The sequence below is a fragment of the Pelagibius sp. Alg239-R121 genome (assembly GCF_947331435.1).
Classification (GTDB): Bacteria; Pseudomonadota; Alphaproteobacteria; order Kiloniellales; family Kiloniellaceae; genus Denitrobaculum.
Genome location: NZ_CAMZOF010000001.1, coordinates 1211103 through 1621190 on the forward strand (window position 1 = coordinate 1211103; position 410088 = coordinate 1621190).

Here is a 410088-nt window from a genome sequence, read left to right on the forward strand (position 1 = left end):
TAAGGGCGCGAGCTTCTGGACAACAGTAATTCTGATCCCGATGATGCTGTCGCCGGCGGTGGTGGGGACGTTCTGGACCTATCTCTATCAGCCGCAAACCGGCATCTTTAGCTACATCATCAATCTCTTCGTCGCGGTGGGGCCCGTCGATATGATCGGGTCGGTCGATTTAGCACCCTGGTCGATCATCATCGTCGATACTTGGATGTGGACGCCCTACATCATGCTGCTCTGTCTGGCGGGTCTACGCTCGATCCCGGAATATCTCTACGAAGCCGCGGAAATCGACCGCGCCAACACCTGGCAGAAGTTCTGGTACATCACGCTGCCCCGGATCATGCCTTTCCTTATGCTGGCGGTGCTGTTCCGCGGAATCGAGAATTTCAAGATGTTCGACATGGTGGTCGAGCTAACTTCCGGCGGGCCGGGGTCGACCACAGAGGTTGCCTCGATAAATCTTAAGCGCGAGGCCTTTGAGAAGTGGCGGACCGGCTACTCCTCTGCCTTCGCGGTGATCCTCTTCGTCACGGTCTTCGGGCTTGGCAACATCTATGTCAAAGCCCTGAATAAGGTGAAGCAATGAGTGCTGCAACCACAAGCTCTGCGACGACCCGGGCCCACTCGGTGGTCGAGACTTCTGCGCGCGGTAAGTGGTTTGCGGGACTGGTAGTGGTCGCTTATGCGCTCATTACCCTAATTCCACTGGTCTGGATCTTGGCGACCAGTTTGAAGTCGCCACCGGATTCCATTTCCTATCCGCCGAAGGTGATCTTCGAGCCGAGCATGGAAGGTTACGTGAACCTCTTCACTACTCGCTCGCGCCAGACCGCCGAATACATCGAAAATCTGGGACCGGCAGAAACCTGGTACGACGAGATCGTGCGTAAGCGGAACATGGTCATCGTCGGACCGTCGCGCTTTCTCGACCGCTACTTCAATTCGGTGGTGATCGGTTTCGGCTCGACCTTCCTGGCGGTCTTCCTCGGTACGCTGGCGGCCTACGGTTTCTCGCGCTTCAAGGTGCCGCTGAAGGACGACCTGCTGTTTTTCATTCTCTCGACGCGCATGATGCCCCCGATTGCGGTCGCGATCCCGATCTACCTGATGTACCGGACGCTTGGGCTGTCGGATACAGCGTTGGGTATGATCCTGCTCTACACCGCCGTGAACGTTTCGCTCTCGGTCTGGCTGCTGAAGGGTTTCATGGATGAGATCCCGCGCGAATACGAGGAGGCCGCGGTGGTGGACGGTTACACGCGGCTGCAGGCCTTCTGGAAAGTGGTGCTGCCCCAAGCGCGTTCGGGCATCGCGGCGACGGCGATTTTCTGCCTGATCTTTGCCTGGAACGAATATGCCTTCGCCCTGCTGCTGACCAGCGGCAACGCGCAGACCGCACCACCCTTTATTCCGATCATCATTGGCGAGGGCGGCCTGGACTGGCCCGCCGTCGCTGCCGGAACGACGCTCTTTCTCCTGCCGATCGTCTTTTTCACCGTGCTCCTGCGCAATCAGCTTTTGCGGGGCATCACCTTTGGAGCGGTGCGCAAATGAGCCTGCAGAGCGAACATCGAAACGGACCCTCGGGGCTAAGCCGCTTCTTCCGGCGCGGACCCTGGGAGAACTTTGCGACCTTCCTGATTGCGCTGGGCATCTTCATGCTGATGCAGCCCTTCTCGATCGATCTCTTCAGCTATTCCTTCGCGGTGATCCTGACCGGTACGGTCGGCTTCGTCATCGTCAGTCATTTTCCGGAGTAGGTGCACGTGGCCGAGATTAGAATTGAAAACCTGCACAAGACCTTCGGCGACTTTACCGCCGTACGGGACTCTTCCTTCACAGTGAAGGACGGTGAGTTCTTCGTGATGCTGGGCCCGTCCGGCTGCGGCAAGACCACGACCCTGCGCATGATCGCCGGGCTGGAACTGCCGACCTTGGGCCGGATTTTTCTGGACGGGGAAGATGTGACGACCCGGCGCGGCGGCGAGCGGGATATCGCCTTTGTGTTCCAGCTTTTTGCGCTCTATCCCCACATGAACGTGCGCAAGAACATCTCCTTCCCGCTGCGCATGGAGGGCCGGCCCCGCAAGGAGGTGCGCGAACGCACCGAAGAGGTCGCGCGCATGCTGCAGATCGATCATCTGCTGGAGTCACCGGTGGGCGGTCTGTCGAGTGGCGACCGGCAGCGGGTGGCGCTGGGCCGGGCCGTGGTGCGCCGGGCCAAAGCCTTTCTGATGGATGAACCCCTGGGGGCGCTGGATGCCCAGTTCCGGGAGTTGATGTGTGAGGAACTGCGTCTGCTGCATCTGCGGGTCAAGGCGACCACGGTCTATGTGACCCACGATCAGATCGAAGCCATGTCCATGGCCGACCGCATCTGTATCATGAACAATGCCGAGGTGCTGCAGATCGGACCGCCCTCGGAAGTCTATGCCCGCCCGGCGACGCGTTTTGTTGCGGGTTTTGTGGGCTCTCCCTCCATGAACTTCATCGCAGGCGAAGGCGGGCTGAACGCCGGTAGCGAAGCCGTGCAGGTGCGCGGATCCCGCATCGCCATTCCGCGTCTGCACGAAGACCTGACGTCGTCTGAAGCCATTCTGGGCGCGCGGCCGGAACACATTCACATCTCCGACCAGGGCGCGCTGCGCGGGCGTGTCTTCGCGGTCGAATACATGGGCACCCGGCAGCTGATCACGGTCGATACGGACTCAGGCCGCCTACGGGTGCGCGCACCCAATACGGTGCGGGTCAACGATGGCGAGACAGTCGGACTGGATTTCGATTCGGAGAAGATCGTGGTCTTCGATTCCCGAACCGACCGGGCGGTCTCGAGCGCGTTTACCGGAGGAGGCGCCGGTGGCTGAAATCGTGCTGAACGCTATCTCCAAGTCCTTTGGATCCACGAAAGCAGTGGCCGACCTCGATCTAACGGTGCGTAACGGAGAGTTCGTAGTCCTGCTGGGGCCGACCGGTGCGGGCAAGACCACGACGCTGCGGCTGATCGCGGGTCTGGAAAAGCCGGAAGCAGGCAGTGTGGCCATCGATGGCATGGATGTTACCGAGACGCCCACCTCCGCCCGCAATGTGGCTTTCGTATTTCAGCAGTATTCGCTTTATCCGCACTATAGCGTCTTTGAAAATCTGGCCTTTCCCCTGAAAGCACCGGGTCAGAACCTGACGGCCGCGCAGATCAAAACGCGTGTTCAGGAAATTGCCGAACTGCTGCGCATCGATCACAAACTGGAAAACTCTGCGACGGCGCTTTCAGGCGGTGAGATGCAGCGGGTGGCGATCGGCCGGGCGCTGGTGCGCAACCCGACAGTCTTTTTAATGGACGAACCCCTGTCCTCGCTGGACGCAAAACTGCGCGAGGATCTGCGGGTGGAACTGAAACGCATTCAGCGGGATCTGGGTGCGACAATCGTCTACGTGACCCATGACCAGCTTGAAGCTATGACTCTGGCGGACCGGATTGGCGTTCTGGATGAGGGCAAGCTGGTGCAGATCGGCGACCCGCGCGAAGTCTACGAAACCCCGGCCAGCGTCTATGTGGCGCAGCGGCTCGGGAGTCCCCAGATCAATCTCCTGGCGGTGGGTATGCTCGAACTGCCGTCTGTGCCGCCGTCGGCGACGACCTTGGGGATCCGACCCGAAGATATCCTTCTGGACCGGAGTGAGGGCGCGGTCGCCAAGGTGATCAATGTCGAGCATCTGGGCGTCGAGACAGTGATTCTGCTTGAACTGGCGGGACAACACCTTCATGCCCTGCTCGGTGATGCGGCCAGCCTGGAAGAGGGAGCGGAGATCGCCATTGGCGTGCGGGAGGGCGCGGTGCTGTTTTTCGATGCGGACGGCAAGCGCGTCGATCCGCTCAAGGCGGGTGTGAGTGAGGAGGCGGTTTATGGAACCTGAGACAATCAAGGCGCTGATCAGCCATACGCATGAGGTCATTCTGGCGCATGCGGAAGAGCTCACCGACCTGGATCAGGCGATTGGCGACGGCGACCATGGGATCAACATGAAGCGCGGTTTTGAGGCTATTGCTGCGGCGGTGGACGCCATTTCAGAACTGCCCGGCGGCAAGGCGCTTGAGAAGGCGGGCATGACGCTGGTGATGTCGGTCGGCGGGGCATCGGGACCTCTTTACGGTTCGCTGCTGATGTCGATGGGCAAGGCCATGCCGGAAGAGCCGGGTTCGGTCGGCGATTTTGCAACCGCCTTTCAGGCCGGTGTCGAAGCAGTGATGAAGCGCGGTAAATCCGAAGGCGGCGAGAAGACCATGCTGGAGGTTCTGTTGCCGGTTGCCGCTCTGCTTTCCTCGGCTGACACCTTCGACGCCGATGCGCTGAGGGCCGCGGCCGACGCGGGCCTGGCATCGACCAGGGATATGAAGGCGACAAAGGGTCGGGCGTCTTTTCTGGGCGATCGCTCAATCGGGCATCTCGATCCCGGTGCCCGCTCCTCGACTCTGCTCATCCATGCTGTCTGTGACGTAGTCGAAAGTTGTGACGCAATTGGGGGTAAGTAAGGTTATGACGAATTTCGTTGGCATCGTGATCGTTTCGCATTCTCCAAACGTTGCCAAGGGTACCGCGGATATGGTGCGGGAAATGGTCGGCGATGAGGTCAAGGTCGCTTACTGCGGTGGCAACGCGGCCGGTGGCCTAGGAACCGACGTTGCGGTAATTCACAGCGCTATTGATTCGGTCTTCGGTGAAAAGGGTGTAGCCGTTCTGGTCGATCTCGGTGGTGCGGAAACCAATAGCGAAATGGCCATCGAGATGATGGACGATGAGCGCCAGAAGTCGATTGTCATCTGTAATGCGCCCATTGTGGAGGGCGCAGTTATGGCGGCAACGGAAGCGGCTGGCGGTGGGAGTCTTGACGAGGTTCGTGCGACCGCGGAGGAATTTCTGTCATGACCGACGCATCCGCTGAAAGTGCCGGCCCGAACGAGGATGTGGCAAACGGACAGGCAACGATTCAGGATCCGACGGGGCTGCATGCCCGACCTGCCGTCAAGTTGACAAAGCTTGCTAAGGCCTATGACTCAACGGTCGAAATCCGTGCGGGTAAAGACGGCAAATGGGTGAATGCCAAGTCGCCCAACGCTGTAATGAAGTTGAAGGCCGGCAGCGGCGAGATTCTCTTCGTTCGGGCGGAGGGCGTCCATGCCGATGAGGCCGTGAGAGCTCTGGTCTCCTTGATCGAACGGGATTTCGATGCCGAGTGAGCGCCTATTTGATTCGTAATGAGGACCATGACTGAGACTTCAGATCAACGCATTCTGCGCGGTGTCGCCGCCTCCGACGGCCTTGTCGTGGGCCGTGCCGTGCGGCTGATCTCGGGCGTAGAGGTGCAACGGACAGCGGGGTCTCCGGAAGACGAACGCAGCCTCCTCGCAGGCGCGATCACGCGCGCATTGGAACAGCTCGAGGCGCTGACCGAAGCCCAGGACGAGATGGGGGCCGAGATACTGGAGTTTCAAATCGCGCTTCTCGAAGACGAAGATCTCTTGGCGCCGATCTATAACGCTGTTCAAGAGGGTCAGCCTGCAGACCTGGCCTGGATCAGAGTGATTGATAGCGAGGTTACCGAATACCGGGAGGGTGAGGACGAGTATTTCAAAGCGCGCGCGGAAGATCTTCTGGATCTCAAAGCGCGCGTGCTCGCGGCACTGCATGGAAATGAAACTGGATTCAACGATCATGCAGAGCAGACCAAACTGGACGGCGATATCATCGTCGCTCAGAATCTTACACCGTCACGATTCCTGGAACTGGACTGGACAAGCTACCGAGGTGCTGCGATTTGCGGTGGTAGCCCGACCAGCCACGTTGCCATTCTGGCACGAGCGCGGGGAATCCCGCTTCTCGTGGGTTTGGAGGACGCTGTCGAGACGATGCAGCACGCTTGCCTTGCAGTCCTTGATGCCGAAGACGGGGTTTTGATTCTTACGCCGGAACCCAAAACACTTGAAGACGTTAGGCAGCGACAGCGTGTGCGCGAAGGCGATGAAGAACGAGCGGACTCTCTCATCGGTAAAGCAGCGGTCATGGCAACCGGAGAACGGGTCGAAATTCTGATTAATGCGGATGACCCCCGGGTTCTGGCGGACGTGCCGACTGCGAACTGTGACGGCATCGGGCTGACGCGGACGGAGTTCCTGTTCAGTGAAGGTGTCCTTCCCGATGAACAAAAGCAATTTGAGGTCTACCGGGACATCGTAAATTGGGCGGAAGGACGTCCGGTGACCATCCGCACCCTGGATGCCGGTGGAGACAAACCGATCCCCGGCGTCACTGTTGACGACGAAGCGAATCCTTTCCTGGGTCTGCGCGGCGTTCGTCTGTCACTCCTGAAACCGGAGGTCTTGAAGCTGCAGTTGCGCGCGCTTGCCAGGGCCGCGGTGTTCGGTTCTTTGAAGATCATGATCCCAATGGTGACCACCCCTGAGGAAGTGGAGGCAGTGCGCGCGCAACTTGACGAGGCGCTGACCGAACTCTCGGCGGAAGGCGTTGCGCATGCTTGTCCTCAATTGGGTATGATGGTTGAGGTGCCCGCTGCCGCTCTGACGGCGGAGCGGTTCAAGGTGGATTTCTTTTCGATCGGCTCCAATGACCTTATTCAATACACCACGGCCTGTGCTCGGGATAATCCGGCGGTGACCAAGTTGGCTGATGCAAAAAGCCCGGCGGTTCTGGAATTGATCCGCCGAACAGTGGAGGCGGCAGCGCGCATGGGAGTCGAGGTCAGCCTCTGCGGCGATATGGCGTCTGACCCCAATGCGATCCCTGACCTGCTGGACTGCGGTCTTCGCCGGCTCTCGGTGGCGCCCGCGCAGGTGGGCAGAGTTAAACTCGCGGTGAGCCGCTATGGTTGACTCAAAGGCAGTTAACCCGAAATCCGCCAACCGCAATAGCGGTGTGCTCAAACCGGCGGTCGACCAATCTGCTGCGACTCAATCGGTTGCGACCTACAAGCAGATCCTGCGGGAGTTTATCGACCGGCGGCCGTCTGGCACCCGTCAGCGAATCGCCAAGGCGTTGGGGACACACAAGAGTTTCGTCTCGCAGATCACCAACCCCGCGCTACGTGTGCCGCTGCCTGCGCCGCATGTCGCCTCGATTTTCAAGATCTGCCACTTCTCGCCGGAAGAGCGCGGCTGCTTTTTAGATGCCTATCGAATCGCGCATCCCAATCAGGCCGCCGCGTTGGAATCTGAAGAGGTATCGGGCAAGCGGATCGTCATGATTGAGCTGCCGGACTTCGAGGATCCTGGAAAACAGGAACGCCTCGCCGAGGCCATAGAGGATATTGCAGCAAAAATGATCGCTCTTGCGCGCGAGGGCGGCTGATCTTTGCAGTATAGGGAGGAAATAAAGACATGAAAAAGCTGATCAATACCGTCGATAACGCACTGACCGACAGCCTGCGGGGGTTCGGGGCAGCCCACAGCGATATTGTCTCGGTGAATTGGGAGCCGAAATTCGTGCAGCGTGCGGGCGGTACACGGAAGGGGAAGGTTGCTCTGATCTCCGGTGGTGGCTCCGGGCACGAGCCGTTGCATGCGGGATTTGTTGGAAAGGGAATGTTGGATGCGGCTTGTCCGGGCGAAGTCTTCACCTCTTCCACACCCGATCAGATGCTGGCGGCGGCCGAGGCGGTTGGCGCGGACGCGGGCGTTCTTTTTATCGTCAAGAACTACTCCGGCGACGTCATGAATTTCGAGATGGCAGCAGAAATGTACGACGGTGCTCAGGATACCGTGTTGACCAATGACGACGTAGCCGTGGAAGACTCGCTCTACACCCAGGGACGGCGCGGCGTTGCGGGGACGGTCATCGTTGAGAAGATCGTCGGCGCAGTTGCGGAGGCCGGAGCCGATTTGGCGACCTGCAAGGCGCTGGGCGACCGGGTGAATGCGGCGACTGGAACGATGGGCGTTGCCCTGACCAGCTGCACTGTGCCCGCGGCCGGAAAACCGACATTCGAGCTCGGTGAAGACGAGATGGAGATGGGCGTCGGGATCCACGGAGAACCGGGGCGCCGCAGGGTGAAGCTCGCGGAAGCCGATGCGCTGGCAGCGGAGATGATCGAAGCGATCTGCAAGGAAGGCGGGCCGGATACCGGCGACCCCGTAATTCTGCTGGTCAACGGTATGGGCGGGACGCCGTTGATGGAGCTCTATCTGATGTATGATGCGGCGCGCAAGCTCTGTGAAGACCGCGGGCTGACCATCGCCCGGTCATTGGTCGGTGACTATTGTACCTCCCTCGACATGGCCGGCTGTTCGATCACGCTGACCAGGGCAGATGACGAGATGCTCGGTCTTTGGGATGCCCCGGTCCATACCGCAGCCTTGAGATGGGATGTCTAATGGGTGTAACACCGCTATCGAGTGATTGAGAGACTTGTTCTGGGGCGCGGAAGTGCATGAAACGACGAAAGGTGGGGATTGTTGAAGAAATCGATCCGACCGACTATCTGCTCGATGATCAGATCGGATTTATTCTGAGAGTTGCCTCGCAGAAACACAGCACGATCTTCGCCAATCTCATGCTCGAGGAACTGACACCGACACGTTTTGCGGTATTGGCCAAGCTGTTTGAGAAGGGGCCCTTACCACAGAACGAACTCGGACGTCAGGCAGCGATGGACGTGGCGACTATCAAGGGCGTCGTCGACCGGCTTTCCGCGCGCGCCCTGATCCGCACCCGGCCCGATCCTGATGATGGCCGCAAACACTTCGTCGAGCTGACTAAAAAGGGTGAGGAAGCGGTGCGGGCCGCGATTCCCCTGGGTTTGCAGATCTCCAAGGACACATTGAAGCCTTTGAACACTCGGGAGCGGACGACGCTCATCCGCCTGCTGCGCAAGCTCTACAAGGGGTAAATCGACGCCGGGCCAGACGTCTGTTGGTAATTCGAGGTGGACGAGGATGTTTATGATCTTACCCAGCGGGTCGCGAACGTAAAAACGGCGTACGCCCCAAGGCTCATCTGTCAATTCGTAGATAGTTTCGAACCCGGCCGATTTCGCCCGATTGTACATTTCGTCGACATTGTCTACTTCGATCTAAATATCCGGAACAGTGGTGCCGGATCCGCCTTCGCTGGCGATGCTAATCTGGATGGGGGCGGTGTTACTGGACGCAAAGGTAACGATCCAACCTTGGTTCATTGCGACCTCCAAGCCCAAGAGATCCCGATAAAAGGCATGTGCGTCGGATACTCTCTCAGTCGCAATGTTCGTGACGATACGCCGTATTGTCATCGGTGCCTCCGGCCAGGTTGAACGCGCCCGCTGGCTCAATTCTGCCGACTGCCCGCAGTGGGCGTAAAGTGTCAATTTGTCCGAGGAGTGCGCCTAAACCGCATTTAGGCCGACGTTGATTTCCACGCGGTATCAATCCGTCCTTCTTGCTCAGTCATGTTATAGCGGTGATGATTTTCGTGCACAAAAAATATAAAAGAGATATTAAGAAAATATCAATGAATTAGCCAAAAATTGTCTTGAAATACCTATTTTATCTCATTAGTATACTAGCGAAATCTACATCCCTAAGCTTCGACGGGTCGATGCGGATGTGTTTTGTGTTGATGATTGCTCAGGGATGATGGCGTGACTTACGTAGTGATCGAGAATTGCATTCGTTGCAAATATCAGGATTGTGTCGAAGTCTGTCCGGTCGATTGTTTCTATGAAGGCGAAAATATGCTGGTCATCCATCCGGATGAATGCATTGATTGCGGTGTTTGTGAGCCGGAGTGTCCGGCGGAAGCAATTCGGCCCGACAGCGAGGACGGACTCGAGAGTTGGGTAAAATTGAACGCCAAGTTTTCGGAAATCTGGCCGAATATCACCGCCAAGGGCGATGCACCCTTAGATGCGGACAACTGGATGGATAAACACGGAAAGTTGAGCGAGCTCTCGGAGGCACCGGGTATTGGTGGTTAGCGCCCGGCAGCGCTGTGACTTAGACTGTGATTGTGCAGCGTGGATCTGGTCGAGTGCATGAGCTGCCCTCGAATGTGAAGCGCGAGAGACTGGTTTTATTGGCCGATCAGATGGTCGTAAATCATCTGCTGAGACAACTGATCGGCTTTCTGAGGTGGAAGGCATGTCGTTGATGGAAGTGTTAAAGGGGTCTGATCATGGGTAGTCAGGCCGCAACCGTAGCCAAAGTCGTTGAACGCACGGCGCCCGAGCGTGTTGTGGTTCGTTTTGCGGGTGATTCCGGTGATGGGGTTCAGATCCTCGGCACCGAGTTCGCAAAATCCGCTGCCTTGAGTGGTCACGATCTCATCACCTTTCCGGATTTCCCTGCGGAAATTCGCGCGCCGGTCGGTACGACCTTTGGAGTTTCCGCTTTTCAGATCCAGTTTGGCGGTCCTAAAGTTCTGACCCCGGGCGATGCCGTAGATGTGCTGATCGCCTTCAATCCGGCAGCGCTGAAAACCAATCTCGCGGATCTGCGCGAAGGCGGGCTGGTGATCCTCGATGAAGGCGCCTTCACCAAGCGGAATCTGGCCAAGGCAGGCTATGAAGAAAGTCCGCTGGATGACGATGCGCTCGCGGCCTATCAGATCCTGAAGATCGATATCGCACGGCGCTGTGGTGAAGCAGTGGCGGATACCGGTGCCAGCAAGAAGATTGCCGACCGCGCCAAGAATTTCTGGGCGCTTGGTCTGACTTTCTGGATGTTCGATCGGAAGCGTGCGGACACCCAGAAATGGATCACTGAAAAATTCGCCAAGATTCCCGAAGTGGCAGCCGCAAACCTCGCTGCGCTCAATGCCGGACACGCTTTTGGCGAGACCATGGAGATCGGCCGTGATGTGGTGGGGCAGCCTCTTGAGGCCAGCTTCGAGCCCGGTATCTATAGAAGCATCACCGGTATCGACGCTATGGCCAAAGGACTGGCCGCGGCGGCCTGTTGTGCGGGAATTAAGGTGGCCTATTGTTCCTATCCGATCACACCAGCATCCGGCCTGTTGCATGCGCTGGCTGCTCTGCGCAGCAAGGGGATCGTCACCTTCCAGGCTGAGGACGAAATCGCTGCAGCGACGGCTGCGATTGGCGCTTCTTACGGCGGGGCATTGGGCGTCACCGGCTCGTCCGGTCCCGGTATTGCCTTGAAGTCCGAAGCTCTGAGCCTGGCGATTGCGACCGAGCTTCCCTTGGTGGTCGTGAACGTTCAGCGTGCCGGGCCTTCAACCGGCATGCCGACCAAAGCTGAGCAGGCCGACCTCGCGATGTCGCTCTATGGCCGGCACGGCGAAGCCCCCTGTGCGGTGCTGGCGCCGGCGACCCCGGCCGAGTGCTTCCAGGCCATGCTCGACGCCGCGACCATCGCCATCCGCTACATGACGCCCGTGATTGTGCTGGCGGATGGTTATATTGCAAATGCCGCAGAGCCCTGGCGAATTCCCAACGTTGCGGAACTGCCCGACATCGCGCCGGATTTCCGGGCCGACCCGGAGAACTTTCAGCCTTTTCAGCGGAACCAAAAGACACTTGCACGCCCCTGGGTCAAGCCGGGCACGCCGGAGCTTCAGCACCGGATCGGCGGCATTGAGAAAGCCGACGGCAGCGGGCATATCTCCTACGATCCCGATAACCATCAGACCATGACCGATCTGCGCGCCGAAAAAATCGCGCGGATTACAGAGATCATTCCGCCGGTAAAGGTCGAGCGCGGTGTGGAGAGCGGCAAGGTCGCCGTGGTTGGCTGGGGTTCGACTTACGGTGCGCTCAATGCGGCGGTGAAAGAGCTGCTGGCCGAAGGTTTGGAGGTGGCTCACGTGCACGTGCGTCACATCGCGCCCCTGGCACCAGGTCTTGAAGATCTGCTGCGCGGATTTGATCACGTACTGGTGGCCGAGATGAATGGTGGACAGCTTCGGCGGTTGCTGCGTTCCGAGTTTCTGATGCCGGCCGAGGGCGTGAACCAGATGACCGGCAAGCCTTTCAAGGTGCAGACCTTGAAGACTGCGATCAGAGCGGTGGCCGATAAGAGTGCGGCTAAGGGTAATGGGGGTGCGGCATGAACCAAGTTCTGACGCCAAAGGATTTTACGACCAATCAGGAAGTGCGCTGGTGCCCGGGTTGCGGTGACTACGCGATCCTGAAATCGGTACGCTCGACCCTTGCCAAGATCGGTCGGCCGCCGCACGAGGTGGTCTTTGTGTCCGGCATCGGCTGTGCGGCACGTTTTCCCTACTACGTGGACAGCTACGGCTTCCACACCATCCATGGCCGGGCACCGGCGGTGGCGACCGGCGTAAAGCTGGCAAATCCGGACCTGGATGTCTGGGTGGTAGGGGGCGACGGCGATTTTCTCTCTATCGGCGGCAACCACCTGTTGCACGCCCTGCGGCGGAACATGGACCTCAACCTGCTGCTGCTGAACAATGCGATCTATGGTCTGACAAAAGGGCAGTATTCGCCGACGTCTTCAGTGGGAACCCGTTCGCCTTCGACACCCGGTGGCTCGGTCGACCGGCCGGTCAATGCCGCCCTGATGGCCCTGGGTGCGGGGGCGCGCTTCGTGGCCCGTTCGGCAGACACTCTGCAGGATCATTTGCCGGAGGTTCTGACCCGCGCGCAGGCCCACAAGGGGGCGTCGCTGGTCGAAATTTTCCAGAATTGTATTGTTTACAACGATGCGGTCTGGGCCGGCATGGCGACCAAGGCGGAATCGGTCGATAAGACCATCCGGGTGGCGGATGGTGAGCCTTTGCTGTTCGGTAAGGAGCGGGACAAGGGCTTGGTCTTTGACAGCAACAGCGGCCGGATGCAGTTGACCGAAGAAGGCGGCGACGCCGAGAAACTGGCCACGATCCATGACGAGACCAACTGGGCGCTGGCTTGCGCGCTCTCCCGGATGGATGACAGCAGCCTGCCGACGTCGCTCGGCGTGCTCTATTGCGATCCGGTGAGCGACTACGGCTCGGATCAGGAAGCCAGCAACGGCTTCTCGACCCTGTCCCGGGACGATCTTCACGGTCTGCTGCACGACGGCGGCACCTGGGAGGTCGAGGGCTGACAAGGGACTCACAATCGGGTTTCCAAACAGGACGAGACTGGGTTACGCCATGGTCAACCTCCCGACTTCCGCTTCAATATGCCTGTTGGAGCGGGGCTGTATCGCGAAGGCCTCGCCGCCTGGATTGGCGGTAGCGTAACAGTCTTGAGACCGGTCTTTGGAAGTGATCACGATCAGCGGCAGTCCTGCAAACAGCAATGTGCTGCGGACCTACTTCAGAAGCTCGCTATCATTGGCCGGGAGCGACATGAGGTCGAGGATCGCGACCCCATCCGCTGTGACTCAGGTTAAAACCCGTCGTGTGCCTGCAGATCATAGCTCGCGGGTCGTTTATTCCTATGGGCCGCAACACATCACGTTAGAAATTTCCCTCAATACTTCAAGAGTTTCAGGTCACTGATACAACCTCAGTATCAAACGATACCGAGGCAGCATTGGACTTGAGATTTCCGCGAACGTACCAATGGCTCCACTCGCCGGTCAGCTTCCTGTGCGAGGCGGTTGGATCGAATCGCGCTGACAATATGCGTCAGCGCCAACATGATGAGGGGATCATTGGAAGTGGCAAGGGTTTCTATTTTTTCAGGATTTTTAGTCGGTGTTTTCGGCTTGGTTGTCTCGGTTCTACCGGCGCAGGCGGTTCCAATCAACTACAGTTTCACAGCTGCCGATTTCTTTGGTCCCGCCCCTGAAAACCCGGTTTCCGGCACGATCGTCTACGATGCGGACTCTTTGATCTCGCCCATCAATCAGCTACTCTCCATCGATCTTACGATCGCAGGATACACATACAGTTTGGCGGAAATCGGATCCGTGCCCTTCGGCGAAGATGCACTGATCGGTGGTCTTGTCACTGGGATTCAGTCCGTCACTCAGAATACTAACGATTTTTTCTTAAGGTTTGACTTGCTGACGGGTCTGGATGTCCGCTTTACCTATGCAACGCCAAGCAATTCTTTGAGCGAAGCAAGGACGTTTAATGTGACGCGATCTTTTGTGAACGAACCCGTGGCTGTCATGGAACCTTCCACACTCGCACTCTTTACTTTGGGTTTGCTGGGCTTCGTCGGCTGCCGGCGTTTTCGCCGAAGTAACTAAGGTGATGTGGCACACGGTCGCGTAGCGCCTGAAACCGCCTTCAGTCGAACCCTGGGTAGTGAGCTTATTGTCTGGGAGTCGGTTAGAGTTGCGGATCACTTTGAGCCTACGCCGTCAACACGGCAAAGTGCGCTTGCGCGAAGGATCCTGCGCGGCTTGTTCCGCAAAAGCGGTTTAATTACTGACTGCTCGAAGCTCCTCAACTCAAACTGATAGAGTAACGACTCCCGTTACCAGGAGGTCCGGAGCCAGAATCCGGAGGAGCCGGACGCTCCTTGGAGTAAGGGGACATGGCATGGGTTGCTTCGAACTCTAAACCGTGGTCAGGCGTCTGACTTCGGCGACGATATCCTTGTTCGAGAAAGGCTTGCTCATGAAGACATCGGCGCCGAGATTTGCGGCGGTGGAGCGGTCTTGTGCTTGACCTTTTGCCGTAATCACGATCACTGGCAGTTTCGCTATCTGCGGCGTGCCACGTAATTGTTTCAGGATTTCGAAGCCGTTCACTTGCGGCAGCATGACGTCGAGGATGACAATATCCGGCGGACTGGATTTCAACGAGTCCAGGACAAGGCCTCCGTCAAAAATAGCCGATACCTCGTAACCCTCGCGCTTCAGAATAAAACTCAGCGACTCAACGATGTTCTTTTCATCTTCGGCTATGAGCACCTTTGTCGCCACGGCGGTCCCCCAACTTCCCTGAGTATTCTAACCCTGAACCCTTGGTCGCTGATTCAGGATCTTTTGCCTTTCCGGCTTATAGCATTTCCAAGTCTATTGCTTCGCGCGCGCAATAGAAACAGATGTCTGCGTCCATCCTATCAAGTCGCGACGATCAGGTCCTCCTGGCGGTGAGCGCAGTCTTCGCGTGTGCAGAGCCGGCAGGTTGGCCCGACCGCCAGGGCCTGATCTTTGGCGGCAAAGTTCAGGCTGCCGCCATAAACGGTCTGATCCGCGTAGATCGCCTCACAGGCCAGCATGATCGAGAGTAGGGGGCGATGCTGGCCAAAGGCACTGGCGCCTTTTTCCACCGCACAGGCGATGAAGAGAAACCGGTCGTTGTTGGGAAAGGCTGCCAGGCTGCAGTTGACCACACCGGGTGTCTGAAAGGCACGGTAGACAGGCCAAAGCGGGCATGCGCCGCCGTAGCGCGGGATCGGCAGTCCCGGTAGGGTGTAGCGTTTCGAGACGTAACCGGAGGGGTCAACGCGCATAAAGGCGAGGGGAATGCCTTCAGCGCCAGGTTTTCGCAGGGTAATCAACCGGTGGCAGATCTGTTCGAGACTCACGTCAAAGCTGTGGCGCAGGCGTTCGATATCGTAACGTAGGCTGATTGCCTGCTCCAGGAAGCGGTCGTAGGGCAGGAGCATAGCTGCCGCGCAGTAGGAGGACAGGACACGTGTGGCACGTCGTCTGGCTTCGCCGGTTGTAAGTACACCGGCCTTGTCGACAATTTCCTTTATAGGCTCGGCGAGGGCCAGTTCTGCGGCTGCGCGTGCCAGCACAAAGCGACGGGTGGGCCCGGGTACTGCATCGGACAGGATCAGTCTGTTGTCGTTCGAAACGGCCTCATTGGGTCCCTGGCTGGGTCCGTTGAGATGTGAGCCTTTTGCCGATTGTGAGATGGTGACGCCGTAGCGCTGCTCGATAAGTTCAGAGAGAGTCGAAATGACACTATGCTCCTCCAGTTGCAGGCTGGCCGACAGTGCGTCGGCGGCGGACTCCAGCTCTGGGAAGTAGCTTTGATGTTCCTGAAGGAAGTCGTCGACCTCTTCGTTTGGCGAGATTGATCTTGTCGGTGCCACGCCTTTGTCAAAGAAGGCGGCTAATCCTTCTGCGACGCTCGAAAGCTGATCGCTCTCTGTCAGAAGAATACTGTGGAAACGCTCGCGCTGGTCCGGTTCGATATCCGGAATGCTTTCGAGAATCTCCGATGCGGATCGTATGGCCGACACGTTGGTCAGCATGCGATGTACGGCTGCGGCGAGAAATGGGTCCTGGTTCAGCCGGTCAGCCAGCGCGATGACGGTCTGATCGCGATCCATGTAAGTACGGTAGAGTACCGTCAGCGCACGGGCCCAGTCAGGATGACGCCCAACCAGTTCACTTGCACTCTGTGGCGACACCTTTAAATTCTGAAATGTTGGCGAGGTGGCGATCTCTCCAAGGTCGTCGATCAGGCGTCGGTCCGCTGCCCCGTCCAACTCCTCCATCCGGATCCCGAGTTCACCGGCAAGACGTTTCAGCAGACTGCCGCCGATGTTCCTCTTCTCACTCTCGATCAAGTTAAGGTAGGAGGGTGAGACGCCGACTTTTGCCGCCAGAGCGGTCTGGGTGACGCCCAAGGCTTTGCGACGTTCGCGTAATTTCAATCCGATTGGAGCGCGTGCCATGGTCTAACAGCCTCATTTTTCACATATTTGTGCAGCGCAAGATAAAGATTTTACAAGTCTTGCATAATTCAATTATAAAATTTTACAAAAAAATTCAATAGTATCAATATATTATTGTCGTTTTGACTTTGATAACCCATGATGATCCACGGATGCCCCAAGTGCATCGGCTGGCGAACGCTGAATGGATTCGTTCAGCGTGAAAATAAGACGACTATGGGAGGACTTAATGGACGAGATCAAAAAAGGTGTGAGTCGGCGCGGCGTATTAAAGGGCGGCACGGCTCTGGCTGCCGGCCTCGCGGCACCGACCTTCTTCATGCGGCACGCTTTCGGCGCTGATTTCCGCAACAACCCGGGCGATAGCAGCAGCGTCACCTTCGGCTTCAACGTGCCGCAGACCGGCGCCTACGCCGATGAGGGGGCCGATGAACTGCGCGCCTACAAGCTCGCTATCAAGCACATCAACGGCGAAGGCGATGGCGGCCTGCTCAACACCATGCAGCCGCTTTCGCTCAAGGGTGACGGTATCCTGGGCAAGAAAGCAGCTTACGTCACCGGTGATACGCAGACGAAGTCCGACGCCGCGCGCGCATCGGCCAAGCGTATGATCGAAAAGGACGGCGTCATCATGTACTCCGGCGGTTCGTCCTCCGGTGTCGCCATCGCACAGCAGTCGCTGGCGCAGGAGATGGGCATCGTCTTCATGAACGGCCTGACGCACTCCAACGACACCACCGGCAAGGACAAGCGGCGCTACGGTTTCCGCCACTTCTTCAACGCCTATATGTCCGGTGCCGCGCTGGGGCCTGTGCTGGAAGCTGAGATGGGCAAGGAACGTAGCGCCTATCACCTGACAGCAGACTACACCTGGGGTTGGACTCAGGAAGAGTCGATCAAGAACACCACCGAAGGTCTCGGCTGGCAGACTGCCAACGCGGTCAAGACGCCGCTGGGCGCGGGAGATTTCTCACAGTATATCACGCCGGTTCTCAATTCCGGTGCCGACGTGTTGATTCTGAATCACTACGGCAAGGACATGATCAATTCCTTGACTCAGGCGGTTCAGTTCGGCCTGCGCGACAAGCAGGTCAACGGCAAGGACTTCCAGATCGTCGTGCCGCTGTACTCGCGTCTCATGGCTCAGGGTGCAGGTGAGAACATCAAGGGCATCTTCGGTACAACGAACTGGAACTGGTCGTTGCAGGACGCGGGCTCACAGGCTTTCGTCAAGTCGTTCGGTCAGGAATACGGTTTCCCGCCGTCGCAGGCCGCACATACTTGCTACGTACAGACCCTGCTCTATGCCAACGCCTGTCAAATGGCCGGCACCTTCTACCCGCCGGAAGTCATCAAGGCGCTGGAAGGTTTCGAGTTCGACGGCATGGGCAACGGCAAGACGCTGTATCGTGCCGAAGATCACCAGTGCTTCAAGGACGTGCTGGTCGTGAAGGGCAACGACAACCCAAGCAGCCAGTTCGACCTTCTCGAAGTGGTTCAAGAGGTTCCGCGCAGCCAGGTCGAGTACGACGCCAGCATCTTCGGCGGCGAGCTCGGTCCCTACGAGGCCTAAACGCGGCACTCGGATTGCGGTCGACCCGTGGGTGCTTCGGCACCCACGGGCGGTTCGCAGGGAAAGCCAGTGCTTTCCAATATGCGATCGCTCTTACCAGAAACGGTCAAGAACGTGAATCGCCCTCTGATTTTATGCTATAGAGGTTGATTGACCGTTTTCGCCGGTTCGGTGAAAACGGACAGACTCTGGGGATTGATCCTGAGCGATGTGCTCACAGGGTCTCTCGGCGTATTTGCCGCAGATTTAACCAACGCGTTCTTCGGGTGGTCAGTCATGGACACACTAGCGCTCCAACTTCTGAACGGTCTCGACAAGGGCGGCGCCTATGCGCTGATCGCTCTGGGCCTCACACTGATTTTCGGCACCCTCGGCGTGGTGAACTTCGCCCATGGCGCCCTCTTCATGCTCGGCGCCTTTTGTGCGGTCTCGGTTCAGAAACTCCTGACGATTTCTGTCAAGGTGAAGGACGAAAGCATCACCTTTTTCGAGGCCTACAAAGAAGTTCCTTACCTGGAGACCTGGTTCGGCGAAACCGGGACGGTCATCATCGATTACTCGGTGCCCATCTCGATCCTGCTCGCGATTCCCGTCATGCTGGTCATCGGACTGGCCATGGAGCGTGGACTGATCCAGCGCTTCTACAAACGGACTCACGCGGAACAGATCCTGGTCACCTTCGGTCTGGCGATCGTTATTCAGGAACTGGTGAAGGCAAATTTCGGCGCCAATCCCATTCCCACGCCGGCGCCTGAAATCGTTGCCGGCAGCGCCAGTATCGGTGACTGGCTCGGTCTGGGCAGTGCGGTGGTTTATCCCTGGTGGCGTCTGATCTATCTGGCCTTCGCCGCTGTGGTTATTCTCGGCGTGTTCTCATTTCTTCAGTTTACGACCTTTGGCATGGTGGTCCGCGCAGGTATGCAGGATCGTGAAACCGTTGGTCTGCTGGGTATCGACATTCAACGCCGCTTCTCCGTGGTTTTCGGTCTGGCGGCGGTGGTCGCTGGGCTCGCGGGCGTCATGTACACGCCGATTTTGCCGCCGGATTATCACATGGGGATGGACTTTCTGGTCCTGTCCTTTGTCGTGGTCGTGGTCGGTGGCATGGGGTCGCTGGGCGGTGCGGTGGCGGCGGGCTTCCTGCTCGGCATCCTGCAGTCCTTTGCCTCCATGAACGAAGTCAAAAGCATACTGCCCGGCATCGATCAGATTATTATCTATCTCGTCGCCGTGGTGATCCTTCTGGTCCGTCCCCGTGGCCTGCTGGGCCGCAAGGGCGTGATGGAGAACTAAGCCATGATGAGCAAGATCACACCACGCAATGACAATGTAATGATGGGGCTCTTTGCCGTTGCGGTTCTGACCATGCCGATATGGCTGATGCCCATCGGGGCGAGCTACCCCGACCTGATGCAGAAGTTTGCGATCTTCGGCATCTTCGCCATCGGCTTCAATATTCTCTTCGGACTGACAGGTTATCTGTCCTTTGGGCACGCTGCCTTCCTTGGCGTCGGTTCCTACACTGCCGTCTGGTCGTTCAAGTTGCTGAGCATGAACGTGTTGCCGGCAGTGGTTTTTGCCGTGCTGGTTGCCGGTGCCTTTTCTTTCCTGATCGGGTTCATCAGCTTGCGGCGCTCCGGCATTTATTTTTCTATCCTGACCCTCGCCTTCGCGCAGATGTCTTATAATCTCGCCTATTCGGTTTTGACACCGATCACCAACGGTGAGACGGGCCTGCAGTTGGCAAAAAGTGATCCCCGGGTGGTTGACGCGCTCTTCGTTGAAGCCGGTGCCGGCATTCCCTCGACCAACTTCTTTGGGATCGCAATGAGCGGTTACGGCGGCTTCTACTTCTGCGCCATCCTATTGATTGTCGGCTTCTATCTTTCGCTGCGAATTACACGTTCGCCATTCGGGATGATGCTGAAGGCGATCAAGTCGAACCAGAACCGCATGAGCTACACCGGCCTCAACACACGGCCCTATGCCCTGACGGCTTTTGTCATATCGGGCATGTACGCTGGACTCGCCGGGTCTTTGCTGGCGGTCACCGACCCGCTGGCAGGCGCCGAACGCATGCAGTGGACGGCGTCGGGCGAGGTGGTTTTGATGACGATCCTCGGCGGGGTAGGGACACTGATTGGACCGGTGCTGGGTGCCGGTATTATCAAGTACTTTGAGAACATCTTCTCGGCCTTTAACGAATCGATCCTGACCAGCATCTTCAGCTTCCTGCCGGATGGGCTCCAAGATGTAGTGGTGTCAGTCGTCGGGTTGTTTGTCGGCGAGGGCTGGCATCTCACCCTCGGCCTTCTCTTCATGATCATCGTGATCTACCTGCCTGGTGGGCTGGTTGAGGGCGCACAGCGAATTCGCACTTACGCCACGAAAAAGCGGGAAAAGAAGAGCGCCGCTTCACATCAGCCTCAGATCGCAGAATAGGGAGGAATAGGTCATGGGAATCCTCCAGGTCCAGGACGTCAACAAAAGCTTCGGCGGATTGAAGGCCCTGCACAACGTTAATCTCGATGTGGAAGAAGGTGCGGTGCATGCCATCATCGGTCCGAACGGCGCCGGTAAGTCGACCCTGCTGAATTGTTTTGTCGGGCGTTTAAAGCCTGACACAGGTTCAGTAATGTTTGATGGGACTTCGCTGCTGGGTATTGCGCCGCACGAGATCAATCAGGCGGGTGTGGCACGCGTGTTCCAGACACCGGAGATCTTCGGCGATCTTTCGCTGATCGAAAACGTTATGATCCCGACACTCGCCAAGCGTGACGGCGCCTACACCGTCAATGCCTGGGGCCGGGTCGATCAGGCAGCGGAAATCCGGGATAAAGCCGAGCATATACTGGAAGATGTGGGGCTGGCGGAAAAACGTGAGATGCATGCCAACAGTCTGTCGCGCGGGGATAAACGACGTTTGGAACTGGCCATGTGTCTCGTCCAGGAGCCCAAGCTGCTGCTGCTCGACGAGCCGACCGCAGGTATGTCACGCGCGGACACCAACAATACTATCGATCTGCTGAAGCGCATCGGTGAGCGCGGCATTACCAAGATCGTCATCGAACACGACATGCATGTGGTCTTTTCGTTGGCCAGCAAGATCAGCGTGCTGGCTCAGGGGACAGTGATTGCCGAGGGTGCGCCGGAAGACATCAAGGGCGACCCTCGTGTTCAGGAAGCCTACTTGGGAGGGGCGCACCTATGAGCATCACAGAGACGACGAATGTTCAGGCCAATGGCGCCCTCAACCCGGCAAAAGGCCCGGCCTTTTTCTCCTGCTGGGATATTCACGGCTATTACGGCGAAAGCTACATCGTCCAAGGCGTGAGTTTCGACATCCGGGAAGGTGAGATCGTCGCGCTGCTCGGGCGTAACGGTGCCGGTAAGACCTCGACTCTGCGGACGATCGCGCGGATGTCGGATCCACAGTTGACCCACGGCGAGATCTGGCTGGATCACAAGCCGCTGCATGAGATGAGCGATTTCCAAGCCGCGCAGCAGGGGGTCGGACTGGTGCCGGAAGACAGGCGGATCATTCCTGGTCTGACGGTTGAGGAGAACCTGCAGCTCGCGCAGATTGCCGAGCCTCGCGGCTGGTCGATCGAACGACTCTACGACCACTTCCCGCGTCTGGCGGAACGGCGCAAGCAGGAAGGCGTGACCATGTCGGGCGGCGAACAGCAGATGCTGGCCGTCGCACGGGCGCTGGCACGGGATGTGAAGCTTCTGCTGCTCGACGAACCCTACGAAGGGTTGGCGCCGGTGATCGTGCGGGAAATCGAGAAGATTCTGGAAGAGATCAAGGGCCTGGGTCTGACCACCGTCATCGTCGAGCAGAATGCCATTGCCGCACTGAACCTGGCGGATCGGGCGATCATCCTCGACATGGGCCAGGTGGCTTTTGACGGGACGGCACAGGAAGTGCTCGACAACGATGATCTACGGCAGGAATACCTCGCGATCTAGTATATTTACGACGAGGCTGATTCACGCTTGTCACTGATTTAGCGAATAGATCCTGATCGTCCGGCGAATCGTATTGCGGGCCGGTTTCAGTGTCAGTCCGCGGGTTCATGTTCCCTTACCGATAACTTGTCGATAAAGTCGCCGGTTCGGGGAGGGATAGGACGAGGATGGCCCGGGCCACAATCAAGGATGTAGCGGAATTGGCGGGAGTGTCCATCGCCGCTGTTTCGCGCGTGCTGTCAATAAACGGCAGCGCGTCGCCGCGTATGCGCGCCAAGGTGATGGAGGCCGCGGACCAGCTCGGTTACCGGCCCAATGCACTCGCGCGCAGCATGATCAATGCCCAGACCAATCTTGTTGCGTTGGTCATCGGGGCCACCTCCAACGTCTTTGACTCCTCTCTGGTCGATGGTCTCGCCGAACATCTTGCTCTGCGCGGCAAGAAGCTGCTGCTGACGCCGGTTGTTGATTCCGGCCCGATCGACGACGAATTGATGGGGGCGTTGGACTATCAGGTCGACGCCGCCGTTGTGGCCGCCGGGACCATGACGCGGGAAGCCTGTCTCAAATGTGCAAAACTCGGTGTGCCGGTCATCCTAAGCGGCAGAAACATCAAGTCGCCCGGTATCGACAGCGTACTTGCCGACAACAAGGGGGGCGCGAGGATGGCTGCCGAGCTATTGATGCGCTCCGGCTGCGAACGCATCGCCTATGTCGGCGGTACTTACTACGCCTTTTCCGACCAGGAACGCCGGGACGGACTGGTGGAAGCTCTGGAAGAGGCGGGCCGGAGTCTATCCCACAACGTCAAGATTCCCCAGTCGGAGGAAATGACCGGCTTCGAAATAGCGATGGAGCTTCTGTCGAAGCCGGACCGGCCGAACGGTGTTTTCTGCATCAACGACATGGCGGCGATTGGTATTTTGCAGGCGGCGGCAGCCCTGGGTTTGTCGGTTCCCAACGACATTGCTGTGATCGGATTCGATAATACAGCGTTGGCGTCCTGGCCTAATTTCAGACTGACGACCATTGATTATCCAGTTGACCTGACTGTCGATGCGATCATTCACATGCTGGAAACACGATTGGCAGAACCTGATCTTCCTGCCCGCGTACACCGGGTCAAAACCCGCATGGTCGTGCGCGATTCCACGCCAAAGAAACTCATTTCTTCATAGAGCCTGATTGTTTTTACTAAATCAGTGAAAAACGATCGCACTCCAATATCCACCGTTTCATAAGGAGCATCAGGCGGTCTTGCGTTGCTTGCCGCGCCGTAGCATAAGCGAAGACTCCTAATTTTAGATCGTTTGCGAGGATTGCATGTCAATGAACGGTGCGCAGAGCTTGGTGAAGACCCTTCTGAGGGCCGGGGTTGATGTTTGCTTCTCCAACCCCGGCACTTCGGAAATGCATTTCGTCGCTGCACTGGACGAACATCCCGATATGAAGTGTGTATTGGGTCTGCACGAAACCATCGTCACCGGTGCCGCAGACGGTTATGCCCGAATGGCAGGGAAGCCGGCGGCAACCCTTTTGCATCTGGGGCCGGGGTTGGGCAACGGCTTGGCGAATCTGCACAACGCCAAACGGGCGAGGACCCCTCTGGTCAATATCGTCGGGGACCATGCGACCTATCATGGGCACTTCGATGCGCCGTTGACATCAGATGTCGAGGGTATCGCCGGTCCGGTTTCGGACTGGGTGCGTTCGAGCAAAACATCCTATCGCGTCGCGGGGGATGCCGCCGAGGCGGTGGCGGCTGCCCGCCAGGCGCCCGGACACATCGCGACCTTGATTCTGCCAGCCGACTGCGCTTGGAGCGCGGCGTCGGGAGCGGCCGATGCGATCGAACCGCCGCACCCGCTTGCAGTGTCGGCCGACGCGGTTTCCGCGGCCGTCGACTGGCTGCGGAGCGGCCGAAAGGTGGCACTTTTATTGGGTGATCAGGCTCTGATGTCTGGAAATCTGGAACTGGCGGGTAAGATTTCAGCGGTATCCGGATGTGAACTGTTTGCGCCGACAAGTAACCGCCGGATCATGCGCGGGGCCGGCAGGGTGGCAGTGGAACGGATTGCTTACCCGGTTGATGTGGCGCTGGAGCGCTTGGCGAATTTTGAGGCTGTGCTCTCTTTTGGGGCCGATGAGCCGGTTGCTTTTTTCGCCTATCCCGACAAGCCCAGCCGCGTTCTGCCGGAAGCCTGTGAACTACTGCCTGTGGCGGGCGTGCGTCAGGATATTGCCGCCGCTCTTACTGCGGTTTGTGAAGCACTCGGCGCTGAAAACGCGGCTCCACCCGTTGTGGAATTCGCCCTGCCCGAAGCTCCGAGCGGCGCCATCACGCCCGATGCAGCTGCCGCGGTGGTGGCCCGTGTTCTGCCCGAGAACGCGATCGTCATCGATGAAGCAATCACCTCGGGCCGGAGCCTGGATCGCATCACCCGGGGGGCTGTGGCTCACGACTGGTTGCAGATAACAGGCGGTGCCATCGGCTGCGGCTTTCCGCTCGCGACCGGCGCGTCCGTAGCCTGTCCAGATCGGCCGGTGCTGGGCCTCCAAGCCGATGGTTCCGGCGCCTATTCGCTGCAGGCGCTCTGGACACAGGCACGCGAAGAACAGCATGTGGTGACGTTGATCTTCGCCAACCGCGAATACCGGATCCTGAAGGGCGAGATGCGGAACGTCGGCGTGACCCAGGTTGGAAGAAACGCGCTTAGTATGCTGGATTTACGGCGTCCCAACATCGGTTGGGTGGACCTTGCCAGGGGATTTGGCGTTTCGGGCGAGAGCGTTGAGACGGTTGAGGATCTGGCAGCAGCGTTGCAGCGGGGTTTTTCCGAAAAGCGCCCTTATCTCATCGAAGCGGTCATGCCCTAATATTTTTTCTCGGGTGTCGCCGGCATCCGGAAAGCAGGTTTAGTCGAACGAGATACTGTGACCGTCCTTTACGATGAAAGGAACGCGGAAGTCCTCGCCCGTGAAGTAATAGAGCCCTTGTTTCTCGTCATGCATGATGGCGTAACAGGACCAGCTCTCCTCGTTCCATAGGCCGGTCCAGGACGAGCAATAGCTGTCGTTCTCGGCTTTCCAACGCCCTTCAGAGGGTCGGACGTCACCCTGCTGTATCCAGAGGGTCAGACCGGATTTCGAGAAATATTGGCGCGTGTGTTTTTCATGGTGCAGGCCCTGGACCGAGTTCCCAGTCAAGAGTTTGGAAATTTCAGCGTTCGACAGGGTGACCTCGCCAGCGGATACATATGACGGCAGGGCTGCGGCCAAGGCGGCAGCGACAACGGTTTTTCTGAGCAAGACTCTCTCCCTAGGTCAAGGTTCACTTCCGTCTTCTATAGCGCAATATGATGCTTGTTGCGCAACATCGCGGAAATTTGATCCGAAAACAGAGGCCTGTAGCGAGAACCTGAGGAATATTATCTAAAGGCGCTGAGCGAAGACCACCAGCAGTTTGACGGTGGGTGAAAGCAGTTCGCCGATGCGGTGGGCGCCCGCTGTATCGAAGCTCAAGGAATCGCCGGTCAACAGGTGGTAGGTGGAGTCGCCGTAGTGATAGTACAGCTCTCCTTCCAGTACGTAGACAAACTGGCAGCCGTTTTGATGATACAGGTGCTGTGCGTCGCTTATGTCGTCCTTCGATAGAGTGATCAATAGCGGCTCGAACCTGATGTCCTGCCGCTTATGATATCCCAGAATCTGAAAATCGTGACTGTTGCCCTTCGAATGTCTGCGCGAGATCATGCCCGCGCCCGCTTTGACATGGGTGACGTCGACGGCGTTGATTGTATGCTGAAACAGATTGATCATCGGAAGATCGAGGGCATTGCTCAGCGCTTGCAACGTCGAAAGCGAAGGTGAGACCTGCCCGTTTTCGATCCGCGAGATCATTGCGGAGGAAACACCGGCTCTTTCCGAGAGAGCGCGGATCGTGAGTTTTGCGCGCAGCCGAAAATCGTTTAATGCGCGTCCGACCGCGTCGTCGACGTTGGTTGAGTTGGCCGCTTCGAAGGCTTGATTCGAAGGCTGTTGGTCATCGCTTTTTGACATTTCTCACCCCGTTTCCCGCCCAGGATTTTTGCTTTCATTACCAGTGAAAAGACCCGGAAGTTTGTTGCCTTGCTTGCTGTAGGTTTTGGACCCGAGGCACTGGGGGCAGTTCGTTTCTGCTCCCGCATATAGTCCATGATGCAATCTCTTGGCAAATTTTGGATTTGAACCGGACTGAGCATCGGCCCGTGAACATCGTCAGATTAAACTTGCATAAAGAGCAACATTTTGCTTAATAGGATACAAAATAACAATACGCCAAAGAGGCGCGGGCTGTGGTTGTCGCAGAAGCTGCTATGATCACGGGAAGGTAGAGGTGAGGGAATTCAGTGATGAGTGCTGCCCTGGGGCACCGCATTTGGTGTATTGATTTGCTGCCTGTATGTGCCGGGCCTAACAGAGCCGGTACTCCGGTCTCGGCGAAACTCTCAAGCGGCCGGTGACTATGACTTTCCCGGACACTGCGCCAAACGCAGTACAGCCTCCAGAAGCCATCCGGATCGATAGCCTTCACAAATGGTACGGCGACTTTCATGCTTTGCGGGACATCAACCTGACGGTCCGCGAGGGTGAGCGGGTTGTCGTCTGCGGACCTTCCGGATCTGGAAAGTCCACAATGATCCGCTGTATCAATCGTCTGGAACGCCACGAGCAGGGCCGGATCTTTGTTGAGGGACATGAACTGACGGACAACACCAAGGATATCACCGCAATCCGGCGTGAGGTTGGCATGGTCTTCCAGCAGTTCAATCTTTTCCCGCACCTGACCGTTCTGCAAAACCTGACGCTGGCGCCACTGCGGGCAAAGAAGATGCCGAAGAGGGACGCAGAGAGTCTTGCCATGCAGTATCTGGAACGGGTGAAGATCCCGGATCAGGCCGGAAAGTATCCAACTCAGCTTTCCGGTGGACAGCAGCAGCGGGTTGCGATCGCGCGTAGTCTTTGCATGAAGCCGCGTATCATGCTGTTCGATGAACCGACGTCTGCGTTGGATCCTGAGATGATTGCGGAAGTCCTGGAGGTGATGATCGATCTTGCCCGAGAAGGCATGACAATGATTTGCGTGACTCATGAGATGGGCTTCGCTCGGACAGTTGCCGATACTATGGTCTTCATGGACAATGGCGAGATCGTCGAATCGGCGGCGCCGGGGAACTTTTTCGAAGCACCGAAAAGTGACCGCACCAAGCTGTTCCTCAGCCAGATTTTGTCGCACTAGAATCTCCGCTCGGTGACTCTCATGAACGATATTCAGAAGCCTCAGTCGCAGCAGTCTGTGATCGCAAACATTGCAATGTTTGCGTTGCTCGTTCTGGGGTGCGTCTGGATCGTGCTGCGGGGTGAGGCGGGCCTGGGATATAACTGGCAATGGTACCGGGTGCCTGATTTCTTCTATCGCGTCATCGATGGCGAAGTGATTTGGGGGCCTCTGATTTTTGGTCTTATCGTGACCCTGGAAATCACTTCCATCAGTCTGATCCTGACCGTGATCCTGGGTTTGGTGGTGGCTTTGCTCCGCTTGTCCGATTCTCTCTCGGGCCGCTGGCTTGCCAGGGGATACCTGGAAGCCATCAGAAACACACCTCTGCTCGTGCAGCTCTATCTGTTCTATTTCGTGCTCTCACCGATCTTCGGGCTCGACCGTTATTGGACTGCTGTCCTGACGCTTGCCATTTTCGAGGGCGCCTTTGCTGCGGAAATTTTTCGCGCAGGAATTCTGGCCGTACCCAAAGGGCAGTGGGAAGCTTCGGCGAGTCTTGGGCTGAGCCGCTTCGACTGCTATCGGGATGTGGTCCTGCCCCAAGCGATCCGTCTGATCCTGCCGCCGCTGACCGGTCAGGGGATCTCTCTGATCAAGCATTCTTCCATCGTGAGTGTGATTGCCGTCTTTGACCTCTTCACCGAAGCGCGCAATCTCGTTTCCGATACCTTTATGTCCTTCGAAGTCTATTTCACGGTCGGCGCCATGTATCTGGCTCTGATCATTCCGCTCTCCATCCTGGTATCGGTCATCGAGCACAGAATGCGAGCCAAATAAGAGGGCAAGCTATGAGCCCAACGAATTTGTACAGAGGAGAAGATCATGAAGTTTTTGCATCGTAGAACCATGATAGCCTTGGCGGCAGCAGCATTTTCCGTCGCTGCGGTTTCCACCGGCTCCGTATCGCACGCGCAGGCGGCAGACGCCGAAAGCGTTGTTCAAACCATCAAGAAACGCGGTGTCATCAAAGTCGGCATGTCGAGCTTCGTGCCTTGGGCCATGCGCGACAAGAAAGGCGAGTTGATTGGCTTTGAGATCGACGTCGCAAAGAAGGTTGCCGAGGATATGGGTGTGGAAGTCGAATTCGTTCCGACCGCCTGGGACGGAATCATTCCGGCACTGTTGTCGGGCAAGTTCGACGTCATCATCGGCGGCATGTCAATCACGCCGCAGCGAAATCTTTCGGTCAATTTCACTCGTCCCTATGCGCGATCGGGGGTTGGCTTCGCCGCGAACAAGAAACTGGCGGATGGGATGACGACGCTCGATGCTTACAACGCTTCTGGCGTTAAGCTTGCGGTCCGGCGCGGAATCACGGCGGCGACGCTGGCGCAGAAGATATTTCCCAAAGCCCGCCTGCTGCAGTTCGACGACGACGCTCAGGCGTTCCAGGAAGTGGTAAACGGCAACGCGCACGCCGTTCTCTCAAGCGAACCCAAACCAACCTTCTGGACCATCGAGAATTCGGACGTCCTCTATCAGCCGTTCGACAAGGTTCTGCAGCGCGGAGCCGAGGCCATGGCCCTGCGCAAGGGCGATCCCGATGCACTCAACTATTTCAGCAACTGGGTGGAAGTGAGGACCAATGACGGGTGGCTTGCCGAACGGCATGACTATTGGTTCAAGACCCAGAACTGGAAAGACGAGGTTGGGAAGTAAGGCAGTGCGACCGGTCGATTTAAGCCGATGATGCTTGCAAACGCTCAGAAAAGGACGCGGGTTACCTGGGTCGACTTCGTCGTCGCCCTTGTCCTCGTCCTTTTCGTCGCCTTCCTGGTCTACAGGGTCAATGACGTCCTCCATTATCGCTGGAACTGGAGCGTCATTCCTAACTTTCTGTACCGGTGGGACGAGGAACTCGGAAGCTGGATGCCTAACCTGCTGGCGCTTGGTTTCTATGCAACGCTGCGTCTGGCCATCTGGGGCATTCTTCTCGCCAGCGTTATCGGTATGGTCATGGGGCTGTGCCGTACCAGCTCTATTCTGCTATTGCGCATGATCGGCCGTAGTTACGTCGAGTTGATCCGCAATGTCCCTCCGCTGGTGTTCATTTTTATCTTTTACTTCTTCATCAGCAGTCAGATTCCGCTGTTCGACGATATCGGCGACTGGGTCCGGCAGGCATCGCCCGAGTCTCTGGCGAGTATCGAGTTCCTTTTTGGGCCGCCAAAACTGCTCGGGAATTTTCTTTCGGGCCTGATCGTCCTCGCGCTGTTCGAGGGCGCTTACATCACTGAGATCGTGCGCGCCGGTTTGCAATCGGTCGAACGCGGGCAGTGGGAGGCTGCGGACAGTTTGGGCCTCAGCAGGTTCGACGTGATGCGCTACGTGATCGTACCGCAAGCCTTTTCCCGGGTGCTGCCGCCCTTGGCGGGACAGTTCATATCCCTGATCAAGGATTCTTCGATTGTCTCGCTGATCTCTATCCAGGAACTGACTTTCGCCGCGACCGAAGTTGCCAATTCGACTCAACGGGTTTTCGAAGTTTGGATCACGGTTTCGGTGATGTATTTCGCGATCTGTTTCGGCTGTTCGCTCCTGTTCGAGCGCTGGGAAAAACGGACATCCAAGTCGAGGTAAACGAAGTATCCGGACTGATGACCGGACTCCAGAACCATCAAAATACGAAAGCCTCTAACGGCTGCGGTCCTGCAGAAAGCGGATGAGCGCCTGGCCCGCGGAGTGAATGTGATCGGCTGTCAGGTCGGCCGCCCTTCGGACGTCGCGCTTGAAGCAGGCGTCCAGAATGATCTCGTGGTCGCGTCTGGCCCGGGTCATGCCTTCGGTCAGGTCGAGCTGTGCCCGCACATAGCGTTCGACACGGTCATTGGTGCCCCGGATGACTTCCAGATAGTAGGGCCGGCCGGAATCCTGATAGAGGGCCGAGTGAAACAGGCGGTTGAGGTCGCCCCATTTTTCCGGATTTGTCTCCTTGGCAAAGGCATCGCAGTAGCTTTTGGCGAGCTCAAGGGATTGCTCTGTCATTGATTCCACGGCGTATTCGATCAGTTTGGATTCGACCAGCACCCGGAACTCAAAGATCTCCTCGATTTCACGGGGCGATATCGAGGAAACCACGACGCCCTTGTAACGCACCGAGGTGACGAGCCCCTGGGCTTCGAGGCGTTTCAGGGCCTCGCGGACGGGAATACGGCTGACGTTGAACAACTTGGCGACGCTTTCCTGGCGGATCGTCTCGCCTTCCTGCATTTCCCCACGGATAATCGCATCACGCAGCGCGTCGTAAATGACGTCTGAGGTCGAAGCCGTTTGACCGAGGTCGATCGCCTTGAGGTTCAGTTCGCTTGCCACTTTGCCTGTCTCGTTCAGATGCTGTGTTCGGTCACTCGGCCCTTGGTCACTGCAGGTTGGTATACGTCATATCTTCTGGTCGCACTGTTCGAAACGATAAACTGGACAAGACGAAAGATATGTCATATTGGATCCAATATACTATAATTGACGCCAGAACGAAACCATTCCTGCGAGATTGTGAGACCTCGGTGCTGAGAGTCGGGTGATTGAGACACGGTTTTTCATGTAAATAGAGACTGGATGCCGTTCTCCGGTATCTTTTGGGCCTTACAGGGTTTTAGGGTCTGATCGTTTTCACTGAATTGGCCGAGCCCGAGCCCACGTTGAGTCTGAGGATAGCAGAAAAAAGAGGAAACAGGATCATGTGGAAGGGCATCTTTCCCGCCGTCACCACCAAGTTTACAACCGATGGCGCACTCGATCATGTCGAGATGAAACGCTGTTTCGACCTACAGGTTGAGGCCGGCTGTGACGGCATCATTGTCTGTGGCTCGTTGGGTGAGGGCTCCATGCTTTCGCAGGACGAGCGCCTGGAGGTCATGAAGACCGCGCAGGAGTCGGCGGCTGGACGGCCGGTGCTGATGACTGTCTCGGAGGCGGCCACACGCGAAGCCTGTGTTCTGGCTGAAAAGGCTGCGAAGGCAGGGGCGACCGGGCTAATGGTGGTGCCGAGCCCGATCTACCACACCAATCCTTCGGAGACGGCGGCAACCCTGCGGTCGGTCGCTGAAGCGGGTGATCTGCCGATCATGATCTATTCCAACCCTGTGGCTTACCGGGTCGATGTGACCCCCGATCTGATGGAGGAACTGGCTGACGATGCGCGCTTTGTCGCCATCAAGGAATCTTCTGACAATATCCGCAGGACGACCGAAATCATAAACCGGCTCGGCGACCGCTACGACGTCTTTACTGGCGTCGACAACCTTGCCTTCGAGGCTTTGTCTGTAGGTGCGGTCGGGTGGGTCGCGGGATTGGTCGTCGCCTTCCCGAAGGAGACGGTTGCCATCTATCGCCTGATGAAAGCCGGCCGAATTGACGAAGCCCTGCAGATTTACCGCTGGTTCCGGCCGCTGCTGGATCTCGATGTTTCGACCTATCTGGTCCAGAACATCAAACTGGCCGAGGCGCTGGAAATCGGATCGAACGACCGGGTGCGTATGCCGCGTATGCCCCTGGCGGGGGCACGGCGCGCCGAAGTCGAAATGATCATAAGGGACGCCATTGCCGCACGCCCGTCGCTGCAGGCTCTCGATAGTCTGGTCGCGTAACCGGACGCGCCGAACCGAACTTTCTGAGACCGGCTCGATGACTCGGTAAAGGCGCGTACCTTTGCCGAGAGTCGGATCGTTCGCCCCGCGAAGTCAACGAACATACGAACAGGGGACACTACAAAATGAAGATCACCGCTATCAGGGTCTACCAAGTGGATCTGCCTCTTAAGGAGGGGCGTTACAACTGGTCGAACGACAACTTCGTGGAAACCTTCGATTCAACGGTGGTTGCGGTCGAAACCGATGAGGGTGTGACCGGTTACGGCGAATGCTGCCCCTTGGGGTCTGCCTACTTGCCGGCTTATGCCGGTGGTGTGCGTTCGGGCCTGGCGGAGATTGGACCCAAGGTGATCGGCATGGACCCGACGGATCTGGGGCCGTTGAACCGGTACATGGATGCCGTGCTGCGGGGCCATCCTTATGTGAAGGCGGCGATCGACGTGGCCTGTTGGGATATCCTGGGCAAAGTCTCTGGTCTGCCGGTCTATAAACTGCTGGGCGGAGCAGCTCAGGACGAGGTACGGCTCTACCGGGCGATCTCTCAGGAAAGCCCGGAACAGATGGCGGCAAAGATCGCCGGCTACCGGGAAGAGGGCTACAGAAAGTTCCAGTTGAAGGTCGGTGGCGACGCGGACACGGATATTGAGCGAATCCGCACCTGCGCCAAGGAGATGCAAAAGGGCGATATCCTGGTGGCCGACTCCAATACCGGCTGGACCATGCATGAAGCCGCCCGCGTGGTTGCGGCAGTGCGGGATGTCGATGTCTATATCGAGCAGCCCTGTCCGACTTACGAGGAATGTCTCGTTGTGCGTCGACGTACGTCTCTTCCCTTTGTGCTTGACGAAGTGATCGATGGTGTCGGCACGCTTATGCGTGGCCTTGCCGAAGGTGCGATGGACGCGATCAATCTGAAGATTTCCAAGGTTGGAGGCCTAACCAAAGCGCGGGTGATGCGGGATGTCTGTGTGGCATCTGGTGTGCCCATGACAATCGAGGACACCTGGGGCGGCGATATCGTAACCGCCTCGATCGCCCATCTGGCACGCTCGACACCTGAGGAGTTCGTTTTCTCCGCCACTGACTTCAACAGTTACGGCACCGTCGAGATCGCACGCGGCGCGCCACAGCGGGTCCAGGGCCGCATGACGGCGGCGGATCGTCCGGGCCTGGGGATCGAGCCGGTTTTCGAAGTCCTCGGCGAACCGGTTCTTTCGATCAACAGCTAGAGTCTGATCGTTTTCACTGTTTCAGTGATAAACGTGAATCAGCCTCTTCGTCATTCAATAGGAGTCTGATCGTTTTCACTGTTTCAGTGAAAGACGTGAATCAACCTTAACCACCAAAAGTCAGGGCCGCTATGCGTTCGAGCAAAGTCATTCACGTCGTTAGCTGTCATGCCGAAGGAGAAGTCGGCGACGTCATCGTCGGTGGCGTAATGCCGCCACCGGGTGAGACGGTCTGGGAGCAGTCGCGCTGGATCGCGAAAGACGAGACTCTTCGGAATTTTGTTCTCAACGAGCCCAGGGGTGGGGTCTTTCGCCACGTGAACCTGTTGGTCCCGCCGAAGAATCCCCGTGCGGTCATGGCCTGGATCATCATGGAGCCTGCGGACACACCGCCCATGTCCGGTTCCAACTCGATCTGCGTGTCCACTGTGTTGCTCGACAGCGGTATCGTGCCCATGACCGAACCGCAGACCCAACTGGTCCTGGAGGCGCCGGGCGGCCTGGTCGAGGTAACTGCAGACTGCCGCAACGGCAAGGCGGAACGCATCACGGTCCGCAACGTGCCCTCCTTCGCCGACAAGTTGGATGCGAAGCTGGAGGTTGAGGGGTTGGGAACTCTGAGCGTCGATACCGCCTACGGCGGCGACAGCTTTGTCATCGTTGATGCCAGGGCGCTGGGCTTTGCCATCACGCCGGACGAGGCGCGCGAGATCTCTGAGACTGGCGTGCGAATCACCGACGCGGCCAACGAACAGCTCGGATTCAGTCATCCGGAAAACAGTGATTGGAATCACATCTCCTTTTGCCAGATTGCCGCCCCGCTGGAGCAGCAGGATGATGGTCAGCACGGGCGCAACGCAGTTGCGATTAAACCGGGTAAACTGGATCGTTCGCCCTGCGGGACCGGCTGTTCGGCCCGGCTTGCGGTCATGCAAGCCAAGGGGCAGCTAAAACTAGGCGAAGGATTTATCGGCCGCTCGATTATCGGTTCGCGCTTTGATTGCCGGATCGAGGAAGAAACGCTTCTTGGAGACCACCCGGCAATCGTGCCGTCCATCGCCGGCCGCGCATGGATCACCGGTACGCATCAGCATATGCTGGATCCTGACGATCCTTGGCCGGAGGGCTATCGGGTCGGCGATACCTGGCCGATGGCTTGATGATTACTCTTTTGATATCGGCAATGCTGCGAGCTCACCCAGCGTGAGCGGTTTCACGGGCGGGCGGAGCCGGTAGTAGCCAACGGCCTCCGGATCTTTGCCGGTCTCGGCGGCGAGCAGTTCGGTGACCGTAAGGCCGCACATTCGACCTTGGCAGGGACCCATGCCGGCCCGGCAAAAGGCTTTGAGCTGGTTTGGGCCTGGCGCACCGAGGGCAATGCCCTGGCGCAGGTCGCCGGCAGTGACTTCCTCACAGCGGCAGACGATGGTTTCGGGTCGGTCGGGAATGCGATGCGCGTCATTGGGCCGGAACCAGAGGTCCAGGAACGGCCGGATGGCGTTCTCCTGAGCGAGTTTGCGGCGGTGAGGTTCGCTCTGTTTATCCGCCGTGGGCGCGTCCGAGTACCCTAACTCTTGGAGCACACCGATGGCTGCAATCCGCCCCGCCGCCTCGGCGGCGACAGCCCCGGCGATTCCCGCGCCGTCGCCGATAATCGAGATACCGGGTAGCGACGAACCGTACCAGCGGTCAACGTCCGGTACCCAGCAGAGTTGCCGGTCATTCCAATGGTGCCGGCAACCCGCAGACATGGTCAGGTTGACATTCGGCACGACCCCCTGGTGCAGAAAAATGCGGTCACCGGTAATGCGCTGCGGTTTTCCATGTCCGTCATGAAAGACGATGGCTTCGGCATGATCCGACCCTTCGATTGCGAGGTCGCTTGCTGCCCGCTCCACCCGGATGCTAGCCTGGCGAATCTCGCGCATCCAGCCGGCGCCTTCAACCAGAAGGTCCCAACGTTTGAGCGCAGCGGCAAACTTTTTCAGGGCCGGCCATCGGTTGCTGCGCGGTGTGGTGTCGATCAGTGCGGCGGGACGGAGCCCGGCGCGCAGGTACTGTGACACCACTAAATAAAGCAGAGGCCCGCTGCCGGCGAAGATGGCGCCTTCGCTGACGAGGCCGGAGGATTTCAACAGAATCTGAGCTGCCCCCGCTGTGGCCACGCCGGGCAGAGTCCAACCGGGAATCGGGAAGGGGCGCTCGATCGCACCGCCAGCCACGATGACACGATCGGCCGTTACAATTCCGGCGGCGCCGTCTCTGGAGACTCCAATCTCCCGCTCGGCTGTCAGTTGCCAGATCGTCGAGGCGGGCCGGTAGTCGACACTGGATTCGCGAAGGGCGCGGACGAGGCCTTCTCCCCGGGCATAGCTTGTACCGAGTACTTTCTTTTGCGCGGCTGTTGCGCTTTCAACCGCGCGATAGATCTGCCCGCCTGGGGCAGGCTGTTCATCGAATAGGATGACATCGGCACCCTGACTCGATGCTTTCGTGGCCGCGGCCAATCCAGCCGGCCCTGCGCCTATGACAGCGATTTGGGCATGGGATTTCATGTCTTGCCCGACGATTGTTTGCCCGTCGATTGTTTGTTGTGCGACGGGCTGTCTGACGCGATTGCGGCGGCACCGGACTGCCGCTCCACGACCATGCCATCGTACACCTGGATCATGCAGGCCTGCCGGTTCGGTAGGCCGTCAATCTCGACCAGGCAATCAAAGCAGACTCCCATCATGCAGAAAGGGCCGCGTGGAGTTGCCGTGACGGCAGTATCTCGGATTGACTTCATGCCGGTCGATAAGAGAGCCGCCGCAACGCTGTCGCCTTCGTAGGCTTCGATCAATTGACCGTCGAAGAATATTTTCACGATCGACCGGTCGACGGCTTCAATGCGTCGCATCGGGTACCCTCTCTGTACTAAACCTCTCCGGGTTCATGGCCATCAATTCCGGTGGGATAGCGCCGTCCCGGACGGCTTCAGCCCAGGCGTAAGCATGGCCTGCTGCAAGGGTCACGCCGCTGTGGCAAACCGCAGTGAAGGCGCCTGGTTGGCTGGAGGATTGGGCATAGATTGGATGACCATCCGGCGTCATGACGCGCAGTGCACCCCAGGTACGCACGATCTGCGCCCGCTTCAGGACGGGAAACTTGCGCACGGCACGATCCGCGATCTCCTGCATGATTGCGGCCGATGTGTTGTTATCGAAACCGACGTCCTCATGGGAGTCACCCAACATGACGCTGCCTTCGACCGTTTGGCGTACGGTTGAGATTGGGTGGTTCAGAAAGGGCTGCAGCCGCTCGGTCACCATGATCTGGCCACGTAAAGGTTCCACCGGAACGTCGAGTCCCACCATGGGAGCAAGTGGACGGTTACCGAGGCCAGCGGCGAGAACCAATTTCGGGGCTTTGAACACACCCTTGGGCGTCGTAACCGCAAATACGCCGCTTTTGTTGCCGATGGCAGTAACCCCCGCCTCCATCTCGATGGTTCCGCTCTTTGCCGCAAAGGCCGTGTGGAGGCCGCGTAGCAGATAGAGCGGATTGGCATGCCCGTCGTTGGGCGAGAAGCCGCCACCGACGACATCGGGCCCCAGGCCCGGCAGTCTCTCGCGGAGTTCTTCCGGACCCAGCATTTCATAGCGAAAGCTATTGGAATGTTGTGACAGGCGGCGGTACTTGTCTTCTCGGGCTGTGAGTTCTTCCTCAGAGAGGCAGATGTCGAAGCCGCCGGGACGGTCGTAGCCGGTCTCGATGCCCGTGATCTCTTTGATCTCGTCGGAGAGCGATTGCCAATGCGAAGCTGAGGTTTCTGTCCAGCGCGCATAAGAGGGAAAATCAATACCCTTGCTTTGAACCCAGACCAGTCCAAAGTTGCCGCGCGCGGCGCGAAAGGCCGTATCCCCTTCGTCGAGCATGACAGTCTTCATCCCGAGACGCTGCAGTCCGAAAGCAGTCGCGGCGCCGACCATGCCGCCGCCGATGACGATGGCATCGAAGGACCTAGACACGGCGGCGCCCGCCTGTCGGAACCGCGCTCATTGAAAACGCTCCAGACTGTAGGGAGTGAGATCGAGGTTTGGCGGCTCTCCAGCGACAAGAGCTGCGGCGATGCGCCCGGTCATGGGCGCGGCGGTCATACCCAGATGTCCGTGCCCGAAAGCCATCGTCAGGTTCTCCAAGCCGGGCAAGGGACCCAACGCCGGCAAGCTGTCGGGAAAGGAGGGGCGCTGCCCCATCCAAACGTCGGTCGTTTCAGTGTTGAGTTTGGGCAGCAGGCGTTTGGCCTGCCGCTTGAAGACTTCGGCGCGCCGGTAGTCGGGGGGGGCGTCCAGCTTGGCGAATTCGGCAGTTCCCGCGCATCGCAGGCCCATATCCATGGAACTGGCGACGAACTTGCTGTCAGTGACCATGACCGAGTTGTTCAGCGCCACATCAGGGTCGGCGAAGATCATGTGATAACCGCGCTCTGCCTCGAGCGGAAGACGAAAGCCAAGCGGCTTCAATAGAGTGGCGGACCAGGGGCCGGCGGCCAAAACGACCTTGGCGGCCGCAAGCGATCTGTTGTCGGCTTCGACGTGAAAACAGCCGTTGTCTTGCGGAATCAGGCGCCGGACCTTGCCGCGCAAAAATTGGCCGCCCTGCCGTGTTATTTTTTCGGCGAGCGCTTTGCCGATAGCGCCGGGGTCAGTGGCACGCCCCTGTCCTTTTACCAGGATGGCCGCCCGGTAGTCTTCCGAGATATCGGGTTCCAGATCGCGCAGTGCACCGTTCTCGATCCGTTCCAGCGGCGTGCCGCGTTCGTCTCGGATGCGCCATTCAAGGGCGTCCAGATTGGCTTTTGCCGGATCCCTGTAAACGAAGACATAGTTCGAATCGCGGACCAGATGTTCTTTGCCGGTGCCTTGCAGGTGGCGGCGGTAAAGCTCAATGGTCGGCTGGTTGAGCGCCAGCATTGCGTCGGCGATGGCCGGGATCCGTTCGATCCGCCCAGCACGCAGAAAGGCGATAATCCAGGGCAGCAGCGACGGCAGGTGGGTCCAGCGGATTTTTGCCGGACCGTCCGGATCCAGCAGCCATTTGGGAACCGATTTCCAAACGCCCGGCATTGACTGGGGGACGCAGGACCAAGTGGAGAGGACGCCCGCGTTACCGTAAGACGCTGCCTCTGCCGGTGGTTCGGGGTCGATCAGCGTGACAGGAATGCCGCGTTCCTGAAGCGAGATGGCAGTGCAGAGTCCGACGATGCCAGCGCCTATGACAAGGCAGGGAATTTCCATCTCCTGTTTAGACTCCGCGCGCTCGGTCATCGAAGGCTCAGTTCTTTATTTGGCTGCTATTAATGTCAGGCATCCATGGCCTCGCCGGACTGCGGCATGTGCCGGCGGGCGACAAGCTGTTGAATCAGCACCGGCGCCGCGAAGGCCAGGGACCAGAGATCGCTTTCAAAGCCTGGGGCGATCATAAAGATGCCTGCAAGTGCGATCAGAATGCGGAAAGGACCCGGCAGAGGGGCGATGAAGTAGGCCGAAACCGAGATCGCCATCATCACCACGCCAATCGCACAGGTCAGAGTTGTCTCCAGAAATGCGGCCCAGGTGAAGTATTCCGGCAAAACAATCAGCATGGCCGGTGAATAGACGAAGACCATGGGCACGAGTAATTTGGCGATTCCCAGCGAGAAGGCGGAGACACCTGTTTTGAAGGGGTTGGCGCCGGCGATCCCTGCCGCCGCGTAGGCGGAGGCACAGACTGGAGGCGTGATTTCCGATATCACGCCGTAGTAGAGCACGAAGAGGTGCGATGCCAGCGGCGGTATGCCCAGGTTGGCCAGTGCCGGCTGTGCGACCGTTGCCAGCATGATGTATAGGGCGGTGGTCGGTAAACCTGCCCCCATCAGGATGCAGGTGATGGCAATCATGATCAGCGAAACGAAAAGTGTGATGTTCATCACGCTGAAATCAGTGAAGGGAACGTAGGCGATCAGCGGATGGAGACCCTCGGCGATGGTCTGGGCGCTGTTGGTCACCAGAAAGCCGAGCCGAAATCCGAGCCCGGTGGTGTTGACCACGCCGACCACGATCCCGATGGCGGCGCAGACGGCACCGACGGCCAGCGCGTACTTCACACCCAGGAGGCAGCCCTCGATCAGGTCGCGGACGGTGATGCGGTGCATCGGGTTCACGAAGCCTATGACCACAGCTGAGGTAATTCCCCAAAAGGCAGCCATATGAGGCGAGTAGCCGGAGAAGAGAACATAGATCAGGATCACCAATGGGATTGCCGTCGGCCAGCCCTGCTTGAGTACGGCCAGGAGCTTGGGAATCTCTTCGCTTGGCAGTCCCTTCAAGCCCAGACGCCGCGCCTGGAAATGGACGATGCAGAGTACGCCGATATAGTGCATGGCGGCGGGCGCAATGGCGGCCAGCACGATGGTGGTGTAGGGCACCTCCAGAAATTCAGCCATGACGAAGGCTGCCGCGCCCATGATCGGCGGTGTGATCTGTCCGCCGGCGCTCGCTGCGGCTTCGACACCTCCTGCCAGATGACCCGGGTAACCCATCTTTTTCATGTTGGGGATGGTCAGAGAACCGGTCGAGACTGTGTTGGCGATCGAGGAGCCGGAAATCGTGCCGAAGAAGGCGGAGGAGACGACACTGACCTTTGCCAGACCACCCGTGTAGCGGCCGGCCACGACGGTTGCGATGTCGACGAAGAACTGTCCCAGGCCCATGCGCTGGGCGAGTACGCCGAACAGCACAAAGTGGAAGACCACCGTTGAGACGATCCAGAGGGTCACGCCGTAGATGCCCTCGGACGGGAAGTACATATTGTTGATGTATTGCGCCCAACCGACCCCGGGGTGCTTGAGGATCTGCAAGGGCATGTATTTGCCGAAGATGGCATAGCAGGTGAAGACGATGATGATGATCGGGACGATGATGCCGAGGGTCCGGCGCACGGCCTCCAGCAGCACGACGATAAGGATCGTCCCCATAATGATGTCGAGCAGATGGGGTGCACCTTGCCGGAGAACCTGCTCCGGCAGTGAAAAGTCGATGCCGATCGGGCTGAGATCGAGGCCGTGCCAGGTCCAACCTACATAAAGCGCAGCCACAATGCCGAAGCCGATCAGGAGCCAGTCATAAATCGGTACGTTTGCGAAGCGCCAGAAGCTTGGCGGCAGCAGCACGCCGTCCATACTGCTGCGAATTGCGGGGAAGCCGATGAAGACGAGGATCATGACACCGGACATGTGAAAGCCCATGTGCCAATAGTCGACTGGCACTCCGGTTCCGGCAGTCACATAGTGGTAGAGGGCAAACATAACCGAGAAGGCGACAACGAATTTCGTCAGCCAAGGAGCGACGATGCGGGTCTGCAGGCCCGAATCGTACTGCCGCTCCAGTTCCTCCGCTTTTTTGACGTCGAACTGCGCCATATCCCTGGACTCCCTGCGGGGAGAGCCTGAGCGCTTTTCTTAACTTCAAAGAAAAGTGCGGATCAGCCCCTGCTTCATAGTGTGAGAGAACGACTCAAGCTTCCGACGATTGCCGTCGTGAGCGATCGCGCTCCAGGCGGTTGGCCGCCAATCTTGTTCTTAATGATTTTCGGGTCGCAGGGTGACCGGCTGCCTGCCACGGATGTTCTCGATGAGCAGGCCGCCGGTCAGTCCTCTGCGAAGAAAAGACCGATCAAAGAATTATTTGATCATGCCCTGTTCTTTGTAAAAACGCTCGGCACCCGGGTGCAGGGGCGTCAGTACGCCTTTCAGCGCGGTCTCGAGGCGGATGACCTTGCCTTTGGCATGACCGTTATCCAGCAGCTTTCTGGAGTTGTCGTTCCAAAGAGCCTTGGTGACTTCGTAGATGAAGTCGTCCGGCTGGTCTGCTGAGGTCACGAGCAGGCCGTTGACGGCAACTGTCGGTACGTCATAGTCGACCGCTTCGTAGGTGCCGGCCGGGATCAGAGACGGCACATAGTAAGGGATCATCTTATTGATGGCGGTCTGTTCGGCTTCGGTAAACTTGTAGAGTTCGAAACCCTTGGTGGAGCCAAGCTGAACAAGCGCCGAGCTGGGTGTGCCCATCGCATAGAAGTAGGCGTCGAGCTGTCCATCTGCGAGCCGCTGTGCTGACTGATTATTGTTCAGTTCCGCCGCCTCGTAATCGTCGCGGCCGATGTCGTAACTTTTGAGAATCTGTTCGACAGTGACCTGAGTTCCTGAGCCGGCCTGTGCGATGCCGACCCGCTTACCCTTCAGATCCCCAATTGATGCGAGTGATGCGCCCTTGGGCAGGGTAAGATGCATATCTTCCGGATAGAGATTGGCGATAACCCGGAGTTTGTCTTTGGCATTGCCTTCGAATTTGCCGCGGCCGTTGAATGCTTCGACAACCGTCTGCGCACCGGCCAAACCGGCTTCCAGCTGGCCTGCCTGAATCGAGTTGACGTTCGCGACCGACGCGTTGCTCGAAACGGCGATGGCGACCAGGCCAGGAACGCCGCAGCTGCCGCCCTTGTCGCAGGGCCGAGCGCCCGGCGGATTGGAGATCGCATTGGCGATCAAACCACCGATCGGAAAGTAGGTGCCGCCGGCAGAGCCCGTGCCGATGCGGAAGAACTTCATCTCCTGCGCCTGACTTTGAACTGCTGCGCCGCCCAGCATGGTCGCCGCAATTGCTGCCGCGAAAAGTTTGCTTTTGAGTTTCACTTTGAGCCTCCTCGTTTTATGCATTTTGTTTTGAGCCGGACTCTGACCTGACAATTATCAGGCATTGGCCCACCCGAAAGTGCGCACAAAGTCCGGTCCCTTCTCAAGTGTGGGAATCAGGCTAGTCGCCTTTCCCGCGCTTGGGAATGTCTAAACCGGATCATGGACCCTATAATTGGATCTCTTTTGGGGATTTGCCTTTGGCGCCCCCCAGCACCGGTCTCAATTTTCACCCGTCCTCTTTATCGCTGTACCCATGAGGTTCTAGTGAGCCCGATCGTCTAGTGACGACAAAGCCCTGTGGGCCGCGAATTTACTTTCATCGATCTTAGAAAGTATGGATATAATATCAAATTATTAATTTCTCTATATCGATAGATTTTTCTTATAATTATTGCCTAAGGAGAGGGCAAATGGACCTTCGAAAGCTGGAAGTCTTCAACGAAGTTATGCTGACAGGTTCGGTCAGCAAGGCCGGCCGCAACCTGGGACGCACTCAACCTGCCATCAGTTCGCAGATTGCAGGACTCGAGGAAGACGTTGGATACAAGCTGTTCGAGCGGCGTGGCGGGCGACTGCACCCGGTGCCGGAGGCGCATTTTCTTCATGCCGAAACGCGGGAAATCCTGACGCGGTTGAACTCCCTGCAGCGGACCATGCGGGAGGCGGGCACCCTTGAAGCAGGTCACCTGCGGGTTGCCAGCATGCCGGTTCATGCCGAATTTCTCATTCCGCGCCTGATCAGCCGTTTTGTGCGCGACCGGCCCGACGTCAGTGTGACTCTGGTCAGTCAATCTTCCGGTCTGGTGTTCGAGCGAATGGCGTCGCAGCAGTTCGACATCGGATTTGCCGAATATGATTCCGGTTCACCCCTGGTAAACACTTCGGTGATTGAGATGGACTGTGTCTGCGCGGTCTCGACTTCCGATCCATTGGCGAATCTGAATGAGCTTACACCCGCTGATCTCGACGGGCGTCCTGCCGCCTTGTTTCTATCCGATCACTTTATTTCGCGGCGTCTGCGCGAACTCTTCGAGGCGGCGGGGGTTATTCTCAATGCGCGCTTTGAAATGCAGAATGCGGCCGCACAGTATGTCTTTGTTGAAGAGGGGTTGGGCTACGCTGTCATGAGCCCGCTCTCGGCCTGGATATATAAGGTTAACCGGCCGCAAAATGCCAAAATCAGGTTCCTGCCTTTCAAGCCGAGCATCAACTACCGTGCAGCAGTCCTCACACCAATGCACAAGCCCTTGTCCCGTCTGGCACTTGCATTTGCAGACACCTTGGAGCAGGAAGTCAGGTGGATACTGGGTGAGAGTCTGCGGGACTGATTGGCTCTATGCGTCTTCCAGGACCAGATCGGCGCCCTTTTCCCCAACCATGATCGTCGGCGCGTTGGTGTTGCCTGAAGTCACTGATGGGAAGACCGAAGCGTCAATGACCCGAAGATTCTGGAGCCCGTGCACCTTTAGCCGATGGTCAACCACATTCTGCGTTGGATTGGAACCCATGCGGCAGGTGCTGACCGGGTGAAACACGGTCGAACTGCGTTGGCGGATGTCCTCGATCATGGCTTCGTCGCTTTCGACTCCGGTCCCGGGCTGAAGTTCCTCCTCGATCAGTGCGGATAGGGACGCTGTTGCGGCGAGCTTGCGCAGAAAGCGCACGCCCTCCAGCATCTCTTGCACGTCGTGGTTGGTGGAAAGCGAGTTTGGATGAATCTCCGGATAGACCGTCGGATCACTGGCGCGAATCTGCAGGTAGCCTCGGCTGGTCGGGCGGCAGGGCGAGATACCGAGCAGAAAGCCCGGATAGGGATCGGGGCTCATCAGCGGCCTTTTACCTGGCGGCGCCTTGATGTAGCTGACCGGCGAGAAGTAGAGCTGCATGTTCGGGCGTTCGATGTCCGGCCGGGTGCGGAAGAAACCTCCACCCTGGTTGACACTCAGGCACAGCGGGCCTCTGCGCAGCAACAGATACTTCATGCCGGCCCAGAGTTTGCCGTGCCAGGGATGCAGCTCGTTGTTGAGGGTCGGCTTGCGAGCGCGGTAGAGGTGATCGACACCCAGGTGATCCTGTAGATTCCGGCCAACTGCGGGGCTGTCCTGCAAGACCTCGATACCAAGCGGCTTCAGGACCTCGGCTGGACCGATACCGGAAAGCTGCAGTAGCTGCGGCGAGTTGATCGAGCCTGCGGAAAGAATGACCTCACGGCCGGCGTGAGCCTGATGCAGTTGGCCGTTCTTGCGGTACTCGACACCAATGGCTTTTCTGCCCTCGAACAGGATACGCGTTGTGTGGGCTTTGCTCTCGACCCGCAGGTTCACGCGCGTCATGGCCGGGTGCAGAAAGGCGCGCGCGGCCGACATTCGGATCCCGTTGCGCGTGGTGATCTGATAAAGGCCGACGCCTTCCTGACTCTCGCCGTTAAAATCGTCGTTCCGCCTCAGGCCGGCTTCGTGGGCCGCATCGATATAGACCTGGTTCAAGGGATGCACGTGCTCGGAGACGTCGGCAACATGCAACGGTCCGCCCGTCCCGCGCCATTGATCGGCGCCGCGGGCGTTGTCTTCCGATTTTTTGAAATAGGGCAGAACGTCCTGCCAGCCCCAGCCGGGATTGCCGAGCTCCTTCCAGGTATCGAAATCCTCGGCCTGACCGCGAATGTAGACCATGGCATTGATGGAGGAAGAACCGCCGATTACCTTGCCGCGCGGCCAATACCCCTCGCGGTTGGCAAGACCCGGATCCGGGTTTGTCCGGTACATCCAGTTGACGCTTTTGTCGTAGAACGACTTGCCGTAACCGATCGGCATCTGGATCCAGAAGCGCCGGTCGCTGCCGCCGGCTTCCAACACCAGTACGCGATACCGGCCGTTCTCGCTCAGGCGATTCGCCAGAACGCAGCCGGCCGAGCCGGCACCGATGATGATGTAGTCGTAGTCCATTCTTGGGCTTGTCGGCACTTTAGCAGCCTAGATTGTTCCCGTGATCCAAAGCCGCAGACTATTCGAGCAGCCTGCGTTCCGTCAGGTCCATTTTAGATGATGCTTCATACCATTCCATGGGCCGCCGTGGCGCGCGGCTGTTGTTTGAGTTTTTCGAGCACGCGCCCAAGGGTTTTGACACCTGCGACGATTTCCGGTGGCGTGATGCCGCTGAAACCCAGGACCAGTCCGTTGCCGTGGGTCGGTGCGATCGAAAAGCGTTCAATCGGCGTCACCGTAATGCCCTGCTCGCGGGCTGCTGCGGCTGCACTGTCTTCCAAAATAGACTTCGGCAGCAGGCCAATCGTATGCAGGCCGGTATCGGTCGGGACAACTTCGAGCAGACCATCCAGATGTGCTTTGGCGCTGTCGCAAAGCACCTGGTGCCGTTCCGCGTAGATCTTACGCATGCGCCTGAGATGTGCGGCGAAGTGGCCTTCTTCCATGAAACTCGCGACGACCGCCTGGTTGCTGGAGGGCACGCCCTGGACGAAGGCATTGGTGACTTTATTGAATACCTCGACTAGGGCCGGAGGGGAGAGAAAATAACCCAGACGAAGGGCGGGGAAGAGGGTTTTGCTGAAGGTACCGACGTAGATCACGCGACCGGTGGCATCAACGCTCTTCAAGGTTGGCTGCGGGTGTCCGCCATAGCAGAATTCGCCGTCGTAGTCGTCTTCGATGATCAGGGCGTCCGCCTCTTCCGCGGCCTTCAGCAAAGCGAACCGCCGTTCCAGAGTCATGGTTGACCCCAGCGGCTGCTGGTGCGCCGGGGTCACGAAGGCGAGGCGAAAGTCTGGTGCCAGATGCAGGCCGTCTTCGACCATGATTCCACCGTCGTCGACCGGAACCGGAATCAATTTGGCGCCACAGGCGACCAGGCTGTTGCGCGCGCCGATCGCACCCGGGTTTTCGAACCAGACTTTATCATTCGGATCGAGCAACACGCTGCCGATCAGATAAAAGGCCTGTTGGGCACCGCCGACGATAAAGATCTGTTCGGGCTCGCAGGCAATGCCGCGGTTGGCCCGCAGATGGGAAGCGATGGCGCGGCGTAGGGGGAAGTAACCGTGTGGATCGCTGTAGCCCATCACAATGTTGCGCTGATCGCGCCAGTGTTTGGACATCTGTCGCGACCAGAGCGCCAGGGGAAAGGCGTCGAAGGCTGGCATCGCCGTGGTAAAGGCACGCGGTTCATGAGGCAGGCGTTCAAAGAACATCTCCGAGGCTTTGGTAATTGAGCGCGACAGGCGAGGCTTGCTGGTCTGTTGATCTTCCGGTCCGGCGGGCGGTGGCGGTACAGCCGGGCGATTGTCCCTGAGAGCCTCGCTGACGAAAGTACCGGCACCGGTGCGCGATTCGATCAGGCCTTCCGCGGCCAGTCGCTCGAAAACCTCGATCACCGTCGTTCTGGAGATCCCGAGATCCTTGGCCAGAGTGCGGCTTGCGGGGAGGCGCTCACCTGCACTGAGACCGCCGGACAGGATGATGTCGCGGATCGCGGTGAAAACCTGGCTGGTAACCAGGCGTCCGGATTCCCGGTCGATGTGCAGGGAAAGGAGCAGGGCGCCGCCGCTTCGTTTGACCATATCGACCAGCATTCTGCTTTTGAGTTAAGTGGTATTGTAGAATATTTAAAATGGATCTTATCTCCAGTCCAATTCACAGTCATATCGATATCTTGAGGAATAAGCTATGAAGCTGTTTGCTAATTTCGAGAAACGGTGACGCGTTCAGATGAAAATCAAATCTATCGAGACCTTCTCAACGGAATTTGTCGGTTTTGTCCGGGTGACAGCGGACGATGGCGCGCAGGGTTGGGGACAGGTCTCGACCTACAATGCCGATATCTCGTCGCTGGTTCTCCATCGTCAGGTAGCGCCTTGGGCCCTTGATCAGGATGCGCACGACATCGATTATCTCGTCGATATCATCCCCGAGCGCGAACATAAGTTTCCGGGTTCCTACCTGCGCCGCGCAATTGGCGGACTGGATACCGCGCTGTGGGATCTGCATGGCAAGCTTGCAGGCAAGAGCGTCTGCGAGCTTATGGGTGGCACGCCGCGGCCGTTGCGGGTCTACGCCTCTTCCATGAAGCGCGATGTCACGGCGGCGCAGGAGGCTGACCGTCTGCTTCGTTTGAGAGATGACCATGGCTACGACGCCTTCAAGTTCCGGGTCGCTGCGGAGTGCGGCCGTGATATCGACGAGTGGCCCGGCCGGACTGAGGAGATCGTTCCTACTCTGCGCAAGGCCATGGGCGATGACATCACCTTGCTGGTGGACGCCAACAGCGGTTTCTCACCAAAGCGCGCCATCGAGGTCGGCCGGATGCTCGAAGCCAACGGCATCTCGCACTACGAGGAACCCTGTCCTTATTGGGAGTTGGAGCAGACAAAAGAAGTCACCGATGCACTCGACGTCGACGTAACCGGCGGCGAACAGGACTGCGATCTCGTGACCTGGCGCCGGATGATCGCTATGCGCGCGGTCGATATCATTCAGCCCGACGTCTGTTATCTCGGCGGTATGACCCGAACGCTGCGGGTGGCAAAGATGGCGGAGGCCGCGGGGCTGCCCTGCACCCCTCACTGTGCCAACCTCTCGCTCGTGACACTTTTTACCATGCACCTGCTGGGGGCCATTCCAAACGCCGGGAAATATCTGGAGTTCTCGATCGAAGGACCGGACTATTACCCTTGGCAGGAAGGGCTCTACAAAAAATCGCCCTACGATATCACGGACGGCAAGGTAACGATCCCGGATGCACCGGGTTGGGGCGTCGAGATCTCGGATGCCTGGCTCGAGGCAGCGGACTATCAGATCAGCACGCTGGACTGATAGTCCAGTCGGCTGTTGAATGACGAATTGATTTTGGTCCGCAGATTTCGTTCTGCCACTGGTGAGGGTGCCCGTGAGTTCAAATCTTTTCACCGAAGACTTCAAGACCGATCCCTATTGGTGGGAAGACTCGCCACGACCAGATCTCGGCGCGCTGGATTTGCCGAAGACGGCCGATGTGGTGGTGATCGGTTCCGGCTACACTGGCCTGAACGCGGCGTTGGAGACGGCGCGTGCCGGACGTCATACCGTGGTGCTGGACGCGGAGGCTGTTGGTTGGGGCTGCAGCACGCGCAACGGTGGCCAGATCAGCACCAGCGTCAAGTCTGACCTGGAGAGTCTGAGCGCAAAATACGGCCGCGACCGCGCCTTTGCGATCATGAAGGAGGGGCACAACGCCCTAGCCTGGATCCAGGATTTCGTGGGCCGGGAGAGAATCGACTGCTGTTTCAAGGTCCCGGGGCGCTTTCATGCGGCGCATTCACTCGCGCAGTACGAAGCCCTGGCCGTCGAGGTCGGTCATGATGTCCCCGGCCTCGAGATCGGGGCAGAACTCGTGCCGCGGAGCGAACAGCGTGACGAGCTCGGCACCGATGCCTATTACGGCGGCGTGGTCTTTCCCAAGCACGCGTCCCTTGACCCTGGACGCTATCATCAGGGGCTGCTGGATCGCGTGCTTGAGGCCGGCGCCAGCGTGATCGAACACTGCGCGGTGAACTCGGTCGAACGCCAGAGCGGGGGATTCCAGGTCACAACATCCCGCGGCAGCCTGATCGCCCGCGACGTGATCGTGGCAACGAACGGTTATACCGGGTCCGTGACGCCCTGGCAGCGCCGACGTGTGATCCCCATCGGCAGTTACGTTATCGCAACGGAACCTCTGGCGCCGGCCTTGATGGACCGCCTGATGCCCAAGGACCGGGTCGTCAGCGATACACGCAAGGTGGTTTACTATTACCGGCCTTCGCCGGACCGCAGTCGGATTGTCTTTGGGGGACGGGTTTCGCATAACGAAACCGACCCGCATACCAGCGGACCCAAGCTGCACCAAGCCATGGCCGGCATTTTTCCGGAATTGGCGGATAGGAAGATCAGTCATTCCTGGGTCGGTTTCGTCGCCTACACTTTCGACGAGTTGGCGCACATCGGGCAAAAAGACGGCCTCTACTATGCCATGGGTTACTGTGGCTCCGGTGTTTCTATGGCGAGTTATCTCGGCATGCGGACCGGGCAGAAGTTGCTGGGACTCAAGGAGGGCCGGACCGGTTTCGACGAGCTGACCTTTCAGACCCGCCCCTTTTACAGCGGCAATCCCTGGTTTCTGGGAGCTTCGGTCATGTACTACCGCTGGCGAGATGCTCGGAGCTGACGCGCGGTCACGAGCGGATCATGTGGTTAGAGTCGATTCACCGGGTGAGACGGATTACCCAGAGTGAATTCGTCTGACCCGAACCTGCTCTAGACTGCGATAGGTCTCATCGGAATCAGTAAAAAGCGATTAGGTTCTCACCGATTGGTATTCTAAATTGTTTAGAATGGCCCTTCCCGCCAGACCATTACGACGTCGTAAACTGAGAACCTCAAACAAGCATCCGTGCTGCCGTTGCAGCCTTCCGCGTTTTGAAGAGCAACGACAGACCGGCATAAGGTAAAAACAGGCGAAAGATGAGGAGGCACTACTATGGGACGTGAAAAACGATATAGCGGTCAGTCGAGGCGCGCGATTCTCAGCAGGACCGGGATTGCGGCTGTTGCAGTGGCTTTTGCGGCAGGTGGATTGGCGTCGGGTGCGACGGCGGCGGACAAGGTCACTGTCGCGTCCTGGGGCGGATCCTATCAGAAGGCGCAGAGTGAAGCTCTCTTCAAACCGGCAGCCAAGGCGACGGGCATCAACGTCACGGAAGAGACCTATGGCGGCATGTCCGATGTGCGCTTGAAGGTTAAGGCCGGCGCGATGACCTGGGATATCGTCGCCAGCGGTTCCGGCAGTGCGTCACGCGCGGGGGCCGAGGGCCTGCTCGAGCCTCTCGACTATGACGTTATCGATGTGTCGACCTTCTATCCGACCCTTAAGATGAAGTACTGTGTCGGCGGCGATGTCTTCTCGACGGTCTACGCCTGGAATACCGCGACCTACGGTGACAAGGGACCGCAAAACTGGGCCGACTTCTGGGATGTGGAGAAGTTCCCCGGCAAGCGTGCGTACCGAGGCAAGGTTGCGGGTGCACTCGAACCGGCCCTGATGGCAGACGGTGTTCCGCCTGAGAAGGTCTACGAAGTGCTCTCGACCGAAGAGGGCATGGAGCGGGCGATCAACAAGATCCGTGAGTTGAAGCCGCATATCGCCGTCTGGTGGAGCTCCGGCGCGCAGCATGCTCAGTTGATGAAGGACGGCGAGGTCGATATGACCACCGGCTGGAACGGGCGTTTTGATGTTGCGATCGATGATGGCGCCAAAGCAGCCTACAGCTTCAATCAGGCCCTGCTCGACTATGACTGCTTTGCGATTCCCAAGGGAGCGCCCAACAAAGACACGGCGATGAAGTTCCTGGCCGAGATCAGCAAGGCGGAGTATCAAGCCAATCTGCCGAACTACATCACCTACGGACCGACCAACAAGAAAGCCTACGAGATTGGCAAGATCGATGATGCAGTTGCCAGGAAACTGCCGTCGCATCCGGACAACGCCTCTCTGCAGCTGCCGGTCGACATCGATTGGTACGCCAAGTTCGAGCAGAAAGCCTCGGCGATGTATCAGGATTTGGTGACCGAATAGGCCGGATCATCGATGATAAGGGGCGGTGTCATTACGCCGCCCCTTTTTGATACGAAAGAGTGAGAGGGTTTATTTTGAGCGAGACCACTCTGACGGGAGGGGCGTTGCCCATAACGATTCGCGACGCGACCAAAAGCTACGGCGCGGTGTTCGCCCTCGACAATGTCGACCTGGATGTGCGCAGCGGCGAATTTATGACCCTGTTGGGCCCTTCGGGCTCTGGAAAAACAACTTTACTGATGGTGCTCGCCGGCTTTACCCGGCCGGATTACGGCAGTGTAAAATTTGGCGAGCGGGAAATCGTCCGGACGCCACCGCATAAACGAGATGTCGGCATGGTGTTTCAGAACTATGCCCTTTTTCCTCACATGTCCGTGGCGGCGAACGTCGCCTTTCCGCTGAAACTTCGGGGCGTTTCCAAACAGGAGATGGTGGAACGTACCGAGCAGGCCCTTGAGACGGTTCAACTCGCCGGATATGGCGAACGACGCATCGATCAGCTTTCGGGTGGCCAGCGTCAACGTGTTGCGCTCGCCCGGGCGATCGTGTTCGAACCGCGCATTCTCCTGATGGATGAGCCGCTGTCCGCCTTGGACAAGAAACTGCGCGAGCAGATGCAGATCGAGCTGCGCCGCCTGCACGACAAACTCGGCATGACAACCGTTTATGTCACCCACGACCAACGCGAAGCTCTGACCATGTCGGACCGGATCGCGGTGATCAATCATGGCCGTGTTATGCAGCTTGGCACGCCCGAAGAAATTTACGAGCGACCGGCCAATAGGTTCGTTGCCGACTTCATTGGAGAATCGACTTTTTTGCCGGTGACCGTGCAGCAGGGCGTTGCCCGGTTTGGTGACCAATCCCTGAAGGTCGCGCAGATGCCCGAGGCAGGAGAGGACCTGCTGCTGATGCTACGTCCGGAGCGCCTGCAGCTCATCACCAATGACAGCGAAGCCGCCGACGGCGAGGCCAACCGTTTTGAGGCGCGCGTGCGGGAGATGGTCTATCAGGGCGACAGCTTCCTGATGTATACGGTACTCGAAAACGGCACGGAAATCAGTCTGCGGGGCATGACGCGGCGGGACACGGTCTCGACTTTGCCGGCCATTGGCGATGTCATCCAGCTCGCGCTGCACCGCGACGACACAGTGTTGATTTCGGCCGAGGAGCCTTAAGCGATGAGCGATCTCGTCCTGCGCTCGGCTGGATCCCTGGCTACTCAGCCCAATCAAACCGAACTAAAGCAGGACGCCCTGCGCGAGCGCTTCGCCCTGTTTGGGCTCTGTTCGCCGGCGCTGCTGCTCGTATTGATCATCATGGTTCTGCCGGTTGGCTGGCTTTTTTGGCTGTCGTTTCTGGGCGAGGACGGCAACTTCACGCTGGAAAACTATCAGCGCATGGTGGAGAGCAAGTCCTATGCGCGGATCTTCCGAAACACCTTCGAGGTCAGCCTGCTGACCACAGGAATCTGCATTCTAATCGGCTATCCGCTGGCTTACTTTCTATCACAGTTGCCGAGGCGTGCGGCGAACCTCTGCATGATCACCGTGCTGCTGCCCTTCTGGACCTCGCTGCTCGTGCGCACCTATGCCTGGCTGGTGTTGCTGCAGCGCCGGGGTCTGATCAACGAGTGGGGCATGGATATCGGTTTGTGGGACGAGCCGATAAAACTGGTCCATAACCTGACGGGTACTTTGATCGGCATGGTGCATATCATGCTGCCGTTCCTGATCCTGCCGGTCTACGGCTCCATGAAAGCGATCGACCGGGACTATATGAAAGCCGCCGCCAATCTGGGGGCCAGTCCGGCGCAGGCGTTCTGGCGAGTGTTCTTTCCGCTCTCGCTGCCGGGTCTTTTTGCCGGCGCGCTGATTGTCTTTGTGTTGTGTCTCGGTTTCTTTGTCACGCCTGCGGTTCTTGGCGGCGGCAAGGTCATTATGGTTTCGATGCGGATCGCGACCAATATCGAATTGTTCTTCAACTGGGGGGCCGCCAGCGCGCTGGGTGTGGTGCTTCTTGTTCTCACCCTGGTTATTTTGGGGATTGCGTCGCGCGTCCTGCGGTTCGATCAGCTGCTGGGTGGAGGACACGGATCATGAAATGGCAAGTCTCATGAAATGGCTGGGGGAGCCCGCATCGGAAACCCAGATCACCCATGGCGGGCGGCTCTGGCTCTATCTGCTGGCCGGGCTGGTGATGGCATTCCTTCTGGCGCCGACCATCATCGTCATTCCCATGTCCTTTTCGGACTCCCAGTATCTGGAGTTTCCTCCGCGAGTCTGGTCGCTGCGCTGGTACGATCACTATTTGGGCTCGCCCGAATGGATGCAGGCGACATTCACGTCGCTGAAGGCAGGGATCTTCACAATGCTGGTCGCGACGCCCGTGGGGGTGATGGCCGCTTACGGCCTTTTTGTGTCCAGGATGCGGATCGCGAGTCTGATCTTTCTAATCCTCGTCATGCCGATCATGGTGCCGGTGATCCTGGTAGCGATCGGCGTCTTTTACGTCTATGTACAGGTCAGCTTGGTCAATTCACTGCTGGGCCTTGTTCTGGCGCACTCCATTCTTGCGATTCCGCTGGTGGTGGTTGTGGTGAGCTCGGCGCTCAAGAGTTACGACATGAATCAGGAAATGGCGGCCCGCAGTCTGGGGGCATCGCGCTTCCGGGCCTTCATGGTTATCACTCTGCCGCAGATCCGTTTTTCCGTGATCACCGCCGCACTGCTTTCGTTCCTGACTTCTTTTGACGAAGTCATCGTTGCCATGTTCGTTTCCGGCGGCGAGAATTCCACCCTGACCCGCAATATGTTCAACGCGTTGCGCGATCAGATCGATCCAACTATTGCATCCATTTCCACAATTATGATTATTGTTTCGACAAGCCTGCTTGTACTTGCGCAGGTCTTCGGAAAGTCGGGCGACGAGCCGTAAAACTCGTTCGCGGATCAGAAGGGTGTGTGGGAGAGATGAAAAGGTTCCTGCGGGCGATCGCTGATGTGTACGATGGCCAGTCCGGACCGATGACGGTCGAGTTGTCCAGCGCTCTGCGGAGCTCTCAGCAGCTCTCTACGAAACCACCTCACGAACCCGGACCCACCGGCGAGATTCTTGACCATATGATGGCCGCTCATGCATCTGCCCATCATCCTTTGCTCAATGAGATCGCGCGGGTTCGCAACAGTCTCGTCTGGTATTCACCGAGCTTTGAGCGCATTCCCGAGCCCATTGGATCGCGGCTTTCAGTGGTCGAACTGCTGGGACCCGATGGATTGGTGTTTTGCGATCATTGCCGCTTGGGTCTCTTCCTGCAGATGCCGGATCTTTTCTATCCGGGACATGCTCATGCCGCCGATGAACTTTATCTGGTGCTGAGTGGTACCGCTGACTGGCAGCTGGGCGGATCGGAAGCGATACCCCGGTCGCCTGGATCTTTCATCCATCACCCCAGTGGGCATTGGCACGCTATGAATACACGAAGCGAGCCTTTGCTGGCGATCTGGGGCTGGACCGGCGATATCGGCTTCGACAGCTACGCTATCGAAGCCGTGCCTTAATGTGGCTTCGATTAAGCTGCCGCAGGCCGCCGGATCGTCGCGACCCGGAATCGGTTGGCGACAAAAGCGGCGTCGGTCAGGCAGGCATTGCCCGCCGGGTTGGCTCCCGACACATGATAGTCGCTGAAAGCCGCGCTTTGATTGACGAAGATGTTGCCCGTGAGGTTGCAGGACAAACTGACACCGGCATGTGAAAAGGCATCGGCCGCTTTGTCCAGGGTGGCGTCGTCTGTGGCGTAAACGGCTGCCGTGATGGCACCCTTGTTCCTGGCCGAGGCGGCAGCGCGCGCGATAGCGTCATCGGAAGAATCAGCAGCCACGATAAATGAGATCGGGCCAAAGCGTTCTTCCAGATGGGTATCACTCTGGGCAGCATCGACCTTCAAAAGCATGGGCGTTGCCGTGCGGGCAGCTTCCTGTCCCTCGATCGGCTCGGACGCGCGTACGATCTCGCCGAGGGTCCCAGCCTGTTTGACCCGTTCGATAGTCACCGGATTGGCGATGGCGCCACAGATACCTGACGCCCGCATTGGATCGCCCAGCAGCTTGTCGATGGCAGTCTTGAGACCTTGGGCCACTTCGTCCAGGGACTTGTGTCCATCTTCCGTCTCGATGCCTTCACGCGGCACGTAGATGTTCTGCGGCGCAGTACACATCTGGCCGCTGTACAGCGAAAGAGAAAAGGCAATGTTGCCGCACAGACCTCTGAAGTTGTCAGTCGAAGCAATCACGACTGAATTCACGCCGGCCTCTTCAGTATAGACCAGCTTGCTGCCGGCATTCGCCCGGATCCACTGACCAAAGGCGTTGGAGCCGGTGAAATCCACGATCTCGACGTCCGGATGCTGGACCAAGTCCTTGGTCATTTCCGCACCCGCTTCGTCGGCGGCAAGGAGAAGGACGTTTGGGTCGAACCCGGCTTCGCGTAAAACCTCGCGTCCGATGTCCAGAGATAGCGCAAGCGGCAGAATGGCGCTGGGATGCGGTTTGACGATCACGCTGTTGCCGGTTGCCAGGCTTGCAAAGATTCCGGGATAACCGTTCCAGGTCGGGAAGGTGGCACAGCCGACTGTAACGGCGATGCCGCGCGGCATGATCCGGAACTGCTTGTCGAGAACGATGGGGTCGTGCTTGCCCTGGGGTTTGCTCCAAACCGCGGTAGCCGGGTTGCGGCTCATCTCGGCGTAGGCATAGGCGACGGATTCTACCGCGCGGTCTTGCGCGTGCGGCCCGCCAGCCTGAAAGGCCATGACGAATGCCTGTCCGGTCGTGTGCATCACCGCGTTGGCCATCTCAAAGCTGCGCCGGTTGATGCGGTGGATGATCTCCAGGCAAACGCCGACGCGATCTTCGACTGTTGCACTCGCCCAACCGGCACCGGCTTCTTTGGAACCGCTGATCAACTGCGCGATATCGGCGGCGGGATAGGTGATTTCCAGCGGAAGGCCGTAGGGCGACGTTTCCTTGCCGACGACCTTGCCGTTGCTCGGATGACCGGACAGATCGAAGAGATTCCCGAGGCGCGCTGTGAACGCTGCTTCGCCGTCGTCTTTCGCAGTTTCGCCATAAATCCTGCCACTCGGAGCTTCGGGATACGGGCTCCAATAGCCACGTTCGCGGGCGGCCTGCAGGGCCTTGTCCAGCATCTCGCGATGCGTCTCGAAGAAGCGCGTCATTCCATTCTCCCGTCAAGCAGTTGCGCTTGGCAATCGCGGCCAAGTTGCGATGCGGACCAGAGCCTGATCGTTCTGTTTCGCGTCGAAACGAAGCGATCAGGCTCTATTCCATGCGTTTAGAAGGCGATTCACGAAATTGATCGGATTGATCAGATTCGGTCGCTTGTCAGTGTTGTTTTGGATCGATTTAAATAATTGACCGACCGGATGGTCTATGCAAGATGTTTTTGTACAGAGCGCGATTGTTCATGGCCGAAAGGACCAAGGACGTGAATCGTTCTCTGGCTATAGGTTTTAGAGACTGGTCCGTGTATGGCGTCGATTCAAAGTCGAAGGATCAGGCTTTGAGAGATGCTACAACTGTAGCTGCAGACGCGATTTCGCGTCGGCGAAGCTGTGTTGGGTGTCGGTGGGACTGAAGATAAAAGAGGGAGTGCAGACATGACGGAAGAATCGATAAAGGTCGAGCGTGGCGCAGGATTTCATGTTCTGATTCTGAACCGGCCCGGCAAGCTGAACTCCTTCAACGCCGAAATGAACCGGGCGCTTTTCGCCGCCTTCGAGGCTGCCGCTGCCGATGATGACTGCCGTGCCGTGCTGCTGACCGGTGCGGGCCGTGCTTTTTGCGCCGGACAGGACCTTGGCGACCGCAACCCGGCGGAAATGGATGGCCCGCCCGATCTGGGGGAAACCCTGGAGACGCTCTACAATCCACTGATTCGTGCAATCCGAGCCATTGAAAAGCCGGTTGTCTGTGCGGTTAACGGTGTGGCGGCTGGCGCCGGTGCTAACATTGCCCTGGCCTGCGATATCGTTTTGGCGTCCAAGTCGGCGAAGTTCATCCAGGCCTTCTGCAAAGTCGGGCTGGTGCCGGACAGCGGTGGTACCTGGAGCCTGCCGCGTCTGATCGGCGAGGCGCGGGCAAAGGCACTGGCCATGACGGGTATCCCGGTCGGCGCCGAACAGGCCGAGAATTGGGGCATGATCTGGAAAGCTGTTGATGACGATGCACTGATGGACGAGGCGCATGGGTTGGTGAAGGGCTTTGCAACGGCCCCGACGGTCGGACTGGGCTTCACCAAGCGGGCGATCCAGGCCGCGGCGGTGAACAGCCTCGATCAGCAACTCGATCTGGAGCGCGACCTGCAGCGTGAAGCCGGACGCACGCCGGACTACGCCGAGGGCGTCAGCGCCTTTTTGAACAAACGTTCCCCCAACTTCTCGGGGCGCAAGGCGTGAGCGATTCCAAAGCAATGACAGCCGATGAGTTGGCGCGCGCTTGTGCCGATGCCATGTGGGCCGATGACATGGCTTCGCAGGGTCTTGGCCTCGTGATCGACGATGTGGGGCCAGGCCGGTCTGTTCTTTCCATGACCGTTCGCACGGACATGGTCAATGGTCATCGTATCTGTCATGGCGGTTTCATCTTCACGCTTGCGGACAGCGCCTTTGCCTTCGCCTGCAACAGTTACAATCAGTACGTGGTTGCACAGCACTGCGCAGTGACCTTTATCGCGCCGGCTTACGAGGGTGACCGGCTGACTGCAACGGCGCAGGAAGTGACGCGCTACGGCCGTTCGGGCATCTACGACATCAAGGTATCTCGTGACGATGGTGCGGCCATTGCCGAATTCCGTGGGCAGTCCCGTTCGGTCAAGGGAACGCATCTGCCGGAAGAAGACATCGCCCTGAAAGCGTAAGAAAATTGCCTGATGGCAAAAGAAGAAAGACCAGGAGGATCGCGCATGGAAGACCGCACCCCAATCAAATCGGATCTCGATCCGATCGAAATCGCATCGAGGGACGAACTCGCCGCGCTTCAGCTCGAGCGCCTGCGCTGGTCGCTGTGCCACGCCTACGAGAACACGGATTTCTACAAGAAGAGCTTCGACGCCGCAGGCGTGCATCCCGATGATCTGAAATCACTGTCCGATCTCGCCAAGTTCCCCTTCACGGTGAAGACCGACCTGCGGGACAACTATCCTTTTGGAATGTTTGCGGTGCCGCGTGATCAGGTGGTGCGCATTCATGCTTCTTCCGGGACGACCGGCAAACCCACCGTCGTCGGCTACACCCAGACCGATATCGACAACTGGGGTGGTCTGGTCGCCAGATCGATCCGTGCGTCCGGCGGACGTCCGGGCGATGTCGCACACATCGCCTATGGCTACGGTCTCTTCACCGGTGGCCTGGGCGCGCATTACGGCGCCGAGAAACTGGGCTGTACCGTTGTGCCGGTTTCCGGTGGCATGACTGAACGGCAAGTGACCCTGATCCAGGATTTCAAACCCGAAATCATCATGGTGACGCCTTCCTACATGCTCTCCATCCTCGATGAATTCAATGCCCAGGGACTGGATCCGCGCGCGTCTTCCCTGAAGGTCGGCATCTTTGGGGCCGAGCCCTGGACCAACACCATGCGTCAGGAGATCGAACAGGCCTTTGACATGCATGCGGTCGATATCTACGGCCTCTCTGAAGTCATGGGGCCCGGGGTTGCCAACGAATGCGTTGAGACCAAAGACGGTCTGCACATCTGGGAAGATCACTTCTATCCGGAAATCATCGACCCGGAGACGGGCCAGCCGGTTGAAGACGGCGAGAAGGGCGAACTGGTCTTTACTTCGCTGACCAAGGAAGCTCTGCCGATCATCCGTTACCGGACCCGCGATCTGACACGCCTGTTGCCGGGTACCGCGCGGACTATGCGGCGTATGGAAAAAGTGACAGGACGTTCAGACGACATGATCATCCTGCGCGGCGTCAACGTCTTCCCGACCCAGATCGAAGAGCAGATTCTGAAATGCGCCGGTCTGGCACCGCACTTTCAGATCGAGCTGACCAATCCCGATCGTATGGACGTGATGACGGTCTGCGCCGAAGCAACAATAGACGGTGCTTCCGACGAAGCGCGGCAGGCCAGTGAAAAAGAGCTGATCCATCACATCAAAAGCGTGATCGGAGTTTCTGCAAAGGTTACTGTCGGCGCGCCGCGTTCAGTCGAGCGTTCCCAGGGCAAGGCCAGGCGCCTGGTCGACAAGCGCGTACAGAAATAACCAGAAGACGTAGGCAGTAAAAACACGGGGAAGATCTATGGCTCGCACACAGGCGCTGGATTACGGCGAAAAACGAAACGCCATCCTGAAGCGCTCCGCCCGCCTCTTCGCCGACGGCGGTTTCGAACGAACGTCCATGTCGAGCGTGGCGGCCGAGTGCGGCGTCTCCAAGCCGCTGCTCTATCACTACTACACGAACAAAGAAGAACTGCTCTTCGACATCATCCACGGCCATCTCGAAGAACTTTGCGAAGCCATTGTCGAGGCTGATGTGCCGGCGGCGGAGCCTGAAGAGCGCCTGCGCGGTCTTGTCCGCACTCTGCTTGACTGCTACCGCGATGCAGACGCCGAGCACAAGGTTCAGATCAATGCACTCTCGGCTCTGCCCAAAGACAAGCAGGACGCACTGAAGGCACTTGAACGCAAGCTGGTGACGGTCTTCGCCGAGGCGGTGAAAGGCATCAATCCCGCGGTTGACGATAAGAAATCGATCCTGAAGCCGGTGACTATGTCGCTCTTCGGCATGCTGAACTGGCATTACATGTGGTTTCGCCCGGAAGGTTCGATCAGCCGGGAAGACTACGCTGAATTGGCCACGTCGCTGTTCGTGAAGGGACTGCAGGGGATACGATAAGGAGAGCGGAGACGTCTTACTGAGGCGCTTGAAACCTATATTTCCAGTTTTTTGTTAGAAAGGCCACGAACCGCTGGGTCAGACCATCTCGCGGTGAGTTTGGCGGCCAGACGGCGTAAATGCCTGGCGAATTCGGACGCCACGTTTCCAGGACGATCTGGAGTTCACCGGATGCCAATTGAGGTTCAACCAAGAAGCGCGGCAAAGCGCCGACCCCAACGCCCGCGCACAACAGCTTTAAACGCGCGAGTGCATCGTCAACAACAAAGCGGTTCGCTATCGCTAGCCGCTCGGTCTGGCCGTTGCGGCTCATGATAAGCACATGACGGGGGGTTGCTTGAAGATGAACCCAATCCCAAGTTTCCAGCGCCTGTGGGGTTGTGGGCTTAGGTTTTGATGCGATGTAGGATGTCGCAGCGACCAAGACCAGGTCTTCGTCGGAAAGCTTTCGCGCTTTCAACGAACTGTCTTTCAGCCAACCCATACGCATTGAGACATCCAGGCCGTCGGCGATAATGTCACGCTGACTGTCCGTGAAACTGATCTCAAGATCCACCTTTGGATAGGCCTGCGCAAAGGCGGCGATCAGTTCGACAAGGCGCGAATGTACTAAGACCGCAGGCGCTGTGATCTTTAAGCGGCCCGATGGTTCGGGCGAGGCTCTGCTGATGGTGTTCAGTCCTTCCTGTGCCGAATCCAGCATGCGCCTGGCTGGATCAAGCAGTTTCTCTCCATCTTCAGTCAGGCGGAGTCTGCGGGTCGAGCGGTACAAGAGCGCGACGCCGAGGTTCTTCTCGAGCCTCGAGATGTGGTGGCTGACCACGGAGGGCGACAGATCGAGCGCTTTGGCTGCGCCTCTGAACGACCCGGTTTCCACTGTTTTGGCGAAGACGGCAAGCTGTCTGAGGTGTTCAAGCATTGTTCTATTTTATAACATACAGAAATTAGTTTGTACTAAATTATCAAACTATTATTTGAGCATTATCTTTTAGCTGGCGCCGGGAATCAGCTCAGCCGGTCAAAGGCGTCGTCCTCAACGGATCTAGGGAACAGACTGAAATGAAACCGAAAATTCTTATGTTGCTCGTGGCTGCGATGATGACCTGCGCAGCGGTTGTGCCGGCTCAGGCCGAAAGCAAAACGGAAGCAGTGGTAAAACCATTCTATACGAAGATCTTGACCCGTAGCTCTGGTGCCGACGTCGCTGAAACAGCAATGGAAGTGCTGGATTCAGACTGGCGGAGCATTGGCGCCTATGGCACCCCGGCAAAGACGCGGGAGAAGTTCGTCGCGCAAATCCAGAAGTTTGGCGAGATCATCCCGGATCTGGCGTGGAACATCGAAGAAATGATCACGGATGGAAACCGCGTGATTGTCCGTGGCCGCGCGAAGGGCACCCCGCGCGTTCCGATGTTCGGTGTAGACGGTCAGGGCCGCAGCTTCGATATCATGTCGATCGATATACACAAGGTCGAAAACGGCAAGATCATTGAGAGCTACCATGTCGAAGATTGGGCACATGCGATGAAGCAGCTCAAGGGCAAGTAGCCTCTCTCCTGCCGTCATTTGCCGCGCCTGTCGCGGCAAATAGTGTGATCTCGGCAACCGTGGCTGGCCGGCTCTGACCGTTGGAAGTTTTGCACTAGAACCAGCCTCGGAAACCTGCCGGGATCACGCACTTTATGTGAAATCTCTAGTGCCCGCCCCTGAACAAACTCCGCTCGGAGCGGGTGCAAATCGGGTTTCAAATTCAGTTTGAAAATCTATCTTGGATAAAGCTGTTCCGAAGGTGTCCTCATTGGGTAAAACTCTGCGTAGGCAAATTGAGGAACCCGATATGAGTATGAGTAGCGGCTATCTATCGACCCACATCCTCGACACCATGAGCGGCAGTCCGGCGGCGGGTGTGCCGATCAAACTCTATGCGATCGAGGGGGAGGGGCGGCGGTTACTAACCGAGACCGTGACCAATGCGGATGGCCGGACGGACGCGCCGGTGCTCGCTGCCGGTGCCATGACGCCGGGAGTCTACGAGCTCGTATTCGATGTCTCCGGTTACTTCGCAGCGCTTGGCGTGGGGGGCGGTTTGCCTTTCCTTGGTGTGATCCCGATCCGTTTCGGGATCGACAGCCCGGACGAGCATTATCACGTGCCCCTGCTGGTGTCGCCCTACAGCTTCTCGACTTACCGCGGCAGCTGACGGCCAGGAATCCCCCCTACTGCCAGGGATCTCCCTACTGGCTGATTGAGGTGTTCACTTCCCGGGCCCTCAGCAAAAACCGGCTCACGTTCTCGCTAAGAAGACCGGCGACGGTCTGTGTGACTCTGGGCAATGTGCGGCGGCTGTTGATCAGCACGCCGACACTCTGTGGTGCCGCGGTCTTGTCGCGCACAGGGGTAAAGACCAGCCGCTCCTCGAGGATCTCAGGCGCCGCATCCAGTTCCGAAGTGAGCGCCACGTGCCCGCCCAGAAGCGCGAGCTGTTTGACCAGCTGCAGGGAGTTGGTCACCATCGGCTGGTTGCCGTTGCTGAACAGCCATCCGTGATTGAGATCGAGATATTGCCGGATTGCCAGCGCTCGGCTTTGCAGAGCAATCGGGTAGCGCACGACGTCTTCCAGAGTCAGGCTCTCGCGCTGCGCCAGGGGGTGACCCCTTGTGGTGACACAGCCGAAAGGAAGATCCTCCGACCAGATGAGGTGTAGATCCTTTCGCCGCGGTGCGTTGAACACGAAGGCAATATCGGCGGTCCCCTGTTCCAGCGCAGCCACGGCCTGGGTTGTGTTCGCGATTTCGATCTCCAAGGTTACCCGGGGAAGCTCTTGAGCCAGTTCCTCCACGAACTTCGGCAGGACGCCGTTCACCTGGCTGTCCATGGTCGCGATCTTGACATGCCCGAGGTCGACCCCCTGCATCTGCTTGACTTCGGCACGCAGGGTCTCGGCATCGCGCCGCCAGCGCCGTGCCATGACGATCAGGAGCTCACCGGCGGCGGTCGGGGTCATGCCGTTGTGCTTCCGCTCGAAAAGCTTAACGCCGAGTGTTTCTTCCAGGATCAGAATCTGGCGGTCGATCGCTGAAGCCGAAATACCCAACTCGCGCGAAGTGCCCTGAATCGAGCCGATCTGCGCGACGTTTTCGATGTACTGCAACGACCGGGGAACCAGATGAAGTGCCATTGATCAAACCATTCTGTTCTAATTTTTCGAACATAGCATGCTCTATTTTTCTATAGAAAACAACGATGGCGGCGTAATAGGCTTTTGGAGTGCTTCAATTCGACCAGACCAACAGGGGGCCCATGACCGTCTCACTCGCTCAGATAAATTCGGCGTCGCAGTCGGAATTTCTGTCCCTGCTCGGCGGTGTGACCGAGCGCTTGACCTGGGTAGTGGAAACCGTTGCCGGTCAGCGCCCCTTCAAGTCGGTCGAAGAACTGTCCGCCTCCTTCGAGACGACAGTGCGTGCTGCGACCGAGCGGCGGCTCGACCTGCTGCAGGCGCATCCGGAGCTGGCAGGCAGCGAAGCGCTAGCCGGCGGTATGACAGCGGAATCCAACGGCGAGCAATCCCGCCTTGGCCTTCTCGCTCTGAGCGCGGATAACAAGCGCGCGCTGGACCGTTTGAACGCGGCTTACCGTATGCGTTTCGGTTTTCCCTTTATCATCGCCCTCCATCGTCAGCCTGATTTGGCGGCGGTGTTGGCGGAATTCGAGCGTCGGCTTGCCGCGGCGCCGGAAGACGAAGCGGCCACAGCCGTCGACGAGATTGTCTACGTCATGCGCAACCGGATCGAGGGGCTCTTCTTGGCCTCCTGCTCCGCATAGGGACAGCCGGCAAAAGAAAAATCAGAACGGCGGGTTTGTCCGAAACTAAGAGCAACAGGGAAACTTTAGGACGGGGAGACAGCAGGTGTCAGATGAAAGCAAAAGCAAGTCCTTCAATCCGGTAGAGGAATGGATCCCGCTACCCAAGGCCATTCCATTGGGCCTGCAGCATGTGTTGGCGATGTTTGTCGGCAATATTACCGTGCCGATCATCATTGCCGGGATCATTGGGGCGGATGCCGCGGAACGGACCTTTCTGATCCAGGCGGCGCTGCTGGGGTCGGGCATTGCGACCCTGATCCAGGCCTACGGCATAGGGCCGGTGGGCGCGCGTCTGCCGGTGGTTCAGGGGACCAGCTTCGCGTTTCTGCCGCTGCTCATTCCATTGGCCAAGAATTATGGCATGGATGCCGTCATCGGCGCCTCGATCTTCGGCGGCCTCGTGCAGGTGGTTCTGGGCTTTTACATCGGTAGCCTCAAACGCTGGTTTCCGCCGCTGGTCACCGGCATCGTCGTGGCGTCCATCGGCCTGACCCAGATTAAGGTGGCCTATTGGTACGCAGGTGGCGGCAAGGGCCTGCACGATAAAAACCCCGAAGCCTGGGCCACTCCGGACCAGGTGGGCATCGCGATTCTGGTGCTGCTGGTAACCTTGGTCGTGCGCGAAACCACCAAGGGCATCGTTTCGCAGGCGGCGGTTCTCATCGGTATGGGCGTCGGCTACGTAGTCTCCATCTTCATGGGTCTGGTCAACCCCAGCATCATATCGGAGGCTTCCTGGGTTTCCCTTCCGCAGCCTTTCCATTACGGCCTGGAGCTGCCGGCCATTGCCATCATCGGCATGGTGATTATGGCGGTGGTCACCACTATCGAAACGGTCGGTGATACCAACGGCATCACCAGTGGCGGTGCCGGCCGGGATGCCACACCGAAGGAGCTCAAGGGCGCGATCCTGGGCGATGCCGTGGGTACGCTGATTGCGGCGGTGCTGAATGCGCTGCCCAACACCTCCTACACTCAGAACGTCGGCCTGGTGGCGCTGACCAAGGTCATCAGCCGCTGGGTGGTGGTCGTGGGCTCATTCTTTCTGATCGCCGGCGGTCTCATTCCCAAGCTGGGTGCCATCATCGCCGCCATGCCGGCCTGTGTGCTGGGCGGCGCGGCGATCTTCATGTTCGGTATGGTCGCAACCGCGGGCATGAAGCTCATGACTGCGGAGAAGTTCACCTCCCGCAACATGATGATCGCAGCGCTTTCCATCAGCTTCGCTCTCGGGCTCTCAATCGTGCCGGAGTTCCTGGACAAGATCTTCAACAAGGAAAACGGCCTCGCGATCATCGCCCAACTCCTGACGTCCGGGATCATTCCTTCTGCCGTGATTGCGGTAGTGCTGAACGCGGTGATTCCGCCGGAAGAAACAAAGGCAGATAACATTTCTGAAGCCGTCGAGCAGAACTGAGCAACGATAAAACAGATGCCCTGTCGGCCCGTCGCGAACCCCGCCTTTTCCTCCCTGTAAGCCGGGTTCTTAGAGGCGCACCGACGTCCAACTCGCCTCCGGGTTCCCTCCTCATTCGATGGAAATCCGGAGGCGGCTCTTGTGACCCGACCTCTCTATGGGTCATAAATTCGGGCATGAGCCTCTCCGAAAGTCCCTCCTCAGCAGACGCCAGTCTCGAATCTCTCATCGACCGTCTGCATGCGCGTGAACGTCTGCGGGTCTGGTCGATCGTGATTACCGTTTACGGCGACGCCATCGTGCCGCGCGGCGGGGTGCTCTGGCTCGGGGCGCTGCAGGAGTTGTTGGCGCGCCTGCGGATCGAGCCGGGGGCGTTGCGGGCCGCCATGTCGCGGCTGGCGTCCGATGGCTGGCTGACGCGTGATAAACGGGGGCGGCGCAGTTACTACGCGCTTTCGAACGCCGGGCGGCTGTCCTTTGCTCTCGCGACCCAGCGGATCTATGCGGCGGGACCGATCGAATGGGACGGGGCCTGGACGATCTGCGTCGCGCCGGAAGAGGCGGGCGAGGCGCGGGATGCACGCCGCAAGGCGCTGCGTGAACTGGGATTCGGGACCCTGGGTCCGACGGTGTTTTGCCGTCCGGAGACAGAAGCTGCCCCCGATGCCATGGACTATCTTGCCGGGGCGGTGGTGTTTTCGGCAAAAGCGCCGGTCAGTGAGTATCTGCCGCCCTTGACCTCGGCGGCCTGGCCTCTCAAAGAGACAGGCGAAGCCTACAAAGAGATTGTTGCGGCCTTCTCGCCGCTGCTTTCTTGTTTGCAGGACGGGGCGAAGCTTGATCCCTTGAACGCCATCGCCGCCCGGACGCTTCTCATTCACGACTTCCGGCGTGCGGCGCTGAAAGACCCGCTGTTGCCGTCGATCCTTCTACCATCTGATTGGCCGGGTACCGAAGCGAGAGATCTTGCGGCGGACCTGTACCGGCGCCTCGTGCCGGGGAGCGAAGCCTGGCTCGATACCTGCGACGATGCGGCAGACGGCGCTATGCCAATTGCGTCGAATGCTTTTCACGGTCGGTTTGGCGGATTGGATTGACGTCTTCGTCAATTACGTTACGAAAAATTTGTTGATAAAATAAAAATTGTAACATATTATTCTGACACTGCAGTGTGAGAGGTGGCGCAATGTATTCCCAGGGCCTGATCGGTGCCGACGGCACGACCCATGAAGACGAAGAATTTCTGACGGCCTTTCAGGCGAGGATCGACGCGGAGCTCAAGATCGAGCCGAACGATCCCATGCCGGCCGGGTACCGCAAGACGCTGGTGCGCCAGATCGCCCAGCACGCCCATTCCGAAATCGTCGGCATGTTGCCTGAAGGCAACTGGATCACCCGTGCGCCGACACTGCGCCGTAAAGCGGCGCTGCTGGCCAAGGTTCAGGATGAGGGCGGCCATGGCCTCTATCTCTATTCCGCTGCCGAGACTCTTGGGGTCAGCCGTGAAGAGCTGGTCGATCAGCTGCTGAGCGGCAAGGCCAAATATTCCTCGATCTTCAACTATCCGACCCAGACCTGGGCCGATATCGGCACTATCGGCTGGCTGGTCGACGGCGCGGCGATCATGAACCAGATCCCGCTCTGCCGCTGTTCCTTCGGTCCCTACGCCCGTGCCATGATCCGGGTCTGTAAGGAAGAGAGCTTCCATCAGCGCCAGGGTTACGAAATCATGCTCACACTCTGCCGGGGCAGCGATGAACAGAAGGCCATGGCCCAGGATGCGCTGAACCGCTGGTGGTGGCCCTCGCTGATGATGTTCGGTCCGCACGACGCTGAGTCCACGCACTCCGATCAGTCCATGGCGTGGAAGATCAAGCGCTTCACCAATGACGAACTGCGCCAGAAGTTTATCGACGCCACCGTGCCGCAGGCCGAGTTCCTGGGCCTGACCGTTCCTGATCCCGAACTGAAGTGGAACGAGGACAAAGGCGGTTACGATCACGGTGAGATCGACTGGAACGAATTCTGGAGTGTGGTCAAGGGCAACGGCATCTGTAATCGCGCCCGCTTGAAAGCCCGTCGCATGGCTCATGACGACAACGCCTGGGTCCGCGAAGCAGCGCTGGCTTACGCCGAAAAAGCCAGCGTGCGGGAAACCGCCGTCGCCGCCCAATAGCCTCTGCCGAATAATAGACTCTGCCGAATAGAGAGATACAGTCATGACTGAAAAGAACACCCCGCTCTGGGAAGTTTTCATCCGCGCCCGCAACGGCCTGAGCCACAAGCACGCCGGCTCGCTCCATGCAGTCGATGCCGAAATGGCACTGCAGGCCGCGCGCGATGTCTATACACGGCGCGGCGAAGGCCAATCGGTCTGGGTCGTCCGCTCCAGCGACATCGTGGCCTCCGACCCGACCGAAAAGGAAGTGATGTTCGAACCCACAGGCTCGAAGATTTACCGTCACCCGACCTTCTATGACATCCCCGACGATGTGGGGCACATGTGATGGCGGATTTAATGCCGGATATGATCGCTGGGGCAAAATTCAAATACGTCCTACGACTGGCCGACGATCAGTTGATCCTTGGACAACGTCTTGGCGAATGGTGCGGCCATGCGCCGACTCTGGAAGAGGACCTCGCGCTGGCCAACATCGGACTGGATCTGTTGGGCCAGGCACGCTCGCTCTTCACCTATGCGGGAGAGGTCGAGGGCGAGGGCCGGAGCGAGGACGATCTTGCCTTCCTGCGGCAGGAGCGGGATTACTTCAACGCACTGCTGATGGAGCAGCCCAACGGCGATTTCGCGGTGACCATCGTCCGTCAGTTATTTCATGCCGCCTTCATGGTGCCTTTCTGGTCGGCCATGACCGGCTCAAGTGACAAGACTCTGGCGGCAGTTGCGGCCAAGTCATTGAAAGAAGTTGAATATCATCTCAGACATTGTTCCGAATGGATTATCCGGCTCGGCGACGGCACGGAGGAAAGCCACGTGCGTACTCAGGCTGCTCTCGACGAGCTCTGGGGTTACGCGAGCGAGCTGTTCGAGATGGATGAGGTCGCCGACGAAATGCTGGTTACCGGCGTTGGTGTCGATGCCGCGGCCTTGAAAGATGACTGGGACGCGACCGTCGATGCAGTGTTGGCGCGTGCGACGCTCAACCGGCCTGAAGACAGCTGGTCACAAACCGGCGGCCGCAGCGGTCAACACAGCGAACACATGGGACATATTCTGAGCGATCTGCAGTACATGCAGCGCACCTACCCGGGGCTGAGCTGGTGATGAACGCCGCTGCCGCATCGCACGCGACAACGCCGGAAGCCGCGAAGGCTTGGGCGGCGGCGGCGAGCGTCTGCGATCCTGAAATTCCTGTCCTTACGCTCCAAGATCTGGGGGTGTTGCGCGATTTGCAGCTGGACAGAGATGGCAAGGTCCTCGTGACCATTACGCCGACTTATTCCGGCTGCCCGGCGATGCTGGTGATGGAGACCGAGATTCTGAAAGCTCTGCGTGAAGCGGGCTTCGAGAAGGTGAAGGTAGAGACTGTGCTCTCTCCTGCTTGGACCACCGACTGGCTGTCGGAAGCAGGGCGCGAGAAACTGCGGTCTTACGGCATCGCGCCGCCGGTACGTGCCTCGAGTTCTCGGCAGGCGCTGTTCGGTAAGGACTCGGTGGATTGCCCGCAGTGCGGCTCCTCCGATACCGAGCGGGTCAGCGAGTTCGGCTCGACCTCCTGCAAGGCGCTCTATCGCTGCTGTTCCTGCGCCGAACCCTTCGATTATTTCAAATGCCTGTGAGAAGACATACCGCTATGTCCAAGTTTCATTCGCTGACCGTATCCGATGTGCGCCGCGAAACTCCCGATGCGGTCTCGATCTCCTTCGAGGTGCCCGAGGCGTTGCGAGACGACTACCGCTACACGCCGGGGCAGTATCTGACCCTGCGCAGCGATCTGGAGGGTGAGGATACCCGCCGTTCTTATTCAATCTGTTCGGGCCTGGACGACGGTGAGTTGCGTGTCGCGATCAAGAAGGTGGAAGGCGGCCTATTTTCGACCTTCGCCAATGACAATCTGACGGCCGGCATGACTCTTGAGGTCATGACGCCAGAGGGCCGCTTCCTGGCAGAACCTCGGGCCGAGGTGGAGGGCGAGTACGTGGCCTTCGCCGCGGGCAGCGGCGTGACCCCGATCCTCTCGATCGTGAAGTCGCTGCTGGAGCGCGAGCCGCATAGCCAGGTGACCTTCTTCTACGGTAACCGCAGCACCGGATCGATCATCTTCCGCACCGTGTTGGAGGATCTCAAGGACCAGTTTCTGGAGCGCTTTCGCCTGATCCACGTATTGAGCCGTGAAGCCCAGGATGTCGATTTGCTTCACGGGCGGCTGGATGCGGAACGTGTCCGCAAGCTGGCGCAGGTCGGTCTGTTCGATCCGGCGTCGGTCGATGCCTATTTCCTCTGCGGTCCTGGCGACATGATTGAGCAAACCAAAGCGGCGCTTGGCGCACTGGGTGTGGATCCCGAGAAGATCCGTTCAGAGATGTTCGTTCCCGCCGGCGGGTCCGCGCCGCCGCGCGCAGCTTCACTGCGGGCAAAGGAAACAGCCAAGCAGGGCGCGACCATCGAGACGGTACTGGACGGCGCGCGCCACAGCATCGAGATGGTCGAAGGCGACGAAAACGTCGTTGCCGCCGCCGCACGGCAAGGCCTGGAACTGCCGTATTCTTGCAAAGGCGGCATGTGCTGCACCTGCCGCTGCAAGGTGGTCGAGGGCGAAGCAGAGATGGCGACCAACTATTCCCTGGAGCCCTGGGAGCAGGAGGCGGGTTTCATCCTGGCCTGTCAGGCACGGCCGCTCACAGGAAAACTGGTGCTCGACTTTGACGAGATTTGAGGTCTGTTGAAGGGTTTCGACTGGTGCCGAAAAGAGCTAATACTCTTCCAAAACGCGTATCCGAACTTTCGCTCGTCTAATTTTGCGAGAGCGCCTATTCTGCTGCTCTATATCCTGCGAGGTTTGATCCGGAGTTGGGGAGGGGTGGAGCATGGCCGTTAAAGTCGGAGGCGTCGAATTCTACGTGGGTCCGAAGGGCGTGGGAGCGCCCGACGATCTGGAAGCCGTCATCGTCGATTTTATCGACGGCGCAAAGAAGCGTCTGGAGATCGCGGTTCAGGAACTGGAAAGCCGCCCGATCGCCGAGGCCATTATCCGTGCCCGCGCGCGCAAATGTCTGGTGAAGATCGTTCTCGAGCAGGACTATCTGAAATCCACGAAACTGCAGAGTGATCCCTGGGAAGCGAGCGGTAAGCACGAACCTAATCGGGAAATTCACAACGCCATCCTGCGTTCGCGGATCGACGTCAAGACCGACTACAACACCAGTATCTTCCATCAGAAATTCATCGTGCGCGACCGCGCATCCTTGCTCACCGGCTCCACCAATTTCACGCCGACCGGCACCCACAGCAACCTCAACCATGTCGTTGTGATTCACGACGAGAAGGTGGCCAAGATCTACGCGCGTGAATTCGCGGAGATCCAGCAGGGACACTTTGGCAAGCGCAACGAAGGCCACGATGCCGCGCCGCTGGACAGGGTGGTATCCAACGTACCGATCCGTATTCTTTTTGCACCGGACCACAATCCGGAAATGGAGATCATGAAGCAGATGCTGAAGGCGAAGAAGCGCATCGATTTTGCGATCTTCACTTTTTCTAAGTCTTCAGGGATCGACGATACGATGCTGCGGCTGCTTGATATGGACATGCCAATCAGCGGCGCGTTCGATGGCGCGCAAGGTGCTCAGTCCTGGGCTGCGATCAAGCCCCTAAAGAAAAAAGGTGCGAAGCTCTCCGCCGTCTGGAAAGGCAAGGGTGTCGGAAAACTGCACCACAAGCTGATGGTCCTGGACGAACAGGTGGTGATCGGCGGCTCCTTCAACTACACCGGACCGGCCAATCGCTTGAATGACGAGAACATCTTTATTCTGGGAGATCTGGAAACGACTTCTGCAGCTCAACGCAAAGCCCAGAAGAAGATTGCCGGCTTCGCCCTGAAGGAGATCAAGCGGATTGTCGCTAACCACGGGTCGCCCTTGTAAATTGGGGCCGTATTGAAGTTTCTTGCTATTACTTCGTTTGCCCCAGGGTTTGGTAACTGCTGTCGTCATAATACGGCCGGTCGGCTTCGACCTTGGTGAGTGGTTGCACTTTCTTCATCGTACTCAAGCAGCGGAGCGTGAGCTGCTGATACTCGGCGGTGCCGCGGCTTTTCCAATCAATTTCCTTATCCGTCAGTTCGCGGAGCACACGGGCAGGCGTGCCGACGGCGAGGGAGCGGGCAGGGATCTTTTTGCCTTCGGGGACGAAAGACGTGGCGCCGATGATCGAGGATTCCCCGACCTCCGCACGATCCATGACCACGGCGTTCATGCCGACCAAAACGTTCCGACCGATCTGTGCACCGTGGATCACCGCGCCGTGGCCGATGTGGCCGTCTGGACCAATGCTTGTCTCGACACCGGGAAAGCCGTGAATAACGCAGGTGTCCTGAACGTTGGCGCCTTCCTGCAGCACGATCCGGCCAAAGTCTCCGCGCAGGCTGGCGGCCGGTCCAACATAACAGCGCGGACCGACGATCACGTCGCCGATGAGAATGGCGTTGGGATGCACGAAAGCGGAGGGATCGACGACCGGGATCATGCCATCGATCTCATAACAACTATCCATGAAGGGCTCTCTTGGTTTGTCGAATGGAGACTGAGCATATGGTAACCGCGAAGGGCGATTGCGACAAACGCTCTAGACCAGGTGACACGCGACCTTGTGACCCGTCTCTATGACCTTCAATTCGGGTGGCGTCTCGTGGCAACGCGCTTCGGCCAAAGGGCAGCGCCCGGCAAAGCGGCAGCCCTTGGGCAAGTTGATCGGGCTCGGCGGATCGCCTTCGAGCCGGATGCGCTGCGCCTGATTGGCGGCTCTTTTGCCCGGCCGTGCCGAGGGTACGGCCGAAAGCAATGCCTTGGTGTAGGGATGCTGTGGGCGCACGAAGAGTGAAACGCGGTCGGCCTGCTCGACGATCTGACCCAGATACATCACCGCGATCTCATCGCAGATGTACTGCACCACGCCCAGATCATGCGAGATGAAGAGATAGGTCAGGCCGAGTTCGTCCTGCAGACGCCGCATGAGGTTGAGGATCTGCGCCTGAATGGCGACGTCCAGGGCCGAGACGGGCTCGTCGCAAACCACCAGCTCCGGCCGCGTGGCGATGGCGCGGGCGAGCCCGATGCGTTGCCGTTGACCGCCAGAGAACTGATGAGGGAACAGTGCGCGCTGTTCGGGCCGCAGGCCGACCTGGGCGAAGAGCTCCTGTACCAGACCTTCCCGTTCGGATTCGGCACCGACCTCCATAAGATCGAGCGGTTCGCGCACTGTCTGGCCAGCGCGGATCCTCGGATTGAGCGAGGAAAAGGGATCCTGGAAAATAATCTGGAAGCGTTTGCGGGCCAGGCGTAGGGCTTCTCCCTTCAAGGCGCTGACCTCTAGATCATCGAGAAAGACCCGTCCTTCGGTGACCGGGGCCAACCTGACCGTTGCCAACGCAGTTGTGGTCTTCCCCGAACCGGATTCGCCGACGATGCCGAAGGTCTTTCCGCGTTCGACCTCGAAGCTCACGCCGTCGACCGCGTGAACGACCTTGCTGACTTTTCCCGGCATCCAGCTTTTGCCGCCGAAGTGCACCTTCAGATCTTCGATACGCAGAAGCAGGTCGCGTGTACTTGACGTATCGCTCATGCGCTTGTGCCTTCCTCGAGCAGCCAGCAGGCGGCTCGGTGATCGGCGTCGACCGAGACGCGGCGCGGAGCTTCCTGATCGCAGCGCTCGAAAGCATATTTACAACGCGGTGCGAAGGCACAACCCTTACCGAGCCGGGTCAAGGCCGGGACGACCCCGGGAATTTCTTCCAGCGGCGGCCGTTCGGCAGTAGGGTTGGGATCAAGCTGTGGCACGCAGGCGATCAAGCCCTGAGTGTAGGGATGTTTCGGCGCGTCCAGAATGGCCTCCACGGGGCCTTCTTCGACCACGCGTCCCGCGTACATCACGGTCACCCGGTCGGTCATTTCGGCGATTGCCCCCATATCGTGGGTGATCAGGATGATTGCCGTACTGGTGCGTTCCTTCAGGTCTCGCAGCAGGTCGAAAATCTGTGCCTGGACCGTCACATCCAAAGCCGTCGTGGGCTCGTCGGCAATAATCACCTTGGGACCGCAGGCCAGCGCAATGGCGATCATCACCCGCTGGCGCATGCCGCCGGAGAGCTGATGCGGATACTCCCTGGCACGGGCTTGGGGTTCGGGAATACCGACGGCTTTCAGCATCTTCACCGCTCTGGCCGCCGCTTCCTTGTCACTCAGTCCTTCATGGAGGCGAAGGGATTCCGCGATCTGATCGCCGACGGTGAAGACCGGGTTGAGCGAAGTCATCGGCTCCTGAAAGATCATGGAGATGTCTTTGCCCCGAATGTCGCGCATGCGCTGCTCATCAAAGCGCAGCAGGTCTTCCCCCGCCAACCGGACTTCGCCGGCGGTAATCTGCCCCGGCGGGCTTGGGATCAGCCGCATGATGGAGAGTGCGGTCATGGATTTGCCGCAGCCTGATTCACCGACGATTCCGAGGGTTTGGCCCGGCTGCAATTCGAGTGATACTTCGTCGAGGACACGGGCAATGCCGTCACGTGTGCGAAACTCGACGCAGAGATTGCTGACCTGGAGCAGAGGCCGGTCTGTTTGATGCCCGCTCATCGTTCGCGCAGCTTCGGATTAAAGGCATCGTTCAGGCCGTCACCGATCAGGCTGACCGCGAGTACCGTGACGAAGATCATGCCGCCCGGCAGGGTCACTGCCCACCAGGCATCCAGGATATTGTCCCGGCCGGAGCCAATCATGTAGCCCCAGCTATAGGTGTTCGGATCGCTCAAGCCGAGAAAGCTCAGGCCCGCTTCGAAGAGGATCGCGGTGCCGATGGTCAAGGTGGCCGAGACGATCAGGGGCGGCAGAGCGTTGGGCAGGATGACCTGCCAGATGATACGTGTGTTTTTCGCGCCGACCGAGCGGGCCGCCGAAACGTATTCCAGATTGCGGATGCGCAGGAATTCCGCGCGCGCCAGACGCGCCGTCGGCGGCCAGCTGACCAGGCCGATAGCAATGGCGACGACGACCAGCGACGAGGAAAAGAGCGTGACCAGCACCATGGCGAACATCAGGGCGGGAAGCACCTGGAAGAACTCGGTGACCCGCATGAGTATGTCGTCGACGATGCCGAGATAAAAGCCCGCCAGCGCGCCGACGGTCAGGCCGATAACCACCGTGATGAGGGCCGCCGCCAATCCGACTGCGAGCGTGGCGACGCCGCCGTGGATCAGTCCGGCAAGGATATCACGGCCCAGATAATCGGTGCCGAGCGGTGCCGTTGCCTCCTCGCCCGGCGGGGTCAGAGGCGCCCAGACGATTTCGAAGGGATCGACGCTGTAAACCAAAGGGCCAATCAGCGTGACCAGGACCAGCAGGACCAGCAGAAATAATCCGAACATGGCGGCGTAGTTGCGCCGGAACATGCGCCAGGCCTCGGAGACCGGGTGTTCGGCCTGGGGAAGATCGCGTGGAAGACCGTTGCGAGAATGGGCCGGGGATTCCGCCATGACCTACCCCGAAGTCCGGATGCGCGGGTCGACGACGCGATAGAGGAAGTCGGTCACGATATTCATGATGATCACGATCAGGGAGGAGAAGAACAGGATCCCTAGGACAGTCGGATAGTCGCGGGCCAGAATCGACTGGAACGCCAGGGTGCCCAGGCCGGGCCAGTTAAAGACGGTCTCCACCAGCACAGCGCCGGAGACGATGCTGCCGAACTGCAGCCCGGCGATCGTGACCACCGGCAGGATGGCATTGCGCAGGGCATGCTTGCCGAAGACGCTGCGCTCCGGCACGCCCTTCGCCCTGGCGGTGCGGACGTAGTCGGACCCCAGGACTTCGAGCATGCTGGCACGGGTCAGGCGGCTGTACTGGGCGAGAAAGACGATCCCGAGGGTGAAGGCGGGCAGTACCAGATGGTGTGCAACATCGAGGATATGCCTGAAGGTTCCGCCCTCCAGCGTGATATCGCGCATGTTCGAGATCGGAAAGATCGGAAAGACCCAGGCCAGCAGGATGATCAGCATGATCCCGGTCCAGAAAATCGGCGCTGAGTAACCGACGATCGAAAGTACGGTAACGACATTGCTGACGATGCCGCGCGGGTTGCGCGAGGCGATAACACCCAGCAGAGTGCCCATCCCGATGGCAAAGAGCAGAGCCGTGGTGACCAGCAGGAGGGTCGGGCCGATGCGGTCCAGGATCAGGCTGGTGACCGAGGCATTGTAGAAAAACGACTGCCCGAAATCGCCCTGAAGAGTTTTGCCAAGGTAGACGCCGAGCTGTTCGTGCAGCGGCCGGTCAAGGCCGTAGGCCTTTCGGATTGAGGCCATGACCTCTTCGGTCGCCCCGCCCATTTCGCCCGCAATGACCTCCGCCGGATCCCCGGGTGCCAGATGGATCAGCAGGAAATTGAGAATCAGGACAGCGAAAACCAGGATTGCAGCGTAGATCAGGCGCCGCGCAAGCATGCTCAGGATTTGCATTCCGGTCGCCCCGTTCCCTGCGTTGGTTCTTTATTGGGAGGCAGAAGGCCCCCTCCAGCGTGGCTGGAGAGGGCGGAAAGTGCAAGGAAGGTTACTTCGCTTTGTACACCTCATCCAGGGGCGCCATGGTTCCCCAGATGCTGATCGGTGCGTTACCGATCTTATTGCTGTAGGCGGTGTGGTAGGGCAGCGTGTTGATGAAGGCGATCGGGACCTCGTCGACGATGATGGACTGGGCGTCGCGATAGAGCGCAGCGCGTTTGTCCGCATCGGATTCCACACCAGCCTGGGCCAGGATCCCGTCGACCTTTTCGTTGCAGTAGCTCTGGGTGTTCGACCAGATTACGCCTTCGCGGATGTTGTCGCAGAGATATGTGCGGTGGACGCCAATCACGGGGTCGCCCCAGTTGAAGACGATGTCCATGGTCATGTCGAATTCGTGCCCGGAGACGCGTTTCGCCCAGGTTGGGAAGTCAGGTGCCGCTCGGACCTCGACTGCGATGCCGATCTTCTTGAGTTGGGGCTTCAGGTATTCGGCGATCGCCTTCTGCTGCTCATTGGGGCCGGGAATGTAATCGACCTTCAGAGTAAAACGCGTTCCGTCGCCGTTTTTGGCGTGGCCGGCTTCGTCAAGCAAAGCATTCGCCTTGTCGAGATCCAGGTCGTACTTCTGCACGTCAGGGGCATAAAAGGGGCTTCCCGGCACGACCGGACCGCTCGCGCGCTCAGAAAAGCCGCCGTGCAGGGCTTTAACAATGAAGTTCTTGTCGATGGCATAAGCGATGGCCTGACGGACCCGCTTGTCACTCAGGAACTCGTTTTTGGTGTTGAACGCCAGCCAATTGACCGGTCCGACCGCGGCATAGCCCTGGTTTGTGACCTCGAGATTCGCGTTCTTTTTGAGACGCCCGATATCGCGCGTGTTGGTGACGAAGGGGAACATATCCACTTCGCCCTTGTCGACGGCCAGGGCGAGGCTGTTGGAATCTTTGTAGTGCTTAATAATGATCCGGTCCAGATAGGGCCGGCCCTCGATGAAGTAATCTGGATTGCGCTCCAGAATCACATGTTCGCCGGGCTTGAATTCAACGATTTTGAAGGGCCCGGCGCCGACCGGCATGTTGTTGGCCGGATGGGACTTGGGATCCTGGCCGTCGCCGTAGACGTGCTTGGGCAGGATTGGCAGCAGCGCCGAGGACATGGCAAGCAGGGCCGCCGGATGGGCGCGCGCAAAATGGATAACCGCGGTGTTGGCGTTGGGTGTCTCGACCTTTTCGACCGGTGAGAACATGGATTTAAAGGGGTGGTTGTCCTTCACGGTCTGAACGGAGAATGCAACGTCTTCCGAGGTCACCGGCTTGCCATCGTGGAATTTTGCGTTCTTGCGCAAATTGAGCGTTATGCTCAGGCCGTCGTCAGAGACAGACCAGCTTTCAGCAAGGTAGGGCTGCGGCTGCCAGTTTTCGTCAAACCGCAGGGGCGTTGCAAAAACCTGGGTGCCCGGTACGGCTGTGGCGGTCCCTGATTGGACGGCAGGATTCAGGTGTCGCGGTTTTTGGGTCATGCCGATGACGAGTGTGCCACCCTTGACGGCTTCGGCGGCTTCCACGGCAGATGCCGCGACCAGGCTTGCCATCACGGCAGCGGCCATCGCTAAGGTTTTGAATTTACGCATTTTGCTCCCCGTTTTTTTGTTGAGCGTTGCCGCTTCGTCTTTTGCGTGCGGTCCGAATGCCCTGTCTGCTTTCAAGATAGGTCTCGGTCAAACATTTGGATAATCTATTTTATCACATTTAACCCTCAAGAAATTCGACTAATAGAGTGAATCTCTGTGTTAAATCGACTCGACAATGAGCGCATCGAAGACACCGCGGGCGTGGAGCTCCTCGCAGGTGCGGATCAGCGCTTTTTCCACCCTGGTTACGGATGCGAAGTTCGGATGAACGATGCCGAACTCGGTTGTTTGGTGCTCCGAAGAAAGCGGAATGCGCACAAGGTCGCCGACGACATAGGTCTGCTTTCGAAGCGGCTTAATGTTGAAGATGGCGTAACCGAGGCCGGATGCGACCAGACTGCGCACCATTTCTGACGAACGCGATGAATAGGCAATCCGGGGCGTCAGGCCGCGCGCGGCAAAGAGGCCGAGCATGTAGCTGCGCGTGCGGTCGAGGTTAAGCAGGACCATGGGTTCTTCGGCCAGCTCTTCCAGTGACAGAAGTTTTCGCGTGGCGAGCGGGTGGTCCGCCGGCAAGGCCACATGGGGTGGGGCGGCGAAGAGCCTGCGAAAAGCAAAGTCGATGGGAACCTGTTCCCGGTAGGTCAGCGCGAGATCGACCTTTTTGTTGAAGATATAGTCCAGGACTTCCTTGGTATCGCCTTCGTGTATCTGCATCGTCAGATTTGGATAGCTTTCCGACAGAGATTTGATAATTGGCGGTAGAACAAGCGGTGCGGTCGGCGTGAAGCAGCCGAGCCGGATCGGCCCCTCGATGGATTCTGTTTCCCCCGAAATGGCCGTATCGAAGGCGTTGTGTGAATCAAATAGCTTTCGGGTGTGATTCACGAAGTTCCGGCCGAAGGGTGTCAGTTCGAGGCCTTTCGCCGGCAGCCGACGGAAGAGCTTATGGCCGGTCTCGCCTTCTATGGCATCAATCGCAGTCGAAATCGAGGAGGGGGAAATTTTCAGCTCCGCCGCACTGTTGCTAATCGACTGGAACCGGGCGGCCGCCTCGACGTATTGCAGCTGTTTGAGTGTATAGTGCATCCGATAAATCTAAATTCTTGAGGAATATCTCTAGAATAAAGCATTTTTCGAAGGAATGCGCGGACGCTAGATTCTTAAATCTCGCAAGCCACGGTGGACGGATGTCCGGCGGTCGCACGAACAGAGGCAGGGGGAAACCGGTGCAGACAGTTGTCTATTCAGCTAAGAAGATCATTACCATGGCCGCGAATCGGCCGGAAGCAACCCATGTCGCCGTGCGTGACGGACGGATTCTGGCTGTTGGCTCTTTGGAGGAGGTCTCTGGTTGGGCCGCACCTGGCGGAGGAGATTGCCGGCTGGACGAAACATTCGCCGATAAGGTTCTATTGCCGGGCTTCGTCGAAGGCCACGCTCACATGATGGCAGGCGGCATTTGGCAATTTACCTATGTGGGTTATCAGGACCGCACCTCACCTGATGGTGAGCTTTGGCAGGGTTTGGAAGACATCGACGCGGTCATCGCGCGGTTGCGCCAGATCGATGCCGAACTCGAACCCGATGCTCCGTTGATTGCCTGGGGCTTCGATCCGATCTTTCTGACGGCCAGCCGCCTTAACCGTTTCGATCTGGATCAGGTGTGCGACAGCCGGCCTATCGCAGTGATGCACTCCAATTTCCATCTGATGACCGTGAACTCGCGCGCACTAGATATGGCGCAGTACGATCGCAACAGCAATGTGATGGGCGTTGACCGTGGCGAAGACGGCGAACCGACCGGCGAGCTGCACGAAATGGCGGCGATGTTCCCTGTCATGCGAAGGCTTGGGGTTGATTTTCGTTCCCTGGCCCGCACGGAAGGCGGCATACGGGATTACGGTAAGGTCTGTCATCGTTGTGGTGTGACCACGGCGACTGACCTGATTAATGATCTGCCGCTTGAGGATGTCGAGGTTATCTCTTCAATCACGGAGGAAGAGAGCTATCCCGCCCGATTGGTTCCCGTTCTCAACGCCCACACCGCGCCGGCGGACGAGATCGCGGCGCAGGCGCTCAAGCTGCGCGGCAAATCGACTGACAAGATGCGTTTGGGGTCCATCAAGATCATCACCGACGGCTCGATTCAGGGCTTCACGGCGCGCATGCGCTGGCCCGGTTACTACAAGGGACCTGATCACGGCATCTGGAACATTCCGCCCGAGCAGTTGATGACGACTATCGAGACCCTAAATGCGGCCGGCGTGCACATGCATATTCACGTTAACGGTGACGAGGCCTCCGAGGTGACCATCGAGGGCGTTGCACGCGCGCTGACAAAGAATCCGAACCCCGACCACCGTCATGTTCTGCAGCATTGCCAACTGGCTGATGCGGCACAGTTCCGGCGGATACGGAATCTCGGGCTCTGCGTGAACCTCTTTGCCAATCATCTCTATTACTTCGGCGACAAGCACTACGAACTGACGGTGGGACCGGAACGTGCCGAGCGCATCGATGCCTGTGCAACCGCCTTGGCGGAGGGTGTGCCGCTCGCTATCCATTCGGACGCACCGGTTACGCCCATGGGGCCGTTGTTTACGGCCTGGTGTGCCGTAAATCGCCTTACGGCTTCAGGTCGGGTGCTGGGTGAGTCGGAGCGCATCTCGGTCGAAGAGGCTTTACGGGCGGTCACGCTGGGACCTGCTTATACCTTGCACCTTGACAGCGAGATCGGTTCGATCGAAGTCGGAAAGAAGGCTGATTTTGCGGTCCTGGACGATGATCCTCTGAGCGTTGATCCCGCTACGCTCAAAGATATCGGTCTTTGGGGGACGGTTCTGGGCGGGCGACTGCAGCCGATTTCCTGAACTTGGCCCTGGATATGAATCTACCCGACCAACCTCTATCTCCTGACCCGCATTTGCCCCGCGACCAACGTCTGCCCTTGACTGTCATTACGGGTTATCTCGGTGCGGGAAAGACGACGCTGGTCAATCATATGCTGCGGCATGCTGATGGCCGGCGGATCATGGTGATGGTGAATGACTTCGGTGATATCGCGATTGATGCGAGTCTGATCCAGTCGCAGAAGGGCGACACCCTTACGCTCTCCAATGGCTGTATCTGTTGTTCCATGGGCGGTGATCTCTTTTACGCCTTGTCGGACGCTCTGGACCGGCAGCCGCGTCCCGATCATCTGGTGATCGAAGCGAGCGGCGTCGCCGATCCAATGCGCATTTCGGAAATCGCCCGTGCCGAGCCCGACTTGCGCCTGGATGCGACCATTGCCTTGGTCGATGCTGCCGGCTTCGAGGCTTCGATTGGGGATGTGCATATCGGCACGTCGGTCGCTCGACAGCTTACGGCTTCCGATCTGATTGTGATCAATAAAAGCGACTTGCTGCCTTCCGAAGATCTTCTGAAGCTCCAGGACAGGATCGCGGCTCTCGCCCCCGAAGCCCGTCAGGTGTCGTCGCGCTTCGGGCAGGTCCCGCTTGAGTTGCTGCTTGGGCAGTGTTCGCTTCAGAACCTGAAGGACATGGAGAAGCCTTGCGAAGGTCATGATCACCCGCATGACCATGAGGAGCTATATCTTCGCTGGTCGATGATGGCCGATCTGCGGTTCGACAAGCAGGATCTTGCGGCGCGACTGGACCGGCTCCCCGCTGGCCTGTTGCGCCTGAAGGGTTTCGTCCGTCTGAAGGGAGAGGCCGATTGGGTTTCGGTCCAGGTGGTCGGGCAGCGTGTTGATCTCGACCTCCTTGCAAAACCGCCCGGCGGTCTCGAACGATCGGTCCTGGTCGCCATCGGCGTAAGGGGTCGCTTGGACGTCGCCGCACTGGATCGCCTTTTCACCTGAATCTGCTTCACAGGTGCCTCTTCGCTCGAAGATGCACATTTTCGCGAACAGGGTATTTCATATATAAATATTTTATACTTGAAATATATATCGGGCTGACGCATAGTTGCTTTAAGGTTAAAGGAAAAGGAGAGTCTGATGCGCGTTGCCTGTCTTGGAGGCGGACCGGCCGGACTTTACTTCGCGATCAGCATGAAGCTTCGCGACCCTGCGCATGAGGTCGTCGTGATCGAGCGCAACCGGCCATGCGACACCTTTGGCTGGGGCGTGGTGCTCTCGGACGAAACGCTCGATAACTGCAAGCGCAACGATCCCATCAGCGCCAAGGTCATCCGCGAGAACTTCGCCTATTGGGACGACATCGCGACCCATTACCGGGGCGAAAAGATTGTCTCCGGCGGCCATGGCTTCTGCGGGATCGGGCGCAGAAAGCTGCTTAACATTCTGCAGGACCGGGCGCGGGAGCTGGACATCGAACTGCGGTTCGAGACCGAATTCGACTCGACGGAAGATTTTGCCGACTATGATCTGATCGTCGCGTCCGACGGCCTGAATTCCAAGGTTCGCAATGAGCATGCTGAGGCTTTCAAGCCCGATGTGGACGTGCGGGCCTGCAAGTTCGTCTGGTTGGGCACGCACCAGAAGTTCGACGATGCCTTCACCTTCATCTTCGAGGAAACCGAACACGGCTGGATCTGGGTTCACGCCTATCAGTTCGACGATGAGACCGCGACCTTCATCGTGGAATGCGCCGAAGACACCTGGCTGAACTTCGGCTTCGACAAGATGAGCCAGGAAGAGACCATCGCTGTCTGCGAGAAGGTCTTCGCCAAGTACCTGGACGGTCATGCGCTGATGTCCAACGCAAAGCATCTGCGTGGTTCCGCCTGGTTGAATTTTCCGCGCGTACTCTGCGAAAAGTGGTCGCACAATAATATCGTTCTGATGGGCGATGCGGCGGCGACCGCGCACTTTTCCATTGGCTCGGGCAGTAAGCTGGCCATGGAAAGCGCGATCGATCTGGCCGAGCGCCTGCACAGCGACATTTCCATGGAAGAAGCCTTCGCCCAATATGAGGATGAGCGCCGACTGGAGGTGCTGCGCTTGCAGAGCGCGGCGCGCAATTCGCTGGAGTGGTTCGAGGAGATCGATCGCTATCTGGACTTGGCACCGACGCAGTTTGCCTATTCGCTGCTCACCCGCTCCCAGCGCATCAGCCACGAGAACCTGCGCCTGCGCGACCAGGCCTGGCTCGAGGATGCGGAGAAATGGTTTGAAGGCCGGTCGACGGGTCAGGCACCACAGGCCCCGCGGCCGCCCATGTTCACGCCCTTCCGTATCCGTGGGCTGGAGTTGGAAAACCGGATCGTGGTTTCGCCCATGGCCCAGTACTCGGCCAAGGACGGTACGCCGGGTGACTGGCATTTCGTGCACTACACCAGCCGGGCGCTTGGCGGTGCGGGTCTGGTCTATGCTGAGATGACCTGTGTCTCGCCCGAAGGGCGGATTACACCGGGATGTCCGGGGCTTTATGACCCGGAACATGAGATAGCCTGGAAACGCATCGTCGATTTCGCTCATACCGAAACACCGGCCAAGATGGCCATGCAGCTCGGCCATTCCGGCCCCAAGGGATCGACCCAATTGGGTTGGGAAGAGATGGACGCGCCTCTGACGGTGGAGAACTGGGAGACCCTGGCGCCGTCTCCCGTTGCCTGGTCGGAAAAGAATGCCGCGCCGCGCGAAATGACTCGCGCGGACATGGACAAGGTGCGGGATGATTTCGTGTCTTCGGCGGAGATGGCCGAACGCTGTGGCTTCGACCTTCTCGAACTGCACTTCGCCCATGGTTATCTGCTTTCCGCCTTCATTACGCCCCTGACCAATCACCGGCGTGACGAATACGGCGGGTCGCTGGAAAACCGCCTGCGGTTTCCGCTCGAGGTCTTTCATGCCGTACGGGCGGTCTGGCCCGATGCGAAGCCGATCTCCGTGCGTATCTCGGCCAACGATTGGGTCGGCGAAGAAGGTGTGACACCTCAGGAGGCGGTGGAGATTGCACGCAGCCTCAAGGATGCAGGAGTCGATATCATCGACGTTTCGGCGGGTCAGACCTCAAAGAAGGCACAGCCGGTCTACGGCCGTATGTTCCAGACGCCCTTCTCCGACCGCATCCGCAATGAAGCCGGCATTGCGACCATGGCGGTCGGAAATATCTACGAGCCGGACCACGTGAACTCGATCCTGATGGCAGGACGCGCGGATCTCTGTTGTCTCGCGCGCCCTCATCTGACCAATCCCTATTGGACACTGCATGCGGCGGCACAGCTTGGTTATGACCGGGCCGACTGGCCCAAGCAGTACCATGCAGGGCGCGATCAGCTACAACGCTTGGCCGCACGCAACGACGCCACGGCAATGAAAGTCTAGGTGGTGGAAAGTCTCTCGGGAAAACATGCTTTGATCACCGGCGGCGGGACCGGTGTCGGCGCGGCAATTGCCCACAGGCTGGCAGTTGCGGGTGCGAGCGTGACTCTGGCGGGACGCCGGCGCGAACCTCTGGAAGAAACGGCCGCCACGATACCCGGCGCTGCCGTGGTTCAGGCGGACGTGACGGATGAGTCGGCGGTGGCCGATTTGTTCGTAGCGGCCCGCGCGGCTCATGGTCCCATTGAGCTACTGGTGGCAAACGCGGGCGCTGCCGAATCTGCGCCCCTCAAGAATACCAGTCTTGCACAGTGGGATCGGATGCTTGCGGTAAACCTCACGGGCAGCTTCCTTTGCGCGCGCGAAGCCGCGACCGACATGCTCAAGACCGGCCAGGGACGCATCGTCTTTGTCAGCAGCACCGCCGGGCTGAAGGGATACCCTTACGTTGCGGCCTACTGTGCCGCGAAGCACGGCGTGGTCGGTCTGACACGCGCCCTGGCGAGCGAATTGGCGAAGACGGGCGTCACAGTAAACGCCGTCTGTCCTGGTTTTGTCGAGACACCTCTGCTGGCAGACTCCATTGCCAAGATCGTGGAGAAAACCGGGCGCGATGAGACCGAGGCACGCAATTCTCTGATGACTGCCAACCCTCAGGGCCGTTTCGTGCAGCCCGACGAGGTCGCTGGAACGGTTTTCTGGCTTTGTGGTACCGGATCCGCTGCCGTTACGGGACAGGCGATTTCTGTTTCCGGAGGAGAAGTGACATGACGCGGGAACGCCGGGCACCATCGACGCTTGTCGTGCCGAAAACAGCACCACTCAGCAAGCAGCGTTTGCGCTTGTGGCTGCGGCTGTTGCGGGCCACCCGTTTCGTCGAGGGCGAACTGCGCGAGCGCCTGCGCAAAGATTACGACGCCACACTGCCCCGTTTCGATGTTCTGGCGGCGCTTTACCGCTGCCAGGACGGCATGACCATGACCGAGCTATCGCGGTTTCTGATGGTCTCGAATGGAAACGTTACCGGGATCGTCGACCGGCTGGTGCAGGAAGGTCTGGTCGTGCGGGTCCCGGACGAGAACGACCGGCGGGCAACCTTTGTGCGTTTGACGCCGAAAGGTGTCACAGCATTCGGTGAGATGGCAGAGGCCCACGAAGGCTGGGTCGACGGTTTGCTCTCCGATATCTCCGCCAAGGAAGCGGCGGAGTTGATCACCCTGCTCAGCCGCTTCAATGAGAACAAAGGGAGTCGATGAAGGATGCCCTCGATGAAGGACTTTACACCTCATCACTTTAACTGGCGGATGGAAGACAGCGTTGGCGTAATATCGCTGGACCGTCCAGACCGAAAGAACCCGCTGACCTTTGAATCCTATGCCGAATTGCGCGATCTCTTTCGCGATCTGGTGTACGCCGATGATGTGAAGGCCGTGGTCTTTGCCTCCAATGGCGGAAATTTCTGCTCTGGTGGCGACGTGAAGGATATTATTGGACCCTTGCTTGACCGAGACATGAAGGGCCTGTTGGAGTTCACCCGTATGACCGGGGACCTGGTCAAGGCGATCAGGGCCTGCCCGCAGCCGGTTATCGCGGCCGTCGACGGCGTCTGTGTCGGGGCCGGGGCTATGATCGCGCTCTTTTCGGATCTTCGCCTTGGGACGCCGGATGCCAGGACCGCATTTCTGTTCACCCGCGTTGGTCTGGCGGGCTGCGACATGGGGGCCTGTGCGATGCTGCCGCGTGTAATTGGACAGGGGCGCGCCGCGGAGTTGCTTTACAGTGGCCGTTCCATGTCGGCGGAAGAAGGCGAGCGCTGGGGGTTCTTCAATCGCCTGGTTGACGGCGACAACCTGGAAAGTGAGGCGGTCGCACTGGCGCAGCGCCTGGCCGCGGGACCGATCTTTGGCAACATGATGACCAAGACCATGCTGAATCAGGAATGGTCTATGACCCTGGATCAGGCCATCGAAGCGGAAGCGCAGGCTCAGGCGATCTGCATGCAGACCCGGGATTTCAAACGTGCGCACGACGCCTTTATAGAAAAGCAGAAACCGGTTTTCGAGGGCGATTGAGTCATGGTTGACAAAAGCTTCCTCACCTGGCCGTTCTTTGAGGACAGACACCGTACGCTGGCGGCGGAGCTCGATACCTGGGCCGCCGAGAATCTTTCCAGCCTGGACCACGGCGATACTGATGCAACCTGCCGGAAACTTGTGGCGATGCTGGGCCGGGATGGCTGGCTGACGCATTCGGCACCGGATCCCGCCAATCCGGGCTCCATCATCGATGTGCGGACGCTGTGTTTGATCCGCGAAACGCTGGGCCGCCATGACGGTTTGGCTGACTTTGCCTTTGCCATGCAGGGTTTGGGCGCGGGCGCCATCTCGCTGTTCGGCAGCGATGCGCAGCGGGTGGCCTGGTTGCCGCGCACGCGGGCCGGCGATGCGATTGCCGCCTTTGCGCTCTCCGAGCCGCGGTCCGGCTCCGACGTGGCGAATATCGAGATGACGGCCACGAAGGATGGCGACGGTTATCTGCTCGATGGTGAGAAGACCTGGATATCCAACGGTGGGATTGCCGATCTCTACGTGGTCTTCGCCCGGACCGGCGATGCGCCGGGCGCACGCGGTCTTTCCGCCTTTATCGTTCCGGGAGATTCGGCCGGACTGGAGATTGTCGAGCGGATCGACGTGATTGCCCCGCATCCTCTGGCCAGGTTGAAGTTTGATGGCTGTCGTGTGCCTGCCACCGCCATGATCGGCGCGTCGGGACAGGGCTTCAAAATAGCCATGAGCGTGCTTGACGTCTTCCGTTCCACGGTTGGTGCGGCGGCTCTTGGTTTTGCCCGCCGGGCATTGGGCGAGGCGCTCATACGCGCGGCCAACCGCGAACTCTTCGGGGCACCGCTCGCCGAACTTCAACTTGTACAAGGGCAGTTGGCGGAAATGGCCGTCGACGTTGATGCGTCTGCCCTGCTGATTTACCGGGCGGCCTGGACCAAGGACAAGGGCGCGCCAAGAGTGACGCGCGAAGCGGCGATGGCCAAACTCTACGCCACCGAAGCGGCCCAGTCGGTGATCGACAAGGCGGTGCAGATTCATGGCGGTGACGGTGTGCGTTGCGGGCAAATCGTCGAATCGCTCTACCGCGAAATCCGTGCTTTGCGCATCTACGAAGGCGCGTCGGAAGTACAGAAGGTGGTGATCGCCCGTCAGGCACTGGCCGAGGCTGCGGTCGATGCGAAAGCTGCTGGAGGAGGCTGACCATGCTGGGTCCGTCCGCGCATAAGGACACTTTTAGCCGGGATCACCTGCCGGGCTTGGAAGACTGGCCGGAGATCCTGCTCGACCGGCCGGAATTTCAGTATCCCGAACACACCAATGCGGCGGTCGAGTTGACTGACGGTTTGGTTGCGAAGGGTTTGGGCGACCGCGTTGCCCTCCAGGGTAACGGCGAAAGCCTGACCTATGGTGAACTGACGGCTGAGAGCAATCGGATCGCCCACGTTCTGATCGAGGAAATGGGATTGGAACCGGGCAACCGGATCCTGATCCGATCGGCCAACAATCCGCGTATGGTAGCTGCCTGGTTGGGCGCGACCAAGGCCGGAGCCGTGGTGGTCAACACTATGCCCATGCTGCGCGCCGGTGAACTGACCAAGATCGTCGACAAGGCGGAGGTTGGTTTTGCTCTCTGTGATCGGCGGCTGATCGAGGAATTGGAAAGCTGCGCGGCATCCAGCACGTATCTCCGCAAAGTCATGACGTTCGACGGTACCGAGGAACGGCAGGGCGAGTTGGAACAGCTCATGGTTTCGAAGTCCGCGGCCTTCGAAGCGGTGCCGACCGGCCGGGATGATGTCGCGCTGCTGGGTTTCACCTCAGGCAGCACCGGCGTGCCCAAGGCGACAATGCACTTTCACCGGGACATCCTGGCGATTGCCGACAGTTATGCCGCTTCGGTTCTGGCGCCGACGCCGGACGACGCCTTCATTGGTTCGCCGCCCCTTGCCTTTACCTTCGGGCTTGGCGGTTTGGCCGTCTTTCCTCTGCGGTTCGGCGCGACCGCGATCCTGGTTGAGGACGGGCGGCCGCCCAAGCTGTTGGCCGCCGTGAAGGAACACGGTGCGACCATCTGTTTTACCGCACCGACAGCCTATCGCGTGATGATGGGGGAGGTCGCCGATGGAAGAGGCGATCTTTCTTCCCTCCGGCTTGCGGTCTCCGCAGGCGAAACACTGCCCAAGGCGACCTATGACGCCTGGACCGACGCGACCGCCGTTCCGATTCTGGACGGTATCGGCGCGACCGAGATGCTGCACATCTTTATCAGCAACTGGCCGGACGATATCCGGCCCGGCGCGACCGGCAAGCCGGTGCCGGGCTACCAAGCCATGATTGTCGATGATGAGATGAAGCCGCTTGCTGCCGGTGAAGTCGGCAAGCTGGCGGTCCGTGGCCCGACCGGCTGCCGTTACCTCGGTGGCGACCGCCAAAAATCCTACGTGCGCGATGGCTGGAACCTGACCGGCGACGCCTTCAGCCAGGACGCGGACGGCTACTTCCACTTCGCTGCGCGGTCAGACGATATGATCGTGTCTTCCGGTTACAACATCGCAGGCCCGGAGGTTGAAGACGCACTGCTGGCGCACGCTGATGTGGCCGAATGCGCGGTGATCGGCGCCGAAGACCCAGATCGTGGAACCATCGTGCAGGCCCATGTGGTTCTGCGCGAAGGCGTTGACGGCGACGCCGCGCTCGTGAAGCATTTGCAGGATCATGTGAAGTCGGTGATCGCACCCTACAAGTATCCGCGATCCATCGTCTTCACCGATGCGCTGCCGAAAACACCAACGGGAAAGGTGCAGCGCTTTAAACTAAAAGCGAACGAACAGGGATAGAAACGGGAGACAAAGGCAATGAATAAGAAGCTTATCGCGCTGGCAGTTGCAGCCAGTGTTTCCATGCCAGCCATGGCACAGGCGGAGAATGTTAAAATCGGCATGATCACCACGCTTTCGGGCGGTGGCTCCAGCCTCGGGATCGACATCCGCGACGGTTTTGCGCTCGCTGTGAAGCAGGGCGGCGGTAAACTCGGCGGCCAGGACATCGAAGTGATGATCGAGGACGACGCTCGCAAGCCGGATAAGGCCAAGCAGATCGCCGACAAGTTCATCAAGCGCGACAAGGTCGACATCCTGACCGGTATCGTCTGGTCAAACCTGGCACTCGCCGTTGTGCCCTCGGCGGTCAAGGGCGGTGTCTTCTATATCAGCCCCAACGCCGGGCCTTCGCAGCTGGCCGGCAAGCTCTGCAACGAGAACTACTTCAACGTTGCCTGGCAGAACGACAACCTGCACGAAGCCATGGGCGAATACGTCTCGAGCCAGGGGATGAAGAATGCCTATATTCTGGCGCCGAACTATCCTGCGGGTAAGGATTCTCTGGCGGGCTTCAAGCGCTTCTACAAAGGAGAACTGGCCGGTGAAACCTTCACCAAGCTCGGCCAGAAAGACTACGCCGCCGAGTTGGCTGCGATCCGCGAAGCCAAGCCGGATTCAATCTTCTTCTTCCTGCCCGGCGGCATGGGCATCGCCTTCATGAAGCAATACGCCCAGTCGGGGATCGAGGCACCAGTCTTTGGCCCGGCCTTTTCCTTCGACCAAGGCATCTTAAAGGCGGTCGGCGATGCGGCATTGGGAGTTAAGAACTCCTCTCAGTGGAACAAGGACATCGACAATGCGGCCAACAAGGTTTTCGTGGCCGACTTCCAGGCGGAATACGGCCGTTTGCCGTCGCTTTACGCCAGCCAGGGATACGATGCGGCACGGCTGATCGCCTCGGCCTTGAAGAAAGCCGGCGGTATCGGCGATGCGGCGGCCTTCCGCGCTGCTCTGAAAGTGGCTGAATTCGAGTCCGTGCGCGGCGCGTTCAAGTTCGGACCGAACAACCATCCGATCCAGGATATCTACGTGCGCGAAGTGGTGAAGGAAGGCGACGTGCTGACCAACAAGATCGTCGGGGTCGGCCTCAAAGACCACTCGGATGCCTACGCATCCCAGTGCGCGATGTAACTGAAAAGAAGGCGGGCCGCGTGAGGATCTGCGCGGCCCTACCTCTGCCCAATCGCGCGTAAGGGAATGCGTTGATGTCTGCTGCCTTCATCTTTGAGCAGCTCCTGAATAGTCTGCAGCTTGGTGTCATGCTTTTCGTCATGGCGGCGGGACTGACGCTTGTGTTCGGTGTCATGGGCCTAATCAATCTGGCTCACGGCTCGCTCTACATGGTGGGCGCGTTCTTTTGCGCCTGGGTGGCAGGCGAGACCGGATCTTTCTGGGTCGGTCTTGGCGCTGGTCTGGTTGCGGCGGCGGCGGCGGGCGCAATGGTCGAGATGCTGGTGATGCGGCGCCTTTACGACAGGGATCACTTGGATCAGGTGCTGGCGACTTTCAGCCTGATCCTGATTTTCAACGAGGGCACGCGCTGGGTCTTCGGGGCACAGCCGCTCTATCTGGATATTCCTTCTGCACTCGCGACGTCGGTGCCTCTACCGGGCGGCGGGGGCTATCCCCTCTACCGGTTGGTGATCATCGCTTTCGGCATCGCCACGGCGGCCGGGCTCTATCTGCTGATCTCGCGCACGCGCCTCGGCATGCAGATCCGCGCCGGCGAGTCCGATCGCGAAATGATCGGCGCGCTCGGGGTCGACATCAACACGCTCTACACCCTGGTTTTCGCGATCGGTGCCATGTTGGCGGGGCTGGCCGGCGCGCTGGTCGGCGCCTTGCAATCGGTCGAAGTCGGCATGGGAGAGCCGGTGCTGATCCTGGCCTTTGTGGTGATCGTGATCGGCGGCATCGGTTCGATCAAGGGCGCCCTGATCGGCGCGATTCTGGTCGGCCTGGTCGATACGTTGGGGCGCGCCTTCCTGCACAAGCTCTTTGCACTGGCCCTGCCGCCCGCCGAGGCCAATGGCTACGGCGCCGCGCTGGCGTCCATGGCGATCTATCTGCTGATGGCCACGGTTCTGGCCTGGCGGCCCAAGGGACTGTTCCCGGTCAATGGTTGAAATGAGCAGAGAAAATCTTTTCAACGCGGCGATTGCCGGGCTCCTGCTGGCCCTGCCACTCGGTGCCTGGGCCTTGGGTGAGAGCTACTACATTTCCGTGGCCTCCCGCGTTGCGATCCTGGCACTGGCGGGGGTCGGGCTAAACCTCGCGCTTGGCTTCGGCGGTATGGTGAGCTTCGGTCATGCAGCCTTCTTCGGCCTGGGCGGTTATGCTGCGGGAGTTTTGTCGCATCACGCCTTCGAGGGCTCCGCCTTTCTGAACTGGCCACTGACCATTGACGGCAGTGATTCGACACTCACGCTGTGGTTTGCCGCCCTCCTGGTGAGCGGTCTTGTGGCGGCGGTCATCGGCGCCATCAGCCTCAGGACGTCAGGCGTCTACTTCATCATGATCACCCTGGCTTTTGCCCAGATGATCTTTTATCTCGCGGTTTCGCTGCCGACTTACGGCGGAGAGGACGGCCTGCCGCTCTATTTGCGCAGCAGCCTGCCGGGGCTCGATCTGTCCGACGATCTGACGTTCTTCTTTGTCTGTTACGGCCTGTTACTGTTGGCCATCTTTCTTTCTCTGCGCCTTGTCGGTTCACGCTTCGGTGCGGCCCTTCAATGCGCCCGACAGAACGAAACGCGTCTCTCCGCGATCGGGATCGCGCCCTATCCGGTTAAGCTGACGGCGTTCGTTTTCTCGGCCATGATCACCGGGCTGGCGGGCGCGCTCTTCGTCGAACTGAACGGCTTTGTCAGTCCGTCCATTCTCTCCTGGCACCTGTCTGGGGAGATCATGATTTTTGTCATCCTCGGTGGCGTTGGGCGCTTTTACGGGCCCATCGTCGGAGCCGCACTTTTCATCGTGCTCGAGACCGTGATCGGCGGCTATACGGAGCGCTGGCAGCTGTTCCTGGGTGTCATCCTGCTGGGCGTTGTTCTTTTCGCTCGGGGCGGCGTGATCGGCCTGTTGGCCGGGAAGGCGCGCCATGACTGAACCGCTCCTAGTTCTGGACGGCCTGCAGAAATCTTTCGGCGCGCTCCGGGCCACGGACGACGTATCGCTATCGGTCGATGCGGGCAGCATCCATGCGCTCATCGGTCCGAACGGTGCGGGCAAGTCGACGCTGATCGGCCAGATCGCGGGCGCCCTGCGGCCCGACGCCGGAAAAATAGCGTTTATGGCCAGGGATGTGACGGGTCTCTCTGTGCCGCAGCGGGCTCAGCTGGGCCTGGGACGCACGTTTCAGGTCTCATCGCTGGCCATGGAATTTTCTGCCCTGCGCAATGTCATGCTGGCCGTGCAGGCGCGCAAGCGCTCGACCTTCCGCTTCTGGCGCCCGGTGCGTGGTGACCGGGATCTGACCGATCCGGCCATGTTGCAGCTTGAACGGGTCGGGCTGGCCGAGCGTGCGCAGCTCCCGGTGACCGCGCTGTCCCATGGTGAACGGCGTCAACTGGAATTGGCCGTGGCGCTGGCGCTGGAGCCGAAAGTCTTGCTGCTCGACGAACCCATGGCAGGGTTGGGCGGTGAGGACTCGCAGCGTATGACAGAAGTGCTCGGCAATCTGCGGCAGGAAGCGGCGATGCTGTTGGTCGAACACGACATGGACGCCGTCTTCACCCTGGCGGATGAAATCTCGGTGCTGGTCTACGGCCGGATCATTGCCTCTGGCTCTGTCGCTGACATCCGGGCTTCACAAGAAGTCCGCGATGCCTACCTGGGGGAATGAGCATGCTGAAGGTTGAAGGCATCGAGACGTTTTACGGCCCCAGTCAGGCTTTGTTCGGGGTTGATCTAGCGGTTGGCGAAGGCGAGATGGTGGCGTTGCTGGGCCGCAACGGGATGGGCAAGACCACAACGATCCGCTCGATCTGCCGCCTGACTCCACCTGCTGCCGGACGCGTTGTGTTCGATGATCAGGACCTCGCCGGCCGCAAGGCCTTCCGGGTGGCGCGATTGGGACTTGGTCTGGTGCCGGAAGGGCGCCGTGTCTTTCCAACCCTCAGCGTTCAGGAAAATCTGGTTGCGACGTCCCGTAGTGGAGACTGGAGTCTGCAAAGGGTCTATGATCTTTTTCCGCGTCTCGGCGAGCGGGCCGAGCAGTCCGCGCGCACTCTTTCCGGCGGCGAGCAGCAGATGCTGGCCATTGGCCGGGCGCTGATGACCAATCCGAAACTGCTGATCTTGGACGAGGCGACCGAGGGGCTGGCGCCCTTGATCCGGGAGGAGATCTGGGCGGCGATCAAGGCGTTAAAACAGGAGGGCCTGTCGATCCTGATCGTCGATAAGAATTTGAAAGACCTCTTGCCGCTTGCCTCTTCCTGCGTCGTGTTGGAAAAGGGCCGTTCCGTCTGGCAGGGGTCTCCCGACTCTCTTGCCGCCGACGAAGAGCTGCAAAACCGATATCTGGGAGTCTGAACTTGGCTGCATTCGAAACCCGCCAGAAGGTCATGTTTCAGCACTGCGATCCCGCGGGCATCGTGTTCTATCCGCGCTATGTGGAGATGATCAATGCGGTGGTGGAGGAGTGGTTCGAATGTGGCCTGGACCTGCCATTCTCGGAGCTGGTGGTCGAACGCGGCGAAGGGGTTCCGACCGCGCATCTTGAGGTCTCCTTTAAAGCCCCGAGCAGATTGGGCGAAGAGCTGCTGCTTTCATTGGCCGTGACGAAGCTGGGCAGCAGCAGCGTGATTTGCACGGTCGACGCGCTTTGCCGGGACGAGTTGCGCTTCACCAGCAGCGTGACACTGGTACACATCGACGGCAAGCGCATGAAATCGGAACCCTGGCCCGCCGATCTGCGCGCGCGCATCCAGTCCTACATCTCTCAACCCGCTGCGTGACGCGGGCAACCCATAGGTACAGCCATGCATGAAGTCCTTCACCCCGAGAACTGGAAAACGCCCAGCGGTTACGCCAACGGCATCGCCGCCAGCGGGCGCACGATCTTCGTCGGCGGTCAGATCGGTTGGAACGGCGACCAGGTATTTGAGTCGGACGATTTCGTCGATCAGGTCGAGATGGTGTTGCGCAACATCCTGGCCGTTCTCCACGAGGCCGATGCAGGTCCGGAGCATCTGGTGCGTCTGACCTGGTACATCACGGACAAACGCGAATACCTCTCGCGCCTGCGGGACGTGGGGGCGGTATACCGGACAGTCTTTGGCAAGAACTTCCCTGCAATGGCCATGGTTCAGGTCGCCGATCTGATCGAAGACCGGGCCAAGGTGGAGATCGAGGCGACGGCGGTGATTCCCGTGTAAGTTGGGCTCTTGAAGGCGTCGGCCCACTAGCAGTCCGATGTAATCTGAAAAGTCCCTAACTCGCCGCACCCATGCGCAGGATCGTCAGCGCCAGGGCTTGAGCGCGCGGCACGATGCTGTCGACTTCCATGTATTCCTCCGGGCTGTGTACCTTGCCGCCGACTGGTCCCAGGCCACAGATAGTGGGCGCGCCAAGTACCGACGCCAGTCCTGAATCAGCGCAGCCGCCAGAGAATTCCCCTTCCATGGTCAGTCCGACATCCCGGCCGCTGCTGAGGTAGTTTTCGATCAGCTGCTCGCCCTCTGCCGATTGGGTCAGAGGATGGAATTCGCCCAGGATCGTCAGCACCGACGAGGTGCCCGCAACCGAATTGTTTTCCGCAATACCTGTGATGGCTTTGACGATCTCTTCGCGCCGCGCCGGATCCTTGTAGCGCAGATCTATGTCACAAGAGGCCAAGGGTGCGACTGTGTTGACCGACTGACCGCCTGAGATCAGGCCGACGTTCAAGGTATGCCCCGCGTCGTAGTCGGTGAGGGCATGCCAGGCCTGGATCTTGCGCGCCAGTTCCTCGATAGCACTGATGCCGTCTTGATGATTGGCACCCGAATGGGCTGCCTTGCCGGTCACTTCGCAGCGAAAAAAGATCCCGCCCTTACGGCCGGTGACGATGTTGCCTGTCGGCCGGCCGGGTTCGGAATTGAAGACCGCACGAGCCTTGCTTGCCTCCGCCTTGATCACCTTCTTGGATTCAGGCGATCCGATCTCCTCGTCTCCAGTGAAGAGCGCGATCAGAGGTGCGGGCGCGCCGCCCAGCTTCGCGAAGGCCGAGAGGATGAAGGCGTTCATCACCAGTCCGGCTTTCATATCCGCGACGCCAGGACCGTAGGCGATGCCGTCCTTGATGGTAAAGGGTCTACGTTCGGTCTCGCCTTTTGGAAAGACCGTATCCCTGTGACCCATCAGCAGGATGGGCTGATTACTACCTGTGCCAGCGGTGGGTAGGGTCGCGCGAACTGCGTCGCCGTGATCCTCCAACGGAATGATATCGCAGGTAATGCCTTCACGCTCGAAGAAGGCTGCGATGGCGGCTCCCGCAGCGTCGACGCCCGACTTGTCATAGCTGCCGCTGTCGATGTTTACCAGCTCCTCTAGGAAGGCGATCATCTCGTCTTCGTGTTTTGCGAGCCAGTCGGTGAAGGCGGCTTCCTGCGCTGTCTTCGTTGCTACCATTGGTTCATTACATCCTTAAACTGCAAGTGCCACACCATCGCGCGCTGGGTCGGCTCCTCCATCCCAGCCGGCTTCCGTCTTGCGCAGCGCGTGCACGCCGGCAAAGTGATAGCCCAGAGGCGATCGCCTGACCGGGTAGCCCCGGGCCTTGAGTTCTCGCTCCGTGCGGCGCGTAATGCGGTTGGTGATGTCGATGGTGTCCGAAGTAGTGCAGAAGCGCGGCGCGGAGACCGCTTCCTGGGCGTTCATGCCGAAATCGACGACATTTAGAATGGCTTGCAGGACACCCATGGTGATGAAGGTGCCGCCCGGAGCACCGACCACGAAGAAGGGTTCGTCACCTTTGAAAACCATCGTCGGGGCCATGGCGGTAAACCGCGACTTGCCCGGTGCAAGCGATCCGGTGTTGCCTGGCCGAGGATCAAAGACCGACATGCAGCCGTTGTACATAAATCCCAACCCCGGCGTGACCACACCCGAGGGCATGCCCAGGGAATGAGTCATGGCAACGCAGTTGCCGTATTCGTCGGCGACGGAAATATGTGTCGTATCTGTGGATTCCTTGCCGCCGCTGTTGAGGCGCGGAACGGAGGTCTTTTCGCCTGAACGGATCTTTGCGGCCATTTCTCTGGCGTAGGTTTTGGAGATCAGGCGGTCTACGGGGATTTCGACGAAGCGCGGGTCGCCGACCGAACGATCCTTGTCGGCGGTGGCGATCTTCATGGCTTCGGAGACGGTCGCGATGTAGTCAGGCGAATCGTGTCCCATGGCTGCGAGATCGAAGTTTTCGAGAATGTTGAGCATCTCGAGCACCATGATGCCGCCACCCGGTGGGTTGTTGGTTGCGATCTTGTGGCCGCGGTATTCACCCCAAAGGGGCGCAACCTCATTGACGGCGACCGAACGTAAGTCATCGTGCGTCAGATAGCCGTCGTTGGCTTCCATGTCGGAAACGATTCGCTCGGCGATCGTGCCCTGATAAAAGGACTCCACACCCTCCGCCGCGATCTGGCGATAGGTTGCCGCCATATCGGGATTCCTGAGAATCTCTCCCGGCTTCCGAAGCTTGCCGTCGTCCTTCACATAGATGCGCCTCGCCTCGGGGTGCTTGGTTACCCGGTCGCCATGCGGCGCCCGGCCTCCACCTTCCACCAGATTCCAGAAATAGCTGACGTGCGGCCGCACCATGAAACCTTCTTCGGCGTAAGCAATGGCCGGCTCCATCAGGTCACTCAAGGTCATGGTGCCGAATTTTGTCAGGGCTTCGTCATAGGCTTTCAGGCTCATGGGTGTGGTGACTGCACCATATCCGACGTCGTTGACATGGCCTTCCAGAATAAATCCGAAACCGTCCTCCGCCTCACCCAGTATGCGGTCCTGCCACATCTCCGGTGTAACCTTGGAGGGCGCGCGGCCATGAAAGTCGAGGCAGGTATGGATACCTTGGTCCGGCAGGTAGAGTTGCATTGAACCGAAGCCTGCAATGCCGCACATCTGTGGATCGACCACGGTCTGCACCAGTGCGGTCGCAATGGCGGCGTCTATAGCATTGCCGCCCCTTTCCAGCGCCTCGGTGCCTGCCTCGACGGCTTCGGGTTGCGGCGCGCTGACGATACCGTGAGTCATCTGGCCTACCTTTTAGAATTTTGTGAGATCGGGAACCGGACGCCGGGTCTCGGCGTTTTGGTCCAGGACCTGCTCCAGGCTGTAGGCAACCTGAAGGACCAACTCGTCGGAACCGTTGGGGCCGACCACCTGAATGCCGAAAGGCATGCCGTGCTCGTCGAGGCCGCAAGGTAGAACGCAGGCGGCCGGCAGGGCCATGGTCAGGCCGTAGGTGATCGCCAGCCAACGCATGTAGGTCGGCATGGCTTCCCCGTTGATCTCCTCCACGAAGAGCTGAGAGTGGGGGAACGGCGAGACCGATGCAGCCGGGCAGATCAGCACGTCGGCGTCTTCGAAAAAGCGATCGAACTCGTAATAGATTTTGGTCTGTACGTTGTGCGCCCAGGCCACGTCCGGCAGGGAATAGGCCATGCCGCGTTCGGTGTTGTCGATCACGTTGGGGCCGAGAAGATCGCGTTGATTCTCCAAGCGCTCGCGGTGCGCGCCCACGAAGTTCACGCCGCGCAGAATCTCAAAGCATTCGTGCACGTCGGTCAGATCAGGATCGCGCGCCTCGGCTTCGGCAAAGACACCGCCGAATGCCTTGGTCCGGGCGGCGAAGGTGGCGCGAATGCCGTTGTCGACCGGTGCACAGCCCAGATCGGCGGAGAAGGCAGCCCGGACCGATCCGAGGTCGACACCAGACAGGCTTTCAGGCAGACGCAGGCCATCGTCGCTGGAGAAGGGGTCGCGTTTGTCGCTGTCGAGTTGCGCCAGCAGCAGAAGGTAGGTATCGGACACCGTCCTGCCCATGGGGCCGAGCACCGCAAAGGGATTGAGTGAAACCGGGCGCCCGGTGGCTGGCACCAAACCGGGTGAGGGGCGGTAGCCGGTGACGCCGCAGAAAGCCGCTGGCGTACGCAGGCTGCCGCCATAGTCGGAACCGGTGGCCAGCGGCAGCATGCCGGCGGCCAGTGCAGAGGCTGAGCCGCCGGACGAACCGGCGCAGGTCTTGACCGTATCGAAAGGATTGCCGGTCGGCCCGTAGACTTTGTTGGTGGTGTTGGCGCCCGCACCGAACTCCGGCGTATTTGTCTTGGCGAGAATGTTGGCACCCGCCGCCCGGACGTTGGCAACCATATCACCGTCTACGTCCGGGACATGATTTTCGTAGATCAGCGATCCCCAGGTGGTCCGCAGTCCGGCGGTGACATCCAGATCCTTGATGCCGATTGGCAGACCGTGCAGCAGGCCCAGATCCTCGCCGGTCATAACTGCGTCTTCTGCGGCTTTGGCTTCGGCCTTGGCAGTATCGGCGTCCATGGCAACCAGTGCATTGATGGCGCTGTTGGTCCGCTCGATGCGATTGAGGCAGCTGTCAAGCAGCTCGACGGGCGAAAGCTGCTTGTTGCCGATCATTTGCCGCGCTTCGACGGCAGAGAGGTCACAGGCTTCAGTCATGTTTTGTCATTCTTATCCATGGAGAAGAAAAAGCGCGTTTTAGTGCGATTCACGCTGCTTTGGGTGTGCCGCCTTCACCGAGATCCCAATAGAGTCCGGCCATAACGGGCAAAGCGGTTCGGGTGATCGACATCAGGATGTGTTCGTTGGGCGCATGCTGCGAGCAGGCGCCGTAGGAGTGGGGAATCCAGATGGCGGGCAGACCCAGCAGGTCGGTAAATAGGTCATTGCAGATCGATCCGCCCATGCTGGGAATGACGGCCGGAGCTTCACCCATCGAGCGTTCCATGGACTGGCGGGTCCAAAGCACCCAGGGGTGGTCTGGTTCGGTCCGCGACGCCCCGAAACCACCGGAGTTGGCTTCGGGCGGCCCGTTGACCTTCACCTGATCGAAGCCATGAGCGTCGAGATGCCGTCGCAAGGCCGGAAGAATTTGGCTGGTGTCCGTGCCGGCAAAATACCGCAGCTGGCAATGGGCGCGGGCGCGCGGCGGTATGGCATTTACCGGATTTGCCGGATTGCCCGAAGTCATGGCGAGTACGGCGAAGGAATTGGAGCTGTAAACCCGCTCTGCCGAGGTCAAACCGGGCTGACCCCAGTCGGGGTCGATCTCCGGAGCGTCCGGACCCGCATCGATGGTCACGTCCTTCAGGGCTTCCTTGACTGCGGGCGGGGTCGGTGGCGGCATCCATTCCGGGATGCGGATTTCGCCCTTCGGACCGACGATCGACGCCAGGGCATGGGCCAGGATGGTCGAAGGGTCGGCAATCAGTCCGCCCCAGTTGCCCGAATGATGGGCGCCCTCGCGCAGGTCGATCTCCAGGTCGAAGTTCTCCGCGCCACGGGCGCCCAGGGTGAGCGTCGGCCGGTCGGCGCGGGCGCGCGGCCCGTCGGAGGCAATGAAGACATCGGCTCTGAAGTCGTCCAGATTTGCTTCCATAAGCTCGCGAAGTCCGACGGACCCGGCTTCCTCGCCCATCTCGATCATGAATTTGGCGTTGAAGCCGAGCTTACCGCGCTCTTCGAGGACGGCGCGGATGGCGGCGATGTTGATGGTGTGCTGCGCCTTGTTGTCGGCGGTGCCGCGGCCGTAAAGCTTATCGCCGTCATGGGCGATCTCCCAGGGCCCCCTTCCTTTGGTCCACTGCTGTTCCAGACCGCGGATGACGTCGCCGTGGCCGTAGCCCAGCACGGTGGGGAGTCCTTCGTTTTCGAAGCGCGTGGCGAGCAGGACAGGACCGAGTCCCTCGATTGGGTTCTCATACTTACGGCAAGAGAAGCCCATGGCCTCGAAGGTGGGGGTCATTTCCGCGTCCACGTAGCGATGCAGCTCCGGCAGAGACTCGCGTTTCTGGCTCTCCGTGCGGATCGCGACGCGCCGCTGCAGCTCCGTTTCGAAGCTGCCGTCGTCGAGATAGCCCAAAACCCGTGCAATCGCGGCTTCACGTCCGTTGGCAGCGGTCATGACGTCATCCTCATCTTTCCTTGATCATCCTCATACAAGTTACATTCGACATGTCCGCTCTCGGTTGGGATCGGACGTGGGGCCTGCTGCTTACACTGCGGCATCATCTTCGCGCAGCGGGGGTGAAAGCTGCAGCCGGTCGGCATATCCAATGGATTCGGGTAGGCGGCGCCGAGATGGGTATCGGGAACCCCGAGACTGGGGTCGGGGGTCAGCACAGATCCCAGAAGGGCTTCGGTGTAGGGGTGTTGCGGGTTGTTGAAGACTGTCTCAGCGTCACCCTCTTCTACGATCCGGCCCAGGTACATGACCGCGATGCGTGTTGCCATGTGTTCGACGACCGCCAGGTTGTGACTGATCATCAGGTAGGTCAGCCCCAGTTCCTGGCGCAGGTCCTGCAACAGATTGAGGATCTGTGACTGGACCGAGACATCCAAGGCCGAGGTGGGTTCGTCGCAGATGACAACCCGCGGCCGGTTGATCAGCGCCCGGGCGATGGCTACGCGCTGACGTTGACCACCGGAAAGCTGGCTGGGAAAGTTGTTGTAGACCCGGCGGGGCAGACCGACCAGTTCCATGATCTCTTCAGCGCGCTGGCGCCAGGTTGAAGGGTCCTTGTCGCCCTGAACCTGCAGCGGCAGGGTGATGATGCTGCCAATCGACTTGCGCGGATTGAGCGAAGAGTAAGGATCCTGAAAGATCGGCTGAACGATGCGTGCGATCTCCAGATGACTGAGCGATCCCAGGGGCTGGCCGTCCAATTCGAGTGTGCCGTTGGTCGGCGGCAAAAGGCCCAGCAGCATCTTGGCCAGCGTGGTCTTGCCGCAACCGGATTCTCCCACCAGTGCCAAGACCTCGCCGCGCTGCAGTTTCAGGTTCACGCCGTTAACCGCATGCAACGGCCGCTTGCCGCGCATGAAGCCGGAGGAGATCATGAAAGTGCGCGTGATATCGCGGGCTTCGAGAACGACATCGCTCATGCCACGCCCTCCTGCGAGATTTTTTGCGTATCTTCGTTGTCGGCTCGGAGGCAGCGGATGGAGCGGTTCGTGTCCCTATGGTCGAAGAGCGGAACGGCGCCGGCAAGGCAGTGATCGTCCACCAGCGGGCAGCGGCTGGCGAAATGACACCCCGGCATCTGACCGACCAGGGACGGCACGATGCCCGGAATGGCACCAAGATGGGCGCCACGCTGGGTCTTGCCCGGAATGGGAATGCAGTCAAGCAAGCCGCGGGTGTAGGGATGCAGCGGTTCGGTGAAGATTTGCGCCGCGCTGCCGGTCTCGACGATCTGCCCGGCGTACATGACTGCGATCCGGTCCGCGATCCGCGCCACCACACCCAGGTCGTGGGTGATCAGGATCAGGCCCATGTTGAACTCGCGCTGCAGCTCGGCGAGCAGGTGCAGGATCTGCGCCTGGATGGTCACATCGAGCGCCGTGGTCGGTTCGTCGGCGATAATCAGATCGGGGCCGCACATCAGCGCCATGGCGATCATCACCCGCTGGCGCAGACCGCCGGAAAGCTGGTGCGGGTACTGACCCAGACGGCTGGCCGCGGCTGTGATCCCAACCTTCTCCAACAGAAAGACCGCCCGGTCTTTGGCCTCACCGCGCGACACCTTCCGATGGCGGCGCAGCGCCTCCGTCAATTGATCGCCGATGGTATAGGCCGGATTGAGCGAGGTCATGGGTTCCTGGAAGATCATGCTCATCCGGTTGCCGCGAATATCCGACATGCGGCGTTCGCTGATGCCGAAGATACTCTCATCGGCCAGTTCCAGACGCGCGGCCTGCCGGATCGCCTTTTTCGGCAGCAGATCCATGATAGCCAGCGAGGTCAGCGATTTACCGCAGCCTGACTCACCGACAATGCAGAGAGTCTCACCGCGATCGACATGGATGGAGATATCCTGCACTGCGTGCAGGATGCCCGAAGGGACCGGGATGTCGATCGTCAGGTTCTCGACTTCGAGGATTCTTTCCGTCATTTCAGCTCTCCTCAGTTCCGGTTCTCAGGGGCGGTCACGTCGCGCATGCCGTCGCCGAGAAGGTTGATGGAGAGCACCAGCGCAAAGAGCGCCACGCCCGGGATGGTGATCAACCAGGCATCGAAGAACAGCATGCCCTTGGCTTCTGCGATCATCAGGCCCCAGCTCGGATCCGGCGGCTGCACGCCCAAACCCAGGAAGGAGAGGGCGGCTTCCAGCAGGATCGCGTGCGCCATTTCGATAGTGGCGATCACGATCAGGTGGTTGGCCACATTCGGCATGATTTCCGACAGGATGATGTGCCGGGTCGAACAGCCGAGGGATTGCGCTGCCGCCACGAAGTCCAGGCCGCGCACCTGCTGCGTCGCACTGCGCATGACCACGGCGAAACGATCCCAGATCAACAGCCCCAGGACCCAGATCACCACGGTGAGCGAAGAGCCGATCAGGCTGACCACCGCCAGCGCGACCAGAACCACCGGCAGGGAAAGGCGCGTGGTGATGATGAAGTTCACCACCATATCCACCTTGCCGCCGAAGTAGCCCGCCAGAACACCGAGCGTGGTGCCGATCAGACCGGAGATCATCATGGCGGCGAAGCCAATCAGCAGAGAAATGCGGGCGCCATAGAATATACGGGTCATATAGTCCCGGCCCAGCAGATCTGTCCCCAGTGGGTGATCCCAGGTGACCTTGGCCGACTCGTGCCAGACCGGCGGGATGAGTTTGCGCGAAAGATCCTGGTCGTAGGGATCGCCGGGTGAAATCACCGGTGCGAGTATGGCCATAAGCAAGATGATCAGCAGCACGCCGCCACCGATCACCAGACCCGTGTGACCGAAGATGCGCTTGCGCATTAGCGACCCCGGTGAGGGCTCGAGGATATCGTCGAGGCCGCTGCTCAAGATCGAGCCGCCCTGAGATGCGCCGGAGGATTTCGTAACGTCCGTCATGTCACGACACCCTAATGCGTGGATCGAGGAAGCCGTTCAGCAGATCGGCCAGGAAAGTCAGCAGGATGTAGATGATGCTCAAGACCAGCACGATCGCCTGCATCATGGGCACGTCCGCGCGCAGGATCGATTCCCAAACGAGGAACCCGAGGCCGTTGATGGCGAAGATGGTCTCGATCACGATCGAACCGCCGAGCATGAAACCAAATTGCACTGCGGAGAGGGAGACCACCGGGATGATGGCGTTGCGAAGGGCGTGCTTGAACAGCACCGTCATGGGGCGCAGGCCCTTGGCGCGGGCTGTGCGAATGTAATCGGAGGAAAGCACCTCCAGCATACCGGCGCGAGTCAGACGCATGACAGCCGGCGTCACATAGTATCCAAGCGCGATCGAAGGCATGACGAAGTGCTGCCAACTGGCCGTGCCGGATATGGGTAGCAGACGCCAGTTGAGGCCGAACCAGAGCATCAGCGTCAGGGCAAACCAGAAGCTCGGCATGGCCTGGCCGATCATGGCGACCGTCAGGGCAAAGCGGTCGATCATCGAGTTGGGCCGGATCGCAGCAACCACGCCCAAAGGAATCGAGAGGATCAGTGCGAAGGCGAGGGCGCAGGCGCCCAGCAGCATCGTGGTCGGCAGACGCTCAAACACGACACTGGCCACGTCGGCTTTCAGATAGTTCGAGTGACCGAGGTTACCTTGCAGGGCGCGGACCAGCCAGTCACCGTATTGAACAACGATCGGCCGTTCAAAGCCGTAGACTCGGCGCACATTCTCGATGTCCTGCTCGCTCGCGCCTTCGCCGGCCAGGGCCAGAGCAGGATCGCCGGAGAGGTAGACCATCGAAAAGGACAGGATCGATACGGTCAGGGCCACCAGAACTGCAACGCCCAGCCGTTTCAACGCAAAATGGATCATGGTCTTTCACTGTTCGTAATCACGTCGTGACCGCGGCGACGTATCTTTGGCCGCACGCTCGGGGATAACGAATGATCCGGCCCAACTCCCTGTCGGGCCGGATCGTCAGTTGCGGCGAATCAGTTCCAGGTGGCGGTGTAGAACCGCGGGATCTCATCCGACGTTGCCTTGAAGTTCAGATCCTTCGAAAAGGCATAGTACTTGGCATAGGTGAACATCGGCAGCCAGTAAGCCTCGCTGGCGATGCGCTCGAACGCCTGGGTGTAATAGAGCTTCCGGGTATCCGGTTCGACCGAGTTGTCGGCGACATCCAGAAGTTCTTTGGTCTTCGGATCCTTTGCGGGATCTTCCGGACCGTGGGTGAAGAAGTGGCTGACGATCGCCGAGACGTCGGGAATCGAATAGGAACCCCAGGTCATGTGGTTGATCGGGGTCTCGCCTCTACGCACGATGTCGCGCAACGCCCGATACTGCATGAAGTGAAGATTGGCTTTCACGCCAACCTTGGCCAGATCACCGATCACCGCTTCGGTGAATTCGCGCTGCCGGTAGGCGTAGATATCGAACTCGAAGCCGTCCGGATAGCCCGCTTCCGCCAGCAGTGACTTGGCTTTCGCCGGATCGTAGTCATATTTGGTGACGTTCTGATCGCAGCCGAACTGGTCCGGATGGCAGGCGGAGTGGATCACTTCCGACGCCGGGCCGACCAGGTTCTTGGCGATGGATTCACGGTTGATCGCGTGCGAAACAGCCTGGCGCACCTTCTTGTTGGTGAAGACGTCCGTTCCCGAATCCCCGTCGACATCGAAGGCCATGTAGGAAACCCGGAAGGTTTTGGCGTTTTCGATCGTGACGGTCGGCGCGCTCTCCATGCGTTCGGCCTGATCTTTGGGCACGTCCCAGATCCAGTCCAGCCCGCCGGTCATCAGCTCAGCAATCTGCGTGTTCATTTCGGTCAGAGTGCGAAAACGCATCTTGCCGATTTGCGGTTTACCCTTGGTGCTGCCGGAGAAGTAGTTTTCGTTCTTCTCCATCAGCACGTATTCGCCGGCCTTGACGTCGGTCACCTTGTAGGGGCCGGTGCCGACCGGTTTGACCGCACCGTAGTCGGGCTTGCCCTCTGCCAGGATCGGCGCGTTGTCGTAGTGTCCCGACGGCAGGATGAAAACGGCGTTCGACAGATAGGCGAAGGCCGGTGGGAAGGGTTTGTGCAGATTGATCCGCACTTTGTGAGAGGCAAGTTTTTCTGCGTTCTTGATCCAGCTCACGTTCCGGAAGGTCAGGACGCCGTTGTCCTTGTTGGACACGTGATTGAGCGTATAGACCACGTCATCTGCGTCAAAGGCGCTGCCGTCGTGAAAGACCACATCGTCGCGCAGCTCGAGCTCGATGGCTGTATCGCCGGCCCAGGCCCAGCTCGTGGCCAGCAACGGCTTGATTTCGCCGCTGTCCAGGTCGCGCAGCACCAAACCGTCCCAGCCCATGTGCCCCATGATGACCAGTTCGCGGGTGTTGTTGTAGTAGGGATCGACAACGGCGATTTCGCGGTTGGTCGACCAGTTGAGTGTGTCGTCGGCCTTACCGGCTTCCACCGGCGCGCCCCAGGTTAACCCGACGGCCAATCCGGCCGTCACGGCGACTGTCGCCAGCCTATGCAATTTCGTTTTCACGGACCCATTACTCCCTGTTCTTCGGTTCTCCGAACAAAGGTGGCTCACGCTTCGGTTTGGTTTTCGCTCCGAAAGACCGTGACCACCCGTTAGAACATCTTGCCGGGATCAGGGCTGTTGTTTGCCCCGTTTCGCTTGGCACCTCCCCGGCGCACTTCGTATTTTCTTGGCCAAGCGCATTAGAAGTATTATTATTCAATACAACGTATTATTAATTGATAGCGTATCCGCCCTGCAGAAAGGCGTCAAGCGTCCCCCGGCTATGACCAAGGACATATGACCAAAGACCCATCGGCTAAAAACGGGCCTACGCGCTCGGACACTCTTTTCGTCTCTTCTCTGGAGAAGGGATTTCGGGTGCTGGGTGTCTTTCGCACCGCCCAGCGGGATTTGGGTTTGCGGGACCTAAGCCTCACTGAGATTGCGAAACTTGCTGAACTGGATAAAAGCGCCGCGCAACGCTTCACCAATACGCTGGTCGAGCTCGGATATCTGGCGAAAAATCCACGCACGCGGCGTTACAGCCCGGCCATCGGCCTCGCGGATTTTTACTATTCCTACGTCCTGAGCAACCGGATCGCCGAGATCGCCATGCCGCGGATGATTGAGGCCAGTAAGAAGTTCGGAACCACGGTCAACCTGTGTGAACTCTCCGGCAGCGACCTTGTCTACACCATCCGGATCCCGCACGAACGGGCGCGTTTTGAGGCGACGATTCCCGGCCGCCGTGTCCCGGCCTTCTGTGCCGCGGGCGGCATCGTCATCCTGGCCAATCGCCCCACCGAGGAGCGGGAGTTGATTCTGCAGACCTCCAATTACCGCTCCTTCACCGATCACACCGTGACCGATTCGAAGGCCGTGCAGAAGCGCCTGGAGACGGCCCGTAGCAACGGCTACGACATCGGCGTCAGCCAGATCATCCTTCACGAGGTCAGCACCGCGGCACCGGTCTTCAACAGTGAAGGCCGCGCTGTCGCCGCCCTTCAGATCCCCGTGTACATGCCACTCTGGGATCTGGAGTCCACCAGGGAAAAAATCGTTCCCTTAGCCATCGAAACAGCGCGGGCGATTTCCTATTCGCTTTGAGTCATAATCGTGTTTCTTGTAAGCCCTGGCAGGAACGAGTGGATCGAGAAATGAGTGAACTCAAGACCTTCATCGAAGATCTGCCGAAGGCTGAACTGCATGTTCATGTCGAGGGCACGCTGGAGCCGGAATTGAAGTTCGCGCTCGCCGAACGCAACGGGATCGCGCTGCCTTACACGTCTGTGGAAGAGATGCGTGCTGCTTACGCCTTCGACGATCTGCCGTCGTTTTTGAAGGTCTATTATGAGGGGATGAGCGTCCTGCTGACCGAGCAGGACTTTTTCGATCTGACCTACGCCTATCTCGAAAAGGCGCGCTCCCAGAACATCCTCTACGCGGAAATGTTTTTCGATCCGCAGGCGCACACCAGCCGGGGCATCGCGTTCGATACCGCTATCAAGGGCATCCGCAGGGCGCAGTTGGAGGCGGAGCAGGAACTTGCCATCCGCTCTCAGTTGATCATGTGTTTTCTGCGCGACATGAGTGCGGAATCCGCGATGGAGACGCTTGAGCAGTCGTTGCCGTACCGGGACTGGATCGTGGGCGTTGGCCTGGATTCCGACGAAAAGGGCAATCCGCCGCTCAAGTTCAAGGAGGTCTTTGCCAGAGCGAGATCCGAAGGTTACCGCCTGACGATGCATTGCGACGTCGATCAGGACAACTCCGTGCAGCACATCTGGCAGACGCTGAACGACATCGGGGTCGACCGTATCGATCACGGAGTCAATGCTCTGGAGGATGATGCGCTTTGCGCGGAGATAAAACGCCGCGGTCTTGCGTTGACCGTCTGTCCTATTTCCAACAGCTACGTGACCGACGGCCTGAAAGCAGGGCAGGTGAAGCAGATGCTGGAGGAAGGCATGCGGGTGACGGTCAATTCGGACGACCCCGCTTATTTCCCCGGGTACATGGCGGAAAATCTGCTCGCCACACAAAAGGCGGCCAAGCTGTCAAAGGTGCAAATCCTGCAGCTTTCGATCAATGCTTTTGAGGGCAGTTGGCTGCCGGAAAACGACAAAAACGGTTATATCGAACAATTGAGCGAATTCGCCGACGCTGCGCCATAAGCGTTACTCCTGTAGGAGCACCACTCCTCACTGTCTGTTAAAGCTGCGTCTGGCTTCTTCCTGAATCGCCAAGCGCATCTGCAGATCGGCCAGTTTCGCCATGGCAGCCTTACGCTCCTGCGGGTCGGTCAGGCTCTGCAGGATATTGAATTGCGCCTCGACTGCTTTGCGCAGTTTGATCTCTTCCGGGATCGCACCCGCGCCGGCCATGATTTTGAAGCCGATCGATTCGAGGGAATCTCCCGTGTCGGTGCGCGGCGGAAGCGGTTCTCCTTCACCTTCGAGGTTGTCCAACTCGCCTCTCAACTGCGCCTGTTTAATCTGCTGTTCCGCAATCTTGTCGAGCTTCACCGGAGGCTTCCTCTGTTGTCAGAGCCTAAACTTTATCGACCCGAAGGGGGTGATTAGGGTTGCGTTTAATGAAGGTGTCAACTTCCCTCAACCGCTCCGGGAGAGGTTCTGAGCGGGATAAGACCGGTAACTGAAAAACCGGAAACCAGCCAGCCAGAGTGGTTTGACTTTTTCCCACTGCTCTGCGTCGTTGGCCTTCGGTGCCTTGAACGACCGGCCCATATCGTGGAGTTTTCGTGCACATTGCGGGCAGGTGGCTTCAGCCTCTGAATAGGCCTGCTTAAAGCTCTTGCGGCAGTTGAAACAGGCATGCGCCATGCAGTAGGACCCGTGAGGCCTCTTAAGCGGTATTTCGGGAAGCTGTCTGTTTCCGACTTCCCACCGAAGCTCCATTCGCCTGCTTTTTTCGATTTTTGTTGTCATCGTGCCGCGACTCTATCCGAAGTCGATGGCATCGACAATCCGAACGAGAATAAGCCTGCTCAGCTCCCGAAGATATCCTTGATATTTACCTTGCCTGAATGGCTGCCGGTTAATTCCAGTTCTTCTTCGATGTGGCTGAGGTGGCGCATCATCATCTCTGCCGCCGCATTGCCGTCTCCGGCGCGGATGGCATCCAGCAGCTCGCTGTGTTCGTGATCGGAGCAGTTGGGAATACCCGGAGCGCCGAACAGCCCGATGATCAGCGAGGTTCGCATCACCAGTTCCTTGACGTAGCGTTCCAGCACCGGATTGTCGCCGAGGGCGGCAAGCTTTACATGAAATTCGCCGGACAGGCGGATTGCGTCTCGGCGGTTGCGCTGGTGGTGGGCCTTGTGTTCCTCGGCCATGTGTTTTTCAAGCGTCGCAAGTTCGGCAGGGGTCACGCGCTCGACCGCATTGCGGATGATCACCGGCTCGATGGTGCGGCGCGCTTCGAAAATGCTGCGGGCTTCCGACGCACTGGGTTTGGAGATGTAGGCGCCGCGGTTGGAATGCAGTTGCACGATCTCCCGGCTGGCGAGGACCAGCAGCACGCGCCGGATACGCATACGGCTGGCGCCGAAGGTTTCGCTTAAGGTGGCTTCGGACAGCTTGGTGCCGGGCGGCAGGCGCTGCTCCATCACCGCAGCGTAGATCCGCTCGATGATTTCTGCTTCTGAAGCTTTTGCGTCACCATTCGGGCGCAGGTCTTCTACCGACGCAGACTTTGCGTCGTCTCGATCTGCTGTTCCGGATTTGCGTGCTGCTGTCATTCTTTCCCTGACCGATTAGGTTCTGGCGGAATTTTGCCGGCTTTGTCGTGAACGATCTTCTTACGGGATGACCCCTTAAGGTCAAGCGAAGATTGTTAACAATGTGCTTCAAATCAGATTTTAAAATCCCTTTCCAAGCCGCGTATCAGCGCAGGAATTCATTATACGTGGTTGTTATTTGTTCATCAAATAAATTAAGATTGTTGACAATATTATAGGAAAGATGTTCACTTTATTCGTGAAGACACACAAAAAGATGTCCACGATGGGTTATTCCACATTCTGGGAGGAAGTTATGATTATTCGGCGCGCAGCGCTAAAAATGACTGCAATCGCGGCGGTATCCGCGCTTGCTCTCACCGCAGGCAGTGGCTTTTCCGCGATGGCTGCGAACAAGGAACTGAAAATCGGCGTGCTGGGCGTGATGAGCGGCCCCGCTGCATCCTGGGGTCTGGTCAATCGCTATTGCGCTGAAACCACGGCCAACATGATCAATGCGGCTGGCGGCATCGATATCGGTGGCGAGACTTACGACATCAAGATCGTGTCAATCGACGATCGCAACGATCCTAAGGTTGCCGTGACTGGTGCCGAACGGCTGGTTTACGAAGAAAAGGTCAAATACATCATCGGCCCGAACATCGACACCACGGCGGCGGCGATCGTACCTGTGGTCGAAAAAGCCGGCGCAGTGCACTTTCCCTACGCCTTCTCCAAGGATCTCTATACACCGCCGCGCGGAAACTCTGTGCTCGGCATGATCGCGTCCTACCAGGCCGGACCGGTGATCTACAAACACCTGATGGACAACAACGGCGTCAAGAAAGTCGCTTTTGTGGCTCGTAATGAATCCGATTCGATTAATCAGCGCACAGAAGGTGTCGAGGCCGCGAAGAAGTTAGGCCTCGAAGTCGTTGCCGACAGCGATACCTACGAAGCCGGAACCACCGACTTTTTCCCTGTCATGTCACGTCTGGTCGGTTTGAGCCCGGATCTGATCGTGCTGTCCGGCGTTGCCCCTTCCGATGCTCCTTTAATGCTGAAGTCCGCACGCGAACTGGGTTACACCGGCTTGATGAGCACGGAAACGGCGCAGGACGCTACGATCCTGGCTGAAGTTGCCGGCGATGCGGCGGAAGGCTTTATCTCAGTTGGTGGCGCCAGCACGGAAAGTATCCGCACCGATGAGATGAACAAGTTTATCGACGCCTACAAAGAGCACGTCGGTGAATGGAATGATGAGGCGGGAACGAAGGTCTACGCGCTGGAGATTATCCTTCGGACCATGCAGGCCAATCCGGACTCGATCAATGACGTCGAGAAGTTCAAGGCTGCGATGGCCACTTTCTCGATGAAAAACCCCTACGTGAAGGGTGACAGCACACTGCAGTACGTCGGCTCGTCCTTCTTCGGTCAAAAGCGGCAGATTTCAGTGCCGATGGTCGTGAACGTCTATAAGGGCGGCAACTTCGAGACCATGTTTGTGGGTGCAGTCGACGGTTGAACGTCAACCTGCGTAGAGCGCGATCGCTCTTGATCAAATCAGTCAAGAGCGTGCATCGCACTCCAACCTGAAAAAAGAGAGGCTGATACGTTTATCTTTGATCCAAAGAAAAACGACCAGACTCTAGGGAAGGCTGACGGTTCTCCCTGGTTCCGCCAGTCTTCCCAACTTTTTCTTCATTGTATTTTAAGTCAACCGACCGCGTAGAGTAGCGAGGTCGGAGCGCAGAGGGTTTTGCTTTGTACCTTTGTTTCCCACAGAACATCTCTACAGGCGGAGAGGCCGCAGGCAGCCGTCTTTGCCGCGATACCGCGAGGCTTCGGTAATGACCGAACAAGTCATCGTAAACGGCATCTACTCCGGCGTTCAGTACGCGCTGATTGCCTTGGGGCTCACCCTGATTTTTGCCCTGATGAACGTCCTCAACTTTGCGCATGGCCAGATGTATGTTCTGGGCGCATTTGTCACCTATTACGTCTACGGTGTCCTTGGTTTGCCTTTCTGGCTTGCCTTGGTCGCGACCGCTCTGACACTGGGTATTGTGGGTGTCCTGTTCGAGAAATTTCTGTTCAGGCCGGTATTGCGACGAAGTAGCAGGGAGGAGAGCTCTATGCTGCTGGCTGCAGGCACGGCTCTGCTGCTGGAGAGCCTCATCCTGATTGTCTTCGGGGAAAAACACCGTGGTGTTCCCTCGGTCGTATCCGGCGTGATCAAGATCGGCGACGCGTATCTGCCCATGGGGCGCCTGCTCGTCATCGTCCTCTCGGCGATCCTGATCGGCGGCTTTATTCTCTTCATGCAGTACACCAAGCCCGGCCGTGCGCTCAGGGCTCTGGCGCAGGATCGCGAAGCGGCCCAGTTGCAAGGTGTCGACGTCGGCACCTATTCCATGATCGGTTTCGCCATGGGGGCAATGTTGGCCGGCATGGCCGGTGCCATGCTGGTTGCGATTTCCGGCGTGAATTCCGGTCTCGGCACCTGGATCTCCATCAAGGCTTTTATTATGGTCATGATCGGCGGCGCAGGCGTGGTATCGGGTGCGATCGTCGGCGGGCTCATATTGGGCATGATCGAGAGCATCGGCTACCAGATGCTTCCGGGCGGCGAAACTTACCTCTTCATTTTCATCGGATTGATCATCTTTCTGGCCATCAGACCGCATGGCCTGATGGGTAAGCCCTGGGGTTGATGGCATGATGAAAACAACGACTTCGAAACTCGCCGTCCTGGGTATCGCCCTGGTCGTCGTGCTGGTGATCCTGCCGCTGATCTTTTCCGGCAAACTCTACTACATGGGCGTGCTGACCACGGCGATGGCCCTGAGCATCGCCGCTGCCGGTGTCTGGCTGACCTTCTACATCGGCCGGATCAATATCGGACAGGGTGCCTTCGCCCTGATCGGCGGATATGCCTGTGCCATCCTGATCATGAAGGCAGAGATGTCTTTCTGGATTGCCATGCCGCTCGCCGGTGTGTTCTCGGCCATTATCGGCGTGCTGATCGGCTATCCCATCCTGCGCCTGCGCGGAGTTTACTTTGCCATGATCACCCTCAGCCTGACCGAGACGGCCCGACTCTCGGCGCAGTCGCTTTCTTCGTTGACCGGTGGCGCCAAGGGGATCATCAACATTCCTTTGCCGGGTGCTTTGGAGATTTTCGGGTTCACCCTGATTCCGGATTTCTCGACCATCGATTCGCACCTCGCATTCTACTATCTGGCGGCTGTTCTTTTGATCGCGACTTACGCCGCCATGTACCGGCTGGTGAACAGCCGGATCGGCTGGCTGTTCCGGTCCCTGCAGCAGAACGAGGATCTGGCATCCTCCATCGGTGTGAACATCGCCATGCTCCGCGTGATCGCCTTTGCCATCTCATCGTTCCTTGCGGGCATCGGCGGTGCGTTCTTCGTTGCCGTGCAGCAGAGCGTTTATCCCAACACCTTCCAGGTCCAGGATTCGGTCTATTTCATGCTCTACTGTTTTCTTGGTGGGCTGGGCTACGTCTTTGGGCCGATCGTCGGTACTTTTGTCCTCTTCCTGAGTTTCGAGGGTCTGCAAGGTCTGAACGAGTATCAGCCGCTGGTCTATTCGGTTCTGATGATCGCCTTGATGCTGTGGTTGCCCAACGGTTTGCTCAGTCTCGGTGAGGGACGCCGGGATAAAGCGGCAAGATCAGCCGCCAGTGCCAAAGATGCCAATGTCGCGGATTCCGATGCGAAAGCGAAGGGCTGACATCATGTCAATTCTTGAAGTCAGACAACTCACCAAGCGCTTCGGTGGCCTTGCCGCGGTGAACGAAGTCAGCTTCAACGTTGAGGCGGGCGAAATTCTCAGCATCATCGGCCCAAACGGTGCGGGCAAGAGCACGTTGTTCAAATTGATCAGTTCATTTTTGCGGGCCACCTCGGGCGAAGTGATTTATGAGGGCGAGAACATCGTCTCCAAGGCGCCGCACATCGTTGCCCGAAAGGGAGTTGTGCGGACCTTTCAGGAGACCACGATCTTCAAGGAGATGACGGCCCTCGACAATGTGGTCATCGCCCATCATCTGCGCAGCCGGGCGTCGCTAGCCGGGTTCTACTGGGCCAGCCGCACTGCCAAGGAAGATGAAGCGCAGTTCCGGGAGAGTGCTGAAGAAATCCTCAACTACCTTGGGATCGGGCACGTTGGGAACGAGATTGCCCGCAATCTGCCGCACGGCTATCTGCGCGCGCTCGGCATGGCGATCGGGCTTGCCGCCCAGCCCAAGCTGTTGTTGTTCGACGAACCCTTCGCGGGCATGAACCACGAGGAGACTCAACAGGCCGTCAAACAGGTCTACGGTATTCGCGACCGTGGTTTGACGGTGCTGCTGGTCGAACACGACATGCCAGCGGTCATGAAAATCTCAGACCGGATCGTGGTGCTGAACTTCGGCCAGAAGATCGCCGAGGGAACGCCCACGGAAATCCAGGACAACGAACAGGTGATCGAGGCCTATCTCGGCCGCGAAGACGAAGAGATAGGATTATAGGTCATGCAGCTTGAAGCCACAGAGATACACGTCAATTACGACCATGTCCGTGCGGTCACAGGTGTTTCGCTCTCGGTCGGCGAGGGGGAAACGGTTGCGCTGATCGGAGCCAATGGAGCGGGCAAGACCACGATGTTGCGGGCGATCACCGGATTGACCCGGCCCGACAGCGGCGAGATCCGTTACGAGGGACATCGTCTCGATACCATGGCGCCGAATGACATCGTGCGCGCTGGGATCGCCATGGTGCCCGAGGGCCGGCGCGTCTTTCCCTACATGTCGGTCAAGGACAACCTGCTGATCGGTGCTTTTGCGCGGACCGACAAGAACGGGGTGAATGCGACACTGGAGATGGTGCTCGGCCGCTTCCCGCGTCTTAAGGAGCGCTACTCTCAGGCGGCCGGGACTATGAGTGGCGGGGAGCAGCAGATGCTGGTGATCGGCCGTGCCCTTATGGCCAAGCCGAAACTGCTGCTGCTCGACGAGCCGTCGCTGGGGATTGCTCCGAAACTGGTGCAGGACATTGCCCGCTCGATCGTCGCCATCAACCGGGATGAAAAGGTGAGTGTTCTGCTGGTCGAGCAGAATTCGCGCATGGCTCTCAGGATTTCCCACCGGGCTTACGCCCTGGCCACAGGCGCGGTCGCACTCGAGGGAGCATCAAAGGAGTTGCTGCAGGATGATCGGGTTAAGCGCCTTTATCTGGGTGGCGAATTGTAACTGGCGTTGTGGAGCTGAGTTTCAGCCTCGGAGCGCTGCATATTTGAATCTCACGTGGTTCAGTCTCCAAATTTTACCGCGCAGGATGCGGTGCAATTCGGGACCATCACATTGGTATCAGGCTTTATAATGCGTATTCTTGTGGTCAACCCGAACTCAACCGCGTCGATGACAAAAAAAATCGGCGAATGCGCGGCGGACTTCGCGTCGGCGGGGACGGAGATCAAAGTGGTCAACCCGGCGGAAGCGCCTGTCAGTATTGAAGGTTACTATGACGAGGCGATGTGTCTGAGCGGTTTGCTCGGTGAAATCCGTAAAGGCGAGGCCCAAGGCTACGACGGATTTGTGATCGCCTGTTTCGATGATACCGGGCTCGGGGCCTGCCGCGAGGTCGCCAGTGGTCCGGTTCTCGGGATCTGTGAAGCGGGGATGCATGCGGCCTCCATGATCTCGACCGGCTTTTCTGTGGTGACGACCTTGCCGCGTTCGGTGCCGATTATCGAGGACCTTGCCTTACTGTATGGGATGGATCGGCGTTGCCGGAAGGTGCGGGCTGCAGATATCCCTGTATTGGCGCTGGAAGATGCCAATGGGAATGCCCGGGAGCTGGTGCGTGCTGAGGTGCTGCGGGCCGTAGAAGAGGATGGCAGCGAGGCGATCCTGCTAGGCTGCGCCGGCATGGCGGATCTGACCAACTGGTTGACCAGGGAAACCGGTGTTCCCGTGATCGATGGCGTGGTCGCCGCTGTTCGCATGATCGAAGCCCTGGTGGGTGCCGGCTTGAAGACAAGTAAAGTCGGAGGCTATGCTTCCCCCCGCAGCAAATGAACGCCTACCCCTGAAGTACGACCGGCTAAGGCCAGAGCACGCCGGACTCCAAATGGCCGGCCGTGTTATGCGGCACTGGCGGGAAAAAATCAGCCCGCCTGCGTAACGCCTTCGCGCTAAAGCAGTTTCATCTGTAACGGTTTCGGTGTTAGAGAAAACACGAGCTGGTCTCTTTGGAAACCGGCTCGAACCCGTTGAATTGATCTGGGAGCGCGGCGTGTTGCAAGCGAAGGCCGGTGCCGGCAGCTACACCCTGTGGCTGCTGCCCTGCAAGGAAGACGAAGCCTGGCTGCGCAGTGTCATTGTGGAGCTGTCGGCTGAGTTGGGCACCGAAGCCTTTGACCCGCATGTCACGATCCTGGGAGGATTGTCTGGAATTGACGATTCTACAGAGGCTGGCATCCAGCGCATAGCGGATGACCATTCCGCTATCACTGCGCAGGTTGATGAGATCGGATTTCTGCCTGAGGTCTTTCGGGCGTTTTTCCTCAGTTTGGGCGGCCAACCCGCTCTGACGTCTCTGTTTAACCAATCCAAGACTTTGGAGTCGATTTACTCGCGGCCGGAATTTACGCCCCATGTCTCACTGGTGTACGGTGAACCTGATCTCACCGTGAAGCAGGCTCTCAAGCTGCGCCTTCAAGATATGGTTTCCGGCCGTTCACTCCGGTTCGACCGCCTTGGTTATGCCTATTCCGGCAAGGGGGTCCCGATACCGGAGTGGCGCATCGATCATTTTTTCCGGTTGGCCCGACAGCCATCAACATAAAGTCGCCTGCAATTCCTTGATGAAGGCTCTCAAGATCGCCGGTTGAGGATCGTTCTTGCGGGTCACAATGAAGAATGTCGAGGTCATCGGGGAACCGGGATGCACGATCTCCCGAAAAGGATCGTTCTTGCCCCAGGCCTGCACGTAGTGCTCGGGTAGAAAGCCGATGAAGCGTCCGCTACGGATGAGGATGGCTTGTGCCTCCATGTTCGAAACAAAGGCCGCCGCCCGCTTAGCCCCGACAGCGGCAATATCCTGGCCTGTCAGGTACTTCCGCGCGGCAAAGAGGGCTGTTGCGATGTCCGCCGGATGCAGGGTTTCGTCGGACTGTTCGAAAAAGGGATGGCTGGCGCCACAGTAAAGCCGGTGCGTTTCTTCACGCAGTTTCTGGTAGTTCAGACTCTCCAGCCGGTTAGAGAAGGGCGCCAACAGCACCTGGATTTCGCGCTTCAGCAAACGTGTTTGCAGGGCCTGCGGCCCTTCGATCTCCAACTCCAGCTTTACATCAGGCGCCTTGGCACAAAATCCTTCGATGGCAAGGTGCAGAGGGAAGTCGTCGTTGGTGATGGTGTTGTCGACGAGGCCGACGCGCAAGGTTCCCGCGAGGCGGCCGCGGAGTTGCTGTATATCGACGTCGAAAGATTCAAGTTCGGTGAAGAGCGTCAGTGACCTCTCGAAGAGTGCCTGTCCTTCGTCTGTCAGATAGAATCCGGCCCGCCCCCTTCGGCAAAGACTGAAGCCCAGGCGTTCCTCCAATGTCTTGATGTGCCCGCTGATCGTTGATTGGCTGATGTTCAAGACGGCCTGTGCGCCGACGAAGCCTTCACATTCGGCTACGGTGCGGAAAACCCGCAACAGTTTCAGGTCGAGGTCCTGGAGGCGCGGCATGGTTCATTACATCGGATTATCAGATGTAAACATTATATGTTCTGTATTTTTCGATGTAAAATTTGAGCTATGATCGTACGCTATCAGGATCAGGAGGCAGATTGATGTCAGAACACGGTTATGAAAAGGGGCGCCTTAACCTGCCCTTTGTCGGTCACTGTACCTTCGGTAAGCAGCCTGCCTGCCTGGAATGGGACAAGATCGATGCCGACGTTGCCATCCTCGGTGCGCCTTTCGATATGGGGACCCAGTACCGTGCCGGCGCGCGCTTTGGCCCGCGGTCGATCCGGGAGGCTTCGACCCTCTTTTCCTTCGGCCACGGTGGTGCCTACGATTTTGAGGACGATGTTACCTATCTGCCGGTCGACAAGGTCCGGGTGGTCGATGTCGGTGATGCGGACATTATTCATACCGATACCAACAGCAGCCACGACAATATCGAGACAGGTGTTCGCGCAATCCTAAAGTCAGGTGCGCTGCCGGTGGTGCTCGGTGGTGATCATTCGGTGCATATTCCCTGCATCCGCGCCTTCGACGATCAACCGCCCGTGCACATTATCCATATCGACGCGCATCTGGATTTTGTCGATGAGCGTCATGGCGTGCGCTACGGCCACGGCAATCCCTTGCGCCGCGCTTCTGAAATGAGTCACGTAACCGGCTTTACCCAGATGGGGATCCGCAACGTCTCTTCATCGAACCGGGAAGATTACGAGGCTGCACGCAACGCAGGCTCAGACATTCTCTCGGTGCGCGACGTCCGCAGATTGGGCACCGAGGGTGTGCTGGCCCGCATTCCTGAAGGAGTGCGCTACTATGCGACCGTCGACGTTGACGGTTTCGATCCCTCGATCGCGCCGGGCACCGGCACGCCGAGCCACGGCGGATTCCTCTACTACGAAGTTCTGGAGATCTTTCAGGGACTGGCGAAACGCGGGGATTTCGTCGGCATCGACTTCGTCGAGGTCGCGCCCGACTACGATCACAGCGGTTCTACAGCCTTTCTGGCGGCGCAGTTCCTGATGAATGTGCTGGGTTTCATCTTCCACGAGCGGCATCAGCGCGAAGGCTGAAGGTCTGATAGTTTCGTTTGAAACTATTTTGGAATTTGAAGCGCGCTCTAGGGCCTTTTATGCTTTGACGACTCCGGTCCACTCCGTCTCCCGGTCTCCCCCATGATACTGCCGTTGGGAGGTCGGAAGGGAGAGTGAGCCCCGGCCGAACCGACGTGAGTCGAAACCCTTTAGAGTTTCAGTCCGCAGCTCTCGAATGCCGTCTTCGTGACCGCTTTCTCCTCCTCGGTCAGTTGCAGCATGGGGCGGCGCACAGGTCCGCCTGCCTGACCCAGGAGCTCCTGCCAGTACTTTTGGTGCGCCTGCGGCTTGCCGCCGGGACGGGTGCCCTTCAGGGCTTTGCGCACCGGCTCCAGGCTGTCACGGACCTCGCGCGCTTTTTCGATTTCGCCACGCATCGCCAGTTCGGTGTATTCGCGCATGCGCTGGTCGTTCCTGGTCTGAAGCAGATAGGGTGGCGAGGAGCAGAGATAAAGCCGCCAGCCCAGTTCGACGATGTTATCGAACCATTCGTCTTCCGAGGCCGTGCTGACCAGAATCCTGTCCCCGGCCAGACGCGTCAGTTCGGCATACATTTCCCGCGGTACGCTGTATTTGATGGCGACGATGTTGGGCAGTCCGGCAATGCGCGCGCAGAGTTCCGGCGACATCAGGTAACCGCTGTCGGGATGACTCCACATGGCGATGCCGATATCGACCTGATCGCAGATGTAACGGTAGTACTCGTAGAGAGTTTCGTCCCGGTCGTTGACGAAGTGCAGGACCGGAGCATGCACGACAATAGAATCGGCGCCGACATCCTGGGCGTGTTTTGCCAGTTCTATCACCGTATCCATGTTTTGATCCGAGCACGACATGATGGTTCCGGCCTTGCCCGCCGTTTCCTCGACGGCGATCTCGAAATTGCGCTTGCGCTCGGCGAGGGACATGGAAAAGAACTCGCCCTGCTTACCGGCGATGAACAGGCCTTCGATGCCCAGATCATCGATCCAATGGCGGATGTTGCTGCGCAAACCTGCTTCGTTGAGAGAGAAGTCATCGTTGAAAGGATTGAGGGCGGCGGCCCAGATGCCTTTCATGTTTTCCCGAATGTAGTCCTTGGCGTCCAGCTTGCTGTATTTCATCTCGGGTCAGTCTCCATATCCGGCTCAGTTCCCGGCATCATGCAGGGCACGCCAGATCTTTTCGCTTGTTAAGGGCATGTCGAGCCGGGTGACGCCAAAGGGCGACAAGGCGTCGAGGGTGGCATTGAGGATCGCGGCAGGCGTGCCGATGGTTCCTGCTTCACCGACTCCCTTGGCGCCCAGGATGTTGAAAGGGGAAGGCGTGATCAGCTTGTCCAGAGTGACAGGTACCATGTCCGATGCGCGCGGAACCGCGTAGTCGGTCAGAGAACCGGTCAGCAATTGACCGTTTTTGTCGTAGACGATCTGTTCCATTAAGGCTTCGCCGAGACCCTGGGCGATCCCGCCTAATATCTGCCCTTCGACCAGCAGAGGATTGACGATGGTGCCGGCGTCGTCGACGCAATAGATATGCTCGACCGTCAGGACACCTGTCTCCGCATCGATCGCGACAACGGCGAGGTAGGCACCGTAGCCCCAGGCCTCGCCTTCCACCGAGTAAACACTGTCCTTCTGCAGACCTGCGGGACCGGCGATGGCTGTCCAGGTCGCAGTCCGATCGGGCGCGTCTTTGCGGCAAAAACCGGCGCGTGTCAGCCGCAGGTTCTCGCTGTGCGTATCCAGTTGGATGGCAGCGATATTGCAGGTTTCGTCGCGCAGTTCCCGTGCGGCACACAAAAGCGCGCTGCCGCCGATCGCGGTGCTGCGGCTGGCCAGCGCGCCAATACCTTTGGGGGCGGTCGAAGTGTCGCCGTGCCGGATGGCGACATCTTCTGCTGCCAAGCCAAAGACCGATGCCACGATCTGCGCAAAGGCAGTCTCGCGGCCGTGGCCCTGGGAGCTGGTACCCGTCGCCGCTGAGATCGATCCGTCGGACGCCAGGGTCACGCGTGCAGACTCCCAACCCTGACCGCAGGGCTCTACGTAGCAAGCCAGCCCGATTCCGCAGATTTCGCCTTGCTGCCGCCGGCTATCTTGATTGCGGCGCAGGGCCGGGTAACCGGCGATGTTACACAATCGCTCCAGGCAGGCGCGATAATCGCCCGAATCCAGTTTGGTTCCGGTCGGTCCCTCGTGGGGAAGGCGTGAAGCGGGCAGGAGGTTGCGCAAACGTATTTCGAGCGGGTCGATGCCGGTTGCGCGCGCGGCTTCCTCGACAAGGCGTTCCATCAGGGCTGCCGCCTCGGGACGTCCGGCACCACGGTAGATACCGACCGGCGCAGAATTGGTAAGGAAACCTGCAACTTCGATATCGGCGCTGTCGATGTCATAGGGGCCTGGCAGGATACGGCCGGAATTCCAAGCCGGTACGGCGCCGCTGTGCGGGAGCCAATGACCGAGAGGCACATCGATTTGAGCGGAGAGCCCAAGAAACGACCCCTCGCTGTTAATGGCCAGTTTACCTGCCGTCTCGGCCCCACGCCCATGAGTGCCCGAAAGCAGATCCTCACTTCGGGCCGCGGTCCAGCGGACCGGTTGTTTTAGCTGCCAAGCCGCCCAGGCAACCATAATGTCTTCGGGATAAAGCGATGCTTTCATACCGAAGGCGCCGCCGACATCCGGGGAAACGACTCTGATCGAATCCGGGCTGAGGCCCATGATCGTAGCCAGGTCTTTGCGTGCCCGGTGAGGGGTTTGGGAGGACAGCCAGACGGTCAGGCTTTCCGCCCTTTCATCCCAGGAGGCTGCCGTGGTGCGGGGTTCGATCGAGGTCGGTGACAGGCGCGGGTGTGTAAGGCGGGCCTCAACAACGAACGGGGCCTCGTCAAAGATTTTTTCAGTTTCGCCGCTCTGCCAGACTTGATGCAGCGCTCGGTTGCCGGGGATGTCTTTGAAAAGGTCTCCGCCTATCTTGCTGTCCGCGATCGACATGATGGCGGAATCTTCGTCGACCTCAAGAATGACCAGCTCAGCAGCGTCCTGTGCGATCATACTGGAGGTGGCAATGACTGCTGCAACCGGCTCACCCACCGCCATTACCTTGCCCCGGGCGAGAAGCGGATAGCGCGGCGCATTGACTTCCGCCAGCAATGGGTTGACGGGAAGCTCCCCCAAGTCAACCACGTCCGCGCCGCAATAGACTGCGAGCACTCCGGGAAGACTCCTTGCCTCGCCACACTCCAGTTCGGTGATCCGGCCACAGGGGAAAGGGCTGCGAACGAAGATGATATGCAGGGCATCTTCGATCGTCACGTCGTCAGTATAGCGCCCGGCGCCACGCAGGAGCCGCTCGTCTTCCTGGCGCTTGATGGCTTGACCAATAGGCGCGTCGTCTGAAGCTGCCGGAGTATCTGTTATTGGGTCAGGACCCCGCTCCGTGGCTTGAAGTTGCGGGTCGGGTCCGATCATCTCACTTTGCACTTTTTGATCCATCAAACCCGGCGACTCGATCGTCTTGGCTATAGCCGCCCTGGAGTCTTTCGGCCAACAGCAGAATCGGCCGGTTGCGGCGTCGCGGCACGTGAGGCGAGGGTTGCGCAAAGCTGCTATCAAAACAAATAGAGGTTTGGAAACTAGATATAATGAAAATATATAGCAGATAAGAGGTGTATGTGATGCAGTTTAATCCCCGTCAGGGGCTTGCCTGGCCGGATTCATGGCCGCATGCCTGTCGAAGGAAGGATTGAAGCATTGCATATTGCCATGATCGGCCACGGCCCTATTGCCAGCTATGTAGTCCGGCAGCTGGCAGATCGGCCCGATGTCACTGTCGCTTGGGTTGTCTGCCGTGCAGGCCGTGAAGACGCTGCAAAGACGGCTTTTGGTCCCAAAGTCCACCCGGTGGTCCGGGTTGACGACATCGGAGAGGCCGTTGACCTGGCGATCGATTGCGCCGGACACGACGGATTGCGTAGCCATGGAGCGGCCTTCCTGCGACGTGGCGTGGATTTGATCACGGTTTCGAACGGGGCGCTTGCAGATGCAGAACTTGCCGAGATACTTGAAGCCTCGGCATTTGCTGGCGGTGCGCAGCTGGAGTTGCTGTCTGGAGCGGTTGGCGCGATTGACGCGCTCGCGGCTGCGAAAATCGGTGGTTTGGCACGGGTCAGTTATGTCGCACGGAAACCACCTGCCGGTTGGAAGGGGACGCCTGCCGAATTGCTACTCGATCTGGGTCGCCTCACCAAACCAGGTTGCCACTTCGAGGGCTCCGCCCGGGAGGCGGCGTTGCGCTATCCGAAGAATGCCAATGTAGCTGCGACGATCGCCCTCGCAGGGACCGGACTCGATGAAACCCAGGTGCGCCTGATCGCCGATCCCGCCATCGATGCCAATTGTCACGAGATCGAAGCGGAAGGGGCTTTTGGAAAATTCAGTTTTAAAATTGAGGGCAATCCTCTACCGGATAATCCCAAGTCCTCGGCCTTGACGGCAATGTCTGTCGTTAGGTCCGTGCTGAACCGTCTGGAACCGGTAATCCCATAGGCCCCGCATTCACTTGCGCGGTACGGCGTCACGGCAGCGTCGAGCCAAAATTAACGTGAACCACTTGTCGCAAACGCTCTTGCTTATCTTTGCAACGTAGACAAAGAGCTCCTTCTATCGCATAGCTTAACCCCCTGTGTCGGATTCTTTCGCCTTGAGTTGCGGACACAAAACGGCACCGTCCGGAAAGCGGATCATTTTGACAAAAAACATACTGATTGTCGGTGGGACATCTGGCGTAGGCCTTGAACTTGCGCGGCACTATACGTCAGACGGTCACAATGTGTGCATCACAGGGCGCAAAATCCCTACTCTGCATGGGGTGGCTTATCAAGAACTGGCGATCGGTCAAGACCCGGCGCGCCTGGCGACGGACATAGATCGCGTTCTTGAAAGGTTCGAGAATGTGAACACACTTGTTTACGCCGCCGGGTTCCTTCAGCGCGGACACATTGATGCGCTAAGCGATGATGATCTTGGAGCCATGGTGAACGTTGGCCTTTTGGCGCCGATGATGTTGATTCAACGATTAAAGGCTAGGTCGGTGAACCCTCTCAAGATCATGCTGGTTACATCCAGTTCCCAGTACACTCCCAGAGAGCTCGAACCGGCTTACTGCGCAACGAAATCAGCAATGGGAATGCTGGGGGCGTCGCTGGTCCGGGACCAAGGGCTTGGGAAGGTTCTTGTGGTCGCACCCTCGGGGATCCGAACGCCCTTTTGGAAAGATAGCGAGGAGAATACCGAAACCATGCTTGATCCAAGCTGGGTATCAGACAAAATTGTCGAGCTTTCCAGCGGCAGCTTCAAATACAAGTTTGCGAAAATTCTAAGAGATCCGGCCCGAGTAGAGGTTGTTGAATGTTTGAATAACGACCTCGCCAGAATCTAGGGATCCTGAAGACCTGAACATCTGAGCGTGACTTTTCAGCGGTCGATGCCTTCTTCTTTTAGCTGGAGTCTGCCCCATCCGCGTTCCTGACATCTTTTAATTGGAGTCTGTGCTCACGCGAAAGTCTTTGTTCGCGTGAGCAGGAGCGATTGCCTCTGATAGATCATCACTGCGTCTTTGACCCTTCCGTCTCCCGCATGAGTTCGACACGACGCAGCAACAGCTCGGTCGAGACCGCAAAGTTGACGCCGGCATTGGCGTCCGACTCCTTGGTGAAGATTGCACTCAGCAGGCCGACCAGACGGCCCTGTTCATCGACAAGTGCCCCGCCCGAAGCGCCTGGATTGACTGCGGTGTCGGTTTGAATGAAATCCTCGATCGGGTTGAAGCCAATGCCGGAGCGCGCGTTGGCCGAAACGATCCCGCAGGTGATGCTGAGATCCAGTCCAAAAGCATTGGCGATGGCGCAGACATGGGCGCCTGTTGCCGGACGATCTGCTGCGATGGTGATCGGTAGGGTCTGAGTTGCTACCTTCAATAAGGCAAGGTCGCTGGCAATGTCCACGGCCAGAATCTCCGCCTCGACGCGATTGCCCTGATGATCGCGGACAGCCACCTCGGTGGCGCGGGCGACTACATGAGCGGCGGTGACGATCAACCCTGATTCCAGGATGGCGACTCCCGAACCCTCGGGGGCAGTGCCTGCCGGTGCGCCGAAGCCTGGCCGCTGGTAACCGGGCCAGGTTGGCTGAACCGTGACCACGGATGGCGAGGCGACCTGCCAGGCGGTCTCCGCGTGTTCGGTTTGCGCAGGTGTCGCCGCGATAGCCAGGGTGAGGATTCCCAGGCACAGGGTTCGTAAAACTGCCGGGATAAACTGCATTCGCCGATCCAACCAATTACCAATTGCTGCTTCTCGGCGACTAGAGCAGACTCGGCGGTCGAGGTAAACCGCTGGACGTCACTCAAAAGGGACTCTGCAAAAGGTGAAAAAGAAAATGAGGACCTGGAAAGAACTGGCGCCTGGATCGCTTGTGGCGGTGATGTTCGCTGTTGCCGTTATCGCCGAATTTGGGGCTGTTACCGCGTCTGCGCAAGATCAGGTTTGTCGCCAACCTGAAGCGGTTTGCGCCGCGCGCGACGCCGTCTTTGCGATCTCGGCTTTCGATCCGGTGGGCAGTGCCGTACGCATCGGCGAAACTCAACTGGTGACGTCGCGCCACACGGTGGCGGACCGGAAGTCCGTGGAACTCTTCCTGACCGACGGTAGCACGATCACGGCTCAGGTCGTGCCCAGCGACTATAAGGGTGATGTCATTCTGTTGTCAGCACCAAACCTGCCGCCGGGCCCTGTACTGGAGCCAGCCGCAGCGGAAGCCGGAATGCAACTCTTTACCGTCGGCGCGGATGTCTCTTTCCAGCGTATCCGGGCCTACGATCCGGGTGGCGTGACGCTTTTGCCGGCTGAAGGTAAGCCGCTGGCCCGGCTGCATCACTCTGCGCACAGCCAGCCAGGCAACAGCGGTGGCGCTTTGGTCGATGAACAGGGCCGTCTGGTGGGTATCGTGGCGGCTGGTGGTGAGGGGCGTCACGAAGCGGTGCCGTCCCGGGCTTTGACGGAACTGGCAGCTCGTAGTGGTCCGGGCTACTCGGATGCAAGCGCGGAAATCGGTGCTGCGGTGCGGGTCTGCACCTTGCAGCTGGAAAACCTGCGTGGGCGGCGCGGGCCGCTCAACGACCAGGAAACCAAGGCCTTGACCACCGCCTGCCGGCGCAGTGGCAACCGGCAGCTATATGATCTGGCCGGAAAGGCCTTCGGCATACGCAGGCTGACCGAAGAGTCGCTGGCATTGTTTCAGGAGTCCTTCGAGCAGGACCCGCACTCCCTCAACGGCCGGATCGGACTTGCGATTACCTACCACATGGCGGCCCGATACGAAGAGGAGTTGCCGCACTTACGCTTTCTGTTTCAGCACGCGCCCGAGGACTTGCAGGTTCTGCGTCTGGCAATTCAGGCGGGCGTCTGGGGCGAAGACCTGGAACTCGCGCAGGCAGCTTTGGAAAAACTCAAAGAGGTCAACCCGCGCGCGGCCCCCGCTGCAGAGCGCTTTATGACCGCACCGTCACCCCGGCCTCAGCCGCGATAAAGAACTGGTGGCCGTGACCGAACGAGACAGAATTACCGGTTGGTAAGTTAAATTTTCAGGTAAATCGCATTCGACCAGACAACTGGCCAAGTGCTTTTCCTTGTCCCAATCGCGCGTCTGTCCCGACCAAATCGGGCGCATCGGAGCAGTGTAGATTCGATAATCTTTGGACAGTTGCTGCGCTCGAAACAGCATGTTGTAGAGGCGAAAGACCCGGCCCTGATCCGATAGAGCAGCCCAACCCGCCGCTTCTTCGGCTAAGGACTTGGTTCGCCATAGGAGAGGCCCAGAAAACCGGCGGTCCGGTTCACATCCTGTTCAAAATAGGCGGCTCCCATTTCAGAGCGGTCGGCAAAGCTGTCGGCGATACGAAGAACACCGGGGCGCATGACGATCTGCATCCCGAGTTCTCACTTCAAAGCATCTTGCCTGTCCAAGGTGAAACAGCAATAGGGACTTTGCAGAGATCCAAAGAACTCAGCGGCGTCTGCTGAACTCAAAATTTTGCCCTCTCGTCACAGGTCGAGACGTCAGTCTAACCATCATCCGCCGGGTTAGGCATCCAACCCCAGTTCACACGTGCGCTGCCGCGTTCGAGGGACGGTCCGGTGCGCTTGCGGATCGCCTGTTTCAGGGCCATGGTATTCCAGTCGGGCTTTAGATCCAGCAGGCGCGCCGCCAGGGCGGCGACACGCGGGACTACGTAACTGGAGCCGGAGGCCATTCCTCGCGCGCCGCGATGGTCGATCACTTCGACGGCTTCGCCCGGCGCCATGAGATCGACGTGCTCGCGTCCCCAGTTGGAGCCCTCTGCCAGGCGTCCGAACGAGTCCGACGAGGTCACGACAATGGTATTGTCGAGCGGGAAATTGGCGGGGTAGAGCGGCTGCGCATCGATGTCGCGACCATCGTTCCCTGCTGAGATGATGAAGAGGATATCTCCGTGCCGTTTGGCGGTTTGCGCGAAGGCCTGCCAGTCCTCGGCGCGGGTGCTGCCCAGGGGCATCATCACGATGCGTGCGCCTTTCTCCGCCGCGTCGTCCAGCAAGGCTTCCATACGGCTGAGGTCCGGGCGCGGATAGCGGTAGGGCAGGAGCCGAGCCGCGGGGGCTTCGCGCAGAAACACGCTCGCGACCGTGGTGCCGTGGCGCAGAGGAAAGAAGGGCGAGCGGGCCGTGTCGAGGTCGAAGGGACGCGCGTCCAGATCCCAATAGTCGTAACCCAGGATCTTCCCTTCATCGTCGCGGGCCAGCCGTTCTGCGATTTCGGGAAGCAGATAGTTCACGCCGCTGTCGATCTGTACCACCAGTACACCGCCCGGATCGCTGCCTGCGGGCACCGGCGGATTGAGGGCTTCGCGCGTGCCGTCTGGCTGCAGTGCGGAATCAAAGTGAGTCAGCCATTCCGCGCGGCCATCCCCGTCGTAGTCGATCTGCCGGCCGTGGATCGGCGCGCAGCTTCCGTCTACATCGACCAACATGAACGGGCGGTCTTTTCCTGCGTCCAGGGCTTGATGGGCTTCCGCCCGAACCCGCCGGATGTTTCCGGCAAAGGCGGTGAGATCAACCCGGTAGAAATGGTTGTCCCGGCGAAGCTTAAGGCTGCGCCGGAAGGCTGCGGCCTTTGCGCCGCGATCTTCGAGTGAAAGAACTTTGCCGAACTGCGCGGCGACCTGCTCGGGGCTTTCCAGACCGGTCTCGCAGAACTGGCCGGCGAGGTCTGCAATCACGCTCAGCGTTTTGTCGCCTGCCGCACCAATAGAGGTCGTCAACATGAGTGTTAGGCCGGACACAAGCAGGGCTGCGGCGGCGCGTTTCATTTTATGTCCTGTTATCACCTGGCCGCTACTCCGGCCGGTTGCGCAGGCTTTCACCTGTGATCCGCAACTCGTCGAGAAAGATGTCTGCGGCCGGTGAGAGCCGCCCACTCCGGCGATAGGAAACCCCGATGGGCCCGGAGGCTTCGGCAAAGTCGAAGGGAACGATGGCCAGTTCGCCCCGCCGGATATCGTCTTCGACCACATGATAGGGCAGGACACACAACATCTCGGTGCGCAGAAGTAGCTGGCGGTTGGTGAGCAGAGAGACGGATTCCAATGCGTTCACGGGCGGCGGGAAACCGGCATCCAAAAATGCCTTGTCGATCTGCCGCCGCAAGGTGGTTTCCGGTGGAGGCAAAATCCAGTCCCGGTCCAGGAGATCTTCAATGCCTGGCTTTGGGCCTGTCGTGAGCGGGTGCCCGGCCTTTGCGACGACACAGACCTGTTCTTCGTAGAGTGCTTCCTGAACCAGGTCCTCACGGTAGCGGTACTCCGGCAGGCGCCCGACGACCAGATCGACCTCGCCTGCGCGCAAGGCGGGGATCAACAGGTCGTTTGTGCCTTCGCGGATGACCACAGTGACATTCGGGCGCAGGCCGCGCAGCCGGTCGATGGTCGCCGGCAGCAAGAGCGCCGAGGCCGCCAGCAATGTACCGACCACGATGCGGCCGCCGGTGCCTTCGCTCAGATCGTCGAGCTCTTGCGCCGCGTGGGAGATCTGGGCCAGGATCAGCTTTCCATGCCGGACCAGGGCCTCGCCGTAACTGGTCGGGATGGCCCCCCGGTTGGTGCGTTCGAACAGCTGAACGTCGAAGTCGGTTTCCAGGTCTTTCAGCAGCTTTGTGGCGGCGGGCTGGGAAATATTCAGGGTCTCGGCCGCATGCAGGATGCTGGAATGTTCGGAGATTGCGACCAGAAGGCGCAATTGTTTCAGCTTGAGACGGGTGGCCACGCGCTCGGCGATTTTGATGTGTCTGTTGGCGGATGGCATGGCCCTGCGCAGAACTCCAGTTATTCCGAAAACGAATATCCAATTCGAATTAATTCATTTGAATGAACATCAAGCGGTTAATAGCGTCAAGCTAGGATTTGGTGGTGTGACGGGGGTGACGCTGTCGTCGCCGTCTATTGACAAGCTGCTGCGGCGCGTTGAGAGGTGAAGCGAACTATGCTCAGGCATCCGGGGTTCAAACCCTTCAACTTTCCGGCCTGGATCGAGGAAAACCAGCATCTGCTGAAACCCCCGGTCGGCAACAAGCAGCTGTTCGACCATAAAACCGAGATGGTGGTGATGATCATCGGCGGTCCCAATCAGCGGGTGGATTTCCACGACGATGCGGTCGAGGAGTTCTTTTATCAGCTCAAAGGAGACATGGTCTTAAAGATCGCGGAAGACGGCAAGATCTACGACGTGCCGATCCGGGAGGGCGAAGTCTTCTTCCTGCCGCCCCATGTCAGACATTCGCCGCAGCGCCCGGTCGAGGGCTCCATCGGTTTGGTGGTTGAGGGGACGCGGCGCGAAGAGGATTTGGACGGCTTTGAATGGTTCTGCTTCGACTGTGGAGCGCTCGTCCATCGGGTGGAAGCCAAGGTGACGGACATCGTCAAGGATCTGCCGCCGCTGTTTTCGGCCTTTTACGGCAATGAGGAACAGCGCACCTGCAAAAGCTGCGGAAGCCTGCATCCGGGCAAGGAGCCGCCGGCCGGCTGGGTTGAGATCTGAGCGTTTTTTGACGCCTGGGAACATCAAGAAATAAAAACGAAATGAGGGAGTGGGTGATGCAAAGAGTCTGGAAAAAGCTAACGATTAAATCGGTGGGTGCTGTGATCGCGGCAGCTGCGCTTACGGCGATTACAGTCGCACCTGCGGCTGCAAAAGAGTTCAGATTGGGACTGATCACACCGCCGCCGCACGTCTGGACCAAGGCGGCCGGTGCCTTTGGTGAAGACCTGAAGGACGCGACAGGTGGCGCCCACAGTGTTGCAGTCTTTCCGTCCCGCCAGCTGGGCAACGAAGCCCAGATGTTGCAGCAGCTGCAGACTGGCGCTCTGGACATGGCCTTTCTGACCGTTGCCGAGGTGTCCAACCGGGTGCCGGACCTGGGGGCTTTCTATGCGCCCTATCTGGTTAAGGATATCGCTGCGGCTGCGACACTGCTGCGCAGCGGTCCGGCCCGCAAGCTGCTTGATCAGCTGCCGCGTAAAATCGGCGTGGTCGGTGTCGGGTACGGCTCGGCGGGGCTCCGGCAAATCGCCGCGCGCGACGCGGTCACCGACGCCGCCAGCCTGAGCGGCAAGAAGATCCGCATCACGCCGTTTGAACCGATCAAGGATTTCTACACGCTGCTCGATACCGCCCCGACACCCATGCCGCTGCCCGCGGTCTACGACGCGCTGGCGAATGGTCAAGTCGATGCCATCGATATGGACCTGGAATTGATCTGGAAGCTCAAGTACTGGCAGCACACTAAAACCGTCGTGCTGTCCAATCACATGATGTTCCCGATGGTCGGTCTGGTTTCGGCCAAGGTTTGGTCCGGTTTGTCGGGCGAGGAACGCACCACCATCCGTACGTTGATGGCCAAGCACGTCGACAGCACCATCGATGTCTATGTCGCCGGTGAAGCGAAGTTCCTGGACGAGGTCAAAAAGACCGGGGTCAATGTGGTGACGGTAGGGCCTGAGTTCTTCGGCGACAGCATCGCCAAGTGGAACGGCATCTGGGAAAAGAAGACCGGTGCCGTCAAGATTCTGCGGGCGGAAGCCAATTGAAGCTCACGCGCCTTTAACCTTGCGCACCTCTCGATTGACCTGTTGAACTGATGAGGCGTCTTGCGGACATGGCGATAGGCCGATCTCTGCAAGACGCCCATTTTTTTGCGAAGTAAGCCATGCTGTTTCTGTTACGCCGATGCTCCGCAGGTCTGCTTCAACTGGAAAAATATGCGCTGATTTTTCTGGCCGCATCGGTGACCGGGCTGATTCTGGTCAATGTGACGACCCGGTCGTTGAGCATGGCGATCTACTGGATCGACGAGTTGGCGATCTATGCCATGATCTGGATGGTGATGATCGGTGCGTCGGTCACGATCAGACAACGCAAGGGCATCGCGGTCACGCTTGCTGAGGCTTTCGTCGGCGATCGGATCAACAGCCTTTTCCGCGTCCTGGTCGACCTCCTGATCCTGCTGTTCGCGGCCACGCTTCTGGTGCTCTGCTGGCTCTGGTACGACCCTCTGGCTTTTGCGGCAGCAGGCTTTGATGCCGAAGCTTTCTCGGCAGACAGTTTCAATTTCATCTATCAGGAGCCGACCAACACGATCGGTGTTCCGAAATACCTTGTCTGGCTGGTCATGCCCCTCACGGCGACTTCGATGTTGCTGCATGCGCTTGCAAATCTCTTCGAGCGGGCCGGTGGTTTCTCCCATCCCTACCGGGAGCCGAATCACCCAGGGCCGGTTGACAAGCAGGGGCAGGGCTGATCATGGTCGGCCTGATCTTCGTCGCGCTGCTGTTTGTCGGTCTACCCATCGCATTGGTATTGGCGGTCTCGGCCCTGTTCTATATTTGGTACTCGGACCAGACGGTGCTGCTGCAGTCCTATGCCCAGCAGATGTTTTCCGGCATGGAAAGTTACGGCCTGCTGGCGATCCCGCTCTTCATGCTGGCCGGGGAGCTGATGAATGAAGGCGGCATCACCCGGCGCCTGATAGATTTCGCGGGGATCTTCGTCGGACGTGTCCGCGGCGGGCTGGCCTATATCAATCTGCTCGTGAACATGATGATGGCGTCGATCATTGGCTCGGCGGCGGCGCAGATCGCCATTATGTCGCGGGCCATGGTGCCGGAGATGGAGCGCCAGGGTTACGACCGGACCTTCGCTGCGGCCACGACCGCGGCCGGCGGCCTGTTGTCACCAATAATTCCGCCTTCCATGCTGTTCGTCATCTTTGGTGTGCTGGCTCAAATCGCAATCGGCGACCTTTTCATCGCGGGAATCATCCCGGGTCTGCTAATGGCTGCTGGTTTCTTCTGTGCCATCGCCTTGCTGGGCACGCGCTACGACTACCCCGTCAGCCCTGAGAAGACGCGCTGCGACAAAATTCAGGCCCTCAAGATGGGCCTGCCAACACTGTTGATCCCTCTGGTGATCGTCGGCGGCATTCTCGCCGGCATCGCGACGCCGACGGAGTCGGCCGCAGTGGCCTCAGTGGCTGCCTTTGTGCTGGGCAAGCTGGTTTACCGGGAACTGAAGCTCGCGCGGCTGGGTGAGGTCTTCCTGCGTACAGCGATCAACACTTCCGTCGTGGTGTTCATTGTTGCGACCGCCAACCTCTTCGGCTGGATCATCATTTACGAACAGATCCCGCAGGCCATTGCTGTCTGGCTGACGGATGTAACGCAGGATCCCTTCGTCTTTCTGCTGCTGGTTAATCTTGGGCTGCTGTTCGTCGGCATGATTCTCGACGGTATTGCCGCGCTTATTCTGGTGGTGCCGATCCTGCTGCCGATCGCGCAGGAGCACTATGGCATCGATCCATTCCATTTCGGTGTGGTCGTCTGCATCAATCTCGTGCTGGGCCTCCTGACTCCACCGGTGGGGGCGGGGCTGTTCATTACCTCCGCCATGACCGGCGTGAAACCGGGCGATCTTTTCAAGGCTCTGATGCCGTTTCTGGCGACGACGCTGTTCGTCTTGATACTTCTCAGCTGGCAGCCCTGGCTGGTCACTCTCCTGATCGACTGAAAACAATCCGCCCGTTGCAGCTGTCCATCTCAGACATCACTTGACTCAAATGCAATTGCAAATCATTCTCAATCAAAATTGGAATCGTATCAAACCCTTCACTGACAGGAGTTGGTCATATGGATGGCGGTGTGCAGCGCTCGGAGAGCGAAAAAGCCCGTGTCGTAGCCGATCTCACTTTGCCGGAAGCGCTGGTGATCTGGGCGTTACGCAAGCGCCATACCAGTAATCGCGATACGATCGAAGAGCAGGGCAGCGAAGGACAGGAGGCATCTTACAGCGTCAAGGGAAGCCGCGGCAGTCTCTTCGCAACCTTCACGAAGGTCTTCGGTCATGCGCAGGTGTCGGAGGCCATAGAAACCTTCCAGCAGCTGATTGAGAGTTTAGAACGCGGAGCCCGGTGTCCGCTGCGGATCAATGCCTACGCCGACGAACAGCTGTCGATCCACGAAGAGCATTTCCTGTCGGTGCTGGCCGCATTCCAGCAGACCGAAACAGAACGTGCTGCCATGCTCATTCAGTGGCTCATCAATCGGGACCACGATGCTGCCTTCACACGACAGGCACATAGTTTTGCGAACCTGCTTCGGAAGTCAGGGCATTCCCTGTCTGGAAGGATCCTGCGCTCCGCCGCCAAAGAAACGCGGATATCTACGGGCGCCGGCTTAGCCGCAGTCGAGCGAACCGAAGATCTGACGCTCGGCGAAGCGATCATCCTGCAAGGGACACGGCGCTGGGTGGTCTGCCTGCATCAGGAGAAGGAGCCCTTTCCAGTGCTGCAGGCCCATTTTGCGCACTATGGTGTTCGCGACTGTTCGGAGAGCCTGAACGCCGTCTTGCGGAACATCGCCTTCGCTGCGGACCGGACGGTCGATGTGCGTGGTCCGGCCTGTCCGAACCTCTCTCCCGACGAAGCCGATTTGCTCCATGCCGTGGCCGGCTTTCAGCGGAACGACAGCACGCCGGCGTACGACGCCCTCGCCAACTGGCTTCCCCCGGCGGCAATCCGGCTGTCCGCCGGTGCTCTTTCGAACCTGGCGGACAGTCTTCTGGTGGCTGGTTTGATTCTTCCCATTCGTGAGCGGTCTTTAACCGATGAACCCCAAGGGCATCACACCCGGTCCTGGCGGTTCAGTGGTGCGGAGGTCACGGGAAGAACGCTCCACTGACCGTACGAGCAATCAGACTCTGGATCATACGCTGGCGGCCAGATCGCCGATCAGGGTGTTCACCTCACTCGCCCGTTCGAGGTGCGGCATGTGCCCTGTATCATCATAGACCTGAACGTTGATTCTCCCGGACAGGCCTTCCGCATGCGATGACGGGATGATTTGATCGTTCCGTCCCCAGATAACCTGGACGGGCGCGACAAGATCATCGAGCCGGTCCTTGAGCTGGGATGCCTGACGGCCTTCCGGCATGATTTTGTCCCGAAGCTGCCCGAGCGCCACGCCAACGCCATCGAGCCGTTTGTATTTGATGATATCTTCGACCATGTCCGTAGAGATTGCGGCTGGGTCGTTGACCAGAAGCTCGAGCACCGCCCGGAGTTTTTTCGCGCGTGTCTGGCTGATGAAGCCGTCGATGTAGTCCATGTTGATCTCGGTACCGAAACCGACCGGCGCGATCAGCGAGAGGCTGGCCACCTGGCCTGGGTGGTCAAAGGCAAAGTTGAGTGCAATGCCGCCGCCCATGGAATGCCCGACGAGATGAGCCCGCTCGATCTTCATGATCGACATAAAGTCATGCAGAGTACCGGTCATGGCGGCGAGATCTCCTTCGCCGACCTGTTTTGTAGATCCTCCGTGGCCGGGCAGATCGATGGCATAGGTTTTGTGATCTTCGGACAAGGCTTCCTGATTGAGCATCCAGTTGTCGAAACCGCCCCCGAAGCCGTGAACGAAAACGATCGGAGTATCACCGTTACCCATGGTCAGATAGCGGATCGACTGTCCCGGCGCGATCTCCACGCTTTCAGGCGCCGCACCGCCGGCTGCGGTCTCCTCGAGAACGAAGTTCGCCTTGAAGTCTTCGACGTAACTGTCGATGTCTGCGTCGCTGACGTCGTCTCCGGCGCAGACTGCCAATAAGAAGCCCACCGGTACGGTTTCACCGTCGGAAGTAACAATCCTTCGGATCTGGCCGCTGGTTGGAGACTCGAAGATATTGGTGATCTTGGTCGTTTCGATGTCGGCGATTTCCTGCCCTTTTTCGATCTGCGTGCCTTCTTCGATCTGCCATTCGACCAGCATGCCTTCTTCCATAGCCAAACCCCATTTGGGCATGACGATTGGGTCGATCTGTCCACTCATTCAGAGTCTCCGGATGGTTCGTATTTCATCTATTTGAAGTTCGTGAGTCCCGCCCGATCCCTGATGACTGCAGACCGGGCGGACACTCTCATTCTAACGACGCTTAGTGCCCCTTGCCGACGACCTCGCGCACCGCCGCTTCGATCTTGGCGGTGCTAGGAATATAGACGTCCTCAAGGGCCGGCGAGAAGGGCACCGGACAATGGGGTGCGGTCACCATCTTCACCGGGGCCTTTAAGTCGCTGAAGATCTCCTGGCTGACCAGTGCCGAGACATCAGTGGCCATGTTGCAGCGCGGATGCGCTTCGTCGATGACCACGAGGCGTCCGGTCTCCGACACGGTTTCCAGGATCGTTTCTTCGTCGAGCGGAGAGGTCGTGCGCGGATCGACCACGGTGCAGGAAATGCCGGAACCTTTCAGACTGTCGGCAACTTCGTTGGCCAGGTTCACCATGCGGCCAAAGGCAACCATAGTGACGTCGTCACCCTCACGGGTCACGTTGGCTTCGCCGAAGGGAATGCCATAGGCCTCGTCCGGCACTTCCATCTCCTCGTCGTACATGGCCTTGTGCTCGAAGATCACGACAGGATCGTCATCGCGGATCGCCTGCGTCATCAGCCCTTTGGCTTCGTAGGCATTGGAGGGCAACGCCACCTTCAAGCCCGGGATATGGGTAAAGAGCGGATAGAGACACTGGCTGTGCTGTGAGGCTGCCCTGAAGCCCGCACCGTACATGGTGCGGATGACCAACGGGGTGACAGCCTTGCCGCCGAACATGTAGCGGAACTTGGCCGCCTGATTGAAGATCTGGTCGAAGCAGACTCCCATGAAATCGACGAACATCAACTCGGCGACCGGGCGTAAACCGGTGGCCGCTGCACCGGCGGCACAGCCGATGAAGGCGCTCTCGCTGATCGGTGTGTCCAGCACTCGCTCCCGTCCGAACTGCGGCATTAAACCCTTGGTGACGCCAAGCACACCGCCCCAGGCGTCGTCTTCCCCGGGAGCGCCCATGCCGCCGGCGATATCTTCGCCCATGACGATGACACGCTCATCGCGTTCCATCTCCTGGCGGATCGCTTCATTGAGTGCCTGTCGATAGCTTTTGACTGACATAATTCAAAGACTCCTTAATCAATCTGGCCGTGTCTAAAGCCGGCCCATCCAATGTGATCGTGGTTCCGTCAGAACCGGTCAGTAAGAGAGGTAAACATCGGTCATCAGGTCGGCTTCCGTCGGCGAGCTTCCATTCGTTGCCGTCGCCGCACACTGATCGATGTAGCTCTTGACGCTGGTTTCGATCTCATTGAGTTCGTCGGGCTCCAGCAACGATGTCTCGACGACCCGTTGCTTGAAGAGTTTCAGGCAGTCCTGCTCAGCTTTTACCTTGTCGACTTCGCCGTCACCCTTGTAGGTGATGGCGTCACCCTCGAAGTGACCGTAGTAGCGGTTCAGTTTCACATGGATGAGTGAAGGACCCTCGCCGTTGCGTGCCCGCTCGATCGCTTCGCGGGCAACTTCCCAGACGGCGAAGAAATCGTGGCCGTCGACCTCGGTGCCCGGCATGCCGAAGCCTTCGGCACGTTTGGTCTGCGTTCCCGCAACGGACCAGGCGGAAGCAGTGGATTCCGCATAGCGGTTGTCTTCGACCACGAAGATGGCCGGCAGGTTCCAGATCTTGGCGAGGTTGTAGGATTCTAGTGTCGTGCCCTGGTTTGATGCGCCGTCACCCAGGAACGCGATGGCCACGCCGCCGGTCTTCAAGGTTTTGGCGGTCAGGGCCGCGCCACAGATCAGGGGTGGGCCACCGCCGACGATGCCGTTGGCGCCCAGCATGCCTTTGCTGAGATCGGCGATATGCATAGAGCCGCCCTTGCCACCGCAAAGGCCGTCTTTCTTGCCATAAATTTCGGACATCATGCCTTCGGCGTCGCAGCCCTTGGCGATGCAGTGACCGTGACCGCGGTGGGTCGAGGCGATGGCGTCGCGGTCTTCCAGATGCATGCAGACTCCGACGGCCGAGGCTTCTTCACCAGCGTAAAGATGTACAAACCCAGGAATGTTCCCAGCGGCGAACTCATCGTGAACCTTGTCTTCGAAGTCACGAATAAGACACATGCGCCGATAGGCTTCTTTCAGGTCATCGCGGTTTAACTGCACGTGCGGATCCTCCCGTTGTTGCGATGTCTTGACGGTATCCGCCCGTCGGCGGCCCGCCTTTTTTGCTCTAAGACACCCGCAAAGCCTGTGCCAGACTGGCTTTGTTGGAGATTCAAATGGATAGGAGTGACGCAGTGTTGCAGATGCGACACCTGTCGCAAGCCGGCTGTGTCACCTGCAACTTTGGTATCACGCTTAAGCGACTCCGATTCCGGCACGCGCGGTGCTATACTCCCGTCTGCAAGTCGCACAAAAAGCGGCGTGGGAGGAAAACGATGAACCTGGATGGTGGTGCGGAAACACGTCACGTAAAACGGGTGCTGGCCGCGATCGCGCGTGATGCCACGGTTCCCAGCCCGAAGAGACCGGCACAGCGGAACTCGATACCGCGGACGATTGAAGCCTCCTGGCGGCGCTGTGTGGTTGCGCATGGAATCGAACCGCACAAAGTCAGACAGCCGATCATCCTCAGCCATGGAGAGGTCGCCCCTCTGCGCGATCAGTTCGACGTTCTGAAATCAATTTTTGCGCCGGAACTGGATCGGCTGCACGAACGTCTGGCAAAGCTCGATTATGTGGTGCTGCTGGCCAACGCGGATGGAATCACCGTCGATGTCCGCTGCGCCAACGAGATCGATAAAGAGGCCCGGAATTCGGGTCTCTATCTCGGTTCGATCTGGAAAGAGGATCTGCAGGGCACCAACGGTGTCGGGACCTGTCTCGCGACCGGTCAGCCGATTTCGGTGGTCATGGACGACCACTTCGCGACCCACAACACACCGCTGACCTGTACGGTCGCGCCGATCTATTCGCCGGATCAGCAACTGGTGGCGGCGCTCGATGTCTCCACACCGCGCCCGACCGATCACCAGACACAGCAACTGGTCATGCAGATTGTCGCCAATGCGGCGCGCCGGATCGAGAACCAGATTTTCATGGCGCAGTTTCAGACGGACCACGCAATCGTTGCTCTCTCCCAGGATTCTCAATTCAGCGATCTGGCGAGCGCGACTTTGCTGGCTATGTCATCGAGCGGCCGGGTCGCGGCCTGGTCTCCCACGGCGAAGACATTGCTGGATCCCATGATCGAGCGATCGATGATGGAGTACCGTCTGAAGGACCGGGTCGATCAGTTCGTCAGAAACCGTGCCGAAGGCGAAGAGCCCATCGTTCTGGGCGATGTCACGTCCGGCCGGTTTTTCGCGCGCTGTCTGTCGGACGGCGAGCCGCTTCGGCACCCGCGCCCGAAAGATGTCCAAGATGTCGGGGCGCCGGTGAAGGCAAGGACCGGTGCGCGGCAAAAAGCGAAACCCGCGCGGCAGTCGGATGTCATCTTCGGTACCGATCCGGTGATGGACCGCAACTTCACCCTGGCTGCGCGGATCGTGGATGCCGGCTTGCCCATTCTGGTCACAGGCGAAACCGGCAGCGGCAAGGAAATTTTTGCGAAACACCTGCATCGGATCAGCAGGCACGGGAAGGGACCCTTCGTGGCGGTAAACTGTGCGGCCATCCCTGAAACGCTCATCGAGGGCGAATTGTTCGGCTATCGGCCGGGCGCTTTCACCGGGGCGGCCAAAAGCGGGTATCGTGGCAAGGTGGCCGAGGCCAACGGCGGCGTGCTGTTCCTGGATGAAATAGGCGACATGCCGCTGGAGCTGCAGACCCGTTTGCTGCGTGTACTGTCGGAAATGGAACTGACTCCGCTGGGCGGCACGCCGATCACGCTCGATCTTCTGGTGATTTCTTCAACTCACCAGGATCTTGAGGCACTGGTTGCGAATGGCCGTTTCCGCGAAGATCTATTTTACCGCATCGCCGGGGCGAATCTGGTCATCCCGCCATTGCGGGCACGGCGGGACCGCGGTCTCTTTATCAACGAAATGTTTGAACAGGTCTGCGTGGCGGCCGGGCGCGATCTTTTTATGGCGCCGGACGTCCTGCATCTATTCGAGACGTACCCCTGGCCAGGCAATGTCCGCGAGCTGCAGCAGACCCTGCGTTATGCGGTTGCGGTCAGCGAAGGCCGGACGGTGGGTCTGGAAGCATTGCCTGCCCGCCTGACGGCAACGCTCGAACCGGCGGAGGCCTCGTCGCATCAGGCCTCCACGGAACGTCTCGTGATCGAACAGACACTGAAGCGTTGCGGCGGCAAGGTTTCTGCGGCAGCCGAACTGCTCGGGGTCAGTCGCTCGACCCTGCATCGCCGGATGAAGCGTTTGGAGATACGTCGTTGAATTAGTACTGCGGCGCCAGCCCTCACCCCCACCCGGCCACCCACATGATACTTCCGTTGGGTGGCCGGGTGGGGGTGAGGGCTGGAACCGAACTAAACTACCAAGACTCCAGCAGTTCCACACCCAACCCGGTCATCTCGCTCTTGGCTGCGGCCAGCGAGCCCTCCAGATCAATCGCCCGGCAGGCGGATTCAATCACCGTCGCCTCAAAGCCCTGCTTCCGCGCATCCACTGCCGAGAAGCGTACACAGAAGTCCGTGGCCAGCCCGACGCAAAAGACCCGCTGAAACCCCCGCTCGCGCAGATAGCCCGCCAGCCCGGTCGGGGTTTTCTGGTCGTTCTCGAAAAAGGCAGAATAGGAATCAATCTCGGTGCGGTAACCCTTGCGGATCATCATCTCCGCCTGCGGCAGCTCCAGCCCGTCATGCAGCTCTGCGCCGCGCGTGCCCTGCACGCAATGATCCGGCCAGAGCGTCTGCGCCCCGTAAGGCATCGAGAATTGCGAAAAGGGCGCCGCGCCCTCATGGCTGGACGCAAAGGAAGAATGTCCCGCCGGATGCCAGTCCTGGGTGATCAACACATGCGCAAAGTCCCGCGCAATCCGATTGACCTCCGGCACCACCGCATCGCCATCGGCTACTGCCAGCCCGCCGCCGGGACAGAAATCATACTGAACGTCGATAACGAGGAGGAGGTCGGTTTCAAGCGGGGTGATGGGCATGTTGCAGGGCCTTTGGTATTGGAGATGCAAATGATAGCACCATAGGCTTATGGGAAGTTATGAAACTGGTTGATTGCGACCGTGTTCGTTCTCAATGGTATCCAGGTGTTGTTGATTTGAACATGCCCGCTGGGCTTTTGTGGCCCAACAAACAAGGATTGGCAGTTGCACTAAATAGAAGAAAATATTTCTATTGTAATCTATTTTTAAGTGTGCTTTCCCACTAACATTGATATTGTAGAGGCTTAACCATTCTGATGCATATGCAAATCAAAACTAATCAGAATCAACCCCGGCAAAAAAATAGGTGTTAAGTCCAATGCCGACATTTTCAGACGAAAATATCTTCAAATTATTTGGTGCCGAAGCTGCCGAAGATGAAGAGCCGAGAAGGCTGAAGGAATGGTTTGTTCGAAATAAAGCCTATGAGAGTATAAGGTCTGATTTGCCCATTCGAATACTAGTTGGTCACAAAGGTGTTGGTAAGAGTGCTTTACTTAGAATGGCTCATTTTGAGGATCTTGACCAAGGAGTCTTGTCGCTTTCGCTCAAACCAAATGACCTTCACGCACTGATTTCGCTAAATAACGATGCGCAGTTTTTGGAGTTGATTGAGGCTTGGAAAATGGGCTTGAGGCGGCTGATGATTCTGTCCATCGCGAAATCCTACTTTGAACCTCTGGAAGGTAGCGATACAGCAGTGAAGTCCGCATTAGGTCAGTTTGGGAAAGCCTTGGCTAGTATTGTTGAGCGAGTAAAAAACGATAAAATACACGTTGCCGATAAAGCAATTTTGAACTTTGCAGCTAATAAAACAGTTAGGGTGTACATCGACTATATTGACCGTGGTTGGTCAGCATCGAAGTTCGATATTCAAAAAGTTTCTGCGTTAATTAACGCCGTCCGCGACCTGATCAACGATTTGCGAGAAGAAGGGTGCAGTGTCCACTTCCGAATTGGGTTACGCACAGATGTGTATCACCTTGTTCGAACGAGTGATGAATCGACTGACAAGAGTCAGAGCTACATTACTTGGTTAAATTGGGACAATCACGACATCCTCATTTTAATCGTGAAACGCGTGGAAAAGTTTTTCGGGAATGAATTCCACGAAGGTAGCTGGCAGAATAAAACGCAAATTCAAATATCCCAAAAGCTACAGAAAATTATGGAAATGCGCTTTAGTGGCGCTGGCAAATGGAGCAATGTACCCGTTCACCGGGTGCTTCTCTCTCTCATCCGCCGTCGACCTCGCGATCTGATCAAACTCTTGACCTCGGCGGCGCAGGAAGCACACAGGGAGAATTCTGAGATTATCACCACTGAGCACCTCAGAAGTACTTTCGAGCACTACTCGCGTGAACGCCTGCAAGACATCATAAATGAGTTTAAGTCTGAGTTACCGGGAATTGAACATTTGGTGCATGGGATGAAGCCAACTACTCAGGAAAAAAAGGACGGTCTGATGTATTTCTACACTCAAGATCGATTAATTAAGAAAATTAAGAATCTCATGTCTCAGCACAAATATATGTTTACCAACAAAAAGCAATGCACACCTAAATCACTTGCTGAGTTTCTGTATAAGATTGACTTTATAACTGCTCGCAAAGGCCGAGAACAAAGTGGAAGCAAAATTATTCGAAAGCACTTTGAAGAGCATCAAACTCTACTTGCTGATTTTGCTGACTATGGATTTGATTGGGAAGTGCATATGGCTTACCGCTGGGCGCTACAGCCAGATGGAATAGAAGACATATTCAATCAGATTCAGGTTCCGGAGACGTAATACATAAGCGGAGTATTGCGCCAATTGATGTTCGTAAATTAAAAGATAGTTATAACAGCGCCATTTACTGTAGGCGAGTGTTTCAACAAGAGGATTGTATTTGGCAGCTTACCTCTGAAGCTCCTCAACCATCCGTTCCCGCATCAGAAACTTCTGCGGCTTCCCCGTCACCGTCATCGGCAGTTCTTCCACAAACCTGATATGCCGCGGCACCTTGTAGTGGGCGATCTGGCCTTTGCAGAAGGCGGTGATTTCTTCGGACTGCACATCGTCACCCGGCTTTAAAACGATCCAGGCGCAGAGTTCTTCGCCATACCTAGGATCCGGGATGCCGAAGACCTGGACGTCCTGGACCTTCGGGTGACGGTGGAGGAAGTCTTCGACCTCGCGGGGGTAGATGTTTTCGCCGCCGCGGATCACCATGTCCTTCACCCGGCCGACGATGGCGCAATAGCCTTCGCGGTCCAGGGTCGCAAGGTCCCCGCTGTGCATCCAGCCTGCCGGGTCGATGGACTCTTTGGTGCGGGCATCGTCGTTCCAGTAGCCGCGCATGACCGAATAGCCACGGGTGCAGAGTTCGCCTTCCTGGTCGACCGGAACCGTGTGGCCTTCGGCGTCGATGATCTTCACCTCGAGCTGGGGATGAATGCGGCCGACTGTGGAGACGCGGCGGTCGAGTGGGTCGTCGCAGTGGCTCTGGAAGGAGACTGGGCTGGTCTCGGTCATGCCATAGGCGATGGTGATCTCGCGCATATGCATGTCGGCGATGACGCGCTTCATAACTTCGATGGGGCAGGGTGCGCCGGCCATGATGCCGGTGCGGAGTGATGAGAGGTCGTGGTTTCGAAACTCCGGGTGATCCAGCATGGCGACGAACATGGTCGGCACGCCGTAAAAGGCGGTGCAGCGTTCGCGCGATACGGCTTTTAGGGCGGTCTCCGGATCGAACGCCTCACTGGGGAAGACCATGGCGGCGCCGACGGTCGCGCAGCCGAGCGTGCCCATAACCATGCCAAAGCAGTGATAGAGCGGAACCGGAATGGCAAGGCGGTCTTCTGATGCAAGATTCAAACGCCCGACCACGAAGCGCGCGTTGTTGACGATGTTGTAATGCGTGAGCGTCGCGCCCTTGGGTGAGCCAGTGGTACCGCTGGTGAACTGGATGTTGATGGCATCGTCCGGGTCCAGCTTTGCGGTGATATCGTCGAGGCGCAGGCGTTGCGCCGGACCGGCCAGTTTTAGCAGGTCGTCGAAGCGCAGCATGCCGGGTATCTCGTCGGCGCTTGTGACGATGACCGCACGCAGGAACGGCAGTTTGCTCGACGACAGGCGGCCCGCTTCGGCCTCCGTCAACTCAGGCGCGATGGTGGTGATCATCTCGACATAACTGCTTGATTTGAAGGCGGGTGCGATAACCAGCGCCTTGCAGGCAACCTTGTTGAGAACGTATTCCAGCTCGGCACTGCGGTAGGCGGGGTTGACCGTCACCAGAACTGCGCCGATGCGCGCGGTGGCGAACTGGGTCAGCAGCCATTCCGGACGGTTGGGCGACCAGATGCCGACCCGGTCTCCAGATTCGATGCCGATGGCCAGCAGGCCGGCGGCCAGATCGTCGACCTTGCGGGCCAGCTCGGAATAGCTCCAACGGATGGATTGTGCCGGAAAAACCGCTGCGTCCCGCGCTCCATGATGCAGGGCGGTGTCGGCCAACACCTGGGGCACGGTCTTACGCCAGAGCGGCTGGTTGCGGGTGCCGACGACGTATGACAGACCATCGCGCGGCTTCAGACTTTCCGGGTCTTCGGTCCCGGAGTACTCCATGCCGTCCGACAGCGAAGTGATCGGCTGCGAAAGGTCGGTGATGGTGAAGTCGCTGCTCATCGCTACATCGATTTCCAGTCGCCGGCCTGCTCAAAAGCATGAGCGGCGCGGTAGATGGTCGACTCGTCGTAGTGCTTGCCGATCAGCTGCAGGCCGATGGGCAAACCCTCGCTCAGACCGCAGGGGATCGACATGGCCGGATGGCCGCTGGCATCGAAGGGAGCCGTGTTGGGGATCATCTCAAAGGCGCGCTGGATATAGAGTGAAAGCGGGTCGTCCGGCGCGGGAAGCGGCGGCGCCTTCATGGGCAGGGTCGGCATCATCAGCAGATCGTAGCGCTGCAGCGTCTGATTATACTCGGCCTTCAGGCGGCGACTCAGGTTCTGCGCCTTGGCGTGATAGTGGCCGCGATGATGCTTCTGCATGTATTCGCCGATGAACATGGAGATCTTGAGGCTGGGCGAAAGCTCATCGGCCCGGCTGCGCCAGTTGGCGTGATGGTCCAGCAGACTGGTGACATAGAGACCCTCCCAGCCGGTCGCAAAACCGTTGCCGTGCATCATGATGTCGGTCAGGCCCTCCAGTGCGATCGGAGTCCAGATCGCGGTGCCGTCACTGTGGATCGGAACGGAGATCTCTTCGACCGTGGCGCCAAGCCGCCGGAAGGTCTCGGCAGCCTGCCGAACTTTGGCGTCCACATCGGCCTCGCTGCTCGGCAGACCGAAACCCTCGCGCACCAGGCCGATGCGAAGGCTCGCGACCCCGCGACCCAGTGCGCCGAGATATTTATCGATTTTCGGCGCGTACTGACGCGGGTCGAGCCCGTCTTCGCCTGCGATCACTTCCAGAAGCAGCGCATTGCCCTGGACGTCCGTGGTGATCGGGCCGGTGTGGTCGATGGTCGGCTCGATCGGCATGACGCCGGTGTAGGGCACCAGACCGTGGGTCGGTTTCATGCCGTAGCAGCCGCAGAAGGATGCCGGGATGCGGATCGAGCCGCCTTGATCGCCGCCGATCGCCATCTCCACTTCGCCCAGCCCGACCAGTGCGCCGGAGCCTGAAGAGGATCCGCCCGCGGTATGGCCCAGTTTGTAGGGATTGTGCACCGGGCCGGTGGCGTTGGTATGGCTGCCGCCGGAGAGGCAGAAGTACTCGCAATGCGCCTTGCCGGCGATGGTGCCGCCGGCATCGAGAATGCGGGTGACGATCGTGGCGTCGATGTCCGGGGTGTAGCCCTCCAGAGTCGAGGCGCCGTTCATCATTGGGACGCCGGCAAGGCAGACGTTGTCCTTCAGGGCGATACGTTTGCCCTCCAGCGGACCGGAAGGCGCGCCGCGGATGTCGGTTTTTATGTACCAGGCGTTGAGGGGGTTTTCCTCCGGATCAGGGCGACGGCCGGGGGTACGCGGATACTTCACCTGCGGTAGATAGTCGGGCAGAGCATCGACCCGGTCATAGGCCTGGAATGTGCCCTCCATGATCGTCATGTAGTCCATGATTTCACGGTCGCTCATGGACATGCCGAGCCCGCCGACGATGTCGCGCATCTGATCGAGTGAGGGGCGTCGAACGGTCATGTAGGCCTCCCGGATGGGGTCCGCAGAAAGAGAATCTGCTGGGGATGGGAATTGATTTTTCTTTGGCGCTGGGGATGCTGGTCGTGTGAAGGACAGCGCCGCATTCGGATCGGAAACCGCTGTCTGGGCGGGTGGTGACGCGGCAGCGTCGGTGAGTCTGGTCTGCCGTGCGGCACCGAAGCCGACGAACTCCTCGATCAATGCGGGATTGACGGCGGCATCGATCGGAACCTCGCCTGTGATCGCCCCGCGTTCCAGGATCATCAAACGGCTGGATACCGCGCTCAGAAACTCCAGGTTTTGCTCAACGACCAGCATGGTCAGATTGGTCTCGGCCCGGATGGTGTTCAGGGTTTCCTCGATCTCATCGATGATCGAGGGCTGGATGCCTTCGGTCGGTTCGTCGAGCAGCATCATCAGCGGTTCGGCGATCAGGCAGCGTGCGAGAGCCAGCAGTTGCTGCTCGCCGCCCGAGAGCGCACCGCCCTGCCGGTCAAGCAGGCGGGTCAGGCGCGGGAACCAGCCCAGCAGACGATCCACAGCCTCGTCTGCCGTTCCGCCACTCTCTCCCGACCAGGCGAAACGCAGGTTGTCCAAAACGCTCAGCTGACTGAAGATCCCCCGGCCCTGCGGCACGTAGCCCAGCCCTGCCCTTGCCCGGTCATGAGGGCTGGTTCGGGTGATGTCCTCGCCGTCAAAGATGACCGATCCGCCGGTGGCCGGCAAAAACCCGATCACGGTTTTCAGCAGCGTCGATTTGCCCATGCCGTTGTGGCCAAGCAGACCGACAACCTCACCTTCCCGAACACCCAGGCTGATACCGCGCAGGACGGGGATGTCACCGTAACCTCCCCGCAGGTCTTTGACGTCCAGCAACAGAGGCACTTTTTCGGCTGCCATTTCTTCGTTCACGGGGGCGCTGGAGATTGGAGCATTCATGCGCGTTTCCCCAGATAAACGTCGCGTACCGACGGATCCGCCATCACTGCCTCGACCGGTGCTTCGGTCAAAACCCGGCCCTGGTGAAAGACAGTGACCGCCTGGGCAATACTGCGCACGAAATGCATGTCGTGTTCGACGATGACCAGAGCTGCGTCCCGGTTCAGTTCGTGGATTACGGATACCATGCGCTCGACTTCCTCACCGGTCAGACCCGCTGCCGGTTCGTCCAGCAGCACGAGCGATGGCCGTCCGGCCATGACGATCCCCAGTTCGACCAGTTGGCGCTTGCCGTGCGCGAGGGTGGCGACCTCGTCCGTGGCGATGTCCTGAAGTTCGAGGCGTTGCAAGACTTCCTCGGTGGTTCGGTTGGCTTCTCGGCTGGTTTGCGCCTGGCGCGCCGAGAGCCAGATGTTCTCGGAAGCCGAAAGGGTGTTCATGACGCTGGGCACCTGGGTCTTGATGCCGACGCCGCGCCGCGCGATGGCGTGGGGATGCGCGCCGGTAAAGTCTTCTCCTTGCAGGTAGATGCTACCCTCACTGGGTACGAGCAGGCCCGTAAGGCATTTGAAAAAGGTGCTTTTGCCGGCGCCGTTGGGACCGATGAGGCAACGCAGCTCACCATTGTCCAGGCGAAAGTCGACGTTTTCCAGGGCGGTCACACCGCCGAACCGGACGGTCACGCCACGGGTTTCCAGAATCGCATCAGCGCGCATGACGAACCCTTCGCCTTGAGGTCCGGCGCGCGCCCTTTTTTCGTATTCCTTTGCGGCGCCCTTTAAAGAGAAGGGCAATTGTGGGCACGATTCCGCGTGGCAGGAAGAGCACGGCCAGGACCAGCAGGCTGCCGAGCACGAAGAGATTGTCGACCAGGGTTTGCTGTCCCAAGAAAAACTTCAGTGCGCCCAGGGCAAAGGCACCGACGATCGGTCCCAGCAGGCTGCCGGCGCCGCCGACAATTACCCAGATAATAACCTCTGCCGACTGGCTGAGACTGAAGAGGTTCGGCGTGACGATCTCGGCCCAGTTCGCGAACAGCATACCCGCCATTCCGGCCAGCATCCCGCCGATGGCAAAGGCGAGTGTCTTGATCAGGCGAACGTCATAGCCGACCAGTTCGGCCCGCAACTCGTTTTCGCGAATGCCGACCAGGATACGGCCGAAGGGCGCAGTCAGCAGCCAGCGCAGGCCCAGGAAGGCTGCCAGCAGGATCAGTGCGCAGAAATAATAGAGAGACTCATCGATCAGGTACTCGCTGCGGTCCCAGGGCAGGGTCAAGGTGTCAAAGCCCGGAATGCCGTTGTAGCCGCCAAGCCGGGCATTGCCGATTTTATAGGCGCTGCCTGCAGTCGAGTTCATGAACTTGAAGAGAATGAGGGTGGCCACCAGTGTCACGACAGCCAGGTAGACGTCACTCAGACGGCCGTAAAACAGCATGGCTCCAAGTGCAGCGGCAAAGAGGGCCGGAACGATCAGGGCGATCAGGGCAGCTGCCCAGGGCTCGGCAAAGTTAATCGAGGCTATGGCGAAAGCGTAGGCGCCGAGACCGAAAAAAGCCGCCTGGCCGAAGCAGAGGATGCCGCCGAAGCCCCAAATGAAGCCGAGACTGAGGGCAAGCAGACCATAGATCACGAGGACGGTGAGCGTGTAAATGTCATCAAAGACGAACGGCGCCACCAGCATGAGGATCAGCCCGATAATGGCGGAGAGGGAAGCTTCGCGCAGCATCGCCAGTCAGACCTTGTCTTTGAGAAAGCGGCCGGTGATGCCGGTCGGCAGGAGGCGCAGGAGCACCACAGCGGCAAAAAGGAGAGCGATTTCGCCGACCACCGGTGTTGCGAGAAAGGTGAAGGTCTGAGAGACAAAACCGAAGAGCCCCGCACTGGCCAGGGTGCCGGAAATGACCGCCGTACCCCCTGAAATCACCGTGATGAAGGCCTTGGCGATATAGGCGGCTCCGGCGGCAGGATTAATGCCGACCAGCGGCGCCATGACGCCACCTGCCAGACCGGCAAGCGCAGAACCCGCGACGAAGGTGAACATGTAGACCCGGCTGGTGTTGTAGCCGAAAGCCTGTGCCATCTCCGGGTTTTGCATGGCGCCCCGTGCAACCAAACCCGCTCGCGATATTTTCAGGATGAGATAGACTCCGCCGATCACCAGTGCGGCGATGGCGATAACGAACAGGTTGTAACCGCTGATCTGATACTTCCCGACGGCAAACCCGGATATTGGCGTGGTGATCCCGGTCGTGGTGTTGCCAAAGATCATGCTGAAACCACCGATCATGGCAAGGCTGAGCCCCCAGGTGGCGAGCATGGTGTTGATCAGGCGGCCGTAGAGAAAACGCACAATCAGCCGCTCGACCAGAAAACCGAAAATGGCCGCTGCCAAAGGGGCGGCGACCAGAATCGAAAGATAGATATTGAGGCCAGCCTGGTTAGACATGATGGCCGCGTAGCCGCCAAGCGTCAGGAATTCGCCGTGCGCCAGATTGATCACGCGCATCATGCCAAATATCACCGCGAGCCCGGTGCTGATGAGCACCAGCACCGCGATCGCGTAGCAGATCTCCATGACGACGACTGCAGCAAAATCCATCAAGGACGCTCCGGACTAGGGCAAACGTCACTTAATCTGCTGTGATTAAGTGACGGTAATTCGCCCTATTTCAATGAGCTAGAGCATCTTAACTGCTTCAGGCATGACGCAGGATGCTCTAGTCGTTTTTGAACTTCTAACTTCAGACACCGCGAAGATCAGATGTCGATCTCGTACTGCGTCGTGTCGTTCGGGTTTTCCTCCAGGTTGCAGACGGTCTGGGTGTCGACTGGTGGCCGCTGCACGAAAGTTTTCTGGACGGCCATTTTCTGATCTTTGACCTCGACGAGATGGACGTCGAAGGTCGCATGATGGGTCTTGGGGTCGATCGAAATTCGCCCGGTCGGACCGTCGAAGGCAGCGCCGCCTTCAAGTGCTGCGATGACATCATCGCGTTCCACCGATCCTGCCTTGCGTGCGCCTTCGGCCCATAGGTGGACGCCCTGATAGGTCGCGACCGCCAATTCGTGCACATCGTCCGTCGCGCCGTAACGCGTTTTCCAGCGCTCCAGGAAACCCTGGTTGGCTGGTGTTTCGAGCTGTTTGGAGAAGGAATAGGCCAGCATGATGCCATCGCCTTCTTCCTTGGTGAGGACGACCTGTTCGTTGCCAGCGCCCATCGTGGTCGAGGCCATGGGAATTTTCGTGTTCATCCCAGCCGCGGCCCACTGACGGTAAAACGACAAATGTGCGCCACCGACCAGCACCGACATGATCATGTCGGGCGCGGCGTCCTGAATCTTTGCAATGGTGGAGCCGAAGTCTGCGACATCGAGCGGGAAGAAATCGACCTGAACCACTTCGCCGCCGGCCTGTTTTGCGTAATGTTGAATCCATTTCGCCGTGATCTGGCCGTAGTTGTAGTCGGCGGCCAGCACGTAGACCTTCTTGCCCCACTTCTCCATAGCTGCTGGGACCAGGACTTCCGCTTGCTGGGCCGGGGTAATACCCGTGCAGAAGATGTTGCGATCGCAGACACCGCCCTCGTACTGAACGTTATAAAAATAGAGCACCTTGTTTTTGCGCAGGGTCGGGCGGATGGCTTCGCGGGAGGCGGAGAGAATACCGCCGTGGACGACGTCAACCTTGTCCTGGCGAGCTAGCCGCTGGCCATATTGGGTGTAAAGCGCCATATCCGACTGGGTATCGTATGCGACCTTCTCCACCTGACGTCCTGCGACACCGCCGGCGCTGTTGATTTCGTCGATCGCCATGTCGACAGCCTTATCCATCGGCTTACCGTAGAGATCGAAAATTCCCGAGGTGTCGAGAATGGAGCCGAGCTTGATGGTTTCTTCCGCCCGGATAATCGACGGCATGGCAAGGACCGCGGTGGTGGCAGCCGCCCCCTTCAGAACTTTCCTGCGATTTACAGACATTGTCAGTCTCCCGTGTTCTTTGATTCCAGATGTGAGGACAAGCTGTTGGACTTTTTTATGAGCTCGTCTTGTCCGGCGTGCTAGAAGCGTCGCTTCCCCCATTCCCCAGGTCAAGGTTGACGCCGATGCTTTCTCCGAGTTTTTGCATTGCCGGCAGCTGCAGTGCGAGGTTGAGGATGCCATCGACCGCGCCTGACATCGGGCCACTCGAACCGCCGGGCGAGTTGCCGCCATCGCTTCCTCCGCCGTTTTGGCCCAGACCCGAGACATGGTTGATGCGGATCGAATCGATCTTTTCGAGCGGCTTGGCCATCCGCTCTGCGATCTCCGGCAGCTTATCGATTTTGTGAGTGTCGAGCTTGATGCGCAAAAGCTCGCTGCTGGCGATGTTTTCCGCCTCGATCATGGCGGCCTTGCCTTCGGCTTCCGCCTGCATTGCCTTTAAGGTGGCTTCAGCGCGGCGCTCGGCGGCCGCGGCTTCCGCTGTCGCGGACGCTTGTAGAGTCTCGTTTGCGCTGCGGCTCCGCTCGCTCGATACCTCGCTTTCCTGCTTTGCCCGGATCAGCGCCGTCGCCCGCTCGCGTTCGGCGGCAAGGCGGTCTTTTTCCAACTGAACCTGTTCTTGCGCCTGGATAATTTTGCCCCGCTTCATCTCCGTTTCGGCCTGCGCAGAAATCTCCTCGGCGCGTTTGTGGGCGAGGGCAATCTGACTATCGAGCTTGGCGGTCTCTGCAGCGAGCAGGGCCGTGACTTCGTTTTCGCGCAGAGCCCGGTCACGTTCGATCTCGGCAACCTTCACACCGCGTTCGCGTTCAATCCTGGCCCGGGCCGACGATTCTTCCGCTTGTTGACGGGTGGCTTCGGTCTCTGCTGTCGACTCTGCCTTTAGTTTCTCAAGGGTCAATGTTTGCGCGATTTCTGCTTGCTGTTGCTCGCGGTCCAATTCAAGTTTGCGTTTTAGGGAATCAAGCTGGGTGTGGCGGACTGCGACATCTGCATCGGCTTCTATCTCGGCGCGTTTTTTCTTGTTCGCTGAAATCACTTCTGCCAAGCGGCGCATCCCTACGGCGTTAAAGGCGTTGTTGTCGTCCAGCGCGCTGAAAGCTGCCTGATCGAGGCGTACCAGGGAGGCCGATTCCAGATACAAGCCGTTTTGCGCCAGATTGTCTTTCAGGGTTTCTGCGACCTTAGTGACGAATTCTCCACGGTTTTCGTGCAGCGCATCCATGGTCTTTGTTGCGACCACCGCCTGCATGGCGTCAATAAAGCGGCCGCCGAAGAGATTCTTGAGGTTTTCCGGATTAAGGGCTCGGGCTCCGATTGCCTGTGCGGCCGTTGCAACGCCTTCCTGGGTGGGTTGGACGCGCAGATAAAATTCCATTTCGATATCCAGACGCAGGCGGTCTTCGGACATCAGCGACTTTTCACCGGTTTGCAGAACCTCAAGACGCATTGTGCGCATGTCGATCTGGTCAGCCCGGTGCAGGAAGGGCAAAACAAGCACACCGCCGTCCATAACCACTTTCTGGCCGCCGGCACCGGTCCGGATCAACGACTTCTCCCGGGTTGCCTTGCGGTAAAAGCGCTGAAGAAAGGCTATTGCGATTGCCAGGATAACGACGAGGACAATGAGAGTTGCGATCGTGGGCACGGAGCTTCCCTCTTAGGCTAATTTCCAGGCACAGGCCCGGCTGCTGAAAACTGTATAAGTGCTAAGGGTTCATTTATTTTCCCAGGAAATCAATATCTTTTTTACGGTCAGGAACCTGAACGTCTTTCACTAATTCGGTGAAAACGTAATTCAACCTCTATTCCACGTAACGAGAGAGCACTTGCACCTGCAGAGGCGGATTCGCGGGATGAGGGGCGCTTGCCGTATGGAAAAGTCTCTGGTCCGGTGTTACTCGTCAGCCAACTGATCGACAAGCTTGAACGCATGACCCCGGGCTTCCGCGAGGTACATGGGCATCTGAGAACGTCCCTCTTTTTGAAACACCGCGCCACGAGGGCCTTTTACCGGCAAAGCCGTTCCGAGTCTGGTCCAGTCGGAGGCCTGGGTAACGTCCGAGAGTGCGCGGAGGAAATAGAGGCCTTCATAGAGGCCTTCTCCGATGGAGTTGAGCATCGGGCCGCGCTCGCCGAAGCGCGTATGGTAACGTTCGCGAAAGGCACCGTTTGCAGCAGTATCGAGGGTCGAAAAATACCCCGATGCGGCGAAGAGGCCGTCGGTTGAGTCCGCCCCGATTCCGAGCAGCGTGTTTTCTTCCACGGCACAGGAAAAACGAATGACCTTTCCGGCCTGTCTGCTTCTAGCAAAGACCCGGTTAAAGCGTATGCAATCGTCGCCTACAAGCGAGAGCAGAAGGCCATCAGGTTTGGCGCGGCGAATGCGCTCGAGGACAGGGGCGAAATTCTGGGTGCCGAAGGGCAAATAAGCCTGGCCGACAATGCTGCGATCGCCGCCGCGGAAATGGCGGTGCACGGCGGCGTGAGAGGCCCGTGGCCAAATGTAGTCGTTGCCGAGCAGGAACCATCGCTTTAGGCGAAACCGTGCCGATAGCCAGTCTAGACCCGGCAGCAACTGCTGTTCCGGCGTCTCTCCGATACAAAATACGCCTTGTCCCGCCGGTCCGCCTTCGAACAAGGGCGTGTAGACATATGGAAGGCTGCCAGCGATCCGGTCGGCGATCGCTTCCCGTACGTCGCTGGTATGCATTCCGACGACGGCCTCTATCATGCCGTCCTCGCGCAGGGCTTCGGCCTCCAACGCAACACGTTCGGGATCGTTTCCGGCGTTCACGATCGTCAGGCTGATGGGCCTGCCGTCCATGCCGCCTTCGGCATTCAGTTCCGCTACGGCCAGTTCGGCGCAGGCTCGGCAGGAGGGACCCCAAATTCCGGCAGTGCCGCTTGTGGGGATGAATAGACCGACCTTATAGGACCCGCTCGCCTTCAAGCTATGCTCCCGACCGTCTTGCACGATGCAGACCAGTGCAGATTTGTGCTCCGGTCACATAAACCCGAGGCTGGTTTACGTTTGCCTTCGAACCGAAGGCCAACGATTAGTCTCCAGAGCCACCGTGCGTTGTTCCGACAGTGTCAGGCATAAAGCCTCAAATTCCAAGTGTTCCCCGCAAAGGCTTGATTCCGTGGAGAATGTGTCCCTTAGCCCGGCTGCCCGGCGGATCGATGCTTTGAACCCTTGCCTAATACTGGCCTGAGGCTGGACAGAAGGTCGGGCAGACTTCGTGAAGAGCCAACCTGTTGGATAGTTCTTCCAATTTTAGCCCGGACAGGCTATTTCCTAATACTGGAACGTTTGGTTTATTTTCCGGGATCCTTAATGTCGGCTGAGTCCCTTACAAATTCTTTGCCTTATCTCCTGGCGCAGGCACACCGTTCGGTTCACGGCGAATTGGACGCGGCTTTGCGGCAGGAAGACCTGCCGGTCGAGCACTGGCGGGTTCTGCGTGCTTTGGAGAGCGGTGACGGCCGGACCATGTCGGAACTCTCGCAAATCGTTCTAATGACCATGTCTGCGTTGTCGAAAGTCGTCGATCGTATGACGGCTCGTGCACTGGTTCACCGCAAGCAGGACATTGATGATCAGCGCCGCGTACTGGTCTATATTTCCGACTTTGGCTTGGAACTGCTTACCCGCTGCGAAAACCATCTCACACCGGTTCAGGCCGCATTGGAAAACCGCCTCGATCCAGATGATGCTGCGCAACTGAACGGGTTACTCCGAAAACTGAACGGGCACTAATCCTCGACAGCGCCGCACCGGGGTTCTCACCCGCAAAGCTCTTCATTTTTTCGTCCCGGATTAGAGACTGCGGTAACACAGCAGTCCCAACTACTGGGGCCTTTGGGGCGCCCGCAAACTGCTTCTTGGTACTAACCAACAGTTCGCGTCAGGCGGGTTGATAACATTTGCGACGTTTACCGCTGATTGTTCTTGTTTTGTTCCGAATTTCTGCTACCCTTGGTTTGTTATGCAGCTCCTATTCGCCTTTGACGATGGAGCCGCGACCTTCGCAGATATTCATTATCGACTGCTGATCCGCTTCGGGCGGCAGGGACCCTGGCGTTTGCTCGACCCGGTGAGCCAGTTGGTGTTGGGTATCATCGGTGGACGAACTCGTGGCACTGTCTCGCTTTTGGTTCTAGAAGCCTTGGTGCAGCGTTTCGGCTCATGGGAAGCCGTGCGTGATGCCGCTTACCATGACGTTCAGCGCGAAATCTTCCGGGTGACTTTTGCTGAAAACAAGGCGCGGCATTTGCAAGCTGCCTTGCGGCAGCTGACTGCGCTTCGAGGGAGCCTGGAGTTGGAGTTTCTTGCTGCCTGGCCGGTTGATGCGGCGCTTGAATGGTTGGAGCGATTGCCGGGCGTTGGTCGCAAAGCCAGTGCGGCGACCTTGAATTTCAGCAGCCTTAGAATGAAAGCGCTTGTGATCGACAGCCATCATCTGCGTGTCATGACGCGGCTTGGTCTTATAGGTGCCAAGGCAACGACCATGGACGCCTATCTCTCCATTGTTCCGAGGTTGCCGTCTCGCTGGATCGCGGCCGATATCGACGAGCATCATCAGCTCGTGAAGTCACTTGGGCAGACGATCTGCCGCCACGATACGCCCGCCTGTGCGGATTGCCCGCTGCAGGATCTCTGTTCCTTTAAAAAACGAAGTGCGCGGGTCTGCTGGGACCCGCGCATCGACGTTCATAAGGCTCGTTGAAGTGTCCTGCGTCAAATCTGACCCAGGTAAGACATCTTAGTAGATTGGGAAACGACCGGTCAGAGCGACGACCTTTTCCTTCACGGCGGCCTCAACCGCGGCATTACCCTCTTCGCCATTCTGTGCCAGGCCGTCCAAAACCTCGATGATCAGGTCGCCGACCTGCTTGAACTCGGCAGTGCCGAATCCACGGGTCGTGCAGGCAGGCGAGCCCAACCGGACCCCCGAGGTCACCATCGGCTTTTCGGGGTCGAATGGAATGCCGTTCTTGTTGCAGGTAATGTTGGCACGGCCGAGGGCGAGCTCCGCCGCTTTACCCGTCAGGCCTTTGGGCCGCAGATCGACCAGCATCAGGTGCGTATCGGTGCCACCGGAAACGATATCCAGGCCGCCTTCGATCATGGTCCCGGCCAGGACCTTAGCGTTGTTGACCACGGCTTGAGCGTAGCTCTTGAAGTCGGGCTGCAGAGCTTCACCAAAGGCCACGGCCTTTGCCGCGATCACATGCATCAGCGGGCCGCCTTGAAGGCCCGGGAAGACGGCGGAATTGATCTTTTTGCCGATCGCTTCGTCGTTTGAGAGGACCATGCCTCCGCGGGGGCCGCGCAGTGTCTTATGCGTGGTCGTGGTCACGACATGGGCGTGGTCCAGCGGATTGGCATGAACACCGCCGGCGACCAGACCGGCGAAATGGGCCATATCGACCATGAAGTAGGCGCCCACTGCATCGCAAATCTTGCGGAAGCGCTCGAAGTCGATGGTGCGCGGGTAGGCCGAACCGCCGGCGATGATCAGTTTTGGCTTGGTTTCCCGGGCTAGGCGTTCGAGATCATCGTAGTCGATCTGCTGGTTGTCTTCGCGCACGCCGTAGGGCACGACGTTGAACCACTTGCCCGACTGATTGACCGGCGCACCATGAGTCAGGTGACCGCCGGCCGCGAGATTAAGTCCCATATAGGTGTCGCCCGGCTGCAGCAGAGCGAAGAACACCGCCTGATTGGCTTGAGCACCGGAATGCGGCTGCACATTTACATAGCTGCAATTGAAGAGTTTCTTGGCGCGGTCTCTTGCAAGATCCTCGGCGGTATCGACGAACTGGCATCCGCCGTAATAGCGGCGACCCGGATAACCTTCGGCGTATTTATTGGTGAGCACTGACCCCTGTGCTTCCATGACTGCCGAGGAGACGATGTTTTCCGAGGCGATCAGTTCAATTTCGTGGCGTTGGCGCCCGAGCTCCTGATTGATCGCCGAGAGCATCTCCGGATCACTCGCGCTTAGGGAGCCGCCGAAAAAGCCCGGGAAGAGCTTCGTGTTCTGGATCTGAGCCTGATCGGTCATTGTGATGTCCTTACTTGTGTCTTTCTAGATCGTGTCGTTGTTGTTGATGAATTTGTCGCTCCGCGGCGGGGAGTTCACCCGGTCCAGCCGAGTCCGGCGGCAATGCAATTCATCGACAAAAGGAGTGGCACTGTCGTCGATTTGCGAATTTTATCGTTATTCTGTGCTGCCCGGAATTGTTCGAGCAGTTCAACCTGCAAAATGTTGGTTCGGTCGATGAGCGGTTTGACTTCATCGATCCGTCCTCGGAACGCCGGGAAACGGGTCGTCGGCTCGCCGTCGCCGGTAATCATCGACAGCTGATCGCGCGTTACTTCATATTCCTGTCGGATCATCGGAAAGATCCTGTCCCGTGTGTCCTTGTCCTGGACCAGATCGGCGTAGCGTGCCGCGATATCCATATCCGTCTGATAGAGGGTTTTTTCGACCTCGTCGACAATCAATCGGAAGAGACGGGATTTTTCAAACATTTCGGACAGCAAAACCCGGCCATCTTCGCCCCGTACCCGGACAAAGGACTGTAGCGCACTGCCGAAACCGTACCAACCCGTTATAAGGTGACGGTTCTGACTCCAAGCGAATACCCAGGGAATGGCACGAAGGTCCGTAAGGCTTGCCGCACCAAAGCGGCGGGCCGGCCGGGAGCCGATATTGAGCAAGGCCAGTTCTTCGACCGGACTTGCCTGCAGAAAGTAGTCTACAAATCCCGGTTGTTCGAGAAGGCGGCTGTAGATGACCTGCGACATGCCCGATAACGCATCGATGGCTTCATCGAATTCGGCGTGATCCCGGAGCGCGGCCTCGTTGGGAGACTTCAAGCTATGGGCAAGAACGCTGGCACTCAGCAACTCCAATTGGTAGAGCGCTGTCCCCCGGTTGGCGTACTTGGACGAGACTACTTCGCCCTGTTCGGTCGTGCGCATCCGTCCAAGCACCGTCCCGCTGGGCTGAGCCGCGATCGCCCGCCCGGTCGGTGCGCCGCCTCGACTCACGGACCCGCCGCGGCCGTGAAAAAAACGGACTTCGATGCCTGAAGCTTCAGCGGTTGCGATAATCCTCTTCTGCGCCTTCACCAGCTCCCAGGTCGAGCAAATAAAACCACCGTCTTTGTTGGAATCAGAGTAACCCAACATGACTTCCTGAACGTTTCCGGCTTCCAACAGACTGCGCCGCACGAGCGGGACCGTAAGGAGATCTTTCAGGATCGCAGGCGCAGCCCGAAGATCGGATATGGTCTCGAACAACGGTACGATGGGCAGGGCAATTGCTCCGCTGCCGTCATGTCCGGCGCAAAGTCCGGCATACTTCGCCAGCAGATAGACACCCAAAAGATCGTCGGCGGACGTGGTCATGCTTAGAATGAAGGCCCCGACCGCCCGTCGGTCGATGCCGGTCTGAACGTCTGCGATCAGCCGGAACAGCGCCATGGCTTCGGAGGCTTCTTCGGAAAGTTGCGATAAGCGCGGTGCCGAAACCTCCTGGGCGCGCAGACTGTCCCGCAGTTGTTTTGACCAGGCGCTCGTGCCTGGCGTGGGAACGTCATCCGGGTTTGGCGTGTTGAGCTGCCAGATTTCCTGCACCACGCGATTGATGACGGTCGAATTCTGGCGGATGTCCAGCGAGACGGTGCGAAAACCGAAGGTTTCCGCTTCCCAGCGAAGAGGCACGATGAAGGACGCAGCGATTGTCCCGGCCTTCATGGCGACGAGACCTTGTTCAAGGCCTTTCAGGTCGTCCGCGAATTGCGTCGGATTGCGATAAGGCTGCGCCGTATTGTCTTCGCCGCCCGTGCTGGCCAGGCGCAGATCCAAGGCGACCAGATACTGGCGGAAAAGTTCGCTCGGATTGCGCTCGCGCAGCCCTTCGGGATCGGAGGTCGCGGATAATACGGTTTCCAGCCTGGCCTTAAAGGATTGCGGGACCTTAACAACGTTGTCGCTGATGCTTACCATGGGGATGACGGCTGCAAGTCGCTCGCGTAACCGGCTAAGCGCCGCCGCACGATTGACGCTCAAGGTCTCCCGAGTGACGCTGCTGGTGACGTTGATGTTGCCGTCTCGGTCACCGCCGATCCATGACGAAAAGCGCAGGAATGACGAGACCTGCAACCCATCTTCGCCATAGTGGCGGTGCAGGGCGCGCGCGAACTGGTCGTAGAGTTGTGTTGTCGCGTCGAAGAGGGTTTCGCGGAAGAAATGCAGACCCCAGGCGATTTCCTGATCGAGGCTGGGGCGTTCAAGGCGCAGTTCACCGGTCATCCAGAGTAGATCGATGTCGTTGCGCAGCTTCGCGATCAGGCCTTCGCGTTCGCGCGGCGTCCAGCGTTGCGCCTCCAGATCGACAAGCTTTCTGTATATCCGGCGGTGAATTTCCAGAACCGTGACCCGTTTGGCTTCGGTTGGATGCGCGGTCAAAGTCGGCCCGACTTCGAATGCTTTCAAGGTTTCCGCGACCTGGGCGGGGCCGACGCCGAAGGCGGCGACGTCGGCGAGCACATTGGAAAAGGAACCCTTGACCTGATCCGGCCCGCCTGCGGTTTCCAACTGCCGGCGCGCCCGCATCATTGCGTTTTCCTCGGCGATCTTGGTCAGCTGAAACCAGATGCCGATGGCCTGCAGGGCGGCGATGCGGACGTCCTGCTCGGGCGGAGGGTCGCTTGGCGCAGGGTCGAGCACCTTGAGAACTTTCGGTTCTCTGTCGGCGATGACGCTGCGCAGCAAGCCGAACAGCAGGTCTTTGACTTCGTCCGCGTAGTTCGGCTCTTCCCGGCGGGTCTGTGGCGCGGCTGCCGAAGACTTGCCGCTGGTCTCTTTGCTTAAAACTGAAATGGCCATTACGCCACGAGGTCGCGGGGCGGCCTTCCCTCGAAAAAGTCCTTGAGGTTCTGGACGACACGATAGCCCATGGCTTCGCGCGTTTCGCGCGTCGCACTGCCCAGGTGCGGCAGGAGCACGGCATTCTCGCAGCCGCGCAGCTCCGGCAAAATGTCCGGCTCGCCATTAAAGACGTCGAGGCCGGCCCCGGCGATGGTCTCAAATGTCAGAGCATGAACCAACGCACGCTCGTCCACGACTTCACCGCGCGCCGTGTTGATCAGAAAGGCACTCTGTTTCATCAGATCAAGGCGGCGGCAATTGATCAGGTGCTTGTTGGCGGCGCCGCCCGGACAATGGAGCGAGACGAAATCGGCCTGTGGTAGGAGCTCGTCGATGGATGCGACGGGCTCCGCACCCGTCCTGGCCAGCACGTCCGCTGCGATGGGGGAGCGGTTATAGACCAGCACCCGCATGCCAAATCCATGGTGGGCACGTTTCGCGACTTCCTGTCCGATACGCCCGAAACCGATGATGCCGAGTGTCTTGTTCGAGACCTTCGATCCCAACAGGTGGGTCGGGCGCCAGCCCGACCAATCTCCATTTCGGACCTCGCGCTCGCCTTCGCTGGCGCGCCGCGCCGCCATCAGCATAAGCGTCAGGGTCAAGTCGGCCGTACATTCGCTCAAAACATCCGGCGTGTTGGTGACGGCAATGCCGTGACTCTTGGCGCTGTCGATATCGATGTGGCTGTAGCCTACGCCGTAGTTGGCCAGGATTCGGGTCCGGGGTTTGCCGTTATCGAGCACCCGGGCGTCGATGCGGTCGGTCACCGTCGGCAGTACGGCGTCGGCCGACCGCACGGCGTCTTTGAGTTCATCCGATGTGAGGGCGCGATCCTGCTGATTGAAGGTGACGTCGAAATCCTCGACCAGCGCAGCTTCGACAGCTTCCGGCCAGCGCCGCGTAACGACTACTTTAGGCTTGATCATGACGAAACCTTCCTCACGCTGCTTTGGAAACCACACCTGCGATTGTAGAGCCGATCTGGGACGGGTCGGGAGCAATGGTGACGCCGACGTCCCGCAGGATCTCGACCTTTTCGCTGGCACTCTCGCCGAAGGCCGAGATAATGGCGCCGGCATGACCCATGGTGCGGCCCTTCGGTGCACTCAATCCCGCGACATAGGCAACGACGGGTTTCGTCATGTGGTCGCGGATGAACTCAGCGGCTTCGGCTTCCTGAGGGCCGCCGATTTCACCGATCATGGCGACCGCCGAGGTTTCCGGGTCTTCTTCGAAGAGGGCCAGGACATCCTTGAAGGAAGAACCATTGATCGGATCGCCACCGATGCCGACGCTGGTCGAAACACCGATACCCAATTCTTTCATCTGCGATGCGGCTTCGTAACCCAACGTCCCCGAACGTCCGACTACGCCGATGGAACCAGCCTGATATATGTGTCCGGGCATAATGCCGAGCAGTGCTTTACCTGGGCTGATGATGCCGGCGCAGTTCGGCCCGATCAGCTGCATGCGATTTTCGCGCTGATAACGGCGCATATAACGTTTTACGCGGATCATGTCCTGGGCTGGAATCCCGTCGGTGATGGCGGCGCAAAGCTTAATGCCAGAGTCTGCCGCTTCCATGATCGAGTCTGCGGCAAAGGGCGGTGGTACGAATACAATCGAGATTGACGCACCAGTCTGCTCTACCGCTTCCTTCATGGTGTCGTAGACCGGGACGCCGTGTACGTTCTCGCCGCCGCGGCCTGGTACGACGCCACCCACGACGTGGGTGCCGTAGTCGATCATTTCCTTGGCGTGAAAGCTGCCGATTTTTCCGGTGATGCCCTGGACGAGAACCGGCGTTGTGCGATCGATGAGGATGCTCATGATGAAGCCACCATCTTGACGTTGTGTTTGATATCGTTCTGCCAGGCTGAGACCGCGCGTTCTGCAGCTTCCTTCAGCGTTGCTGCACGAATGATCGGTAGACCGCTCTTTGACAGGATCTTGCGGCCTTCCTCGACATGGGTTCCCGCCAGGCGGACGATCACCGGCACGTTCACCGGGTTGGCCTCCAGAGCCTGGACGATGCCCTCGGCGACCCAGTCGCAGCGATTGATGCCGGCAAAGATGTTGACCAGAATGGCCTGAACGTCACCGTCGGACATCACCAAACGAAAGGCTTTGGCCACTCGTTCGGGGGAGGCGCCGCCGCCGATGTCCAGGAAGTTTGCCGGTTGGCCGCCCGCCAGTTCGATCATGTCCATGGTCGCCATGGCCAGCCCGGCTCCATTGACGATACAGCCGATTTTACCTTCCAGTCCGACGTAGCTCAGGCCCCTGTCGGCGGCCTGGGATTCACGCGGATCCTCCTGCGACTTGTCGCGCAATTCGGAGACGCTTGGGTGGCGGAACAAGGCATTGTCATCGAAGGTCATCTTGGCATCGAGCGCGACGATCGCGCCGTCAGCAGTCACGACCAGCGGGTTGACTTCCACCATGGTGGCATCCAGCTCACGAAAGGCGCGATAGCAGCCCTTAATGGTGCTCACCGCTTGCTGTATTTGTGCTGGCTTCAGACCCAGGCTAAAGGCGATCTCTCGAGCTTGGAAGTCCTGGATGCCCACGGCCGGTTCGACCACGGAACGGATAATGCTCTCGGGCTTTGTGGCGGAGATCTCTTCAATCTCCATGCCGCCGGCCGCAGAGGCGACAACCATCACGCGTTCGCTTTTGCGGTCCAGGACGAAGCCGAGATAAATCTCCTGCTCGATGGCAGCGGCACCTTCGACGTAGACCCGATAAACTACCTTGCCTTTCGGACCGGTCTGGTGCGTGACCAGCCGCTTGCCGAATAGCTCGTTGGCGGCGTCGTGAACTTCATGCTCGCTATTGCAGACCATGACGCCGCCGGCCTTGCCGCGGCCACCGGTGTGGACCTGTGCCTTGACGACCCAGCAGTCGCCGCCAATTTCCCGCGCCCGGTACGCGGCCTGCTCGGGGCTGTAGGCGAGGCCGCCGCGTGGCACTGGAACACCGAAACCGCTAAGGATTTCCTTGGCTTGATATTCGTGAATATCCATGACTTTTTAATCCCGCTTGGACTCTTGAAACCGCATTTGGCTGTCTAGAAGTGTTTCTCGTTCTTGATCGCTCCAACCAAGAACGATTGCATTCCAAGCCTGCTATTCGGCCGCAGCGCGCGTAATTGCCAGATCGGTGTAACCGTTGGCGGCTGTCCGGTAGTATTCCTGAGCCGCGGCAACACCGCTGCCGGCGACGATCGGCACGCCAAGGTCACGCATCGCCATTTCGGAACCGGCAAGGGCGGTCAGCAACATGACTTCGTTGAGGTCACCCAGATGGCCGATGCGAAATACCCGTCCGGCCACCTTCGAGAGACCTGCCCCCAGCGAAATGCCGTAGCGATGATAGGCGCGGGACAGAAGTTCTCCAGAGTCGTAGCCGTCGGGCAGGCAGATGGCGCTGACCGTATCGGAGTGCCATTTGGGTTCTTTGGCGCAGAGCCGGAGACTCCAGGCTTCGACGGCTTTGCGCACGCCTTCCGCCAGATAGTGATGCCGCGCAAAAACGTTTTCCAGTCCTTCATCCAGCAGCCGGTCGACCGAGCTGCGCAGGCCCCGGATCAGGGTCATCGGCGGGGTGTAGGGGAAGTAGCCCGTGTCGTTGGTCTGGATCATATCCTTGAAGTCGAAGTAGCAGCGCGCGAGGCCCGCCGTTTTCGAGGCTTCAAGGGCTTTTTCGCTGGCACACATAATGGCGAGCCCGGCCGGCAGCATGAAGCCCTTCTGAGATCCGGAGACTGCGACGTCGACGCCCCATTCGTCCATACGGAAATCGACGCTGGCAATGGAACTGACACCGTCGACGTAGAGCAGCGCAGGATGGCCGGCATCGTCCATCGCCTGGCGGACACCCGCGACATCGCTCTGGACGCCGGTCGCCGTTTCGTTCTGAGTGACCAGAACTGCCTTGATGGCGTGCTCTTTGTCGGCTTTGAGTTTCTCTGCGTAAATATCGAGCGGGACACCTTCTCCCCATTCAACGTCGACGATTTCGACGTCCAGGTTATGACGCTGGCAGAGATCGATCCAGAGATGGGAGAACTGACCGAAGCGGGAGGCGAGCACCTTGTCGCCGGGTTTCAGCGTGTTGGTGATCGCCGCCTCCCAGCCCCCGGTGCCGGATGCAGGGAATAGAAACACCCGGCCGGTATCGGTCTTGAAAATTTTCTTCAGGTCTGCGAAGAGCGGCAGGGTGAAGGCGGGCAGGTCGGGGGCACGATGGTCTTCCATGGGAACATCGATTGCCTTGCGAACCTGCTCGGGAACATTGGTCGGCCCCGGGACAAACAAGCCTATCGTACCTTGCATCGTTCAACTCCTCCCTCGTAAGATTTTTTCGGGCTGTTTTCTTTCGAAATGATCAGGTTGTCGAATTTGCCTGATTGCCCGAAATCAACGTGTAAGCTCCATTACGGCAATAACACCGCTGATTGTTCCGCTGCACAACACCCATAACTCCTGCTTTTGGATATCTATTAGAATAGGGGTTTTCCCACCCATTTAAGTGGTATTCTGCAAAATTCATCGCTATGATACCTACCCATTCAGGTGGTATTTGTTAAAATTGAAGGAAAGCATCGTGGATTCCGGCAAGAAAACGGCTGCAGCGATCGAAGTGGCGCTGGCCGACAGCAATTCGATCATGCTGTCGGCGCTGTCGGAATTTTTCGATCGGGATCCGCGTTTCAGCCTCGTGGCGACCGCCAGCACCGCCGAAGGATTTCTGGAGGCCGTGCTGCGGGTTCCGGTTGCGGTCGGGGTGATCGACTGGACCCTGCCAATGCTGGGTGGGGAAAAACTGATCGAGATCCTGCGGGCGCAGGTTTCGGCCCCTCGGGTCGTGGTTTACTCGCATGGCGAGGGGCGGGAGGTGCCGCGCCGTGCCATGGCCGCCGGGGCCGCCGGTTTTTGCGCCCGAAGCGAGTCGCCGGAGAACCTGCTGAACATCACCGCGGATGTCGCGAACGGACAGATGGTGTTCCCGTTCCTCGACGTTCGCGAGCTGCGGCAGGATCCGATGTACAGCCTGACCGAACGCGAACGCACGCTCCTGACGGCGCTGGCTCAGGGACGCACCAACAAGCAGCTGGCGCACGACTTCAGCATCTCGATCAACACGGTGAAATTTCACCTGCGGAATCTGTTCGAAAAGCTCTCGGTCAATAATCGGGCGCAGGCGATCGCTTTCTACTATTCGTCGATTGTTGGGCAGTCGTCACAGCTGCCTGAGATGCCTTCCGGCGGATCGAAAGACACCTGATCGGACGATGCGGAACGTCCTTTGTGGCGCGTATGGCGATATCTAATTTGCACTTGACAGCGAGCTCATTTCTCCCGTCCCCTCGCCGGCCTGTTTAAAACACCTTAGAAGCAGGACGCCAAAATCATGAGCTTTCATATCGTTGAACAAGCCCCCGCCCGGCTTAACAGAAGTGAACTCGCAGTTCCCGGAAGTCAGCCACAACTTTTTGAAAAAGCAGCGAAATCTGATGTAGATGTTGTCTTTCTTGATCTCGAGGATGCGGTTGCTCCCGACGACAAGGAACAGGCTCGAAAGAACATCATCGAAGCCCTCAACGACATCGACTGGGGCCGCAAGCTGATGTCGATTCGCATCAATGGACTCGATACTCACTATATGTATCGCGACGTCGTCGACGTGGTCGAACAGGCCGGTGAGAGACTCGATCTGATCATGATCCCGAAGGTTGGAACCGCCTCGGACGTCTATGCCATAGATATGATGGTTTCTCAAATAGAGGTTGCAAAGGGATATAAAAAACGCATCGGGTTCGAACACATTATCGAGACCGCTTTGGGGATGCAGAATGTGACCGAAATCGCGGCTGCCAGTAAGCGCAATGAGTCGCTGCATTTCGGGGTCGCGGACTATGCGGCTTCGACCCGGGCACGCACTACGATTATCGGCGGCGTCAATCCTGACTATGCGGTTCTGACGGACCCTGACGAAGCCGGTAACCGCGAGGTTCATTGGGGCGATATGTGGCACTATGCGCTGGCGCGTATGGTTGTGGCGGCGCGGGCAAACGGGCTGCGCCCGATTGATGGTCCCTTCGGTGATTTTTCCGATCCGGACGGCTATCGTGCCGCGGCAAAACGGGCCGCCGTTCTTGGCTGCGAAGGCAAGTGGGCAATCCATCCCTCTCAGGTCGACCTGGCCAACGAAGTGATGAGCCCAAGTGCCGAAGAGGTTGATCGGGCAAAGCGTATTCTGGTCGCCATGGCGGAAGCCGAAAAGGCCGGAAAAGGTGCGGTTTCGCTAGACGGCCGTCTGATCGACTACGCATCAATCCGCCAGGCTGAAGTCCTGGTGAAAAAAGCCGAGCAGATCGCCGCAAACTGACAATTTTCTGACGCGTAACGCCACGCGTAATAAGAAGGAATAGAGCTTCCCTGACCCAACCCGGTTGGGGAAGCAAAAACGGCTGCCTGCGGTTCGTCAGTTCTGGCGATTATTGGCCTTGCGCAGCAAGTCAGATTGGCGAAGATGTGGGCTAGAACAAGCACTCTAACCTACATTGTAACGTGCGGCTGCGGCCGGCTCGGGAGATAGGGAAACATGTTGAAGAAGACTGACTTTTATATAGACGGAAAGTGGGTTGCACCTGAGGTCGCGAAAGACTTCGAGGTGATCAATCCCGCCAACGAAACACCCTTCGCCACCATTTCACTCGGCTCGGAAGCGGACATTGATCTCGCTGTGGCTGCAGCACGCCGGGCCTTCGAGAGCTATAGCCAGACCAGCCGCGAGGAACGCGTGGCCCTGCTGGAGAAGCTTCTAGAAGTCTATGATCGCCGTGCCGGTGAAATGGCCGAGGCGATCTCCCACGAAATGGGCGCGCCCATCTCCATGGCCAATCATAGTCAGGCGGCCGCCGGTTCAGGTCACCTGCGAGCAACTCTTAAAGCGCTGAAAAACTTCGAGTTCGAACACGACTTCAACGATGCCGGCGAGCGTATCGTTCAAGAGCCGGTCGGTGTCTGCGGGCTGATTACACCGTGGAACTGGCCCATGAACCAGATTGCGCTCAAGGTCGCGCCTGCACTCGCGGTCGGCTGTACGGTGATCCTGAAGCCGAGTGAGATTGCCCCGATGTCGGGTATTCTCTTTGCCGAGATGATCGATGAAGCCGGTTTCCCGGCCGGCGTCTTTAATCTGGTGAACGGCGAAGGTGCCGTGGTCGGAGAGGCCATGTCGCGTCATCCGGATATCGACATGATGTCTTTCACCGGCTCTACGAGGGCTGGTTCCGCTGTCACCAAAGCGGCAGCGGACACGGTCAAGCGGGTGACGCTGGAGCTTGGCGGTAAATCACCTAATATCGTATTCGACGATGCGGATCTCAGTAAGGCGGTGAAAACCGGTGTCCTGCATTGTTTCAACAACACGGGTCAGTCCTGCAATGCGCCGACACGTATGCTGGTACAGCGTGATGTTTACGACAATGCCGTCGAGATCGCTGCTGAAGTGGGACAGAAGGTTCAGGTCGGTGACCCGTCGGAAGAAGGCCGGCACATTGGTCCGCTGGTCAGTTCCATGCAGTTCGACAAGGTGCAAGGCTTGATCGAAACCGCCATCGGCGAAGGCGCCCGCGTGGTGGTCGGTGGCGCCGGTCGTCCAGAAGGCCTTAATCGCGGCTATTATGTGCGACCGACGATCTTTGCGGACGTGAACAACGACATGACCATCGCTCGTGAGGAAGTCTTCGGGCCGGTCCTCTGCATGATCCCCTTCGATACGGAAGAAGAGGCGATCGGCATCGCCAATGACACCCCTTACGGTCTGGCGGCCTATGTGCAAAGCGGTAGCCCTGAGCGGGCGAACCGGGTTGCGCGCCGTCTGCGTGCCGGCATGGTTCAGATCAACGGTGCCCAGCGGGCGGCTGGCAGCCCCTTCGGTGGCTATAAGCAGTCGGGCAACGGCCGTGAAGGCGGAACCTACGGTCTTGAGGATTTCCTCGAGGTCAAGGCCGTCAGCGGCTATCAGGCAACGGCCTGAGGCCGACAGTTCACTTCGGTGAGAGAGGGGCGTGACGCAGCTGTTCATGCCCCTCTTTGCATTTTGCCGATCTGCAGAATACGCGTAAGTTTACACTTCTACATATTTAACGTGAGTCTCATGTCATGACCGCTTTGCGTTCCATCGAGCAGTCGCTACCGATCTCGTTGCTGAGGGCTCGTGAGGCGGTGATGGCACGATTCCGGCCTTTGATCACGGGTTACGGCCTGACCGAGCAACAGTGGCGCGTCATCCGCGCTCTCGCTGAAGCCGATGAGTTAAGCGCCACACAGCTTGCCGAAATCTGCTGCATTCTTCATCCAAGCCTGACCCGGATTTTCCGCACTCTAGAAAATAAAAAACTGATCAAGCGCCGCCGTTCCCGGGGCGACGGGCGCGTTGTCTCGGTTTCCCTGACGGAACAAGGTCGGGTCCTTTTCGAAGAAATCGCGCCGCAGTCCGAAAAACTCTACCGGCAGCTCGAGGCTGAACTTGGGCGCGACGAGATCGATCGTCTTTTAACCGCACTCAATCGTCTGCGGAACATCTGAGGGCAAACTCACGCACGCCTCTTCACGCGTAGAACAACCTGAGCAGCCCCAAGGTCACCACTGGAAAGGCGACCAGAACGACCACTCTGACCATATCCGATAACAGGAACGGAACCACACCCCGAAAAGTTTCCTTCATCGGCACATCGACGGCCATCTTATTGATGACGAAGACATTCATGCCGACCGGTGGCGTGATCAGTCCGACTTCAACTACGACCAAAGTGATGATTCCGAACCAGATTGCGGTCTCTTCCGGATTGAGGCCGAAGTCCAAGGCCATGACTACCGGAAAGAAGATCGGGATGGTTAGCAGGATCATGGAAAGTGCGTCCATGACGCAGCCCAGGAAGAAATACAGCACCAGAATCAGACTTAGGATCAGGAGGGGTGAAAGGCCACTGGTGGCGACCGCCTCGGCCAAGCTCTGCGGCAGATGTGTAAGCGCCAGGAAGGCGTTGAAGATGTCGGCACCCAACAGAATCAGATAGATCATTGCAGTGGAAACTGCAGCTCCGCGCAGAGCGTCGAGGAATTGGGGCATTTTGATGCCGTTGAAGACCGCAATGATCAGGGTCCCAATTACGCCGAAGGCGGCGGCTTCCGTTGGTGTAAAGACCCCGGCGTAGATTCCGCCGATGACCACGACGAAGAGGAGCAGAGCCGGAAGAGCTCTCAAGTAGGCGCGGCGCCGTTCGCTGCGGTCCGCCCGTTGGGCGGCGGGGCCCGCTTCGGGTACGAAGCGAACGAAGATGGCAATAGCGACGATATAGCCGACGGCGGCCAGAATACCCGGTATGAAGGCAGCCAAAAACATCTTTGCGATGTTTTGCTCGGTCAGGATGGCATAGATCACCAGGATGACCGAAGGCGGGATCAGGATGCCGAGTGTGCCGCCGGCCGCCAGCGCGCCGGTGGCCAGGCTGCCGGAATAGTTGAAGCGTTTCATCTCAGGCAACGCCACCTGTCCCATGGTGGCTGCGGTGGCAAGCGATGAGCCGCAGATGGCGCCGAACATGGCGCAGCCGCCGATCGCAGCCATGGAAAGCCCGCCCCGCATATGACCAAGCATGCCGTTGGCGGCGTCGAACAGCGAGCGGCTGAGGCCGGAGTAGGTCGCCAGATGCCCCATCAGCAAAAAGAGCGGCACGACCGAGAGCGAGTACGACGACAGAAGATAGTAGGGGCTGGTCTTGAGGTAAGCCAGAAACGGCGTTAGGCCGTTCATCATGATGTAACCGCCGGCGCCGGCGACGAACATCGAAACGGCAATGGGAATACGCAGGAAGATCAGCAGAAGCATAACGCCGATCACCAAAGCACCGATCACCGGACCCTCCACTTAGAGATCCTCCGACCGCGTTGGGATTTCCGACTCCGGGCCCGACGCCACTCCTCCGGTGAGTGCGCTCCATGCGGTCATGAGGCCGGTCAAAGCCAGCAGTGCCATGGCAGGAACGATGAGGATGAACCCCCACCAGGTCTTCATGTGAAGAACCATGCTTTCGTCGTTGTATCGCTTCAGATCGGCAGCACCTTCAAACATCCGCCAGGCAAGGAGGGCGGCAACCAGGGCAATCAGAAGGCAACCCAACGCATCGAGCACGCGTTTGATTCCAGCCGGCAGTCCGTTTGTCACGATATCGACGATAACGTTGCCGTCGCGCAGCTGGCAGTAAGGAAGGAAGAGGGCAACGGCAACTGCGCAGCCGACCTGAACAATTTCGAAGTCGCCGGAGATCGGCCGGTTTAGAAAGTAACGGCCCAGAACACTGACGACGGTGGTCACGGCGATCGTCACCATGATGATCCCGCCGAGGACTGCGAGAAGACGGCAGCTCTCGCGTATGAAAGCTGCCGTCGTCCGTCCGGCCTTTTGAATTTGAGACACCTCAGAGGATCCGTTCGCTGCCCTAAGGTTCTACTGGCTGTATTTTTCGATCAGCCCGTTGGCGTCGTCGTACAAAGCCTGACCGTCGTGACCGGCGGCGGTCAGGTCGGCGATCCAGGTGTCGATGACGGGTTGCGTGATTTCCTTGATTTTTGCGACTTCGGAATCGGCAAGCTCGACGATGGTGTTGCCGCGTTCACGGGATTTGTTCTCGCCGGGAACTTCGACCTTGTCCCAGACCGCACCCATGCGTTGCGCCAATGCCATGCCTGAGTTGTCGTCGATAACCTTTTTCAGATCATCGGGCAGACCGTCGTATTTTGCCTTGTTCATCGCGAAGATGAAGACCGAGGTGTACATGCCGCGCGGCGAGGTCATTTCGGCGTGGTTCGGCGCCAGTTCGAAGATTTTCAGCGGCAAGACCACTTCCCAGGGAAAGACCGTACCGTCCACCACGCCTTTGGAAAGGGCTTCCGGCAACGCGGGCGCGGGCATAAAGATGGGAGAGGCGCCCAGGGCATCCAGGGCAGAGCCGATCAGCCGGTTCGGCGCGCGCAGCTTCAGACCATCAAAGTCGGCGACTGTTTTTATCGGTGCTGCGCGGGTGTGGAACGATCCGCGGGCGTGCACGTGGAAAAACAGGGGGTGGACCTCGCCGAATTCCGCCTTGGCATGCTTCCCGTAGTATTCCTGAACGGCCTGCGACGTCGCTTCGGCGTTGGTCACCATGAAGGGCAACTCAAAGGCGGAAATGACCGGATAGCGTCCGGCCGTGTAACCGGGAAGAGTCCAGACCACGTCGACGATACCGTCGCGAACCTGATCGATCAGCTGCGGAGGTTTGCCGCCGAGCTGCATGGCGGGATAGACCTCGACCTTGATGCGACCGTCGGATTGCTTCTCGACGGCTTCCGCCCAAGGCATTGCCAGTTTGGTGTGGGCAGGTGCTTTCGGTGATAAAAAGTGATGGACCTTGAGTGTCACCTCTTGCGCCGAAGCCCCAGCCGTAAAGGCAAAGCCTGCCAGCAGGGCCACCGCAGAGGCGAGTCCTCTGATACTTGTTCTCATCCCTGATTTCCTCCCTGAGAGTCTGATCGCTTTCACTGGTTCAGTTAAAGCGTAAATCAGCCTCTCCATCTTATGGTTAGAGTGTACGTTTTAAGCTGTTCGTCTTAATGCGAGACTTGTTTGCATTGACGCGGGCTTGCCGCATCTGATGATAGGTTTTTAGTCCGTATCCTGTCCAATTATCGGACAGATCTTGACCGCATGCCAAATGAATATCTTTACCGCTAAAATAACCTAACTCTTATTCTCTGCGGTTATCACTGGTCAGGCCATAGATTCCTTGCGGACCGGGTTCGACAAAGAGCCGACGCCTCCCACCGTCACTTCGACGACGTCTCCTTCGCGTAGCCATTTCGGAGGATCGAACCTTGCGCCAGCGCCGGTCGGTGTTCCCGTCGCGATCAGATCACCGGGCAGCAGAGTTGCGAAGGTCGAGAGATACTCGATCAATCTTGCGATCGGAAAAGCCATTGAGGCGGTGGTATCCTGTTGACGCAGCTCGCCGTTAACTGTGGTTTGGATCTTGATGTCGGTAAGGTCGATGGCTGAGAGGTCAGTCTCAATCCAGGGACCGATGGCGCCCGACCGGTCGAAGTTCTTGCCCTGGGTCACGTTAAACTTGCTGTGTCGCAGCCAGTCCCGGACTGAGCCTTCGTTCATGATGGTCAGGCCCGCGATGTGCGATAGCGCATCGGCTTGCGGGATCCGGCGGCCCTGTTTGCCAATGACCAGGACGATCTCGCCCTCGTAATCCAGTTGCTCCGATTCTGGCGGAATTTCAAGCGCTTCCCCCTGCGCAACGAAGGACATGGGGTTACGCATAAAAACGCTGGGGTTCGTCGGTGCCGCTGAGTTATCCCGATATTCGTCGTTGCGGTTCATGTAGTTGACGCCGATACAGAAGATCTTGATCGGGTCGGGGACCGGCAGTGCGAGCGTCACATCTTCAAGGGTCAGTGTTGCTTCGTTGTCTCTTGCGAGGGCTTCCGCCTCTGCCAGACGGCCTTCGCTCAAGAGGCCACGCACACCTTGATGGCGTAAGTTCATCTTGTCTGCAAGTTCGACGATGCCGTCGGCAGTGACAGCGCCAAAACCTTGCTGTCCTTGACGATGATAGGTGATCAGCTTCATGGCGGATTCCTCAAGTAAGCAGAGTCTCAGTGTAAATCTGGCTCTTTGTCAGTCCGGCCCTATATCAATCCGGCCCTATATCAATCCGGCGCGCGTCAGTACACCGTCCAGCCGTTTCTCTAGCGCCTTATCTGCGGGCACCAGAGGCAGGCGATGCTCGTTCTCCGGCAAGACCCCCATCCGCTTCATCATATACTTCATGGGGATCGGATTGATGTCGTAGAAGATCGCTTTGTTGATCTCGAAAAGCTGCCGATGCAGACGACGGCCTTCGAAGAGATCGCCTTTCCAAACCGCTTCGCAAAGATCGGCGAGGACACGCGGTGCCAGATTGCCAACCGCGTTCATCAGGCCGCATGCGCCCACAGCCATCATCGGGAAGCTGAGTTCCTCCAGGCCGACGAAAAAGCGGAAATCGTCGCCGACGGCTTCGAATACGTCTGTCACGTAGCCCAGATCCAGCGAGGCGTGCTTCATGCCGACGAAGTTGGGGCAAAGCCGGTGGAGTTCCTCGACTGTGGCAAGTTTCATGTCAACGGCGGCGCGGCCCGGGATGTGATACACCATCCAGGGCGTATTGTGATCACGGGTCAGCGCTTCGTAGTAGGCGACCATGCCGCGCTGTGGCGGCCGTGAATAGTATGGTGTGACGATGAGCAAGGCGTCAGCACCCGCCTTGACCGCATGCTTTGTCAACGCGTCGGTTTCGGCGAAGGATTGTGAGCCGGAGGCGACGGCGACAGTTACCTTGCCGGCCGCGGCTTCCATGGCGACGTCGACAATCTTGTTGCGTTCAGCGACTGAAAGCGAGGCCGGTTCCGAGGTCGTGCCGTTGACCAGAATGCCATGCGAGCCCTGCGCGATCTGAAATTCAACCAGACTTGCATAGGCGTCGTAGTCGACTTCGTTGTTCCGGAACGGCGTGATGAGCGGCGGGATCGATCCACGCAAAAAATCATCCGGTAGTCTGGACACGAAAACCTCCATTTTGGATGTGACCGATTTCGGCCTGCTGTCACGCGAAACCAATCGCGTTGCGTTTCTGAGTTCAGATCATAATAAGCATTGAATTATTTAACAAGTTAAATTAATATCTGAAACAACATCACACGTTATGGGAAGCAAGACAGTGCCCCATTTTACCATCGAATACTCGGCAAACCTGGATGATCGCATTGATTTTTCGACCTTTTGTGAAGCCTTGCGTGGTGCCGCAGTGGCGACGGGCGTCTTTCCCCTGGGCGGTATTCGTATCCGGGCGTTGAAATGTGCCGACTATGCCATTGCCGATGCGGCGGAGGAGAACGCCTTCGTCGATATAAGCCTGCGCATGGGCAGAGGGCGTGACCTGGAAACCCGGCGGCAGGCAGGGCAGGTGGTTTTTGACGCGGCTGACGCCTATTTAGGTGATCTGTTTGACGACATTCCCCTGGCGCTTTCGTTTGAAGTGCGCGAGATCGATCCGGATCTGAGCTTTAAGAAAAATTCGATCCACCAGCGCCTTAAGGCGCACGAGTAAAAAACGGACACGGCGGGAAACGATGAACGATCTTGAAAACAACCTGCGCAAACTTGAAGGCTATCTGACGAATCTCAAATGCGATGGCGTCTTGAATCACATCGATGGCGAGGCCGTTCACGGCAGTGGTGGCGAGTTCTTTGCAACGGAGAGTCCCGTCGACTTGAGTGAGATTTGCCAGGTTGCCAAAGGCGGTTCAGAGGATATCGATCGCGCCGCCGCCGCCGCCAAGGCAGCCTTTCCGGCGTGGCGGGATATGGACCCGGCCAAGCGCAAGGCCATTTTGCATAAGATTGCCGATGCGATCGTCGCACGGGCCGAGGAAATCGCGCTACTGGAATCCTGGGATACGGGGCAGGCCATCCGCTTTATGAGCAAGGCGGCGATCCGAGGGGCGGAAAATTTCCGGTTCTTTGCTGACCGGGCACCCGAAGCCTGTGACGGACGTTCGATGCCGAGCGCCAACCATGTCAACATTTCCGGCCGCAGGCCCATTGGCCCGGTCGGGGTTATCACACCCTGGAACACGCCCTTTATGCTCTCGACCTGGAAGATTGCGCCGGCGCTCGCTGCCGGTTGCACGGTGGTTCACAAGCCTGCTGAATGGAGCCCGGTCACCGCGCGCCTGCTGGTCGAGATTGCCGAAGAGGCCGGCTTGCCGAAAGGCGTTTGGAATGTCGTGAACGGTTTTGGCGAGGATGCAGGTAAAGCGCTGACCGAGCATCCCGACATCAAGGCGATCGCGTTTGTGGGCGAGTCCTCGACCGGCTCCGCCATTATGCGTCAGGGCGCTGAAACTCTGAAGCGGGTTCATTTCGAGTTGGGCGGCAAGAACCCGGTCGTCGTGTTCGAAGATGCTGATCTGGACAGGGCGCTCGACGCCGCGGTTTTCATGATTTACAGCCTGAACGGTGAACGCTGTACCTCATCGAGCCGGTTGCTGGTTCAGCAGGGACTCTACGACGATTTCACGACCAGGCTGGCCGAGCGCGTGTCGCGTATTAAAGTTGGCCACCCACTGGATCCGGCAACCGAAGTGGGACCGCTGATCCACGCGCGTCACTTCGGAAAGGTGGTATCCTATTTTGACGTCGCAAGGGCTGAAGGGGCCAAGGTCGCGCAAGGAGGCGAACCCTTCGAAGGTCCCGGCGGCGGGCACTATGTTGCACCAACCCTGTTCACCGCCGCGAACAACGGGATGCGGATTGCACAGGAGGAGATCTTTGGGCCGGTTCTAACGGCCATTCCTTTTGCTGATGAGACAGAGGCTCTCGCCTTAGCCAACGCCACACGTTACGGTTTGGCCGGCTACGTCTGGACAAACGACCTTTCGAGGGCAATGCGCTTCTCCGATAGCCTGGATGCGGGGATGGTCTGGGTGAATTCTGAGAATGTACGCCATCTGCCAACACCATTCGGAGGTGTGAAGGATAGCGGGATCGGGCGCGACGGCGGCGACTACAGTTTCGACTTCTATATGGAAACCAAAAACATCGCCTTTGCGCGCGGCGACCATAAAATCCCCAAGTTGGGTGTTTGAAACAGGATAGGGAGCTTGAAAATGGGCGAACTCGTCCTGGCTGCTAAAATCACGCATGTGCCTTCGATCTGGATGTCGGAAACCATCGAGGCGCATCGTGGCATCCGCCAGTTTGCGATCGATGGCTTGAAGGAGTTGGGCCGCCGCGCGGAAGCGCGCGGTGTCGATACATTCGTGATCTGCGACACCCATTGGTTGGTCAATCAGGGCTTTCATCTCAGTGGTTCGAAAGAGCTCAAGGGCCGTTTCACCAGCAACGAACTGCCGCATATGCTGCATGGTATGGATTATGGCTATGAGGGTGATCCTGAACTGGGACGGGCGATCCAGGATGAAGCGCGCGCAGCCGGTATCCGGGCGATCTGCCATGAAGTCGAGGGTTTGAACGTCGAATACGGCACGCTCATTCCAATGCGTCACATGAACGGTTTCGGCGCCCGTGTGCTCTCCATTGCGGCCAATCAGTTCTCGACACCCGACGAGAATGCTGCCTTTGGTGCGTCGGTCCTGAAAGCCATCAAGCAAAGCGACCGGAAGGTTGGGTTTTTGGCGTCGGGGTCCTTCTCACACGCCTTTGCACCCAATGCCGTTTCCCAGGAATATTTGAACCAGATCACTGACGAGTTCTACAGGCAGGTCGATCTGCGGGTGCTGCAACTCTGGCAGGAAGGGGATATCCCTACCTTCCTCAAGATGCTGCCGACTTATGTGAAAAACTGTGTCGGCGAAGGAGCGATGGCTGATACTGCAATGCTCTTCGGCGTGCTCGGCTGGGATGCCTACCGGGGCAAGGGCGAACTGCTCTGCGACTACTTTCCGAGCAGCGGAACCGGACAGTGCATTGTAGAGTTTCCGGTCCAGGGCTGATCATTGCCATTCGTGAATTGCCGTTCAGCTCGATAACTTTCCATCATTCGAACAAATCGACAAAGCAACCCGGTTTCCTGTTATTCTATCGCCATTAATGACGATGATTTCGTAAATCGGAGAAGATTGATGGCTACCGAAAAGCTTTTGATTATTGGTATTCACGGGCTCGCCAACAAACCAAACAAAGCCACTCTTAAAGGTTGGTGGGAGCAGTCGATTAAAGAAGGCTTGAAAATCAATTGTGGTGAAGCTGCACCCAAGTTCGATTTCAAGATGGTTCACTGGGCGGGGCTGCTTTACAAAAACGCGCTGCACGATGACAAAAATTTCAACTTCGACAAGCTATACAATAATGAACCCTACATTACGGCAACACCGCGCCGACTGAAGGAATACAAGGACAGCTGGCGCGACGAACTGCGGCGCTACAGCCTTGGTGCCGGAGGATTTGTCCTCGACCAGGTAAAATCCCATTTTGGCGTCGACGCGGTCGCCAACTGGATTCTCGAAAAGACTTTGAAGGACCTTGCTTTCTATTATGACCCCAAGCGAAAGATCATAGATCGCAACAAGAAGGTCCGGACGGCACGTAAGGTGCTGATGGATGAGTTGAAAAGCGAACTTCAAGTTGCAAAGGGTCGCCGGACAATGCTGATTGCGCATTCGATGGGCAGCATCATTGCCTATGACGTGCTCCGAGACCTCGGCAGAACAAGAGGCAAGTTCGACATCGATCACTTCGTCACCATTGGTTCGCCGCTTGGGCTGCCGCATGTAAAATCGAATATCTATGAGGAGCGCAAGGGCTATTCGAAGATCCCAATCCGGACCCCCAGCCTGGTGTCGGCCAGTTGGGCTAATTACGCGGACCGCAAGGACCCTGTGGCTCTCGACAGCCACTTGAGTGACGACTACAAGCCCAACAAACGAGGTATCCAAGTCGCGGACGATCTGGTCTCGAACGACTATCTAAGTCCCGCGGGAGAATCGAACCACCACAAGTCATATGGTTATTTGCGTACGCCGGAGCTCTCCAAGCACATCGCCGACAAATTATAAGCCTCCGTCATATCGGTGCGGGGGAGCCGTTGGGTGGCGCTGAGAAAGCCTGACCAATGTTCGATGAGCATGAGAAAAAGGTGGATCAGCCCCTCGTTCGTATGGCCCCTCGTTCGTATGGCCCCTCGTTCGTATGGATTGAGGGCAATTCGCCTTATTGACTGCTTCTGCCACGGCTGAGCGCGCTCCAAGTCCGACCCATCAGAGATTCTTTGCTCGCGTTTGAATGGTAAGTGTTTCTTGTTTGCAAACAAATAGTAACCAGTCCGCAAAGCTGGCTGTCTCTTTGCCGAATACGACATCACTTGACGTTTTTGTGATCTCGTTTCATCTCTTTAACTTCCTGTTTTGACCTGACGACAGGCGAATTTCGAGGTTCGTTGTGCGCGTATCCCTGGTATGACGAGTGTTTGTTGCCGTCTACTGTCAACTGACTTGTGCTTCGGCTGTTTCGGGTAGAAAATCGGATGGAATTCAACTGGTCGCCGCTTGATTGAAGCCAAAATCCGCCCAAGAAACAGCTAGCAGCAGGTTGAAATCAGGTGTTGTTTCAGCGTGCAAGTATCGGGTATGGCCAGCATTCGCATTATCTATTCGACAGATCGGTAATATGAAATCAGACTACGATTGTTCGCGGAGATAAAATTCGTTTGTCGCTTTTGGAACAGCGGTCCAATGAAGGGGACTGCATAGATATCGGTTAGAAAAGAACATAAAAGCAGGGAGAAGCTACAATGACAGATGAACTTAAAGACCTAGGAATGCTGGTTGCGCGCGGTCAGGTCAGCCGCCGCGATTTTCTGGGACGGGCGGCCGCACTCGGTTTAGCCGCACCTCTGGCCACGAGTCTGCTGTCCTCGACGGTACTTGCCGCCGGACCAAACAAGGGCGGCCACATGAAACTGGGCATGAACGGTGGAACCTCTGCCGACAGCCTGGACCCCGCTACCTTTGCCAGTTCGATACCTTTTACCTTTGGACGCGTCTGGGGTGAAACCCTCACGGAAACCAGCCCCGTTGACGGTTCGCCCGTGCCTGTTCTCGCCGAATCCTGGGAAGCTTCGCCTGATGCGAAGAGCTGGCGCTTCAAGATTCGCAAGGGTGTGACCTTCCACAACGGCAAGGAAATGACGGCCGACGATGTCGTTGCTACGCTGCTGCGTCATTCGGATGACGACGCCAAATCCGGCGCCCTTGGTGTGATGAAAACCATCCAGGGCATCAAGAAGGATGGTGATGACGGCGTCTTGGTTACGTTGGATTCGGGCAATGCCGATCTTCCCTACATGCTGTCGGATTATCACCTGATCATTCAGCCGGGCGGTGGTGTTGAAGAGCCCGCTGCCGGTATCGGAACCGGGCCTTACAAGGTCAGCGTGAACGAGCCTGGCGTGCGTTACGCCGCTGAGCGCCACGAAGGCCATTGGCGTGAAGGTGTCGGTCATGCCGACTCCGTTGAAATTCTTGTCATCAACGATCTGACTGCACGTATGGCCGCCCTGACTTCCGGGCAGGTGCATATGATCAACCGGGTCGATCCCAAGACGATCGGACTGCTGAAGCGCGCGCCGACGGTTTCGATCGAAAATACCGCAGGCCGCGGCCATTACGTCTTTATCATGCATACCGATAAAGAACCCTTCTTGAACACGGATCTGCGTCTGGCGTTGAAGCACGCCATGAACCGCGAACAGATGGTCGAACAGATCCTGCGTGGCTATGGTACGGTTGGTAACGATTTCCCAATCAACGCTGCCTACGCGAACTTCTCGGACGATATCCCGCAGCGGACCTTTGATCCGGATAAGGCGAAGTTCCATTTCAAGAAATCGGGCCACGACGGTGCGGTTCTCTTGCGGACATCCAACGCCGCCTTCAACGGCGCTGAGGATGCTGCGGTTCTGTTCCAGCAATCTTGTTCGCAGGCCGGCATTCAGATCGAAATCAAGCGCGAGCCGGCCGATGGATATTGGTCCAATGTATGGAATGTACAGCCATTCTGTACTTCCTATTGGGGCGGGCGTCCGACCCAGGATCAGATGTATTCGGTGGCCTATCAGACCGGTGCAGACTGGAACGACACCAAGTGGAGCCGTCCAGCCTTCGACGAACTGCTGGTTGCCGCCCGTGCTGAACTCGACGAAGCGCGCCGCAAGGAGCTCTATCGCGAAATGGCACTGATGGTTCGTGACGACGGTGGTCTGATTCTGCCGATGTTCAATGACTTCATCGCGGCCGTCTCTAAGAAGGTCGGTGGATACGTGCACGATGCGGGCGGCGAAATGTCGAACGGTTTCGCGCCTATCAGAGCCTGGTTGGCCTGACGACTCTGTGAGAGCGGGCGGTCCTTCTTGGACCGCCCGTTTCAATCTGGGCCGTGGTGACATTTTTCTGCAGCCCTACGATGATTTTCAATCACAGAGCTCCGGAAATAAACCATGTCCAATGCAAGTACCAGCCCGCCGGCCAGCAAAGGCTCGGCAGGAGGCTTTTTCAGTAGCAATCCTCTACTGGCTTTGATCCTTCAACGAATTTTCCTCGGATTCATCCTTCTTCTCGCTATTTCGGCTCTGCTTTTTATCGGTATCGAGGTTCTGCCCGGCGATTTTGCGCAGGCTTATCTCGGCCAATCGGCCACTCCTGAAGCCATTGCGAATATCCGTAAAGAACTGGGCCTGGATGCCCCGCTGCTGGAGCGTTATTTCGGCTGGCTTGGCGGCGTCCTGCAAGGCGACTTCGGAACCTCATGGGCCAACAAGGCCAGCGTGTCTGAGCAAATCGGCAAGCGCCTGGGCAACACACTATTCCTCGCATTCTGGGCCGCCGTCGTGTCGGTCCCGCTTGCAATCGGCCTGGGCATGATCGCGGTGCACTATCGCAACCGCTTCATCGACCGGCTGATAAACGTGATCTCCCTGGCAGCAATATCGCTTCCGGAGTTTTTCACAGGCTATCTCCTGATCCTATTCTTTGCGGTCAACTGGGGGATCGCGATTTTCCCTTCCACGGTTTTCGCGGATATGTCATTCGGTGATCGCTTGGCGGCCATTGCCTTGCCTTGTGCAACACTGGTTCTTGTCGTGCTCGCGCATATGATGCGCATGACCCGGGCGGCGATCCTGAACATCATGTCCTCGGCCTATATCGAAACCGCCGAGTTGAAGGGGCTGGATGCCTTCCGGATCATTGCCAAGCATGCGGCACCCAACGCTATCGCGCCGATCATCAACGTGGTGGCGTTAAACCTTGCTTATCTGGTTGTGGGCGTCGTCGTGGTCGAAGTGATCTTCGTCTATCCGGGCATGGGGCAGTACCTTGTGGATGCAGTGACGATCCGCGACATGCCGGTGGTGCAGGCTTGCGGCCTGGTGTTTGCAGCGGTCTATATCATCCTGAATATGCTTGCTGACGTGTTGGGTATCCTTGCGAACCCGCGTTTGCGGCATCCGAAGTGAGGGCATGGCCATGCAAATGATAAAAACCATGCCTTGGAGCGCCCGGATCGGCCTTTTCGGCGTTCTCGTGTTCCTCTTTGCTGCGGTCTTCGCTGATCTGCTGGCGCCCTTCGGTGAACGAGATATTGTTGGCGACGTATGGGAGCCGTCCTCGGGCAAGTTCCTGCTCGGGACCGACAATCTTGGCCGGGATCTGCTGTCGCGTATGATGTACGGCGCTCAGACCACGATCTTTATATCGGCGGTCGCATCGGTGCTGTCCTTCTCTCTGGGCATCTTTCTGAGTTTCTTTGCCGCGGTGGTTCGCGGTTGGACTGATCAGGTGCTGTCGCGGATCAACGATCTCATGATGGCAATTCCGACGTTGATCTTTGCGCTGGTCGTGTTGGCCGCCCTGCCTCAGGAACTCTGGATTCTAGTGCTGGTTATGGCTCTGATCGATTCGACCCGTGTGTTCCGCTTGGGCCGCGCGGTTGCGGTCGATATCGTCGTCATGGACTTCGTCGAGGCGGCAAGGCTGCGGGGCGAAGGACGCATGTGGATCATCTTCCGAGAGATCCTGCCAAATGCGATGTCACCGTTGCTGGCCGAGTTCGGTTTGCGCTTTGCTTTCGCTGTGCTTTTCCTTTCTTCGTTGTCGTTCTTGGGTCTGGGTATCCAGCCACCCGAAGCCGACTGGGGCGGCATGGTTAAGGACAACAAGGACGGTATTATTTTCGGCGTTCCGGCAGCCCTGATCCCGGGCGGTGCCATTGCAGCGCTTGCGATCTGCGTCAATCTTATCGTGGATTGGCTGCTGAACCGAACCGCCAGCTTAAAGGGAGGACGCGGCGATGTCTGATACTCTGCTGGAGGTCGAAGATCTTCGTATTGGAGCAACTGTTTACCCGCCAGGGGAAGCGCCTAAGGAGATCGGTATCGTGCACGGCGTGTCCTTCACGCTTGAGAAGGGCAAAGTGCTGGGCCTGATCGGGGAATCCGGTGCCGGTAAGTCGACCATCGGTCTGGCCAGCATGGCCTATGGCCGTGGTGGCTGCCGCATCACCGGTGGCAAGGTAAAGCTGAATGGCACGGATATCCTGCAGATTCCCAAGTCAGGCGTGCGGAATCTGCGCGGCTCCGGGGTTTGCTACGTGGCCCAGTCGGCGGCTGCCGCCTTCAACCCGGCTCACAGGCTCGGTGACCAGATCGTAGAAGCAACGGTACTGCACGGTGTCTCGAGCCGGTCTGAGGCGATGGCTCGGGCGGACCATCTCTTCGAAGTGCTGGGTTTGCCGAACCCGAAAGAGTTTGGCCAACGCTATCCACACCAGGTTTCGGGCGGGCAGTTACAGCGGGCGATGACCGCTATGGCGCTCTGCTCCCAGCCGGATCTGATCGTCTTCGATGAGCCCACAACAGCACTGGACGTAACCACGCAGATCGATGTGCTGGCTGCGATCAAGCACGCGATCGAGGAGACCGGGACGGCGGCGCTCTACATTACTCATGATCTTGCCGTCGTGGCGCAGGTGTCCGATGACATCATGGTGCTGCGGCACGGAAAGACTGTTGAGTACGGGCCTGTCTCCCAAATCATCGAGACACCGCAGGAGGACTACACCCGCGAACTGGTTTCGGTGCGCTCGAACATCAAGCCGCAGGCGGATGACCAGTCCGATGCCCTGCTGATGATCGAGAACATCGATGCGGCTTACGGCAATTCTCTGCAGGTTCTGTTCGATGTGTCCTTCCATCTGCCGAAAGGTCAGACGCTGGCGGTGGTCGGGGAATCCGGATCGGGCAAATCGACGACGGCGCGTGTGATCACCGGTCTGCTGCCCCAAAGCAGCGGACGGGTCACCTTCGATGGCCGGGTCCTGGCGCCTAAGCTTTCGGACCGGCCAAGGGAAGATCTTCGCGCACTGCAGATGATCTATCAGATGGCCGATGTCGCCATGAACCCACGCCACACTGTGCGTGAGATTATCGGCCGGCCCCTGACGTTCTATTTTGGCCTGCGGGGTAAGGAGCGGGAGAAGCGCGTCCTCGAGCTGCTCGATCAGATCGAGATGGGAGGATCCTTCATTGACCGCTATCCGGCTGAATTGTCCGGTGGCCAAAAACAAAGGGTCTGTATCGCGCGTTCATTGGCGGCCGATCCGAAGCTGATCATTTGCGACGAACCGACTTCGGCTCTCGACCCGCTGGTTGCGGAGGGCATCCTGAAACTCCTGATGGAACTCCAGGAAGAAACCCACGTTTCCTATCTCTTCATCACCCATGATATCGCGACCGTGCGAGCGATCGCCGATTCTATCGCGGTAATGTATCAGGGAAGATTGGTGCGTTTCGGACCGAAAGATCAGGTGCTTTCACCACCCTTCGACGACTACACGGATCTGCTGCTCAAATCAGTACCTGAGATGGAGCTGGGCTGGCTGGAGAAGGCTTTGTCGGAGCGGAAAATGGCAGCCGCCGGAAACTAATCTCCCCTATTCGCAGTGCCAAGCCGGGAGATGGCATCACAGATACGGGCGAAGCTGTGCTTCGCCCGTTCGCTTGTGGTCCGGGCACGTAGATAGCCGTGAACCAGACCAGGTTCGTTGATCCACTCGGCCTGCACCCCGGCCTCGCTCAGCCGCCGGACAAAGGTGGACCCGTCGTCGCGCAGAGGGTCGCAATCGGCGGTGACAACCACGCAGGGCGCAAGATCACTGAAGTCCTTGGCAGATAATGGGGCATAGGTTGGATCGCCGATCGGGACTCCACCTGTAACCCGGACCTTCTTGTAAAACATGATATCGCGGGTCGTGAGGAGCGGCGCTTCCGCCTCGTCTCGGTATGAGGGTAATCCCATGCTTTCTCCACCAAGCCCAGGATAGATCAAGACCTGGCCGACAGGCGCTTCCGGCCTGTGACGTGCCGTCAGGCAGACCGCTGCCACCAAATTGCCGCCAGCGGAGTCGCCGCACATTACGACCGGAAGACCTTCATCCGCGACAGCTTCGAAAACCGCGCGTGCGTCTTGGTAGGCAGCAGGGTGGGGGTGTTCCGGGCAAAGCCGGTAATCGACGGAGACGACCGTAAAGCCAGTGGCTGCTGCAATTTCAGCGCAGACATCATCATGGCTTTCCAGGCCGCCGACAACAAAGCCGCCACCGTGGCAGTAGACGACCGTTGCGGCTGGTTGAGACTTGTCGTCCGGAAGGTAGCGTCGGGTCGGGATGTCGCAGTCGGGGCCCGCCACTGCCTCATCCTGCACTGCAACGCCCGCCGGCCTCGATTGCCGGAATTGAGCGCACATTTCATCGTAGACGCTGCGTTGTATGGCGATACTGCTCTCCACTGCATCGGGCGGATAGAAGCTGTTGGTCCGGTCGACGAAGGCCCAGATCTCGTCATCGATCCTGGGGGCGTAAAAGGGGTCGCGTTTGGTCATTGGCCTATCTCTGAACTGCCGCCGAAACGAATCTCTTGGGGAGGAATCTTGCGGGGCAATACCGGCCGAGTCAATCGAGCAGAGCGCCGTATTGCCAGCGGCGTCAAAATTCACTGCATTGATCAGAAAGCAGCTTGCCGCCGACCAAATTCGCCTGCACTCTTCGCTTAAGTTCAACGCCGTTACAGGCCTCTTTGCGGAGATGATTATGAGTCAAAAGGTCGTCCTTATCATTCTGGACGGGATGGGTTGGAAGACCGCGCGGACGCTGCTTGGCAATGTCGAGGGTTGGGTCGAAAAAGGCGATGCATCGGTTTGGAAGATGCGCGCGACTTTGCCGTCAGTTTCGGGACCCTGCTACGCCTCGATCCATACCGGCGTCACGCCGCAGCAACATGGAATCGTCGACAACTACAAACTCCAGCGGGTCGAAACGCCGGATATCTTTTCCGAAGCGCGCAGGGCGGGCCGGACGACGGCAGCGGCGGCTCATTCATTTTTCTCCAGTTATTTTCAGCGCGCGCCCTTCGATATCTTCCGCGATCTTGAGGTCGATGACGAAAGTCTTCCGATCCAGCATGCGCGTTTCTACACCATGACCGGCGAGACCAAAGGCAATATGGCGGTTCCGTCGGAAGCCGATCTCTTTGCACAGTCGGCCATCATGATTGACCGGCACCAGCCTGACTATCTGTTGATTCACAGCAGCACGGTCGATTCCACGGGGCATCGTTACGGCCCGGATTCCGCCGAGATGGATCATGTCGTCTATGTCGTGGATGGTGTCATTGGCAACATCATTCCGCGCTGGCTGGATCAGGGTTACGAGATCATGATCACCGCGGACCATGGCCAATCGGTCCGTGGCCATCACGGTGGTACGACAGATGAGATGCGCGAGGTCGCGTTTTATTACTTCGGTGCCGGCACAGGGCCCGAATCCGGTGTGGTTCTGGATCAACTCCAGATCGCTCCGACCGTTCTCTCCCGGCTTGGGGTCGAACCGGCCGAGACCATGAAGAGGGAGAGTTTCCTCTCATAGAGCATGATCTTCCTTCACTAAGTTCAGTGAAAAGCGATCAGTTTTTACAAGAACGCGCGGCGCGGGGGTAAGGCGATGTCGAAGAGATCATTTCAAGTCATCGAAGACGCATGGATTTCCCTGCAGGACGGAACACGTTTGGCAGCGCGCGTCTGGATGCCGGATGGTGCCGAAAAGGACCCCGTTCCGGCAATCCTCGAATACCTGCCTTATCGCCGGCGTGACGGCACGGCACCCCGGGACGAGAGTACCTATCCGGTATTCGCGGAAGCCGGCTACGCGGGTGTGCGGGTCGATATGCGCGGCAGCGGCGATTCGGACGGTGACGTCGAGGACGAATATTCGCCACAGGAACTGGCGGACGCCGTCGAGGTGATTGCCTGGCTCGCGGCGCAGGACTGGTGCAGCGGCTCTGTCGGCATGATGGGGATCTCTTGGGGCGGTTTCAACTCTCTGCAGGTGGCGGCCTTGCGGCCCGAAGCACTCAAAGCGGTTATTTCGCTCAGCACGACGGTTGATCGCTACAACGATGACATTCACTACAAGAACGGTTGCTTACTGTCGGCTAACTTTTATTGGGCCAGCAATTTGCTGTCCTATTCCTCGCGGCCGCCCGACCCGCAGATCGTCGGTAAGGGCTGGAGAGAACACTGGCTGACGCGTCTTAATAGTATGGATTATCCCTTGACCACATGGTTGGGGCATCAGCGGCGCGACGACTACTGGCGCCATGGTTCGATCTGCGAAGATTACGATGCGCTCGAAGCAGCCGTCCTGATCATTGGCGGCTGGGGCGACGGTTACCGCAACGCGCCGCCGTCGGCAGCGGCCAATCTTTCGACGCCGGTCAAGGCGATCAACGGACCCTGGATTCACAAATATCCGCACTTCGCCTGGCCGAAACCGCGGCTTGATTTTCATGCCGAGGCGATCCGCTGGTGGGATCGCTGGCTTAAAGGCATAGAGAATCAGGCGGAAGCGCTGCCAGCCTATCGTGCTTATATAACCGAGGGTGTGCGGCCCTCGACCTGGCGGGAGAATGACCCGGGCCGCTGGGTGGCGGTGGATAGCTGGCCCTCACCGGATGTGACAAGGCGAAGCTTGCATTTAACGAGCGATGGCGGCTTGAGCGATCACCCCGGGGCAGAGGGAACTGCCGTCGTGTCTTCACCACAGGACTGCGGTACCGCATCGGGTGAGTACTTTACCCTGGCCCCGGGTGCCGACCTACCGGGCGACCAACGCGGTGACGACGGTTTGTCCTTGGTCTTTGAGACCAAACTGCTGCAGGAACCGGTAGAAATACTGGGTCGCCCGCGTCTGTCTGTTAAAGTCGCCATTGATGCGCCTCTGGGGAACCTGGCCGTGCGCCTGATTGATGTTCATCCGGACGGTCTGGCTCAGCGGGTCACTTTGGGGGTGCTTAATCTTGCCCATCGCCGCGGCAACGCGGAGCCGGTACCTATGACGCCGGGAAATTTTGAAGAGGTCGAGATCGAGCTGGATGAGTCGGGGCACCGGTTCCGTGCAGGACATCGGATGCGGGTTGCCATCTCGACGGCCTACTGGCCATTGATCCTGCCACCACCCAGTCATGTGACGGCACAGTTGGTAACAGGCGTCGAAAGCCGTTTTACGCTCCCGGTTCTTCAGGTCGCGAAACAAGCGGAAATGCCAGAACCGGCAAATCCGGACCCTTTGCCAAAGTACTCTTCGCTGGAAGCCGGCGGCACCCGACGCTGGGTTGAGCGCGATCTCACTGCCGGCATCACACGGTATCACATCCTTGACGACACAGGTGCCAATGAACACCCGGGGCATGGAATGATCGCGCGTGAGATTCGCCGCGAAAGCTGGTCGATCGCGCCGGACGATCCCTTGAGCGTAACCGGCGAAGCACATATGACCGCCACACGCAGCCGCGGCGACTGGTCCGCACGTACCGAAGCGACGACGCGCCTGACCGCCGACGGAGAGCATTTCTTTCTTGAGGCCAAGCTGCAAGCCTATGAGGGGAAGGTGCTCATTTTCGAACGCGAATGGAGCGACAGGATTATTCGCGACTGTATGTAGTTGAACCGAAGGAATGATTTATGTCCGATATCAAGGTCGCCATCGTCACAGCCGGTGGCAGCGGTATGGGCGCCGCAGCGGCGCGCAAGTTGGCGGAAGAAGGTTTTGCGCTGGCGATCCTCTCCTCCTCCGGCAAAGGTGAAGCTTTGGCGGAGGAGCTGGGCGGCTTGGGTGTCACGGGCTCAAATCAATCGGTTGAAGACCTTCAACGCCTTGTCGATGCGACCATGGCGCGCTGGGGACGTATCGACACAGTGGTCAACAGCGCAGGACATGGGCCGAAAGGTGCAGTCCTGGAACTCACCGACGAAGACTGGCACCTGGGAATGGATTTTTATCTGCTGAACGTGGTGCGTATGACACGGCTCGTCACGCCCATTATGCAAAAGCAGGGCGGCGGATCGATTGTGAATATTTCAACTTACGCGACGTTCGAGCCCGAGGCCATGTTCCCGACCTCCGGTGTATTCCGTGCCGGGCTTGCCGCCTTCACCAAGCTGTTCGCGGACAAGTATGCGCCGGAGGCAATCCGTATGAACAATGTGCTGCCCGGCTTCATCGACAGCCTGCCGGAAAAGGAAGATCGTCGCGTCCGCATTCCCATGGGGCGGTACGGCAGCGCCGACGAGGTGGCCGAGACCATTGCGTTCCTGGCGTCCGGCAAGTCCAGCTACATCACCGGTCAAAATCTCCGGGTCGATGGAGGGATAACGCGTTCGGTTTAGGTCTTGATGGCGAAACGATCGACCACCCGCTGCAGAACCGGGGCGTAGTGCTCGAAGGGTGGTGTTTCCAGGCTGGGGTCCTTGCCGTCCTCATCCCAGAAGCGCACCTGCAGAATGTCGTCGAGGTTTGGGTTCTGTCTGAAGACCTCGACTTCAGTGTCCGACATGGGGCCGCCCTGAAGCTCAAGGCTATGCACTGAAGCTTCGGACAGACGGGCGAAGTAACTCGGGTCCGTGGCGCAGAGATAACGCTTGGCACCGACATGATGCCGCACGCAATCGGTCACCACACGTGGGAAGAAAGGCGCAAGCACTGCGGCACCTGCAGTGTCGTGATAGTTGTTCACCCCTTTTTCCAGCGCGTCTTCGGGGAACTCATTTGTGTAGTGCCCGATGTCGTGCAGCAGTGCGGCGGCAATCAATTCGTCCTTGGCACCGGATTGTTCGGCAAAGAAAGCACCCTGCAGCATGTGCTGCGACATGGTCACCTGCTCACCCAGATAGGAATCCGCCCCCCGGCGGTTAAAGATATCGCCGATGAAGGCGACAATCGTTTCTGACGTGAGTTCGAGATCTTTGGTTGTCATTCTGCAGCCTCAGGTAATGTCTCTTCCAATGCAGCCAAGGTCGAAAGCAGGCCGTCCTTATCTGCGTAGCAACCCTGAAGCCAGCGTGACCCGGCGCCGGAAAAACCCTTCCTGGCGTGAAGCACGCGGGTGTTGTCGACGATGAAGAGGTCTCCCGGTGCCATCTTGAAGCTGATCTCGCTCTCGGGCCGCTCGATGATTTCCGCCAGATGACGATACGCGGCGTAGTACTTAGGCATATCGTCGTATGGAATGTCCGTGAAGGGTGCAGCGGAGCGGTTGTTGAAGCGAACGCCACGAAGCTCCCCATCCGGACCCAGGTCGATCATCGGGCGTTTCGATCGCAGCCGGATGCCGTCCGATCCGGCATATTCAAAGCGTGCGGCGTAACGGGCAAGCAGATCGAAATGATCCGGTGTTTCCTGCTGCAAGGTCTCGACCGCCTTGAAACCGTCGACCACCATCGAATCACCCCCATCGGCCGAGTTCTCCAGGCAGGCCAGGAGCTGCAGGGTCGGGACCGGGTCGCGGTAGGGGTTGTCCGTATGCGCCTGCAAACCCAGGCCGGTATAGGCCAGATTGACCGGATTGACTTCGGAACGGACCTCGAACCAGCGGCCGTAGTTGGTTTCGCGCACATAGCCGAAAAGCTCTGCAACCTCGAGCAATGCACCACTTTCTTTCCGTAGTCCCGTCATTACGGCGAAGCCGTAGCGCCTAACAGCACTTAACCACCCTGCCAAGGTCCTGGGGTCGGTTCTGACAGCTGTGAAGTCGGTGCTGGGAATCGAGTTCGAGAGAACGCTGTTCCAGCGTGTGATGGCCTCCCCGGTCCAGCCTCTTGTTGGCGGGACGGGGCAGTCATAAGCCTGTTGAGCGAGCCAGTCGGCGGGAAAGGAGGCCTCCTTTCCCTCCGGTGAAAAGCAGACCGACAATGATTGTCCGTCCGTTGAGGCCGTTTCAATGGCCGTATCTTCGGGATAATCCAAAACCGTGATCAGGCGCTGACCGTTGTTGGCGGCACGCGTTTGTGGATCTAGCGCATTATCGCGCAGCCAGATGGCGTGGAACCGCGCCGTGCGGCCATCCGTCCAGGTCACGGAGAGGGCGCGGGCTTCTTCGATTCGAGTAACGGAGGCGATTTCCATCTACCAGGTCCTTGGCCGTGGGCTGTTATCTCTGGATATGCTCAGCAAATAAGGGTAATCACAAATGATATATATTCAGACATAAGGCTTCGTTTTCGTTATGGCACTTGTTGGTGTATCTCATCCACTGCCGCCACTTGAATGGTTGCGGGCCTTCGAGGTTGCGGCTCGCCGAGAGAACTTTACAACGGCAGCCGAAGAACTCAATCTGACCCAGGCGGCGGTCAGCCAGCAGATCCGGAAACTTGAAGCCCGCCTTGGAGTGATGCTGTTTCGGCGCTTGCCGCGCGGTGTACAGCTCACGGCAGAGGGCCTTGCCTACTTGCCCCATGTACAGGCGAGCTTCGGTGCCTTGGCACGCAGCACGCAGGACCTCTTCGGCGCACCTGGTGGGAAAACAGTTTCCATCGCATCTCCGATTTCCTTCGCGGCCCTCTGGCTCGCACCCAAGCTGACCCTCCTGCGCGCGGTGCATCCGGGCATCCGGGTTGCAGTCTCCTCGGTCTATCGGCCGGTGGACTACGAGACAATCGGCGCCGATCTTGAAATCCGGTTTGGCAGCGGGACATGGGATGGAAAGCACGCCCGACATCTTGAAACCGAGAGCCTGGCGCCAGTGTGCACGCCGGAGCTCCTGGCGCAAGCACCGGAAGGCGACTGGATGCAGCTCCCGGTTCTCGGCATGTCGGGCCCACGCAGCGGGTGGCACGATTGGACCGATCTGGCGGGAACTGCACATCCGGGATCATCGAGCCTGCTATTCGACAGCTTCATCCTGGCTTTGGAAGCCGCAAAAGACGGGGCCGGTGTCTTACTGGCGTCCTTGCCGCTGACGCAATCGCTGCTGGATGCCGGCCGATTGGTTCAGCTCTCGCCTGTCGTCCTGACCATGTCGGCCGGGCACTGGCTGGTCAGGGATGCGGCGGGCGCGGCGGGGGCGTCGGACGTTGAGGGGCTGTGGAATTTTCTGAGCCGGGACAGCCGAACGCATGGCTGACTTGACAGCACTGCGCTTGACCGGCGTCTTACATCTGTGACAAGGCATAACGGACGCCTCGGAGCCGTCGTTCCAGCATTATGCCTTCGAGAGTGAATTTGCTTCATTTCCTATTACAGGAAACATGCGCTGAATGCTTGTGCACGCCAAAGCGTTAGGTCGAAGCCTTTACGACCGGCCTTATCTGTTGTTGAGCCTCACAATGCTGTTTTGGGGTGGCAATACGGTCGCCGGTCAGCTGGCCGTGGGCGAGATATCGCCTCTAACCCTGACCTTTATTCGTTGGCTGCTGGTATCTGCGTTCCTCTGGGCGGTGTCCGGCCGCCAGGTGGTTGCCGAATGGCCGGTGTTGCGGCCTCGGATGCTGTGGATTACCGGCACGGTGATTTGCGGTTTTACGGGCTTTAACTCGCTGTTCTATATAGCCTCGCATCAAACCACTGCGGTCAACATCGGCATCATTCAAGGGGCGATACCGGTCGTTGTTCTGATCGGCGCCTTCTTTCTTTACCGCACACGGGTGGGTTTGCTGCAGGCCGTCGGCGCAGCCGTGACCATCTTCGGTGTCATTGTCGTCGCCACCTCCGGCGATTTCGCGCGCTTGACCACGCTTGCCTTTAACCCCGGCGACGTCACAATGATGATTGCCTGCCTGTTCTATTCGGTTTACACGGTAAGGCTACCCAATCGGCCAAAAATCCCGGGTCTGGTATTCTTTACCGTCATGTCTCTGGTCGCGGCGGTGACCACGTTGCCGCTGATGCTCTACGAGGTGTTCGCCGGAGATGTAATCTGGCCGAGCCTGAAGGCTTGGGCGGTTTTGCTCTATGTCGCGCTTTTTCCCTCCTTCATCGCCCAGGTGTTTTTTATGCGTGGCGTCGAGTTGATCGGGCCGGGAAGGGCCGGGATCTTCGTCAACCTGGTGCCGGTCTTCGGCGCGGGCTTAGCCGTGCTCATTCTTGGCGAGAGTTTTCATCTCTATCACGCGGCGGCTCTTATTTTGGTGCTCGGCGGAATCTGGTTGTCCGAGCGGCACAAAGTCCGCTGAGAAGAGATCAGCACTCGGCGTTTGGCAGTATCCGATAGGCACAGCGGCGTGCCCCGGCGAGAATATGCTCAAGGCGTTCGACCCTGGCGTCTTCACCCAGCACGTTTTGAAAGATCTGCAGTTCGGAGCGGCAAAGCGACTGGCAGACGCCGGCAGCAGCACAGATCGGGCAGTGGTTCTCGATAAAAAGCAGGCTGCCGCCGTCTTCTTCGTGGCACTCTGCCATATAGCCTTCCTGACTTCGAACTTCGACCAGCGCTGAGGCCTTCTCCTTCAGGCTCCGGCAGTTTGCCAACCTGCTGCGGTAAAGCTTCAGGCTGGCCTGCTCCCGATGTTTGATCAGGCGCTCCAGTCCCTCGGCACCAAAGACCTCCCGGGTTGAGGTGATCAGTTCCAGCGTCAGATCCGCATGGCGATCGGGGAAACGCCCGTGGCCCTTTTCGGTCAGCCGCCAGTATTTCTTCGGCCGGCCCCGGTTTTCCCGGCGATCTTCCGAAACGACGAGATCGTTCTGTTTCAGTTTATGCAGATGCTGCCTTGCGCCGACTGAGGTCATGCCGAGCCGTTCGCCCAAGACCGCAGCCGTCTGCAGGCCATGACGCTTGAGAAAAAACAGAATACGGTCTTCACTTTGATCAGCCATGGTGAGTCAATGTACTTGAATTAAGAAAGAAAAAACTTTATAAAAAGTAATCAGTTTCTAAATTATCCCAAGGCATCGAAATGAGCAAGTCCGATCAGGCGGTTTTGGGATGGGGAGATCTTCTCCGTTCAGGCTATTTCGCCCGGCTTGCCCTCATATGCACCGGCGTCTGGCTCCACGCCGCCGACAGTCTGATGGTGGCCACTCTGATCCCGAGTATCCTGGCCGACATCGGTGGCGCCGAGTTGGTGGCCTGGACGATCGCACTTTATGAAATCGGTTCGATCGCCGCCGGTGCCGCGAGTGCTCTGTTGAGCCTGCGCTACGGTTTGCAACGGGCGATGACAGCTTCGGCTTTGCTCTATGGCGCCGGCTGTGTTGTCAGCGCGCTGGCGCAGGACATGCCGGTCATGCTGGTTGGCCGCCTCGCGCAGGGATTAGGTGGGGGCGGCTTAATGGCGTTGGCTTTTGTCTCCATCAACCGTTTGTTTCCGCGTGAACATATGCCACGGATCATGGCCGTACTGTCGATCCTCTGGGGTGCATCCGCCTTCAGCGGACCTCTGGTCGGGGGCGTGTTTGCTGAATTGCAGATCTGGCGTGGCGGCTTCTGGTTCTTTGCCGCGCAAGCTATCGGCCTGTCGGTCTGGATCTTTTTCGGCCTGCGGGACCAGGCGACAGGGAAAGAGGAGCACGACGGACGGATTCCCGTCTGGCGGTTGTCTGTTCTTTCGTTGGGAGTGCTTGCTATTGCCGCTGCGGGCATCGATGTTTCCCCGGTACGTTCTCCGCTTTTGGTGCTTACGGGGCTGGCGATCCTGGCGGGCTTTCTGCGGATGGACGGCCGGCGCCAGGGCAACCGGCTGCTGCCTCTGCGGCCACTCGATCCGCGCCACGGGGTAGGGGCCGCTTTGCTGATGATCTTTTGTTTTGCGGCTTCCACCATCGCAATCAGTGCCTACGGTCCGGTTTTGATGATTGTTCTCTTTGATACCTCCGCCCTCGTGGCCGGATACATCCTGGCGCTGTCGTCGATCGGTTGGACTGTGGCGGCGGTGGTGACTTCCGGGGCTCCCGAACGGCGGGACAGAACTCTCATTCTGTCCGGTATGGTTTGTCTGACGGTCAGCATCATCGGCTTCATGTACGCTGTCCCGAACGGACCACTGTTTCTGATCGCCGTTATCGCATTTCTCGAGGGGATGGGCTTTGGTATGGCCTGGACCTTCGTACTGCGCCGGGCGACAGCACTGGCTATCGCAGAGGAAAAGGACCGGCTCGCCTCGGCCATGCCGACCATCCAGAGGCTTGGATATGCGGTTGGCGCCGCCTATGTCGGGATCATCGCCAATGCTGCAGGATTTGCCGACGACACGACCCGCGAAATTGCCGGGGCCGTCGGCTTCTGGATTTTTGCCGGAACACTTCCGCTTGCTGCTTTAGGTTTGGTCGCGGCCTGGTCCTTCACCCGGCCCGGCCGCAAGGCGTTTGGGCCGGCTGAACCAGCTGCGTATCAGTAGAACTAACTATTGATCCGGCCGACATCCTAAAACACAGATTGCCGGCACCTGCTGTAGCGGAAATTCTTCCTTACGGATTCCGGTAAAACCCGCTCGCTGCATGGCCTGTTCCAGAGCCTATGCCATGACCAGAGCATCGGCACGATGGGCACCACGGCCCCGGGGCACATAGGTCGTGGCAAGGATGCCGCCAGGCACTAGGGCGTCGAAAAGTCTGGCCAACGCCGCGTCCTTATCGTCCAAAAATTGTACGACGTTTACCCAGTAAATCTTGTCGAAAGCCTCCATCGGGGCGACCGCAGTATCGAGATTACCGAGCCGGAGTTCGATCCGGCCAGATTTGACTTCAGCACGGTTTCGCACTTCGGCCTGCTGCAGCATGACGGCCGAGTGGTCCAGCCCGAGGATGCGGCCCCGCGGGAGCCGGGCGGCGGCGGCGGTCAACGCAAAACCGGGGCCGCAGCCGACTTCGAGCACCCGGTCTGCCGGTTGAATGTTCAGAAGATCCAGTGTCCAGATGTTGCGCGCCCTGTTGGACGGCCGTTTGGCCATAATTCAGCCAGCCAGTCTACCCAAGATGCCGCTGGGTTTTTCGAGCTGGATCACGATTTTTTGCCTGAAGGTCATCTGCTGCCGAGTCACTTGATGTCGTCGGCACGGATCGCGGCCAGCTCCCGCCGCAGCCTCTCATTTAGTTGCGCCAGTGCCGACGACAGTGCGTCCAGCGCCTCCGGGGCGAGGGTTGAGCCCAGACGTTTCAGCACAGCCTTTTCCCTGTTCCGCATATCTTCGTAGATCGCTCTGCCCTGCACGGTCAGAACAACGAGATGCGAGCGCTTGTGCTGGGGATTGGCTTGCAGATCGACGATCCCCAGCTCGATCAGATCGTCTACGATGATCTGAATATGCTGCCGTGATACTTCTTTCGAGCGCGCGATTTGGGGGACGGTTTGAGCGCCCGTTTCGGCAAGGCTCTCCATGACGGCTCGCATGGAGGCTGTGACCCCCAAGTCGTGATGGAGGACGTCGCCCAAAGCTTTGAGCTGATTGAAGCAGAGGCGAATGCCGTGAATCGAAGTATCGAGGTTCTGCGCTGATTTGGTCATTTCATGTCTGCCGGCTGATGGGGCAAATCAGGGACTCAAGCTCAAACATGGCGTGGTTCCAAATTCATAAAATGACAATATTATTGTCAATTTAAACATGACAAGAATATTGTCAATTATTTCATGCGAGACACCTTACTCCCGGCTTCGCCGTTGCAGTTGCGAACGCGTCGGTTTAGGGTCTGGCCGTACCGTCCTTGTTTCCCAGATCGAACCTTCCCGGCAAGCACTCGTCAGATATGAAGCTCTTTATCGATTCGGCCGATCGGGCCGTCTGGAAAAATCTTGCGCATTGTGGGTTTTTTTCCGGTGTCACCACCAATCCGCTGTTGCTTCAGCGGGCAGGGTTGACCTGCAATAATCGGAGTGTTGAGGAACTTCATCGCGCGTCGATCGGCGAAGGCTTCTGCGAGATCCAGATTCAAAGCTGGGGCGAGACACAGGATGATTTGGCGGAGACCGCCCTGAGGTTGGCCGACTTTGGACCTGAAGTCGTGGTCAAGCTGCCCGCAACGTCATCCGGTTTCTGCGTGGCACGCCAGCTTCGCCTCGAACGGCCAGAAACCAGAGTGACTATGACAGCCGTCTATGTGGCGGGCCAGGTGATCGCGGCGGCTGCGTTTGGCGCGGCCTACGCTGCGCCCTACTACGCGCGCTTAAGGGAAGCCGGTGAAGATGCGGATAAGACACTGGCCCAGATGCGGGTTGCTGCAGGGTCGCAGATGCAGCTTCTTGTCGCCAGTCTGCGCAGCGTTGATCAGGTTGTGCATCTGACAAGCTTGGGCCATCGCTGCTTCACCCTTCCGCCACCCGTGGCCGAAGGCCTGCTGCAAAGTGTGCTTGCGGACAGGGCTGTTGCGGAGTTCGACGCGGCGGCCGCGCTCTAAAGGTACTTTTCGATCCGTTCCGCCATCACCTTCGGTGCAGTGTCATGCGGAAAGAGGGTGAGAAACTTGCCGTCCTTACCGATCAAATAGGTGATGGTTCCGTGGTCGACGTCGTAATAGCTGGGATCGTCCTTCGAATGAACGACCTTCCTGCGGTGAACCTTGTAGGCCTTGGCCGCTTGGCGAATTTGCTTTTCGCTACCGGTCAGACCGAGCAGGGCGGGGTGAAAGTGCGCGAGATACTCGCGCAGGATTTCAGGTGTGTCCCGTTCGGGGTCGACCGTGATGAAAAGGGGCTGCACATCCTTGGCTTTACTGCCCAACGCGTCGAGTGCAGTGCCGACCGCCTGTAAATTGGTTGGGCAGATACTGGGACAATAGGTATAGCCGAAGAAGATCAGCAGGTGTTTGCCCTTGAAGTCGCTGTCCCGTCGGATTTGGCCGTCGTGATCAACCAGTTCGAAGGGGCCGCCGAATAGAGAGGCGAGCGGTGCCGCCGGAATGGGCGGCTCCGCTTTGGTCTCAGCCTCGCCGCCCGGTTCGGTGGCGAAGCCGGGATGGGCCGTTCCCAAAATGGCGAGGATCGTCGCAACAGCAGCGAACTTGCGCATACGACGATTATTCCTCGGCTTTGAGGCCTGGAATGCCGTAAACGCCCTGGGTCTCAACCAATCGCAGGACTTCAGCGTCATGCCGGAACCATTGGTTCGCCGGTTTGTCCGGGTTGGATTTGGCCCAGTTTTTCGTGAAGTTGTTCGCACGTCCCCATTCGCCGTCGGGCGCCAGACGCCTGAACTGTACGACGAACATGGGCATCAGCGGATCCTTGATCATCAGTCCGTCGGCGACGATACGCTTGCCACAGAATTGAATCAGATCGTCGGTCGTGCCTGCGAAGGGGTCGAAATTTTTCACCGCCGGCACCAGGGTACCGTCGTCCAAAAGCAATCCCAACTGGCGTGTGCCGGCCCCACATTGTTCGACACAGTCGCCGGTGACCTCGCAGAGCAGATCGACGACTTTGGCTTCGACACGGGCCTTCTCCTCGTATTCGATACCCCATTCATCAGCCGCATTGGCGCTCTGTGCTGACAGGAAACCCGCCGCTGTGACGGCGGCGATCAGTGCAAAGGATTTGATCTTCATGTCCTTTACTCCCCGAACGGCTGAATGCCGTAATCTTCATGGGTCATGTTGATGACGCCTTTGTCATCGGCGACCTTGTTGACGATCAGGTAATTGACGCCGTCGCGCTCATAGAGGTCGCCGTCGACCGTAACCTCATGGCTCTGAATTTCCACGATCGTCGGATTGGCAACGGAGTTGTCGTCGCCCTCGACCCGCAAGACCATGTAGACTTTACCGTCTTTGCCGAGAATGCTGACGGGAATACCGCCAAGTGCGCACCAGACCGCACACTGGTGGTGTGCCGTGCCCTCTGAGAACATAATTTCGGTAACGTAGCACCAAGTGTCGATGATTTCACCGGTGACTTGAACTCGTTGCGCGGTCGCTGCATTCGTTGGCTGGATCGTTGCGAACAAAACAAGTGAGAGAGAGAGGAGTCCAGCGCCGAGGAGTTTCCTCAGCTGAGTTGGATTGAACCTCATCCCATTCTTATTAACCCTATGGGCCATAGCCTCGGCTCCTGTTGATGGTATCGCCTAGAGTTTGATCGTTTTACATTGAAGCAAAGTGAAACGTGATTCAGTCCCTATATTTCATCGTTAGAGAATGATTCACGCTCTCGATTGAAGCAATCAAGAGCGATCATGCAGTGGACCGTTCAAATGCCCGACGGGCGGAGAGTTTTTTCACGCAGGCCGCGATCCTTGCGGGTGACTCTAGCAGATCCTGTATCACTGCCCCATAAACTGTTTGTGTGCCTTTCGAGAGCAGGTTTGTGAGGGTTAACCGCTTCGGGCTTCCCGGACCTGTTCGAGGGTCGGTGGGTTGCAGCCGGTTTCGGCACAGTTCAGCCCCGCTACAGTGCTCGCGAAATCGAGCATCTGTGCCAGCTGTTCTTCGCCCAATGCCGTCAGTCTGGATTTTGATAGCTGTCCATTCGCCTTCAGCCAGGCGAGCAAGCCCGCCTGAAAGGAGTCGCCGGCGCCGATGCTGTCGCCCCGGCCCGGATCACCGTCTGTGAAACTCGCGGCTGGCCGGGCGACTTTCATTCCGCTTGAGGTAAATGCAGTCGCTCCCTCCCGGCCGCGCGTCAGGACAGTCAGAGTGATTCCATGATCCGCCATGGCCCTCTGGATGGCATCTTCGGGGGGCAGTCCCGGATAGAGGTATTCCAGGTCTTCGTCGCTGGCCTTGATCATATCGGCCTGTGTCAGCATGGCCGTCAGCCGGCTCTGATAATCCTCATGATCCTTGATCAGCCGGGTCCTGACGTTGGGATCGATCGAGATAAGAGCTCCGTGCCCGACGGCGGCCTGGAGGGCAGTTGACCAGGAAGGACCGTCGTCCTTCTCGATCAAAGCCAGCGATCCGATCTGAAAGGCTTCGATAGAACCAGAAAGGGCTCTGGTCATTACACCGGGATTCAGTTGCCGGTCTGCCGTGCCCTGTCGATAAAAGCTGTAACTGGGACTGCCGTCTGTACTCAGTGAAACCACAGCTAAAGATGTGGGGGCAGTGACAGGATCTGACTGGAGTAACCTGACGTTCGAATCCTGCAGGCGGTCTGTCAGCAGCCCACCTAAAGAATCATTGGATAGGGGGCAAAGAAAACCGACATCAATCTCAAGCCGGCCTAGGGCGATGGCACAGTTGAAAGGTGAGCCACCTGGGCAGGCTTCGTAAAGTGGTCCGCTGGAGGCGTCGGCGGATATCTGGGGACGATGGACGAAATCGATCAGGCTTTCGCCGGCGACGACAATCATGATCTCAAGAACCCTGGAACTTCAATATGGTGAATCGAACAGCGGCAAGAATGGCGTCTATTCCTGCCGCTGCAACGATTTTTTCTGAAGCAGGGGGCCTCCAGCGATGTTTACGCCTTGCGCATAGCGCTACGGGGCAGCTTGATGTTGAAGTTTTCCCGGATCTGCCGATCGATTTCCCCGGAGATATGGTTCGGAAAGGTGCTGCTGAGGATTCGGTGTTTTTCTTCGGTTGCCTTACGGATCAGGTCCGGTTTTCCGATCTCCTCCCACTCCTTGGGCGAAGTGCGGTCGCCGAGTGCGGGATAGACGTATTCGGTCTGCATCAAGTCAAGAGTCTGTGCGTGTCCGAGATAGTGACCGGGGCCCTCCGTGCAGACTTGACGCATGGTTTCGACCGAGATTGTTTCATCGTTGACCTCGATCCCACGCACGCAACGCAGGCACTGGCCGATCATGTCGTTATCGATGATCAGGCTCTCGAGGCAGAAGCCGAGAAGAGAGCCGTGCATGCCCACCGACTCATAAACCATGTTGAGGCCGGAGAGTCCGGCCATCACGTTGGTGATACCCTTTTCGTAGCCTGATTGTGGATCGGGCAGTTTGGCATCGGCCATGCCTGCTGCCGATCCGCCGGTTACACCATAGAAGTGGTGCATCTGTGCGCAGGCAGCGGTCAAGAGAGCCTGCTCACCCGATCCGCCGGACATGGCGCCGGTCCGCAGGTCCGAGACAAAGGGCCAAGTGCCGAAGATCGCCGGATGGCCGGGTTGCATGGCGTTAACGTAGATGAGGCCGGCAATGCACTCGGCTGTCGCCTGGGTAACCGTCCCCGCGATCGCGGCCGGTGCGGTCGCGCCTGCCTGACCTGCAGAGAGCAGAAGAACCGGCATACCGCCGCGGATACAGACTTCCATGACCTGGCAGGATTCGGTTGCGAACTTGAGCGGCGGGACGACGAAGCAGTTGGAGTTGGAAACGAAGGGCCGCGCGCGCCACTTGTCCTCGCCGCCGGCGATTATCTTCAGCATGTCGAGGGATTGCTGGGCATTCTCGGCTGTTGTGAAGCTCGTACCCACATGCTTGCGGGTGCCAGACAAGGCGGCGTAGAGCGTATTGAGATCGAGATCTGCCGGGTCCTCCATGTCCCGCGCGACCATGGGGCGCTGGAAATAATGGACGTTATCTAAGGTCTCGACGATCCGGCTCGCATCATAGATATCCTGCAGGTTCGATTCCCGGTACTCGCGGTTTTCGACGTCGACAAGATGGACCGCTGCCCCTGCGGTTCCGTAATGAACACGGTTGCCGCCTGGATGAATGTCATGCTTTTCATCCTGGCCATGCAGGGTGAAGTTGCGTGCGGCCATGGCCAGTGTGTCTTCGACCAGGGATGGTGAAAAACGCACGCGTCCGTCATCGCCATAGGTTGCGCCAGCGGCAGTCATGATATCGATTCCCGACTGCGGTGCGTCGGCGAGCCCGATTTCCGAGAGGATCTTCAGGATGGCCTGATGGATCTTCTGGATCGACGCATCACTTAAAGGCTTGAAGGTGCCACCCTCCATTCCAGGCCGGATTGGCCGGACATCTTCGGCCAGCGGCGCCGCCCTTAGCGCTTTGCGCGCGTCCCGTCCGCCGGCCCGGCGGCTTTTGCGCTCTGATTGCATCTGCGTCATGACGCTGGTTCCTGCAGTTTGTGTTGCTGTGTTTTTTTGACAATCAGGTGCGGAGGCGCTCATTCTCAGGATCATAGAGCGGCTCCCGCGCGACCACGGCGGATCTGCGTTCGCCGAGGATTTCTACCTCGACCTCGGTGCCTTCAAGCGTGCAGTCGGTCCGAATTGTCGCCAGAGCAATCGACTTGCCGATCCGATGTCCGTAACCGCCTGAGGTCACGAAGCCGATCCGTTCGCCGTCTTTCCACACCGTCGAGAGATAAACCGCGTCGCCGGAACCTTCGTCGAGCAGCAGAGGTACGAAGACCTGCGCGACACCGGCTTGCTTTTCCTTGAGCAAGGCATCGCGGCCGATGAAAGCCGGTTTGTCGAGTTTGATAAAGCGATCCAGCGAACCTTCGAGCATAGAGTAGTCGTTGGAGAGATCCTGCTTCCAGGAGCGGTAGCACTTCTCGAGACGCATGGAATCCATGGCATACATACCGAAGTCGATGATTCCGTGTTTCTCGCCTGCCGCCCAAAGCTTGTCATACACACCGACAACCTGCTCGACCGGCAGATGCAGTTCCCAACCCAGTTCACCGACGTAAGACACACGTACGGCAAAGCCACGTGCCATGCCGATCTCGACCGGTTGGTGCGTCAGCCACGGAAAGGCGGCGGTCGAGAAGTCACTGTCACAGACCGAAGACAGAAGGTCGCGTGATTTCGGACCGGCGACCACGAGTGTTGTCCAACTCCCCGTCACATTGGTAATCCGGATAGGTGAGCCATCGGGAAGGTGCTGCTCCAGCCAGTCCCGATCATGCCATTCGGCGCCAGCGGCCGTCATCAGCATGAAGCTATCCTCGGCGAAGCGGGTGACCGTCATCTCGGTCAGGATCTTGCCTTTTTCGGTCGCGAAGTAGATCAGGCCGATCCGCCCGACCTTAGGCAGGACACCGGTGATCAGGCTGCGGATCCAGTCCGCGGCGCCTTCGCCCGAAACTTCGAAGCGCGAAAAGCCGCAGAGATCCAGCAGGCCGACTTTTTCCTGGATTGCCAGACATTCTTCGTGCACCGCATCGAACCAGTTGGTGTGGTGATAGGAGGGCTTCTGGACGGCTTCGTCGATCCCCGGACGTGGGAACCAAACCGCGCGCTCCCAGCCTGCGGACGCACCGAACATGGCGCCCTTGGCTTTCAGTTTTTCGTAGAGCGGAGAGGTACGCGCCTGCCTGCCTGCCGGCCATTCCTGATTCGGGAAGTGGATCGCATATTCGTGGGAGTAGATCTCCACCGCTTTGGCGATGCTGTAGTCTTTGGTCGCGAAACCGGTGAAGCGGCGCGGATCGACCGACCACATGTCGCCGTCGGTTTCCCCTTCGACGATCCATTCGGCACAGACCTTGCCGGCACCGCCCGACTGCACGATACCGAAGGTAAAGACGCAGGCTTCGAAAGCGTTTGGAACACCCGGCATCGGGCCGATCAGCGGGTTGCCGTCTGGCGCATAGGGGATCGGGCCGTTGACCACCCTTGTGACTCCGGCCGTGCCCAGGATAGGCACGCGGGCACAGGCGTCCTCAATGTACCACTCGAGCCGCTCCAGATCGTCGGGATAGAGCTGGAACGAGAAGTCGGCGGGCATGGGGTCGTTCTTGGTGACCCAATGCGGTGTGGCCTGTTTTTCGTAGGGGCCGAGCAGCAAGCCATTCTTTTCCTGACGCAGATAATAGGAGCTGTCAGGGTCGCGCAACAGCGGGAGAGGTTTATCGAACGCTTCCAGCTCCGGGATCTCTTCGGTGATGAGATACTGATGCGCCATCGAGATGCAGGGAACTTCCCGCCCGAACATGCGGCCGATCTCCTGCGCCCGATAGCCGGCGGCATTGACGACGTACTCGCAGCGCACTTCGCCCTTTTCTGTCGCAATAACCCATTCACCGTTTTCGCGGCGGACGCCCGTGACCGGACAAAATCGAACAACCTTGGCGCCCAGATTACGGGCTCCCTTCGCGTAGGCCTGGGTCAGCTGAGCGGGATCGATATCGCCGTCATTGGGATCCCAGACACCGCCTTGAATGTCATGGGTCTCCAGGAAAGGATAGACGGCCTTCATCTCCTCGTTTGTCATCATATCCATCTCAAAGCCGAGATGGTTGGCCATGGAGCAGACGTGCCGGAACTCTTCCATCCGTTCCTTTGAGTGCGCCAGGCGGACCGATCCAGTGACGTGATAGTTCATCGGATAGTCGACTTCTTCGCCCAAGCGCTTGAAGAGTTCCGTCGAGTAGCTCTGGATCTTGGTGATGGCGAGAGAGCCGGAGAAGTTGGGGCAGTTGCCTGCTGCATGCCAGGAGGAACCGGAGGTCAGTTCGTTCTTTTCCAGCAACAGGCAGTCGCTCCAGCCCATTTTCGCCAGATGATAAAGGACCGAACACCCGACAGCGCCTCCGCCAATAATCACAACTCGTGCCGTACCCGGTAACTCAGCCATCGCTCTTCTTCCTAGTTTGCAATCTCTGTTTTCCCGGAACAGCCTGTGGAAACTGGCGGGTCCGGGTCAAAAGCTCTCTTCTTCACCTGAAAAAGCCGGTTTTTACCCGGCTGGTTTATCGGCATCCGCCCATTTGAACGGCCGGTTTCAGCACCGCGCGCGATGTCCCTATATTCACTGGCTTAGACCCTCCCGGTTTTGTCAATTTGCGGCGCAAACCGCTGCCAAATGCGACTGCCGGAGATCTGAGGGAATATTTAGCTTATGATGCGCAGAAAACTGCGGTTTTTTTACAACTTTCCTGAGATGCGAATAGACTGGCCAGTGTCGTATCAAGACATCTGGACTGCACCCAGCCGTGAAGTTCCTTTTCTTAGGGTTTGGAATGTTATAGTTCAGATTATGCGGGTGACTGATGCCGGGACAGCGGCTCTGCCCGCAATGAAGGGACGTTGAGCGTTATTCGAACTGGCATCGGCGGAATGAGCGATCATGCAAGCGACAGACTTGGCGAGCCAACGGGCGGCGGACAGCGCAGGCCGATAACCTTCGGGTTTCTCCTGGTACCGCAGTTTACCCTGACCTCCTTTGCGGCCGCCGTAGATTGCTTGCGGGCCGCAAACCGGGTTGCCGAGTCCCAGTTATGCAGTTGGCGGCTATTGTCGGAGGACATGGCGGTCGTTCCCTCTTCCAGCGGTGTGGAAATCACGGTTGATCAGCAGATCACCAGCGAGGACAAATGGGACGTCCTCATCGTATGTTCCGGTTTTGAGCCTGAGGCTGCGGAATCCAAAAAAGTCCTGAATTATGTTCGCCGCTTATCACGTTTCGGCAGCATTGTCGGCGGGATCGAGAGTGGTGCCCACCTGCTTGCCGCTGCCGATGTTCTGAATAGCCAGGATTGCACGATCCACTGGGAACTGTTTGACGGTTTCGTTCAGCGTTTTCCGGACGCGCAGGCCGTTACGCGGCTATTTGTAGTCAACGAGAAGAATTTTACCTGTGGCGGTCATCTGGCGGTCGTCGATCTGATGATCGCGCTGCTGAGCCGTTGGCTGCACAATACCGAACTCAGCCGCCTGTCCAGCCTTTTCATGCACGATATCCGGCGGAGCACCGCCGAAGAGTTCTCCCAGGTGCAGAGTCAGGAGCTTTCAACCGTCAATTCCGAAAAGGTGTTGAAGGCGATCGAGATCATGCGCGAAAACATTGAAACGGTCGTCGACCGGCACGAAATCGCTGACTACGTCGGTGTGAGCCTGCGGCAGCTGGAGCGGCTGTTCAACCGCCATCTTGGACTATCTCCGGCCTCCTACTACAAACGCCTGAGATTGAACAAAGCCAAACAGCTGCTGCACTACTCGTCTTTATCGATCACGGAAATCGCCATCATCTGCGGTTTTACGTCCATGTCGCATTTCTCGAAAAGCTACCGGGAGTTCTTCGGTATTTCACCCAAGTTCAGCCGAAAGGTCGGCCCGATCATCGGTGGCCAGCGGAACGAATTGCGCAGCGGACTTTAAACCTCATCGGCCGAACGCCATAATCTTTGGTCTATCAAGTGTCACGGAAGACCGACGAAGCCGCCTAGGCACGTTGGCATCCCGGATCGAGGGACCACCATGAACAGCAGTGAACTTGTCTCGCTTATCATCGAGCCGCGCGCCAAGGATGTCGGTGGATTCGGTGTTCGCCGCGTGCTGCCGCACGCCCGTTGCAGAACGGTAGGTCCCTTTATCTTTTTCGATCACATGGGGCCGGTCGATTTTCCACCTGGACAGGGGATCGACGTCCGGCCCCATCCCCATATCGGTCTGGCCACAGTGACCTATCTGTTTGAAGGTGAGATCTTTCACCGCGACTCCCTGGGTGTCGAGCAAGCCATCAGGCCGGGTGCCGTGAACTGGATGAACGCAGGACGCGGCATCGTGCATTCCGAGCGTACTGGGGACGAGGAGCGGGCGAAGACGAGCCGGTTGAACGGCATTCAATCCTGGATTGCGCTGCCTTTATCGCATGAAGAATGCGAGCCGTCCTTTCATCATCACCCCGCCGACAGCCTGCCGATCATCAAGGGGCGGGGAGTGCGGATGTGTCTGATCGCCGGTTCCGCCTATGGCAAGCGCGCGCCGGTCGAGACGCCTTCGGAAATGTTCTATCTTGATGCTGTGCTTTCGCCGGGTGCCGAACTGATTCTGCCCGATGAGTACGAAGAGCGGGCAATCTATGTGGTTGAAGGTGCTGTCCGGCTCGACGGCGGAACAGAAATTGGCGAAGGCAAGATGGCGGTCTTCCATCCTTCGGTCGAGGTCGGGCTTTCCGCTCAGGAGGCTGCGAGGGTCATGTTGCTTGGCGGTCGACCGCTGGACGGCAAGCGGCATCTCTGGTGGAATTTCGTCGCCAGCACGCCCGAACGCCTGGAGCGGGCCAAAGCCGACTGGAAAAATCGCTGCTTCGACCCGGTTCCCGGCGATCATGAGTTCATTCCCTTGCCCGAGAGTTAGGCAGGTTTAACCGGATCAAAATTTACGGTTTCGAGGCGGCCAGATCGGATCATATGGTTAGAGTAGATTCATCGGGTCGACGGACCACCCAGAGTGATTCCGTTTAACCCGGATCTCCTCTACAGAGGATCAGGTGCGAGGAATTTAGTCATGTAGACCTTGTTTCCCGACCGTCCCAATTCCCACCATCCGAGATGCGCGTACAGACGGACGTTTCCAGGCATCGCAAGATGAGTGGTCAGGCGTAGTTCGCGCTTCCCAAGTCCCAGGGTTTCAGACTCTGCAAGCTCGATCAGCCTGCGCCCCAGCCCGAGACCCGCGCATCTCGGGTCCACAGCGACGTTTGCCAGAAGCGCAAACTCCTCCATTGGAATCAGGATCATGCCGCCGACAATGGATTCATTCTGCTCAGCCACCCAAACCACGTTTTTTTCGATATCGTCGGAAATTCCCGACGACACGGCAGGCAGATCTACAATCCGTGACGCATAGATTGAATAGGCAGCGTCGATGCAGATTGAGAGTGCCGTGGCGTCTTGCTGTCTTGCGCGCCGTATATTCCAAGCCACCATGTTTCGACCTTGCTTGCGACTTAGGCTCAATTTATTCGGTCCCGGCCAGATTTTCGACGTTTTCCAGGCGAAAAAAGGATGGGATGTCCCGCAGAGTTCAACGTTATAGTGTTATTGCGGAAGTTTGGAGCCTATCAGGACAGGCAGCAATTCATCTTCCATCATGCGATTGATTTTTGAATGAATATCTATGTCTTCGAAAGCGGAGGACGTGATAATCACGACCAGATCTTCCGTAGGGAAGACAAAAATTTTATTCCCACCCAGACCCGAAGCGAAAAATGTCCGAAGGCTGCGTGCGCCGATCTGCCAGCCATCCTTTATCCAAAAGTAATATCCATAGGAAAGAGAAAGATTTGGCGACGTGACCTTCAAATGAGGCGATGTCGATGTCTGCACCCAGGCTTCAGACAGGATGCGCTGGCCATTCCATAGGCCCTTGTTGAGATAGAGTTGCCCAAACTTCGCCAGATCGCGCGCCATGATCCCGTCCAGACCGGATAGCGACGGCTGCCCATCCGGCAAAAACAGATACTGGAAAGTATCGATACCGAGAGGTCCGAAAAGATATTCTGCGGCGAATTTTTCAGCGGACATTCCTGTCGCTTTGGCGATCACGGGAGCGCAGAATCTGCTGGCCGCCGAACTGTATGCAAAGAAGCTTCCGGGCCGGGAAAGCACCTCACCATCAAGAATCTCGGCAACCCAATCGTTACCGTAGTTGTTAAAGTCGGCGTAGTATCTTGCCGAAGTGTTGTTCGCTAGGCCCCAGCTCATGGTCAAGAGATCTTCCAAGGTGATGTCGTCCTTTTGACTCTCCCATTTGTCACCTCTGTCGAATTCGGGAAAGTACGGCATCAGCTTCGCATCGACACCGGGGATGAAGCCGTGATCGATGGCAATTCCCATCATGGCTGAGGTAAAGCTTTTCCCGACCGATTGCACATCGTGAAGCGTGTATCTGTTCGTCCTGTTGTAGTACTCCTCAATCAAAAGCTTTCCACCCTTTACCACGAGGAGGCTGTCCAGATTGCCGTGAACAGCGTTACGGATTTCGTCGTTCAAGGCGCTGAGCCGGGTTTCGTCCAGACCTTCGGTTTCAAACGTAGTCGGCTGCCAACCGTCCGGTTTGTTTCTTACGAACCTGCCGTTTTCCCATATACCCTTTTGCCGGTGGCCATCAGGCAATGTCATGTGCCCTTCGCCGTGGAAGTGAGCATACTTATTGAAGGATCCGATGTATTCGCGGCCATCGGCAAAAGCGGCAGTGCCCGCGCCCACGATCTCCGCCTGATCGAAGTGCTGGAAAATATACTTCAGCTGCCCGTCGAAGCTGTACTCAACACCGTCTGACCGGCTCACAGTTCCATGGATGAAGCGGTTGTTTTTCCATCTCCCCCTGAGAGTTGTGCCATCATCCAGGGTCGCCTTTCCAGGACCGTGAAAGTTACCGCCATAGGTTTGGCCGGCATAACTGTGACCATCAACCTGGAACGTCTGCCGCTGTGCAGCGGCGTCGTTCTTCCCACAGACGACCCCCACGACGAGGCTTGCGATTACTGCAAATATCCTGGCTCTGGGAGAATTCACCCTAAAATCCACATCTGCGCGGACGTTGTTGCTGTCAGAGCGTGATGGATAGTGCCGCTGAAGGCAAATTTTCTAAATTTGCGAAGTGACCACGCGCAGGCGCAGTCGTTTGGCAAGATTCATACACAGTGTCTCTATTACCCGCGCGGCAAAAGAGGCAAGAGCGGCGCTACAACGATTTTGGATGGCAGTGCAGGAGCTTTGGAACAGGCCGTCTCTATCGTGGAAGGTGTCGTCCCACAATGCGGCCGTTTTGATGATGGTTATTGTTCGTCGCTAGGAGGTTTGAAGCTTGGTTGCCTCAGCCGACACGGACAAGCCCGATATACAGTAGTTGGGTGGCTTGACCGGGCCGATGGGGCGCCAGAGGCGGCTCCATCTGACCCAGTTTCGCTCTAGCCATCTGATTTCGTTATCGGTTCAGCCTGCTACTTGCCTAGAACCGCGCGGACCCTTTTAACGAGCGCTTTGCCGTCAACACCCAGCTCGTCTGCCCGTTTGTACCAGGTCTCGTAAACAGCATCGGTATACTTGGGCACAAATAGCTCTTCGAGTTTGTTGTCCGGTGCAACCCAGAACTGGGCACCGTCGGCCTCGATTTTCTCCTGCATCACTGTCTGGTACTCGTAGTAGCTATGGAAACTCTCTTCCTGCAGCGACCACATCTCTGCCTTGATCATTTGCTGCAAATCGGCGGGAACTTCCGCCCATACATCCTTGTTGACCAGGATAGCCCAGCCCACGATCGGGCCTGTTTTCCAGTTCTGCAGATACTTGGTCACGCGTCCGAAACCGTGTTGGTAGCCGGCACAGCTGGCTGACATGATACCGTCGATGAGGCCGCGATCCAGGGCCGAGGGAATTTCGCCCCAGGCGATTGGCGTGGGCTTTGCGCCCAGTGCATTCAACAGGTGCGCGGATTCAGTATTATTGACCCGGATCTTCTTGCCTTTGAAATCTTCGATAGACTGAATAGGGGTCTTCGACCAGAGGTTCTGGGTGCAGAACGCGCCCTCGGCCAGAACGACGCTGTTCCATTTTTCCAGCCAGATGTCCGCCAGCAGTTTGCCGTAAAACGCATCCCAGACAAACTTGTACTCTTCAATGTTCTCGATCAGGCCCGGCAAGTGCGATAGTCCCATGCGCGGGTCACCGGAGCTAAGATAAGGGTGCAAGACAGCCGACATCTGGGTTCGGCCATCGCGCACCGATGGTGCCAATTGCGTCCCCTTGACCAGGGAATTGTTGATCGTAATTTTGACCCTGCCGTCGGTTGCTTTACTGACACGCTCTGGAACCTGCAATACCGATTGGGAATAAATCGAGCCGGGGCCGGGGATCATGACCATCGTCAGATCGACCTCCTGCGCGTTAGCGACCAAGCTTGGGACCGACATGACGAGGCTGATGAAAAATAGAATTCGTTTTTTCATTGTTCTCTCCTGCTAAATTGCCCGTTTACTCCAACGCGGGCGCATATATTTCCTTACGAACGCTGAATGCCGGATAATTGTGAAATTGCAGCGCTCATTGCGCTTTGTATGTGTTCTATGCAGGCTTTCTTCATTGCCTCTCCGTCGCGTGCGCTGGCCGCTTCCACGAGCAGTTGAAGCTCAAGCATCATGGCCTTGTTGCGGCCGGACGATGCAAGCGACATACGGCGTAGCATTTCGATACGCATGGTCAACGAGGTGACGAGCCCCTGACAAATCTGGCTCTTGGAGCCATCGAATATTATGCGGTAGAACTCCGCTTTGACCTCCAAAATCTTGCGGTGATCATTTTTCTTGGCGACGCGGCTAATTCGCACAAGAGCATCCTGTAGCCGCGCAATATCCTGATCAGACGCGTCACGGGCAAATTTCTCGCAGGCCAGTCCTTCAAGTGCTGCGCGGACTTCATAGATCTCCCGAACATTATCAAGGCTCAAGGTCGCTACGACCGGCCCCTTGTGGGGCACCATTTCAATTAGCTGTTCCGATTCGAGGTGCCGCAATGCCTCACGCACTGAGGTTCGGCTCACACCCAACTGCTCACATAGATCACGTTCAACAAGCCGGGTGCCGGGTGGGAAACGATGATCGATGATCGCCTGTCGAAGCTTATCGCAAGCCTTTTGGCGAAGGGTCATGGACTGCCGTTCTACCAAAAGTGAGCCTGCGTCTGGCATTGCTTTACGCCCCACTGAAATACCTTGGGAGTCGTCTCCGGCAAATAGCCGGGACTGTAGGTTCGTGCGCTCCAGGGGTAGAATATCACCAGTATTATTGTATGACAATCGTATAATCAGACGATAGAGTCGAGAAACCGATCGGATGGTTTGGCGTGTGGTACGCTGTCTGAAAGTCAGCGGGGAACAGGCGAACCTTGGGGCTCGGCATATTGTAAGTGCCGGGTAGGGGAAACGAATATGAACGCGTTGCCAAACGAGGCAGAACTCCAGCAATCAAACGCCGGCAGGTCACGATTTTCAGACAGTATTGATTTCCTATCGAACTGCGCCGGAGTGATCAGTGCTGCAGCACTCCTGTTGATCGTCTCGTTTGTCTGCTTTGAAGTGGTGTCGCGTTCTTTCTTCAATGAGCCGACGGTCTGGGTAACCGAATACGCCACCTACTTGCTGATGTGTATTGCGTTCGTCGGACTTGCCTACGCGCAAAAACAGGGCAGCCACATTCGAGTGGAGTTGCTGCTCGGATATCTCAAAGAACCGCTGCGTCAGAGACTGGAACTCCTGACCCACTGGATCGGATTGTTTTTTGTCGTCTTCGCTGCCTGGCAGATGGTGTCGTTCAATTATCAGGAGTATGTCAACGATACGCGGAATTGGGGACTGCTGGCGACACGGCAGTGGATTCCCGAACTATTTGTTTCGATTGGCTACGGCCTCTTCTCCCTGGCAATACTTGCTGACATCAATCGGCTCAGCAATTCGGCCAGGCGACACACCTGGTGGATTTGCATCGCCGTTTTTTGTGTTCTGGTCGTGCTTCTCTGTCGTCTGGGGCCCTATCCCCTCCCAATAAAATCGCTGCCATTGGACTGGGGCAGTTTGTGCATTGCCATCGCTTTTCCTATCGCCATCTGGGCCTGGAGCGGCGCTAGATTGGCGCTTGGCTTCTCGATCACCCTCACCGCCGTGGCGTGCTTGTTTTACTGGGGGCAGGGGCAGCCTCTTCTGCCCGTCGGGCTCTTGCTCATTCTGGCAATGCTCTTCTTTCTGCTCAGCGGCGTGAGGATTGCACTGGCACTGGGGAGCGTTGGAATGATGGGACTCTATTTCCTTCTCCAACAACCACAGCTGTCGTTGCTTGCCGAGCGGTCCTGGAACAGCATCAACTCCTTCACACTGACGGCAATTCCCATGTTCGTTTTCATGGGGGGACTTTTGCTGCGCAGCGGCGCGACAACTGAAATGTTTGATGCCCTGAGGCGATGGTTCGGTAAGACGCCGGGTGGAATTGCCCATGCCAGTATCGGCGCTTGCGGCATCTTTGCTGCTGTGTCCGGCTCCAGTCTGGCAACTGCGGCGACGATGGGGGCGGTGGCCTGCCCGGAAATGATCAAACGTGGATACAGCACGCGGCTGACCTATGGGGTTATCGCCGCGGGAGGTACGCTGGGCATCCTGATTCCACCGAGCATAGCCATGATCATTTATGGCACCACGGTGGGTGCGCCGATTACGGTCCTATTTATCGCCGGCATTGTGCCCGGCCTGCTTCTGATGGCGTCTTTCATGGCTGCTGTCTTCGTTTGGTCGATTATTGTAAAGGGAGCGGGGCCAAAGGGGCGAGGCTACAGCCTCGGGGAAAAGCTAGGCGCAATGCTTGGCGTTCTGCCATTCCTGACTTTAATCATAGTTGTTTTGGGTTCGCTTTACCTGGGTGTGGCAACTCCGACGGAAGCTGGTGGCATCGGTGCGGTTATAGCTCTTTTGTTGTGCGCACAGCGGGGTAAGTTCAGTTGGAACATGCTCATGGAAACCGCTTTGGAGACGGTCAAAGTAACTTCGTTCCTACTGCTGATCGTTGCCGGCGCGTCCATCCTGAGCTGGGTGTTCGACGCCCTTGGCCTTCCGGCGAGTCTGGTTGCAGAGGTTCAAGCGGTCGAATTCCCGCCTTGGGTCATTATGGCAATCATTGCGATGATCTACATCCTGCTCGGGATGTTCATCGACCCGATCTCAATGATGCTGATGACTCTCCCCGTAGCTTATCCAATCGTGATTACGCTTGGATTTGATCCGGTTTGGTTCGGTATCACTCTGGTGCTCATGATCGAGGTGGGTATGATCACACCGCCAGTCGGCATCATCCTCTTTGTCCTCAGGGGTATCAGCGGCGACGTGTCGATGGACCAGATCGTCTATGGCGTGCTTCCATTTGTTGCCGTAATTCTGCTCAATGTCGTTTTAATCTACATCTATCCATCTATCGTACTGTGGCTGCCGGGGCTGATGCAGTAGAGGACGATGCACCGTCGGCGTGGTGACCTTGTTAATCGGACGGTGAATTTGACGCTCGTGAGGTTGGACGGACGAGATTTCAAGGGCCGAAATTCCTTTCACGAGGAGTTCGCGAAAGCGACCGGGGGTCCGGTTTTCTATGACCGCAACGTGGATACCTGGATGGATTGCGCTGTCCTTTCATCGAAGTTCAGAAGCAAGACAGCGCGTAATAGCCCGTGCCGCTTCGAATCCCTAGCCCGCGGTCTTGGGCGGTTCCCACCCTGGGCGCTTGACCAGATAGCGCCAGGCATTACCCGGTGACTTTGCATTCCAGCAGTCCCGGGCCACTGCCTGAAACTCATGAAAGTTGATCGTGATTGGGTTGGATGACTTCAAAGGTTTGGTGATGCCGAAGACCGTATCTTCGGTTTCGGCCTGATAGGTTCCAAACATTCGATCCCAGACGATCAGGACGCCACCGTAGTTTTTGTCGAGGTAGGCCTCGTTGGAGCCATGGTGCACCCGGTGGACCGAGGGCGTGTTGAAGACTTTGTCCAGCCAGCCGAGGCGGCCGATCTTCTGCGTGTGGATCCAGGTCTGGTATGCGACGACGATGAAAATCGCCATCACCGTTTGCACAAGATTGAACCCGAGCAGGATCATAGGGATAAAGAAGACCCACTCCACAAGGCCCTCGATCCAGGCAAGCCGAAAGGCGGTGGTCAGATTGTATTCAGGCGAGGAGTGATGGACGCTGTGATAGGCCCACAGCACCCGGATCTCGTGCTCGAATCTGTGCATCCAGTAATAGGTGAAGTCGGCCAGCACCAGGGCGGCGAACCAGGTCCAGAGATTGACCGGTAGCTGATAGGGGACAAAGCTCTCGGCCAGAAACAGAGCGATTATGAAAACCGCCCCGTAGGCCGTTCGCTCAAGCAGGCTGTTAACGGCTGCGATAGTGATGTTCGCCACAGTTTCCTTCCAGCCAGACCGTTGTTTGAAAGCCAGATCCCAAAGGATCTCGATCAACGTCAATGCGATCATTGCCAGACCATAATATCCCAGGATTTCCAGCGGGCCCGCGTAGGCATCGAAACGGCTTTCCAGATTATCCATTTTTCCCGGTCCTTGTTTTAATGCGGGTTAATCGCGTGGCTGCAAGAGCCCAATGACGAAGGCGTCGACTGTGGCGGCCAGCTCGACCGGTTTGTAATCGGGGTCGAGAATGGCGCGCGCGCAAAGACCGTCAATCATGGCCAGAATGACCTGGCCGAGCGCGCCGGCAGATAGTTTCGAGGTGATCTGACCGCTCTTTTGAGCTCTGGCCAGCGCTGCGGTCAGAGCATCCTTGAGTTCGCGCTCATTGCGCGCCAGTGCGCTCCAGACAGTTTTGTTACGCGCCGCCTCTGCCAGCAGTTCGACAGCAAGCCGGCCATAGCTCTCGTCTGCGAAAAATTTAAGAATTTCGAACAGGATGACCCGTAGGCTGCCGATCAGATCTTTCGTCCGATCCAGTTCATCGATGATTTCTCTGCTGTCACGCCGCTCTTCCTCCGCAATGGCAAGAATGATCGCTTCCTTGCCTTCAAAGTAGCGGTAGACGCCGCCCGGGCTCATGTCGGCTTCTGTGCAGACGTCTTGCATGGTGGTCTGGTGGAACCCTTTGCGGACCACGCAGCGCACGGTGGCCTCTAGGATCTGTTTCCGGCGTGTTTCCGATAATCCCGGGTCGAACTTTCGAGCCATAGTTTCCGTCTTTCTCCCACGCACATTATCGACTGCCGCGCACCTTATAATTAAACGAACGAATGTTCGTTCTATTTATAATCAGGCATGCAGTTCGTCAAGACGCAAAAGGAAATCGCTGGAAAGAGCGGAGATGTCAGCGCTCTGCCCGGCAATCGGTCAAAGGTTTTTGCTCCGAGGATGTACCGATTATCTGCGGGCGCGTGGGCGGTGTGGTCTCGTCCATCGGGGCGAACTGCACAGCGACAACGCGCCACCGGGCCTGGTTGGCTGACCCGGTGGCTGAGAAAGGAGCTCAATAAGAGACGAAACGGGAACTCGTTCGCCAGGAGATCCGTTTTACGATGCCAGGGCGATCAGGGTTCTCTGGTTTTCCAGTGTCGCGACGCAGGCCCGCGCCGCTTCGGCGCCTTTGGTCACGAAGTGCTCGCTAAAGAAGGCGATTTGCTCAGGCGATTCCTGGAAGGTTTTGGGCGTCAGAACCACGGACAGAATTGGTACTTCGGTTTCCAGCTGAACCTGCATCATGCCCGACACCACTGCGTCGGAGACGAACTCGTGACGATAGATGCCACCGTCGACTACGAAGGCCGCGGCTACAATAATGGCGTAGTCGCCGCTGTTGGCGAGACGTTTAGCCTGCAGCGGAATCTCGTAAGCACCGGGCACCTGAAAAACATCGACGGAGTCGGTCGGCTGGTCGAGTGTTTCAAGCTCCCGCAGAAATCCTGCATGGCTCTGATCGACGATGTCGCTGTGCCAGCCCGCCTTGATGAAAGCAATGCGTGCCCGCGGCCCACCCTTGGCAAGCTTCGAAGAACCGGCAAGGTCGCCCGAACCGCTATTGCCTGAACCTGTATCGTTGGAAACGGAAAGAATCTGACTCATCTCGCACCCCATAAAAACAACGATTCGGGGCGCACAGAACAAGAGAGCGCACGAAGCCTGGAGGCACTCGCACAACAATCGTTACTCTGCTCTCTACCATCCGGACTATGACCGTCGGCTCCGGAGTCTCACCGGATCTGCTGACCCCAACAATCCATCTGTTGGGCGCTCGCGGGCTTATGCTCTTTAACCTCAGCCTTTCGGCTTTGGATCTCTCTGCATTTACCGCCGGTGGGGAATTTCACCCCGCCCCGAGAACATTCGATTGCGGTGATCAAAAACCTTTGTTGGATTTCGATCAAGATATTTTTTGCCCACTCTGTAGAGTATTGATTTAAAACGATACTGTCGGACGCATGTGTCTTCTAACCGGCCGAACAAGATTACTTAGGACGCGATCGTCATTGATTGACGCACTCAGGAACGTAAGTCGCCCTCCCGGCATATGGTCACGAGGTGGATTCACTTGCTTCGTTGATTCTGTGAAATGGATGAGACTTAAGCGCTGACACGCCAGTGGACCGGCGCAGTTGCGGCGACCCCTGGCAGTCTGGAGATACGTATTCGCCAGGCGGCGAGATGCGGATAGTTATGATCAAAGCGGTCGTAACCAAGCGACGCCATGGCATCAGGCTTGGTCTCGATTGCTCTCTGTATCCGGCCTATTTCGGCATAGGCGACCGCGTCTGCTGCTGAAGGCGCCGGACCGCAGAGGAAAGTCTTGTCGCCAAGCGTGGTTTCAAGAAACGCGCACTCACCGTTTAGAGTCTCCGCGGCCGAATGGAGCTCCCCCGCCTCCTGAGAATCTGGTGCCAGGGCGCAGCCGTCACCGGCGAATACCGGGAACACCACGCCGTTGGTCGCCGGCTGCAGATATTCGCAGCACTCCAACACGATCTGCCAGACCGCGGCGGTCTCGGCCGTCGTTGCGCCAAACAGCGGCCGCTCCGGATGAAAGCTGTCAAGCCATGCAAGAATTGCAATCGAGTCGCGGAGGACAAGGCCGTCCGCCTCCATCACAGGCACCTTTGCGCGTGGATTCAGCTGCAAAAAGGCCGGGGTTTCATGCTCCCGCTTTGAGCCCTGCAGGTAATGCGCCTCGTAATCGACACCCTTGAAGGCAAAACCAAGCATAGCCCGCCACCCGCAGGGGGCACCACTGATGGTATGGAGGATGATTGTCATAGCTTCAGCCTGCTGTTTCATCGATCTTGCTGTAAGGATAAGTTATTGGTATAAAACAACAAGTAGGCAGAATTTCTATATATAGTGTCGTTTTCAATACTTACTTGCCTGTTTGGAGTTAAATTGTCGATCAAAACCAAATCCAGGAAGCAGGCAAGCGCGACGTCGAAGTCAGAACCGTTGCGTGCCCAAGGCGGCCCCGTGATTGCGGGCACCTGCCCGATGCCGGATATCGCGCAGCTTATCGGCGGTAAGTGGAAGCTCATTATCCTGCAAATTCTGATCTTTCAGGGTATGAAGCGATTTAACGAATTGCGGCGCCTGATCGACGGCATCACCCAGACCATGCTGACCAGCCAGCTCCGCGCGCTGGAACGCGATGGACTGGTATCACGCAAGGTGTATGCGGAAGTGCCGCCCCGCGTGGAATATAGGGCCACACAGCGCGCACTGGATTTGCAGGAAATGTTCCAGGCTATGCACAACTGGTGGCTCAAAGGCGAGGAGGAAGGCGTCAAGAGAAAGCCGTCCTGACGTCCTCTTTTCCTCAATGATTGCTGTGACAATCGCCCGGCTTCCGGGCCTGCTGTGACCTGGAGTGTGGTCATTCTTCAGGGAAAATTTCAGGAATCTGAAGTGGGCCGGCACCGCTGTGCCTATCAGCAACGTCCCTTTCAATCGAGAGCTCCGATGTCCGAGAACCAACCGACACTGCATCTACTCTGCGGCAAGATCGCCGCGGGTAAGTCCACGCTCGCCTCACATTTGGCGTCAGAGCCGAAGACTATCCTGATCAGTGAGGACGTCTGGATGGCCCGGCTTTATCCGGGAGAGGTTGTTGCACTGGATGACTACACCCGCTGTTCCGGCCGTCTGAAGGAGGTCATGGGGCCGCACGCCGAAGCGCTGTTGAACGCCGGGATTTCAGTCGTGCTGGACTTCCCAGCAAACACTTTGCACCAGCGTCGATGGCTGCGCGGTATCTTCGAAAGCGCACGCGCCGCCCACAAGCTGCATCATCTCGATGTGCCGGACGAAATCTGCAAGGCTCGGCTCCGACAACGGAACCTGCAGGGCGCGCACAACTTCACCCCAAGCGACGATGACTTCGATCTGATCACCAGCTATTTTGTGCCGCCCTCGTCTGAAGAAGGTTTCGATATTATCCGCTATGACGCGGCTACCCCTCCAACACAGGCCTGAAGAAACTGCGCTCGTAACTCAGGATACAGCGGGTGTCCTCGGCGTACTTAAAGGCGGCCTGGCAATCCGGATCGTCAAGAATCCGTGTCCGGTACGCCTCGTACTCAGCGAGGCTCGGAAAGCTGAAGAGAGCCAGTCCGATATTGTTCGCGCCTTCGTCGGGTAGGAAATAACCATGGTGGTGCCCGCCATGGCGCTGCACCAGAGGAATCCACATCCGTCCGTAGCGCTCGAACTCGTCACGTTTGTAGGGATCGATCTTGTAGTGCACATAACAGGTGATCATGGTTCAGGGGCCTCTTAACAGATTCATCCTGAAGCCAGCATAAGTTGGTGAAAAACTGTCCTCAAACGACGATTGTTTGGGGTTCGCATTAGAAAATTTGCGGTGAACCGATAGGACCATAGTCTGGTCGAGTTTCAGCAAGTCGTTCTGAAACGTCGGCGTATTAGCGTGCGTCCTCGATGAATCCGAGATCTTTTAGATGAAAGCGGTGAACTTGACCGGTCTCCTGATCGAACTCCCTGCGCTTCCCTTGCTGGGGGAAGCCAAGTCCATAGAGATGCAGGTGCAACAAGGGTTCACTGCTCTTCGCCTCGATAGCATGAATGCCGCCGGGCATGAGCGAGACTGCCAATCCGGGCTGCACGGTTAGTTCGGTTACCTGACGCAGGCCCCCCACGTCTGATCCGTCGTGAACGTAGAGGCGGTGGGTCTCCTCGCCTTCGACCGCCGCGACCAGAGCCCAACTGCCACCATGATCATGCGGACGCGAAGTCTGACCGGGACGGCTCGAATTCACATAAAGGGCGTAGCCGCCGTCTTCGTCCTGGTAGATCAGGGAGGTGCGCTCGATCTCGACTTCGTTCGGCACGGGAAAGTCGCTGCGCGGGAAGAGTGCGCGCTGCTCGCAAAGACTCATCAGGTGGTGCTTGGCCACTTCCAGCGCGGGGACGGTTACGCCACCTTGAAATGAACGTTTGATTCTCGAGATGCAATCTCGAATCGCGGCTTCCCGTTGGGCCTTCACGCTCATGGTCGTGGATCCTCTTCCTGTTTGGCTGTCAGGGTGGATCTTACTTCTGGCATTGAAATGAGAAAAACGAATTGTTAATATCGTTATCATGAGAAAAATTGATTCCTCATTAGTGAATAGCGACCTGCTCCGCAGTTTTCTCGCTGTCGCCGAGATCGGAAATGTTACCCACGCAGCGGCTGCAATCGGACGGACGCAGTCGGCCGTAAGTCTGCAGATCCAAAAGCTGGAAGGCGTTTTCTCGGTCCAGCTGTTCGAGCGCGGATCGCGCGGTGTCCTACTCACCGACGAGGGGCAGCGCTTGCTGCCGGCCGCACGCAAGGCCCTGGCAGAAATCGATCGTGTTGGCGCGCTGTTTTCAGATCCGCTCGCCGGCCGCATTCGGGTCGGCATTCCTGACGACTACAACGAGACCATTCTCGAAAAAGCTCTGGCACGCTTTGCGGCGCGCTACAACGACGTCGAGGTCTTTGTGCGATCGGGCTGTACGGCTGGTTTTCCCAACGCTATCAAGCGCGGTGAGTTGGATCTGGCGATTTTCTCGGCAGGCCCCAACGATCCGGAGAAGACATTCTTCTCAGAACCCACCGTCTGGGCTGCGGGTGCTGAGATGCTGTTGGACCGGAATGTAGCCGTGCCCCTTGCTCTGTTCGACCGCGACTGCTGGTGGCGCGATGTTGCGACCAGCGCACTGGACCAGGCTGGGCGAAGCTGGCGGCTGGCCTATCAGAGCGAAAACTATACCAGTGTTAAAGCCGCGATCTCCGCAGGCTTGGCTGTCGGCATTCTCGCCAGAAGCGCTGTCGAAGACTCGATGCAAATCTTGGGTGAACCCGAAGGATTTCCGCCTCTGCCGCCGACGTCCCTCTCTCTGCTAAAAGGCCCGAACGCTGCAATACGGGTGGTGCAGGAGATGGAAAAGGCACTCCGCTCGGCAATTCTCTAATGAGAATGAAAAGTTAAATCTGTGCCGGTAGGGCTGGCAGAACCTGCAGATTGTCTGTTCTATGGTTTTTTGACGTCTGTTCATTGGAAAACGAAGATGCCGGCGACGCTCATGCACGCGCCCCTGACCTGCTCATTGGCAGCGCGATTTGCCGCCGCTGAAGGCAAGGTTCCGCTTGAGATCGCGTATCTGAATCTGCAAACAAAGAAATTTGAAGAAGGCGGATCGCTCTACGATTTCAATCCTTTGGGCCAGGTTTCGGTTCTGCGCCTGGAGAGTGGAGAGATCATAACCGAAACTTCGACGACCTTGTTGTGGATCCAGGCGCAGTCTTCGGAGCCGGCCTTTCGCCGGGAACCCAATGACCCGGATTACTACCAGTTGCTCCGCTGGATCGTGTTCTGTGCAACTGAACTTCACAAGCAGATCTTTCGTGTCGTCTTTTATCCCGAGGCGACCGACGACGTGAAAGACCGGTTCCGAGAATTGGCGCCTCAGCGGTTCGCTCTGCTCGATAGTCATCTCTCGGATCGCCCGTACTTGCTGGGTGACCGCTTTTCCGCTGCTGATGCCTATCTGGCGTGGTTTTTCGTTCTGGCCAAAAACGCGGGACTGGATTCGAGTCAGTACCGGAACCTTCAGGCTTATCGCAGTCATCTTCTGGAACGCCCTCTGATCCAGGAGCTGATCGTCAGCGATCGGCAGAAGGATGCCGGCATGACTCGGTAATTCACAGCTGAGTGGGATACCGTGCAGCCCCCTAACCAATCTGCAATGCGTCTGCACTGCGGTAAGGTTTTTGTCGGAATGTCCAGGTAGGCGAGCTGCTTGGTCGAATCTGTCATAAGCCTGCTTGTGCGTCCGCTCTCCGTAGGCTTCTCCAAGTGATTCACAGCAGTAGTTCGCCGTGATTTCTCGGGGAATCGACTTGAAGATACCGATCGGTATGCTATATTTTTGGATTGAAGATCATCCTGCGGTGGCTTTCGCGAGCGGTGGTCGGTTAAAAGCCGGTTTGACGAGGCTGACAATCATGAGAAATGCTGCGGAAACGCGTGATAAACTGCTCGAAACGGCGACGGGTCTAATCTGGCAGAGCAACTACAGCAGTGTCGGTGTTAACGAGATCTGCAAGCAGGCCGGCGTGACCAAGGGCGCCTTTTATCACCACTTCGATACTAAGGCCGATCTCTATGTGGCGGCCTCGCGCCACTATTGGGAAGGCATGAAGCGTGACTTGGATGCAATCTATTCACCGGCCTACACGCCTCTGGAACAGTTGGAAAACCTTATCCAACTGATTATTCAAAAGCAGATAAGTGAATGTATTTGCAGAGACTTGGAGGTTGCCGGCTGCCCCTTTTTTACCGCAGGCGGGCAGGCCGGTATAGACGACATTAAGATCCGGCGGGCCGCGCAGGAAATGGAAGAGCATGTGCAGAAATACAGCGTTGCTCTTGTTCGTGGACTGAAGGGGGAGGGTGTGCTCAATGGCGATCCGGATATCGAGCAAGTCGCCCGCTTCCTCCATCATTTTATCCAAGGGCTATTGGTCTACGGTCGCCTGATGAACAGCCTGGATGCCGTTCGGGCGGACCTGCGTGAAGGCCTCTACCGGCTGATCGATTTAAAAGACGAATACCGGATTGCAGAGTCGGAACAGCCTTATTCGAAGGCCTCCGACGCTGCCTGACACCTAATGTCAATCATCCTCATACCTGCTGTGCATGCCAGATACGCGTAGCGGTTCGCAAAAAAAACACGCCAGAGTATTGACAACATACCGATCGGTTTCTACCTCTAGGGCTACGTAACTACACTGATCGGTTTACCGGCTGGACTCCTTGGCTGGACTCCTCGAAAGGAAGAGCGAGATGAGCGCTGGGTCGAAACTCAGAACTGCAATGATTGCCTTTACTCTAGCCGGTGCTGTGGCAGGCGGTGGTTACCTTGCGCAACCCTACCTGACGGAAAGTATGGGCGTAGGTCCGGTTGCCGCGGAACCGGTGCCACAGGCCATGCCGGTGAAGGTCATGGAGGTACAGACCCAGCCAATCCGACTGTGGAGCGACTTTTCCGGCCGCCTTTCGGCCATCGACCAGGTCGAGCTGCGCCCGCAAGTTAGCGGCACGATCGAGGAAATCCATTTCGAAGACGGCCAGATCGTAACCAAGGGCGATGTTCTTCTGATTATCGACCCGCGTCCCTACGCGGCGGCGGTTGCCGAGGCCAAGGCCGATTTGAATGCGGCATTCCATACGCTTAAGCTTGCCAAAAAGCAGCGTGGCCGCTCCGAGCAACTGGTCAAGAAGGGACACGTCTCAAAGAGCGTTCTGGATGAGCGGATCAGCGACCACACGGTTGCCGTCAGCCGTGTCAACAGCGCTAAGGCGAAGCTGGCCCAGGCAGAAATCGACCTCAACTACGCCTATGTCAAAGCGCCGATAAGCGGCCGTTTGAGTCGGGCGGAGATCACCGAAGGTAACCTGGTCGAGGCCGGTCCCAATGCGCCAATTCTGACTTCGATTGTTGCGACCGAGGGTATCTACGCCGACTTCGATGTGGATGAACGTACATACCTCCGCTACGTACATGAACTGGCCAAAGCTGGCGTTGCGGTAAACAAGCTTCCCGTTGAGCTCGTGATTGATGCCGGTGAACTGCGCAGCTATCGCGGTCACATTCACAGCTTCGACAATCAGATCGATCCGGCGACCGGCACGATCCGTGCCCGGGCCATTTTTTCCAACGTTGACGGCAGCCTGCTGCCCGGCATGTTCGCCGAAGTCCGGCTTGGTGGTTCCAAAGCCGAGGAACTGGTTCTTCTGAATCCGGGCGACATTGGCACGGATCAAGACAGGAAGTTCGTTTATCTTATCGACAAAGAGGAAAAGGTCGCTTACCGCGAAGTATCTCTGGGCGCATCGGTCGATGGCAAGCGTGTGGTTACACGCGGACTCGAAGCCGGCGACCGAGTCATCCTGGGCGGCTTGATGAAAGTGCGTCCAGGCCTCAGCGTCACTCCGATCCTGCCTGAAGCCGCTGCACCCCCTGAAACTGGCGAGTCGACGCAGGTGTCCGAGACCGGCAGCAGTGCCGAGGCAGGCCTAACAAACTAGTGACATCGTTGCAGTTTCGTCTGGGTAGAGGTCTATGGGCTGATTGGTCCGGGCTTCAACAGATCCCGTTCCACAAATAGTTCAAACGCCAGAGGCTATGGCGCATGTAGTGCGCATATCGGCTTCAGGACAGTTGGTGACACAGCACTCCTGTTCCTCCCGGCATCGCTGTATCGCATCCCACCCTATCAAAGTAGAGGCTGATTTACGGTTTGGCTGTTTCAGCGAAAACCGATCAGGTTCCAGGAGAGACCGTTAACATGTCCTTTCCACGTTTTTTCATTGACCGGCCAATCTTCGCCGGTGTGGTCTCGATCCTGATTCTGATTGGCGGTTTGATCGCAATGCTGAACCTGCCGATCTCGGAGTATCCCGAGGTGGCGCCGCCGTCAGTGGTGGTGCAGGCGCAGTTTCCCGGCGCGAACCCGTCGGTCATCGCCGAGACCGTGGCGACTCCGCTGGAAGAGCAGATCAACGGGATCGAAGGCATGCTCTACATGAGCTCCCTGGCGACGACCGATGGCAATCTCTCGCTGACCATTACCTTTGAAATCGGGACTGATCCCGATCTGGCGCAACAGAAGATTCAGAACCGGGTGTCCCAGGCCCTGCCGCGTCTGCCCGAAGTCGTGCGACAGCTCGGCGTCACGGTTGTCAAAAGCTCACCCGATCTGACCATGGTGGTCCATTTGCGCTCGCCGAACGAGCGCTATGACATGCTCTATCTGCGCAACTATGGAACCCTGAACGTCAAGGACGCCCTGGCGCGGGTCAAAGGCGTGGGGCAGGTCCGGCTGTTTGGTTCGGGCGACTACGCCATGCGGATCTGGCTGAACCCGGATCAGATCGCGGAACGCAACATGACGGCTTCCGAAGTCCTGGACCAGATTCGTCGTCAGAATGTTCAGGTTGCCGCCGGTCAGATCGGCGGGCCGCCCTACGACGACGGAATCCAAGTCCAGCTGCCGATCAACGTTAAGGGCCGCCTGCAGTCCATCGAGGAGTTTGCCCAGATCATCGTCAAGCGTGATGTGGATGGCACAATTGTGCGGCTTGGCGATGTCGCGCGGCTGGAGATGGACTCACAGCAGTATTCACTGCGCTCGCTGCTCGACAATAAACCCGCTGTCGCCATTCCGATCTTTGCTTCGCCGGGCGCCAATGCCCTGGATATTTCCAGTGGTGTGCGTTCGACCATGGCGGAACTCGCCGAGTCCTTTCCGGAGGGTGTTGATTACAGCATCGTCTACGACCCGACGGTCTTCGTGCAGAAGTCCATCGAGTCGGTGATCAAGACGCTGTTGGAGGCTTTGGCGCTGGTGGTGCTGGTGGTCATCGTGTTCCTGCAGACCTGGCGTGCTTCGATCATTCCTTTGCTGGCTGTACCGGTTTCGATTGTCGGTACCTTTGGGCTCATGCTCGCCTTTGGCTTTTCGATCAATGTGCTGTCTCTCTTCGGCCTGATCCTGGCCATTGGTATCGTGGTCGACGACGCCATCGTCGTCGTGGAGAATGTCGAGCGCAACATCGCCGAAGGTTTGAAGCCGCGCGAGGCCACCATTGCCGCCATGAAAGAGGTGACGGGGCCGATCATCGCCACCTCGCTTGTCATCACCGGTGTCTTCGTACCGATCGCCTTCGTCAGTGGGCTGACGGGGCAGTTCTACAAGCAATTCGCCCTGACCATTGCCATTGCCACCATCATCTCGACCATCAACTCCCTGACCCTGAGCCCAGCGCTTTCGGCCATTCTGCTGAAAGGCAAGGATGCGCCGAAAGATATCCTGACCCGCGCGATGGACTTTCTTTTCGGCTGGTTCTTCCGGCTCTTCAATCGTTTCTTCGGACGGGCCACGTCGGTCTATGCCAAGAGCGTGGGTGTCTTCGTCGGGCGCAAGGGGATCATGATGGCGCTTTATGCGCTGTTGCTGGGCGCCACCTATCAGGGCTTTCAGATGGTGCCACCGGGCTTTATTCCCCTTCAGGACAAGCAGTACCTTGTGGGCTTTGCGCAGTTGCCCCAAGGGGCAACGCTGGAACGGACAGAAGAGGTCATGCGTGCCATGTCCGACGTTGCGCTCGCGGAGCCGGGCGTGACCAGCGCCGTCGCCTTTCCGGGACTCTCGATCAACGGTTTCGTCAACAGCTCCAGCGCCGGTATCGTCTTCGTGACACTTGACGACTTTGATGAGCGGACGGACCCCTCGCTCTCGGGCGGAGCCATCGCCCAGAGCTTGCAGCAAAAGTTCGCCGGCGTTGAAGATGCTTTCGTTGCGATCTTCCCACCGCCGCCCGTCCAGGGCCTGGGTACGATCGGTGGCTTCAAGCTGCAGGTTCAGGACCGCAGTGATCAGGGTTATCGGGCGCTGGACGATGTCATGAAGCAGGTGCAGGCCAAGGCTTGGGCCGCGCCCGAGCTGACCGGCGTCTTCTCCAGCTACAACATCAATATGCCGCAGCTTTTTGCCGACGTGGACCGGACCAAGGCCGAGCGCCTGGGCATTCCGGTGGATGAGATATTCCGCACCATGCAGATCTATCTCGGCTCACTCTACGTCAACGACTTCAACCGCTTTGGACGGACGTATCAGGTTATCGCCCAGGCGGATAAACCCTTCCGCTCAACACCGGAAAGTATCGCGCAGCTGCAGACCCGCAATGCCGCAGGGCAGATGGTACCTCTGGGCTCGGTCGTAACGGTATCGGAGACTTTCGGCCCAGACACCACCATGCGCTACAATGCCTTCCGCTCCGCTGATCTGAACGGCAACGCAGCGCCGGGCTATTCGAGTGGTGAGGCGCAGGCGGCCATGACCAGGATTCTGGAAGAAACCCTGCCACCGGGAATGGACTTCCAGTGGACCGAGTTGACCTACCAGCAGATCCTGGCGGGTAATACAGCAATCTTCATCTTCCCGCTCTGTATCCTGTTGGTGTTCCTGGTGCTGGCCGCGCAGTACGAGAGTTTGACCCTGCCGCTCGCGGTGATCCTGATCGTGCCAATGTCGATTCTCTCCGCCTTGATCGGCGTCTATTTGACCGGAGGTGACAACAACATCTTCACCCAGATCAGCCTCTTCGTGCTGGCGGGACTTGCGTCAAAGAACGCGATCCTGATCGTCGAGTTCGCGCGCGAACTGGAACGGGAGGGCCGGGGCCTGATCGAGGCGGCAGTCGAAGCCAGCCGTCTGCGTCTGCGCCCGATCCTGATGACGTCCTTCGCCTTTATCATGGGCGTCGTGCCTCTGGTGCTCTCCAGCGGCGCGGGTTCGGAGATGCGTCAGTCAATCGGCATTGCGGTCTTTTCCGGCATGCTGGGCGTGACCTTCTTCGGGATTTTCCTGACACCGATCTTCTATGTGCTGGTGCGCAAGCTGGAGAAGCGAAAGGAAACCGGTGGAATTGCGCAACCGGCTGAGTGATCGGTGAGGTGACCTGAGATTAAGATGGCACGGGCGCACGCAGGGCTTTCCTTAGACCCTGGGCACTGCCAAGATCGGTATCTGCTCGCCTGTCCTTTAAATCGGCTACTGTCTCCTTGGAACAAGACCTCATCTTTCTGGCGATTGCCTTTTTCAGCGCGTCGATGCTTCAGGCTGCGACCGGGATTGGTTTTGGGATCATCGCCGGGCCGGTGCTGCTGCTGGTCCTGAATTCCCCGGCGGCGATACAAATCAGTGTGCTGCAGAGCTGGCTGATCTGTGCCGCACTGGTACCGGGGCTTCGCAGCTCGGTCCATACTGATCTCCTGAAGGTTTTCGCCAAGGGTAGCGTGATCGGCATTCCGCTCGGCGGGATCGTCTATTTCCTGGTTTCTATTGGTCTGTTGAAGTTTCTCGCCGGCCTGGCCGTGCTCGGCACGCTGTTCTTCGTGCTGCACAGCAACGGCTCCGGCAAGCGGCGACAGGCTGCCGCGAACGCGGGGCCGCCGCCGGTGACGGGCGGCTGGCCGCTTTCTATGGGTTTGGTGTCCGGCGCCATGAACAGCGCCCTCGCCATGCCGGGCCCCGTGCCTGCCGCCTGGATGTCCGGTGCCGGCCACGCCAAGGATACCGTGCGCGCGACGACTCTGGCGTTACTGCTTTTCACCTATCCGGCGGCTTTTGTGCTGCAGTGGTTCCTGGTCGGACTTGAGGCGGATACCCTCTGGCTTTGCGCTGGGCTGGCGCCTGCGACGCTGGCGGGTATCCTGGTCGGCCGGCTGCTGGTGCGGCGGGTGACTGAGGTGGTATTCCGCTGGTTTCTTGTGCTCGTGCTGATCTGCACTGTCGCCGGCCTCTTTTACGATTCTCTCAAACCTCTGGTTTTGTCATGACGGATATAGCAAACACTTCGCCCCCCAGGCTCGGCCGGCTCGACGACCTGCCGCGCGCCGGATTATTCCATGCCCCGACCCATATGGAGCCCATGGCAAACCTGGGGGCTGCCCTCGGCACGAAACGGCCGCTGCTGGTCAAGCGCGACGACCTGACCGACATGGCCTTCGGCGGCAACAAGGTGCGCCAGCTGGAATTCTATCTGGGCGAGGCGCAGGCCCAGGGCGCCGACACGGTCCTGATCACTGGCGCGGTTCAGTCGAACTTCGCACGCCTTGCGGCTGCGGGTGCCCGTAAGTTGGGCATGGACTGTCATATTCAACTGGAAGAGCGCGTCGCCAAGAACGACCCGCGCTACCGCAACTCCGGCAACGTTCTGATCGAACGCTTGCTGGGGGCGACCTTGCATTCCTATCCGGAAGGTGAGGATGAGGCCGGTGCTGACCGGCAGTTGGGCGAGATCGCGGAAGGTCTGCGGCAAGCGGGACGCAAGCCCTACATCATTCCCCTGGCACCCGGTCATGCACCCCTGGGCGCGCTGGGCTATGTGGACATGGCGCGGGAGCTGCTGCAGCAGGTCGAAGCAGCCGGCCTTACGGTTGATGATATCATCATCCCCTCGGGCAGCGGCGCCACCCACGGCGGTTTTCTCTTCGGCCTGCGGGCGCTGGGCTCGCAGATCCCGGTCACCGGCATCTGCGTGCGCCGGGACGCGGCCCAGCAAAAGCCCAGGATCGAGCACCGCTGTCAGGAGATCGCAGACCTGCTGGAGGTCGAAAACCCTGTCCCAGCGGATGACGTCGTGGTCACCGATGCCTTTCTGGCACCTGGCTATGGCAAGGCCAGCGACGAGGTTCTGGACGCCATCCGCCTCGCCGCTCGCATGGAAGCCTTGATTCTGGATCCGGTCTACTCGGGCAAGACCATGGCCGGCTTCATTGATACCGCAAAGCGGGCAGAGGGAGAGGGGGCTCTGATCTTCATTCACACAGGCGGCACCCCCGCGATCTTCGCCTATGAGGGCGATTTGACGGCGTAAGTTGTCTGAGCTGAAAAGAAGCTAGTCAACCGAGCAGCATCATCCTATGTCAGAGCGTAACATTTGCGCTCTGACGAGTCTTTTTTGCAGGAATAGGGCGTTCAGATTGGTTGCGAAAAACGTCCACTCGAGGATCAAGTTTTGGACGTAGAATTTGTGCTGTACAAAATCGATTGTGCGCCAATTGCAGTATTTTCCGTGCTCACAATCGCCTCTGTTTAGTCACACAGTTCTCTAGTTTGAGATTGGGCACAGAAATGTTCCAAATGCGCTCTGCCAATTCGGGCCATGCTCCCACAATTTGCCGGAACCCTGCGTTCCAGAATGTCCGCGGAACTAAGTTTTGAGATAAACGCATATTCGACAAGATATTCGCAGGAGACGGGCAGTTCAGACAGGTGTTCAGCTTTGGCTTCCAGTTCTGAAACGATTTGACCGAAGACTCGTGGCTCCAGTGCCACCAGGTACACTGTACTTGTATAGCTTTCTGTCGTCACATATTCCAATCGAAGCGCTTTACTGTCCTGCGGACGTATGACGCCAGCACTACGCAACGCAATTGAACTTAGAGCTCTGTTCATCATCTGAAGTTGATTTTCGGTAACCATATCTTGGATCGTGATTAGCCGGTAGGTGGTCGTGAGATCTGCGTTCTCCTCAAATTTAATTGCTAACTTTACCGATCTGAGACTTAGCGGCATCTCTCCTGTATTTACGACATCCAGTACTTCCTCCGTCTGCTCTACGCGGGTGGAAATGTCGATGCCTGCAATGGGGTTCTGACTTCTCCAGGCATTGTAGACGAAGGTCGATACAGTGATTAGAGCAATCAAGAGAGATAGGACCAGAGATGTTTGGCCGGTAAAACGCCTGAAATCCTGGAAACTACCACATTTCACGCATTTGCGAGCAAGTGGATGGAGGGGCTCGAGGCAATCGGGGCAGCACTTCTGTTCGTCTGATGGCATAGGCACGCTCTCTTTTCATCGACTGCAATCTACGGAGACGACCGTGCAGCGATCCGAAAGTCGTTATTCAAGATATGTGTTTCGAACTAACGTCTTGTGGCGAGTGCTTTCGTAGCGGCTTTAACGACCGTTTTCTTGCTTCCGCCGGCGTGTGAACGCCATACCCGCGAGCCCGAAACCAAATAGGGCGAGGCTGGCCGGCTCGGGAACCTGGGTTTGCGGCGGGTCCTCCGGGGGGATGAACATGAAGCCCGAAATGCTGACGGCGGGGGCCAGGTCGGGCGGGAACCCGCTGTTAGCAACGTTGAAGTTTACCAGATCAATAAAGCTGTCGAAGCTGAAAATGTTTATGTTGTTCAGTCCGCCCGGGTCCGATTCGGTGATCATATGATACTGGTCGCCGTCGAAGGTCAGTCCGGAGATGCTGACGGCCGGGGCCAGATCGGGCGGGAAGTTGCTGCCTGAGACATTGAGATTTTTGAGGTCGGTCAGAGTATCGAAGCTGAAAATATTGATATTGTTCAACCCGCCCGGGTCCGACTCGGTGATGATGCGGTACTTGTCGCCATCATAGGTCAGTCCGGAGATGCTGACAGCCGGGGCCAGATTGGGCAGTGACGCGCTGCTTGAAACGTTGAAGTTCACGAGGTCGACGAAGCTGTCGAAGCTGAAGAGGTTGATGTTGTTTAGCCCGCCCGGGTCCGACTCGGTGATGAAGTGGAACTGATTGCCGTCGTAGGTCAGGCCCGACATGCTGACGGCCGGGGCCAAACCGGGCGGGAAATTGCTGCTTGAGGTGTTGAAATTGATGAGATCGACGTAGGTGTCGAAGCCGAAAAGGTTCATGTTGTTCAGACCGCCCGGGTCTGATTCAGTGATGAAGTGGAACGTCGGCATTGCAAAGGCCGGCAGCGGAAAAGCAAGCATACCGGCGACTAAAATCAGCACTTTTTTCATTAAGTGACCCCCTGAAAATTGATTCTTCATGCCTTGCGTTGAGTCTTCTGCTCAGTTGCAGGGCGACAAATTTCTGTTCAGGCAAACCGCGGTGCGGGGTTACGAAATACGATTTCTCCAAAGGGAGATGCCCGCACTTAAGGACTGATTTTCTTTAATGAATCAGTCTTGGTTAATTTATTGGTATACATATTAACATGATTTGGTGTGTTAGTAAATCGGCGCAAAACGTCATTCATTTCATGTTTGACACACAAGGCCGCTGAGTTTGACATCGCAGATAATCATCGTACTTGGACGTACGATCCTTCTTGATGCTTTTGACCGGGCGGAAGAGTGCTTTCTGTTCTGCAAGACCCTAATCGAGAGAGAACATATGATAAAATTTCTAATCTGGGCCTTGTGCGGAGTCTTCTTGTTCCTGGCTGCGGGCTGCGGTTCGCAGACCACCCCGGACAAAAGGGGAAGTTTAGCTGAGACCTTCGAGACCATGCTGGAAGACAGCATGGTGGACGCCGATCTCGTGGCTCATGTCGAGATTACCGGCTTCGAGCAGGAGGAGCGCAGCGGAGACATGGTCCTCTACCGGGTCGCCGCAAAAATGCTGGAAAGTTTTAAGGGGCCGTCGCCAAGGACTCTGGTGTTTCGCCAATGGATCACTGAACAGGCTGACGAGGAGGCAATCGGCGAGCGGGTGATCGTTGCGTTGCATGAGTCTGCGGTGGATGGGAGCTATTTTGTACTCGAAGGCGATTCCGCCTTTCCGGATCACGAGAATCTCTTGGATAGCGCCAGGAACGCCGAGACCAGGTAGCCGCGTCAGCTTGAGTTCCCCGCTGTTAGTTTGGCAAACGCCTGCTTACCGTTCTTGGTAAAGGCGACCGCGCGTGTGCCAGGGTGTTTTTTGAGCCAGTCCAGCTCCAGCATTCTCTCAAGCAGCGCATGGCCCAGCGAACCGCCGAGATGATGTGTCTGCTCGCTCCAATCGAGGCACAATCGACAGATTGGTCGCCGTTTCCCGGCAAGCTCGCTTACCGGAACACCGAAACTCTGCAGAAATCTGACCCCAGGATCCGAAAGCCGCAGCTCCTGTTCTCGGCTGATGAGAAAGCCTGACTTCTTCAAAAAGTCAAACAGCTGAACGCCGCACTCTCCAGCCAGATGGTCATAGCAAACGCGTGCCATACGCAATGGCGCTTCGCGTGGCGCAACGATATGTCTGACATGACCTGTGCGCACCGTGATCCGCAGGAGCACTTCCAGTGCTTCACCAACATCTTCGTTCGCGAGACTATAAAATTGGTGCCGTCCCTGTCGTGAGCGCTGCACCAAACCGCCCGCGAGCAATTTCGACAGGTGAGAACTCGTTGTCGCAGGTGTAACGCCGGCTTCCCTGGCAAGATCACCAGCTGTCCAGGCGTCGCCGTTCATCAAAGCCATCAAGATGTTGGTCCGCGCGGGGTCGCCAATAAGCGCGGCAACATGTGAGATGTCGGGTCCTACTTTCATATTTAGATGTGTATCAAAACATTATCTCTCACGAAAGGCGTATACCAGCCTGCAGTGATCATTTCAGTCAAAGGCATAAATGATATGGAACACGAAACGATATACACCCCGGAGGTTATTGGCTGCCTGGAGCTTGGCTGGGGGCCAGGATGGTTATCGCCGGGGGGAAGCGAAGATGTACGCGAACTCATTTCAGAGACAGATGTCGCTGGCAAGTTCATCCTCGACATAGGCGTTGGCACAGGCGGACCAACACGTGTTCTTGTCCAGGAATTCGGGGCCGGGCAGGTTATGGGTATCGACATCGAACAGTCCGTTCTGGACAGGGCTCAAACCCTCAACCGCGTGGAGAATCTCGAGGACCGCATCAGCCTGCAACGCGTTGTGCCGGGCAAATTACCTTTTCCCGATGCCCATTTCGATATCGTCTTCAGTAAGGACTCATTTGTCCACGTCGCAGACAAAGTGACGCTCTTTTCCGAGATCCATCGGGTCCTCAAACCCGGCGGATGCTGCCTCTTCAGCGACTGGTGCTGTGGATCGCCTCCCTACAGCGAAGAGATGGAGGGGTTTCTTGCTAACGGAATGAACTTTTCCATGGCGACTATTGAAGAAACCCGCCGGCATCTCGGCGAGGCTGGCTTTTTGGATATAACCGTAAAGGACCGGAATGCCTGGTTCGTGGATTATGCTATCCGCGAGCTTGAAGCAGCTAGGGGAGCCAAGCGGGCGCGTTTTGTGCGTGAAGTTGGGCGGGAAACAGCAGATCGTTTGGCCGCCGCTGCGACCCGGCGCGCAACGATTGCCAAGCAAGGGCACCTCCGCCCAACCCATCTTCGCGCAACCAAGCCGGCCTGACGTAAGTGAATCGCCCGAAATTTCGATGCAAGGGTATGGAACAGGCATTTCGGTGGGAACTACACAAGGGCGAGCACCAGTCTCTGCCCTATAGCGCGCGAGCGCGGATCATAGTGTTAGAATAGATACACCAGAACAGCAGGTTGCCGACCGCGAATCCGTCCAACCGAGCGTAGGTTACCCGCGCAGCAGGCTTCGAAGGCTTTCGACGACCTGTTTGACGTGCTTGTCGTCGCCGGTGATGCGTTTGATCAATAGAGCGCCCTCGACCGCACTGAAGGACAGCTTGGCCATGCGGGCCGGGCTTCCTTCGAAGTGGAATGCGCCATCCTTGCGCCCGTCCTTCAGAAGTTTGGTAAGCCAGCTGAGCTGCTCGTCGAAAAATCTCTCGACTTCGTCCTGCATGTCCTTGGGCAGGCCCGGGTACTCGCCGCTGAGCACGCCGCAGAGGCAGGCGTGGATTGGATTGCGGGCCAAGTTGAGGATCGGTGCAAGATAGCGCGTGAGCGCCGCCCAGTAATCAACGTTTTCCCTTGTGTCGAGGTCTGTCATCACCGCGAGCATAGTCTTGCGATAACGTTCGATGATTGCCTTGCCCAGCTCCGACTTGGCAGGGAAATGATAGTAGATGCTGGCCTTCTTGATGCCGACGCGATCGGCTACGTCTTGAAAACTGAAGGCGTGAAAGCCGTTCGCCTGTATCAGCTCTTCTGCCGTATCAAGTATCTGTGTCGCGGTTTCAGCCATCAATAGAGGTCGTTTTGGGCAATGGTTTCAGAACATCGGTCCTGTCTGTATAGCGTCTGTCTCGCTCAGAGTCAGAACTTTTCGGAGAAGGGGCGAAGGTCGATTTCCTGTGACCAGGCGGAACGGTCTTGTCCGATCAGTTGATAGTAGCTTTCGGCGATGGCGTCAGGCTCCAGGCAAGCGTCGCGTTCGGGGTCGAACCGCTCGACGGTTTTCTCGCTCCAGATCAGGCCGTCGATAACCACATGGGCGACATGAATGCCGTCGGCGCCATGTTCGCGCGCCAGGGATTGCGCCAGCCCGCGCAGTGCGAACTTGGCCGACGCGAAAGCGGCGAACTTCGCGCCGCCGCGCAGGGCTGCCGTCGCGCCGGTGAAAAGGATCGCGCCGCCGCCCTTTTTCTGCATGCCGGGCACAACGGCCTTGGCCGCCGTCATACCACCCAGACAGGTGACCCGCCAAACCGCCTCAAACTCCTTGGCTGTGATCTCGACGAAGGGCTTGATCAGGATCTGGCTGGCGTTGTGGATCAGAACATCGGGGGCGCCCCAAAGGTGCTCGACATCCTGAATGGTTTCGCGCACTGCGGTCGGTTCGGCCAGATCGCAGGAAAAATGTTTGAATTCGGCCGAACCTGACCCTGCGCTTCCATTGCCAAGTTCACTTTCGAGCTCCTTGCCGAAGGCTCCCGAACGTGCCAGTCCGCCGACCTTATAGCCGGCGCGATGCAAACGCCTGCAGAGCGAGGCCCCAAGGCCAGGGCCAACCCCGGTTACCACGGCAACTTTTTCGGTCATGGATTGGTTCCTCGCTGCAGACTGTTGGGATCGGGCTCCCTTACATAATGCCCATAACGCGTAGTGCAAGAACCGCTTGGACAATCCAACCGACCGTAAAGCAGATGGTGCGTAAGCCGGGAATGCCCGCCGTATAGACCACAAAGTGCGCCAGTCGGGCGAAGAAGTAGATCATGCAGGCAGTTGCGGTGAGAGAATCACCGTTTCCCAATACCACGACGGACAGCGCAAGCGGCGCAAAAATCACAAAATTCTCGATACCGTTCCGGTGCGCCTTGATACTGCGCTCGGCCCAGGCAGCGTGGGGAGCGTCGTTTTCTTCCGGATTGCCCAGCGTGCGCATCAGGCCCCGGGCGGCCATGCGGTTCAGAACGTAGGGAATCCAGAATACAGCCGTCATCAGGGCTGTGGCGGCTAACCAAAAGATCTCTTGCGACATTGTTTGTGCCTTTCTTACTGAGGAAATGCCTACCTGTTGGATGGTAGAATATAAAATCTACCTAACGGAAGGTAGATGATCAACTGAAACTTCCTGAGCGAAAGGTTCGCGAATTAGAGACTGCCTCCGGTTTCTATCGAAGTGATTGTTAGAAAGCGTTTGTTTTCATCGATACGGACAAAAATCTTACACGCTCCACGACACCTTCTCGATGGGCTCGCGGCGGGTCGACAGCTTTTGGAATCCGGTGCCGCTACGGTCCGCTCGGTCTCAGTTTCTCGTTCTCACATCCAATACCGCGGTCCGGAGCCGTTGCGCCCGACGCGATCTTCCGGATTGGCGAAGCGGCAGTGATCGAAGGAAAGGCATCCGCACCCGATGCAGCTTGTCAGACCTTCTCTGAGGCGCTGCATTTCGGCGATCCTTTCATCGATCCGCTTTAACCACTTGCCCGATAGGCGTGACCAATCCCGGCGCGTGGGAATACGGCCAACTGGAAGTTTGGCGAGCTCTTCACCAATCTCGTCGAGCGTCAATCCGATCCGCTGTGCAAAGACAATGAACGCGATGCGTCGCAGCACCGAGCGTTGAAATCGACGATGCCCCGAACCTGTCCGTTCAGACGCAATGAGCCCTCGCTCCTCATAGAAACGTAGAGCGGACGACGCGACTCCGCTGCGGCGGGAAATTTCACTGATTGTCAGAACTGATTCCATCATGAAGAAAAAATCATGTTTCGCTCTTGACTTCAAGTTCACTTTAACTTGTAGCGTCACATTTATTGCAGTGCTGAGCCGACTCGCGTGTTGAGCCCCAGCCGCCAGTGAACAAAGCCCAAAGGGCGAAAGGATCGAAAAATGACCGTGCAGATTGGAAAGTTGCTGAAAGACAACAGCAATTACAGCTTCGTTCAATCAGAAGATAAAAAGCTGCTCCTGTTTAATTGGAAACATGTGGCGGGGCTCAGCATTCAGGTTTTTCAAAGAGGCATTTCCAAGTTTGCGGAACAGTGCAAAAGGCATAAGCCCACCCATGCCGTGATCGATGCCAGGGCATTGGATCAGGGCAGCCCGGCTGTTGCCTGGCTGCGTTCACAAGACGTCGAAACGACTTTGGAAGACTATATGACCTGGTGGACTCGAGAGGTTTTGCCGGTATATCAGGACGCCGGTATCTCTTCTCTCGCAGTTGCCACGGGTGATCCGAATGCGCCGGGTGAACTCACAAGCCTCCCGCCGGAAGTCAGATTCAAGATGGGATACTTCCCAGATCTTGAAACGTCGTTGGATTGGAAGCCGGAATAGCGGTGCCTCCAATGTATTACAACTAGCATTAAGGAACTCCGCGTGGCAGTGACGAGAGAGGGACTCAGACGTTATGCGACGCCGATGGAGTGAAACGGCGCAACCGTGACAGTTTAAGCTATTCCCCCTCAGGCGCACACCAGCGGTCGATGTCGTCGCTCTCGCCGATAAGGGCAAGGCCGTGGGCGATGGAGACCAGTTCGTCGCCGGTCTCGATCTTTCCGGCACCGAAACGCTCTTCGAACATTCGGCGCACTGCGGGCACGAAGGAGCTGCCGCCCGTCAGGAACACTTTGTCGATCTCGTTTGTCTGTAATCCGGCCCGCTGCATTGCGATGTCGACCGCCTTGCTCATCTTCTGCAGGTCACCGGCGATCCAGGTTTCGAAGTCCTTGCGCTCTATGATAAAGCGCAGATCGACCGACTCCGTGGCGAACTCGAACGCGGTCTGTTCGCTGTCGGACAGGCGTGCTTTGGCATCTGAAACCGCTTTATAGAGTGCATAGCCGAGGTCGTCCTCGACCAGATCGATAAAGGTCTGCAAGCGCTCCGGCTCGTTGCTTGAGCGCAACAGTTTTTTGAGTTCGCGAAAGTCCCGCGAGGTCTTCAGGATCGAAAGTTCGCTCCAGCGGGCGAAAGCCGTGAAGAAGCGATTCGGCAGCGTGAGTTCCGCACTCATGCTTTTGTAGGTGCTGCCTTTGCCGATTTCCGGCGAGATCAGTTTGTCGATAATGTGGAAATCGAAAGTGTCACCGGCCACCCCGACACCTGAGGATGCGAGCGCGTGGGTACGCAGGTTCTTGCCATCCACTTCGAAACGCATGATCGAGAAGTCGCTGGTGCCGCCGCCGAAATCGGCGACCAGAACCGTGGCGTCGGCCGTCAGGCGCTGGGCGAAAAAGAAGGCGGCGGCGACTGGTTCATAGACAAAACGGACATCCTCGGCGCCGAACTTTGCCAGTGCGGCGCGGTAACGGGAAAGGGCGAGAGCGGCGTCCGGCTTGCTGCCGGTGAATTCGACCGGCCGGCCCACGATCAGGCGCCGCGGCAGGCGTGCCATCTGTGTGCCGGCGCGCTCACGGACGAGATTGAGGAAAGCCGCCAACAGGTCCTCGAAGCTGTAACGCTGGCCGTAGATCCGCGTCTCCGCGAAGAGAGGACTCGCAGCAAAGGACTTCAGCGACTGAAGGAAACGGCAGTCGCCCGGGTTCTCGATAAAGTGATCGATCGCCCAGGGGCCGGCATCCGATTCGACCGGGCTCTTGGGGATGCTCTCGTCGTGCCAGAAACACAAGACCGACCTGAATGCCGAGAGGCTCTGATTGTTGTGCTCGAACACCAGGGGTGATGCGCCGCCCGAACCCTCATTGGAAGCGGTGGGCAGTGCGACGACCGTATTGGTGGTGCCGAAGTCGAGGCCGAGGCTGGATCCCTCTACTTGCTGTCCCATGATTCGCCGATCACGCTGTCTGGTGCTCATCAAGAAAATTCACGTCCCGCGCAGTGGCGCCAGGGGGCGGTTCATCTCTCATATTTCCGATGTCAACTCAAGGGGATATGCGCGCGCGCCTGTGCCTCACGTGTTTCGTCGAGTTCTACAATCCGATCCGAGCCTATCGCGTCCTGAGGTCTCGCGTTGCCTGTAGCATGGCCAGAATCATGGCGTCCCGCTGGGAGGAAGCGCTGATGACGTCTCCTTGACCGGTTTCGGCGGCAATGCCCTCAGCGAGGATCGCCGCGATTTCCTGGGTCAACTCCGGCGTGCCCAGATCCTCCCACCAGCGATGAAAGCTGTCGCGGTATCTGTTGCAGAATTCAGCCATTCCGCCAGATCCAGCCCCCAGATGAAAAAGCATATGAGGTCCCATAGCCGCCCAACGGAGACCCGGTCCCGCCCACACGGCTTTGTCGACATCCTCGACGGAGGCCACACCGCTGGCAACCAGGTGGATTGCCTCCCGCCACAAAGCGGCCTGCAGCCGGTTGGCGACGTGGCCGGGCACCTCCCGCTTTACCCGGATGGTTTCCTTGCCCATCTCCTCGTAGAATTGTTCCGCCCTTTCCAATACGCCGTCGGCTGTCTGTTCGTTCGTGATCAGTTCGACCAGCGGAATGAGATGAGGCGGATTGAAGGGATGACCAAGCAGAAAACGTGAGGGGTCCTGCCAGCCCTTCTGCATGTCGTGCACCATCAAGCCGGATGCGGAGGAAGCGACGATCGCTTCGGGCGGCAGATGGGGTTCTATCTCCCTAAAGAGCGCATGCTTGATCTCCAGGCGCTCGGGCACGTTCTCCTGAACGAACTGAGCCCCTTGAACGGCTGTGCCTGCAGCAGTGTGAAACCGCAGCCGGTTGGGATCTGCACCTTCGGCGAGGCCGAGTTTTTCCAACAGCGGCCAGGCGCGAGCCACATAATCACCTACTTGTTTTTCAGCGTCCTCGGCCGGGTCATACACGTCGACTGCCAGTCCGCGTGCCAGAAACAAAGCCGTCCAGCTGACGCCAATCACGCCGGCGCCCAGAACGGCGACTCTCTCAAACTGCTGCATTAGAATAGTCCCGGGTTTAGCGGTGAGGCGGCAGTCAACCCGCCGTCGAGGGTGTAGCATTGGCCGCTTGCAAAGCCCGCGTCGTCGGAGGCAAGCCATAGTGCCAGCCGGGCGACATCATCCGGTGTGCCGAAGCGGCCGGCCGGGTGCCGTTTGAGTGCGTCGCGTCGAGCCGCTGCGGGATCCTGCGCCTGCGCAAAGGCCGCATCGGCCATGTCCGTCATGATCCACCCGGGACAGATCGCGTTGCAGCGGATATCGGGGCCGTGATCCACCGCGATAGAACGCGTCAGCCCGTGAACGAACGCCTTGGACGCGTTGTAGAGGGCCATTGCCGGATCCGCGGTCATGCCGGAGATCGATCCGATGTTAATGATGGAGGCGCTTTGCTGCATCACGGGAACGAAGGCGCGGCAGACGAGAAACACGCCTTTTGCATTGACCCCCATAACGGCGTCCCAATCTGCGTCACTGCTCTCGACCACGGTTTTTTCAATCTGAATGCCGGCGTTGTTGACCAGAATGTCGAGTGAGCCGAATGCTTCCACCGCGGCGCACTTCAAGGCCTCGACCGAGGAGGGGGCCGAAACATCCGCCGTGACCCACTGGACCGAGGGACCGAGCTCATCGGGCCGCGCCCCACGACCACAGGTCATGACAGCAGCGCCTTCCGCGTGAAGAGCCTCGACAATAGCCCGGCCGATCCCCTGGCGGCCGCCGGTCACAACTGCCGTCTTGCCTTTTAACCGTGCCATCTCTGTGCGCTCCGTTTACCGCCAATTCGTTTCATTCTCTGTATCGCCGTTCTCTGCATCGCCGCCTCGATGGAGGCCTCGATGGAGATTAATCCGCTCTAGAAGTTCACGCGGTCGCCGCCCTTCAGGCCCAGACGAGCCCGGGCTTCGGCGGGTGTTGCGATGCTCAGTCCCAAGTTTTCGACGATCTCACGGATTTTGCGGACCTGATCTGCATTGGACCCTGCCAGCTCGCCTGGGCCGATATAAAGGCTGTCTTCAAGGCCGACTCTCAAGTTGCCGCCCAGCATCGCGGACTGTGTTGCAAAGGGCATCTGATGGCGTCCGGCCGCCAGAACCGACCATTCGTAATCTCCCCCGAACAGCTTGTCGGCGATCCTGTGCATATGCATGAGGTTGTCCGGATCGGCGCCAACGCCGCCGAGAATTCCGAACACCATTTGTACAAAGAACGGCGGTTTCACCATTCCCTGATCGACGAACCAGGCAAGATTATAAAGGTGGCCGAGATCGTAGCACTCGAATTCGAAGCGCGTGCCGTGTGCCTCGCCCAGTTCGCGTAATGCATACTCGATAGATTTGAAGGTGTTGGGGAAAATGAAATCCCGGGTCATCTCGAGGAACGCAGGTTCCCAGTCATGCTGCCAGCTATCGTATTTTTCCAGCAGCGGGAAGATGCCGAAGTTCATGGAGCCCATATTCAATGACGCCATTTCAGGGCTCGCACGCAGCGCGGTCGCCAAGCGCTCGTCGATGGTCATGCCCAGTCCGCCACCGGTTGAAACGTTGATTACTGCGTCGCTTGCCTGTTTGATCACCGGCAAGAATTGCATGAAAGTTTCCGGGCGGGGGTCCGGCTTGCCGGTTTCCGGATCACGGGCATGAAGATGGATGACGGCGGCCCCGGCTTCGGCGGCTTCGATGGCCGCAGTGGCGATCTGCGCGGGCGTGATCGGCAAGTGGGGTGACATGCTCGGCGTATGAATGCCGCCCGTCGGAGCGCAGGTGATGATTACCGGTTTCGTCATCTCAGCCTCTTAAAGCTTCATCTGCTGGACCTGGGCCGAGAGCCCGCCGTCGATCACCCAAAGCTGGCCGGTGGCGTAGCGTGCTTCGTCCGAAGCCAACCAGTTCACCAGGTTTGCGACGTCGTCCGGCGTTCCGTACCGGCGGATCGGATGAACGTCGCGGACCGACTGTTTGAGGGAATCAATATCGCCTGCATCCCGAAAGAAGCTTTGGAGCATTGGGGTATCGACGTAGCCGGGGCAGATCGCATTGACCCTGATTCCTTCGGGTCCATGATCACAGGCCATGGCTCGGGTCAGCGCATGCACCGCGCCCTTGGTGGCGCAATAGGCGGTTAGGCCGGGATCGGCGATGAAACCATCATAGGACCCGAAGTTGATTACACTGGCGCCCGCCGACCTTCGTAGCAGAGGCAGCGCATACTTCGACGTCAGGAACATTCCCGTCACGTTGACGGCAAAGATGCGGTTCCACTCTTCGAGGCTGGTTTCCTCGATGGTTTTTTCGATCTCGATCCCGGCTGCGTTGACCAGAATGTCGAGCTTGCCCCAGCGTTCGAGGAGTGTTTCGAAAGCCATCTTTGCGTCCTCCTCGTTCGTGACGTCGTATCGAAGGCTGCTGATGTTCCCGGACGGCGCCTCTTCTGCGGTCAGATCGGCCGCAACAACCTGAGCTCCCTCCTTGGCAAAGCGCGAACAGATGGCCGACCCGATCCCGCCGGCGCCGCCGGTTACGAAGGCTGTCTTCCCGCTCAACCTAGTCATGACGATCCCGCCGCGTTTGTCTCTGCCTGTTCTTCCGGCCCGGCCTGCGCTTTTGCATAGGCGTCCAGCAGGAGACCATGAAAATGATGCACCGCATGTTCTGATTTTCCCGAACCCGCAGGATCGTGCACGATCCTGCCTTGATTAAAGGCCGGTGTTGACATGCCGCGCTGCACGCTTTCGACCAATGCGATATCTTCAGCCTGAAGTACCTCGTCGATGTACTGGATCGCCTCCCGTTCCGCCGCCACAGGATCCGCGGTCTCAAAGAAAAAATCGTAGGTTTCCAGCGTGCGGTTGGGCCCCGCTGGGATGATCTGCATCACGATGATATTGCCACGCCCCGGGTAACGCATCAGACAGGTATTGGGCCAGAGCCACCAGACTGCATGATCCCGGACGCTGGCATCCGCGACCGCATAGGCGCTATTTGCGCTCTTTCCGGCTTCTGCCATATGGCTGGAATAGATACCGTGCGTGGTTACCCGGTAGGTGTCCATATCGACCAGCGTGCAGAAGTCCTTGTGTGCCCGCGGGCAGTGGTAGCATTCGAGGAAGTTGTCGACGACGTTCTTCCAGTTCGACCTGATGTCGTAGGTCAGCCGTTTCGCGAAGGTCAGCTTTTCGATGTCTGGCGCCCACTGTCGAATCTCATCGGCGAGCGCCCCGCTTTCCTGTATCAGGGGAGATGCAGCGGGATCCAGATTGACGAAGATGAAGCCGCAAAACTCTTCAACCTGTACCGGGTCCAGACAGATGACGCCGGGCTCGAAGTCCTTGAGGTGTTCCGTTTTCGGAGCGCCGCGCAACTGCCCAGTCAGATCGTAGCTCCAGGCATGATAGGGGCAGACGATCAGCCGGGTTCGGCCTTCGCCGCGCAGGAGTTCATGAGCACGGTGCTTGCAGACATTGTAGAAGCCCCTAAGCCGGCCTTCCCGGTCCCGGATCACGCAGACGGGCTGCGCGGCGACTTCAGTTGCAATATAGGCGCCCGGTTCGCGAAGTTTCTCGCCATGGCAGACCCACTGCCAAGAGCGTTTGAAGATCGCTTCGGGTTCAATCTTCGCCCAAAGCGCTTCGGTATAAGCCTCCGACAATAAGGACGAGGAGCGTGCCGGATCAGGATCGTAACCCTGAGAAATCCGTTCGATATCCTGTTGAGACGGTGAAACGGTCATCACGTCGGTTCCTTTACGACCTTAATACCATCGCTCCCTGGTACAAGTGGTGGAAAGCGGGTTTTCACTGCGGCAACAGTCCAGTCCATATGGTTTCGGACATATTCGTTCGCAGCATCTCGCGGCGGATTGAAATCCCAACTGGGGGCGGGCCTGCCGGCTGTAGATGCGACAATCGTGCGGCGGCGCTTCTGGGAGAGGATCACGTCCCGCCTGATCTTCTCGCTGTGCCAACGTTCCTGCACGGCCTTCAGGAACTGCTTGGCAAGCCCGTCATAAGCCGGATCGCAGGCAAGGTTTATGCGCTCGTCACGGTCTTCCACCAGATCGAACAGCAGAGGCGGATCGGTGTCGCAATGAATGTACTTGTGCCGGCCGCGCCGGATCATGAAAACCGGGTGAGATGTCATCTCGGCGCAGTACTCACCGAGCGCCTCGTCAATGATACCCCTGCCGTTCGGGTCTTGATCTCCCTTGGCCAGCGGCCAGAGGGAACGGCCGTCGATCACCTGCGCCAGCTCGGGTTGGGGTATGCCGCCTTCAGACGCTATGTCAAGCAGGGTCGGCAAAATGTCCACCAGGGAGCAGGCATTGCTCAACACGCCCTGGCGAACGCCGGTGCCGGATAAGATAAGGGGCACACGCGCCGAATGCTCGAAGAAGTTCATCTTGTACCATAGGCTGCGTTCGCCGAGCATGTCGCCATGGTCGGCCGTGATGATGATCACCGTGTTCTCGAACATGCCGGCTTGTTTCAGCGCCGTGACCAGTTCGCCGACCTTGCTGTCGAAGTAGGTGGTATTGGCGTAATAAGCGTGACGGGCGTTGCGCAGCTGCGCCTCCGTCACCTCGGTCTCGCTGGCCTGGATACCGTCCATAAGACGTTTGGAAAAAGCGTCCTGCGCGTCGTAATCAATGGTCGCCTTCGGCAGATCTATATCGGATGCCTGGTAATGATCCCACCATTCCTGCCTTGCGACATAGGGGTCGTGCGGATGAATGAAACTTGCGACCAGACAGAAGGGTTGGGTTCCGTTCCGTGCGAGATCGAAAATCTTGCGCTTGGCAAAGAACGAAACCTCGTCGTCATACTCGATCTGGAAAGTCGTTGCCGCCACACCGGCCTCCAGGACCGAATCCATGTTGTGATACCATTTATCGATGCGCTCGGCGGGCGCTTCCCAATTCGGTGTCCAGGCAAAATCCGAAGGATAAATGTCCGTTGTGAGGCGTTCGTCAAAGCCGTGAAGCTGATCCGGGCCGACAAAGTGCATCTTGCCCGAGAGACAGCAATGGTAGCCCATCTGTTTCAAATAGTGGGCGAAGGTTGGGATCGACGACGGGAATTCGCAGGCGTTGTCATAGGCTTCGATCCGCGTGGCGAGCTGACCGGACATGAATGAATAGCGGGCAGGCGCACAGAGCGGCGTGTTGCAATAGGCCGCGTCGAAGCGGGTGCCTCTTCGCGCCAGGGCGTCGATGTTGGGCGTTTTGACCAGCGGATGCCCGTACGCCGCCGTGAATTGAGGCGACAGCTGGTCAGCCATGATGATGAGGATATTGGGGGGTGTTTTGGGCATGGTCTGACGTCTCTCCCTGTCAACAGGCTAGAGGGTCTGCCAAACGCATGACTGATGTTTTTCGCCAAAAAAAATGCAATAATCGACAAATGCTTCAAGGTAATTTCGATCGAGATGAACGGGCGGAAGAGGAAGGAACCTCCTGTCGTATCGGCATGCTGCTTCTGCCCGGCTTCAACTCCATGGCGGCGAATGCCTTTCTGGATCCTTTCCGCGCCGCCAACTACCTGCGTGCCGCAACGGCCTACGACTGGCCCATTTTGTCCCTCGATGGCGGCGAGGTGACGGCCAGCAACGGGCTGACGATCGCAAAGACGATCCCGATGGCGGCGGCCGGCGCGGCTTGGGATTTGGATTTTCTCGTGGTCAACGCCAGCTGGAACCCGGAGCAGTTCCGCACCCAGCCCTTGCAGGGGTGGCTGAGGCGGCTGTCCCGGCAAGGGGTCGTGATGTGCGCAATCGATACCGGCGCTTTCGTTCTGGCCCAGGCCGGGCTGCTCTCGGGGTATCGAGCCGCTGTACACTATGAGCACATTGCCGCTTTCCGGGAGCTCTTCCCGGACAGCCTGATGGATGAATCGCTGTTCGTGTTTGATCGCGACCGGCTGACCTGTTGTGGGGGCATGGCGGCCGCCGATATGGCACTGGAGATCATCCGCCTTCAGCAGGGCCTCGACGTAGCAAACGCGGCGGGCCGCTACATATTCCATGAACGCCTGCGGTCCGGCGATGAAGGCCAGTTGCCGACCACTCGGGAGCCGGTGGGCTATGCGGCGCCCGCGCGGTTGCGGGACGCCATTGTCCTGATGGAACGCAATCTCGAACAACCCCTGACCATCGGCGCAATAGTATCCCAGCTTGGGTTGTCTCAACGGCAGCTTGAACGCCTGTTCCGAACCCACACGGGTGTGTCGCCAGTGCGCTATTACGTCGATGTGCGGCTCGACCGGGCACGGGGCCTCGTTACTCAGACCGAGTTGCCGATCGTGGATGTGGCTGCGGCCTGCGGTTTCGGCAGCGCCGTTCAGTTCACCCGCACCTACAAGCGGCGGTTTGGCCTGGCACCGAGCAGAGATCGGATCGAGGGCCGCGTACCGTTTCAGTTTCGATCCTTCCCCAGTCACGCTGGCGTATAGATCTTTATGCGGCCTTCGGCTGCGCGCACAGGTATCTCCAGCGGATTGCCGCCTTGGTCAACGTGTCCGCGATTCTGCTTACGCCAGCGCGCCTGCCCTTCGGATCGTGTCGGACTAAGAGGCAACCCTGAGGTTGTAACCGGCTGCGTCAGGTGTTCGGCGATCAAGGCCTAGGACTTTTGACAGTCTCTTCTTGTTACGCGTTGTGATTGGCATCGTTGGGTGCGGCCGCGAAACCTGGATGACCGAAAATGAGGTGGGAGGCTCGAATGTCTATAAATTGTGCGGTGCAACAGTATTGCGTTCACGAGAAACTCCCTTCGTAATTGGAGGTAAGGACTCGGCAGTTATCGTACTTTTCGCCATCATATCGTTTCAACTCTTAGCAGAAATTTACAAAATTCTCATATAAAGTTGTTATTTTTTGACAAATAACATATTGAAGATAAAGAAATAATTGATTTTTTGACTGAAATTTGCTTTTTTGTTGGTTAACGAGGCGTAAGACTTCGACACTCAACGGAGGAAGCACCATGACACACGCACCTAACTTCCAGATCTCGCATAACGAAACCATCCCTGTTCCCGAACCTGTTGCGGCGCAAACGCATGCGGATGCGGCCACTTACCAAGCCATGTACGCTGAGTCGATTTCCGACCCGGAAGGTTTTTGGCGCGAACAAGGGCGTCGGCTGGACTGGATCAAGCCCTACAGCAAGGTCAAGAACACCAGTTTTCGAATCCCTGATGTCTCGATCAAGTGGTACGAGGACGGCACGCTGAACGTGGCGGCCAACTGTATCGACCGACATCTCGCGACGCGCGGTGATCAGACCGCGATCATCTGGGAAGCGGACGATCCCGCGACACCCGCACAGCACATCACCTATCGCGATCTCCACGACCAAGTCTGCCGCCTGGCCAACGTCTTGAAGGCGCAAGGGGTCGGTAAGGGAGATCGTGTCGTGATCTATCTGCCGATGATCCCGCAGGCGTCTTACGCCATGCTGGCTTGCGCCCGAATTGGCGCCATTCATTCGATCGTCTTCGCCGGTTTTTCGCCGGACGCTCTGGCCAATCGGATCAACGATAGCGAAGCCAAGCTGGTGATTACGGCTGACGAGGCGCCGCGCGGCGGCCGGGTCACACCCCTGAAGTCCAACGCCGATGCGGCGCTGCTTCATTGTTCGGACAAGGTGAAGTGTCTGGTCGTTAAACACACCGGCGGTCAGACGACGTGGGTCGAGGGACGTGACGTGGACGTTCTCGCCGAGATGGCTGCTGCCGATGCCGACTGCGCACCCGAGGAAATGGCCGCCGAAGATCCGCTCTTTATTCTCTACACCTCCGGCTCAACGGGGAAACCAAAGGGCGTGGTGCATTCGACCGGCGGTTACCTCGTCTTTGCCGCCATGACGCACCTCTACACCTTCGACTATCACGACGGCGATGTCTTCTGGTGTACGGCGGATGTCGGCTGGGTGACCGGGCACTCCTACATCGTCTATGGGCCGCTGGCCAACGGGGCCATTACCCTGATGTTCGAGGGGGTTCCGACCTATCCCGATGCCAGCCGCTTCTGGCAGGTTTGCGAGAAACACAAGGTCAATCAGTTCTATACTGCGCCAACGGCTATTCGTGCCCTGATGGGGCAGGGCGACAATTACGTGGATGGCTGTGACCTGTCTTCGCTCCGGGTACTTGGCACGGTCGGCGAGCCGATCAATCCGGAGGCCTGGAACTGGTACAACACGGTGATCGGCAAGGGCCGCTGCCCAATTGTCGATACCTGGTGGCAGACCGAAACCGGCGGGCATATGATCACGCCGCTGCCCGGAGCGACTCCTACGAAGCCCGGCTCGGCAACGACTCCCTTCTTTGGCGTGCAGCCCGTGGTCCTGGAACCTCAGTCGGGTGCCGAGGTCACCGAGACCAAGGCGGAAGGCGTACTGGCGATCAAGGAGAGCTGGCCCGGCCAGATGCGCACGATCTGGGGCGACCACGAACGCTTTATGTCGACCTACTTCTCCAACTATGCCGGATATTACTTTGCCGGCGACGGCTGCCGGCGGGATGAAGACGGCTACTACTGGATCACCGGGCGGGTCGACGACGTGATCAATGTCTCCGGCCACCGGCTGGGAACGGCGGAGGTCGAAAGCGCCCTGGTCGCGCATCCGAAAGTCGCAGAAGCCGCCGTTGTGGGCTATCCGCACGACATCAAGGGCCAAGGCATCTACTGCTTCGTCACTTTGATGGCCTCCGAGGCTCCTACCGAGGAACTGCGCAAAGAACTTCGCACCTGGGTGCGGACCGAGATCGGCCCGATCGCCAGCCCGGACCTTATTCAATGGGCACCGGGTTTGCCGAAAACGCGTTCGGGCAAAATCATGCGCCGGATTCTGCGCAAGATTGCCGAAAACGATTACGGGGCGCTGGGTGATATCTCAACCTTGGCCGAGCCGCAAGTCGTTGAAAACCTGATCGAAACGCGGATGAACCGCGATTAAAGATCCCGCCGTGCGATCGTCGCCGATGCGTTGCATCGCGAAGGATCGCACGCCCCGGATCTGTACCTGACAACCTGTATTTTGCGCCGCGGTCTGCATCTTGGCCGTGTCAGTCGAGTGGAATTCGACTGCCTGACCTCAGGCCTCAACGCCGCGCTCAAGCTGTACTGAACAACGTCACCAAAAGGAGTGAAACAATGTCGGAAAAGTCATCGGCCAATGTCTACTGGTCGACAAACATCCGGATCGTGACGGTCTGCCTCGTGATCTGGGCACTGGTATCCTTCGGTTTTGGAATCGTCCTGCGTCCTCTGCTCTCCGGTATTTCGATCGGCGGCACGGATCTGGGCTTCTGGTTTGCACAGCAGGGCTCGATCCTGGTGTTTCTGGCGCTGATCTTTTTCTACGCCTTCCGCATGAACCGGCTGGACCGCGAACACGGCGTCGACGAAGAATAGGGGAAGACGACAATGGACCAATACACCCTCAATCTGCTGGTCGTGGGCGCGAGTTTTGCGCTCTATATCGGCATCGCGGTCTGGGCCCGGGCGGGCACGACCTCCGAATTTTACGCGGCCGGGCGGGGCGTGCATCCCGTCACCAACGGTATGGCGACCGCTGCGGACTGGATGTCGGCGGCGTCCTTCATCTCCATGGCCGGGCTGATCGCCTTCACCGGCTATGACAACTCTTCCTTCCTTATGGGCTGGACCGGCGGTTACGTGCTGCTGGCTTTGCTGCTTGCGCCCTATCTGCGCAAGTTCGGCAAATTCACCGTGCCCGAATTCATCGGCGACCGCTTTTACAGTCCGACCGCACGTCTGGTTGCCGTAGCCTGTCTGATCATCGCCTCGATCACCTACGTGATCGGCCAGATGACCGGTGTCGGCGTCGCCTTCTCACGCTTTCTGGAGGTGGACAATGAGCTCGGACTCTTCATTGGCGCAGGCATCGTGTTCTTCTATGCGGTGCTGGGCGGCATGAAGGGCGTCACCTACACGCAGGTGGCACAATACTGTGTGCTGATCATGGCCTACACGGTGCCGGCGATCTTCATCTCGCTGCAGCTGACCGGTGTTGCCTTGCCGCCGCTGGGTCTCTTTGCGGATCACGCCGCATCGGGCGTACCGTTGCTTGAGAAGTTGGATTTGGTGATTTCGGACCTCGGCTTCAACAGCTACACGGGGCACCACACCAACACCTTCAACATGGTGCTCTTTACCTTGTCTCTGATGATCGGTACGGCGGGTTTGCCGCACGTGATCATCCGCTTCTTCACCGTGCCGAAGGTTGCCGATGCCCGCTGGTCCGCCGGCTGGGCGCTGGTCTTCATCGCACTGCTGTATCTGACCGCACCTGCGGTGGGTGCCATGGCACGGCTGAACCTGGTGGATACTATCTACCCGAACGGCCCGACGCGGGACTCGCTTGTCTATGCTGAGCGCCCTGACTGGATGAAAAATTGGGAAGTCACCGGTCTTCTGAAATTCGAAGACAAAAACGGGGACGGCAAGATCCAATACTACAACGACAAGTCCGACAGCTTCGCGTCCACCGCTACGGCCAACGGCTGGAAGGGTTCGGAGTTGAACGTGAACCGCGACATCCTGGTGCTTGCCAATCCTGAGATTGCGCAGCTTCCGGGCTGGGTGATCGCTCTTGTCGCGGCCGGCGGTCTTGCCGCGGCGCTCTCGACGGCGGCGGGTCTGCTGCTTGCGATTTCCTCTGCGGTCAGCCACGATCTGATCAAGGGTGCATTGAACCCGAAGATCTCCGAGAAGGGCGAGCTGATGGCGGCCCGTGTCGCTATGGCAGTCGCGATTGCTGTGGCCACCTATCTCGGCCTCAATCCACCGGGATTTGCCGCACAGACTGTGGCCCTGGCCTTTGGTTTGGCGGCAGCTTCGATTTTCCCGGCTCTCATGATGGGGATCTTCTCGAAGCGGGTGAACAACATCGGTGCGGTCCTTGGTATGCTGTCAGGTCTGATCTTCACGCTGGTCTACATCTTCTCCTATAAGGGCTGGCTGTTCATTCCGGGCACCAACTTCCTGGCCGACACGCCGGAGAACTGGATCCTGGGCATCTCGCCACTCTCAATCGGCGCGGTCGGTGCGGTGATCAACTTTGCAGTCGCCATTACGGTGTCTCGCATGACCGAAGAGCCGCCTGAGGAAATCCAGGAACTGGTCGAAAGCATCCGCGTGCCTCGCGGTGCGGGAGCGGCCACCACGCACTAAGTCACTTCGTGCAGCCGGCAGGCGTCATGGAGCAGCAGACGCCTGCCGTATTACGATGCAGCCCTCGTCCCACAGAGGGCTGCATCCCCTCCCTTCCAGGAGGATCCAGGTTCGAACCCAAGGGTTAGACATGCCGTCACAGGTCAGAGATATCGCTGATGAGTTCCTCGCCACGCTGCATCCTTATGACAGCCTGCCGAGCGACGCGCGCAGCGAACTTGCGGCCAGTCTGGTCTCCGTCGAAGCTTCCAAGGGTCAACAGATCTATACGGTGGGCGCCCCCCTCGAAGGCCTCTACCTGATCGTTTCCGGCGAAGTCGAGATACACGAGCCCAACGGCGCGCTGGTCTCTATCCTGGGGCCTCGAAATTCTTTCGGCGAACGCGGCCTGATGCGTGACGGCCTTGCGGCGACCTCTGCACAGACCGTGTCTGATACGCTGCTTTACATTGTGCCGAGCGAAGTCTTTCTCCGGCTCATCCGCGACAGCGCAGATTTTGCGCGCTTCTTCAACCGATCCCGCGCCGCCAACACATCCGCCGATACGCTCTACACGCTGCCGGTTTCCGACCTCATGACGCGCGACCCGGCGACCTGCGGACCCGAAACCGAACTGGTCGCTGCCGCCCGTGTCATGCGGGACCGGCGGATCTCATGCCTGGTCGTCACGGAGGGCGATCGGCCGATCGGTATCCTTACAACACGCGATCTTACGGACAAGGCGCTCGCCGAAGGCTTGGCAGGCGCGACGCCGGTCGCGCAGGTTATGACCGTTGATCCTGTTGCCCTGACCCCGGACGCCCTCTGTGCCGATGTTCTACACCAGATGCTGGAGCGGCACATAGGGCACTTGCCGATTGTCGAGGGTGAACGGCTGGTCGGGATCGTGACCCAAACTGATCTGACCCGGCATCGCGCGATCTCTTCGGGCGGGATGATCCGCCAGATTGCAGACGCCGGAGATCCGGCCGCTCTGGCCGGTGTGGTGACGCGGATCCCCGATCTTCTGGTTCATCTGGTCGCGGCCGGCAGCCGGCATGACATCGTCACCCGGCTGGTCACCGATGTTGCCGACGCGGCCACGCGGCGTTTGCTGGCGCTTGCGGAAGCGCAGCTGGGAGCGCCGCCGGTGCCATACCTCTGGCTTGCCTGCGGCAGTCAGGGGCGGCGCGAGCAAACCGGCGTGTCCGACCAGGACAACTGCCTGATCCTCGGCGCGGCGGCGCGCGCAGAGGATATGGAATACTTCCAGGCGCTTGCCAGGTTCGTCTCCGACGGCCTCGACGTCTGTGGTTATTACCACTGCCCTGGCGAGATGATGGCGACCAACCCACGCTGGTGTCAGCCTTTGCCGGTCTGGCGCGATTACTTCGCCGGCTGGATCCGGAAGCCGGACCCCATGGCACAGATGCTTGCCTCGGTGATGTTCGACCTGCGTCCCATCGGCGGGGAGATCGGTCTTTACGGCCAGTTGATTGCCGAGACCCTGGAACAGGCCTCGCTCAACAGTATCTTCGTTGCTCACATGATCGCGAATTCCGTCAAGCATGTGCCGCCGCTGAGCCTGTTCCGGAGCTTCGCCACCATCAGATCCGGTGAGCATAAAGACAGCGTGGACCTGAAGCTCAACGGCGTCGTGCCGGTTGTTGATCTGGCGCGGATCTATGCCATCCAAAGCAAGCTGCAGGTTGTCAATACGCGGGATCGCCTGCTGGCTGCAGCGGAGACCGACGCCCTCAGTCCGTCCGGCGCGCGCGACCTGATTGATGCCTATGATCTGATCGCGGCCACGCGGCTCCATCATCAGGTCGGCTGTATCCAAGCGGGTAAAAAGCCCGATAACTTTATGATCCCGGGCACGCTTTCGGATCTTGAGCGCAGCCACCTGCGTGACGCCTTCGTGGTGGTGAAGACGATGCAATCGGCGCTGGCTCATGGTAAGGCAATGATTTTATGAAGGACAACTGCCCATGCTGATGGAACTTATCGCGACCTTCGCGCTGGGGGTTGCAGCCGCAGGCGCCGTGATGATCCTTCGCCGTTTCTCTCCCGCGCGTCTCCCGCGCTGGGCAACCCCTGCGGCTGCCGGCCTCGCAATGATCGGCTTCACGCTCTGGAGCGAGTACACCTGGTTTTCCAGGACCGAGATCGCGCTCCCGGAGAGCTTTGAAATCGTTACCAGACATGAGCATAGTTCCATCTTCCGGCCCTGGACTCAGGTCAGGCCGTTTATCGATCGCTTCTCGGCCATCGATAAAAACGCTTTACGCCGCAACGAACAGGTGCCGGGCCAGATCATGGCCGAGGTTCTGATGGTGACGCGCCACAGCGGGAATGCCAGGCTGCCAGTGCTGATCGATTGCCCTGGGACGCGCCGCGCCGATCTGAGCGACGGCATGAAGTTCAACGAAGCAGGGGCATTATTGGACGCCGACTGGTACCAGCTGGAATCCGACGATCCCTTGCTGAAGACGGTTTGTACGACGGACTAGAGCGGATCATGTTTGGCCGGAACCACCCTGTGGTTTCGTCGGAATATGTGAATCAGCTCTAAATCATATGGTCTGAGTGCTCCTGGCCGATTTCGTCAAGAGCACGCGAACTTCCGAGGAAGGAGGCTTCAAATGCCAAAGTCCATTCTTCTGGTCGAGGACGAAGACAGCATCGCGCTTGCGCTCGAATTCATGATGCAGGAGGAGGGGTACCGTGTCCGGCGTGTCGCCAGCGGCACCGATGCGCTGGAGGCAATCCAAAACGAAGCGCCCGACCTCGTGCTGCTGGACGTGACGCTGCCGGGTTGTTCCGGCTTCGAGGTCTGCCAGTCGGTTCGCCTGGACGAGCGCCTGAAAGATGTCCGGATCCTGATGATGACCGCGAAAGCCAGCAGCATGGTCCGCCGTAAAGGTCTGGCGCTGGGCGCCGACGACTTCGTCGCGAAACCCTTCGTGATCCAGGACCTGAAAGTGCGCGTGCGCAGCCTGCTGGAAGAAGCCGTGAACTGACATGTCCTCCGCGTTTGGCACAAAGCTCAGTCTCCGGCTGCGCATCTTTCTGTTTTTTTGCCTCATTGCGCTTGGCGGCGTGGCGATCTTTTTAGGCGCCACGGCTTTCGGTTACTGGCGCTTGAAAGATCCCGGCGCTTTCGATGCTTTCGTTGCTGCGGGTGCAATTGCCGCCTTTGGCCTCGTTGGCATGGTGGCCTGGATCTGGCTGCTGTTTGATGAAAATGTCGCCAAACCGCTCTCCAGTCTCGCAAGTGAAATCAGGGCGCGCGTTCATGCTGAAGTACAGAGCGAAATCGATCACGAGGCGGCACAGTATCTGGGGGACATTGCCCCCGCTGCCTCGGAGATTGCCCGCGATCTGACCAAGACCAGGACTGCACTGGAAGAGGCGGTCAAGCGCGAGACCGACCAGATCACTCGGGAAAAATCCTGGCTCGCCGCGATCCTACGTGACTTTCCCGCCGGCGTTCTGCTGTGCAATGGCGATCACAAGATCATGCTTTATAACATGCAATCGGTGTCGCTGCTGCAGCAGACCGGAGCGCTGGGTCTGGACCGTGCTTTGTTTGAGTTGCTGCGGCCGGAACCTCTGCTCGATGCTCTCGATCGCCTACGGCGCGCCAAGAGATCTGATCAGGCGGCTGAGATCCTTTGCACTTCGAAGAGCGGTGGCCGCGTCTTCAAAGGTCAACTGCGATTGCTCGGCAGCGCGCGCGAGTCCGATCCAAAAAAAGGCGGCTACATCCTGATCCTGCATGACGTCACCGAGGATCTGCAGGTCCATGCCGCGCGCGATTATCTACTGCGCGATCTGGTGGAAATGATCCGGCGGCCAGCGGCAAACCTGCGAACTTCCCTGGCGATCCTGCAGTCACCCGGAACCTTCTCGACCGCGCAGCGCGAGCGGCTCCAGTCAGTCCTCGACAAGGAGGCGGAAGCATTGGTGTCCATCATCGACAAGTTTGTGACACGCTTCGATGCCACCGAGACCACCTGGTGGCCCATGTCCGACATCGCCGCCGGCGATATCGTCGCGGGCTTGCAGGCACAGCTCGCTGCACAGGGTCTAGAGATCCAGGCAAAGACCGCGCCGCTCATGCTCTACTGCGGCGGTTTTGCGCTCATCCAGCTGCTCGCGGGCTTGGCTGAACGCCTCGGCCGGTCACGGACAGGCACAGACCTGGCTCTTTCCATTCAGCCTGAAGGCGAGGGCGCGACGATCGACCTGAGCTGGCAGGGACAAGTGCTGCCGGTCGAGACTCTCGAAACCTGGCTCGAAGAACCCTTGGGCGCTTCCTATGACTGCTACACTCTACGGGATGCAGTCGAAGTGCATCGCACGGAAATCTGGCCGGAACGCCTGCCCGAAGGTCGCGCCCATTTGCGCCTCCCCCTGCGCACCGCATCGTCCGAACAGACTGGCGAGCCGCTTCCGATCCGGCCTGAATTCTATGATTTTGAGCTGCTTGGGCGGCTTGGCGCACACTTGGACGACGACCGTCCGCTGCGCGACCTTACCTATGTCGTGTTCGACACCGAAACGACGGGCCTTGAACCGGCGGCCGGTGATGAGATCGTCCAGATTGCCGGTGTGCGCGTCGTGAACGGCCGGATCATGTCGGGGGAAAACTTTGACGTTTTGGTGAATCCCGAAAGATCGATTCCCGTTTCCTCCACAAAGATTCATGGCATCACCGAAGCGATGGTGACCGATGCCCCGACTATCGATTCCGTCTGCGGGGACTTCCACAGTTTTTGTTCCGGTGCCGTACTGGTAGCGCATAATGCGCCTTTCGACATGGCGTTCCTGCGCCGCCACGCGACACGCCTCAGCATTGATTTCGATCATCCGATCCTCGACACGGTGCTCTTGTCTGCGATCGTCTTCGGTCATGACGCCGATCATTCGCTCGATGCCCTTGCCGAGCGTCTGGATATCGAGATCCTCTCCACCGAGCGCCACACTGCGCTGGGTGACGCCAAGGCAACGGCACTGGCGCTGATTAAACTGCTTCCCATGCTCGAAGCCCGCGGGATAGAAACGCTTAAACAGGCAATCAGCGAATTCGATAACTATCGGCGGATTGTCAAGGCGGCCCATTAAAGCTTTCGAGACAATTCACTGACCGGGGGCAGGTGGGCGATTGGGAGCCACGGCGGCCCTGCGATACCATCAACCTGATGAAGCGGAATCTCGAGCGGTCTCAGATCATTGATGTTAGGTAAAGCAACTTGAGTTGACCTGACACCAAACCGAATATCTGTTCGCGGCTCGCACGAGTGTGCCTCAAGCGCGAACCTTTATCGAAGTACCGCCTGCTCCTGCGAGCCGCGGGTGAGAATTCGACTCTAATTCTCAAGAGGCCTTGGCTTGAAACTCTAAATGAAGTCTGATCTCATCGTTGCGGTCGTCACCTGTCCTCCCTGGAGTTGTGTCTATGTCGCTGGAATATCTGCTGACCTCGATGATCGTGATTCTTTTGCCGGGTACCGGCGTCCTCTACACACTGGCTTTCGGGCTTAGTAAAGGATGGCGCGCCAGCATTCTCGCGGCCTTCGGCTGCACGCTCGGAATTCTGCCAGCCATCGTTGCCTCGATTGCCGGCCTCGCAGCTCTGCTTCATACCAGCGCCCTGGCGTTCCAAATCGTAAAATATCTCGGTGTCGCCTATCTTTTCTACATGGCATGGTGCGTCCTGAGGGACGATGGCGCCTTACAGGTTTCAGAGGGCGATGCGCCGGCCTCCGAGGCCAGGATCGTTGTGAACGGCTTCCTGCTGAATATCCTGAATCCGAAACTCTCGCTGTTTTTCCTGGCTTTCCTGCCTCAGTTCGTACCGGCTACCACGGCTAATCCGACTGTCTATATGCTGGGTCTGGCGGCGACCTTCATGCTGTTGACCTTCATTGTCTTTGTCGGCTACGGCGGGTTTGCGACAGCCACCCGGCGTTACGTCATTTCCAGGCCGCGGGTGATGTTGTGGTTCAGGCGTGGTTTCGCGGGTGCATTCGGTGCTCTGGGGTTACGGCTTGCTCTTTCGGAGAGGTAGGCGGCTGGGACCTAGAGTGTTGACGCTGGTTAGGCGGAATTCATTCAATCTTCTTTGATCCGTATCAAGGCCGGCACCGGCTGTTCCCGATAAAAGGAAGAGAACAGTCAAAAAGCTGCGAGGGATTGAAAGTGTCGACTTCATGCCTGACCGAAAAGCACCTGAGTGAAATTCACGTATCACCCGCCAGCGTTCTGATCTGTTGCGCATTCGTCTTTGGGCTGCAGCTCATTTCTACTCAGACGCAGGCCCAAGATTTGCGCAACGAAGGCTACGTGCTTGCCCGCCAGTGGTGTCAATCCTGTCATGTCGTCGATGCCGGACGGAGCGCATCAAGCCAGGCGCCGGCCTTCGTCGAAATTGCCGGAAATCCAAAGATAACTGACAGTCATCTGCGGGTTTGGCTCAGTACGCCTCACGCGCAAATGCCGGATCTCAACCTATCTAGAAACGAAATCACCGCCCTGATCAGCTATCTCGATAGCCTACGGCCGGGATGAGTGAGCGGCTGAACTCGCGTTCTTCACGTCCTCGTGACAGAAGTTTTGTTGAATTAACCGCCATATCGGGGTGTCCTCATTGAAACTGAATTGGAAAGTGTTTTCGATGAGACAGGTTCTGGTAGCTGGTGTTTTCGCCCTGTTCCTTGCGCCTTTTTCGGTGCTGGCCCCTCAATCCGCACTGGCGGCCGAGGAAACCGCCATTTTCGCCGGTGGGTGCTTTTGGTGTATTGAGAGCGACTTTGAGAAGGTAGCCGGTGTCAACGATGTCATTTCCGGCTACACCGGCGGCGAGAGCGACAATCCAACCTATAAGAACCACAGCGCCACCCGGCATCGCGAGGCGGTCCAGATTACCTATGATCCGACCGTGGTAAACTACGACCGTTTGCTGGAGATTTTCTGGCGCTCGATTGATCCGGTCGATGCCGGCGGACAGTTCTGCGACCGCGGTCACAGCTACACGACCGCGATCTATGCCACGAGTATCGAACAGATGCAGCAGGCACAGGCATCGAAGTCTGAGATTGACGCGTCAAAGCTGCTTCCGGAAAAGATCGTGACACCGGTTCTCGCCACCCAACCTTTCTATCCCTCCGAGGACTATCACCAGGACTATCACAACAAAAATCCCGTCAGCTATAAGTTCTACCGTTACCGTTGCGGCCGGAACCAGCGCGTAGAGGAGCTTTGGGGCGACCAGGCCTACCGCGGCATAAAGGAAGCCGGGTCCTGAAGACCGGAGATCGATTGTCGCAGCACGATCTTGCCCCCTATTTTGCGGCTGCTCCTGATGAATTCGGCCGAAAGCGGGAATCGCACTCTGGGCTGATTGAACAGGGTTGAATCAACGCTGGGATTGCGGACGTTTTTTGATCTTGTGTTCGGCCCGGATCATCAACTGCTGAAGCTCGTAAGGGTCAACTATATAGCTTGCGCCGAGGATTATCTTGGTTGACGGGCTTTGTCCCGCGAGCTCAAAGATCTGGTGCAGGCGCATCCCGTCAATCTCCATCCGATCCGGGTTGATCGGGTTTGTGAACAGGCCCATAAATCTGCCAAGCATCGTCTTGGATTCGCGGACTTCGTTTTCGTGCGCTTTGATCCTGTTTGAAAGCGTGATCATCAGATCTTCTTCCGAGTAGGCCAGACGCTGGAAATTGTCTGAGACACCCTTAACGACCGTATTGACGACATCTACGGAGAAATCGGGATCACCTTTGACGATTTGAGTAATTTTCAATTTCAGGACTTTCGATCAGTTTTCCTGCGAACTCTATGTTGGAAACCGCCAGCGTGTTTTTCATTCATATGCCTGTTCGGTCATCCCTTCCGAGGTGGCCTTAAATTATCTCAAGCGTTTTCTTTGAGCCACTCTGCGAAGGTCACTAGTTTTTTGTGTCGTTCCCTTCGCGTGACAAGGTAGTAGGCGAGAGTCCCGGGGTCTTCGGAAAAAACCTTTATCAGGCGCCCGTCCTCAAGATCTCTTTCGACCAAAGCGTAGGCTTGCAGGGAGAGGCCGTATCCGGCGCGTGCCGCCGAGAGCACGAGAGAGTTCGTTGGGTAGAATTTGTTCTGTCCGGCATGAAAATCGATCCCTCTTTCCTCAGCCCAGAGCTGGTGTTCCGTCCGGCTGGCTTCGAACAGCCAGGGGAGTTTGCCGAGCTCTGCGAGGGACTTGAATTTGCGATCCGCCAAGAATGCTCCGGTCGCAACGACGACATACTCAGCGGAGGCCAGCAGCTCGCTGTGATAACCCGGCCAGATGCCACGGCCATAACGGATCGCCATATCGAAGCCGCCGTCTTTCAGATCCGCCAGCTTCAGGCTTGGTGACAGCTCGATCTCGATCTCCGGGTGTTCGGCCCAAAACAGGCCCAGCCGCGGCATCAGCCAATTTTCGGCAAAGGCCGGCGTCAAAGCAATCTTCAGAGGGCGGGTTTCTTCGTCTTTTCGCAGCGCTTCGATTCCCGTCTGCAGAGTCAGAAAGCCCGACGTGACGGCAGCCGCGAGCCTTGTTCCGTTTGCGGTCAGTGCGACGCCACGCCCACTCCGTACAACAAGCGAACGACCAAAGAAGTTCTCCAGACCGCGGATATGCTGACGAATGGCGGCATCGGTGACATTCAACTCACGCGCAGCGGCCGAGTAATTCTGCTGCCGTGCGGTTGCCTCAAAGGCTTTGAGGCCCGCCAGCGAAGGCATCCGACGCCAATCCATGATACAAATTCGTAGTTAAACTTCGATAATGAAAATATTTTCAACGAGGAAATTAGCACGATCCATTTTATAAAGCTGCAAGAATCGACGGTTTGAAAATCGACTGAACAGTAAAACTCGTAGTTACAGTAACATTTTTTCGATAATCCGGAAAAGGAATAAAAAGATGTCTTTGGAGATCTGGTTGACTTTCGCCGCTGCAAGTGCAGCCCTTCTCGCTGTGCCCGGTCCAGTCGTGATGCTGTTGTTCAGCTATACATTAGGCCACGGTCGATCCGTTTCCTGGGCCGCCATTCCGGGGGTTGTCTTGGGCGATTTTACCGCGATGACCCTCTCGTTGCTGGGGGCCGGCGCGGTGTTGTCGTCTTCCGCGACGCTTTTCACGGTTATGAAAATCGGGGGCGCTGCCTATCTCATCTGGCTCGGCATTCAGATCTGGTGCACGCCTGTAAAAGCTATCGCGGTTGAGGCCGTATCCGAGCGCCGGGACAGGCTTGCCGTCTTCAGGCAGGCATTTCTCGTCACTGCTTTGAACCCGAAGGACATCGTATTCTTCGTGGCCTTCCTTCCGCAATTCATCGATCCTGCCCGGCCCGCGATGCCGCAGCTCATCACTATCGAGGTCACTTTCCTTGTCATGGTTCTGATCAGTACCTCGCTGTGGATTGCATTGAGTGGCAGGCTTCGGACCTGTTTAAAGCGCCCGACAACCCTGAAGCTGGTGAATAGACTGGGCGCTGGTAGTCTGATCGGAGCCGGTACTTTTACTGCCCTCAGCCGTTAGAGTCTGGCCGTTGTCGAGGAATCATCGAGATGCGGAAGTCAGCCGAACGTGTAGCAGAACTTGAGGGCGGCTATTTGTGCGGCGTTATCCGTAAAGTGCGATGACGATTATTCCCAGCGCCAGAAGTCCGGCGGCGAAAAACCGCCGCAGCATGGCACCCTCCCGCAGGAACAGGCCGCCCAGCGCGACGGAAATGGGAATGGAGGCCTGCCGGATTGAGGTGACCGCCGCCACGTCTCCGCCGAATTGATAGGCAAGCAAGATCAGATAGTAGGAGGCATAGCAGATAATGCCGGGCAGGAGCAGATAAGTCAGAGAAAAATCCCCGGCCTTTACGGCAGGCACCAATCCCCTGGCCCGCCTTCTGAACCACAGTATGGCGTGGATGGGGAATACCAGTCCGTCGACAACAAAGACCAGCACCTGCGGTGCGATGCTCTCCATAAGACGAGCGTCGGACAGGGAATAGATGCCGGTACCCGACATCGCCAGGACCGCAAGGACGAGCGTACGCGGATCTTCCAGAAAACGCGTGCCGCGTCTATAGAGCAGCAGGAATGCGCCGGCGACCGCCAAGGCTATGCCCAGTAATAGAATCGGTGAGTAGGTTTGCCCGAGCAGCAAAACGCCGACGATCACGACAAAAACCGGCGAGGCGCGGATAATTGGGTAGTAGGCGGAGAGGTCGCCGCGTTTCAAGGTCGCCGTCAGACAAATGCCGTAGAGAAGCTGACCGCAAACTGACAGTCCGACGAAAGGAAGGACCGAGAAGACCGCTGTAAAATCGGCCCCGGCGATCAAACCATGCACGAGGGCGCTCAAGGCGATGACGGCGGTAAGGAACAAAAAACCCAATTGCGGATCCGGGTTCTTCTTGACCAGCAGGTTCCAGACAGGATGCAGGGCGGCCGACGCCAGTACCAGAAGGACGATATTAAGGGCCATGGATCCGTCTTTGATGATTTCTGTCTGAATCGGCCAGATTGCGAGATCACGCTCTGACCCAACCAATAAAGACACACTCGCAGTTTATGCCTTCACGGAGTAAGGAAATTTGCTATGCTACGTAAGGTGTAGCATTGGTTTATCAGAGTGAAACAAGGAATGCTACTTATATTGTAGCGTAGATTTTATGTCGAACTTTCCAATGCCGGGATTACCGGTGCGCGGTTCCAAAACCGGTAAGCCTCTGATGGCCGTTTTCGACCTCCTTGGCCGGAGCTGGTCCATCGGAATCCTGTGGCAACTGAGTGAGGGCGGTCCTGCGACCTTTCGCGAACTGCAGGAGCGCTGCGAGAAAGTTTCACCGACTGTCTTGAACACCCGTCTCAAGGAGCTCCGGCAGGCGGATTTGGTTGAGCGGACGGGAAACGGATATGCGGCGACACCGCTCGGGTCGGAACTCTACGAGATGCTTTCGCCAATAAGGGATTGGTCGAAGAAATGGGCGAAGCGCGTCAAACGGCGGGCATAGCCACCAGCCTGTCTCGAGTAAAAGCGGTCAGGCCTTCGCGACTTCGCGAAAGCTCGACAGAACATGCGCGGAAAAAGCCTTGCCGGCAGACCCCATGTTCTTCGCTTCGCAGAGCCGCAGCTGATAAAGGCCGATTTGGCTCATCCCCTGCTGTGGCCCCAGGGTTTCATAATCTTCGGAAACCAGGCTTACCGGCAGGGGGGCGATTGCCAGATCCGACAGCACTGCGGCCAGTTGGCCCTGTCCGGTTTCGGAAGTATAGGCGATGCGATAACTGCGCTCCATCTCATCCAGTGACCGCAGGGCGGCGGCACGCCAGGGACAACCCTGTTCGGACAGCGCCAGCGGAAGAGGTGTGCGCTTGTGCGCCTGCCCCTTGTGCATGCCGATCCAGACGAGTGGTTCGGTATAGACGGGTTTGCCCGGCGCAACATCGTTCTTTCCGAACGCCGCCAAGGTGAGATCGAGATCGCCGGCCTCGAGTTTTTTGGTGAGAGCAATCGTCGTCGAAAGCACCACATCGACCTCGACCAGGGGGTGGGTCGTCGCAAACCGGGACAGAATTTTCGGTAGGAACCTTGTTCCGAAATCGTCCAGGGCGCCGAAGCGCACCCGGCCTTCGAGTTGGGGAATCCGAAAACGGGAGAGGGCTTCGTCGTTGATCCGCAGAATTTCACGGCTGTGGATCAGGAAGGCCTCGCCGTCGGAGGTCAGGGAAACCGAGCGGGCATGACGATGGAACAGCGGCCGTCCAAGCTGCTCTTCCAACCGCTTCATCTGCATGCTCACTGCCGATGGTGTGCGGAACACGCGCTTTGCTGCCGCCGTGAAGCTGCCAACTTCGGAAATAGCGACAAAGGTGTGGATCAAATCGGTTTCGAGCAGCGCGCTTTGTGCAGGTTGCATGTCGATCTCATCGTTCAATTTTGCTGAACGATACTATGAATGCTATTCGTTCGATTGATCAATAGATATCTGCGATGGTCGCCTTAATCGAGGAGATGACCATGACAGAAAAGCCATTAGAAACTGCCGATCAGACCTTGCCGCGAGGCATTTTCGCCGTCCTCGGGACGCTCGTGAACCACTATCACGCCGTCTGGCAGGAACGCCGGTCCTACCGGGAAGCGCGGGCCGCCTTCATGCAGAATGTGTATCTGGACGACAAGCTGCTCGACGACATCGGCGTGACGCGCGAGGAAGTGGACTGGGCTGCCGGTCTGCCGGTCCAGATCAATGCGGCTCTGGCGCTGCATGCACGGGCGCGACGGCGTAGATCTGGCAACTTGGGAACTGGAGGAGGGGCGTCGGAAGCCCCGGAGAGAGCGCTTGCCGTCGCTGAGCCAAACGTAAGTCCCATGTGTTCGGCCCCGACTCTTGCTCACTTTAGATCAGACGCTAAGGCCTGACGCTCAACAGGCGCCGGTTCTGCAGTACAATTGCCCGCCATTGATTTCCATGCCAGTGTTTCACGTTATGGATGAGGCAGGATATCGGCGTGATATTCCGCCTGCAAAAAATCTGGGATGGCAATTCTTGTAACTGCAGATGCGGGGGAGCGAATTATGGGCAACGGGATTCCGGAGCCGTCGGTAGGCGAATTGACCTTTGATGCGGAGGGGCAGGAGGGCGGCCCGTTTCACAGCCGTCACTTTCATGTTCCCTCTTCGACCTCCGGCCTTACGATTGGCCGTGGTTATGATATGAAAATGCGGTCACGATCCGAAGTCCGTGACGATCTTGTTCAAGCCGGTGTCAGTTCCGTGCGGGCTGCGCTGATCTCCCAGGCGGCAGGTTTGAAAGGTGACGAGGCCGAGGAGTTTCTCCAAGAGAACGAGCTCGAGGATTTCGAAATTACACCGGAGGCACAAGTCAGGCTTTTCGAGATCGAATATCAGCGCCAGGCCAACGACACGCGCCGTCTTGCCACCAAGGCCGACGTTACGCGCGCATACGGCGCAACCGACTGGGATGCCCTGCACGACGTCATCAAGGAAATTCTCGTCGACCTGAGATTCAGGGGTGACTACACGCCTTCCTGTCGAAAGTTCCTCCAGACCCATGTTGCCAGGAACGACCTTGAGGGCTTCATACAGGAAATCTCCAACCACGACCGCTGGCCGAACGTCCCGCCTGATCGCTTCAGACGGCGCCGGGCAGCTTGTGGAGCGATGGTTTAGCCGCTGTATAGGGGGTGCAGTTTGTCAGGGGGCTTATGAAGATATTGGCCGGTTCGGGTAGCACCCGGTTTGGACCGGCCGGTATGGAACCCCTGAAGTTTCTGGCAGAGATGGCGCGCTCGGAATTCAAAACGAAAGCTCGCACCCTGTGTTCCGGTCTTTGGTGACCGGAAAACCCGATGTTTACGGTGCCGGCTCTTAAGCTCGCAGCGTCGCTCGGCCTGGGTGAAGTCGACATCGCGAATGTCGTTCCCAATGGTGCCGCGGGCACCGTTTATCTCACCCGGCTCAGATGCCCCAGATCCGCCAGCGGTAGCAAGGCGGCCAGGACCAGCGTACAGGCGATAGCGAAAAGCATCGTTCGTTTCAGGGATGTCGCCGCTTTGTTGCGCTTATGGGCAGTTACTGAAATAGCCATGGCGAGCAGTGCGAGCATCAGGCTGGCGATGTTGGCAAAGGGCACACTTAAGGCGGTGGTGTAGCTTGGGTTGATCTGGTTGTGGGCGACGGCACCGGCCATGAGGACAATCGAACCAGCGACCAGAAGATTGGTCAGGATCACGGGAATCATCTGTCACTCCTCTTGAGTTGGATCTGACTTAACGCTACGTGCCAAGGATAAAAAAAGATGCGTTCCGATCGAACCTGACCGAAACGCATCAAGTTGCCCCACCCGCAAAACAGGTCTCTTGCGATTTGATCGGTGAGGCTGGCTGGCGGGATCGATCGGCACGATCCCGCCGGGCACAGGCAATTCGTTGGAGGGTAGGAACGTTTCGCCTCTTACTTCATCAACGGGCTGTCGACGAAGGAAACCGTGCGGTGGCCGCCGGGGCCGTCCTTGCTCTCCACGCCGTGACGGATGCTGCCGACCAGTTTATCCATGCCGGGGTCCATCTGCAGGTGGACCAGTCCGCCGTCCTTGGTGATCTTTCCGGCATGCAGGGCCGCAACGCAGACCGTGCTGTTAAAGGAGTAGGAATCGGTGCCGGAGATGCGCCGGAACTTCTTGCCCTTCGGCGCGGCCGGGCAGTTGAAGGTGAACCTTTGCCCGACCAGTTGCTTGTAAGCGAAGCCGGTGCGGGTGAACTTAGCGTCCCACTTCAGCCGGGGAATGTAAGGCTGCTGCACGGCGTCGGCGGCAGTCGTGTCTGCTGCATCCACGAAGACCAGCGAGCGCGGTGTACCCGGCAGGTCAGCAGAGTCAATCTCGTTCCGGCTGCTTCCCGTATAGGCTTCTTCACCCGGGTTCAACTGAACGGTAACGAAGCCGCCATCCTTGGTGATCTTTCCGGCATGCAGGGCCGCAACGCAGATCGGGTTGTTGCTGGGATAGACGTCGGTGCCATAGATGGGATCGTCCTTGTCCCGGATCGAACGCGGCGGACATTGCGCGGTAAAGCGCTGCCCGATGAACTTGTCGCTGTCGAACTGGAATTTTTTCAGCGAGGTGTTCCATTCCAGCTCAGGCAGGGCCGGCATATCCTGGGCCATGGTGGCGGTGGCAAGCGCACCGCTTAAGGAGATGCTGGCCAAGGTGGCGGCGAGAAGCTTCAAATTAGATTTTTTCATAATGGGGTTTCCTTTATCTGAGTGTTCCAGCGCGATCGTTCTTGATTAATTCAAGCTGAAGTGATCGGGCTCTTGTGCTGCTGCCAATGAATGAGTGCGAAGGCCAAATAACGGACCTCGCCTTTTTATCTGTCCAATGCCTTCGGGCAGACTTCCCCGGACGCCGCAGCACGACGCCGGCGGGGAGGGTTTTTACGAATCCCGATCTATCTGTTCGGGGTGATTGATAAGATGCGCTGCTGATTTCTTAGGGGCCTTGCTCTCGGCCCGCAGTTCAATCAGGTCAGCAGGGGCGTATCATGCGGTTTCACTCTGTCCCTTAATCTGCTCCAGCGATTTCCGTCGCCGGCCATAGGCCAAAGCCGCAAGACCCGGGATCAGCAGAAACGCGGTGCTGGGTTCGGGGACGGGAACGCTGCTTGGACCATCTCTGCGGATCAGAAAGCTGCCGACGGTCGCGGCGCCTTGGTCGAACGCAAATCCGTTGTCATCAACGATGGCCCGGGATGCCGCGGCATCACCGAAGGGGAGGAGCGGTTCCAGGCTGCCGAGCCCTGCGGTGGGGTTTGAGAGGTCCGGCAGGTAATGACCGAAGGAGACGAAAAAGAAAGCATCGGTGATGCCCAGCAGATTGGCCAGATCCCACACGGCGGCTTCGCTTGGTCCCTGGAACCCGGGAGTGATGCCTGCCGAGGTGAAGAACAGTGTCTCCACGTCGCTGCCACGGGCGTAGCTGAAGCCTTCGTAAAGGCCGCCGGCGCCAAATTCGGCTGCGACCTCGTCGACTGAAAGACCAAGGCTCTCGGTCAAGTCCAGCCACTGCAAGCCTGTGTCGGTATCGCGGGTGATCGTGTCTGCGCCGAAACTCGAGCCTTCCGAAACGAATGCAGCATGGGCACCTTGTGCCGATAAACCTGCAAACAGTCCCGCTATCACCGTGGATATTGCCGCGGCTCTTTTGGTTTGCTCAAACATGTGAATAGCTTTCTTGTAATCGAGTCGTTAAAAAACCTAGTTGGTCTACGAATGTTTGCTCTGATCTCTTATTAAGGTTCGCTGCGCTGGCGAAGAACCTGCATCGCTGCACAAGTACAAAGTATTTTTGCAGGATCCCATCGCCGTCCAGGGGTCATCTGCGCCGCCGCCGGGCCAAAACAATCCCGGAAAGGCCCAGGCCGAACAGTGCCAGGCTGCCGGGTTCGGGAACCGAAGCATGCGTGGCGACAACATCGAAATCTTCGAAGAACGTGAGTTCGTTGGGGTGGAAGACGCTGCCTGCGACCGAGAACAGACCCCATTCGAAGGTGATGGAATCGGCGGTGAAATCAATCACCTCAAAGAAGTTCGTGCTGCCACCTGTTCTCACGACATCCACAATTTCACCGGGACCGGCCAGCCACGCGATATCGCTCAGCGTCACTGTCACGGTGGGATAGTTGTGGGTGTCTTGTATGTTCAGATTAATCGACTGTGCCGTCAGCCGCAGGCTGTCGTCGTCCAGGGCCTCCACGGACATGTTGAAGGCGTCTTCGTCGATGTTGCCGTTGTTGAATTCCGTCTCCATGAAACCACTGAAAAACGACGTGGTTCCGCAGGCGTCGAATCCTGGAGCCTCAAAGGTCGGTGTGACCGTCTGATTTTCGCGCGGAAACTCAGTCCAATCGGTCGAAATGGATACGCCGCAGAGGCCGGCCTCTGCCGAGTTCGCGGCCAAGAACAGGGATCCGCCTAATAAAATTCCGGGCAGGCTCTGCAGTAGTAATTTGGAAGACATCACTTGCTCCCCTCGTTATGAAAATTCCAAGCCTGAGATGGACTGTTGGATATATTGTTTGTCTGCAAATGTGTTGTGCTGGTGTCTTATTAAGTTTCTCGATGCGCGCGATGAACCCGCAAAGCTGCACAAGCAAAATGTATTTTTGCAGGACGCGAAAATGCGAAGACCGTTTATGTGCGTCGCCACCGCCGGGCGTAACTACGCCCCGTAAAGCCGAACCCCGTAAGGCCAAGTCCGGTAATGCCGGCAGCGAACAGGGCAATGCTCGCAGGTTCAGGGACCACCGCTGTATGCCGTGTGATCAGATCGAACGATGCGAATACACCGCCATTCTGAGGGCCGCCACCGGTGTTCGAAAAGGTTACGCTGTGGGGCGCGAAGCTGACATCCCCTGTCAACTCGGGATCCAATGTCATCTCAACGCCCACGATTTCTCCGGCTTCTCCGATCCAGTCCAGATCAGAAAACAAAATGTCGAAGGTCCCGAACACAAGACCGTTTTCCGTCGACAGGTCGATGCGCGACGCGCCGAAATCAACGGATATCTCGCCGGGAAACTCGACCCCGTCGCCCACGACCGCGTCGAGTGGACCGAATATGATCGCGTCATTCTGTAAGTAGGTCACTCTGACCTGATCACCGATCAGGGTTGCCCCCGCCGTTTCAGTAATCCCGAAGGACACCAAGCTCCCCGCAACGAATATTAGGGGCCGTATTTTTCTGAACATCCTGTCATCTCCTAAACTCTGTCGCGTTGCGGGTAGGTCCGCTTTGGTGCTCTGTGCAGGGCCGGATGAGTCGCGCCATTCCTGCTTCCGGCGACGGACATACCCCAAGGGTGCCAGGACGGGATTTGGCAGGAATGCGAAACCGGGTTCCGGCGAGTCAGAGCTGTTTCCGCAGCCTGTGTCGCGGCCTTTTCAGTACCGAAGATCCGGCTGCAATCTCAAAACCTGCGTATCTTCTAGGAATCATTCGTCTGCAAATGTTAATATCGTGCGTTGTATTACAGCCTGTGCTCGCGGACGTGAAGCCGTACGACTGCAAAGTCATCGTGCAGATTTACAGGATGTGATGTTCGGGCTCGATGTGTAACCGGTTAGTCTGTTGGTATAAAATAGAGAGTTCTTGATTCCTGTTCTCTGTGCAATCCGGCTCCTAGTGACTTTCGCATTTCACAGATCCGGTTAGGCTGAGCTCTCGCGCGTTTGATGCGCTACCTTGGATAGGCGTGCGCCTGATGTCATCCTGGGCCCTACGCCGGGTCGTCGTGAAACGGCGTATTTGGCCGCGTCTGGCAAATTTGCATAAGCAACGTGCGGTTCTATGGGTTCTTCGAACGCCCATGGATGTTTAATAGGAGATAGCGAGCGGGTCGGAATGCCGTCCCGAACCGGGAAACGTCGTCGCACTCTTTTGGTAGGGAACGTTCTGATGAACAGTACCACGGATTTCCGTTTTCGATCTCAACGTAGCGAGAAGATCATTGCCCTTCATTGCTCCGGCTGGAATGCCAAGCAGTGGGGTTCGCTGCGCGAAGTGCTTGCTGGAAATTTTGAGCTTCTGACCCCTGAACACTATGGCTGCGAGAGCCGAGGGAACTGGCGCGGGGAGCATGCTTTTACGCTCGCGGACGAAGCTGCCCAAAGCATAGAACTCATCGACCAGAGTGACGATCGCGTGCACTTGGTCGGTCACTCCTACGGCGGCGCGTTGGCGCTTCATATTGCGCTTGCACGTCCTCATAAGGTTGCCAGCCTGGTACTTTACGAACCCTGTGCCTATCACCTGCTTCGTCAAATTGGCCAGGCCGGCGAAGTTGGGATCGCGGAGATTATGGAGTTGAGCGCCTTCGTCTGCGCGCGTGTGGCTGTGGGCGATTTCAAAGACGCCATGTCCAGTTTTCTCGACTACTGGAATGGCCCGGACGCCTGGGCCGCATTACGGCCTGATCTTCGGGAACTGATGCTGTGCTGGGCGCCGAAGGCTCCGCTCGAATTCCACGCCCTGATGGAAGAGCCCGTATTGCTGAGCGCCTATGCTGAGCTCAACATGCCGGTGCTTCTCATGCGGGGCGAATATACTCCGGCACCAACCGATGCGATCGTGACGGCACTGTCTGTGACTCTGCCTAACTGCCGGCTGGTCAATGTCTCAGGTGCCGGGCATATGGGCCATGTGACCCATGCGTCTGACGTCCATGCCGCTATCCTGCAACACCTGGGGTCTGGTTCCTTTGCTCAGAGCGAAGATGATAGGTAAGTCGACCTCCTCTCGAATGATTTGAAAAATGGACTGGAATAACCTGAAAGTCGCATTGGCGATCGGCCAGACCGGCTCGCTGACACGCGCGGCGCAAGTCCTCGGTGTGGATACCTCAACCGCAGGGCGGCGCCTGTCCGCGCTGGAGGCCGATTTAGGCGTGATGCTCTTCGTTCGCACAAAAGCGGGGTTTGCTATGACCGATGCGGGCGCTGTCGCGATCAAGCGGGCGGTCGACGTCCAGAATCGAATTGAGCAGCTGATCGACGAGGTGACGGAACCGGCGGATGGCCCGATAGGAACGATCCGCCTGGCCAGCAACACCTGGATCGTTGATCGCCTCGCACAGACGGCGGTCCCGTCGTTTCTGGAGACACACCCGATGATCGATTTGTGCACGACGGTGCGTCCGGCGGACAGCTTGGCGCAGGGCGGCGTTTCGCTGTCTCTATGGTTCGAGACGGAACCCAAAGACGGCGCCTTCAAAATTTCACTCGGCAAGGTTCCCTACGCGATTTACCGCTCCCGCAAAGCAGAAGGCGGTAAGCCTGGTTGGGTCGCATTTCACGACGAGAAAATGACGACCCCCCTGATCGAGCGCGCGAACCGGCGGCTGAAAAAACGCGACGAGCCCCTGCGCTTCACTTCGACGGACGCCGGCGTCTTGTTGAGCGCAGTGAGCGCAGGCCTAGGTAAAGGGTTGCTGCCGATGTGCCTGGCAGAGGATGACGAACGTGTTGTGCGCGTCAGCGCAGGCGAGCCGGTACTGGAACGCGTGCTTTACGTACACGCCTATCATGACACGGTCCAGACGCGGCGCGTCCAGGCCGCCATCAAGTGGCTGCGCGAGTCTTTCGATGCGGTCTTTCAGCCAAGATTCACCGAGACCGTCTGACAGGCGAACTCAGCCTGCCAATCATATGGTCGGAGCATGACCGTTCTCGATCAATTCAGTCTGGAGCGTCCGGGCTCAAAGAGAAATAAAACAGATGGCACCCACAACGAGCCTTTTCGGATTTCTTCTGTTTCTGTTCATTCTGACTGTGCTGGTGGTGTATTTTCTGCCACTGGCCTTTACCGAATTTCGCCGATTTTTCGCTATCTGGATCGTTATTGGAGTGGCAATTGCCTTCTTCAATTGGTCTTATCTGACACCGCCGTCGGTGTGGGCTGATGGAACCTATGATGCCGGTGATTCCCGGGTCAGAAATTTTCTGATCATCCAATGGCTCTTCGCGGCTTTTGCCCAGCTTGCCGACACTTTTGCGAAACGTAACGGTATCCACCGGCGGCTGATTATCGTGATTTCAGGATGGGCCGCCTCTCTCGCTGTAACGCTTGGGATGGTCTGGCTGGTGAACCTCTACAGCATATAGCAGCTCATGTTTTATGAGAGGCTTTCGAGTTTCCACGACGGACAAAGCCGAGGCCGGCGAGGCCCAGGCCGAACAGCAGCATCGTGCCGGGTTCTGGAACCGCGGTGTGGGTCGCGACAATGTCGAAGTCTGCAAAGAGCGTGATCTCGTTCGGAAAGAAGACACCGCCGCCGACGGAAAACAGTCCCCATTCGAAGGTGATGGAGTCGGTTGTGAAGTCGATTGCCTCGAAATGGGTCGTGCCGTCGGCAAAGAGGACGTCCACGATCTCTCCCGGTCCATCGAGCCATGCGATATCACTCAGCATCACCGTCACAGATGGGAAGGCATGGGTATCCTCTTCGTTTAGATTGATCGACTGCGCCGATAGCCGCAGGCTGTTGTCATCCAGAGCTTCCACCGAGATGTTAAAGGCATCCTGATCGATGCCACCGCCGCCATACACCGTCTCCGTGAAGCCGCTAAATATCGATGTCGTCCCGCAGCCGACGAAACCCGAAGCTTCAAAGGTCGGCGTGACCGTCTGATTTTCACGCGGAAACTCTGTCCAGTCGGTTGATATGGCAGCACCGCAGAGACCGGCATGGGCCGCGCTCGTGGACAGGAACAGGGATCCTCCGGCTAATACGCCGAGCAGGTTTTTAAAACAAGAGTTTGGTAAAAAGGACCGAAAGTGCATTACTCAATTCCTTTTCGCGAGAAAATTCTTAGGGCTCGGTGCGAGCGGTTAAAACATGAAAGGGTCTAGGCCGCGCAGGCCACCGCCTCGACTTCAACCAGCCAGTCCGGAGACACCAGTCCGGCCACGAAGACGGTGGTGATCGCCGGTCGGACGCCGTACAGCAGTTCCTTGCGGACTTCGACCAACGGTGCCATGTCTTCGCGCCGCACCAGGAAGAACGTCAGCTTGACGATGTCGGCGAGCTCCATTCCGGCTTCTTTCAGGACGTTTTCCAGATTAAAGAGCGCTTGGCGGCATTGTTCCCGGAAGTCGGCGGCGAGCTCTCCCCGGGGCGAGACGCCGACCTGTCCCGAGACGTGCAGAATCCTGGCACCGGCACGGGTTTCGACCCCGTGGGCATAGATGCCGTGATAGGGTTCTCGGACGGGAAAGGGATCGTGTCGGGTCGATGTCATCATTGCGCCATTCCTGTGGGGTGTATGTCACAGGAAGGTGGCACGAGGCTCACCCCGGCGGCAGCGAGGAATCGTCACAGGCCTTTTGAGAAAATCTCGATTGCACTGATATTGGTTGGTTCAGAGCGTGATGTTCAGCAGCCTTTGGCCGTTTCGGCCCGCAACCAGTTCATGACATCCCGGACCATCGGTTGGCGCTCCGCATTCGGCAGGTGTGCGAGATGAAAGCTATGATGCCATTCGATCGAAGTTGAAAAGGACTTCAGACTGCCATTGGCAAGCTGGTCGCGGACCACGATTTCTGGGAGCAGCGCGACGCCCTGTCCGGAAAGAACCGCTTGCAGGGCGACGAGAAAGTGTTCCATGACCAAGGGCCGGGAGACCTGCGAGAGATCGATACCGGAGGCTTCCGCCCAGCTGTGCCATTCATTGCTGGGATAGGTCTGAATTAGTCGGGTCCTGGAAAGCAGCGCCGCAGAATTGCCGCCCGCGGCGCGCTCAAACAGTGCCGGTGCGCAGACCGGGACCAGAAGACCTTTGACCAGTTCGCTGGAAACCAGGCCCTCCCATTCTCCGGCGCCGAAGCGCACACTGAGATCTATTTCCTCACGGGCCAGATCCGCGACCCGGTCCGAAGTCAGAATCTCCAACTCGATATGAGGTAGCTGCTTTGCGAAGGCGTTCAGGCGCGGCACGAAGAATTGCGCGGCGAAGGAGGCGACTGTTGACAGCCGAAACACGTTCGAGCGTGGCGGCCGGCGCGAGAAGCGGTTGAAGGCGCCACCCAGTATTTCGAAGGCCGGCGTAATCGATTCAGTGAGCTCGCGACCTTCCAGAGTCAGCGTCAGACCGTCCGGCAGACGTTCGAAGAGTCGGGCCCCGATGAAGTCCTCGAGCGCCAACACCTGCTTGCTGATCGCACCGGGTGTGACACCGAGTTCTTCCGCCGCACGGGAAAAATTGAGATGCCGTGCGGCAACCTCAAAGGTACGAAGCGCATTCAACGGGGGCAAGGATCTGGCCATTGCCAAGCTATAGCACTGGTACGGTAAAGTGATAAGAGGACGCTTCAGCCTCTGCTAACCGGAAACTTTCCGACCCAGACTTCCGATTGCCTTCCAGACTGGGTGCTCGTGCCCCCTTGCCGCTAGGGTCGATCCGATTTCGTCTCGTGTCAGGACCACGCCGTGACAGGGCTCAGCATAAATGTCCGCACTGCTGAAACGCTTATCATGAGCAATAGGGACTCTATGTCCGTTGCTTTGCGCAGACCGACCGGATCGATGGATCGCGAAAATGAGAATCCGTCCGAACCGGATCCGCTTTAGGTCAAATTGAGGCGATCAGTGCGAGCAGGCCGGCGATGACGACGAGACCGATAGTGACCCATCTGTCTGATCGTTCGGCGCGGGTCTTACTTTCAAGCGTGGTCTCGGACACAAAAGAGGCTCCTGCTGACGACCATTGCGAGTTGCAATGCTGCGTGCTGTGATATTTGTAGGGCATTCTGTCAGAGAAAGATGAATCCGCTCTTTACGACTGCGGCGTTTGTTGGACAAAACGACAGGCCAAGGCGCCAATTCCGATATTCAGGCCGTCAAAGTTTTCGGTGCCCGCAGGTGCGCCAAAGTCATCAAAGAGATTTCAAACCGGGCGGCCATGTCCTACCATGCCGCCGCGCAAGAAATCGCGGTCGCAATTGAGCCGGGTGGGGCTTGGAAACGGACGTATAGTGCTTTGCGTGCCACCACTTTCGGCAGGGGAATTGCGACAGAATGTTGGGTATATTGGGTTTAGGGTTTCTGATCGGCATGCAGCATGCCCTGGAAGCCGATCACGTGGCTGCAGTTTCAAGCATTGCCGCCCGCCGCAGCGGGATGCGCGATATCGTCAAGCATGGTCTGACCTGGGGTGTCGGACACACGCTTACCTTGTTTCTCTTTGCCGGTGCGGCACTGCTGCTCGGTGCGACGATCAGTGACGAGCTGGCACGCTGGCTCGAGGCAGCGGTCGGCATCATGTTGATCTTTCTGGGAATCTACGTGATCTGGCGCATGGTGCGTGACCGGATTCACTTTCACGTCCATCGCCATTCCGACGGTCTGCGGCACATCCATGCTCACAGCCACCGTGGCGAGACAGGGCCGCACAGTCCGGTGCGGCATGATCATGAACATGTGGGGAAGGGGCGGAGCGGGATCGCGTGGCGCAGCCTGTTCGTTGGGCTGATGCATGGCATGGCCGGATCCGCCGCATTACTCGTTCTCGCGGTTTCGTCCGTCGAATCGCCCTGGATCGGGGTCGGATACGTGGCTTTGTTCGGTGTGGGTTCGATCGTCGGTATGGGGCTGCTGTCCGCCATCATTGCGGTGCCCCTGGCCTGGTCGGCGCGCGCTATGACAATGACCAATCATGTCCTGCAGGGCGCTATAGGTTGCATGACCGTCCTGATCGGCTCCCTGACCCTGCTGGATACCCTGGGCGGTCTCTAGATCAGGCCATATTGTGAACATAGCTTCACCTGGATGACAGATCGCTATAGCGATTCTGTCTAAGCCGGATCTACCCTAGGGTCTGTTGACAATTTGGACGTCGGTGAGGTTGGTAGCTGTCTGAGCCTCGTCCCGTTTTTCGGCGCGTCGATTGTAAGGCAGTTGCGCTAGAAGCCGTGCGAGCGCGCAGGTGTTGGTCAGACCTGCGAAAACCAGGCCGGCGCCGACAAATCCGCTCAGCAAAGCGAACCAGGGTGAAATCAACCAGGCCAAGAGAATTCCCATCACCACCATGCTGCCCGCGGTCATCTGGACCTGCCGCTGCAGACTGATTGGCGCTTTGCGGTTCAACTCTGTCGCCAGACCTGCAGATTTCCAGCCGCTCAGTCCGCCCTGCAGAGCATAGATCTCATCGTATCCACAGCGTAGAATATCGCTGGCCGCTTCGCGTGTGCGCTGCCCGCTGTTGCAATGAAAGATGGCGATTCGGATCTCGGGATCAGAACCTTGGTCGTTGCCATTTGGAACTGCCTTGATGAGTTGCGCGCTTGGCAGCAACTGAGCCCCTGCAATGTGTTCGCGTCGAAATTCATCGGCTTCGCGGATGTCGAACAGCTTGGCTTTCCCTAGGTCCAGCCAGTGTTTGGCGCTCGCAGCATCGATTTCCCGCAGGTGTCCGGACATCCGATCTCTCCTCTGGCCGTTGGATTGCGTTCAAGTTTCTCGCAAACAACATATTCATATTTTAATATATGATATTGAGAGCAGGATGCAAGACCCAAGGGGGACCGGAGGCATCTATCGGCAAAGGCTCAAAGTACCTGGACACCGCCTTTCGGTGCTGTGCTAGCGGCGAGTGTGTTGCGCAAAGGACGGCCGAAGTCGGGCGCCGAAACTTCGAAGATGTCGCCCGCTTCTGCCCAAATGCCGGCGGCGAAGCTGAGGGTCGCGGTGCCAAAAAAATGCGCGTGCAGATCGCCCGGTCGGCGGAACAGGGAATACTTGAAGTGATGATGCTCCAGGTTCGCGATGCTGTGACACATGTTGTCTTCACCGGTGAGAAATTCACCTTCCCAAACCACATTGTCGCCACGCAAGAGGCGGGATTTTCCACGGATATCACTTGGGAGATCGCCGATCAGCAGCTCGGGACCGAAGGCGCAGGGCCGTAGTTTGGAGTGGGCCAGATAAAGGTAGTTCCGGCGTTCCATGATGTGATCAGAGAATTCATTGCCTAAGGCGAAGCCGATGCGCCAAGGCGTGCCATCGGGACCGGCGAGATAGAGGCCGACAAGCTCAGGCTCTTCGCCGCCGTCTTCTGCAAACGAAGGACTGGAAAGAGCTTTGCCCGGCGCTGCAACAATCGAACCGTCACCCTTGTAGAACCACTCTGGCTGAACGCCGGTTGCGCCTTCCGCCGGCTTGCCGCCCTCCAGGCCCCAGCGGAACATCTTCATGGAGTCGCTGAGACTTTCCTCGCCGGGCTCGGCCACCTTCTTATGCATCTGGTCTCGGGTATCTGCACTTCCTAAATGGCTGAGGCCTGTTCCGGTAATCAGAAAATGCGCGGGATCGGGGTGGTCAAGCGGGGCCAGCAGCCGATCCTCCGCAACAACCGCCCCGTAATTGTGCTGCGGCCCGGTGGCCATTTCTTCGACCAGCGATGCGAGCCCGCGTCCCGCCGCAATTGCCGCCTGCGCAAGATCGTAACAGCTGCGATAATTCTCGATCTCGGTCAGGCGATCTGTCGATTCGACTCGTGCGACCGCGCGCCGGTCATCCGCCGTCACAAATTGAACGATGCGCATTGTTTCCTCTCCCGTCACTCGATGATCGTGAAATCTTTTAGATTATCTTCCGCAATTTCCAGGCCGAGGCCAGGCTTATCGTCGTCGAGATCGATCATGCCGTCGACCGGTGTGGAGTCGCCCTTGAAGACGTAGTAGAAGAGCTCATTTCCAATTTCGACGTCATGGACAGGAAAGAACTCAGAAATCGGGCAATTCAAGTTCGACATGGTGAGATGATAGTTGTGCATCTGACCCGCGTGCGGAATCACCGGAACCTGATAGGCCTCTGCGAGCGCGTTTATTTTCTGTGCTGCCGTGAAGCCGCCGACACGGTTATTGTCATACTGGATCACACTGACCGCGCCTGCGTCGAGCAGCTGTTTGAAACCGAACAGAGTGAATTCGTGCTCGCCGCCAGAGATCGGAATGCCGCTATTATTATTGAGCTCTGCATAACCGGCGATATCGTCGGGTATGACCGGCTCTTCCAGCCAGCGCGGATTGAAAGGCTGAAGCTTCGGGATGATGCGCTTGGCGTAATCCAGATTCCAACCCATGTAGGCCTCGACCATAATATCGACCTCATCGCCGACAACTTCGCGTAGGGTTCTCACGAGTTCGATGTTCCTGGTGACGCCTTCGGGGCCGTCCTTAGGCCCCCAGCCGAAGCGCATCTTCATCATGTTGAAACCCTGATCCAGATAGCTTTGCGCTTCTTCGGAAAGCTGATCCAGGGGCTGGCTGTAGAGCTTTGAGGCGTAGACCGGAATGCATTCTTTGGTCCGGCCGCCGAGCAATTTGAAGACCGGTTTCGCGCTTGCCTTCCCCATGATGTCCCACAGGGCGATGTCGACGGCCGAGATGGCGACCATACCGATGCCTTTGCGACCCCAGGCCATGGTTCGCCGGTACATCTTTTGCCAGAGATACTCGTTGTCGAAAGGATCTTCACCGACGATCAGGGAGGTCAGATAGAGATCGATGATCTGCTTCGCAATCTGAGGTGCCAAGGCTGCGTTTCCCAGGCCGACGATTCCGTCATCGGTCTCGATTTCGCAGACCAGCCACTCATGAAAGCGAAAGGAACCCATGTTGTCGCCGCGCTCGAACAGGGCGTCCGAGGGATTGGTGCAAAAGTTCTGCGCCGGCGGAACCGTCTTTCCTGTCCATTGCAGCACACGCGTCCGCACGCTTTTGATCTTCATCTACTTGTCCTCATTTTCTCGGCAGGCAGGCGTTACGCGCTGTCGGCACGCCGGTTCGCGGCCATTTCAACCGCCATTAGGAAGGCACGGCGGACCGGTTCAACATTGGCACGATTGAGGCCTGCAATGTCGAAGGCCGTGCCGTGCGCCGGTGTGGTGATCGGCAGGGGTAAGCCGCCGTGAACCGAAACGCCCATCTCGAAGCCCAGCAGCTTTATCGCGATCTGACCCTGGTCGTGGTACATGCTGAGCGCGCAGTCATAGCGCCCATCGCGGACCTTTATATAGAGGGTATCCGAAGGAAAGGGGCCTTCGCAGGCGATCTGCTGTTTTTTCGCACGCTCGACCGCGGGACGGATGATCTCGATTTCCTCGCGCCCGATGGCGCCGCCATCACCGGCGTGGGGGTTCAGGGCGGCCACCGCGATCCTCGGGCGCTCGAAGCCGGCAACCCTAAGCGTTTGGTGCGCCAATTCGATAGAGGCAACGATCCCGTCCACCGACAGGCGGTCCGCGACCTCGCGGAGCGGCACGTGAGAGGTGACGCGGGCGTTCCACATACCGTCGATAACGTTGAATTCGCTGGCCCGGCCATCGTAGCCCAGGCGGGCCTTGGCCCATTGCAATTCGTCTTCCGTTCCCAGGCCGGCTTGATGCATGGCCTGTTTATTGAAAGGCAGGAAGCAGAGGCCGTCGATCTGTCTCTCTTTGGCGAGATCGAGCGCGAGGCCGAAACCCTCAAGGACAGTGCGCCCCGCTTTGGTCGAGACTTCTCCAGCAGTTATCTCCGCTAAGTCCAACGCTGAGGTGCCGAGACATTGTGTGACGTCGAGAAGATTGGGTCGGCCGAGGGAAAAGTCGGCGTGGCCGTAGTCCGAAATCATGTGGAGCGCCGGATCAGTCTGTGCCGTCCGGCACCCCATGGCAAAAACCCCTGGATCCGAGATGACCAGAATGTTGGCGGCGTCTCGAACTTCATCATGAGCGAGGAGCTTTGCCAGCAGTTCCGGACCGATCCCGGCGGCATCACCTTGCACGAGTGCGATAACAGGTTTCATGGACGTCCTAGCGGTAAAAGATCTCTACCAATGTCATGGGGATAAAGGGCAGATAGGTTACGGCCATCAACAGGCCGAAGAGCAAGGTGATCAGCGGCAGGTTCGCCTTTGTCGCCTGCCAGATATCGACGCGGGCGATTGAACAGGAGGTGACCAGCACGCTGGCGACCGGCGGGGTCTGCTGGCCGATGGCCAGGTTCAGGGTCAGGATAATGCCAAAGTGGACCGGGTCGATCCCGACCTGATGGATCAGCGGCAGGACGATCGGCACCACGAGAATGATTGCCGCTGCGCCGTGCAGAATTGTGCCGAGCAGCAGGAGCAGCACATTCAGCATCATCAGAACGACGTAGCGGTTGCTGGTGGTTTCGGTAATCCACTGTGCCAGCTTTTGCGGCAGCTCGACTTCGGTGAGGTAGAGACCGAGCACCGCAGAAGCGGCGACGAGGAGCATGACCACGGCGGTTTGCGTCACGCCGTCGACGAGGGCGTGATAAAGCTGCCGGGCATCGAGCTCGCGGTAGATAAAGATGCCGATGAAGAGAGCCGCGACGACGGCGAGCCCGGCCCCCTCGGTTGCCGTGACGACGCCGCCGAAAATGCCGCCCAGAATGATAACCGGCAGCAGCATGGCCGGCCCGGCGGCTTTCGCGGCCTGCCAAAGCCGCCCAAGGTCGAAACTCGCCTCGCGCGGCAGGTCATGGCGTACGGCAAACCAATAGCAGAAACACAGCATGGAAAAGCCGCCCAGCAATCCCGGGACGATTCCGGCGACGAACAGCTGCACGATCGAGGTATCCGAAAGAGCGCCATAGAGAATCATCGGGATCGAGGGCGGGATGATAATCGCGAGCGATGCCGAGGATGAGGTGATGGCTGCGGCAAAGGCCGCTTTATAACGACGGCGCCGCATTTCTGGAATCAGGACCGAACCGATGGCGGCGACATCGGCCACGGCGGAGCCGGAGATCTCGGCAAAAAACAGCGACACGCCCACATTTACCATGGCAAGGCCGCCGCGGACGAACCCGATCAGCGCCGTCGTGAAGTCGATCAGCTTGCGGGATATGCCGCTGGTGTTCATCAGCGCGCCGGCTAGGATGAACAGCGGGATGGCGATCAGAGGAAAGCTGGTGGCGCCGTCGAACATCTTGAGCGCCGCGCCGTACAGACCCAGGACGCCTTTAAATGACAGGGTGCCTACGATTGCGGCGGCACAGATCGCGACGGCGATCGGCACGTTGATCAGCACCAACAGGACGAGAATCAGGAAGACCAGTGCCGTCGTCATTGCCCGTCCCCCAAATCGCTTTGCTTTTGTTTGACCTCTGAATTGGGCGCCTGGCGGGCGATCTCAGCTTCAATTTCATCGAGGTCTTCAGCGCGCCCGGCGACGATGCGTGACCAGGCAAGCGGCGTACTGAGGACTTGCCCCAGTACGAAAAGCACACAGCCGATCGGGACCACGGATTGCGTGAACTGAAGCGGAACCCAATCGAGCGAAATCAGGCTTTCACCGGACATGACCCCCAGAACAAACCAGCTTGCCCAAGCCATCGTAATGAAAACGGCATAGACCACGGCCTCGGCGGCCGCAAAGAGGAGTTTGCGTACGCCTGCCCCTAGGCTCAGCAAAAAACCGGAAAAACTGAGATGCCGGCGGTTCAGGGCTGCAAGCGCCGCCCCGTAATAGGTGATCCAGGCCAGAAGCACCGAGGCCACCTCGTCGTACCAGATCAAGGACGATCCGCTGTAGCGGAAGATCACCGCGAGCACCACGATGACCGACAGCAGCAGAAGCAACCCGATCGTCACGGCTTCGAGAGCCAGGCGGAACAGGCGGACGGCAAGGGTCATTTATCGATGCATCTTGGTTTTGGGATTTCGGCGGTCTTGGGATTGCGGGGGTTTTGCAGCGCCGGGAAGGAACAAGCAGGGACATGCCTCCTGCCCGGCGCTACGGCGGTTTTGGATTTATTCGCCGAGCTTGAGTGCCGCGTCGATCAGTTCCTTGCCGCCTTTCACCTCGTCCGAAAACTGCTGGTAAATCGGTTTGGAAGCCTCCACGAAAGCTGCCCGGTCGGCGACGTTTTCACTCATTCCGGCCGCGACCAGCTTTCCTCTTAACTCAGAGTCCGCGTTGGCGCCCTGTTCGCGGGCCCAGCCTTCCATTTCGCGCGCGGTGTCCAGCAGGACCTGTTGAATCTCGGCATCCAGCGCTTCGAACGCAGTCTTTCCCACGGTTGGGTAAGCCGGCGAATAGACGTGTCCGGTAACCGACAGGTACTTCTGAACTTCCGAGAACTTGGCGGCCCAGATGTTTGTATAGGGATTTTCCTGGCCGTCGATGACCCCGGTTTGCAGGGCCACGAATACCTCGGAAAAGGACATGGGAGTTGGATTGGCGCCCCAGGTCTTGAACATGGTGACCCGCCATTTCGACTTCGGCGTACGAAGTTTGACGCCATCCAGGTCCGCCGGCGTGTTGATCGGTCTTTTGTTGTTCGTGATATGGCGAACGCCGTTCTCCCAGACGGCCAGCACCTTGTAGCCCTTGCTCTCGACCGTTGGGGCAATGCGGTCCCAGAAGATCGAATCTTCAATCTTGGCCAGATGAGCACGATCTTTGATCAGGAAGGGCATATCGAACAGGGCGAATTCGTCCGCCACCGATGACATCACGGAGCTGGGCAGGGCTATGTGAACGCTGCCAAGTTTCAGGAGCTGCATGAGCTCCTTGTCTTTTCCGAGCTGAGCCGAATCGAACAGCTTGACGACGGCCTTGTCGCCGAGCTTCTCGTTGGCGCGCTTGGTAAATTCGGCTGCCGTTTGCTGTTGCAGGGAGCCCGTTTTGGCGGAGATTCCGAAGATGATCTCCTGCTGTGCCAGTGCGTCGGGCTGTGCCGAAACCAAGGCGGCACAGGTGAAACCAACCGAAAGGACTCCGGTATACAATTTTTGAAAATTCATCAATTCCTCCCAAATGGAAATCCCGCAGAAGAATTACGTTTTATTTGTTGTCAGGCTTCTGGAGATGATGATGTGGAAAAATGGCATACAATTTTCGATAGTGTCAATCTGCTTCTCTGATCTGAGTAGAGTTTCGGCTTGAAATTGAGCTTGAGGCTGGTCTCGTTAAATGCCGGCCTTTTGCAGCATGTCTGTTGCTTCTCATAGGGAAATTCGGAATCGCCCTTTGGTTTGAAAGGCTTTGACAATTGTTTGTACAGGGCAATGCGCAAGGCGGGGAGCTATATCCGAAATGGCATGCAAAATGAATTTGTTGCATTCGGAGCTCTATGCTATGCCGGATTTATGACGGAAGGCAGTGTTTCAACAGCACAAGGTGATCAGGCGGCGACCAGGCCTGATGATGCCGGTGGCCCCAGGCTACCCCTGACCCAGCGTGTTGCCGGTGCCATTCGCGATATGATTGTTCAAGATCAACTCAAACCCGGCGAGCGTATCCGCGAGCGCGCCTTGTCTGAAGTACTTAAGGTCTCGCGTACGCCTTTGCGCGAGGCTCTGAAGCTTCTGTCCGCCGAAGGGCTGGTTGAAATTCTGCCCCATCGCGGGGCTGTCGTGGCCAATCCTGAACCGCAGGAGATCTACGGCAAGCTCCAGGTGCTTGGAGTGCTTGAGTCCCTTGCTGGAGAGCTTGCGGCGGTTCAGGCCACCGACGAGGAGATTTCGGAAGTTCGTGCTCTGCATTTCGAGATGTTGGCGTCTTATACGCGCAAGAACCGGCTAGAGTATTTTAAAGCCAATCAGAAAATTCATCGTGCAATTTTAAGTTGCAGCCGCAACGAAGCCCTCATTGAAACACATAGCCGGATTAACGCTCAGCTTTACCGGGTACGCTATCAGTCAAACTTGAGGAACCGGAAGTGGCAAAGTGCGATTGAAGAGCATGAGGATATCCTTCATGCACTTGAGGCGCGGGATTCTGGGCGGCTGTCTGCGCTCCTCCGCGCCCATTTAGGTAGCACTTGGGCGAAAGTAAGCGAAATGTTGGGGGTGTCCGGCAGCGAATAACGCTATTGATGCGCGATAGTCGTGTGCTTGGTTTTATAAAAAATCATCTCAATACTTGAAATTATTCTCTATATTAGGCTGAAAATTACAAGAAAATAGCTATCGTTAAAGTATCAGGCGTTCGTCATTCACTGTTAAGGTGACAAATTTGTGACGTTTCGGTCTGATGTTTCCGTGTGTCATTTTTGGTTCTTTGCTTGATCTGGCTTGTTTACGATTCATCTTCAGAGATAATTGCCACTAAATACATAAATTTACGAAATCGCGTCCCTTTTTGATGACGCGATGTGGGGTCGGCAGTTTGGGGCGCGATGGTTTCGGTCAAGCCCGAGGTTCGCTCCCTGATTTTTTAGTTGAGGAACTGGCATGCGTTCGAATTCGCTTCGAAACGCGACGCTCAAGCTCAAATAGTGTGAAGTTATTTGCGATGCGGCGAGACGGCTCATATTCCATCAGTGTGGTTATCGCGACGCTCAATCGCGCGGAGCAGCTTGCGATGTGTATTCGCAGGTTTCTCGACCTTGACGTTCGTTCCGTCCCAGCCTGGGAAATCGTTATCGTTGATAATGGCTCCAGTGACGATACGGCTCAAACCGTAGCAGAGCTGCAGAAACGGCACGATTTGCCCTTACGCTATATCTACGAACCCACGCCTGGTGTCTCGGCTGCGCGTAACGCGGGAATTCGGGCCGCACGCTATGATATCCTGGCCTTCACGGACGACGACTGCCGGGTCGATCCGTCATGGCTGTCCGCCATTCAGCAGTGTTTTATCACGGATCCGTCGATCGCAATGGTCGGAGGCCGGGTTGATCTGTTCGATCCCGCTGATTTTGAGATTTCGACACGTCGGTTCGAAGATCGGTTCGAAATCAAGACCATAGACGATATGTTCACCCGGTTGATCGGCTGTAACGTGGCGATATCGGCGGATGCCGTGCGCCGGGCCGGTTTCTTCGATACCGCGATAGGCCCCGGTACGGCGTTCAAGGCGGGCGAAGATCACGAGTTGTTCTATCGGATTTTGAAGGGTGGCGCGAAGGTGGTCTACGAGCCGGAGGTGCGAATCGAACATGCGCACGGCCGCCGTGAAAAGACCGAGGTTCAAGCGCTGAAGGCGAATTACGTGAAGGGGCGGGCTACGATTTTCGGCAAGCACATTCGTGCCGGCGACCGCGATCTGATCAAGCGCGTCTATTGGGAATTGCGCGCATATCTCTCGTCGCGTCGTCGCCCTGATGGAACGACAAGCGTACCCGAACTTGGATCGGTGCGAATCTATGTCCTGAGCCTTGTGCGAGGATTTCTGTTCCTGCATTAGGGTGATCTGTAATTTGCTTGTGCCTTGGCGGTCAAGCGTCCCGGTCAATCTGCTCTAACCGAATGGCATGGCGCGGCTTCACATGATATGTCGGAAGCACTGCTTGCTTCCGACATATCATGTTTCGCTCTAGGCGTCGGCACGCACCGTTTTCAGGAAGCCGCCCACTTCCTGATTTAATGTCTGCGCCTGGCCGGAAAGCTCTTGCGCAGAATTCAAAACCTGCGCTGCCAACTGTCCGGTTTCATCCGCCACTTCGGATACTCGGACCATGGTCTGAGTCACTTCTCCCGCACCATTGGCCGCCGTCTGAGTCGAGCGGGCAATTTCGCTGGTGGAGGCTTCCTGCTCTTCGACTGCGGCGGTCACCGTCACCATGGTTTCGGTCATCTCGACGATCAGATCATTGATCTCCTTTACCGAGTCAACCGCTTCAGTCGTGCCGTTCTGAACCTCGGCGATCTGCTGCGTGATCTCTTCGGTCGCTTTGGCGGTCTGGCTGGCCAGGTTTTTCACCTCACCGGCAACCACGGCAAAGCCCTTGCCTGCATCGCCGGCGCGGGCCGCCTCGATCGTTGCGTTCAGCGCCAGCAGATTGGTCTGCTCCGCAATACCCTGGATCAGTTCAATAACGGAGCTGATCTTTGCCGAGGCATCACTGAGTGAAACGACCGCGTCGTTGGTGACCCGGGCCTTTTCAGACGCCGCATGAGCCTTATCGGTGGTCTGGTTGATCGAGGCACTGATTTCGCGAATGGCCGAGGTCAGCTGATCGGCGGCCGTTGCGACCGTCTGAACGCTGGCCGAAGTTTCTTCTGCTGTCGAGCGGCCTGTTCCGGAGGCGTCCTTGGTCTTGTCCGCAGCGCCGCTCATAGATCCGGAGTTGTCTTCCATGCTTTTCGCCGAAGAAAGCAGTTGATCCACGATCCCCTTGACCGACACTTCAAAACCATCGGCCATCTGGTTCATCGCCCGCTGGCGTTCTTCGACAGAGCGTTTCTCCATTTCTTCCTGCTCGGCGCGCATGCGCTCCATCTCAGAGGCATTGTCGCGGAACACGACAAGGGCCTTGGCCATGTCGGTGATCTCATCGCGGCCCTTGGCGTTGATCTCCACCTTCAGGTTGCCGTTTGCAACCTCGCCCATGCCGCTTGCAAGACCGACGAGACGGCGTACGACCTGACGCGAGATGAGGAACCAGCCCACGAGCACACTGCAGGCAACGTTGAGAACCATCATAAGGATCAGCACCAAACGGCTGCTTTCCATTGCGTCATGTGCTGTCTCGCTGCCGCTCTCGGCCTGCTCGCTCGAGGTGGCAACAACCTTGTCGACCGCAACCTTGACGGCCTCCGCCAGATCGCGGCTCTGAGACAACGAATTGGTCGCCGCACTCTCGGCCTCCAGCAACGATTTACGGATCACGAAAATACTTTGTTCGCCGGAACCGATGGCTTCGATCGCCAGGATCGTCTCCTTGGCTTGCGCTTCTAGTTCAGTACCCGTGAAGGCGTCCAATGCCGTCATGATCGTGTTTTTTGCCGAGGCATAGCGTTCCTGAATGGCACCGAGCGTGGCCACATCCGGGGCACCAACCGCCGCACTCAAAAGACCGGAGGCCAGATTCACATCGGCCCGCAGCTCGATAAGGGCGCGCAGCTCGGCTACATCCTTGTTGACGAAGTTGGAGATCGAAGACGTCAACTCGCCCTTCAGGTCGTCCTTACCGATTTCGAGATTGAAGTCGGCGTCGTCGACCACCGGCTCCAGGATCTTTTCGAAAGACTGACTGATCGAAGACAAGGTGACTTGAAAGTCCTTGCGGTCTTGAATGAGTTTCTGCAGATCCGGGAAGGAGAGCTCTTTTCGTTCAAGCCACCGTCTGCGCAACCCGAAGGCCGAGTTCTCACCCTCGCCTAGTGCGATAAGACTACCTGCGACTTTGACAACGTCAGCAGCGGCATCGGTTTCAGGCAAACCGGAAGACGCAGTATCGATCAGTGCTCTGATCGCCGTAAAGCGCTCCTGCAACGGAACCAGATCGTCGGTGCTTTCCGCGGCTCCGATCTGAACAACGAGTCCGATTAGCTGGTGGCCCGCTGCCTTTAAGCTCAAGGCGGATTTCAGGAACTGCACCTCTTCACCGACCAGTTGGTCGATAACGCTTCCCGCACGTGCTGTGGTTTCTTCGCTGGACACCGCCAGCAGGAAGTTTTTGTCATCGACGACAGGAACCACGAAGTTCAAAAAGTTTTCGTGCGCCGTCTGAAGATCCCGGTTGATCCTATTCGCCTGTTCGCTAAATCCTTCACGCTCCTCGACCCTCTGGCTCAGGCTGGCAAGCGACGTCCGGAGATCGTTGACCAGCGTTTCGAGTTCGGCCCGGCGATCCTCGTCTACAATCCCTTGCCGCAGCTGCTCGAGCGCTTCCAGCCTTTCGGCGATAACTTTGTTTACTTCAGCACGCTCCGCGTCGGAGTGGGCATTCAAAAGGGCAGGTGCGGTCGCTGCCAAAGCAGCGCTCTCGGCGGACATGCCCATCGAATTCATGATGCCGGTAACGGATGTCTGGGTGAGGGCATCCAGTGTCGTGCGAACCCGTTCGAAGGTCAGCAGCGTCATTGACGCGGCGACCAGGGTAATCAGCGTGATCGCGCCCAGCGCAAGATAGAGTTTCTGCCCGATGCCGAATTTCTTGCCGGTCTCGGATCCCTGTGAGGCTGGTTTTGCTTTATCAGCCGCCGCTTTTTTGCCCCCGGCATTCGTCGTCGATTTGGCCTTGTTCAGTCCGCGGCCCATACCGTCTTTGACGAACCCAATAATTTTCGCTGTCATCCTGAAGCTCCACCACGCAGGAAAAATGTCCGGGTGGCCTGAGGGTCATCCCAAAAGGCCACCCGAACGAACACTTCGTTCTCTTAACGGGTCAAGGTGTCGACGGCCTTGAAGCTCCCGTCCGGCTGGATCACCGTCAGGAAGACGCTGTCCATGCCCTGGTTGTCGCCATTGCCATAGTTCAGCGTGGCACCACCCAGATCGAATGCACCGGTGCCGTAAACCGAGCTCAGGAAGTTGTCGCGCGACAGCTCCTTACCGGCCTTCTCGAGCGCCATGATCGTCAAACGGCCGACCATGTAGCCTTCAAGAGACACAAAACCCGGAGCCAGCGAAGGATCGTAAGCCTTCAGGGCCTTCTGGTAATCGGCAACCAGCGGGATCGAAGAATCCTGCGGGAAAGGCACGACCTGGCTGATAACAACACCGTCACCCTGATCGCCGAGCTCCTGAGCGAGAGCATTGGAACCAACGAAGGAGATGGTCACGAAGACCGGGTCCAGCTTCAGCTTCTTGGACAGCTTAACGAACTCGGCAAGCGGCTTGTAAGCACCGACCATGACGACGGCTTCAGGCTCGGCCTTGCGGATTTCGAGCAGAGCCGACTTCACGGCAACCGTGTTGCGCTTGTATGTACCTTCGGCAACCAGAGACATGCCACGGGCTTCCAGAGCTTTCTTCACGCCGGAAAGACCGACGCGGCCAAAGCCGTCATCCTGATAGAGGATGGCAATCTTCTTGATGCCCAGGTCCTCGGTCAGATGCTTGATCCAGGTTTCTGTCTCCTGGTCGTAGGTGGCGCGAACGTTGATAACGTTGCTGTTGTTCGGATCACGGAGGAATCCTGCACCCGTGAAAGGACCGATGAAGGGAACGCCGGCTTCGGTCGCGATCGGTTGCGTCGCCTTGGAAGTCGGCGTGCCGACGGCACCGATCAGAGCGAAGACATTGTCCTGCTCGATCAACTGACGGGTGTTGGCGATCGAACGATCAGGCTCGTAACCGTCGTCCAACTGCTTGACTTCCAACTGACGGCCGTGAACACCGCCAGCTTCGTTAACCTCTTTGAAGGCAGCCATCAGGCCCTGATGCATACCGGTGCCGAGAGCGGCGGCAGGGCCACCAAAAGCTGCCGACTGACCCAGGATGATGCGGTCGGCCGATACGCCCGGCGTTTCGGCCGATACAGCGCCGACACCGGCAATAAGACCGGCAGCGGCAAGAGGTAACAGGATTTTCTTCATAGACTCTTTCTCCTAATTCTGGGTCACCCCCGCTTGGGTGGATGATCACCAAGTGACGCGCGTAGGAACCTCCATGCGAAGCCGCCTGTGCATTACCTGCACTTCACCTGCCTTTTCTAATTAAAGGTCAGGAGCGTGCTTCGTTTGTTGCTTCTATAAATTGTTTTTAACAAAACAACCCATACTTTAAGTAGAAACGTAAGCATTTACATGCTTCGGATTCCAGATTTAGATTTCGATAAGTTAATGTTTTCTTTAAGTTGAATTTATCGATCTCTATTTTCGTAAATTTCGCTGTATTTTCTTAAATCGCAGTTAATTCAGCGGCGAAAATCAGCTGACAATTGACGCTCTACTTCACCGACCGGAGGTAGGCAGGAAACGTAATACAGGTACCGTATTGTAATCGCACATTTTATCCCGGAAGATACGCAGAGTTGGCGAAACACTTCTGGCAATCATGACAGTCATGAGATACCGCTGTTTTCGATCCTGCCGAGCAGACGATCGCATTGAGTAACATTCGCACCACCATGAACACTTCTGATAGGGACACGGGATGGCCACTGGTTCAGCGCCGCAGCAACGCCGAAAGGCAGTCAGGGCGGTTTCTGCCACAGCGGACCGGTCAGAGCGCCGCCGGAGCGGGCAAGTTCAATCGCTTGCCCGCGCAATCTCGCTCCTCAATGCCCTGACTGACGAAGACTATGGTTTGAGCCTCAGCGATCTTGCGCAAAAGGTTGGCTTGGCCCCGTCCACAACCCACCGGCTCCTGACCACTTTGCAGGAGGAACGCTTCGTTCGGTTCGATCTCGAAAGGAATGTATGGCTAGTCGGCGTGCAGGCCTTCGTGGTTGGAAATGCCTTTGTGAGATCGCGAGATCTCATCAACATGTCACGACCGCACATGCGAAACCTCATGGAAGACAGCGGTGAGACCGTGAATTTAGCGGTCGAAGACCAAGGGGAAGCCATATATTTAGGGCAAGTCGAATGCCGTCAGATGATGCGGGCCATCGCCAAGCCGGGTGGCCGCGTGGCACTTCATTGCTCCGGTGTCGGCAAGGCACTACTTTCTGGCCTGCCTGATAGTGAAGTCAACAAGATCGTACAGAGGCGTGGCTTGGGCCGCTTCACCGACAAAACCATCGATACCCCGGCTAAACTCCGGCAAGCATTGAGTTTGGCTCGGAAACAAGGTTACGCGTTCGACGACGAAGAAAACGCTATCGGGCTGCGTTGCGTCGCCGCGGTTATTTACGATGAGTACGGGCACCCATTGGCGGGGCTTTCCCTCTCCGGGCCGACGGCACGGATGCCGGATGCGCGTGTCTCTGTTCTGGGGGCGCTTGTCGTCAAAGCTGCAGGAGAAATCACCACGGCACTGGGCGGTGCCGTACCGGATTTCTCAAACTACGGCTGATGCCAAAATAATTCGATCAAATCAGGCGGCGTGGCGAATGAATACAAGGCCACCGTTTTGGCTGGTGACGTCTTCATGCCGTGTACCGGGCTGTACCACGTGATAGTCACCCGAATAGAGCTGAAGATCGCCGATGATCATATCTCCTTCAATGATCATGCATTCCTCCACGCTGCTATGCTCATGGGCAGGATAGATCGCTCCAGGCGCCAGTTTGAGTAGAAGAGATTTCTCGCCGCTTTCTTTGTCGAGGTGAAGCAACTTCCACTCGACACCCGGTCCAATCTCTCGCCAATTCCCGGACTCGGCCCGCACAGTAGAGGCTTTGCGTGGGCCTAGGGCATCGATTTGGGATTCGATCCTGCCCCAAAGGCTGTGCGCCGGTTCAGAATCACGACTGCCGTCTACTGTGGCAGCAAGCCGATCTTCCAGGAGTGCGAGCCGGTCTTCCCACTGCGCGACAAGCTCACGCAGTTGCGGATCTTCGTCCAACTTAATCAGGAAACCTGCCCGATCGTCACTATGGAGAGTTCCCAAAACAAATTCTGAAGCGAGTCGATCCAACTCGTTGTAGGCGGGTATGTCTCTCTTACTCATGACTCGAGACTATCCTTCAGCGCCTTCAGACCACGCCGCACCCAGCTCTTGGCTGTTCCCAGCGGTACGCCCATCGATTGGGCAAGCTCCTCGTGGGTATAGCCATAGCGATAGGCCAACAGGATTGCGCGTTGGTGTTCCGGCTTCAAGCGTTTCAGCAGCTTGCGAACTGACATCGTGTCGACAAGGGATGCATCGGCATCCGAAGGTGTCGAGCAACAGGGCTTGTCCGAATGGGCAATTTTGTCTTGCGTTTCGAAGTCAAAGCCAAGGGATGGCGCCGCAGTGTCGACGCCGCGTGCCCGGTCGGACCGGATACGGTCGATTGCCCTGTACCGGGCGATGGACGTGATCCAAGCAAGTGGCGCGCCGCGCGACACCTGATAGCGGTCGGCGCGTTGCCACAGCAGGACAAAGGTTTCCTGCGCCACATCCTCAGCCACCTCTCTGCTTCTGACAATACGCAGAATGATGCTGAAGACAATTCGCGACGTTTGATCGTAGATAGCCCGGAAGGCGACCCGGTCGCCGGTCGCAGTGCGCCCGATCAATATTTCCAGCGGCTCTTCGCTTTCCGCTGAAACCTTAAGGCCATTTGGGGCGCGTGCGCCCGGCGACGTCCCGTTTGTTTCCAGAGTTACGATGTTTGCACCCACTTTTGTGGAACTCCTGCCAATGGGAGGAATTGCAGCGTCTTCTCTTGCCGATGGCACGAGACGTAATTTTTGTAGCTTTGTACGTTCAGTTGAACGCAGTGGATTAGTGGATGCAGTCATTGCGGTCATATTTATAGCGGTTCGCGTTTGCCTAATACGGACGGATTCAAAATTTGCGTTCGAAATCAGCTCTATGCAGATTGAGAGGCAGTGCATTTTGAACCAATTCAATGTGAGTTGATTTAGAAGTCCCCGTCGCCGGGCGGATGCCTTTCGCCCTTCTCTGCGAGCGACCGTAGGAAGGCGATGATATCCAACCGGTCCTCGGCCTTGCGAATGCGAAAACCCATTTTCTGTCCGGGAATCAATGTCTGTGGATTGGTCAGCCAGAGGTCGAGTGAGGATTCATCCCAAAGGATTTTTGAGTCAACCAGGGCCTGGGAATAGTCGTAACCGCCTTGGGTGCCGGCCATCCGGCCAAAGACACCGCGGTGGCGCGGACCGATCCGGTTTTGCTCGATGGAATGGCAGGCACCGCAACGGCTGTCATAGAGTCTCGCGCCCCGTTCGGCGTCAGCAGCGCGCGTTGCCAGGGCGTTGAATGAAAAAGACGCAAACACAAGAAGGAGCGTGGCCAGATTTCTGAGCTTCATGTGCATTTCTCGTTAAGGAAAAAGGAAGCGGGGGAGTCGTCTATGTCGTTTCTCAGACGGCGCCCCCGGTTCGAGTCTTATGGGACAATGGAGTCCCGATGTTTCGGCAAATGTTAGGCGCCGAAACTCAAGGCTTGCGTCGGCAGGCTGTCGCCGAGCGCCGATGCGAGGACAGTCCAGTGCATGGTCTCATCCGCTGCCAGGCGGCCGGACACCTGGGCGAGATCGGGATCCAAAAACGCGGGAATTACACCGAGATAGGCGTTGGCAGCTCCCTTCTCGAGCTTGGCCGCCAGACGCAGAACATCTGTTTGACTCTTCAAACCGCCGGCACCAAGAGCGGCGCCATATTCGTTCAAGGTCTTTGAGTCGACCGCTGCGCCACCCAGCATCTTGATTGTACCCGCCAAGGCATCGCGATGTTCCTTATGCTGGCTTTGAAACAAGACCGCCGTCTGCAGCACCGGCTTCGCTAGAAAGCCACTTTCGGCCCCGAGCTGATAAGCGCCGATCGCCTCGTGCTCGAGACCGAGCGCAGTGTTCAGAATTGCCACGTCCTGAGCGGCATCGCCCTGGGCGCCGCCCGTGGAAGCGTTCCTTGCCATCGATTCGCAGCCGGCAAGCAGGGCTACGGCGGTTGCCGAAAGCACAGATTTACCTGTACCGCCGAGGAATAATCGGCGGCCGATATTTACTGTATCAACCATTGAATTTCTCTCCTGGGTCAAAAATAAGTTGGAGAAGCGCGCGTCTCTGAAGGCATTACGCGCGCCATCCTGGAATTGGATGCAGGCGAGAGAAAAAGTTTTGCAAGAGGGATGCATCGGTGCTGCCTCTCAAGGCCGACGCCTGTTGACCGCCGCTGCAATCGCGCGTCCAATAGACCGCAGGATCATCCTGCCCGACCTGACCTTTGAGAGACTCTGTGCGATGCCACGGCGCTATTACGAGTTGCCTTCCCTGACCAGCCTTGCGGCTTTCGAAGCCTCGGCACGGCATCTCAGCTTCAAGCGGGCTGCGCACGAGCTCAACGTTACGCCGGGTGCCGTGAGCCGGCAGATCAAGGCGCTTGAGGCGGACATCGGCCTGCCGCTGTTTCAACGGGTGCACAGAGGTGTGGTTCTGACCACCGACGGCACCAAGCTCTACACCATCCTCGCCCAGAGCTTCAGTCAGATCGCGCAGGCCTATCAGGACGTCCGGAACAAGGAGCGCCGCGCAGAGGTGACGATCGGCGCAACCACGGCATTCGCGTCACTCTGGCTGATGCCCCGCCTGGGCGAATTCTCCAGAGCGCACAGAGAGATCACCCTGAACCACGTCATCGCCGACCGGGCGCATGACCTGCGTCTCTCGGCCGTCGATCTGCGCGTGCGCTATGGCAAGGGCGTCTGGCCGGATGAGCGGGCGGTCAAACTGTTCGATGATCGGATCTACCCTGTCTGCGGCCGCGATTTCGCCGAGGCCCACCGCGAAACTGCCGACCTCCAAACAATCACCGAACTGCCGCTTCTGATCCTGGACGGCGTAGACCCGGAATGGACCGACTGGACCGAATGGCTACAGCGTCTGGGGCAGAGCGCATCAACCCGCGACACACGCCGCTTCAACAACTATTTCATCGCCCTCCAGGCGGCCCAGGATAATCAGGGGGTCGTGCTGGGCTGGAACTCCATGGTCAAACCCCTGCTCGACGCGGGTAAGCTGGTCCGCCTGACCGACCTGGAAGTCGCTGCACCAGGCTCCTTTTACGTGACGACCAATGCCAATCGAAATCTCACGACACACGGACAGATCCTGTTGGATTGGCTGGTCGAGACAGCGCAGCAACCGACGGGACAGCTTGCGAAAACCGCCGATTCCCTGGCGGTCAGCTTATTGGATTGACTTAAGGTAACCTGTGTTGATTTAAAATCACCCGATGGATGATCTTTTAGGCTATTGATCCTAAGGTCACTTCTGCCGTTTTCTGCGCTACCGAGGCGTTTCGCTCGATATAATGAGAGGCGTATATGAAGCTGGCAGAAACCGTGTCTCCGGACCATGTGCAACCGGTCGAACATAACTTAATGCCCGCCCTGGCCGCCGTGCCGGACGGCGGCTGCCTGCCCAATCCCTTTTATATCGAAGAAGCCGTTTTCGAGGAGGAAAAGAAGCGGATCTTCGCGCCAAACTGGACTTGTATCGGGTTTGGCAAGGATGTCCCCAATATTGGCGACGCCAGGCCCATCACTTTTCTCGGCATTCCCCTTCTGCTGTTGCGGGACAAGAGCGGTCAGGTTCGGGTGTTTCAGAACGTCTGCCGGCACCGGGGGATGACCCTGGTCAACGAACCGACGAATTTCCGCGGCGTGATCCGCTGCCCCTACCACTCCTGGTGCTATAGTCTTGACGGCGCGCTCAAGACGACACCCCATCTGGGTGGGCCTGGACAGAACGATCATCCCGCCGTGAGCAAGAGCGAACTCGGACTCTACGAAGTGCGCTCGACGGTCTGGATGGATCTGGTCTTCGTCAACCTCTCGGGCGACGCGCCCGCCTTCGAAGATGCGGCAGCGACGCTCACATCCCGCTGGTCCGAATTCGAAGGCCAGGCGATCTACCACGGCGGGCCAGACTCGTCCTTCAGCCTCACAGTCGCGAGCAACTGGAAGCTCGCCGTGGAGAATTACTGCGAAAGCTACCATCTTCCCTGGATCCATCCGGGGCTCAACAGCTATTCGCGGCTAGAGGATCACTACAACATCATTGAGTCAGGTGACTTTTCCGGCCAGGGAACGACGGTCTACAATCCGAGCCTGGATAACTCGGGCCGCCAGTTTTCTCACTTCAAGGGCCTGTCGGAAAAATGGTCGACCTGCGCGGAATACGTCGCGCTTTATCCGAACGTGCTGGTCGGCATCCACAAAGACCATTTTTTCAGCATCCTGCTGGAGCCGGTTGCGCAGGATAAAACCGTCGAGCGCGTCGAGATCTATTATACCTCGCCCGAGATGACCGGGGGCGATTGGGCCGATCTGCGTGCGCGCAACAGCGAGATGTGGAAAGAGATCTTCGTGGAGGACGTCGGCGTGGTCGAGGGCATGCAGCGTGGCCGCCACGCGCCGGACTTCGACGGCGGAACGCTCTCTCCGGTCATGGATACAGCGACTCACGCATTCCACGCCTGGGTCGCAGACCGCTATTCCCGCACCGCGCTCTAATGCAAACTGCATAGATAGAGACCCATCTATGCAATTTGCTATAACGTCCGGCCTCGTTACGAATTAGTTAAAGCTCGGCGATCCGGCGACCTGCCTCGGAGGGTTGCTCCAAACCTGCGTGGGCGGCCGCGATGGCCTCGACCCGCGCCAGGACCTCCGGCAACGCGGCGCAGGCTCGCTGTGCCTTGGTGTCCACATGCAGCATCATCTGCTCAGCGGTCGCCAGTCGTGTGCCATCCTTACTGTGCGTCATGACATGGAACAGCCGCAGCCGTTTTGGATCCTGACCGAGAAGCTGTGTGCGCACCTCAATCGGCTCACCGGCGTGAATCTCGCGCAAATGCATGATATGGGTCTCGACCGTGTAATAGCTGTTCCCGGCCGCCAGGTATTCCGCATTCACACCGATATAGCCGTAGAAGGCATCCGAAGCCTCGCCGAAGACCTGCAGGTAACGGCTCTCTGTCATATGTCCGTTGTAGTCGACCCACTCAGGATCGACCGCCGTCTGCAGTAAAGCAAAGGGCTGCGAGAGGTCATCATCCGCAGACATCACGCGTCCCTGCGACTGGCCGAAGAGCTTCGTTTCGAAATCCTTCAGAACCGCGCCGGCGGCGAAATCGTTCTTGCGCAGACCCTGCAGGATCGACACCAGACAATCGTCGCGCTTGCGTTCGTAATCGCGGATCGAGATTCCGGCGGCCTGGTCTTCAGACTGAGTCACGACCTTATCGATCAGATCATCGGTCAGCTCGGGCGCCTCCAGCTTGGTCCAGGGCAGTTTCAACGCCGGTCCGAACTGCTCCATGAAGTGCCGCATGCCCGCTTCACCGCCGGCCAGACGGTAAGTCAGAAACGATCCCATGAAGGCAAAGCGCAGCCCCGCGCCGTAGCGGAAGGAATCGTCGATCTCCTCGACCGTTGCGATGCCGTCGTTCACCAGCCAGAGCGACTCGCGCCAAACCGCTTCCAGCAGGCGGTCTGCCAGGAAGCCGTCGATTTCCCTGCGCAGAATCAGCGCCTTCATGCCGACCGATTCGTAAATTGCCGCGGCGCCGGCCTTGGATTCCTGGCTGGTCAGATCGCCGCCGCAGACTTCGACCAGCGGCAAGAGGTAGACCGGGTTAAAGGGGTGCCCCACCACCAGACGTTCGGGATTCTGCATTTCACTCTGCAGCCGGCTGGGTAGCAAACCGGAAGTGGAGGATCCGATTATCACGTCCGCTGCCGTCGCCCGGCTGATCCTGGCCAGAACCTCGATCTTCAGTTCTTCGCGCTCGGGCAGGCTTTCCTGCACGAAGTCCGCATCGCGCACAGCCTCCTCAATGTCGGTCACGATGCGCAGCTTTCCCTCCTTCAGATTGGAGGTATAGGTCAGCTTCTTCTGCGCCCGGCGCGCATTGGCGAGCACCTCACCGATCTTGCGCGCCGCTTCGGGGTCCGGATCCGCAACCGTGACGTCAATGCCGTTGAGAAGAAACCGCGCCGCCCAGCCGCCGCCGATCACGCCGCCGCCAACCAGGCCGGCCTTACAAATCTCACCCATTTTCCGTCCTTCCCCGCCTTAGAACCTGATCGCGCGCTAGCCGCGTTTAACTAGTTTGAGTTTCTCGCGCACTTCGTCTGGATCCAGGATTTTGACATTCATCCCTTCCAGGATCGTCACGGCACGTTCAACCAGTGAGCCGTTGGTCGCCTTGACACCGCGTGAGAGATAGAGATTGTCCTCAAGACCGACCCGCACATTGCCGCCGCAGAGTGCGGCCTGCGCAACGAAGGGCAGCTGCATCCTGCCGATGGAAAAGCCCGAGAAGATCGAGTCTTGCGGCAGGGCATTGACCAAGGCCTGAAAGGTCGTCGGGTCGTCCGGCGCGCCGTAAGGAATACCCATACAGAGCTGAATCATGATCGGATCGTCGAGCAGTCCTTCGGAGATCAGATGCTTGACGAAGACCAGATGTCCGGTATCGAAGACCTCGAGCTCAGGCCGCACCCCGAGCTCCTGAACCCGCCGCGCCATGGTGCGCAGCATCGAGGGCGTGTTGGTCATGACATAATCGCCGGCCAGAAAGTTCATGGTTCCGCAGTCCAGCGTGCAGATCTCCGGCAACAACTGTTTGACATGTGCCAAACGTTCGAGCGGGCCGACCATATCCGTGCCGTTCGGGTTCAATGGCAGAGGTGACTCCCCGGCACCGAAGATCACATCTCCGCCCATGCCGGCAGTCAGGTTAATCACGACATCCGTGTCGGACTCCCGCACGCGCTCGACCACTTCTCGGAAGAGCTCCGGGTCGCGCGCGCCCAGCCCGGTCTCCGGATCACGTACGTGGATGTGGGCGATCGCGGCGCCCGCTTTCGCGGCTTCAATGGCGGCGGCGGCGATTTCCTTTGGCGTGACCGGGACATGCTCGCTTTTATCGGCAGACTCGGCGGCACCGGTGACGGCGCAGGTGACAAAGACTTCCCAATTCATCGGCATCCTCCTGTTAGAGGCGAACACTAGCGTTGTTCCCAATAGAAAAGCGTATGATTTTTACCTTAATTCGTACTAATTTCGACAAATGAACAGAGCTAAACCACTTCACTTCGGGTTCCTTTTGCTGCCGCAATTCAGCAATCTCTGTCTGGCGAATGCCGTTGAACCCCTGCGCGCCGCTAATCACTTTGCCGCCACCCAACTGTATGACTGGTCACTGGTTTCAGAAGATGGCGAAGCCGTCACCACTTCAAGCGGCCTGACCATTGCGGCCGACGCTGCACTGAGAAATCTGGAGGCACCGGACATGCTGTTCGTGGTTGCCGGCTACGATTACCGGCGGCTGACGACTCCGAAACTCAAGAGTGAGCTGCGGCGCTTTGCGCGCGGAGGCACCATCCTCGCGGGACTTGATACCGGTAGTTATCTTTTGGCTTCAGCAGGGCTTCTCAACGGTCATCGGGCTACAATACATTGGCAGGAGCTGGAATCCTTCGCCGAGGAATTTCTTGATATCGAAGTGGTTCCAGATCGCTACGTCCTGGAAAAGAGCCGCATCACGGCAGGCGGCGCCACCACGACACTCGACCTGATGCTGCAAATCATCGGCAAGGACTACGGAGAAGCTCAGGCACTCGATGTTGCCGGCATCCTGATATACGATCAGCATCTTACCGCCCAGGATCCGCAGTCGGGCCTCGCCCTGCGCGGCACCGGGCGCCTGACGCCCAAGCTGGTCGAGACAATCGCCATCATGCAGGACACTGTCGAAACGCCGCAGCCACTCGGCCGGCTCGCGCGTGAGGTCGGCCTTTCGCAGCGTGAGCTTCAGCGCCTGTTCCGCCGGCAACTGCAGACCACGCCGCTTCGCTACTACCTGCATCTACGGCTCAGCCTCGCCCGCGGACTGTTGTTGGAGACCCGCATGAATTTAAGTGAAATTGCCACCCGCAGCGGATTTAGTTCAGCCGCAACCTTGTCGCACGCCTACGTTCGCCACTTTGGACAGGCTCCCAGCGCGACGCGACGACTTAAGTCCCGATCGACATCGCAAGAACCCGACTGATCTCGGTAAGCGAACGGCCGCTTTCCTCCGACCAGCCATTGAACGCGGCCTGCACAGCACGCATTGAAGACTTCGACCCCGGCGCTTTGTCCACGACTCCTTCGCGGATCAATGCCGCGGTGACGTCTCGCGACAGAACGAAGCTGTCTTTGCCGATCTGACGCAAAAAGTACTGTGCCGTGGTCCCCCCGAGGCGGCCGCCGCGTTTCTTCAACAGCTCCAGCAAGCCGATGTAATCTTCGGACGGCCAAGCTCCAAGACACCTGGCGGCCGTGCCATGTTCGCGCGCAAGATCATTCAGGAAGATCGCATTGTCGCGCACCGAGAGGATCTTAACGGCGTTTCTGACAATCCGCGTATCCTTGACCAACCGGTCCAAGTCTTCATCGGACATCAACGACCAACGGCCCGGGTTGAAGCCATCGAAGACCTCTTCGAAACCCGGCCATTTGTTCTCAATGACCTTCCAGTTGAAGCCGGCCTGAAAGACGCACCTAGTCATACCTGCCAACCAGCGGTCGTCTCCCAATTTAGTGAGTACGCGGTCGGACTTCGGCTTCGAGAGCAAGGCCTCGAGCGCCTCGGCGCCACCCTTTCGGTTTGCGGCCAGGGAAAAGATCTCATCGAAACTGCGCATTATTGAACCCCTCATGAAATTCCGCCAAACAGCCAGCACTGCAGGGAGGCGGACTGCTATTGTCCACCACCTCACCCTCCTGGACGAGCAAATCCCATCCCATCCGACAAATTGTGAAGACGCTCACGTGCTTGTGAAGTTATCTGACGCCCTAAGTTCTCCAATCACCTTATGTTATTGGGATGCTAAAGACGATTTGCAGTTTGTGCGGGCGCGGAACCCTATCCAGCTTCATCGCGAGCGCCGTGATCATGTCTGGGGTTTCCGGTGCGACCGCTCAATCGAACCGGTCTCAATCACTCGAACTCCCTGTCCTTGCGCAAGTCGGGCCCTGGCCTGTCATCAGCCAGATGACACTTTTCCAGGGCAAGCTCTGGTTCACCAACAGTGTGAAACACGTGGATCACAATTCGGCGGAGATCTACAGCTTCGATCCGGCGATGGAAACCACGCGCTACGAGCGTCATCTCTGGAGTCAGGACGCTGGAAATCCCTTTGTCGATGAGGGCCTGCTGTACTGGCCTTCTGAGGATCCCCGAATTTCCCCCGGCTGGGGCGATTTTCAAGTCACTAATGGCGTCGACTGGGCCAGCGGTCAGATCACGACCGCCCGAATGTTCCATGTGTTCGCCATGGCAAAGCTTGGTAACGAACTGGTCGCGGCAACGTCTGCCTGGCGGGCAGGCCTGCAGGCCTCTCGCGACCAGGGGAAAACCTGGCGGGAAACCTACGACCATCCGACACCCGACCAGCGTGTCTCACGAATCATCGATCTCGTGGAAATTCAAGGCCTTTTGATCGGTCATCTGAAGGGGCCGGAAGGCCGCAAACTCATTCGCTTTGACGGTACATCAGTCAGCGACCTGCCGGGGTGGCCTCAGAACGTGGCGATGTCAGAGGTCGTCAGACACGGCCAACATGTTTATGGACTCATTCAGACACAACAAGGGGCGGCCGTCTGGCGCAGCGACGGCACGATGTCCGAAGTAGTGGCTGAGCCTGTCGCAGGCTGGCATCCCTTCGATCTGGCATCGGACGGAGACCGACTCTGGGCCATATCGGATAGCGATGACGGGAGTCGGCTTTGGCGCAGTGACAGCGCAGTCGAATGGTCACTTGCGGGAACTTTAAAAGGCGGCGAAGCCTACGATGTGGTTGCCGCCCAAAATGCGGTTTATGTCGGCGGCAAAGGCGCGGACGGTCGGGGCATCCTCTGGGGTTTGATTGAGCATTCGGGCAAACCGGCAATATCCCGCACGACGCAATTACCGAATCTTCGCCCGCGTGCCCGACTCCCAGTCACCGATTGGCCGGCGCAAGCCAAGGCTCTCGACCAGGCGCTCGCGGCGCCGCAAAGCTATGAAGTCCGTGGGCGCCCTATCCGGGATCTTGCCTACGTCGCCGCTACGTCGCTGCCGCCCGCGGATTTCTTTAATCAACGCCTCAAGGTACCGCGACCCGAAGGCCGCATGAACCCTTTCCGCGATGTCGTGATTGATCCTGTGGGCGACATTGGCGCCTCGACCATCCTCTGGGCCATGGGACTCTCAGGTGAAGGTCGGGTGCCGCCCACCTTGGTCGCAGCCCCCTGGACCAAGGCCGAGAACGGCGCCGCCAAATACTTCGATCCGCAACCCACGGCCATTTGGGCAGTCGCCGAGCTCGGACAACAAGATTCAGCGACGATTGACGCCCTCATGTCCCGCCTGGATCAGCCGGACGATCCTTTATGGCTGAAGGGCGACGTGGTCGGTGCTCTGACTGTACTCACCGGCCACCGATTCGGTTTCGATCTCGAGGCCTGGCAAAACTGGTGGCATGACGCCAGACCCGCCTGGCCGGAAAGCTGAGAACGCGCAAGGGCCGATATTGCCGGCTCTCCTCCCAGTTCTGCTGACCAGAGCAGTTTCCACTGACTCTGTGAAAAACGATCCGAACCAAGCCAACGCCCTAGGCATCCAATTCCCGTCGATCTACGTATAGAGACCGTTCAATCAGGATGGGGTGTGCCGGGACCTTCGGCGCCGCGCAATTCAGCACGACACCCCTCGAATCAAGTCGAAACCGCCCAAACTCAGCGGTCGGCAAATAAGAGCGGTGGAAATGGATCAAGCAGGCAACAGCGGCGAGAGGGGCTCCGGTGCGACAGTATCGTCCGCAGCGCCACTCCCAGCGCTACCGCTTAGCGTCATCGCAGGTTACGGCTTTCTGGCCTTTCCTCTCGCTGCAGCTGTTCTCAGCCTGCAGGTCTTCCTACCCACCTATTACGCCCAGGTCACAGGTCTCAGCCTCACCATGATTGGCGGTGTTCTATTGATTGCACGGCTGTGGGACACAGTAACCGATCCGATCATCGGATATCTCTCGGAAAAGACACCGGCGCGTCTGGGTCGCCGCCGCGTTTGGGTCCTGGTGGGCAGTCCGCTGATTGCCCTTTCAGCCTGGGCGCTGTTCAACCCCCCGGAAGACCCGAGCGCCTTTTATCTGCTTGGTTGGGCGATCGTAATCTATCTTGCCGGAACTGCCGTGGTGGTTCCCACCTACGCCTGGGGTGCTGACCTCTCCCCGGACTACCAGGAGCGCAGCCGGATCAGCGGCACACGCGTCATCTTCGGTTTGCTGGGAAGTCTCGCGGTGTTGAGTTTACCGGAGCTGCTCAGTCAGAACTCTTCCATTCCATCGTTAACAGACCCCACCTCTGGTGTAGACGATCTTGGTCGGATTCTGCAGGCCAACAGCATCATGATTGTTGGCAGCTTGGTACTGGCGATCCTGACCTGCTGCATTCTCGTGCCAGACAACGGCAAATCCAGGTTGCCGAAGGGCTCCGTGTTGGCGAGTTTTTCTCTTTTCCGGCAAGCGCCGCCCGTCCGCCAATTAATGGTGAGTTATTTTCTGAATGGCATAGCGAATGCGTTACCGGCAACGCTTTTTCTGTTGTTTGTCGCTCATGTGCTCGGCGCATCGGATCATGCCGGGTACCTGTTGCTCGTGTATTTCGGCGTCTGTGCCCTCTCAGTTCCGATCTGGGTATTGTCTTCGCGTCGCTGGAGCAAACATGCTGCCTGGCGAGCGGCTATGACTGCCGCCTGCATGGCCTTCGTGTGGGTTCCTTTCCTGGGTGCAGGAGATACGACTGCGTTTCTTCTGATCGTCATCGCTACCGGCATTGCGGCGGGGGCGGATCTCGTGCTGCCGGCAGCGATACAGGCCGATCTGGTGGATTGGGACGAAGACAAGACCGGTTACCGGCGCGCTGGTATTTTTTTCGCGATCTGGGGTACGGCGTCCAAGCTCACCTTTGCAGTCGCGATCGGCCTTGCCTTCCCATTGCTCGATCTTGTGGGGTTTTCCGCCGGCGGTACCAACGATCCGAGTGCCTTGTTGACGCTGTCCCTGCTTTACGGCGGCCTGCCGATCGTTTTGAAGATCACTGCGGTCCTGTTGATGCGCAACTATCCCGTCACCCGGAGCGTTCATGACGAAATACGCCGGCGGCTGGCGCAAGCGGAGGGCGGAATCGAGGCCAAGCCAGGCGGAGCTGAGATCACCTCGGAGGCATTCAAACAACGCCGCCTCGAGCCGGCGAGGCAGCGCTGATGCAGACAGAGCGACAGGTATGCAGAGGAGATGATGCGAATGATGCGAGGGTTCTTGATTCTATTGGCCGCGCTGTCGGTCGCATCCTGCGGTGGGTTGAAATTGCAAGGCTTTGAAAAGGCAGAGCCAGCGTTGAAACTCGAAGATTACTTCGTTGGCAAGATGAAGGCCTGGGGACAATTCCAGGACCGCTTCGGCCGTGTGCGGCGCCGTTTCACTGTGGATATTGAAGGTAAATGGGATGGCAAAACGCTGACCCTGATCGAAGATTTTGTTTATGACGACGGTGAAACCGAGCAACGCATCTGGACGCTACGCAAGTCAGGCCCTCAGGATTGGGAAGGCACGGCCCCCGGCGTTGTCGGCATCGCGAAAGGCAGGGTTTTAGGAAACGCTTTGAACTGGAGCTATTTCTTCGATCTTCCGATTGGAAACAGCACGCTTCGCGTCAAGTTCGACGATTGGCTCTGGCTGCAGGACGAGCGGGTCATGATCAATCGCGCTTACGTTTCCAAGTTTGGTTTCAAGGTAGGAGAAGCGCTCATCTTTTTCTCTAAAGATCCAGAGCAGCAGAGCCGCATCGATGATGACCCGTCCGAACGCGAGACCGCGTCGCTGGGTTTCGAGTCGAGACAGCAATTTCTGGATTTCAAAACCGCCGCCAGCGGCAGCAGGTTCTAGTTCAAAGGAAGCGAAATTCATGAAAGAACGGATTTACGGTCGTTCTTCGATACGATTCTGCGCGGGCAGCTTGGTTACCTTGGCCCTCGTCACCACAGGACTTTTCGGGCTGTTGGCCGGTTCGGCTCAAGCCAGCGATACAGAGAAGTATCTGGGAGGCATTCAACAGCCAAGCGGTCTCGGCTTCAGCGTCCAGCGCGAAGGCGATGTGATCGGACATCACAGCATCGATTTCACGCGCCGAGGTGATGACCTGATCGTTGATGTTACGATCGGCCTTGAGCTCAAGTTCGCGTTCATCACCCTGTTTCGCTACGAACACCGTAATCGCGAGGTTTGGCGCGACGAGCGGCTTGTCTCGATCGACACACAAACCGATAACGACGGGACTGAGCATTGGATTAAGGGCCGTGCAAGCGACAAGGGCTTTGAGGTGAAGTCAGATAGCGGAAACACCCTCATGCCGGCAGATATTCTGCCAAGCAGTTACTGGCACCCCGAAACGCCGAAGGCCAGAAATCTCCTCAACACTCAGACCGGTGCTCTGGCAAGCATCCAGGTGACAGCCGGAAGTTCGGACAATTACGTCCCGATGCCTTGGGGGCCTCAAAATGCCCGTAGCTTCAAGGTATCCGGCGATATCGACCTAAATCTCTGGTACGACAGCAAGGGTTGTCTTCTGAAACTCAATTTTTCGGCGCCAAAAGACGGCTCGTTGATCGATTACACCCCGGCCAGGCATTTGAGCTCCACGGACGACCCCAACCTTGCCGGGCACCCTTTGATCGGAAGCTGCACGGGTTCGAGCCTCACCCGGGCCGGTCGGATACAGGAATGAATCTTAACGGCAATTCATACCAGTGAGAGGTCTGGCAATTTGTCGGTCACCGGATAGATTAAACTTGACTTCCGACGCGCGATATCACATTTGTGCAATGCATCATCATCTTATGATAGCGCGATACGCACTGGATTTTGCCGAGTGCGTCGTATCATGAGACCGTATAGTTTTATCGTTTTCGTCCCCCGTCGCGCACGGGACGCAATTAGAGCGTCGCACTGTAGATCGATATAAAGTGAAGATTTACAGAGTTTTAGCGCAGAAAGACACTTCTTGACTCTTAGCACTTTTGCCGAGCTCGGCATTGTCGAGCCCATTCAGCGTGCATTGCACGCAGAGAACTACCTCCAACCCACAGCAATTCAACATCAGGCCATCCCGCTTCTGCTTCAGGGCAAGGATCTGCTCGGGATTGCACAGACCGGAACCGGAAAAACCGCAGCCTTCGCGCTGCCGGTACTGCAGCGCTTGTCCAAGTCCGACCAGCGCGCCCCTGCACGCAGCGCCAAGGCCCTGATCCTGGCCCCGACACGTGAACTGGCGATCCAGATCAGCGAAGGCATTGCAACCTACGGCCGGCACCTTCACCTGCGCCACACCGTTATTTTTGGCGGCGTTGGCCAAAACCCGCAGGTTCGCGCGCTTTCAAAGGGTGTCGACATCCTGGTCGCCACGCCTGGACGTCTTTTGGACCTCATGTCCCAGGGACACCTGCGCCTTGACGCCGTCGAGACGCTGATTCTGGACGAAGCCGACCGTATGCTCGACATGGGCTTTATCCGGGACGTTCGCAAGATCGTCGCGGCAGTGCCCAAAAAGCGTCACTCCTTACTGTTTTCCGCAACCATGCCTAAGGACGTCGCGCATCTGGCCGCAAACCTGCTGGATAATCCCAAGCGGGTCGAGATCACGCCGGCGGCGACCACGGTCGAACGTATCGAGCAGCAGGTTTACTTCGTCGATGGCAGCCGCAAGCGCGCACTGCTCGCCAATCTCTTGGCGGATTCCAACTTCGCCCGGGTGATCGTCTTCACCAGAACGAAGCATGGCGCCAACCGGGTTGCCGATCATCTGGAGAAATCCCGCATCTCGGCACGCGCGATCCATGGCAATAAATCCCAGTCCGCCCGCCAGCGGGCGCTTTCCGAATTCAAAGAAGGCTCGGTCCGGGTTTTGGTGGCAACCGACATCGCCGCGCGCGGAATCGACGTGGATGATGTGACCCACGTGGTCAATTTCGAGCTTCCGAATGAATCCGAGAGCTACGTGCACCGGATCGGCCGCACTGCACGTGCAGGCGCAAAGGGAATTGCCGTCTCTTTTTGCGACAGCAAAGAGCGCAGCTACCTGCGCGACATCGAACGCCTGACCAAGAAAGCCCTGACCGTCGTCGAGACACCGGAAGGCTTTGTGCAGACCCGGGATCCTTCTGCAGCTGACGGCGATAGCCGTGACGAGCGCCGCAGCAACGGTCCCAAGCGTCAGCGCAACCGGAGCCGGAAGCCCGGGCGTCAATCAGGTAAGCAACAGGAGCAGTCCAAAGCACCTGCGCATGCGCATGGTGCCAAGAAATCTAGCGGGCAGCAGACGGATCCCACAAAGTCCAAGAGTCGCAGAAGGCGCTCGAGGCGTGGTCCCGTCCGCGAAGCGGCTTGATAAACAACTTTTAGTAAGACGCGTTTCCATATAGGAAGCGTGAAGATTTCCACCCCGCGATCTGATCGGATCGCATCAACTCAGAAGACTAGGAACGATTATGGCTACTGGTACCGTAAAGTGGTTTAACGCCCAAAAGGGCTTCGGCTTCATCCAACCTGACGATGGCGGCAAGGACGTTTTCGTCCACATCTCCGCAGTCGAGCGCTCCGGCATCGACCACCCGCAGGAAGGTCAGAAGATCGAATTCGATCTGGAGAGCGATCGGCAGGGCCGCGCGTCCGCTGCGAACCTCAAAGTCGAATAGCATCGGCTTACTGCCGTCCCGCCTTGGCTGATTCCTGAACAAGGATTGGCCGGGACAGCATAAAAAAGAAAAGCGTCCCGCAGTTGCGGGGCGCTTTTTTTTGCACTCGTCGTCAACTACGCGTTCCCGCAGTGCGACTGGCAAGGACACACGTGGCGCACGGCCGTCCAGTCGCCTAGACTCACCTCAATTCTATTAATAGGCCTGCAAAGGTCTGGTCGCCACACGCGCCGGCGCGAATTACGTAAAACAGCCACTGAGGATAGCAAGATATGAGCAAGCAACGAATCGGATTTGTCGGCATCGGACTTATGGGCCGGGCAATGTGCATCAACCTGCTCGCAAGAGACTATCCTCTGACCATCATGGCTCATCGGAACCGGGCCCCAATCGATGAACTTGTCAGCAAGGGCGCGAACGAGGCCGTGGATGCTGCAGCACTCGCCACAGAGGCCGATGTGATTTTCATCTGCGTCACGACGTCCGATGTCGTCGAAGCCGTTGTCACGGGCGAGAACGGGTTGCTGGCCGGAATCAAACCGGGGACTCTGGTCGTGGATTGCGGCACCTCCGACCCGACCTCAACCGATCGTATGGGGGCGGCGTTGGCGGCCAAGGGCGCCAGCTTGGTCGACGCGCCGCTTGGCCGTACGCCGCTGCACGCAGAGCAAGGTCAGTTGAACATGATGGTTGGTGGGAGTGAGGGCGATGTGAAGAGAGTCTGGCCTCTCCTCGAAGACATGGCTGAAAACATCTTCCATGTCGGTCCTCTCGGCAGCGGACATAAACTGAAGCTCATCAACAACTTTTTTGCCATGACCACCGCATCGGCGATCTCGGAAGCCGCTGCTATGGCCGTGAAAACCGGCGTCGACCTTAAGAACCTTTACGAGGTCATGGCCGCTGGACCGCTCAAGAGCGGCATGTTCGATTTCTGCATGACCAATGCCATGAAAGGCGATGCGTCAAACCTTCAGTTCTCGGTTGCCAATGCCCGCAAGGATGTTGGCTATTACATGCGCATGGCCGAAGCTGCCGACATGCCTTCCTTCATCGCGCCGGCGACCTATCATCTGCTCTCCATGGCCAAGGCAGATGGACGGGGCGAAGACTATGTGCCGACACTCTGCGATTTTGTCGGTGACATTGGGGGCGTAAAGCTGCGCGAGGAATAGGCTTCAGGCTGTGGCCGTTTGATTGAAGCGCTGCCGGTAGCGTGTCGGTGAGATGCCGACCTGTATGCGGAAATGGTGCCTCAGGGTCATCGCGGTCCCGAAGCCGATCCGGGTCGCGATCTCTTCCACCGAGAAGCTCGTGGTCTCCAGAAGTTCCTTGCTGAAGGCCACACGCTCGTTGATCAGCCATTGCTTTGGGCTCTGGCCGGTGGTCTGCCGAAACTGCCGGTCGAAGGTGCGGCGGCTCATCGCCGCTTCATCCGCCCATTCATCGACCCCGATATCCTGATGCAGGCGGCCGCGTGCCCAATCGAGTACCGCCGACAATCGGTTTTCTTCGTCACGCAGCGGCTGTTCGATAAACTGCGCCTGCCCGCCCTCGCGATGCGGTGGCACGACCAGCCGCCGGGCGACAGTGTTTGCCACTTTCGGTCCGAAGTCACGTCGTATGACATGCAGGCTCAAGTCTATCGCCGATGCGCTGCCGGCCGCCGTGGCGAGCCCGCCTTCGTCGATGTAGAGCACGTCGGGAACAAAGGTAACCGCAGGAAAGAGTGCCTTGAACCGATCACCGTAGCGCCAGTGAGTGGTCGCACACTGCCCGTCCAGGAGTCCCGTCGCTGCAAGCACAAAAGCGCCTGAGCAAAAGGACAGGAGGTTTGCCCCACACGCGTGGCTTTCCCTCAAAGCCGACAGCAGGCTCTCCGGCGGCGTTTCGTTGAGATCCCGCCACCCCGGCACAATTATCCGATCGGCCGTCTTCAAGCCTTCCAGTCCTTGTTCGGGCATTATCCGCAAGCCTCCGACAGACGTCAGCGGCCCGTCTTCAAGAGCGCAGACGGAAAAGTCATACCATTGGTCCAACTCTGGACGTGGCAGGCCGAAGAGCTCCGTCGCAATTCCGAATTCGAAAGTACAAAGCCGATCGTAGACAACAACGGCAACAGAAAGAGGTGTGTGGTCACGCATGGCTTGAATTTAACGCATATTGTCTTATCAGCCAATTGCGAATTGACGCAAAAAGCTGCGAAAACCCTGTCAGCACCACATCGAGAAAGAGAGGAAACGCCAATGACAAGCGCCGTTGCACAGGTCCCCGCCGCCAGGAGCGATGAAGCCATTGCACACTTCGAGCGGCGTCTTCGCGTTGAAACCGACTGTGCCGATGTCCAGCAGAGCATGACCGAGGGCGCTTCCGACTTCGTCCTGCTAGACGTGCGTGGCCCAAACGCCTTCGCCCGAGGACATGTGGCTAAGGCACATAACATTCCCCACGCCACCATAACCGCAGAACGCATGGCGGAGTTTCCAAGCGAAACACTGTTCGTGGTCTATTGCGCCGGACCACATTGCAACGGCGCAAACCGGGCGGCCATACGTCTGGCCAGGTTGGGCCTGCCGGTTAAGGAGATGATCGGTGGTGTCACCGGCTGGCTGGACGAGGACTTCGCGCTCGAGACGACCTAAAACCATTCAACATGAGGGATCTGGAGCTCGATCAGGGTGAAAAAGGCCGGATTTTAAGCTGGGTCTCGGTTCGGCAGCAAACGGCGTGCAACCAGGAACTTCCTGATCATGCCGAGGATGTAGGACTCAGCCCCCTCCCGGGCACCGGTGATCAGCCAGAGACCAATAACCACAGCGAGATAAGTGACCGCGCCAGCGACGACACAAATGGCGAGCTTCGGCAAAAGATAAGGCTGCAGAGCCGACTGCTCGAGCCAGGTGTGCAGCAGCCTGACAACAGCATTCATAGCGAGGACGCCCGTCAAAGGCCGCCATATCTGAGCGGCGAAATCGCTGATGCGCATGCCAAGCATCGGCAAGACGATCGCGTAGTCGGTAAAGCGCACCACTACGGCAGATGCGACCAGGGCAAGGCCGGCACCGACTGCGCCGTAAATTCCCACCCAGTAGATACAACAGGGCACCAGAACCAATAGTCGCAGACCCGATAGCCAGGCGGTAATCGCTGGTTTGCCGAGCGCGAGATACACAAGATGGCTGTTGGTGCCCAGGATGACCACCGCCCCCTGGAAACAGAGGATCTGAATAATCGGAACCGTGTCGAGCCAATTCCAACCGAGCAAAGTCGGCACGATATAGTCAGCCGTAGCTGCGATCCCCATGGGAATCGGAAGCCCCACAAGAACGATAATCGACAGTGCCCAGCGGAAGGAGTCCGCGAGCTGCGCCCGATCCTGGTTCATTTTGGCAAAGCCCGGGAACAAGGCGCGCCGGATCGGCGCAGCCAGTTCAGTGGAGGCAAGATTTGCGATCTCAAAGCCGATATTGAAAAAGGCCAGAGCCTGCGGACCGCTCAATCGTCCGATGACCAGGGCAGGCAGGCGCTCGTTAAAGCCATGCAGCAGGTTTTGCAGCATGATCCACTTGGAGAAATTAAAGATCTCGGAAAAGCGGGATAGGGTCAGACGCGGACGAAACTCGCTCATGACATAGCTAAGAACCACGCGGAGCAGGGCCCGCAAAATCATGCCGATCACAAGCGCCCAGTGATCGCGGAGAATAAACGCGAGGCATATGGTGACGATTGCCCCACAGAACCGCGTTAGGAAATTGAAGATGAAATCTTTGTGGAAGGCGAGATCCTTGCGGAAATCGACCGTACCAATGTTCTCAATGCCGCTGACGAAGGGCAAGATCGCAAGCACATAGATGACCGCCTCTACCTGAGGCGCTTCAAAAAATACCGCCGCTGGTTTTGCGGCTATCAGCAGTCCTACAGAAAGAACCAGGCCTTTGCAGATGTTCATGGTCCAGGCGGTGTCGTAGCTCTCGCGCGGGGCCTTCTGGTCATGGATCAGCGCATTTTCAACGCCAAGCTGGGCAAAGATCTCGAGAATTGCCAACAGGACGATGGCGTAGCCGACAAGGCCAAAATCCGCAGGCAGCAGAAGACGCGCCAGAACGGCCATGCTGACCAGACCGATCAAACGATCGCCCAGCCGCATGAACACCATCCAGCCGGCACCTACCGCAATGCGCTTTTTAATGTCGGCGGACACGCTTACTCCTTAACGCCGCCCGGGATTATCCCGCTTTGGCGCGTGGAACCGCTTGTGATTCCGTGAACAGTTCCTGAATGACGGTGCCCTCCACATCGGGCAGTTCCACGCCAAGAAGAGTTGCTATTGTCGGGGCAAACTCGATGCAGGTCACCTTGCGCTCGATCCTGCCCGCCGCGACACCGGGGCCTTTTACGACGAAGAGTCCATCGGGACGATGTTCCCCCGTGCGGCAATAGTTATAGCTGCCGGAGACATGTCCAATTTTGTTGGAACAGAGGTTTTCGATCGGCGCGTCGTTGGTCCAGTCGACGAAAAGATCGGGCAGGTGGTCCCGTTCAGGCCCATCATAGACATCGTCACAGCGATAGACGTTGCTGACAATCGCCCTTCCTGTGTCGAGGTTGATGATCCCCTTGAGGTCACTTGTCAGTTCTTCCAGAAAGGCGTCGTATTCTGCACCCGGTCGAATCTGGCCGTTGGGCTCCCGGCCCACGAGATTGACCCGGATGCCTGCATGAGCCGTATTGTTCCGCACGAAAAAGCACTTGCCTTCAGAGGGTTTAATCTTGGGCGGCGGCGTTTTTTCCGTGTGAATAGCGCCGCGGATCCGATCTCGCAGAGGCTGAACCGAGTCCCGAAAGGATACGGGCAGCTGTTGCCACGCTTTGGTAATAAAGTCGTCAACATGGTCGATCGCGCCCGGCTCCTCGACGGGAATATCGGCTGGCGCTGCGACCCCGAGGGCAATCAGAATATCAGGCAGCAGAAAGTCAGCGTTGTATTTTGGCCCGATCCCGTGATTGGCCAGGAAGATGACAGTCGTGTCCTCGTCAAGGCGGTCAAGGATCCGTCCAATGCCTTCGTCAATAGCAACGTAGACATCCTTCAGTCTGTCACCAACGCCAGCTTCAACCGCTTCGGGATGCCGGATATGATCGGGGTCGTGCAGGTGCCAGAGCAAATGTCCGCCGCAGTGCGCTTCGGTAAAGACCTGAGCAAAGAAATCCCAGTTCTCGCGCAGGACAAAGTCCTCGGAGAGCTCACCCTTCATTCGCGCGCCCCGAACCAACTCATCTGCAAAGCGATCAAGTTCATGGATTGGACGATCGGCATCACTGTTACCGCTAACCGGGTGCAGACCGTACTGCGACACGATTTCCTGCCGCAGAGCGTTGCTCGATGCCCGAAAGCCGTATGCCGCATCATGGGCGCCCCACTCGACGGTTTGAAGGCCGTTTATATCGGGCGAAATCCGGCTGTGCGGAATATCGAGAACACAGGACCGCACTCCTGCCTCGCTCAAAACTTCCCAAAACTGAGGTTTCTGCATGTGATCGCCGGCTTTGCAGCGGTAGTTGTCGTAGGTGCCGGGCTTCAACTGTTCCCAAGAATGAACGCGATTTGTTGCAGGTGTACAGGCGGTGATGAACGAGGGCCAGTGCGCGCCAACATAAACGCCCGGCAGTCCTGTGGTCTCGCCGATAAGTCCTGTTTGAAGCAATCCTTCGATATTCGGCAGGTCACCGGATGCCACCCATTTTGCAATGAGGTCCTTATCACCAGAGCAGATGCTGATAAAGGCGACCTTTTTTCGTTTCGTCATATCAACTTGATCCAAATTTCAGACAGACCTGTCCACTTCCAGGAACAGATTCCGGAATTCGTGATGAATACTCAGCGCAGGACCAACAGACCGCGTAGAAGATGGAAGGTGTAAATGCGGAAGAAACGATAGTCCGGTGCCACAATAGAGCCGTCGTCACGCGTTCGTTTCGTCAGCAGCGCCCGGAGTTCCCAGTAAGCTTGCTTGATCAACCTTCTGTCGCCCGCGCGAATGTGTTTTGCGAACAGTGCTGCGCGCCCCTCGACATAGCAGGATTTCAGCTTTTGAATTTCCGCCTCTGCGCGCCTGCCATGGGCATGTTCGATCCGGATTCGAGGGTCGTAGACCACCTTTCCGCCACTCTTGAGGATACGATAAAAATATTCGTGATCCTCTCCGGCCTTGAAGGCAGCACCTGCCCCCATCGAAACGTCGAAAAGGCCGACTTTGCGGATGGCCGCAGCCGATATTGCCATATTGCAGCCGATCAAGCGGCTGAACAGATCGTCGAGGGTGTTGATGTTGTAGAGATCATCGAACCGGCGGACAGAAATTTCGTAATCCTCGGGATCATAGAGTTCAACGCGTCCGCCCACGAGCGCGAGTTCCGGTTCCTCGTGAAACGCTTGGCGAATTTTTGAGAGCCAGCTTGGATCCACCATGCAATCATCATCAGTGAACGCCAGAATGTCGTATTTTGCGCTGCGTATACCTGCGTTTCGGGCCGGTGAGACACCCGGTGTCGGCTCGAGCTTATACTGCAGAGGCAGATCGGTTTCATCTTTCAGCTTCTGTACAACCTGAGCCGTATCGTCACTGGAGCCATTATCAACAACAATCAATTCCCAGGCCGTGATGCCCGCGAGATCAAGCGCCTGGAACCGCCGCAAGCACTTTTCCAGCTGTGGTGCCCGATTGCGGGTCGCGATGACAACAGAGATCATTGCACGGCCTCCTTGATCGGGACACACAACCCTCGTGGCACTGCAAAACGAGAAATAGACATCAAAAAGCAACCCGAAATCATTATCAGCGCGCTGACGCGCACACCGGACGAACAAGCGGCGAGCATGATGAATTCGTTAGGTCGCAAGAACTGGCAAAACGCGCTGCCAAAAGTTAGCCGTTTTCAGGTCTTACCAAAGGATCCGGTCAGACATTGAAACGCCGAACTAGAACCGCCGCTCCCCATACAATCTTCGCATACATATCTCGCCGTCGACATTCTATGCGTAACAACAATCTATAAATATTAGATAAATTCACAATACACTAGAGCTTGATCATGTCATCCGGAACCAAACGAAAACTTTCACCAGCCTCTCATTCAACAATCGAGACAGCAATTCGCAATCGTGAGTTGTGCAATCATGAACAAGCAAGTTCCAGATCAGTGCAAATACATTATCACACGTGCTCAATGAACATCTGTAGAAAAGCATGCATTGCTAAGAACTAGGATAGCATCTACCAGATTTCAATCAATGAAAGTATTAAATTAATCACAGTTGATTGAAACGTCACTAGCTTCCAGTCAGAAATCTAATCTTTCCTCGATCTTCCGGCATTTGTTTACGGCTGATCATGTGAAGATAAGTAGGATTTTTCGCCGAGCTTGGGAGGTTTCCAGTTTTTAGGTTGAACGGTGAATGCCGCGCCGCAGTTTCATTTGTGAGAACAGGGCGAAGAACCGTTCGGCTCGATTGTTCCATACTGCCGTGGTTAGCGTGAAACGGATAGGCCATCGCGGTCTGAGCGAACCAAGCCGCGTTTGCCTTGGTCCTGCAGGCCCTTGTTGCTTGTCGAACAGGGATAGTCGTACACTTACATTCGAGATGGTTCTGTTCCACAATCCAATAAATTAGAACGTTGCCCCGCTGATCTCGTGCCACCACGAGAGCGGCCGCGGCGAACATCAGGGGGAAGGCAAATGGGCAGTCTGAGAGAAGCCGGATTGGGTCCGATTGTCGGGCATACGACCGAAAAAAGCTGCAAAGTCTGGATCCGTGCCAAAGATAGTAAAGGTAACAAGGGAGAGCTCAGTGCTTTGCAGCGTACGATCGGCGTGGCAGCTGTCGTCGCGAAGGAAGGCAAGGCAATCGATCTACCCAAGATCCAGGCTTTCTATTTTCGACTGCATCGGGAACGGGACCGCACAGGCGTCTTTTTCGCCGGGGAACATGTCTGCCTGAGCGGTAAGAAATGCACCCCTTTGAAGCCGTCCACAGGCTATACGGTTCGCGTGGGAACGTTGAGCGTTGATGACCCCTTTGGTGATGATGAGAACATCGAAAGCGCCGATGTAGCTGCGCGGCTTCCGGATCCGAACGTGTGGATCAAGGACCTCTTGAGTCTGCGGCCGAAATTTGCCGAAGCCCGGTTCCGTACCTTTTCGGGAGCCCGCGGAGAATCCGACGAGTCATTGGCGTTTGTGTTGGGGTCCTGCCGTTACCCGGGCGTCATGTGGAAGATCAAGGATGCCGACCGTATATTTGGTCCAATGGCGCAGGAAGCGACAAAAGGTTACCCCAAGGACAAGAAGATCAAGGAACGGCGGCCCGTCGACTTTGCCTTGATGGTTGGCGACCAGATTTACGCAGACATGCTGAACCGGCACGTTCCAGTCGGATTGGCGGACACGGCCCAGGAGTTTCAGGAACGTTATCTCACCGCGTTCGGCTCGCGAAAAATGCGTAAGCTTCTCCGAAACCTGCCGACTTACATGATCCTCGACGACCACGAGATCGAAGATAACTGGCATCAGGACCGTATCAAAAAGGCGGAATCCCGCAAGGTCTTCAACTTGGCGATCGATGCCTACAAAAGCTACCAATGGAGCCATTGCCCCGACAGCTTTCGTGGCCGTCTTTATTATCAGTTCGAGTGCGGCGGTTATCCTTTCTTTGTCCTCGATACGCGCACCCAGCGTTATATGGATGACGTGAAGGACGATCTAAATGACAACCACCTTCTGGGACGTCCGTCGCTCGGCGACGAGGAGCCGAGCCAGCTTGAGAGGCTCTTAAAATGGCTCGTCGACTGTCAGACCGAGCGCGGAAACACACCCAAGTTTGTTGTTTCCTCCAGCGTCTTTGCGCCTAACCCCATGTCGGCCCGAACAGGACGTAAAGGCAGTGGCGAGCAAAAGGTCGAGTGGGCGGAAGGCAGCGATTCCTGGCCCGCCTTCCCTGAAACGCGCAAAGCGATCCTGGATACGATCCTGACCAAGAAAATTCAAAACGTGGTGTTTCTTTCCGGCGATATTCACTGCGCCAATGTTGCGCAGCTGAGCTTCGCCGGCACTCCCGGCGCGGCTAAACTCAAAGCCTACTCCATCACCTCATCGGCCTTCTATTGGCCGTTCTGGTTCGCCGACGGCGAGCCTTCGAATTTCGTGCATGATTCGGCCCAGGCGAAGCAGAAGGACACCTTCAAGATCTCTGGCCAGAAGACCATGGATTACAAGGCCTGGAACTTCACGCAGGAAGATAACTTCTGCCGTGTCGATGTCGACAGGGAAAGTCACAAGATCACGATCATGCCGTTCGACAAAGACGGCAATCTGATTCACAGCCGGGACTGGATCGGCAAGCCGAAAGACGCCCTGACATCGACGCTTAATCTTGAGCCCTGGTAGAGGTAAAGGCAGGTGAGGCAAGCTTTTGGAAAAGTCATTTAAAGCGGTCTTTTCGCCGCAGCTGTTCGACCCTTTTCCCGGTGTACAGGATGGGCCTTCCTTTGAGGAGAGCTGGAGATCAAACCGCCCCTGGGTGCTGTCCAACCTGGCCCACGCTGCTTATCTGGACCGGGACAAAATCGAAGACCTGATGGCGGGGCTCGGGGTGGCCACAACCCTTTGTTACGACCGTTCGGGCGCGCAGGCTTTTTTGGCGGTCTGGCCCGACAAGGCCGTTTTGAGCTTTCGCGGTTCTCAACCGCGCGAACGGGATCGATCGCAGGAACGGGACCGGCAGAGCGAACGGGACGGGCTGGGTGAACCGCGCGGTGTCATCGAAGGCTTCAGGGAATTTCTGGGACTGGACCTTGACGCAAAGATCGCAACCTTCCTCGGCAACGACGTACTCGCGGATCTAAAGTTCCGGAAGACTCAATTCGACGATGTGCCAGACGTGAAGGTTCATCGCGGTTTCCTCCAGGAACTAGACAAGCTTTGGGTGGACGATGTCTTGCCGGATCTTGAACGGCATGCCGCCGGTACTTCGACCTGGGTCACCGGTCACAGCCTGGGGGCGGCCATGGCGACGCTCGCGGGCATGCGCCACGCCTTCGCGGAAGTCGTTACCTTCGGCGAGCCGCGGGTCGGCACCAACATTGATCTCGCGTTCAAGTCTGGGGCGCATCTGCGCTACCGCAATGGCGCTGATCCCGTCACCATGGTGCCGCCGGAATTGCCGTTCGGCTTCGACCATCACGGGGAACTGATCAGAATCACGGATCCGGGCGGTGCAACGGACTTCAGATACGATCATTCGATTGTCTATTACAGCGAAAATCTGTCAGGGCGTAGCAGGCTTTAGACGTCCGAGGCCTGTTTGATGCCGTTGTCGCTGCTCATGCGGATAACCCAGTCGAGCAGGGTTCTTGTCTCCGCCGACATTCTGATGTCCGCGCGTTTGATGACGTAGTAGCCGCGCCCGGTTTTAAGCGAGATATCCAGGGGTTTGACCAGGGTTCCATCCTCCAGCAGCTCGTCGACCAGACCACGCCAGCCGAGCCCGATGCCCTGCCCCCGGCATGCGGCTTGAATAAGTAGAGGCAGATTATTGAAAGCCAGAAGGGTCGAGCAGTCTGGCGCGTCGACCTGCTTTTCCGCGAACCACTGCTGCCAGTCAACCCAATCCCAGCGGTCCCCCCGCAAGTCGAGCAGAACCGCATCTACCAGGTCTTCCAGCTTTGTGATCGGCGGACGCGTGTTGAGATAGTCCGGGCTGCACACGGGGAAAATTTCTTCTTCCACCAGCAGGCGGGAATCATAACCGCTCCAGTTTCCGTCGCCGTAAAGAAGCGCAAGGTCGACGCCGTCCCGCAAGCAATCCGACTCCCGTTCCGACGCCAGAATGCTGACGGCGATGTTTGAAAATTCTTCCCTGAAAGCCGGAAAGCGCGGCAGCAGCCACAGGTGTGCCATCGAGATATCTGCGGCGATCGTCAGGTCATTGCTGGTGATTTGGCCGCGCAGCTCGTTGGCTGAATTTGCCACCAGGCCGAGTGCGACGGCAACGACATGCTGAAAACTCTGACCTTCGTTCGTGAGTTTTATTTTCCTGTGGCTGCGGTCGAAAAGAGAGACCCCAAGGTTTTCTTCCAGGACGCGAATCTGTCGGCTGATCGCGGCTTGAGTAACATGGAGTTCCTCTGCGGCCCGCGTGAAGCTGAGCAGGCGGGCGGAGGCTTCGAAAACCGGCAACGCCGTCATCGGCGGAAGTTGAGAGCGAGTCTTATTCATTACATTTGTTTATGATATACTCTTAAAAATCGTTGTTTGAACTAAGTTATACACAATTGTAGGTTATATATCAAAGATGAAAAGGCTTGTGGAGCTTTAAGAGCATCACAATTGCTGCACATGGATTGCGCTGTTTCTCCCGCACTGGAGCAAACGGTTCCAGCAGTCTTCCGAGACCTTGGCCAGACACCGGATCAATTCGGGTCGTCAGCATCAGCATCAAGGGTCCAGAACAAAAGAAACAAATCAATCAAACAGACTGGGGTAGGTTCAAGTCATGGTAGACACTGTTTTTTTCCAGTTCTCGACACCCGTCGTCATCATTCTGCTTTTGTTGTTTTATGGCGGCACATTTTTCATGTCGACTTTCGTTAACGAAAAGAACGAGAACGTCGACGGCTATATGGTTTCCAGCGGCGAAGTGGGTTTTGGCATTTCCGCTGCGAGCATGACGGCGACCTGGATCTGGGCTGCCTCGTTCTATGGTGCCGCGATCTCCGGCTATAACTATGGCTTGTCCGGTCCCATGCACTATGGCTTCTGGGGCGCTTTGATGATTCTCTTCATCTATCCCTATGGCCTGCGCTTTCGAAAACTTGCACCCCATGCGCATACCCTGGCCGAGATCATGCATGCCCGCCATGGTTCGGGCAGTCAGCTGATTCTGGCGATCTCAAACCTTTTAGGCAGCGTCATCAGCCTGATGGTCAATTTCACTGCTGCCGGCGCCCTGGTTTCCGTGTTGTCGCCTTTGTCCTTCGAGATGGGGGTCATCATCGCGGGTGTCGGCGTTCTCTCCTACACACTCTGGTCCGGTTTCCGGGCATCGATCCTGACGGATTTCGCACAGGTCGTCGCTATGATGGCCATCGCTGTGGTGATCATTCCGTGGGTTCTGTTCAGCATCGGAGGGACGGATGTATTGAGTGAAGGGCTTGCGACCGTGACCGCAGAGCAGGCAAATTTCTTCTCCACAAAAGCCATACTGGAGCAGGGTGCGCCTTTCTTTGTGGCGGTCCTCGCCTACGCGATCGGCAATCAGACCATCGCCCAGCGTCTCTTCGCCGTGCGCCAGGATCTGATCAAGTCGACCTTTGTAACCGCGACGATCGGTTACGGCTCAATCGTTATCGGCCTGGGTATGCTGGGCTTGATGGCGTTGCTCATCGGTGTGCAGCCGCATGATGGCGATCTGAACAACCTGATCCCGCAGATGGCATCGAGTTACCTGCCGCCCGTGGCCATCGGTTTGTTCTTTATCCTGGTTATCGGCTCCCTGTCGTCGACTGCGGATTCCGATCTGTCGGCACTGTCGGCCATCATGATGACCGACATCTACGGAAAGAACATCGCCAAGGGCAAACCCAACGTCAAAAAGATGCTCTTGCTGGGTCGCGTCACGATGATCATTGCCACCGTGATCGGTCTCATCCTGGCCAGCTTCTCGCTCAACATTCTGGTGATGCTGGTTTTTGTCGGGGCGCTCTGGGGTGCGATTGTGTTCCCCGTCATCGCCAGCTGCTACTGGAACCGGGTCACCAATGCGGCCTTCATCTGGGCGGTGATCGGCGGATTGATCCTGTTCTGCATCGTGCGGTTCGAGCTGCTTCCGCTCGAAGGTCTGATCGGTGGTTTCTTCGAGATCATCGCCGGCATTGGCGGCGGTGTTGTGATTGGATTGATGGTCTTTGGCTTCTTTGGCCGGACAATCGGTGTTGCCGCAGGTGTCATCGCGGGCATCCTCTGCACCTATTACTTCATGGGGTTCCTGCGTGAGTACACCGTCTTGCTCGGATCGCTGACGGCGTACGGTGCCAGTACCATCATCTGCGTCGTTGTCAGCCTGTCCACCAGGCACGAGTTCGATTTCGACTTGATCGGTCAGCGCGTTACCTCCTTCCAGGAGGGCGAAGAAGAAGAGCAGGTCGGTACACCGGTTGTGACGGCCCAGTAACTCGATAAAAGCTGAGAGGAATGACGAATGCTTACGTTCTATATCCTGATGTGGCCCATCATGTCGGCTGTGGTGCTCGCAATCATTGTCTATACCTTTACGAAGGAGTTGCGCGAGGCTAAGCGAACCGGGAAGAAAGTGGTTTAGTCCGGTCAAATCTGAGAAGGCTCCTGCGGCGGTGATCAAGGAAGACTGATCACCGCCGCCTGCATTGCAACCGAGTCTAACACCACCGAGTCCATCACCGCCGGAATTCCATGATGACCGTCAATGAGGACCTAAAAAGGCTGTTGGCACGAACGCCGCCGTTCTCCGGCTTTTCAACGGATGAATGCAACGCGCTTGCGGCGTCGGTCATACTGCAAGCCTGCCCAAAAGATTCAGTTATTCTCGCACAAGACAGCGAGCATCATGAGAACCTCTATCTGGTTGTATCCGGACAGGTTCGCTTGATCGAAACCGCTGTGGGGAGTGTGACCCGAACCTTTGGCGAGGGTAAGTTTTTCGGTCATTACGGCCTCCTGCGCGGCGGGCCTTTGCCGTTTCAGGCGGAAGCCATCAGCGATACGATGCTGGCATCGATCCCGGCCGAACGATTTCATCTGCTCTGCGAAAAGCATCCCCGGGTCCGCGCATTTTTCGAGAGTGATGTACGCGTCTACACGCGCCATCACGTCACGCTGTATGACCTTTCCGGTGCTCAGTTTCTTTTCGGGACCAGACTAAGCGATCTCGTTCGCCGCGAACCACCGGTTTGCGAACCGGACCTGTCAGTGCAGGCGGCAGCCGGGATCATGAGCGAACAACGGTGCGACTTCCTGCTTGTTGCACGAGACGCTGCGATAGTCGGGCTGCTGACCGACAGCGATCTGCGCAACAAAGTGGTGGCTGCGGGCGTTTCTTTGGAGACACCGGTCAGCCAGGTGATGAACGGCGATATCGGATTTCTGACGGCGCGCAACAGTCTCTTTGAGGCTATGCTGATGATGCTGAAGAGGAATCTCTCGCATGTGTTGGTGCGGGCCGGCAATGACCGAACATTGGTGGGCGTCGTCAGCGATACCGAGATTGCCCGGTCCCACGGCTACAATCCCTTGCTGTTGCTGAATCAGATCACGCAAGCGACAGACTTCGAAGCCTTGGCGGAGTTGCGCCGCGAAGCCAATCGCCAGCTGCTGCAGCTCTATCGCCGCGGCGTCAGAGCGCAGGATCTGATCACCATCAATACGCTGATCAACGACAATTTGACGGGGCATGCTCTGGACCTCTGCGAGGTGGAACTGGCCGAACATCGCCCTGATGCGGACTTCGATTGGGCCTGGCTGTCCATGGGAAGCGAGGGCCGGGGCGAAATGAGTCTGAAAACTGATCAGGACAACGCTGTGGTCTATCGTGCATCGAAGGCAGATCTGCCGGCGGTGGACGCCTGGCTGTCCCGTTGGGCCGGCCATGTTAATCAAGCCCTGGACCAAATAGGCTTAAGTCTCTGCGAGGGCGGGATGATGGCGGGCAACCCTCTCTGGCGGCACGCTTTGGAGAGCTGGCCGGCGCAGTTCGATGACTGGCTCGCGCGTTCCGAAGCGAATCAGATCATGCAGGTTGCGGCCGCCTGTGATCTGCGCGCGGTGCACGGCGACCTTTCTCTGGAGGAGCCGGTTAAGCAGAGTCTCATCACGGCCTTGGGAAAGAACCCGAGGTTCCTTCAGCATATGGCGCGGGGTGTGATTTCGCTGCGTCCGCCCCTCGGGAAAGTCTTTGGCCGTATTCGAACTTTCAAAACTGAAGATGGCCGGAAGATCAATATCAAGCGGCGCGGGCTGCAGCCGATTACGGACTTTGCCCGTGTCCTTTCCTTGCGGCGCGGATATACCGAGTCCAGCAACACCTTCGACCGCTTGGCGTTTCTGCTTGAGGCGGAACCGAAGCTGAAGAGCACTCTGCAGGATGCGCTGGATGCCTATCGGCATCTCAACGACATCCGGCTGGGCCAACATCTGTACGATGTCAGCGTTGGCGTGGCACCGACCAACTGGGTCTCGGTCGACAAGCTTAGCGACACCCAGCATGAGATGTTGAAAGCCGCTTTTCGCGCGATCGAGTCGATCCAGGCGGTCCTGGCGCAGCGCTATTAGCCTGGCGCACTGATTTCAGAACGTCATGCAGAGCCGTAGCGAGTCGTATATCGCCGCGTGGATATTGCGGCTGGAAACCGCATCACCGACCCGGAACAACTGGTAACTTCCTTCCGGATTGAATGTGAGCTCCTGGGGGCGGCACGCGATCAAGGCCTCATAGTCAACTGCGCCTCGGTTGACCGCACCATCCTTCAGTCCGAAATAGAGTTCGTCCAGCGGCAGGGTGCCATGCTCGACAACGACCTGGTCGACCATACGTTCCTGTGCCGTCTTGGAGTATTCATTCTCCAGCGTTGCGGCCAGCCGGTTGCCTTCGCGCCGCACGGACACCAGCCGCTCTGCCAGGGTGATCCGGACGTTACACTCCGAAAAGGCTTTCAGGTAGATCGGCGAGTTGGTGCCACCGATCTCCGGAGCCAGATAGCGTTCCGGCGTCACGTACTCGAGTTTTGCGCCACCGCGGGCCAGGGCTTCGGCTGCCATCATGCCGGGATGGGCGCCGTTGTCGTCGAACAGCAAAATATCCTGTGCCGCCTTGCTGTCACCGGCCAGCACGTCCCAGGAGGTCACCACCAGATCCTCGCCGGCATCCAGGAAGCCCGTATTGGGCAGGCCGCCGGTTGCGACGACGACGATATCGGGGGATTCCGCCATCACCTCTTCCGTCTGAGCGTAGGTGTTGGTCTTGATGGTCACGCCAAGATCCGCGCAGCGTTCCGCGCGCCAGTCGACAATGCCGACGATCTCCCGCCGCCGCTGCAGTTGGGCCGCCAGACGCACCTGTCCACCGGGTTCATTGGCCGCTTCAAAGAGTACGACTTCGTGGCCGCGCGCCGCTGAGACCCGGGCCGCTTCCAGACCGGCGGGACCGCCGCCGACCACCACCACCTTCTTTGCCGGTCCGCTACTGCGCAGAACTTTCTGCGGGACTGTCGCTTCTCGTCCGGTTGCCGGATTGTGAATGCAATAGGCCGATCGGCCCTCATAGATGCGATCTATACAGTAACCGGCGCCCACACAGGGCCGGATTTCGTGCTCGCGTCCTTCCATGACCTTGCGGGTGATATGCGGGTCTGCAAGATGAGCCCGGGTCATGCCGACCATATCCAGCTTGCCCTCTGCGATGGCGTGGCGGGCGGTTGCCACGTCGCTGATCCTGGCGGCATGAAACACCGGGAACCTGGTTGCGGTTCTGACTTCCCCGGCGAAATCCAGGTGCGGAGAAGAACGGGTGCCCATGTTGGGGATTACGTGGGATAGAGCTTCATCGGACTCGATATGACCGCGAATAACGTTGAGGAAATCAACTTTGCCGCTGGCGACCAGTCGCTGACAGATCTCAATGCCGTCGGCCTTGCTGAGGCCCTTGTCCCAATCCTCGTCGGCGACCAAACGTAAACCGAGGATGTAGTCATCGCCGACCTCAGCGCGAATGGCGTCGATGACTGCAAAAGTGAAGCGCAGGCGGTTGTCCAGGGAGCCGCCGAAGTTGTCATCGCGAAGATTGGTGGCGGGCGACCAGAACTGATCCATGAAATGGCCGTAGGCTTCGATCTCCACGCCATCCAATCCGCCGGCCTTGCAGCGGGCTGCAGCCGAGGCGTAATCCCGGGTGATGCGGGCGATATCCCAGTCTTCTGCTTCCTTGGGAAATGCCCGGTGGGCCGGCTCACGCACCGGCGAGGGTGCCAGAACCGGCAGCCAGTCTGCCTTGCTCCAAGAGGTGCGGCGGCCCAGGTGAGTAATCTGGCACATCACTGCGGCGCCTTCCTCATGGCAGGCATCGCTAAGCTCCTGGAACCACGGCACGATCTCGTCCTTGTAGACGTGCAGGTTACCAAAGGCTTCCGGGCTGTCGGGCGAGATGATGGAGGAGCCACCGATCATGGTCATGGCCATGCCGCCCTTCGCCTTCTCCTGGTGATAGAGGCGGTAGCGTTCTTTCGGCATACCGTCTTCGGAATAGGCGGGTTCATGCGCCGTCGACATCACACGGTTCCGCAGCGTCAGATGTTTGAGTTGATAGGTTTGGAGCAGGGGGTCTTGTGTCACCATCTTTCGCTACCTCGGTTCAACGGCACTGTGGTTCGGTCAGTTTAGGGGCAGTTGGCGGAAGCGGCCAGGCGACGCGGGATCGTGAAAATGGCTCATCGGTCCGTTGTCCACGAAGTGTTGATGCCAGTGCTTCATTGCTGCCGGATCGAGCTTTATGCCGAGCCCGGGGTCTTCCGGAACGCGTATGGTGTTATTGGTCTGGCGGAAGGGGCCGTCTTCGATCACATCGCCAACCTGCCAGCGGAAGAGGGACTGCGAGGGTTCGGTGATCCAGTGCGTGGCGGCGACCACGTGCAGATAGGCCGAGGTCATGATTCCCAAATCGTTCGAATAGCACCAGAAACCCTTGCCCATGGCTTCGCAGGCGGCCACGAACTTCAGGGTCTTCGCGATCCCGCCGAGAGCGGCGAAGTTGCAGACGAAGGTATCCGGCGCGCCCAAGGCCACAGCCCGCCGCAAATCGGGGATGTGGGTCGAGAAGGGGATGCGGGAATGCTGCCTGAGCTCGGCCATCTCCTCGAAGGTTGCGACCGGGTCTTCGTAGTTCCGGATGTTGTACTGTTCAATTTCACGCAGAACCCAGCGGGCCGTGGTGAGAGACCATTGCATATTGGAGTCGAGCCGGATCATGGCTTCCGGTCCCAGGGCTTCGCGCAGCATTCGCACCGTGCGGATCTCAAGCTCCGGGTCGCCCTGAATCAGCTTGCCCTCGAAAAAGCTGCTGCCATGTTCTTCGCGCATCTTGAGGCAGTAGTCGACGACGGCTTCGGGGGTCATTTCGCCGCCGCTGGGGCTGCCGTCGGAGTTTGTCCAATCGGGGCGGAAGGAGAAGTACTCGGTGAAGGGGATGTCCTTGCGGACCGCGCCGCCGAGCAGCTTATAGAGCGGCAGATCCATTGCCTTGCCGCGAATGTCCCAGAGCGCCAGTTCGACGGCGCCGAAGGCCACAGTCGAGGCGTTCTCGCCCGTGTTGGCGGTGATCTGATAGGCCGGTACGCAAAGCGATTCCGCGTTCGCCAGATCCAACGGGTCCTGACCGATCAGCTTCGGTTTAATTTCCTGCTCGACGACCTCTCCGAAGTGCCACCAAGGTGCCTCGCCCAGACCTACGATGCCGACGTCCGTCTCCACCTCGATGATTGATTTCGAAGCGCCGGGATAGAGACCCGCCGTCCACCAGAAGGGCGCGTCGAAGGGGACATTGACATGGGTGACTCTGATATCGGTGACCTTCATTGGCGTTTCCCCAGGGCTCAGTACCAGGCGTCTTCGACGGCGTCTTTTTTGTTGCGAATGAAGGCTTGGAGTTCTTCATCGACAGCGGGATCCAGCGGCGGGGCCTCATAAGATTTGAGTGTCGCCGTCCAACGGCCATGCGCACGCTTCAGTGCGTCCTGCGCACCGTTGTCCCGCCATTGTTCGTAGGATGAAGAATCCGCCAGCTCCGAATCGAAGAACGCGGTTTCATAGTTGCTCATGGTATGGGCACAGCCGAAGAAGTGCTTGCCGGGACCGACTTCCCGGAAGGCGTCCAACGCCAGAGCATTGTCATCCAGCGCCAGACCTTTCAGAAAGCTGTGCATCATGCCCAGATGATCGGCGTCCATGACAAACTTTTCGTAGCCCATGACCAAGCCGCCCTCCAGCCAGCCGGCGGAATGCAGAATAAAGTTCGCGCCGCTGAGCAGAGCAGGCATCAGGGAATCCGCGCTTTCCTGTGCCGCCTGGGCATCGGCTACTTTCGAAGCCGTCAGCGATCCGCCACAGCGTAAGGGCACGCCTAAACGCCGTGCCAGTTGCCCGACCGCCAGATAGGCGACCGCCGGTTCCGGCATCCCGAAGGTTGGTGCGCCGGACCGAAGTGACATGGAGCTGAGGAAGTTGCCGTAGATCACGGGCGCGCCAGGCCGGGCAAGCTGAGTCAGTGCCACACCCACCATGGCTTCCGCATGGGCCTGGGCGATCGCGCCCGCGGTGGTCACAGGCCCCATGGCGCCGCCCAGGATGAAGGGGACGATTACGCTGCCCTGGTTTGCCGTGGCATAGGTGCGGATGACTTCGGTAACGATGCCGTCGTAGACCAGAGGCGAGTTGACGTTGACGTTGCCCATGATCACGCAGTTCTGGTCGGCATAGTCTTGTCCGAATGCGATGCGCGCGAGTTCGATAGAGTCCTGTGCCCGCTCGGTCGTGGTGACCGAGCCGAGGAAGGCTTTGTCGCTGTAGCGGATATGGCTGTAGACCATATCCAGATGCCGCTTGTTCACCGGGACGTCGACCGGTTCGCAGATGGTGCCGCCTGAGTGATGAATCCAGGGCGAGGCATAGGCCAGCTTTATCAGGTTCTGAAAGTCTTCGAGTGCTCCGTAGCGCCGGCCGCCCTCCAGGTCGCTGACGAAGGGCGAACCATAAGCGGGAACGAAGACAACGTTGTCACCGCCGATGGTCACTGAGCGCGCCGGATTGCGCGCGTTCTGAACAAAGGTCTTAGGTGTGGTCGCCTGGATGATGCTGCGCACGAGGCCGCGTGGGAACCGGATTCGCTCGCCCTCAACCTCCGCACCGGCGTTTTGCCAGAGGTCCAGGGAAACCTGGTCGCCCCGGATCTCGATGCCGATCTCCTGCAGAATAGTATCTGCGGCATCGTCTAGTTTCTGCAGCCCCTCTTCAGATAACAGTTCGTAGTATGGAACCTGGCGTGTGATGAAGGCAGGAGCCGAAACCACACCTTCGGCCCGGCGCGCCTGCCTGGCTTTTCGGCCCCGGCGGCCTTCACGCGATGCGGTTTCATCCCCGCTGAAGGCTGTGATGGAGTCATCGGTCTGCGCCGCCATGATCTTGTTCCGCTTCAGTCAAGAACCATCGAGTTCGAATATCGTCGACGCCTTGCCGGTTAAGGCTTCCCGGCATGGCGTCACATCAATCCTAATGCCGATAACTCTAATCCGGGTCAGAAATTCTGTGACGCTTGAAAATCCTTGTTTTAAGAATAAGCTGTGTTTATGCAAAACCTCCGTAATCTCATTCCCTCGCCGGGCGCTCTCTTCGTATTTGAAGCGGCGGGACGATTATCCAGCTTCACGAGAGCGGCGGAGGAGCTCAGCATCTCTCAGGCAGCCGTAAGCTATGCCATAAAGCAGCTTGAGGAGGCATTGGGGCAGGCTTTGTTTCGGCGTCAGCACCGCAAGGTCGCTCTAACCGAAGCCGGAGAGCGCTTCTTCTCCGATGTCTCTATCGGATTGGCGCATATCCGGCGTTCAGCGGAAGCTTTGCACCAGAGCCAGAGCGGCCGGCATGTGACGCTCTCGGTCTCCACCGCCTTCGCCAGCCAGTGGATCCTGCCACGCCTTGCCGGGTTCCATGCCGATTGCCCTTCCGTCGATCTGCGCCTGCAGACGACAGATCGGGACAGCGATCTTGCCGCAGAGGGTATTGCCTTAGGGATCCGGCGTGGATCGGGAGGTTGGGCCGAATACGAGACGGCGCTTTTGGCGCCCGAGGAAATCCGACCAATCTGCAGCCCGGCTTATCTCGCTAATGAGCTCGGCGTGCCCACGGTCGAAAGTCTCGCCCGCGAAAAACTCATCCATCTGGAGGAACCTTTTCGCGTTCGCCCAGGCTGGTCCGAATGGTTTTCGGCGCATGGGGTCACCTATCAAAGCCGGGACGACGGCCTGCGCTTGAACGACTACGCCTTGGTTATCCAGGCGGCTCAGGAAGGCGAGGGCGTGGCGCTGGGCTGGCAGCATCTCACCCGCCGTTTGATCGAACAGGGTGTGCTCGTGAACCCCGTCGATGAGGTTCTGCATGGCGAGTTCGGCTTTTACGTGGTCTGGCCGAAAACTATCGCACTCAGTCCCGATGCAGAACAGGTCCGAGACTGGCTGCTGACCCAGGCGGAAGTTTAACCGGCGTTATCACTGACAGGGATTATTGGCCGCCTGCGATCATTGCCCGTCAATGGTTGTTCACTTTAGTGGGCGTTTCCCTTTAGTGGTTGTTTCTGGGCGTCGTCTCGGTGACCCGGTGATACTTGACCGTCGGTTCCAGGCACATGCCGGTCGAAAGATCGCCGACCATGGAGCGGTAGATTTCCTGCCAGCCGGTCTGATGCGGCGGGATCGACTGTGCCCAGGCGGCCTTGCGGCTGGCGATCTCTTCATCTGAAATGAGCATGTCGACGCGGCCCTTGCGCAGGTCGACGCGGAGGATATCACCGGTTTTCACGATCGCCATACCGCCACCCAGGGCGGATTCAGGCGAAACGTTCAGGATCGAAGGACTACCCGAGGTGCCGGACTGGCGGCCGTCACCGATGGTCGGCAGGGCGGTGATGCCCGCTTTGATCAGATCGTCCGGCGGCTGCATGTTGACCACCTCGGCGGCGCCCGGATAGCCGATAGGACCGGCGCCCCGGATTAGCAGCGTGCTGCGCTCGTCGATCTTGAGTTCCGGATCGTTGATCCGGTCGTGATAGTCTTCCGGACCTTCGAAGACGATGACACGGGATTCGAAGGCGTCGGGGTCGTCGGGATTGGCCAGAAAGCGCGCCCGGAAATCCGGGCTGATCACGCTGGTTTTCATGATCCCGGAATCAAAAAGATTGCCGGTCAGTACCCTGAAACCCGCCTGCTGTTTCAGAGGGTTGTCCAGCGGGCGGATCACATCATCGTCGTAGGCTTCGGCGTCCGCGTAGGCTTCGGCCATGGTCTGACCGCTGACGGACAGGGCGTTTTCGCGCAATGCCCCGAGTTCTTTCAGGCGGGCAAAGACGGCAGGAACCCCGCCTGCGCGGTGATAACTCTCGGCGAGATGCTCACCGGCAGGTTGGCAGTTGACCAGCAGCGGCAGATCGAAGCCGTGCTTTTCCCAATCCCAGACGTTCAACTCGACTCCCATATGGCGCGCCACGGCGACCAGATGGATCGGGGCATTGGTAGAACCGCCGATCAAGGTGTTGACGGCAATGGCGTTCTCAAAGGCGTCCCGGGTCATGATCTTGTCGGGTGTTAGATCCTCATGGACCATGTCAACGATGCGCCGCCCCGTGCGATATGCCATCTGCGCGCGGTCTCTATAAGGAGCGGGGATCGACGCGCAGCCGGGCAGGCTCATGCCCAGGGCTTCGGCGAGGGAGTTCATGGTTGAGGCCGTGCCCATAGTGTTGCAGTGGCCGAGGCTTGGAGCGGCGTCGCCGACGAACTTGATGAATTCCTCGCCGGTGATGTCGCCTGCAGAGAAGCGCTGGCGGCATTCCCAGGCAATCGCGCCGGACCCAAGCTGGGGCTTGCCATCACGGTAACTATCCAGCATCGGTCCGCCGGAGAGTACGATAGAGGGCAGGTTCGCTGTGGCCGCGGCCATCAACAGGGCAGGTGTGGTCTTGTCGCAGCCGGTGGTCAGGATCACGCCGTCCAGCGGATAGCCGTGCATCACCTCAACGGCGCCCAGGTAGGCGAGATTTCGGTCGAGCGAAGCCGTCGGCCGGCGCCCGGTTTCCTGGATCGGATGCACGGGAAACACCAAGGGAACACCGCCCGCGTCTCGGATTCCGTCGCGCAGGCGCTCTTCAAGTTGAACGTGGATGCGGTTGCAGGGCGAAAGGTCACTGCCGGTCTGGGCGATGCCGATGATCGGACGTCCGGACTGCAGTTCCTCCGGGGTCAGGCCGAAGTTGAAATACCGCTCCAGATAAAGCGCGGTCATCCCAGGATCGCCGGCGATGTTGAACCACTTTTCGCTGCGTAGCGCTTTACGTTCCGATCCGTTTTCGGGCTTCTTCGACATGAGTTACCGTTCCTGCTGGTAGAGATTCTGCGCTGCTGCGGGAGGCGGCTATCGACAGGATCTCTTCGTTGTCGTAAAAAGTAATACTAATAGAAATAGGCTATGGCGATGGCAATGTCACGCGCTGCTTCAGCCGCTTGATATGGCTGAATTTTTTGAGCGGTGCGATGAGCACAGCTGCCCGGCAAGAATGTGAACAAGAGAGCGTTATCGGAATCGTGACGGAGACAATTCTACAGGGGGAGCTGCTTCTGGACTGCCGTAATCAGCTCGGCGAAGGCGTGCGCTGGCACGCCGAACAGCAAAAACTCTACTGGGTCGATATTCAGCGCGCGCAGCTCTGGGCGATGAAGCCGGAAGACCAGAGCACTCAGACCTGGGACCTGCCGGAGCGCATCGGCTCCTTCGCCTTCCGACAAGCCGGAGATCTGTTGGTTGCGCTTGAGACGGGCTTGCACAGTTTTAACCTCGATAACGGGGCGGTTAAACGACTGACCCATTTCGAAGCGGATCTGTCCAGCACCCGCATGAACGACGGGGTCTGCGACCGGCAGGGGCGGTTTGTGGTCGGCGGACTGGACGAGCAGAGCCTGCGGCCGCTGTCGTCCGTGATTTCCTATGATTCGGAGGGCCGGGTCTCGACCTTGATTTCGGACGTGGGTTGCACCAACTCGCTTGCCTTCAGCAGCGACGGCCGAAGCATGTATTTTGCCGACACCTCGGATCGTTACATCTATCGTTACGACTACGACCCGGTGGCTGGCGGACTCGGTGACCGGACGCTCTATGCAACCCTTCCGCCTGGTGGAGGCCGTCCGGACGGCTCTACCGTCGATGCCCAGGATCATTTATGGAACGCGGAGTGGGGCGGGGCGCGCGTCACCTGTTATCATCCCGACGCTGGTGTCGTAGTGCGGGTTGAGCTGCCGGTCAGCAATATTACCTGCTGCACCTTTGGCGGACCGGATCTGACAACACTCTTCATCACCTCGGCGCGGGACGGTCTCAGCGAAAAACGGCTCGCCGCGCAGCCGAACGCGGGCAGTCTCTTCGTCTGCGATCTTGCGGCCGCCGGATTGAATAACAGCGGCCTTCCCGATGTTCCCTATGCCGGCTAACGGCTCCTTGCAGAAAGTCGAAACCCCATGATGCCAACCATCGATGTTTCAGGACTGTTGCCGGCGGACAGTGACTCGGCCCTATTGGTCGGGCGTGTCTGGGAGCCTGCGCTTGGCGGGCCGACCCTCTGCCTGCTGCGCGGGGGTGAGCTGCTCGATCTGAGTCCCGTCGCGGCGACCATGAGCGAGCTGCTGGAGAGCGAAGACCTGGCGGGCGCGCTGACTTCGGCAGGGGACCTGCGTTCCATCGCATCGCTCGAGGATGCGCTTGCAGGCAGTCAGGCGAACACGGCGACCGAGACCCGCCTGCACCTGCTGGCACCCTGCGACCTGCAGGCAGTCAAGGCCGCCGGCGTCACCTTCGTCGCCTCGATGCTGGAACGGGTGATCGAGGAACAGGCGCGCGGCGATGCGGGCAAGGCCGAGGCAATCCGAAAGGATATGACCGCAATCATCGGTGACGACCTTTCGAAGATCGAGCCCGGGTCGCCCGGCGCCGCCCGCATCAAGGAGGTGTTGCTGGAAAAGGGCGCCTGGTCACAGTACTTAGAGGTCGGCATCGGCCCGGACGCCGAGGTCTTCACCAAGGGTCAGCCTCTTTCGTCAATGGGTTTTGGTGCTCAGGTCGGGCTGCATCCCGGCTCAACCTGGAACAACCCCGAGCCCGAGGTAGTTCTGGCGGTCAACAGCCGGGGCGAGATCGTCGGCGCGACCCTGGGCAACGACGTCAATCTGCGCGACTTCGAAGGCCGTTCGGCGCTGCTGCTCGGCAAGGCCAAGGACAACAATGCCTCCTGTTCGATCGGGCCGTTCTTGCGGATCTTCGATCGCGGCTTCACGATGGATGACGTGCGCGACCTGGACCTCTCCATGACGATCGAAGGCACCGACAACTACCGCCTGGAAGCGGTCAGTTCCATGAGCAAGATCAGCCGCGACCCGGCTGGCATCGTGGAGCAGACCATCGGGGCGCATCATCAGTATCCGGATGGCTTCATGCTGTTTCTGGGCACGATGTTTGCGCCGACCGACGATCGTGACAATCCCGGCGAAGGTTTCACGCATAAAGTCGGCGACCGGGTGACGATTGCGACGCCGAAACTGGGGGCGCTTATGAATCACGTCAATCGCTCGGATCAGCTTCCGCCTTGGCGCTTCGGGACAGGTGAGCTGATGCGCAACCTCGCGAAACGGGGTTTGCTCAGCTCGTAGAGGTGATCCGGGTTAGGCGGAATCGCCATAGGCGATCTGTCGTCCCGGTGAATCTACTCTAACCATATGGTTTAGAGCGGATTCACATGTTTTGACGAAACCACAGGGTGGTTCCGACTAAACATGATCCGATCTAATCGCCTGCTCATCGTTACCGAAGAAATGCAGGCGGTTCTCATCGAAGCGCAGACCGATATTCTGTCCGGGCTTCGCGTCGATGTCTCCGACGTGACGAACCGTCAGCACGCCCAGCTCACCGCAGTCCAGGTAGAGCATAACATCGGCGCCCAAGTACTCGGTGACTTCGATCACGCCGCTGCAATGACCTTCAACAGGCTCGACCACTTCAATGTGTTCCGGTCGGATGCCGAGATGTACCGGCTCACCGCCGGTGGCGGCATGCACAAAGGATCCCTCGCCATGTCCGGGGAGTTGAAAGCGATCGCCTTCGGCTGAGCAAGGCATAACATTCATCTTCGGGCTGCCGATAAACTGCGCGACGAAGAGATTGTTCGGCCGTTCGTAGAGTTCACGCGGTGAGCCGACCTGTTCGATCTTTCCTGCCTGTAGCACCACAATCTTGTCGGCTAGGGTCATGGCCTCGACCTGATCGTGAGTCACGTAGATCATGGTGGCTTTTAAGGTCTGGTGCAGCTTCGCGATCTCAAAGCGCATGTCGACACGCAGTGCGGCGTCGAGGTTCGACAAGGGCTCGTCGAACAGGAAGGCGCTGGGCTCACGCACGATCGAGCGGCCGATGGCGACGCGCTGACGCTGCCCGCCGGACAGCGCTTTCGGGCGGCGGTCAAGATAGTCGTCCAGTTTGAGCACTCTGGAAGCGGCTTCGACCTTCTCTTTGATCTCCGATTTTGGCGCGCCTGCGGTCTTCAGGCCGAAGCCCATGTTGTCGCGCACGTTCATGTGTGGATAAAGCGCGTAGGACTGGAACACCATGGCCAGTCCGCGTCCCGACGGAGGTTCGCCGGTAACATCGCGCTCGTCGATCTTGACGGCGCCGCGACTGGTTTCTTCAAGCCCCGAAACCAGGCGCAGCAAGGTCGATTTTCCACAGCCGGAAGGGCCAACGAAGATGACGAACTCGCCGTCCTCGATCTGAAGATCAACGCCCTTGATCACCTGCAGATCACCGAACCACTTTTCCACTTTTTCCAGTTGGATCGCACCCATTGTCTTGATCCTTGTCTTGTCAGTCTTTTGTTGCGAAGTGTTTGGGCGAGGCCCAGGCCAACCAGGTCGCAGCCGTCCAGGTAAAGTCACCCCCACCGGCTCCACGGCCCGTGATCGGGCAGAAGTACTCGAAGAATCCGGCGTTCTCGATCAGAGCACCGGTATCACCGCGCACCCGTCTGGCCAATTCACTGTAGCCGCGTTCAGCCAAGCCGCGGCCGATCAATTCGTTAACCACGCACCAGGTCGGCCCGCGCCAGTAGCGAAGCGAGTCGAACTTTGGATGCTCCGGATCGAAGCTGGGCACGCTGTAGCGACAGACTCTTGAGATGCGTTCGAGGCTTTCGATGTTCGACCTTTCGTGATCTCCATCCTTGAGGCCGGCATAGAGGCTCAAGAAGGAGACGCTTGAGACGCCGTCCGATTGCTCGCCGCTGCGTAAGTCACGGGCGCAGTAGGCTCTGGCCTGCGGGTTCCAGAGGTAGCCAGCGCCGCCTTCAGCGCGGGCAATCCACGCTTCAATTTCGGATTTTGCGCCGGCCTCACCGAACGCGCCGGCCAATGCCAGCAAATCCCGGTCGGCGCGCAGCAGAACAAAGGTCAAGCCTGGATCTGCGGCGAAGAAGGGGCCATTCCTGGCGATTTCCCGCGAATCCCATCCGCAATCCCGCCCGAACTGGATCAGGGCGATATAGCGGTCATAGTCGACCTTGGTGGGCCGCATCTCAGCGTGGATTTGCACTGTGTCACGCCGCTCGTAAGGCTCGACTCCGCTGGTGTCGACTTTGGACATTGGCTCATCCCAATCGGGGGAGTTGTCACGCCCCGACTCCCAGGGATGAGCGACGGCGATGACCCCAAGACCATCCGGATCACGCTGTTCGTGGAACCAGCGGTGCCAGGCCAGAAGTTTCGGGAACAGGGCCCGCGCGCGTGGTTCAGCCGTCTCCTTTGGGCCCGCTTCATAAAGATCGCGTACAACGGTGGCTGCGACGGGCGGTTGGGAATAGCCCGAACTTGGCGGGGTGGTGCCCGACTGCCAGATCCGTGGCCCCGGAAAGTAATCCGGATCGTCCCGCCGAAAGATGATATGCGGGACCATGCCGTCCGGCCATTGTGCCTCAAACAGAGTGTCGAGTTCAGTCCAGGCACGGTCCTTGTCAATTTCACCAAAACCGCGCGCCGCGAAGGCGGAATCCCAGTTCCACTGGTAGGGATAGAGCCGCGCAGTCGGGACCGTAAAGCCGCCCCTGTCGTTGTCCTGCAGGATTTGTCTGGCTTGTGTATCCAACTCCGCGGCGCGGCGTGTATCGATCATCATGTTCATCCCTTGACAGAGCCTGCCGTCAGACCCTGGACCATATAGCGTTCGAACCACAGGAAGATGCCGAGAATCGGGAGGGTCGCAATGACCGCACCCGCCATCAAGTGCTGGCGCGGCACTTCCGAGGAGTTGAGTGAAACGACTCCGCGCGAGAGTGTGAAGATGTCCGGATCGTCCAAGAACATGAATGCGAAGAGGAACTCGTTCCAGGCGATCATGAAGACATAGAGCGAAACCGACGCCATGGCGGGCAACGACAAGGGCAGGGTGATTTTGATAATCACGCCCAGGCGCGAAAGACCGTCCATCAGACCGGCTTCTTCCAATTCGGCGGGCAGGCCCTGGAAGTAACCCTGCAGCATATAGAGTGCCACCGGGATCGTGGTTGCCGGATAGATGATCAGCAGGCCGGCCACGGTGTTGCGCAGGCCAAGCTGAGAAAAGACCGCGTAAAGCGGAATCACCAGAACAATGGCCGGTACCATGTAGATCAAGAGGATCGAGCGAGACAACACCGATCGGCCCGGAAAGCGTAAACGCGACACGGCATAGGCTCCCGGCACGCTGAACAGCAGTGTGAGGATGACGGTTGCGACGGAAACGATCGAGGAGATCAGCAGGTAACGTCCGAAGTTGAACTGCTCGAAGAGCTCAACATAGGAACGGAACAGTCCGCTGACTCCGCCGGAGAAATCTATTGAGAAGTCGAGCGGATTGGCGAGCAGCGACTGCTGGCTTTTCAGGCTGGTCATGACAAGGATGTAGAAGGGCAGGGCGACGATGACGGTGAAGGTCACGAAGCCAAAGCCCTTGAAGATCCGGATCAGAATCTTTTCGAAGTCGTAACGCCGCAGGGCACCGCGTGTTGCATCATAAAGACAAGCCCAGTTGGTGAAGGACACGGTCCCGACGATCAGCATGACCGAAACGATCTGCCAAAAGGGTGCGACGTCGAGCGGCAGCCCGAAGGGATGCGCGAAACTTGCGGCAAAGAGGATCACCAGCACGACGGCGGCGGAGACAGCACGAACAGCCGGCGTGCGTTGATCCGGCGTTCGGGCCATCAGCACGAGCGCACCCAGCAGCCCCGCGAGCGCGGCTGCGTTGACCGAGGGTTGGGCGGGCGCGCCCGAGATCAGTGCGAAAGTCACTCCGATCACGATCATGGCGATGGCGCCCCAGAGCGCGCCGGAGATGACTGCGAGCAGCAGTCCGTTGCGAAGAACAGCCATCATCCTTCGTCCTTTGGCGAGAAGCGGAAGTAGATAATCGAGAAGGTGAAGAGAACCACGAAGACGACGACAGCGACTGCTGCACCCGCGCCGAGATTGGCCAGTGCAAAGCCTTGCTCGTAAACGTCAACGGTCAGGGTGCGCGTACCAGCGCCGCCGCCGGTCAGCAGGAAGATGTCGTCGAACTTGTTGAAGGTCCAGATGAAGCGCAGCAGGAACAGGACGGAAAGGATGCCGGCGAGCTGCGGCAATGAGAGGTACCAGAACTGCTGCAGCGGCGTGGCGCCGTCCATCTCGGCAGCCTCGTACATGTCGCCACTGATCGACTGCATGCGCGCCAGGATGAAGAGAAACGACAGCGGGAAGTAACGCCAGGCCTCGAAAGCGATCACCGTGGTCAGTGCCAGAGGGAAGGTGAATTCCAGCCCAAGTAACGTGAAGCTCGCTTCGCGTTGGCCGAAGAAATTGATCGGACCCCCGGCTGCGCCCATCTGCTGTAGGATCGCGTTAAGGGCGCCGGAGAAGGGGTCGAGCAGAACCACCCAGGTAAAGGCGACGGCGATGACCGGCGCCACATAGGGGAAGAGGAAGAGGCCACGCAAAAGAGCCCGCCCCCGGAAAGCCTGATTCATCAACAGGGCTGCGAAAAGACCGAGGACGAGTGCGCCGCCGGTTCCGAAGACCGTGTAGTAGATGGTGACCTTCAGCACACTCCAGAATTCAGAAGCTTCGAAAACCTTACGGAAGTTGTCGAGCGTCAGTTCAGTGTTTGTGAGGATGTTTTCCGAATCTCCGGTCATCACCGGCTTGCTGTCTTTGGGATTAGTTTTCGATGCCAAATAGGCTTCATCAACGGTGACCTCAATCTTCAGTCGCTCGCGAAAACCGCCTTCGATGTTGCCCAGGTCGCAGCGCAGGTTTTGGCCGGTAATCGCACAGCGTGGATCAAGCTTGACGGGTGTCAGGCCATCAACCCAGCTGTCCGTCATAATCACATCGGTGATGGCCCTCTCCCGCGACGAGTTGCGCAAGCGATATTCAATCCTGATCCGATCACCGGCAGCCGTTGCATCGCCGCGGACCCGTTCGCTGGCTACCGGAGTCGGTGGCCGCAGGTCACCCAGTTGCACCGGCTTGAAGCTGATCCAGAAATTCGCGATCAGCGGGATTAGGACAATGGTTGCGACGATCAGAAAGGTCGGCGCCAGCATGCCGTAAGCCAAGCGCGCTTCACGCCGTTGCATTGGTCCGACCCCCTTGGGCGGTCCGACTGCCGTTTCAATGCTGCTCATGACGCACTGCTCCTTTTCGAAAAGAAAAGACGCGTTAGAGAAAGGACGATCCGTGGCGCGCCGATTTTTCGGCGCCCATGCAATCAATCTGGAGAAAAGAGGGGACCCGGGAGGCCGGGCCGCCCATTACGTTCACTCCTTCGGGCGAGGCCGCGTGACCTATTCGATCCGCGCTAGCTCCTCGTTTATCTTGGCGACGGTCGCGGCCGCGTCCCGTTCGCCCTCGATGTATTCGCGGACCGCACGGTTGATGACCTGAGAATTGATCATCTTGGACGCCAGGGAGAGTTGCTTGTCGGCGACACCCCAGCGATTGGCGGTCTCCAATCCGGCGACGATGGTCTCGACGACTTCGGCGGGATAGAGCTCGCTCAGCGGTGCCTTGCGGTCCACACCGACCGGCAGAGCTGACCAGGCTTTGATGAATTTTGCCGGGTCGTTGCTGTCGCCCCGGCGGATCGGGAACTTACCTTCAGGCGCCAGAGAGAGGGTGCCGGTGTAACCTTCGTCCATGGAGAATTTTACGAACTCGATGGCAGGGTCGGTGTCTGCGTCCGCGGTGATTCCGAGATAACGGATATCCGCCCAGGCCGCGCCTTTTGGATTGGACGGCCCGGCGAAAGTGGTTACGACCGCAGTTTTTCCCGCTAATTCGCGCGACGTCGGATCATCATTGATGGTTGGCGGCGCGCTGTCGCGCAGGCCCGCGAGCTCATCGAGGATGAAGGGAGACCAGATGATCATTGCCGCTTTGCCTGCGAAATAGATTTCGCGTGACTGTTTCCAGTAAAGTTCACCCGGAGGCGAAGCTTTTGCGATGGTCTTGTAAAAATCCAGGACTTCGATGGTTGCCGCTTCATCCAATGGCGCGAAGCCCTTTTCACCGACCGGCGAAACACCGTTGGCCAGGAAAACATGTTCCAGGACCTGGCTCATGAAGTTTTCGTCGACCTTGGTCGCGGCTACGAAGCCGAACATTTCCGGCGGATTGTGTAGTGCCTCGACGGCCTTGGAGATGTTGGTGAAGGTGGTTGGCGCCGCAAGTCCTTTGGCCTCGAAAAGATCTTTGCGGTAGACGATCATCTGGGTCCAGCCGTCGACCGGCACTGCGGCAAAGCCGTCGTCGACGGCAGCCATCTGCAGGGCGCCGGGCGCGAAGGTCGCAGCCCCCAGATCCTCGACTACGTCCGAGGCTGCATCGCCATCCAGGATGCCCGCTTCGGTCCAGGGCAAAACGTATTGCAGAGTATGGTAGATGACGTCCGGCAGATCGCCGGCGGCAAAGGCTGCGGTTGCCCGGGTGCCCAGATCTTTCTCGGTCACCGGAATTACCCGCACCTCGATACCTGTCTTGGCCTTGAAGTCGGCGGCAATCTGCTCCTGACGTGCCAGCCGCTCCGGTTGTTCCTCCGTTGTCCAGAAACGCAGTGTCTCAGCGGCCAGGGCTTGACCGCCGATGCTTAGCGCGATGGCAGCGGTTGCCAGCAGCCGGGCCGATTTCTTCAAAGCCAAAGGTTTTGTCCAGCTCGCGGTTTTCATATCCGTCCTCCCTCGTTGAGCGGCCCTGTTTACAGCCGCCAAGTTGTTAGCCGCCAAGATGTTAACCGTCGTGTTTTGGGCTGCCTGCTTTCAAGATGCGGCGTTGCCTGCGACCAGCCGTGCGAGATCCCGTGACGTCAGCGCAGGCGGTCCGTCGGACGCGCGTTTCAGCAGCTTCGCCTGTTTCATGACCTGTCGGGTCGCCGGGTCGGCGCCCTCGATCACGTCGAGCAGCATGTCGGCGACCTGCGCGCCGTGATCTCCGCCCGACTGATCGAAAGTTGTCAGTTGCGGTTCGATGTAGCCGCCGAACGGCAGGCCGTCGTATCCGATAATCGTCACGTCGCGTCCGACGCTCAGACCAAACGACTTGACCGCGGTGTAGGCGCCGACCGCCAGCAGATCGACGGCACAAACAATGGTTGTCGGTGGATCGGGCAGTTGCAGAAGGCGCCTGGCAATTTCTTCGCCGCTCTCGATATCCAGGCTCGGCGCGGTATGAACCGGCGCCGCCGCAGAGGCGATGCCTGCGGCCGTGATGCCGCGCAGGAAGCCCTTCAAGCGCAGCCGGGCGAAATTCATATGCGGCGGAGCTGCGATGTGCGCGATGTTTCGATGGCCTTGCTGAGCGGCCAGCTTGACGGCCTCGAAGAAGGCCGCCTCGTTGTCGATATCGAACCAGGCGTAATCGTCGGGCGCATCGGTGCGTCCATGCGCGACGAAGGGAACGCCCGCTTCGCGCAAGAATTCTATACGGGGGTCGTGGGTCTCGGTCCGGCTCAGGATGAAACCATCTACCTTGCGGGCTTCGATTAAACGTCGATAGACGTCGACGGCTTCCTGGGTCGAGCCCGCTGTCGAGACCAGAAGGTCCCGGTTGCGGGCGTTCAGGCTACGAGATACGCCATCCAGAAACTCCGAGAGAAAAGGATCGTAGAGGGCCGGGGTGCCACGCACGATGACGATGCCGACTGATTCGACCCGGCCGCGTTTCAAGCCGCGCGCGAGCGGATCAGGCGCGTAACCGAGGTCGCGGGCTGCAGTTTCGATCTTTGCCCGGGTCTTTGCGCTGACGTCGCTGTAGCCGCCGAGGGCGCGTGAGACTGTCGATTTGGACAGCCCAAGCGTCTCGGAAAATTCCTTGAGCGTCAGTTTTCCCTTTTTGAGGGCCACTTGATCATCCATCCCTATGGCTTCGATTTTTGTATCCAAAACCGGTTTTGTTTTTTCTATTTCTGCACCTGATCGTAAATTTTGTCAAGAGATGCTTTTTTGGAGTTAGTAGAAAATAATATAAATCAATAAGATAATAAGAATTTGATTGCGACGAAGTGGAATGTTCTGCCATTGACACCTGATTGATCGATGCTTGTGATGGACAAATCAGGCGAAAATCGTCGTTATTTTGCCTTCAACTGCCCAGTTTCACTGCCCAAAGTTTTTGCGAAAGCGAATAAAAACTCATTGTTAGAGGATAAAATTGGCTATTTTGCGCAATTAAACCGGTTTTGATGTATTTTCGAAATGCGATGTAATTCCCTGAGCATTCAGCCAAAATGTGCGAGATGCTCAACTTGTATGATCCAGTTGCGGCAAATGACCGTAACAAAGCTTATAATTTCAGCCTGAAGCGGCAACTCGAATGCCTGTTCCGATTTTCTAGAACGCAGTAATTTATGACCACGATCGTCTGGTTTAGACAGGATCTGAGACTTGCCGATAATCCGGCGTTTTTTCAGGCAGTACAGCGGGGCAGGGTTTTACCGGTCTTCATCCTCGATACAGCGGTCGCGCCGGGTACCTCTGCAGCGCTGGGTGGCGCCGGGCGCTGGTGGTTGCATCACAGCTTGAAAGTCCTCGTAGGGGCGCTTGGCGGGATGACGCTGCTGCGGGGGGACACTGCCGATCAGCTGGAGAGGGTTATCAAGGCGGCAGGGGCAAACGCGGTTTACTGGAATCGCTGTTATGAGCCAAAAGCCATCGCACGCGATAAGGACATCAAGGCAAAGTTACGCCGACAAGGTATCGAGGTGCGCAGCTTCAATGCCGGCCTTCTTCACGAGCCCTGGGAACTGACGACCCAGGCTGGCGCGCCTTTCAAGGTTTATTCGCCTTACTGGCGGGCTGCACTCAAACGCCCTGTCGAGGCGCCGCTGCCACTGCCCGAAAACATAACGATTGCGGAATGCGCCCTCGGGGACAGGCTCGAAGACTGGGCGCTTCAACCGCAGGCTCCGAACTGGGCCACCGGCTGGGAGAGTCTTTGGCAGCCCGGTGAAGCCGGGGCACGGGAGCGGTTAGAAAGCTTCCTGGACAACGGCTTAAAGGGTTACGGCAATCTGCGGGACCGGCCCGATTTGCCGAATGTCTCCCGCCTTTCGCCGCATCTGCATTTCGGCGAGATCTCGCCGCGTCAGATCTGGGTCAGGACCCGGCATTTGGAAGCGCAAAAGCCCGAAACCGCGACGGACGCAGGTAAGTTCCTGAGTGAGATCGGCTGGCGTGAATTCGCTCACCATCTGCTCTATCACTTCCCCAGCCTGCCGAGCAAAAACTGGCGCTCTTCCTTCGACCACTACCCTTGGCGTGAGAGTGCGGAGGACCTCAAAGCCTGGCAGCACGGCATGACCGGATATCCCATTGTGGACGCCGGCATGCGGGAACTCTGGCAGACCGGCTACATGCACAACCGGGTGCGGATGGTGGTCGCCAGTTTTCTAGTCAAGCATCTCCGGCTGCATTGGAGTCATGGCGAAGCCTGGTTCCGCGATACCTTGTTGGATGCGGACCTCGCCAACAATTCCGCGAGTTGGCAGTGGGTTGCGGGCAGCGGCGCGGATGCCGCACCCTACTTCCGCATCTTCAACCCCATGACCCAGGGCCGGAAATTCGATCCTGATGGCGCCTACGTCCGGCGCTTTTGTCCGGAGTTGTCAAAGCTTGGCAACAATGCCGTCCATGCGCCCTTCGAACTGACGGACATCGAACTTGCCGGCGCCGGGATCACGCTCGGCAGCGATTATCCCAGACCAATCGTCGATCATGTCACAGCACGTGCTGCGGCACTGGCGGGCTATGAGGCCGTCAAGGCGGCGAGTGCAGCCGCCACGCCGTGACCGGGCTGGATTATATCGCCCGGGAGTGCCGGGTTTCGCTCTGTTCCAGATAGCGGTCAAAAACCGCACAGATCGCCCGCACCAGGGGCCGGCCCTGCTCGGTCACCGTGATCTTGCGGCCGTCGACCCGTGCAAGGCCGTCCGCAATCAGGGGTTTGAGCGCGGTGAGTTCCTTGTCGAAGGAGTCGGCAGTGATATGTCCGGCTTCACAGAGACCGACCAGATCGAGTTCGCCCTGACACATCAGTTCTTCGATGGCCCGGCGCCGCAGGCGGTCGTCGTTGCTCAGTTCCCGGCCGCGGGCGACCGCAAATTTACCCTCCCGGATCGCCTTGGCGTAAGCGACGAAATCTGCGTTGTTCTGGATGTATCCCAAGGGCAGGCTGCCGATGGCAGAGACTCCGAGGCCGATCAGGACTTCGGCAGAATCCAGCGTGTAACCCTGAAAATTCCGGCGCAGTTTTCCCGATTCGAGAGCCTTCGCCATTAGGTCGTCAGGGAGGGCGAAATGGTCCAGGCCGACCGGCACGTAGCCGAGCCAGGCCAGCATTTTTGAGGAAAACGCCGCCTGTTTCACCCGTGCGGGTCCGTCGGGCAGGGTGGTTTCGTCAATCAGGCGCTGGTGCTTTTTCATCCAGGGCACATGGGCGTAGCCGAAGAGGGCGATACGGTCGGGCCGGAGGGCAGCACTCAGGCGCAGATTGCGTTCCAGTTTGGTTAGATCCTGACCCGGCAGACCATAGAGCAGGTCGAAGTTGATCGAGCTAATACCGGTGGCGCGCAGGTCGGCAACGCAGCTTTCGACCAATTCAAAGGGCTGCACCCGATTGATCGCTTCCTGGACGTCACTGTTGAAGTCCTGAACCCCGAGGCTGGCCCGGTTCACGCCCGCGGCCGCCAGCGCCCGGGCTTGGGTCTTTCCCAGCCGACGCGGGTCGACTTCAACGGCGACTTCCGCATCTGGCGCCAGATCGAAGTGCTCGCGCAACAGGGCCATCAAACCGGCGAAGTCTTCATCGGAGAGCAGGTTAGGCGTTCCACCGCCCCAGTGAATGTGGCCGATCTCTCTGCGCACCGGCAGGGCTGCGGCAAGCATTTCGATCTCTCGCCGCAACAGTGCCACGTAACTGGCGACCGGCGCGTAGTTGTTGACCACCTTGGTGTGGCAGCCGCAGTACCAGCACATCTGGCTGCAAAAGGGGATATGGAGATAAAGCGACAGCTTTTGATCCGGTCCTACGGCGCCGAGCCACGCGGTGTAATCCGAGGCTGTGATATCAGGCGTGAAATGCGGCGCGGTCGGATAGCTGGTGTAGCGCGGTAGCCGGGCGTCGCGGTATTTGGCGAGAATCTGGTCCATGGCGGGCAAACTATGCTTAGGTCAGAGGGCTCTGCCTTGATTTCGATCAACCTGCTTTGCTTTCCTTCGTCCCGCGTTGCATTGGTGCATCTGGGCCAACCTCTAATCGAGGTTCACGGACTCGGCCGCCTATTCAGATCATAGGTTTGCACCTAATCCAGGTTGCGGTGCCTAAAGAGTTTTTTAGTTTCTTGCCGATTAACTTAGCGTGTTGCAGCCCGGACGACCACTTGCGGTGGTTATTGCCGGGCAGTGACGGGAGGCTCGCCGGCCTATGCTGGGGACCGGGTTCGGGGCCACCTTCAATCAAGCCAGCGTTCCAAGGATCTCTGTGCCGTTGCTCGCATTCAATCCCGCAAGTTGGGAGATGGTCTGCGACGTATGTGGTGCAGTGAACGGGGCCTTGGACAACGACTGGTGCTTCTAACTCTCGCAACCAGGATTCTGGAGAAGATCCAATGTTCCCAATTCCCATAGAATTAAAGTCGATCCCAGCTCGACGTGGATTTCTGGCTGCGGCGGCCTTTGCCGCGGCAGGCTTTTCGCTCAACGTCTTTTTTTCGCCCGACAGTGTTTACGCGGCCGCGGATGCCACGGTTATCGAAATCACACAGACCCCCTGCCAGTTTCTCGAAGTTGAAGGTGTCGATCACGGGTTCAGCACGAGCAAGCGCGCCGATTGCGACAAAATCAACATGGAGTCCGGCGCCGAACGGGTCGGAAAAGCGCAAAAGTTAACGCTTAAGCCCGGCAAGTATATTTTCAGGGTTTCCAACAGGAATGTGCCCTATAGCGTTGGTTTCTGGCTGCGCGGCGACGGCCTCGCGAACCGGGCGATGTTGCCGAGCGTCTCCGGTGCAGGCTTGGCCGAAGGGGTGACCAAGGACTATGAAATTACCCTGAAACCCGGGGAATACGTCTATTCCTGTCCGCTCAACCCCACGCCCGATTATGTCCTGAACGTCGAGGGTTAAGTATGGCTTTCTCACCCTGGCAAATCCTAAGGAGGCGGTCGAAATCTGAGCCGCTCCCGGGTTTGCCGGGGTGCTAATGGCGAAAAAAAACGAATAAAACGCCGAATGGCGTGTTTGCGTCCTGTAAATCGATCACTGCCTTAGACCGGATCTGCGATGCCTCGGTGGTTATTGCAGAGCCGGTGAAGCGCTGGACAGAGAGGAAACAGGATCATGATGAAAGTCTTTACGAGTGCCGCCTTCGCCTTGGCGGTTCTGACCGGAACCGCCCAAGCCGAAAGCTGGAGTTTATCTTCTGAGGAGTCGAAGGTCTCCTTTGGATCGATCAAAAAGGGCTCCGTCGGTGAAGTTCACCACTTCGGATCCGTCACCGGCCAGGTTGCCGCAGATGGCGCCGTAAAGGTCGAAATCGATGTTGCCAGCGTCGAGACCTGGATCGACATCCGCAACGAGCGCATGCTCAAATGGGTCTTTGACGCCGTCAGCTTCCCCAAAGCCGTAATCAGCGCCCAGATCGACATGAGCGAGCTTGAAGCCCTGAAGCCCGGCGAAACCACGTCCATGGATGTTACGGCTAATCTGTCGGTCGCCGGACAGAACGGGGAGCTCGAAGCCAGCCTCTTCGTGGCGCGCTTAAGCGACGGAAAGGTTCTGGTGACCAGCGACGAGATGCTCATGCTGAGCACGGCCGATTTCGGGCTGGCGGAAGGCGTCGAAAAGCTGCGTGAGATCGCGAAGCTCGACAGCATTGCCCAGGCCGCCCCGGTTTCGCTGCGGCTTGTGTTCACAGCCGACGAGAAGAGCGCCGCAGTCACGCCTGCGCAGCCGTCTTCCCTGCTGGTTCCCGTGGGCCTGAGGGTCGTTCCTGCGGGCCTGGCGGCTTCCGAGGTTGCCGCCGTTCCCATGGGTGACGCGAAAGCCGGCAAGAAGGCCTTCCGCCGCTGCAAAGCCTGTCATGAAGTGACCGCCGAGAAGAATAAGGTCGGTCCGCACCTGGTTGGTGTCGTGGGCCGCACTGCCGGTACGGTGGATGGCTATAAATACTCCGAGGCCATGTCGTCCACGGCGATCGTCTGGACTCCTGAAGCACTCGGCGAATTTCTGAAGGGCCCGAAGGACTACGTGCCGGGTACCAAGATGACTGCGAAACTGAAAAAGCAAAAAGACATAGACGATATTATTGCCTATCTCGCGGAGAGCACGAAGTAGAGAAGGAGAGCTTACTGCAAACCTGGGCCGGCCAGCGACCGGCCTCAGGATGCGGTTTTAACAATCAGGATAGCCTTTCGCCAAATGGTGTAGCTGCCGGATTGGTCAATTTCTTCAAATAGATGTAGAATTCCAGCCCGACTTTAAAGCTTCAAAAAGCTGCCACAAAACGATCACCGTTCCAGGAGATGTTTCGTCGCCATTGGTGCCTATATCTTGAGCATCGAAACGATGACACGGAGCAGGAATCCTATCATGAGCGGCACTTGGACCAAGCAGGGCGAAGAACCGACTCTCGAAAACTTTTTTGCGGATCCGATCGTAGACTTGCTGTTGCGCCGTGACGGGATCACGCAAAGCGACGTGTGGCAGGCAATCGACAATGCCCGGCCTTGTGTCGATCGACGCCGCGGGATCCGGCCCGAGGTCATGTTCTCGCCGGAATGGCGGCGCCCCGCAGCTTAGAATCCGACTTCTTTATTCATTGACTCGGCGAAAAACGCGCAGGTTACGGGATCAGAGTGCGGTATAGCATTTCACGCCACGATCATCGAACCAGTCCAGCCAGTCTTTGCCGTCTGTATTGATAATCTGCGGACAGATCCAGACCTGGTAACCAAAGTCGACCGCACCCTCGATCGGCGGGCCGGTTGGGCGTTCCCGGCCTCCCACGGACGTCAGGCGGACGCACATATTGCCCATCTGTCCCATGACCAACAGCTCATTGACGCCGGCTTTGCGCAAAGTTGCATCCAGGTGACTGCGGCCCACGTTACCCGAACGGGCGTGGCCGGTATCGTCAACCTTGCCGAAGGCATTGAAGCCAACTTTGAAAAAAACTTCGGTTCCGGGTGGTACGGCGTCGGTCAGGGTGGCGTTGGTAGCGTGCCGCTTTTCCCAAGTCATGGCGGGGTTAAGTTCGACCAGAATTATCTTGAAACCACGCTCGCGAGCGAAGATAAGGGCGCGACGCTGTTCCAGTGCGCGGGCGGTTACCTCCGCTTTCTTGCTATGTTCGTCTATGACCAGGACACCGAACTTTCGGTTCGATTTTCCCTCTAGATAAATCTCGATCGCGTGTAGCAATCCACCATCGTATCTCGTCATGCCGCCGCCTCCCCAAGGTAAGGCGGCCAGTATGTCATAGCTCTCTACAGGATTGTATTAGATTGAAATCTTCGGCCTACTTTTAGTTGCAGGCTGATCCGAAGCAGTCGATGAAAACGAAGTCCCAGCCACTGTCATAATTTTCCCGTGTTGCCCCCGCGGAGTCACCGAGCACTTCCCATTTTCTGTGCTCTAGTTCGACCCGTGATTCTGACGCGTTGAAGGGCACGAACCGCACCTCGACCTCCGTGGCCTCGGTTTCGGCACGGCCCACGTGCCAGGAGAATACGGCCCTCTTCGTCGGTTCCAGTTCCATGATCCGTCCCCATTGATGCTCGCCTCCTGCAGCAGACGTCTCATAGATTCGCCCGCCCTCTCTTTGCTCGCAGATCACCGAAGGCGCTTTATCAAGTCCCTTCGTCGCCGCGACCGAATGCTGCGCTTTCGGCCACCAGTGATCGATTTGCTCAAAGAAGACGGCAAAGGCCCGCTCGGCAGAACAATTTACGACGACCTGTTTCAGGACTACATCGATCATGGTTATGTTGCTCTGACATTCTGAGAGTGGCAGGTCCCTATCAACGCGACCTGGTATGAATTGCCCCGGTTAATTCGGGAACTTAAACCCACGCCTGACCTTGCGGACCTTGTATTTGGTTCCCGTCACGTAGTGCTGGTATTCGAACAGGCTCTCTTTCAGAGACAGAATTTCATAGGCGTCGTAGAATCTGGCCTGTGTGGTATCGGTCCCTACGATTTCGCTGCCCTGACGCCAGCCTTGTGTGGCTGAAAAATATACCGGACCGGATATACCCCAAATGCCGGTTTCCAAGTGCGTCCCCGAACTTCCATCCGCCCCGAAGATGCGGAACTGGATTCTGTAGGTCCCGTCCTTCTCTCTCTCGATAATCCATTGAACGCGGCCACCTGTGTTTGGCGGCGTTTCGCCGAACCAGGTGCCGATGAGAAGGTCGCGCTTCTCCTGCTGTGTAAGAAGCGAGTCGTTGCTTGCCGCGAAGCTCGGTCCATGTCCGACGATAACGCCGCACGTGAGGGCGGCTACAATGGCAAGCGCGGTGAATATGCAGCGCATGGCCGCTCCCTCGTCCTGTGTAGTGCGACCGTTCGAGATTGAAACGATCAGACTCTTGAATGCCGTTTTCCCAGCATCGGTCAAATTTGTTCCTAGGCTAATCAATTTCTGCACAAAACTGCAATTGTCCTGTAATGATTTTGTCGTTCAGATCGTCAGAGAACGATGGAGAAAAAAGCCTTGGGTTGTATTTTTGCCTAAAATATCCGTTCTGCGAGGAATTGACGCCGTGGGTATATCTATAGGAGACAGGGTCGTCCCCAGCCTGATGGTACGGGATCTCGACGAGAGTCTCGACTTCTATGTCGAAAAGCTGGGGTTCGATGTGACCGGCCGCTATCCGGACGTCGGTGAACCTGTCTGGGCGGAAGTCCGGCGTGACGGTGTGGTTCTGCAGTTCTTTAGCGCAGAATCCGCACCTGAAGGTTTGCCCCCGCGTCCCAGTTTGAGCGGCACCCTCTACATTTATCCGCAAAGCGTCCTGGATCTGGCTGCAGAACTGAGGGGGCACGTGCTGTTCGAATGGGGACCCGAAGTGATGGATTACGGCCAACGTGAGTTTGCCGTGCGGGACCCGGACGGCTATTTCCTGGCGTTTGCGGAGTCTGCCTGACTCCGCAGTTAGGGTTCGGCACACATGAACCATCAGGCTCTACGCCATCAGAAAACGCGACCGTTTCAAAAAGAGTTCACGGCAGTCCACAACCTGGCTGGACGCCGTGCGCCGATCGACGCACCGCCGTTCAGGACGGGAAGGTTCCTGGCCCGCGCGATCGTCGTTGCGGCGTTGCGCAAGCCGCCGGTCGGTTGAGCGGCGCTCGGGATTCCTGCAGCGTACTGTGCCGCGATAGTTAGAGTTTCCGGGAGCCGCCGAAGGAACCAGAATGTTCTCCCGCAGCGGTGTTTCGATTTCGACGACATCGCCGCTATCGTTATTCAGAATGACGCCGCTGAAGCGGTCCCGAACCAGACCGACGTCCCGCAAAGCATGGTCGTTGATCCGATGCAGTTCCGACAGCCTGCGCCGTTGTGCCACGCTGGTGCGAAATCGTTCAATCGCCGATATGAAGTCGCCGAACATTTCTCTTGTCGCAGTCATCAACGCCTGGCCGATCCTGGCGCCGAATTTCCTGTGTCCTGTGCCGCTTTTTGCTGCGGACATCGTTCTATTCCTTTCGTCTTGATGTTGGTCGCGCAGCCGAATGGCTGTCATCGCTGAGGCGATCACAGGCCTTCCGCCGTCTTTTTGTTGTTGCTGATTTTGCATTCCGACCGTCAAGCCACCGTTATTTTTCCGCCGAAGCTGCAGAGGTTGGGCGTGAAAAATTTGTCAAAAGGTGGAAAATACCGACCTGAAATGCCAACAAACCGGAAAAATCATGAAAATCACAGATATTCGGGAGCGGAGTTTCCCGCTCGATTCACCGCTGCGCAACGCCTACATCGATTTCAGTCAGATGACCTGCAGCGTCGTGGCGGTCGAGACCGATGTTCTGCGCGACGGGAAGCCGGTTACCGGTTACGGCTTCAATTCCAACGGACGTTATGGCGCCGGCGGCTTGCTGCGGGAACGCTTTCTGCCGCGTCTGCAGGCGGCGACCCCCAACGACCTGCTCGACGAGAGCGGAAGCAACCTCGATCCCTTCAAAATCCACACCTGCATGATGTCCAATGAAAAGCCCGGCGGCCACGGTGAAAGGTCCGTGGCTGTCGGTGTCGTCGATATGGCCGTTTGGGATGCCGTTGCGAAAATCGAAGAGCGGCCTTTGAACCGACTGCTCGCGGATCGCTTCGGCGGGGATGTTCCGGCCGACGAACGCGTCTACGTCTACGCTGCCGGCGGATATTATTATCCTGGCAAAGGGCTGGAGGCTTTGCAGGATGAAATGCGTGGATACCTGGATCTAGGGTACCGCGATGTGAAAATGAAGATCGGCGGCGCGTCCTTGACAGAGGACCTGGCGCGCATCGAAGCGGTTCTCGACGTTGTCGGCAAGGGCGAGCATCTGATGGTCGACGCCAATGGGCGGTTCGATCTCCAGACGGCCGTCGCCTATGCCGAAGCTCTCGCTCCTTACGGCCTGAAGTGGTATGAGGAGGCAGGCGATCCGCTGGATTATGATCTGCAGGCAGCCTTGGCGAAGCACTACGGCCTCCCGATGGCCACGGGCGAAAATCTCTTTTCGCTGCAGGATGCGCGCAACCTGATCCGCCACGGCGGCATGCGGCCGGACCGTGACTGGCTGCAGTTCGATTGCGCTCTCAGCTATGGCTTGGTCGAATACCTGAAAATTCTTGCGATGCTTCGCGATGAAGGCTGGTCGAGCCGCCGTGTCGTGCCGCATGGCGGTCACCAGATGTCGCTCAATATCGCTGCGGGTTTACACCTTGGCGGGAACGAGTCCTATCCACGGGTTTTTCAGCCCTACGGCGGGTTTGCCGATGATGTCGAGGTGGTCGATGGTTTCGTCGGTTTACCCGATTGCTCCGGGATCGGCATGGAGCGTAAGGCGAAGCTTTACGAACTACTGCAGACAGTTTGAGGCATGGTTCGCCGAATTGTGCGCACTGGCATCATCCCTTCGCCAGGCTTGAGAAGAAATCCCAGATCTTGAGACCGGCGGGATCGAGACTGTCGACCGCGGCGTAGATCGAGAGCGTTAAGGGTGCATCCCACTGTTCTGTGCCTGCGCGCACGAGCTCGCCCTGTGCAAGCGAACTTGCGACGGATTGCTCAGGCAGCCAGGCGATTCCTTGGCCCTCGAGGGCAAGGCTTTTAAGCGCTTCGGCAAAGGCATCAACATGGCGCACGTCCAGGGCTGCTCTCTGATTGTTTAAAAGATGATCGACGACGGCGCCGAGAAACGACCCCTTTGCATAGGCCAGTTTGGGCAATGGCGCCTTGCGGTCACCTGGAAGCAGCCATTTGGGGTCCCCCAAAGCATCGGGGACGGTGATTGGTATCAGGTGTTCTCTGCCGAGATCCAACCGCTTGAAGAGTTGTTCGTCCAGCGTGATGGGAATGTGGGGATGGCGATAGCAGACCAGAAAGTCACAGACCCCTTCGGATACCAGTTGGCAGCAGGTGTGCAGGTTGTCCGACATGACGCGCGATCGGATCGACAACGCGCCCTGGAGTTTGTGGAGCAGCGGGGCCAGGTGCGTGATCGAAATCGAGTGGGGAGCGGCGAAGGCGTAAAATTTCAAACCGCCACGGTCACGTGCACGCATGTCGTCCCGTGCTTCCAGCAACTGTTTCACGATGGTTTTTGCCGTTGGCAGAAATTCTTCGCCGGCTGTCGATAGTTTCGCCGGAAAGGATGTGCGGTCGATCAGAGGAGCCCCGGCCCAGATTTCAAGCGCCTTTATCCGGCGGCTAAAGGCCGACTGGGTAATGTTCCGCTCTTCCGCAGCCCGTGTGAAGTTGAGTGTGCGGGCAAGGCAGACGAAATCTTCCAGCCAATTGATATCCAACGCTGTCTCCCATTGGTGAGGTGTCGCCGAGGCGGCGGCCTCCCGCATTCCTGTACAGGCCGATTATCTCCTCTACATTACGTTATGCAAGATTGGAATAACGTAATGTAGACAAAGAATTATACGTCGGAAGCTCTGCGGTCTAGGCTCTAACACTAGGAAGAGGAGGCTGAATCACGCTTTTCACTAGAACAGAGAAAAGCGTTCAGACTCTAGATTTTATAAGGGCATCTCTCATGCATTTGGCGCGCTTCAACCGGGTCTCTTTGGGCCACTTTCCAACCCCCTTGGAGAAACTGGAAAACCTTTCCCGAACCCTCGATGGTCCGGAGATCTATATCAAGCGTGACGATTGCACCGGTCTTGCAACGGGTGGAAACAAGACCCGTAAGCTGGAATTCCTGGTTGCCGACGCTATCGCACAGGGAGCCGACACACTGGTGACCCAAGGTGCGACGCAATCCAATCACGTGCGTCAGACCGCCGCGGCTGCACGGCGTCTCGGGATGAAGTGCTATGCTTTGTTGGAACGCCGCGTCACCAACATGGGTGACGACTACGAGGCCGCCGGAAACGTGCTGCTCGACGACATGTTGCGCTGCGAATACGAATTCCGCGACGAAGGCCTGGATATGAATGCCGAGGCGGAAGCCTTGGGAGAGCGTTTGCGCGAAAAGGGGATGAAACCCTACGTTATCCCGGGGGGTGGTTCGAATCCTATCGGTGCACTTGGGTATGCGTCTTGCGCTGCCGAGCTGCTTCAGCAGGCCGACAGCCAGAATCTCAAGATCGATCGCATCGTTCACGCCACGGGCAGTGCGGGAACCCAGGCTGGGCTGGTTGCCGGGCTTCATGCCATGAACGCGCCGGTCGGGGTTGTCGGGATCTCGGTGCGGGCCAATCGCGAAAAGCAGATCGACAACGTCCACAAGCTCGCTTGCAAGACCTCTGAGCTTCTGGGCGTCAAGAGCGGGCTGAGTAGAGATCTTATCGAAGCCTACGATGACTATGTCGGACCGGGCTACGGTCAACCGACCGATGAGATGGTCGACGCCATTGCGCTGCTCGCAGCCGACGAAGGCATTTTCCTGGATCCCGTTTATTCGGGTAAAGGCATGGCCGGGCTGATTGGGCTGGTCCGGTCAGGGGAACTAAAGAAGGGCGAGAAGATAGTGTTCATCCACACGGGCGGGGCTTCGGCGTTGTTTGCCTATCCGCATCTCTTCTCGCGGCAAACGGCGGCGTAAAGCCGACTGGGGGTGTTGCCTGGGCGGATGCTTCTCATTCGGCGGGAGCGCACCACAAGGGAGAAATCATCGCGTTAACTGGGAGAAAAAGATGTTAAAAACAACATTTAAGTATTTGCTGTCGGGCGCTGCCGCTACCGCGGTTTTGGGGGCCTCGGCGGTGATGGCGGAAACCACAATCCGTCTGTCGACCTACGTCAACGAAATCGACGTCCGCTATCAGGGTTTTCAAAAATTCGGCGAGCTGGTCGAAGCGAAAACCGACGGGCGGGTCAAGGTGCAGATCTTTCCCTCCGCCACGCTTCACGGCTGGAGTGAAGGCGTCGATGCCGTCCAGGGCGGTGTCTCCGACATCAGCTGGATTCCGGCCGACAAGCGTCTGCCCTGTTACCGGGTGACGTCGCTTTATCCGGTGGCCATCAATCTTGAAGGCCAGATCGAGCTCGACGGTGAATTCGCCGATCTGATCAGGCCGGAAGCCGCTAAAGTCAGCCTCGTTCCCATCATCAATTCGAATTATTCCTACGATCAGGAATGGTGGTTCGAGGAGCGCGTCGAGGACATCGGCAAGCTGGACGGCAAGCTGGTCCGTTCAATCGGCCCACTGGTCTCAATGATGATTGAAGCCTGGGGCGGCAAACCTGTCTTCGTGGCACCGAAGGAAGTCTTTCAATCGGCCGAGCGTGGTGTGGTCGACGGCATCAATATGGGGGTCGCAACCTACAGCTCATGGAAGCTCTGGTCGGTGATGCCCTATATGGTCAACGCCAACCTCTTCTACGGCAACGTTTCCTACATGATGAACAAATCCAAATTTGATTCTCTCTCGCCGGAAGACCAGAAGGCGGTGTTGGAAGCCGGACAGGAATCTGAAGTCTGGTTGAAGCCGCGTTACGAATCCTGGGTCAACGAGCGGGTTGGAGATGCCGTCATGAAGGGCGGCGGAGCTGCTGTTTCAATTCCACAGGAAAATCGCATGGCCTTAATCAATTCCGTTCAGGGGTCGTGGGATAAGGAAGTCGACGCTGCCTGCGGCGGCGAACTGGCCGGTAAAATCCGGGATCTTTTTGCCAAGCACGCGCCGTAACGAGGACAGTGAATACGCTCCAAACGGATCTGGTTCGTCCGTTTGGAGCGACCGTTCTAAAATCTCGAAACCATGGCGGCTTGCCGGGCTGTCGATCGTTTTGCTTAACGTTTGAACGATCGTCCCCGGCTTGAAATCATGCGAAAAAATAAGCAAAAAAATGCATCGGTTAATCGCAGGCTTCAGTTGGGGGGTGACACTATATGCTTTTTTTATTGGAGCGATGGCGTTCGGCGTTTGAACGTTCCGTTGTCTGGCTTGCGGGCCTGGGCGCGGCTATCGTTGTGGTGCAGATGTGCTGGATCTCCTACGGAGTCATCGTGCGCTATGCCTTCAACGCCCCTGACGGGACAGTGACCGAGGCGACAGCATTGTTGTTGTTTCCCGTTGCTTTTGCCGGTCTTGCTTTCGCGCTGAAGGAAGATGCCTACCCAAAGGTCACGATGCTCGTAGATAGCCTGTCGCCGGGACTGCGTCGTATCGTCGATATCATCAATATGGCATTGATGCTCGCGATCGGCGGCTTCTTTTCCCTGGCCGGTGTTGAGGCGACGATCCGCTCCTTCCAATCCGGCGCCGCGTCTGAGATCCTGCTTTGGCCGCGATACATTTTCTGGGCACCGGGTGCCGCCGCACTGGTGTTTTTCACGCTCTATGCTGCCTTGCGACTTGCGCTTCTCCTGGTGACACCTGTTGCGCCAACACACAGTGACGAGGAGCCGGCCGATGGAATGGTATGAAGTCGGAATTGGGCTCCTCGCGCTCTTGATGCTGTTTATTGCCTTTGGGCTGCCCATCCCCTTTGCTTTGGCTGCGGCCTCCCTGCCGTTTCTGTGGCAAATACAGGACTTTTCAACGTCCCTGGTGAGCAGCGAACTGAAGCTCTGGGGTGTCTGGATCGACTACATTCTCCTGGCAGTACCTTTGTTTGTCTTCCTTGGTGAACTGATCGGGCGCTCTAATATCGGCCCCAATCTCTATAAGTTTATGCATCAGGGCGTGCGCGTGCGTGGTTCCGCCGCTTACGGGAGCATCGGTGCCTGCGCCGGCTTTGGTGCTGTCTGCGGATCATCCATGGTCGGGGCCTTGACCATCGGCGGCGTCGCGCTGCCGGAAATGATCAAGCTTGGTTACAACCGCAGGCTCTCCAGCGGCGTGCTTGCTGCCGGCGGAACTTTGAGCGTCCTCATTCCGCCGAGCCTGATCCTGTTGTTTTATGGCATCGTCACCGACCAATCGATCGGCGAGCTTTTTATTGCGGGTATCGTGCCCGGCATCATTCTCATTTCGCTGTTCGTTCTCGTCGTCGTCGTCTGGGGCCGTTTGAAGCCCGAGGATATTCCGGCTTCGGAATCAGCAATGTCGATGACGATCAAGCAACTGTCTTTCACGATCGGCCCGATCCTGCTGATCGGCCTCGTCATCACCGTTTCGATCTACAGCGGCATTGCCACGCCGACCGAAGCGGCGGCGGTTGCGGCGCTCCTTACCGTCATTCTCGCGTTCGCGGTTGGAGGTTTGAGCCGCGCCGGGTTCGTCGAGGCCTTGTTCGCCACCATGCGTACTATGGGCTATCTCGGCCTCCTGCTTTCGGCCGGTGTGCTCTTTGGCTTCGTGCTCACCTATTTCCGGGTGCCGCAGCAGTTTACTGAACTCTTTCTGTCTTTTGATCTGTCACCTTATCTGGTGCTGACCATCGTGCTCGTGTTTTACATTATCCTCGGCATGTTCCTCGAGCCTGTCTCCATGACCTTCATCACGTTGCCGACGATTTTCCCGCTCATGCATGCGGCCGGCTTCGATTTGATCTGGTTCGGCGTGGTCTACACCATCACCATGGAGATCGCAGTGCTGACCCCGCCGGTCGGACTCAATCTTTACGTCATTCAGGGGATAGGGCGCGGGTCGGTATCGATCGGCGATGTCATCATCGGCTGCCTGCCGTTCATCCTGGCTCTGGTGACCTTGATTGCTGTTCTGATCCTGCTCCCGGATACCGCGCTCTGGCTGCCGGGCGTTATGCGATAGATGCTGAAGTATCAGCGAAAGGGCGAGGGCTACCCGCTGGTCCTCGTCCATGGTTACCTTGGTGGTTCGGCCATGTGGCGCGACCAGGTCGTCCGCTTCTCATCGGACTATGACGTCATTGCGCCGGATCTGGCTGGCTTCGGCGAAAGCGGCGCTCTTGTTTCTCCGGTGACGATCGAGGCGCATGCTCAATCCGTCCTGGATTTGCTCGACGATCTCGGGATCGAAGACTTCCATCTGCTGGGACATTCGATGGGCGGCATGGTTGTTCAACAAATGGCCGCCAAGGCAGGCAAGCGGATATCGCGCCTGATTCTCTACGGGACCGGCCCGGTCGGTAAACTTCCGGATCGTTTCGAGACCATGGAGGAATCCCGGCGCCGCTTATCCGATGATGGCGTTGCGGCGACGGCGCTTCGGATTGCGGCTACCTGGTTTGTAGCCGGCAGTCACGCTGCGGGTTTCCAAGTCTGTGCTGAAGAAGGCAGCAAGGCCTCTCTCACGGCTGCGCAGAACGGACTGACGGCCATGGAGCATTGGGACGGCCGCAGCGCGCTTAGTGGAATCAAGCCGCCAACCCTGGTGCTTTGGGGCGATTGGGACCGATCCTATTCCTGGGCTCAGCCGGAGACGCTCTGGAAGAACATTCCGGACTGCTCATTGGCCGTTGTTCCCGGCTGCGCCCACAATGTGCATATGGAAAAACCCGACCTTTTTAACCGACTCGTCGGCGATTTTCTGGACGAGCGGCTTTAGGCTCCGAACGCTGCAATCAGGAAGATCCTGGAGTTAACCTCCAGCAAACAACGCTTTCTCTTTGGTGAAGAGCGCGTAGAGCGCACGCGAAACTTGCCGGATATGGGGCAGGGTTCTGTTTTCGTTGTGGCTGACCAGCCACTGTGTGTGCGTGAGTTCCTCAATAAAGTCCGAGCATCGTGTCAGGCGTGGATCGGCGCCACCGATGAAACAGGGAAGAACGCAAAGACCGGCCCCCTCGCCAGCCGCCTCTAGAACGGTCTGTGGTGTGCCGCAGGTCAAGTTCGCCGGAGTTATAAGCCGCTGGCTGAGCCAGAGCGTGGAGGAGCCTGTCGTGCCTGCCACCGAGGGAACGACCCAGTCGCAGGCTGCGAAACGGGTGTCGTCACCTGCATGCGGGTTGGCGTCGACATAGTCCTTCTGGCCATAGATGGCAAACTTCACTGGGCCGATGCGCCTGCGGGCCAGCCCCTGCTGCTCCGGTTTTTGATTGCGGATACCGAGGTCCGCTTCGCGCCGGGACAGATTCAGAAAGTTGGCGCCGGTCAAAAGCTCAATCCTCGGCGCCGTCGCACCCCTGGTTATCCGGTTCAGGTGACGGGCGATAAAGACACTGGTCCATACGCCGGCGGTAATCTTCACGACCGGCCTGGGATCGATCTGTTGCCGCCAGGCGTTGATGGACTGCGCCTGCAGATCCATGTTCCGGACCTGATCGAGCAACTCCCGTCCGGCTGACGTCAAGTCGTATCCTGATTGATGCCGGTCGAATAATGCAGTGCCAAATGCTCTTTCCAAGTGGGTCATTCGCCGGCTGAGCGTCGGTGCGCTCGCTTGGGTGACGCTGGTGGCGCCTGCGAGACCGCCGGCTTGCGCAACCGCCAGAAAAAGCCGCAGGTCGTCCCAGTCCACTATTTCATTTTTAAAAGGCATCTTGAGAGACTTGCTGTTCTTGGTCCCGCTTTGCCGTGCGATCAATTTACATCAACGGCAACTCTAGAGGACCTTATCAAGTGTTCGGCTTATTTCAAAAAAGAAAGAGAATTTCGATAGCTATTCAGATAGGAACGCTCTGACGATGGAAAAGTTAGTATTCATGATCACCTTCAGGGTGAAGGAAGAGCACGTCGAGGCTTTTGAAACGCAGCTAAAATTGGTGAAGGAGGAGCTTCCGGCGGTGGAGGGATGCAACGGTGTGAGCGTTTTCCGCCATAGCGAGGAAGGAACGGTGTTTACTCTGGTTGAGGAGTGGGAGGGCAAGGTCTATCACGCCAGGCATGTTGACGGACTGGTTGCTGCAGGCGCCTGGGCCGAGATCGAAACCATGCTGGAGGAGGCGCCAAACGGCCGGTACATGACCCGGCTTTAGGCCCTCTCCATAGAAAGATCCGGTTCCGCCAAGGAGGTAAGCGGCGGAACCGGCAAGTTGGGAGGCATGGGTTGAAAGGAGAATAAGGGTTAGAGTTTTGCCAGGCTCAGGCTGTTTGCGTTGCCGGCCCAGGCCGCTTTGAAGAGGCGCTGCATTTCTTTGACACCCTGGGCGTCGCCCATTGCCCTGTAGGTTTCGATGAGGCCGTAAATTGCCCAGCCGTTGTTGGGTGCTTCAAAGAGAGCGGCCTTGAAAGCGCGCTCGGCATCGTCCAGGCGTTCGCTTTGAAGCAGGACGGCACCCAGAGACTGATTGACCGGATAGTACCAGTAGGGCGGCTCCATGTAGGGCAGGTTGGACTGGATTTCGACCGCGGCGGAAAATTCGCCAATCGCCTCTTCGTAGTTGCCTTCGGCCTGCGCGATCCGGCCCAGCAGCACGTGCCGTGACAAGGCAATGACTTCCGGACCCGGCACTGCCGCTTCGATCAGGGACGTGAGGTCGGTTTTGGCGTTGATCTCTTCAATCGCCGCCGCTTCCGCCCGGGCGGCCGCGAGCTCGCCACTTTTGGCGAAGGCGCTGCCGCGGGCGTAATGCCACATGGCTTTGATGAAAGGCACGTCGTTGCCGGGATTGGGTATCGCCAGGATTTCATCCCTGCTGCCGAACTGGGCCAGGGCGAAGATCGGTGCAGCCTTGATGGGCTGAACCAGGGGGATTGCCTGGGCCGCAGCCATGGGCAGGACGGCGTCCAGCTTGCGGGCTGCTTTTAAAACCGTTTCGTCGGCACCGGCCATCTGTGCCGAGGTCATTACGAAGTGGACATTGTGCGGATAGTAGACCAGGGGATAGACGCCGCTGGACTTGAGTTGATCAAACAGCAGTTCGTCGGCTTCGATCGCCGCCTGATTGACTCGCACCGAATCGATGTAGCGGCCGATGCGGTAATAAATGTGCGACGGCATGTGCACGATATGCCCGGCCGCCGGCATCAGGGCGCCCAGACGATCGGCGTGTTTTTCAGCCCGTTCCGGTGTGTTGGAGGCTTCGACGATGTGGATGTAGAGGTGAATCGCCGCCGCGTGATTCGGGTTGCGGTTAAGAACTTTCTCAAGCAGGGAGACGACCTCGAAGGTGCGGCCTTTCGGTGTCTTGGCGTCGGCTTCCCAATAGTCCCAGGGCGATAGGTTCATCATGGCTTCGGCGTAGATCACGGCGATATCGTCGTCGTCCGGGAAGCGCCGATGCACGCCGGCCATGGCATTGGCGAAGTTCCGATCCAGAATGCTGCGTCCCGGATCTTCCTGGTCGGAAGGGTCGGAATCAGAGGTATCAAAATAGCGTTGATCGAGCGCGGCGATCAGGGCCTGTTCCTTTTCGCTTGTCTGTAAAGCAAGCGAGCGGGCAAGAGTCACTGCGTTGCTTGCCAGCTGTTCGGCTTCGGGTTGCATCGGGACGTTTACGTTTGGGCCCAACGCCCAGGCTTCACCCCAATAGCAGAGTGCGCAGCCGGGATCGATTTTCTGGGCTTGTTTGAAGGACCGAATCGCATCGGCATGATTGAAGCCATAAGCCAGGCGCAAGCCCTGATCGAAGTAGCGCTGTGCGAGGGCGTTGCCGGTCGTGATTTTGATGCTGAGATCACCGAGCCCATCCAACAGTGGCATGGCTGGGCCGTCCGCCTTTGCCGCCTCGGCAATTTTGAGCCCGGCGAGCTGGACTTGTGCCGATTGCGGCGCGCCCCGACTGAAGGCTTCTCGGGCAGCTTTACCACGGCAAATCGTTCCCGCGACGAGGCGAGGATCGAAGAGATCGCTCTGGGAACTTGCGGTCGATTGCTGCGGCATGGCGGCGTTCGGCATTGCGGCGATCTGCACGCCATGAGCCACTTCAGCTTTGGAGACTTTGGGGGGAGGCGCAAGGGTGCTGGCAACGGCAAGAGCCGTGGCTGCCAGGGTCAGAGCCGGAACTTTCCAGTCCGTCATTGTCTTGGTCCTTGATGGGAGCAACCACAAAAGCCGGGTGTGACGCGTCGCCGAATGCTACAGCGCCGCCGTTCTCCCTGTTCCTACAGGCAGTGCGTTTGCGGATATGCTCTAAATTACGAGAGAATAGTGTTACGAGAGGGTGGCCAGGGCGGTCCTGATGCAGGACCGCCCTGGCCCGTCAGGCCACGTTGGCTTGCGCCTGCAGGGGCTTGTCCTCCTGCAGCCGGCGCCGGAACTGGGCGTTGAGCGGACTGGTCGGCTTTAAGGCCATCCGCTCGTTCGACAACGCCTGTGCCAGTCCGAGCTGGCCGTCGCGGAAGGCCGATTCAATCAGGGTCAAATCGATAACGTCCCGCTGCGCATGACTGCCGCCGAAGCGATTGGCGATGGTCCGCACTGACCTGATCAGCTCGATCGTCCGGCCATAGTCGCCGTGATTGAAAGCATGCAGTGCTTTGCAGAGCGGATGTCCGATCTGTGCCGTCATGGCATCGTTGCTGCCACCTTGGCCGATCCGTTCTTCCTGAGACGCGAGAACCCGGCGGGCGGCTTCGTTGTTTCCGCTGCCTACGAACGCCATCATTGCGTGGAAGTCGTTGAAGGCATAGAAGGCGTCGCTGGCCACCGGATCCCAGGCGCCGGCAATTTCTGACCAGCGCTCACCGACATCGATTCCACGCAGATGCAGGCGCCAGAGCATTGAGGAAGCGTCGACCATGTCCAGGGCGACCTCCGAACGATCGTTGCGGATCCGGTTGTCGTAAAGATCCATGACGCGTTCGATCTGGCCGAGGTCCAGATAGTACATCGCCAGGTGCCACCAGTTGTGGACGGACATGAAGTTGTCGGTCGCCCAGTGGGATTGCCGGCTTTCCATCCAATCGATGCCCTGCTGCTGGCGGCCCTGCATTTCGTAGACATGGGCGACGGCATGCTGAGCCCAAGCATCGCGCGTGTTCAGCTCGATCGCCTGATGGCCGTAATCTTCGGCGCGGCGATAGTCACCCATTTCCTCCAGGCCGAAGGCATACATGCCGAGCAGCGCGTGGTAATTCGGGATACTTGCCGACCACTGGGGCAGGCGGCGCGCGATGCGGTCGCGAAGGCTGCGGGCATCGCCGACGAAAAAATCAAAAAGATGCGCAGTCTGCAGTGCGACCACATCCCTTGGATAGTCGAGCAGAATGGATTCAAGCGCTTCGATCCCACCATGCATATCGCCCGCCAGGAATTTCTGGATGGCGGCAATATGACCGGTTTCCCGGTCGGTGGCGGGCAGGGACGTCACCGCGTTGAAGCTCGCCTCAGCTTCTGGCATGGCTGCGCGCTCGGTGGCTAGGATGTGCAGAAAAGCACGAAAGCAATGACCCATGACGAATTTGGGACTTTCTGCAAGTGCTGCGTCAATGGTTGCTACCGGATCGTCTATATAACATTGCAGTTCACTCAAAGCCTGTGCGTAAAGTTCAGCGGATTTCTCGCTGGCGCCTGTCAGGCTGTAACCCTGAGGGTCTTTCGGGGACATCTATTTTTCTCCTGGGTCTTCGCTGTGTTGGTATGATCCGGTTTTAGAATGCAGGCGTGAGCGTGACGTAGGGAGGGGCGTGAAAAAGGCGTCAAAAAATGAATTTGGGGCGTTAATTTACAACATCTCGGCAAGTTCAGGCGGTTTTTCGCAAGAATCGTGTTTCGGGACCTAGGAGCCGGATATCTTCTTTTGACCGCTGATGACGCTTCGTTGCTGCGATGGAGGCGCCGCCGTAAGTGATGTGTTTTTTAATCTCCAAGGCGTGGATGCACCGTATTGAGCCGTATTTTCACCTGTCTGACGGCGTGCCGCGGGATGACGGCCGCCGGGGTGATCAGCGGGATCGTATTTGTAATCCGGAATGGCATTGCTGGCGCACGCCGTTTGTCGGATGGCAGAATCTTGCATCGAGAGGGCCCTAAATGTCCATTCTGCTGTCGGACTTTTGGCTTTTGTTTCGTCTATAAGTGAGAGAACAGGAAAAAAAAGGAACCCGACATGCTTTATGCACTGCTCATCTATCAAGCCGAAGAGGTCAACGAATCCTACAGCGACAGTGAGCTTTCGGAGGTCCTGGCGGCGCACGGGCGTATGCAGGAAAAAGCCAAGGCCAAGGGTGATTTCGTGGCCGCGAGCAAATTGATGCCGACGTCTTCCTCCACCACCTTGCGGCTGGAAGGCGAGGGCCCGGGTGTTATCGACGGACCCTTTGCGGAAACCAAGGAGCAGTTCGGCGGGTTTTACCTGGTCGATTGCGCAAACCTGGACGAAGCCATGGACTATGCCCGGCAGTTACCGCACGTGAATACGGGCGCCATCGAGATCCGCCCCGTCGCTTACGCCGAGGTTGTGCCACCGCGCGAAAGCACCGGGAAGGGGATCGAGCAGCTGGAATCCTGCAGCTAAGCCGGAGCAATGGATTCCGTCGCCACCCTTGTGCGCTCGGACAGCAGGCGGGCGCTTGCAACGCTGATCCGGATTCTTGGCGATATCGATCTTGCCGAAGAGAGCCTCCAGGACGCCGTGGCGCAGGCGCTGGAGCACTGGCCCAGATCCGGCACACCACAAAATCCGCTGGCCTGGCTGATCACGACGGCGCGGAACAAAGCCATCGACCGGCAACGCCGCCGTGTGCTTGAGACCCGCTACAGTGAATCTCAGAAAGACCTGTTCGAGACGCTGACCGCCGAAGACGGCATGGAGGAGGCAGTTCTGGGCCTGCATATCCACGACGATTTGCTGCGCCTGATCTTTACCTGCTGTCATCCGGCGCTGGCGCGGCCGGTTCAGATTGCGTTGACGCTGAAAACCATTGCCGGTCTCAGCGTTGCGGAAATCGCCAGCGGTTTCCTGGTTCCCGTGAAGACCATGGAACAGAGATTGACCCGGGCAAAACGTAAGATCGCCGATGCCGGTATTCCGTATGAAGTTCCGCGCCCGGCCGATCTGCCGGCGCGTTTGGACGCGGTGCTGACGGTGGTTTATCTGATTTTCAACGAAGGCTATTCCTCGTCCGGGGACGGCGATTTGATCCGGGTCGATCTTTGCCGTGAGGCTATTCGGCTGGCGCGGATGCTGGTTCGGCTGTTCAGGGGCGAGCCTGAAATTTCGGGACTCCTGGCGCTGCTTCTCCTGCAACATTCCCGCCACCGGGCGCGCCTGGATTCTCAGGGACACATCATCACGCTCGACAAGCAAAACCGTTCAGACTGGGACAAGGCCATGATTGCCGAGGGACAGAGTCTGGTGGAAAAGGCACTGCATCAGAAGCGGCCCGGTCCCTATCAGATTCAGGCTGCCATTGCCGCCGTCCATAGTCAGGCACTGGACCCCGCGCAAACTGACTGGGCACAAATCGCCGAGCTTTATGCGGCGCTGGAACGCCGCCAGTCTTCGCCGGTCGTAACCTTGAACCGGGCGGCGGCGATCGCGAAGGCGGAGGGCGCTGAAGCCGGCCTGGCTTTGCTGGCCACGATCGAGGAGGTCACTGATATGCGCCGCTACCATCATTTTCATTCGGTGCGCGGTGCTTTGCTTCGGGATTGCGGCCAGGTTTCGGACGCCATTGCGGCCTTCGAACAGGCTTTGCTGTTGACCCGCAATCCGAGCGAATTGACATTTCTGCGCAAGCAGATTGCCGATTTGAGAGGAAACGGCCTCGCCAGCAAAGCGTAGAGAATCAATTATTTTTCAAATGAGTCGGATTTCGCTCAAGCCGTTCGTTTAAGATACGTGGAACAAGTCGATCCGCGGTCCGCAAGACTGACCGCAGCGGCGATGTCCGCGAAAATTCAACAACGCCGACAGGAGCATAACATGTCCGACGCATTTCAAACCCATGCCGCATTCAGCTGGTCCGAGCTGCGCAGCACCGATATCGACAAAGCCAAGGCCTTTTACAGCGATGTGATCGGCTGGACGCTGGAGCCGATGGATATGGGCGACGGCGGTACTTATACCGTCCTCAAGAATGGCGATACGCCGGTCGGCGGCATGATGGCGATGCCGGAAGCGGCGCAGGGTGCGCCGTCGCACTGGGCGGTGTATGTGACGGTGGACGACGTTGACAAGCGTCTGGAGATGGCAACGGGCGCCGGCGGCAGTGTACTGATGCCGCCCATGGATATTCCCGGTGTCGGCCGGATGGCGACGGTCGCCGATCCATCGGGTGCCGCAATCTGCCTGATCACCTACGAAAAAAAGGACTGTTAAGTCCGTCGCCGATATCGGGAAGATGCCACGGTGCGGCCTGTTGCTTCATGCGCTGCACCGTGGATTTCCCGCGTCAAAGGCTATCCAATCCGAAGGCGAAGACGACCAGAATCCCTGCGGCGGCCAATAGCGGCGCGCGCCATGCCGGTCGCGGTGGGTCGATCAATGCCCGGCAGATCAACCAGAGACCCAGACCGATCTTGAACAACGCAGCGAGGGCGAGCGGCAGCGACGCCTCGGGATGGATCAGCGCCGGATTGAAGACGAAGGCCAGGGGGACAAGATAAAGTCCTAACCCGATGCGCATGGCATGACCGGCGACCTTCAGCCAGGGCGCATCCGCCATGCCGGCGGCAATGAAGACCGTGCCGCAGACCGGGGGCGTGATGGTCGAGAGCAACGCATACCAAAAGACGAAGAGATGGGCGTGCAGGGCGGGGAGCCCGAGCTCCTGCAGCGCGGGGCCCGCGACCGACACACAGATGACATAGGCCGCCGTTGTCGGCACTTCCATTCCCAGGATCAAACAGGCGAGCGCCGTCAGCAACAGGGCGAGCCATAGCTCGCCGCCGGACAGCCCGACGATAACGGAAGTGACCTTGACGCCGAGACCGGTCATGTTGAGCACGCCGATGATCAGGCCTGCGCAGATGATGATGGCGGCAATTCCTGCAATCTGGCGGCCGGCCTCAGTTGCTGCAGTCGCCAGCCTCCGGCCCCAGTCCAGGAATGAAAACTTGAGGCGGCGGTCAACTGCCAGGAGAACAGCGGCCGCGAGAATGGCCACGGCCGCAGCGAACTGCGGCGTATAGCCCGTCGCAAAGAGGATGATCAGTAGAATCCCAAAGGGGACAAGGAAGAAGGGAACACTGCTGACGACATCGGAACGTGCGGGAAGTTCTTCGGGCCGCATGCCTTTTAAGCCATAGCGCAGGGCAAAGCGGTCCACCCCGGCCCAGGCAGCCCAGAAAAAGAGCAGCGCCGGTAAGAAGGCGGCGGCCATGATGTCGAGATACTGCACCCGCAGCAGCTCCACCATCACGAAGGCTCCTGCACCCATGAGCGGTGGCATGATCTGGCCGCCGCTGGAGGCAACAGCCTCCACCGCTGCCGCAAAGGAGGCCGGATAGCCCAGCCGTTTCATGGCGGGCAGTGTGATCGCGCCGGTCGAAGCAACGTTTGCCGAGGCCGAACCCGAGATTGAACCGAAGAAGGCGGATGCCAGGACCGAAACCTTTGCAGCGCCAGCCCGCAGCCGTCCAGCCAGAACGGTTGCCAGAGACATGAAACCGAAACCACCTTCGCCGGCACCGACCACAGCCCCCAGGATGACGAATATGGCGACGACGTTGACCGAGACGCCGGTCAAAGAACCCCAGATACCGCCTTCTGCGATCGTCAAGGTGCCCAGAAGGCTGTTGGCCGGTATGCCGGGATGCCCGAACTCGCCGGGTAGATATTGACCGAACAGGCCGTAGAGGAGTGCTATCAGGGCCACGACGGGTAAGGCCAGCTTAACCGCACGCCGGGCCATTTCCAATGTTACCGCAATCAGGGTCAGGGCGACGACAAACTGGACCTCCCCCTGGAGGGAGCCATACTGATCGTCCAGCTGAACCCGGTTTACGACAATGAAGCCGCAGGCGGCCCAACCGGCGAGACAGAGCAGAATCCCGCTTTTACGGGACCAGCTTCCCGACTGCGCGCCGATAATGAAGATCCAGGGCAGAGCCAGCGCCATGTGGACCGGCCGGCTGATCAGATTTGGAATCAATCCCGAAAAGATCAGATAGAGATGGAACGTGACGCTGGCGAAGCCGAGCGCCGGCAGGATCCAACTTGACGCTCGCTGTCCAGGCGTCATCTGTGCCTGCAACGCGTCTTCGGACGAAGATGAACCCATGGAAAACTGCCGGCCGCTCGAATGGGCGCGAGAACCGCGCCGTCTACTTCAGGTGATCCGCAATCTGAACACCGGTTTCGCTGTAGTACTTCAAAGCACCCGGATGCAGCTTCGCGCCCATGGACGAGAGCATCTCGGGTGCAACCCCGTTCCACCAGGGATTGGCATCGCCCATTTTGGCTTTGCCTTCCCAATAGGTCTTGGTCAGAGCGTAGGCGGTTGCGTCATCCATGTCGGTCGTCGTGTAGGCGCCGACCGGCAGGGATGTCGTGGTGACGTCATAATCCACGCCCGGATAAGTGCCAGCCGGAATAACGAGGCGTGTGCGTTTGGTTTGTGCGACCTGATCGTCGCTCAGGGAAAGCAGGCGGATCTTGGAGCCGGCCGCGGCCTCGATGACATTGGGAGCCGGGTAGGAACCGGCCGTGGCGAATCCGTGGACCTGGCCGTTTTTCAGCGCCGGAACTGCTGAATTGAGTTCGACGTCCACCAAATTGACTTTGCCCTCCAGGCCGAAGAGGCCGAAGTACTTGGCCGCTTCGCGCGCGCCGAAACTGCCTTTCCCGATAATGAAGTCCTTGCCGTCGAGATCGCCGAACTTGGAAACGGCGGAGTCTTCGCTGACCACAAAATGCATGGTTAAGGACGGGATCACGAAGAGCGAGCGGATTTTGCCGTAGTCTGCGGTGTCCTTCTCGAACATCTTTTTGCCGCCCTGGGCGAGTTTGACCAGGACAGGCGGCGTCGTGAAAACGTAGTTGCCTTGACGGTTTCCGGCTTCCTTGACGTTCTGGACCGAACCCTGGCTTTCCTCGACGGTGACGATGATATCGCCGGAGGATCCGCTTTTCATCGCTTCGGCGATCTGAACGGCCATTTGGTAGTAGGATGAAGTGGACTTGGCCGATTTGTAGGTCACCCGGGTCTCGGCCTGTGCCGAAAAGCCAAAAGCGAGGATGGCGCAGACCGCAGCGCCGGACAGCAAGGATCGAATCATTATTTGTCTCCCATAGGACGAAGTTGCCTCATTTGGCTGAGGCTTAGAGTGCGATCGTTCTTGACGGAAACAGTCAAGAACGTGAACCGCCGTGATTAAGAGGCTGATCCACGTTGTTCACCGGTTCAATGAAAAACGATCAGACCAGAAAGTCTGATTGGCGCGTATATTGCCGATCATCCCGTTTTACGGAAAGTCTGAACTATTTTGTTGGTCGGGCACCGGCGCCGCCTATTCGCCCTCGGCCATATCTTCCAGCGCATCGCGGTTTTCGAGCCGCACTTCATTGCCCGACATCAAGGTGATCATGCCGGATGTCTTGAGCTGTGTAATGGTCCGGCTCACGGTCTCGGTCGTCAGGCCCAAGAAATCAGCCATGTCAGTTCGGGTGATCGGCAATGAGATAGGGTTCGACTTGTTGCCGCTTTTTTGAGCACGGTTCGAGAGCATGAGCAGGAAGGAGGCGATTTTTTCCTTTGCTGTTTTTCGGCCTAAAATCAGCATCTGGTCCTGTGCCAGCGCGAGTTCGTCACTCGCTATGCCAAGCAAGCGCCGCTCGACCTTTGGAAAATCCTTCAGCAGGTTTTCCAGCTTTTGACGATTAAAACGGCATAGTGTCGTGCTGCAGATGGATTCGGCGCTATAGGCGTAGGCGTCCCTTGTCGCCAATCCCAAGAAATCGCCGGGAAACAGAAAGCCGGTGATCTGCCGGCGACCGTCGGACAGAAGTTTGTAAACCTTCATCGCACCGGTCGTAACGTTGTAGACGTGATCCGCCGGCGCGCCTTCGTCGAACAGACTCTGACCCGAAGTGAGTGAGACATCGGACGAAACTCGATTTAGATGATCGAGTTCCTCGTCAGTTAGGGCGTTGCAGAAGCTCAGATCACGGACAGGACAGGCGGCGCAGGGCGAACCACCTGCCGATTGCGGGCGAGGTATTGCATCACGCAGAGTATTTTCGAAGCTGCGGTCGTTTGATCCCGTCAAAGGTCTGTCTGCCATATTCAAGTTTTTCTATCTCTGGCCAAAGTTTCTCTCGTTCCGCATGGGGTTACAACAGAAATGTCGTGTTTCCCGGTATCTCGTCGGTTGTGGTGCAGGCTAAGACCAGATTTGCATTTCCGTGCGCAGATACGAAATCCGGCACTTTGATGCATATCAAAGACAACTGCGATACCCCGCCGCATCGTGCCTCGAACGGCATAACAAATAAGAAGGGTGGATAGCTGGAAATGAGGCTGCGAGCACGAGAAATGACGGCTGATCGAATGGCGCAGGCTTTTCCGCTCGTGCAACTGGTAAACCCGAACCTTTCGTTCGAAGGCTGGCAGCGTTACGCGGCCTACCGTACCCAATCCGATGTCAAGGAGCCAAGCGGCATCCTGTTGATTGAGGATGGATCCGAGCACATTGCAGGGCTGTTTGGTTACCTGATTGACCTGCATTTGCAATATGGCAGGGTGCTGGTCGCGCGAGATCTGGTGACGCTGGCTCTGTTCGAGCATCAAAGAAACCAGGCCCTGCGGACAATCGTCGAAACGCTGGATGAACTGGCCGCAACACATAGCTGTTCCGCAATCCATACCATCACGGCCAAACCGCTATCCTGCGAGGACACGAACGTGCCTTTTGTTCAATTGTTCGCCGCGGCCGGGCACCGTTGCGAGCCCTGGGGCTTTTGCAAGCTTTTGCCTCCCGCCGCAGTCTGATCGGCTCTCACTAAATTCTCACAGTGACATGGCTGCCATAATTCCCTTTGTCGAAGACCTGTGTGGCGGGGTAGCGTAGTGATTCGAAATGGTGTGATCCGGCTTCGGAAACGCGTGATGCGACCAGCCGCGCGAATAGAAGCCACCACGCCAGGGTTAATTTATGGAGTTTGATCGATTCGCTTTCGCGTGAACCTGCATCAGGCTCTTGTTCTGTAGGTAGAGGGCAGATTCACGTTCTAATGCGGTTTAATCAGGAACGATGCTCCAACCCTATGTAATCGAGCAACGGGTATCTCGGCGGCAATGCTACCTCGATCTTTTGTGATGGTCTTTCGGAATTGGCGGGTTGCGCTGGTTCTCTTGCCCTTGGCGATCGCGTTACGCATTTTCGATCCCTGGCCCGTCGAGCAATTGAGGCTCAAGCTCTTCGACCTCTATCAGGAAATTAAGCCCCGCGAGATCGAATCGCGCCCGGTTTTGGTCATCGATATCGATGAAGCGAGTGTGACGGAATTCGGCCAGTGGCCCTGGCCGCGGAACCTTCTTGCCCGGTTGGTTGATTTCGCGGCGCAGGCTGAGGTCCATGGTATCGGATTCGACATTCTGTTCCCGGATGCCGATCGGCTATCGCCGGAAAACCTGACCCAGCACTATCGGGATCTGCCATCCGAATTGCACGATGTTCTGGGTGTTTTACCGTCGAATGACGCCATATTAGCCCGTTCAATCTCGGCAGCACCCGTTGTCCTGGGCGTCGCACTTTCAGTACGCGAACCCACAGACGACGGTCTATTGGCGTTGCGGACACCGATATTCGAAAAGGGATATGACCCGCGTAGTTTTATGGTGCGCTACTCGGGAGTCGTCGGAAGTATTCCGCTGATCGGCGATGCCAGCCGCGGTCAGGGCGTCGTCAGCCTGGCGACCCGGCGCTATGGCGTGGTGCGGCGCCTGCCGGCGGTCGTGCGCGTGAACGAATCGCTGTTGCCTGCATTTTCGATCGAACTGCTGCGCATGGCCGCGGGCGGGGAGTCGGTTTCGGTTTATACTGAGCGTGCCGGAATCGCCGGAGTTTCCTTCGCCGGCCAGTTTGTACAAACAGACAGCAGTGGACAGTTCTGGCCGCACTTTTCTCAGCATGACCCTGGCAGGTTTGTTTCGGCGCGCGATATTCTTAACAATAAGGTGGATCCGAAACTGCTGTCGGACAAATTCGTTCTGATCGGCACAACGGCGGTCGGTCTCGGCGATCTCTCGGCAACCCCGGTCGGCGTCAACATGTCCGGTGTCGAAATCCACGCGCAGCTTCTGGAGACGCTTCTGACCGGCGGCCTCCTGCTTCGCCCGAACTTCGCCGTGGCAAGCGAGATGGCCATTATGCTGATCGTTTGCATATCCCTTGTTTCCGTTCACTCACGTCGTAAGGCGACCTCAACCATCGGCTTTTTCCTTCTGCTGTTCTTTGGTGTTCTGGGCGTTTCCTGGCTGTCGTTTGTATTGGAGAGCGTGCTGCTTGACGCGACCTATCCGCTGTTCGTGGCCATCGTCCTCTATGTCTTCTTGGTCAGTGGTGGTTTCTTACGCGAGGAACGGGCGAGACGCCGGCGCGAAGAGCGGTTGCGTGAACTGCAGGATGAGCTCATCAACGTCAGCCGGGTCAGTGCAATGAGTCAGCTGTCTTCTGCATTGGCGCACGAGTTGAACCAGCCTTTGACCGCGATCATCAACTATATTCAGGCGGGCCGCCGGGTGATCTCCAAGACGACGGAGCGTGCAGCCGTTGCGTCTGCGGCATCACTGGACCCTTCCGGAGCCGTACCCCTTGCCGATGAGCCGATAACCGGAGCGTCGCGGTCGATTAATGCTGAATACCCGGAGACAATCGAACGGGTTGGAACCATGATGTCCAAGGCGCTTACGCAGGCCGAGCGGGCGGGTGGTATTATTCGAGGACTGCGCGATACCTTTGAAAAACGCGAAGCGACACGCGCCCCGGAGGATCTGTCCGCAATTATCGAAGAAGCCGTATTGCTTGGTCAGGTCGGTTCCAGCCGCCACAGAGCCGATGTGACGAGCAAAATCGATGAAAATCTGCCGCTGGTTGACGTCAATAGAATACAAGTGCAACAAGTGATAGTTAATCTCGTGCGAAACGCCGTCGAGGCGGTTGGAGCGGCGGCCGTACGTCACGTATCGGTTGAAGCCTTTGCCGGTTCCGGGGAGACTATTGAGGTTGTTGTTGCAGACTCGGGTTCCGGTGTGGCACCCGAGGTTGAGGAAAAACTGTTTCAATCCTTCGTGACGACAAAGGACACGGGTATGGGGATTGGTTTGTCGATTTGTCACTCGATTATCGAGACTCATGGCGGTGAAATGTGGCTCACTCAAAGCCCGGAAGGCGGGGCGGCGTTTCACTTTACTTTACCGATTGCTCACTAGGATTGCTGCGCAGGATCGTTTATGACCGAAGAACCGAACGAAATGAGCAAGCGCAAGATCTACATTGTCGACGACGACGAAGCGGTGCGCGACTCGTTGCAGATTCTGATCGAATCTTACGACTACGAGACCGAAACCTTTGAATCCGGAACGGCGTTTCTGGGGGCGGCCGAGCAGATCGGATCGGGATGCGTGCTGCTCGACGTGCGGATGCCGGATATCGACGGCCTGGAAATTCAGGCTCGTCTGGCGACATCCAGTCCCGGACTTACCGTGATTATCATTACCGGCCACGGCGATGTTCCCATGGCGGTCAAAGCCATGAAGGCAGGTGCTTTCGACTTTATCGAGAAGCCCTTTACCGATGACGTACTCATGGAAAGCCTTCAGCGGGCCTGGGCACATCGCAAGAGCGTCGCGGACACGCAGGATCAAGGCAGCAATAATGAGGTCCTGGAACGGATCGAAGATCTGACCCCGCGGGAGCGCGATGTGCTCAACCAGCTGATCATCGGCAGGCCCAATAAGATCATTGCCTACGAGCTCGGGATCAGCCCGCGAACTGTCGAAGTTCATCGCGCCCGGGTCATGGAGAAGATGCAGGCAAAAAGCCTGTCGCATCTGGTCAGAATGGCGCTGGCTGCCGGATTGCAGCTCGACGAGGAATAAGAGCCGGGTTTTGGCGGTTCTTTGCCGGAGTCAAAAGGTGAATCGCCCGCCGGTTTATAGAAGTAGAGACTGATTCACGTTTCACTTATAGAGAAGTGAAACGATCAGACCTTGGCGTGTGGTCGTTCCTGATTTGATCAATCAGGAGCGTGAATCACCCGCCGGTTTATAGAAGCAGAGGCTGATTCACGTTTCACTTTTAGAGAAGTGAAACGATCAGACTCTGTCGCCTACGTAGATTCCCCTATTTGTAGGGCGGAAAAACCCGCTTAAGCTCGCGTTATGGAAAGGCACGAATGTCGGGATCACGCCGCACTCGTTGTCGTTGTCGACGATGACGATGCCGTTCGCGACTCCCTCAAGATATTGCTGGAAACCGACGATATCGACGTTTTGACTTATGCGTCGGGCGAAGAGTTTCTGGCGGACTGCGCGCATACAAAATGCGATTGCGTCATGCTCGATATCCACCTTCCGGGCGCAAGCGGCATCAGCGTACTCCGGCAGTTATCGGCGGAAGGATTCGACGACCCGGTCATTCTGATGACAGCCAAACCAAGCGAGGCGGTCCGTCTTGAGGCCAAGCGTGCCGGCGCGTTGGCTCTTTTGCTTAAGCCTTTGGATGACAACCAACTTTTCGATACATTGCATCTTGGACTGGCCGCCCGGCACAATGCCCCGACCGACACACGCCAATGAAATTTCGGGTGTAACTTCCCGGGAACCCGACCCTCATGGTTAACGACAGGTCGATGGCGGTTGATATCGCCAATTATTGGTCTAAGTATAATTCCCTACTATTGAAATTTCTTTGAAACGATAGGCTTGTTGCAGGGTTGAGCCGACGGTGTGTACCACTTGGAACAAGGTCCTGCACACTCCCCAATCAATCGGGCGCAGGATGCCCCGGTACCGGCGATAGAAGGAGACCCGTGAGAAAAGAGTTGTTTGCGAGCTGAAGAAGCTGGGGATAAGCGCCGACTCTAATAAAGACTGAAAATCAGTAGAATCTCATGGAGGGATTACACAATGAATAAATTCACAAATATCGTCATTGCCGGTCTGGGGTCTTTGGCCCTGGTCGGCTGCGCTGGAACGGGCCTTGAAAGCGCCAAGGATCAGACGCCTTCGGGAAGCGAATTCTCGAAAAATCTCTACGACGGCTACCTCGGCCTTTCCGAGGGTGAGTATGCCGAATATGACTTTGCCGACTCGGATGTCTTCGCACAGAAGGCCAGCCTGGCCAGTGAAGGTTCGGCCGTGACTCCGGACGAAATTTCGGATCGCGATCTGCCGGAAGACAAAGTATCGGTCCTCAGTTCGTCCCGTGAGCGCCTGATGGCTGCGATGGCCGCCGGTGCTGCCTCGAAAAGCCCGCAGAACGCTGCGACTGCACAGGTCATGTTCGACTGCTGGATGCAGGAGCAGGAAGAAAACCGGCAGCCGGACGACATTGCGGCTTGTCAGGCAGCTTTCTCCGACGCCATTGCCAAAGCCGAAGCGGATCTGGATGAGCCGAAGGCAGTCGCAGCGGCACCTGAGCCCGCTCCGGAGCCCGCAACCAAGAGCTGGGTGCTCTACTTCGGTTTCGACAGTGCCAATCTGAGTGACGGCGAAGCGAGCAAAATCGACGAGATCGTCAAGTACGCGAAATCCAGCGACGCGAAAGTGTCACTGACTGGTCACACCGATCGGGCGGGTGCCGACGACTATAATGAGATGCTGTCGAGTGAGCGTACCAAAGCGGTTGCCAAAGCGATCGGCGACCAGGGACTTGGTATCGATGAAGTCAAACAGGTCAGCCTGGGTGAGAACGATCCGGCAGTTGCAACCGTCGATGATGTAAAAGAGCCGCTGAATCGCCGTGTGGTCGTTAAGGTGTCGAATAACTGAACTTAAGACTATAAGCTAGGTCTTAGTACCAGTCGTGGAGGGGGGACGCCGGCCATCGGCGTCCCCTCCGAATGACTCCGGCGATGTCCGGATGGCCTGGAATTAAGCCTGTAGGTCTCCAGGTTCCAATGGAATGTGATGTGAACGATAAAGGACCTGCCCCGTGAGACTTCTGATTGCGCTTTTGCTCCCCTGGTTGTTGTTTTTCACGATCGGACGCCCGATCGCAGGAATAATCTGCCTGATCTTACAGATCACTCTCATCGGCTGGGTGCCTGCGGCGATTTGGGCGGTTTACTCGCTGAGCAATTATGAAACGGACAAGAAAATCGAGAACGCCGGTCTGTGATTCCATCGGACGGCATGGCAGCTCGCTGAGGCGCCGCGACCACGGCCGAGGGTTTAAGGCCAAATCCGGCGCGCGGTATCAAGCGGCGGGCAGTGTTCTCGCGAACAAAGGATAGAAAAATGAAAAAGGTCCTGATCGGCATCGTTGTTCTGGTCGTGGTTCTTGTGGCGGCCGTTGTGGCAATCCCTTTCTTTGTTCCGAAGGAAGAGATCAAGACGCGGATCACCCAGGGCGTCGAAGATGCGACCGGGCGTAAACTGACGATCGCAGGCGATCTGAACGTCTCGGTGCTCCCAAGCCTGGAAGTCGTCGCTGAGGAAATCGCCTTTTCGAACGCTGAAGGCGCGGCGGATCCGAATATGGCCGCTCTGAAAGAGCTGCGCCTGAAGCTGCAGATCTGGCCTTTGATCTCGGGCAATGTTCAGGTTGACGAATTCGTTCTGGTCGACCCGGTCATCAACCTGGAAATCGATGCGAACGGCAAGCCCAATTGGGAATTCGGCGATGGCTCGGCCGCGCCGGATGCGTCAGCTTCCTCGAGTGAATCATCTGATGACGGTGACGGCGGCGGCTCGGCGATCAATCAGATCAGCCTGGGCAACATTCAACTGGTCAACGGCAATCTGAAATTCACCGATGCCGCATCGGGAACCACACAGGAAGTCTCGGCGATCAATCTGGCGGTGAAGCTGACCGATCTCGACAGTCCCTTCACGGCCGACGGATCGCTGCAGTGGAACGCCAAGACGATCGACCTTTCGGTCACCAGCGACAATCCGCGCGGACTGACCACCGGCGAAGAGGCGCCTGTCGCGCTCACGGTCGGGACCGATGTCATCAAGCTGAGCTTCGACGGTTCGGTCGCGACCGCGGCAAAGCTGCTGGTCGCCGGCGCGCTCGACGTCTCGACGCCGTCCATTCGCGATCTGGCTGCCTGGACCGGCAATCCCATCGAATTCGAAGGTACCGGCCTGGGCCCATTCAATCTGGCGGGCAAGGTCAATGTCGACGGCGCCACCTACAGCTTCACGGATGCAAAGCTCGGAATCGACGAGATCACGGGTGACGGCAGCGTTTCCATTGCCACTGCGGGCGCCAAACCGCAGATCGATGCCGAGTTGAACCTGGGCGTACTCGACCTCAATCCTTATCTGCCGCCAGCCAAGGAAGGCGAAGCGGCGGAGGGAAGCGGTGGGGCCAGTTCGGACGCCGCCGCGGGCAGCGGAGAGCCTGCCGATTGGAGCGACGATCCGATCGACGCCAGCGGTTTGCAGGCGGTCAACGCCAACTTTGCGCTGACCGTCGCCGGTATCCTGGTGCAGGAGATCAAGGTCGGCCAGAGCGCACTGAATGTCGGCCTTAAGGACGGCCTGCTCGCAGTCGATCTGACCGAGTTGAATCTCTACGACGGCAAGGGCACGGGCAAGCTGACGGTTGATGGACGCAGTCAGGTGCCGGCGATCACCGAGAGCTTTACCATGAGCGGGATCGCGGCCGAGCCTTTGCTGACCGATGCTGCAGGCTTCGACCGGCTTTCCGGGACCGGGAACCTGAACATTGAGGTTTCGGCCAAGGGGGCTTCGCAGCGCCAGATGGTCGAAAATCTGAACGGCAAGGGTGCCGTGACGTTCAACGACGGTGCCATTAAGGGGATCAATCTTGCGGCAATGGTCCGAAATGCGGCCAACGCCTTCCTCGATCCGGGGGCGAGCGAGAGTCAGAAGACGGACTTCGCCGAACTCTCGGGCACTTTCGATATCAAGAATGGCCTGCTGACCAACAACGACCTCAAGCTGCTCAGCCCGCTGTTGCGTGTCGAGGGCAAAGGGACGTCGGACCTGCCGTCGCGTACGGTGGACTATCGCGTGGAGCCCAAAGCGGTCGCCAGCCTGGAAGGCCAGGGTGGTGATTCGGGCGCAGGCGGACTGGCGGTGCCGGTTCTCGTGAGCGGCCCCTGGCATGACCTTTCCTACAAGCCAGATTTGACAGGCGCGATCGAGGATATTGCAAAGGATCCCACAAAAGCGCTCGAGTCGGTCGGCGGTGGTGCAACCAAAGCGCTGGAGGGCGTCATCAAGGGCGGCGGCGACGCCGAAGGTGGATCGTCTGATGGTGTGAAACTGCCTGACGATGCAGGCAAAGCGCTGAAGGGACTGTTCGGTAACTAGAGCAGGTTCGTTCCGATTAAATAGAACGAACCTGCTCTAGAATCTCGTCCCCTTCCATCCGGGAGGACGACGAGAACCAAGGTGATAACCCCTACACCTGAGTTACCGAATGGAAGAAGGGCGCTGCCGAATGCCCCGGCAGCGCCCTTCGTCTTTCGAGAATCCCGTTGCGCGGCTTTTAGCGGATCGTGACCTCCACCCGCCGGTTCCTGGGTTCGGAAACCTCGTCGGCCGTCGGAACCAGGGGATTGCTCTCCCCGTGCGACGTGAGTTCGACCAGTCCGGCATCAACAGCCTGACGCAGGAGCATATCACGTACGGTCCGTGCCCGTGCGAGCGAAAGGTTCGCGTTGACGCTCGCATCGCCCAAAGTATCGGTGTGGCCGACGACGGCGATCCGTGGGGGCGCTTTACGGGCATCCAGCGTTGCCAGGATCTCAGGAAGCAAAGCTTCTGATTCCGCGGTCAACTCCGAAGTGCCAATTTGGAAATAGAGCAAAAAGGTCACGGTCGGCTCCGGCTGAGCATCGAGTGCTTCGCCGAAAACATCCCGTATTTCTTCCTCCTCCAGAACAAAGGGATCGACCGGCTCCTGACCGGCCCGGTCCAGGCCGGTCGCTTGTCCCGCCTGATTAAGGGTCTGGGATCCAGCGTCGTTTTTGACCTGGATGGTCCCGACTTTTCCGTCATCGTCCTCAAGAAGAACAAAGAGGTTGGTCGGCGTACAGGCGGAAACAAGCATGAGAGCGAGGATGGCGAGCCACGGGCGGATTGCGCGCAGGCCGAGAGCTGTTTGGGGCATGATCATCGGGCGCCTAATCATCGACACGGGCGAGGAACTTGGTGCCGCGAACCGAAAGAGTCGCGACCGGCGTGACAACGGAAACCGAATCGGGCGACAGCTTGGCGATCACGCCGGAAACATAAAGCAGCGTGCCTTTCAGGAGTTCCGTGACGAACGACAGCTTCTCTTCCTTCGGCACGAACTCAAAGCTGGTCAATCTTAGTTGCGACCCCGACCCCATTGAGAGCTGGGAGTTGTCGATAAAGGTTATGCCCATTGATCCGTTGCCTTTGACGATCAGCAGATCCGCAACGAAGACCGGGTCCCCGACCGCGATCGGCGCGGATTCTTCTTCACGGACTACCAATGTCGTCCCTTCCGCGCTCTTGACGTAGCCAATGGCGTCGTCTGCCCAAACTACCCCTGTCCGCAAGCCGGCAGTGGCGAGCAAAAACAACAGCAGGACGGCGAGATTTCTGACAAGTCGCACCCTTATTCCCCTCCGAATTTTTTTCTGCAGCGTTCAGCCAGACGAGCGTAGCGACCGTCCGGCGAACATCAAGCGCCCCTATGCTGCGTGTATCGACGGGAAAAAACAAGAAAGACGGTGCTTTTTTCGATTTGTTTCACGCTAAAGGAGAATTCTCCGCAGTTGATCCTCCGTGCATAGGATCATACAGAGCTGCGGCAGTTCGCCGCATCCGGCCACTTGCGGCGACACTTTGCCGCGATGCCGTTCTCTTGGCAGGCGGTCTCCGGTTTTGTAGTTTCCGCACGCATTAATTCCTTAATTCAACCTCAAGGCGCGGTTTAACCCTTTCCAGCTCTGAGTTTCAGCGGAAAAACCACACAGCGTTTTCAAGGAGCCGACGGATATGAACAATCATCAGCCTCGTCGCGGTTCAAGCCTTCAGGGCCGAGAAACCGGTCTTACGCGCAGGCGCCGGCTGCAACGCAAATCGACGCGGGTTTGATTTATGTCAATGGGTGCCTGCCATCACCCCTGTAGAAAGAATGCATCTCTCACCTCCTTGTACCAGAGGCGCCGGTAGCACCCGTCACCTCTGGTGCTTTTTTTGTTTGTTATCCCGGGGGAACCGATGAACCCTTCCCAACAAAGCCTTCAGGTGCATCCGACGACGTATCTCGTCGGCGTTGCCCTTGCCGTCGGCTCAATGATCGGCCTTCTGCTCATGGCGAAAGCCGCAGATCCGGTCATGGCGTTCCACGGCTTGGTTTTTTTGCTCGCTTGTGTTTCCGGTGTCTTTTTGCTGATCCATCGGCACTACAATGGTGCCAACACGCGCGCGGTCAGCTGGTCCGGGGCGGATGCGACGGGGGTCGAGTACAACGATGGGGTGGTCAAAGCCGGCGTAATCGCCTCGGCTTTCTGGGGTGTTGTCGGGTTTCTGGTGGGATTGATCATCGCACTTCAGCTGGCGTTTCCGGAGCTTAATCTGGATCTGCCCTGGACGACCTTCGGGCGACTGCGCCCGGTACATACTTCAGCCGTTATTTTTGCCTTTGGCGGCAACGTTCTGATCGCGACTTCGTTCTATGTGGTGCAACGGACCTGCCGCGCGCGGCTCGCGGGCGAGGTGGCGCCCTGGTTTGTTTTCTGGGGCTATCAGCTTTTTATCGTGATCGCGGCAAGCGGATACGTTCTCGGCGTTACGCAGTCGAAGGAATACGCCGAGCCGGAATGGTATGCCGACCTCTGGCTGACTTTCGTCTGGGTGGTTTATCTGCTGGTGTTCCTCGGGACCATCTGGCGCCGCAAGGAACCGCACATTTACGTGGCCAACTGGTTCTACCTTGCCTTCATCGTCACCATCGCGATGCTGCACATCGTCAACAACCTCTCCCTGCCGGTCTCGCTTTCAGGCACCAAGAGCTACGCGCTCTTTGCCGGGGTACAGGATGCCTTGACCCAGTGGTGGTACGGACACAACGCGGTCGGCTTTTTTCTGACCGCCGGGTTCCTCGGCATTATGTATTACTTCGTGCCGAAACGCGCAGAGCGGCCGGTCTACTCCTACCGGCTGTCGATCATTCACTTCTGGTCACTGATCTTTCTCTACATCTGGGCTGGTCCGCATCATCTGCACTATACGGCTCTGCCGGACTGGGCGCAGACACTGGGCATGACCTTCTCGATCATGCTTTGGATGCCGTCCTGGGGCGGGATGATCAACGGTCTGATGACCCTCTCCGGCGCTTGGGACAAGCTGCGCACCGATCCGGTTCTGCGCATGCTGGTGGTCTCCGTAGCCTTTTACGGCATGAGTACCTTCGAAGGGCCCGTCATGTCGATCAAGGCCGTGAATTCGCTTAGCCACTACACGGACTGGACGGTCGGTCACGTGCACTCCGGTGCATTGGGATGGGTCGCCTACGTCAGCTTTGGTGCCATGTACCATCTGATGCCGATCTTGTGGAAGCGCCAGCGCCTCTACTCCCTGCAGCTGGTCTCGGTTCACTTCTGGATCTCAACCATCGGCATCGTGCTCTACATCACGGCCATGTGGGTTTCCGGCATTTTGCAGGGCCTTATGTGGCGGGCCTACGACAGCCTTGGGTTCCTTGAATATTCCTTCGTGGAAACCGTCGAGGCCATGCACCCCTTCTATGTCATCCGTGCCGGTGGCGGTGCGCTCTTCCTCTTTGGCGCGCTGATCATGGTCTACAACCTATGGCGGACCGCCCGTGGTGACCTGCGTGACGAAAAAGCGCAGATCACAGCATCGCGTCCTGCAGCCGGCCGGCCGGCTGTGGCACCTGCAGAATAAATCGGCAGTGGGAAAATTCGGAGTTCATTATGTTAGCTAAGCATGAAATCGTCGAAAAGAACTCGACCCTGCTGCTGGTCCTCATTCTGATCGTGGTGTCCATCGGTGGATTGATCGAGATCGCGCCGCTGTTCTACCTCGAAAGTACGATCGAAAAGGTCAAGGGCATGCGCCCCTACACGCCGTTGGAGCTGGTGGGCCGAAACATCTATATCCGCGAAGGCTGTTACAACTGCCATAGCCAGATGATTCGTCCACTGCGCGACGAGGCCGAACGCTATGGCCATTACAGCCTGGCAGCGGAAAGCATGTACGATCATCCCTTCCAATGGGGCTCGAAACGCACCGGACCGGATCTGGCACGGGTCGGCGGGCGCTATTCCAACGAGTGGCATGTCGCGCATATGATCAACCCCCGTTCGATCGTACCTGAATCGATCATGCCCGGTTACCCGCATCTGGCGACGACGCCTGTCAAAACCGACGACATTGCGGGCCACTTGCAGGCCAACAGTGGCGTTGGCGTGCCCTATGACGAGGGGATGATCGACGCCGCCTATGTCGATCTGATGGCTCAAAGTGATCCGGATGCTGACGGCGTCGACGATCTGGTGGCCCGTTATCCAAAAGCGGTTGTTGCCGATTTCGATGGCAACCCGGCCTTCGTGTCCGAATTGGATGCCATGGTGGCTTACCTTCAGATGCTGGGGACTCTGGTCGATTTCGACAGCTACCAGCCCGAAGAAAACCTGCGCTGAGGAACAACGTCATGTCTTACCAGGATGTGCTCTATGCGAGCGAGACCTACGGTCTGCTTTATTTGATGGCGATGTTTGCCGCGGTGCTGGTCTACGCGTTTTGGCCACGCAATAGGAAGAAGTTTGAGAAGGCGGCCCGCATGCCGTTGGAGGAGGATTGAACATGGCCAAGATCAAGGAAACCGATGCCGTTACCGGGGTCGATACGACCGGTCATGAGTGGGACGGCATCAAGGAACTGAACAATCCTCTCCCACGCTGGTGGCTCTGGACTTTCTATGTCTGCTGCATCTGGTCGGTCGGTTACTGGCTGGTGATGCCGGCCTGGCCCTTAATTTCGGACCACACAAAAGGTTTTCTCGGCTATTCCAGCCGGGCGGGCCTGAGCAAACAGATCGAGACCGCGCAGGCGCGCCAGGGCGTTTACCTGGAGCGCATTGCGGCGGCGGATCTTGAAGAAATACCGCAGGATGCGGAACTGCTGGAATTTGCGCTGGCGGGCGGTCGCTCCGCCTTTGCAGTCAACTGTTCCCAGTGCCACGGCCAGGGCGCGGCAGGTTCGGCAGGCTATCCCAATCTCAACGATGACGATTGGATCTGGGGCGGCAGCCTGGAAGCGATCCATGAGACCGTGTTGTATGGGATTCGTTCGGACCACGACGATACGCGGATCAACGATATGCCTGCCTTTCAGGCTGACGAGCTTTTGAGCCGGGAAGAAATCAGCGATACGGCCGAATACGTTCTCTCGCTCTCGAGCGATCGTGGGGATGCGGGCGCGGTTGCGCGCGGCGAAGAGATCTACGTAGAAAACTGCGTCGCCTGTCACCAGGAAGCGGGTGCGGGGGATCAGGATCTTGGGGCGCCGAATCTTTCCGACAGTCTTTGGCTGTACGGCGGTGACAAGGCGTCGGTGATCGCCAGCATCAATACCGGCCGTGGTGGCGTGATGCCGGCCTGGAATGCGCGTCTGGACCCGGTCACAATCAAGCAACTGGCGGTTTACGTCCATTCGCTCGGTGGCGGCGAGTAGAACGCGGTTCCTGTAATGAGCCCTGCCGATAAGATAGGGGCAAGTGAGTAGATGTTGGAAACAGCGAGACAACAGGCCTACGACGGTGGGGACGGTGTCGAGCGCAGTGAAGCTTCGGCCGTTAACAAGGCCGAGCACCGTTCGCTGTACAAAAAGCGGGAAAAAATCTATCCAAAGAAGGTGTCGGGTACCTACCGCCGCCTGAAGTGGGTAATCCTCGTGTTAACGTTGGCGGTCTACTATCTGGCACCCTGGATTCGCTGGGACCGCGGGCCCAGCCTGCCGGATCAGGCCATCCTGATCGACATACCCGCGCGACGCTTCTACTTCTTCTTCATCGAGATCTGGCCTCAGGAGGTCTATTACCTGACCGGACTTCTGATTCTGGCCGCACTCGCTCTGTTTCTCGTTACAACCCTGGCCGGGCGGGTCTGGTGCGGCTACAGCTGCCCGCAGACCGTTTGGACGGATCTCTTCGTCGCGGTTGAGCGTTTCATCGAAGGCGACCGCAGTGCCCAGATGCGCCTCGACGCTTCACCCTGGAAGGCCGCCAAGCTCGGCAAGAAAGCCCTCAAGCACGTCGCGTGGCTGTTGATCGCGGCGGCGACCGGCGGTGCCTGGGTCTTCTATTTCGCCGACGCCCCGACGATTTTAGTCGACGTCTTCACACTTGACGCACCACCCGTGGCTTACATCACCATCGCTGTGTTGACCGGGTCGACCTACCTTTTCGGCGGACATGCGCGCGAACAGGTCTGTACCTATATGTGTCCTTGGCCGCGGATTCAGGCGGCGATGCTAGATGAAGATTCTCTGACCGTTACCTACCGAGATTTTCGCGGTGAGCCTCGGGGCCCGCGGCGCAAGAATAAGCCGACGGAACACCTGGGCGATTGCATCGACTGCAATCAGTGCGTGGCGGTCTGTCCGATGGGTATCGATATCCGGGATGGCCAGCAGCTCGAATGCATCACCTGTGCGCTTTGCATAGACGCCTGCGATAATGTAATGGACCGGGTAGGCCTGCCACAGGGGCTGATCGCCTACGACACACTTTCCAACGTCGATCAGCGCGCCCACGGCGGCAAGACCCGCGTCCGCCTGTTGCGTCCGCGCAGCCTGCTTTATATTGGCATTATTTTACTGGTTGGCGTCATCATGCTGATCTCGCTGATCAGCCGCTCGGCAGTCGATATTAATGTTCTGCGCGATCGCAATCCGCTGTTCGTGACACTTTCGGACGGTTCGATCCGAAACGGCTATACCGTGAAAATTCTCAACAAGGATCACAGCGAGAAGCTGTTTCGGTTGTCGCTTCAGGACATGGCGGATGCCGGAATACAGGTCGTGGGGTCGGATCCTGCGGCGCTGACCGTTAAGTCCGACAGGCTGGCCAGTTTCCGTGTCTTCGTTACGCTTCCCAAATCTCAGATGAACGACGAATCGCTTCCCTTTACCTTCGTGGTGACTGATCTGTCAGACGACAGCGAGACCCGTCACGACTCTGTCTTCCGGGGGCCCGGCAAATGAAGCTGACCATGCCGCAAACCCTGAACGGCTACCACGTCTTTGCTGCGTTCTGCGTGTTCTTCGTCATTGTGATCGGTGTGAACCTGGCGATGGTGTTCCTTGCGCTGGACAGTTGGAGCGGACTGAGCACCGACGACGCTTATCAGAGAGGTCTGCGGTATAACAAAACCCTGGAAGCCATGGCCCAGAAGGACGCTCTCGGTTGGCAGGATCGCTTGACCTTCACGCCAAGCTCATCGGGAAACCCATCAGGTGATGCCGACCGCGCCTCGAATGAAGCAGGTTGGGGACGTATCACATTGGAAATGCGCGACCGGGAAGGCGAACTGCTGGAAGGGCTGATTGTGACGGGTCAGATCTGGCGGCCGACCAATGAGGGATTCGACCGACCGGTGTCGCTGCAGGCCGTTGGGGCCGGGCAATACACAGCCGATGTGGCGTTTCCCCTCAAGGGAAACTGGCTGGTGCGGCTGACGGCGCGGCGGGATCCAAACCGGCATGATCTCGCGGGGGCAGGACGTGACGAGCAGGCCGGTTTTGTTTTCGGCATCGAAAAGCGGATTGATGTGCCATGAGCGCGAGTCTGAATTGCTGCCCGCCGGTCGAACTGGTGAACGAAGCCGATCGTTGCGAGCGGGCCGGGCTGCTTGCCACGGCCTGGTCTTATGCCCGAAGCCTGGAGGGCGACCGTTACGACCTGAGTCTAGGCGTGTCCAATCTGCATTGTCCGAGCTGTATAGATCAGATCGAAAGGGGACTCGCTGACCTGCCGGGACTCGAGCAGGCGCGGGTGAACCTGAGCACCCGGCGGCTGTTCCTGCGGTGGCGGGAAGAGTCCTCTTCGCTGGACGAGATCATCAGCAGGGTCACTGAGATGGGCTATCGGCTGGCGCCGATGGACAGTGAAAGCAGGCTGCAGGCGGGCGAACGCGAAGAGCGTGAACTGCTGCGTGCGGTTGCTCTTGCGGGATTTGCCGCCGCCAACGTCATGCTGTTGTCGGTTTCGGTCTGGAGCGGCCTGGTCTCGGATATGGGGCCGGCGACCCGCGCGCTGATGCACTGGGTCTCGGCGCTGATCGCGTTGCCGACGGTGGTTATCGCAGGCCGCCCGTTTTTCCGCTCTGCCCTTGCCGCCTTGCGTGGCGGCCGTTTGAATATGGATGTGCCGATTTCGCTGGCGGTAACTCTCGCGGCGGGCATGTCACTGTCGGAAACCATGCGCGGCGGTGAACATGTCTATTTCGACGCTGCCGTGACGCTGCTGTTTTTTCTCCTGATCGGCCGCTATCTGGATTTGCGCATTCGCGGTAAGGCGCGTTCGGCGGCCGAAAACCTTATGGCCATGCGGGCGGCAAGTGCGACGGTCATCGATCCGGACGGCCGGCAGCGCCGACTGGCTGCGGCTCAGGTCGAGCCCGGTATGATGGTGGCGGTGGCCGCGGGCGAACGCATTCCCGTCGACGGCACGGTAGTACAGGGCCGATCGGATGTGGATACGGCACTGGTAACAGGTGAGTCCCTGCCGCGTACCGTTGCCGAGGGAACCAGCGTTTTCGCCGGCACCTTGAATCTGAACGCGGCACTCAGAATCCGTGTAACTTCGACGGAAGATACGACACTTCTCGCTGAAATCGTGAATTTGATGGAAGCTGCCGAGCAGGGCCGGGCGCGCTATCAGCGGCTCGCGGACCGGGTCGCGCGTGCCTATGCGCCGGTGGTGCATATTCTGTCGGCGGCCACCTTCCTGGGGTGGCTGTGGGTCGGCAGCCTCGACTGGCAATTGGCTCTGCTGACCGCCGTGGCTGTCTTGATCATCACCTGTCCCTGTGCGCTTGGCCTGGCAGTGCCTGCGGTTCAGGTTGCCGCGGTGGACCGTTTGCTGCGGCGGGGCATCCTGGTCAAGGCGGCTGATGGTCTGGAGCGTCTCGCACAGGCGGACGTGGCGGTCTTTGACAAAACCGGAACCCTGACCCTGGGACGCCCTGAACCGATCAATATAAAAGATATCGCGCCCAACAGGCTGCAACTGGCGGCCGGCTTGGCCGCCGCCAGCAAACATCCGCTGGCCCGTGCGCTCTATCGGGCCGCCGAGGCGCAGGGTCCAGTTCCAGCCCTGACGCGGAGCGTCATCGAAACACCGGGCATGGGTTTGTCCACCGAGGTGAACGGATGCGAAGTCCGCCTGGGCAACCGGTCCTGGTGCGGGGTTGGAGAGCAGGCTGCAGAGGGTGCGGCGGGCAATGATCTTGCGATGGAACTCTGGCTGTCGGGTGGGGCAGAACCGCCGGTCTGTTTCCAGTTTAGGGATGCCCTGAGGCCGGATGCGCTGCACACGATCACCGCGCTCAAGAAACACGGCCTCGGCATTGAGCTGCTGTCCGGCGACCGTTCGGGGCCGGTGGAACAGGTTGCCTGCAGCCTGGGGATCGAGACCTGGCATGCCGAATGCCGGCCCGACGCCAAGATCGCCCGATTGAAGGAGTTATCGGCGCAGGGCAAGCGCGTGCTTATGGTCGGCGACGGCCTGAACGATGCGCCGGCCCTGGCCGAGGCCTTCGTTTCCGTTTCACCTGCCGATGCCTCTGAAGTCAGCCAGACCGCGGCAGACCTGATCTTTCAGGGAGAGAGTCTGGATGCCCTGGTCGAAGCCCAGCAGGTTGCAGTTTCCGCACGCGGGCTGGTGTTGCAGAATTTCGCCCTGGCTTTTCTATACAATGCGATTGCGGTGCCTTTCGCCATGGCGGGCATGGTGACGCCTCTCGTCGCCGCCGTGGCCATGTCGGCATCCTCCATTGTCGTCACGGTCAACTCTCTGCGGCTCTACGCGATGAAGCGGCGGTTGATGACCGACGGCACGGACGCTAAGCTTTCGGGGCTATGAAGGCTGATGGGCATCCGTGACTGCTTCAATCGGGAATGACCGAGCTCACATGAATCAATCGAGCTCACATGAATCAGCGGAAGGGATAGCGCGATGACTGCCCTTGTCTATTTGATCCCCGCCGCCTTGTTTTTGGGGTTGCTGGGGGTCGCGGCCTTTTTCTGGTCGCTTAAGTCCGGACAGTTCGATGATCTGGACGGCGCAGCTCATCGCATTCTGTTCGACGACGAGGACGTCAAACCGGACCAACGCAAAGACGGCTGAAAAGCCCTCGGCTTTTAATCAGACCTTAGGCTTCCTCTTTGATCAGATCGCGATAGGCGTGCCAGGTTGCATGTCCGATTAACGGGAAGGTGATGATCAGTCCGGCGAAAAGGGTCGCCAAACCGCAGGCGGTCACCATGGCGACCAGCCAGGCCCAAAGGATCATGGCCTTCAGGTTGTCCCGCACGGCGCGCAGGCTGACGAGGATGGCGGTGACGGCATCGACGTCGTGGGCAACCAGCAGAGGAATCGAAATCACGCTGACGGCGAAGACCGCCGCGGCGAAGACGCCGCCGACGACCGTGCCCACGGCCAGCATCGACAAGCCTTCGAAGGAAAAGAGCAGGAGTTGCGTTGCTTCGTCCAGAGGCGGAATTTCAAGTGTCCCGAAGAACAGCGCAAACAGCAGCGTGGCAATCCGGATCCAGGCCAGAATCATGAGCGTCAGCAACACGCCGATGTAGGCGAGCTGGCCCGGAGAGCTGGTTTTGACGAAAAGCGCCGACTTCAGGCTGACGCTCTCGTTGTTGGCGTGGCGCCGGCTGATTTCGTAGAGGCCGACCGCCAGCATAGGCCCCAAAAGCATGAAGCCGGCGATCATCGGCAGCAGCAGATATTCCAGCCCCAGCAGGAAGAGACCGGCAGAGACTGCAAAGCTGACGATACTCAGCAAGGCGCCGTAGGTCAGGGAGACGCCGGGTGCGCGCCAAAGATCGGCCCAGCCGGCCGCCAGCCACTTCCACGGTTGCTCCATGGTCACTTGCCGGATGGCGAAACGGGGCTGAGATCCGGCGATCTGGGTGGTGTCCTGAGATATCACAATCATGCCTCACTGAAAGTCTTTCACGCATGCATGGCAGAGGATAGCGCACAAGGGCGCATCCTCTCCATGAATTATTCTCGCTCAAGACGGCCGCCCGATCATTGACGTGTGTCAATGCATGGCAACGGGATTGCTCCTATAGCTGCTCTAACCGGTGCGTTTGCACAAAGCTGCGGCGCACCTTTCCCCAAGAGTCGAACTGAGGAGGAGTCAGATGAGTGAACATCGTCTTGTTTCCTGGCCCTGGTCGCGTCCGCTTAGCGCCGGCACTGCGGTTGGGTGAGGGTGTGCCGGCGCGATACGGCCTCACATCCTGCCCGTCCCGATCAAACCTCATGATCAAACTTTATCTGCCCACTCGCCATGACCGGAACGAACATGACCTATAAAGACATTCTCATCTATCTGGACGACTCCGCGGCCTGCGCAAAACGTATAGAAGCGGCGATCGCCCTGGCGCGGTCTCACGACGCACACCTGACCGGCCTGGCTCTGGACTCCGGTATTTCCATGGCGACCTATATGGAGGTTCATGTCCCGGAGGAGATTCTGGCGACCATGCGCGGCCGTGAGCGGGACCGGGCCGAAAAGATAGCGGCCGATTTTCGCGGCACGATCGAGCGCGCCGGATTGAACAGTGATTGTCATGTGATCTCCACCAGCGACATCACTGCGGCAAAAACCGTTGCCGAGATGGCCCGTTACTCGGATCTGGTGATCCTGGGGCAGGTAGACGAGCGGGAGAACGAACCGCTGGGCGGTGCCAAGCTGCCTCAGGACGTCATGCTGGCTGCCGGACGCCCGGTCCTGATGGTGCCCTATATCGGGGCCGGGGCAACACTGGGTGAAAGGATCCTGGTCGCCTGGACTCCCGGCCGGGAGTCGGCGCGCGCCGTTGCGGATGCGCTGCCGCTTTTGAAGAAGGCCAAGGACGTCACGGTCCTCACGGTCAATCCGGTCGTGGGGCGGGGTGCCCACGGTGAACGGCCGGGCGCGGATATCGGCCGGCATCTCGCCCGTCACGGCGTCAAGGTCATCGTCGACCGGGTGACCACCGACCAGGTCAGGGTGGCGGATGCGATACTGGCTTATGCCGCCGACAATGCCATCGACATGATCGTCATGGGGGCCTATGGCCGTTCGCGCCTGCGCGAGGTGGTTCTCGGCGGCGTGACGCACGAGCTGTTACAGCACATGCCGGTGCCGTTGCTCATGTCGCACTAATTGCAGCGCCATAAACTTTAGTTATAGAGACGGCAAATTAAACTTCTGCCCAATGGAGAATTCCGGGTGCGGACCAAAGATCGAATGCACCGGCCGGATGCTGTATCCGCAGCGTTCCGGGCCGGTTCATTCATCTCAATCTTTGGAGCTTCCCATGAAAATCTCTGCCGTCGTACTTCCCGCCGTTGCGGTTGCCGCTATCGCTTCCATCACCCTTGCCGGCGTGTCTTCGCTGCCAGCCAATCCGGCTGCCGCTGCCGCATCTCAAGGCAGTTACGCCGGTAAATCGGGTGATGAGATCACCAAGAGCCTCGAGGAACAGGGCTACGAGGTCCGCAAGATCGAAACTGAAGACGGCTACCTGGAGGCCTACGCACTTTTGGACGGCAAGCGCTTCGAGATCTATGTCGATCCGAAGACGGGCAATATCATCAAGATCGAACAGGACGACTGAATCCCCGCCTGACGCCACCGCCGCCCAACGCGGCGCGGAAATCCGCTGTGCGGCGTACAGCGGATTTTGGCGGCCGCGCTACTTCTGATCTATTCCCGGAGAGGAGAGCTGTCATGCAGTCCGTCAAGGTCTGGGATCCCTTTGTCCGCATCTTTCATTGGGGGACGGCTCTGCTGTTCCTCGCCAACTTCGCTGTCTTCGAAGACGATGGCGCCGCGCACCGCTATGCCGGTTATCTGCTCTTCGGTCTTGTTCTCCTGCGTATCCTCTGGGGATTGGTCGGGACCAAATACGCACGTTTCAACGCTTTCTGGCCGAGTTTGCGGGATATCAAAGAGCACTTCCGCGGCCTGCTCAACCGCGATCTCCAACCCCATTTATCCCACAACCCGCTGGGCGCGCTTATGGTCTACAATCTGCTGATCGCGCTGATCCTGATTTCCGTTACCGGCATCATGATGGGCAGCGATACTTTTTGGGGCGTCGCTTGGGTCGAGGAAGCTCACGAGCTGATTGCGAACTACGCCATCGTCTGTGTCGGACTGCATATCGCCGGCGTAATTTTCGAATCTCGGCGCTCGAAGATCAATCTCGTAAAGGCTATGGTGACGGGGCAAAAGAACATTCCCGGCTGACGTAATTACATGGCGGAGGCATGACGAAACCTTTAGCGGTGCATCCGCCAATCTACCGAAACAGAGCCGGCGCATTGTTCGGGCTGCTGGGGCTCCAGATTTTTTGCGCGTTGCTCCTGCTGATCGAAGCCCTGGTGGAGCTCTCGGGCCGGGAGTATCTCCTGGAGAGTTTCGGGCATCATTATCTTGAGTTCATTGTTGTGCTGGCTCTGGTGCTCGGGATTGCGCTGACGGCTCGTGAAATCCGCAAGGTCCTGGCACGACAAAAATCCATGGAGAAAACCTTGGAAGCCGCTTCAGGTGCCTTTTATCAGCTGATCGAGGATCATTTCGATGCCTGGTCTCTGACACCGTCGGAGCGGGACGTCGCGTTGCTCGCCATCAAGGGTCTTTCCATCGCCGAAATCGCCGAGGCCCGGCACACCAAGGAAGGCACGATCAAAGCCCAGTGCAATGCCACATACCGCAAGGCGGGCGTGACCGGCCGGACACAGTTGTTGAGCCTCTTTATTGATGAACTTCTGGGTGAGGGCTTGGACAGACAACGCGATGGCGATAGGGCGTCTGCGCCGGAAATCTCCGAAGCCACAGGTGCGTCGGGATTTGACGCAAAGAAAGCGGCGCTCGAATAGGTTCGTCTCGCGGCGATCAGAAGACAACAATCAGACTGCGCCGCGGCAGCGCAGCCATTCCTAACTGCATCAGGCCCCAGGCGATCACCTCTATTGACGTGGCTCAATGAAATTCACCGTTCGCTCAGCCATCTTGGCAGCAATCGGCGGTGCGGTTTACGGAGCAAAAGGAATGGGGCTTCAAACGAAGCTGAGTTGGGCAGAAAAGACGCTCGAAGCGCCCGACATGAAGAGCGCGCAACGGCCGTGGCACGCGGTACCCGTGACGGAGGTCATGGCAGCGCAGGGGAGCAGTCTGGCCGGCCTGAATGAACCCGAGGCCAAGCGCCGTTTGGATGTTGCTGGTCCCAATCGTTTGCCGCAGGCGAAACGGCGCGGCGCCGTTCGCAGGTTTCTGGCGCAGTTCAGAAACCTCCTCATCTATGTGCTGCTCGCGGCGGCGGTCGTGACCGCCTTTCTGGGGCATTGGATCGATGCTCAGGTAATCCTGGCGGTCGTCTTGATCAATGCCGTGATCGGTTATGTACAGGAAGGCAAGGCGGAAAAAGCGCTCGACGCCATTCGCGATATGCTTGCGCCATCGGCCAGCGTGATTCGGTCGGGTTCCCGCAAGACCGTCGCGGCGCAGGATGTCGTGCCCGGTGATATTGTGCTGATTGAAGCAGGCGACCGTGTTCCCGCCGATCTCCGGCTCTTCGACGTGCGGGGACTCAAGATCGACGAGGCGATCCTGACGGGCGAATCCGTGCCGGTGACAAAAGACATGCATCCGACGGCCGCGGCCGTGCCGCTGGGTGATCGTGCTTCCATGGCATTCAGCGGGACTTTGGCGACCTATGGACAGGGCAAAGGTGTTGTCGTTGCCACGGGTAGTCAAACCGAGATCGGCAGGATCAGCGGCATGCTTGCCGGTGTCACGACGCTGCAAACGCCACTCCTCAGACAGATGGCCGTCTTTGCGAAATGGCTGACCGGTGGAATTCTCGTGCTGGCCGCGTTTGTTCTGGCGTTCGGCTTCCTGGTGCGCAGTTACGGGTTTTCGGAGATCTTTATGGCCGTTGTCGGCCTCTCGGTCGCTGCAATCCCTGAAGGACTGCCCGCCATTTTGACCATTACTCTAGCGATCGGGGTTCAGGGGATGGCGCGCCGGAATGCGATCGTCCGCCGTCTGCCGGCCATCGAGACTCTGGGATCCGTTTCGGTCATCTGTTCGGACAAGACCGGCACCTTGACGCGCAATGAGATGACAGTCGCCTCCATCGCTTTCGACGCACAGATCCTGAGCGTCACTGGTGTTGGCTATGCACCCCAAGGCCGTTTCTTGCTGGATGGACGCGAGGTCGCAGCGCAAGAAGATTTGCAGCTGACAGAGATCTGCCGTGCGGCCCTGCTTTGCAGCGATGCCCATCTGCGCGAGGCGGAAGGTGGTTGGGTGATCGACGGCGATCCGACAGAGGGGGCCCTGCTGGTCGCGGCGTGCAAGGCAGGTTTCGATCCCGCTTTTCAGCGGCAATCCTGGCCGCGCCGAGATGCTATTCCCTTTGATTCGCAACATCGCTTTATGGCCAGCCTGCATCACGACCACGAAGGGCGGGCTCTCATTCTGGCCAAGGGGGCGCCGGAGCGTATTCTCGAGATGTGTGCGAACCAGCGAGACAGCAACGGCGAGGTCGCGCTTGATCGTGTCTATTGGGACGCCTGTATCGCGGAGATCGCCGGCCGGGGGCAGCGTGTGCTGGCCGTTGCAACGAAACCCGCTGACCTGCCACAGATTGATCTTCAGTTCGGCGATGTCGAAACCGGACTGACCTTCCTTGGGCTTTTCGGTCTGATCGATCCGCCGCGCGCGGAGGCGGTCGCGGCAGTGGCTGAATGCCGCGCGGCGGGCATTCAGGTGAAGATGATTACCGGTGATCATGCCGGTACCGCCGCCGCCATTGCCCGCCAACTCGGATTAGAGAATCCGGAGTCCATCCTGACCGGTCACGATCTCGATGCACTCGATGACGCCGAGCTTCGGCAGCGTGTTCGGAAGACCTCCATTTTTGCACGCACCAGCCCCGCCCACAAATTGCGGCTGGTCGAGGCACTTCAGGCAGGAGGCGCGGTCGTCGCCATGACCGGCGACGGCGTCAACGATGCACCCGCGCTCAAGCGTGCGGATGTTGGTGTCGCCATGGGACAGAAAGGCAGCGAGGCCGCCAAGGAGGCGGCCGAGATGGTGCTTGCAGACGATAATTTCGCGACCATTGCCGAAGCAGTGCGGGCCGGGCGCACGGTCTACGACAATCTGAAAAAGGCCATTCTCTTCATCCTGCCAACCAATGGAGCCGAGGCCTTTGTCCTGATCGTGGCCATTCTACTCGGGACGACCTTGCCAATCACCGCCGTTCAGATTCTTTGGGTCAATATGGTTACGGCGGTAACCCTGGCTTTGACGCTTGCCTTCGAACCCAGTGAGCCCAACGTCATGGCCCGGCCTCCACGTGCGGCGGATGAGCCCATTCTCTCGCCTTTTCTCGTCTGGCGGACCGGCTTCGTGTCGACGCTTTTCATGGGAGCCATCTTTGGCATGTTCACGCTGGCACAGGCGCGGGGTGCCAGTATTGAAGAAGCGCGCAGCATCGCGGTCAATACTCTGGTGGTGCTCGAGATCTTTTATCTCTTTTCGGTGCGATATCTGAAAGGCACTTCGATCACCTGGCGCGGCCTGTTCGGCACGCCTGCCGTCCTGATTGCTGTTGCAGTTGTCATCGGCCTTCAGCTTCTTTTCACTTATGCGCCCTTCATGCAGATCCTCTTCAAAGTCGATGCACTGGGCGTCACGGAAGGTCTCGGGATTGTTGCGGTCGGCATCGTGGCCCTGTTGATCCTTGAATTGGAGAAGTGGGTCTATGGCAGGTTTGCCGGTCCAAAGTCTGCTGCGTGACGGTGTCTAGCAGAAGCAGTGCCAATTCCTTCGGAATGTCTGAAGCCGCAAGAGTAAATCCGATCTAGGTGAATCCATCTCGATGACCTGCTACGATCAAGTTGGCGGTAACTGACGAGGAGGACCCACCGTGTCCGACGAACTTGTGTTTTACACGCACCCCATGTCGCGCGGACGTATCGCGCGCTGGATGCTCGAAGAATTGGGTCAGCCCTATCGCACGGAGTTGCTTGGTTACGGCACCACGATGAAGGCGCCCGACTATCTGGAAGTTAACCCGATGGGCAAGGTTCCCGCTGTACGCCATGGTGATGCGGTCGTGACCGAGTGTGCTGCGATCTGTGCCTATCTTGCCGATGCTTTTCCCGGTGCCGGACTCGCTCCGGCGCCCGGTGATCCGCTACGTGCTCCCTATTATCGCTGGCTGTTCTTTGGGGCGGGGCCGATCGAAGCGGCGGCGATGAACAAGATGCTGGGTTTCGAGGTGCCCGAAGAGCGCCGGGGGAACGTCGGCTACGGCTGCTACGATGACGTCATGTCGACGATGGAGACAGCAATCGCCGGAAAGGACTATCTGGTGGGCGATCGCTTCACCGCCGCGGACGTCTATTTCGGATCCCATATCGGCTGGGGTATGTCTTTCGGCAGCGTCGAAAAGCGTCCGGGGTTCGAGGCCTATTGGGAAAGAATTTCGTCCAGGCCGGCTGCAGTTCGGGCGCGGGAAATCGACGATGCGCTCCTCGCAGAACAGGCGGGAACGGAGTCGTAATTCAGCCAGGATCAAGCTCGACTGAAAGCCGCGCGGCGGCGATCGGCCGGTTGTACCTCCGGGTGCCTTCCAGTAATCTGCCGCTATGAAAATTTGCGTGTTTTGCGGCTCGAGTCTCGGCAGAGATTCAGCCTATAAGGAAGCTGCCCTGGAAACCGGCGCTTTCTTCGCCAAGCGGGATATCGAACTCGTTTATGGCGGCGGTCATGTGGGAATGATGGGGGTCATCGCGGATGCCGTGCTCGCGGGGGGTGGCAAGGTGACCGGCGTGATGCCGGCGGCGCTTGTCGAACGTGAAATCGCACACAAAGACCTAACGTCCTTAATCGTGGTCGACTCCATGCATGAACGCAAGGCCGAGATGGCGACGCGGGCGGACGGTTTCATCGCCCTGCCGGGCGGTGCCGGGACCTTGGAAGAGGTGTTCGAGCAATGGACCTGGGCACAGCTTGGCGTCCATCAGAAGCCCTGCGGCTTTCTCAACACCAAGGGCTACTTCGATCCGCTGCGCGCCATGATCGAGCGGATCGTGACCGAGGGTTTCATGAAGGCCGATTACGCCGAGATGCTGGCCTTTTCGGATTCGTCTGAAGATATTCTCGAGGCTTTCGAAAGCTACGTCCCGCCCTTACGCAAGTGGACCGACGGTGCACCGGGCGTCCAGCTGTAACGGAGCGGTTTGTCGGTGCCAGGCCATCGATGTGGATCGCCCGAGCGTTTGAAGTTCTCTATGTAGAACTCCGGCGCGTGGTCTGGACTGCGACGCCAACGGGGTGCTCGGTTCCGAAAAGCAGTCAATCTGAGATCCAGGGCCAGGACCCGTCAATCTGTCGAAGATCCAATCGGGGAATGCGCCACAACCCGGGCATGCTTTGTTTGGCCGCGACGCAAAACCATAAAGCCGGCTCCGATGATCATGAGCATGCCAAGAATCGTCGAACCGCTAGGTGATGTCGCGAAGAAGAAATAATCCCACATCGCCACAAATACCAAATAGCCGTATTCGAACGTCGCAACAACAGATGGCGGTGCGGCTTGATAGGCACCGGCAAGCAACATGGCGATTGCGACCGCCAGAACTGCCAGCAGTCCCAGAACCAGCCATTCCGAAGTGCCAACCGGAGACCAGGTCCCAAATATATAGGGATACGACCGGACGAGCTCTTCGCCAGGCTGCCAAAGGACAAGCACCACACTCATTATCAAACCGGCGGCCAGCATGACCAAATTGACGGAGAGCGCCAAAGTAATCAGCGGCAGGGACTGGCATTTCGTCCGGGTTGTGACATGTGACAGCGCATAGAAGAAGGCGCCAATCACCGGTAGGAGCACCCAGGGAGAAAAGGCGTCTGTGCCCGGCTGCAGGAGGATGATGACACCTGCAAAGCCCACAAAAACAGCGATCCAGCCACGAAGGCCGACGGCTTCGCCGATGACATGGGCGGAGAGTAACGTAACAAAGATAGGCGCGATGTAATTCGCGGCGCCAAGGCTTGACAGACTCAGAAACGGAATGGCCGCGTAGAATGCCAAAAACGTCATCGTCATAAAGAGCGCCCGCAACAGCGGCCATTTTCGCAAGGCATCAACGAGCGCGCTTCTCTGTGCGCCCTGGACCCATGCCAGAGCAAAAAATAACGGCAGCGTCATCAGCGCCCGTAAGGCGAAAATCTGCCAAAGAGTGAGCTCTGCGCTGAAAAGTTTAAATACAACATCCTGAACCGATATCGTGAAGGCCGCGGCCACGATCAAAGTGACACCACGTGCGACCTGTTGAGGCCGCGCCTGTACATTTCCAATAGACAATTTGGCCTCCCTACGCAGCACTTGAGAACCTGCTGTCTTTTAAGATATTGCGGTTGGGAGTGTTTAAGAAGGCATTGCAAACTAAAGTCATTGTTTGATAAAAATAAACAATGGAGCGTGCACCAATTCATGGAATTGAAGTCTTTCTGGCGATTGTTCGGGAGGGATCCCTTCGTGCGGCCGCCAAAGAACTTGGCGTGGGTGCTCCTGCGGTCAGCCTTCAACTGAAAGCGCTGGAAGAGAAAATGGGCGTTGGTCTGCTGTTTCGCACAACGCGCAGCATCGAGCTGACCGATGCCGGCCGGGTGCTGTTCGATGCGGCGGCGCCGGCCTATCGGGACATGCTCTATGCGGTTAAAAAAACCCAGGAGCTTGGAAATTCCGCCAAGGGAACCTTGCGCCTGAGTTTGTCGCGAGGCGCCTATATCACAGCCATCGCGCCGGTGTTGGAAAAGTTCCAATCAGACAATCCCGGAATCTCTTTGGACCTTTCCCTGAACGAAGGGTTGGTCGATATCATTCGAGACGGTTTTCACGCCGGCATACGTCTGGGGGACATTTTGTCGCCTGAAATGATGGCGGTGCGTTTAACGCCGTCGTTGACCCCGGCCTTCTCCGCCGCACCGTCCTACCTGGACAGGCACGGTCGTCCTGAACATCCGCGCGACCTTCTGAATCATCACTGCATCCGCTACAAGCTCCCGACCGCCAAAAAGGTAGCTGACTGGCATTTCACCGAAGACGGGCAGGATAAAACCATCGATCCGCCAACACGGTTGGTTTTCGATCATATGACGGGCGTGATACAGGCCGCGCGCGAGGGTCACGGTATCGGCTGGTCACTGCGGTCCACGGCGGCGGAACATCTTGAATCCGGAGACCTGGAAACGCTTCTTGATCCCTACGTGCGAAAGTTGCCGCCGTTTTACCTCTATTATCCAGAGCAAAATAAACGCGTTGAATGCCTGCGGCTCTTTATCGACTGCCTCGTGTCGTACCGGAATCAACAGGCCAAGAATTCAGCCTGAATACCGGTTAAAAATTGGCGGGCGGCCGTTCAGCGCAGTGCCGGCTGGCTGGCAAGTTTAGACTTGGATAGTTCTGGCGATTTAGCGAAGTTTTTTGCACCTGCGACGCAGACAACCACCGCAACCGAGACGGCTGCCATGGGCCAGCTAACCTCCTCCTGAAGCAGGGTTGCGGCCAGCATCAACCCCATAAAGGGTTGAAGCAGCTGGAGCTGCCCGACGGCCGCTATTCCCCCTTGGGCCAGTCCACGGTACCAGAATACAAAGCCGATAAGCATGCTGAACAAAGACACATAGGCGAGTGCGATCCAGGATGGCTGGCTCACGCCTGCGAAGCTTGCGGGCAGCGTATAGATTGCAAGGGGCGCCATAATCGGCAATGACAGGACAAGCGCCCAGGAGATGACCTGCCAGCCACCAAGTTTCCGCGATAGTTTCGCTCCTTCTGCATAGCCCAGGCCGCAGGCGATGATCGCGGCAAACATCAGAATGTCGCCGGTCCAGGATGCCGAGAGATCCTGTGTCAGAGCGAAGCCGGCAACGAGGGTACTGCCGGCAACGGCAAAGACCCAAAAAGCCGGGCGGGGGCGATCGCCGGCCCGGAGCACAGCGAAAATTGCCGTCGCAAGCGGCAGGAGGCCGATAAAGACGATCGAGTGCGCCGAGGTAATGTGCTCCAGGGCCAGTGCCGTCAGCAACGGGAAGCCGACCACAACCCCGAGTGCCACGATGAACAGCGGTGCAAGGTCGCTTCGGCCCGGCCGTTCTTGGCGAAGGAGGACAAGCAGGGCAAGCGCCAAAACGCCGGCGATCGCAGCGCGTATAAGGGTCAGAAAAACAGGATCGAAGTCCGCAACGGCCACGCGCGTCGCCGGCAGTGAGCCGCTGAAAATTGCGACGCCGATAAAGCCGTAAATCCAGCCGCTTTTACTTTCGTCCATCCGGCCCTCCTTTTCCGAAGGCACTATGACCGAGGCCTATGGTTCTGCCAGAGACAGTCAGGTACAATATCGATAAACTGTAATGGAATAATGAGCAGTACAGATGCGGGTAAACGATATTGATAGAATGGCGGAAGGCACGCTGGTCGAGCAGGTGATGGCTGCGGTTCGCAAGCAGATTGCGAGCCGCCAGGCAGCGCCGGGTGTCAAGTTGCCGTCGATCCGTGGTCTGGCTCAGAGGATGCAGGTATCGAAATCCACGGTCGTGGAGGCCTATGACCGTCTGGCGGCCGAGGGTGTCATTCAATCGCGGCGTGGTTCGGGCTTTTTCGTTGCGGGACATCTGCCGCCTTTTTCTCTTTCCGATACCGGACCCCGCCTCGACCCCGCGGTTGATCCGATTTGGATGACCCGGCAGTCGCTTGATGCAAAGGGCAGCCTCTTGAAGCCGGGTTGCGGCTGGTTGCCCGCTTCCTGGATGCCGGAGACGGATATTCGCCGCGCTTTGCGATCGTTGGCGCGCGACGCTCAAGCCGGCTTGACGGACTACAGCACACCTCACGGTTTGCCCGCGTTAAGACAGCTCTTGTCCCGGCGCCTGGCCGATCGTGGGATCGAGGCGGCGCCTCATCAGATCATGCTGACGGAATCCGGGACCCAGGCCATCGACCTCCTATGCCGGTTTTTGGTCGAGCCCGGTGATACTGTTCTGCTTGACGATCCCTGCTATTTTAACTTCCACGCGATGTTGCGCGCTCATCGTGTCAAGGTTGTCAGCGTGCCATACAGGCACAATGGTCCGGATCTGGCGCTGTTTGAGCAGGCACTAGTCGAACACGCGCCCCGTCTCTACATCACCAATTCGGCGCTTCACAACCCCACGGGCGCGACCCTGTCGCCTGTCGTCGCGCACCGGGTGTTGAAACTTGCGGAGCAGCAGGATCTGCTCATCGTCGAGGACGACATTTTTGCGGATTTCGAGCAGGAGCCGGCGCCACGTCTGGCGGCCTTCGATGGTCTGGACCGTGTCATACATATCGGCAGCTTTTCCAAAACCCTGTCGGCATCCGTTCGCTGCGGCTTTATTGCGGCCCGGCAGGATTGGGTTGAACAGGTGGTGGACCTCAAGCTCGCAACCTCCTTTGGCGGCGGTGCCTTCTCTGCGGAACTGGTGCTGACCTTGCTGAAAGACGGCGCATACCGCAGACACATCAGCGGCTTACGCTCACGCCTTGCCGACTCGATGGGCAAGGTTAGCACCAAACTGAAAGCCATCGGTCTGACACCTTGGATCGAACCGAACGCCGGCATGTTTCTCTGGTGCCAGCTCCCCGAGGGTTTGGATGCCGCCGATGTCGCGCGTTCAGCCATTGAAGATGATCTCGTTCTCGCCCCCGGCAATGCCTTTAGTCTCACACAGGCGGCCAGCGGCTTCCTGCGCTTCAATGTTGCTCAAACCCTGGACCCGGCCATCATCCCTCTGCTGGAGCGCGCCATGCAACGATCCGCGAAATCTTCGGCGTGAAGGGTGTGTGTTTTAATGCCTGGAGGGTCTATTCGCAAAGCACGGCAAGCCGGTGCATTGAGCGCAGACTTGGCGCTGTTGCATACTCGGTAGCAGGCGACCGTCAGAGTTTGTCCCGGAGCGCGTAGTACATCATGCCCAGCACCAGTCCGGGCCAGCGCAGCAAGGTTCCGCCGGGAAACCTGCGTGTCGGGATGCGTTCAAAGACGTCGAAACGTTCGGCGGTGCCCGCGACCGCTTCAGCGATCACCTTGCCGGCCAGCGATGCCATGGCGACGCCATGACCCGAGAAACCTTGCGCGTAGTATACGTTCGGCGACAGGCGCCCGAAGTCAGGCATGCGGTTGAGCGTGATTGCCAGGGTGCCGCCCCAGGCGTAATCGATGCGGGCCGTCTCCAGCTGCGGGTAGACGCGCAGCATGTACTTGCGGACGAAGCCGGCGATGTCCTTCGGGAAATGCCGGCTGTAGTTCTCGCCGCCGCCGAACAGCAATCGACCGTCCGCACTCAGGCGGTAGTAATCGATGACGAACTTGGTGTCGGCCACGGCCACGTCGTCACGGATGATCTCACGGGCGCGGACTTCCCCTAAGGGTTCGGTTGCGAGAATGAAGTTGTTGATCGGCATGATCTTGCCGGCCATGCGGGGTTCGAGCTTGTCCAGATAACCGTTGCAGGCCAGGACCACGTGGTTCGCATTCACACTGTACCCGTTGCACTCGATCCGGCATTTGCTGCCATCCTGAAAAGCGGTGACGCGCGCGCCTTCAAAGAGGCGTGCCCCAGCCTCATCAGCCGCCTGGGCGAGCCCGAGCGCGTAGTTCAGGGGATGAAGGTGCGCTGAGTCGCTGTCCAGAATGCCGCCGTGATAGCGGGTCGTGCCGAGCATCTCTCGGATCTCAGCCTTAGGAACCGCTCTCAGGTGAGGGTAGTTGTAGTCGTGCGCGAGTTTGTCGACGTAGGACGGAAATTCGCTGGCGTCGCCTGGTTTACAGGCCGCATGCAGGATGCCCGGTTTGAGGTCGCAGTCGATGCTGTGTTTTGCAATCCGCGACTTGACGACCGCTTTCGATTCTTCCGCAAGATCCCAGAGCCGCTGAGCGTCCGCCTTTCCGACCATCTCCTCGACAACATCCTGCTCCTGCCGCTGACCGCTGCCGACCTGGCCCCCATTGCGGCCCGAGGCACCCCAGCCGATTCTGTTGGCTTCCAGCAGCATGACGTCATAGCCCCGCTCCGCCAAATGAAGCGCGCTCGAAAGTCCGCTGTAGCCGCCGCCGATCACACAGACGTCGCAGGAGGCGTCCTCCCGCAGCGCCGGGTAGTCGCTTTGCCGCTTGGCGGTTGCGGCGTAGTAGGAGTTTGTATGGGCTTCGCCAGTCATCAGGCCTTGGCAACAACGTTTGTTCACTACCACCAAATAGAAGACTGCGGCGGCAGCGTAAAGCCTGACGTTCGGTCCGGCCGGCCGGCGAAGTGGCGCAATGCTATGGGGTGTTCCGTGTCATGTCTCCGAATATGCCTGAATTCTGGTGATCAGGCAGGTCCGTGAGGACGTCATCGACCGCGGCACAGGTGTCGAAGGCCGAAAGATCAATGAAGACAAATGTGGGACCGGAACGTTCCGTGAGGGTTAGAACGCTGCCAGTCGCGATGGAGTCACTGCCCGGCGGTGCGCCGGATGGCACGCCCTCGCGGGCCGGAAGAACATCGAACAGCAGGTCATTTGCCGGGGCATCCAATCCGCTTTCGCGAATTCGCAGATCAATGCCGGTAAACTGTCGGGAAATATCGACGGTGAAGGTCTGTGAGCGCGATAAACGCGTGTTGATTTTGACAGCGCTGTCGGCGCCGCCGGCCAAAGCGCCGAAAGACCAATCGAGATTGGGGGCGCTGCGCCTGTCGTTGCGAGGGCGAGCGCTCCTGCGGCGCAAATTGCCGCAATGAAGTTTCTGAAATGCACGTTGGGTGATTCCGTTTGGTGTTGTGGAATTTCACGCGGGCCGATTTGCGGCCCGTCGAAGAAACCGTGAAAGATCCGATCGCCGGCGTGCCAGTGCGAACGCAAGGAGAGGCACAGCGAACAGCATGAGGGTTCCCGGTTCCGAAACCTGCGCGACCGCTTCGCCGATCACAGACCCGCTGGCGAACTGATTGGCAATGCCCGACAGCAGGATCGTGCAGTCCGCGTTAAAGCACCCCGCGGCACCGGAGGAAAAGTCATTCAGCTGCAACCCGACCACGCCACCGGCATTTGTCAGCAGGTCCAGAAAGACCAGCCGCAATGTGGGTGAATCACTGAAATCCGGTCCGTCTGCGGAATTCAGAAAATTGGCGCCGGCCGCACTGCCGCCGCCTAAAATATCAAAACCGGCGTCCAGAGAGCCACCGCCCGCGGTGGTCACCGATATGTTGCTGTAGCTCGCGGTGTCGGCGTCGAACAGGAAGGATCCGGTGGCCGTGCCGCCGCCGTTGAAGGTGACGTTGTCGAGGGTCCATAAAAGCGGAACGGCCGAAGCAGGTGCGGGAGCCAGCGACAACCAGAGGGCAGATACCGCTGCAATTCTGGAGATCCAGGTGATGATGTCTGATCGGATAAGAGGCTTCATAATAAATTCCCAGATAAAAATTATGTAAATTGCGTGAACGCGAAAGTCTCACTCGAAAAGCTTGATGGACAGACCCGGTTTCGCGGGTCCGTCTATCGATCAGGAGGCCGCTAACGTACGTAGGCAGTGCTGGTCATGAGATCCGCGAGCTCGGTGTAGGCTTTCTCCCAGGCAGCTTTAGCCTCCGGGGTAAAATCTTCGCCCAGCATGTCGGAAAAGGCCTCAAGCAATGCCGTGCCTGCCAAGGGGTAATGCTCCCGCTTGACGCCGTAAGCGACATGGCGCAAGGCCAGGCCTTCCAACATCGGCGCCAGCGTATGGGTGTTATGGAGTTCCGAAACAATGACGGCGAGCTTGCTCATCAGCATTGCGCCTTGTCGCTCCAGATCGGTCGTAAAGAGGATGCGTGTCTCCGGCGCCCGGGAGAAGAGGATTCCGTAGAAGCGGTCGGCAGCTTGTTCGCTCACGCGCGAGATGCGGCGGAAACTGCTTCTGATCAATTCGACCTCATCCGCTGTCAGCGCCAACTTCGAATCTCCCGAGTTCGCGTTAAAATCCAACGCACGGGACCACCCAAAGGCGTGCCTTTGGGTGGTTGCCCGGCGATCGAAGTCATAATAAGCATTTGTTCAATATGTATTTTTTTATATTCAAGCGAAGCGCCACAGATAAATTTCTGCGTAGACGCGTTGCCCGTAAGCGTTGTGGTACACTTAAATTCGCTGGACTTGAACCCGAGAAACGGCACAAGGAACATGCAATTTTGCATGAAGAAGGGGCGGGAGCCTGCAAATGGACTGGGACAATTTGAAGGTGGCACTCGCTATCAGCCGCTTGGGCTCCCTGACTCAGGCTGCCTACGCGCTCGGTATCGACCAGTCGACAGCAGGGCGAAGACTGTCGGCGCTTGAGGCCGATCTTGGTGCAATCCTGTTCGTTCGGTCAAAGACCGGCTTCGCCCTGACCGACGCTGGTCAGGCGGCGATCAAAGAGGCGGTCGAGGTCGAACGCAGGGTCGACCAGCTTGTGGATGCGGTGACGAATTCGGATGAAGGCCCCAGCGGCGTGGTCCGGCTTTTAGGCAATGGCTGGATGCTTGACCGGCTTGCGCGGACCGTCATGGCGCCCTTTATGGTCAGCCACCCGAAGCTGGATTTGCGCATTATCACCCATGTGCCGCGCAGCCGTGTTCGGGGCGAGGCATCGCTGTCGCTCTGGTTCGAGGTCGAGCCCCGGGACGGCGAGTTCGCGATCAAACTCGGCGATGTGCCTTACGCGCTCTATTACGCCCGCGAGTCAAACCTCGAAAAACTTGGATGGGTGTCGTTTTACGACGAAGACGCCCTCCGGCCTGCGATCACCCGATCCTACCGTCGCCTTAAAAGGCGTCACGAATCCCTACGCCTGACCGCGACCGACGCCGGCATTATGCTTGCCGCTGTGAGAGAGGGGGTGGGGAAGGGCCTGCTGCCCATGTGTCTTGCAGAGGAGGATGAACGGCTTGTGCGTGTCAATGACGGCGACCCGGAACTGATCCGGGGCCTTCACCTTCACGCCCATCCCGACACGGTGCAGGCTCTGCGGGTACAGGCTACGATCCAATGGCTCCGCGAAACCTTCAGCGAAGTTTTTCTGCCACCCGGTTGATCGTGAAATGACCAGACCCCGGCGCCTGCAGTTGGCTTGAGTCTTGATAATCTACGACGGTCCCGCCGACAAAATGAACAATGCCTTTGATAGAATATTAGTATCCTGAGGTTTCCAGTTCGGGACGAAATGGAGTGTCGGTCAGTGACTTTTCTGCATAGCAAAACCCAGACCTACGTATAAGACATAATGACTGACTCGGGTAGTCTGCAGTCCTAGAGTCATCTGATCAGATTGCCTGTGTTAAGAAGGGTGTTCTGACACCCATCAGCTATGGATTTGATCACGCCTCAAAGGCGGGCGCCCGCTGGGGATCTGCGAAAAGCACAAATCAACCCTTTTGATCATACAGTTAGAGGGCGGTTGGAAAAACGCCGGCAGGGCTTCCACCTCTGTGATCTGTCGGGGGCTTTGCAGGCATTTGCCTATGCGATAGAACTTTGTGAATGTCGTGGTTCTCAGCTCTTACCGGTATTGAATCTGAAACACCTCAGTCAGTCGGTGAGTTGCTGACGGTTGAGGGCTCCTGCTTGATTTCTGCGGCAAACTCCAGGCGATTTGAAATTGGCACTTTGACAACGCCTTCGCTGTCAGAATTACGAAAGACCGATCTACCTTGTGACGGTCGAATTTCGGTACAAGAGATCGTTGCCGACGTCCAAAATCTGCATGTGCTGCCGGAGAATTCTGGAGCGGCATTCCAAGTCGCCTCTCAATTCAACCTGCTCGAAATGGCTGGCCCATCGTTAATTCCTGAACTTGGCGTGGGCCGATACGAGAACGATTGGACCCAGGGGCCTGCTTGCGCAATCGCATGCGGAGCCGGGACAATCTATCGCAACTATTTTGCGCCGATTCGTGATGGAATGGGCCAATCCATTGACAGGCAGATTGATTGTTTGGAGGACATCGGTAAGGCGCTGAACAATCACAAAAACGCCTATTGGGAGATGAAAAACGGGTATGCACTTCCTACGCCAAGAGGATTGTTGGCGTTGGAGCGAACTCTAACAACGATGCCTCAAAACGAGAGAGACAGGTTGAGAAGTTTGCTTCGGATTGGATTGCATGCGGATACCGAAGTCACGCTTCGCAATAGCGGTCACAGGGTCACACAAATTTACTGCAGCGCAATGCCTGTCGCTTACGGAGTGGGACCTGCTGAAAGCTGGCAAGAAATCGCGACACTTGTTTTGGAGGCCGCATATGAAGCAACTTTGCTTGCTGCGGTCGAAAACGCATCGAGAACGGGAAACAACAGAGTGTTTTTGACGATGCTTGGCGGCGGAGCGTTTGGCAATCGGGACCAGTGGATCATCGAAGCCGTTACGCGAGCAATAGGTCTGGTTAACCAGAGCAATCTGGAAATCTATTTGGTCAGCTATGGTACGCCAAGCGCGGTCGCAAATAGCATAGTCACGCAATGTCTTGACGATTAAACCTAGTCATAATTGAGATCGAACCAGCCATTGCTTTCTGGCAGATAACTGGTTCCTGGCCTCCGGAGTGCGATCTCAATCTAGGGACGGAAATTGCCGGCGCGGTTTTCCGCCTCTGCGATCTCTTGAGGACTTAATAAGCCCCGCAGCTCAAGACTGAGTTCAGCGGCTTCTTCGTCACCCTGCGTCTGCGCTAGGCTGGCCCACTTCAGGGCTTCGATCAGATCCTGCGGGACTCCTTCTCCCGTCCGGTAGCGCGTGGCCAGGCGGCTCTGTGCTTTGGCATAGCCTTGTTCCGCGCTGCGGGCAAACCACTGTGCGGCCAGCACGGGATCAGCTTCGGCGCCGCGTCCATCCCGGTAAATCTTGCCAAGGCTGTATTGCGCGGATACCAGACCGCCTTCGGCCGCCTGCGAGATCAGGTGGAATGCCCGGTTTTCATCAGCGGCGACACCGAAGCCGGTCTCGTACATCTTGCCCAGGCTGTACTGAGAGCGCACAAATCCGGCGGACGCTGCCTTTTCGAGCCAACCAACCGCCTCGCTCAAGTCAGCTGCCGCGCCGCGCTCGATCAGTGTCAGGGCGATATTGTGTTGCGCGGACCGATGCTCCTGCAGGGCCGCCCGGCGCCACCATTTAAGGGCGCTTTGAAGATTTCTTTCGACACCGAGACCGCGGTCGTGGAGGACTCCCAGATTGTATTGTGCCCGGGCATCGCCTGCCTCCCCGGCTTCGGTCCAGACCTCGACGGCTGCGGAAAGATCCCCGGCCTTATAAGCTTGCCAACCGGATTCAAAATCGGCGTGTGCCGGTGCAGCCCGAGCTCCAACCGCAAGGGCGGTCAGAAAAAGGCCGATCACGCATAATTTTCTCGGGGCTTTGATTCTTGGGGCTTTGATTCTCGGGGCCTTGATTCTCGGGGCTTTGATGTTGTTCTCCACGTTTCTAGCCCAAGTTCCGAAGGAACTCGACCGGCACGGTGAACTCGATCTCGTCCTGGCTGATCTGCGCAGGGATCGGCGGTACCGGCGATGACCGCTCCATCATCTTTTTCACGGCCTGATCCAAAAGATAAAAGCCTGAGCTCTTGCGGATATTGTAATAGAGGATCTCGCCGCTTCGGCTGACGACAAAGTGGAGCAATACTGTTCCTTCCTGCCGGAACCGATGGGATTCTCTCGGATAGCTGCCGTGGCGTTTCACCCAAAGGAGAACCTGATCCTTGTAGTTGAGTGTCGGAACCTGGCCCTCGCTGTTGAGACTTGCCGTGCCGACAGCTCCTTCGCCGTCAACGTGGCGCAGTGACGAAATTTCGCCTCCGACCGCCTTGGTGACAGGAGCCGCTGAAGACGCGGTAGAAGCTGTGGATGCGGCCTGATCTTGAGGGGAGGCTTTCGGTTCCGGGCCCTCCAGCGGCAGGCGCTCTTCCAACAATCCGAGTTCGGGCCTGGGTACAGGTGGCGGGGTTGGTTTGCGGCTCGGTACGGGTGGAACAGCTGCGATTTTTGCAGGTTCTTCCGGCGGCTGTACCTCTGCGACGACCGGCTCCGGCAAAGGGCTCTCTTCTTTTGGCGGCGTCTCCTCCGCCTTCTTTACCTCTGTAACTTCTGGTTCCGCCTTTGGCGCTTCTGGCTCTGGCGCCGGTACTGCTTCAACCACATCGGCCGGCGCCGGCTCAGGTGGCAGAGACTCAGGTGGCAGAGGCTCAGATGGCAGAGGATCAGGTAGGCGGGGCGCGGGGGGAGATTCGACCGTCGCGCTGGGTTCAGCCTGTGCGCGGGGGTTTTCAGGCAGCCTGGGCTCGGCCGGTGATGGCGTTTCGGTTCGAGGTGCCGCCGTGATCTTTGGCTCCGAGGCCGTCTGATCATTTGCCGGCGCGGCACTTGGTGGGGCAAGACCGACCAGTAGGCCTTCGGCTGGCGCAGCCTGGTTTCCGGTTGCGCCAAAGCTGCCGCCGCCGCGAAAGGCCGGCGTCGTGGCGGCGCCGCTGACAAGACCAAGGTAGGCAGCAAGGTGGAGGACTATTGCCAGCACCAGGGCTAAGGCCCAGTGCCAGGACCGGATCCCGCTCATCGCTCTGGTTCCAGGGTCAGCATCAAGACCTCGTCAACGCCAACGCTGCTCAAAAGTTCCATGACCTCGATCACGCGGCGCGCATCGACCTGACCGTCAGCCTTGAGGCGGATTTTCGCTTCGGGTTGGGCCGCGAGCAGATCCAGCACCTTGAGCTGAAGGTCAAGCTCGTCGAGCTCGTCATCACCGAATGCCAGGCGGCCGTCGGCGCTGACCAGCACGACCGAGTCCTGGTCGACTTCCGGCAGTTCACTCTCTGAAACCGGCGGTTCAACGTCAAATGCCTCGATACGGTGCAGGGCGCCGGCGAGCATGAAGAAGATCAGCAGCAGGAACACCACGTTGATCATGGGCAGAATCGGGTCGCTTTCGGCCTCGGGTTCGGGCGCGCTGATCTTCATGGTTTTAAGGATCCCTTGAGAGGGAGACGTTGGCTGCCCCGGCGCGCTTCAACAAATCCAGGAGATTGATCGCGCGCTGTAGCTCTACACCTGCTTCAGGACGGACGATCACGGGCACAGATGCTTTTTCGGCAAGCTCGGCCGCAACCTGCTGTTCAAGTTCCCTCGCCGTCACGCTGTTGTTGTCGAGGGTGATCGACCCATCGACCAGGATGTGTATCACCAGAACCTTGTCTTCGGTCGAAGCCGTGCCGGAGCCTGCGCTTAGCCGCAGATCGACGGCCCGCCAGTCCAGGAAGCTGGAGGCAAGCATAAAGAACACCAGCAGAATAAAGACCACGTCGATCAGTGGTGTCAGTGCGATCAAGCGAAGAGAGGGTGGTTCGTCCTTAAGCCTCAAGGGCTCTACTCGGCCGCTTGAGGAGAAGTATTCCGGGCGGCTTGGCTTGTCCTGGAACCCAGCGTAAGGACCTGGGTTGCGGCATCCTCCATGGCGCGCCGGCAGCGGTAGATTACCCCATCGAACCAGCTGTGCGCAGCGGCGGCCGGAATTGCAACGATCAGCCCGGCCGCGGTGGTCAGGAGGGCCACCCAAATGCCGCCTGACAGGATCGCCGGGTCGACGCGGCTGCCTGCGGACTCCAGGGCCTGGAACGCATTGATCATTCCCAAGACTGTCCCCAGCAATCCGATGAGCGGACTGAGGGTCGCAATCAGTGCCAGGCTTCGAAGGCCGCTGCGCAGATTGTCGAGTTCCAGGCTGGCGACGCGCTCGACCTCTTCTTTCACTGCATCTTCGGAGAGGGCCGGGTCCAGAGTGCCGCGCAGGGCTGCCGCCATCACCCGGGCAACCGGATTGCGGCGCGCGGTCAACCCGGCCAAGGCATCATCGGTTTTTGCCGCCCGTGCATCCTGTAGCGCGGTCTCGACAAATCGCCCGCTGCCGATCCGCATAAACTGAAACAGTTTCACCAGGATGATGGCCAGAGTAATCACGGAGACCACTGCCAGGACGTAGAGCACCGGACCGCCATCGTTCAGCCACTGGAGCAGTTGATCGAACGGGCCGCCCGCGGCGCCGTCCGCGATCCCTTCTGCGGATCCGCGCTCAGAGGCGACGCTCTCGCTCGTGGTGTTATCGGCCATGGATTCCCTTTTCTCCAACCAGCTGCATGAAAGCTTCGGACACTAACAATAGACCTGGGAGGAGAACAGGCCCTTGTCAGGGAACATCACAATGTTTTCACAGTTTGTGAAAATAGTTGTTGCCGTGCTCTCCAGCCTGGGCGTGATACTTTCTTTCGCCTCCCATTCTCAAGAAAAAAACTCTATTATGCGCATTCAAGACTTTGCCGTTAATCTATAGTCACAGAAGTTATGGCTATGAGAACCTGAGGTTATTGGAGTTATTCTATGCAAGCGGTCAGGGTATTTTTCCTGTTGGTGTTTGTTCTATTCGGATGTGAAAACGCAAGCCGTCAGGCCCGTAACGTCGAATACTCGGGATTCCTCGGAGATTACTCGCAATTGCGAGCGAGTACGGATGAGGGTTTCAACCAGGTCTACATGAATCCGAAGCTGGACAATCCCGAATTTGTCCGCCGCTACACAAAGGTGCTGTTAGATCCGGTGGTCATCTACCGGGATCCGAAGGAAAAGGATCTCATGCTGTCTTCGGATCTGCAGGGGATCGCCGACAATTTTTTCATGCTGCTGCAGAATGAGCTTTCCAAAGATTATGAGGTGGTCAGAAGCCCGGACCGCGAAACATTACGCATTGCAGTCGCGATCACCAACGCCTCCAAGGATATTGCCGTTCTCGACACGCTCTCGACACTGGTTCCATCGGCCTTTGCCGTCAGCACTCTTTACAGTTACGCCGCCGATGCCCCGGGCTTCAGCGGTGATGTCTCGATTGAAGCGCGCTTCAGCGATGGGATTAGCGGTGAAATCTATAAAGCGGCGGTTGACCGGCGGATCGGCCAAAAAAGCTTCTCCGCCGAATCGCTGGATTCCTGGCAGACCGTGAACGATGCCATTCTTTTCTGGTCGCGCTATACGCGGTTCAATCTTTGCGAGCTGCGGGGCGACAGTGATTGCGAAAAGCCGAGTTGAGAAACCCGCTTGAGACCCTTCTCAAAGAATTTGGCGACCAGACAACTGGTAACCAGATAGTTTGTGGTCAGAACAGCTCAAAAATCAGAAGGCGCTTAAAGGATGCAAGCTCGACCCAGCAGTCCGGCGTGCCTTGCGCATCGACTTCGATGAGGACGTGATACAGGCCGGACTCGATATAACCGGCATTGCAGCTACGTTGCTCCACCGCTCCGGAGTCACTGATTCTGAAGTGATAACGCAGTTTCAAATCCGATTCACCTGTGACCGGCAGCAGAATCATTGCCTTGGCACCAGGGGGCAGAATCTCGATTGTTTCGCGGCCGCCGATCACCTCGACTTCAATCTGCTCCAGTGGCCAGGCGCTGCCGTTCGAGATCTTCAGAGTCGAACGACTCAGCCACAGAAGATTAGGTGCGAGCAAAGCCGCGAAGAACCCGACGACGATAAGGGCGGCGAGGAGGGTCTTGCGTCCATTCAAAGCGATGCCGGTCGGGTCGCGCATTTTACAGTGACTATTGCTTTGCGTCGGCTGAGGCCGTGGCCTTTGAGGTCATGGCTTGGGCCATCAGTGCGGTGGCGGCAGTTTTAGCGATCTTTGCCGCATGACTCTTCTGTTGCGACACCTGGGCGGTCACGATTGCGCCCTCGAGTAGGAGTGCAAGCTCTTCTGCAAGGCTTGCCGGATCGGCGGCACCCATTTCGCCGCAGAGGTCTTCGATATAGCGTCGCATCAGCGATTTGAACTCCCGGCAGACTTGCCGGATCGGTGTGTCCGGATCGGAGTATTCGCCGATCGCATTGATGTACATGCAGCCATAGAAGTTGTTCTGCTCGAACCAGGCTGCAGCCACATCGAAAATCGCCAGCAGCCGATCATGCGGCGTCTCCGCCCGCTCTTCGACCTGACGCATGAAACCGTTGCGGAAGAGGCCGTCGTACTTCTTCAACGCAGCCAGGATCAGCTCGTCCTTCGATCGGAAGTGGCGGTAAAGCGTCTTCTTCGAAACACCGGATTTCGCCAGGATCGTATCGATACCGGTGGCATGATAGCCGTGCTCGGCGAAGAGCTCGATCGCCGTGTCGATCAGGTGTTCGCGTCTTTGCGGCACCGTCATGGGGTACACTCGCTTCTAGATACAGATCTGTATCTATATAAACACCGTGTCGCGCTATGGCAACTCCGGATAGTTCCTGGCGAATCACACAAAACTCTATTCCTCAGTCACAGATTGTTGAAGTGATGATGCTACTGTCTTTATTGACAAGGGAGACAGATCTGTGGCTTTTTAATTGAAAGGAGACAGATCTGTCTCCACGTAGTGACCTTCACAGGATCTCATCTTTCAGATCCAGAACCGAACGAGGAACTTCCCATGCCACGTATTCAGCCCGTCGACCCCGCAGCCGCAACAGACGAAGCAAAAAAGCTCCTGGACGGCGTAAACACTGCCCTCGGTGTCGTGCCGAACATCTTTGCGACCATGGTTCAGTCACCGAAGGTACTGGAAGGATTTCTGGCCTTGAACGGAGCGCTGGGTCAAGGATTGCTCTCGGCCGGCCTGCGCGAACAGATTGCGTTGACGGTTGCGGGCGCCAATGAGTGTGACTATTGCGCATCGGCACATACGGCAATTGGAAGAGGCGCCGGCCTGAGCGCCGACGAGCTTTCCGGCAGTCTTCAGGGACAGTCGGCAGATTCCAGGACCCAGGCTGCCTTGAGCTTCGCCCGGAAAGTCGTCGCGCAGCGCGGCCGGATCGATGATATCGAGCTCCACGCCCTGCGCAATGCGGGTTACAGCGACGGCGAGGTGGTTGAGATCGTCACGCACATCGGCGTCAACCTCTTCACCAACTACTTCAATCATATCGCCGGTACCGACATCGATTTCCCGGTCGTTCAAGCGTCCGGCGCTGCCAACGCAGCCTGACCTGACTCTATCTCAGTTGGCTGGCGACCGGGCAGCCTGGCCACCGTCAGCCTTCTGAAGCGAAATCGACGAAGCGAAAAGGAAGATATTGAGATGCAAAAGACAGCAAGAACCCTCACAGTCGCGGCCATTGCTTCGCTCACGCTGGCCGGCGTGATTGCGAGCACGGCCTATGGCCAGATGACCAAAAAGATCTTTGCCGAAGGGGTGGTGTCCGAAGAGGGATCAATCACGCTGCCTAAAAACTTCCGCACCGATTACACCATGCTGGGAGCCTGGTCGGTCGCAGGCGATGTGGATACCGGCGGCGAGGTCGGTCTGCATGTGGTCTATGCCCCGCGTAGCGCTGTCGATGGCTACCGTAAGGACGGCAGTTTTCCCGACGGCACGGTTCTGGTGAAGGAGCTGTTCAAGGGAAAGACCGAGAGTCTCACGACAGGCGAGGCCACCAGCGCAGCCGCGACAGCAGGTTATTTCGTGATGGTCAAGGATACCCAGGGACGCTTTCCCGATAACAAAAATTGGGGTGACGGCTGGGGCTGGTCGTTCTTTGCCGCCGACAACACCACCCAGGCTACGACCAAAGACTACAAAGCCGAGTGCCTCGCCTGCCACGAACCGGCACGTTTCAGCGATCTGGTCTACGACTACGCCTATCCGGTACTGCGAAACTGATTTGCGCTGATTTTGGTGTTTTCAGACCATGGGACCGGAATCATGTAACGGACCCTCCCATATGATGGGCCCCGGTACGTGACTGGCCCGGTACGTGACTGACTGGGCGTCTCTTCAAAATTCTACCCTCCTCTAGCGAATTGAACTTCAGACCTCTGCGTTCTCGACGCAGGGGTCTTCTTTTTGCCTGCAAGACGCAGCAGCCTGCGGCTTCGCGGATGGCCTTAGTATCAGAAATCTTGGTGCAAAATTTCCATTTTCTTATTCGGATAGGACCAGTTCTCAGAATTACTAGAACCAGGTGCTCCGATGACTGGTATTTGCGGCGCAGGCTGCGATACTGGCTCTAGCGAACTATGAAACTGGCCCTATTCGATCTGGGCGACTGTCGTCATTTTCCGGCGCCAGACAGAGCCCACTCAATGAAGGCTTCAGACCATAGTTCCGAAGAGGAAGGAAATTACCGATGACCGCGGGTCACAAGCAGATCACCGTCGACGATCTCGTCGCTACATTCGATGCCTTCAACAAGCATGACGTCGAAGGCGTCATGAAGACCTTTGCAGACGACTGTGTGTTCTACGCAGTCGGTGGTCCGGAAGTCTATGGCACTAAGATCGAAGGCGCCGAAGCAATCGCTGCTGCCTTTTCCGGTGTCTGGGCCGCCATGCCGGATGCCCATTGGGATCACCACAGCCACTTCGTGTACGAGGACCGCGCGGTTTCGGAATGGACCTTCAGCGGGACCGGCAAGGACGGCATGCGCGTTGAGGCCGAGGGCGCCGATCTTTTCACTGTCCGCAACGGCAAAATCGTCGTGAAGCAGGCGCTCCGCAAGAGTCGTCCTCCCTTCAAAGCCTAACCACCCATGACCGCGGTTCGCGATGTCTCATCCGGGGAACATCAGATGCCCGACCAGAATATAGTATCCGGTCAGTCTGCAGTATCCGAGCAGAAACGGCCCAAACACTGGCCGAAAAGCAGCTACGATCCACGCTACGATCCGTTGGTCGACGCGGGGCCGGGCCATAACCGCGACTACGCCCCGACCTATTGGATCGGCACTGCCGGCGCGCCGCCTGCGGACGACGGTCCGATTACCCAGGACGTTGACGTTGATGTTGCGATCGTCGGTTCCGGCTATACCGGGCTGAGCTGCGCCATCCACCTGGCGAAGGAACACGGCATCAAGGCAGCTGTGCTCGATGCCAATACGGTGGCCTGGGGGTGCAGCACCCGGAATGGCGGTCAGGCTCAGATTTCCTCCGGGCGTCTGAAGCGCTCTCAGTGGATCAATCGCTGGGGCCTGGATGTCGCCAAGCGCATGCACGCGGAAATTTCCGAGGCCTTTGATGTTTTTCGTGATCTGATTTTCTCGGACGACTTCGACTGTGATCCACAGGACGGCGGCCATCTCTACATTGCGCACAATGAGCGTATGAAGCGCAAGATCGAGGATGAGTGCAAGCTGCTCAATGATGCCTTCGGTTACGGTTCCCGGATCGTTTCGCGCGACGAGTTGCACCAGGAGTTCGTGAAGGAAGAAGAAGGCGTCGCCGCGATGCACGAGCCGGACGGCATCGGCATCCACGCCGCCAAGCTGGCTTTCGGCTATATCAAACTGGCGCGCAAACTCGGCGCCACCGTTCATCCCTCCAGCCCGGTTATGGGTTGGAAGACGGTCGACGGCGTGCATCACCTGACCACGCCCGGCGGGACCGTGCGCGCCCGTGCTGTGGCCCTTGCGACTGCGGGATATACGCCCGCAGGGCTTCATAACCGGACCAAGAACCGCCTGATGCCGGTGCTGTCGAATTCCGTCGTCACCCGGCCCTTGACCGATGACGAGCGCGAGGCCTGCAACTTCAAGACCAATCTGGTGCTGACTGATACGCGCACCCTGCGGCATTACTATCGCCAGCTGCCCGACGGGCGCGTCCAGATCGGCAGCCGGAGTGCGATCACCGGTGCCGATGCGGAGAATCCCAAGCACCTCGCGATGTTGCTGGAAGGCCTGTATCGCAAGTTCCCGGCGCTCCGGGGAATCGACCTCGATTACTCCTGGTGGGGTTGGGTCGATGTCAGCCACGACATGATGCCGCGGATCTTTCAGCCGGATCCCAAGCAGTCGATCTTCTACGCACTCGGCTATGGCGGCAACGGCGTGATGTATTCGGCCCAGGCCGGCCGGCGCATGGCGCAGATGGTGGCCGGGAAGGGCGCCGGTCTCGACCTGCCGATCTTCACTTCGCCGCTGCCCAGCCACGGTGTACTGACGCCGTTCCGGCGCATGGGACAGCGCGCGATGTATGTCTGGTATTACCTGAACGACGAAAAACGAAAGTAAGCACCGAAACCTGAACCTGTTTCAGCACTCTGTTTTAGCGGCGCGAGGCAAAGCGTCTTCCGCCTGACGACGACGACAAGAAGGGATTTTAGCAATGAAGATGACGACGGAAGAAGCCTTTGTGAAGGTATTGCAGATGCATGGCATT

General features: G+C 58.2%; 386 protein-coding genes, 1 pseudogene and 1 riboswitch (1 of these 388 cut by a window edge). Of the genes and pseudogenes, 213 read left to right on the forward strand and 174 right to left on the reverse strand.

Annotation, left to right across the window (positions count from 1 at the left end):
• The 12 genes in view from QMZ18_RS05385 to QMZ18_RS05440 are tightly spaced (at most 56 nt apart) and all read left to right on the forward strand, a layout consistent with a single transcriptional unit that may run on beyond the window.
• Nucleotides 1-583, forward strand: partial view of a carbohydrate ABC transporter permease gene (locus QMZ18_RS05385; RefSeq protein ID WP_282605197.1) — the 3' portion only. The gene continues 380 nt to the left of window position 1, outside the view; 583 of the gene's 963 nt are visible here — the last part of the coding sequence; the start codon falls outside the window, past its left edge; its stop codon occupies nt 581-583.
• Nucleotides 580-1551 carry a carbohydrate ABC transporter permease gene (locus tag QMZ18_RS05390; protein WP_282605198.1) on the forward strand — a complete coding sequence of 324 codons (972 nt, stop codon included), beginning with the start codon at nt 580-582 and terminating at the stop codon, nt 1549-1551. Before QMZ18_RS05385 ends, QMZ18_RS05390 begins: the two co-directional genes overlap by 4 nt.
• Nucleotides 1548-1757, forward strand: a complete 210-nt coding sequence (locus QMZ18_RS05395) for a hypothetical protein (protein WP_282605199.1) — start codon at nt 1548-1550, stop codon at nt 1755-1757. The genes QMZ18_RS05390 and QMZ18_RS05395 overlap by 4 nt, the downstream gene beginning before the upstream one ends.
• A 6-nt stretch (nt 1758-1763) precedes the next feature.
• Complete coding sequence (locus tag QMZ18_RS05400) at nt 1764-2861, forward strand: ABC transporter ATP-binding protein (RefSeq protein WP_282605200.1); 1098 nt, start codon at nt 1764-1766, stop codon at nt 2859-2861.
• Entirely contained in the window at nt 2854-3909 is a 1056-nt protein-coding gene (locus QMZ18_RS05405) for an ABC transporter ATP-binding protein (protein ID WP_282605201.1), read from the forward strand. The genes QMZ18_RS05400 and QMZ18_RS05405 overlap by 8 nt, the downstream gene beginning before the upstream one ends.
• Nucleotides 3899-4525: a dihydroxyacetone kinase subunit DhaL gene (dhaL, locus tag QMZ18_RS05410; protein WP_282605202.1), complete on the forward strand. Its 627-nt coding sequence runs from the start codon at nt 3899-3901 to the stop codon at nt 4523-4525. Before QMZ18_RS05405 ends, dhaL begins: the two co-directional genes overlap by 11 nt.
• Before the next feature lie 4 nt (nt 4526-4529).
• On the forward strand, nt 4530-4919 hold the full coding sequence (gene dhaM, locus QMZ18_RS05415) for a dihydroxyacetone kinase phosphoryl donor subunit DhaM (RefSeq protein ID WP_282605203.1): 390 nt from the start codon (nt 4530-4532) through the stop codon (nt 4917-4919).
• The gene (locus tag QMZ18_RS05420; RefSeq protein ID WP_282605204.1) at nt 4916-5230 is read left to right on the forward strand and encodes an HPr family phosphocarrier protein; all 315 of its coding nucleotides are present in this window, start codon (nt 4916-4918) and stop codon (nt 5228-5230) included. Before dhaM ends, QMZ18_RS05420 begins: the two co-directional genes overlap by 4 nt.
• 27 nt (nt 5231-5257) lie before the next feature.
• Complete coding sequence (ptsP, locus tag QMZ18_RS05425) at nt 5258-6880, forward strand: phosphoenolpyruvate--protein phosphotransferase (protein WP_282605205.1); 1623 nt, start codon at nt 5258-5260, stop codon at nt 6878-6880.
• A complete protein-coding gene (locus tag QMZ18_RS05430) occupies nt 6873-7355 on the forward strand; it encodes a hypothetical protein (RefSeq protein WP_282605206.1) in 483 nt (160 codons plus the stop codon). The genes ptsP and QMZ18_RS05430 overlap by 8 nt, the downstream gene beginning before the upstream one ends.
• Before the next feature lie 29 nt (nt 7356-7384).
• Nucleotides 7385-8377, forward strand: a complete 993-nt coding sequence (gene dhaK / locus QMZ18_RS05435) for a dihydroxyacetone kinase subunit DhaK (protein WP_282605207.1) — start codon at nt 7385-7387, stop codon at nt 8375-8377.
• 56 nt (nt 8378-8433) lie between these two features.
• The gene (locus QMZ18_RS05440) at nt 8434-8892 is read left to right on the forward strand and encodes a MarR family winged helix-turn-helix transcriptional regulator (protein ID WP_282605208.1); all 459 of its coding nucleotides are present in this window, start codon (nt 8434-8436) and stop codon (nt 8890-8892) included.
• Between the two features lie 72 nt (nt 8893-8964).
• Here QMZ18_RS05440 and QMZ18_RS37010 read toward each other — a convergent pair.
• Nucleotides 8965-9075: pseudogene (locus tag QMZ18_RS37010) on the reverse strand (VOC family protein); the annotation flags it as partial.
• Nucleotides 9076-9273 (reverse strand): hypothetical protein, encoded by a 198-nt coding sequence (locus tag QMZ18_RS36930; protein WP_322097135.1) that lies wholly within the window; start codon nt 9271-9273, stop codon nt 9076-9078.
• Nucleotides 9274-9621: 348 nt separating this feature from the next.
• Between QMZ18_RS36930 and fdxA the strand changes: the two genes are divergently transcribed.
• The 4 genes from fdxA to QMZ18_RS05465 all read left to right on the forward strand — a co-directional run bounded on the left by fdxA (nt 9622) and on the right by QMZ18_RS05465 (nt 14146).
• Nucleotides 9622-9957: a ferredoxin FdxA gene (gene fdxA, locus QMZ18_RS05450; RefSeq protein WP_282605209.1), complete on the forward strand. Its 336-nt coding sequence runs from the start codon at nt 9622-9624 to the stop codon at nt 9955-9957.
• Between the two features lie 197 nt (nt 9958-10154).
• Nucleotides 10155-12050, forward strand: a complete 1896-nt coding sequence (locus QMZ18_RS05455; protein ID WP_282605210.1) for a 2-oxoacid:acceptor oxidoreductase subunit alpha — start codon at nt 10155-10157, stop codon at nt 12048-12050.
• On the forward strand, nt 12047-13048 hold the full coding sequence (locus tag QMZ18_RS05460; protein WP_282605211.1) for a 2-oxoacid:ferredoxin oxidoreductase subunit beta: 1002 nt from the start codon (nt 12047-12049) through the stop codon (nt 13046-13048). The genes QMZ18_RS05455 and QMZ18_RS05460 overlap by 4 nt, the downstream gene beginning before the upstream one ends.
• A 561-nt stretch (nt 13049-13609) precedes the next feature.
• On the forward strand, nt 13610-14146 hold the full coding sequence (locus QMZ18_RS05465; RefSeq protein ID WP_282605212.1) for a PEP-CTERM sorting domain-containing protein: 537 nt from the start codon (nt 13610-13612) through the stop codon (nt 14144-14146).
• A gap of 312 nt (nt 14147-14458) precedes the next feature.
• Here QMZ18_RS05465 and QMZ18_RS05470 read toward each other — a convergent pair whose 3' ends face one another.
• Together QMZ18_RS05470 and QMZ18_RS05475 are read right to left on the reverse strand one after the other, a co-directional pair.
• The gene (locus QMZ18_RS05470) at nt 14459-14827 is read right to left on the reverse strand and encodes a response regulator transcription factor (RefSeq protein ID WP_282605213.1); all 369 of its coding nucleotides are present in this window, start codon (nt 14825-14827) and stop codon (nt 14459-14461) included.
• A gap of 140 nt (nt 14828-14967) precedes the next feature.
• Entirely contained in the window at nt 14968-16539 is a 1572-nt protein-coding gene (locus tag QMZ18_RS05475; protein WP_282605214.1) for a helix-turn-helix domain-containing protein, read from the reverse strand.
• A gap of 229 nt (nt 16540-16768) precedes the next feature.
• Here QMZ18_RS05475 and QMZ18_RS05480 point away from each other — a divergent pair, with 229 nt between their 5' ends.
• The 7 genes from QMZ18_RS05480 to QMZ18_RS05510 all read left to right on the forward strand — a co-directional run bounded on the left by QMZ18_RS05480 (nt 16769) and on the right by QMZ18_RS05510 (nt 24961).
• Entirely contained in the window at nt 16769-18112 is a 1344-nt protein-coding gene (locus QMZ18_RS05480) for a substrate-binding protein (protein WP_282605215.1), read from the forward strand.
• A gap of 276 nt (nt 18113-18388) precedes the next feature.
• Nucleotides 18389-19405, forward strand: a complete 1017-nt coding sequence (locus QMZ18_RS05485; RefSeq protein ID WP_282605216.1) for a branched-chain amino acid ABC transporter permease — start codon at nt 18389-18391, stop codon at nt 19403-19405.
• 3 nt (nt 19406-19408) lie between these two features.
• Nucleotides 19409-20554 (forward strand): branched-chain amino acid ABC transporter permease, encoded by a 1146-nt coding sequence (locus tag QMZ18_RS05490; RefSeq protein ID WP_367575939.1) that lies wholly within the window; start codon nt 19409-19411, stop codon nt 20552-20554.
• 13 nt (nt 20555-20567) lie between these two features.
• Nucleotides 20568-21323, forward strand: a complete 756-nt coding sequence (locus QMZ18_RS05495; RefSeq protein WP_282605217.1) for an ABC transporter ATP-binding protein — start codon at nt 20568-20570, stop codon at nt 21321-21323.
• On the forward strand, nt 21320-22084 hold the full coding sequence (locus QMZ18_RS05500) for an ABC transporter ATP-binding protein (protein WP_282605218.1): 765 nt from the start codon (nt 21320-21322) through the stop codon (nt 22082-22084). The genes QMZ18_RS05495 and QMZ18_RS05500 overlap by 4 nt, the downstream gene beginning before the upstream one ends.
• Nucleotides 22085-22251: 167 nt before the next feature.
• A complete protein-coding gene (locus QMZ18_RS05505; RefSeq protein ID WP_282605219.1) occupies nt 22252-23262 on the forward strand; it encodes a LacI family DNA-binding transcriptional regulator in 1011 nt (336 codons plus the stop codon).
• A gap of 151 nt (nt 23263-23413) precedes the next feature.
• The gene (locus tag QMZ18_RS05510; protein ID WP_282605220.1) at nt 23414-24961 is read left to right on the forward strand and encodes an acetolactate synthase large subunit; all 1548 of its coding nucleotides are present in this window, start codon (nt 23414-23416) and stop codon (nt 24959-24961) included.
• Between the two features lie 39 nt (nt 24962-25000).
• Here the strand turns inward: QMZ18_RS05510 and QMZ18_RS05515 are convergent, their stop codons facing one another.
• Both QMZ18_RS05515 and QMZ18_RS05520 read right to left on the reverse strand, forming a co-directional pair.
• Nucleotides 25001-25393: a hypothetical protein gene (locus QMZ18_RS05515; protein WP_282605221.1), complete on the reverse strand. Its 393-nt coding sequence runs from the start codon at nt 25391-25393 to the stop codon at nt 25001-25003.
• 123 nt (nt 25394-25516) lie between these two features.
• On the reverse strand, nt 25517-26143 hold the full coding sequence (locus QMZ18_RS05520) for a helix-turn-helix transcriptional regulator (protein WP_282605222.1): 627 nt from the start codon (nt 26141-26143) through the stop codon (nt 25517-25519).
• Nucleotides 26144-26588: 445 nt separating this feature from the next.
• On the opposite strand from QMZ18_RS05520, the gene QMZ18_RS05525 reads away from it, so the two are divergent.
• From QMZ18_RS05525 to QMZ18_RS05540, 4 genes are read left to right on the forward strand one after another with little or no spacing between them, the layout of a single operon-like run.
• Entirely contained in the window at nt 26589-27362 is a 774-nt protein-coding gene (locus QMZ18_RS05525; RefSeq protein ID WP_282605223.1) for an amino acid ABC transporter ATP-binding protein, read from the forward strand.
• A gap of 21 nt (nt 27363-27383) precedes the next feature.
• Nucleotides 27384-28181 carry an amino acid ABC transporter permease gene (locus tag QMZ18_RS05530; RefSeq protein ID WP_282605224.1) on the forward strand — a complete coding sequence of 266 codons (798 nt, stop codon included), beginning with the start codon at nt 27384-27386 and terminating at the stop codon, nt 28179-28181.
• Nucleotides 28182-28226: 45 nt separating this feature from the next.
• Nucleotides 28227-29063, forward strand: a complete 837-nt coding sequence (locus QMZ18_RS05535) for a transporter substrate-binding domain-containing protein (protein ID WP_282605225.1) — start codon at nt 28227-28229, stop codon at nt 29061-29063.
• Nucleotides 29064-29090: 27 nt separating this feature from the next.
• Nucleotides 29091-29984, forward strand: coding sequence for an amino acid ABC transporter permease (locus QMZ18_RS05540; RefSeq protein WP_282605226.1), 894 nt, complete (start codon nt 29091-29093; stop codon nt 29982-29984).
• A 54-nt stretch (nt 29985-30038) separates the two neighbouring features.
• Here the strand turns inward: QMZ18_RS05540 and QMZ18_RS05545 are convergent, their stop codons facing one another.
• Nucleotides 30039-30716, reverse strand: a complete 678-nt coding sequence (locus QMZ18_RS05545; RefSeq protein WP_282605227.1) for a GntR family transcriptional regulator — start codon at nt 30714-30716, stop codon at nt 30039-30041.
• 365 nt (nt 30717-31081) lie between these two features.
• Here QMZ18_RS05545 and QMZ18_RS05550 point away from each other — a divergent pair, with 365 nt between their 5' ends.
• The 3 genes from QMZ18_RS05550 to QMZ18_RS05560 all read left to right on the forward strand — a co-directional run bounded on the left by QMZ18_RS05550 (nt 31082) and on the right by QMZ18_RS05560 (nt 34382).
• Nucleotides 31082-31990, forward strand: a complete 909-nt coding sequence (locus QMZ18_RS05550) for a dihydrodipicolinate synthase family protein (RefSeq protein ID WP_282605228.1) — start codon at nt 31082-31084, stop codon at nt 31988-31990.
• Nucleotides 31991-32115: 125 nt separating this feature from the next.
• A complete protein-coding gene (locus QMZ18_RS05555; protein WP_282605229.1) occupies nt 32116-33222 on the forward strand; it encodes a cis-3-hydroxy-L-proline dehydratase in 1107 nt (368 codons plus the stop codon).
• A gap of 131 nt (nt 33223-33353) precedes the next feature.
• Nucleotides 33354-34382 carry a proline racemase family protein gene (locus tag QMZ18_RS05560; protein ID WP_282605230.1) on the forward strand — a complete coding sequence of 343 codons (1029 nt, stop codon included), beginning with the start codon at nt 33354-33356 and terminating at the stop codon, nt 34380-34382.
• A gap of 3 nt (nt 34383-34385) precedes the next feature.
• Here the strand turns inward: QMZ18_RS05560 and QMZ18_RS05565 are convergent, their stop codons facing one another.
• From QMZ18_RS05565 to QMZ18_RS05590, 6 genes are all read right to left on the reverse strand, one after another.
• Nucleotides 34386-35777 carry an NAD(P)/FAD-dependent oxidoreductase gene (locus tag QMZ18_RS05565; protein WP_282605231.1) on the reverse strand — a complete coding sequence of 464 codons (1392 nt, stop codon included), beginning with the start codon at nt 35775-35777 and terminating at the stop codon, nt 34386-34388.
• A complete protein-coding gene (locus QMZ18_RS05570; protein ID WP_282605232.1) occupies nt 35774-36121 on the reverse strand; it encodes a (2Fe-2S)-binding protein in 348 nt (115 codons plus the stop codon). Before QMZ18_RS05570 ends, QMZ18_RS05565 begins: the two co-directional genes overlap by 4 nt.
• Complete coding sequence (locus QMZ18_RS05575) at nt 36108-37232, reverse strand: FAD-binding oxidoreductase (protein WP_282605233.1); 1125 nt, start codon at nt 37230-37232, stop codon at nt 36108-36110. Before QMZ18_RS05575 ends, QMZ18_RS05570 begins: the two co-directional genes overlap by 14 nt.
• A 27-nt stretch (nt 37233-37259) precedes the next feature.
• Nucleotides 37260-38531, reverse strand: a complete 1272-nt coding sequence (locus tag QMZ18_RS05580; protein ID WP_282605234.1) for an FAD-binding oxidoreductase — start codon at nt 38529-38531, stop codon at nt 37260-37262.
• Between the two features lie 35 nt (nt 38532-38566).
• The gene (locus tag QMZ18_RS05585) at nt 38567-40663 is read right to left on the reverse strand and encodes a TRAP transporter permease (RefSeq protein WP_282605235.1); all 2097 of its coding nucleotides are present in this window, start codon (nt 40661-40663) and stop codon (nt 38567-38569) included.
• A gap of 261 nt (nt 40664-40924) precedes the next feature.
• Nucleotides 40925-41935: a TAXI family TRAP transporter solute-binding subunit gene (locus QMZ18_RS05590; RefSeq protein ID WP_282605236.1), complete on the reverse strand. Its 1011-nt coding sequence runs from the start codon at nt 41933-41935 to the stop codon at nt 40925-40927.
• A gap of 413 nt (nt 41936-42348) precedes the next feature.
• On the opposite strand from QMZ18_RS05590, the gene QMZ18_RS05595 reads away from it, so the two are divergent.
• Nucleotides 42349-43266, forward strand: coding sequence for a LysR substrate-binding domain-containing protein (locus QMZ18_RS05595; protein WP_282605237.1), 918 nt, complete (start codon nt 42349-42351; stop codon nt 43264-43266).
• Between the two features lie 6 nt (nt 43267-43272).
• On the opposite strand, the gene QMZ18_RS05600 is transcribed toward QMZ18_RS05595, so the two are convergent.
• The gene (locus QMZ18_RS05600; RefSeq protein WP_282605238.1) at nt 43273-44883 is read right to left on the reverse strand and encodes a GMC family oxidoreductase; all 1611 of its coding nucleotides are present in this window, start codon (nt 44881-44883) and stop codon (nt 43273-43275) included.
• A gap of 104 nt (nt 44884-44987) precedes the next feature.
• Nucleotides 44988-46511: a PLP-dependent aminotransferase family protein gene (locus tag QMZ18_RS05605; RefSeq protein WP_282605239.1), complete on the reverse strand. Its 1524-nt coding sequence runs from the start codon at nt 46509-46511 to the stop codon at nt 44988-44990.
• Nucleotides 46512-46659: 148 nt separating this feature from the next.
• Here QMZ18_RS05605 and QMZ18_RS05610 point away from each other — a divergent pair, with 148 nt between their 5' ends.
• The 7 genes from QMZ18_RS05610 (at nt 46660) to QMZ18_RS05640 (ending at nt 54099) form a co-directional block, all read left to right on the forward strand.
• Complete coding sequence (locus QMZ18_RS05610; RefSeq protein WP_282605240.1) at nt 46660-47763, forward strand: mandelate racemase/muconate lactonizing enzyme family protein; 1104 nt, start codon at nt 46660-46662, stop codon at nt 47761-47763.
• Nucleotides 47764-47836: 73 nt separating this feature from the next.
• Nucleotides 47837-49132 carry an FAD-binding oxidoreductase gene (locus QMZ18_RS05615; RefSeq protein ID WP_282605241.1) on the forward strand — a complete coding sequence of 432 codons (1296 nt, stop codon included), beginning with the start codon at nt 47837-47839 and terminating at the stop codon, nt 49130-49132.
• 312 nt (nt 49133-49444) lie between these two features.
• Complete coding sequence (locus tag QMZ18_RS05620; protein ID WP_282605242.1) at nt 49445-50539, forward strand: ABC transporter substrate-binding protein; 1095 nt, start codon at nt 49445-49447, stop codon at nt 50537-50539.
• Between the two features lie 74 nt (nt 50540-50613).
• Nucleotides 50614-51717 carry an ABC transporter ATP-binding protein gene (locus QMZ18_RS05625; RefSeq protein WP_282605243.1) on the forward strand — a complete coding sequence of 368 codons (1104 nt, stop codon included), beginning with the start codon at nt 50614-50616 and terminating at the stop codon, nt 51715-51717.
• 3 nt (nt 51718-51720) lie between these two features.
• Nucleotides 51721-52641, forward strand: a complete 921-nt coding sequence (locus QMZ18_RS05630; protein WP_282605244.1) for an ABC transporter permease — start codon at nt 51721-51723, stop codon at nt 52639-52641.
• 1 nt (nt 52642) lies between these two features.
• Nucleotides 52643-53476, forward strand: a complete 834-nt coding sequence (locus tag QMZ18_RS05635) for an ABC transporter permease (protein WP_282605245.1) — start codon at nt 52643-52645, stop codon at nt 53474-53476.
• 35 nt (nt 53477-53511) lie between these two features.
• Complete coding sequence (locus QMZ18_RS05640) at nt 53512-54099, forward strand: dimethylsulfonioproprionate lyase family protein (RefSeq protein WP_282605246.1); 588 nt, start codon at nt 53512-53514, stop codon at nt 54097-54099.
• Nucleotides 54100-54110: 11 nt separating this feature from the next.
• On the opposite strand, the gene paaN is transcribed toward QMZ18_RS05640, so the two are convergent.
• Complete coding sequence (paaN, locus tag QMZ18_RS05645) at nt 54111-55775, reverse strand: phenylacetic acid degradation protein PaaN (protein WP_282605247.1); 1665 nt, start codon at nt 55773-55775, stop codon at nt 54111-54113.
• A 441-nt stretch (nt 55776-56216) separates the two neighbouring features.
• On the opposite strand from paaN, the gene paaG reads away from it, so the two are divergent.
• The 4 genes from paaG to QMZ18_RS05665 are packed head-to-tail and all read left to right on the forward strand — an operon-like array spanning nt 56217 to nt 59465.
• Nucleotides 56217-57014 carry a 2-(1,2-epoxy-1,2-dihydrophenyl)acetyl-CoA isomerase PaaG gene (gene paaG / locus QMZ18_RS05650; RefSeq protein ID WP_282605248.1) on the forward strand — a complete coding sequence of 266 codons (798 nt, stop codon included), beginning with the start codon at nt 56217-56219 and terminating at the stop codon, nt 57012-57014.
• A complete protein-coding gene (gene paaI / locus QMZ18_RS05655) occupies nt 57011-57475 on the forward strand; it encodes a hydroxyphenylacetyl-CoA thioesterase PaaI (RefSeq protein WP_282605249.1) in 465 nt (154 codons plus the stop codon). The genes paaG and paaI overlap by 4 nt, the downstream gene beginning before the upstream one ends.
• Nucleotides 57476-57520: 45 nt before the next feature.
• The gene (gene paaK, locus QMZ18_RS05660; protein WP_282605250.1) at nt 57521-58831 is read left to right on the forward strand and encodes a phenylacetate--CoA ligase PaaK; all 1311 of its coding nucleotides are present in this window, start codon (nt 57521-57523) and stop codon (nt 58829-58831) included.
• A 37-nt stretch (nt 58832-58868) separates the two neighbouring features.
• Nucleotides 58869-59465, forward strand: coding sequence for a TetR/AcrR family transcriptional regulator (locus tag QMZ18_RS05665; protein WP_282605251.1), 597 nt, complete (start codon nt 58869-58871; stop codon nt 59463-59465).
• A gap of 16 nt (nt 59466-59481) precedes the next feature.
• On the opposite strand, the gene QMZ18_RS05670 is transcribed toward QMZ18_RS05665, so the two are convergent.
• Nucleotides 59482-60384, reverse strand: a complete 903-nt coding sequence (locus QMZ18_RS05670) for a LysR family transcriptional regulator (protein WP_282605252.1) — start codon at nt 60382-60384, stop codon at nt 59482-59484.
• A 140-nt stretch (nt 60385-60524) separates the two neighbouring features.
• Here QMZ18_RS05670 and QMZ18_RS05675 point away from each other — a divergent pair, with 140 nt between their 5' ends.
• Together QMZ18_RS05675 and uraH are read left to right on the forward strand one after the other, a co-directional pair.
• The gene (locus QMZ18_RS05675) at nt 60525-61013 is read left to right on the forward strand and encodes an ester cyclase (RefSeq protein WP_282605253.1); all 489 of its coding nucleotides are present in this window, start codon (nt 60525-60527) and stop codon (nt 61011-61013) included.
• 289 nt (nt 61014-61302) lie between these two features.
• Nucleotides 61303-61665 carry a hydroxyisourate hydrolase gene (gene uraH, locus QMZ18_RS05680; RefSeq protein ID WP_282605254.1) on the forward strand — a complete coding sequence of 121 codons (363 nt, stop codon included), beginning with the start codon at nt 61303-61305 and terminating at the stop codon, nt 61663-61665.
• A gap of 34 nt (nt 61666-61699) precedes the next feature.
• Here uraH and QMZ18_RS05685 read toward each other — a convergent pair whose 3' ends face one another.
• Nucleotides 61700-62644 carry a LysR family transcriptional regulator gene (locus tag QMZ18_RS05685; RefSeq protein ID WP_282605255.1) on the reverse strand — a complete coding sequence of 315 codons (945 nt, stop codon included), beginning with the start codon at nt 62642-62644 and terminating at the stop codon, nt 61700-61702.
• A 122-nt stretch (nt 62645-62766) separates the two neighbouring features.
• Between QMZ18_RS05685 and uraD the strand changes: the two genes are divergently transcribed.
• The 9 genes from uraD to QMZ18_RS05730 all read left to right on the forward strand — a co-directional run bounded on the left by uraD (nt 62767) and on the right by QMZ18_RS05730 (nt 70852).
• A complete protein-coding gene (gene uraD, locus QMZ18_RS05690; protein ID WP_282605256.1) occupies nt 62767-63291 on the forward strand; it encodes a 2-oxo-4-hydroxy-4-carboxy-5-ureidoimidazoline decarboxylase in 525 nt (174 codons plus the stop codon).
• Between the two features lie 85 nt (nt 63292-63376).
• Nucleotides 63377-64750, forward strand: a complete 1374-nt coding sequence (locus QMZ18_RS05695) for a uracil-xanthine permease family protein (protein ID WP_282605257.1) — start codon at nt 63377-63379, stop codon at nt 64748-64750.
• Between the two features lie 176 nt (nt 64751-64926).
• Nucleotides 64927-65847 (forward strand): PaaX family transcriptional regulator C-terminal domain-containing protein, encoded by a 921-nt coding sequence (locus QMZ18_RS05700; RefSeq protein WP_282605258.1) that lies wholly within the window; start codon nt 64927-64929, stop codon nt 65845-65847.
• A gap of 89 nt (nt 65848-65936) precedes the next feature.
• Nucleotides 65937-66926 carry a 1,2-phenylacetyl-CoA epoxidase subunit PaaA gene (gene paaA, locus QMZ18_RS05705; RefSeq protein ID WP_282605259.1) on the forward strand — a complete coding sequence of 330 codons (990 nt, stop codon included), beginning with the start codon at nt 65937-65939 and terminating at the stop codon, nt 66924-66926.
• 43 nt (nt 66927-66969) lie between these two features.
• The gene (gene paaB / locus QMZ18_RS05710; RefSeq protein ID WP_282605260.1) at nt 66970-67257 is read left to right on the forward strand and encodes a 1,2-phenylacetyl-CoA epoxidase subunit PaaB; all 288 of its coding nucleotides are present in this window, start codon (nt 66970-66972) and stop codon (nt 67255-67257) included.
• An 11-nt stretch (nt 67258-67268) separates the two neighbouring features.
• On the forward strand, nt 67269-68033 hold the full coding sequence (gene paaC / locus QMZ18_RS05715) for a 1,2-phenylacetyl-CoA epoxidase subunit PaaC (RefSeq protein ID WP_282605261.1): 765 nt from the start codon (nt 67269-67271) through the stop codon (nt 68031-68033).
• Complete coding sequence (gene paaD / locus QMZ18_RS05720) at nt 68033-68548, forward strand: 1,2-phenylacetyl-CoA epoxidase subunit PaaD (protein WP_282605262.1); 516 nt, start codon at nt 68033-68035, stop codon at nt 68546-68548. The genes paaC and paaD overlap by 1 nt, the downstream gene beginning before the upstream one ends.
• Before the next feature lie 14 nt (nt 68549-68562).
• Nucleotides 68563-69645 (forward strand): 1,2-phenylacetyl-CoA epoxidase subunit PaaE, encoded by a 1083-nt coding sequence (paaE, locus tag QMZ18_RS05725; RefSeq protein WP_282605263.1) that lies wholly within the window; start codon nt 68563-68565, stop codon nt 69643-69645.
• A 151-nt stretch (nt 69646-69796) separates the two neighbouring features.
• A complete protein-coding gene (locus QMZ18_RS05730; protein WP_282605264.1) occupies nt 69797-70852 on the forward strand; it encodes a phospholipase D-like domain-containing protein in 1056 nt (351 codons plus the stop codon).
• Nucleotides 70853-70880: 28 nt separating this feature from the next.
• On the opposite strand, the gene QMZ18_RS05735 is transcribed toward QMZ18_RS05730, so the two are convergent.
• From QMZ18_RS05735 to QMZ18_RS05765, 7 genes are all read right to left on the reverse strand, one after another.
• Nucleotides 70881-71480, reverse strand: coding sequence for a phenylacetic acid degradation protein PaaY (locus tag QMZ18_RS05735; protein WP_282605265.1), 600 nt, complete (start codon nt 71478-71480; stop codon nt 70881-70883).
• A 72-nt stretch (nt 71481-71552) separates the two neighbouring features.
• Nucleotides 71553-72548, reverse strand: a complete 996-nt coding sequence (locus QMZ18_RS05740; protein WP_282605266.1) for an ABC transporter ATP-binding protein — start codon at nt 72546-72548, stop codon at nt 71553-71555.
• Complete coding sequence (locus QMZ18_RS05745) at nt 72545-73555, reverse strand: ABC transporter ATP-binding protein (RefSeq protein ID WP_282605267.1); 1011 nt, start codon at nt 73553-73555, stop codon at nt 72545-72547. The genes QMZ18_RS05740 and QMZ18_RS05745 overlap by 4 nt, the downstream gene beginning before the upstream one ends.
• Entirely contained in the window at nt 73552-74451 is a 900-nt protein-coding gene (locus QMZ18_RS05750; protein WP_282605268.1) for an ABC transporter permease, read from the reverse strand. The genes QMZ18_RS05745 and QMZ18_RS05750 overlap by 4 nt, the downstream gene beginning before the upstream one ends.
• A 3-nt stretch (nt 74452-74454) precedes the next feature.
• Nucleotides 74455-75432, reverse strand: coding sequence for an ABC transporter permease (locus QMZ18_RS05755; protein ID WP_282605269.1), 978 nt, complete (start codon nt 75430-75432; stop codon nt 74455-74457).
• Nucleotides 75433-75523: 91 nt separating this feature from the next.
• A complete protein-coding gene (locus QMZ18_RS05760) occupies nt 75524-77107 on the reverse strand; it encodes an ABC transporter substrate-binding protein (protein WP_282605270.1) in 1584 nt (527 codons plus the stop codon).
• A 159-nt stretch (nt 77108-77266) separates the two neighbouring features.
• Nucleotides 77267-78196, reverse strand: a complete 930-nt coding sequence (locus QMZ18_RS05765; protein ID WP_282605271.1) for a LysR family transcriptional regulator — start codon at nt 78194-78196, stop codon at nt 77267-77269.
• A gap of 140 nt (nt 78197-78336) precedes the next feature.
• On the opposite strand from QMZ18_RS05765, the gene QMZ18_RS05770 reads away from it, so the two are divergent.
• The 15 genes from QMZ18_RS05770 to QMZ18_RS05840 all read left to right on the forward strand — a co-directional run bounded on the left by QMZ18_RS05770 (nt 78337) and on the right by QMZ18_RS05840 (nt 93719).
• A complete protein-coding gene (locus QMZ18_RS05770) occupies nt 78337-79980 on the forward strand; it encodes an amidohydrolase (RefSeq protein ID WP_322097136.1) in 1644 nt (547 codons plus the stop codon).
• Nucleotides 79938-80972: a GTP-binding protein gene (locus QMZ18_RS05775; protein WP_282605272.1), complete on the forward strand. Its 1035-nt coding sequence runs from the start codon at nt 79938-79940 to the stop codon at nt 80970-80972. Before QMZ18_RS05770 ends, QMZ18_RS05775 begins: the two co-directional genes overlap by 43 nt.
• Nucleotides 80973-81110: 138 nt before the next feature.
• Complete coding sequence (locus tag QMZ18_RS05780; RefSeq protein WP_282605273.1) at nt 81111-83402, forward strand: bifunctional salicylyl-CoA 5-hydroxylase/oxidoreductase; 2292 nt, start codon at nt 81111-81113, stop codon at nt 83400-83402.
• The gene (locus QMZ18_RS05785; protein WP_322097137.1) at nt 83403-84170 is read left to right on the forward strand and encodes an SDR family NAD(P)-dependent oxidoreductase; all 768 of its coding nucleotides are present in this window, start codon (nt 83403-83405) and stop codon (nt 84168-84170) included. It begins immediately after the preceding gene.
• Complete coding sequence (locus tag QMZ18_RS05790; RefSeq protein ID WP_282605274.1) at nt 84167-84655, forward strand: MarR family winged helix-turn-helix transcriptional regulator; 489 nt, start codon at nt 84167-84169, stop codon at nt 84653-84655. The genes QMZ18_RS05785 and QMZ18_RS05790 overlap by 4 nt, the downstream gene beginning before the upstream one ends.
• Nucleotides 84656-84667: 12 nt before the next feature.
• On the forward strand, nt 84668-85471 hold the full coding sequence (locus QMZ18_RS05795; protein WP_282605275.1) for an enoyl-CoA hydratase family protein: 804 nt from the start codon (nt 84668-84670) through the stop codon (nt 85469-85471).
• Nucleotides 85472-85474: 3 nt separating this feature from the next.
• Nucleotides 85475-86662, forward strand: coding sequence for an acyl-CoA dehydrogenase family protein (locus QMZ18_RS05800; RefSeq protein ID WP_282605276.1), 1188 nt, complete (start codon nt 85475-85477; stop codon nt 86660-86662).
• 2 nt (nt 86663-86664) lie between these two features.
• The gene (locus QMZ18_RS05805) at nt 86665-88299 is read left to right on the forward strand and encodes a benzoate-CoA ligase family protein (RefSeq protein ID WP_282605277.1); all 1635 of its coding nucleotides are present in this window, start codon (nt 86665-86667) and stop codon (nt 88297-88299) included.
• Between the two features lie 18 nt (nt 88300-88317).
• The gene (locus tag QMZ18_RS05810) at nt 88318-89472 is read left to right on the forward strand and encodes an ABC transporter substrate-binding protein (RefSeq protein WP_282605278.1); all 1155 of its coding nucleotides are present in this window, start codon (nt 88318-88320) and stop codon (nt 89470-89472) included.
• Nucleotides 89473-89546: 74 nt separating this feature from the next.
• Nucleotides 89547-90467, forward strand: a complete 921-nt coding sequence (locus tag QMZ18_RS05815; RefSeq protein WP_282605279.1) for a branched-chain amino acid ABC transporter permease — start codon at nt 89547-89549, stop codon at nt 90465-90467.
• A 1-nt stretch (nt 90468) separates the two neighbouring features.
• Nucleotides 90469-91449, forward strand: coding sequence for a branched-chain amino acid ABC transporter permease (locus tag QMZ18_RS05820; RefSeq protein WP_282605280.1), 981 nt, complete (start codon nt 90469-90471; stop codon nt 91447-91449).
• Nucleotides 91442-92185, forward strand: a complete 744-nt coding sequence (locus QMZ18_RS05825; protein WP_282605281.1) for an ABC transporter ATP-binding protein — start codon at nt 91442-91444, stop codon at nt 92183-92185. Before QMZ18_RS05820 ends, QMZ18_RS05825 begins: the two co-directional genes overlap by 8 nt.
• A gap of 2 nt (nt 92186-92187) precedes the next feature.
• Complete coding sequence (locus QMZ18_RS05830) at nt 92188-92874, forward strand: ABC transporter ATP-binding protein (RefSeq protein ID WP_322097138.1); 687 nt, start codon at nt 92188-92190, stop codon at nt 92872-92874.
• 2 nt (nt 92875-92876) lie between these two features.
• Complete coding sequence (locus QMZ18_RS05835) at nt 92877-93299, forward strand: thioesterase family protein (protein ID WP_282605283.1); 423 nt, start codon at nt 92877-92879, stop codon at nt 93297-93299.
• A gap of 24 nt (nt 93300-93323) precedes the next feature.
• On the forward strand, nt 93324-93719 hold the full coding sequence (locus QMZ18_RS05840) for a RidA family protein (RefSeq protein ID WP_282605284.1): 396 nt from the start codon (nt 93324-93326) through the stop codon (nt 93717-93719).
• Nucleotides 93720-93774: 55 nt separating this feature from the next.
• On the opposite strand, the gene QMZ18_RS05845 is transcribed toward QMZ18_RS05840, so the two are convergent.
• From QMZ18_RS05845 to QMZ18_RS05885, 9 genes are all read right to left on the reverse strand, one after another.
• Nucleotides 93775-94953 carry a M20 family metallopeptidase gene (locus QMZ18_RS05845; protein WP_282605285.1) on the reverse strand — a complete coding sequence of 393 codons (1179 nt, stop codon included), beginning with the start codon at nt 94951-94953 and terminating at the stop codon, nt 93775-93777.
• A 15-nt stretch (nt 94954-94968) separates the two neighbouring features.
• The gene (ggt, locus tag QMZ18_RS05850) at nt 94969-96579 is read right to left on the reverse strand and encodes a gamma-glutamyltransferase (RefSeq protein ID WP_282605286.1); all 1611 of its coding nucleotides are present in this window, start codon (nt 96577-96579) and stop codon (nt 94969-94971) included.
• Between the two features lie 12 nt (nt 96580-96591).
• Entirely contained in the window at nt 96592-98019 is a 1428-nt protein-coding gene (locus tag QMZ18_RS05855; RefSeq protein ID WP_282605287.1) for an amidase, read from the reverse strand.
• A 49-nt stretch (nt 98020-98068) separates the two neighbouring features.
• On the reverse strand, nt 98069-99484 hold the full coding sequence (locus QMZ18_RS05860; protein WP_282605288.1) for a M20 family metallopeptidase: 1416 nt from the start codon (nt 99482-99484) through the stop codon (nt 98069-98071).
• Nucleotides 99481-100464 carry an ABC transporter ATP-binding protein gene (locus QMZ18_RS05865; RefSeq protein WP_282605289.1) on the reverse strand — a complete coding sequence of 328 codons (984 nt, stop codon included), beginning with the start codon at nt 100462-100464 and terminating at the stop codon, nt 99481-99483. Before QMZ18_RS05865 ends, QMZ18_RS05860 begins: the two co-directional genes overlap by 4 nt.
• Nucleotides 100461-101474, reverse strand: a complete 1014-nt coding sequence (locus tag QMZ18_RS05870) for an ABC transporter ATP-binding protein (RefSeq protein ID WP_282605290.1) — start codon at nt 101472-101474, stop codon at nt 100461-100463. The genes QMZ18_RS05865 and QMZ18_RS05870 overlap by 4 nt, the downstream gene beginning before the upstream one ends.
• Before the next feature lie 11 nt (nt 101475-101485).
• On the reverse strand, nt 101486-102427 hold the full coding sequence (locus QMZ18_RS05875; protein WP_282605291.1) for an ABC transporter permease: 942 nt from the start codon (nt 102425-102427) through the stop codon (nt 101486-101488).
• Nucleotide 102428: 1 nt separating this feature from the next.
• Nucleotides 102429-103346 carry an ABC transporter permease gene (locus tag QMZ18_RS05880; protein WP_282605292.1) on the reverse strand — a complete coding sequence of 306 codons (918 nt, stop codon included), beginning with the start codon at nt 103344-103346 and terminating at the stop codon, nt 102429-102431.
• 119 nt (nt 103347-103465) lie between these two features.
• A complete protein-coding gene (locus QMZ18_RS05885) occupies nt 103466-105016 on the reverse strand; it encodes an ABC transporter substrate-binding protein (protein WP_282605293.1) in 1551 nt (516 codons plus the stop codon).
• 276 nt (nt 105017-105292) lie between these two features.
• Here QMZ18_RS05885 and QMZ18_RS05890 point away from each other — a divergent pair, with 276 nt between their 5' ends.
• Complete coding sequence (locus tag QMZ18_RS05890; protein ID WP_282605294.1) at nt 105293-106102, forward strand: IclR family transcriptional regulator; 810 nt, start codon at nt 105293-105295, stop codon at nt 106100-106102.
• Between the two features lie 50 nt (nt 106103-106152).
• Nucleotides 106153-107169: an adenosine deaminase gene (locus tag QMZ18_RS05895; RefSeq protein ID WP_282605295.1), complete on the forward strand. Its 1017-nt coding sequence runs from the start codon at nt 106153-106155 to the stop codon at nt 107167-107169.
• 27 nt (nt 107170-107196) lie between these two features.
• On the opposite strand, the gene QMZ18_RS05900 is transcribed toward QMZ18_RS05895, so the two are convergent.
• The 3 genes from QMZ18_RS05900 to QMZ18_RS05910 form a co-directional block, all read right to left on the reverse strand.
• Nucleotides 107197-107520, reverse strand: a complete 324-nt coding sequence (locus QMZ18_RS05900; protein WP_282605296.1) for a DUF1992 domain-containing protein — start codon at nt 107518-107520, stop codon at nt 107197-107199.
• 87 nt (nt 107521-107607) lie between these two features.
• Nucleotides 107608-107943 (reverse strand): hypothetical protein, encoded by a 336-nt coding sequence (locus tag QMZ18_RS05905; RefSeq protein ID WP_282605297.1) that lies wholly within the window; start codon nt 107941-107943, stop codon nt 107608-107610.
• A gap of 59 nt (nt 107944-108002) precedes the next feature.
• Complete coding sequence (locus QMZ18_RS05910; protein ID WP_282605298.1) at nt 108003-108755, reverse strand: GntR family transcriptional regulator; 753 nt, start codon at nt 108753-108755, stop codon at nt 108003-108005.
• 295 nt (nt 108756-109050) lie between these two features.
• Here QMZ18_RS05910 and QMZ18_RS05915 point away from each other — a divergent pair, with 295 nt between their 5' ends.
• The 7 genes from QMZ18_RS05915 (at nt 109051) to QMZ18_RS05945 (ending at nt 115588) form a co-directional block, all read left to right on the forward strand.
• Nucleotides 109051-110259: an ABC transporter substrate-binding protein gene (locus QMZ18_RS05915; protein ID WP_282605299.1), complete on the forward strand. Its 1209-nt coding sequence runs from the start codon at nt 109051-109053 to the stop codon at nt 110257-110259.
• Nucleotides 110260-110584: 325 nt separating this feature from the next.
• Nucleotides 110585-111448: a branched-chain amino acid ABC transporter permease gene (locus QMZ18_RS05920; protein ID WP_282605300.1), complete on the forward strand. Its 864-nt coding sequence runs from the start codon at nt 110585-110587 to the stop codon at nt 111446-111448.
• 4 nt (nt 111449-111452) lie between these two features.
• Complete coding sequence (locus QMZ18_RS05925) at nt 111453-112490, forward strand: branched-chain amino acid ABC transporter permease (protein ID WP_282605301.1); 1038 nt, start codon at nt 111453-111455, stop codon at nt 112488-112490.
• Nucleotides 112491-112494: 4 nt separating this feature from the next.
• Complete coding sequence (locus QMZ18_RS05930; protein ID WP_322097139.1) at nt 112495-113271, forward strand: ABC transporter ATP-binding protein; 777 nt, start codon at nt 112495-112497, stop codon at nt 113269-113271.
• Nucleotides 113272-113274: 3 nt separating this feature from the next.
• Nucleotides 113275-113991 carry an ABC transporter ATP-binding protein gene (locus tag QMZ18_RS05935; protein WP_282605302.1) on the forward strand — a complete coding sequence of 239 codons (717 nt, stop codon included), beginning with the start codon at nt 113275-113277 and terminating at the stop codon, nt 113989-113991.
• Between the two features lie 54 nt (nt 113992-114045).
• A complete protein-coding gene (locus QMZ18_RS05940; RefSeq protein WP_322097140.1) occupies nt 114046-114819 on the forward strand; it encodes an aspartate/glutamate racemase family protein in 774 nt (257 codons plus the stop codon).
• Nucleotides 114820-115036: 217 nt separating this feature from the next.
• Entirely contained in the window at nt 115037-115588 is a 552-nt protein-coding gene (locus QMZ18_RS05945) for a 2'-5' RNA ligase family protein (RefSeq protein WP_282605303.1), read from the forward strand.
• Here QMZ18_RS05945 and QMZ18_RS05950 read toward each other — a convergent pair.
• The gene (locus tag QMZ18_RS05950; protein WP_282605304.1) at nt 115580-116476 is read right to left on the reverse strand and encodes a LysR family transcriptional regulator; all 897 of its coding nucleotides are present in this window, start codon (nt 116474-116476) and stop codon (nt 115580-115582) included. The genes QMZ18_RS05945 and QMZ18_RS05950 overlap by 9 nt on opposite strands.
• A 104-nt stretch (nt 116477-116580) precedes the next feature.
• Between QMZ18_RS05950 and speB the strand changes: the two genes are divergently transcribed.
• Nucleotides 116581-117549, forward strand: a complete 969-nt coding sequence (gene speB / locus QMZ18_RS05955) for an agmatinase (protein ID WP_282605305.1) — start codon at nt 116581-116583, stop codon at nt 117547-117549.
• Nucleotides 117550-117719: 170 nt separating this feature from the next.
• Here speB and QMZ18_RS05960 read toward each other — a convergent pair whose 3' ends face one another.
• Both QMZ18_RS05960 and QMZ18_RS05965 read right to left on the reverse strand, forming a co-directional pair.
• Complete coding sequence (locus QMZ18_RS05960; protein WP_282605306.1) at nt 117720-118673, reverse strand: dihydrodipicolinate synthase family protein; 954 nt, start codon at nt 118671-118673, stop codon at nt 117720-117722.
• Between the two features lie 24 nt (nt 118674-118697).
• A complete protein-coding gene (locus QMZ18_RS05965) occupies nt 118698-121022 on the reverse strand; it encodes a xanthine dehydrogenase family protein molybdopterin-binding subunit (RefSeq protein ID WP_282605307.1) in 2325 nt (774 codons plus the stop codon).
• A gap of 255 nt (nt 121023-121277) precedes the next feature.
• On the opposite strand from QMZ18_RS05965, the gene QMZ18_RS05970 reads away from it, so the two are divergent.
• Nucleotides 121278-122099: an aspartate dehydrogenase gene (locus tag QMZ18_RS05970; protein ID WP_282605308.1), complete on the forward strand. Its 822-nt coding sequence runs from the start codon at nt 121278-121280 to the stop codon at nt 122097-122099.
• Between the two features lie 199 nt (nt 122100-122298).
• The gene (locus QMZ18_RS05975; protein WP_282605309.1) at nt 122299-122991 is read left to right on the forward strand and encodes an SDR family oxidoreductase; all 693 of its coding nucleotides are present in this window, start codon (nt 122299-122301) and stop codon (nt 122989-122991) included.
• Nucleotides 122992-123157: 166 nt separating this feature from the next.
• Here the strand turns inward: QMZ18_RS05975 and QMZ18_RS05980 are convergent, their stop codons facing one another.
• Nucleotides 123158-123874 carry a S1C family serine protease gene (locus QMZ18_RS05980; RefSeq protein WP_282605310.1) on the reverse strand — a complete coding sequence of 239 codons (717 nt, stop codon included), beginning with the start codon at nt 123872-123874 and terminating at the stop codon, nt 123158-123160.
• Between the two features lie 115 nt (nt 123875-123989).
• Here QMZ18_RS05980 and QMZ18_RS05985 point away from each other — a divergent pair, with 115 nt between their 5' ends.
• Complete coding sequence (locus tag QMZ18_RS05985) at nt 123990-125138, forward strand: serine protease (protein WP_282605311.1); 1149 nt, start codon at nt 123990-123992, stop codon at nt 125136-125138.
• A gap of 257 nt (nt 125139-125395) precedes the next feature.
• On the opposite strand, the gene QMZ18_RS05990 is transcribed toward QMZ18_RS05985, so the two are convergent.
• The 3 genes from QMZ18_RS05990 to QMZ18_RS06000 form a co-directional block, all read right to left on the reverse strand.
• On the reverse strand, nt 125396-125539 hold the full coding sequence (locus QMZ18_RS05990; protein WP_282605312.1) for a hypothetical protein: 144 nt from the start codon (nt 125537-125539) through the stop codon (nt 125396-125398).
• A gap of 134 nt (nt 125540-125673) precedes the next feature.
• Nucleotides 125674-126957, reverse strand: a complete 1284-nt coding sequence (locus tag QMZ18_RS05995; protein WP_282605313.1) for a S8 family serine peptidase — start codon at nt 126955-126957, stop codon at nt 125674-125676.
• Nucleotides 126958-126982: 25 nt separating this feature from the next.
• On the reverse strand, nt 126983-127948 hold the full coding sequence (locus QMZ18_RS06000) for a LysR substrate-binding domain-containing protein (RefSeq protein ID WP_282605314.1): 966 nt from the start codon (nt 127946-127948) through the stop codon (nt 126983-126985).
• Here QMZ18_RS06000 and QMZ18_RS06005 point away from each other — a divergent pair.
• From QMZ18_RS06005 to QMZ18_RS06030, 6 genes are all read left to right on the forward strand, one after another.
• Nucleotides 127947-128117, forward strand: coding sequence for a hypothetical protein (locus QMZ18_RS06005; RefSeq protein ID WP_282605315.1), 171 nt, complete (start codon nt 127947-127949; stop codon nt 128115-128117). The two genes, QMZ18_RS06000 and QMZ18_RS06005, sit on opposite strands and share 2 nt — an antisense overlap.
• 8 nt (nt 128118-128125) lie before the next feature.
• Nucleotides 128126-128680: a 3-hydroxyanthranilate 3,4-dioxygenase gene (locus QMZ18_RS06010; protein ID WP_282605316.1), complete on the forward strand. Its 555-nt coding sequence runs from the start codon at nt 128126-128128 to the stop codon at nt 128678-128680.
• Between the two features lie 56 nt (nt 128681-128736).
• Complete coding sequence (locus QMZ18_RS06015; protein ID WP_282605317.1) at nt 128737-129729, forward strand: TRAP transporter substrate-binding protein; 993 nt, start codon at nt 128737-128739, stop codon at nt 129727-129729.
• Nucleotides 129730-129848: 119 nt separating this feature from the next.
• Nucleotides 129849-130439, forward strand: coding sequence for a TRAP transporter small permease (locus tag QMZ18_RS06020; RefSeq protein WP_282605318.1), 591 nt, complete (start codon nt 129849-129851; stop codon nt 130437-130439).
• Nucleotides 130440-130441: 2 nt separating this feature from the next.
• Nucleotides 130442-131704, forward strand: coding sequence for a TRAP transporter large permease (locus QMZ18_RS06025; RefSeq protein WP_282605319.1), 1263 nt, complete (start codon nt 130442-130444; stop codon nt 131702-131704).
• A 119-nt stretch (nt 131705-131823) separates the two neighbouring features.
• Entirely contained in the window at nt 131824-132873 is a 1050-nt protein-coding gene (locus QMZ18_RS06030; protein WP_282605320.1) for a hypothetical protein, read from the forward strand.
• A gap of 24 nt (nt 132874-132897) precedes the next feature.
• Here QMZ18_RS06030 and QMZ18_RS06035 read toward each other — a convergent pair whose 3' ends face one another.
• From QMZ18_RS06035 to QMZ18_RS06045, 3 genes are all read right to left on the reverse strand, one after another.
• Nucleotides 132898-134016: an acetoin dehydrogenase dihydrolipoyllysine-residue acetyltransferase subunit gene (locus QMZ18_RS06035; protein ID WP_282605321.1), complete on the reverse strand. Its 1119-nt coding sequence runs from the start codon at nt 134014-134016 to the stop codon at nt 132898-132900.
• Nucleotides 134017-134119: 103 nt separating this feature from the next.
• A complete protein-coding gene (locus tag QMZ18_RS06040; protein ID WP_282605322.1) occupies nt 134120-135133 on the reverse strand; it encodes an alpha-ketoacid dehydrogenase subunit beta in 1014 nt (337 codons plus the stop codon).
• A 78-nt stretch (nt 135134-135211) separates the two neighbouring features.
• Nucleotides 135212-136177 (reverse strand): thiamine pyrophosphate-dependent dehydrogenase E1 component subunit alpha, encoded by a 966-nt coding sequence (locus QMZ18_RS06045; protein ID WP_282605323.1) that lies wholly within the window; start codon nt 136175-136177, stop codon nt 135212-135214.
• 275 nt (nt 136178-136452) lie between these two features.
• Here QMZ18_RS06045 and QMZ18_RS06050 point away from each other — a divergent pair, with 275 nt between their 5' ends.
• A complete protein-coding gene (locus tag QMZ18_RS06050; RefSeq protein WP_282605324.1) occupies nt 136453-138414 on the forward strand; it encodes a sigma-54-dependent Fis family transcriptional regulator in 1962 nt (653 codons plus the stop codon).
• Between the two features lie 97 nt (nt 138415-138511).
• Here QMZ18_RS06050 and pncA read toward each other — a convergent pair whose 3' ends face one another.
• Nucleotides 138512-139135 carry a bifunctional nicotinamidase/pyrazinamidase gene (pncA, locus tag QMZ18_RS06055; RefSeq protein WP_282605325.1) on the reverse strand — a complete coding sequence of 208 codons (624 nt, stop codon included), beginning with the start codon at nt 139133-139135 and terminating at the stop codon, nt 138512-138514.
• A 319-nt stretch (nt 139136-139454) separates the two neighbouring features.
• On the opposite strand from pncA, the gene QMZ18_RS06060 reads away from it, so the two are divergent.
• The gene (locus tag QMZ18_RS06060) at nt 139455-140924 is read left to right on the forward strand and encodes a hypothetical protein (protein WP_282605326.1); all 1470 of its coding nucleotides are present in this window, start codon (nt 139455-139457) and stop codon (nt 140922-140924) included.
• A 108-nt stretch (nt 140925-141032) separates the two neighbouring features.
• Here the strand turns inward: QMZ18_RS06060 and QMZ18_RS06065 are convergent, their stop codons facing one another.
• The 8 genes from QMZ18_RS06065 to QMZ18_RS06100 form a co-directional block, all read right to left on the reverse strand.
• Nucleotides 141033-142745, reverse strand: a complete 1713-nt coding sequence (locus tag QMZ18_RS06065) for an AMP-binding protein (RefSeq protein WP_282605611.1) — start codon at nt 142743-142745, stop codon at nt 141033-141035.
• A 62-nt stretch (nt 142746-142807) separates the two neighbouring features.
• Entirely contained in the window at nt 142808-145261 is a 2454-nt protein-coding gene (locus QMZ18_RS06070) for an amidase (RefSeq protein WP_282605327.1), read from the reverse strand.
• Entirely contained in the window at nt 145258-145977 is a 720-nt protein-coding gene (locus QMZ18_RS06075; RefSeq protein ID WP_282605328.1) for an ABC transporter ATP-binding protein, read from the reverse strand. The genes QMZ18_RS06070 and QMZ18_RS06075 overlap by 4 nt, the downstream gene beginning before the upstream one ends.
• Entirely contained in the window at nt 145967-146989 is a 1023-nt protein-coding gene (locus QMZ18_RS06080; RefSeq protein WP_282605329.1) for a branched-chain amino acid ABC transporter permease, read from the reverse strand. Before QMZ18_RS06080 ends, QMZ18_RS06075 begins: the two co-directional genes overlap by 11 nt.
• A gap of 6 nt (nt 146990-146995) precedes the next feature.
• Entirely contained in the window at nt 146996-147862 is an 867-nt protein-coding gene (locus QMZ18_RS06085) for a branched-chain amino acid ABC transporter permease (protein ID WP_282605330.1), read from the reverse strand.
• A gap of 158 nt (nt 147863-148020) precedes the next feature.
• Nucleotides 148021-149241, reverse strand: a complete 1221-nt coding sequence (locus QMZ18_RS06090; RefSeq protein WP_282605331.1) for an ABC transporter substrate-binding protein — start codon at nt 149239-149241, stop codon at nt 148021-148023.
• 55 nt (nt 149242-149296) lie between these two features.
• Nucleotides 149297-150892 carry a flotillin family protein gene (locus tag QMZ18_RS06095; protein WP_282605332.1) on the reverse strand — a complete coding sequence of 532 codons (1596 nt, stop codon included), beginning with the start codon at nt 150890-150892 and terminating at the stop codon, nt 149297-149299.
• 249 nt (nt 150893-151141) lie between these two features.
• Entirely contained in the window at nt 151142-152197 is a 1056-nt protein-coding gene (locus QMZ18_RS06100; RefSeq protein WP_282605333.1) for a substrate-binding domain-containing protein, read from the reverse strand.
• Nucleotides 152198-152584: 387 nt separating this feature from the next.
• Here QMZ18_RS06100 and QMZ18_RS06105 point away from each other — a divergent pair, with 387 nt between their 5' ends.
• Both QMZ18_RS06105 and nth read left to right on the forward strand, forming a co-directional pair.
• Nucleotides 152585-153007 carry a MarR family winged helix-turn-helix transcriptional regulator gene (locus QMZ18_RS06105; RefSeq protein ID WP_282605334.1) on the forward strand — a complete coding sequence of 141 codons (423 nt, stop codon included), beginning with the start codon at nt 152585-152587 and terminating at the stop codon, nt 153005-153007.
• A 229-nt stretch (nt 153008-153236) separates the two neighbouring features.
• Nucleotides 153237-153977: an endonuclease III gene (gene nth / locus QMZ18_RS06110; RefSeq protein WP_282605335.1), complete on the forward strand. Its 741-nt coding sequence runs from the start codon at nt 153237-153239 to the stop codon at nt 153975-153977.
• A gap of 36 nt (nt 153978-154013) precedes the next feature.
• Here nth and glyA read toward each other — a convergent pair whose 3' ends face one another.
• The 6 genes from glyA to QMZ18_RS06140 form a co-directional block, all read right to left on the reverse strand.
• The gene (glyA, locus tag QMZ18_RS06115; protein ID WP_282605336.1) at nt 154014-155318 is read right to left on the reverse strand and encodes a serine hydroxymethyltransferase; all 1305 of its coding nucleotides are present in this window, start codon (nt 155316-155318) and stop codon (nt 154014-154016) included.
• A gap of 74 nt (nt 155319-155392) precedes the next feature.
• Nucleotides 155393-158152: a phosphoenolpyruvate carboxylase gene (locus QMZ18_RS06120; RefSeq protein ID WP_282605337.1), complete on the reverse strand. Its 2760-nt coding sequence runs from the start codon at nt 158150-158152 to the stop codon at nt 155393-155395.
• Nucleotides 158152-159123: a D-glycerate dehydrogenase gene (locus tag QMZ18_RS06125; RefSeq protein ID WP_282605338.1), complete on the reverse strand. Its 972-nt coding sequence runs from the start codon at nt 159121-159123 to the stop codon at nt 158152-158154. Before QMZ18_RS06125 ends, QMZ18_RS06120 begins: the two co-directional genes overlap by 1 nt.
• Before the next feature lie 13 nt (nt 159124-159136).
• On the reverse strand, nt 159137-160027 hold the full coding sequence (gene sucD, locus QMZ18_RS06130) for a succinate--CoA ligase subunit alpha (protein ID WP_282605339.1): 891 nt from the start codon (nt 160025-160027) through the stop codon (nt 159137-159139).
• The gene (locus QMZ18_RS06135) at nt 160024-161223 is read right to left on the reverse strand and encodes a malate--CoA ligase subunit beta (RefSeq protein WP_282605340.1); all 1200 of its coding nucleotides are present in this window, start codon (nt 161221-161223) and stop codon (nt 160024-160026) included. The genes sucD and QMZ18_RS06135 overlap by 4 nt, the downstream gene beginning before the upstream one ends.
• Nucleotides 161224-161325: 102 nt before the next feature.
• Nucleotides 161326-162534: an aminotransferase class V-fold PLP-dependent enzyme gene (locus tag QMZ18_RS06140; protein ID WP_282605341.1), complete on the reverse strand. Its 1209-nt coding sequence runs from the start codon at nt 162532-162534 to the stop codon at nt 161326-161328.
• 271 nt (nt 162535-162805) lie between these two features.
• On the opposite strand from QMZ18_RS06140, the gene QMZ18_RS06145 reads away from it, so the two are divergent.
• From QMZ18_RS06145 to hpaR, 4 genes are all read left to right on the forward strand, one after another.
• Nucleotides 162806-163486: a response regulator transcription factor gene (locus QMZ18_RS06145; RefSeq protein WP_282605342.1), complete on the forward strand. Its 681-nt coding sequence runs from the start codon at nt 162806-162808 to the stop codon at nt 163484-163486.
• Between the two features lie 126 nt (nt 163487-163612).
• Nucleotides 163613-164590, forward strand: a complete 978-nt coding sequence (locus tag QMZ18_RS06150) for a CoA ester lyase (RefSeq protein WP_282605343.1) — start codon at nt 163613-163615, stop codon at nt 164588-164590.
• A 216-nt stretch (nt 164591-164806) separates the two neighbouring features.
• Nucleotides 164807-166246 (forward strand): aldehyde dehydrogenase family protein, encoded by a 1440-nt coding sequence (locus QMZ18_RS06155; RefSeq protein ID WP_282605344.1) that lies wholly within the window; start codon nt 164807-164809, stop codon nt 166244-166246.
• 125 nt (nt 166247-166371) lie between these two features.
• Nucleotides 166372-166797: a homoprotocatechuate degradation operon regulator HpaR gene (hpaR, locus tag QMZ18_RS06160; protein ID WP_282605345.1), complete on the forward strand. Its 426-nt coding sequence runs from the start codon at nt 166372-166374 to the stop codon at nt 166795-166797.
• 22 nt (nt 166798-166819) lie between these two features.
• Here hpaR and QMZ18_RS06165 read toward each other — a convergent pair whose 3' ends face one another.
• The 5 genes from QMZ18_RS06165 to dapA all read right to left on the reverse strand — a co-directional run bounded on the left by QMZ18_RS06165 (nt 166820) and on the right by dapA (nt 171862).
• The gene (locus QMZ18_RS06165) at nt 166820-168127 is read right to left on the reverse strand and encodes a TRAP transporter large permease (protein ID WP_322097142.1); all 1308 of its coding nucleotides are present in this window, start codon (nt 168125-168127) and stop codon (nt 166820-166822) included.
• A gap of 12 nt (nt 168128-168139) precedes the next feature.
• Nucleotides 168140-168688: a TRAP transporter small permease gene (locus QMZ18_RS06170; RefSeq protein ID WP_282605346.1), complete on the reverse strand. Its 549-nt coding sequence runs from the start codon at nt 168686-168688 to the stop codon at nt 168140-168142.
• A gap of 30 nt (nt 168689-168718) precedes the next feature.
• A complete protein-coding gene (locus tag QMZ18_RS06175; protein ID WP_282605347.1) occupies nt 168719-169756 on the reverse strand; it encodes a TRAP transporter substrate-binding protein in 1038 nt (345 codons plus the stop codon).
• A gap of 264 nt (nt 169757-170020) precedes the next feature.
• A complete protein-coding gene (locus tag QMZ18_RS06180; RefSeq protein WP_282605348.1) occupies nt 170021-170887 on the reverse strand; it encodes a fumarylacetoacetate hydrolase family protein in 867 nt (288 codons plus the stop codon).
• Nucleotides 170888-170962: 75 nt separating this feature from the next.
• On the reverse strand, nt 170963-171862 hold the full coding sequence (gene dapA, locus QMZ18_RS06185; RefSeq protein ID WP_282605349.1) for a 4-hydroxy-tetrahydrodipicolinate synthase: 900 nt from the start codon (nt 171860-171862) through the stop codon (nt 170963-170965).
• A gap of 154 nt (nt 171863-172016) precedes the next feature.
• Here dapA and QMZ18_RS06190 point away from each other — a divergent pair, with 154 nt between their 5' ends.
• The 8 genes from QMZ18_RS06190 to QMZ18_RS06225 all read left to right on the forward strand — a co-directional run bounded on the left by QMZ18_RS06190 (nt 172017) and on the right by QMZ18_RS06225 (nt 181798).
• Nucleotides 172017-172406, forward strand: a complete 390-nt coding sequence (locus tag QMZ18_RS06190; RefSeq protein ID WP_282605350.1) for a 5-carboxymethyl-2-hydroxymuconate Delta-isomerase — start codon at nt 172017-172019, stop codon at nt 172404-172406.
• Nucleotides 172407-172428: 22 nt separating this feature from the next.
• The gene (gene hpaE, locus QMZ18_RS06195; protein WP_282605351.1) at nt 172429-173946 is read left to right on the forward strand and encodes a 5-carboxymethyl-2-hydroxymuconate semialdehyde dehydrogenase; all 1518 of its coding nucleotides are present in this window, start codon (nt 172429-172431) and stop codon (nt 173944-173946) included.
• A 21-nt stretch (nt 173947-173967) separates the two neighbouring features.
• Complete coding sequence (gene hpaD, locus QMZ18_RS06200; RefSeq protein WP_282605352.1) at nt 173968-174813, forward strand: 3,4-dihydroxyphenylacetate 2,3-dioxygenase; 846 nt, start codon at nt 173968-173970, stop codon at nt 174811-174813.
• Between the two features lie 129 nt (nt 174814-174942).
• Nucleotides 174943-175875 carry a hypothetical protein gene (locus QMZ18_RS06205; protein WP_282605353.1) on the forward strand — a complete coding sequence of 311 codons (933 nt, stop codon included), beginning with the start codon at nt 174943-174945 and terminating at the stop codon, nt 175873-175875.
• A gap of 734 nt (nt 175876-176609) precedes the next feature.
• Complete coding sequence (locus tag QMZ18_RS06210) at nt 176610-178199, forward strand: ABC transporter substrate-binding protein (protein ID WP_282605354.1); 1590 nt, start codon at nt 176610-176612, stop codon at nt 178197-178199.
• Between the two features lie 114 nt (nt 178200-178313).
• Complete coding sequence (locus QMZ18_RS06215) at nt 178314-179330, forward strand: ABC transporter permease (protein ID WP_282605355.1); 1017 nt, start codon at nt 178314-178316, stop codon at nt 179328-179330.
• A 10-nt stretch (nt 179331-179340) separates the two neighbouring features.
• Nucleotides 179341-180171 carry an ABC transporter permease gene (locus QMZ18_RS06220; protein WP_282605356.1) on the forward strand — a complete coding sequence of 277 codons (831 nt, stop codon included), beginning with the start codon at nt 179341-179343 and terminating at the stop codon, nt 180169-180171.
• A complete protein-coding gene (locus QMZ18_RS06225; RefSeq protein WP_282605357.1) occupies nt 180164-181798 on the forward strand; it encodes an ABC transporter ATP-binding protein in 1635 nt (544 codons plus the stop codon). The genes QMZ18_RS06220 and QMZ18_RS06225 overlap by 8 nt, the downstream gene beginning before the upstream one ends.
• Here the strand turns inward: QMZ18_RS06225 and QMZ18_RS06230 are convergent.
• Entirely contained in the window at nt 181795-182751 is a 957-nt protein-coding gene (locus QMZ18_RS06230; RefSeq protein ID WP_282605358.1) for an alpha/beta hydrolase, read from the reverse strand. The genes QMZ18_RS06225 and QMZ18_RS06230 overlap by 4 nt on opposite strands.
• Before the next feature lie 208 nt (nt 182752-182959).
• Here QMZ18_RS06230 and QMZ18_RS06235 point away from each other — a divergent pair, with 208 nt between their 5' ends.
• The 3 genes from QMZ18_RS06235 to QMZ18_RS06245 all read left to right on the forward strand — a co-directional run bounded on the left by QMZ18_RS06235 (nt 182960) and on the right by QMZ18_RS06245 (nt 186591).
• Entirely contained in the window at nt 182960-183793 is an 834-nt protein-coding gene (locus QMZ18_RS06235; RefSeq protein WP_322097143.1) for an alkaline phosphatase family protein, read from the forward strand.
• A gap of 75 nt (nt 183794-183868) precedes the next feature.
• Nucleotides 183869-185866, forward strand: a complete 1998-nt coding sequence (locus tag QMZ18_RS06240; protein WP_282605359.1) for a CocE/NonD family hydrolase — start codon at nt 183869-183871, stop codon at nt 185864-185866.
• Between the two features lie 20 nt (nt 185867-185886).
• Entirely contained in the window at nt 185887-186591 is a 705-nt protein-coding gene (locus QMZ18_RS06245; RefSeq protein WP_282605360.1) for an SDR family oxidoreductase, read from the forward strand.
• On the opposite strand, the gene QMZ18_RS06250 is transcribed toward QMZ18_RS06245, so the two are convergent.
• Nucleotides 186588-187178 carry an HD domain-containing protein gene (locus tag QMZ18_RS06250; protein WP_282605361.1) on the reverse strand — a complete coding sequence of 197 codons (591 nt, stop codon included), beginning with the start codon at nt 187176-187178 and terminating at the stop codon, nt 186588-186590. The two genes, QMZ18_RS06245 and QMZ18_RS06250, sit on opposite strands and share 4 nt — an antisense overlap.
• Nucleotides 187175-188326, reverse strand: a complete 1152-nt coding sequence (locus QMZ18_RS06255; protein WP_282605362.1) for a gamma-butyrobetaine dioxygenase — start codon at nt 188324-188326, stop codon at nt 187175-187177. The genes QMZ18_RS06250 and QMZ18_RS06255 overlap by 4 nt, the downstream gene beginning before the upstream one ends.
• Nucleotides 188327-188426: 100 nt before the next feature.
• On the opposite strand from QMZ18_RS06255, the gene QMZ18_RS06260 reads away from it, so the two are divergent.
• Together QMZ18_RS06260 and QMZ18_RS06265 are read left to right on the forward strand one after the other, a co-directional pair.
• A complete protein-coding gene (locus QMZ18_RS06260) occupies nt 188427-189323 on the forward strand; it encodes a LysR family transcriptional regulator (RefSeq protein WP_282605363.1) in 897 nt (298 codons plus the stop codon).
• A gap of 133 nt (nt 189324-189456) precedes the next feature.
• Complete coding sequence (locus tag QMZ18_RS06265) at nt 189457-190371, forward strand: DMT family transporter (protein WP_282605364.1); 915 nt, start codon at nt 189457-189459, stop codon at nt 190369-190371.
• A gap of 7 nt (nt 190372-190378) precedes the next feature.
• Here QMZ18_RS06265 and QMZ18_RS06270 read toward each other — a convergent pair whose 3' ends face one another.
• Nucleotides 190379-191014 carry a metalloregulator ArsR/SmtB family transcription factor gene (locus tag QMZ18_RS06270; protein WP_282605365.1) on the reverse strand — a complete coding sequence of 212 codons (636 nt, stop codon included), beginning with the start codon at nt 191012-191014 and terminating at the stop codon, nt 190379-190381.
• 80 nt (nt 191015-191094) lie between these two features.
• Between QMZ18_RS06270 and QMZ18_RS06275 the strand changes: the two genes are divergently transcribed.
• A complete protein-coding gene (locus QMZ18_RS06275; protein WP_282605366.1) occupies nt 191095-192534 on the forward strand; it encodes an MFS transporter in 1440 nt (479 codons plus the stop codon).
• 117 nt (nt 192535-192651) lie between these two features.
• On the opposite strand, the gene QMZ18_RS06280 is transcribed toward QMZ18_RS06275, so the two are convergent.
• Together QMZ18_RS06280 and QMZ18_RS06285 are read right to left on the reverse strand one after the other, a co-directional pair.
• Entirely contained in the window at nt 192652-193086 is a 435-nt protein-coding gene (locus tag QMZ18_RS06280) for a trans-aconitate 2-methyltransferase (protein WP_282605367.1), read from the reverse strand.
• An 86-nt stretch (nt 193087-193172) separates the two neighbouring features.
• A complete protein-coding gene (locus QMZ18_RS06285) occupies nt 193173-193640 on the reverse strand; it encodes a MarR family winged helix-turn-helix transcriptional regulator (protein WP_282605368.1) in 468 nt (155 codons plus the stop codon).
• A gap of 239 nt (nt 193641-193879) precedes the next feature.
• On the opposite strand from QMZ18_RS06285, the gene QMZ18_RS06290 reads away from it, so the two are divergent.
• Entirely contained in the window at nt 193880-194527 is a 648-nt protein-coding gene (locus QMZ18_RS06290) for a transaldolase family protein (protein WP_282605369.1), read from the forward strand.
• Here the strand turns inward: QMZ18_RS06290 and QMZ18_RS06295 are convergent.
• The 6 genes from QMZ18_RS06295 to QMZ18_RS06320 all read right to left on the reverse strand — a co-directional run bounded on the left by QMZ18_RS06295 (nt 194524) and on the right by QMZ18_RS06320 (nt 201576).
• Nucleotides 194524-195138 carry an SCO family protein gene (locus QMZ18_RS06295; protein WP_282605370.1) on the reverse strand — a complete coding sequence of 205 codons (615 nt, stop codon included), beginning with the start codon at nt 195136-195138 and terminating at the stop codon, nt 194524-194526. The genes QMZ18_RS06290 and QMZ18_RS06295 overlap by 4 nt on opposite strands.
• Nucleotides 195139-195145: 7 nt before the next feature.
• On the reverse strand, nt 195146-195673 hold the full coding sequence (locus tag QMZ18_RS06300; protein ID WP_282605371.1) for a hypothetical protein: 528 nt from the start codon (nt 195671-195673) through the stop codon (nt 195146-195148).
• A gap of 5 nt (nt 195674-195678) precedes the next feature.
• Complete coding sequence (locus QMZ18_RS06305) at nt 195679-196164, reverse strand: hypothetical protein (protein ID WP_282605372.1); 486 nt, start codon at nt 196162-196164, stop codon at nt 195679-195681.
• A 273-nt stretch (nt 196165-196437) separates the two neighbouring features.
• The gene (locus tag QMZ18_RS06310) at nt 196438-197418 is read right to left on the reverse strand and encodes a carbohydrate kinase (RefSeq protein ID WP_282605373.1); all 981 of its coding nucleotides are present in this window, start codon (nt 197416-197418) and stop codon (nt 196438-196440) included.
• A gap of 110 nt (nt 197419-197528) precedes the next feature.
• Nucleotides 197529-199097, reverse strand: coding sequence for a trimethylamine methyltransferase family protein (locus QMZ18_RS06315; RefSeq protein WP_322097144.1), 1569 nt, complete (start codon nt 199095-199097; stop codon nt 197529-197531).
• A gap of 43 nt (nt 199098-199140) precedes the next feature.
• Nucleotides 199141-201576, reverse strand: coding sequence for an FAD-dependent oxidoreductase (locus QMZ18_RS06320; protein WP_282605374.1), 2436 nt, complete (start codon nt 201574-201576; stop codon nt 199141-199143).
• 482 nt (nt 201577-202058) lie between these two features.
• Between QMZ18_RS06320 and QMZ18_RS06325 the strand changes: the two genes are divergently transcribed.
• Both QMZ18_RS06325 and QMZ18_RS06330 read left to right on the forward strand, forming a co-directional pair.
• The gene (locus tag QMZ18_RS06325) at nt 202059-203099 is read left to right on the forward strand and encodes a GlxA family transcriptional regulator (protein ID WP_282605375.1); all 1041 of its coding nucleotides are present in this window, start codon (nt 202059-202061) and stop codon (nt 203097-203099) included.
• 99 nt (nt 203100-203198) lie between these two features.
• Nucleotides 203199-204080 carry a pirin family protein gene (locus QMZ18_RS06330; protein ID WP_282605376.1) on the forward strand — a complete coding sequence of 294 codons (882 nt, stop codon included), beginning with the start codon at nt 203199-203201 and terminating at the stop codon, nt 204078-204080.
• Between the two features lie 119 nt (nt 204081-204199).
• Here the strand turns inward: QMZ18_RS06330 and QMZ18_RS06335 are convergent, their stop codons facing one another.
• From QMZ18_RS06335 to QMZ18_RS06350, 4 genes are all read right to left on the reverse strand, one after another.
• Nucleotides 204200-204652 carry a GNAT family N-acetyltransferase gene (locus tag QMZ18_RS06335; protein ID WP_282605377.1) on the reverse strand — a complete coding sequence of 151 codons (453 nt, stop codon included), beginning with the start codon at nt 204650-204652 and terminating at the stop codon, nt 204200-204202.
• Nucleotides 204653-204763: 111 nt separating this feature from the next.
• Nucleotides 204764-206242 (reverse strand): serine hydrolase, encoded by a 1479-nt coding sequence (locus QMZ18_RS06340; protein WP_282605378.1) that lies wholly within the window; start codon nt 206240-206242, stop codon nt 204764-204766.
• Nucleotides 206243-206670: 428 nt separating this feature from the next.
• The gene (dctP, locus tag QMZ18_RS06345) at nt 206671-207675 is read right to left on the reverse strand and encodes a TRAP transporter substrate-binding protein DctP (protein WP_282605379.1); all 1005 of its coding nucleotides are present in this window, start codon (nt 207673-207675) and stop codon (nt 206671-206673) included.
• Nucleotides 207676-207728: 53 nt separating this feature from the next.
• Entirely contained in the window at nt 207729-208412 is a 684-nt protein-coding gene (locus QMZ18_RS06350) for a GntR family transcriptional regulator (RefSeq protein WP_322097145.1), read from the reverse strand.
• A gap of 240 nt (nt 208413-208652) precedes the next feature.
• On the opposite strand from QMZ18_RS06350, the gene QMZ18_RS06355 reads away from it, so the two are divergent.
• Entirely contained in the window at nt 208653-210710 is a 2058-nt protein-coding gene (locus tag QMZ18_RS06355; protein ID WP_282605381.1) for a TRAP transporter large permease subunit, read from the forward strand.
• 6 nt (nt 210711-210716) lie between these two features.
• Nucleotides 210717-211013 carry a barstar family protein gene (locus QMZ18_RS37015; RefSeq protein ID WP_367575940.1) on the forward strand — a complete coding sequence of 99 codons (297 nt, stop codon included), beginning with the start codon at nt 210717-210719 and terminating at the stop codon, nt 211011-211013.
• Here QMZ18_RS37015 and QMZ18_RS06360 read toward each other — a convergent pair.
• The 4 genes from QMZ18_RS06360 to QMZ18_RS06375 form a co-directional block, all read right to left on the reverse strand.
• On the reverse strand, nt 210945-211808 hold the full coding sequence (locus QMZ18_RS06360) for a sterol desaturase family protein (protein WP_282605382.1): 864 nt from the start codon (nt 211806-211808) through the stop codon (nt 210945-210947). The genes QMZ18_RS37015 and QMZ18_RS06360 overlap by 69 nt on opposite strands.
• 27 nt (nt 211809-211835) lie before the next feature.
• Nucleotides 211836-212438 (reverse strand): TetR/AcrR family transcriptional regulator, encoded by a 603-nt coding sequence (locus QMZ18_RS06365; RefSeq protein ID WP_282605383.1) that lies wholly within the window; start codon nt 212436-212438, stop codon nt 211836-211838.
• Between the two features lie 339 nt (nt 212439-212777).
• The gene (locus tag QMZ18_RS06370) at nt 212778-213326 is read right to left on the reverse strand and encodes a 6,7-dimethyl-8-ribityllumazine synthase (RefSeq protein ID WP_282605384.1); all 549 of its coding nucleotides are present in this window, start codon (nt 213324-213326) and stop codon (nt 212778-212780) included.
• Nucleotides 213327-213410: 84 nt separating this feature from the next.
• A riboswitch (FMN riboswitch) is annotated at nt 213411-213589 on the reverse strand.
• A 235-nt stretch (nt 213590-213824) separates the two neighbouring features.
• Complete coding sequence (locus QMZ18_RS06375) at nt 213825-214511, reverse strand: glutathione S-transferase family protein (protein ID WP_282605385.1); 687 nt, start codon at nt 214509-214511, stop codon at nt 213825-213827.
• A 123-nt stretch (nt 214512-214634) separates the two neighbouring features.
• On the opposite strand from QMZ18_RS06375, the gene QMZ18_RS06380 reads away from it, so the two are divergent.
• Both QMZ18_RS06380 and QMZ18_RS06385 read left to right on the forward strand, forming a co-directional pair.
• Nucleotides 214635-215045: a helix-turn-helix domain-containing protein gene (locus tag QMZ18_RS06380; protein WP_322097146.1), complete on the forward strand. Its 411-nt coding sequence runs from the start codon at nt 214635-214637 to the stop codon at nt 215043-215045.
• 156 nt (nt 215046-215201) lie between these two features.
• Nucleotides 215202-215714, forward strand: a complete 513-nt coding sequence (locus QMZ18_RS06385) for an ATP-binding protein (RefSeq protein WP_282605386.1) — start codon at nt 215202-215204, stop codon at nt 215712-215714.
• Here QMZ18_RS06385 and QMZ18_RS06390 read toward each other — a convergent pair.
• Together QMZ18_RS06390 and QMZ18_RS06395 are read right to left on the reverse strand one after the other, a co-directional pair.
• The gene (locus QMZ18_RS06390) at nt 215692-216000 is read right to left on the reverse strand and encodes an NIPSNAP family protein (RefSeq protein ID WP_282605387.1); all 309 of its coding nucleotides are present in this window, start codon (nt 215998-216000) and stop codon (nt 215692-215694) included. The two genes, QMZ18_RS06385 and QMZ18_RS06390, sit on opposite strands and share 23 nt — an antisense overlap.
• A 163-nt stretch (nt 216001-216163) precedes the next feature.
• A complete protein-coding gene (locus QMZ18_RS06395; RefSeq protein ID WP_282605388.1) occupies nt 216164-216751 on the reverse strand; it encodes a cysteine dioxygenase family protein in 588 nt (195 codons plus the stop codon).
• Nucleotides 216752-216863: 112 nt separating this feature from the next.
• On the opposite strand from QMZ18_RS06395, the gene QMZ18_RS06400 reads away from it, so the two are divergent.
• The 7 genes from QMZ18_RS06400 to QMZ18_RS06430 all read left to right on the forward strand — a co-directional run bounded on the left by QMZ18_RS06400 (nt 216864) and on the right by QMZ18_RS06430 (nt 226171).
• The gene (locus QMZ18_RS06400; RefSeq protein ID WP_282605389.1) at nt 216864-217697 is read left to right on the forward strand and encodes a LysR substrate-binding domain-containing protein; all 834 of its coding nucleotides are present in this window, start codon (nt 216864-216866) and stop codon (nt 217695-217697) included.
• 96 nt (nt 217698-217793) lie between these two features.
• Complete coding sequence (locus QMZ18_RS06405) at nt 217794-218426, forward strand: glutathione S-transferase family protein (RefSeq protein WP_282605390.1); 633 nt, start codon at nt 217794-217796, stop codon at nt 218424-218426.
• Nucleotides 218427-218730: 304 nt separating this feature from the next.
• The gene (locus tag QMZ18_RS06410; protein WP_282605391.1) at nt 218731-219390 is read left to right on the forward strand and encodes a TetR/AcrR family transcriptional regulator; all 660 of its coding nucleotides are present in this window, start codon (nt 218731-218733) and stop codon (nt 219388-219390) included.
• A 181-nt stretch (nt 219391-219571) separates the two neighbouring features.
• Entirely contained in the window at nt 219572-220816 is a 1245-nt protein-coding gene (locus tag QMZ18_RS06415) for an efflux RND transporter periplasmic adaptor subunit (RefSeq protein WP_282605392.1), read from the forward strand.
• Nucleotides 220817-221076: 260 nt separating this feature from the next.
• Nucleotides 221077-224238: an efflux RND transporter permease subunit gene (locus QMZ18_RS06420; RefSeq protein ID WP_282605393.1), complete on the forward strand. Its 3162-nt coding sequence runs from the start codon at nt 221077-221079 to the stop codon at nt 224236-224238.
• Nucleotides 224239-224354: 116 nt separating this feature from the next.
• On the forward strand, nt 224355-225131 hold the full coding sequence (locus tag QMZ18_RS06425) for a sulfite exporter TauE/SafE family protein (RefSeq protein WP_282605394.1): 777 nt from the start codon (nt 224355-224357) through the stop codon (nt 225129-225131).
• Nucleotides 225128-226171 (forward strand): D-cysteine desulfhydrase family protein, encoded by a 1044-nt coding sequence (locus QMZ18_RS06430; protein ID WP_282605395.1) that lies wholly within the window; start codon nt 225128-225130, stop codon nt 226169-226171. Before QMZ18_RS06425 ends, QMZ18_RS06430 begins: the two co-directional genes overlap by 4 nt.
• Nucleotides 226172-226389: 218 nt before the next feature.
• Here the strand turns inward: QMZ18_RS06430 and QMZ18_RS06435 are convergent, their stop codons facing one another.
• Both QMZ18_RS06435 and QMZ18_RS06440 read right to left on the reverse strand, forming a co-directional pair.
• Complete coding sequence (locus tag QMZ18_RS06435; RefSeq protein ID WP_282605396.1) at nt 226390-227139, reverse strand: hypothetical protein; 750 nt, start codon at nt 227137-227139, stop codon at nt 226390-226392.
• A gap of 120 nt (nt 227140-227259) precedes the next feature.
• Nucleotides 227260-228096: a PEP-CTERM sorting domain-containing protein gene (locus tag QMZ18_RS06440; protein WP_282605397.1), complete on the reverse strand. Its 837-nt coding sequence runs from the start codon at nt 228094-228096 to the stop codon at nt 227260-227262.
• A gap of 376 nt (nt 228097-228472) precedes the next feature.
• Here QMZ18_RS06440 and QMZ18_RS06445 point away from each other — a divergent pair, with 376 nt between their 5' ends.
• The gene (locus tag QMZ18_RS06445; protein ID WP_282605398.1) at nt 228473-228910 is read left to right on the forward strand and encodes a hypothetical protein; all 438 of its coding nucleotides are present in this window, start codon (nt 228473-228475) and stop codon (nt 228908-228910) included.
• A 5-nt stretch (nt 228911-228915) separates the two neighbouring features.
• On the opposite strand, the gene QMZ18_RS06450 is transcribed toward QMZ18_RS06445, so the two are convergent.
• Entirely contained in the window at nt 228916-229605 is a 690-nt protein-coding gene (locus QMZ18_RS06450; protein ID WP_282605399.1) for a helix-turn-helix domain-containing protein, read from the reverse strand.
• 84 nt (nt 229606-229689) lie between these two features.
• Here QMZ18_RS06450 and QMZ18_RS06455 point away from each other — a divergent pair, with 84 nt between their 5' ends.
• Nucleotides 229690-230463 carry a class I SAM-dependent methyltransferase gene (locus QMZ18_RS06455; protein ID WP_282605400.1) on the forward strand — a complete coding sequence of 258 codons (774 nt, stop codon included), beginning with the start codon at nt 229690-229692 and terminating at the stop codon, nt 230461-230463.
• Nucleotides 230464-230640: 177 nt separating this feature from the next.
• Here the strand turns inward: QMZ18_RS06455 and QMZ18_RS06460 are convergent, their stop codons facing one another.
• The 4 genes from QMZ18_RS06460 to soxR form a co-directional block, all read right to left on the reverse strand.
• Nucleotides 230641-231210, reverse strand: a complete 570-nt coding sequence (locus tag QMZ18_RS06460; RefSeq protein WP_282605401.1) for a TetR/AcrR family transcriptional regulator — start codon at nt 231208-231210, stop codon at nt 230641-230643.
• Between the two features lie 71 nt (nt 231211-231281).
• Nucleotides 231282-232007 (reverse strand): SDR family NAD(P)-dependent oxidoreductase, encoded by a 726-nt coding sequence (locus QMZ18_RS06465; RefSeq protein ID WP_282605402.1) that lies wholly within the window; start codon nt 232005-232007, stop codon nt 231282-231284.
• A 40-nt stretch (nt 232008-232047) separates the two neighbouring features.
• Nucleotides 232048-232446, reverse strand: coding sequence for an MAPEG family protein (locus QMZ18_RS06470; protein WP_282605403.1), 399 nt, complete (start codon nt 232444-232446; stop codon nt 232048-232050).
• Between the two features lie 284 nt (nt 232447-232730).
• Nucleotides 232731-233165, reverse strand: a complete 435-nt coding sequence (gene soxR / locus QMZ18_RS06475; protein ID WP_322097147.1) for a redox-sensitive transcriptional activator SoxR — start codon at nt 233163-233165, stop codon at nt 232731-232733.
• Nucleotides 233166-233303: 138 nt separating this feature from the next.
• Between soxR and QMZ18_RS06480 the strand changes: the two genes are divergently transcribed.
• The gene (locus QMZ18_RS06480; RefSeq protein ID WP_282605404.1) at nt 233304-233750 is read left to right on the forward strand and encodes a hypothetical protein; all 447 of its coding nucleotides are present in this window, start codon (nt 233304-233306) and stop codon (nt 233748-233750) included.
• A gap of 118 nt (nt 233751-233868) precedes the next feature.
• Here the strand turns inward: QMZ18_RS06480 and QMZ18_RS06485 are convergent, their stop codons facing one another.
• The 7 genes from QMZ18_RS06485 to betC all read right to left on the reverse strand — a co-directional run bounded on the left by QMZ18_RS06485 (nt 233869) and on the right by betC (nt 241605).
• Nucleotides 233869-235230: an Hsp70 family protein gene (locus QMZ18_RS06485; RefSeq protein WP_282605405.1), complete on the reverse strand. Its 1362-nt coding sequence runs from the start codon at nt 235228-235230 to the stop codon at nt 233869-233871.
• Nucleotides 235231-235363: 133 nt separating this feature from the next.
• Nucleotides 235364-236299 carry a 3-hydroxyacyl-CoA dehydrogenase NAD-binding domain-containing protein gene (locus QMZ18_RS06490; RefSeq protein ID WP_282605406.1) on the reverse strand — a complete coding sequence of 312 codons (936 nt, stop codon included), beginning with the start codon at nt 236297-236299 and terminating at the stop codon, nt 235364-235366.
• Entirely contained in the window at nt 236299-237054 is a 756-nt protein-coding gene (locus QMZ18_RS06495) for an SDR family NAD(P)-dependent oxidoreductase (protein ID WP_282605407.1), read from the reverse strand. The genes QMZ18_RS06490 and QMZ18_RS06495 overlap by 1 nt, the downstream gene beginning before the upstream one ends.
• Before the next feature lie 98 nt (nt 237055-237152).
• The gene (locus QMZ18_RS06500; RefSeq protein ID WP_282605408.1) at nt 237153-238082 is read right to left on the reverse strand and encodes a 3-keto-5-aminohexanoate cleavage protein; all 930 of its coding nucleotides are present in this window, start codon (nt 238080-238082) and stop codon (nt 237153-237155) included.
• 9 nt (nt 238083-238091) lie between these two features.
• Nucleotides 238092-238847, reverse strand: a complete 756-nt coding sequence (locus QMZ18_RS06505) for an SDR family NAD(P)-dependent oxidoreductase (protein WP_282605409.1) — start codon at nt 238845-238847, stop codon at nt 238092-238094.
• On the reverse strand, nt 238844-240025 hold the full coding sequence (locus tag QMZ18_RS06510) for a ring-hydroxylating oxygenase subunit alpha (protein ID WP_282605410.1): 1182 nt from the start codon (nt 240023-240025) through the stop codon (nt 238844-238846). Before QMZ18_RS06510 ends, QMZ18_RS06505 begins: the two co-directional genes overlap by 4 nt.
• The gene (gene betC, locus QMZ18_RS06515) at nt 240025-241605 is read right to left on the reverse strand and encodes a choline-sulfatase (RefSeq protein ID WP_282605411.1); all 1581 of its coding nucleotides are present in this window, start codon (nt 241603-241605) and stop codon (nt 240025-240027) included. Before betC ends, QMZ18_RS06510 begins: the two co-directional genes overlap by 1 nt.
• 89 nt (nt 241606-241694) lie before the next feature.
• Between betC and QMZ18_RS06520 the strand changes: the two genes are divergently transcribed.
• The 11 genes from QMZ18_RS06520 to msrA all read left to right on the forward strand — a co-directional run bounded on the left by QMZ18_RS06520 (nt 241695) and on the right by msrA (nt 254782).
• Nucleotides 241695-242741, forward strand: a complete 1047-nt coding sequence (locus QMZ18_RS06520; RefSeq protein WP_282605412.1) for a GlxA family transcriptional regulator — start codon at nt 241695-241697, stop codon at nt 242739-242741.
• A gap of 533 nt (nt 242742-243274) precedes the next feature.
• On the forward strand, nt 243275-245251 hold the full coding sequence (gene acs, locus QMZ18_RS06525; RefSeq protein WP_282605413.1) for an acetate--CoA ligase: 1977 nt from the start codon (nt 243275-243277) through the stop codon (nt 245249-245251).
• Between the two features lie 197 nt (nt 245252-245448).
• On the forward strand, nt 245449-245709 hold the full coding sequence (locus tag QMZ18_RS06530; RefSeq protein ID WP_282605414.1) for a DUF4212 domain-containing protein: 261 nt from the start codon (nt 245449-245451) through the stop codon (nt 245707-245709).
• 12 nt (nt 245710-245721) lie between these two features.
• Nucleotides 245722-247491, forward strand: a complete 1770-nt coding sequence (locus QMZ18_RS06535; RefSeq protein WP_282605415.1) for a sodium:solute symporter family protein — start codon at nt 245722-245724, stop codon at nt 247489-247491.
• A gap of 130 nt (nt 247492-247621) precedes the next feature.
• Nucleotides 247622-249448, forward strand: coding sequence for a DUF294 nucleotidyltransferase-like domain-containing protein (locus tag QMZ18_RS06540; RefSeq protein ID WP_282605416.1), 1827 nt, complete (start codon nt 247622-247624; stop codon nt 249446-249448).
• Nucleotides 249449-249461: 13 nt separating this feature from the next.
• On the forward strand, nt 249462-249983 hold the full coding sequence (locus QMZ18_RS06545) for a hypothetical protein (RefSeq protein WP_282605417.1): 522 nt from the start codon (nt 249462-249464) through the stop codon (nt 249981-249983).
• A 132-nt stretch (nt 249984-250115) separates the two neighbouring features.
• Nucleotides 250116-250493 carry a response regulator transcription factor gene (locus tag QMZ18_RS06550; protein WP_282605418.1) on the forward strand — a complete coding sequence of 126 codons (378 nt, stop codon included), beginning with the start codon at nt 250116-250118 and terminating at the stop codon, nt 250491-250493.
• Nucleotide 250494: 1 nt separating this feature from the next.
• Nucleotides 250495-252600, forward strand: coding sequence for an exonuclease domain-containing protein (locus tag QMZ18_RS06555; protein ID WP_282605419.1), 2106 nt, complete (start codon nt 250495-250497; stop codon nt 252598-252600).
• Nucleotides 252601-252934: 334 nt separating this feature from the next.
• Nucleotides 252935-253546 (forward strand): LysE family translocator, encoded by a 612-nt coding sequence (locus QMZ18_RS06560; protein ID WP_282605420.1) that lies wholly within the window; start codon nt 252935-252937, stop codon nt 253544-253546.
• 131 nt (nt 253547-253677) lie between these two features.
• Nucleotides 253678-254046, forward strand: a complete 369-nt coding sequence (locus QMZ18_RS06565) for a cytochrome c (protein ID WP_282605421.1) — start codon at nt 253678-253680, stop codon at nt 254044-254046.
• Between the two features lie 106 nt (nt 254047-254152).
• Nucleotides 254153-254782: a peptide-methionine (S)-S-oxide reductase MsrA gene (gene msrA, locus QMZ18_RS06570; RefSeq protein WP_282605422.1), complete on the forward strand. Its 630-nt coding sequence runs from the start codon at nt 254153-254155 to the stop codon at nt 254780-254782.
• A 111-nt stretch (nt 254783-254893) separates the two neighbouring features.
• Here the strand turns inward: msrA and QMZ18_RS06575 are convergent, their stop codons facing one another.
• Nucleotides 254894-255289, reverse strand: a complete 396-nt coding sequence (locus tag QMZ18_RS06575) for a hypothetical protein (RefSeq protein WP_282605423.1) — start codon at nt 255287-255289, stop codon at nt 254894-254896.
• A gap of 110 nt (nt 255290-255399) precedes the next feature.
• Nucleotides 255400-256251 carry a LysR family transcriptional regulator gene (locus tag QMZ18_RS06580; protein ID WP_282605424.1) on the reverse strand — a complete coding sequence of 284 codons (852 nt, stop codon included), beginning with the start codon at nt 256249-256251 and terminating at the stop codon, nt 255400-255402.
• 181 nt (nt 256252-256432) lie between these two features.
• Here QMZ18_RS06580 and QMZ18_RS06585 point away from each other — a divergent pair, with 181 nt between their 5' ends.
• The gene (locus QMZ18_RS06585) at nt 256433-257050 is read left to right on the forward strand and encodes a LysE family translocator (protein ID WP_282605425.1); all 618 of its coding nucleotides are present in this window, start codon (nt 256433-256435) and stop codon (nt 257048-257050) included.
• 84 nt (nt 257051-257134) lie between these two features.
• On the opposite strand, the gene QMZ18_RS06590 is transcribed toward QMZ18_RS06585, so the two are convergent.
• On the reverse strand, nt 257135-257995 hold the full coding sequence (locus QMZ18_RS06590) for a DMT family transporter (protein WP_282605426.1): 861 nt from the start codon (nt 257993-257995) through the stop codon (nt 257135-257137).
• 187 nt (nt 257996-258182) lie between these two features.
• On the opposite strand from QMZ18_RS06590, the gene QMZ18_RS06595 reads away from it, so the two are divergent.
• Nucleotides 258183-258524, forward strand: coding sequence for a helix-turn-helix domain-containing protein (locus QMZ18_RS06595; protein WP_282605427.1), 342 nt, complete (start codon nt 258183-258185; stop codon nt 258522-258524).
• 27 nt (nt 258525-258551) lie between these two features.
• Here the strand turns inward: QMZ18_RS06595 and QMZ18_RS06600 are convergent, their stop codons facing one another.
• A complete protein-coding gene (locus QMZ18_RS06600) occupies nt 258552-259430 on the reverse strand; it encodes a LysR family transcriptional regulator (RefSeq protein WP_282605428.1) in 879 nt (292 codons plus the stop codon).
• A 101-nt stretch (nt 259431-259531) separates the two neighbouring features.
• On the opposite strand from QMZ18_RS06600, the gene QMZ18_RS06605 reads away from it, so the two are divergent.
• Complete coding sequence (locus QMZ18_RS06605; protein WP_282605429.1) at nt 259532-259933, forward strand: DUF1127 domain-containing protein; 402 nt, start codon at nt 259532-259534, stop codon at nt 259931-259933.
• Nucleotides 259934-260089: 156 nt separating this feature from the next.
• A complete protein-coding gene (locus QMZ18_RS06610) occupies nt 260090-260704 on the forward strand; it encodes a hypothetical protein (RefSeq protein ID WP_282605430.1) in 615 nt (204 codons plus the stop codon).
• Nucleotides 260705-260978: 274 nt separating this feature from the next.
• Here QMZ18_RS06610 and QMZ18_RS06615 read toward each other — a convergent pair whose 3' ends face one another.
• From QMZ18_RS06615 to QMZ18_RS06635, 5 genes are all read right to left on the reverse strand, one after another.
• Complete coding sequence (locus QMZ18_RS06615) at nt 260979-261275, reverse strand: hypothetical protein (protein ID WP_282605431.1); 297 nt, start codon at nt 261273-261275, stop codon at nt 260979-260981.
• 212 nt (nt 261276-261487) lie between these two features.
• Nucleotides 261488-262276: an LCCL domain-containing protein gene (locus tag QMZ18_RS06620; protein ID WP_282605432.1), complete on the reverse strand. Its 789-nt coding sequence runs from the start codon at nt 262274-262276 to the stop codon at nt 261488-261490.
• A gap of 297 nt (nt 262277-262573) precedes the next feature.
• Complete coding sequence (locus QMZ18_RS06625) at nt 262574-263251, reverse strand: PEP-CTERM sorting domain-containing protein (RefSeq protein WP_282605433.1); 678 nt, start codon at nt 263249-263251, stop codon at nt 262574-262576.
• Between the two features lie 154 nt (nt 263252-263405).
• Nucleotides 263406-264050 carry a PEP-CTERM sorting domain-containing protein gene (locus QMZ18_RS06630; RefSeq protein ID WP_282605434.1) on the reverse strand — a complete coding sequence of 215 codons (645 nt, stop codon included), beginning with the start codon at nt 264048-264050 and terminating at the stop codon, nt 263406-263408.
• 173 nt (nt 264051-264223) lie between these two features.
• A complete protein-coding gene (locus QMZ18_RS06635; protein ID WP_282605435.1) occupies nt 264224-264781 on the reverse strand; it encodes a hypothetical protein in 558 nt (185 codons plus the stop codon).
• Between the two features lie 706 nt (nt 264782-265487).
• Here QMZ18_RS06635 and QMZ18_RS06640 point away from each other — a divergent pair.
• From QMZ18_RS06640 to QMZ18_RS06650, 3 genes are all read left to right on the forward strand, one after another.
• On the forward strand, nt 265488-266315 hold the full coding sequence (locus tag QMZ18_RS06640; protein ID WP_282605436.1) for an alpha/beta fold hydrolase: 828 nt from the start codon (nt 265488-265490) through the stop codon (nt 266313-266315).
• A 28-nt stretch (nt 266316-266343) separates the two neighbouring features.
• Nucleotides 266344-267210 carry a LysR family transcriptional regulator gene (locus tag QMZ18_RS06645; protein WP_282605437.1) on the forward strand — a complete coding sequence of 289 codons (867 nt, stop codon included), beginning with the start codon at nt 266344-266346 and terminating at the stop codon, nt 267208-267210.
• Nucleotides 267211-267304: 94 nt separating this feature from the next.
• A complete protein-coding gene (locus QMZ18_RS06650) occupies nt 267305-267691 on the forward strand; it encodes a hypothetical protein (RefSeq protein ID WP_282605438.1) in 387 nt (128 codons plus the stop codon).
• A gap of 4 nt (nt 267692-267695) precedes the next feature.
• On the opposite strand, the gene QMZ18_RS06655 is transcribed toward QMZ18_RS06650, so the two are convergent.
• The 3 genes from QMZ18_RS06655 to QMZ18_RS06665 all read right to left on the reverse strand — a co-directional run bounded on the left by QMZ18_RS06655 (nt 267696) and on the right by QMZ18_RS06665 (nt 269853).
• Nucleotides 267696-268370, reverse strand: a complete 675-nt coding sequence (locus QMZ18_RS06655) for a PEP-CTERM sorting domain-containing protein (protein WP_282605439.1) — start codon at nt 268368-268370, stop codon at nt 267696-267698.
• A 65-nt stretch (nt 268371-268435) separates the two neighbouring features.
• On the reverse strand, nt 268436-268831 hold the full coding sequence (locus QMZ18_RS06660; RefSeq protein WP_282605440.1) for a RidA family protein: 396 nt from the start codon (nt 268829-268831) through the stop codon (nt 268436-268438).
• 131 nt (nt 268832-268962) lie between these two features.
• Nucleotides 268963-269853 (reverse strand): LysR substrate-binding domain-containing protein, encoded by an 891-nt coding sequence (locus QMZ18_RS06665; RefSeq protein WP_282605441.1) that lies wholly within the window; start codon nt 269851-269853, stop codon nt 268963-268965.
• A gap of 750 nt (nt 269854-270603) precedes the next feature.
• On the opposite strand from QMZ18_RS06665, the gene QMZ18_RS06670 reads away from it, so the two are divergent.
• Nucleotides 270604-271320 carry an urease accessory protein gene (locus QMZ18_RS06670; protein ID WP_282605442.1) on the forward strand — a complete coding sequence of 239 codons (717 nt, stop codon included), beginning with the start codon at nt 270604-270606 and terminating at the stop codon, nt 271318-271320.
• Nucleotides 271321-271395: 75 nt separating this feature from the next.
• Here QMZ18_RS06670 and QMZ18_RS06675 read toward each other — a convergent pair whose 3' ends face one another.
• The 7 genes from QMZ18_RS06675 to QMZ18_RS06705 form a co-directional block, all read right to left on the reverse strand.
• Complete coding sequence (locus QMZ18_RS06675) at nt 271396-272004, reverse strand: rhodanese family protein (RefSeq protein ID WP_282605443.1); 609 nt, start codon at nt 272002-272004, stop codon at nt 271396-271398.
• A 128-nt stretch (nt 272005-272132) separates the two neighbouring features.
• Nucleotides 272133-273128, reverse strand: coding sequence for an AraD1 family protein (gene araD1 / locus QMZ18_RS06680; RefSeq protein ID WP_282605444.1), 996 nt, complete (start codon nt 273126-273128; stop codon nt 272133-272135).
• 14 nt (nt 273129-273142) lie between these two features.
• On the reverse strand, nt 273143-274315 hold the full coding sequence (locus tag QMZ18_RS06685) for an L-rhamnonate dehydratase (RefSeq protein ID WP_282605445.1): 1173 nt from the start codon (nt 274313-274315) through the stop codon (nt 273143-273145).
• A 32-nt stretch (nt 274316-274347) separates the two neighbouring features.
• Entirely contained in the window at nt 274348-275373 is a 1026-nt protein-coding gene (locus tag QMZ18_RS06690) for a 4-hydroxythreonine-4-phosphate dehydrogenase PdxA (RefSeq protein WP_282605446.1), read from the reverse strand.
• A 7-nt stretch (nt 275374-275380) separates the two neighbouring features.
• Nucleotides 275381-276664, reverse strand: a complete 1284-nt coding sequence (locus tag QMZ18_RS06695; RefSeq protein ID WP_282605447.1) for a TRAP transporter large permease — start codon at nt 276662-276664, stop codon at nt 275381-275383.
• Complete coding sequence (locus tag QMZ18_RS06700; RefSeq protein WP_282605448.1) at nt 276661-277230, reverse strand: TRAP transporter small permease; 570 nt, start codon at nt 277228-277230, stop codon at nt 276661-276663. Before QMZ18_RS06700 ends, QMZ18_RS06695 begins: the two co-directional genes overlap by 4 nt.
• Before the next feature lie 117 nt (nt 277231-277347).
• On the reverse strand, nt 277348-278343 hold the full coding sequence (locus QMZ18_RS06705; protein ID WP_282605449.1) for a TRAP transporter substrate-binding protein: 996 nt from the start codon (nt 278341-278343) through the stop codon (nt 277348-277350).
• A 231-nt stretch (nt 278344-278574) separates the two neighbouring features.
• On the opposite strand from QMZ18_RS06705, the gene QMZ18_RS06710 reads away from it, so the two are divergent.
• Nucleotides 278575-279408: a GntR family transcriptional regulator gene (locus QMZ18_RS06710; protein WP_282605450.1), complete on the forward strand. Its 834-nt coding sequence runs from the start codon at nt 278575-278577 to the stop codon at nt 279406-279408.
• Between the two features lie 427 nt (nt 279409-279835).
• Nucleotides 279836-280729 (forward strand): glycosyltransferase family 2 protein, encoded by an 894-nt coding sequence (locus tag QMZ18_RS06715; protein WP_282605451.1) that lies wholly within the window; start codon nt 279836-279838, stop codon nt 280727-280729.
• Between the two features lie 129 nt (nt 280730-280858).
• On the opposite strand, the gene QMZ18_RS06720 is transcribed toward QMZ18_RS06715, so the two are convergent.
• Together QMZ18_RS06720 and QMZ18_RS06725 are read right to left on the reverse strand one after the other, a co-directional pair.
• The gene (locus QMZ18_RS06720) at nt 280859-283564 is read right to left on the reverse strand and encodes a methyl-accepting chemotaxis protein (RefSeq protein WP_282605452.1); all 2706 of its coding nucleotides are present in this window, start codon (nt 283562-283564) and stop codon (nt 280859-280861) included.
• 83 nt (nt 283565-283647) lie between these two features.
• Complete coding sequence (locus QMZ18_RS06725) at nt 283648-284808, reverse strand: ABC transporter substrate-binding protein (protein WP_282605453.1); 1161 nt, start codon at nt 284806-284808, stop codon at nt 283648-283650.
• 559 nt (nt 284809-285367) lie between these two features.
• On the opposite strand from QMZ18_RS06725, the gene QMZ18_RS06730 reads away from it, so the two are divergent.
• Nucleotides 285368-286231 carry an IclR family transcriptional regulator C-terminal domain-containing protein gene (locus tag QMZ18_RS06730; RefSeq protein WP_282605454.1) on the forward strand — a complete coding sequence of 288 codons (864 nt, stop codon included), beginning with the start codon at nt 285368-285370 and terminating at the stop codon, nt 286229-286231.
• A 21-nt stretch (nt 286232-286252) separates the two neighbouring features.
• Here QMZ18_RS06730 and QMZ18_RS06735 read toward each other — a convergent pair whose 3' ends face one another.
• The 4 genes from QMZ18_RS06735 to QMZ18_RS06750 all read right to left on the reverse strand — a co-directional run bounded on the left by QMZ18_RS06735 (nt 286253) and on the right by QMZ18_RS06750 (nt 288844).
• Nucleotides 286253-286828 carry a cupin domain-containing protein gene (locus QMZ18_RS06735; protein WP_282605455.1) on the reverse strand — a complete coding sequence of 192 codons (576 nt, stop codon included), beginning with the start codon at nt 286826-286828 and terminating at the stop codon, nt 286253-286255.
• A complete protein-coding gene (locus QMZ18_RS06740) occupies nt 286825-287484 on the reverse strand; it encodes an RNA polymerase sigma factor (protein ID WP_282605456.1) in 660 nt (219 codons plus the stop codon). Before QMZ18_RS06740 ends, QMZ18_RS06735 begins: the two co-directional genes overlap by 4 nt.
• Nucleotides 287485-287726: 242 nt before the next feature.
• Complete coding sequence (locus QMZ18_RS06745) at nt 287727-288137, reverse strand: cytochrome c family protein (protein WP_282605457.1); 411 nt, start codon at nt 288135-288137, stop codon at nt 287727-287729.
• A gap of 113 nt (nt 288138-288250) precedes the next feature.
• Nucleotides 288251-288844: a ferritin-like domain-containing protein gene (locus QMZ18_RS06750; RefSeq protein ID WP_282605458.1), complete on the reverse strand. Its 594-nt coding sequence runs from the start codon at nt 288842-288844 to the stop codon at nt 288251-288253.
• Nucleotides 288845-288923: 79 nt separating this feature from the next.
• Here QMZ18_RS06750 and QMZ18_RS06755 point away from each other — a divergent pair, with 79 nt between their 5' ends.
• Together QMZ18_RS06755 and QMZ18_RS06760 are read left to right on the forward strand one after the other, a co-directional pair.
• The gene (locus tag QMZ18_RS06755) at nt 288924-290024 is read left to right on the forward strand and encodes a LysR substrate-binding domain-containing protein (protein ID WP_282605459.1); all 1101 of its coding nucleotides are present in this window, start codon (nt 288924-288926) and stop codon (nt 290022-290024) included.
• Nucleotides 290025-290149: 125 nt separating this feature from the next.
• Complete coding sequence (locus QMZ18_RS06760) at nt 290150-291340, forward strand: aromatic ring-hydroxylating dioxygenase subunit alpha (RefSeq protein ID WP_282605460.1); 1191 nt, start codon at nt 290150-290152, stop codon at nt 291338-291340.
• Between the two features lie 67 nt (nt 291341-291407).
• Here QMZ18_RS06760 and QMZ18_RS06765 read toward each other — a convergent pair whose 3' ends face one another.
• Together QMZ18_RS06765 and QMZ18_RS06770 are read right to left on the reverse strand one after the other, a co-directional pair.
• Nucleotides 291408-292886 carry a carnitine 3-dehydrogenase gene (locus QMZ18_RS06765; RefSeq protein ID WP_282605461.1) on the reverse strand — a complete coding sequence of 493 codons (1479 nt, stop codon included), beginning with the start codon at nt 292884-292886 and terminating at the stop codon, nt 291408-291410.
• A gap of 36 nt (nt 292887-292922) precedes the next feature.
• Complete coding sequence (locus tag QMZ18_RS06770; RefSeq protein ID WP_322097149.1) at nt 292923-293816, reverse strand: 3-keto-5-aminohexanoate cleavage protein; 894 nt, start codon at nt 293814-293816, stop codon at nt 292923-292925.
• A gap of 88 nt (nt 293817-293904) precedes the next feature.
• On the opposite strand from QMZ18_RS06770, the gene QMZ18_RS06775 reads away from it, so the two are divergent.
• The gene (locus QMZ18_RS06775) at nt 293905-294885 is read left to right on the forward strand and encodes a GlxA family transcriptional regulator (RefSeq protein ID WP_282605463.1); all 981 of its coding nucleotides are present in this window, start codon (nt 293905-293907) and stop codon (nt 294883-294885) included.
• Here the strand turns inward: QMZ18_RS06775 and QMZ18_RS06780 are convergent.
• Nucleotides 294851-295522, reverse strand: coding sequence for a DNA-3-methyladenine glycosylase I (locus QMZ18_RS06780; protein ID WP_282605464.1), 672 nt, complete (start codon nt 295520-295522; stop codon nt 294851-294853). The genes QMZ18_RS06775 and QMZ18_RS06780 overlap by 35 nt on opposite strands.
• A gap of 251 nt (nt 295523-295773) precedes the next feature.
• Between QMZ18_RS06780 and QMZ18_RS06785 the strand changes: the two genes are divergently transcribed.
• The 7 genes from QMZ18_RS06785 (at nt 295774) to QMZ18_RS06815 (ending at nt 303782) form a co-directional block, all read left to right on the forward strand.
• Nucleotides 295774-297372 carry a hypothetical protein gene (locus QMZ18_RS06785; protein WP_282605465.1) on the forward strand — a complete coding sequence of 533 codons (1599 nt, stop codon included), beginning with the start codon at nt 295774-295776 and terminating at the stop codon, nt 297370-297372.
• A 253-nt stretch (nt 297373-297625) separates the two neighbouring features.
• Complete coding sequence (locus QMZ18_RS06790) at nt 297626-299122, forward strand: MFS transporter (RefSeq protein WP_282605466.1); 1497 nt, start codon at nt 297626-297628, stop codon at nt 299120-299122.
• A gap of 39 nt (nt 299123-299161) precedes the next feature.
• Entirely contained in the window at nt 299162-299803 is a 642-nt protein-coding gene (locus QMZ18_RS06795; protein ID WP_282605467.1) for a DUF3833 domain-containing protein, read from the forward strand.
• 19 nt (nt 299804-299822) lie between these two features.
• The gene (locus tag QMZ18_RS06800) at nt 299823-300641 is read left to right on the forward strand and encodes a DUF6134 family protein (RefSeq protein WP_282605468.1); all 819 of its coding nucleotides are present in this window, start codon (nt 299823-299825) and stop codon (nt 300639-300641) included.
• A gap of 276 nt (nt 300642-300917) precedes the next feature.
• Nucleotides 300918-302300, forward strand: a complete 1383-nt coding sequence (locus QMZ18_RS06805; protein WP_282605469.1) for a DEAD/DEAH box helicase — start codon at nt 300918-300920, stop codon at nt 302298-302300.
• A 100-nt stretch (nt 302301-302400) separates the two neighbouring features.
• Nucleotides 302401-302607: a cold-shock protein gene (locus QMZ18_RS06810; protein WP_282605470.1), complete on the forward strand. Its 207-nt coding sequence runs from the start codon at nt 302401-302403 to the stop codon at nt 302605-302607.
• Between the two features lie 272 nt (nt 302608-302879).
• Entirely contained in the window at nt 302880-303782 is a 903-nt protein-coding gene (locus QMZ18_RS06815) for an NAD(P)-dependent oxidoreductase (protein WP_282605471.1), read from the forward strand.
• Between the two features lie 3 nt (nt 303783-303785).
• Here the strand turns inward: QMZ18_RS06815 and ftrA are convergent, their stop codons facing one another.
• Entirely contained in the window at nt 303786-304751 is a 966-nt protein-coding gene (ftrA, locus tag QMZ18_RS06820; RefSeq protein ID WP_282605472.1) for a transcriptional regulator FtrA, read from the reverse strand.
• A gap of 102 nt (nt 304752-304853) precedes the next feature.
• Between ftrA and QMZ18_RS06825 the strand changes: the two genes are divergently transcribed.
• A complete protein-coding gene (locus tag QMZ18_RS06825; protein WP_282605473.1) occupies nt 304854-305249 on the forward strand; it encodes a rhodanese-like domain-containing protein in 396 nt (131 codons plus the stop codon).
• 53 nt (nt 305250-305302) lie between these two features.
• Here QMZ18_RS06825 and QMZ18_RS06830 read toward each other — a convergent pair whose 3' ends face one another.
• From QMZ18_RS06830 to QMZ18_RS06840, 3 genes are all read right to left on the reverse strand, one after another.
• Nucleotides 305303-306808 carry a lipopolysaccharide biosynthesis protein gene (locus QMZ18_RS06830; protein ID WP_282605474.1) on the reverse strand — a complete coding sequence of 502 codons (1506 nt, stop codon included), beginning with the start codon at nt 306806-306808 and terminating at the stop codon, nt 305303-305305.
• Nucleotides 306809-306833: 25 nt separating this feature from the next.
• Nucleotides 306834-308414 carry an alkaline phosphatase family protein gene (locus QMZ18_RS06835; protein ID WP_282605475.1) on the reverse strand — a complete coding sequence of 527 codons (1581 nt, stop codon included), beginning with the start codon at nt 308412-308414 and terminating at the stop codon, nt 306834-306836.
• 71 nt (nt 308415-308485) lie between these two features.
• Nucleotides 308486-309358, reverse strand: a complete 873-nt coding sequence (locus tag QMZ18_RS06840) for a glycosyltransferase family 2 protein (protein WP_282605476.1) — start codon at nt 309356-309358, stop codon at nt 308486-308488.
• A 986-nt stretch (nt 309359-310344) separates the two neighbouring features.
• On the opposite strand from QMZ18_RS06840, the gene QMZ18_RS06845 reads away from it, so the two are divergent.
• Together QMZ18_RS06845 and QMZ18_RS06850 are read left to right on the forward strand one after the other, a co-directional pair.
• A complete protein-coding gene (locus QMZ18_RS06845) occupies nt 310345-312051 on the forward strand; it encodes an alkaline phosphatase D family protein (RefSeq protein ID WP_282605477.1) in 1707 nt (568 codons plus the stop codon).
• A 25-nt stretch (nt 312052-312076) separates the two neighbouring features.
• Nucleotides 312077-312952, forward strand: a complete 876-nt coding sequence (locus tag QMZ18_RS06850; protein ID WP_282605478.1) for a lipase family protein — start codon at nt 312077-312079, stop codon at nt 312950-312952.
• On the opposite strand, the gene QMZ18_RS06855 is transcribed toward QMZ18_RS06850, so the two are convergent.
• Complete coding sequence (locus tag QMZ18_RS06855) at nt 312949-313881, reverse strand: LysR substrate-binding domain-containing protein (protein WP_282605479.1); 933 nt, start codon at nt 313879-313881, stop codon at nt 312949-312951. The genes QMZ18_RS06850 and QMZ18_RS06855 overlap by 4 nt on opposite strands.
• A 277-nt stretch (nt 313882-314158) precedes the next feature.
• Here QMZ18_RS06855 and QMZ18_RS06860 point away from each other — a divergent pair, with 277 nt between their 5' ends.
• From QMZ18_RS06860 to QMZ18_RS06870, 3 genes are all read left to right on the forward strand, one after another.
• The gene (locus QMZ18_RS06860; RefSeq protein ID WP_282605480.1) at nt 314159-315835 is read left to right on the forward strand and encodes a sodium:solute symporter family protein; all 1677 of its coding nucleotides are present in this window, start codon (nt 314159-314161) and stop codon (nt 315833-315835) included.
• Between the two features lie 27 nt (nt 315836-315862).
• A complete protein-coding gene (locus QMZ18_RS06865; protein ID WP_282605481.1) occupies nt 315863-315982 on the forward strand; it encodes a putative transporter small subunit in 120 nt (39 codons plus the stop codon).
• Nucleotides 315983-316095: 113 nt separating this feature from the next.
• Entirely contained in the window at nt 316096-317967 is a 1872-nt protein-coding gene (locus QMZ18_RS06870) for a DUF294 nucleotidyltransferase-like domain-containing protein (RefSeq protein ID WP_282605482.1), read from the forward strand.
• Between the two features lie 15 nt (nt 317968-317982).
• Here QMZ18_RS06870 and QMZ18_RS06875 read toward each other — a convergent pair whose 3' ends face one another.
• Genes QMZ18_RS06875 through QMZ18_RS06885 form a run of 3 tightly spaced genes read right to left on the reverse strand, consistent with a single transcriptional unit; the run spans nt 317983 to nt 322859 of the window.
• Nucleotides 317983-320025 (reverse strand): FAD-dependent oxidoreductase, encoded by a 2043-nt coding sequence (locus QMZ18_RS06875; RefSeq protein ID WP_282605483.1) that lies wholly within the window; start codon nt 320023-320025, stop codon nt 317983-317985.
• Nucleotides 320026-320061: 36 nt separating this feature from the next.
• The gene (locus tag QMZ18_RS06880) at nt 320062-321261 is read right to left on the reverse strand and encodes a mandelate racemase/muconate lactonizing enzyme family protein (protein WP_282605484.1); all 1200 of its coding nucleotides are present in this window, start codon (nt 321259-321261) and stop codon (nt 320062-320064) included.
• A 17-nt stretch (nt 321262-321278) separates the two neighbouring features.
• The gene (locus tag QMZ18_RS06885; protein WP_282605485.1) at nt 321279-322859 is read right to left on the reverse strand and encodes a trimethylamine methyltransferase family protein; all 1581 of its coding nucleotides are present in this window, start codon (nt 322857-322859) and stop codon (nt 321279-321281) included.
• Nucleotides 322860-323027: 168 nt separating this feature from the next.
• Between QMZ18_RS06885 and QMZ18_RS06890 the strand changes: the two genes are divergently transcribed.
• Nucleotides 323028-323933 (forward strand): LysR substrate-binding domain-containing protein, encoded by a 906-nt coding sequence (locus QMZ18_RS06890; RefSeq protein ID WP_282605486.1) that lies wholly within the window; start codon nt 323028-323030, stop codon nt 323931-323933.
• An 82-nt stretch (nt 323934-324015) separates the two neighbouring features.
• Here QMZ18_RS06890 and QMZ18_RS06895 read toward each other — a convergent pair whose 3' ends face one another.
• Nucleotides 324016-325812: an IlvD/Edd family dehydratase gene (locus QMZ18_RS06895; RefSeq protein WP_282605487.1), complete on the reverse strand. Its 1797-nt coding sequence runs from the start codon at nt 325810-325812 to the stop codon at nt 324016-324018.
• A gap of 167 nt (nt 325813-325979) precedes the next feature.
• Here QMZ18_RS06895 and QMZ18_RS06900 point away from each other — a divergent pair, with 167 nt between their 5' ends.
• Both QMZ18_RS06900 and QMZ18_RS06905 read left to right on the forward strand, forming a co-directional pair.
• Nucleotides 325980-326930: an SMP-30/gluconolactonase/LRE family protein gene (locus tag QMZ18_RS06900; protein ID WP_282605488.1), complete on the forward strand. Its 951-nt coding sequence runs from the start codon at nt 325980-325982 to the stop codon at nt 326928-326930.
• Between the two features lie 27 nt (nt 326931-326957).
• The gene (locus tag QMZ18_RS06905; protein WP_322097150.1) at nt 326958-328142 is read left to right on the forward strand and encodes a fumarylacetoacetate hydrolase family protein; all 1185 of its coding nucleotides are present in this window, start codon (nt 326958-326960) and stop codon (nt 328140-328142) included.
• 117 nt (nt 328143-328259) lie between these two features.
• On the opposite strand, the gene QMZ18_RS06910 is transcribed toward QMZ18_RS06905, so the two are convergent.
• From QMZ18_RS06910 to QMZ18_RS06935, 6 genes are all read right to left on the reverse strand, one after another.
• Nucleotides 328260-329330 (reverse strand): ABC transporter ATP-binding protein, encoded by a 1071-nt coding sequence (locus QMZ18_RS06910; RefSeq protein ID WP_282605489.1) that lies wholly within the window; start codon nt 329328-329330, stop codon nt 328260-328262.
• A gap of 19 nt (nt 329331-329349) precedes the next feature.
• Nucleotides 329350-330651 carry a hypothetical protein gene (locus QMZ18_RS06915; RefSeq protein WP_282605490.1) on the reverse strand — a complete coding sequence of 434 codons (1302 nt, stop codon included), beginning with the start codon at nt 330649-330651 and terminating at the stop codon, nt 329350-329352.
• 2 nt (nt 330652-330653) lie between these two features.
• Entirely contained in the window at nt 330654-331889 is a 1236-nt protein-coding gene (locus QMZ18_RS06920; protein ID WP_282605491.1) for a carbohydrate ABC transporter permease, read from the reverse strand.
• The gene (locus tag QMZ18_RS06925; protein ID WP_282605492.1) at nt 331886-333178 is read right to left on the reverse strand and encodes a carbohydrate ABC transporter permease; all 1293 of its coding nucleotides are present in this window, start codon (nt 333176-333178) and stop codon (nt 331886-331888) included. Before QMZ18_RS06925 ends, QMZ18_RS06920 begins: the two co-directional genes overlap by 4 nt.
• 159 nt (nt 333179-333337) lie before the next feature.
• On the reverse strand, nt 333338-334717 hold the full coding sequence (locus QMZ18_RS06930; protein ID WP_282605493.1) for an ABC transporter substrate-binding protein: 1380 nt from the start codon (nt 334715-334717) through the stop codon (nt 333338-333340).
• Between the two features lie 90 nt (nt 334718-334807).
• Nucleotides 334808-335890, reverse strand: a complete 1083-nt coding sequence (locus QMZ18_RS06935; protein ID WP_282605494.1) for a LacI family DNA-binding transcriptional regulator — start codon at nt 335888-335890, stop codon at nt 334808-334810.
• Between the two features lie 503 nt (nt 335891-336393).
• Between QMZ18_RS06935 and QMZ18_RS06940 the strand changes: the two genes are divergently transcribed.
• A complete protein-coding gene (locus QMZ18_RS06940; protein WP_282605495.1) occupies nt 336394-337833 on the forward strand; it encodes a deoxyribodipyrimidine photo-lyase in 1440 nt (479 codons plus the stop codon).
• A 10-nt stretch (nt 337834-337843) separates the two neighbouring features.
• Here QMZ18_RS06940 and hemN read toward each other — a convergent pair whose 3' ends face one another.
• The gene (gene hemN, locus QMZ18_RS06945; RefSeq protein WP_282605496.1) at nt 337844-339193 is read right to left on the reverse strand and encodes an oxygen-independent coproporphyrinogen III oxidase; all 1350 of its coding nucleotides are present in this window, start codon (nt 339191-339193) and stop codon (nt 337844-337846) included.
• A gap of 458 nt (nt 339194-339651) precedes the next feature.
• Here hemN and QMZ18_RS06950 point away from each other — a divergent pair, with 458 nt between their 5' ends.
• The 3 genes from QMZ18_RS06950 (at nt 339652) to QMZ18_RS06960 (ending at nt 341841) form a co-directional block, all read left to right on the forward strand.
• Nucleotides 339652-340167, forward strand: a complete 516-nt coding sequence (locus tag QMZ18_RS06950; protein ID WP_282605497.1) for a hypothetical protein — start codon at nt 339652-339654, stop codon at nt 340165-340167.
• 213 nt (nt 340168-340380) lie between these two features.
• Complete coding sequence (locus tag QMZ18_RS06955; RefSeq protein ID WP_282605498.1) at nt 340381-341376, forward strand: YceI family protein; 996 nt, start codon at nt 340381-340383, stop codon at nt 341374-341376.
• A 255-nt stretch (nt 341377-341631) separates the two neighbouring features.
• Nucleotides 341632-341841 carry a hypothetical protein gene (locus tag QMZ18_RS06960; RefSeq protein ID WP_282605499.1) on the forward strand — a complete coding sequence of 70 codons (210 nt, stop codon included), beginning with the start codon at nt 341632-341634 and terminating at the stop codon, nt 341839-341841.
• Nucleotides 341842-341892: 51 nt separating this feature from the next.
• On the opposite strand, the gene QMZ18_RS06965 is transcribed toward QMZ18_RS06960, so the two are convergent.
• The 3 genes from QMZ18_RS06965 to QMZ18_RS06975 all read right to left on the reverse strand — a co-directional run bounded on the left by QMZ18_RS06965 (nt 341893) and on the right by QMZ18_RS06975 (nt 343660).
• On the reverse strand, nt 341893-342483 hold the full coding sequence (locus QMZ18_RS06965) for an isochorismatase family protein (protein WP_282605500.1): 591 nt from the start codon (nt 342481-342483) through the stop codon (nt 341893-341895).
• Nucleotides 342484-342565: 82 nt separating this feature from the next.
• Nucleotides 342566-343021: an SRPBCC family protein gene (locus QMZ18_RS06970; RefSeq protein ID WP_282605501.1), complete on the reverse strand. Its 456-nt coding sequence runs from the start codon at nt 343019-343021 to the stop codon at nt 342566-342568.
• 69 nt (nt 343022-343090) lie between these two features.
• On the reverse strand, nt 343091-343660 hold the full coding sequence (locus QMZ18_RS06975; RefSeq protein ID WP_282605502.1) for a hypothetical protein: 570 nt from the start codon (nt 343658-343660) through the stop codon (nt 343091-343093).
• A gap of 145 nt (nt 343661-343805) precedes the next feature.
• Here QMZ18_RS06975 and QMZ18_RS06980 point away from each other — a divergent pair, with 145 nt between their 5' ends.
• On the forward strand, nt 343806-344189 hold the full coding sequence (locus QMZ18_RS06980; protein ID WP_282605503.1) for a VOC family protein: 384 nt from the start codon (nt 343806-343808) through the stop codon (nt 344187-344189).
• Nucleotides 344190-344228: 39 nt separating this feature from the next.
• On the opposite strand, the gene QMZ18_RS06985 is transcribed toward QMZ18_RS06980, so the two are convergent.
• Nucleotides 344229-344738: a hypothetical protein gene (locus QMZ18_RS06985; RefSeq protein WP_282605504.1), complete on the reverse strand. Its 510-nt coding sequence runs from the start codon at nt 344736-344738 to the stop codon at nt 344229-344231.
• A gap of 217 nt (nt 344739-344955) precedes the next feature.
• Between QMZ18_RS06985 and QMZ18_RS06990 the strand changes: the two genes are divergently transcribed.
• Nucleotides 344956-346119, forward strand: coding sequence for a mandelate racemase/muconate lactonizing enzyme family protein (locus QMZ18_RS06990; RefSeq protein WP_282605505.1), 1164 nt, complete (start codon nt 344956-344958; stop codon nt 346117-346119).
• 31 nt (nt 346120-346150) lie between these two features.
• Here QMZ18_RS06990 and QMZ18_RS06995 read toward each other — a convergent pair whose 3' ends face one another.
• Entirely contained in the window at nt 346151-347050 is a 900-nt protein-coding gene (locus QMZ18_RS06995) for a LysR family transcriptional regulator (protein ID WP_282605506.1), read from the reverse strand.
• A 236-nt stretch (nt 347051-347286) separates the two neighbouring features.
• Between QMZ18_RS06995 and QMZ18_RS07000 the strand changes: the two genes are divergently transcribed.
• The 5 genes from QMZ18_RS07000 to QMZ18_RS07020 all read left to right on the forward strand — a co-directional run bounded on the left by QMZ18_RS07000 (nt 347287) and on the right by QMZ18_RS07020 (nt 352168).
• Nucleotides 347287-348297: a D-cysteine desulfhydrase gene (locus QMZ18_RS07000; protein ID WP_282605507.1), complete on the forward strand. Its 1011-nt coding sequence runs from the start codon at nt 347287-347289 to the stop codon at nt 348295-348297.
• Nucleotides 348298-348388: 91 nt separating this feature from the next.
• Nucleotides 348389-349384 (forward strand): hypothetical protein, encoded by a 996-nt coding sequence (locus QMZ18_RS07005; protein WP_282605508.1) that lies wholly within the window; start codon nt 348389-348391, stop codon nt 349382-349384.
• A 203-nt stretch (nt 349385-349587) separates the two neighbouring features.
• Nucleotides 349588-350124, forward strand: coding sequence for a TRAP transporter small permease (locus QMZ18_RS07010; RefSeq protein ID WP_282605509.1), 537 nt, complete (start codon nt 349588-349590; stop codon nt 350122-350124).
• On the forward strand, nt 350111-351412 hold the full coding sequence (locus QMZ18_RS07015) for a TRAP transporter large permease (RefSeq protein ID WP_282605510.1): 1302 nt from the start codon (nt 350111-350113) through the stop codon (nt 351410-351412). The genes QMZ18_RS07010 and QMZ18_RS07015 overlap by 14 nt, the downstream gene beginning before the upstream one ends.
• Entirely contained in the window at nt 351413-352168 is a 756-nt protein-coding gene (locus QMZ18_RS07020; protein WP_282605511.1) for an alpha/beta fold hydrolase, read from the forward strand.
• A 33-nt stretch (nt 352169-352201) separates the two neighbouring features.
• Here the strand turns inward: QMZ18_RS07020 and QMZ18_RS07025 are convergent, their stop codons facing one another.
• Nucleotides 352202-353101, reverse strand: coding sequence for a LysR family transcriptional regulator (locus QMZ18_RS07025; RefSeq protein ID WP_282605512.1), 900 nt, complete (start codon nt 353099-353101; stop codon nt 352202-352204).
• A 145-nt stretch (nt 353102-353246) separates the two neighbouring features.
• Here QMZ18_RS07025 and QMZ18_RS07030 point away from each other — a divergent pair, with 145 nt between their 5' ends.
• Nucleotides 353247-353537, forward strand: coding sequence for a putative quinol monooxygenase (locus tag QMZ18_RS07030; RefSeq protein ID WP_282605513.1), 291 nt, complete (start codon nt 353247-353249; stop codon nt 353535-353537).
• An 89-nt stretch (nt 353538-353626) separates the two neighbouring features.
• Here QMZ18_RS07030 and QMZ18_RS07035 read toward each other — a convergent pair whose 3' ends face one another.
• Together QMZ18_RS07035 and QMZ18_RS07040 are read right to left on the reverse strand one after the other, a co-directional pair.
• Nucleotides 353627-355522: a lipopolysaccharide assembly protein LapB gene (locus QMZ18_RS07035; RefSeq protein ID WP_282605514.1), complete on the reverse strand. Its 1896-nt coding sequence runs from the start codon at nt 355520-355522 to the stop codon at nt 353627-353629.
• A 181-nt stretch (nt 355523-355703) separates the two neighbouring features.
• Entirely contained in the window at nt 355704-357050 is a 1347-nt protein-coding gene (locus tag QMZ18_RS07040) for a tetratricopeptide repeat protein (protein WP_282605515.1), read from the reverse strand.
• Between the two features lie 501 nt (nt 357051-357551).
• On the opposite strand from QMZ18_RS07040, the gene QMZ18_RS07045 reads away from it, so the two are divergent.
• The 3 genes from QMZ18_RS07045 to QMZ18_RS07055 all read left to right on the forward strand — a co-directional run bounded on the left by QMZ18_RS07045 (nt 357552) and on the right by QMZ18_RS07055 (nt 359765).
• The gene (locus QMZ18_RS07045; protein WP_282605516.1) at nt 357552-357959 is read left to right on the forward strand and encodes a YciI family protein; all 408 of its coding nucleotides are present in this window, start codon (nt 357552-357554) and stop codon (nt 357957-357959) included.
• Nucleotides 357960-357968: 9 nt separating this feature from the next.
• On the forward strand, nt 357969-359228 hold the full coding sequence (locus QMZ18_RS07050) for an RNA polymerase sigma factor (protein ID WP_282605517.1): 1260 nt from the start codon (nt 357969-357971) through the stop codon (nt 359226-359228).
• A 141-nt stretch (nt 359229-359369) separates the two neighbouring features.
• Complete coding sequence (locus tag QMZ18_RS07055; RefSeq protein WP_282605518.1) at nt 359370-359765, forward strand: VOC family protein; 396 nt, start codon at nt 359370-359372, stop codon at nt 359763-359765.
• Nucleotides 359766-359838: 73 nt separating this feature from the next.
• On the opposite strand, the gene QMZ18_RS07060 is transcribed toward QMZ18_RS07055, so the two are convergent.
• The 3 genes from QMZ18_RS07060 to QMZ18_RS07070 form a co-directional block, all read right to left on the reverse strand.
• Nucleotides 359839-361668: a TRAP transporter fused permease subunit gene (locus QMZ18_RS07060; protein ID WP_322097151.1), complete on the reverse strand. Its 1830-nt coding sequence runs from the start codon at nt 361666-361668 to the stop codon at nt 359839-359841.
• 43 nt (nt 361669-361711) lie between these two features.
• A complete protein-coding gene (locus QMZ18_RS07065) occupies nt 361712-362665 on the reverse strand; it encodes a TAXI family TRAP transporter solute-binding subunit (protein WP_282605519.1) in 954 nt (317 codons plus the stop codon).
• Nucleotides 362666-362896: 231 nt separating this feature from the next.
• On the reverse strand, nt 362897-363670 hold the full coding sequence (locus QMZ18_RS07070; RefSeq protein WP_282605520.1) for a helix-turn-helix domain-containing protein: 774 nt from the start codon (nt 363668-363670) through the stop codon (nt 362897-362899).
• Nucleotides 363671-363921: 251 nt separating this feature from the next.
• Between QMZ18_RS07070 and QMZ18_RS07075 the strand changes: the two genes are divergently transcribed.
• The 7 genes from QMZ18_RS07075 to QMZ18_RS07105 all read left to right on the forward strand — a co-directional run bounded on the left by QMZ18_RS07075 (nt 363922) and on the right by QMZ18_RS07105 (nt 371898).
• Entirely contained in the window at nt 363922-364377 is a 456-nt protein-coding gene (locus tag QMZ18_RS07075; RefSeq protein ID WP_282605521.1) for a hypothetical protein, read from the forward strand.
• A 306-nt stretch (nt 364378-364683) separates the two neighbouring features.
• A complete protein-coding gene (locus tag QMZ18_RS07080) occupies nt 364684-366819 on the forward strand; it encodes a CHASE2 domain-containing protein (protein ID WP_282605522.1) in 2136 nt (711 codons plus the stop codon).
• Nucleotides 366820-366840: 21 nt separating this feature from the next.
• Nucleotides 366841-367488 carry a response regulator FixJ gene (gene fixJ / locus QMZ18_RS07085; protein ID WP_322097152.1) on the forward strand — a complete coding sequence of 216 codons (648 nt, stop codon included), beginning with the start codon at nt 366841-366843 and terminating at the stop codon, nt 367486-367488.
• A 282-nt stretch (nt 367489-367770) separates the two neighbouring features.
• Nucleotides 367771-368187: a response regulator transcription factor gene (locus QMZ18_RS07090; protein ID WP_282605523.1), complete on the forward strand. Its 417-nt coding sequence runs from the start codon at nt 367771-367773 to the stop codon at nt 368185-368187.
• A gap of 330 nt (nt 368188-368517) precedes the next feature.
• On the forward strand, nt 368518-369381 hold the full coding sequence (locus tag QMZ18_RS07095) for an OmpA family protein (RefSeq protein WP_282605524.1): 864 nt from the start codon (nt 368518-368520) through the stop codon (nt 369379-369381).
• Nucleotides 369382-369544: 163 nt separating this feature from the next.
• Nucleotides 369545-369730, forward strand: coding sequence for a YqaE/Pmp3 family membrane protein (locus tag QMZ18_RS07100; RefSeq protein ID WP_282605525.1), 186 nt, complete (start codon nt 369545-369547; stop codon nt 369728-369730).
• Between the two features lie 119 nt (nt 369731-369849).
• Nucleotides 369850-371898: an AsmA family protein gene (locus QMZ18_RS07105; RefSeq protein ID WP_282605526.1), complete on the forward strand. Its 2049-nt coding sequence runs from the start codon at nt 369850-369852 to the stop codon at nt 371896-371898.
• 178 nt (nt 371899-372076) lie between these two features.
• Here the strand turns inward: QMZ18_RS07105 and QMZ18_RS07110 are convergent, their stop codons facing one another.
• Both QMZ18_RS07110 and QMZ18_RS07115 read right to left on the reverse strand, forming a co-directional pair.
• Nucleotides 372077-372700: an OmpA family protein gene (locus tag QMZ18_RS07110; RefSeq protein ID WP_282605527.1), complete on the reverse strand. Its 624-nt coding sequence runs from the start codon at nt 372698-372700 to the stop codon at nt 372077-372079.
• A gap of 13 nt (nt 372701-372713) precedes the next feature.
• Nucleotides 372714-373172, reverse strand: a complete 459-nt coding sequence (locus QMZ18_RS07115) for a FecR domain-containing protein (protein WP_282605528.1) — start codon at nt 373170-373172, stop codon at nt 372714-372716.
• Between the two features lie 610 nt (nt 373173-373782).
• Here QMZ18_RS07115 and ccoN point away from each other — a divergent pair.
• From ccoN to ccoS, 8 genes are all read left to right on the forward strand, one after another.
• Nucleotides 373783-375471, forward strand: a complete 1689-nt coding sequence (gene ccoN, locus QMZ18_RS07120) for a cytochrome-c oxidase, cbb3-type subunit I (RefSeq protein WP_322097153.1) — start codon at nt 373783-373785, stop codon at nt 375469-375471.
• 29 nt (nt 375472-375500) lie between these two features.
• Complete coding sequence (ccoO, locus tag QMZ18_RS07125) at nt 375501-376229, forward strand: cytochrome-c oxidase, cbb3-type subunit II (RefSeq protein ID WP_282605529.1); 729 nt, start codon at nt 375501-375503, stop codon at nt 376227-376229.
• An 11-nt stretch (nt 376230-376240) separates the two neighbouring features.
• Nucleotides 376241-376390 (forward strand): cbb3-type cytochrome c oxidase subunit 3, encoded by a 150-nt coding sequence (locus tag QMZ18_RS07130; RefSeq protein ID WP_282605530.1) that lies wholly within the window; start codon nt 376241-376243, stop codon nt 376388-376390.
• 2 nt (nt 376391-376392) lie between these two features.
• Nucleotides 376393-377262 carry a cytochrome-c oxidase, cbb3-type subunit III gene (gene ccoP / locus QMZ18_RS07135; protein ID WP_282605531.1) on the forward strand — a complete coding sequence of 290 codons (870 nt, stop codon included), beginning with the start codon at nt 376393-376395 and terminating at the stop codon, nt 377260-377262.
• Between the two features lie 51 nt (nt 377263-377313).
• Nucleotides 377314-378792: a cytochrome c oxidase accessory protein CcoG gene (gene ccoG, locus QMZ18_RS07140; RefSeq protein ID WP_282605532.1), complete on the forward strand. Its 1479-nt coding sequence runs from the start codon at nt 377314-377316 to the stop codon at nt 378790-378792.
• A complete protein-coding gene (locus QMZ18_RS07145; RefSeq protein ID WP_282605533.1) occupies nt 378789-379367 on the forward strand; it encodes a FixH family protein in 579 nt (192 codons plus the stop codon). Before ccoG ends, QMZ18_RS07145 begins: the two co-directional genes overlap by 4 nt.
• Complete coding sequence (locus QMZ18_RS07150) at nt 379364-381673, forward strand: heavy metal translocating P-type ATPase (RefSeq protein ID WP_282605534.1); 2310 nt, start codon at nt 379364-379366, stop codon at nt 381671-381673. Before QMZ18_RS07145 ends, QMZ18_RS07150 begins: the two co-directional genes overlap by 4 nt.
• Before the next feature lie 93 nt (nt 381674-381766).
• Nucleotides 381767-381937, forward strand: coding sequence for a cbb3-type cytochrome oxidase assembly protein CcoS (ccoS, locus tag QMZ18_RS07155; RefSeq protein ID WP_282605535.1), 171 nt, complete (start codon nt 381767-381769; stop codon nt 381935-381937).
• 25 nt (nt 381938-381962) lie between these two features.
• Here ccoS and QMZ18_RS07160 read toward each other — a convergent pair whose 3' ends face one another.
• Nucleotides 381963-382763, reverse strand: a complete 801-nt coding sequence (locus tag QMZ18_RS07160; RefSeq protein ID WP_282605536.1) for a DUF2189 domain-containing protein — start codon at nt 382761-382763, stop codon at nt 381963-381965.
• Between the two features lie 375 nt (nt 382764-383138).
• Here QMZ18_RS07160 and QMZ18_RS07165 point away from each other — a divergent pair, with 375 nt between their 5' ends.
• From QMZ18_RS07165 to QMZ18_RS07195, 7 genes are all read left to right on the forward strand, one after another.
• Nucleotides 383139-383984, forward strand: coding sequence for a universal stress protein (locus QMZ18_RS07165; RefSeq protein WP_282605537.1), 846 nt, complete (start codon nt 383139-383141; stop codon nt 383982-383984).
• A gap of 154 nt (nt 383985-384138) precedes the next feature.
• The gene (locus tag QMZ18_RS07170; protein ID WP_282605538.1) at nt 384139-384438 is read left to right on the forward strand and encodes a PepSY domain-containing protein; all 300 of its coding nucleotides are present in this window, start codon (nt 384139-384141) and stop codon (nt 384436-384438) included.
• 113 nt (nt 384439-384551) lie between these two features.
• Entirely contained in the window at nt 384552-385073 is a 522-nt protein-coding gene (locus tag QMZ18_RS07175) for a cytochrome b/b6 domain-containing protein (protein WP_282605539.1), read from the forward strand.
• A 20-nt stretch (nt 385074-385093) separates the two neighbouring features.
• On the forward strand, nt 385094-385705 hold the full coding sequence (locus tag QMZ18_RS07180; RefSeq protein WP_282605540.1) for a helix-turn-helix transcriptional regulator: 612 nt from the start codon (nt 385094-385096) through the stop codon (nt 385703-385705).
• A gap of 172 nt (nt 385706-385877) precedes the next feature.
• Nucleotides 385878-388634: a cation-transporting P-type ATPase gene (locus tag QMZ18_RS07185; RefSeq protein WP_282605541.1), complete on the forward strand. Its 2757-nt coding sequence runs from the start codon at nt 385878-385880 to the stop codon at nt 388632-388634.
• Between the two features lie 130 nt (nt 388635-388764).
• On the forward strand, nt 388765-389403 hold the full coding sequence (locus tag QMZ18_RS07190) for a glutathione S-transferase family protein (RefSeq protein ID WP_282605542.1): 639 nt from the start codon (nt 388765-388767) through the stop codon (nt 389401-389403).
• 97 nt (nt 389404-389500) lie between these two features.
• On the forward strand, nt 389501-390073 hold the full coding sequence (locus QMZ18_RS07195; RefSeq protein WP_322097154.1) for a TIGR00730 family Rossman fold protein: 573 nt from the start codon (nt 389501-389503) through the stop codon (nt 390071-390073).
• A gap of 152 nt (nt 390074-390225) precedes the next feature.
• Here QMZ18_RS07195 and QMZ18_RS07200 read toward each other — a convergent pair whose 3' ends face one another.
• Nucleotides 390226-391209, reverse strand: a complete 984-nt coding sequence (locus QMZ18_RS07200; RefSeq protein ID WP_282605544.1) for a DMT family transporter — start codon at nt 391207-391209, stop codon at nt 390226-390228.
• 110 nt (nt 391210-391319) lie between these two features.
• Here QMZ18_RS07200 and QMZ18_RS07205 point away from each other — a divergent pair, with 110 nt between their 5' ends.
• Nucleotides 391320-392237 carry a LysR family transcriptional regulator gene (locus tag QMZ18_RS07205; protein WP_282605545.1) on the forward strand — a complete coding sequence of 306 codons (918 nt, stop codon included), beginning with the start codon at nt 391320-391322 and terminating at the stop codon, nt 392235-392237.
• 29 nt (nt 392238-392266) lie between these two features.
• On the opposite strand, the gene QMZ18_RS07210 is transcribed toward QMZ18_RS07205, so the two are convergent.
• Nucleotides 392267-393178 (reverse strand): DMT family transporter, encoded by a 912-nt coding sequence (locus QMZ18_RS07210; RefSeq protein ID WP_282605546.1) that lies wholly within the window; start codon nt 393176-393178, stop codon nt 392267-392269.
• Nucleotides 393179-393281: 103 nt separating this feature from the next.
• Here QMZ18_RS07210 and QMZ18_RS07215 point away from each other — a divergent pair, with 103 nt between their 5' ends.
• A complete protein-coding gene (locus QMZ18_RS07215) occupies nt 393282-394703 on the forward strand; it encodes a PLP-dependent aminotransferase family protein (protein WP_282605547.1) in 1422 nt (473 codons plus the stop codon).
• Nucleotides 394704-394806: 103 nt separating this feature from the next.
• Here the strand turns inward: QMZ18_RS07215 and QMZ18_RS07220 are convergent, their stop codons facing one another.
• The 4 genes from QMZ18_RS07220 to QMZ18_RS07235 form a co-directional block, all read right to left on the reverse strand.
• On the reverse strand, nt 394807-396087 hold the full coding sequence (locus tag QMZ18_RS07220; protein WP_282605548.1) for an FAD-binding oxidoreductase: 1281 nt from the start codon (nt 396085-396087) through the stop codon (nt 394807-394809).
• Between the two features lie 103 nt (nt 396088-396190).
• Nucleotides 396191-396637, reverse strand: coding sequence for a hypothetical protein (locus QMZ18_RS07225; protein WP_282605549.1), 447 nt, complete (start codon nt 396635-396637; stop codon nt 396191-396193).
• Nucleotides 396638-396697: 60 nt separating this feature from the next.
• A complete protein-coding gene (locus QMZ18_RS07230) occupies nt 396698-397312 on the reverse strand; it encodes a hypothetical protein (RefSeq protein WP_282605550.1) in 615 nt (204 codons plus the stop codon).
• 110 nt (nt 397313-397422) lie between these two features.
• Nucleotides 397423-397839 (reverse strand): globin domain-containing protein, encoded by a 417-nt coding sequence (locus QMZ18_RS07235; RefSeq protein ID WP_282605551.1) that lies wholly within the window; start codon nt 397837-397839, stop codon nt 397423-397425.
• Between the two features lie 265 nt (nt 397840-398104).
• Here QMZ18_RS07235 and QMZ18_RS07240 point away from each other — a divergent pair, with 265 nt between their 5' ends.
• Both QMZ18_RS07240 and QMZ18_RS07245 read left to right on the forward strand, forming a co-directional pair.
• The gene (locus QMZ18_RS07240) at nt 398105-398959 is read left to right on the forward strand and encodes a LysR family transcriptional regulator (RefSeq protein WP_282605552.1); all 855 of its coding nucleotides are present in this window, start codon (nt 398105-398107) and stop codon (nt 398957-398959) included.
• A gap of 446 nt (nt 398960-399405) precedes the next feature.
• Nucleotides 399406-400398: a hypothetical protein gene (locus tag QMZ18_RS07245; protein ID WP_282605553.1), complete on the forward strand. Its 993-nt coding sequence runs from the start codon at nt 399406-399408 to the stop codon at nt 400396-400398.
• A gap of 80 nt (nt 400399-400478) precedes the next feature.
• Here the strand turns inward: QMZ18_RS07245 and QMZ18_RS07250 are convergent, their stop codons facing one another.
• The 5 genes from QMZ18_RS07250 to QMZ18_RS07270 all read right to left on the reverse strand — a co-directional run bounded on the left by QMZ18_RS07250 (nt 400479) and on the right by QMZ18_RS07270 (nt 404018).
• The gene (locus QMZ18_RS07250) at nt 400479-401258 is read right to left on the reverse strand and encodes a tetratricopeptide repeat protein (RefSeq protein ID WP_282605554.1); all 780 of its coding nucleotides are present in this window, start codon (nt 401256-401258) and stop codon (nt 400479-400481) included.
• Nucleotides 401259-401343: 85 nt separating this feature from the next.
• Nucleotides 401344-402471 carry an energy transducer TonB gene (locus tag QMZ18_RS07255; protein WP_282605555.1) on the reverse strand — a complete coding sequence of 376 codons (1128 nt, stop codon included), beginning with the start codon at nt 402469-402471 and terminating at the stop codon, nt 401344-401346.
• On the reverse strand, nt 402468-402872 hold the full coding sequence (locus tag QMZ18_RS07260; protein WP_282605556.1) for a biopolymer transporter ExbD: 405 nt from the start codon (nt 402870-402872) through the stop codon (nt 402468-402470). Before QMZ18_RS07260 ends, QMZ18_RS07255 begins: the two co-directional genes overlap by 4 nt.
• Nucleotides 402873-402876: 4 nt before the next feature.
• A complete protein-coding gene (locus QMZ18_RS07265; protein ID WP_282605557.1) occupies nt 402877-403272 on the reverse strand; it encodes a biopolymer transporter ExbD in 396 nt (131 codons plus the stop codon).
• Between the two features lie 5 nt (nt 403273-403277).
• On the reverse strand, nt 403278-404018 hold the full coding sequence (locus QMZ18_RS07270) for a MotA/TolQ/ExbB proton channel family protein (RefSeq protein WP_282605558.1): 741 nt from the start codon (nt 404016-404018) through the stop codon (nt 403278-403280).
• A gap of 267 nt (nt 404019-404285) precedes the next feature.
• On the opposite strand from QMZ18_RS07270, the gene QMZ18_RS07275 reads away from it, so the two are divergent.
• Nucleotides 404286-404987, forward strand: coding sequence for a DUF3313 domain-containing protein (locus tag QMZ18_RS07275; RefSeq protein ID WP_282605559.1), 702 nt, complete (start codon nt 404286-404288; stop codon nt 404985-404987).
• A gap of 67 nt (nt 404988-405054) precedes the next feature.
• On the opposite strand, the gene QMZ18_RS07280 is transcribed toward QMZ18_RS07275, so the two are convergent.
• Together QMZ18_RS07280 and QMZ18_RS07285 are read right to left on the reverse strand one after the other, a co-directional pair.
• Nucleotides 405055-405492, reverse strand: coding sequence for a hypothetical protein (locus tag QMZ18_RS07280; RefSeq protein ID WP_282605560.1), 438 nt, complete (start codon nt 405490-405492; stop codon nt 405055-405057).
• A gap of 10 nt (nt 405493-405502) precedes the next feature.
• Complete coding sequence (locus tag QMZ18_RS07285) at nt 405503-406105, reverse strand: TetR/AcrR family transcriptional regulator (protein WP_282605561.1); 603 nt, start codon at nt 406103-406105, stop codon at nt 405503-405505.
• A gap of 258 nt (nt 406106-406363) precedes the next feature.
• Here QMZ18_RS07285 and QMZ18_RS07290 point away from each other — a divergent pair, with 258 nt between their 5' ends.
• From QMZ18_RS07290 to QMZ18_RS07305, 4 genes are all read left to right on the forward strand, one after another.
• Nucleotides 406364-406918, forward strand: a complete 555-nt coding sequence (locus tag QMZ18_RS07290) for a carboxymuconolactone decarboxylase family protein (protein ID WP_282605562.1) — start codon at nt 406364-406366, stop codon at nt 406916-406918.
• A 93-nt stretch (nt 406919-407011) separates the two neighbouring features.
• The gene (locus QMZ18_RS07295) at nt 407012-407593 is read left to right on the forward strand and encodes a cytochrome P460 family protein (RefSeq protein ID WP_282605563.1); all 582 of its coding nucleotides are present in this window, start codon (nt 407012-407014) and stop codon (nt 407591-407593) included.
• 466 nt (nt 407594-408059) lie between these two features.
• On the forward strand, nt 408060-408455 hold the full coding sequence (locus QMZ18_RS07300; RefSeq protein ID WP_322097155.1) for a nuclear transport factor 2 family protein: 396 nt from the start codon (nt 408060-408062) through the stop codon (nt 408453-408455).
• Nucleotides 408456-408500: 45 nt separating this feature from the next.
• The gene (locus QMZ18_RS07305) at nt 408501-409940 is read left to right on the forward strand and encodes an FAD-binding oxidoreductase (RefSeq protein ID WP_282605564.1); all 1440 of its coding nucleotides are present in this window, start codon (nt 408501-408503) and stop codon (nt 409938-409940) included.
• Nucleotides 409941-410088: the final 148 nt, after the last annotated feature.

Coding starts and splice junctions, on each gene's coding strand:
- QMZ18_RS05390 (WP_282605198.1), top strand. CDS start 580: ATGAGTGCTGCAACCACAAGCTCTGCGACGACCCGGGCCCACTCGGTG.
- QMZ18_RS05395 (WP_282605199.1), top strand. CDS start 1,548: ATGAGCCTGCAGAGCGAACATCGAAACGGACCCTCGGGGCTAAGCCGC.
- dhaL (WP_282605202.1), top strand. CDS start 3,899: ATGGAACCTGAGACAATCAAGGCGCTGATCAGCCATACGCATGAGGTC.
- dhaM (WP_282605203.1), top strand. CDS start 4,530: ATGACGAATTTCGTTGGCATCGTGATCGTTTCGCATTCTCCAAACGTT.
- QMZ18_RS05420 (WP_282605204.1), top strand. CDS start 4,916: ATGACCGACGCATCCGCTGAAAGTGCCGGCCCGAACGAGGATGTGGCA.
- ptsP (WP_282605205.1), top strand. CDS start 5,258: ATGACTGAGACTTCAGATCAACGCATTCTGCGCGGTGTCGCCGCCTCC.
- QMZ18_RS05430 (WP_282605206.1), top strand. CDS start 6,873: ATGGTTGACTCAAAGGCAGTTAACCCGAAATCCGCCAACCGCAATAGC.
- dhaK (WP_282605207.1), top strand. CDS start 7,385: ATGAAAAAGCTGATCAATACCGTCGATAACGCACTGACCGACAGCCTG.
- QMZ18_RS05440 (WP_282605208.1), top strand. CDS start 8,434: ATGAAACGACGAAAGGTGGGGATTGTTGAAGAAATCGATCCGACCGAC.
- QMZ18_RS36930 (WP_322097135.1), bottom strand. CDS start 9,273: ATGACAATACGGCGTATCGTCACGAACATTGCGACTGAGAGAGTATCC.
- QMZ18_RS05455 (WP_282605210.1), top strand. CDS start 10,155: ATGGGTAGTCAGGCCGCAACCGTAGCCAAAGTCGTTGAACGCACGGCG.
- QMZ18_RS05460 (WP_282605211.1), top strand. CDS start 12,047: ATGAACCAAGTTCTGACGCCAAAGGATTTTACGACCAATCAGGAAGTG.
- QMZ18_RS05475 (WP_282605214.1), bottom strand. CDS start 16,539: ATGGCACGCGCTCCAATCGGATTGAAATTACGCGAACGTCGCAAAGCC.
- QMZ18_RS05480 (WP_282605215.1), top strand. CDS start 16,769: ATGGACGAGATCAAAAAAGGTGTGAGTCGGCGCGGCGTATTAAAGGGC.
- QMZ18_RS05485 (WP_282605216.1), top strand. CDS start 18,389: ATGGACACACTAGCGCTCCAACTTCTGAACGGTCTCGACAAGGGCGGC.
- QMZ18_RS05490 (WP_367575939.1), top strand. CDS start 19,409: ATGATGAGCAAGATCACACCACGCAATGACAATGTAATGATGGGGCTC.
- QMZ18_RS05495 (WP_282605217.1), top strand. CDS start 20,568: ATGGGAATCCTCCAGGTCCAGGACGTCAACAAAAGCTTCGGCGGATTG.
- QMZ18_RS05500 (WP_282605218.1), top strand. CDS start 21,320: ATGAGCATCACAGAGACGACGAATGTTCAGGCCAATGGCGCCCTCAAC.
- QMZ18_RS05505 (WP_282605219.1), top strand. CDS start 22,252: ATGGCCCGGGCCACAATCAAGGATGTAGCGGAATTGGCGGGAGTGTCC.
- QMZ18_RS05510 (WP_282605220.1), top strand. CDS start 23,414: ATGAACGGTGCGCAGAGCTTGGTGAAGACCCTTCTGAGGGCCGGGGTT.
- QMZ18_RS05520 (WP_282605222.1), bottom strand. CDS start 26,143: ATGTCAAAAAGCGATGACCAACAGCCTTCGAATCAAGCCTTCGAAGCG.
- QMZ18_RS05525 (WP_282605223.1), top strand. CDS start 26,589: ATGACTTTCCCGGACACTGCGCCAAACGCAGTACAGCCTCCAGAAGCC.
- QMZ18_RS05530 (WP_282605224.1), top strand. CDS start 27,384: ATGAACGATATTCAGAAGCCTCAGTCGCAGCAGTCTGTGATCGCAAAC.
- QMZ18_RS05535 (WP_282605225.1), top strand. CDS start 28,227: ATGAAGTTTTTGCATCGTAGAACCATGATAGCCTTGGCGGCAGCAGCA.
- QMZ18_RS05540 (WP_282605226.1), top strand. CDS start 29,091: ATGATGCTTGCAAACGCTCAGAAAAGGACGCGGGTTACCTGGGTCGAC.
- QMZ18_RS05550 (WP_282605228.1), top strand. CDS start 31,082: ATGTGGAAGGGCATCTTTCCCGCCGTCACCACCAAGTTTACAACCGAT.
- QMZ18_RS05555 (WP_282605229.1), top strand. CDS start 32,116: ATGAAGATCACCGCTATCAGGGTCTACCAAGTGGATCTGCCTCTTAAG.
- QMZ18_RS05560 (WP_282605230.1), top strand. CDS start 33,354: ATGCGTTCGAGCAAAGTCATTCACGTCGTTAGCTGTCATGCCGAAGGA.
- QMZ18_RS05565 (WP_282605231.1), bottom strand. CDS start 35,777: ATGAAATCCCATGCCCAAATCGCTGTCATAGGCGCAGGGCCGGCTGGA.
- QMZ18_RS05570 (WP_282605232.1), bottom strand. CDS start 36,121: ATGCGACGCATTGAAGCCGTCGACCGGTCGATCGTGAAAATATTCTTC.
- QMZ18_RS05580 (WP_282605234.1), bottom strand. CDS start 38,531: ATGACCGAGCGCGCGGAGTCTAAACAGGAGATGGAAATTCCCTGCCTT.
- QMZ18_RS05585 (WP_282605235.1), bottom strand. CDS start 40,663: ATGGCGCAGTTCGACGTCAAAAAAGCGGAGGAACTGGAGCGGCAGTAC.
- QMZ18_RS05595 (WP_282605237.1), top strand. CDS start 42,349: ATGGACCTTCGAAAGCTGGAAGTCTTCAACGAAGTTATGCTGACAGGT.
- QMZ18_RS05600 (WP_282605238.1), bottom strand. CDS start 44,883: ATGGACTACGACTACATCATCATCGGTGCCGGCTCGGCCGGCTGCGTT.
- QMZ18_RS05605 (WP_282605239.1), bottom strand. CDS start 46,511: ATGGTCAAACGAAGCGGCGGCGCCCTGCTCCTTTCCCTGCACATCGAC.
- QMZ18_RS05610 (WP_282605240.1), top strand. CDS start 46,660: ATGAAAATCAAATCTATCGAGACCTTCTCAACGGAATTTGTCGGTTTT.
- QMZ18_RS05620 (WP_282605242.1), top strand. CDS start 49,445: ATGGGACGTGAAAAACGATATAGCGGTCAGTCGAGGCGCGCGATTCTC.
- QMZ18_RS05630 (WP_282605244.1), top strand. CDS start 51,721: ATGAGCGATCTCGTCCTGCGCTCGGCTGGATCCCTGGCTACTCAGCCC.
- QMZ18_RS05635 (WP_282605245.1), top strand. CDS start 52,643: ATGGCAAGTCTCATGAAATGGCTGGGGGAGCCCGCATCGGAAACCCAG.
- QMZ18_RS05640 (WP_282605246.1), top strand. CDS start 53,512: ATGAAAAGGTTCCTGCGGGCGATCGCTGATGTGTACGATGGCCAGTCC.
- paaN (WP_282605247.1), bottom strand. CDS start 55,775: ATGACGCGCTTCTTCGAGACGCATCGCGAGATGCTGGACAAGGCCCTG.
- paaG (WP_282605248.1), top strand. CDS start 56,217: ATGACGGAAGAATCGATAAAGGTCGAGCGTGGCGCAGGATTTCATGTT.
- paaK (WP_282605250.1), top strand. CDS start 57,521: ATGGAAGACCGCACCCCAATCAAATCGGATCTCGATCCGATCGAAATC.
- QMZ18_RS05665 (WP_282605251.1), top strand. CDS start 58,869: ATGGCTCGCACACAGGCGCTGGATTACGGCGAAAAACGAAACGCCATC.
- QMZ18_RS05670 (WP_282605252.1), bottom strand. CDS start 60,384: ATGCTTGAACACCTCAGACAGCTTGCCGTCTTCGCCAAAACAGTGGAA.
- QMZ18_RS05675 (WP_282605253.1), top strand. CDS start 60,525: ATGAAACCGAAAATTCTTATGTTGCTCGTGGCTGCGATGATGACCTGC.
- uraH (WP_282605254.1), top strand. CDS start 61,303: ATGAGTATGAGTAGCGGCTATCTATCGACCCACATCCTCGACACCATG.
- QMZ18_RS05685 (WP_282605255.1), bottom strand. CDS start 62,644: ATGGCACTTCATCTGGTTCCCCGGTCGTTGCAGTACATCGAAAACGTC.
- uraD (WP_282605256.1), top strand. CDS start 62,767: ATGACCGTCTCACTCGCTCAGATAAATTCGGCGTCGCAGTCGGAATTT.
- QMZ18_RS05700 (WP_282605258.1), top strand. CDS start 64,927: ATGAGCCTCTCCGAAAGTCCCTCCTCAGCAGACGCCAGTCTCGAATCT.
- paaA (WP_282605259.1), top strand. CDS start 65,937: ATGTATTCCCAGGGCCTGATCGGTGCCGACGGCACGACCCATGAAGAC.
- paaB (WP_282605260.1), top strand. CDS start 66,970: ATGACTGAAAAGAACACCCCGCTCTGGGAAGTTTTCATCCGCGCCCGC.
- paaC (WP_282605261.1), top strand. CDS start 67,269: ATGCCGGATATGATCGCTGGGGCAAAATTCAAATACGTCCTACGACTG.
- paaD (WP_282605262.1), top strand. CDS start 68,033: ATGAACGCCGCTGCCGCATCGCACGCGACAACGCCGGAAGCCGCGAAG.
- paaE (WP_282605263.1), top strand. CDS start 68,563: ATGTCCAAGTTTCATTCGCTGACCGTATCCGATGTGCGCCGCGAAACT.
- QMZ18_RS05730 (WP_282605264.1), top strand. CDS start 69,797: ATGGCCGTTAAAGTCGGAGGCGTCGAATTCTACGTGGGTCCGAAGGGC.
- QMZ18_RS05735 (WP_282605265.1), bottom strand. CDS start 71,480: ATGGATAGTTGTTATGAGATCGATGGCATGATCCCGGTCGTCGATCCC.
- QMZ18_RS05740 (WP_282605266.1), bottom strand. CDS start 72,548: ATGAGCGATACGTCAAGTACACGCGACCTGCTTCTGCGTATCGAAGAT.
- QMZ18_RS05745 (WP_282605267.1), bottom strand. CDS start 73,555: ATGAGCGGGCATCAAACAGACCGGCCTCTGCTCCAGGTCAGCAATCTC.
- QMZ18_RS05750 (WP_282605268.1), bottom strand. CDS start 74,451: ATGGCGGAATCCCCGGCCCATTCTCGCAACGGTCTTCCACGCGATCTT.
- QMZ18_RS05755 (WP_282605269.1), bottom strand. CDS start 75,432: ATGCAAATCCTGAGCATGCTTGCGCGGCGCCTGATCTACGCTGCAATC.
- QMZ18_RS05760 (WP_282605270.1), bottom strand. CDS start 77,107: ATGCGTAAATTCAAAACCTTAGCGATGGCCGCTGCCGTGATGGCAAGC.
- QMZ18_RS05765 (WP_282605271.1), bottom strand. CDS start 78,196: ATGCACTATACACTCAAACAGCTGCAATACGTCGAGGCGGCCGCCCGG.
- QMZ18_RS05780 (WP_282605273.1), top strand. CDS start 81,111: ATGCGCGTTGCCTGTCTTGGAGGCGGACCGGCCGGACTTTACTTCGCG.
- QMZ18_RS05790 (WP_282605274.1), top strand. CDS start 84,167: ATGACGCGGGAACGCCGGGCACCATCGACGCTTGTCGTGCCGAAAACA.
- QMZ18_RS05795 (WP_282605275.1), top strand. CDS start 84,668: ATGAAGGACTTTACACCTCATCACTTTAACTGGCGGATGGAAGACAGC.
- QMZ18_RS05800 (WP_282605276.1), top strand. CDS start 85,475: ATGGTTGACAAAAGCTTCCTCACCTGGCCGTTCTTTGAGGACAGACAC.
- QMZ18_RS05805 (WP_282605277.1), top strand. CDS start 86,665: ATGCTGGGTCCGTCCGCGCATAAGGACACTTTTAGCCGGGATCACCTG.
- QMZ18_RS05810 (WP_282605278.1), top strand. CDS start 88,318: ATGAATAAGAAGCTTATCGCGCTGGCAGTTGCAGCCAGTGTTTCCATG.
- QMZ18_RS05815 (WP_282605279.1), top strand. CDS start 89,547: ATGTCTGCTGCCTTCATCTTTGAGCAGCTCCTGAATAGTCTGCAGCTT.
- QMZ18_RS05820 (WP_282605280.1), top strand. CDS start 90,469: ATGAGCAGAGAAAATCTTTTCAACGCGGCGATTGCCGGGCTCCTGCTG.
- QMZ18_RS05825 (WP_282605281.1), top strand. CDS start 91,442: ATGACTGAACCGCTCCTAGTTCTGGACGGCCTGCAGAAATCTTTCGGC.
- QMZ18_RS05830 (WP_322097138.1), top strand. CDS start 92,188: ATGCTGAAGGTTGAAGGCATCGAGACGTTTTACGGCCCCAGTCAGGCT.
- QMZ18_RS05840 (WP_282605284.1), top strand. CDS start 93,324: ATGCATGAAGTCCTTCACCCCGAGAACTGGAAAACGCCCAGCGGTTAC.
- QMZ18_RS05845 (WP_282605285.1), bottom strand. CDS start 94,953: ATGGTAGCAACGAAGACAGCGCAGGAAGCCGCCTTCACCGACTGGCTC.
- ggt (WP_282605286.1), bottom strand. CDS start 96,579: ATGACTCACGGTATCGTCAGCGCGCCGCAACCCGAAGCCGTCGAGGCA.
- QMZ18_RS05855 (WP_282605287.1), bottom strand. CDS start 98,019: ATGACTGAAGCCTGTGACCTCTCTGCCGTCGAAGCGCGGCAAATGATC.
- QMZ18_RS05860 (WP_282605288.1), bottom strand. CDS start 99,484: ATGACCGCTGCCAACGGACGTGAAGCCGCGATTGCACGGGTTTTGGGC.
- QMZ18_RS05865 (WP_282605289.1), bottom strand. CDS start 100,464: ATGAGCGATGTCGTTCTCGAAGCCCGCGATATCACGCGCACTTTCATG.
- QMZ18_RS05870 (WP_282605290.1), bottom strand. CDS start 101,474: ATGACGGAAAGAATCCTCGAAGTCGAGAACCTGACGATCGACATCCCG.
- QMZ18_RS05875 (WP_282605291.1), bottom strand. CDS start 102,427: ATGACGGACGTTACGAAATCCTCCGGCGCATCTCAGGGCGGCTCGATC.
- QMZ18_RS05880 (WP_282605292.1), bottom strand. CDS start 103,346: ATGATCCATTTTGCGTTGAAACGGCTGGGCGTTGCAGTTCTGGTGGCC.
- QMZ18_RS05890 (WP_282605294.1), top strand. CDS start 105,293: ATGACCAAAGACCCATCGGCTAAAAACGGGCCTACGCGCTCGGACACT.
- QMZ18_RS05895 (WP_282605295.1), top strand. CDS start 106,153: ATGAGTGAACTCAAGACCTTCATCGAAGATCTGCCGAAGGCTGAACTG.
- QMZ18_RS05905 (WP_282605297.1), bottom strand. CDS start 107,943: ATGACAACAAAAATCGAAAAAAGCAGGCGAATGGAGCTTCGGTGGGAA.
- QMZ18_RS05910 (WP_282605298.1), bottom strand. CDS start 108,755: ATGACAGCAGCACGCAAATCCGGAACAGCAGATCGAGACGACGCAAAG.
- QMZ18_RS05915 (WP_282605299.1), top strand. CDS start 109,051: ATGATTATTCGGCGCGCAGCGCTAAAAATGACTGCAATCGCGGCGGTA.
- QMZ18_RS05920 (WP_282605300.1), top strand. CDS start 110,585: ATGACCGAACAAGTCATCGTAAACGGCATCTACTCCGGCGTTCAGTAC.
- QMZ18_RS05925 (WP_282605301.1), top strand. CDS start 111,453: ATGATGAAAACAACGACTTCGAAACTCGCCGTCCTGGGTATCGCCCTG.
- QMZ18_RS05930 (WP_322097139.1), top strand. CDS start 112,495: ATGTCAATTCTTGAAGTCAGACAACTCACCAAGCGCTTCGGTGGCCTT.
- QMZ18_RS05935 (WP_282605302.1), top strand. CDS start 113,275: ATGCAGCTTGAAGCCACAGAGATACACGTCAATTACGACCATGTCCGT.
- QMZ18_RS05950 (WP_282605304.1), bottom strand. CDS start 116,476: ATGCCGCGCCTCCAGGACCTCGACCTGAAACTGTTGCGGGTTTTCCGC.
- speB (WP_282605305.1), top strand. CDS start 116,581: ATGTCAGAACACGGTTATGAAAAGGGGCGCCTTAACCTGCCCTTTGTC.
- QMZ18_RS05960 (WP_282605306.1), bottom strand. CDS start 118,673: ATGAAATACAGCAAGCTGGACGCCAAGGACTACATTCGGGAAAACATG.
- QMZ18_RS05965 (WP_282605307.1), bottom strand. CDS start 121,022: ATGATCGGACCCGACCCGCAACTTCAAGCCACGGAGCGGGGTCCTGAC.
- QMZ18_RS05970 (WP_282605308.1), top strand. CDS start 121,278: ATGCCTGTCGAAGGAAGGATTGAAGCATTGCATATTGCCATGATCGGC.
- QMZ18_RS05980 (WP_282605310.1), bottom strand. CDS start 123,874: ATGCAGTTTATCCCGGCAGTTTTACGAACCCTGTGCCTGGGAATCCTC.
- QMZ18_RS05985 (WP_282605311.1), top strand. CDS start 123,990: ATGAGGACCTGGAAAGAACTGGCGCCTGGATCGCTTGTGGCGGTGATG.
- QMZ18_RS05990 (WP_282605312.1), bottom strand. CDS start 125,539: ATGCAGATCGTCATGCGCCCCGGTGTTCTTCGTATCGCCGACAGCTTT.
- QMZ18_RS05995 (WP_282605313.1), bottom strand. CDS start 126,957: ATGAAACGCGCCGCCGCAGCCCTGCTTGTGTCCGGCCTAACACTCATG.
- QMZ18_RS06005 (WP_282605315.1), top strand. CDS start 127,947: ATGGCCCTGCGCAGAACTCCAGTTATTCCGAAAACGAATATCCAATTC.
- QMZ18_RS06000 (WP_282605314.1), bottom strand. CDS start 127,948: ATGCCATCCGCCAACAGACACATCAAAATCGCCGAGCGCGTGGCCACC.
- QMZ18_RS06010 (WP_282605316.1), top strand. CDS start 128,126: ATGCTCAGGCATCCGGGGTTCAAACCCTTCAACTTTCCGGCCTGGATC.
- QMZ18_RS06015 (WP_282605317.1), top strand. CDS start 128,737: ATGCAAAGAGTCTGGAAAAAGCTAACGATTAAATCGGTGGGTGCTGTG.
- QMZ18_RS06020 (WP_282605318.1), top strand. CDS start 129,849: ATGCTGTTTCTGTTACGCCGATGCTCCGCAGGTCTGCTTCAACTGGAA.
- QMZ18_RS06025 (WP_282605319.1), top strand. CDS start 130,442: ATGGTCGGCCTGATCTTCGTCGCGCTGCTGTTTGTCGGTCTACCCATC.
- QMZ18_RS06030 (WP_282605320.1), top strand. CDS start 131,824: ATGGATGGCGGTGTGCAGCGCTCGGAGAGCGAAAAAGCCCGTGTCGTA.
- QMZ18_RS06035 (WP_282605321.1), bottom strand. CDS start 134,016: ATGAGTGGACAGATCGACCCAATCGTCATGCCCAAATGGGGTTTGGCT.
- QMZ18_RS06040 (WP_282605322.1), bottom strand. CDS start 135,133: ATGTCAGTCAAAAGCTATCGACAGGCACTCAATGAAGCGATCCGCCAG.
- QMZ18_RS06050 (WP_282605324.1), top strand. CDS start 136,453: ATGAACCTGGATGGTGGTGCGGAAACACGTCACGTAAAACGGGTGCTG.
- pncA (WP_282605325.1), bottom strand. CDS start 139,135: ATGCCCATCACCCCGCTTGAAACCGACCTCCTCCTCGTTATCGACGTT.
- QMZ18_RS06060 (WP_282605326.1), top strand. CDS start 139,455: ATGCCGACATTTTCAGACGAAAATATCTTCAAATTATTTGGTGCCGAA.
- QMZ18_RS06065 (WP_282605611.1), bottom strand. CDS start 142,745: ATGGAGTACTCCGGGACCGAAGACCCGGAAAGTCTGAAGCCGCGCGAT.
- QMZ18_RS06070 (WP_282605327.1), bottom strand. CDS start 145,261: ATGAATGCTCCAATCTCCAGCGCCCCCGTGAACGAAGAAATGGCAGCC.
- QMZ18_RS06075 (WP_282605328.1), bottom strand. CDS start 145,977: ATGCGCGCTGATGCGATTCTGGAAACCCGTGGCGTGACCGTCCGGTTC.
- QMZ18_RS06080 (WP_282605329.1), bottom strand. CDS start 146,989: ATGCTGCGCGAAGCTTCCCTCTCCGCCATTATCGGGCTGATCCTCATG.
- QMZ18_RS06085 (WP_282605330.1), bottom strand. CDS start 147,862: ATGGATTTTGCTGCAGTCGTCGTCATGGAGATCTGCTACGCGATCGCG.
- QMZ18_RS06090 (WP_282605331.1), bottom strand. CDS start 149,241: ATGTCTGTAAATCGCAGGAAAGTTCTGAAGGGGGCGGCTGCCACCACC.
- QMZ18_RS06105 (WP_282605334.1), top strand. CDS start 152,585: ATGTCGGCTGAGTCCCTTACAAATTCTTTGCCTTATCTCCTGGCGCAG.
- nth (WP_282605335.1), top strand. CDS start 153,237: ATGCAGCTCCTATTCGCCTTTGACGATGGAGCCGCGACCTTCGCAGAT.
- glyA (WP_282605336.1), bottom strand. CDS start 155,318: ATGACCGATCAGGCTCAGATCCAGAACACGAAGCTCTTCCCGGGCTTT.
- QMZ18_RS06120 (WP_282605337.1), bottom strand. CDS start 158,152: ATGGCCATTTCAGTTTTAAGCAAAGAGACCAGCGGCAAGTCTTCGGCA.
- QMZ18_RS06125 (WP_282605338.1), bottom strand. CDS start 159,123: ATGATCAAGCCTAAAGTAGTCGTTACGCGGCGCTGGCCGGAAGCTGTC.
- sucD (WP_282605339.1), bottom strand. CDS start 160,027: ATGAGCATCCTCATCGATCGCACAACGCCGGTTCTCGTCCAGGGCATC.
- QMZ18_RS06135 (WP_282605340.1), bottom strand. CDS start 161,223: ATGGATATTCACGAATATCAAGCCAAGGAAATCCTTAGCGGTTTCGGT.
- QMZ18_RS06140 (WP_282605341.1), bottom strand. CDS start 162,534: ATGCAAGGTACGATAGGCTTGTTTGTCCCGGGGCCGACCAATGTTCCC.
- QMZ18_RS06150 (WP_282605343.1), top strand. CDS start 163,613: ATGAGCTTTCATATCGTTGAACAAGCCCCCGCCCGGCTTAACAGAAGT.
- QMZ18_RS06155 (WP_282605344.1), top strand. CDS start 164,807: ATGTTGAAGAAGACTGACTTTTATATAGACGGAAAGTGGGTTGCACCT.
- hpaR (WP_282605345.1), top strand. CDS start 166,372: ATGACCGCTTTGCGTTCCATCGAGCAGTCGCTACCGATCTCGTTGCTG.
- QMZ18_RS06175 (WP_282605347.1), bottom strand. CDS start 169,756: ATGAGAACAAGTATCAGAGGACTCGCCTCTGCGGTGGCCCTGCTGGCA.
- QMZ18_RS06180 (WP_282605348.1), bottom strand. CDS start 170,887: ATGAAGCTGATCACCTATCATCGTCAAGGACAGCAAGGTTTTGGCGCT.
- hpaE (WP_282605351.1), top strand. CDS start 172,429: ATGAACGATCTTGAAAACAACCTGCGCAAACTTGAAGGCTATCTGACG.
- hpaD (WP_282605352.1), top strand. CDS start 173,968: ATGGGCGAACTCGTCCTGGCTGCTAAAATCACGCATGTGCCTTCGATC.
- QMZ18_RS06205 (WP_282605353.1), top strand. CDS start 174,943: ATGGCTACCGAAAAGCTTTTGATTATTGGTATTCACGGGCTCGCCAAC.
- QMZ18_RS06210 (WP_282605354.1), top strand. CDS start 176,610: ATGACAGATGAACTTAAAGACCTAGGAATGCTGGTTGCGCGCGGTCAG.
- QMZ18_RS06215 (WP_282605355.1), top strand. CDS start 178,314: ATGTCCAATGCAAGTACCAGCCCGCCGGCCAGCAAAGGCTCGGCAGGA.
- QMZ18_RS06220 (WP_282605356.1), top strand. CDS start 179,341: ATGCAAATGATAAAAACCATGCCTTGGAGCGCCCGGATCGGCCTTTTC.
- QMZ18_RS06225 (WP_282605357.1), top strand. CDS start 180,164: ATGTCTGATACTCTGCTGGAGGTCGAAGATCTTCGTATTGGAGCAACT.
- QMZ18_RS06230 (WP_282605358.1), bottom strand. CDS start 182,751: ATGACCAAACGCGACCCCTTTTACGCCCCCAGGATCGATGACGAGATC.
- QMZ18_RS06235 (WP_322097143.1), top strand. CDS start 182,960: ATGAGTCAAAAGGTCGTCCTTATCATTCTGGACGGGATGGGTTGGAAG.
- QMZ18_RS06240 (WP_282605359.1), top strand. CDS start 183,869: ATGTCGAAGAGATCATTTCAAGTCATCGAAGACGCATGGATTTCCCTG.
- QMZ18_RS06245 (WP_282605360.1), top strand. CDS start 185,887: ATGTCCGATATCAAGGTCGCCATCGTCACAGCCGGTGGCAGCGGTATG.
- QMZ18_RS06250 (WP_282605361.1), bottom strand. CDS start 187,178: ATGACAACCAAAGATCTCGAACTCACGTCAGAAACGATTGTCGCCTTC.
- QMZ18_RS06255 (WP_282605362.1), bottom strand. CDS start 188,326: ATGGAAATCGCCTCCGTTACTCGAATCGAAGAAGCCCGCGCCCTCTCC.
- QMZ18_RS06260 (WP_282605363.1), top strand. CDS start 188,427: ATGGCACTTGTTGGTGTATCTCATCCACTGCCGCCACTTGAATGGTTG.
- QMZ18_RS06265 (WP_282605364.1), top strand. CDS start 189,457: ATGCTTGTGCACGCCAAAGCGTTAGGTCGAAGCCTTTACGACCGGCCT.
- QMZ18_RS06270 (WP_282605365.1), bottom strand. CDS start 191,014: ATGGCTGATCAAAGTGAAGACCGTATTCTGTTTTTTCTCAAGCGTCAT.
- QMZ18_RS06275 (WP_282605366.1), top strand. CDS start 191,095: ATGAGCAAGTCCGATCAGGCGGTTTTGGGATGGGGAGATCTTCTCCGT.
- QMZ18_RS06280 (WP_282605367.1), bottom strand. CDS start 193,086: ATGGCCAAACGGCCGTCCAACAGGGCGCGCAACATCTGGACACTGGAT.
- QMZ18_RS06285 (WP_282605368.1), bottom strand. CDS start 193,640: ATGACCAAATCAGCGCAGAACCTCGATACTTCGATTCACGGCATTCGC.
- QMZ18_RS06290 (WP_282605369.1), top strand. CDS start 193,880: ATGAAGCTCTTTATCGATTCGGCCGATCGGGCCGTCTGGAAAAATCTT.
- QMZ18_RS06295 (WP_282605370.1), bottom strand. CDS start 195,138: ATGCGCAAGTTCGCTGCTGTTGCGACGATCCTCGCCATTTTGGGAACG.
- QMZ18_RS06300 (WP_282605371.1), bottom strand. CDS start 195,673: ATGAAGATCAAATCCTTTGCACTGATCGCCGCCGTCACAGCGGCGGGT.
- QMZ18_RS06305 (WP_282605372.1), bottom strand. CDS start 196,164: ATGGCCCATAGGGTTAATAAGAATGGGATGAGGTTCAATCCAACTCAG.
- QMZ18_RS06310 (WP_282605373.1), bottom strand. CDS start 197,418: ATGATTGTCGTCGCCGGCGAAAGCCTGATCGATTTCGTCCATCGTCCC.
- QMZ18_RS06315 (WP_322097144.1), bottom strand. CDS start 199,097: ATGACGCAGATGCAATCAGAGCGCAAAAGCCGCCGGGCCGGCGGACGG.
- QMZ18_RS06320 (WP_282605374.1), bottom strand. CDS start 201,576: ATGGCTGAGTTACCGGGTACGGCACGAGTTGTGATTATTGGCGGAGGC.
- QMZ18_RS06325 (WP_282605375.1), top strand. CDS start 202,059: ATGAGCGATCATGCAAGCGACAGACTTGGCGAGCCAACGGGCGGCGGA.
- QMZ18_RS06330 (WP_282605376.1), top strand. CDS start 203,199: ATGAACAGCAGTGAACTTGTCTCGCTTATCATCGAGCCGCGCGCCAAG.
- QMZ18_RS06335 (WP_282605377.1), bottom strand. CDS start 204,652: ATGGTGGCTTGGAATATACGGCGCGCAAGACAGCAAGACGCCACGGCA.
- dctP (WP_282605379.1), bottom strand. CDS start 207,675: ATGAAAAAACGAATTCTATTTTTCATCAGCCTCGTCATGTCGGTCCCA.
- QMZ18_RS06350 (WP_322097145.1), bottom strand. CDS start 208,412: ATGCCAGACGCAGGCTCACTTTTGGTAGAACGGCAGTCCATGACCCTT.
- QMZ18_RS06355 (WP_282605381.1), top strand. CDS start 208,653: ATGAACGCGTTGCCAAACGAGGCAGAACTCCAGCAATCAAACGCCGGC.
- QMZ18_RS37015 (WP_367575940.1), top strand. CDS start 210,717: ATGCACCGTCGGCGTGGTGACCTTGTTAATCGGACGGTGAATTTGACG.
- QMZ18_RS06360 (WP_282605382.1), bottom strand. CDS start 211,808: ATGGATAATCTGGAAAGCCGTTTCGATGCCTACGCGGGCCCGCTGGAA.
- QMZ18_RS06365 (WP_282605383.1), bottom strand. CDS start 212,438: ATGGCTCGAAAGTTCGACCCGGGATTATCGGAAACACGCCGGAAACAG.
- QMZ18_RS06370 (WP_282605384.1), bottom strand. CDS start 213,326: ATGAGTCAGATTCTTTCCGTTTCCAACGATACAGGTTCAGGCAATAGC.
- QMZ18_RS06375 (WP_282605385.1), bottom strand. CDS start 214,511: ATGACAATCATCCTCCATACCATCAGTGGTGCCCCCTGCGGGTGGCGG.
- QMZ18_RS06385 (WP_282605386.1), top strand. CDS start 215,202: ATGTCCGAGAACCAACCGACACTGCATCTACTCTGCGGCAAGATCGCC.
- QMZ18_RS06390 (WP_282605387.1), bottom strand. CDS start 216,000: ATGATCACCTGTTATGTGCACTACAAGATCGATCCCTACAAACGTGAC.
- QMZ18_RS06395 (WP_282605388.1), bottom strand. CDS start 216,751: ATGAGCGTGAAGGCCCAACGGGAAGCCGCGATTCGAGATTGCATCTCG.
- QMZ18_RS06405 (WP_282605390.1), top strand. CDS start 217,794: ATGCCGGCGACGCTCATGCACGCGCCCCTGACCTGCTCATTGGCAGCG.
- QMZ18_RS06410 (WP_282605391.1), top strand. CDS start 218,731: ATGAGAAATGCTGCGGAAACGCGTGATAAACTGCTCGAAACGGCGACG.
- QMZ18_RS06415 (WP_282605392.1), top strand. CDS start 219,572: ATGAGCGCTGGGTCGAAACTCAGAACTGCAATGATTGCCTTTACTCTA.
- QMZ18_RS06420 (WP_282605393.1), top strand. CDS start 221,077: ATGTCCTTTCCACGTTTTTTCATTGACCGGCCAATCTTCGCCGGTGTG.
- QMZ18_RS06430 (WP_282605395.1), top strand. CDS start 225,128: ATGACGGATATAGCAAACACTTCGCCCCCCAGGCTCGGCCGGCTCGAC.
- QMZ18_RS06435 (WP_282605396.1), bottom strand. CDS start 227,139: ATGCCATCAGACGAACAGAAGTGCTGCCCCGATTGCCTCGAGCCCCTC.
- QMZ18_RS06440 (WP_282605397.1), bottom strand. CDS start 228,096: ATGAAAAAAGTGCTGATTTTAGTCGCCGGTATGCTTGCTTTTCCGCTG.
- QMZ18_RS06445 (WP_282605398.1), top strand. CDS start 228,473: ATGATAAAATTTCTAATCTGGGCCTTGTGCGGAGTCTTCTTGTTCCTG.
- QMZ18_RS06450 (WP_282605399.1), bottom strand. CDS start 229,605: ATGAAAGTAGGACCCGACATCTCACATGTTGCCGCGCTTATTGGCGAC.
- QMZ18_RS06455 (WP_282605400.1), top strand. CDS start 229,690: ATGGAACACGAAACGATATACACCCCGGAGGTTATTGGCTGCCTGGAG.
- QMZ18_RS06460 (WP_282605401.1), bottom strand. CDS start 231,210: ATGGCTGAAACCGCGACACAGATACTTGATACGGCAGAAGAGCTGATA.
- QMZ18_RS06465 (WP_282605402.1), bottom strand. CDS start 232,007: ATGACCGAAAAAGTTGCCGTGGTAACCGGGGTTGGCCCTGGCCTTGGG.
- QMZ18_RS06470 (WP_282605403.1), bottom strand. CDS start 232,446: ATGTCGCAAGAGATCTTTTGGTTAGCCGCCACAGCCCTGATGACGGCT.
- soxR (WP_322097147.1), bottom strand. CDS start 233,165: ATGATGGAATCAGTTCTGACAATCAGTGAAATTTCCCGCCGCAGCGGA.
- QMZ18_RS06480 (WP_282605404.1), top strand. CDS start 233,304: ATGACCGTGCAGATTGGAAAGTTGCTGAAAGACAACAGCAATTACAGC.
- QMZ18_RS06485 (WP_282605405.1), bottom strand. CDS start 235,230: ATGAGCACCAGACAGCGTGATCGGCGAATCATGGGACAGCAAGTAGAG.
- QMZ18_RS06490 (WP_282605406.1), bottom strand. CDS start 236,299: ATGCAGCAGTTTGAGAGAGTCGCCGTTCTGGGCGCCGGCGTGATTGGC.
- QMZ18_RS06495 (WP_282605407.1), bottom strand. CDS start 237,054: ATGGCACGGTTAAAAGGCAAGACGGCAGTTGTGACCGGCGGCCGCCAG.
- QMZ18_RS06500 (WP_282605408.1), bottom strand. CDS start 238,082: ATGACGAAACCGGTAATCATCACCTGCGCTCCGACGGGCGGCATTCAT.
- QMZ18_RS06505 (WP_282605409.1), bottom strand. CDS start 238,847: ATGACTAGGTTGAGCGGGAAGACAGCCTTCGTAACCGGCGGCGCCGGC.
- QMZ18_RS06510 (WP_282605410.1), bottom strand. CDS start 240,025: ATGACCGTTTCACCGTCTCAACAGGATATCGAACGGATTTCTCAGGGT.
- betC (WP_282605411.1), bottom strand. CDS start 241,605: ATGCCCAAAACACCCCCCAATATCCTCATCATCATGGCTGACCAGCTG.
- QMZ18_RS06520 (WP_282605412.1), top strand. CDS start 241,695: ATGCTTCAAGGTAATTTCGATCGAGATGAACGGGCGGAAGAGGAAGGA.
- acs (WP_282605413.1), top strand. CDS start 243,275: ATGACACACGCACCTAACTTCCAGATCTCGCATAACGAAACCATCCCT.
- QMZ18_RS06530 (WP_282605414.1), top strand. CDS start 245,449: ATGTCGGAAAAGTCATCGGCCAATGTCTACTGGTCGACAAACATCCGG.
- QMZ18_RS06535 (WP_282605415.1), top strand. CDS start 245,722: ATGGACCAATACACCCTCAATCTGCTGGTCGTGGGCGCGAGTTTTGCG.
- QMZ18_RS06540 (WP_282605416.1), top strand. CDS start 247,622: ATGCCGTCACAGGTCAGAGATATCGCTGATGAGTTCCTCGCCACGCTG.
- QMZ18_RS06545 (WP_282605417.1), top strand. CDS start 249,462: ATGCTGATGGAACTTATCGCGACCTTCGCGCTGGGGGTTGCAGCCGCA.
- QMZ18_RS06550 (WP_282605418.1), top strand. CDS start 250,116: ATGCCAAAGTCCATTCTTCTGGTCGAGGACGAAGACAGCATCGCGCTT.
- QMZ18_RS06555 (WP_282605419.1), top strand. CDS start 250,495: ATGTCCTCCGCGTTTGGCACAAAGCTCAGTCTCCGGCTGCGCATCTTT.
- QMZ18_RS06560 (WP_282605420.1), top strand. CDS start 252,935: ATGTCGCTGGAATATCTGCTGACCTCGATGATCGTGATTCTTTTGCCG.
- msrA (WP_282605422.1), top strand. CDS start 254,153: ATGAGACAGGTTCTGGTAGCTGGTGTTTTCGCCCTGTTCCTTGCGCCT.
- QMZ18_RS06580 (WP_282605424.1), bottom strand. CDS start 256,251: ATGCCTTCGCTGGCGGGCCTCAAAGCCTTTGAGGCAACCGCACGGCAG.
- QMZ18_RS06585 (WP_282605425.1), top strand. CDS start 256,433: ATGTCTTTGGAGATCTGGTTGACTTTCGCCGCTGCAAGTGCAGCCCTT.
- QMZ18_RS06590 (WP_282605426.1), bottom strand. CDS start 257,995: ATGGCCCTTAATATCGTCCTTCTGGTACTGGCGTCGGCCGCCCTGCAT.
- QMZ18_RS06595 (WP_282605427.1), top strand. CDS start 258,183: ATGTCGAACTTTCCAATGCCGGGATTACCGGTGCGCGGTTCCAAAACC.
- QMZ18_RS06600 (WP_282605428.1), bottom strand. CDS start 259,430: ATGCAACCTGCACAAAGCGCGCTGCTCGAAACCGATTTGATCCACACC.
- QMZ18_RS06605 (WP_282605429.1), top strand. CDS start 259,532: ATGACAGAAAAGCCATTAGAAACTGCCGATCAGACCTTGCCGCGAGGC.
- QMZ18_RS06610 (WP_282605430.1), top strand. CDS start 260,090: ATGGGCAACGGGATTCCGGAGCCGTCGGTAGGCGAATTGACCTTTGAT.
- QMZ18_RS06615 (WP_282605431.1), bottom strand. CDS start 261,275: ATGATTCCCGTGATCCTGACCAATCTTCTGGTCGCTGGTTCGATTGTC.
- QMZ18_RS06620 (WP_282605432.1), bottom strand. CDS start 262,276: ATGAAAAAATCTAATTTGAAGCTTCTCGCCGCCACCTTGGCCAGCATC.
- QMZ18_RS06625 (WP_282605433.1), bottom strand. CDS start 263,251: ATGTTTGAGCAAACCAAAAGAGCCGCGGCAATATCCACGGTGATAGCG.
- QMZ18_RS06630 (WP_282605434.1), bottom strand. CDS start 264,050: ATGTCTTCCAAATTACTACTGCAGAGCCTGCCCGGAATTTTATTAGGC.
- QMZ18_RS06635 (WP_282605435.1), bottom strand. CDS start 264,781: ATGTTCAGAAAAATACGGCCCCTAATATTCGTTGCGGGGAGCTTGGTG.
- QMZ18_RS06640 (WP_282605436.1), top strand. CDS start 265,488: ATGAACAGTACCACGGATTTCCGTTTTCGATCTCAACGTAGCGAGAAG.
- QMZ18_RS06645 (WP_282605437.1), top strand. CDS start 266,344: ATGGACTGGAATAACCTGAAAGTCGCATTGGCGATCGGCCAGACCGGC.
- QMZ18_RS06650 (WP_282605438.1), top strand. CDS start 267,305: ATGGCACCCACAACGAGCCTTTTCGGATTTCTTCTGTTTCTGTTCATT.
- QMZ18_RS06655 (WP_282605439.1), bottom strand. CDS start 268,370: ATGCACTTTCGGTCCTTTTTACCAAACTCTTGTTTTAAAAACCTGCTC.
- QMZ18_RS06660 (WP_282605440.1), bottom strand. CDS start 268,831: ATGATGACATCGACCCGACACGATCCCTTTCCCGTCCGAGAACCCTAT.
- QMZ18_RS06665 (WP_282605441.1), bottom strand. CDS start 269,853: ATGGCCAGATCCTTGCCCCCGTTGAATGCGCTTCGTACCTTTGAGGTT.
- QMZ18_RS06670 (WP_282605442.1), top strand. CDS start 270,604: ATGTTGGGTATATTGGGTTTAGGGTTTCTGATCGGCATGCAGCATGCC.
- QMZ18_RS06675 (WP_282605443.1), bottom strand. CDS start 272,004: ATGTCCGGACACCTGCGGGAAATCGATGCTGCGAGCGCCAAACACTGG.
- araD1 (WP_282605444.1), bottom strand. CDS start 273,128: ATGCGCATCGTTCAATTTGTGACGGCGGATGACCGGCGCGCGGTCGCA.
- QMZ18_RS06685 (WP_282605445.1), bottom strand. CDS start 274,315: ATGAAGATCAAAAGCGTGCGGACGCGTGTGCTGCAATGGACAGGAAAG.
- QMZ18_RS06690 (WP_282605446.1), bottom strand. CDS start 275,373: ATGAAACCTGTTATCGCACTCGTGCAAGGTGATGCCGCCGGGATCGGT.
- QMZ18_RS06695 (WP_282605447.1), bottom strand. CDS start 276,664: ATGACGACGGCACTGGTCTTCCTGATTCTCGTCCTGTTGGTGCTGATC.
- QMZ18_RS06700 (WP_282605448.1), bottom strand. CDS start 277,230: ATGACCCTTGCCGTCCGCCTGTTCCGCCTGGCTCTCGAAGCCGTGACG.
- QMZ18_RS06705 (WP_282605449.1), bottom strand. CDS start 278,343: ATGAATTTTCAAAAATTGTATACCGGAGTCCTTTCGGTTGGTTTCACC.
- QMZ18_RS06715 (WP_282605451.1), top strand. CDS start 279,836: ATGCGGCGAGACGGCTCATATTCCATCAGTGTGGTTATCGCGACGCTC.
- QMZ18_RS06720 (WP_282605452.1), bottom strand. CDS start 283,564: ATGACAGCGAAAATTATTGGGTTCGTCAAAGACGGTATGGGCCGCGGA.
- QMZ18_RS06725 (WP_282605453.1), bottom strand. CDS start 284,808: ATGAAGAAAATCCTGTTACCTCTTGCCGCTGCCGGTCTTATTGCCGGT.
- QMZ18_RS06730 (WP_282605454.1), top strand. CDS start 285,368: ATGGCCACTGGTTCAGCGCCGCAGCAACGCCGAAAGGCAGTCAGGGCG.
- QMZ18_RS06735 (WP_282605455.1), bottom strand. CDS start 286,828: ATGAGTAAGAGAGACATACCCGCCTACAACGAGTTGGATCGACTCGCT.
- QMZ18_RS06745 (WP_282605457.1), bottom strand. CDS start 288,137: ATGAAGCTCAGAAATCTGGCCACGCTCCTTCTTGTGTTTGCGTCTTTT.
- QMZ18_RS06750 (WP_282605458.1), bottom strand. CDS start 288,844: ATGGTTGATACAGTAAATATCGGCCGCCGATTATTCCTCGGCGGTACA.
- QMZ18_RS06755 (WP_282605459.1), top strand. CDS start 288,924: ATGCAGGCGAGAGAAAAAGTTTTGCAAGAGGGATGCATCGGTGCTGCC.
- QMZ18_RS06760 (WP_282605460.1), top strand. CDS start 290,150: ATGAAGCTGGCAGAAACCGTGTCTCCGGACCATGTGCAACCGGTCGAA.
- QMZ18_RS06765 (WP_282605461.1), bottom strand. CDS start 292,886: ATGGGTGAGATTTGTAAGGCCGGCCTGGTTGGCGGCGGCGTGATCGGC.
- QMZ18_RS06770 (WP_322097149.1), bottom strand. CDS start 293,816: ATGAATTGGGAAGTCTTTGTCACCTGCGCCGTCACCGGTGCCGCCGAG.
- QMZ18_RS06775 (WP_282605463.1), top strand. CDS start 293,905: ATGAACAGAGCTAAACCACTTCACTTCGGGTTCCTTTTGCTGCCGCAA.
- QMZ18_RS06780 (WP_282605464.1), bottom strand. CDS start 295,522: ATGCGCAGTTTCGATGAGATCTTTTCCCTGGCCGCAAACCGAAAGGGT.
- QMZ18_RS06785 (WP_282605465.1), top strand. CDS start 295,774: ATGTCTGGGGTTTCCGGTGCGACCGCTCAATCGAACCGGTCTCAATCA.
- QMZ18_RS06790 (WP_282605466.1), top strand. CDS start 297,626: ATGGATCAAGCAGGCAACAGCGGCGAGAGGGGCTCCGGTGCGACAGTA.
- QMZ18_RS06795 (WP_282605467.1), top strand. CDS start 299,162: ATGATGCGAGGGTTCTTGATTCTATTGGCCGCGCTGTCGGTCGCATCC.
- QMZ18_RS06800 (WP_282605468.1), top strand. CDS start 299,823: ATGAAAGAACGGATTTACGGTCGTTCTTCGATACGATTCTGCGCGGGC.
- QMZ18_RS06810 (WP_282605470.1), top strand. CDS start 302,401: ATGGCTACTGGTACCGTAAAGTGGTTTAACGCCCAAAAGGGCTTCGGC.
- QMZ18_RS06815 (WP_282605471.1), top strand. CDS start 302,880: ATGAGCAAGCAACGAATCGGATTTGTCGGCATCGGACTTATGGGCCGG.
- ftrA (WP_282605472.1), bottom strand. CDS start 304,751: ATGCGTGACCACACACCTCTTTCTGTTGCCGTTGTTGTCTACGATCGG.
- QMZ18_RS06825 (WP_282605473.1), top strand. CDS start 304,854: ATGACAAGCGCCGTTGCACAGGTCCCCGCCGCCAGGAGCGATGAAGCC.
- QMZ18_RS06835 (WP_282605475.1), bottom strand. CDS start 308,414: ATGACGAAACGAAAAAAGGTCGCCTTTATCAGCATCTGCTCTGGTGAT.
- QMZ18_RS06840 (WP_282605476.1), bottom strand. CDS start 309,358: ATGATCTCTGTTGTCATCGCGACCCGCAATCGGGCACCACAGCTGGAA.
- QMZ18_RS06845 (WP_282605477.1), top strand. CDS start 310,345: ATGGGCAGTCTGAGAGAAGCCGGATTGGGTCCGATTGTCGGGCATACG.
- QMZ18_RS06855 (WP_282605479.1), bottom strand. CDS start 313,881: ATGAATAAGACTCGCTCTCAACTTCCGCCGATGACGGCGTTGCCGGTT.
- QMZ18_RS06860 (WP_282605480.1), top strand. CDS start 314,159: ATGGTAGACACTGTTTTTTTCCAGTTCTCGACACCCGTCGTCATCATT.
- QMZ18_RS06865 (WP_282605481.1), top strand. CDS start 315,863: ATGCTTACGTTCTATATCCTGATGTGGCCCATCATGTCGGCTGTGGTG.
- QMZ18_RS06870 (WP_282605482.1), top strand. CDS start 316,096: ATGACCGTCAATGAGGACCTAAAAAGGCTGTTGGCACGAACGCCGCCG.
- QMZ18_RS06875 (WP_282605483.1), bottom strand. CDS start 320,025: ATGGTGACACAAGACCCCCTGCTCCAAACCTATCAACTCAAACATCTG.
- QMZ18_RS06880 (WP_282605484.1), bottom strand. CDS start 321,261: ATGAAGGTCACCGATATCAGAGTCACCCATGTCAATGTCCCCTTCGAC.
- QMZ18_RS06885 (WP_282605485.1), bottom strand. CDS start 322,859: ATGGCGGCGCAGACCGATGACTCCATCACAGCCTTCAGCGGGGATGAA.
- QMZ18_RS06890 (WP_282605486.1), top strand. CDS start 323,028: ATGCAAAACCTCCGTAATCTCATTCCCTCGCCGGGCGCTCTCTTCGTA.
- QMZ18_RS06895 (WP_282605487.1), bottom strand. CDS start 325,812: ATGTCGAAGAAGCCCGAAAACGGATCGGAACGTAAAGCGCTACGCAGC.
- QMZ18_RS06900 (WP_282605488.1), top strand. CDS start 325,980: ATGAGCACAGCTGCCCGGCAAGAATGTGAACAAGAGAGCGTTATCGGA.
- QMZ18_RS06905 (WP_322097150.1), top strand. CDS start 326,958: ATGATGCCAACCATCGATGTTTCAGGACTGTTGCCGGCGGACAGTGAC.
- QMZ18_RS06910 (WP_282605489.1), bottom strand. CDS start 329,330: ATGGGTGCGATCCAACTGGAAAAAGTGGAAAAGTGGTTCGGTGATCTG.
- QMZ18_RS06915 (WP_282605490.1), bottom strand. CDS start 330,651: ATGATGATCGATACACGCCGCGCCGCGGAGTTGGATACACAAGCCAGA.
- QMZ18_RS06920 (WP_282605491.1), bottom strand. CDS start 331,889: ATGATGGCTGTTCTTCGCAACGGACTGCTGCTCGCAGTCATCTCCGGC.
- QMZ18_RS06925 (WP_282605492.1), bottom strand. CDS start 333,178: ATGAGCAGCATTGAAACGGCAGTCGGACCGCCCAAGGGGGTCGGACCA.
- QMZ18_RS06930 (WP_282605493.1), bottom strand. CDS start 334,717: ATGAAAACCGCGAGCTGGACAAAACCTTTGGCTTTGAAGAAATCGGCC.
- QMZ18_RS06940 (WP_282605495.1), top strand. CDS start 336,394: ATGACCACGATCGTCTGGTTTAGACAGGATCTGAGACTTGCCGATAAT.
- hemN (WP_282605496.1), bottom strand. CDS start 339,193: ATGGACCAGATTCTCGCCAAATACCGCGACGCCCGGCTACCGCGCTAC.
- QMZ18_RS06950 (WP_282605497.1), top strand. CDS start 339,652: ATGTTCCCAATTCCCATAGAATTAAAGTCGATCCCAGCTCGACGTGGA.
- QMZ18_RS06955 (WP_282605498.1), top strand. CDS start 340,381: ATGATGAAAGTCTTTACGAGTGCCGCCTTCGCCTTGGCGGTTCTGACC.
- QMZ18_RS06960 (WP_282605499.1), top strand. CDS start 341,632: ATGAGCGGCACTTGGACCAAGCAGGGCGAAGAACCGACTCTCGAAAAC.
- QMZ18_RS06965 (WP_282605500.1), bottom strand. CDS start 342,483: ATGACGAGATACGATGGTGGATTGCTACACGCGATCGAGATTTATCTA.
- QMZ18_RS06970 (WP_282605501.1), bottom strand. CDS start 343,021: ATGATCGATGTAGTCCTGAAACAGGTCGTCGTAAATTGTTCTGCCGAG.
- QMZ18_RS06985 (WP_282605504.1), bottom strand. CDS start 344,738: ATGTCCGCAGCAAAAAGCGGCACAGGACACAGGAAATTCGGCGCCAGG.
- QMZ18_RS06990 (WP_282605505.1), top strand. CDS start 344,956: ATGAAAATCACAGATATTCGGGAGCGGAGTTTCCCGCTCGATTCACCG.
- QMZ18_RS07000 (WP_282605507.1), top strand. CDS start 347,287: ATGCATTTGGCGCGCTTCAACCGGGTCTCTTTGGGCCACTTTCCAACC.
- QMZ18_RS07005 (WP_282605508.1), top strand. CDS start 348,389: ATGTTAAAAACAACATTTAAGTATTTGCTGTCGGGCGCTGCCGCTACC.
- QMZ18_RS07010 (WP_282605509.1), top strand. CDS start 349,588: ATGCTTTTTTTATTGGAGCGATGGCGTTCGGCGTTTGAACGTTCCGTT.
- QMZ18_RS07015 (WP_282605510.1), top strand. CDS start 350,111: ATGGAATGGTATGAAGTCGGAATTGGGCTCCTCGCGCTCTTGATGCTG.
- QMZ18_RS07020 (WP_282605511.1), top strand. CDS start 351,413: ATGCTGAAGTATCAGCGAAAGGGCGAGGGCTACCCGCTGGTCCTCGTC.
- QMZ18_RS07025 (WP_282605512.1), bottom strand. CDS start 353,101: ATGCCTTTTAAAAATGAAATAGTGGACTGGGACGACCTGCGGCTTTTT.
- QMZ18_RS07030 (WP_282605513.1), top strand. CDS start 353,247: ATGGAAAAGTTAGTATTCATGATCACCTTCAGGGTGAAGGAAGAGCAC.
- QMZ18_RS07035 (WP_282605514.1), bottom strand. CDS start 355,522: ATGACGGACTGGAAAGTTCCGGCTCTGACCCTGGCAGCCACGGCTCTT.
- QMZ18_RS07040 (WP_282605515.1), bottom strand. CDS start 357,050: ATGTCCCCGAAAGACCCTCAGGGTTACAGCCTGACAGGCGCCAGCGAG.
- QMZ18_RS07045 (WP_282605516.1), top strand. CDS start 357,552: ATGCTTTATGCACTGCTCATCTATCAAGCCGAAGAGGTCAACGAATCC.
- QMZ18_RS07050 (WP_282605517.1), top strand. CDS start 357,969: ATGGATTCCGTCGCCACCCTTGTGCGCTCGGACAGCAGGCGGGCGCTT.
- QMZ18_RS07055 (WP_282605518.1), top strand. CDS start 359,370: ATGTCCGACGCATTTCAAACCCATGCCGCATTCAGCTGGTCCGAGCTG.
- QMZ18_RS07060 (WP_322097151.1), bottom strand. CDS start 361,668: ATGGGTTCATCTTCGTCCGAAGACGCGTTGCAGGCACAGATGACGCCT.
- QMZ18_RS07065 (WP_282605519.1), bottom strand. CDS start 362,665: ATGATTCGATCCTTGCTGTCCGGCGCTGCGGTCTGCGCCATCCTCGCT.
- QMZ18_RS07070 (WP_282605520.1), bottom strand. CDS start 363,670: ATGGCAGACAGACCTTTGACGGGATCAAACGACCGCAGCTTCGAAAAT.
- QMZ18_RS07075 (WP_282605521.1), top strand. CDS start 363,922: ATGACGGCTGATCGAATGGCGCAGGCTTTTCCGCTCGTGCAACTGGTA.
- QMZ18_RS07080 (WP_282605522.1), top strand. CDS start 364,684: ATGCTACCTCGATCTTTTGTGATGGTCTTTCGGAATTGGCGGGTTGCG.
- fixJ (WP_322097152.1), top strand. CDS start 366,841: ATGACCGAAGAACCGAACGAAATGAGCAAGCGCAAGATCTACATTGTC.
- QMZ18_RS07090 (WP_282605523.1), top strand. CDS start 367,771: ATGGAAAGGCACGAATGTCGGGATCACGCCGCACTCGTTGTCGTTGTC.
- QMZ18_RS07095 (WP_282605524.1), top strand. CDS start 368,518: ATGAATAAATTCACAAATATCGTCATTGCCGGTCTGGGGTCTTTGGCC.
- QMZ18_RS07105 (WP_282605526.1), top strand. CDS start 369,850: ATGAAAAAGGTCCTGATCGGCATCGTTGTTCTGGTCGTGGTTCTTGTG.
- QMZ18_RS07110 (WP_282605527.1), bottom strand. CDS start 372,700: ATGCCCCAAACAGCTCTCGGCCTGCGCGCAATCCGCCCGTGGCTCGCC.
- ccoN (WP_322097153.1), top strand. CDS start 373,783: ATGAACCCTTCCCAACAAAGCCTTCAGGTGCATCCGACGACGTATCTC.
- ccoO (WP_282605529.1), top strand. CDS start 375,501: ATGTTAGCTAAGCATGAAATCGTCGAAAAGAACTCGACCCTGCTGCTG.
- QMZ18_RS07130 (WP_282605530.1), top strand. CDS start 376,241: ATGTCTTACCAGGATGTGCTCTATGCGAGCGAGACCTACGGTCTGCTT.
- ccoP (WP_282605531.1), top strand. CDS start 376,393: ATGGCCAAGATCAAGGAAACCGATGCCGTTACCGGGGTCGATACGACC.
- ccoG (WP_282605532.1), top strand. CDS start 377,314: ATGTTGGAAACAGCGAGACAACAGGCCTACGACGGTGGGGACGGTGTC.
- QMZ18_RS07145 (WP_282605533.1), top strand. CDS start 378,789: ATGAAGCTGACCATGCCGCAAACCCTGAACGGCTACCACGTCTTTGCT.
- QMZ18_RS07150 (WP_282605534.1), top strand. CDS start 379,364: ATGAGCGCGAGTCTGAATTGCTGCCCGCCGGTCGAACTGGTGAACGAA.
- ccoS (WP_282605535.1), top strand. CDS start 381,767: ATGACTGCCCTTGTCTATTTGATCCCCGCCGCCTTGTTTTTGGGGTTG.
- QMZ18_RS07160 (WP_282605536.1), bottom strand. CDS start 382,763: ATGATTGTGATATCTCAGGACACCACCCAGATCGCCGGATCTCAGCCC.
- QMZ18_RS07165 (WP_282605537.1), top strand. CDS start 383,139: ATGACCTATAAAGACATTCTCATCTATCTGGACGACTCCGCGGCCTGC.
- QMZ18_RS07170 (WP_282605538.1), top strand. CDS start 384,139: ATGAAAATCTCTGCCGTCGTACTTCCCGCCGTTGCGGTTGCCGCTATC.
- QMZ18_RS07175 (WP_282605539.1), top strand. CDS start 384,552: ATGCAGTCCGTCAAGGTCTGGGATCCCTTTGTCCGCATCTTTCATTGG.
- QMZ18_RS07180 (WP_282605540.1), top strand. CDS start 385,094: ATGACGAAACCTTTAGCGGTGCATCCGCCAATCTACCGAAACAGAGCC.
- QMZ18_RS07185 (WP_282605541.1), top strand. CDS start 385,878: ATGGGGCTTCAAACGAAGCTGAGTTGGGCAGAAAAGACGCTCGAAGCG.
- QMZ18_RS07205 (WP_282605545.1), top strand. CDS start 391,320: ATGGAGCGTGCACCAATTCATGGAATTGAAGTCTTTCTGGCGATTGTT.
- QMZ18_RS07210 (WP_282605546.1), bottom strand. CDS start 393,178: ATGGACGAAAGTAAAAGCGGCTGGATTTACGGCTTTATCGGCGTCGCA.
- QMZ18_RS07215 (WP_282605547.1), top strand. CDS start 393,282: ATGCGGGTAAACGATATTGATAGAATGGCGGAAGGCACGCTGGTCGAG.
- QMZ18_RS07220 (WP_282605548.1), bottom strand. CDS start 396,087: ATGACTGGCGAAGCCCATACAAACTCCTACTACGCCGCAACCGCCAAG.
- QMZ18_RS07230 (WP_282605550.1), bottom strand. CDS start 397,312: ATGAAGCCTCTTATCCGATCAGACATCATCACCTGGATCTCCAGAATT.
- QMZ18_RS07240 (WP_282605552.1), top strand. CDS start 398,105: ATGGACTGGGACAATTTGAAGGTGGCACTCGCTATCAGCCGCTTGGGC.
- QMZ18_RS07245 (WP_282605553.1), top strand. CDS start 399,406: ATGTCGTGGTTCTCAGCTCTTACCGGTATTGAATCTGAAACACCTCAG.
- QMZ18_RS07255 (WP_282605555.1), bottom strand. CDS start 402,471: ATGAGCGGGATCCGGTCCTGGCACTGGGCCTTAGCCCTGGTGCTGGCA.
- QMZ18_RS07260 (WP_282605556.1), bottom strand. CDS start 402,872: ATGAAGATCAGCGCGCCCGAACCCGAGGCCGAAAGCGACCCGATTCTG.
- QMZ18_RS07270 (WP_282605558.1), bottom strand. CDS start 404,018: ATGGCCGATAACACCACGAGCGAGAGCGTCGCCTCTGAGCGCGGATCC.
- QMZ18_RS07275 (WP_282605559.1), top strand. CDS start 404,286: ATGCAAGCGGTCAGGGTATTTTTCCTGTTGGTGTTTGTTCTATTCGGA.
- QMZ18_RS07280 (WP_282605560.1), bottom strand. CDS start 405,492: ATGCGCGACCCGACCGGCATCGCTTTGAATGGACGCAAGACCCTCCTC.
- QMZ18_RS07285 (WP_282605561.1), bottom strand. CDS start 406,105: ATGACGGTGCCGCAAAGACGCGAACACCTGATCGACACGGCGATCGAG.
- QMZ18_RS07290 (WP_282605562.1), top strand. CDS start 406,364: ATGCCACGTATTCAGCCCGTCGACCCCGCAGCCGCAACAGACGAAGCA.
- QMZ18_RS07295 (WP_282605563.1), top strand. CDS start 407,012: ATGCAAAAGACAGCAAGAACCCTCACAGTCGCGGCCATTGCTTCGCTC.
- QMZ18_RS07300 (WP_322097155.1), top strand. CDS start 408,060: ATGACCGCGGGTCACAAGCAGATCACCGTCGACGATCTCGTCGCTACA.
- QMZ18_RS07305 (WP_282605564.1), top strand. CDS start 408,501: ATGCCCGACCAGAATATAGTATCCGGTCAGTCTGCAGTATCCGAGCAG.